Origin of the sequence: Ferdinandcohnia sp. FSL W7-1320, assembly GCF_038050315.1 — a bacterium.
Lineage (GTDB): Bacteria > Bacillota > Bacilli > Bacillales > Bacillaceae_L > Ferdinandcohnia > Ferdinandcohnia aciditolerans.
Window position 1 is genome coordinate 2,907,718 of record NZ_JBBPAM010000001.1, and the last position, 461,373, is coordinate 3,369,090.

At 36.9% G+C, this 461,373-nt stretch carries 443 protein-coding genes, 1 tRNA gene, 1 pseudogene and 2 riboswitches (1 of these 447 only partly in view); of the genes and pseudogenes, 128 read left to right on the forward strand and 317 right to left on the reverse strand.

The genetic code is table 11. From position 1 onward, the window contains the following. Together NST91_RS14470 and NST91_RS14475 are read left to right on the forward strand one after the other, a co-directional pair. On the forward strand, positions 1-193 hold the end of the coding sequence (locus NST91_RS14470) for an RrF2 family transcriptional regulator (RefSeq protein WP_341331710.1). Its footprint begins 263 nt before the window's first position; the window shows 193 of its 456 coding nt (coding positions 264-456); its start codon lies beyond the left edge, outside the window; its stop codon occupies positions 191-193. Between the two features lie 133 nt (positions 194-326). Further along, the gene (locus NST91_RS14475) at positions 327-773 is read left to right on the forward strand and encodes an RlpA-like double-psi beta-barrel domain-containing protein (RefSeq protein WP_341331711.1); all 447 of its coding nucleotides are present in this window, start codon (positions 327-329) and stop codon (positions 771-773) included. A 44-nt stretch (positions 774-817) separates the two neighbouring features. Here the strand turns inward: NST91_RS14475 and NST91_RS14480 are convergent, their stop codons facing one another. Then, positions 818-961, reverse strand: coding sequence for a hypothetical protein (locus tag NST91_RS14480; protein WP_258722788.1), 144 nt, complete (start codon positions 959-961; stop codon positions 818-820). A 128-nt stretch (positions 962-1,089) separates the two neighbouring features. Further along, complete coding sequence (locus tag NST91_RS14485; protein WP_341331712.1) at positions 1,090-2,142, reverse strand: alpha/beta fold hydrolase; 1,053 nt, start codon at positions 2,140-2,142, stop codon at positions 1,090-1,092. Between the two features lie 160 nt (positions 2,143-2,302). Here NST91_RS14485 and NST91_RS14490 point away from each other — a divergent pair, with 160 nt between their 5' ends. The 4 genes from NST91_RS14490 to NST91_RS14505 all read left to right on the forward strand — a co-directional run bounded on the left by NST91_RS14490 (position 2,303) and on the right by NST91_RS14505 (position 4,449). Beyond that, positions 2,303-2,647: a MerR family transcriptional regulator gene (locus NST91_RS14490; RefSeq protein WP_341331713.1), complete on the forward strand. Its 345-nt coding sequence runs from the start codon at positions 2,303-2,305 to the stop codon at positions 2,645-2,647. Beyond that, positions 2,644-3,081 (forward strand): SRPBCC family protein, encoded by a 438-nt coding sequence (locus NST91_RS14495; protein ID WP_341331714.1) that lies wholly within the window; start codon positions 2,644-2,646, stop codon positions 3,079-3,081. The genes NST91_RS14490 and NST91_RS14495 overlap by 4 nt, the downstream gene beginning before the upstream one ends. A 448-nt stretch (positions 3,082-3,529) precedes the next feature. Continuing rightward, complete coding sequence (locus NST91_RS14500; RefSeq protein ID WP_341331715.1) at positions 3,530-3,661, forward strand: hypothetical protein; 132 nt, start codon at positions 3,530-3,532, stop codon at positions 3,659-3,661. 125 nt (positions 3,662-3,786) lie between these two features. Then, complete coding sequence (locus NST91_RS14505; protein ID WP_341331716.1) at positions 3,787-4,449, forward strand: DNA alkylation repair protein; 663 nt, start codon at positions 3,787-3,789, stop codon at positions 4,447-4,449. A 20-nt stretch (positions 4,450-4,469) separates the two neighbouring features. Here the strand turns inward: NST91_RS14505 and NST91_RS14510 are convergent, their stop codons facing one another. Then, positions 4,470-4,868 (reverse strand): hypothetical protein, encoded by a 399-nt coding sequence (locus NST91_RS14510; protein WP_121448611.1) that lies wholly within the window; start codon positions 4,866-4,868, stop codon positions 4,470-4,472. Positions 4,869-5,003: 135 nt separating this feature from the next. Then, a riboswitch (TPP riboswitch) is annotated at positions 5,004-5,110 on the forward strand. A 90-nt stretch (positions 5,111-5,200) separates the two neighbouring features. Here NST91_RS14510 and NST91_RS14515 point away from each other — a divergent pair. Together NST91_RS14515 and thiW are read left to right on the forward strand one after the other, a co-directional pair. Further along, positions 5,201-5,962, forward strand: a complete 762-nt coding sequence (locus NST91_RS14515; protein ID WP_341331717.1) for a 3-oxoacyl-ACP reductase — start codon at positions 5,201-5,203, stop codon at positions 5,960-5,962. Between the two features lie 21 nt (positions 5,963-5,983). Then, a complete protein-coding gene (gene thiW / locus NST91_RS14520; RefSeq protein ID WP_341331718.1) occupies positions 5,984-6,487 on the forward strand; it encodes an energy coupling factor transporter S component ThiW in 504 nt (167 codons plus the stop codon). A gap of 791 nt (positions 6,488-7,278) precedes the next feature. On the opposite strand, the gene NST91_RS14525 is transcribed toward thiW, so the two are convergent. After that, positions 7,279-8,694 carry a Na+/H+ antiporter NhaC family protein gene (locus tag NST91_RS14525; RefSeq protein ID WP_341331719.1) on the reverse strand — a complete coding sequence of 472 codons (1,416 nt, stop codon included), beginning with the start codon at positions 8,692-8,694 and terminating at the stop codon, positions 7,279-7,281. A gap of 100 nt (positions 8,695-8,794) precedes the next feature. Here NST91_RS14525 and NST91_RS14530 point away from each other — a divergent pair, with 100 nt between their 5' ends. Beyond that, positions 8,795-9,328 carry a GNAT family N-acetyltransferase gene (locus NST91_RS14530; RefSeq protein WP_341331720.1) on the forward strand — a complete coding sequence of 178 codons (534 nt, stop codon included), beginning with the start codon at positions 8,795-8,797 and terminating at the stop codon, positions 9,326-9,328. 47 nt (positions 9,329-9,375) lie between these two features. Here the strand turns inward: NST91_RS14530 and NST91_RS14535 are convergent, their stop codons facing one another. Then, complete coding sequence (locus tag NST91_RS14535; protein ID WP_341331721.1) at positions 9,376-10,083, reverse strand: DUF421 domain-containing protein; 708 nt, start codon at positions 10,081-10,083, stop codon at positions 9,376-9,378. 113 nt (positions 10,084-10,196) lie between these two features. Beyond that, the gene (locus tag NST91_RS14540; protein WP_341331722.1) at positions 10,197-11,447 is read right to left on the reverse strand and encodes an Nramp family divalent metal transporter; all 1,251 of its coding nucleotides are present in this window, start codon (positions 11,445-11,447) and stop codon (positions 10,197-10,199) included. A 197-nt stretch (positions 11,448-11,644) separates the two neighbouring features. Here NST91_RS14540 and NST91_RS14545 point away from each other — a divergent pair, with 197 nt between their 5' ends. Both NST91_RS14545 and NST91_RS14550 read left to right on the forward strand, forming a co-directional pair. Further along, on the forward strand, positions 11,645-12,646 hold the full coding sequence (locus NST91_RS14545) for an LLM class flavin-dependent oxidoreductase (RefSeq protein WP_341331723.1): 1,002 nt from the start codon (positions 11,645-11,647) through the stop codon (positions 12,644-12,646). A 108-nt stretch (positions 12,647-12,754) separates the two neighbouring features. After that, positions 12,755-12,884, forward strand: a riboswitch (FMN riboswitch). A 164-nt stretch (positions 12,885-13,048) separates the two neighbouring features. Then, positions 13,049-13,624 (forward strand): ECF transporter S component, encoded by a 576-nt coding sequence (locus NST91_RS14550; protein ID WP_121448604.1) that lies wholly within the window; start codon positions 13,049-13,051, stop codon positions 13,622-13,624. Positions 13,625-14,286: 662 nt separating this feature from the next. Here NST91_RS14550 and NST91_RS14555 read toward each other — a convergent pair. Both NST91_RS14555 and NST91_RS14560 read right to left on the reverse strand, forming a co-directional pair. Further along, positions 14,287-15,144, reverse strand: a complete 858-nt coding sequence (locus NST91_RS14555) for a nuclease-related domain-containing protein (RefSeq protein WP_341331724.1) — start codon at positions 15,142-15,144, stop codon at positions 14,287-14,289. Positions 15,145-15,429: 285 nt separating this feature from the next. Further along, a complete protein-coding gene (locus tag NST91_RS14560; protein ID WP_341330810.1) occupies positions 15,430-16,659 on the reverse strand; it encodes an IS110 family RNA-guided transposase in 1,230 nt (409 codons plus the stop codon). Positions 16,660-17,086: 427 nt separating this feature from the next. Here NST91_RS14560 and NST91_RS14565 point away from each other — a divergent pair, with 427 nt between their 5' ends. Genes NST91_RS14565 through NST91_RS14575 form a run of 3 tightly spaced genes read left to right on the forward strand, consistent with a single transcriptional unit; the run spans position 17,087 to position 18,661 of the window. Continuing rightward, a complete protein-coding gene (locus NST91_RS14565; RefSeq protein ID WP_341331725.1) occupies positions 17,087-17,983 on the forward strand; it encodes a TIGR01777 family oxidoreductase in 897 nt (298 codons plus the stop codon). Between the two features lie 57 nt (positions 17,984-18,040). Beyond that, on the forward strand, positions 18,041-18,244 hold the full coding sequence (locus tag NST91_RS14570; protein WP_121448601.1) for a zinc ribbon domain-containing protein: 204 nt from the start codon (positions 18,041-18,043) through the stop codon (positions 18,242-18,244). A 21-nt stretch (positions 18,245-18,265) separates the two neighbouring features. Continuing rightward, the gene (locus tag NST91_RS14575; protein WP_341331726.1) at positions 18,266-18,661 is read left to right on the forward strand and encodes a secondary thiamine-phosphate synthase enzyme YjbQ; all 396 of its coding nucleotides are present in this window, start codon (positions 18,266-18,268) and stop codon (positions 18,659-18,661) included. A 24-nt stretch (positions 18,662-18,685) separates the two neighbouring features. On the opposite strand, the gene NST91_RS14580 is transcribed toward NST91_RS14575, so the two are convergent. Further along, a complete protein-coding gene (locus tag NST91_RS14580) occupies positions 18,686-19,930 on the reverse strand; it encodes a TolB family protein (protein WP_341331727.1) in 1,245 nt (414 codons plus the stop codon). A 140-nt stretch (positions 19,931-20,070) separates the two neighbouring features. Between NST91_RS14580 and NST91_RS14585 the strand changes: the two genes are divergently transcribed. The 4 genes from NST91_RS14585 (at position 20,071) to NST91_RS14600 (ending at position 22,190) form a co-directional block, all read left to right on the forward strand. After that, positions 20,071-20,589 carry a YfiT family bacillithiol transferase gene (locus NST91_RS14585; protein WP_341331728.1) on the forward strand — a complete coding sequence of 173 codons (519 nt, stop codon included), beginning with the start codon at positions 20,071-20,073 and terminating at the stop codon, positions 20,587-20,589. A 92-nt stretch (positions 20,590-20,681) separates the two neighbouring features. After that, positions 20,682-21,167, forward strand: coding sequence for a Cys-tRNA(Pro) deacylase (gene ybaK / locus NST91_RS14590; RefSeq protein WP_341331729.1), 486 nt, complete (start codon positions 20,682-20,684; stop codon positions 21,165-21,167). Positions 21,168-21,569: 402 nt separating this feature from the next. Continuing rightward, the gene (locus NST91_RS14595; RefSeq protein ID WP_341331730.1) at positions 21,570-22,016 is read left to right on the forward strand and encodes a DUF5392 family protein; all 447 of its coding nucleotides are present in this window, start codon (positions 21,570-21,572) and stop codon (positions 22,014-22,016) included. 15 nt (positions 22,017-22,031) lie between these two features. Then, complete coding sequence (locus tag NST91_RS14600; protein ID WP_341331731.1) at positions 22,032-22,190, forward strand: hypothetical protein; 159 nt, start codon at positions 22,032-22,034, stop codon at positions 22,188-22,190. Between the two features lie 23 nt (positions 22,191-22,213). On the opposite strand, the gene NST91_RS14605 is transcribed toward NST91_RS14600, so the two are convergent. Both NST91_RS14605 and NST91_RS14610 read right to left on the reverse strand, forming a co-directional pair. Further along, positions 22,214-22,669 (reverse strand): CBO0543 family protein, encoded by a 456-nt coding sequence (locus NST91_RS14605; protein WP_341331732.1) that lies wholly within the window; start codon positions 22,667-22,669, stop codon positions 22,214-22,216. Next, the gene (locus NST91_RS14610) at positions 22,596-23,735 is read right to left on the reverse strand and encodes a DUF2515 domain-containing protein (RefSeq protein ID WP_341331733.1); all 1,140 of its coding nucleotides are present in this window, start codon (positions 23,733-23,735) and stop codon (positions 22,596-22,598) included. The genes NST91_RS14605 and NST91_RS14610 overlap by 74 nt, the downstream gene beginning before the upstream one ends. Positions 23,736-23,807: 72 nt before the next feature. On the opposite strand from NST91_RS14610, the gene shc reads away from it, so the two are divergent. Beyond that, entirely contained in the window at positions 23,808-25,694 is a 1,887-nt protein-coding gene (gene shc / locus NST91_RS14615) for a squalene--hopene cyclase (protein WP_341331734.1), read from the forward strand. 17 nt (positions 25,695-25,711) lie between these two features. Here the strand turns inward: shc and NST91_RS14620 are convergent, their stop codons facing one another. Then, positions 25,712-26,500, reverse strand: coding sequence for a hypothetical protein (locus NST91_RS14620; RefSeq protein WP_341331735.1), 789 nt, complete (start codon positions 26,498-26,500; stop codon positions 25,712-25,714). Positions 26,501-26,633: 133 nt separating this feature from the next. Between NST91_RS14620 and pepF the strand changes: the two genes are divergently transcribed. Further along, complete coding sequence (gene pepF, locus NST91_RS14625; protein ID WP_341331736.1) at positions 26,634-28,424, forward strand: oligoendopeptidase F; 1,791 nt, start codon at positions 26,634-26,636, stop codon at positions 28,422-28,424. A gap of 34 nt (positions 28,425-28,458) precedes the next feature. Here the strand turns inward: pepF and fumC are convergent, their stop codons facing one another. After that, entirely contained in the window at positions 28,459-29,847 is a 1,389-nt protein-coding gene (fumC, locus tag NST91_RS14630; RefSeq protein WP_341331737.1) for a class II fumarate hydratase, read from the reverse strand. Positions 29,848-29,992: 145 nt separating this feature from the next. Here fumC and NST91_RS14635 point away from each other — a divergent pair, with 145 nt between their 5' ends. Further along, the gene (locus tag NST91_RS14635; RefSeq protein ID WP_341331738.1) at positions 29,993-32,191 is read left to right on the forward strand and encodes an ATP-dependent helicase; all 2,199 of its coding nucleotides are present in this window, start codon (positions 29,993-29,995) and stop codon (positions 32,189-32,191) included. Positions 32,192-33,406: 1,215 nt separating this feature from the next. Here NST91_RS14635 and NST91_RS14640 read toward each other — a convergent pair. After that, a complete protein-coding gene (locus NST91_RS14640; RefSeq protein WP_341331739.1) occupies positions 33,407-33,745 on the reverse strand; it encodes a LapA family protein in 339 nt (112 codons plus the stop codon). 138 nt (positions 33,746-33,883) lie between these two features. Here NST91_RS14640 and NST91_RS14645 point away from each other — a divergent pair, with 138 nt between their 5' ends. Genes NST91_RS14645 through NST91_RS14655 form a run of 3 tightly spaced genes read left to right on the forward strand, consistent with a single transcriptional unit; the run spans position 33,884 to position 35,805 of the window. Then, positions 33,884-34,486: a class I SAM-dependent methyltransferase gene (locus NST91_RS14645; RefSeq protein WP_341331740.1), complete on the forward strand. Its 603-nt coding sequence runs from the start codon at positions 33,884-33,886 to the stop codon at positions 34,484-34,486. Between the two features lie 2 nt (positions 34,487-34,488). Beyond that, on the forward strand, positions 34,489-34,773 hold the full coding sequence (locus tag NST91_RS14650) for a DUF3219 family protein (protein ID WP_341331741.1): 285 nt from the start codon (positions 34,489-34,491) through the stop codon (positions 34,771-34,773). A gap of 15 nt (positions 34,774-34,788) precedes the next feature. After that, the gene (locus tag NST91_RS14655) at positions 34,789-35,805 is read left to right on the forward strand and encodes an LLM class flavin-dependent oxidoreductase (protein ID WP_341331742.1); all 1,017 of its coding nucleotides are present in this window, start codon (positions 34,789-34,791) and stop codon (positions 35,803-35,805) included. A gap of 32 nt (positions 35,806-35,837) precedes the next feature. Here the strand turns inward: NST91_RS14655 and NST91_RS14660 are convergent, their stop codons facing one another. The 6 genes from NST91_RS14660 to NST91_RS14685 all read right to left on the reverse strand — a co-directional run bounded on the left by NST91_RS14660 (position 35,838) and on the right by NST91_RS14685 (position 40,759). Continuing rightward, positions 35,838-36,938: an AI-2E family transporter gene (locus NST91_RS14660; RefSeq protein WP_341331743.1), complete on the reverse strand. Its 1,101-nt coding sequence runs from the start codon at positions 36,936-36,938 to the stop codon at positions 35,838-35,840. Between the two features lie 85 nt (positions 36,939-37,023). Further along, positions 37,024-37,761, reverse strand: coding sequence for a phosphonate ABC transporter ATP-binding protein (gene phnC, locus NST91_RS14665; RefSeq protein ID WP_341331744.1), 738 nt, complete (start codon positions 37,759-37,761; stop codon positions 37,024-37,026). 54 nt (positions 37,762-37,815) lie between these two features. Further along, positions 37,816-38,571, reverse strand: coding sequence for a phosphonate ABC transporter, permease protein PhnE (gene phnE, locus NST91_RS14670; protein WP_341331745.1), 756 nt, complete (start codon positions 38,569-38,571; stop codon positions 37,816-37,818). Between the two features lie 11 nt (positions 38,572-38,582). Then, positions 38,583-39,476, reverse strand: coding sequence for a phosphate/phosphite/phosphonate ABC transporter substrate-binding protein (phnD, locus tag NST91_RS14675; protein WP_341331746.1), 894 nt, complete (start codon positions 39,474-39,476; stop codon positions 38,583-38,585). An 83-nt stretch (positions 39,477-39,559) separates the two neighbouring features. Continuing rightward, on the reverse strand, positions 39,560-40,612 hold the full coding sequence (gene selD / locus NST91_RS14680; protein ID WP_341331747.1) for a selenide, water dikinase SelD: 1,053 nt from the start codon (positions 40,610-40,612) through the stop codon (positions 39,560-39,562). Between the two features lie 50 nt (positions 40,613-40,662). Next, a tRNA-Sec gene (locus NST91_RS14685) sits at positions 40,663-40,759 on the reverse strand. Positions 40,760-40,894: 135 nt separating this feature from the next. On the opposite strand from NST91_RS14685, the gene selB reads away from it, so the two are divergent. The 4 genes from selB (at position 40,895) to htpG (ending at position 46,022) form a co-directional block, all read left to right on the forward strand. Then, positions 40,895-42,766 (forward strand): selenocysteine-specific translation elongation factor, encoded by a 1,872-nt coding sequence (gene selB / locus NST91_RS14690; protein WP_341331748.1) that lies wholly within the window; start codon positions 40,895-40,897, stop codon positions 42,764-42,766. 12 nt (positions 42,767-42,778) lie between these two features. Next, positions 42,779-43,012: a SelT/SelW/SelH family (seleno)protein gene (locus tag NST91_RS14695; RefSeq protein WP_341331749.1), complete on the forward strand. Its 234-nt coding sequence runs from the start codon at positions 42,779-42,781 to the stop codon at positions 43,010-43,012. A 90-nt stretch (positions 43,013-43,102) separates the two neighbouring features. Then, on the forward strand, positions 43,103-44,014 hold the full coding sequence (locus tag NST91_RS14700) for a CBASS cGAMP-activated phospholipase (RefSeq protein ID WP_341331750.1): 912 nt from the start codon (positions 43,103-43,105) through the stop codon (positions 44,012-44,014). 127 nt (positions 44,015-44,141) lie between these two features. Next, entirely contained in the window at positions 44,142-46,022 is a 1,881-nt protein-coding gene (gene htpG, locus NST91_RS14705; RefSeq protein ID WP_341331751.1) for a molecular chaperone HtpG, read from the forward strand. Positions 46,023-46,273: 251 nt separating this feature from the next. On the opposite strand, the gene NST91_RS14710 is transcribed toward htpG, so the two are convergent. Further along, the gene (locus tag NST91_RS14710) at positions 46,274-46,816 is read right to left on the reverse strand and encodes a transcription repressor NadR (protein WP_341331752.1); all 543 of its coding nucleotides are present in this window, start codon (positions 46,814-46,816) and stop codon (positions 46,274-46,276) included. Between the two features lie 30 nt (positions 46,817-46,846). Further along, positions 46,847-47,965: an IscS subfamily cysteine desulfurase gene (locus NST91_RS14715; RefSeq protein WP_341331753.1), complete on the reverse strand. Its 1,119-nt coding sequence runs from the start codon at positions 47,963-47,965 to the stop codon at positions 46,847-46,849. A 173-nt stretch (positions 47,966-48,138) separates the two neighbouring features. On the opposite strand from NST91_RS14715, the gene nadB reads away from it, so the two are divergent. Together nadB and nadA are read left to right on the forward strand one after the other, a co-directional pair. Then, the gene (gene nadB, locus NST91_RS14720) at positions 48,139-49,686 is read left to right on the forward strand and encodes an L-aspartate oxidase (protein ID WP_341331754.1); all 1,548 of its coding nucleotides are present in this window, start codon (positions 48,139-48,141) and stop codon (positions 49,684-49,686) included. An 18-nt stretch (positions 49,687-49,704) separates the two neighbouring features. Then, positions 49,705-50,817: a quinolinate synthase NadA gene (gene nadA / locus NST91_RS14725; RefSeq protein ID WP_341331755.1), complete on the forward strand. Its 1,113-nt coding sequence runs from the start codon at positions 49,705-49,707 to the stop codon at positions 50,815-50,817. Between the two features lie 55 nt (positions 50,818-50,872). On the opposite strand, the gene ilvD is transcribed toward nadA, so the two are convergent. Beyond that, positions 50,873-52,552, reverse strand: a complete 1,680-nt coding sequence (gene ilvD / locus NST91_RS14730) for a dihydroxy-acid dehydratase (RefSeq protein ID WP_121448573.1) — start codon at positions 52,550-52,552, stop codon at positions 50,873-50,875. Between the two features lie 350 nt (positions 52,553-52,902). On the opposite strand from ilvD, the gene gnd reads away from it, so the two are divergent. The 15 genes from gnd to glgA all read left to right on the forward strand — a co-directional run bounded on the left by gnd (position 52,903) and on the right by glgA (position 71,061). Continuing rightward, the gene (gnd, locus tag NST91_RS14735) at positions 52,903-54,315 is read left to right on the forward strand and encodes an NADP-dependent phosphogluconate dehydrogenase (protein ID WP_341331756.1); all 1,413 of its coding nucleotides are present in this window, start codon (positions 52,903-52,905) and stop codon (positions 54,313-54,315) included. Positions 54,316-54,515: 200 nt separating this feature from the next. Continuing rightward, complete coding sequence (locus tag NST91_RS14740) at positions 54,516-55,784, forward strand: nickel pincer cofactor-dependent isomerase, group 22 (RefSeq protein WP_341331757.1); 1,269 nt, start codon at positions 54,516-54,518, stop codon at positions 55,782-55,784. A 72-nt stretch (positions 55,785-55,856) separates the two neighbouring features. Continuing rightward, positions 55,857-56,627 carry an SDR family oxidoreductase gene (locus NST91_RS14745; protein WP_121448570.1) on the forward strand — a complete coding sequence of 257 codons (771 nt, stop codon included), beginning with the start codon at positions 55,857-55,859 and terminating at the stop codon, positions 56,625-56,627. 83 nt (positions 56,628-56,710) lie between these two features. Further along, a complete protein-coding gene (gene larE / locus NST91_RS14750; RefSeq protein ID WP_341331758.1) occupies positions 56,711-57,511 on the forward strand; it encodes an ATP-dependent sacrificial sulfur transferase LarE in 801 nt (266 codons plus the stop codon). A gap of 334 nt (positions 57,512-57,845) precedes the next feature. After that, the gene (locus tag NST91_RS14755) at positions 57,846-59,318 is read left to right on the forward strand and encodes a gluconokinase (protein ID WP_341331759.1); all 1,473 of its coding nucleotides are present in this window, start codon (positions 57,846-57,848) and stop codon (positions 59,316-59,318) included. Between the two features lie 87 nt (positions 59,319-59,405). Then, positions 59,406-60,161: a nickel pincer cofactor biosynthesis protein LarB gene (gene larB / locus NST91_RS14760; RefSeq protein ID WP_341331760.1), complete on the forward strand. Its 756-nt coding sequence runs from the start codon at positions 59,406-59,408 to the stop codon at positions 60,159-60,161. Then, complete coding sequence (larC, locus tag NST91_RS14765) at positions 60,162-61,118, forward strand: nickel pincer cofactor biosynthesis protein LarC (RefSeq protein WP_341331761.1); 957 nt, start codon at positions 60,162-60,164, stop codon at positions 61,116-61,118. It abuts the gene before it with no gap. Positions 61,119-61,319: 201 nt separating this feature from the next. Beyond that, positions 61,320-62,297, forward strand: a complete 978-nt coding sequence (locus NST91_RS14770) for a ring-cleaving dioxygenase (RefSeq protein WP_341331762.1) — start codon at positions 61,320-61,322, stop codon at positions 62,295-62,297. A 262-nt stretch (positions 62,298-62,559) separates the two neighbouring features. Continuing rightward, positions 62,560-62,943, forward strand: a complete 384-nt coding sequence (locus tag NST91_RS14775) for a hypothetical protein (RefSeq protein ID WP_341331763.1) — start codon at positions 62,560-62,562, stop codon at positions 62,941-62,943. Continuing rightward, positions 62,933-63,454, forward strand: a complete 522-nt coding sequence (locus NST91_RS14780; RefSeq protein ID WP_341331764.1) for a hypothetical protein — start codon at positions 62,933-62,935, stop codon at positions 63,452-63,454. Before NST91_RS14775 ends, NST91_RS14780 begins: the two co-directional genes overlap by 11 nt. A gap of 462 nt (positions 63,455-63,916) precedes the next feature. After that, the gene (locus NST91_RS14785; RefSeq protein ID WP_341331765.1) at positions 63,917-64,930 is read left to right on the forward strand and encodes a glycoside hydrolase family 15 protein; all 1,014 of its coding nucleotides are present in this window, start codon (positions 63,917-63,919) and stop codon (positions 64,928-64,930) included. 453 nt (positions 64,931-65,383) lie between these two features. Then, a complete protein-coding gene (gene glgB / locus NST91_RS14790) occupies positions 65,384-67,327 on the forward strand; it encodes a 1,4-alpha-glucan branching protein GlgB (protein WP_341331766.1) in 1,944 nt (647 codons plus the stop codon). Next, positions 67,324-68,478 carry a glucose-1-phosphate adenylyltransferase gene (locus NST91_RS14795; RefSeq protein WP_341331767.1) on the forward strand — a complete coding sequence of 385 codons (1,155 nt, stop codon included), beginning with the start codon at positions 67,324-67,326 and terminating at the stop codon, positions 68,476-68,478. The genes glgB and NST91_RS14795 overlap by 4 nt, the downstream gene beginning before the upstream one ends. A 24-nt stretch (positions 68,479-68,502) precedes the next feature. Then, complete coding sequence (glgD, locus tag NST91_RS14800; protein WP_341331768.1) at positions 68,503-69,609, forward strand: glucose-1-phosphate adenylyltransferase subunit GlgD; 1,107 nt, start codon at positions 68,503-68,505, stop codon at positions 69,607-69,609. Between the two features lie 12 nt (positions 69,610-69,621). Further along, complete coding sequence (glgA, locus tag NST91_RS14805) at positions 69,622-71,061, forward strand: glycogen synthase GlgA (protein ID WP_341331769.1); 1,440 nt, start codon at positions 69,622-69,624, stop codon at positions 71,059-71,061. A gap of 34 nt (positions 71,062-71,095) precedes the next feature. Here the strand turns inward: glgA and NST91_RS14810 are convergent, their stop codons facing one another. Together NST91_RS14810 and NST91_RS14815 are read right to left on the reverse strand one after the other, a co-directional pair. Next, complete coding sequence (locus NST91_RS14810) at positions 71,096-71,233, reverse strand: hypothetical protein (protein ID WP_341331770.1); 138 nt, start codon at positions 71,231-71,233, stop codon at positions 71,096-71,098. Positions 71,234-71,282: 49 nt separating this feature from the next. Next, the gene (locus NST91_RS14815) at positions 71,283-71,447 is read right to left on the reverse strand and encodes a hypothetical protein (protein WP_165918252.1); all 165 of its coding nucleotides are present in this window, start codon (positions 71,445-71,447) and stop codon (positions 71,283-71,285) included. 427 nt (positions 71,448-71,874) lie between these two features. Between NST91_RS14815 and NST91_RS14820 the strand changes: the two genes are divergently transcribed. Together NST91_RS14820 and NST91_RS14825 are read left to right on the forward strand one after the other, a co-directional pair. Beyond that, positions 71,875-73,104, forward strand: coding sequence for an IS110 family RNA-guided transposase (locus NST91_RS14820; protein ID WP_341330810.1), 1,230 nt, complete (start codon positions 71,875-71,877; stop codon positions 73,102-73,104). 277 nt (positions 73,105-73,381) lie between these two features. After that, positions 73,382-74,311, forward strand: a complete 930-nt coding sequence (locus NST91_RS14825; RefSeq protein WP_121448557.1) for an SDR family oxidoreductase — start codon at positions 73,382-73,384, stop codon at positions 74,309-74,311. 40 nt (positions 74,312-74,351) lie between these two features. On the opposite strand, the gene NST91_RS14830 is transcribed toward NST91_RS14825, so the two are convergent. Beyond that, on the reverse strand, positions 74,352-74,486 hold the full coding sequence (locus NST91_RS14830) for a hypothetical protein (RefSeq protein ID WP_281254541.1): 135 nt from the start codon (positions 74,484-74,486) through the stop codon (positions 74,352-74,354). Between the two features lie 53 nt (positions 74,487-74,539). Further along, on the reverse strand, positions 74,540-75,691 hold the full coding sequence (locus NST91_RS14835) for a glycosyl hydrolase family 18 protein (RefSeq protein ID WP_341331771.1): 1,152 nt from the start codon (positions 75,689-75,691) through the stop codon (positions 74,540-74,542). A 140-nt stretch (positions 75,692-75,831) separates the two neighbouring features. Between NST91_RS14835 and NST91_RS14840 the strand changes: the two genes are divergently transcribed. The 13 genes from NST91_RS14840 (at position 75,832) to NST91_RS14900 (ending at position 92,365) form a co-directional block, all read left to right on the forward strand. Continuing rightward, on the forward strand, positions 75,832-78,327 hold the full coding sequence (locus tag NST91_RS14840) for a DEAD/DEAH box helicase (protein ID WP_341331772.1): 2,496 nt from the start codon (positions 75,832-75,834) through the stop codon (positions 78,325-78,327). 112 nt (positions 78,328-78,439) lie between these two features. After that, positions 78,440-79,114, forward strand: coding sequence for a YdeI/OmpD-associated family protein (locus tag NST91_RS14845; protein WP_341331773.1), 675 nt, complete (start codon positions 78,440-78,442; stop codon positions 79,112-79,114). Positions 79,115-79,332: 218 nt separating this feature from the next. After that, the gene (locus NST91_RS14850; protein WP_341331774.1) at positions 79,333-80,613 is read left to right on the forward strand and encodes an HlyD family efflux transporter periplasmic adaptor subunit; all 1,281 of its coding nucleotides are present in this window, start codon (positions 79,333-79,335) and stop codon (positions 80,611-80,613) included. Beyond that, complete coding sequence (locus NST91_RS14855) at positions 80,597-81,277, forward strand: ATP-binding cassette domain-containing protein (RefSeq protein WP_121448553.1); 681 nt, start codon at positions 80,597-80,599, stop codon at positions 81,275-81,277. The genes NST91_RS14850 and NST91_RS14855 overlap by 17 nt, the downstream gene beginning before the upstream one ends. Next, positions 81,274-82,485 (forward strand): ABC transporter permease, encoded by a 1,212-nt coding sequence (locus NST91_RS14860; protein ID WP_121448552.1) that lies wholly within the window; start codon positions 81,274-81,276, stop codon positions 82,483-82,485. The genes NST91_RS14855 and NST91_RS14860 overlap by 4 nt, the downstream gene beginning before the upstream one ends. A gap of 111 nt (positions 82,486-82,596) precedes the next feature. Then, entirely contained in the window at positions 82,597-83,412 is an 816-nt protein-coding gene (locus NST91_RS14865; protein WP_121449451.1) for an alpha/beta hydrolase fold domain-containing protein, read from the forward strand. A 157-nt stretch (positions 83,413-83,569) separates the two neighbouring features. Continuing rightward, a complete protein-coding gene (locus NST91_RS14870; protein WP_341331775.1) occupies positions 83,570-84,244 on the forward strand; it encodes a serine/threonine protein kinase in 675 nt (224 codons plus the stop codon). A gap of 182 nt (positions 84,245-84,426) precedes the next feature. Further along, entirely contained in the window at positions 84,427-85,584 is a 1,158-nt protein-coding gene (locus tag NST91_RS14875) for a pyridoxal-phosphate-dependent aminotransferase family protein (RefSeq protein WP_341331776.1), read from the forward strand. Between the two features lie 222 nt (positions 85,585-85,806). Beyond that, positions 85,807-87,096, forward strand: coding sequence for an SPFH domain-containing protein (locus tag NST91_RS14880; RefSeq protein ID WP_341331777.1), 1,290 nt, complete (start codon positions 85,807-85,809; stop codon positions 87,094-87,096). A 45-nt stretch (positions 87,097-87,141) separates the two neighbouring features. Next, entirely contained in the window at positions 87,142-88,221 is a 1,080-nt protein-coding gene (locus NST91_RS14885) for a TFIIB-type zinc ribbon-containing protein (protein ID WP_341331778.1), read from the forward strand. After that, entirely contained in the window at positions 88,215-89,036 is an 822-nt protein-coding gene (locus NST91_RS14890; RefSeq protein WP_341331779.1) for a TPM domain-containing protein, read from the forward strand. The genes NST91_RS14885 and NST91_RS14890 overlap by 7 nt, the downstream gene beginning before the upstream one ends. A gap of 305 nt (positions 89,037-89,341) precedes the next feature. Further along, the gene (locus tag NST91_RS14895; RefSeq protein WP_341331780.1) at positions 89,342-90,877 is read left to right on the forward strand and encodes a carboxypeptidase M32; all 1,536 of its coding nucleotides are present in this window, start codon (positions 89,342-89,344) and stop codon (positions 90,875-90,877) included. Between the two features lie 189 nt (positions 90,878-91,066). After that, on the forward strand, positions 91,067-92,365 hold the full coding sequence (locus NST91_RS14900; RefSeq protein ID WP_341331781.1) for a Na+/H+ antiporter NhaC family protein: 1,299 nt from the start codon (positions 91,067-91,069) through the stop codon (positions 92,363-92,365). Between the two features lie 44 nt (positions 92,366-92,409). Here NST91_RS14900 and NST91_RS14905 read toward each other — a convergent pair whose 3' ends face one another. Further along, positions 92,410-93,633 (reverse strand): multidrug effflux MFS transporter, encoded by a 1,224-nt coding sequence (locus NST91_RS14905; RefSeq protein WP_341331782.1) that lies wholly within the window; start codon positions 93,631-93,633, stop codon positions 92,410-92,412. Positions 93,634-94,207: 574 nt separating this feature from the next. Between NST91_RS14905 and NST91_RS14910 the strand changes: the two genes are divergently transcribed. The 12 genes from NST91_RS14910 to NST91_RS14970 all read left to right on the forward strand — a co-directional run bounded on the left by NST91_RS14910 (position 94,208) and on the right by NST91_RS14970 (position 112,246). Beyond that, entirely contained in the window at positions 94,208-97,153 is a 2,946-nt protein-coding gene (locus NST91_RS14910; RefSeq protein WP_341331783.1) for a fibronectin type III domain-containing protein, read from the forward strand. 549 nt (positions 97,154-97,702) lie between these two features. Further along, the gene (locus NST91_RS26320) at positions 97,703-97,990 is read left to right on the forward strand and encodes a heterocycloanthracin/sonorensin family bacteriocin (protein ID WP_445724515.1); all 288 of its coding nucleotides are present in this window, start codon (positions 97,703-97,705) and stop codon (positions 97,988-97,990) included. 173 nt (positions 97,991-98,163) lie between these two features. Next, positions 98,164-100,128 carry a putative thiazole-containing bacteriocin maturation protein gene (locus NST91_RS14925; RefSeq protein ID WP_341331785.1) on the forward strand — a complete coding sequence of 655 codons (1,965 nt, stop codon included), beginning with the start codon at positions 98,164-98,166 and terminating at the stop codon, positions 100,126-100,128. Next, the gene (locus NST91_RS14930; RefSeq protein ID WP_341331786.1) at positions 100,125-102,068 is read left to right on the forward strand and encodes a TOMM precursor leader peptide-binding protein; all 1,944 of its coding nucleotides are present in this window, start codon (positions 100,125-100,127) and stop codon (positions 102,066-102,068) included. The genes NST91_RS14925 and NST91_RS14930 overlap by 4 nt, the downstream gene beginning before the upstream one ends. Before the next feature lie 20 nt (positions 102,069-102,088). After that, a complete protein-coding gene (locus tag NST91_RS14935; RefSeq protein ID WP_341331787.1) occupies positions 102,089-103,657 on the forward strand; it encodes a SagB family peptide dehydrogenase in 1,569 nt (522 codons plus the stop codon). A 430-nt stretch (positions 103,658-104,087) separates the two neighbouring features. Continuing rightward, complete coding sequence (locus NST91_RS14940) at positions 104,088-104,804, forward strand: HAD family hydrolase (RefSeq protein ID WP_341331788.1); 717 nt, start codon at positions 104,088-104,090, stop codon at positions 104,802-104,804. A 131-nt stretch (positions 104,805-104,935) separates the two neighbouring features. Continuing rightward, positions 104,936-105,715, forward strand: a complete 780-nt coding sequence (locus NST91_RS14945; RefSeq protein ID WP_341331789.1) for an SDR family NAD(P)-dependent oxidoreductase — start codon at positions 104,936-104,938, stop codon at positions 105,713-105,715. A gap of 816 nt (positions 105,716-106,531) precedes the next feature. Then, positions 106,532-107,338, forward strand: coding sequence for an enoyl-CoA hydratase-related protein (locus NST91_RS14950; protein ID WP_341331790.1), 807 nt, complete (start codon positions 106,532-106,534; stop codon positions 107,336-107,338). Between the two features lie 82 nt (positions 107,339-107,420). Beyond that, positions 107,421-108,881: a CoA-acylating methylmalonate-semialdehyde dehydrogenase gene (locus tag NST91_RS14955; protein WP_341331791.1), complete on the forward strand. Its 1,461-nt coding sequence runs from the start codon at positions 107,421-107,423 to the stop codon at positions 108,879-108,881. A 54-nt stretch (positions 108,882-108,935) separates the two neighbouring features. Beyond that, positions 108,936-109,976, forward strand: a complete 1,041-nt coding sequence (locus NST91_RS14960; protein ID WP_341331792.1) for an enoyl-CoA hydratase/isomerase family protein — start codon at positions 108,936-108,938, stop codon at positions 109,974-109,976. Between the two features lie 87 nt (positions 109,977-110,063). Continuing rightward, positions 110,064-111,257 (forward strand): iron-containing alcohol dehydrogenase, encoded by a 1,194-nt coding sequence (locus NST91_RS14965; protein WP_445724491.1) that lies wholly within the window; start codon positions 110,064-110,066, stop codon positions 111,255-111,257. Further along, entirely contained in the window at positions 111,254-112,246 is a 993-nt protein-coding gene (locus NST91_RS14970) for an NADPH:quinone oxidoreductase family protein (RefSeq protein ID WP_341331793.1), read from the forward strand. Before NST91_RS14965 ends, NST91_RS14970 begins: the two co-directional genes overlap by 4 nt. A 72-nt stretch (positions 112,247-112,318) precedes the next feature. Here the strand turns inward: NST91_RS14970 and NST91_RS14975 are convergent, their stop codons facing one another. Beyond that, positions 112,319-112,882 (reverse strand): OsmC family protein, encoded by a 564-nt coding sequence (locus tag NST91_RS14975; RefSeq protein ID WP_341331794.1) that lies wholly within the window; start codon positions 112,880-112,882, stop codon positions 112,319-112,321. Between the two features lie 146 nt (positions 112,883-113,028). On the opposite strand from NST91_RS14975, the gene NST91_RS14980 reads away from it, so the two are divergent. From NST91_RS14980 to NST91_RS15045, 14 genes are all read left to right on the forward strand, one after another. Continuing rightward, positions 113,029-113,961 carry a sigma 54-interacting transcriptional regulator gene (locus tag NST91_RS14980; RefSeq protein WP_341331795.1) on the forward strand — a complete coding sequence of 311 codons (933 nt, stop codon included), beginning with the start codon at positions 113,029-113,031 and terminating at the stop codon, positions 113,959-113,961. 28 nt (positions 113,962-113,989) lie between these two features. Further along, a complete protein-coding gene (locus tag NST91_RS14985) occupies positions 113,990-115,408 on the forward strand; it encodes a sigma-54 interaction domain-containing protein (RefSeq protein ID WP_341331796.1) in 1,419 nt (472 codons plus the stop codon). Between the two features lie 166 nt (positions 115,409-115,574). After that, the gene (locus NST91_RS14990) at positions 115,575-117,092 is read left to right on the forward strand and encodes a class I adenylate-forming enzyme family protein (protein WP_341331797.1); all 1,518 of its coding nucleotides are present in this window, start codon (positions 115,575-115,577) and stop codon (positions 117,090-117,092) included. Positions 117,093-117,216: 124 nt separating this feature from the next. After that, positions 117,217-118,497 carry an ABC transporter substrate-binding protein gene (locus tag NST91_RS14995; protein ID WP_341331798.1) on the forward strand — a complete coding sequence of 427 codons (1,281 nt, stop codon included), beginning with the start codon at positions 117,217-117,219 and terminating at the stop codon, positions 118,495-118,497. Between the two features lie 65 nt (positions 118,498-118,562). Continuing rightward, the gene (locus NST91_RS15000; protein ID WP_341331799.1) at positions 118,563-119,435 is read left to right on the forward strand and encodes a branched-chain amino acid ABC transporter permease; all 873 of its coding nucleotides are present in this window, start codon (positions 118,563-118,565) and stop codon (positions 119,433-119,435) included. Positions 119,436-119,438: 3 nt separating this feature from the next. Then, on the forward strand, positions 119,439-120,440 hold the full coding sequence (locus NST91_RS15005; protein WP_341331800.1) for a branched-chain amino acid ABC transporter permease: 1,002 nt from the start codon (positions 119,439-119,441) through the stop codon (positions 120,438-120,440). Next, positions 120,415-121,140: an ABC transporter ATP-binding protein gene (locus NST91_RS15010; protein WP_341331801.1), complete on the forward strand. Its 726-nt coding sequence runs from the start codon at positions 120,415-120,417 to the stop codon at positions 121,138-121,140. Before NST91_RS15005 ends, NST91_RS15010 begins: the two co-directional genes overlap by 26 nt. Position 121,141: 1 nt before the next feature. Beyond that, complete coding sequence (locus NST91_RS15015) at positions 121,142-121,846, forward strand: ABC transporter ATP-binding protein (protein WP_341331802.1); 705 nt, start codon at positions 121,142-121,144, stop codon at positions 121,844-121,846. A gap of 3 nt (positions 121,847-121,849) precedes the next feature. Further along, positions 121,850-123,514, forward strand: coding sequence for an FAD-binding protein (locus NST91_RS15020; protein WP_341331803.1), 1,665 nt, complete (start codon positions 121,850-121,852; stop codon positions 123,512-123,514). After that, positions 123,507-124,160 (forward strand): 2Fe-2S iron-sulfur cluster-binding protein, encoded by a 654-nt coding sequence (locus NST91_RS15025; protein WP_341331804.1) that lies wholly within the window; start codon positions 123,507-123,509, stop codon positions 124,158-124,160. The genes NST91_RS15020 and NST91_RS15025 overlap by 8 nt, the downstream gene beginning before the upstream one ends. Positions 124,161-124,322: 162 nt before the next feature. Next, positions 124,323-125,165: an enoyl-CoA hydratase/isomerase family protein gene (locus NST91_RS15030; RefSeq protein ID WP_341331805.1), complete on the forward strand. Its 843-nt coding sequence runs from the start codon at positions 124,323-124,325 to the stop codon at positions 125,163-125,165. A 30-nt stretch (positions 125,166-125,195) separates the two neighbouring features. Further along, positions 125,196-127,349 (forward strand): acetate--CoA ligase family protein, encoded by a 2,154-nt coding sequence (locus NST91_RS15035; protein ID WP_341331806.1) that lies wholly within the window; start codon positions 125,196-125,198, stop codon positions 127,347-127,349. 126 nt (positions 127,350-127,475) lie between these two features. After that, entirely contained in the window at positions 127,476-128,693 is a 1,218-nt protein-coding gene (locus NST91_RS15040) for an MFS transporter (RefSeq protein ID WP_341331807.1), read from the forward strand. A 331-nt stretch (positions 128,694-129,024) separates the two neighbouring features. Further along, positions 129,025-129,369 (forward strand): hypothetical protein, encoded by a 345-nt coding sequence (locus NST91_RS15045; protein WP_099355260.1) that lies wholly within the window; start codon positions 129,025-129,027, stop codon positions 129,367-129,369. 95 nt (positions 129,370-129,464) lie between these two features. Here the strand turns inward: NST91_RS15045 and NST91_RS15050 are convergent, their stop codons facing one another. Then, positions 129,465-129,722, reverse strand: a complete 258-nt coding sequence (locus NST91_RS15050; protein ID WP_099355261.1) for a hypothetical protein — start codon at positions 129,720-129,722, stop codon at positions 129,465-129,467. A gap of 135 nt (positions 129,723-129,857) precedes the next feature. Here NST91_RS15050 and NST91_RS15055 point away from each other — a divergent pair, with 135 nt between their 5' ends. Then, complete coding sequence (locus tag NST91_RS15055; protein WP_341331808.1) at positions 129,858-131,039, forward strand: alanyl-tRNA editing protein; 1,182 nt, start codon at positions 129,858-129,860, stop codon at positions 131,037-131,039. A gap of 31 nt (positions 131,040-131,070) precedes the next feature. On the opposite strand, the gene ytvI is transcribed toward NST91_RS15055, so the two are convergent. The 4 genes from ytvI to NST91_RS15075 form a co-directional block, all read right to left on the reverse strand. Further along, the gene (gene ytvI / locus NST91_RS15060) at positions 131,071-132,126 is read right to left on the reverse strand and encodes a sporulation integral membrane protein YtvI (RefSeq protein ID WP_309099438.1); all 1,056 of its coding nucleotides are present in this window, start codon (positions 132,124-132,126) and stop codon (positions 131,071-131,073) included. 156 nt (positions 132,127-132,282) lie between these two features. Next, positions 132,283-134,727 carry a DNA topoisomerase IV subunit A gene (gene parC / locus NST91_RS15065; protein WP_341331809.1) on the reverse strand — a complete coding sequence of 815 codons (2,445 nt, stop codon included), beginning with the start codon at positions 134,725-134,727 and terminating at the stop codon, positions 132,283-132,285. A gap of 6 nt (positions 134,728-134,733) precedes the next feature. Continuing rightward, positions 134,734-136,716 carry a DNA topoisomerase IV subunit B gene (gene parE / locus NST91_RS15070; RefSeq protein WP_180271614.1) on the reverse strand — a complete coding sequence of 661 codons (1,983 nt, stop codon included), beginning with the start codon at positions 136,714-136,716 and terminating at the stop codon, positions 134,734-134,736. A 229-nt stretch (positions 136,717-136,945) separates the two neighbouring features. Further along, positions 136,946-137,359: a CoA-binding protein gene (locus NST91_RS15075; protein WP_341331810.1), complete on the reverse strand. Its 414-nt coding sequence runs from the start codon at positions 137,357-137,359 to the stop codon at positions 136,946-136,948. 280 nt (positions 137,360-137,639) lie between these two features. Here NST91_RS15075 and plsY point away from each other — a divergent pair, with 280 nt between their 5' ends. Then, complete coding sequence (gene plsY, locus NST91_RS15080) at positions 137,640-138,251, forward strand: glycerol-3-phosphate 1-O-acyltransferase PlsY (RefSeq protein WP_341331811.1); 612 nt, start codon at positions 137,640-137,642, stop codon at positions 138,249-138,251. A gap of 67 nt (positions 138,252-138,318) precedes the next feature. Here plsY and NST91_RS15085 read toward each other — a convergent pair whose 3' ends face one another. After that, complete coding sequence (locus tag NST91_RS15085; RefSeq protein ID WP_341331812.1) at positions 138,319-140,103, reverse strand: S9 family peptidase; 1,785 nt, start codon at positions 140,101-140,103, stop codon at positions 138,319-138,321. Positions 140,104-140,295: 192 nt separating this feature from the next. On the opposite strand from NST91_RS15085, the gene NST91_RS15090 reads away from it, so the two are divergent. Next, entirely contained in the window at positions 140,296-141,489 is a 1,194-nt protein-coding gene (locus tag NST91_RS15090; protein ID WP_341331813.1) for a CapA family protein, read from the forward strand. Positions 141,490-141,519: 30 nt separating this feature from the next. Here NST91_RS15090 and NST91_RS15095 read toward each other — a convergent pair whose 3' ends face one another. From NST91_RS15095 to acnA, 7 genes are all read right to left on the reverse strand, one after another. Continuing rightward, a complete protein-coding gene (locus NST91_RS15095) occupies positions 141,520-141,945 on the reverse strand; it encodes an acyl-CoA thioesterase (RefSeq protein WP_341331814.1) in 426 nt (141 codons plus the stop codon). Positions 141,946-142,079: 134 nt separating this feature from the next. Further along, on the reverse strand, positions 142,080-142,313 hold the full coding sequence (gene tlp / locus NST91_RS15100) for a small acid-soluble spore protein Tlp (protein WP_341331815.1): 234 nt from the start codon (positions 142,311-142,313) through the stop codon (positions 142,080-142,082). 98 nt (positions 142,314-142,411) lie between these two features. Then, positions 142,412-144,223 carry an IS1182 family transposase gene (locus tag NST91_RS15105; RefSeq protein WP_341330442.1) on the reverse strand — a complete coding sequence of 604 codons (1,812 nt, stop codon included), beginning with the start codon at positions 144,221-144,223 and terminating at the stop codon, positions 142,412-142,414. 354 nt (positions 144,224-144,577) lie between these two features. Further along, positions 144,578-144,715: an acid-soluble spore protein N gene (locus NST91_RS15110; protein WP_010282192.1), complete on the reverse strand. Its 138-nt coding sequence runs from the start codon at positions 144,713-144,715 to the stop codon at positions 144,578-144,580. Positions 144,716-144,815: 100 nt separating this feature from the next. Beyond that, entirely contained in the window at positions 144,816-144,947 is a 132-nt protein-coding gene (locus tag NST91_RS15115; protein WP_341331816.1) for an FbpB family small basic protein, read from the reverse strand. A gap of 159 nt (positions 144,948-145,106) precedes the next feature. Further along, the gene (locus NST91_RS15120; RefSeq protein WP_341331817.1) at positions 145,107-145,631 is read right to left on the reverse strand and encodes a TlpA family protein disulfide reductase; all 525 of its coding nucleotides are present in this window, start codon (positions 145,629-145,631) and stop codon (positions 145,107-145,109) included. A gap of 285 nt (positions 145,632-145,916) precedes the next feature. Then, a complete protein-coding gene (gene acnA / locus NST91_RS15125; protein ID WP_121446676.1) occupies positions 145,917-148,625 on the reverse strand; it encodes an aconitate hydratase AcnA in 2,709 nt (902 codons plus the stop codon). A 219-nt stretch (positions 148,626-148,844) separates the two neighbouring features. Here acnA and sspO point away from each other — a divergent pair, with 219 nt between their 5' ends. Beyond that, on the forward strand, positions 148,845-148,994 hold the full coding sequence (gene sspO / locus NST91_RS15130; protein WP_121446675.1) for a small acid-soluble spore protein SspO: 150 nt from the start codon (positions 148,845-148,847) through the stop codon (positions 148,992-148,994). A gap of 37 nt (positions 148,995-149,031) precedes the next feature. Here the strand turns inward: sspO and NST91_RS15135 are convergent, their stop codons facing one another. Next, on the reverse strand, positions 149,032-149,286 hold the full coding sequence (locus tag NST91_RS15135) for a hypothetical protein (RefSeq protein ID WP_121446674.1): 255 nt from the start codon (positions 149,284-149,286) through the stop codon (positions 149,032-149,034). A gap of 129 nt (positions 149,287-149,415) precedes the next feature. Between NST91_RS15135 and NST91_RS15140 the strand changes: the two genes are divergently transcribed. Further along, entirely contained in the window at positions 149,416-149,559 is a 144-nt protein-coding gene (locus NST91_RS15140) for a small acid-soluble spore protein P (protein ID WP_341331818.1), read from the forward strand. A gap of 23 nt (positions 149,560-149,582) precedes the next feature. On the opposite strand, the gene selA is transcribed toward NST91_RS15140, so the two are convergent. After that, positions 149,583-150,998: an L-seryl-tRNA(Sec) selenium transferase gene (gene selA / locus NST91_RS15145; protein ID WP_341331819.1), complete on the reverse strand. Its 1,416-nt coding sequence runs from the start codon at positions 150,996-150,998 to the stop codon at positions 149,583-149,585. A gap of 152 nt (positions 150,999-151,150) precedes the next feature. On the opposite strand from selA, the gene NST91_RS15150 reads away from it, so the two are divergent. Beyond that, positions 151,151-151,546 carry an Hsp20 family protein gene (locus NST91_RS15150; protein ID WP_121446672.1) on the forward strand — a complete coding sequence of 132 codons (396 nt, stop codon included), beginning with the start codon at positions 151,151-151,153 and terminating at the stop codon, positions 151,544-151,546. Between the two features lie 23 nt (positions 151,547-151,569). On the opposite strand, the gene NST91_RS15155 is transcribed toward NST91_RS15150, so the two are convergent. Beyond that, positions 151,570-152,829 carry a SpoIID/LytB domain-containing protein gene (locus tag NST91_RS15155; protein WP_341331820.1) on the reverse strand — a complete coding sequence of 420 codons (1,260 nt, stop codon included), beginning with the start codon at positions 152,827-152,829 and terminating at the stop codon, positions 151,570-151,572. Positions 152,830-152,962: 133 nt separating this feature from the next. Here NST91_RS15155 and NST91_RS15160 point away from each other — a divergent pair, with 133 nt between their 5' ends. After that, entirely contained in the window at positions 152,963-153,397 is a 435-nt protein-coding gene (locus NST91_RS15160; protein WP_121446670.1) for a DUF2621 family protein, read from the forward strand. A 45-nt stretch (positions 153,398-153,442) separates the two neighbouring features. Here the strand turns inward: NST91_RS15160 and NST91_RS15165 are convergent, their stop codons facing one another. The 3 genes from NST91_RS15165 to NST91_RS15175 form a co-directional block, all read right to left on the reverse strand. Further along, positions 153,443-153,904 (reverse strand): CcdC family protein, encoded by a 462-nt coding sequence (locus tag NST91_RS15165; protein ID WP_341333544.1) that lies wholly within the window; start codon positions 153,902-153,904, stop codon positions 153,443-153,445. A gap of 84 nt (positions 153,905-153,988) precedes the next feature. Next, positions 153,989-154,348 carry a response regulator gene (locus tag NST91_RS15170; RefSeq protein ID WP_121446668.1) on the reverse strand — a complete coding sequence of 120 codons (360 nt, stop codon included), beginning with the start codon at positions 154,346-154,348 and terminating at the stop codon, positions 153,989-153,991. 43 nt (positions 154,349-154,391) lie between these two features. Further along, on the reverse strand, positions 154,392-155,099 hold the full coding sequence (locus NST91_RS15175; RefSeq protein WP_341331821.1) for a cytochrome c biogenesis CcdA family protein: 708 nt from the start codon (positions 155,097-155,099) through the stop codon (positions 154,392-154,394). A 210-nt stretch (positions 155,100-155,309) separates the two neighbouring features. Between NST91_RS15175 and NST91_RS15180 the strand changes: the two genes are divergently transcribed. Then, a complete protein-coding gene (locus NST91_RS15180) occupies positions 155,310-155,480 on the forward strand; it encodes a Spo0E family sporulation regulatory protein-aspartic acid phosphatase (RefSeq protein WP_121446666.1) in 171 nt (56 codons plus the stop codon). Positions 155,481-155,491: 11 nt separating this feature from the next. Here NST91_RS15180 and NST91_RS15185 read toward each other — a convergent pair whose 3' ends face one another. Next, complete coding sequence (locus NST91_RS15185; RefSeq protein ID WP_341331822.1) at positions 155,492-157,276, reverse strand: ABC transporter ATP-binding protein; 1,785 nt, start codon at positions 157,274-157,276, stop codon at positions 155,492-155,494. Positions 157,277-157,280: 4 nt separating this feature from the next. Next, positions 157,281-159,029 (reverse strand): ABC transporter transmembrane domain-containing protein, encoded by a 1,749-nt coding sequence (locus NST91_RS15190; RefSeq protein ID WP_341331823.1) that lies wholly within the window; start codon positions 159,027-159,029, stop codon positions 157,281-157,283. Between the two features lie 164 nt (positions 159,030-159,193). Here NST91_RS15190 and NST91_RS15195 point away from each other — a divergent pair, with 164 nt between their 5' ends. Next, complete coding sequence (locus NST91_RS15195) at positions 159,194-159,583, forward strand: VOC family protein (protein ID WP_341331824.1); 390 nt, start codon at positions 159,194-159,196, stop codon at positions 159,581-159,583. Between the two features lie 89 nt (positions 159,584-159,672). On the opposite strand, the gene NST91_RS15200 is transcribed toward NST91_RS15195, so the two are convergent. The 4 genes from NST91_RS15200 to NST91_RS15215 all read right to left on the reverse strand — a co-directional run bounded on the left by NST91_RS15200 (position 159,673) and on the right by NST91_RS15215 (position 162,913). Beyond that, positions 159,673-159,897 (reverse strand): YneF family protein, encoded by a 225-nt coding sequence (locus tag NST91_RS15200; RefSeq protein WP_099362934.1) that lies wholly within the window; start codon positions 159,895-159,897, stop codon positions 159,673-159,675. A gap of 87 nt (positions 159,898-159,984) precedes the next feature. Then, complete coding sequence (gene sirA / locus NST91_RS15205) at positions 159,985-160,425, reverse strand: sporulation inhibitor of replication protein SirA (RefSeq protein ID WP_341331825.1); 441 nt, start codon at positions 160,423-160,425, stop codon at positions 159,985-159,987. A 145-nt stretch (positions 160,426-160,570) separates the two neighbouring features. Next, positions 160,571-162,571: a transketolase gene (gene tkt / locus NST91_RS15210; RefSeq protein ID WP_341331826.1), complete on the reverse strand. Its 2,001-nt coding sequence runs from the start codon at positions 162,569-162,571 to the stop codon at positions 160,571-160,573. Positions 162,572-162,682: 111 nt separating this feature from the next. Further along, positions 162,683-162,913, reverse strand: coding sequence for a DUF896 domain-containing protein (locus tag NST91_RS15215; protein ID WP_341331827.1), 231 nt, complete (start codon positions 162,911-162,913; stop codon positions 162,683-162,685). Positions 162,914-163,318: 405 nt separating this feature from the next. Between NST91_RS15215 and lexA the strand changes: the two genes are divergently transcribed. Next, positions 163,319-163,945, forward strand: a complete 627-nt coding sequence (gene lexA / locus NST91_RS15220) for a transcriptional repressor LexA (protein ID WP_121446659.1) — start codon at positions 163,319-163,321, stop codon at positions 163,943-163,945. 87 nt (positions 163,946-164,032) lie between these two features. Here lexA and glnA read toward each other — a convergent pair whose 3' ends face one another. The 102 genes from glnA to flgB form a co-directional block, all read right to left on the reverse strand. Further along, positions 164,033-165,367, reverse strand: a complete 1,335-nt coding sequence (gene glnA, locus NST91_RS15225) for a type I glutamate--ammonia ligase (protein WP_341331828.1) — start codon at positions 165,365-165,367, stop codon at positions 164,033-164,035. A gap of 53 nt (positions 165,368-165,420) precedes the next feature. Further along, positions 165,421-165,822 carry a MerR family transcriptional regulator gene (locus NST91_RS15230; protein WP_121446657.1) on the reverse strand — a complete coding sequence of 134 codons (402 nt, stop codon included), beginning with the start codon at positions 165,820-165,822 and terminating at the stop codon, positions 165,421-165,423. 110 nt (positions 165,823-165,932) lie between these two features. Next, on the reverse strand, positions 165,933-167,213 hold the full coding sequence (locus tag NST91_RS15235; RefSeq protein WP_341331829.1) for a methionine gamma-lyase family protein: 1,281 nt from the start codon (positions 167,211-167,213) through the stop codon (positions 165,933-165,935). Between the two features lie 13 nt (positions 167,214-167,226). Then, on the reverse strand, positions 167,227-168,468 hold the full coding sequence (gene hflX / locus NST91_RS15240) for a GTPase HflX (RefSeq protein WP_341333545.1): 1,242 nt from the start codon (positions 168,466-168,468) through the stop codon (positions 167,227-167,229). Positions 168,469-168,603: 135 nt separating this feature from the next. Further along, entirely contained in the window at positions 168,604-169,551 is a 948-nt protein-coding gene (gene spoVK, locus NST91_RS15245; RefSeq protein ID WP_341331830.1) for a stage V sporulation protein K, read from the reverse strand. A gap of 401 nt (positions 169,552-169,952) precedes the next feature. Continuing rightward, positions 169,953-170,177 (reverse strand): RNA chaperone Hfq, encoded by a 225-nt coding sequence (gene hfq / locus NST91_RS15250; RefSeq protein ID WP_057999880.1) that lies wholly within the window; start codon positions 170,175-170,177, stop codon positions 169,953-169,955. 93 nt (positions 170,178-170,270) lie between these two features. Then, a complete protein-coding gene (miaA, locus tag NST91_RS15255; protein ID WP_341331831.1) occupies positions 170,271-171,218 on the reverse strand; it encodes a tRNA (adenosine(37)-N6)-dimethylallyltransferase MiaA in 948 nt (315 codons plus the stop codon). Between the two features lie 194 nt (positions 171,219-171,412). Further along, a complete protein-coding gene (gene mutL / locus NST91_RS15260) occupies positions 171,413-173,308 on the reverse strand; it encodes a DNA mismatch repair endonuclease MutL (RefSeq protein ID WP_341331832.1) in 1,896 nt (631 codons plus the stop codon). Between the two features lie 53 nt (positions 173,309-173,361). Beyond that, positions 173,362-175,959 (reverse strand): DNA mismatch repair protein MutS, encoded by a 2,598-nt coding sequence (gene mutS / locus NST91_RS15265; protein WP_341331833.1) that lies wholly within the window; start codon positions 175,957-175,959, stop codon positions 173,362-173,364. Positions 175,960-176,206: 247 nt separating this feature from the next. Next, a complete protein-coding gene (locus tag NST91_RS15270; protein WP_121446652.1) occupies positions 176,207-176,749 on the reverse strand; it encodes an outer spore coat protein CotE in 543 nt (180 codons plus the stop codon). Positions 176,750-177,092: 343 nt separating this feature from the next. Then, positions 177,093-177,524, reverse strand: a complete 432-nt coding sequence (locus NST91_RS15275) for a YlbF/YmcA family competence regulator (protein WP_341331834.1) — start codon at positions 177,522-177,524, stop codon at positions 177,093-177,095. Position 177,525: 1 nt separating this feature from the next. Next, the gene (gene miaB, locus NST91_RS15280) at positions 177,526-179,055 is read right to left on the reverse strand and encodes a tRNA (N6-isopentenyl adenosine(37)-C2)-methylthiotransferase MiaB (protein WP_341331835.1); all 1,530 of its coding nucleotides are present in this window, start codon (positions 179,053-179,055) and stop codon (positions 177,526-177,528) included. 303 nt (positions 179,056-179,358) lie between these two features. Beyond that, on the reverse strand, positions 179,359-180,225 hold the full coding sequence (locus tag NST91_RS15285) for a 2-oxoacid:ferredoxin oxidoreductase subunit beta (RefSeq protein ID WP_341331836.1): 867 nt from the start codon (positions 180,223-180,225) through the stop codon (positions 179,359-179,361). Position 180,226: 1 nt separating this feature from the next. After that, positions 180,227-181,963, reverse strand: a complete 1,737-nt coding sequence (locus tag NST91_RS15290; protein WP_341331837.1) for a 2-oxoacid:acceptor oxidoreductase subunit alpha — start codon at positions 181,961-181,963, stop codon at positions 180,227-180,229. Positions 181,964-182,288: 325 nt separating this feature from the next. Beyond that, the gene (locus NST91_RS15295; protein WP_341331838.1) at positions 182,289-183,212 is read right to left on the reverse strand and encodes a dipeptidase; all 924 of its coding nucleotides are present in this window, start codon (positions 183,210-183,212) and stop codon (positions 182,289-182,291) included. A 108-nt stretch (positions 183,213-183,320) separates the two neighbouring features. Then, positions 183,321-183,581 (reverse strand): stage V sporulation protein SpoVS, encoded by a 261-nt coding sequence (spoVS, locus tag NST91_RS15300; RefSeq protein ID WP_003211281.1) that lies wholly within the window; start codon positions 183,579-183,581, stop codon positions 183,321-183,323. 321 nt (positions 183,582-183,902) lie between these two features. Next, positions 183,903-184,697 (reverse strand): 2',3'-cyclic-nucleotide 2'-phosphodiesterase, encoded by a 795-nt coding sequence (gene ymdB / locus NST91_RS15305; RefSeq protein WP_341331839.1) that lies wholly within the window; start codon positions 184,695-184,697, stop codon positions 183,903-183,905. Between the two features lie 131 nt (positions 184,698-184,828). Further along, positions 184,829-186,391, reverse strand: coding sequence for a ribonuclease Y (rny, locus tag NST91_RS15310; protein WP_121446645.1), 1,563 nt, complete (start codon positions 186,389-186,391; stop codon positions 184,829-184,831). 409 nt (positions 186,392-186,800) lie between these two features. Next, positions 186,801-187,841: a recombinase RecA gene (gene recA / locus NST91_RS15315; protein ID WP_121446644.1), complete on the reverse strand. Its 1,041-nt coding sequence runs from the start codon at positions 187,839-187,841 to the stop codon at positions 186,801-186,803. A 269-nt stretch (positions 187,842-188,110) separates the two neighbouring features. Next, positions 188,111-188,758, reverse strand: a complete 648-nt coding sequence (locus NST91_RS15320; protein WP_341331840.1) for a DsbA family oxidoreductase — start codon at positions 188,756-188,758, stop codon at positions 188,111-188,113. Next, positions 188,755-188,946, reverse strand: a complete 192-nt coding sequence (locus NST91_RS15325) for a hypothetical protein (protein ID WP_341331841.1) — start codon at positions 188,944-188,946, stop codon at positions 188,755-188,757. Before NST91_RS15325 ends, NST91_RS15320 begins: the two co-directional genes overlap by 4 nt. Positions 188,947-189,082: 136 nt before the next feature. Next, positions 189,083-189,997 (reverse strand): VOC family protein, encoded by a 915-nt coding sequence (locus NST91_RS15330; RefSeq protein ID WP_341331842.1) that lies wholly within the window; start codon positions 189,995-189,997, stop codon positions 189,083-189,085. Between the two features lie 93 nt (positions 189,998-190,090). After that, complete coding sequence (locus NST91_RS15335) at positions 190,091-191,338, reverse strand: competence/damage-inducible protein A (protein ID WP_341331843.1); 1,248 nt, start codon at positions 191,336-191,338, stop codon at positions 190,091-190,093. Positions 191,339-191,355: 17 nt separating this feature from the next. After that, entirely contained in the window at positions 191,356-191,934 is a 579-nt protein-coding gene (gene pgsA / locus NST91_RS15340; protein WP_121446639.1) for a CDP-diacylglycerol--glycerol-3-phosphate 3-phosphatidyltransferase, read from the reverse strand. An 89-nt stretch (positions 191,935-192,023) separates the two neighbouring features. After that, positions 192,024-192,932 (reverse strand): RodZ domain-containing protein, encoded by a 909-nt coding sequence (locus tag NST91_RS15345; protein ID WP_121446638.1) that lies wholly within the window; start codon positions 192,930-192,932, stop codon positions 192,024-192,026. Positions 192,933-193,030: 98 nt separating this feature from the next. Then, on the reverse strand, positions 193,031-193,816 hold the full coding sequence (locus NST91_RS15350; protein ID WP_121446637.1) for a DUF3388 domain-containing protein: 786 nt from the start codon (positions 193,814-193,816) through the stop codon (positions 193,031-193,033). Positions 193,817-193,991: 175 nt separating this feature from the next. Next, complete coding sequence (locus NST91_RS15355) at positions 193,992-194,234, reverse strand: DUF3243 family protein (RefSeq protein WP_121446636.1); 243 nt, start codon at positions 194,232-194,234, stop codon at positions 193,992-193,994. Between the two features lie 98 nt (positions 194,235-194,332). Next, entirely contained in the window at positions 194,333-195,058 is a 726-nt protein-coding gene (gene ymfI, locus NST91_RS15360; protein WP_341331844.1) for an elongation factor P 5-aminopentanone reductase, read from the reverse strand. A gap of 50 nt (positions 195,059-195,108) precedes the next feature. Next, entirely contained in the window at positions 195,109-196,398 is a 1,290-nt protein-coding gene (yfmH, locus tag NST91_RS15365; RefSeq protein ID WP_341331845.1) for an EF-P 5-aminopentanol modification-associated protein YfmH, read from the reverse strand. Further along, the gene (yfmF, locus tag NST91_RS15370; RefSeq protein ID WP_341333546.1) at positions 196,398-197,678 is read right to left on the reverse strand and encodes an EF-P 5-aminopentanol modification-associated protein YfmF; all 1,281 of its coding nucleotides are present in this window, start codon (positions 197,676-197,678) and stop codon (positions 196,398-196,400) included. The genes yfmH and yfmF overlap by 1 nt, the downstream gene beginning before the upstream one ends. Before the next feature lie 179 nt (positions 197,679-197,857). Continuing rightward, complete coding sequence (locus NST91_RS15375; protein ID WP_341331846.1) at positions 197,858-199,327, reverse strand: sodium:solute symporter family protein; 1,470 nt, start codon at positions 199,325-199,327, stop codon at positions 197,858-197,860. A gap of 251 nt (positions 199,328-199,578) precedes the next feature. Beyond that, complete coding sequence (locus NST91_RS15380; protein WP_121446630.1) at positions 199,579-200,532, reverse strand: ABC transporter permease subunit; 954 nt, start codon at positions 200,530-200,532, stop codon at positions 199,579-199,581. A gap of 1 nt (position 200,533) precedes the next feature. Beyond that, positions 200,534-201,598 carry an ABC transporter permease gene (locus tag NST91_RS15385; protein ID WP_341331847.1) on the reverse strand — a complete coding sequence of 355 codons (1,065 nt, stop codon included), beginning with the start codon at positions 201,596-201,598 and terminating at the stop codon, positions 200,534-200,536. Beyond that, positions 201,595-203,121 carry an ABC transporter ATP-binding protein gene (locus tag NST91_RS15390; RefSeq protein WP_341331848.1) on the reverse strand — a complete coding sequence of 509 codons (1,527 nt, stop codon included), beginning with the start codon at positions 203,119-203,121 and terminating at the stop codon, positions 201,595-201,597. The genes NST91_RS15385 and NST91_RS15390 overlap by 4 nt, the downstream gene beginning before the upstream one ends. A gap of 136 nt (positions 203,122-203,257) precedes the next feature. Then, positions 203,258-204,361, reverse strand: coding sequence for a BMP family lipoprotein (locus NST91_RS15395; protein WP_341331849.1), 1,104 nt, complete (start codon positions 204,359-204,361; stop codon positions 203,258-203,260). A 105-nt stretch (positions 204,362-204,466) separates the two neighbouring features. Then, the gene (locus NST91_RS15400) at positions 204,467-205,192 is read right to left on the reverse strand and encodes a GntR family transcriptional regulator (protein WP_341331850.1); all 726 of its coding nucleotides are present in this window, start codon (positions 205,190-205,192) and stop codon (positions 204,467-204,469) included. 203 nt (positions 205,193-205,395) lie between these two features. Continuing rightward, the gene (locus NST91_RS15405; protein ID WP_341331851.1) at positions 205,396-207,726 is read right to left on the reverse strand and encodes a DNA translocase FtsK; all 2,331 of its coding nucleotides are present in this window, start codon (positions 207,724-207,726) and stop codon (positions 205,396-205,398) included. Between the two features lie 290 nt (positions 207,727-208,016). Next, a complete protein-coding gene (locus NST91_RS15410; RefSeq protein ID WP_341331852.1) occupies positions 208,017-208,226 on the reverse strand; it encodes a YlzJ-like family protein in 210 nt (69 codons plus the stop codon). Beyond that, a complete protein-coding gene (locus NST91_RS15415; RefSeq protein ID WP_341331853.1) occupies positions 208,223-208,978 on the reverse strand; it encodes a ClpP family protease in 756 nt (251 codons plus the stop codon). Before NST91_RS15415 ends, NST91_RS15410 begins: the two co-directional genes overlap by 4 nt. Positions 208,979-209,093: 115 nt before the next feature. Beyond that, the gene (gene dapA / locus NST91_RS15420) at positions 209,094-209,963 is read right to left on the reverse strand and encodes a 4-hydroxy-tetrahydrodipicolinate synthase (protein ID WP_341331854.1); all 870 of its coding nucleotides are present in this window, start codon (positions 209,961-209,963) and stop codon (positions 209,094-209,096) included. Positions 209,964-210,102: 139 nt separating this feature from the next. Continuing rightward, positions 210,103-211,344: an aspartate kinase gene (dapG, locus tag NST91_RS15425; protein WP_341331855.1), complete on the reverse strand. Its 1,242-nt coding sequence runs from the start codon at positions 211,342-211,344 to the stop codon at positions 210,103-210,105. A gap of 29 nt (positions 211,345-211,373) precedes the next feature. Then, a complete protein-coding gene (gene asd, locus NST91_RS15430) occupies positions 211,374-212,426 on the reverse strand; it encodes an aspartate-semialdehyde dehydrogenase (RefSeq protein WP_341331856.1) in 1,053 nt (350 codons plus the stop codon). A gap of 126 nt (positions 212,427-212,552) precedes the next feature. Beyond that, entirely contained in the window at positions 212,553-213,158 is a 606-nt protein-coding gene (gene dpaB / locus NST91_RS15435; RefSeq protein ID WP_121446619.1) for a dipicolinate synthase subunit B, read from the reverse strand. A 1-nt stretch (position 213,159) separates the two neighbouring features. Further along, positions 213,160-214,059: a dipicolinic acid synthetase subunit A gene (gene dpaA, locus NST91_RS15440; RefSeq protein ID WP_341331857.1), complete on the reverse strand. Its 900-nt coding sequence runs from the start codon at positions 214,057-214,059 to the stop codon at positions 213,160-213,162. Between the two features lie 265 nt (positions 214,060-214,324). Continuing rightward, a complete protein-coding gene (locus NST91_RS15445) occupies positions 214,325-214,576 on the reverse strand; it encodes a YlmC/YmxH family sporulation protein (RefSeq protein WP_341331858.1) in 252 nt (83 codons plus the stop codon). A gap of 65 nt (positions 214,577-214,641) precedes the next feature. Further along, positions 214,642-215,883 carry a M16 family metallopeptidase gene (locus NST91_RS15450; RefSeq protein ID WP_341331859.1) on the reverse strand — a complete coding sequence of 414 codons (1,242 nt, stop codon included), beginning with the start codon at positions 215,881-215,883 and terminating at the stop codon, positions 214,642-214,644. Positions 215,884-216,158: 275 nt separating this feature from the next. Next, positions 216,159-217,145, reverse strand: coding sequence for a polysaccharide deacetylase family protein (locus NST91_RS15455; protein WP_341331860.1), 987 nt, complete (start codon positions 217,143-217,145; stop codon positions 216,159-216,161). A gap of 156 nt (positions 217,146-217,301) precedes the next feature. Beyond that, a complete protein-coding gene (gene pnp / locus NST91_RS15460) occupies positions 217,302-219,413 on the reverse strand; it encodes a polyribonucleotide nucleotidyltransferase (RefSeq protein ID WP_341331861.1) in 2,112 nt (703 codons plus the stop codon). A gap of 187 nt (positions 219,414-219,600) precedes the next feature. Continuing rightward, positions 219,601-219,870 carry a 30S ribosomal protein S15 gene (rpsO, locus tag NST91_RS15465; protein WP_341331862.1) on the reverse strand — a complete coding sequence of 90 codons (270 nt, stop codon included), beginning with the start codon at positions 219,868-219,870 and terminating at the stop codon, positions 219,601-219,603. Between the two features lie 103 nt (positions 219,871-219,973). Next, positions 219,974-220,939, reverse strand: a complete 966-nt coding sequence (ribF, locus tag NST91_RS15470; protein WP_341331863.1) for a bifunctional riboflavin kinase/FAD synthetase — start codon at positions 220,937-220,939, stop codon at positions 219,974-219,976. Between the two features lie 29 nt (positions 220,940-220,968). After that, a complete protein-coding gene (gene truB, locus NST91_RS15475; RefSeq protein ID WP_341331864.1) occupies positions 220,969-221,895 on the reverse strand; it encodes a tRNA pseudouridine(55) synthase TruB in 927 nt (308 codons plus the stop codon). 100 nt (positions 221,896-221,995) lie between these two features. Beyond that, the gene (gene rbfA / locus NST91_RS15480; RefSeq protein ID WP_077617859.1) at positions 221,996-222,361 is read right to left on the reverse strand and encodes a 30S ribosome-binding factor RbfA; all 366 of its coding nucleotides are present in this window, start codon (positions 222,359-222,361) and stop codon (positions 221,996-221,998) included. Positions 222,362-222,376: 15 nt separating this feature from the next. Continuing rightward, positions 222,377-222,655: a DUF503 domain-containing protein gene (locus tag NST91_RS15485; RefSeq protein WP_099362979.1), complete on the reverse strand. Its 279-nt coding sequence runs from the start codon at positions 222,653-222,655 to the stop codon at positions 222,377-222,379. After that, positions 222,652-224,847, reverse strand: coding sequence for a translation initiation factor IF-2 (gene infB / locus NST91_RS15490; RefSeq protein WP_341331865.1), 2,196 nt, complete (start codon positions 224,845-224,847; stop codon positions 222,652-222,654). Before infB ends, NST91_RS15485 begins: the two co-directional genes overlap by 4 nt. 19 nt (positions 224,848-224,866) lie before the next feature. Then, positions 224,867-225,169: a YlxQ family RNA-binding protein gene (locus NST91_RS15495; RefSeq protein ID WP_099352458.1), complete on the reverse strand. Its 303-nt coding sequence runs from the start codon at positions 225,167-225,169 to the stop codon at positions 224,867-224,869. Further along, positions 225,170-225,448, reverse strand: a complete 279-nt coding sequence (gene rnpM / locus NST91_RS15500) for an RNase P modulator RnpM (protein ID WP_121446611.1) — start codon at positions 225,446-225,448, stop codon at positions 225,170-225,172. Positions 225,449-225,459: 11 nt separating this feature from the next. Next, entirely contained in the window at positions 225,460-226,596 is a 1,137-nt protein-coding gene (gene nusA, locus NST91_RS15505) for a transcription termination factor NusA (RefSeq protein WP_341331866.1), read from the reverse strand. Between the two features lie 35 nt (positions 226,597-226,631). Beyond that, positions 226,632-227,105: a ribosome maturation factor RimP gene (gene rimP, locus NST91_RS15510; RefSeq protein WP_121446609.1), complete on the reverse strand. Its 474-nt coding sequence runs from the start codon at positions 227,103-227,105 to the stop codon at positions 226,632-226,634. A gap of 663 nt (positions 227,106-227,768) precedes the next feature. After that, entirely contained in the window at positions 227,769-232,082 is a 4,314-nt protein-coding gene (locus tag NST91_RS15515; protein ID WP_341331867.1) for a PolC-type DNA polymerase III, read from the reverse strand. A gap of 195 nt (positions 232,083-232,277) precedes the next feature. Then, on the reverse strand, positions 232,278-233,981 hold the full coding sequence (locus NST91_RS15520; protein WP_341331868.1) for a proline--tRNA ligase: 1,704 nt from the start codon (positions 233,979-233,981) through the stop codon (positions 232,278-232,280). A 233-nt stretch (positions 233,982-234,214) separates the two neighbouring features. After that, positions 234,215-235,474, reverse strand: coding sequence for an RIP metalloprotease RseP (gene rseP, locus NST91_RS15525; protein WP_341331869.1), 1,260 nt, complete (start codon positions 235,472-235,474; stop codon positions 234,215-234,217). A gap of 50 nt (positions 235,475-235,524) precedes the next feature. Then, positions 235,525-236,682 carry a 1-deoxy-D-xylulose-5-phosphate reductoisomerase gene (locus tag NST91_RS15530; RefSeq protein WP_341331870.1) on the reverse strand — a complete coding sequence of 386 codons (1,158 nt, stop codon included), beginning with the start codon at positions 236,680-236,682 and terminating at the stop codon, positions 235,525-235,527. A 24-nt stretch (positions 236,683-236,706) separates the two neighbouring features. Continuing rightward, positions 236,707-237,501: a phosphatidate cytidylyltransferase gene (locus NST91_RS15535; protein ID WP_341331871.1), complete on the reverse strand. Its 795-nt coding sequence runs from the start codon at positions 237,499-237,501 to the stop codon at positions 236,707-236,709. Positions 237,502-237,537: 36 nt separating this feature from the next. Beyond that, the gene (uppS, locus tag NST91_RS15540; protein ID WP_341331872.1) at positions 237,538-238,299 is read right to left on the reverse strand and encodes an undecaprenyl pyrophosphate synthase; all 762 of its coding nucleotides are present in this window, start codon (positions 238,297-238,299) and stop codon (positions 237,538-237,540) included. A 150-nt stretch (positions 238,300-238,449) separates the two neighbouring features. Continuing rightward, positions 238,450-239,007 (reverse strand): ribosome recycling factor, encoded by a 558-nt coding sequence (gene frr / locus NST91_RS15545; protein WP_121446602.1) that lies wholly within the window; start codon positions 239,005-239,007, stop codon positions 238,450-238,452. A gap of 4 nt (positions 239,008-239,011) precedes the next feature. Then, entirely contained in the window at positions 239,012-239,734 is a 723-nt protein-coding gene (gene pyrH / locus NST91_RS15550) for a UMP kinase (protein WP_341331873.1), read from the reverse strand. Between the two features lie 111 nt (positions 239,735-239,845). Further along, positions 239,846-240,727 (reverse strand): translation elongation factor Ts, encoded by an 882-nt coding sequence (gene tsf, locus NST91_RS15555; protein ID WP_341331874.1) that lies wholly within the window; start codon positions 240,725-240,727, stop codon positions 239,846-239,848. Positions 240,728-240,882: 155 nt separating this feature from the next. Then, positions 240,883-241,581, reverse strand: a complete 699-nt coding sequence (gene rpsB, locus NST91_RS15560) for a 30S ribosomal protein S2 (protein ID WP_099352445.1) — start codon at positions 241,579-241,581, stop codon at positions 240,883-240,885. 148 nt (positions 241,582-241,729) lie between these two features. Next, positions 241,730-242,263, reverse strand: a complete 534-nt coding sequence (locus NST91_RS15565) for a hypothetical protein (protein WP_341331875.1) — start codon at positions 242,261-242,263, stop codon at positions 241,730-241,732. Between the two features lie 11 nt (positions 242,264-242,274). After that, on the reverse strand, positions 242,275-242,580 hold the full coding sequence (locus tag NST91_RS15570) for a hypothetical protein (RefSeq protein ID WP_445724492.1): 306 nt from the start codon (positions 242,578-242,580) through the stop codon (positions 242,275-242,277). Between the two features lie 88 nt (positions 242,581-242,668). After that, positions 242,669-243,436 carry a FliA/WhiG family RNA polymerase sigma factor gene (locus tag NST91_RS15575; RefSeq protein WP_341331877.1) on the reverse strand — a complete coding sequence of 256 codons (768 nt, stop codon included), beginning with the start codon at positions 243,434-243,436 and terminating at the stop codon, positions 242,669-242,671. Positions 243,437-243,481: 45 nt separating this feature from the next. Next, the gene (locus NST91_RS15580) at positions 243,482-243,979 is read right to left on the reverse strand and encodes a chemotaxis protein CheD (RefSeq protein WP_341331878.1); all 498 of its coding nucleotides are present in this window, start codon (positions 243,977-243,979) and stop codon (positions 243,482-243,484) included. Beyond that, positions 243,972-244,610, reverse strand: coding sequence for a chemotaxis protein CheC (locus NST91_RS15585; protein WP_341331879.1), 639 nt, complete (start codon positions 244,608-244,610; stop codon positions 243,972-243,974). The genes NST91_RS15580 and NST91_RS15585 overlap by 8 nt, the downstream gene beginning before the upstream one ends. Positions 244,611-244,621: 11 nt before the next feature. Beyond that, the gene (locus tag NST91_RS15590; RefSeq protein ID WP_341331880.1) at positions 244,622-245,077 is read right to left on the reverse strand and encodes a chemotaxis protein CheW; all 456 of its coding nucleotides are present in this window, start codon (positions 245,075-245,077) and stop codon (positions 244,622-244,624) included. Positions 245,078-245,112: 35 nt separating this feature from the next. Beyond that, positions 245,113-247,152 (reverse strand): chemotaxis protein CheW, encoded by a 2,040-nt coding sequence (locus tag NST91_RS15595; protein ID WP_341331881.1) that lies wholly within the window; start codon positions 247,150-247,152, stop codon positions 245,113-245,115. Positions 247,153-247,170: 18 nt separating this feature from the next. Further along, entirely contained in the window at positions 247,171-248,235 is a 1,065-nt protein-coding gene (locus NST91_RS15600) for a protein-glutamate methylesterase/protein-glutamine glutaminase (protein ID WP_341331882.1), read from the reverse strand. Positions 248,236-248,245: 10 nt separating this feature from the next. Beyond that, positions 248,246-249,115 (reverse strand): MinD/ParA family protein, encoded by an 870-nt coding sequence (locus NST91_RS15605; protein WP_341331883.1) that lies wholly within the window; start codon positions 249,113-249,115, stop codon positions 248,246-248,248. Continuing rightward, positions 249,112-250,290 (reverse strand): flagellar biosynthesis GTPase FlhF, encoded by a 1,179-nt coding sequence (flhF, locus tag NST91_RS15610; RefSeq protein WP_341331884.1) that lies wholly within the window; start codon positions 250,288-250,290, stop codon positions 249,112-249,114. Before flhF ends, NST91_RS15605 begins: the two co-directional genes overlap by 4 nt. Then, positions 250,287-252,323, reverse strand: coding sequence for a flagellar biosynthesis protein FlhA (gene flhA / locus NST91_RS15615; protein WP_341331885.1), 2,037 nt, complete (start codon positions 252,321-252,323; stop codon positions 250,287-250,289). The genes flhF and flhA overlap by 4 nt, the downstream gene beginning before the upstream one ends. 69 nt (positions 252,324-252,392) lie before the next feature. After that, on the reverse strand, positions 252,393-253,475 hold the full coding sequence (flhB, locus tag NST91_RS15620) for a flagellar biosynthesis protein FlhB (protein ID WP_341331886.1): 1,083 nt from the start codon (positions 253,473-253,475) through the stop codon (positions 252,393-252,395). After that, a complete protein-coding gene (gene fliR / locus NST91_RS15625) occupies positions 253,476-254,252 on the reverse strand; it encodes a flagellar biosynthetic protein FliR (protein WP_341331887.1) in 777 nt (258 codons plus the stop codon). Positions 254,253-254,255: 3 nt separating this feature from the next. After that, positions 254,256-254,525 (reverse strand): flagellar biosynthesis protein FliQ, encoded by a 270-nt coding sequence (gene fliQ / locus NST91_RS15630; RefSeq protein WP_341331888.1) that lies wholly within the window; start codon positions 254,523-254,525, stop codon positions 254,256-254,258. Between the two features lie 15 nt (positions 254,526-254,540). Continuing rightward, a complete protein-coding gene (gene fliP / locus NST91_RS15635; RefSeq protein ID WP_121446586.1) occupies positions 254,541-255,206 on the reverse strand; it encodes a flagellar type III secretion system pore protein FliP in 666 nt (221 codons plus the stop codon). Next, positions 255,203-255,862 (reverse strand): flagellar biosynthetic protein FliO, encoded by a 660-nt coding sequence (gene fliO / locus NST91_RS15640; RefSeq protein WP_341331889.1) that lies wholly within the window; start codon positions 255,860-255,862, stop codon positions 255,203-255,205. Before fliO ends, fliP begins: the two co-directional genes overlap by 4 nt. A 62-nt stretch (positions 255,863-255,924) precedes the next feature. Beyond that, positions 255,925-256,287 carry a chemotaxis protein CheY gene (gene cheY / locus NST91_RS15645; RefSeq protein ID WP_341331890.1) on the reverse strand — a complete coding sequence of 121 codons (363 nt, stop codon included), beginning with the start codon at positions 256,285-256,287 and terminating at the stop codon, positions 255,925-255,927. 18 nt (positions 256,288-256,305) lie between these two features. Next, complete coding sequence (gene fliY / locus NST91_RS15650) at positions 256,306-257,520, reverse strand: flagellar motor switch phosphatase FliY (protein ID WP_341331891.1); 1,215 nt, start codon at positions 257,518-257,520, stop codon at positions 256,306-256,308. After that, on the reverse strand, positions 257,513-258,514 hold the full coding sequence (gene fliM / locus NST91_RS15655) for a flagellar motor switch protein FliM (protein WP_341331892.1): 1,002 nt from the start codon (positions 258,512-258,514) through the stop codon (positions 257,513-257,515). Before fliM ends, fliY begins: the two co-directional genes overlap by 8 nt. 39 nt (positions 258,515-258,553) lie before the next feature. Then, positions 258,554-258,979: a flagellar basal body-associated protein FliL gene (gene fliL, locus NST91_RS15660; RefSeq protein WP_341331893.1), complete on the reverse strand. Its 426-nt coding sequence runs from the start codon at positions 258,977-258,979 to the stop codon at positions 258,554-258,556. 22 nt (positions 258,980-259,001) lie between these two features. Further along, entirely contained in the window at positions 259,002-259,196 is a 195-nt protein-coding gene (locus NST91_RS15665) for a flagellar FlbD family protein (RefSeq protein WP_099352425.1), read from the reverse strand. A gap of 42 nt (positions 259,197-259,238) precedes the next feature. Beyond that, positions 259,239-260,018 carry a flagellar basal body rod protein FlgG gene (gene flgG / locus NST91_RS15670; RefSeq protein ID WP_341331894.1) on the reverse strand — a complete coding sequence of 260 codons (780 nt, stop codon included), beginning with the start codon at positions 260,016-260,018 and terminating at the stop codon, positions 259,239-259,241. 81 nt (positions 260,019-260,099) lie between these two features. Beyond that, positions 260,100-260,471 carry a TIGR02530 family flagellar biosynthesis protein gene (locus tag NST91_RS15675; RefSeq protein ID WP_341331895.1) on the reverse strand — a complete coding sequence of 124 codons (372 nt, stop codon included), beginning with the start codon at positions 260,469-260,471 and terminating at the stop codon, positions 260,100-260,102. 11 nt (positions 260,472-260,482) lie between these two features. After that, positions 260,483-260,950: a flagellar hook assembly protein FlgD gene (gene flgD / locus NST91_RS15680; protein WP_440273218.1), complete on the reverse strand. Its 468-nt coding sequence runs from the start codon at positions 260,948-260,950 to the stop codon at positions 260,483-260,485. A gap of 6 nt (positions 260,951-260,956) precedes the next feature. After that, positions 260,957-262,255: a flagellar hook-length control protein FliK gene (locus NST91_RS15685; RefSeq protein WP_341333547.1), complete on the reverse strand. Its 1,299-nt coding sequence runs from the start codon at positions 262,253-262,255 to the stop codon at positions 260,957-260,959. A gap of 40 nt (positions 262,256-262,295) precedes the next feature. Then, positions 262,296-262,868: a MotE family protein gene (locus NST91_RS15690; protein WP_341331897.1), complete on the reverse strand. Its 573-nt coding sequence runs from the start codon at positions 262,866-262,868 to the stop codon at positions 262,296-262,298. 8 nt (positions 262,869-262,876) lie between these two features. Further along, entirely contained in the window at positions 262,877-263,320 is a 444-nt protein-coding gene (gene fliJ / locus NST91_RS15695) for a flagellar export protein FliJ (protein WP_341331898.1), read from the reverse strand. Positions 263,321-263,325: 5 nt separating this feature from the next. Continuing rightward, entirely contained in the window at positions 263,326-264,642 is a 1,317-nt protein-coding gene (gene fliI / locus NST91_RS15700) for a flagellar protein export ATPase FliI (RefSeq protein ID WP_341331899.1), read from the reverse strand. Positions 264,643-264,645: 3 nt separating this feature from the next. Then, entirely contained in the window at positions 264,646-265,407 is a 762-nt protein-coding gene (fliH, locus tag NST91_RS15705) for a flagellar assembly protein FliH (protein ID WP_341331900.1), read from the reverse strand. Continuing rightward, positions 265,400-266,419: a flagellar motor switch protein FliG gene (gene fliG, locus NST91_RS15710; protein WP_341331901.1), complete on the reverse strand. Its 1,020-nt coding sequence runs from the start codon at positions 266,417-266,419 to the stop codon at positions 265,400-265,402. Before fliG ends, fliH begins: the two co-directional genes overlap by 8 nt. Positions 266,420-266,430: 11 nt before the next feature. Beyond that, positions 266,431-268,026, reverse strand: coding sequence for a flagellar basal-body MS-ring/collar protein FliF (fliF, locus tag NST91_RS15715; RefSeq protein WP_341331902.1), 1,596 nt, complete (start codon positions 268,024-268,026; stop codon positions 266,431-266,433). Positions 268,027-268,061: 35 nt separating this feature from the next. Next, a complete protein-coding gene (gene fliE / locus NST91_RS15720; protein ID WP_341331903.1) occupies positions 268,062-268,361 on the reverse strand; it encodes a flagellar hook-basal body complex protein FliE in 300 nt (99 codons plus the stop codon). A gap of 10 nt (positions 268,362-268,371) precedes the next feature. Beyond that, positions 268,372-268,815 (reverse strand): flagellar basal body rod protein FlgC, encoded by a 444-nt coding sequence (gene flgC, locus NST91_RS15725; RefSeq protein ID WP_121446706.1) that lies wholly within the window; start codon positions 268,813-268,815, stop codon positions 268,372-268,374. 8 nt (positions 268,816-268,823) lie between these two features. Then, positions 268,824-269,219 carry a flagellar basal body rod protein FlgB gene (gene flgB, locus NST91_RS15730; RefSeq protein WP_341331904.1) on the reverse strand — a complete coding sequence of 132 codons (396 nt, stop codon included), beginning with the start codon at positions 269,217-269,219 and terminating at the stop codon, positions 268,824-268,826. A gap of 445 nt (positions 269,220-269,664) precedes the next feature. Here flgB and NST91_RS15735 point away from each other — a divergent pair, with 445 nt between their 5' ends. Next, entirely contained in the window at positions 269,665-271,233 is a 1,569-nt protein-coding gene (locus NST91_RS15735) for an IS1182 family transposase (RefSeq protein WP_341329892.1), read from the forward strand. 109 nt (positions 271,234-271,342) lie between these two features. Here NST91_RS15735 and codY read toward each other — a convergent pair whose 3' ends face one another. From codY to NST91_RS15905, 34 genes are all read right to left on the reverse strand, one after another. After that, complete coding sequence (gene codY / locus NST91_RS15740; protein ID WP_099352412.1) at positions 271,343-272,122, reverse strand: GTP-sensing pleiotropic transcriptional regulator CodY; 780 nt, start codon at positions 272,120-272,122, stop codon at positions 271,343-271,345. Between the two features lie 23 nt (positions 272,123-272,145). Next, positions 272,146-273,543 carry an ATP-dependent protease ATPase subunit HslU gene (hslU, locus tag NST91_RS15745; RefSeq protein WP_341331905.1) on the reverse strand — a complete coding sequence of 466 codons (1,398 nt, stop codon included), beginning with the start codon at positions 273,541-273,543 and terminating at the stop codon, positions 272,146-272,148. A gap of 13 nt (positions 273,544-273,556) precedes the next feature. Beyond that, on the reverse strand, positions 273,557-274,099 hold the full coding sequence (hslV, locus tag NST91_RS15750) for an ATP-dependent protease subunit HslV (protein ID WP_341331906.1): 543 nt from the start codon (positions 274,097-274,099) through the stop codon (positions 273,557-273,559). A 16-nt stretch (positions 274,100-274,115) separates the two neighbouring features. Next, positions 274,116-275,018, reverse strand: a complete 903-nt coding sequence (gene xerC, locus NST91_RS15755; protein ID WP_341331907.1) for a tyrosine recombinase XerC — start codon at positions 275,016-275,018, stop codon at positions 274,116-274,118. 159 nt (positions 275,019-275,177) lie between these two features. Beyond that, a complete protein-coding gene (gene topA / locus NST91_RS15760; protein ID WP_341331908.1) occupies positions 275,178-277,310 on the reverse strand; it encodes a type I DNA topoisomerase in 2,133 nt (710 codons plus the stop codon). Between the two features lie 148 nt (positions 277,311-277,458). Next, positions 277,459-278,340, reverse strand: a complete 882-nt coding sequence (dprA, locus tag NST91_RS15765; protein WP_341331909.1) for a DNA-processing protein DprA — start codon at positions 278,338-278,340, stop codon at positions 277,459-277,461. A 67-nt stretch (positions 278,341-278,407) separates the two neighbouring features. Continuing rightward, on the reverse strand, positions 278,408-279,310 hold the full coding sequence (sucD, locus tag NST91_RS15770) for a succinate--CoA ligase subunit alpha (protein ID WP_099352406.1): 903 nt from the start codon (positions 279,308-279,310) through the stop codon (positions 278,408-278,410). Positions 279,311-279,327: 17 nt separating this feature from the next. Next, a complete protein-coding gene (gene sucC / locus NST91_RS15775; RefSeq protein ID WP_341331910.1) occupies positions 279,328-280,488 on the reverse strand; it encodes an ADP-forming succinate--CoA ligase subunit beta in 1,161 nt (386 codons plus the stop codon). A gap of 293 nt (positions 280,489-280,781) precedes the next feature. Further along, a complete protein-coding gene (locus tag NST91_RS15780) occupies positions 280,782-281,072 on the reverse strand; it encodes an EscU/YscU/HrcU family type III secretion system export apparatus switch protein (protein WP_341331911.1) in 291 nt (96 codons plus the stop codon). Further along, on the reverse strand, positions 281,069-281,665 hold the full coding sequence (locus NST91_RS15785) for a hypothetical protein (protein WP_341331912.1): 597 nt from the start codon (positions 281,663-281,665) through the stop codon (positions 281,069-281,071). The genes NST91_RS15780 and NST91_RS15785 overlap by 4 nt, the downstream gene beginning before the upstream one ends. Then, positions 281,665-282,441: a ribonuclease HII gene (gene rnhB / locus NST91_RS15790; protein ID WP_341331913.1), complete on the reverse strand. Its 777-nt coding sequence runs from the start codon at positions 282,439-282,441 to the stop codon at positions 281,665-281,667. The genes NST91_RS15785 and rnhB overlap by 1 nt, the downstream gene beginning before the upstream one ends. 83 nt (positions 282,442-282,524) lie before the next feature. Continuing rightward, entirely contained in the window at positions 282,525-283,367 is an 843-nt protein-coding gene (gene ylqF, locus NST91_RS15795; protein ID WP_341331914.1) for a ribosome biogenesis GTPase YlqF, read from the reverse strand. A 48-nt stretch (positions 283,368-283,415) separates the two neighbouring features. After that, on the reverse strand, positions 283,416-283,949 hold the full coding sequence (gene lepB, locus NST91_RS15800; protein WP_341331915.1) for a signal peptidase I: 534 nt from the start codon (positions 283,947-283,949) through the stop codon (positions 283,416-283,418). 144 nt (positions 283,950-284,093) lie between these two features. Next, the gene (rplS, locus tag NST91_RS15805) at positions 284,094-284,438 is read right to left on the reverse strand and encodes a 50S ribosomal protein L19 (RefSeq protein WP_121446560.1); all 345 of its coding nucleotides are present in this window, start codon (positions 284,436-284,438) and stop codon (positions 284,094-284,096) included. A 133-nt stretch (positions 284,439-284,571) separates the two neighbouring features. Continuing rightward, on the reverse strand, positions 284,572-285,309 hold the full coding sequence (gene trmD, locus NST91_RS15810; protein WP_309099333.1) for a tRNA (guanosine(37)-N1)-methyltransferase TrmD: 738 nt from the start codon (positions 285,307-285,309) through the stop codon (positions 284,572-284,574). 1 nt (position 285,310) lies between these two features. Beyond that, the gene (gene rimM / locus NST91_RS15815; protein ID WP_121446558.1) at positions 285,311-285,823 is read right to left on the reverse strand and encodes a ribosome maturation factor RimM; all 513 of its coding nucleotides are present in this window, start codon (positions 285,821-285,823) and stop codon (positions 285,311-285,313) included. Positions 285,824-285,834: 11 nt separating this feature from the next. Further along, positions 285,835-286,221 carry a YlqD family protein gene (locus tag NST91_RS15820; RefSeq protein WP_341331916.1) on the reverse strand — a complete coding sequence of 129 codons (387 nt, stop codon included), beginning with the start codon at positions 286,219-286,221 and terminating at the stop codon, positions 285,835-285,837. A gap of 481 nt (positions 286,222-286,702) precedes the next feature. Continuing rightward, positions 286,703-286,933, reverse strand: a complete 231-nt coding sequence (locus NST91_RS15825; RefSeq protein WP_341331917.1) for a KH domain-containing protein — start codon at positions 286,931-286,933, stop codon at positions 286,703-286,705. Positions 286,934-286,947: 14 nt separating this feature from the next. Next, complete coding sequence (gene rpsP, locus NST91_RS15830) at positions 286,948-287,220, reverse strand: 30S ribosomal protein S16 (protein WP_077617792.1); 273 nt, start codon at positions 287,218-287,220, stop codon at positions 286,948-286,950. Positions 287,221-287,473: 253 nt separating this feature from the next. Next, positions 287,474-288,814 carry a signal recognition particle protein gene (gene ffh / locus NST91_RS15835; RefSeq protein ID WP_099352396.1) on the reverse strand — a complete coding sequence of 447 codons (1,341 nt, stop codon included), beginning with the start codon at positions 288,812-288,814 and terminating at the stop codon, positions 287,474-287,476. Between the two features lie 14 nt (positions 288,815-288,828). Beyond that, positions 288,829-289,158, reverse strand: coding sequence for a putative DNA-binding protein (locus NST91_RS15840; protein ID WP_099352395.1), 330 nt, complete (start codon positions 289,156-289,158; stop codon positions 288,829-288,831). A 151-nt stretch (positions 289,159-289,309) separates the two neighbouring features. Next, entirely contained in the window at positions 289,310-290,299 is a 990-nt protein-coding gene (gene ftsY / locus NST91_RS15845; protein WP_099352394.1) for a signal recognition particle-docking protein FtsY, read from the reverse strand. 17 nt (positions 290,300-290,316) lie between these two features. Continuing rightward, the gene (gene smc / locus NST91_RS15850) at positions 290,317-293,886 is read right to left on the reverse strand and encodes a chromosome segregation protein SMC (protein WP_341331918.1); all 3,570 of its coding nucleotides are present in this window, start codon (positions 293,884-293,886) and stop codon (positions 290,317-290,319) included. 130 nt (positions 293,887-294,016) lie between these two features. Continuing rightward, positions 294,017-294,748 (reverse strand): ribonuclease III, encoded by a 732-nt coding sequence (gene rnc, locus NST91_RS15855; RefSeq protein ID WP_309099328.1) that lies wholly within the window; start codon positions 294,746-294,748, stop codon positions 294,017-294,019. Positions 294,749-294,808: 60 nt separating this feature from the next. Next, complete coding sequence (locus NST91_RS15860) at positions 294,809-295,042, reverse strand: acyl carrier protein (RefSeq protein ID WP_099352471.1); 234 nt, start codon at positions 295,040-295,042, stop codon at positions 294,809-294,811. Positions 295,043-295,243: 201 nt separating this feature from the next. After that, the gene (fabG, locus tag NST91_RS15865; protein ID WP_341331919.1) at positions 295,244-295,984 is read right to left on the reverse strand and encodes a 3-oxoacyl-[acyl-carrier-protein] reductase; all 741 of its coding nucleotides are present in this window, start codon (positions 295,982-295,984) and stop codon (positions 295,244-295,246) included. Between the two features lies 1 nt (position 295,985). Continuing rightward, positions 295,986-296,930, reverse strand: a complete 945-nt coding sequence (fabD, locus tag NST91_RS15870) for an ACP S-malonyltransferase (protein ID WP_341331920.1) — start codon at positions 296,928-296,930, stop codon at positions 295,986-295,988. Between the two features lie 12 nt (positions 296,931-296,942). Further along, on the reverse strand, positions 296,943-297,944 hold the full coding sequence (gene plsX, locus NST91_RS15875; RefSeq protein ID WP_341331921.1) for a phosphate acyltransferase PlsX: 1,002 nt from the start codon (positions 297,942-297,944) through the stop codon (positions 296,943-296,945). Between the two features lie 65 nt (positions 297,945-298,009). Then, positions 298,010-298,588: a transcription factor FapR gene (gene fapR, locus NST91_RS15880; protein WP_341331922.1), complete on the reverse strand. Its 579-nt coding sequence runs from the start codon at positions 298,586-298,588 to the stop codon at positions 298,010-298,012. Between the two features lie 115 nt (positions 298,589-298,703). Beyond that, positions 298,704-300,752 (reverse strand): ATP-dependent DNA helicase RecG, encoded by a 2,049-nt coding sequence (gene recG / locus NST91_RS15885; RefSeq protein ID WP_341331923.1) that lies wholly within the window; start codon positions 300,750-300,752, stop codon positions 298,704-298,706. Beyond that, entirely contained in the window at positions 300,745-301,632 is an 888-nt protein-coding gene (gene sdaAA / locus NST91_RS15890) for an L-serine ammonia-lyase, iron-sulfur-dependent, subunit alpha (RefSeq protein ID WP_341331924.1), read from the reverse strand. The genes recG and sdaAA overlap by 8 nt, the downstream gene beginning before the upstream one ends. Positions 301,633-301,678: 46 nt before the next feature. Then, complete coding sequence (gene sdaAB / locus NST91_RS15895) at positions 301,679-302,341, reverse strand: L-serine ammonia-lyase, iron-sulfur-dependent subunit beta (RefSeq protein WP_341331925.1); 663 nt, start codon at positions 302,339-302,341, stop codon at positions 301,679-301,681. 148 nt (positions 302,342-302,489) lie between these two features. After that, on the reverse strand, positions 302,490-304,172 hold the full coding sequence (locus tag NST91_RS15900; RefSeq protein WP_341331926.1) for a DAK2 domain-containing protein: 1,683 nt from the start codon (positions 304,170-304,172) through the stop codon (positions 302,490-302,492). 16 nt (positions 304,173-304,188) lie between these two features. After that, positions 304,189-304,551: an Asp23/Gls24 family envelope stress response protein gene (locus tag NST91_RS15905; protein WP_121446544.1), complete on the reverse strand. Its 363-nt coding sequence runs from the start codon at positions 304,549-304,551 to the stop codon at positions 304,189-304,191. A gap of 396 nt (positions 304,552-304,947) precedes the next feature. On the opposite strand from NST91_RS15905, the gene rpmB reads away from it, so the two are divergent. After that, on the forward strand, positions 304,948-305,136 hold the full coding sequence (gene rpmB, locus NST91_RS15910) for a 50S ribosomal protein L28 (protein WP_010282529.1): 189 nt from the start codon (positions 304,948-304,950) through the stop codon (positions 305,134-305,136). A gap of 205 nt (positions 305,137-305,341) precedes the next feature. Here the strand turns inward: rpmB and spoVM are convergent, their stop codons facing one another. From spoVM to NST91_RS15990, 16 genes are all read right to left on the reverse strand, one after another. Further along, positions 305,342-305,422 (reverse strand): stage V sporulation protein SpoVM, encoded by an 81-nt coding sequence (gene spoVM / locus NST91_RS15915; RefSeq protein WP_010282530.1) that lies wholly within the window; start codon positions 305,420-305,422, stop codon positions 305,342-305,344. A gap of 253 nt (positions 305,423-305,675) precedes the next feature. After that, entirely contained in the window at positions 305,676-306,323 is a 648-nt protein-coding gene (gene rpe / locus NST91_RS15920) for a ribulose-phosphate 3-epimerase (protein WP_341331927.1), read from the reverse strand. Positions 306,324-306,325: 2 nt separating this feature from the next. Then, a complete protein-coding gene (rsgA, locus tag NST91_RS15925) occupies positions 306,326-307,210 on the reverse strand; it encodes a ribosome small subunit-dependent GTPase A (RefSeq protein ID WP_341331928.1) in 885 nt (294 codons plus the stop codon). 75 nt (positions 307,211-307,285) lie between these two features. Beyond that, positions 307,286-309,262: a Stk1 family PASTA domain-containing Ser/Thr kinase gene (pknB, locus tag NST91_RS15930; protein WP_341331929.1), complete on the reverse strand. Its 1,977-nt coding sequence runs from the start codon at positions 309,260-309,262 to the stop codon at positions 307,286-307,288. Between the two features lie 4 nt (positions 309,263-309,266). After that, positions 309,267-310,016: a Stp1/IreP family PP2C-type Ser/Thr phosphatase gene (locus NST91_RS15935; protein WP_341331930.1), complete on the reverse strand. Its 750-nt coding sequence runs from the start codon at positions 310,014-310,016 to the stop codon at positions 309,267-309,269. Positions 310,017-310,020: 4 nt separating this feature from the next. Beyond that, positions 310,021-311,115, reverse strand: coding sequence for a dual-specificity RNA methyltransferase RlmN (gene rlmN / locus NST91_RS15940; RefSeq protein ID WP_341331931.1), 1,095 nt, complete (start codon positions 311,113-311,115; stop codon positions 310,021-310,023). 5 nt (positions 311,116-311,120) lie between these two features. Further along, complete coding sequence (rsmB, locus tag NST91_RS15945) at positions 311,121-312,464, reverse strand: 16S rRNA (cytosine(967)-C(5))-methyltransferase RsmB (RefSeq protein ID WP_341331932.1); 1,344 nt, start codon at positions 312,462-312,464, stop codon at positions 311,121-311,123. Next, entirely contained in the window at positions 312,451-313,404 is a 954-nt protein-coding gene (gene fmt / locus NST91_RS15950) for a methionyl-tRNA formyltransferase (RefSeq protein WP_341331933.1), read from the reverse strand. The genes rsmB and fmt overlap by 14 nt, the downstream gene beginning before the upstream one ends. 8 nt (positions 313,405-313,412) lie before the next feature. Then, the gene (gene def, locus NST91_RS15955) at positions 313,413-313,886 is read right to left on the reverse strand and encodes a peptide deformylase (protein ID WP_341331934.1); all 474 of its coding nucleotides are present in this window, start codon (positions 313,884-313,886) and stop codon (positions 313,413-313,415) included. A 232-nt stretch (positions 313,887-314,118) separates the two neighbouring features. After that, positions 314,119-316,533 carry a primosomal protein N' gene (gene priA / locus NST91_RS15960; protein ID WP_341331935.1) on the reverse strand — a complete coding sequence of 805 codons (2,415 nt, stop codon included), beginning with the start codon at positions 316,531-316,533 and terminating at the stop codon, positions 314,119-314,121. Next, positions 316,530-317,732, reverse strand: coding sequence for a bifunctional phosphopantothenoylcysteine decarboxylase/phosphopantothenate--cysteine ligase CoaBC (gene coaBC, locus NST91_RS15965; protein ID WP_341331936.1), 1,203 nt, complete (start codon positions 317,730-317,732; stop codon positions 316,530-316,532). The genes priA and coaBC overlap by 4 nt, the downstream gene beginning before the upstream one ends. A gap of 181 nt (positions 317,733-317,913) precedes the next feature. Then, complete coding sequence (gene rpoZ, locus NST91_RS15970; protein WP_121446533.1) at positions 317,914-318,147, reverse strand: DNA-directed RNA polymerase subunit omega; 234 nt, start codon at positions 318,145-318,147, stop codon at positions 317,914-317,916. Then, on the reverse strand, positions 318,148-318,765 hold the full coding sequence (gmk, locus tag NST91_RS15975) for a guanylate kinase (RefSeq protein WP_341331937.1): 618 nt from the start codon (positions 318,763-318,765) through the stop codon (positions 318,148-318,150). A gap of 12 nt (positions 318,766-318,777) precedes the next feature. Further along, a complete protein-coding gene (remA, locus tag NST91_RS15980) occupies positions 318,778-319,041 on the reverse strand; it encodes an extracellular matrix/biofilm regulator RemA (RefSeq protein ID WP_010282579.1) in 264 nt (87 codons plus the stop codon). Positions 319,042-319,101: 60 nt separating this feature from the next. Further along, entirely contained in the window at positions 319,102-319,977 is an 876-nt protein-coding gene (locus NST91_RS15985) for a YicC/YloC family endoribonuclease (RefSeq protein ID WP_341331938.1), read from the reverse strand. Between the two features lie 200 nt (positions 319,978-320,177). Further along, positions 320,178-322,868, reverse strand: coding sequence for a calcium-translocating P-type ATPase, SERCA-type (locus NST91_RS15990; protein WP_341331939.1), 2,691 nt, complete (start codon positions 322,866-322,868; stop codon positions 320,178-320,180). Positions 322,869-323,215: 347 nt separating this feature from the next. Between NST91_RS15990 and NST91_RS15995 the strand changes: the two genes are divergently transcribed. Then, positions 323,216-324,925 carry an Rqc2 family fibronectin-binding protein gene (locus tag NST91_RS15995; protein WP_341331940.1) on the forward strand — a complete coding sequence of 570 codons (1,710 nt, stop codon included), beginning with the start codon at positions 323,216-323,218 and terminating at the stop codon, positions 324,923-324,925. 48 nt (positions 324,926-324,973) lie between these two features. Here NST91_RS15995 and pyrE read toward each other — a convergent pair whose 3' ends face one another. The 48 genes from pyrE to NST91_RS16235 all read right to left on the reverse strand — a co-directional run bounded on the left by pyrE (position 324,974) and on the right by NST91_RS16235 (position 376,451). Continuing rightward, positions 324,974-325,606 carry an orotate phosphoribosyltransferase gene (gene pyrE, locus NST91_RS16000; RefSeq protein WP_341331941.1) on the reverse strand — a complete coding sequence of 211 codons (633 nt, stop codon included), beginning with the start codon at positions 325,604-325,606 and terminating at the stop codon, positions 324,974-324,976. Then, positions 325,603-326,319 (reverse strand): orotidine-5'-phosphate decarboxylase, encoded by a 717-nt coding sequence (gene pyrF / locus NST91_RS16005; RefSeq protein ID WP_341331942.1) that lies wholly within the window; start codon positions 326,317-326,319, stop codon positions 325,603-325,605. The genes pyrE and pyrF overlap by 4 nt, the downstream gene beginning before the upstream one ends. Further along, positions 326,319-327,230 (reverse strand): dihydroorotate dehydrogenase, encoded by a 912-nt coding sequence (locus NST91_RS16010; RefSeq protein WP_341331943.1) that lies wholly within the window; start codon positions 327,228-327,230, stop codon positions 326,319-326,321. The genes pyrF and NST91_RS16010 overlap by 1 nt, the downstream gene beginning before the upstream one ends. Then, positions 327,227-328,006: a dihydroorotate dehydrogenase electron transfer subunit gene (locus NST91_RS16015; RefSeq protein ID WP_341331944.1), complete on the reverse strand. Its 780-nt coding sequence runs from the start codon at positions 328,004-328,006 to the stop codon at positions 327,227-327,229. Before NST91_RS16015 ends, NST91_RS16010 begins: the two co-directional genes overlap by 4 nt. Then, on the reverse strand, positions 328,003-331,215 hold the full coding sequence (gene carB / locus NST91_RS16020; protein WP_341331945.1) for a carbamoyl-phosphate synthase large subunit: 3,213 nt from the start codon (positions 331,213-331,215) through the stop codon (positions 328,003-328,005). The genes NST91_RS16015 and carB overlap by 4 nt, the downstream gene beginning before the upstream one ends. Beyond that, on the reverse strand, positions 331,200-332,300 hold the full coding sequence (locus NST91_RS16025; protein WP_341331946.1) for a carbamoyl phosphate synthase small subunit: 1,101 nt from the start codon (positions 332,298-332,300) through the stop codon (positions 331,200-331,202). The genes carB and NST91_RS16025 overlap by 16 nt, the downstream gene beginning before the upstream one ends. After that, the gene (gene pyrC / locus NST91_RS16030; protein ID WP_341331947.1) at positions 332,297-333,583 is read right to left on the reverse strand and encodes a dihydroorotase; all 1,287 of its coding nucleotides are present in this window, start codon (positions 333,581-333,583) and stop codon (positions 332,297-332,299) included. Before pyrC ends, NST91_RS16025 begins: the two co-directional genes overlap by 4 nt. Then, positions 333,580-334,482: an aspartate carbamoyltransferase catalytic subunit gene (locus tag NST91_RS16035; protein ID WP_341331948.1), complete on the reverse strand. Its 903-nt coding sequence runs from the start codon at positions 334,480-334,482 to the stop codon at positions 333,580-333,582. The genes pyrC and NST91_RS16035 overlap by 4 nt, the downstream gene beginning before the upstream one ends. Positions 334,483-334,770: 288 nt before the next feature. Continuing rightward, the gene (locus NST91_RS16040; RefSeq protein WP_341331949.1) at positions 334,771-336,087 is read right to left on the reverse strand and encodes a solute carrier family 23 protein; all 1,317 of its coding nucleotides are present in this window, start codon (positions 336,085-336,087) and stop codon (positions 334,771-334,773) included. 146 nt (positions 336,088-336,233) lie between these two features. Continuing rightward, positions 336,234-336,782, reverse strand: coding sequence for a bifunctional pyr operon transcriptional regulator/uracil phosphoribosyltransferase PyrR (gene pyrR / locus NST91_RS16045; RefSeq protein WP_341331950.1), 549 nt, complete (start codon positions 336,780-336,782; stop codon positions 336,234-336,236). 222 nt (positions 336,783-337,004) lie between these two features. Then, complete coding sequence (locus NST91_RS16050) at positions 337,005-337,913, reverse strand: RluA family pseudouridine synthase (RefSeq protein ID WP_341331951.1); 909 nt, start codon at positions 337,911-337,913, stop codon at positions 337,005-337,007. Further along, a complete protein-coding gene (gene lspA / locus NST91_RS16055) occupies positions 337,888-338,376 on the reverse strand; it encodes a signal peptidase II (protein WP_341331952.1) in 489 nt (162 codons plus the stop codon). The genes NST91_RS16050 and lspA overlap by 26 nt, the downstream gene beginning before the upstream one ends. A 103-nt stretch (positions 338,377-338,479) precedes the next feature. Next, positions 338,480-338,854, reverse strand: coding sequence for a TraR/DksA C4-type zinc finger protein (locus NST91_RS16060; protein WP_341331953.1), 375 nt, complete (start codon positions 338,852-338,854; stop codon positions 338,480-338,482). A 287-nt stretch (positions 338,855-339,141) separates the two neighbouring features. Next, entirely contained in the window at positions 339,142-341,910 is a 2,769-nt protein-coding gene (gene ileS / locus NST91_RS16065) for an isoleucine--tRNA ligase (protein ID WP_341331954.1), read from the reverse strand. 586 nt (positions 341,911-342,496) lie between these two features. Continuing rightward, complete coding sequence (locus NST91_RS16070) at positions 342,497-342,997, reverse strand: DivIVA domain-containing protein (protein ID WP_121446512.1); 501 nt, start codon at positions 342,995-342,997, stop codon at positions 342,497-342,499. A gap of 108 nt (positions 342,998-343,105) precedes the next feature. Then, positions 343,106-343,879, reverse strand: a complete 774-nt coding sequence (locus tag NST91_RS16075; RefSeq protein WP_341331955.1) for a YlmH family RNA-binding protein — start codon at positions 343,877-343,879, stop codon at positions 343,106-343,108. A 165-nt stretch (positions 343,880-344,044) separates the two neighbouring features. Next, entirely contained in the window at positions 344,045-344,305 is a 261-nt protein-coding gene (locus NST91_RS16080) for a YggT family protein (protein ID WP_099352351.1), read from the reverse strand. Between the two features lie 6 nt (positions 344,306-344,311). Continuing rightward, positions 344,312-344,746: a cell division protein SepF gene (locus tag NST91_RS16085; RefSeq protein WP_121446510.1), complete on the reverse strand. Its 435-nt coding sequence runs from the start codon at positions 344,744-344,746 to the stop codon at positions 344,312-344,314. 246 nt (positions 344,747-344,992) lie between these two features. Further along, the gene (locus NST91_RS16090) at positions 344,993-345,670 is read right to left on the reverse strand and encodes a YggS family pyridoxal phosphate-dependent enzyme (RefSeq protein WP_341331956.1); all 678 of its coding nucleotides are present in this window, start codon (positions 345,668-345,670) and stop codon (positions 344,993-344,995) included. Positions 345,671-345,677: 7 nt separating this feature from the next. Then, the gene (pgeF, locus tag NST91_RS16095; RefSeq protein WP_341331957.1) at positions 345,678-346,499 is read right to left on the reverse strand and encodes a peptidoglycan editing factor PgeF; all 822 of its coding nucleotides are present in this window, start codon (positions 346,497-346,499) and stop codon (positions 345,678-345,680) included. Between the two features lie 155 nt (positions 346,500-346,654). Continuing rightward, a complete protein-coding gene (locus NST91_RS16100) occupies positions 346,655-346,900 on the reverse strand; it encodes a YlmC/YmxH family sporulation protein (protein ID WP_099352348.1) in 246 nt (81 codons plus the stop codon). Between the two features lie 189 nt (positions 346,901-347,089). Beyond that, positions 347,090-347,959 carry an RNA polymerase sporulation sigma factor SigG gene (gene sigG / locus NST91_RS16105; protein ID WP_099352347.1) on the reverse strand — a complete coding sequence of 290 codons (870 nt, stop codon included), beginning with the start codon at positions 347,957-347,959 and terminating at the stop codon, positions 347,090-347,092. A 55-nt stretch (positions 347,960-348,014) separates the two neighbouring features. Further along, positions 348,015-348,734 carry an RNA polymerase sporulation sigma factor SigE gene (sigE, locus tag NST91_RS16110; protein ID WP_099352346.1) on the reverse strand — a complete coding sequence of 240 codons (720 nt, stop codon included), beginning with the start codon at positions 348,732-348,734 and terminating at the stop codon, positions 348,015-348,017. 266 nt (positions 348,735-349,000) lie between these two features. Next, complete coding sequence (gene spoIIGA / locus NST91_RS16115) at positions 349,001-349,927, reverse strand: sigma-E processing peptidase SpoIIGA (RefSeq protein WP_341331958.1); 927 nt, start codon at positions 349,925-349,927, stop codon at positions 349,001-349,003. Positions 349,928-350,314: 387 nt separating this feature from the next. Further along, positions 350,315-351,475 carry a cell division protein FtsZ gene (gene ftsZ / locus NST91_RS16120; protein ID WP_341331959.1) on the reverse strand — a complete coding sequence of 387 codons (1,161 nt, stop codon included), beginning with the start codon at positions 351,473-351,475 and terminating at the stop codon, positions 350,315-350,317. A 45-nt stretch (positions 351,476-351,520) separates the two neighbouring features. Then, positions 351,521-352,813 (reverse strand): cell division protein FtsA, encoded by a 1,293-nt coding sequence (gene ftsA / locus NST91_RS16125; RefSeq protein WP_341331960.1) that lies wholly within the window; start codon positions 352,811-352,813, stop codon positions 351,521-351,523. A 129-nt stretch (positions 352,814-352,942) separates the two neighbouring features. Then, on the reverse strand, positions 352,943-353,305 hold the full coding sequence (locus tag NST91_RS16130) for a small basic family protein (RefSeq protein WP_010282644.1): 363 nt from the start codon (positions 353,303-353,305) through the stop codon (positions 352,943-352,945). Between the two features lie 18 nt (positions 353,306-353,323). After that, positions 353,324-354,034: a DUF881 domain-containing protein gene (locus NST91_RS16135; RefSeq protein WP_341331961.1), complete on the reverse strand. Its 711-nt coding sequence runs from the start codon at positions 354,032-354,034 to the stop codon at positions 353,324-353,326. Positions 354,035-354,069: 35 nt separating this feature from the next. After that, positions 354,070-354,771, reverse strand: a complete 702-nt coding sequence (locus NST91_RS16140) for a DUF881 domain-containing protein (RefSeq protein ID WP_121449127.1) — start codon at positions 354,769-354,771, stop codon at positions 354,070-354,072. Beyond that, positions 354,761-355,570 (reverse strand): cell division protein FtsQ/DivIB, encoded by an 810-nt coding sequence (locus tag NST91_RS16145; RefSeq protein WP_341331962.1) that lies wholly within the window; start codon positions 355,568-355,570, stop codon positions 354,761-354,763. The genes NST91_RS16140 and NST91_RS16145 overlap by 11 nt, the downstream gene beginning before the upstream one ends. Before the next feature lie 202 nt (positions 355,571-355,772). Continuing rightward, positions 355,773-356,681 carry a UDP-N-acetylmuramate dehydrogenase gene (gene murB / locus NST91_RS16150; RefSeq protein ID WP_341331963.1) on the reverse strand — a complete coding sequence of 303 codons (909 nt, stop codon included), beginning with the start codon at positions 356,679-356,681 and terminating at the stop codon, positions 355,773-355,775. A gap of 82 nt (positions 356,682-356,763) precedes the next feature. Next, a complete protein-coding gene (murG, locus tag NST91_RS16155; protein ID WP_341331964.1) occupies positions 356,764-357,852 on the reverse strand; it encodes an undecaprenyldiphospho-muramoylpentapeptide beta-N-acetylglucosaminyltransferase in 1,089 nt (362 codons plus the stop codon). A 108-nt stretch (positions 357,853-357,960) separates the two neighbouring features. Beyond that, positions 357,961-359,061: a stage V sporulation protein E gene (gene spoVE, locus NST91_RS16160; protein ID WP_304215876.1), complete on the reverse strand. Its 1,101-nt coding sequence runs from the start codon at positions 359,059-359,061 to the stop codon at positions 357,961-357,963. Between the two features lie 174 nt (positions 359,062-359,235). Further along, entirely contained in the window at positions 359,236-360,585 is a 1,350-nt protein-coding gene (gene murD / locus NST91_RS16165; protein ID WP_341331965.1) for a UDP-N-acetylmuramoyl-L-alanine--D-glutamate ligase, read from the reverse strand. Beyond that, on the reverse strand, positions 360,586-361,560 hold the full coding sequence (gene mraY, locus NST91_RS16170; protein WP_341331966.1) for a phospho-N-acetylmuramoyl-pentapeptide-transferase: 975 nt from the start codon (positions 361,558-361,560) through the stop codon (positions 360,586-360,588). Positions 361,561-361,562: 2 nt separating this feature from the next. Further along, positions 361,563-362,009: a hypothetical protein gene (locus tag NST91_RS16175; protein ID WP_341331967.1), complete on the reverse strand. Its 447-nt coding sequence runs from the start codon at positions 362,007-362,009 to the stop codon at positions 361,563-361,565. Next, a complete protein-coding gene (locus NST91_RS16180; protein WP_341333548.1) occupies positions 362,010-363,473 on the reverse strand; it encodes a UDP-N-acetylmuramoyl-L-alanyl-D-glutamate--2,6-diaminopimelate ligase in 1,464 nt (487 codons plus the stop codon). Between the two features lie 209 nt (positions 363,474-363,682). Then, positions 363,683-365,638 carry a stage V sporulation protein D gene (locus NST91_RS16185; protein WP_341331968.1) on the reverse strand — a complete coding sequence of 652 codons (1,956 nt, stop codon included), beginning with the start codon at positions 365,636-365,638 and terminating at the stop codon, positions 363,683-363,685. A gap of 180 nt (positions 365,639-365,818) precedes the next feature. Continuing rightward, the gene (locus NST91_RS16190) at positions 365,819-368,026 is read right to left on the reverse strand and encodes a penicillin-binding protein (protein ID WP_341331969.1); all 2,208 of its coding nucleotides are present in this window, start codon (positions 368,024-368,026) and stop codon (positions 365,819-365,821) included. A gap of 2 nt (positions 368,027-368,028) precedes the next feature. Then, on the reverse strand, positions 368,029-368,391 hold the full coding sequence (ftsL, locus tag NST91_RS16195) for a cell division protein FtsL (RefSeq protein ID WP_341331970.1): 363 nt from the start codon (positions 368,389-368,391) through the stop codon (positions 368,029-368,031). A 52-nt stretch (positions 368,392-368,443) separates the two neighbouring features. After that, positions 368,444-369,376, reverse strand: coding sequence for a 16S rRNA (cytosine(1402)-N(4))-methyltransferase RsmH (rsmH, locus tag NST91_RS16200; protein ID WP_341331971.1), 933 nt, complete (start codon positions 369,374-369,376; stop codon positions 368,444-368,446). Between the two features lie 289 nt (positions 369,377-369,665). Beyond that, on the reverse strand, positions 369,666-370,097 hold the full coding sequence (gene mraZ / locus NST91_RS16205; protein WP_121449086.1) for a division/cell wall cluster transcriptional repressor MraZ: 432 nt from the start codon (positions 370,095-370,097) through the stop codon (positions 369,666-369,668). A 120-nt stretch (positions 370,098-370,217) separates the two neighbouring features. After that, positions 370,218-371,843, reverse strand: coding sequence for a bacillithiol biosynthesis cysteine-adding enzyme BshC (gene bshC / locus NST91_RS16210; RefSeq protein WP_341331972.1), 1,626 nt, complete (start codon positions 371,841-371,843; stop codon positions 370,218-370,220). Positions 371,844-371,934: 91 nt separating this feature from the next. Next, on the reverse strand, positions 371,935-372,327 hold the full coding sequence (locus NST91_RS16215) for a DUF3397 domain-containing protein (RefSeq protein WP_341331973.1): 393 nt from the start codon (positions 372,325-372,327) through the stop codon (positions 371,935-371,937). A 12-nt stretch (positions 372,328-372,339) separates the two neighbouring features. Then, the gene (locus NST91_RS16220) at positions 372,340-373,206 is read right to left on the reverse strand and encodes a 2-dehydropantoate 2-reductase (RefSeq protein WP_341331974.1); all 867 of its coding nucleotides are present in this window, start codon (positions 373,204-373,206) and stop codon (positions 372,340-372,342) included. A gap of 140 nt (positions 373,207-373,346) precedes the next feature. Further along, entirely contained in the window at positions 373,347-374,888 is a 1,542-nt protein-coding gene (locus NST91_RS16225) for an acyl-CoA carboxylase subunit beta (protein WP_341331975.1), read from the reverse strand. Positions 374,889-374,898: 10 nt separating this feature from the next. Further along, positions 374,899-375,111 (reverse strand): acyl-CoA carboxylase biotin carboxyl carrier protein subunit, encoded by a 213-nt coding sequence (locus tag NST91_RS16230; protein ID WP_341331976.1) that lies wholly within the window; start codon positions 375,109-375,111, stop codon positions 374,899-374,901. Between the two features lie 14 nt (positions 375,112-375,125). After that, positions 375,126-376,451, reverse strand: coding sequence for an acetyl-CoA carboxylase biotin carboxylase subunit (locus tag NST91_RS16235; RefSeq protein ID WP_341331977.1), 1,326 nt, complete (start codon positions 376,449-376,451; stop codon positions 375,126-375,128). A gap of 189 nt (positions 376,452-376,640) precedes the next feature. On the opposite strand from NST91_RS16235, the gene NST91_RS16240 reads away from it, so the two are divergent. Next, complete coding sequence (locus NST91_RS16240) at positions 376,641-377,114, forward strand: N-acetyltransferase (RefSeq protein WP_341331978.1); 474 nt, start codon at positions 376,641-376,643, stop codon at positions 377,112-377,114. Between the two features lie 82 nt (positions 377,115-377,196). On the opposite strand, the gene gerR is transcribed toward NST91_RS16240, so the two are convergent. The 4 genes from gerR to NST91_RS16260 form a co-directional block, all read right to left on the reverse strand. Further along, positions 377,197-377,814: a sporulation-specific transcriptional regulator GerR gene (gene gerR, locus NST91_RS16245; RefSeq protein ID WP_121449094.1), complete on the reverse strand. Its 618-nt coding sequence runs from the start codon at positions 377,812-377,814 to the stop codon at positions 377,197-377,199. Positions 377,815-377,899: 85 nt separating this feature from the next. Beyond that, the gene (locus tag NST91_RS16250) at positions 377,900-378,664 is read right to left on the reverse strand and encodes an enoyl-CoA hydratase/isomerase family protein (RefSeq protein WP_341331979.1); all 765 of its coding nucleotides are present in this window, start codon (positions 378,662-378,664) and stop codon (positions 377,900-377,902) included. Between the two features lie 187 nt (positions 378,665-378,851). Continuing rightward, the gene (rpmF, locus tag NST91_RS16255; RefSeq protein ID WP_077617716.1) at positions 378,852-379,025 is read right to left on the reverse strand and encodes a 50S ribosomal protein L32; all 174 of its coding nucleotides are present in this window, start codon (positions 379,023-379,025) and stop codon (positions 378,852-378,854) included. 37 nt (positions 379,026-379,062) lie between these two features. Continuing rightward, positions 379,063-379,584, reverse strand: coding sequence for a YceD family protein (locus NST91_RS16260; RefSeq protein WP_341331980.1), 522 nt, complete (start codon positions 379,582-379,584; stop codon positions 379,063-379,065). A gap of 292 nt (positions 379,585-379,876) precedes the next feature. On the opposite strand from NST91_RS16260, the gene NST91_RS16265 reads away from it, so the two are divergent. Beyond that, a complete protein-coding gene (locus NST91_RS16265) occupies positions 379,877-381,118 on the forward strand; it encodes a nucleotidyltransferase (RefSeq protein ID WP_341331981.1) in 1,242 nt (413 codons plus the stop codon). A 37-nt stretch (positions 381,119-381,155) separates the two neighbouring features. On the opposite strand, the gene NST91_RS16270 is transcribed toward NST91_RS16265, so the two are convergent. Continuing rightward, the gene (locus tag NST91_RS16270; RefSeq protein ID WP_341331982.1) at positions 381,156-382,190 is read right to left on the reverse strand and encodes a SepM family pheromone-processing serine protease; all 1,035 of its coding nucleotides are present in this window, start codon (positions 382,188-382,190) and stop codon (positions 381,156-381,158) included. Continuing rightward, positions 382,171-382,977 (reverse strand): patatin-like phospholipase family protein, encoded by an 807-nt coding sequence (locus NST91_RS16275; RefSeq protein ID WP_341331983.1) that lies wholly within the window; start codon positions 382,975-382,977, stop codon positions 382,171-382,173. Before NST91_RS16275 ends, NST91_RS16270 begins: the two co-directional genes overlap by 20 nt. Before the next feature lie 266 nt (positions 382,978-383,243). Here NST91_RS16275 and spoVV point away from each other — a divergent pair, with 266 nt between their 5' ends. Further along, positions 383,244-384,470: a dipicolinic acid transporter SpoVV gene (spoVV, locus tag NST91_RS16280; RefSeq protein ID WP_121449100.1), complete on the forward strand. Its 1,227-nt coding sequence runs from the start codon at positions 383,244-383,246 to the stop codon at positions 384,468-384,470. A gap of 41 nt (positions 384,471-384,511) precedes the next feature. Here the strand turns inward: spoVV and coaD are convergent, their stop codons facing one another. Continuing rightward, positions 384,512-385,000 (reverse strand): pantetheine-phosphate adenylyltransferase, encoded by a 489-nt coding sequence (coaD, locus tag NST91_RS16285; RefSeq protein ID WP_121449101.1) that lies wholly within the window; start codon positions 384,998-385,000, stop codon positions 384,512-384,514. Beyond that, complete coding sequence (gene rsmD, locus NST91_RS16290) at positions 384,997-385,572, reverse strand: 16S rRNA (guanine(966)-N(2))-methyltransferase RsmD (RefSeq protein WP_341331984.1); 576 nt, start codon at positions 385,570-385,572, stop codon at positions 384,997-384,999. The genes coaD and rsmD overlap by 4 nt, the downstream gene beginning before the upstream one ends. 406 nt (positions 385,573-385,978) lie before the next feature. Here rsmD and NST91_RS16295 point away from each other — a divergent pair, with 406 nt between their 5' ends. Further along, positions 385,979-386,368 carry a DUF7147 family protein gene (locus tag NST91_RS16295; RefSeq protein ID WP_341331985.1) on the forward strand — a complete coding sequence of 130 codons (390 nt, stop codon included), beginning with the start codon at positions 385,979-385,981 and terminating at the stop codon, positions 386,366-386,368. A 388-nt stretch (positions 386,369-386,756) separates the two neighbouring features. On the opposite strand, the gene NST91_RS16300 is transcribed toward NST91_RS16295, so the two are convergent. From NST91_RS16300 to ylbD, 5 genes are all read right to left on the reverse strand, one after another. Beyond that, the gene (locus NST91_RS16300) at positions 386,757-387,032 is read right to left on the reverse strand and encodes a YlbG family protein (protein WP_099363114.1); all 276 of its coding nucleotides are present in this window, start codon (positions 387,030-387,032) and stop codon (positions 386,757-386,759) included. A gap of 134 nt (positions 387,033-387,166) precedes the next feature. Continuing rightward, positions 387,167-387,610, reverse strand: coding sequence for a YlbF/YmcA family competence regulator (locus NST91_RS16305; RefSeq protein ID WP_341331986.1), 444 nt, complete (start codon positions 387,608-387,610; stop codon positions 387,167-387,169). Positions 387,611-387,672: 62 nt separating this feature from the next. Then, positions 387,673-388,056, reverse strand: a complete 384-nt coding sequence (locus NST91_RS16310; protein ID WP_341331987.1) for a hypothetical protein — start codon at positions 388,054-388,056, stop codon at positions 387,673-387,675. Between the two features lie 93 nt (positions 388,057-388,149). Beyond that, the gene (locus NST91_RS16315) at positions 388,150-388,389 is read right to left on the reverse strand and encodes a YlbE-like family protein (protein ID WP_121449106.1); all 240 of its coding nucleotides are present in this window, start codon (positions 388,387-388,389) and stop codon (positions 388,150-388,152) included. A gap of 19 nt (positions 388,390-388,408) precedes the next feature. Then, positions 388,409-388,798 (reverse strand): spore coat protein YlbD, encoded by a 390-nt coding sequence (gene ylbD / locus NST91_RS16320; protein ID WP_341331988.1) that lies wholly within the window; start codon positions 388,796-388,798, stop codon positions 388,409-388,411. Between the two features lie 143 nt (positions 388,799-388,941). Between ylbD and NST91_RS16325 the strand changes: the two genes are divergently transcribed. After that, positions 388,942-389,439, forward strand: a complete 498-nt coding sequence (locus NST91_RS16325; protein WP_341331989.1) for a PaaI family thioesterase — start codon at positions 388,942-388,944, stop codon at positions 389,437-389,439. A gap of 12 nt (positions 389,440-389,451) precedes the next feature. Then, a complete protein-coding gene (locus tag NST91_RS16330; RefSeq protein ID WP_341331990.1) occupies positions 389,452-389,817 on the forward strand; it encodes a hypothetical protein in 366 nt (121 codons plus the stop codon). A gap of 22 nt (positions 389,818-389,839) precedes the next feature. Here the strand turns inward: NST91_RS16330 and NST91_RS16335 are convergent, their stop codons facing one another. From NST91_RS16335 to safA, 3 genes are all read right to left on the reverse strand, one after another. Then, on the reverse strand, positions 389,840-390,802 hold the full coding sequence (locus tag NST91_RS16335; protein ID WP_341333549.1) for a CAP domain-containing protein: 963 nt from the start codon (positions 390,800-390,802) through the stop codon (positions 389,840-389,842). Positions 390,803-391,010: 208 nt separating this feature from the next. Beyond that, on the reverse strand, positions 391,011-391,436 hold the full coding sequence (locus NST91_RS16340; protein WP_341331991.1) for a CBS domain-containing protein: 426 nt from the start codon (positions 391,434-391,436) through the stop codon (positions 391,011-391,013). 33 nt (positions 391,437-391,469) lie between these two features. Continuing rightward, positions 391,470-392,033, reverse strand: coding sequence for a SafA/ExsA family spore coat assembly protein (gene safA, locus NST91_RS16345; protein ID WP_440273687.1), 564 nt, complete (start codon positions 392,031-392,033; stop codon positions 391,470-391,472). 226 nt (positions 392,034-392,259) lie between these two features. Here safA and NST91_RS16350 point away from each other — a divergent pair, with 226 nt between their 5' ends. After that, a complete protein-coding gene (locus tag NST91_RS16350; RefSeq protein WP_341331993.1) occupies positions 392,260-392,628 on the forward strand; it encodes a YugN family protein in 369 nt (122 codons plus the stop codon). A gap of 163 nt (positions 392,629-392,791) precedes the next feature. Here the strand turns inward: NST91_RS16350 and NST91_RS16355 are convergent, their stop codons facing one another. The 9 genes from NST91_RS16355 to cyoE form a co-directional block, all read right to left on the reverse strand. Next, positions 392,792-393,157: an Asp23/Gls24 family envelope stress response protein gene (locus tag NST91_RS16355; RefSeq protein ID WP_341331994.1), complete on the reverse strand. Its 366-nt coding sequence runs from the start codon at positions 393,155-393,157 to the stop codon at positions 392,792-392,794. Positions 393,158-393,443: 286 nt separating this feature from the next. Beyond that, positions 393,444-393,953: a GNAT family N-acetyltransferase gene (locus tag NST91_RS16360; protein WP_341331995.1), complete on the reverse strand. Its 510-nt coding sequence runs from the start codon at positions 393,951-393,953 to the stop codon at positions 393,444-393,446. A gap of 124 nt (positions 393,954-394,077) precedes the next feature. After that, entirely contained in the window at positions 394,078-394,539 is a 462-nt protein-coding gene (locus NST91_RS16365; RefSeq protein ID WP_341331996.1) for a DUF420 domain-containing protein, read from the reverse strand. A 38-nt stretch (positions 394,540-394,577) separates the two neighbouring features. After that, the gene (ctaG, locus tag NST91_RS16370) at positions 394,578-395,477 is read right to left on the reverse strand and encodes a cytochrome c oxidase assembly factor CtaG (protein WP_341331997.1); all 900 of its coding nucleotides are present in this window, start codon (positions 395,475-395,477) and stop codon (positions 394,578-394,580) included. 145 nt (positions 395,478-395,622) lie between these two features. Further along, positions 395,623-395,949 (reverse strand): cytochrome c oxidase subunit IVB, encoded by a 327-nt coding sequence (gene ctaF, locus NST91_RS16375; RefSeq protein ID WP_121449116.1) that lies wholly within the window; start codon positions 395,947-395,949, stop codon positions 395,623-395,625. Positions 395,950-395,953: 4 nt separating this feature from the next. Continuing rightward, the gene (locus NST91_RS16380) at positions 395,954-396,574 is read right to left on the reverse strand and encodes a cytochrome c oxidase subunit 3 (RefSeq protein WP_121449117.1); all 621 of its coding nucleotides are present in this window, start codon (positions 396,572-396,574) and stop codon (positions 395,954-395,956) included. After that, positions 396,574-398,448, reverse strand: a complete 1,875-nt coding sequence (gene ctaD / locus NST91_RS16385) for a cytochrome c oxidase subunit I (protein ID WP_121449118.1) — start codon at positions 398,446-398,448, stop codon at positions 396,574-396,576. The genes NST91_RS16380 and ctaD overlap by 1 nt, the downstream gene beginning before the upstream one ends. A gap of 32 nt (positions 398,449-398,480) precedes the next feature. Then, positions 398,481-399,557, reverse strand: a complete 1,077-nt coding sequence (gene coxB, locus NST91_RS16390; protein ID WP_341331998.1) for a cytochrome c oxidase subunit II — start codon at positions 399,555-399,557, stop codon at positions 398,481-398,483. A gap of 109 nt (positions 399,558-399,666) precedes the next feature. Next, complete coding sequence (gene cyoE / locus NST91_RS16395; RefSeq protein ID WP_341331999.1) at positions 399,667-400,605, reverse strand: heme o synthase; 939 nt, start codon at positions 400,603-400,605, stop codon at positions 399,667-399,669. Between the two features lie 663 nt (positions 400,606-401,268). On the opposite strand from cyoE, the gene NST91_RS16400 reads away from it, so the two are divergent. Continuing rightward, positions 401,269-402,246, forward strand: coding sequence for a COX15/CtaA family protein (locus NST91_RS16400; RefSeq protein WP_341332000.1), 978 nt, complete (start codon positions 401,269-401,271; stop codon positions 402,244-402,246). A gap of 77 nt (positions 402,247-402,323) precedes the next feature. Here NST91_RS16400 and pyc read toward each other — a convergent pair whose 3' ends face one another. The 3 genes from pyc to NST91_RS16415 form a co-directional block, all read right to left on the reverse strand. Then, entirely contained in the window at positions 402,324-405,764 is a 3,441-nt protein-coding gene (gene pyc / locus NST91_RS16405; RefSeq protein ID WP_341332001.1) for a pyruvate carboxylase, read from the reverse strand. Positions 405,765-405,818: 54 nt separating this feature from the next. Then, positions 405,819-407,033, reverse strand: coding sequence for a putative lipid II flippase FtsW (gene ftsW / locus NST91_RS16410; protein ID WP_341332002.1), 1,215 nt, complete (start codon positions 407,031-407,033; stop codon positions 405,819-405,821). Positions 407,034-407,266: 233 nt separating this feature from the next. Further along, a complete protein-coding gene (locus NST91_RS16415) occupies positions 407,267-407,548 on the reverse strand; it encodes an Fpa/YlaN family protein (RefSeq protein ID WP_099363135.1) in 282 nt (93 codons plus the stop codon). Positions 407,549-407,768: 220 nt separating this feature from the next. Between NST91_RS16415 and NST91_RS16420 the strand changes: the two genes are divergently transcribed. Next, complete coding sequence (locus NST91_RS16420) at positions 407,769-408,260, forward strand: peptidyl-prolyl cis-trans isomerase (protein WP_341332003.1); 492 nt, start codon at positions 407,769-407,771, stop codon at positions 408,258-408,260. Between the two features lie 177 nt (positions 408,261-408,437). Here NST91_RS16420 and NST91_RS16425 read toward each other — a convergent pair whose 3' ends face one another. Next, entirely contained in the window at positions 408,438-409,766 is a 1,329-nt protein-coding gene (locus tag NST91_RS16425; protein ID WP_341332004.1) for a PhoH family protein, read from the reverse strand. A 217-nt stretch (positions 409,767-409,983) separates the two neighbouring features. On the opposite strand from NST91_RS16425, the gene NST91_RS16430 reads away from it, so the two are divergent. Both NST91_RS16430 and NST91_RS16435 read left to right on the forward strand, forming a co-directional pair. Then, positions 409,984-410,583, forward strand: a complete 600-nt coding sequence (locus NST91_RS16430) for a YhcN/YlaJ family sporulation lipoprotein (protein WP_445724493.1) — start codon at positions 409,984-409,986, stop codon at positions 410,581-410,583. Between the two features lie 547 nt (positions 410,584-411,130). Beyond that, positions 411,131-411,334, forward strand: a complete 204-nt coding sequence (locus tag NST91_RS16435; RefSeq protein WP_341332005.1) for a YlaI family protein — start codon at positions 411,131-411,133, stop codon at positions 411,332-411,334. Between the two features lie 315 nt (positions 411,335-411,649). Here NST91_RS16435 and NST91_RS16440 read toward each other — a convergent pair whose 3' ends face one another. The 3 genes from NST91_RS16440 to typA all read right to left on the reverse strand — a co-directional run bounded on the left by NST91_RS16440 (position 411,650) and on the right by typA (position 414,346). Then, the gene (locus NST91_RS16440) at positions 411,650-411,934 is read right to left on the reverse strand and encodes a hypothetical protein (protein WP_341332006.1); all 285 of its coding nucleotides are present in this window, start codon (positions 411,932-411,934) and stop codon (positions 411,650-411,652) included. A gap of 17 nt (positions 411,935-411,951) precedes the next feature. Then, the gene (locus NST91_RS16445; RefSeq protein ID WP_099353582.1) at positions 411,952-412,257 is read right to left on the reverse strand and encodes a YlaH-like family protein; all 306 of its coding nucleotides are present in this window, start codon (positions 412,255-412,257) and stop codon (positions 411,952-411,954) included. 247 nt (positions 412,258-412,504) lie between these two features. Beyond that, positions 412,505-414,346 carry a translational GTPase TypA gene (gene typA / locus NST91_RS16450; protein ID WP_121445018.1) on the reverse strand — a complete coding sequence of 614 codons (1,842 nt, stop codon included), beginning with the start codon at positions 414,344-414,346 and terminating at the stop codon, positions 412,505-412,507. Between the two features lie 150 nt (positions 414,347-414,496). Between typA and NST91_RS16455 the strand changes: the two genes are divergently transcribed. Continuing rightward, on the forward strand, positions 414,497-414,682 hold the full coding sequence (locus NST91_RS16455) for a YlaF family protein (RefSeq protein ID WP_341332007.1): 186 nt from the start codon (positions 414,497-414,499) through the stop codon (positions 414,680-414,682). A gap of 31 nt (positions 414,683-414,713) precedes the next feature. On the opposite strand, the gene NST91_RS16460 is transcribed toward NST91_RS16455, so the two are convergent. Further along, positions 414,714-415,508, reverse strand: coding sequence for an inositol monophosphatase family protein (locus NST91_RS16460; protein ID WP_341332008.1), 795 nt, complete (start codon positions 415,506-415,508; stop codon positions 414,714-414,716). Positions 415,509-415,641: 133 nt separating this feature from the next. Next, complete coding sequence (locus tag NST91_RS16465) at positions 415,642-415,830, reverse strand: YkzI domain-containing protein (protein ID WP_121445020.1); 189 nt, start codon at positions 415,828-415,830, stop codon at positions 415,642-415,644. A gap of 212 nt (positions 415,831-416,042) precedes the next feature. On the opposite strand from NST91_RS16465, the gene NST91_RS16470 reads away from it, so the two are divergent. Beyond that, on the forward strand, positions 416,043-416,678 hold the full coding sequence (locus tag NST91_RS16470) for a YktB family protein (RefSeq protein ID WP_341332009.1): 636 nt from the start codon (positions 416,043-416,045) through the stop codon (positions 416,676-416,678). Between the two features lie 74 nt (positions 416,679-416,752). Here NST91_RS16470 and NST91_RS16475 read toward each other — a convergent pair whose 3' ends face one another. Together NST91_RS16475 and NST91_RS16480 are read right to left on the reverse strand one after the other, a co-directional pair. Then, positions 416,753-417,016, reverse strand: a complete 264-nt coding sequence (locus NST91_RS16475) for a UPF0223 family protein (RefSeq protein WP_121445022.1) — start codon at positions 417,014-417,016, stop codon at positions 416,753-416,755. A gap of 12 nt (positions 417,017-417,028) precedes the next feature. Next, positions 417,029-417,988, reverse strand: coding sequence for an NAD(P)H-dependent flavin oxidoreductase (locus NST91_RS16480; RefSeq protein WP_341332010.1), 960 nt, complete (start codon positions 417,986-417,988; stop codon positions 417,029-417,031). Between the two features lie 257 nt (positions 417,989-418,245). On the opposite strand from NST91_RS16480, the gene NST91_RS16485 reads away from it, so the two are divergent. Continuing rightward, positions 418,246-419,718, forward strand: coding sequence for an aminotransferase class I/II-fold pyridoxal phosphate-dependent enzyme (locus tag NST91_RS16485; RefSeq protein WP_341332011.1), 1,473 nt, complete (start codon positions 418,246-418,248; stop codon positions 419,716-419,718). A gap of 53 nt (positions 419,719-419,771) precedes the next feature. On the opposite strand, the gene NST91_RS16490 is transcribed toward NST91_RS16485, so the two are convergent. Further along, positions 419,772-419,888 (reverse strand): GapA-binding peptide SR1P, encoded by a 117-nt coding sequence (locus tag NST91_RS16490; RefSeq protein ID WP_099363145.1) that lies wholly within the window; start codon positions 419,886-419,888, stop codon positions 419,772-419,774. A 280-nt stretch (positions 419,889-420,168) separates the two neighbouring features. Between NST91_RS16490 and NST91_RS16495 the strand changes: the two genes are divergently transcribed. Further along, complete coding sequence (locus NST91_RS16495) at positions 420,169-420,597, forward strand: DUF1885 family protein (protein WP_341332012.1); 429 nt, start codon at positions 420,169-420,171, stop codon at positions 420,595-420,597. A gap of 81 nt (positions 420,598-420,678) precedes the next feature. On the opposite strand, the gene NST91_RS16500 is transcribed toward NST91_RS16495, so the two are convergent. Beyond that, the gene (locus NST91_RS16500) at positions 420,679-420,918 is read right to left on the reverse strand and encodes a hypothetical protein (RefSeq protein WP_121445026.1); all 240 of its coding nucleotides are present in this window, start codon (positions 420,916-420,918) and stop codon (positions 420,679-420,681) included. A 266-nt stretch (positions 420,919-421,184) separates the two neighbouring features. On the opposite strand from NST91_RS16500, the gene NST91_RS16505 reads away from it, so the two are divergent. Continuing rightward, on the forward strand, positions 421,185-421,565 hold the full coding sequence (locus NST91_RS16505) for a hypothetical protein (protein WP_341332013.1): 381 nt from the start codon (positions 421,185-421,187) through the stop codon (positions 421,563-421,565). A 38-nt stretch (positions 421,566-421,603) separates the two neighbouring features. On the opposite strand, the gene lpdA is transcribed toward NST91_RS16505, so the two are convergent. From lpdA to NST91_RS16530, 5 genes are all read right to left on the reverse strand, one after another. Continuing rightward, positions 421,604-423,013: a dihydrolipoyl dehydrogenase gene (lpdA, locus tag NST91_RS16510; protein WP_341332014.1), complete on the reverse strand. Its 1,410-nt coding sequence runs from the start codon at positions 423,011-423,013 to the stop codon at positions 421,604-421,606. A gap of 6 nt (positions 423,014-423,019) precedes the next feature. Further along, the gene (locus NST91_RS16515; RefSeq protein ID WP_341332015.1) at positions 423,020-424,315 is read right to left on the reverse strand and encodes a dihydrolipoamide acetyltransferase family protein; all 1,296 of its coding nucleotides are present in this window, start codon (positions 424,313-424,315) and stop codon (positions 423,020-423,022) included. A gap of 136 nt (positions 424,316-424,451) precedes the next feature. Then, positions 424,452-425,429: an alpha-ketoacid dehydrogenase subunit beta gene (locus NST91_RS16520; RefSeq protein ID WP_341332016.1), complete on the reverse strand. Its 978-nt coding sequence runs from the start codon at positions 425,427-425,429 to the stop codon at positions 424,452-424,454. Between the two features lie 3 nt (positions 425,430-425,432). Then, entirely contained in the window at positions 425,433-426,542 is a 1,110-nt protein-coding gene (gene pdhA / locus NST91_RS16525) for a pyruvate dehydrogenase (acetyl-transferring) E1 component subunit alpha (RefSeq protein ID WP_121445031.1), read from the reverse strand. Positions 426,543-427,265: 723 nt separating this feature from the next. Next, a complete protein-coding gene (locus tag NST91_RS16530; RefSeq protein WP_341332017.1) occupies positions 427,266-427,934 on the reverse strand; it encodes a YkyA family protein in 669 nt (222 codons plus the stop codon). A gap of 194 nt (positions 427,935-428,128) precedes the next feature. On the opposite strand from NST91_RS16530, the gene def (NST91_RS16535) reads away from it, so the two are divergent. From def (NST91_RS16535) to rnjA, 3 genes are all read left to right on the forward strand, one after another. Beyond that, positions 428,129-428,689: a peptide deformylase gene (gene def, locus NST91_RS16535; protein WP_341332018.1), complete on the forward strand. Its 561-nt coding sequence runs from the start codon at positions 428,129-428,131 to the stop codon at positions 428,687-428,689. Positions 428,690-429,258: 569 nt separating this feature from the next. Then, a complete protein-coding gene (locus NST91_RS16540; RefSeq protein WP_099363155.1) occupies positions 429,259-429,468 on the forward strand; it encodes a DNA-dependent RNA polymerase subunit epsilon in 210 nt (69 codons plus the stop codon). 6 nt (positions 429,469-429,474) lie between these two features. After that, positions 429,475-431,142 carry a ribonuclease J1 gene (gene rnjA, locus NST91_RS16545; protein WP_121445034.1) on the forward strand — a complete coding sequence of 556 codons (1,668 nt, stop codon included), beginning with the start codon at positions 429,475-429,477 and terminating at the stop codon, positions 431,140-431,142. Positions 431,143-431,399: 257 nt separating this feature from the next. Here the strand turns inward: rnjA and NST91_RS16550 are convergent, their stop codons facing one another. The 9 genes from NST91_RS16550 to NST91_RS16590 all read right to left on the reverse strand — a co-directional run bounded on the left by NST91_RS16550 (position 431,400) and on the right by NST91_RS16590 (position 439,492). After that, on the reverse strand, positions 431,400-432,065 hold the full coding sequence (locus tag NST91_RS16550) for a potassium channel family protein (protein WP_341332019.1): 666 nt from the start codon (positions 432,063-432,065) through the stop codon (positions 431,400-431,402). Between the two features lie 124 nt (positions 432,066-432,189). Continuing rightward, a complete protein-coding gene (locus tag NST91_RS16555; RefSeq protein WP_341332020.1) occupies positions 432,190-434,007 on the reverse strand; it encodes an ABC transporter ATP-binding protein in 1,818 nt (605 codons plus the stop codon). A gap of 14 nt (positions 434,008-434,021) precedes the next feature. Then, positions 434,022-435,776 (reverse strand): ABC transporter ATP-binding protein, encoded by a 1,755-nt coding sequence (locus tag NST91_RS16560; protein WP_341332021.1) that lies wholly within the window; start codon positions 435,774-435,776, stop codon positions 434,022-434,024. 166 nt (positions 435,777-435,942) lie between these two features. Beyond that, on the reverse strand, positions 435,943-436,398 hold the full coding sequence (locus NST91_RS16565) for a TlpA disulfide reductase family protein (protein ID WP_341332022.1): 456 nt from the start codon (positions 436,396-436,398) through the stop codon (positions 435,943-435,945). A 70-nt stretch (positions 436,399-436,468) separates the two neighbouring features. After that, positions 436,469-437,017 (reverse strand): peroxiredoxin, encoded by a 549-nt coding sequence (locus NST91_RS16570; RefSeq protein WP_099363161.1) that lies wholly within the window; start codon positions 437,015-437,017, stop codon positions 436,469-436,471. Positions 437,018-437,285: 268 nt separating this feature from the next. Then, a complete protein-coding gene (locus NST91_RS16575) occupies positions 437,286-437,534 on the reverse strand; it encodes a YkuS family protein (protein ID WP_099353608.1) in 249 nt (82 codons plus the stop codon). A gap of 106 nt (positions 437,535-437,640) precedes the next feature. Then, a complete protein-coding gene (ccpC, locus tag NST91_RS16580) occupies positions 437,641-438,519 on the reverse strand; it encodes a transcriptional regulator CcpC (RefSeq protein WP_341332023.1) in 879 nt (292 codons plus the stop codon). 118 nt (positions 438,520-438,637) lie between these two features. Next, positions 438,638-439,075: a cyclic-di-AMP-binding protein CbpB gene (cbpB, locus tag NST91_RS16585; protein WP_341332024.1), complete on the reverse strand. Its 438-nt coding sequence runs from the start codon at positions 439,073-439,075 to the stop codon at positions 438,638-438,640. Between the two features lie 180 nt (positions 439,076-439,255). After that, positions 439,256-439,492, reverse strand: a complete 237-nt coding sequence (locus NST91_RS16590) for a YkuJ family protein (protein WP_121445041.1) — start codon at positions 439,490-439,492, stop codon at positions 439,256-439,258. A 180-nt stretch (positions 439,493-439,672) separates the two neighbouring features. Between NST91_RS16590 and NST91_RS16595 the strand changes: the two genes are divergently transcribed. After that, positions 439,673-440,629 carry an MBL fold metallo-hydrolase gene (locus NST91_RS16595; RefSeq protein ID WP_341332025.1) on the forward strand — a complete coding sequence of 319 codons (957 nt, stop codon included), beginning with the start codon at positions 439,673-439,675 and terminating at the stop codon, positions 440,627-440,629. Positions 440,630-440,664: 35 nt separating this feature from the next. Here NST91_RS16595 and NST91_RS16600 read toward each other — a convergent pair whose 3' ends face one another. Then, the gene (locus NST91_RS16600) at positions 440,665-441,306 is read right to left on the reverse strand and encodes a DUF3993 domain-containing protein (RefSeq protein ID WP_341332026.1); all 642 of its coding nucleotides are present in this window, start codon (positions 441,304-441,306) and stop codon (positions 440,665-440,667) included. A gap of 306 nt (positions 441,307-441,612) precedes the next feature. On the opposite strand from NST91_RS16600, the gene NST91_RS16605 reads away from it, so the two are divergent. Then, on the forward strand, positions 441,613-442,476 hold the full coding sequence (locus NST91_RS16605; protein WP_341332027.1) for a metallophosphoesterase: 864 nt from the start codon (positions 441,613-441,615) through the stop codon (positions 442,474-442,476). 28 nt (positions 442,477-442,504) lie between these two features. Here the strand turns inward: NST91_RS16605 and NST91_RS16610 are convergent, their stop codons facing one another. Beyond that, positions 442,505-444,235: a sensor domain-containing protein gene (locus NST91_RS16610; protein WP_341332028.1), complete on the reverse strand. Its 1,731-nt coding sequence runs from the start codon at positions 444,233-444,235 to the stop codon at positions 442,505-442,507. A 181-nt stretch (positions 444,236-444,416) separates the two neighbouring features. Between NST91_RS16610 and NST91_RS16615 the strand changes: the two genes are divergently transcribed. Beyond that, a complete protein-coding gene (locus tag NST91_RS16615) occupies positions 444,417-444,884 on the forward strand; it encodes a YkyB family protein (protein WP_341332029.1) in 468 nt (155 codons plus the stop codon). 140 nt (positions 444,885-445,024) lie between these two features. On the opposite strand, the gene NST91_RS16620 is transcribed toward NST91_RS16615, so the two are convergent. Both NST91_RS16620 and NST91_RS16625 read right to left on the reverse strand, forming a co-directional pair. Continuing rightward, positions 445,025-445,675, reverse strand: coding sequence for a glycoside hydrolase domain-containing protein (locus tag NST91_RS16620; RefSeq protein ID WP_341332030.1), 651 nt, complete (start codon positions 445,673-445,675; stop codon positions 445,025-445,027). Positions 445,676-445,933: 258 nt separating this feature from the next. Beyond that, positions 445,934-447,202 carry a PLL family lectin gene (locus NST91_RS16625; RefSeq protein WP_341332031.1) on the reverse strand — a complete coding sequence of 423 codons (1,269 nt, stop codon included), beginning with the start codon at positions 447,200-447,202 and terminating at the stop codon, positions 445,934-445,936. Between the two features lie 320 nt (positions 447,203-447,522). Between NST91_RS16625 and NST91_RS16630 the strand changes: the two genes are divergently transcribed. Further along, entirely contained in the window at positions 447,523-447,759 is a 237-nt protein-coding gene (locus NST91_RS16630) for an IDEAL domain-containing protein (protein ID WP_341332032.1), read from the forward strand. 70 nt (positions 447,760-447,829) lie between these two features. Here NST91_RS16630 and NST91_RS16635 read toward each other — a convergent pair whose 3' ends face one another. The 3 genes from NST91_RS16635 to NST91_RS16645 form a co-directional block, all read right to left on the reverse strand. Then, the gene (locus NST91_RS16635; protein ID WP_341332033.1) at positions 447,830-449,686 is read right to left on the reverse strand and encodes a PAS domain S-box protein; all 1,857 of its coding nucleotides are present in this window, start codon (positions 449,684-449,686) and stop codon (positions 447,830-447,832) included. A 221-nt stretch (positions 449,687-449,907) separates the two neighbouring features. Then, positions 449,908-450,090 (reverse strand): hypothetical protein, encoded by a 183-nt coding sequence (locus NST91_RS16640; protein WP_341333551.1) that lies wholly within the window; start codon positions 450,088-450,090, stop codon positions 449,908-449,910. A 146-nt stretch (positions 450,091-450,236) separates the two neighbouring features. After that, positions 450,237-451,124: an NAD(P)-dependent oxidoreductase gene (locus NST91_RS16645; protein WP_341332034.1), complete on the reverse strand. Its 888-nt coding sequence runs from the start codon at positions 451,122-451,124 to the stop codon at positions 450,237-450,239. Positions 451,125-451,262: 138 nt separating this feature from the next. On the opposite strand from NST91_RS16645, the gene NST91_RS16650 reads away from it, so the two are divergent. Continuing rightward, positions 451,263-451,364: a YjcZ family sporulation protein gene (locus NST91_RS16650; protein WP_099353622.1), complete on the forward strand. Its 102-nt coding sequence runs from the start codon at positions 451,263-451,265 to the stop codon at positions 451,362-451,364. Between the two features lie 89 nt (positions 451,365-451,453). After that, a pseudogene (locus tag NST91_RS16655) lies at positions 451,454-451,537 on the forward strand (YjcZ family sporulation protein); the annotation flags it as partial. Positions 451,538-451,600: 63 nt separating this feature from the next. Here the strand turns inward: NST91_RS16655 and NST91_RS16660 are convergent. After that, the gene (locus NST91_RS16660) at positions 451,601-451,813 is read right to left on the reverse strand and encodes a hypothetical protein (RefSeq protein WP_341332035.1); all 213 of its coding nucleotides are present in this window, start codon (positions 451,811-451,813) and stop codon (positions 451,601-451,603) included. 110 nt (positions 451,814-451,923) lie between these two features. Here NST91_RS16660 and NST91_RS16665 point away from each other — a divergent pair, with 110 nt between their 5' ends. The 3 genes from NST91_RS16665 (at position 451,924) to NST91_RS16675 (ending at position 455,783) form a co-directional block, all read left to right on the forward strand. Continuing rightward, complete coding sequence (locus NST91_RS16665; protein WP_341332036.1) at positions 451,924-452,115, forward strand: DUF5370 family protein; 192 nt, start codon at positions 451,924-451,926, stop codon at positions 452,113-452,115. A 60-nt stretch (positions 452,116-452,175) separates the two neighbouring features. After that, positions 452,176-452,841: a GNAT family N-acetyltransferase gene (locus NST91_RS16670; RefSeq protein WP_341332037.1), complete on the forward strand. Its 666-nt coding sequence runs from the start codon at positions 452,176-452,178 to the stop codon at positions 452,839-452,841. A gap of 1,769 nt (positions 452,842-454,610) precedes the next feature. Further along, complete coding sequence (locus NST91_RS16675; protein WP_341332038.1) at positions 454,611-455,783, forward strand: IS256 family transposase; 1,173 nt, start codon at positions 454,611-454,613, stop codon at positions 455,781-455,783. Between the two features lie 505 nt (positions 455,784-456,288). Here the strand turns inward: NST91_RS16675 and NST91_RS16680 are convergent. From NST91_RS16680 to NST91_RS16690, 3 genes are all read right to left on the reverse strand, one after another. Next, positions 456,289-457,857, reverse strand: a complete 1,569-nt coding sequence (locus NST91_RS16680; protein WP_341331490.1) for an IS1182 family transposase — start codon at positions 457,855-457,857, stop codon at positions 456,289-456,291. Between the two features lie 231 nt (positions 457,858-458,088). Next, complete coding sequence (ptsP, locus tag NST91_RS16685; RefSeq protein ID WP_341332039.1) at positions 458,089-459,807, reverse strand: phosphoenolpyruvate--protein phosphotransferase; 1,719 nt, start codon at positions 459,805-459,807, stop codon at positions 458,089-458,091. After that, positions 459,807-460,073 (reverse strand): phosphocarrier protein HPr, encoded by a 267-nt coding sequence (locus NST91_RS16690; protein ID WP_099353628.1) that lies wholly within the window; start codon positions 460,071-460,073, stop codon positions 459,807-459,809. The genes ptsP and NST91_RS16690 overlap by 1 nt, the downstream gene beginning before the upstream one ends. Positions 460,074-460,574: 501 nt before the next feature. Between NST91_RS16690 and NST91_RS16695 the strand changes: the two genes are divergently transcribed. After that, a complete protein-coding gene (locus NST91_RS16695; RefSeq protein WP_341332040.1) occupies positions 460,575-461,372 on the forward strand; it encodes an HAD family hydrolase in 798 nt (265 codons plus the stop codon). Position 461,373: the final 1 nt, after the last annotated feature.

Consider the following 461,373-nt stretch of genomic DNA (forward strand, 5'->3'; position numbering starts at 1 on the left):
CGTCGTTGAATGTTTTAAAGAAGGTGGAGGCTATTGCGCAATTTCACCATCTTGTAAACTAAAACGGGCTCTATACGAAGCATTACAGGCATTCATTAACGTGCTATATGGATATACATTAGATGACCTAGTTACCAATAAGAATGATTTGCTTGATTTATTTCGCCTACAAAACAACGAAGAAGGAAACTAAGCTGAACTTATTAAACACTTCGAACGGTATAACCTAAGTATTACTCTAATAGGAACCAATACTAGTCGTTTTACATACATTTAAGTAGACGAAGTAATTAGTAAAATACTGGTTTCGAAGGAGAAGAAGTGAGATGATAAGACAAACGTCTGGTTTTTACTGCCCTTATTGTCATGGATACTTAGAACCACGGAATATGTATGATGAGTATTATTACAACCAATACGTACCACAATACCCATCACCTTACTATGGCTGGGATTGGAACCGCAATCCTGATACTATCTTAGGTAAGGCCACTTGGACATGGGGAGGTACGCCAACAAAGTGTGAAATTGGCTGGTCCTATGATAACAACATGACTGCAGCCGTAGGGGAAAATAGCCCTTTTAAATGCGGCCAACGTTTACGAATCCGAAACGTTTCGTTTGTTCCGAATCAAGATATCATTGTAACAGTTGTTGATGAAGTGAAGAAATTCCCAGCAAACCGAATCAATCTTCACCGTAAAGCGTTTGAAGCACTAGGTGCAGCGCCAAGTGTTGGGGTACTAAATGTAGAAATTACACCCATTGATTAAATGACAAAAGGAGAACAATGTCTAAATTGTCCTCCTTTTTTATTTTATAATTCTCTATTCAATAGGGACAACTGTTCACGATCAATTTCTTCATCATGATCCTCAAGCAGATTTTCCGAATGCAAAGCATCATAAGCGGGGTTCGTGATATAAAGTACCTGATTCTTCAGATGTTCATCCTTCTTCATGTAATACCATCCTTTCCCAGTTAGTATGATACTAATATGGCTCTTTCTAGTTCATTTTACACATAAAATAAAACAAAAAAGCCATCTAGCAGGTAGATGGCGAGATCCTTTAATATAAATAAAGTCGTTTATACAGGAGTCGCTAAAAGTTCTTTAAGGTGTTTATCTATTTGTTCAAAATAAGCTGGACCATCTGCGCCGAATAATCCAAAATGACCGCAAATGCTGTTAATCACACGAAGTTCACTGTTAGGAATCAATTTTTGTTCTGCTTCACAATCACGCGGAGGGAAGAACATATCTTCATCAATTGGCATAACAAATGTTTTTGCTTTAATTCTTCCAAGCGCTTCTTCTAGATTACCATTTGTCATTCGGCTAACATCCCCGCGTTGCCATTTCCATGCCATTGTTAATAGCGCGTTTGGATCCATCGCTGCAAAAAGAGGCTGTAAAAAGTCGTTTACGAATTCTGCGACAGAATCGACACCAAATAGGCGCCATTTTTCCTGTTTGTAAAATTCCGTACTAAGTCCCATAACAGCCCATATTTTAGCATGCCTGTTTAATCCGTCAACCACTTCTGTACAAGACTGATAGTTTCCATGATTCCAGCCTGGATCTGAAGTAATCGCTTCGATTAATGTGTCAGTAAAGATGAAATCATGAGTCGTATTCTTGGCAGTACCCGCAATCGGAGCTGCACGTTTAACCATGTCGGGAAATCTAACTGCCCATTCGTATGTTTGTTGTGCTCCCATAGACCCGCCAACAACTAACGCAATTTCATTGATACCATACTTTTCAGTAAGGAATTGATGCTGAGCTCGTACATCATCACCAATTCTAACATCCGGGAAATTCGACATACTTATGGGAGCAGGACTGTTATGAGGTGAGCTTGAAAGACCATTTCCAATTTGGTTGATGATCACAATAAAGTATTTAGACGAATCCAATGCTCGTCCTTCGCCAATATATGGTTCATAGGCTTTATTTGTACCAGAAAACCAAGTAGGAATGACAATAGCATTATCTTTTGCTTCATTAAGCTCTCCGAACGTAGCATAGGCAAGCTGACAATTTGGAATCACGCCACCTTCCTCTAGTTTGAAATCTCCTAAATGAAAAAGCTCATAGGGTCCGTGGAATTCTTGTGTATAAAATGAATTTTCAATCAATGTAGCAACCACCTTTCATTTAATGGAATCTATTAATACAATATATATAGGTAAAATACGTTATTAAGAACTGCTAGATGGACAAACTTTTAAATAAAATTGACTTTTATATTGACTAAGGGGTGCACCACACACTTTAAGATAAAAAGGGAGGGCGAGGATGTACAAAATAAAGGAATTTGCGGAACTGACCGGATTAAGCAAGGAAACTTTGCGTTACTATGCGGAAGTCAAACTTCTAGAACCAGCTTACATTGATCCAAAAAACAAATACCGCTACTATGATGATGGTAGCTTTTTTCTTGCAGTACTACTAGTAAAACTAAGAAAGCTTGGCTTTTCAATTCAAGAAATGGTATCAGTCATGGAGGATGAGTCTTTCGCAAACCTAGATAAATTACTCATTCAAAAGAGAACTAAAATTGAGCATCAAATTGCAGAACTACAACAACAAAAGGAAGAGATTGATGAATTTCTCGCATCTGGGAAGGAGGAAAACAAATGATTGAATGGAAAGAAGAAACGATCATTGAGGCGAATATTGAAAAGGTTTGGATGCTATTTTCGGACGAACATATAAAGAAAATAATGCCGAAAGTAGAAGAGCATACCTTGATTGAAAAAACAGAAGAAGAGGTTGGGGCAAAGCATCAACAAAAATATCGGGAGGGAAAACGTGTAGAAACCTATATTGTTGAAACGACACAATATGATAATACCGAAAACAAAAAGCTAAAGCAAACAAGCTTTGTACTCGGGAAAGCATTTGAAATTACTACGACTTTCACCCTACTAAAAATTGACGAGTCCCACACTAAATTCATATATGAAGGACAAAACATAGGAGTTAATTTTGTCGGACGGGCCATGCTAAAACTAAGCAGTAAAAATGCAAACAATGATGTTGTAAGGGAATTTTATGGAGCGCGTACGAAATGAAGCATTAAAAATATAGGCTCTTTTCTAAAAGATTGTTGCTTTTTGTTAATAAATTGCAAACCAAGTTGGTTGGAGCGTAAGGTGGCGACTCCAGCGGGAAAAGCGTGAGACTTGAGACCCCGCAGGAGCGGCAGCGACTTGTCCAGTTGTAGCGGCTAGAAACTCGAGAAATTTCAACTCCTCCTTCAGAGGCAAATTACGCCTCTTTGTCGGAGTGGCCAATTTTCTCGTTTCTGTGCAAGCCGCCTCCACATTTCGTTGAGGAGGCTCAAGCCACGCCCGCGGAAAGCGTCCACCTGAAGCGGAAGTCAACGATATAAAAACAACAAAGTTTGCGAAAACAGCCAAAATATAAAAGTAAAATTTTTTTTAAAAGAAAGCACATTTTCGTTACCTCATCATATACTACTTATTGTGTGAGAAAAATGTTAGAAGGGAAGTACGGAAAATGAGCAACGAGATTAAAACACAAGTTACAAATGATTACAAGGATAGTGAAGGGTATAAAGTAATTGAAGTCAACCTCAACAATCCAACAGAAAACCTATTTGCAGTCGTAACACCTATTAAAATGCAATAAGTAACGAATTTAAAATACTATCTTTTCGTACGTATACTTACATAGAAAAGATAGTATTTTTTATTTTGTAAGAATAGGAGCATCGAGTACAATGAGGATACCAAATCTTTTAAAGGAGCAATACAATGGAGGATTTAAACCATCTCGTTACATTATTCGAAGAACATAGTAATCCCGCTAATGCGTTACCGATGCAAAAATATATGAAAAACCATTTTCCGTTTCTCGGAATAAAAACACCTTTAAGGAGACAATTAACACGTAATTTTTATAATGAAACAGGAATATTAAAAAAGGATTTAAATCTTGAACTTGTTACACAGTTGTGGAAAAAGGATGAACGGGAATACCAATATGCTGCACAGGATTATTTAGTTAGATCTATAAAAAAAGTCAATAGTAGCCATTTAACTTTTATCGAAGAGCTCATTACTACAAAATCTTGGTGGGATACTGTCGATGTTCTTTCACCACATATAGTTGGAAATATTGCTAAAGTAACACCTAGTATGATAGAGGAAACAATTGAAGGCTGGGCATTTGGTGAGCATTTATGGCTTACACGTTCATCAATTCTTTTCCAGTTAAAATATAAGGAAGAAACAAATGAAAACATCCTGTACAAATACATAAAAGCCAATGCAACAAGTAAAGAATTTTTCATCCAAAAAGCAATTGGCTGGGCTTTGCGCGAATACTCAAAGACAAACCCAGATTCAGTCCGTCAATTTATAAATGAAACACCATTGCAAAAGCTAAGTGTTAGAGAAGGTAGTAAATATATTTAAGGCCAGGAATCTCCCGGCCTTTACTTAATTACTCCTAAAATGGTATATTTACCAGATTTAAACTGGAATGTGATTTCATATGTTTCACCTTTGCTAAATTGAGCGCAAAAATCCTCGACCTCTTTTTTATCTTCGCTATAAAACTGATACACGCTGTATGGATCACTTACATTACAACTGTATTTTCCATCACCATTTTTTTTGGCCGATACGGAAACTTCCTGAACGATTATGGAGGTTTCTTTCTCATAGGAGGGGCGAAGATTACCAGAACCCATGGTCACTATAATAATGAATAATCCTATTAAACTTATAATAAACGCCTTTTTCTTTTCCATTTTTACAAAAAACATAAAAATACCGCAACCAATCGCTCCAATTCCTACTGCAAATAGAGCGATCATTAAATAAAATAACATCCCAGCACTCCTTTCTATAAATTGAATATTCAGACTGTTATCCATATTATACCATATAATGAATCTTAGAATCTTGAATTCATCAAATACCTTTACATTTTTGCAAGTACATACTATCCTTATAGAAAGAATATTCGTAACTACTAGGGGTGCCCGATTGGGCTGAGAGAAAAGCGTGCGTTTTTTAACCCTTTGGACCTGATCCGGATTATACCGGCGGAGGAAAGTAGAGTGGAAAATGTCCATTTTTTCTTGATACCTTAAACCAGGTCCATTTATGTGGAACTGGTTTTTTGCGTTTTTCTTATTTTCTATTTGAGGAGGCTACTAGAATGAAACTACAAAATCAGGTTATTCTCGTTACCGGTGGTGCACGAGGATTAGGAAAGGAAATCGTAAAAGCTTTATCGAATGAAGGGGCAAAGGTAGTAATCAACTATTTTCATAGTGAAGCAAAAGCTCGTTCTCTACAAGAAGAAATCGGTGAAAATGCGATCTCCATTCAAGCTGATGTGAGAAATCGTGAACAAGTACAGAATCTATTTGTTGAAGCGAAAAAATATTTTGATCAACCTATAACAACCGTTGTAAATAATGCCTTAATCAATTTTCGTTTTGACCCAGTCGCAAGAAAGAACGCCGAAACTATTTCTTGGGAGGATTTTCACGCACAGCTCGAAGGAGCAATAAAAGGAGCTTTACATACAACACAAGCAGCACTTCCAGACATGAAAGAGCTTGGCTTTGGACGTATTGTAACAATTGGCACGAATCTCTTTCAAAATCCTGTTGTTGCTTACCATGATTACAACACTAGCAAAGCAGCTCTTTTAGGATTCACTCGGAACATGGCAAAAGACCTTGGTCCATATGGAATAAACGTAAATATGATTTCTGGGGGATTACTTCAAACAACGGATGCAAGTTCGGCAACGTCTGAAGAGGTTTTCCAATTGATAAAGGAATCTACGCCACTACAAAAAGTAACAACACCGGAAGATGTAGCAAACGCAGTTCTTTTCTTTGCATCACCTTGGAGTAAAGGGGTAACGGGTCAAAACCTTATTGTTGACGGCGGTTTGGTAATGAATTAAATCGGTAATGGGGGATTCATCTTGAGTAAAACACTAAAAATGACACTCACAGCAATGCTTGTCGCTATCGGAACAGTTACAAGTCATTTATTTGCAATTCCAATAGGTTTCACAAAAGTATTTCCTATGCAGCATTTTATTAATGTCTTGTCGGCGGTTATCTTAGGTCCAGCATACGCCGTGCTTCAAGCTTTTTCTGTATCTTTACTTCGAAACATGCTTGGGACTGGCTCTTTATTTGCCTTTCCAGGAAGTATGATAGGAGCTTTTTTAGCAGCAATCCTTTATACAAAAACTAAGAAAGCGTCAATGGCAATGACAGGTGAAATTATTGGAACAGGGATCTTAGGGGCAATTGCTTGTTATCCAATTGCCACGCTTATTCTTGGACAGGATGCAGCCATTTTTGGCTTCATACCATCGTTTATTTTCAGCTCCATTGTGGGATCTATTTTTGGATTTATCATTGTTGGAATCGTATTAAAAAACCCCGCGTTCAATAAATATCTAGAACGAAACTTCTAAGAAACTTGAGGAGACTAAACTTGTATGTGTTGTAGTTCAGACTACGTAGAAAAAAACCATTACATGCATACGAATGAATTACAAGTAAATAACTAACAAAAAAGGTAGAAATTTCAATTTAGATTAAAAATGTAGTAGATTTCCATTTGTGTATTGTTTTTAAGCGAAAAAGTGATAAAAGCATGCGTAAAGTTGAAATGCGTATGCTTTTATATAATTTAGCAATATAAAGTCATACGTAAATTCCAAAATAAGGTAGAGTTGATTTCAATTAAGATTAAGACTGTAATAAATATCCATTTGTGTATCATTTTTTAAGCGAAAAAGCGATAAAAGCATACGTAAAATTGAAATGCGTATGCTTTTATATAATTTAGCAATATAAAGTCATACGTAAATTCCAAAATAAGGTAGATTCGATCTCAATTAAGATTAAGACTGTAATAAATATCCATTTGTGTATCATTTTTTAAGCGAAAAAGCGATAAAAGCATACGTAAAATTGAAATGCGTATGCTTTTAGATAGTTTAGCAATATAAAGTCATGCGTAAATTCCAAAAAAAGGTAGAATTGATTTCAATTATGATTAAAAATGTAAGAAATATCCATTCGTGTATTATTTTTAAGCGAAAAAGTGATAAAAGCATACGTAGAGTTGAAATGCGTATGCTTTTATTTAGTTTACCAATTTAAATCATGCGTAAATTCCAAAATAAGGTAGAATTGATTTCCAAAACGAATGTTTCTCCACCACAATAACCGAACTATCTGCATGTTAATTTAATCTTTTTTAAAATATCAAACCACCAATGATATATAACACAATGGCAATTACTCCTCCTATTGCTGAAACCTTTAATTTATATTGTGCATAATCCACTAGTTCTAAATCTAGTATTGAGGCCGTGGTTATCGTTGTGTCACCAAGTGGTGAAGTCAAAGCTCCAAATGCTCCGCTCGCAAAAACAGCTCCGACGGTTAGTGGGATGGAGGCACCAGTCGAAAGGGCCAAAGCAATTCCAAGCGGCATAAATAACCCCCATGTTCCCCAAGAGGAACCAATAAAGTACCCAACAACTGACCCAATTAGAAAAATCGTCGCAGGTGTTAAAAACCCTGGTAAAAATGAGCCTAAAGTGGAACTAATAAATTCAGAAAATCCTAGTTCCTCAGCCGATAAGGTAAGAGCCCATATAAGAATGAGAAGGGTAATCGCCTGCATCATTTGGTTTCCACCATCGTAAAAATGATACATTATTTCATGTAATTTCTGCTTTCGGATTACATAAAACACAAAAGTGAAAATTAGTGTGATAAATACAGCAAGCAGCATGACAAAGGTTGCATCGGCCATTGAAAAAGCCTCAAAGACCGATTGAGCACCAAGTGATCTACCGTTTTCCCATAGCAGATAGAGAGACAATCCTAGAAGTAAAAACACTGGGACAATTAAATGCCAAGGTTGTGCCTTTACAAGAGAAAGTTCTTTCTTAATTCCAATTCGGTGAAATTCATGATCATGTTCTTCCTCATCTGCATGCTGGTGGGATTTATCACTTTTTTTAGATGGCCAAAATGTTTGAATGATTCCAATAAGGAGCATCACAATCGCATAAAAATTAAACAAAATACTTAATAAAAATACTTGGTAGGCAGACATCCCTAAATCAAGACCTTTAATGCCACCTTCGACAAGTGAAACCATAAATCCAACAAACGCAGTCGCAACCGGTAATAGAACAATAACCGATTCGGTTGAAATATCTAATGTCATGCCGACCTTTTGTTTTGATAGGTTCATTTTTTTTATGAGTTGTTTTATGATAGGTCCAATCATCATGATCCGAAACATTGGCATCATAAAGGTAAAAGGGAGAGTGAGCCATATTAATCCTAGCAGGCCACGTTCAGTCTTAATTTTCTCACCAATCCATTCCGTAAATCCTTTGATACCCCCAGCAATATTCATCATCCCAACTAAACCACCAAAAACATATAAAAAGCTTACGATTTTGATATTAGTTGGATCAGATAGAGTCGTCACAATATATGTAATTGATTGCTGGGTTCCACCTAATACATCAGATGTAACAAGGATTGCCCCAATCAATAATCCTAGAACTAGTCCCGGTAAAATATCCTTTAACCAAATCGCCATTCCAATTACAATTAAAAAAGGAATAAGTGAGATCCATGAATGTTCCAAACCATAATCCTCCAATATCGAAAATGTTCATTTGGTTAGTATGACCAATTTAGGAGGGGAGTATTTCAGTACACAGGAATACTTAGGGAGGTAGTAGGTAATGGATGTAGATATCAGAAGGCCAAAAATTGAAGACAAGGATGAACTTCACCGTTTTTTCAAGGATGTCATTATGGACACATTTAGTAAAGAAGGGATAGCTCATTTAACAAAGGATATAGTCGAGGAAATCGAAACAAAAAAGAGTTATTTACAATCTGATTTTACAAGTGCAGGCAAGAACCGATATTTTCTACTTGCCACCTATGAAAACACAATTGTTGGAACCATCGAGTATGGTACTGTGAGTCGTTTAATCTGCAAAACGCATCATGCCTATTGTGATCTAGTTGAAGTTGGAACTGTTTTCGTACATCCGAACTATCAAAAACAAGGCATCGGTACAAGGTTATTGCAATCAATATTTACAATTTTAAGGGATAGAAAAATAGAAGAGTTTTGTTTAGATAGTGGATACAAAAATGCACAAAAATATTGGAAGAACAAATTTGGTAAGCCGGATGTTATTTTAAAGGATTACTGGGGTAAAAATTTTGATCATATGATATGGAAAATACAGGTGCCGAAAAATTAGGAGTATACACAATTTGGAATGAAATAGTATACTCCTTGAAAATTTAACTAGTGATATAAAAATACTGTCACATTTTCGTTTTCATCAATTGTTCCAAGAAGAATTTCATTTAATGTTACATTTTTGTAGGTGGCTGAAATTTTTTGTATCAGCCAATCTTCATTTTTACCAATTTTATTTAGCTCGTTATAGTCAATCTTTTTCTCCTTAATTACAGTCCTAGGATATTGGAATGGTTGAATAGGTTTGTTATAGGTACTCGGAGTTAGCGGTTGGTGTTCACTCTTTAAGAAGATAGAAAAAGAACCACCCGGCTCCCAAAACGCAAGTGCAACCTTTTGAACATCTTCCGTACTCTTCATTCTTAATTCTGATAAAAGTACATCAATTGAAATCCTTGCTTTGTTTAAATTTTTATAAAGTATATTTCCATTCTCAATCAGTAGGATAGGTGAGGGGATAAACAACTTTCGAATCTTATTAGAACGTAAACTTAATAAAATACCAATCAAATATAAGACCAAAATTACAGTCATTGTAATCATGGAACCCTTTAAACCTAATCCCTCATCTGATAATGGATGAGCAATAATATTTCCAATTAGTAAGACGATAACAAAGTCGAGAAGCCCAACCTGAGAAATCGTTCGTTGCCCCATCATTCTAGCTATCACGATAAAGAACGCAAAGCCAACAATAGCTCTGAGAATCCATTCAACAGCAGTGAGATGCTCTTGTGAAGCAAAAAAGTGCATAATTCCTCCACCTTAACCTTAATTTTCTAATTAGTTTGTACTAAGTACATTACAACTATTAGCAATAAAAAACACTTTCTATCTCAGGGGAATAGAAAGTGTTTTTATATGCTCTAGAATAATCCTACCAATTGTTGAACGGATAAAATTGCGAACAGAATCAAACATGCAACAAATACAATGTTGGATAGTAAATTATTTCTATATTCTTTTTCAACACGCTTGGAGTTAAGTAACCACATTAAACTTATCGATAAAAATGGCATGAACAGAGCTCCAAGGGCACCGTATAAAATAATTAGTTGAACAGGCTTACCAAAGAATAAAAGAAGCATTGGCGGGAAGGTTAACCAAGCTAAATACGCACGGTAGGCTTTGTCTTTTTCAGTAACTGCTCGATTATGTTCTTTTTTCATCAGTCGTACAAAATCTGCAAATAGATAAGGAACCCCATTCCAAACCCCTAAAAGAGAAGAAAATGCCGCAGCCCAAAATCCAATTAAGAAGAGCCACGTGAATTCGCTACCAAATTTATCCCCAATCATTTCCGATAATTGATACAACCCTTGCTCTCCCTGGATTTCAATTCCACTACCAAAAAGGAACTGACTTCCTACTATTAATAGAGAAAGAGTGAACAGCGCAGTCATAAAATAGGCTGCCTTTGCATCCAACCTCATCATCGGAATCCACTCTTTTCCTTTCCAGCCTTTTTCTCTTAACCAATAACCATACGAAGCCATCGTGATTGTTCCGCCAACACCTCCAATTAGTCCGAGTGTTAGCATAAAAGAACCTTTGGGAACAGTTGGGACAAACCCGTTTAATAAATCACCAAGGCTAGGGAGGAATAACATTGCAGAACCAACTACAGAAACAAACATTAGACCAATTAGAATCATCATTACTTTTTCAAATAGGAGATAACGACCACTCCAAATGAGGAGGAATCCTACGATAGCGTGAATAACAGCCCATGCCCAAAACGGAAGTACAGGAAACATCGCACTCATGGCTAAAGCACAGGCGGAAGTCGCTGCGGCTCCATACACAAATCCCCAAATAACAGAGTACACACCGAAATAACCAGTGGCCCATTTTCCCATTTGCTGCCAGCCTTCGATGATCGTTTTACCTGTGCCAAGGTGCAAACGACCTACACCTTCATTTAAAAAATATTTGAAAATAGAACCAAGAATGATTGCCCATACAAATACTAAGCCAAAGCCTGCCCCTGCAACCAATGCCGCTACCAAATCACCAGTACCTACACCTGTTGCGGCTGCTACAAAACCTGGCCCAATCATCGCTAATTTCTTTTTATAACTCGTAGGTGCATCTATTTGTGTATGAAGATTTGACATAAACTAGTCCCCTTTGTAACATTTTTTGACTATTACGATAATTCTATAGTTTAAAATTGTATCACACACTAGAAAAATACACTTGATGCAAATGGTCTGAATATGCCTAGGAATATTTCCTCAAGCAGGAAAGTTTGTTTCTTACCTTTCAATTGTTAAAATAGGACTGAGGAAAAATGGAAGAAGGGATTCGTAAAATGACAAATATAAATATACCAGTCTCCGTTCTAAACCTTGCTCCAATTCGCAAAGGACAGAATGGGAAAGACGCAATCGATGCAATGGTGGACCTAGCCAAAGCAACAGAAGAAATGGGATATACACGTTATTGGATCGCTGAACACCACAATTCACCCACACTAGTTAGTTCAGCAACTCCAATTTTAATAAAACATACATTAGAACACACCGAAAAAATTCGGGTTGGATCGGGAGGTGTTATGCTTCCAAACCACTCACCACTTGTTGTGGCCGAACAATTTGGAACAATGGCCACTATTTATCCAGACCGTCTTGATTTAGGACTTGGCCGTGCACCAGGAACCGACATGATGACCGCAAGTGCTTTAAGACGGTCGCATAATGATTCTGTCTATACGTTCCCTAATGATGTAAATGCCTTACTAACATACTTTGGACCTATGGAAAAACAAGGCTATGTAAAAGCTTATCCAGGAGTTGGTACAGATGTACCAATCTATATTCTTGGCTCATCAACGGATTCAGCATATTTGGCTGCCAAATTAGGGCTACCATATGTGTTTGCATCACATTTTGCACCTCGGTTCATGGAAGAAGCGATTTCCATCTACCGCAAACGTTTTGAACCATCGGAATATTTAAGCTCTCCATACATGATGGTTTGCCTAAATGTAATTGCAACAGAAACAGACGAAGAGGCTAAACGGGAACTCACAACCATGCAACAATTTTTCTTAAATGTTGTTCGTGGTACTCAAACCCCATTACAGCCACCCGTTGATAACATGGATGAACTTTGGAATCAACCTGAAAAAGAAATGGCAACTTCTATGTCCAGTGTTACATTATTAGGAAGCAAAGATTCCATCAGGAACCAATTAACAAGCTTCCAGGAAAAATATAATGTCGATGAACTAATGGCCGTTTCATACATCTATGATCCGAATAAACAAAAACGTTCGTATGAGATATTAAAAGAAGTTGTAGATGGAAAGTAAATGCTTTTGCTCAAGAAATAGGTACCATTTATAATAATTGGGCGACTAGAAGCAAATTGCTTCACAATAATCTATAAACTTGATAAAATAATGTATAATTAAATAATGATCTATCTTCGGGGCTGGGTGAAAATCCCGACCGGCGGTGATGAGATTATTCTCTAAGCCCGCGAGCCGCAAGGCAGGATTTGGTGCGATTCCAAAGCCGACAGTATAGTCTGGATGGGAGAAGATGGAGGTTCTGCGCGTTCAAAAATTTTAACCTTTTGAACGTTTATTAAGCATGCCTTTACCTTAACTCCCTCAAGAAACCATTCTTGGGGGTTTTTATTTGGGTATGTCTTAACATGCTGAACCTTTCTTCTTTTGAGGTGGATCGACAAAAGAGGAGAGGAAAGAAAAATGAAAAAAATACCTTTACGTCAATTTGTGGCAATTGCAATGTTGAGTACGATTTCGTACATTCTCATGTTCTTCAATTTTCCATTGCCAACATTCCCAAGCTTCTTGAACGTCGACTTTAGTGATGTTCCAGCTTTACTTGCAGCACTTATTTTTGGACCGATGGCCGGTATCTTAGTTGAATTATTCAAAAACATGATTGATTATTTTATTACCGGCAGTGAAACAGGTGTACCAGTCGGTCACATCTCAAACTTTGTAGCAGGGATAATCTTTGTACTAACAACCTACTACATTTTTAAACTATTAAAAACAAAATTAGGCTTAACAATCGGATTAATTGGCGGGACAGCCATGATGGCAATCATCATGAGTGTTCTTAACTATTATGTCTTCTTACCGGCATTCAACTTTTTCTTGAATATCCCGGCGATGTCATCACCAGAGGCACTTAAAATGGTGGTTTACGCAATCCTACCGTTCAACTTACTAAAAGGCTTGATCGTAGCAACAATCTTCATGTTGTTATATACCCGCTTACATCCGTGGATCAATAAACAAGCTTCATCGATATAGAGTACTGAAATGCAGGCACCCACTTGTGGGTGCCTGTTTTTGGTTAATAACTAAGGTATTGAACGAAGTACTTAACTCATATCGGGGCTTGAATTTTGTTCTTCATACCCTGGATGAAGTACTTAACTCGTCAATAACGTTTATGTTATGTTCTTCATGCGCTCGATGAAGTACTTAACTCATCAATGATACTTAAGTTATGTTCCTCATACCCTGGATGAAGTACTTAACTCGTCAATGATTCTTATGTTATGTTCCTCATACACTCGATGAAGTACATTTCTCGTCAATGAGCCTCAAGTTATGTTCCTCATAGCCCAGATGAAGAACTTACTCGACAATGATCATCAAGTTAAGTACTTCATACACTCGATGAAGTACATTTCTCGTCAATGAGCCTCAAGTTATGTTCCTCATAGCCCAGATGAAGTACTTACTCGACAATGATCATTAAGTTAAGTACTTCATACCCTCGATGAAGTACATTTCTCGTCAATGAGCCTCAAGTTATGTTCCTCATAGCCCAGATGAAGAACTTACTCGACAATGATCATCAAGTTAAGTACTTCATACACTCGATGAGGTACTTAACTCATCAATGAACATCATGTTATGTTCCTCATGCAATAAATCTATAAGTTTTATGTTTTATTTGAGTTGTATTAATCATAATATGTCCACTGGTGCAATCCGTTTTTAGTATAAAACTTATCCAATATCCTACCAATTCGTCGTTTAGACTCCACAATCTGACACCAATCATGAATAATATTTGTTGTGATCTTCAATTCAGGGAAAAGTAATTTTAGTTCGTCCGTACTACGTTTTACAGCATCCACAACCATTTCTTCATTACCACAGTTTTGGCAAATACACTTTCTTCCCACAATATTCACAGATAATGATCTACAATTCACACAACATATCCCTTTCCGTAAGTCACTATACTTATATTTCGGTAATGTACTGTACGGGGACTCCTCCATATGCAATGAAACTAACTTTTCCGCTAGTACTTTATGTTTCTTATTTAACATTGCAGTCGACTTATTTAGATTTTGGAAAAATGCATGTAATTGTGTTGGAAAGATTATTGGTTTTGTAAGTGGTGCTTGGTATAGGGTGAAAGCGGGGTTTACAAATACTACGTAAGCTTGAATCGGTATTGTAAAACCATAACTTTGGAGCAATTGGCGTAGTAAAGATTCACTACGATGAAGCTGGATAAGTGGATTGTAGATTTCTTTTTTTGGTTTCTTGTAAAGGATGTCTGATTCAAAAAAATAATCACATTCATAATTTTTCACTTCAAAAATATAGAGTTTGTCTGGGGTAATTATCAGGGTGTCAATTTGGAACGTGGTGTTGTTATATTGGAGTAATAAATCATTTATTACTAAACATTCGCATTCTAACTTGCTTGTATAAGAATCAAACAAAACTTCTCCATCATATCCCTTAAACAGATTTGAACAATATTGTTTTTCTTGTAATTCGTCTCTACTTTGTAGTAATTTCATAATTTCTGATCACTATAGATTCTGTTCGTTCCTTTTAAATCATACTTCACAACCTTTCTATTTAATTTCAAATCTATTATACTCATTTTTCCAAACCAACACCATAAAATGGTAAACTATTTATACATACAGCAAAAAGTCCTGCGGTAATATGTCAAGTACCAAAATCTAAGGAATTGGAAATTGTAAGCCAACCAATACCTAAAAAAGACAATACTTAAGAAACCCAGTAAGATATTAAACCATTTACTGGAAAACATTGAAGGATTTAGGATGTTTTATCCTTTAGTTATTCACCTTCCTTCTTGGCGTGTAGACTTGATCGTTGCGTAGCAGCGCATCGACCAACCGCACAAGTTTTCTTGCCGTTAAGACGAGTGCTCTTTTGTGTTGATGCTTAGGAACCTCACGATATTTTTTCAGGTAGTATGCCCGAAATTCAGGTTCATTTCGTTGAACCGAGTTGGCAGCTTCAACAAGGTAATAACGAAGAAATCTATTTCCTGAACGTATCATTTTGGTTTCCTCAGCTTGGAACTTGCCTGATTGATGCTTGGACCATGTAAGTCCACTATATTTGGCAATGGAAGCTTGGTTATCAAAGCGATCAATTTGTCCAATTTCGGCTAAAATACCAGCGGTATAGACTGGGCCTATTCCTGGAATCGTCTGTAAGGTATTAGGGATACCTTCTAGAAGCTTTTGGATGGCTTTGTCAAGTTCTTTAATCTGTTTAGTTATACTACGGATGGACTCTATTGAAGTCCCTAATAATAGGTCGATAGAATCTTCCACACACTTTGATAATCGGTAGGAAGATCTCGCAGCCTTTTGAATGGATTTCGCCACACACTCGGCGTCAGTAAAGCGATTTTTGCCCTTATCTTGAAGATAATTCGCAAGTTCTTGAAGATCCATTGAGCTAATTTCATCTAAGCTATATTGTTCAAGAAATAGCTCTAACATGGCATTTCCAAAAACCGAACTATCCACTTCAGTCGTAAAGGAACTACACTTATAAAATAAGTGTTGCAGAAAATATTGCTTTTCTCGCGTTAGGTTATGAACGAGATGATATCTCATTCTTGTCAACCTTTGAAGAGCAATAAATTGTTCCTGCATGACCGCCGTTAGTGGAAGACGTCCAAACCGTAAGCGATCTGCAATAATCCAAGCATCGACTTGGTCTGTTTTATCCAGGTCAACATATGACTCTTTAAATTTTTTAATTAGTTTTGGATTAATAGTAAAGACTGTTGTTTTAAATTCTTTAAGAGATTCATCCTCGTGAAAAAACATAGCAGGATGCCAACTATAGACTGAAGTGGCCTCCATCCCGATTTGAATCTCGGAAATTGAGTTACTTTGGGCTATCTTGACAATCAGATCTTTCAGATAAGATGCCCCTGTCAAATTGTTGTCAACAGTGAGAGCAGTTAATGCTTTTCCTTCAAAATTCATGACACAAGCTTTCATATCTTGAGAGCTAACGTCTATTCCAACAAATAATTTCATGGTGGCTAACCTCCTTTCAATCTAGGATCAAGGGAAGGACTCTTCGGGATATCCCCAGTGTACTTGTCGGTCAATCACCCTCGCGTATTAGAACTCACTTTGGTCCATGAGCTGCCTGGAAGCTGCAACTTCCAGCATGGGCTGCCAAAGGGAACAGCCTGCGGGTTAGAAGTTCGAACAAGGACTGGGGAGACAGACTTTTGTAGTAGTCAAAGCTACAGGAGATGATAGAAATCCCCCAAACGATCCTAAGACCATTATCTAGGGACATCACGAAAAGTCCACCCTTTGGAAAACTTTTTCAGATGGTGGGGGGCTAGCCCCCCACTATCTGAACTAACATCTATAGAATTATCAAAGAACAATATTTTAATTGGAAATTACCTCGAAAGAGGACTATAAACTTACTATACGAGGGGATGGAGCGATGAAAAAGAAAATCGTCCTTGCGGGTGGTACTGGGTTTGTGGGTACTTACTTTAATAAAAAATTCACTGAACTTGGCTATGAAGTTAAAGTTATTTCTAGAAATGCACCAAACATAACGTGGAAGGATAAAACGGGGATTATACAAGCTTTAGAGGATGCCGAAATGCTGATAAACCTTGCCGGAAAGTCCGTCAATTGCAGATACAATGAGAGAAACAAACAAGAAATTCTCAATTCACGAACTGAAACGACAAAACTATTGGGGGATGCAATAAAAGAATGTAACAATCCACCCTCCTTATGGATTAATTCTAGTACAGCTACTATCTATCGCCACGCGGAGGACAGACCGATGACCGAGGAAAACGGGGAAATTGGTAGTGGTTTCTCAGTGGAAGTAGCAAAAAGATGGGAGGAGGCCTTTTTTTCCTTTATATTACCGAAAACAAGGCAAATAGCACTACGTATTTCGATCGTCCTTGGTTCAGATGGAGGGGTAATGATACCTTATAAAAATTTAGTTCGCTTTGGACTAGGTGGAATTCAGGGTCCTGGAACTCAGAGATTCAGTTGGATTCATATTGAGGATTTGTTCAAAATCATTCTTTACATTCAGGAACACAACCACTTATCAGGGGTATTTAATTGTTCAACACCGAACCCTATTACAAATCGTGATTTGATGAATGCACTTAAAAGAGCTTTCAATCGGAAACTAGGTTTGCCTGCACCAGCTTGGCTTCTTGAACTTGGTGCGATTTTTATTCGAACGGAAACGGAACTAATTTTAAAAAGTAGGTGGGTTATTCCAGAACGCCTTGTAAAAGAAGGTTTTATTTTTAGCTATCCCACAATCGACCAGGCTCTTGCACAAATAATAAATCAAAAATGTTGAAACTATTTTCCCATATAACCGTAAATAATACTATTAAAACGTAATGGAGGAGATTTTATGCAAAGTAAAGGTTGCGTTAAATGTGGGAGTACGAATGCCGGAACGAAGGATGTTTCGATGACAGGTTCAGGGATTACAAAAATGTTAGATATACAAAATAATCGTTTTACTGTGGTATTTTGTAAGAATTGTGGATACTCTGAGTTTTACAACAGGGATTCTTCGAAAGCATCAAACATACTTGATTTATTCTTTGGATAATATGAAGGAGACAAATTAATCATGTTGCAACAGTTCACTATACAAACAAATAAGCGAGACCAAATGATAGATGTAACAGATAAAGTCCAAGAGGTAGTTGATCAAAGTGGAATGAAAGGGTGCGTAGTGGTCGTATATTGCCCCCATACTACAGCTGGAATAACGATAAATGAAAATGCGGACCCTGATGTGAAACGGGATATGTTACGTCGTTTCGATGAGGTCTACCCATGGCATCATGAGCTAGACCGTCATATGGAAGGAAATACTGCAGCTCATTTGAAGGCAAGTACTGTTGGCGCATCACAACACGTAATTGTGACAGAAGGACGTTTACTTTTAGGGACATGGCAAGGTATTTACTTTTGTGAGTTTGATGGTCCACGAACACGTACCTTTTATGTGAAAATCATATAAAAAGGCGAATCCTGATAGATTCGCCTATTCACCGTTGTAAAAAACAATTTCATCTATATCGTGAATCCACTCCTTAGCATCAGTACCATCAGGATTTGCCTTCCAAAGTGTTCTTTTATGATCAAGGATAGATGCGCCTCTAGTCCATACCAGTTTATTAATAGAAGGGACAAATTGTGGACTAAAGTCTCCAACACCACTTGGAGGTTCGGTTATTTTTATTTGATTATTTGCTTTTAAATCAATACGAACAAGATAAGGACGGGGATGCTTGCTAAAATCATTGGTCCATTCCTGTTCGTGGACACGAGAGACAACAATCGATTCGTTTGATAGCCAATCAAAGTCCAATTCTGCGTAGTCTGCTGGAGTATACGTACTTGAAACTGGCATTTCCCGAACCTTTAAATCTTTGTTTTTAAAGCCAAAGACAATTCTTCCGCCACCCGCAATATACGCAAGTGTATCTGCACTTGGGGACCATTTCGGTTTTCCTACTCCGAAAATAATTTCATCCAATACTTCAAAATTTTCCCCTTTGCTATCAATCACGCAAAGCATATTGCTGTCCATTGACCATGATGCAGTAGGAGAAACGATAAACGAGATCCATTTTTTACTTGGTGAGTATTCAAAATGATCCGCATACACGGCAATTAATTTATTTTCTTTCGTTGTTCCAACTTCTCGCGGAAGTTGAAAAAAACGTTCAACCCCACCATATAAATCAATGTCATGGTAATTATCGTTTACCTTTTTGGTATAAAGTGTCGCGCTTGTCCATCCGTCAGGCTGCAACACACCTGAGGAAGAAAGGAGGAAGCCGCTTCCATCTGGAAGCCAACTGAAGCCATGCACACCTGTTGCAATATTATAGAAACGGATAAGATCAGAGATATCTAGGATTCCACTAGCATTAAAAGCGACCACATTATCCGTCGGAGACCAGGTTGGTGCATAGCCATCATAGAATAATTTCTGTTTCTCACCAGTTTTTACATGATAAGCCCATATCTCAGATTGTTGTTGGTCCTTTTCAAACTCTGATGGTGTAGAGAGTTGATATAAAATCCACTTTCCATCGTGGGACCAAGAGGGCTTTGAGTATACATTTTTTGATGAAGTAATTTGAATTTCTTTGTCATTCATGAATAACCAAACATCACCATCTCGTATAAAACTTGCTTTTATAGAATGTTGGCTTTCTGCAAAGATAGGGATAGGAACAAACAAAAGTAAGCAAACTGTCATTATCAAATATCGATACATCTAAATTCCTCCTTTTTTCTCATATATACCTTAATTTCTATCTAAAATCCTCGGAGTATGTGTAGCAGAAATTTTTCCAAGTATTTGTTAAAATGGGAATAAGCCTTACATTTTTGAATTTCTTTAGGAGGGGAATATGGATGGATGAACGTTATCCGATAGGAGAATTCCAATTTCAGGGGGATTTAACAGAAGAATTAATCACCAATTGGATTAAGGAGATTGAGAAATTACCAGGATTGGTGAGGGCAGCAGTGAATGAATTGTCAGACCAACAGCTTGACACACCTTATCGTGAAGGTGGATGGACACTTAGACAGGTTGTTCACCATATTGCAGACGCATCGATGAATTCATATATTCGTTTTAAATTAGCCGCAACAGAAAATAATCCAGTTATTAAACCGTATGACGAAGCCGAGTGGGCAAAGCTTGCAGATTCGACTCTACCAGTTGATGCTTCATTAGCGATTATCGAAGGTGTTCACAAGCGATGGGTGACTCTTCTACAAAACTTCGGAAAGGGCGATTTCCAATTGACCTATGTTCATCCAGAAGGTGGCGAAATGAAACTGGGTGTATTTTTAGGATTCTGCGCTTGGCATGGTAATCATCATCTTGCACATATCACAACATTGTCTACAAGGAAAGGCTGGTAAAATTTTCAGGAAAAGCGGTGCCATTAAAAGCATAGCTTTTCCGATCAACTTTAATTATCATAAACCTACATATATTTATTGGAGGTCAAATAATGGCAAAGGGACAAACAAAGACAAATGCCATGAGAATTTTAGATTCAAAAAAAATTCCATATGAAATCTATACCTATGAAGGCAATGATGGAAAAATTGATGGGGTTTCTGTGGCAAAAAAGGTCGGAATAGACCCCAAACTGGTCTATAAAACACTTGTTGCTCACAGCAATACAAAGGACATCTTTGTGTTCGTGATTCCAGTAGAGGAAGAACTTGATCTTAAAAAGGCAGCAACCGTATCCGGTGTTAAAAAAGTAGAGATGATACCGGTTAAGGATATCCAAAAACATACAGGATACATTAGAGGTGGGTGTTCTCCGATTGGTATGAAAAAAACATATTCAACTTTTATTGACGAACATTCTAACGATCTTGATCGTATTGTTGTAAGTGCAGGTAAAATCGGAGTGCAAGTGGAGATAAAAGTAGATGACCTAATTTCCACCACTAATGGTAGTATCGCAGATATCATTAAAGCGTAAGAAGTACCATACCGTGACACAATCCTCGAAAAACTCAATAAATGAATTCAATCAAAACTTTCCATAGTCGGAAGGTTTTTTTAGTGGATCGTCTGATATTTTTGAAGAAACGAAAGTCCTAAATGAGAAGATTTCCCTCTCAATATCTTTAAAGGGTTGTTGGGAAAACGCTAATATGTTAATATATGAGTATCAAATATTTAAACTTAATACCCTTAAGGGGAGTAGCTTTAACAGCAAAGTCGTCAATACAGAGAATCGTTCTCTCGGCTTTGTTGGCAACTATGATGTTGTTAGCAAGACCTTACCAATAATACGGTATAGGTCTTTTTTGTCTTTTGAGGCCTATATCATTAAGATATAGGCTTTTTCTCATCCACTTAAAAGGAAGGGGAGTTCATAATGAATATATTTACAACGAAAAATTTCCCATTATTTATTACGAAGGAGCTTGAGCAGCTACATAAGAAAATTAGTCCGATCATGGATAAAACCTCTAAATATATATTCTGGTCATTTCCATTGATCACGATTTCACTTATCAACTTAGGATTCTTATTATTTTTCATGCCGTTTACAAATGAAGCAATTCCATCACTTGTTATATATGCAATACTCGGAGCTATTGGATTTGCATTATCAAAGGAAGCAAAATTTAAGAAAAAAGAAATTGAGGATATATCCTCCGAATATATCATTGAAAGAATTAAAAAGAGTGATGTTGTAACAGAAGGGCGTCAAAAAGACTATATTTCGAGACTACAAAGTCAGCCTAAGCTTGCTCTACATTTTTTTATTGAATTTTTAAATGAGGAAAAACAAAGAGAAAATCGAAATCTTTATTCCTAAAGGAGTCTTAAAAATATGAAAGAACCTATTGCCGAAGGAAAGTTGAAGGAAACAGCACCCGCAAAAAAAGCAATGACGAAAAAAACAATCCACCAAATCCTAATTAAGTTGCAGAGCCAAGGAGTAAATGCATCCCTAAGTAAAAAAAGAAGCAAACTTGCTTTAGGATCATAAAGACAAAACCTGACCCTTTTGAGTCAGGTTTTTTTCGTAGTTACAACATAATAAACAACAAGCATTAGTAATAAATAGACTGTATATCCAAAAAGTGAATAATCATGTTTCCAAGATATATCGTGAACAAACCAGCCGAAGTCTTCAGACATTTTTTCTCCGCATGCCATGGTAGAAGCAAGTACTAACACAGCAACAAGCTTTCCAAACAAATTCAGTTTTTGACAGATCGAAAGAAATACAACTAACATTACTGGTAAACCTAGTAGGGTAAATCCTACATTAACGGAAAACACTTCAGGAAAAGGACGCTTCGGAAAAGAGTACAAGCCTTTACCAACAAAATATAGGTCGAGATATGTCCCTATAAGAGTACCAAAAAGGACGGTAACTAAGAGGCCAAAATTAATCCAAAATGGAAATGGCCTTCTTAGCAATTGCTGCGAGTTCGAATTTTTCAAGCGTTTTACAATATTCATTTTGTATCTCTCCATCTACGTTTTCGTGATCATCCATAAGGTAATGAATAACTTCCCAATCCTTATACCAATCCCCAATTTCAACAGGCTTATGTTTTCTATTTTTCCAAGCCAATTCTAATCGCGGACTATATATTCTTGGTGAACCTTTTGTAAGTTCACAGGATCTCACACGTGATTTTAATAATGTACCAGGCAAGCCTTCATCCACTTGATTAAAAATATGCGGCCAGTAATCCTTTCTAGACCCTGTATGTTGGACTTTATTAGCCCACATCTCCACTTGTTTCAGCCTCTCTTTATCCCTAAATAAAATGGCATACAATCGTTTTCCTAACAAAATACGTTCTCGAACACTTTTAAAGTGATGGAGGGTTTGACCAATCAAGTAAGTTTTTCCTTTTTCTTCGAACGGAAAAAGAATATGGTTTAAATCGAATAAATCCTGCAACTTAAATTGCACTGTATCGAGGACTTCTTTTTTATACGTGCTGTTAGATATGATTCGCTTTTCAAGATAGCTTTGCTCGTTAATTATTTGAGCCATTGTTAATAGATATGTGTCTTGTTTCACCCAGAAATAACTCCACATCGTTTCCATAAAAATCGAAACATGAAAATGAGGGAGCAGGTAAAATAAATTTCGCCGATATTGTTTACTAGCCTCATAGAGTAAGAATTGTGGAAAAGCATCCTGAAAAATTAACCAGTTCCCACGTTCCAAAAAAGAAAAATAAGACTCTGCTTCTTTCTGTGTTAACAATCTTGAAAGCTGGCCACCTTTTAAATCTGTCATATTCCACCCTCCATTCCTGGACACCATATGTCCAAGGAATGCCCAATGGATTTCAGGGTGAGCATGATAGAAATCCAGATATGCTTTTGTCCTCGTAATATTATTCAAATTGAGACTTCCCGTTATCGCATGTATTCGCTGAATCAAATACTGCTCTTCTACTGACAGTGGTGGCATCATTTTTTGTCTTTGACGTCTTTTAAGCGCTTTTTTGATTTGCAAAAGAGATTCAGAGAGTGGAAGCTTCTTCTTTTGGAAAAATTTGCACATCTGTTGACCTCCTCTATGAATGCTCGCGGATTCCGCTGAATATGTATGGAGTAGGTTGAAGGGAGGTGTTTTATGTTAGACAAGGTTAATATCAAATTACATGATCTGATTGAAAAAGTTAGGAAGGACCAGTCTCCAAATGGCTCATGGAAGTATCCGTTTGAAACAGGAATTTCAACCGATTGTTATATGATTATCTTATTAAGAAGCCTTGAAATAAATGATGAGAAGTTAGTTCAACAATTAACAGAAAGGATTTTAAGTAGGCAAGAAAAGAATGGGGCATGGAAACTTTTTTATGATGAAGGAGATGGAAATTTATCCGCGACTGTGGAGGCATATTATGCACTTCTATACTCAGGTCTTATTAAAAAAACAGACCCAAGAATGAAACGTGCGAAATCGTTTATCGTGAAAAATGGAGGTCTTAAGAAATCCCATATGTTCACAAAATTCATGCTAGCCTTAACAGGGCAGCAAAAGTGGCCAACATTTTTTCCGCTACCACTTGAAATACTTCTACTTCCCACTTCGTTTCCTATCCATTTTTATAGTTTTTCAGAATTCGGCAGGGCAAATCTCACTCCGATTATGATTCTTGCTGATAAAAAATTTCAACTTAGAACAAAGAATAGTCCAGATTTATCTGAATTAACCAGTAAAAGAGAAGAAGATGTCTTTGAATTTCGACATTCACCCGAATGGCGGTCATTTTACTCTGGAATTCAGCAGGCAGTCAAAGGTTTAATTGGGTTACCTACACATCTTCACCAATTAGCAATTGAACAAGCAAGACAATACATGTTACGCCGGATAGAACCTGATGGAACTTTTCTAGGTTATTTTAGTTCGACATTTCTCATGATTTTTGCTTTACTTTCCTTGGGCTATCCTAAAAATCATCTATTGATTAGAAATGCGGTTAACGGCTTAAAGACAATGAAAACCGAAATAAATGGCCAAACTCATATGCAATATACCACTGCAGATATATGGAATACTTCGCTTCTTGGGTATGCTTTACAAGAAGCAGGGGTACCAGCATCAGATCCAATGATTAAAAAAGCAAACCACTATTTATTTAATCGGCAACATTACAAGTATGGGGATTGGGCAATCCAGAATCCAACAGCTCTTCCTGGAGGATGGGGTTTTGCAGACATGAACACCATACACCCAGATGTGGATGATACAACATCTTCACTGAGATCAATAGCAAGAACGATAAAAAAAGAGCCCATTAACAGACAATCTTGGCAACTTGGATTACAATGGCTTATGACCATGCAAAACGATGATGGGGGATGGCCGGCTTTTGAAAAAAATACGGATAGTAAGCTACTAAGCTTGTTACCGATCGAAAAAGCAGAATATATTTTAACAGATCCATCGTCAGCAGATGTAACTGGCCGAACACTTGAGTATCTGGGGAAATATACAAATCTGCCTAAAGATCATCCTTCTATAAAATCAGCCATAAGATGGCTAACAAACAACCAAGAGGAAAATGGCTCATGGTATGGGCGATGGGGAATCTGTTATATATACGGAACATGGGGAGCGGTTACAGGATTACGAGCTGTTGGTGTGCTACCAACGTATTCGGCTATAAAAAAAGCGATTATCTGGCTTGAATCCATTCAAAATCAGGATGGAGGATGGGGTGAATCTTGTAGGAGCGATAGTAAAAATAAATATGTTCCATTAAAAACAAGTACATTAACACATACCGCCTGGGCGCTGGATGCCCTTATTTCAGTAAGTGAAAAACGAACAAAAGCCATTGATAATGGGATTCGATTTCTTCTTGAAAATGTAGACCGAGATGACTGGACGACAAACTATCCGAAAGGGCAGGGGATGGCAGGAGATTTTTATATTCACTATCACAGCTACCGGTATATATTCCCGTTACTGGCACTCTCACACTATCAAAAGAAGTATCCCAAAAAAAGCTAAAAGAACAAAATGCTCTTTTAGCTTTTCTTTAGTTTTGATGGATTGTTGATTTTATAGTGAACTGGGTCTTCAATGATGAACTCTTCTTCAACGTCCTTACCCTTTGCAAGTCGCTTTTTCACGATTTTGGCATCAAATTCAAGGGTATTTCCGGGTTCAAGCTCTAATTTCTTTAATGTCTTTGAATGAGAACACCAAGCCAGTCCAATTTCAGTTGGTTCTTCTTGTTGAATAACCACATTCTCAAGAACAATGACTTCATCGTTATCCTCATTAAAATGGTTCCATGTTAACGCGAATTGCTTGACCTTAGCGGTAAAATGAACCTTATCTGCTGGCAGTTCAATTTTTGGTGTTTTTTCTTTTTTCGCTTTCTTTTCGGGTTGTTGTTCTTTTTTAACTGCTGGTTTCTTTTCAGTTGTTTCCGGCTTCTCTGCAACTACCTTGCTTACAGTTTCCTTTGTCTTCGGCTGAGATACATTTGCGTCTGAAATAGCAGCTTTTGTAAAGCTTGGTGACTGCATCTCTTTTAAATAAGCAGGGTGAATACAAGTGAGATTCCCATCTTGAAACTCAAGGACGATTGTATTGTGTTCCCCGGTCTTACCGTACACCTCATATCCTTTGATTGTAACAATTCGCTGATGTGTTCTTTCTTTGTACCAGTATTCCTTTTTTACGGAAAGGCCCCATTCTCGAACCTTCTCTTCATAGTGGGCATCATCAACAAATGTTTCATACTCATTTTTTGGTGGGAGATATACAGTTCCGCCTGAGTCCTCTACATGAGGCAATTTGTTCGCCATGTATGAACATCCTTTCACTTTTTACAAATTTATGTAATTCATATAAAATATAATGAAACATATCTATCTCATATCATATATTTCTTTCTTACATAATAAAAGTAATTTCAATTTAATTCAAAGGAGAATTGCGATGACAACTACCTATTCATCTCGAACTGAAGTGCCTGAACAGGAGAAATGGAATTTAAATGATCTCTATTCTGATCTAAGCAAATGGGAGGAAGACTACAAACTCATTGAAAAGATGGGGGAGGAGCTAGGAAAATTTGATGGAAATATTCATGACGGACATTCGTTATGTGAGTATTTAACCTTGAGTGAAAAACTATCTTTCCATTTTAACAAGCTTTTTGCCTATGCCATGTTAAAGGTCGATGAAGATACACGAGTTACCAAATCACAATCCTATTTAGACCGAGCTAAACAGCTTAGTGTAAAGGTGAGCACGAAGAATTCCTTTTTCATGCCGTTCTTATTAAGCTTAGAGGAAGAAACGTTAAAGCATTACATTGCCGAGGAAGAAGGACTTCAGTACTTTGAAAAAGAATTACTTGAATCGTACCGGTACAAACCACATGTTTTAAACAAAGACCAAGAAGAGATTCTCTCACAATTAGGTGAGGCACTTTCTGCACCAAGTACAACATACGGTATGATTAATAATGCGGATATTCGCTTTGGTAAAATCACGAAGGGTGACGGTGAGAAGGTAGAGTTAACGAGAGGAATGTATGCAAAGCTGATCGAGGATGAGGATCGCGAAAAGCGAAAAGAAGCTTATAAAGCCTATTATGAGCCATATGTTCATTTAAAAAATTCAATTGCTTCGACTTTATCTGCCGCGATTAAAAATAATGTGACCATTTCAAAACTACGTCATTATCCATCGGCACTTGAAAAAGCATTATTCGGAGATAATGTTCCAAAAGATGTCTATGAAAACCTAATCGAAACAACAAAGAAAAACATCAGTGCCATGCACAAATACACAAGCATCCGCAAGGAAAAATTAGGTCTTGATGAGCTTCGTCAGTATGACTTAAGTGTACCACTCGTTAGCGGGGCAAAGAAGGATATTTCGTATGATGAAGCATTTGAAATTATGTGCAGTGCACTTGCTCCATTAGGCGAAGATTATATTCAAACACTGAAGGATTTTAGAACCTCGCGTTATTTCGATGTACGGGAAACTCCTGGAAAACGTTCTGGAGCCTATAATCTAGGTGTGTATGGTGTACATCCATATATTTTGTTGAACCATCAGGATGACTTAGACAGCTTATTTACATTGGTTCATGAATGTGGCCATGGCGTACACAGTAAGCTAAGTTCTGAGCATCAACCGCAAATTACCGCACGTTACAGTATTTTTGTCGCTGAGGTAGCTTCAACAGTTAATGAAGTTCTTTTGATCAACTACTTATTGAACAATGAAGCAAATGAAGAGGTTAAGAAATTCTTAATCAATCACTTTATCGATAAATTTAAAGGAACTTTCTTTACCCAAGTGATGTTTGCGGAGTTCGAAAAGAAAACGCACGAAATGGCAGAACAAGGATTGCCTTTAAATGTTGACTCGTTTAGTGAAGTATATGAGGGATTATTTAGAGAGTATCATGGTGAGGACCTTGTGTTTGATGATGAAGTAAAATATGGTTGGTCCCGAATCCCACATTTCTACCGACCATTTTACGTTTATAAATACGCAACTGGGTTTGCATCAGCGATTCATATTGCTACCAAAATTTTAGAAGGGGACAAAACAACACTCACTTCTTATCTTCAATTTTTAAAAAGCGGCAGCTCCGACTACCCGCTAGAATTGTTGAAAAAGACAGGGGTAGACCTTACTACTCCATACCCAATTGAAAACTCATTAAAGAAATTTAATGAATTAGTAGAGCAATTTTCTCAGTTATAAAAATGATAGCCTTCCGAGTGTGGAAGGCTATTTTTTATTCCTTTGGATGTACCATTTGTTCAGGTTTTACATATTGATCAAACTCAGCTTCTGTTAGAATTCCTAAATGTATGGCAGCCTCTTTTAAAGAAGTTTCGTGTTTATGAGCATGCTTCGCAATTTTCGCTGCTTTTTCATAGCCGATATGTGGGTTTAATGCCGTAACAAGCATCAAAGATTCGTGCAGGTATTTAGAGATAACTGCCTCATTTGCCTGAATACCAACGGCACAGTTGGTATTAAACGATTCCATCGAATCAGCTAAAAGTCTAACGGATTGAAGGAAATTATAAATGATCACTGGTTTAAACACATTAAGCTCAAAATTGCCTTGACTCGCTGCGATTCCGATTGTTGCATCATTTCCCATGACTTGAACCGCAACCATTGTAAGTGCCTCACTTTGAGTCGGATTTACTTTCCCTGGCATAATCGAACTACCGGGCTCATTTTCCGGGATTGTTATTTCACCGATCCCACAACGTGGCCCACTTGCTAGCCATCTGACATCATTGGCAATTTTCATCAAGTTAGCTGCCAATCCTTTTAATGCTCCGTGAGCAAATACGATTTCATCATGACTGGTTAACGCATGGAATTTATTCTCGGATGAATAAAAGCCAAGCTTCGTGTGTTCTGCAATTTCCTTCGCTACTTTCTCCCCAAACAAAGGGTGAGCATTAATCCCCGTACCTACTGCCGTCCCACCTATGGCAAGGGCGAGCATTTTTTCGGTAGACTCCTTGATCATTTCCTTAGATCGTTTCAACATGTGAACCCAACCACTTATTTCTTGGCCGAGTGTTAATGGTGTAGCATCTTGAAGATGAGTTCTTCCGATTTTTACAATGTTAGCAAATTCTTTTTCCTTGTCTTCTAATGTTGTCTGCAACTTTTGAATAACAGGAAGGAGGCGTTCATTAATAGCTTTCACACCAGCAATATGCATGGCCGTTGGGAAGGTATCATTTGAGCTTTGACTCATATTAACGTCATCATTTGGGTGAATTCGTTCATCAATCCCGTTATCCTTTAACCATTGGTTAGCCCGGTTAGCGACGACTTCATTTACATTCATATTACTTTGCGTACCGCTGCCTGTTTGCCATACAACGAGCGGAAAATGGTCAACTATTTTTCCTGATAAAATTTCATCACACGCGTAAATAATCGCTTTAGTTTTATTGGCATTTAACTTCCCTAGCTTTTCATTTGCAATGGCGGCACTTCGTTTTAAAATCGCAAAGGCTTCAATCACTTCTTGTGGCATTTTTTCCGTCCCAATTCGAAAGTTCTCCTTGCTTCGTTGGGTTTGGGCAGCCCAGTATGCATCAGCTGGAACCTTTATTTCGCCCATGGTATCTTTTTCAATTCGATAATCCAAGATAATCACCTCAAATTTTCTTCTCTCTATAAAGTACCATTTATACCCTTGTTTTATGTCATAGCTTGTTTGGATTTCAACATCCTTGTCAATAAAATTAATAGACTTTATAATTGTATTTTGAGTATAAAGGAGGTGTGCTAACATGAATAAAGGGGAAAGCTTTTTTCATCGAAAAAAGGAACAGCTTGGTGTCCAATTAAATAATGTTCAAAAACAGGCCGTCCTTCATAGAAGGGGACCTTTGCTCTTATTAGCATCACCTGGTTCGGGTAAAACAACCACAACCATTATGAGAATTGGGTATTTAATTGAAGAAGAAGGAGTCCATCCTTCACGAATTAAGGCTGTAACCTTTAGCCGTGCGTCCGCAGCTGACATGAAAGATCGATTTGCTCGCTTCTTCCCGGAACAATCCCTAGACACAGTGGATTTTTCAACCATTCATAGTTTGGCATTCCAGGTCGTACGAGATTATTTGTATAAACAACAAATTTCATATCAATTAATTGAAGGAAATCAAGAAGGTGGACCTAATAAAAAACAACTGTTACGGCAAATTTTTAAATCATTGAATGGTGAGAACATTACGGAAGAACAGCTTGAAGAGTTAACCACCTATATTAGTTATATTAAAAACAAGCTACTTCCTCGTGATGAGTGGGATAAGATTGAGTGTGATATTCCATTAGTCGAAGCCATTTTTGAGGAATATGAAAAGATAAAGAATGCAAATCATAATCATCTTTTACTTGATTATGATGATATGCTGACGATAGCAAATGATGCATTTTCAAATGATGAACCTATTCTGAGGAAATATCAAAATCGCTATGATTACCTCCTAACAGATGAAAGCCAAGATACCTCGCTTGTTCAGCATGCGATTATTGAAAAACTAGTGAAGCCCCACCAAAACTTATATGTTGTGGCGGATGATGATCAATCGATCTATTCTTGGAGAGGAGCGGAGCCGAAGTATTTACTTGATTTTAAAAAAGTATATCCAAGCGCCGTTATCCTTAAAATGGAACAGAACTATCGTTCGTCTAAGGATATTGTTCATGTAGCAAATCGTTTTATCAAGCGAAATAAAAACCGCTATGATAAAAATATGTTCACCGAAAATCCGAATCAAAAGCCGATTGTGATTAAAGAATTTGAGGATTATCGGTTTCAAGCAAAATACATTGTCCAAGAAATTGATCGTGTAGACGAGAAGAAGGATGTCGCTGTACTATATCGGAATAATTCATCTTCCATCAATTTAATCAATGAGCTTGATCGGAGTCAAATTCCCTTTTATATCAAAGACTCAGATAATCGTTTCTTTTCGCATTGGGTCGTTAAAGATGTATTAAATTTTATGAGAATGACGTTTACAGATAAACGAATCGATATTTTTGAACAAATATATACGAAATGTGGATTTTTTCTATCAAGGGAACAATTGTTCGGATTAGCAAAAAAGAAGCCAACGGAATCCATCTTCGATCAACTGCTACAAAATAAAGGTTTAAAAGACTATCAAATAAAACAAATTCAAGCATGCAAAAAAACTTTCCAACAAATGAAAGGGACAAAGCCACTTAAGGCGATAAAACTCATAAGAAATCAACTTGGCTACGATAAAACACTTAAAGAAATGAGTAAGAAGCTTGGATTTAAAACGGATTATTTATTTGGTGTGCTTCAAACACTTGAGGAAATAGCAGATACTCTTGAAACAATGGAACAATTCGCTGAACGACTAAAGCATTTAGAAAATCTATTAAAGACGTCAAAGTTTAATAAGAATAAAGATGCCATTACCCTTTCTACTTTTCACAGTTCAAAAGGGCTTGAGTTTAAAAAGGTGTATATGATTGATTTGATAGAAGGTGTGATTCCTTCACATGACGAGATTAATGCATATAAAGAGGGTAACCGTAATTTAATGGAAGAGGCTGTCCGGTTGTTTTATGTAGGAATGACACGCGCGGAACAGGAACTCGAACTATTATCCTATAAAAAACAAAATGGGAAAGACGTTACAGATTCACGATTTGTCGCAAATGTAAAAAATATCATCTCTCCACCGGTTAGAGTCGAGCAGGCCATACAAAAGAAGAAGCCGGTCCGTGAAAAGACGGTTGTCCCATATAATCCAAATGCGATTAAAAAGGGAGACGACATCGAAGAGGGAATGGCTGTAAAGCATCGTGTATTTGGTCACGGAACAATCTTGTCGGTTACAGGTGAAAGAATTGAAATTCAATTTCAGAAAGAACGAAAAGCACTGCTCCTTGAAACTTGCTTAGAAATGGGGTTATTGGAGCCGGCGGATGTGGTGAAGGTAAAATAGGATCACGATGAATTGAAGAATATTTCTTTGAAAACAAGCAAACATTATTATAATCTTCGTGCCTTGATGAAGAGCATAACCCTTATAAGTGGCAGTCTTTATGATCTTCATTACCTTAATGAAGATCATAACTCTATTAAATATGAGCCTTTATGTTCTTCATAAACTCGATGAAGAACATAACTCTATTAAATATCAGACATTATGTTCTTCATAACCTTGATGAAGAACATAACTCTTTTACATTTCAGCGTTTATGTTCTTCATAACCTCGATGAAGAACATAACTCTTTTAAATGGCAGTCTTTATGATCTTCATTACCTTAATGAAGATCATAACTCTATTAAAAATCAGACATTCTGTTCTTCATAACTTTGATGAAGAACATAACTCTGTTACATTTCAGCCATTATGTTCTTCATAACCTCTATGAAGATCATAACTCTTTTAAATGGCAGTCTTTATGTTCTTCATAACTTTGATGAAGAACAGAACTCTTATAAATGACAGACATTATGTTCTTCATAACCTTGATGAAGAACATAACTCTTTTAAATGACAGACATTATGGTCTTCATAACTTTGATGAAGAACAGAACTCTGTTACATTTCAGCCATTATGATCTTCATAACCTCTATGAAGATCATAACTCTTTTAAATGGCAGTCTTTATGTTCTTCATTACCTTAATGAAGATCATAACTCTATTAAATATCAGACATTATGTTCTTCATAACTTTGATGAAGAACAGAACTCCTCTAAATGACAGACATTATGTTCTTCATAACTTTGATGAAGAACAGAACTCTTATAAATGACAGACATTATGTTCTTCATAACCTTGATGAAGAACATAATCTATTCCATTTCCGCCTTTATGTTCTTCATAACCTTGATGAAGATCATAACTCTTTTACAATTCAGCCTTTATGTTCTTCGTAACTTTGATGAAGAACAGAACTCTTCTAAATGACAGACATTATGATCTTCATATCTTTGATGAAGATCATAACTCTATTACATTTCCGCCTTTATGTTCTTCATAACCTTGATGAAGATCATAACTCTTTTACATTTCAACCATTATGATCTTCATAACCTCTATGAAGATCATAACTCAATTAAATATGAGCCTTTATGTTCTTCATAAACTCGATGAAGATCATAACTCTTATAAATGACAACCAATAACTTCTTCAACCTAATAATGTCATCATTGATTTTGATTCTCCGACTCGTCCTCATTAGCCTTTTCTGAAGAATCATTACTTTTTTTCTCTACTGGTTTTTCCTCAACTTTTACACTCTTAAGTTGTTCAATTTCTTTCTCTAGCTTTTTAATTTGACGTTGCTGCCTATATTGACGAAGAATCCCAAACATGCCCACGATTAAGCCTCCGAGTAAGGCTGAACCCAAAATAATTAAAATAAGCGGGATTTCTGAATAACCAAACACATAATTAACTCTAACAGAATCCACGTTCACTACCGCAAAGATTGCTACAATAAGTGCAAATAATAGTCCTAAAATTAAATTCCACTGGAATCTCAAAACATACAACTCCTTAACCAAGGTTATTTTTATCTTACCCATTTTAGCATTACATGTTCCTACTGCATACCAATTATTCGAAAATCATAACCCTCTTATTATATAATCTAGGTAATTGAGGCTAATGGAGTTGAAAGAATGAGTTCATTATTTCCGTCGCTATACGATTATTTTATGAAACCACTTGAAAAAAGAAAGCTCAGCTCGATTCGTCGCCGTCTGCTCAAAAAAGCAACTGGACAAGTACTCGAACTAGGTTCTGGAACAGGTATCAATTTCCCGCTTTACCAGAACGTTCAAAGTGTCACCGCAATCGAACCTAATCCACTAATGACAGAGAGAGCTGTTAACAATAAATCACAAGCTATTGTGCCGATTGACATTGTTCAAGCAGGTGCTGAAAACTTACCTTTTGAAGATGAAACATTTGATACTTTAGTAGCAACACTTGTGTTTTGCACGATTCCAGACGCTGAAAAAGCGATACTAGAAATGAAAAGGGTTTGTAAACCGAATGGAACAATTCTCATGTTAGACCATGTAAAAATGAGAAATCCATTTTTATCAAAACTACAGGATTGGCTTACCCCTGCTTGGAAAAAAGTATGTGATGGATGTTGTTTAAATCGGGAAACAGAAAAACTCGTGAGTCAAAATGGATTAAAAATCATTGAACGTAAAGAATTTTATAGTGGATTATTCATTGTGATGGAAATAAGAAATAGTAAAGAGGAGTGCTGACAATGGTTACAGCAATATACTTAGACGATTATAAATTGAACGTTATAGATTACGATGAAGAGATAAAAAATGGGTTATTGTTAGTGAAGGTTAATTTCAACGTAACAACCGAAGAATACCATGATGTAACAACATTATTATACAAAGGAATTTTTCACTTAAAAGTACCAGATCAACATATAGATTGTAAAGTGAATATCCAGGAATACTCAACTTCAATCACGAATCTTTATGAAAAAGAACAGATTGGACTTTTCAGACTGACTCTTTGTGAAATAGAAGAATAGAAGGGAGTCAAAAATATGCGATTAAGTATTTTAGATCAAGCTCCCATTTCTGCAAATCAAACACCACAAGAAGCATTGGTGGAATCAATGAAACTAGCCCAAGCAGGGGAGCGATTAGGATATATTAGATATTGGATTGCTGAGCATCACGACTTAACAGGATTAGCCTGTCCTGCACCTGAGGTGATGCTTGGTTATATCGGAGCTCATACCAAATCAATTAGAATCGGTTCTGGCGCTGTTTTGCTCCCACACTATAAACCTTATAAAGTAGCTGAGGTCTACAACATGCTCGGAACACTTTTTCCCGATCGTATTGACATCGGAATTGGAAGGGCTCCTGGTGGTTCTGCAGAAGCGACCAATGCATTATCTGATAATTTTTTGCAACAGGTTTGGAAAATGCCAGAATCAATTGATATGCTTTTACATTTCATACATCGTGATTTTCCACCTGGCCATGAATTTGCAAACGTAAAAGCTGCTCCAATCCCAGAAACACCGCCAGTTCCTTGGCTTTTGGGAACAAGCAAAAAGAGCGCTATACTCGCTGCTGAAAAAGGGCTAGCTTACACCTTTGGGTTATTTATGAGCGACAATGATGGCGAAGAGATTGTAAGAGAATATCGTAAAAACTTTGTAGAGCGAAAAGAAGGAGACAAGCCACAAGTAATTGTTACAGTTTCTGCCATTTGTGCTGAAACACAGGAAAAAGCCGAAGATATTGCGTTAAGTTCTTATATCTGGGGGAAGCAAAGAGATAAGAAAGAAGGTAGCTGGGGAATCCCCTCCATTTCAGAAGCGAAGGAATACCTAAAAAAGGAAAATCTTTACGAGGGTTTTGAAAAAATGAAACAAAAAGTCATCATTGGAGACCCAATGGAAGTGAAGAATAGACTCTTTGAGCTTCAACAAGCATATCAAGCCGATGAACTAATGATCGTAACCATTACACATTCTCCTAAGGATAGACTCAAATCCTATGAATTAATAGCAAGAGAGATGGGCCTTAAAAGTATTTTATCAGACTAAAAACCACGGAACATAAGTCCCGTGGTTTTTATTTAGACATCTGTTGTTAGTTCGGCCTTCTTCTTGGCTTTCAGGAACCTCACAATATTGATGACAATCGTTTTGATAACCGCATAGGTTGGAATGGCTAGGATCATTCCTAATACTCCTGCCAGATTTCCAGCTGCAAGTAAAAGAATAATAATCGTAGCAGGGTGTGTATCCAATGTTTTACCAAGGATAAGTGGAGAAAGCACATTCCCTTCAATTTGCTGAGCGACGACAATCACTAAAACGACTAACAATGCTTTCGCAGGTGAGTCAAATAAACCAACAATGACTGCTGGTGCACCACCGAGAAATGGTCCGACATACGGAATAATATTCGTCACTGCAACAATTAATGCCATAACAAGTGCAAACGGTAAGTCAATAATTAAATACCCAATAAATGATAGGGTTCCAACTGCTAAAGCTACAGTAACTTGCCCTTGAATATAAGCAGAGAGTGTCTCACCGGTTTCTTTTAAGATGGTTAAAGCCTCGTCTCTATAATCGGTAGGAAAAAATCTTGCAATTGCTTGAGGGAAACGGTCGCCATCTTTGAACATATAAAACAAAAGGAACGGCACAGTCACAAGAATAATTGCAATATTCGTCACAAAGCCAATAATTTGCGTTATACCACCCGTTATACGGTTTGGAAGAGTATTTGCAAAAGCAATTAGTTTTTCTTCAATCGTTTTTAAAAGCTCCTGTTGTTCATCTTGAATCCACTTAAATTCCGAGGACTTTGTAACATTCTCAAAAAAGTCCATCACTTGGTTGGCATAACCAGGTAGGGCATTACCTAAGGCTGAAAATTGTTTTGTAATAACCGGGACTAAGTTTCCGACTGCTAACATTATTAACCCAAAAAACGCTACGTAAATAATGATGATCCCTATACTCTTTGGAACTTTATGGCGATGTAGAAATTTGACGACAGGATTTAATAGAAAATAAAGAAATCCAGTAATCAAAATTGGGAAAAAGATGGTAGAGAAAAACACACCAATTGGTTCAAACAGAAAGGTAATTTTCGTTGAAACATAGATAATCGTTAAAATCAATAGGATCTGAATAAGCCAGTATTGTAATTTCTTTTTCGTCAAAGCATGTACCTTCTTTTCTATTAATATAAAAAATTATATCAATTCAAGAAAAAGAAAACAATTACTTCCTCTCAATGGATGCTTTTCATGAATGGTATGTTTGTCTATAAATTTCTTCAGTAAAATGTTCAGGTTTTCCGTCAAAAATGATTTCACCACTTTTTAGAGCTATAATTCTTGAAGCAAATTGTTTTGCTAGTTCAACATCATGTAGATTCATAACGGAAAGGAGTCCATGGCGCTCATGCAATTCCTTTAATAAAGAGATTATACGATTAGCCGTGCCTGGATCTAAGCTTGCCACCGGTTCATCTCCTAAAAACACACGAGGTTTTTGTAATAAAGCGCGTGCAATTCCAACACGCTGCTTTTGACCACCACTCAAATGCTCAATCCGACGATTTTCAAATTCAGAAAGACCGACAACTCCTAACACACGTTTTGCTTGATCAATTTCTTCGTTCGAAAAGATCCCGAGTAAATTCCTCATAGAACTCCGATAACCAAACATCCCTGTTAATATATTTTGCAATACGGTCAAGCGGGGAATGAGGTTAAAATGCTGAAAAATCATTCCGATTTCTCTCCGTACGTGGCGTTGTTCTTCACTCGTTTTATTTGTAAATCGTTCTCCATCCAAAAATACTTCACCACTTGTTGGCTGTTGAAGACCGTTCATACAACGGATGAGCGTTGATTTACCCGCACCGCTTTTGCCAAGCACACAAACAAATTCTCCTTCAACTAGGTGAAGATTTACTGTTTTCAATGCAGGTCTATTTGTATTTGGATAGTACACCGTTACATCCTTCAACTCAATCATTACACACATACCCCATTCAAAGCGTCATTGCTTCTTTGTACAGATTTATCAACTTCAAATCACTTTATTCCGAACATAACTTCCAAACGAGTCCACAATAATGACAATTACCATGATGAGTAAAACGTCCAACGATACAGATGAATATTGAAAACTTTTAAAGTCATTAAAAAGACGCTGCCCAATCCCGCCACCTCCAATAAATCCGAGTATGAGGGAAGTGCGGATCGCAACCTCAAACCGATAAAAATATTGTGATAAGACATTTGGCCAAATTTGCGGTAGGATGCTAAAAAGAGATGCTAACCAGTTTTTTGTTCCAACAGCTCTCATGGCTTCCTGTGGACCGGGTTCAGCTGATTCAATCAATTCGGAAATTAATTTTCCAAGAACACCTATATTGTGAAACATTATAGCTAACACAGCAGGAAAGGGGCCAAGCCCCAGTGCCGTTAATAAAATCAATCCGAACACAATTTCCGGTATTGAACGGACAAAGCTCATTAAGATCCGGACTACATTGTAAATTATGCCCGATGGAGAGGTGTTCTTGGCCCCAAGAAAGCTAATCGGTAACGCGATGATAAGCCCGAAAAAACTTCCTAGAAATGCCATCGCAAGGGTCTCAACACTATCCCATAACAATAGAGGTAATGCTGTAAAATCAATAGGAAACCATTGTGAAAGAAAATCTATCATATTTCGAAAATCACGAAATTTTGATAAGTCGAATTCGGTTAATCTCATACTAACAAAAATTGCAATAACCAATAGAACTACAGTTAGAAAAGTAGTTCGTTTAAACCACATATGAATCAGCTCTATTCATTAATAATTCCTTGTTTGATTGCAGCTTTCCGGATGCTCTCATAGTCCTCATCCGTTGCTTCTGTAAAACCGCTCGCGCCAAACGCTGCTAATATTTCTTCATCTTCAATGGCTAAGAAGGCATCTTTAAGTTTTTGAATGGTTTCGTCATCAGTATCTTTATGTACAGCCCATGGGTATTGAAACAATTTTTCAGATTGCCAAATTGTTTTAATTAACGAACCATCTACTTTTCCAGATTCAACTAACTGATTATAGATTGCACTATCGATAGCTCCTGCACCGACTTGTTTATTTTGTACCGCTAAGGCTGTGGCATCATGTGAACCAGTATATCGAACCGTTTTAAAATTGTGCTCATCTTCAGATTTAAACACACCTTGATCTTGTAATTCGATAGAAGGAATGAGAGAGCCTGAGGTTGAGTTAATATCACCAAAAGCAAAATCAATTTCTTTTGAGTTAGCGACCAAATCTTCTATCGTATTTAAAGGACTGTCTTTATGAGTAATGATATAAGAATGGTAAAATGGCTCACCATCAATCAATTGGGTGATGATCGCTTTTGCACCGCTTTTTTCGTGGGCCACAACATAGGTTAATGGACCAAAATAGGCCATATCAATTTTGTCATAATTCATTGCCTCTACTACACCGTTATAGTCTGGATACACTTCAACTGACACGTCACGGTTTAATTTTTCCGTTAATACAGTCTGAAGCTTATCCATCGCTGTCTCCATTTCGCCAACTGTTTGGACTGGAATGACTCCAATTGTAAAAGATTCTTCTTTCTCATTTTCGTTTTCATCACTAGTGTTTGAACCACAAGCCGTAAGAAGGAGGGTTAAAACTAGGAAGAGAACATAAATCGTTTTCGTTTTCAAATTTGACACCTCATTTTGTAAATTACATTAAAGTTAAAGGTATTATTTCCTATCAACCTAAAAAGGACTCAAACTAGAGTCCTTTAGATTACCTTAATAATTCCAGGTTTTTCGCTTGTTACTTCACCAATTATGCTCGCTTCTACATTGTTTTCGTGTAGTTTTTGCAGCATTTTTTCGGCTTCACCTTCTGGAACAGATACAAGAAGTCCACCTGATGTGATTGCATCACAAAGAATGAGTTGATCGAGTTCATCAAGACCAGAACTATACTCAATTCGTTCTGCTAACCAAGCATGATTTTTCTTTGTTCCACCCGGAACTACTTTTTGTTCAGCGAGTTCTTTCGTTCTTGGCAAAATTGGGACACTTTCGTACTGAATCGTCATGCCAACTTGGCTTCCTTCAGCCATTTCCATTGCGTGACCTAGCAGACCAAATCCTGTAACATCTGTACAAGCATGAACATGATATTCTTCCATTACCTCGGCAGCATTTTTATTTAATGTTGCCATGACTTCTGTTACTTTTTTGATATCTTTAGTCTCTAATAGGTCTCTCTTAATAGCTGTTGTTAATATCCCAACCCCGATTGGCTTAGTTAAAATAAGGCGGTCACCAGGCTTTGCACCGACATTTGCACAAATTCGATTGGGATGAACAGTACCTGTCACGGATAAGCCGAATTTTGGCTCCTTGTCATCGATGGAGTGTCCACCAACTAATGAAGCTCCTGATTCTCTTACTTTTTCCGCAGCACCTGCTAAGATGTCGGCTAAAATACTTTTATCTAATGTATTAATAGGGAAGGCGACGATGTTCATAACTGTAATCGGTTTTCCTCCCATTGCGTAGACATCACTTATAGCATTCGCTGCTGCAATTTGCCCAAACATGTACGGATCGTCCACGATTGGCGTAAAAAAGTCCAGTGTTTGCACAAGCGCAAGATCATCACTGATTCTATATACTCCGGCATCATCAGGCGTATCAAGACCAACTAATAAATTAGGATTTGGCGTAGCTTTTGGTAAATGACGCAGAACCTGCGTCAGGTCCTCAGGACCGATTTTGCATCCTCAGCCAGCCTTTGTTGAAAGGGAGGTCAATTTAATGATTTCTTCCTTCTTAGACATCAACTTCACTCCTTCCACACTTTTTAACATTTCATTTTTATAAACAATATTGGCGGGACTGTGTGGGAATCGAACCCACCAGAGACGACACGCGCCTCCCTCAGGGTTTTGAAGACCCAGGGGGACACCAGTCACCCAGCCAACCCCAAAAAGGAACACCTTTCATTATATACAGGAATCTATTTTCAAGGCAAATAATAATCATCCTGCTTGAAATTGCTTCAGGCTTCCTAGTAAAGTAGAAGGTAGAGACTACGGTAATAAAAAGAGAGGAGGGACATAATGACTGAAGTCTATTACACCATTGGAATGGCGGGACATATTGACCACGGAAAAACAACCCTCACGAAAGCATTAACAGGCGTTGATACTGATCGGTTAAAAGAAGAAAAAGAACGGAATATATCAATTGAGCCAGGCTTTGCACCTCTTTTATTAAATAACGAAATGCATATCTCAATCGTGGATGTACCTGGACATGAACGATTCATTAGACAAATGATTGCCGGTGTTGCCGGGATTGATCTTGTGTTGCTTGTGATTGCAGCGGACGAAGGGGTCATGCCACAAACAAAAGAACACCTCCAAATATTAAAATTTTTAGGTATTAAGAAATGTATGATTGTGGTTTCAAAGATTGAAAGGGTAGAGAAGGAGTTGCTGGAACTCGCAGTCGATGAGATAAATGAATTACTCGCCGATACGGATTATAAGGATGCTCCAATCCTGTATATTGATAGCTTATCAAGAAACGGAATACCCGAACTAAAGCAAGCTATTCAAAAGGAACTTAAAAATCTTAACCAAAGAAATAGCCATGGATCATTTCGCTTGCCAATTGACCAGGCATTTACAGTTCAAGGACATGGTACGGTTGTTAGAGGAACGGTGTTTGAAGGTAGTGTGACAAAAGACAGTCCATTAACCCTTTTGCCGTCAGAAAAAAAGATTAAAATACGCCAAATTCAGGTTCATAATCAAGAAACAAAACAGGCACAGGCAGGGCAACGGGTGGCACTAAATATTACCGGAGCAACAAAAGACGAGATTAGACGTGGTGATGTGCTAGTTGATTCAGAAAACTTTCAAGTAACTAACATGATTGATGTTTCACTGCAGCTTGTTTCATCATTATCAATTCCACTAAAGCAACGTTCTCCGGTCAAGTTACATGTAGGTACCACTGAAGCTTACGGCAAAATTATCTTTTTTGATCGGAATGAAGTTCAGGAATCAACGGATGAAATACTTTGTCAGATTCGATTAGATGATGAAATTGTTGTATGTCGTGGGGATAGGTTTATATTACGAAGATCCACTCCAGTTGAAACACTTGGTGGTGGATGGATTACTCAGCCACAAGCTCAGAAATACAGATTTGGTGAAGAAACCATAAATATGCTCAAAAAACAAAAGGAGCGTTCACCATCAGAAATCATTGATGATTTACTTCAGACTCATAAGCTATTATCAACGCTTAGGCTAATTCAACTATCCTCTTTACAAGAGGAAGAAGTAAAAGAAATTTTATCCTCGGGAAGTTATATTAAAGTTAATGAGAAAGGATATAGTCTGAAACGAACCGTATCCGAACTAAGTGCAACAATCCTTGAAAGATTAATCAATTATCACAAAGAATTTCCTTTACGAATAGGTATGAGTAAGGCCGAACTTCTTCAAGAGATTAAACAAGATAAAAATTTAATTGAATACTGTATAAATGTGTTATTACAAAACAATGCCATGAAAAAGGATGTACAATATCTTTCAGTTGTAACTTTTTACCCGAGCCTGCCGAAAGGACCATTGGAAAATATCGTCGATTCACTTCTCAACGATGCTATTCAACCAAGAAAATGGGGAGATTATATAAAAGAAGCTGCCATTAAGAACCCAGCCGCAAATGAGCTTAAGTCCTATTTATTAAAAACAAAGCAAGCATTCTTATTGGGTGAAGACACATTAGTTCACAAAAATGCTGTTGAAAAAGCTGTTGCTAAACTACAAGCTCAAACAAATGAACGTTTTAGTTTAACAGAAGCAAAAGAAATACTTTCACTTTCCCGTAAATATCTCATTCCTTTCTTAGAGTTACTTGACGAACAGCAACTCACACTTCGCGAAGAAGGGAATCGGGTATGGATAAAAAAATAGGAGGTTTTCATAATGTATAAGATATCAATTGAGTTTTGTATGCAGTGAAACTACGCACCTAAAGCCGCAGGTCTTGCGGAAAAACTATTCACACACTTTAGACAAAACATTACAAACCTTGAACTCATTCCAGCTTCAGGCGGAGTGTTTGAAGTGACTGTAAATGGGGAAAAAGTGTTCTCGAAAAAAGAAGTAGGTAGATTTCCAACACCAGAAGAAATCATTTCAATCATGAAGCAATTATAAGATGCCCTTTTAGAGGCATCTTTTTTGCTGCTTATACCTATGATGCTTCAAGGGAATACTAGTAAAAAAAACGGCTAATAGGTGAAAAATATGAAAATCTTATGCATTGATGGGGGCGGAATTCGCGGAGTCTTTGCTGTTGCCATTTTACGCTTAATAGAAAAAGAATATAAAAAACCCATCTCCAAGATGTTTGATATGGTTGCAGGAACGAGTACTGGTTCAATCATTGCTGCTTCAGCAACTTTAGAGATAAATATGGAGGATGTACAAGAAAACTACATCAAATACGGGGAAAAGATTTTTACCAAACAGGCGAAAATAGGATTTCTAAAAAGTGTGTACAGTGATGAATTCTTACGACACTATATTCAAGAGGCATTTGGAGAAATTACATTATTTGATATTGAAAAGCCCTTACTTATCCCGACCGTTGATATTACTAATGGAAAACCTTTTGTCCACCGAACAAATTATGGGAATTCAGAACAGGACGATCACTCCATTAAGCTTTGGGATGCCGTTCTGTCTTCATGTTCAGCGCCTGTCTTTTTCCCACCAAATAATATTAACAATCACTATTTAGCTATTGATGGGGGGCTGTGGGCTAATAATCCTTCCCTTGTTTGTATTACCGAGGCCCAGCACTTTTTTAAGAAGGAGTTAACTGGCATTCAAATTTTATCAATTGGGACTGGTCTGCAAAAGATTGACTTCTCGATTGAAAAAAAGAAAGAATGGGGCGTAAATAAGTGGCTGCCATTTAATCTTCCATCGATGAAAATGACTCCAAAACTACTCGATCTCGCCCTGCATTTGTCATCGGAATCGGTAACTTATCATTGTCAGCATTTGCTAAGTGATAACTATGTTCGCATAAATGAAGAACTTGGCCGGGAGGTTCCATTTGATGCACCAGAATATATCGATTTCCTCGTAAAGCTGGGTGAACAATCCTTTCAAAATCATAAGGAGAAAATCACCACATTTATAAAGAATTAACTAGCAACTTGATTGACAGAGAAAAAAATATATGTTATTAAAAAGTTGGGTGTTAGCACTCCGGGAACGAGAGTGCTAACGTAAAACAATATAATTGTCACAGTTATTTACTGAAAGGGGATTTAGTATGGCAAAAAAGCAGTTTAAAGCAGAGTCTAAAAGGTTATTAGAAATGATGATTAACTCAATTTATTCCCAGAGAGAAGTTTTCTTACGGGAACTAATCTCAAACGCTAGCGATGCGATTGACAAAATCTACTATAAGGCGTTAACCGATGATCGTTATCAATTTGATAAAGATAGCTACTTCATCAAAATTACTGCCGACAAAGATAACAGAACTCTTACTATTTCTGATACCGGAATTGGTATGACAAAGGAAGAGCTAGAAACGAACCTTGGAACAATTGCAAAAAGTGGTTCCTTAGCTTTTAAAAAGGAAACGGAAATTAAAGATGGTCACGATATCATTGGTCAATTCGGTGTCGGATTTTATGCTGCTTTCATGGTTGCAGATGTTGTGACTGTTGTAAGTAAAGCACTGGGCAGTGAAGAAGCATATAAATGGGAATCAACTGGTGCCGATGGGTATACAATTGAAACTGTGGAAAAAGATACTGTCGGTACAGAAATCATTTTAAAAATCAAAGAAAACACAGAAGATGAAACGTATGATGAGTTTTTAGAAGAATATCGCTTGAAATCCATTATCAAAAAGTACTCAGATTTCATTCGCTACCCAATAAAGATGGATGTTACAACAAGTAAACTTAAAGAAGGAAGCGAATCTGAATACGAGCAGATAACAGAGGAACAAGTTATCAACAGCATGGTTCCAATTTGGAGAAAGAACAAAAGCGAATTAACAGATGAAGACTATGAAAAATTCTATAATGAAAAACACTATGGTTTTGATAAGCCACTGAAACATATTCATACCAGTGTTGATGGGACAATCCGCTATAATGCAATATTATATATACCTGAAAATATTCCTTTTGACTATTATTCAAAGGAATACGAGAAGGGCCTTGAGCTTTACTCAAACGGGGTTTTAATAATGAACAAATGCGCCGACCTGCTTCCGGATTATTTTAGCTTTATTAAGGGGTTGGTAGATTCTGAGGATTTATCGCTTAATATTTCAAGAGAAATGCTTCAACAGGACCGACAATTAAAACTTATTGCGAAAAACATCAATAAAAAAATAAAGAGCGAATTACAAAGCATGTTAAAGAATGAACGCGACAACTATGAAAAGTTCTATGATAGCTTTGGTCGCCAATTAAAATTTGGTGTGTATAGTGATTACGGAAGCAATAAAGAAACCCTTCAAGATTTGTTACTCTTCTATTCTTCCAAGGAGAAAAAGCCTGTCACATTAGATGAATATGTATCTAGAATGTCGGAAGATCAAAAGTATATTTATTATGCAACTGGTGATTCAGTAGAACGAATTGATAAACTTCCACAAACAGAATTAGTGGCTGATAAGGGCTATGAAATCCTTTATTTCACAGAGGATATTGATGAGTTTGCGATTAAAATGCTCATGAAATACAAGGAAAAAGAGTTCAAATCAGTATCAAGCAGCGATCTAGGCATTGAACCAAATGAAAACGACAAAGCAACAGAAGAAGAACAAAACGAGAACAAAGAGCTATTTGAATACATGAAAAATACATTAGCCGGTAAGGTAACGGATGTAAGAATTTCAAAACGACTTAAAACACACCCAGTCTGCTTATCAACAGATGGTGAGATCTCCATTGAAATGGAAAAAGTGCTTAATGCTATGCCAGATAACCAAAACATTAAAGCAGATAAGGTGTTGGAGATCAATATACAACATGAAGTCTTCCAATCATTGAAAAATGCATTCGAAAATGACCAAACAAAATTAGATTTATATACTCACTTATTGTACAACCAAGCACTTCTTATCGAAGGCCTACCAATCCAAGACCCAGTAGAATTTACAAATGATATCTGTAAGATTATGGTGTGATCATAGGAGACGGTAGGGATATTACGTATTCGTAGCTTCACTTGGACTCAAAGGATTTAACGAGGGTACGTTTAGGCTGTTTTCTTACCCTCACTTAAACTCTGTTCAGTGAATGAGGGTACGTTTGAACCATTTCGGTTAATGAGGATACGATCACAGTCTTTTTGCATCTTCATGTTATATAGATCCATCCATTTTTAATCGGGAAACAAAAAAGCAACAGTCCTCACAAGGCTGTTGCTTAATTCATCTTACTGGTCACTAAATAAAATATTCTCTTCGCGTAAGGCTTCACAGGCTGCATTGATTTTTTCAATAGAATCCGCCTCAATCGTATGCAGATGTACTCCATTTGTCAATAACGACAGAAGGGTAGCCTTTGTTTCAGTTATTCTTTCGACAAAACGTTTAACCTCGAATCGATTCTTAATCATTAAGGAACCTGTAATATCCCCATATACAGGATGCTCCACAATTACATCACGAACGGTCACTCCATGATCAACCAAAATATTTAGTTCTTTCGCCGTTTCCTCAGATGTGTGTTTACAGGCAATAATGCGTGTGAAATTTTCTTCCTTGGGCTGATCTTGTAAATAGATGTAGCCTTGACTAGTAGCAACGATTGGTTCATTTTTCGCCTTTAATAACGAGATATCTTGAACAATGACCTGGCGGCTTACATTTGCTCGTTTTGATAACTCCTCGCCAATGATTGGGGTAGGGCTTTCCTTTAACCATTTTATAATCGTTTCTCGTCGTTGCTCACCTAATAATTTTTTATCTCCACTCATTTTATTCACTCCAATATCACTTTCAAACTGTTAAACAATATTCCTTAACACTTCGACTACCTTGTCGATATCCTCTGTAGTTGTCATTCGTCCAAATGATATACGAATTAGCTGTTTAGCTTCATCTTTTGTTTTTCCTATTGCAAGCATTGTTTTCGATGGGGTTTGCTTACCAATTTGACATGCGCTTCCTGTAGAAATTGCAATTCCACGTCGATTGCATTCAAGCATAATATATTGCCCTTGTAAACCGCCAATGGAAAAACCTATAATATGTGGAAGCTGATCAGTTGGATGTCCTTCAACATTTATTTCATTTTTTAAAATGGCTAGCCCAGATAATAGTCTATCTCGCAATCCTCGATTTTTCCTAGTATTCATTTCCATTTCACTACAAATTAACTGAGCTGCTGTAATAAAGGATGCAATTCCTGGTATATTTACGGTTCCGGGACGGAATCCATTTTCATGTGAAGTTCCAGGTATTTGCATTTTCCACATGACAGATGGACGTATATAACAAGCTCCAACTCCTTTTGGACCATATATTTTATGACTAGAAATTGACAAGCTATCAATATGTGCTTTTTTAACATCTATTGGAATCTTTCCAAAAGCCTGGACACAGTCACTATGAAATAAAATATTTTTCTCATGTAGAAAAGTGCCAATTTCTACAATTGGTTGAATCGTGCCGATTTCTGGGTTTGCAAACTGAATCGACACAAAAATGGTTTTATCCGTAATTGCTGACTGCAAATCATCCAATCGAACCTGTCCAAATCGATCAGCAGGAAGATAGGTAACATCGTAACCTTCTGTTTCAAGCTGCTTACATACATTATGAATAGACGAATGTTCTGTTGAACTTGTAATTAAGTGGTTTCCTCTGGTTTTATGTGCTTCTAGAAGGGAGCGAATCGCTAAGTGATTTGATTCTGAACCTCCGCTTGTAAAATAAACACCTTCAGGCTCCCCATTTATTGTATCAGCAAGCTCTTTACGACACAATTCTAGCAATTGCTTCGCATTAGAACCAACATCATGTAAGCTACTTGGATTTCCATAATATTTTGTTGAAACCTCCGTAAACATTTGTAATGCTTCCTCGCGAATCGGAGTTGTTGCGGCATAATCTAAGTAAATCATCGTCTCTACCATCCTTTCAATCTACCTAAAAAAGCAGGGGACAATGAAAAAGGTCTTGTCATTAGTCTACATTTATGTAAATATAAGTGTCAAGACAGTTGTAAACTCAATTTGTATTTTCTCCTAAAAAGTTACCTAGATTGATAACGCATACTAAGGGAGGGTTTTTTCAAATGCCAAGCAGCGACATTATTATTATTGGCAGTGGTATTTCCGCATTAACCGCTGCGTATAGATTAAGTTTGAAAAAGAATGTGATTATTATCACAAAGTCAAAAGTGACAAACAGTAATTCCATATTGGCGCAGGGTGGTGTTGCATCTAGTGTTGGAAAGGACGATTCCTGGCGTTCCCATTTTAACGATACCGTTTCCGCTGGTTGTTATCATAACAAGGAGAGCGCAGTTGAAATTTTAGTACAAAACGGACCCAGCTATCTATGGAAGTTAATCAATGATGGAATGAACTTCGATAGAGATGAGGACCATAATCTGGTACTAGGAAAAGAAGGGGCCCATTCCACGAGACGAATCCTACATGCAGGTGGTGACGCCACTGGGAAAGCGTTGGTACTGCACATGCTTGCAAAAGTAAAGGAACGGGTTCAAATTTTTGAGGACTTAACAGCAATTGATTTTCTTATTGAAAATGATCACTGTATCGGGGTAAAAGCGAAATCTCAAAACAATGAGATTTTCGATTATTTTGCAGATTATACAATTTTAGCAACAGGTGGATGTGGAGGACTATATTCCTTTTCTTCAAATGACACAACAATCATGGGGGATGGTCTTGCAATGGCTTATCGTTCTGGTGCGGAGCTATGTGATTTAGAATTCATTCAATTCCACCCGACATTATTACACAAAGACGGGAGATCCTGTGGTCTTGTTTCTGAAGCAGTGAGGGGAGAAGGTGCCATCCTTGTTGATGAAGATGGTAGACCAATCATGAATGGTCTCCATCCTTTGCTTGATCTCGCACCAAGAGATGTGGTAGCACGAGCCATTTTTGATGAGATCTGTAACGGTAAAAGTATCTTTTTAGATATTTCTATGATTGATGATTTTGCTAGTCGCTTCCCAACAATCACTAACCTTTGCATAAAAAATGGAATTAAAATAGAAAATGGATTAATACCAGTAGTACCAGGAGCCCATTTTTCAATGGGTGGGGTAAAAACAAATACGCGAGGACAGACAACTATTCCGAATTTGTATGCTATTGGAGAAGTAGCTTGTACTGGAGTCCATGGAGCAAATCGTTTAGCAAGTAACTCATTACTTGAAGGGATTGTGTTTGGAAATTTAGTTGCAAATGATATTTTTGTAGATTATATACCAAACAGATTGTACCCAGTTGCTAAAGGAATTGGTAAACCAGACTATACTCTTAGTCTACCATCAAAAACTCAAATTCAAACAATGATGATGGAGAATGTAGGGATTGTACGTAATGATGACCAACTTCAATATGCAATAGAATGGTTAGAGAAATTCAAACGTAAATTTGATGAAATTTCACCATCAAGTTTAACAATTGAACAGCTTGAAATCGTAAACATGATCACCGTAGGTTGGCTAATTGCCAGTTCCGCCAAGATGAGAACAGAAAGCAGAGGTAGTCATTTCCGTGAAGATTACCCATTTGAAGACCACGATAATTGGTACAAAAAAGAGATTATCCGAAAGAGAGCTTTTGAAAATATCGTTTATTCATAAGTAAAGGAGAGAACATAGATGAACCTATTAGAAATGATGAAAAACACTTCATCTGGAGCTTTACTTCCAGATGAATATAAACGTTTATCTGTTCAGGAAATGGAAGAACGCGTTTTACAAATAAAGTCTCGACTTGGTAAGCGTCTGTTTATACCGGGTCACCATTATCAAAAGGATGAAGTGATTAAGTTTTCGGACACAACAGGTGATTCATTAAAACTTGCACAAATTTCTGCCGAGAACAAAGATGCGGAGTTCATCGTATTTTGTGGGGTTCACTTTATGGCAGAAACAGCCGATATTTTAACAACTGAATCACAAAAAGTCTATTTACCTGATATGAGAGCCGGCTGTTCAATGGCTGATATGGCCAATATTCACCAAACACAAAAGTGCTGGAGCCAATTACAGGATACTTTTGGTGACACAATCCTGCCATTAACCTATGTGAATTCAACAGCTGCTATTAAAGCATTTGTCGGAAAAAATGGGGGAGCAACTGTAACTTCGTCAAACGCGAAAAAAATGCTCAAGTGGGCTTTTACTAAAAAAGAAAGAATCTTATTCTTACCTGATCAGCATTTAGGAAGAAATACGGCATTTGAATTAGGTATTCCACTAGACCAGATGGCTGTTTGGGATCCGATCAATCATACATTAAAATATGAAGGAAACATGGAAGATATTAAAATCATCCTTTGGAAGGGACATTGTTCCGTTCATGAAAACTTTACACCATCAAATGTACAGAATATCCGTAAATCAAAACCCGATATGAATATCATTGTTCATCCAGAGTGTCCATATGAAACAGTAGTACTTGCAGATTATGCGGGTTCAACCGCTTATATTATTGATATGATTGAAAAAGCACCCAAAGGAAGCAAGTGGGCAATTGGAACTGAAATGAATCTCGTTCAACGAATCATCAAGCAACATCCGGAAAAAGAGATTATTTCACTTAATCCTCATCTCTGTGCTTGTTTAACAATGAATCGAATCGACTTACCACATTTAACATGGTCATTAGAAATGATTGAAAGAGGGGAGACCACACAAATTATTAAAGTTCCAGAAGAAATTGCAAAGGATGCCGTACTTGCCCTAGAGAGAATGCTAGAAAGAACATAACTAAAAAAAAACATCCCGATTCTTTTGAATCGGGATGTTTCATATGTGAAGAGTATTATATTTTCATAACTCCACCAGTACTTGCATTTGTTACAAGTTTTGAATAGCGAGCAAGATAGCCTTTTTTCACCTTTGGTTCAAAGCCTTTCCACTCAGCTCTGCGTTTTTCAAATTCTTCATCAGAAATTTCTAATGTAATAGTACGATTATTTAAATCAAGCTCAATCATGTCACCATCTTGGACGAATGCAATTGGACCACCTTCAGCAGCTTCAGGAGAGATGTGTCCGATTGAGATTCCTCTAGATGCACCCGAGAAACGTCCATCAGTAATTAGACCAACTTTTGCACCAAGACCTCTACCAACAATTTGAGATGTAGGAGCAAGCATTTCAGGCATCCCTGGACCACCTTTAGGTCCTTCATAACGAATGACTACAACATCGCCTTCTTTAACTTTACCAACAATGATTCCAGATAGGGCATCTTCTTGAGAATCATAGCAAACAGCAGGGCCTCTGTGGTATCCGCCAACCTCTGGGTCTACAGCACCAACCTTAACAACTGCACCTTCTGGAGCAAGGTTACCAAATAAAATAGCTAATCCGCCTTGTTCAGAATGTGGATTTTCAAGTGGACGGATTACGTTGTGGTCAGTGATTTCACAGCCCGCCACATTTTCACGTAAGGTTTTACCTGTAACAGTTAAACAATCTCCATTCAGAGCATCTGGCTTTTTAAGTAATTCATTGATGATTGCACTAACACCACCTGCATTGTGAACATCTTCAATATGATAATCAGAGGCAGGAGCAATCTTAGCTAAGTGTGGAACACGAGCAGCAATATCATTGATACGTTCTAATGAGTAATCAATTTCAGCTTCATTTGCTAATGCTAGTGTATGAAGGACTGTGTTAGTAGAACCGCCCATAGCCATGTCCAATGCAAAAGCATTATCAATTGCATCAATTGTTACGATGTCGCGAGGCTTAATATCTTTTTCTATTAAGTTCATTAATTGTTTCGCAGATTTTTTAACAAATTCTTTTCTTTCTTCGGATACCGCTAGAATTGTTCCGTTACCTGGAAGAGCAAGTCCAAGTCCTTCAGCTAAACAGTTCATAGAGTTTGCTGTAAACATACCAGAACAAGATCCACAAGTAGGGCAAGCAAATTGCTCGATTTCTGTTAATCTCGCTTCATCAATTTTACCAGATTGATAAGCTCCAACACCTTCGAAAACAGACGTAAGGTCTAGTGGGTTTCCTGCAGCATCACGACCAGCTTTCATTGGACCACCACTAACAAAGATAGTAGGGATGTTTAGACGCATTGCTGCCATCATCATACCTGGAGTGATTTTGTCACAGTTTGGAATACAAACCATTCCATCAAACCAGTGTGCAGATACAACTGTCTCAACTGAGTCGGCAATAATTTCACGACTTGGTAGAGAATATCTCATTCCGATATGACCCATTGCAATTCCATCATCAACACCAATTGTGTTCATTTCGAATGGAACTCCACCAGCCTCACGAATTGCTTCCTTTACGATTTTTCCAAATTCTTGTAAATGAACATGTCCTGGAACAATATCGATATATGAGTTTACTACTGCTATAAATGGTTTATTAAAGTCCTCTTCTTTTACTCCTGCTGCGCGAAGCAAGCTTCTGTGAGGAGCTCTATCAAACCCTGATTTGATCATATTACTACGTAATTCTGCCATTAAAAAATACCTCCATATCAAATGATGCATAAAATCAAAAAATTTAAATTATTACTCATTGTAACACTATTTTTAAGATAATCAATTAATAAATTTCTGAGTATTTACGAGTTTTATTAAAAAAATTGATTAAAAGCTTCATAGAAACTACAAATTTCAACAGTTGACGAATTGAAGCAAACAGTATATTCTTCTATATATAAAATAATTAGTTTAGGAAACAAATTAATTATTTGAGTACTACATAATCTTTTAAAAATAAATTGTCATAATCATTTTAAAAGATACGCAAAATATCATCATGATTTGTTTTCTATCATTGAATACATAAGTAGAAAGGTATGATTTATATGTCTAAGCAACAAATTGGTGTAGTTGGATTAGCAGTAATGGGTAAAAACTTAGCGTTAAATATAGAAAGCAGAGGATACTCTGTTGCTGTTTTTAACCGTTCATACGAAAAAACAGAAGAGTTTCTTCAAAATGAAGCTGTTGGCAAAAACTTTGTTGGAGCGAAAACGATTGAGGAATTTGTTAATTCCCTAGAAAAACCACGTAAAATTTTACTAATGGTTAAAGCTGGCCCAGCAACAGACGCAACAATTGATTCTCTAAAACCATATCTTGAAGAAAATGATATTCTAATTGATGGTGGTAACACATTCTTCCAAGACACAATTCGTCGTAACAAAGAATTAGAATCAACAGGCATCCACTTCATCGGAACTGGAGTTTCTGGTGGTGAAGAGGGAGCATTAAAAGGCCCTTCAATCATGCCTGGTGGACAAAAAGAAGCATATGAGCTTGTTGAGCCAATCCTAACAGCAATTTCTGCTAAAGTATCAGGCGATCCATGTTGTACATATATCGGGCCAAACGGTGCAGGTCACTACGTGAAAATGGTTCACAACGGAATTGAATACGGTGATATGCAATTGATTTGTGAAGCTTACTTCATTCTAAAAAATGTTCTCGGATTAAGCACTGATGAACTTCATGAAGTATTTGCTGAATGGAACAAAGGTGAACTAGATAGCTACTTAATTGAAATTACTGCAGATATATTCACTAAAAAGGATGAAGAAACAGGTAAACCACTTGTTGATGTGATTCTTGATACTGCTGGTCAAAAAGGTACTGGTAAATGGACTAGCCAAAACGCGTTAGATTTAGGTGTTCCACTACCAATCATCACTGAATCTGTATTTGCTCGTTTCATCTCTGCAATGAAGGATGAGCGTGTAAAAGCAAGTCAAGTTCTTTCTGGTCCATCTGCTGAAGGATTTAATGGAGATAAACAAGAACTTATTGAAGCAGTACGTAAAGCACTATACTTAAGTAAAATCATTTCTTATGCACAAGGTTTTGCGCAAATGCGTGTAGCTTCTGAAGAATATAATTGGAATTTAAACTACGGTGAAATTGCAATGATTTTCCGTGGTGGATGTATCATCCGTGCACAATTTCTACAAAAAATTAAAGATGCCTATGACAGAGACGGCCAATTAGCTAACCTTTTATTAGATCCTTACTTTAAAGAAATTGCTGAAGGTTATCAGTCATCATTACGTAAAGTCATTTCAGTAGCAATTGAAAAAGGAATCCCTGTTCCATGTTTCTCTAGTGCTATTGCATACTATGACAGCTATCGTACTGATACATTACCTGCAAACCTTCTTCAAGCACAACGTGACTACTTCGGTGCTCACACATATCAACGTGTAGACAAAGAAGGAACTTTCCATACAAACTGGATGGAATAATACACATTGTTGGGGTTTCAACATTGGAACCCCAGCTTTTGTTTGTTAAAATTGCATCATTTGATGTAAGGGATTACATATTTTTGAGCCACTGACTGTTCTGTTGTTGTAATGTCACTTAGTGTAAACAGAGACACAGTTTTGTGAAAACGCGTAAACTAATTCTATAGATGAAACGCTATAAAAGGAGGAGTTTTATCATGGGTATTCTCCAAGAGTTATTACGGGATATTCCTGTTCCAAAAATGCTCAAAGTGAAACAAATTTTCGATGATTCAAAGATCGAAAATTTAGTAGAAGAATTAACAAATAAACTTCAACGTGAAGAAGTAAAACAAACAATTAAACCAGGCATGGAAATTGCAATTGCAGTGGGAAGCCGTGGAATTGATCGATTAGTTGACCTCACGAAAACAACGGTTGAATTCATTAAAGAACAAGGTGGAACTCCTTTCATTGTACCTAGTATGGGAAGCCATGGCGGTGCAACAGGGGAGGGACAACGTGAAGTCCTTAAACATCTTGGTGTAACTGAAGAAAGTGTTGGTTGTGAAATTCGCTCTTCAATGGAAGTTGTAAAGTTGGGTGAATTAGCAAACGGATTACCTGTTTATATTGATAAATATGCCTCAGAAGCTGACGGTATTGTAGTTATTAACCGCGTTAAACCACATACAGCCTTCCGTGGTTCTGTAGAAAGTGGTATTCAAAAGATGATCAGTATTGGCCTTGGAAAACAAAAAGGAGCAGAAGCTTGCCATCAATTAGGTTTTAAATACATGGCAGAAAATGTTCCAGCAATGGCGCAGATGATCATGGAAAAAACACCTATTCTTTTTGGTGTGGCAACAGTCGAAAATGCATTCGACAAAGTCGCTGTACTTGATATTATGCTCCCAGATGAAATTGTCGAGAAGGAACCTGAACTTCAAGCACAAGCAAAAAAATTACTTCCTAAACTATTCTTCGATCAAATCGATGTCCTTGTCATTGATCAAATTGGTAAAAATATAAGCGGTGACGGAATGGATCCTAATATTACGGGTCGCTATCCTACTCCTTATGCACACGGCGGTCCTGAAGTGAACAAAATGGTTGTTCTTGATCTCACTCCAGAAACTGAAGGTAATGCAAACGGTGTTGGAACTGCCGACTTCACGACACAACGTCTTGTGGATAAAATGGACCGCGATTTCACTTATGCAAATGGACTTACTTCAACGGTTGTGGCACCAACGAAAATTGCAACAACATTACCAAACGATAAAGAAGCAATCCAAGCAGCAATCAAAACATGTAATATCTTAGATTTTACAACAGTTAAAATGGTTCGTATTAAAGATACTTTACATGTTAGCGAAATTGAAGTATCAGAAGCCTTACTCGATTACATTAAACAACATCCTAACATGGAACAGGCTTCAGATCTTTACGATTTCGATTTTGACGAAAACGGAAACCTAAAGTAATTTTTGTTATGTGGGGGTTCATCCCCCAAGAACAGATTTTGGATTAATCACATAAGAAAAAGGGGAATAGACATGACTAAATTATTTGACTTAACTGGAAAAACAGCTGTAGCTATTGGTGGAAATAGTGTCCTAGGTTCTTCTATTTGTAAAGGATTTGCTGAACATGGCGCGAAAGTTGCAATCGTAGGACGTAATCTTGAAAAAGCAGAAGCAGTTGTAAAAGAAATTGAAGCTGAAGGTGGCGTTGCTAAAGCTTTCTCTGCAGACGTTCTTTCACGTGAATCACTTGAAAATGCCGCAAATGAAATTGTAGCTTGGTCAGGTGGAATTGATATCCTCTTAAATGCACCAGGTATGAATAGTCCTACTCCATTCTTTGAACTTGAAATGGACGAGTATGACAAAATCATGGACGTTAATCTAAAAGGTTATGTGGTTGCGACTCAAATTTTCGCAAAGAGAATGATTGAACAAGAGCGCAAAGGAAGTATTATTAATATTTCTTCCGTTTCTTCTACAACACCTCTATCTAAAGTATTTACTTATTCGGTTTCAAAAGCTGGTGTTAACAGCATGACTCAGTTCTTAGCTAGAGAATTCGCACCACACGGCATTCGTGTAAATGCAATTATTCCTGGATTCTTCCCAGCTGAACAAAATCGTAAAATCTTAAGTGAAGAGCGTGTTGCATCAATCATGGGTCATACACCAATGAATCGTTTCGGTAACCCAGATGAGCTAAAAGGGGCTGCTGTCTTCTTAGCTTCAGAGAATGCTTCAAGCTTTGTAACTGGTACTTTCCTTCGCGTTGATGGCGGGTTTGGAAGCATGACCATCTAATTCAAACTTCTTTTATGCGTCATGAAACGATATATATATAGTGGATATTTAATTTACAACCGGGAGAGAAGGGGGAGAAGACAATGATAGATGAAAAGTATCAAAAGCTTGTGTCAATTCTCCGAGAGATGGAATCTGTTGTCGTTGCATTTTCCGGTGGTGTTGACAGTACCTTTTTACTTAAGGCTGCTGTCGACACACTTGGAAAAGAAAATGTGTTGGCGGTAACTGCCGATTCAGAAACATATCCCTCAACTGAGCTTAAGGAGGCTCAAGTTCTAGCAAAACATATTGGTGCCAACCATCGTGTGATTGAAACATCAGAGCTTGCCATTCCAGGCTACACAGAAAATGACCGAAATCGTTGTTATTTCTGTAAGAGCAGTCTATTTGATCATCTCATTCCTGTTATGGAACGTGAAGGCTTTCACAATGTCGTGTATGGAGTCATTGCAGATGATTTAAATGAGTTTCGACCTGGAATGAAGGCAGCTAAGGAAAAAGGCATTCGTGGTCCATTACAAGAGGCAAATCTTTTTAAAGACGAAATTAGGGAATTATCCCGTGAATTTGATTTACCTACTTGGAATAAACCATCCTTCGCATGTCTATCTTCACGAATTGCTTACGGTGAGAAAATAACGATTGAAAAACTTACAAAGGTCGAAAGAGCAGAGGAATTCCTTAAAACTCTTGAAATCCGCCAAGTTCGTGTTCGTACGCATCAAGATATTGCAAGGATTGAGGTTGAACCTACCGACATGAATATTGTCTTAGAAAAACATGAAGCCATTACTAAAGAGCTAAATGCAATTGGCTATAAATATATAACACTTGATTTAGTAGGGTATAAGAGTGGAAGTATGAATAAAGTACTTTCTTAAGAGAGGATGTTCAAAAAGTCCGGTAAAAATGACACTTCGAATTTCTTCGTTGGCTTGTTTTTCCGTTCCTTGGAAAAGAAAATCACTTTTCCGGCGTGCGGAGCGGATTCAGGAAGAAGTCTTCCTAGTGCTCACGTATAAAGTACATACGTTCCGCTACTCAAAACTGCGCCGCCTTGAAATTCTCGGTCCTTTTCATCCTCCTTTTTGAACACGAATCATAAGAAGAAAAGGCTTTGGGAATCTTTCCAAAGCTTTTTCTTTTGAAAGAATAATATGGTAACATTAAGTCGCAAACTAACGAAAATACGATTGAACGAAGGAAGATGTAGGGATGTCACATGAGTACGTTATTGGTCTCGATCTTGGGACAACCAGTGCAAAAGCAGTAATCTTTACCTTAGATGGTAGGGTAGTTGCAGAAGCAGAGGATCTAGTTACCTCTTACTATCCGAAGCATGGATGGGTTGAGCAAGACCCTGATGAAATTGAGCGCTCTGCTGTAAAGGCAATTAATATGGCTATTCAGCAAGCGAATGTTAACAAAGATGAAATTATTAGCTTAGGTATTTCAGCCGCAATGCATTCCCTCATTTGTATGGGAGATAATGGAGAGGCTCTTTCTCAAGCATTGATTTGGGCAGACGGTAGAAGTACAAAACAAGCAAATGAACTTATGGAATCAGACGGACTGGAAATTTTTTCAAAAACTGGCATGCCGATCCATCCGATGTCACCTTTAGCAAAGCTCATATGGATGAGGGAAAATGATTATATTCCATATAATCAAGCAAGCTATTTCCTATCCATTAAAGAATATTTGCTCCTAAAATGGTTTAATCAACGTGTTATTGATTATGCAATGGCATCTGCAACCGGAATGTTTAACGGTAACACTTTCCAATGGGATGAAGAGGTTCTTAATAAAGCCGGTATTACAGAGAACATGCTTTCAAAAATCGTACCACCAACCTATCGATTAACCGAAATGAACCTAGCAATTGCTGATGAAATGGGAATTTCAAGCGAGATGCCATTTATCATCGGAGCAGCTGATGGTCAGTTTGCAAATTTAGGAATTGGTGCTATTTCTCCAGGTGAAGTTGCGGTAACTGTTGGTACAAGTGGAGCCATTCGTCAATTTACAAAAGGTTTCCAATCCAATACAAAGCATGAAACCTTCTGTTATGCTTTTTCTGAAGAATATTTTATTGTTGGTGGCCCTACAAACAATGGTGGTATCGCTCTTCAATGGTTAAAAGAACTTCTTAATTATCAGGAAAGCTTTGACCATTTTACAGCAGAGGCTGCAAAGGTAGCACCTGGTGCGGATGGTTTGTTTTTCCATCCTTATATAAATGGGGAACGTGCTCCTTTATGGAACCAGCAAGCACGTGGAAATTTCTTCGGAATGTCTGTTACGCATAAAACTGAACACTTTGTACGTGCGGTCCTAGAAGGAATCACATTTAATCTCTATCAAATCGGCCAAGCATTAGAAAAACAAGCTGGAGAGACTGAAAAACTATACGTAAACGGCGGAATGGCACGTTCTTCTTTATGGCTTCAAATGCTAGCTGATGTATTTGGTAAAGAGGTTTATGTTCCTGAAAGCCATCATAGTGCTGCATGGGGTGCAGCTTGGACTGCATTAGTTGGAATTGGCAAAGCTAACTCATTCGAAGATATCAAAAACAATATTCCAATGGGTGATCCTGTCGTTCCAAATATGGAAAACCATGAAAAATACAAAAATATATACGCAAAATATGAAGCAATTGAAAAAGATATTATTAAACATTTTTAATTGAAAGCGTCAGATTGTTACTGGCGCTTTAGGCTATACATAGATTCTAGAATCGATCTTCAAATCGATTAAGGTGTGTGAAACAACATGGTAGAAGAAATTTTAAAGCAAGTGAAACAGGGAACTTTAAGTATTGATGATGCGAAACAGCAACTTGCAACATATGAGAATTTAGGTTTTGCAAAAATCGATCACCACAGAAAGAACAGGCAGGGTTTCCCTGAAATTGTTTTTGGTGAAGGCAAGACAAAGGAACAAATTCAAACCATAGTCAATGTGATTAAGGGACGTGGAGACAATGTCCTTGTTACAAGAATTTCACAGGACAAGGCAAACTTTATTTTACAATCGAATCCTGAGTTTGTTTACAATGAAACAGCTCAAATTCTATACTGGACCGACACTACGCAGGATAACAAAAAAAGAAATGGCTATGTTGCTATTGTTTGTGCTGGAACATCTGATTTAAGAGTTGCTGAAGAGGCTGCTATTACCGCTGAAGTATTAGGTAGTACTGTTCGACGTTTTTACGATGTGGGGGTAGCAGGGATCCATAGATTATTCGATAACATTGATGAAATTAGAAACGCAAATGTTTCCGTTGTTGTCGCTGGAATGGAAGGTGCATTGCCTAGTGTAGTTGGAGGGCTGGTATCCCATCCAATTATTGCTGTCCCAACAAGCATTGGATATGGAGCTAATTTTCAAGGGCTGTCAGCTTTGCTAACGATGCTTAATTCCTGTGCATCAGGAATAAGTGTTGTAAACATCGACAACGGTTTCGGCGGAGCCTACAGTGCAGTATTAATAGACCAACTTGCTCAGAAGGAGAACTTAAAGTAGATGAAAACACTATATTTTGACTGTTTTTCTGGGATTAGTGGGGATATGGTTATTGGTGCATTACTCGATGCAGGAGCAGACCCACAAATACTAGTTCAGGAATTAAAGAAACTTCAATTTGAAGATGAATACGAATTAGAATGGAAGAAAGTCGTAAAAAATGGGATTACTTCAACAAAATTTGATGTCATCTTAAAAAACGATGACAGTAATCACACGCATGGTCATCAACACGACCATGAACATACATATGACCATCACCATGAACATGATCACAATCATCACAGTCATGAACATCATCATGAACACGATCATAATCATAGTCACAACCATGATCACCATCACGAACACGAGCATAATCACGACCATCACCATGAACATGATCATCATCATCACAGTCACGACCATCATCATGAACATGGGCATAGCCATGATCATCATCACCATTCACATCGTTCCTACAAGGATATTGTGAAGATGATAGAACAATCAGAACTTGCACCAGAAGTAAAGGAAACATCACTTAAAGTATTCAGAAAAATCGGTGAAGCAGAAGGGCTTATTCATGGACTTCCTTTGGACAAAGTCCATTTTCATGAAGTAGGCGCTGTTGACTCCATTATTGACATAGTGGGGGCAGCAATCTTATTGCACCAACTTGAAGTGTCAACTATTAAATCATCATCCGTACCAGTGGGAACAGGTAAAATCAATATTGACCATGGTATCTACCCAGTCCCTGCGCCAGCTACACTTGAAATTCTAAAAGGAGTTCCAATTGAACAAAGCGATATTCGTTTTGAACTTACAACTCCTACAGGAGCAGGAATTGTATCCGTCCTGACTGATGAATTCTGTAGCTTTCCTTCTATGAAGGTAACAACGATTGGCTACGGAGCTGGTACAAAAACATTTAAAGACCGCCCTAATGTCCTCCGCGTTATTATTGGAGAATAATGTGACACAAAAGTCCCCACAAAATGGTGGGGACTTTTATGTCTTACAAAGAAATTGGCTATGCTTTATTGACACATGCTAAATTACATTATATAATTATCTTGAATTTAAGATATATCAACTTAAGATATTTTTTCATTATATTAGTTTACTTCGCATTGGAGAAACTAGTATTAAGACAGACTTTTGGGGGCATATAGTATGAACACTATAAAGGGAATACACCACGTCACTGCTATTACAAGTAGTGCGGAGAAAAACTATGAATTCTTCACTTATGTTTTAGGTATGAGATTAGTCAAAAAAACAGTAAACCAAGATGATATTCAGACATATCATTTATTTTTTGCCGATGATACAGGCAGCCCAGGAACAGATATGACCTTTTTCGATTTTCCAGGGATTCCAAAAGGGGTCCACGGCACAAATGAAATCTCAAAAACATCTTTCCGTGTTCCAACAGACGCTGCAATTGAATATTGGGAAAAACGTTTTAATCGATTAAATATTAAACATTTCGGTGTAAAAGAGCAATTCGGAGTGAAAACCTTATCCTTTGTTGACTTTGATGACCAATACTATCAATTAGTTTCCGATGAAAACAATAAAGGTGTACCTGCAGGAACTCCATGGCAAAAAGGACCTATTCCATTAGAATTTGCAATCACTGGTTTGGGACCGTTATTTGTACGAACTGCACATTTTGATTTCTTTAAGGAAATGCTTGAAAAAGTATTACAATTTAAAGAAATTGCTCAAGAGGGCTCTTTCCACTTATTTGAAGTAGGGGAAGGTGGAAATGGGGCACAGGTTATCGTTGAAAATAACACAATTCTACCCTCAGGACAACAAGGTTTTGGAACAGTCCATCATGCTGCTTTTCGTGTAGAAGATAAGTCAGTACTTGAAGCATGGGACAAACATCTTCGCGCCTTCGGATTCCAGACTTCAGGCTTTGTTGATCGCTTCTTCTTCGGCTCTCTTTATTCTAGAGTAGCTCCTGGAATACTATTTGAGTTTGCGACAGATGGCCCAGGGTTTATGGGCGATGAACCTTATGAAACACTCGGAGAGAAGCTTTCATTACCTCCATTTCTCGAGTCAAAGCGTGAGGCTATTGAAAGCTATGTCCGACCTATTGATACCGTAAGAAGTACAAAAGAATTTATAAAAGAATAATCCGTTATTAAGATGCCTTGTTCGATAGATCGGGGCATCTATTTGTTTTTGCGGTTTGTAATTAATGGATATATCTTAAACCAAGCAATTTCCAATCCTCATTGTACATAGGTCCAAAGGAGGGAAACCTTGCTTTTCCCTCGTTAAAATCTTCCATTCCCACTGACTATGGAAGGATTTTATCGAAACTAATCGAAATTTGTCTTATTTCGTTGTATAATTGACTGTTGTAAGACAAAAAGCTTTGAAAGGATGATGTCCAATGATGGAGTGGGCGTTAGTCATATTATTCGGTGTAGCAGCGGTGTTGCTCATTTTATCTTATGCACTTACGAAAAAGGCAAAAAAGGCAGAACAGCGTGAGCTTGAATTATATTCAATTAGTTTTATGGAAGAAATTAATAAGCTACAGCAGCAAATAAGAAATCTCGAATTAGATAATGAAATTCTTAAAAACCAAGCAGGACTTGATACAACAGATATTGAACAACACGAATTACTTCGTGATGTACTCGATTTATATAAAAGAGGATATTCAGTATCAAGTATTGCAACTGAAAAGAATTTAAGTGAAATCGAAGTACAAGGTATGCTGTCTCCTTTTACAAAACAAAAAGAAGGGAGAAAAGCAGCAAATGACCGTTAAAACATTAACTAGCTTTGCTTCTGGGCTTTTACTCGCTTCAGCGGTTTGTGCGGTGGTATATTTTTACGGACCACAACAAGCAACTAGTTCAGGCTCAGAGGAAAAACCAACTGTTGAAGAGCTAAAAAGTCAACTTGCTGCAGAAGGCTATGTAGTCCATACAGAAGATGAATGGAACAATGCTATTGCTGGAGCGAAAAACACAGAAAAAGTCGAAGAACAACCGAAGGAACAACCGAAAGATAAAGCCAAAGAAGAAGTGAAAGAAGAGAAGAAAGAAAAGCCCGCTGAGCCAGTTGTTCGCAAAACAGTTATTACTGTTTCCGAAGGTATGACAAGCTATGAGGTTGGAAAGGCACTTATTTCAGCTAAAATCATAAGTGGAGATGCGTGGGATTTTGCAAATCTTGTTGAGAAAAAGGGAGTAGCAAAATACCTCAAGCTTGGCTCACATGAAATAAACAGTAACATGACAACAGATGAGATTATTGCAACCATTTTTAACAAATAAATAGATCATCATGAAAAGACCAAATCACCTAAATTAGATTTGGTCTTTTTCCTATTTGTACAGCACAAGCGCCAAGCCCCAGTCACAAGCCGATTCGTCCAGAAGGTCAAAGATGAACCTACTAGCAGTCTCGAATTGTGCTTGCCGGAGGAAGTGTTAACAACGACATTTGCGAGAGGAAGTAGCAGTAGTTAGTGGATGTTTTGCTGATTGTACATTTGATTTTCGTGGAACATTACTGTGAAACAAGAAAAATCGGGAATGACATGCACTAAAATGTAGGCGTTTCACACAAAAAGTAGACAATTGTTATCATTTTGGTTGTGCTTACATATTATAGAATATAAATTAATATTAAATATTAATTTGTAAAAAGACCCTAAAATGATTTTGATGTGTTTTATAAATATGATTTATGTCAAGAATGAATGTATATTAAATAAGCTAATGGGGTGATACGATATGTATACCAATAAAGCAATTCAGGTTCTTGACCGTATGCGATTATCAAATGGGGCTTATACAGCAAGCTTATCGAATGATTACAGCTATGTGTGGATTCGAGACATAGTATATACAGTTCTACCGTTTATCAATGAACCATCTGAAAGATATGCAAAAGCCTATCATGCTTTATTAGATATGTTTAAAAGCTACGAGTGGAAAATTGATATCCATCGGAAAAAGAAACCAATTTATTTATTTGAATATATCCATTCACGCTATTCAACCGACTTAAAAGAAATGCCTGTTGAATGGGGGCATGCCCAAAATGATGCAATCGGCGCCTTTCTATGGGGTGTTGGAGAAGGATACCGTCTAGGACAAAAAGTAATCCGAGATAAAAAGGATATAGAAATCATACAAAAGCTTGTTGATTATCTAGAATGCTTGCAATATTGGCAAGCAAAGGATAATGGCATGTGGGAAGAAAACATGGAAGTCCACGCCTCAAGCATTGGTGCCTGTGTAGCTGGACTTAATGCCGTAAAGATTCTTGTAAACGTAAACGATGATCTGATTAAGAAAGGAGAGGAAGCTCTACGGAATTTATTACCTCGTGAAAGCGAAACAAAAGATACTGATTTAGCGTTGCTTAGCCTCGTATTCCCATATCGTGTGGTTGACCGTGATACTGCCATTAAGATTGTTGAAACCGTTTCCTCAAAATTAGAGCGTAATTATGGTGTCATTCGATATGAAAACGATCAGTATTATAATGAAGGTAAAGAAGCTGAATGGTGCTTTGGATTCCCATGGTTGGGACTTTGCTACCTTGAATTAGGGCAATTTCATAAAGCAAGTGAATATATAGCTAAAACAAAGAGAGTTGTTCCTGATAATTGGGAGGTTCCTGAACTCTATGTAGGAGGAACGAATAGACCGAATGGAAACACTCCATTAGCATGGTCAGTTGCGATGTCCTATATTTTCCTCACAAAAATAGAAGATATGTCTCAACAAATGATTTCTTAGAAAGCTGCGTTTGCAGCTTTTTTTAATGATGATATATTTGTCTACCCCGTTTGAACTACAAGTTAACACTATTTCGGAAAAATAAAAACCCCGATAATCAGATATGCTTTTACATTATTTTGCAATATCAAAATTTCACTTAAAAATGTAAAAATTTATCAAAAAACCCTTACCTATTGTAAACGGTTTCAACAACTTGTTGATTTTTATCTTCACGAAAATAATAATTTTCTTCAAATTCTACCTAATCCGACAATAAAAAACATTATTCGCTAAAGGAATATTTCAACCTTAAAACGAATTAATATAATAAAGTGAAAAAATAATACCAAAATTGCGTTTATTCAGTTTTATACTATGGTTTTATTGTTTTTTATTTATTTTCATACAAATGACATAAGTTTTTGGTATTACACGCGTTCTCTATACATATATCAAAAGGAGGATATCAAGGTGAAATCAATCGCTGAAAAAGAGGTTGAACTTTTTCCAAGTGACTTCGATCTTTATTTATTTCACGAAGGAACTTTATTAGAAGCCTATAACATGCTTGGAGCACACGTCATGTCCTATAAAGGAGAAGATGGAGTACGCTTTTCTGTATGGGCACCTCATGCAAAATCCGTATCAGTTGTTGGGGATTTCAACAAATGGGAGGGCAGTGAACATGCCCTTGAAATGATTCCGAATTCAGGGGTATGGATTGGATTTATTCCAGGATTACGAGTAGGTGACATTTATAAGTACGAAATCATCACTGCTAATGGAGAAAAAAAGCTAAAAGCGGACCCTTTTGCATTCTCTTCTGAAGTAAGACCAAACACCGCATCTGTTGTAACAAGACTTGACCAGTATGAGTGGAATGATAAGAAATGGTTGAGGAATCGCGAAAAAGCTGATTCGTATAATAATCCAATGCTTATTTATGAATTACATACAGGTTCTTGGAAAAAGAAAGAGGATGGCAGCTTTTATACATATCGGGAGCTTGCTGACGATGTGATTGACTATGTTGTTGAACATGGGTTTACACATATTGAATTAATGCCCATTATGGAGCATCCATTTGACTTATCGTGGGGCTACCAGATAACAGGGTTTTATTCGGTAACAAGTAGGCATGGTAGTCCTGAAGACTTTATGTATTTTGTAGATCAATGTCATCAAAAAGGCATTGGTGTCATACTCGATTGGGTTCCTGTACATTTCTGCCGTGATGAACACGGATTAGGAAAATTTGATGGGACTCCTCTTTTTGAGTCATCCGATTCAAAAAGAGCAGACCGACCATTATGGGGTACGTATAGCTTTGATTTTACAAAAATGGAGATTCATAGTTTCTTATTATCAAATCTCGCTTTTTGGATGGATATGTACCATATTGATGGCTTTCGTATTGACGCCGTATCTTCATTAATTTTCCTTAACCACGACAACCCGCAACAAGAAAAGCTATTTAATCAATTTGGTGGCGAAGAAAATTTGGAGGCAATTGAATTTATTAAAAAAGCCAATGAAGCCATCTTTAAACGATATCCAGGCGTGCTAATGATTGCAGAGGAAGCAACCGATTATCCTCTTGTAACTGCACCAACTTCTGAGGGTGGATTAGGCTTTAATTATAAATGGAATATGGGCTGGGTAAATGACGTCCTTAAATACATGCGTCTTCACCCTTCCGACAGACGTTATCATCATAATTTATTAACTTTTTCTTTCTTCTATGCGTTTTCGGAAAATTTTGTTTTACCTTTTTCACATGACGATGTTGTTCACGGGAAAAAATCCCTTTTAGATAAGATGCCAGGTGACTACTGGCAGAAGTTTGCAAATTTACGTTTATTATATGGGTACTTAATGACCCACCCTGGAAAGAAACTTCTTTTTATGGGAGGAGAGTTTGGTCAATTCTCTGAGTGGAAGGAGCTTGAGGAACTAGATTGGATGCTTCTAAACTATGATTCTCATACTAAGCTTCAGTCCTATTTTAAAGAGCTTCAGCATTTTTATCGCATGAATTCTAGCCTTTGGAGACTGGATCATGAACAAGAAGGGTTTGAATGGATTGACCCGGATAATAACGACCAATCTGTGATTACCTTCATGAGACATGGAAAGCGCAAGGGTGATTATTCAATCATCGTTTGTAACTTCTCTACAGAGGTCTATGAAAATTATCGTATTGGCGTCCCATCAACTGGGAGTTATATAGAATTATTTAATAGTGATTCAGTGGAATTTGGAGGCTCTGGTCAGATTAATGCAGAATCTTTATCAGTTGATAAGACGCCAGCTCATAATCAACCATACAGCATAACAATTAAAGTTCCACCTTTAGCAATTAGTATCTTCAGAAAAGAGACAAAAAAGAGAAAAAGAGGTGTCGTCAAAAAATGAGGTCAAAGAAGTGGATTGCAGTTGTATTAGCAGGTGGTCAAGGGTCAAGATTGGGGGAATTAACAACGACTCTTGCCAAACCCGCTGTTCCGTTTGGTGGGAAATACAGAATTATTGATTTTCCTTTAAGTAATTGTACTCATTCAGGTATTGATACAGTTGGCGTCATTACCCAATACCGTCCACATGTACTCAATAATTATGTTAGTAATGGACGTCCTTGGGATTTAGATCGGAACAATGGGGGAGTAACAGTCCTTCCGCCATATCTTGGAAAACATGGCGGAGATTGGTACAAAGGAACTGCCAATGCAGTCTACCAAAATACCCATTATATCGAGCAATACGATCCAGAATATGTACTCATTTTATCTGGCGATCATATTTACAAGATGGACTATAGTAAGATGCTTAGCTTTCATCTTGAAAAAGATGCTGCTGCAACCATTGCGGTTATCGAAGTGCCTTGGGCAGAAGCAAGTCGCTTTGGAATCATGAATACGAATGACGAAAAGAGAATTGTTGAATTTGATGAGAAACCAGCGAATCCAAAGAGCAATCTTGCATCAATGGGAATTTACTTATTCAAATGGAAACTATTAAAACAGTATTTAGTTGAAGATGAAAGAAATATTCATTCTTCAAATGATTTTGGGAAGGACATTATCCCAAAATTACTTGCTGATGATAATCAGTTGTATGCCTACCAGTTTGATAGCTATTGGAAGGATGTTGGGACCATCGAAAGCCTTTGGGAAGCGCATATGGACTTGTTAGATGATGCTCCAGGCTTTGATTTACATGATCCAAGCTGGCCTTTTTTTACCGGGATTGCAACTCATCCACCACAACTTATATCAGCAACTGCAGATGTATCTCAATCATTGATAAATGAAGGATGTACCGTCGAAGGAACGATTGACCACTCGGTGCTCTCATACAATGTACAGGTTGGAGAGAATTCAGTCATTAAAGACTCTGTGATTATGCCGAATGTGCAAATCGGTAGGAATGTAACGATTCATAAAGCAATAATCGCAAGTGATTTATGTATTCCAGATGGAGCGCATATTGGGTCTGATGCCCCAGACGCTGCCATAACATTAATTGGAGATGAAAACACTGTAAGACCCTTAACCGTAATTAAGTAAATATCACACAAGGAGCGATTGGGATTGGAACGAGTAATTGGCGTAATAAATTTAGTAAATGATAAACAATATTTAAAAGAATTAACACAACATCGTTGTTTTGCAGCAGTACCATTCGGTGGAAGATATCGATTAATCGATTTTACAATGTCCAATTTTATTAACGCTCAAATTAAAAAGGTTGGCATATTCACAAAGGACAAATATCGTTCAATCATGGATCATCTCGGTAACGGGAAGGAATGGGACCTTGATCGACGAAATGGGGGATTGTTTATTTTACCTCCAATTCACCCAGACAAAAGTATAGTAGGTGATGTTCAGCAATTTTATGATCACCTTGAATTTTTCAAGCGATCCCATGAGGACACTGTGATTTTATCTCCTGGTCATCATGTTTATAAAATTAACTTTAATGAAGTTATCAAAAAACATAGAGAAAGTGGTGCGGATATTACTGTCGTTTATAAGGATTATGATGGAGAACCTGTCGATAAACCAATCTATCATAAATGTATTCTAGATGCTGATGACACAGTGACAAACCTCGAACTCTATACAATTCCAAAACAGGGAGATCCTGTGTGTACGGAAACTTTTGTTTTTTCAAAGAAATTATTAATTGAACTTATTACAAAGTGCTATGAAAATGGGGAATATGATTTTATTCGAGATGTCGTTAAAGCGAATTTACAACATCTTAATGTAAACAGCTATCATTTTAAAGGTTATATGCCATTTATTCATTCCATTTCGAGCTATTATAAAACGAATATGGATTTCTTAAACCCACAAGTGACAAAGGAATTCTTTTTCGATAACTGGGAGATCTATACAAAAACCAAGCATGAGCCACCCGTCAAATACTCGACAACATCTAATGTAAGCAATTCGTTAATTGCAAACGGTAGTGATATAGAGGGAACTGTCGAGAATAGTATTATTTTCCGTGGGGTCAAAATACGCAAAGGGGCAACTGTTAAAAATAGTATTATCATGCAGAAGAGTGTCATTGACGAAGGCACATACCTAGAAAATGTCATTACAGATAAACAAGTAAACATCACTTCAGAAAAAGTAATCGTTGGGGAACTTTCTCCAACTGTGATAAAAAAAGCTGATATTATCTAATGGGGGAAAATCATGAACGTATTATTCGCAGCATCAGAGTGTGCTCCATTTATTAAAACAGGCGGACTAGGGGATGTAATAGGGGCTTTACCGAATGCACTTCAACAGGAAGGGGTACATGTAAGTGTTATCCTCCCTAAATATGGAGATTTAGCTGATAAATATAAGGAACAGCTAGTTTTAGAACGAATCATCGAGGTGCCATTAGGTTGGCGCAGACAATATTGTGGGATTGAAAAATTAGTCCACAACGGAATTAGCTATTACTTTTTAGATAATGAATATTATTTTAAGCGCTATGGGAGTTACGGCTTTTATGATGATGGGGAGCGATTTGCTTTCTTTTCAAGAGCTGTACTTGAAGCTATTCCCTTTCTAGATAAAAAGCCAGATGTCATTCATTGTCATGACTGGCAAGCTGGACCGATTCCACTTTTATTAAAAGCTCACTACTCGAATCAACCAGACTATCAGGGGATTAAAACAGTATTTACGATTCATAATTTACGCTATCAAGGCGTATTCCCAAAATCTGTTTTAAGTGAATTACTTGATGTAAGTGATCGCTATTTTCATATAGATGGAGTGGAATTTTACGGCAATGTAAGCTATCTGAAAGCAGGATTAGCTTTCAGTGACTCGATAACGACCGTTAGCCCTACCTATGCAAATGAAATCCAGACTCCTTATTTTGGAGAACAATTAGATGGATATTTGCGAAAACGGAATTTTGAATTGCATGGAATTGTCAATGGAATTGACCATAAAGCATATAATCCCGCTTCAGATCGTGAACTATTTACCTATTATGATTCATATGAAGGTAAAATGAAAAATAAACGAGCACTACAGGAGCAACTTGGGCTTCCAGTGAACGAACAGGTTCCTGTGATTTCCATGATTACACGCCTTGTAGATCAAAAGGGAATTGACCTTGTTTTACACGTGTTTGAAGAAATACTTAACCAAAATGTGCAATTTGTTTTACTTGGAACGGGTGAGCGCCATTATGAGGATGCTTTCCGTGAAATGGCATATCGGTATCCAACGAAGGTTTCTTCGAATATCTTTTTTGACGAAGGACTTTCACGAAAAGTATATGCTGGTTCAGATTTGTTCCTAATGCCGTCACAGTTTGAGCCTTGTGGGATTGGTCAGTTACTAGCATTCCGCTATGGGACATTGCCTCTTGTAAGAGAAACAGGTGGGCTTAAAGATACAGTCCAACCATACAATGAATTTACAGACCAAGGAAACGGCTTCAGTTTTACTAATTACAATGCCCATGACATGCTATATACAATTGAGCGTGCGATTTGGTTCTACCGATTCCAACCAAAAAAATGGAAAGAGCTTTCTGAAAAAGCATTAAAACTTGATTTTAGTTGGGGAGCCTCTTCAAAGGAATATGTAAAACTGTATGAAGAACTACTACAATTTGCTCTGGTATAAGCTAAAAAAACGTTAGGGGCACACCCTAACGTTTTTACCGTTTACGACCTAATTGTGTGAGTGCGATTCGTCTTAGCGATGAACTGCTAAAATCAGTTGCATTTCTTTTTCTCACCCGTTCACGGATCGGGTTTTCATTTGAGGGTAATTTTTCATCAATGTTCTCAATCACAGGGAAATCCTCCAATCTTATGGAGTAATATTCCCTAGATAAAAATTTTTTATATCAAAGGAAAATAATGTTCATAACGTGGATTGTAATAGTAGGGCGGTCTTGTTCCAATTTGTGGCAAATCAAAGCTGTGGTTTATATATGATACCTCGACACGTTCTTTCGATTCGTTCATAAGCAAAAATGTCACTTCTGGACTGTAGTAATATTTCATAGTTCCAACTCCTCGTATAGTAAGTTTATAGTCCTCTTTCGAGGTAATTTCCAATTAAAATATTGTTCTTTGATAATTCTATAGATGTTAGTTCAGATAGTGGGGGGCTAGCCCCCCACCATCTGAAAAAGTTTTCCAAAGGGTGGACTTTTCGTGATGTCCCTAGATAATGGTCTTAGGATCGTTTGGGGGATTTCTATCATCTCCTGTAGCTTTGACTACTACAAAAGTCTGTCTCCCCAGTCCTTGTTCGAACTTCTAACCCGCAGGCTGTTCCCTTTGGCAGCCCATGCTGGAAGTTGCAGCTTCCAGGCAGCTCATGGACCAAAGTGAGTTCTAATACGCGAGGGTGATTGACCGACAAGTACACTGGGGATATCCCGAAGAGTCCTTCCCTTGATCCTAGATTGAAAGGAGGTTAGCCACCATGAAATTATTTGTTGGAATAGACGTTAGCTCTCAAGATATGAAAGCTTGTGTCATGAATTTTGAAGGAAAAGCATTAACTGCTCTCACTGTTGACAACAATTTGACAGGGGCATCTTATCTGAAAGATCTGATTGTCAAGATAGCCCAAAGTAACTCAATTTCCGAGATTCAAATCGGGATGGAGGCCACTTCAGTCTATAGTTGGCATCCTGCTATGTTTTTTCACGAGGATGAATCTCTTAAAGAATTTAAAACAACAGTCTTTACTATTAATCCAAAACTAATTAAAAAATTTAAAGAGTCATATGTTGACCTGGATAAAACAGACCAAGTCGATGCTTGGATTATTGCAGATCGCTTACGGTTTGGACGTCTTCCACTAACGGCGGTCATGCAGGAACAATTTATTGCTCTTCAAAGGTTGACAAGAATGAGATATCATCTCGTTCATAACCTAACGCGAGAAAAGCAATATTTTCTGCAACACTTATTTTATAAGTGTAGTTCCTTTACGACTGAAGTGGATAGTTCGGTTTTTGGAAATGCCATGTTAGAGCTATTTCTTGAACAATATAGCTTAGATGAAATTAGCTCAATGGATCTTCAAGAACTTGCGAATTATCTTCAAGATAAGGGCAAAAATCGCTTTACTGACGCCGAGTGTGTGGCGAAATCCATTCAAAAGGCTGCGAGATCTTCCTACCGATTATCAAAGTGTGTGGAAGATTCTATCGACCTATTATTAGGGACTTCAATAGAGTCCATCCGTAGTATAACTAAACAGATTAAAGAACTTGACAAAGCCATCCAAAAGCTTCTAGAAGGTATCCCTAATACCTTACAGACGATTCCAGGAATAGGCCCAGTCTATACCGCTGGTATTTTAGCCGAAATTGGACAAATTGATCGCTTTGATAACCAAGCTTCCATTGCCAAATATAGTGGACTTACATGGTCCAAGCATCAATCAGGCAAGTTCCAAGCTGAGGAAACCAAAATGATACGTTCAGGAAATAGATTTCTTCGTTATTACCTTGTTGAAGCTGCCAACTCGGTTCAACGAAATGAACCTGAATTTCGGGCATACTACCTGAAAAAATATCGTGAGGTTCCTAAGCATCAACACAAAAGAGCACTCGTCTTAACGGCAAGAAAACTTGTGCGGTTGGTCGATGCGCTGCTACGCAACGATCAAGTCTACACGCCAAGAAGGAAGGTGAATAACTAAAGGATAAAACATCCTAAATCCTTCAATGTTTTCCAGTAAATGGTTTAATATCTTACTGGGTTTCTTAAGTATTGTCTTTTTTAGGTATTGGTTGGCTTACAATTTCCAATTCCTTAGATTTTGGTACTTGACATATTACCGCAGGACTTTTAAGTTTCCATACTTAGTTTATTCAATTCGTCCCTATAATGAGCCCGTACGCTAAGTAATGCATTCACTCTAAACTGAGTTCTACATAGACTAAATCATCCTGTATTTTATATTAGGAGGTATACCTATGTCTTGCTCTAGAGAAATAGATGGAGAGACTCAAAGCTATCCTATGTATCCGAATTATGGAAAAGTCACCCAATATAAGGACGTAGCCCTTACAGTCCCTGAACAGCGTCAGTATCGCCAACCAGGTGTCGAAGGCTTAATGGTACCGAAACCTATTGTTGATAATCCCCACTATAAAGGTAGTGGCAAGCTAAAAGGAAAAGTTACGTTAATCACAGGTGGAGATAGCGGGATTGGAGCCGCTTGCGCAATTGCCTTTGCAAAGGAAGGAGCAGACGTTGCTATTTCTTATTTAGATGAACATGAGGATGCGAATCGTACAAAATCAATGATAGAAGAGATGGGTCAACGCTGTTTGCTTTTACCCGGTGACCTACGTGAAAAAGAGATATGTATTGATATTGTAGAAAAGACCGTTCAAGCCTTCGGTAAGCTTGACATTCTGGTCAACCATGTCGGTATTCAATTCCAGCAGTCAAGTCTTCTTGATATTTCGGATGAACAGTTTGATGATACCTTCAAGGTTAATGTATATTCTTATTTTTATACAACAAGAGCCGCATTAAAACATTTAAAAACCGGCAGTTCCATCATCAATACAACATCAGTAGTGGCTTATTATGGTCATGATCAACTACTTGATTACACCATGACAAAAGCCGCGATAGTCGGCTTTACTCGTGCCCTTGCTAATAATTTGGTATCCAAAGGAATACGTGTAAATGCTGTAGCGCCAGGTAGAGTCTGGACGCCACTAATTCCATCAAGCTTTTCACCAGACCAAGTCACACTCGCTGGTAATCCAATGGACCGCCAAGGACAGCCATTTGAACTTGCGCCTGCTTATGTGTACCTTGCTACTGATGATTCCCGTTTTGTTACTGGTCAAACGATACATGTTAATGGTGGACAAATCACATCATCCTAAAAAAGTGATTCAATTGAGAATCACTTTTTTGTTTTCAACACTATTCATCTTTTTTAATCATTACATTTTGTGGCCGCTTTGGATGTCCATTCTTACCTTCGTCATCTGGACCTGTTAAGGTATTTCTTTTATCTAATACCTTCCCGGTAAATTCGACTGGATTGCGATTTGCCATTTTTTTCACCTCCATCTGTTAGGATGGATGGAAATTGAAATAACATTACAATTTTATTTTTTTAACGTGTAGTAATCGTCTATAGTCGTCTCTGCAATTGATTCATAAAGTGTGTTCGTTAGGTTATTTGACCCTTTTGAATCTAAGCCTAATTCCCAAATCATCATTCCACCAAAACCATGTTTTAACGCAAGCTTTGTTTTTCTTGTCATCATCGATTGGCCGTTATAATAATACGTTGTACCATTCATATTAACCGAATCCTTTACGGCATTGTCAGGATTACTTTCCACGATTGCTTCGTAGGAAACCTGTTTGATGTTTGGGTCAGCTGGCTGCGCATAAAATGGAACACCAAGGACAAGCTTTTCTTTTGGCAGCTTGTGAGTATCAAATAAATCTGCCCAGTAACCTACGATGCTTTCTGTAAATGGGTAGGGTGATAAATTCTGAGCATGATAACCACCGTCCCATTGGCCATCATATGCCATAATATTTACATAGTCTACATATTGAAACATGGCTGTCTCATATTTCACGTAAGCTAATTCAGTTAAGGTTTGGCCATGGATTTTTGAGTGAACCGCAATGGATAACTCTTTATTCTTATCGTGTAGCTTATTACCTAATGTTTTTATAAAATGATGTAAATGTTTCGCATCTGCATCTGTACGAGGGTGTTCAAAATCAATATCTATACCATCTAGATTTTCTTGTTCAACGACTTCAATGAGTTCATTCACAAGTTTTTGCTGTGAAGCTGGGTTCGCTAATGCTGCCGAAAAATAATCATAGGATTCTCCGCCATTCATATGGAACCATCCTCCAACCGCAAGCATTGCTTTAGTTTCATGCTTATGGGCATTGGCAACCATATTCTTGAGATTTTTTTCAGCATGTTCACCGGTAAACAATAATTGCCCATCCTTTGTCGGATGAACAAAGGAAAAGATAATATGGGTTAGTTTAGAATAATCAATTTGGTTGGGATCACGAAAATCCTGTATATAACCTACTAAAACGTTTGACATATTTTTATCAAGTTTTGGTTTTTCTTTTTGATTTGGTTTTTTTGAAGATTGTGGTACTTCATCACCTATTTTGGTTTCATGTTGATTTTGATTTGTTAACAACACACCCGTTAATAAACCACCAACAAAGATTATAGCCACCAAAATGCTAAGGAAGATAAATCGTTTCTTCATGATGTTGTCCTCCAAATTCAGTTTATCCTCAAATTTTAACAAATAGTCGGACCGTATAGATGTGGTAATATCATCCTATACATATATTGTTTCAGGCCTATGTAAACTAATAACAATACGTCTTTACAAGGAGCAATTCAATGAGTATTCAACTTAGTCAATACTATAATCAAGCAGTCGAAAGAGCAAAACAGATGATTATGGATGACATTAATCATTATATGGAACCAAAAGAAACGATTCCCTCATTTGAACAGTATGTCAGAGAAAGAGGGCAGTTTATCGAACAAATTTGGCTCAACGCTTGGTTAAATACAGCCGTTCATGCTTCTATATCTGAAAAGAAAGCCTATTTAGTGGAACATGGATTTGAAGTTGAGGATGTTGGTAAAAAACTGCTAAATAAATTATTTCGAACTGAAATACGTAATGTGCATCCTTATGATTTATTAGGTTGGTTAGAAGAGACCTATGCAAAACATCCTGACGAATGGCAAAAAAAGTATCAAACCGCAAGAGACGATTACGAAGCTCGAATTAAGAAGCAAATGGATCGAGAAACCAAGCGAAAATTTATTCTCAAGTTAAATTTTTATCTAAACGAAATACTTGGTGATCATTACGAAGAACTTTATCTAAGGATTCGATATTTATTAGGGAGTCATTTAGCAATTGAGATTGATCAAAAAGGGATGATTTTATCATCAGACGATGTGACGTTTGCTTCTTATCTTTATAAAGAAACTGAACTTGCACATAACCGCTATTTTTATCAAGAAAATTTGATTGAGGAATATGAAGATCTTATTTTACATCAACTCATGGATTTCGGACCAAATTGGTTAAAATCGCACTTACCTGAACATATATTTGTCGATTGCCAAAATAGCTTTCAAGAACCATTATCTGATGCATTTTTGCAGGAAGTGGCCTACGAGTATTTTCTCGACGTTCGTGATGATTTATTTGAGGATATATTAGAGGAATATGTGTCAGATCTTGTGAAGCTTATTGACATTCCATTTGAGTTGGACACACATAGACAACTCTTTTTAAAAGACATTACTGAGAGAAAAGAACGTGCCGAAAAGGAAAAAGAAGAATTAAGACGACAAAGAGAAGAAGAACAAAGAATGCTCGAGGATATATTTGGACGCGCATATAACTTATCACCAGGACGAAATATTCAGTACGTTCTTCATGTTGGCGAAACCAATACCGGGAAGACGTACCAGGCTATCCAACGAATGAAGGAAGCAAATAGTGGGGTTTATTTAGCTCCATTACGATTATTAGCACTCGAAATTTATGAAACATTGAATGAGGAAGGAGTACCCTGCAATTTAAAGACAGGAGAAGAAGAAAAGCTTGTAGAAGGGGCCAACCATCTCTCAGCAACCGTTGAAATGCTAAGAGAAAAAGATTTCTACGATGTAGTTGTAATTGATGAAGCCCAGATGATTTCCGATAAGGACAGGGGCTTTTCATGGTATAAAGCAATAACAAATGCAAATGCACAGGAGGTACATATCATTTGCAGCTTTCATGCAAAATGGATGATTCTACAGCTTCTTGGTGATTCAACTGTAGAAGTTTACGAATATCATCGAGATGTACCATTAGAGGTAGAACCGCAAGCTTTCCGTTTGAACCAAACCCGACAAGGCGATGCCTTGGTTTGTTTTTCAAGAAGAAGAGTTCTTGAGACAGCCTCCGAGTTACAACGAAGTGGACGTCGTGTGAGTATGATATACGGGAGCATGCCACCGGAAACTCGAAAAAAGCAAATCCAACGCTTTAATAATGGGGAGACAACGGTTATTGTGGCTACAGATGCAATTGGTATGGGTTTAAATCTGCCGATTAGACGGATAGTATTTTTGGAAAATGATAAATTCGACGGAACGAGAAGAAGGCTGCTAACCTCTCAGGAAGTAAAACAGATAGCAGGTCGAGCGGGAAGACGGGGAATTTATGATATCGGAAAAGTCGCTTTTACTAGTGATATCAAAACAATGACACGATTATTAGAACAAGAAGATCCCCCGCTTCAGGGCTTCGCGATCGCTCCAACAACAGCAGTTCTTGAACGTTTTCAGAAGTATTCTCGAAAAATGAGGATGTTTTTCTATCTATGGGATCAATTCAAGAGTCCAGAGGGAACGAAAAAAGCAAGTCTTTATGAGGAACGGATGCTATATGAGTTAGTTGAGGATACAATTATTGAAGCAAAGTTATCATTACCTGACCTTTATGGCTTTTTGCATCTACCATTTTCGTCAAATGAACCATCACTGCGTGCACAATGGAAGAAAGCACTCGAGGCGATTGTCGATGGTTTTCCACTGCCAGACCCGATCCTTAAAGAATCTGGACTTGAGGAGCTTGAGCTCTCCTATAAAGCGGTTGGCCTCCATTTGTTATTCCTTTATAAATTAGGGAAACAGACTGAAGCTCATTATTGGGAAAGAGTGAGGGAAGAAATTAGTGACAAGATACACGAACACTTGAAATCAGGCATTCAACCGACTAAAAGAGTATGTAAACGATGTGGAAAGAACTTACCAATTGGCTTTTCATTTGCTATTTGTAATGAATGCTATTTCGAACGGCCAAGACGTGTACAACCTAGATAATCTTTAGACAAAAAGTAGCTTTTTTGTAGCTACTTTTTTCTTTTACATACGGTTGCTTTCGCCAAATTTTACCTATAAACTAAATTAACAACTATACGAACAGGTGATTGCTATGGCTAAAACAATTGTAGAAAAATTAAACCTAACTAAATACAACAAGAAACTCCTATTAGATGTACCAGAGGGTCAAAACTACTTTGAAGGATTAACAGATTATGAAACAACTCTATCTAAGGAACATTCCTATGATCTAATTTTTGCATTTGTAATGGATTTAGAAACATTAAAGGAAATAGTTACTAAAATTATCGATCATAATCTATTAAATAAAAAAGGTTACTTTTTTGCTGCTTATCCTAACAAGGGGAATAAAGTATATGATACCTTTATTCATCGTGATGATCTGTTAAGCGGGCTTGATGCAGACGAATATGGCTACATCGGTAAAAGTGACATTAAATTTTCACGTATGGTCGGATTAGATGATGTCTTTACCGTTGTTGGTTTAAAAGAAGCAGGAAAAACTAAAAACGTAAAATCAACAAAGGCAAGCCAATGTGTTGATGATTATATTGATTTCATTCCTGCTATTGAAGAAGACCTCAAAGACACACCAGACATCCTTCGCTTTTACCAGGCATTAACTCCAGGTTATCGGAAGGATTGGGCTCGGTTTATTTATAGTGCAAAACAAGAAGCAACCAAGAAAAAACGACGTAGAGAAATGAAAATGATCCTTTCAGAAGGATATAAAACACGTGATTTATATCGCGCAAATAAAAAATAATCCAAAAGATCAACCAGACTTACTCTGGTTGATTTTTTTGTAAAAATTTAAAAATATTTGTAAAAAATTGAAACCTTTTAGCAATCTTCGCCGTCTTAATGGTTAGGGTAAAATTTGATTATTTTTAAAATCGCAATCTAATAGATTAAACAAGGATACAGTGATAGAGATATTCAATATTTACCTATCTAATGAGAATGAAAACTATAGGGGGAAGTATGTTGAAGAAAAAGAAGGTTTTAATTTGGATTTTGTCGATTATCGGAATCCTGGTAATCGCGGGTGGAGTAGCTGCCTTTTTCATAAAAGAAAAGAGTGTGGCATCAGTTGGAGAACAAATTGAGGAAGTAAATGTAACGGTACAAAAAGCGAAAGAACAAGAATTAATAGAAACGATTCTTGTAACAGGCGAAATCGTTCCTGAAGGGGAGCAAAAAGTATTCTTAAATCCAGAGCATGGAGAGATTAGCGAATATAAGGTAGAAGAAAACAAAACTGTAAAAGCTGGAGACCCGCTATTTGTCTACGATTCTTCTAAGCTAGATACGGAATTAGCTAGAGCAACTAGAGAAAGAGACTTAATTCAGGTAAGAGCTAAAACAGAACAAAATCAAATTGCGGCCCTAAATAAACGGATTGAAGTAGCAAAAAAAGAAATAGCCGCACAAAAAAACAAACTAAAAACAAAAGCTGCTGAGACACCTGAAAAGACTGAAGAAGGTACAGAACCACAACAAATAATAGAGGAACCACCAGTTGAAGACGTCAACCAACTTACAAGTGAAAAGGTTCAAATGGAGCTACAATATGAAAATACAAAATCAGAAATTACAGCAGCAAATGAACGAATCGCGGAAATTACAAATCAGAAAAAAGAAATGACAGTTGTTAGTAAAATTGATGGAATCATTGTAAAAGTGAATAAAAATATTGCATCAACCGAGACGGGTGCAACAGAGCCGGTCATACATATCATTTCGAATAAACCATATAAAGTAATAGGAACAATGAGCGAATTTGATGCAGTCAAAATTCAACAGGGACAAGAAGTAATTGTCCGTCCTAAGGTATTCAAGGATCGAGAATGGAAGGGTGTTGTCGAATCCGTTTCTCATTTTCCAAATGATGACGGAGGAGCTGGCGGAGAATTTTCGGGAATGGGTGGTGGCAATGTTACCATGTATCCTTTCAAAGTGGGAATTACAGACGACACAACTGACCTTCGTCATGGGTTCCACGTTTCATTAGAGGTTCGAATTCCTGGAACTGAGATTCTTCCTGTAATTTCGCATACAGCTATTTTGGATGAAGGTGGAGTAGCAGTTGTGTATGTATTAGTAGATGGTATCTTACAAAGACGTGAAGTTCAAACGGGGTCAATGAATGATGAATTTATCCAAGTCACTGAAGGTGTTAATAAGGATGATCTCGTGGTTTTAACACCATATGAGGGAATGTACGATGGAATGGAAGTGACCTCCTTTGATGAAGTTGAGTAAGATTACAAAGGTATATGGAAACGGGGCTCTTGAAGTACCAGTTTTACACGGGATAGATTTAACCATTGAGGACGGGGAATTTATTGCCATCATGGGACCATCTGGTTCAGGAAAATCTACCTTAATGAATATTATTGGTTTCCTGGATTCGCCAACTTCGGGCACGTTTGAATTGAACGATGAAAAAATAGGTCTTGTAAAGGATCGAAAGTTAGCAAAATTGCGTAATGAGCATATCGGTTTTGTTTTTCAACAATTTTTTCTGTTACCACGTCACAACGCACTAAAAAATGTTGAATCTCCACTTATTTATGCAGGAGTTCCGAAGCGGGAACGGATGGACAGAGCCAAACAAATGTTGGAGAAGGTCGGACTTGGAGATCGAATCAAACACTTGCCAAATCAACTCTCTGGTGGTCAAAAACAAAGGGTTGCAATTGCGAGAGCGCTTGTAAATAACCCTTCAATCGTGTTAGCAGATGAGCCAACTGGGGCTCTTGATTCTAAAACGAGTGAGCAAATAATGGAGCTAATGGTTCAACTAAATAATGAAGGTAGAACTGTTATCATTGTTACGCATGAGGATGAAGTTGCTGCATACGCAAATAGGGTTATCACTTTAAAGGATGGGTTGATAACGGATGACCAAAGGAGAAGGCTATGAGTCTATTAGAAAGCTTTAAAGTAGCATTATCCTCAATCTGGAATCATAAGATTAGGTCCATTTTGACGATGCTGGGAATCATCATTGGTGTTGCGGCTGTAATCATTATTGTTGCAATCGGCCAAGGGGCCAAAACGAAAATGACAGAGGAATTATTTAGTATCGAAAAAAATGCAGTCGATATTTGGTATCAGCCAATGCCAAAAGAAGGAGAAGAAGATTCAGAAATGTTCTGGATGGAACCTGAATTAACTTCTGATGACGTCGAAACCCTTTCTGAAGTTCCAGGTGTAAAAGCAGTTATCGCTACAAACCAAGGCTGGGGGCCGTTGATTTATAATGACCAACAGGGAGAAATGGAAATTACCGGAGTAGGACCTGAGTTCTTTACAGCACGAAACATCCAAATTGTTGAGGGACGACCAATCAATGCGAGAGATAACGATGGACGAAATCGTGTAGTGATGATCGACACTGTCGCAAGGGGAAAATTCTTTAAAGATAAAGAAAATATTATCGGTGAAATCGTCGATTTGAATGGTAATCCCTATAAGTTAATCGGGGTATACGAGTCGCCAATCCCTGAGCAGTATCGGTATAATGAGTCAGGGGAAATGCTCATGCCACGAGGAGTCATTTCAATGATGTTTGGCAATCGAGAAATTGAACGTTTAGCTATAATTGCAGACAATCCAGAACGAATATCAGAAATCGGGCGTTCTGCAGCTGATACCCTAACGATGGCTAAAAAACTCGAGGATGGGATGTATACAGTAAACGATTTTTCTGAATATGAACAAGAAGTTGATACTGTTATAACAATCATGACATTAGTCATTGGTAGTATTGCAGGAATTTCATTATTAGTGGGTGGCATCGGTGTTATGAACATCATGCTCGTTTCCGTAACTGAAAGAACGAGGGAAATTGGTTTACGAAAAGCCCTTGGAGCTACTCGAGGAAGAATTTTACTGCAATTTTTAATTGAATCAGCAACATTAACCTCACTAGGGGGCATGATTGGAATCGGGCTTGCAACATTAGGGACGATTGTTGTATCTCAATTTGCACCAATCACTGCTACGGTAAGTCCAATGATTGTCATAATCGGCGTAGGCTTCTCTGCTTTCATTGGTATCATCTTTGGTATCTTACCAGCAAACAAAGCCTCAAAACTTAGTCCAATCGATGCATTACGTTACGAATAAGAGGGATAAAAAAGGAGGTGCTAACCTCCTTTTTTGTTTTGCCTGAAGGAAGTCATACATATATGTCGAAAATTTATATAGGTGAAGATTATTAAAAAAGGGTGAGAAAGCATGATTCACGAAAAACATGAACTAAAACACAAGAATGAAAAAGCTGAATTATTCACGTATCTTCTTGATAATTCGGTAAGTATTGATCCAGACCGTAAACGACCAATGATTGTCATTTGCCCTGGCGGTGGCTATGTCCATACGTCTGACCGTGAGGCAGAACCAGTTGCTATACAAATGCTAAGTAAAGGTTATCACGCGAGTGTCCTTAGATATAGTGTGGAACCATCTGTATTCCCGACAGCCCTTTGCCAATTGGCAAATGCAGTCGGTTTGATTCGTGACAATGCAGATAGCTGGAATGTTGACCCCAACAAGATTATTGTCATGGGCTTTTCAGCAGGTGGCCATCTAACTGCAAGCTTAGGAGTGTTCTGGGATAAGGAGTTTTTAACAGAACAATTATCCTATTCGAAGGATCAAATTAAACCAAATGGATTAGTCCTAAGTTACCCTGTCATTTCTTCTGGTCCTTATGCTCACGAAGGAAGCTTTAGGGCATTATTAGGAGAAAAGTTTGAGGACCAAGAGCAACGAGAATTTTTATCCTTGGAAAACCAAGTAACGCATGAAACCCCTCCCACATTTTTATGGCATACTGTATCTGATGCATCTGTTCCTGTTGAGAATAGCATGCTATTTGCACAAAGTTTATTAAAACAGAAAGTCCCGCTCGAAATGCACATTTATCCAGAAGGAGTTCATGGACTATCACTTGGAACAGAAGAAACACAGTCAAAAGGAAGAGACAATCACATTCAGCCAGAAATAGAGAATTGGATTGAAATGGCTGCAAGATGGGTGAAGGGATTATAAAAAATTAATATGCGCAAAAGAGGGTCGTTAATGGCCCTCTTTTTAATTTGCGACGAATAAGACCAATACCTTGCTATCTCTTTAATTAAATGCGTAAAATGAACAAATACTCATATACATAAATATGATTTATTCAGCTAACGATTGGAGAGATTATGTGGAGCATAATTGGGAAATTGCGTTTGATTCACTATCTAAAATAACTGTTTTATCAAACCCAAATAACGAACCAGTCACCATTATTGGTGATGCTGATGATTTAAACTGTATCGGTGTCGGTACGGATGCAGCCGTTTTTCAATCTATTGATGCCCCAGAATATGCATTTAAGAAATACGCGAAGAACAAAGTTGCCAAGGTTAAGGCTGAGGTAAATGTCTATCAGATCCTAGGGGAGTCCCGATTCTTTTCTAAGTGTTTTGCTTCTGAAGACCATTACCTTGTTTTAAGCTATGAAGAAGGGATAACTCTATATGATTGTATCCTTCAAGGAATCCATATCCCCAAACAAGTTGTAGAGGATGTGGAGGATGCAAGAGATTATGTTCGGAACAAGGGGCTAAACCCTCGTGACATCCATCTAAAAAATATTTTATTGCAAAATGGAAGAGCAAAAATAATTGATGTTTCCGAATACATTCAGCCGGGTAATGACTTTAGATGGGAACACCTAAAAAAAGGATATGAAGAGTATTATCATATGATTGACGGAAAAGCGGTTCCGTTTTGGGTCGTGGATACAGTTCGTAAGTGGTATAACCAACAAAACACATATTTCCCGTCAATAGATGACTTTATGAAAATCGTTCAGAAGCTTTTATATAGGAAGTAGAAAGAAGTTGTCAATTTTCACAAAAATACAACTATGCTGTGAATTGTTGCTTTCGTAAGGTCTAAAAAAGCACCGGAATACGACCGAATGTGTTAGAATAATGTGGAAAGCAATACAGGGTCTGGCTTCATCATTATTATAAAGCGATTATTAGTGTGGAAGTCAAAATGGAGGTAATTAATATGTATCCACTTATACTAAGACATCCTGGTCCTACTCCAATCCCTAAAAAGGTTGAACTGGCAATGGCTCAGGATATGTTTAGTCATCGTACTGAAGAATTTGTAAAGTTATACAAAGATGCCACACAACGTGTGAAACCTGTCTTTGGTACTAAGCAAGATATTTTACTACTTCCCTCGGGTGGAACAGCAGCATTAGAAGCAGCTGTGGTAAATACAGTTTCCCCTGGGGATGAGGTAGTCGTTATCACTGTAGGAGCCTTTGGAGATTATTTCGTTTCGATTTGTGAAAAATATGGCTTAACTGTACATAAATTAGCTAAAAATTGGGGTGAAGCTTGTACAAAGGAAGACCTCAATGAATTTTTGAAACCGTTATCTACTATTAAGGCCGTTTTTGCTACGTATAATGAAACCTCTACAGGAATCTTAAATCCGATTGAGCAATTGGCAGAAGAGGTGCGTAATCATTCTGACGCGCTATTTATAGTCGATGGGGTAAGCTGTATTGGAGGAGCCCCTGCTGAAATGGATCAATGGGGAATTGATATATTAGTAACAGGTTCACAAAAAGCGATGATGCTTCCACCTGGACTAGCACTTGTAGCCGTTAGTGAAAGAGCCTGGGATGTAATTGAGGCCAATAACACCACTGCTTATTATTTAAATCTATTAAGCTATCGGGAGTGGGCAGCAAAAGGAATGACGCCTAATACTCCTTCTATTTCGCTCATAATGGGGCTATCTGCTGTGTGCGATTTAATTGAAGAGGAAGGCGGATTTTCAAAAACGGTTGAACGACACGATGTCATGAAAAACATGGTTCGGGAATCTATGAAAGCCTTATCAATCGAATTATTAACGGGTGACGAGTATGCATCACCTACAATTACGGCAATTCGTGCCCCAGAAGGATTGGATCTTTCAGCCTATTTAGGACACCTTAAGAAGGAATATCACCTAGATTTCGCTGGGGGACTTGGCCATCTCCAAGGCAAGATTTTCAGATTTGGACATATGGGCTATTGCTTCCCTAGTGATGTCCTTCAAGCAGTTTCCCTAATGGAAGCAGGTTTACAGGATTTTTCTTATAACTTCAAGCCCGGTGCTGGAGTAAATGCGGCACAAAATGTATTCTTGGCCTCATTAAAAAAGTAAATGATTGTATTGCCAGACCCTATTGATGTAATTACTTAGTATAGGAAATGATAACAACTGAGTGGTTTTTCCACTCAGTTGTTTCTTTGTAGGAAATTTCTTAATTTAACTGAATATGAAACTTATTGCCTAATAAATCGTAGTACATTAATACAGAGAAATTTGCAAAAATGAAATTTCACATTCGTTTGTAATGTTTAGTTTTTTGCAGGAGGGGTTTAAATGGGAATTATTAAAGCAGCAGTTAGTGCAGTTAAAGGAAACTTAGCAGATCAATGGCTAGAGGTAATTGAACCACAGGAGATGAGTGATACAACCGTTATGTCCGTTGGTGTAAAAGTACGAGCTAAAGATCGTCGAAATCAAAACTTTAAGGGAACAGATTCCACGATTTCAAATGGTTCAATCATCCATGTGTATCCAAATCAATTTATGCTTTTAGTTGACGGAGGAAAAATTGTGGATTATACAGCAGAAGAGGGCTATTACCAAGTTGTAAACTCTTCACAACCATCCTTATTCAACGGTCAATTTGAAGAAGCTTTATACGAAACCTTCAATCGTTTTAAATTCGGTGGTGTTCCATCAACGTCTCAAAAAGTGTATTTTATTAATCTTCAAGAGATAAAAGGGATTAAATTTGGTACACGAAACCCGATAAACTACTTTGACAATTTTTATAATGCGGAATTATTTTTACGTACTCACGGGAGCTATTCTATAAAAATTGTTGACCCGCTCAAGTTTTTCATGGAAGCCATTCCTCGAAATAAATCAAATGTTGATATCAATGACATTAATGGACAATACTTATCTGAATATATGAATGCTTTGCAAACGGCAATCAATAAAATGTCCGCAGATGGGATCCGAATTTCTCATGTCACTTCAAAGGGAATGGAACTTGCAAAGTATATGGCAGAAGTTCTTGATGAAGACTGGACGCGGATGCGCGGAATGCAGGTTGAATCCGTAGGAATCAACAGTATTACGTATGATGATGAATCACAAAAACTGATAAACATGAGAAACCAAGGTGCTATGCTTCAAGACCCTTCAGTTCGTGAAGGATATGTCCAAGGTGCCATTGCAAGAGGGCTGGAGGCCGCCGGTTCCAATGATGCTGGATCGATGCAAGGATTTTTAGGCATGGGAATGGGGATGCAAGGTAGCAGTGGTTTTATGGGAGCTGCTTCTGAATCAAATCGTCAGCATATGCAACAGCAAGCAAAAAAACAGCAAAATCAACAGGTGGAAAATCCTAATCAATGGAAATGTTCTTGCGGTCAAACAAATACAGGTAATTTTTGCTCAGAATGTGGATCTCCCAAACCACAAGCTAATAAAGAAACGTGGGAATGTCAATGTGGCCAAGAAAATAAAGGGAAGTTCTGTTCAAACTGTGGCAGTAAAAAGCCTGAAGAACTAACATGTCAAACATGCGGGTTTAAACCTGCAAATCAAAATGCAAAATTCTGTCCTGAGTGTGGATCTCGTTTTGAACATAAATGATGTGCTGAATCGGGAATATTTCAGAAGAAAAAGAGGTGATAAGGGTTGGGGGTTGTAGTCTATAAATGTATTAACTGCGGGGGACCATTAGCATTCAAAGCGGAAACCCAGAATTGGACCTGTGATTATTGTTTGAGTGAATTTACAGAAGAAGACGTGAAGAATTTTATCAATAATGAAAAAGCAGAGGAAGAAGCAAAAGCAAGTAAAGAATCCCTACAACATTCAAAGGTATTAGATCAGGAATTTGATGAAAAAGCTACAGGCTATACGTGCAGCAGTTGCGGAGCAGAAATTGTAACCGATGATACCACTGCCGCAACTTTTTGTTATTATTGCCACAATCCAACGATTATCCCACGGCAATTAGAGGGAGAATATCGCCCTGAGATGGTTATTCCTTTTAAAATTAACCGTAAAAAAGCGGAAGAATTATTTATAAATTGGTGTAAGGGGAAGCCACTACTCCCCAAGTTCTTCACTTCAAATTCAGAGCTCGAAAAACTTTCAGGAATCTATGTTCCATTTTGGTTATTTGATAGTAATACTTCTGGAAAAATTGAGGGTGAAGCTAGAAGAGTTAGAACCTATACAAGAGGGGATACCAGGTATACTGAAACAAAATATTATAAGGTGATGCGGGAAGGAAAAGCAATATTCCGTGATGTACCAGCAGATGGATCTAAGAAAATGGATGATAAGCTCATGACCATCTTAGAGCCTTATGACTATAACGATTTAACCGATTTTTCAATGTCCTATTTGTCAGGCTTTTTTGCCGAAAAGTATGATATGAACCAAAATGAGGTGTACGGAAGAATTTCAAACGTTCTTCGTAATAATATCGGAACGTTACTTCAAGGTACGATTCATGGATATAGTACGGTTTCGATCCATAATGCAAACGTAAAACTCTCCAATGTTAAAGCAAAATATGTTTTATTACCCGTTTGGATGTTTACTTACCAATATAAGGGGAAGACCTATATATTTGCAATGAATGGCCAAACTGGAAAAATTGCGGGGGACTTGCCAATTAGCATTGGAAGAGCTAGTAAATGGTTTGGTATGATTTCAGCCAGTGTCTTTGCAGCCCTGTCGTTAGGAGGGTTATTTATATGGTAATGAAAAAAGTTCTCTTTATTCCATTATTCCTCCTCACGTTAATAGCTTTCGCGAGTGTTACGCTTGCTGACAACGAGCGTGTTTTTGATCAGGCAGGTTTATTCTCAGATACAGAAAAGGTAGAATTGCAGGAGCAAGCCATACAATTAACTGAACAATTTCAAATGGATATCCGTATCGTCACAACGGATGATAGTGGAGGAAAATCAGCAAGAGATTATGCAAGCGATTTTTATGATAGCCATGGATTCGGTTATGAAGGAACTGCGGATGGAATATTATATCTAATTGACATGGATAACCGGGAAGTGTATATCTTTACACGTGATCGAATTGTTGATTATTTTCCAGACGTAACCGTGGAGGAAATTCTTGACCATGTCTATCCTTATTTAACAGAAGAAGCATATGGTGAAAGTGCGAAAGCATTCTTGTCAGACGTTGAGACTACGATGAATGAAGGAATTCCTGAAGGACCATCTTCTTCTGGCGGATATGCACAATCGGATAATTCGACATCCTATTCATCAAGTACCTCCCAAGGAGAATTAGTTAAAGAACTCTTAATCTATTTTGCTATTGCAATTGGGGTTGGCGTTATTTCAGTTGGGATAATGGCGATGTACAACAGGGGGCGCTCGACGACAACAGCCCACACGTATTTAGAATCTAATTCATTTACTGTAACCAATAAAATGGACCGACATTACAATACACGAGTAACTCAACAAAAGATTCAAAGAAATTCAAATAGTGGTGGAGGATCATCTTTTTCCGGCGGCGGCAGATCTGGCGGTGGGGGAAGAGGGTTTTAAGTAAGCATGAGGAAATCATACGCCTCATGCTTTTTTCTATTCTAATAGTAAATCTCTAATTTATCAGGATAATGGTGCCGAAACTTAAAAACTATCACAATATAACACATTAATATTTTATTTCCCGAAGTTTTGTCGAAATGCGAAAACAGGTTGTTCTCAATAGTGAACAATCAAAAGAGAGATAGATTTTGTAAAAATTGTTATTTTTTATTATTAATTTTCGGAATTTTTATTTATAATAGGTTATAGACTGAACAGTCAATTTTATTTCTTCGGGGTGAAACTCGAAATGGGGGTATAGTATGTCTAACCAACAAGTAATAAATGCTGAACTTCAAGAAAAGGTCAATCAATTTAAAAAATTAGATGAAAAAATTACTCATCTAAATAGTGTACTTGCTCTAGCAGATTGGGATCAAAAAGTAATGGCACCTAAGAAAGGACGATCTCTTTTTGCCAATTCCATCGGAACGTTATCAACGGAGATATTTAAGCTATCTATCTCGCAAGAAATGGGTGAGCTATTAGAGGTATTAACAGAAGATAAATTCTATGAGCAACTTGATGACGTGACAAAAGCAATTGTACGTGAAAGAAATAACTTCTATAAACAGTCAAAAAGCATTCCATCTGAACTGTACAATGAATATATCGTCTTAACTTCAAATGCAAATAATGCATGGGAGGAAGCTAGAGAAACGAATAATTTTGAAGTTTATCTTCCCTATCTTGAACGAATTGTGGAAATTAAAAAGGAATTTACGAAGTATTATGGGTATGAGGGGCATCCATATAATGCATTATTAAATGAATTTGAGCCTGGATTAACAGTTGAAGTTTTGGATCCACTTTTTGCAGATTTACGAAAAAACAGCATTGATTTATTAAATCGAATCAATCTATCAACTTCTAAGCCAAGTGGCGAGGTTTTTGAAAAGCTTTACAACCCTGAGATTCAAAAAGAGTTTAATAAATTCTTACTTCCGCGAATTGGATTTGATATGGATGCTGGACGACTAGATGAAACCGTACATCCATTTGCTCAATCGATTAATACAGGGGATGTCAGAATTACAACTCGCTATCTTGAGGATAATGTTCGTTCGGCAATCTTTGGCACAATCCATGAAGCAGGACATGGTATTTATGAGCAAAACATAAATTCTGAATTAGAAGGAACATCAATCTGCAACGGAACATCCTTTGGTATTCATGAATCACAATCAAGATTTTTAGAAAATATGGTAGGACGTAGTGAAGAATTTTGGAAGTTCTTCTATCAAGATCTCCAAAATCATTTCCCTGACCAATTAGGAAATCTGGATGTGAAAGATTTCTATCGGGCAATTAATATCGTTGAGCCTTCGTATATTCGAGTTGAAGCGGACGAATTAACGTATAATTTACATATCATGCTTCGTTATGAAATAGAAAAAGGACTCATTAGTGGGGAAATTGCTGTAAAAGACCTACCGAATGTATGGAATGAGAAGATGAACGAATATTTAGGGATTGTACCTCCAACTGATACTTTAGGGGTACTTCAAGATGTTCATTGGTCATTTGGCGGCTTAGGATACTTCCCATCATACTCTCTTGGAAACTTATATGCAGCCCAAATTTTGAATACCATTAAGAAGGAGCTCCCTGACTTTTACGGGCATATTGAAAGAGGAGAGTTTACCGTTATTCAAAATTGGCTGAAAGAAAAAATACACAAATACGGGGCTATTTATACACCTGATGAATTAATTAAGAAAGTCACTGGCGAAAGCTTAAATGCTACTTATCTAGTGAACTACTTAGAAGAGAAATATTCTAAGGTTTACCAGTTATAAGCAAAATGCAATTAAAAATCATACACAAAAATGGAAGATAACTAACCTCGTCTCTATTTTGAGACGGGGTTAGTTTTAGTTTTATCGGAAATGAATGAATGGTATAATGCATTTTGGACAGTACAAGTAAGTAAGCATTAGGAGTGAAAAAAACTGAACAACGATAGATTTACAATACGTCAGATATGTATGCTCATCACGATTACACTTGCAGGAGTTTTATGGTCTGTAAGCTTTGATATCCCATTATTTATTGGATTTTTACCTGGATTTGTATTTCTCATTTCATTAATAATAGGGAAAGGAAAATCTCTTCGTGAAATTTGGAAGATTTGTAGAAAGGGAATAAACAAAACACAGACTGTCATTCTTATTTTATTTCTAGTTAGTTTTATCCTTCCTTCTTGGTATGAAGCAGGTACTATTCAAGTATTAGTTTCTGTTGCCTTGCAAATTATTACACCTGATCATTTCTTTTTGCTCTCCTTTATCATTGCGATGCTTTTTTCAATGACGCTAGGTACTTCTATAGGAACACTAAGTGCCGTTGGGATTCCAATCATGAGCAGTGCTATTTCAATCCATTTGTCACCTCAAATAGTAGCTGGTGCTTTGATATCTGGAGCATTTGTCGGGGACCGAACTTCACCTTTTTCAAGCGCTTTTCAGTTATTATCACACACGGTTGAGATTCCTAATAAGAAGCAATTTAGAGCGTTGGCACTAACTACTATTCCAGCCATTCTAATTAGTATAGTCTTTTTTAGTTATTTAGATTCTCAATATAACTTGAAGCAAGGTGAAATAGCAGCATTTAGCTGGGAAGATTTATACTTTTTGAAGTTATTGCCACCACTTGTATTAATTGTAGTGGTATTATTTCGAAAAGGTATTGTCTATGCTTTTCTATCAAGTATAATCTGTGCTAGTATCATTTCTCTCATCGACGGAACTGCCATTTACCAACTTTTTCATGCCCTATTCTTTGGTATAGAGGGAATGGGCGGGGGCCTCATCAATATGTATACACTTCTTATCTTTTTAGCATTAGCTGGAGCATATAATGGGCTTTTAGAAGAATATCGTGTTATCCAACCATTAGTCGATGGATGGTTCCATAAATCTAAAACCTTAGTTGAAGATTCCGTAAAAACAATCATTGCTACCTTAGGGATCTCTCTAATTGCTGCAAATCAGACATTACCGATTATCCTTACTGGTAGAACGTTACTACCTCACTGGATAAATCGCCGAACGAAAGCTAACCTAGCAAGAGTCATGGCAGATTCGACCATGCTGTTTCCAGGCATGATTCCATGGAGTGTACTAACGATTATGTGTAGTACGGTATTGGGCTTACCGGTTACTGAATATCTTCCTTATGCCATATTTTTGTGGGGTTTACCTTTTATTACGGTAGTGGTTTCGATGTTGAAACAACTTAACCACAACAAGAGAAAGGGAGGACTAATAAAAAGGGCAGCTTAAGTCTCATAGAAAAAAGCAGAGTTTATTAAACTCTGCTTTTTACATTAACCTGAATATTTTTTAGAAGTCTGTAAACGTAATGATGCTCGGCGTACCAGTCCAAAATATGAAAATAGAGCTAGTAAACTCGTTGATAATATAACGACTCCCATAGGAATGGCTGAATATTCTCCCGCGACGCCAACAAGTGGAGAAGTTATTGAACCAAGAACAAATGGTAGTAAACCTAATAGGGCGGAAGCACTTCCGGCAATATGTCCTTGGCTCTCAATAGCTAATGCGAAGGAGGTTGTTGAAATCATACCAATCGAACAAACCAAAAAGAAGATCGGAATCGCAACTGCTAGAAGTGGTGCCTCTAACAAAAGAGCTATTAACAAACAAGTACCTGCTGTAGTGGAAAGAAATAAACCGAATTTCAAAAACGTTCTCTCTGGGATAATATCTGATAAACGTCCAACAGACTGAGTTCCAATTATTAATGCCAGACCATTAACCCCAAATAGCAAACTAAATACTTGAGGTGACACCCCATAAATATTCTGATAAACAAAAGGAATACCAGAAACATAAGCAAAAATTCCAGCAATGATAAAGCCTTGTGTTAGTGCATAACCTAGAAACTCTCGATCTTTAAATAATGAACCAAAATTACTTAATACTCGAGTTAGATTACTCGGCACACGCTTCTCTACAGGTAATGATTCTTCTAGATTAATAGAGATTATAAGAAACAGCACAAAGCCCAAACCTGCTAAAACAATAAAAACTCCGTTCCAGTCAGTAATTGAAAGGACTCCACCACCAACAATTGGGGCAACGATAGGCCCAAGGTTACCAACCAACATCAATAAGGAGAAAAACTTTGTTAATTCCCTGCCGCTATAGATATCACGGACAATGGCTCTTGAAATTACAAGACCACCTGCTGCTGCAAAACCTTGTAGAAAGCGACCTACAATAAATAGATAAATAGATGGGGCAAAAGCACAAATGACGGAAGCAATCAAATACATGATAAGAAAAATTCGTAATGGCTTTCGTCGTCCTTGTACATCACTCATTGGACCAATAATTAATTGTCCCAATCCAAGTCCTAACAAACATGTCGTTAAACTGACTTGGACTAGTGATGCAGTCGTTTCATAATCCTCCACAATCGTAGGAAATGATGGTAGATACATATCGATCGTGAATGGTCCTAAGAGTCCAAGTGACCCTAAAAGTAATGCAAGTTGCAAACGTTTCGTTCCTGTAGGTTTGTTCATGTTGTTCTCGCCTTTCCTCACAGTCATTTGGACAAATAACATGTCCCTACGTACTATGTATTATTTCCTAATAATAACAAGCACCGAATTACACGTCAATATTTGGAACTTTTAAGAATTTAATAGATAAATTGTTAAATATTGTATTGGATTATGTGTTGAGATAATAAGGAAAAACTTTATTCCTGGTATTCTACATAAGAACTCTAATCGGAGGCTCGATTTAGTTCTTTTACTGAAGAAGAGACAGTCGGGGTGAAACCGAATCCACTTAACTGGCTTTAAAGCTGTTGATGTCAATCGAACGGGTTAATCATAGTCATTTCATTGGTAGTAATCATTTCTTCATACAGGACTTTTTGCGCAGGAGGAAATAACCATAACTGTCTAAAAATTCAATAAAATGATTGTATACGTACTTATATGGAAGAGATTAACATAGTTGTGAAATCCTAAATTCCCTTTTAATAAACTTTTAAATGCATTCAGCATCTTAAAAAGTTTATATAAATTTTTAAAAGAATGGAGGGCAGAAAGTTCATATTACTAATTATATGGGAAGGTGGAAAAGTATTTGAAGAGCTTTAAGATAATTTTATCTGTTTTTCTAACTTTATTATTAGTTTCAAGTAACTTTAATGTAGTGGCAGCGAATGCAAAAACGGGGACATCTCCTAATGGACCTGCATCACCAGTAAATTTACAGATTCCAAACCTTGCTTATGATGAAGACAGCATCACTCTTGTATGGGAAAAGCCGGAACAGTATAAGGACATCGTTGACTTTAATATCTACATGAATAAGAAGAAAATTGGAAGCGCTTTAGAAGATAATAGTGGACCAGCAAAAGCCTATATCGATAATTTCTATGAAAATATTGATAAGGATCATTTCCACGAGAAGATATTAATCCATAATTTTCAGGTTAATAATCTTAAACCAAATAAATCCTATGAATTTTATGTTACATCAGTAAATGCTGAAGGGGTGGAATCAGCACCTTCCAATAAAATTGTAGGAAAAACAACAAAAGCACCTGAAATTTTTAATATCATTGATTTTGGGGCAGCCCCAGATGACGAAACAAAAGATACGGAAGCTATTCAGGCAGCAATTGACGCTGCTACTCCTGGTTCAAAGGTGGTAATTCCAGAGGGGAAATTTATCTCTGGAGAATTGTGGCTTAAATCTGATATGACATTACAAGTGGATGGGTATTTGCTTGGATCTCCAGATGCAGAAGATTACAGTATGAATTTTTGGCTTTATGACTATTCAACAGACGAACGTTCATATTCACTCATCAATGCACATACATACGATTATGGAAGTTTAAAAAACATTCGTATCGTGGGCAACGGCATCATTGATGGTAACGGGTGGAAATATGATAAGAATCATCCTACTGTCGATGAACTAGGAAATGAATTACCACGTTACGTCGCTGGCAATAATTCAAAAGTAACCGGAAATGTAAAAGTAGAGAACGGGAAAATGAGCCCATTAAACCTTGAATCTGGAGATACATTTGGTATTCTTGCTGCAAACCAATCATATGCAGCACAAGAACTAGGTATGGATGTGAAGTCTGCTTATTCTACCCGCTCAAATCTGATTACTGTTCGTGGTGTAGATGGCATGTATTACGAAGGCATCACACAGCTAAATCCTGCAAATCACGGGATTGTAAACCTTCATAGTAAAAATATCGTTATAAATGGAACCATTTCTAAAACATACGATGGAAATAATGCCGATGGTTACGAGTTTGGTGACTCTCAAAATATCATGGTATTCAATAACTTTGTTGATACTGGTGATGATGCTATTAATTTCGCATCTGGTATGGGACAAGCAGCATCTAATAGTGAACCAACCGGAAATGCTTGGATATTCAACAACTATATCCGCGAGGGACATGGAGGGGTTGTCACCGGTAGTCACACAGGTGGGTGGATCCAAGACTTCTTAGTTGAAGATAATATCATGTATAAGACGGATGTCGGTTTACGTAGTAAGACAAATACACCAATGGGTGGTGGGGCAAAAAATATCCTTTTCAGAAACAATGCCTTAGAAGGTATTGACGGAGACGGTCCATTTGTCTTCACTTCCTCATATACGGATGCGAACGCTTCAATCTTATACGAACCAGCAGAGGTTATCTCGCAATTTAGAGATATGGAGATTGTAGATACAACTGTTCGAAATCAAGGCGGTAGTAAAAAACAAGCCATTCTAGTTAACGGGAATAATGATGCTGGCGAGGTTTATCATGAGAATATAACATTTAAAAATGTCAAATTCGATAATGTCTATTCTGTTAATATGAATTACGCAAAAGGCTTCAAATTTATTAATGTATCTTTTACAAATGTGAAGGATAACGGTGGAAATCCATGGAGAATTAAAAATTCTACTGTACTTATCTTTGAAAATACGACAAACGCTCCAGTAGATGCAACTCAACAACCCCAATGGTCTGAAAATGCAGGTATTCAAGCAGAATCTACACCTGACGGAAAAAGTGTGACATTAACTTGGGATGAAGCTACTGATAATGTAGGAGTTACGGGTTACACCATCTTTAAAGATGGTGAAAAACTCAATGAAGACTATACAACAACTAATCAAACTAGTTTTACTGTTGAGGGGCTCACTCCTGCTAAAGAATACACATTTAAAGTGGAAGCTACTGATGCAATCGGAAATCGAACATCAAATGGTCCAGAAATTAAGGTAAAAACAATTGGGGAAGCTGACCAAACAGCTCCAGTTTTACCAGAGAATACAAGTATATCAGAATCAACTACTAAAATTCCTTCTGGTGATACTTTTAGCGGGAAAGCAGTAGACGTTGTGTATACAGGGTTTACTTGGACCTCAATCACTTGGGATGTTGCTAAGGATGACACTGGAATAGCGGGTTATAATATTTACGCAAATGGAGAGTTAGTAGGATTTGCAACATCAAATAAATACACATTAACAGGTCTTGAACCTGGCACAGCATATAAGATTAAGGTTGAAGCAGTGGATCTTGCTGGTAATAAATCACCATATAATAGTGCTCTAGAGTTTGAGACAGCAAAGCAATATCCTATAGGGGCTCCGTATTTTGAAGGTGACCTAGAAGCAATGATTAATACAGACGGAACAAGCGTTTCGCTTTCCTGGAATGAGGCAAAAGCAAAAAATCAAGATGTAATCGGATACCGAGTATATGTGAATGGTCAAGCAATCAAACCAGATGGAGCGACATTCACACCGATTAATTCGGAAATGACAACATTTGATACTAGCTATACTGTAACAGGATTAAAACAAGGAAAACGCTACACCTTTAAAGTAGAAGCGGTTGGCCATGCAACTAAATATTCTAAGAGAGAAAGACTCTCAGATGTCCTACCAAACGGCCTTGTCGAAGTCTCAGGTTACAGATGGAGTGGATTTGGACCAAGTGTCGATGTTCACCTCATTCCTGGTAAAGCAAAGAGCAAACAAGCTAAGTCTAATTAATCTATAAATCCAAAGAAGTGTAAAAAAGCCAACGTCATTAAAATGACGTTGGCTTTTTAATTCATAAAAATGACTGTTATGAATATGACGTTGGTCTTTATAGCAAAGAAATAGATCATACGTTCCTATCTACTTATATAAATGAAATAACCTTTTGTTATTTAACTCTTTTTAGACAATTTAACATGTTTTTGAAGGACGAAAAAATTCTAAAAATAGTTTATTAGATAAAGCGTGATGGTGGATAAGAGGAATTTATCCTGGTCAAAAATAAAGTCATGTTGCATGGACAAGCTAGTCTATAAGCTTTTCTATTTAGTAAATTCATAGTCTTAACTGTTTTCAATTAAAAATAGGCATTAGAATCAGGCACAATACCCATTAATCGTTCATAGTTTGTTGGGGAAAGACTTAGAATTATTTCCAATATAACTTAATCATATTACTTTACTATTTTGTTCGTTCTATTTTCTTTTAAAGTACTTTCACCCCTTATTAAATGAATAATCGGAGGTAATGTTCGTGAACAATTTTCAAAATGAACTTCAAATGTTGAACATTGGAGATTTCCATTCGAGCGAAGCAGTTCCTTGGGACCCAAATCAGTATTATGAGGAATCTGCCCGTCAAATAGGTGGAATTGGCGGATTCGGTGCATTTGGACGATGTTCAAGTTGCTTTAGTTGTTTTCGATGCTTTAATTGCTTTAATTGCTTTAATTGTTTCCGTTGCTTTAGTTGCTTTAGTTGCTCTAATTGTGGTGGACGCTGTGGCGGTGGACACCGTTGTGGAGGCGGAGGACGCTGTGGAGGCGGACACCGTTGTGGAGGTTATTAATTCGAATTTAATTATTAAACTAATCTAGCCTATTAAAAAGGCAGCCCCTAAAAAATTGCTTTAGGGGCTTTCTCTCTAAGATTAGACATATAAGACAAATTTCTGTACATAGGATTATAGTGACTGTGATGGTATAGAAACCTTAGTTGGATATTTTGTAAAGGAGGAGCGAAATGACAAAATTAACCCCTTCTATGCGTCTCAAAGTAAAAAGAGACACGTTTTTTCTCCCTGTTTCAAACAACGGAGTATATTTTCGGAATAATACAAGTTCGTTCAGTATGAAAGGAAATACGATTGATAAGTGGGTTCAAAAACTAATACCGATGTTCAATGGAGAGTACACGTTGGGGAATATAACAGAAGGATTACCCGGTCCATACCGTGAGCGGGTATATGAAATTGCGGAAGCACTGTATCGTAACGGATTTGTTCAGGATGTTAGTCAAGATTTACCGCATCAATTGCAATCTCATGTTACTAAGAAGTTTGCATCTCAAATTGAATTCTTAGAAAATTTCGGAGATTCAGGTGCTTACCGCTTTGAACTTTATCGACAGTCAAAAGTTTTGGTGGTTGGAGCTGGCCCATTCTTAGTATCTTTGGTATCTGCATTACTCGAATCCGGATTACCAAAGTTCCATGTATTTATTACCGATCAAGTATCTACTAATAGAAAGAGGTTGTCAGAACACGTTGTACATGCACGTCAAACCGACCCAGAGGTAATGGTAAATGAGTTAAACCCACAAAAGGATGAGATGAGTTCATGGCGGGAAATTGTGCAAGAATTCCAATTCATTTTGTATGTGTCACAAGAGGGTGATGTTGAGGAATTGCGGGCTCTTAATGAGATTTGTACGGAGGAAAAAAAGGGATTTCTCCCCTCTATTTGTTTAGAACACATAGGAATGGCTGGTCCTCTAGTACGTCCTAATTCTCAGGGGTGTTGGGAATCTGCATGGAGGCGCATTCACGAATCTGCACTTCACAACGATCAGTCGTTATCCAATTTCTCTGAAATAGCAGGAGCAATGCTTGCAAATGTAATCGTCTTTGAATTGTTCAAAGAGATTACCAGAAGAACCGAAATGGAAAAAGAGGATAATCAATTCTTTTTACTTAACCTAGATACTTTGGAGGGGAACTGGCATTCCTTCATCCCACACCCCTTTGTGACGGGATTTGCAGAAGCTAAACGGATACACGATTTAGATTTAAGGAGCAAAGAAGGAGTTAGCGGTGGTGATGTGGATAAATTGTTTCTATTATTCAATCATGTGACATCACCTGAAACAGGAATTCTTCATACTTGGGAAGAAGGGAATTTGAAGCAACTTCCCTTATCACTATGTCGGGTTCAGGCAGCAAACCCTTTGTCAGATGGGCCTGCTAAACTGTTGCCAGAGATTGTCTGTGCTGGTTTGACTCATGTGGAGGCTCGGAGGGAAGCAGGGTTGATCGGGATTGAAGCCCATGTTTCTCAAATGTTTAATCATATCTTTAAAACTCCTCCACAACTTGAAGTAGATGGTAGTATTAGAGAAAAAAACGAATTTATCAGTGTAGGAATGGGGGAAACGTTAGCAGAAAGTGTATGCAGGGGATTGCAAAAGTGTTTGGTTAAGGAACTAAGTGAAAAAAATGTAGAACGGAAGCATACTGTATCACTTGTTGAATTGGAATCTTTAAAAGATAAGCACTGTCAGTTTTATATGCAGGTATTGACTAGGTTGAATGGTGCACCGATTATCGGCTTAGGAGAGAAGGTTTCTGGATTCCCTGTTGTTTGGATTGGTACTAATAACCGCTGGTATAGCGGTATAGGATTGACTATCACAAAGGCATTGGAAAACGCATTACAACACGCAATTATGAAGGCAGAAAACATTGGGGATTTTCAAACATCTCATGCAATGGAAGTTTCTTCGGTACAGCTGGAGGAAACTGTCCCACTCAGCCTTGAAATACCTTCTTGTGAAAGAATGTTTCATGCCGAGATTTTGAATTCCGCTATAAAAGTATTAGAACGTAACAACAAACAAATATTGGTATTTGAACTTCAAATAGAACCATTTTGGAAAAAGGAACAAGTTGAACTGTGTGGTGTTCTTTTAAGAAAGGTGGAGTCCACATGAATGCTATCGTGGTGATTATCGGAGAAGGTTTTTTAGCTGATCACGTGTCCGAAGAATTGGCCTCCCATTACATGTTAATTCGTCATCCCGATATCAACTCAGGAATACCAGAAGAGACTAATTTGGTTTTAGTATTGCATGAAGCCTGGAATCCCTCCAGCCATCAAAAAGCAGAAGAGTTATTACGCCCTAAGGGAATCCCCTGGTTACGAGGTTTTGTTTCCTTTGGAGAGGGTGTGGTTGGTCCGTTAGTTCGACCAGGTTCCACAGGTTGTTCCCAATGCGCTGACATGAGACGCCTCATGGCTGGCCGTGACCGAATAGAAATGCAGGATATGCAGAAACACCTTGAGGAACAGAGAGGAATTACTCGTGATGTTTGGGCATCTAACACGGGGCTTTTGCAGATGGCATATTTGATAGTTGGAGAGGTCAAGCGTATTCTAGATGGAAATATCCCTCATTCAGAAGGAAAACTACTATTAATGAACTTGCAAACTCTAAAAAGTTCATGGCATTCCTTTCTTTCTAATCCACTTTGTTCAGTGTGTGGTGGACTTCCCGTAGATTCAGAAGATAGTGCCAAAATTACTCTTCAACCAAGTCCTAAGACCAGCCTTGACAGTTATCGATGCCGTTCTATAGACGACTTAGAAACATTCTTAGTAGACGACTATTTGGATCCTAAGACTGGCTTTTTAAATGGTAAAATGTATGACCTCTTGCCGCCTTTTGCAGATGTAGGTGTTAATTTGCCTTTGCTGATAGGTGACGAGGGAGTTGCCGGACGGACCCATTCATACAAAGTAAGTGAATTGACTGCGATATTAGAAGGCTTGGAGCGGTACTGTGGTCTTGCTCCACGTGGCAAAAGAACTGTCGTACATGATAGTTTCCGCAATTTAGAGGGAAAAGCACTAAATCCTCTCACAGTAGGCATTCATGAACCGGAAAAATATTCTCAACCGGGTTTTCCGTTTAAACCGTTTGATCCTGATAGCCCAATGAATTGGGTATGGGGCTATTCACTTTTACAAGATCGACCGATTCTTGTTCCAGAGTTGCTTGCCTATTACAGCTTAGGCGATGGGGAGGGCTTTGTCTATGAAACCTCAAACGGATGTGCATTAGGAGGAAGCTTAGAAGAGGCTATTTTCTACGGAATAATGGAAGTAGTGGAACGTGATTCATTTTTGATGACCTGGTACGCGCAAATGTCCATACCCCAATTAGACCCGTATTCATCTAACGATAGGGAATTGGAGTTAATGGTTGATCGCATACGTGCAGTTGCAGGATATGAAATATTTTTGTTCAACTCGACGATGGAGCACGGAATTCCAAGCGTATGGGCATTGGCAAAAAACAGAAAGAAAGATGGATTAAATATTATTTGTGCAGCAGGAGCGCATCCCGACCCGATTCGAGCTGCTAAAAGCGCAGTTCATGAACTGTCCGGTATGATGCTTACGCTTGACGAAAAATTTGAGGAGAACAAGGGAGAGTATCTGCATATGTTGCATGATTCTTCCCTTGTTCAGAAAATGGATGATCATGGCATGCTCTATGGATTGCCGGAAGCGGAAGAGCGTCTAAAGTTTTTGCTGCACGAAAGTCGTCCATTGCTAACATTTGCCGAGGAATTCAAGTTGAAGGTACCACATTCAGACCTTACCAAAGATCTTAAAGACATTCTCCGGGAGTTTCGTCGATTGAAACTCGATGTAGTTGTTGTGGATCAAACGACATCGGAAACCCTACGAAATGGACTTCACTGTGTAAAAGTATTAATACCAGGAATGTTACCGATGACATTTGGACACCATCTTACTCGAATAACGGGACTTGAGAGGGTATTGAAGGTACCAATGGAGCTAGGGTATGAGAATCATCTTCTTACACTAGAACAGCTTAACCCACATCCACACCCGTTTCCATAAGTAGACTAGGAGGTAGTAGGATGAGTCTGAATGAATTTCTGTACAACTTACATTTTGACATTGATAAAGTAAGCCCTCCAGATAAGGTAGTCGATTGGGATGATTCACCTTTGACATATAAATTATACCGTGACTTGGAGAGTTTTCCGATGACTTTAGATGTGCCGTTGAAGCTAGAAGAGCAGGATGTCCCCAGTAAACCTACTCATAGCACAATGGGGCATTTTCTGTGGTATGTATTTGGTCTTAGTCAAATAAGCCAATCAGTCTTCACAACGGACCAAGACGTTGATCTAATGCAGTCGTACAGACGGTATGTCCCTTCCGGAGGAGCTTTATATCCAAACGAATTATACGTTTATCTAAAATTGGAGGATTTGCCTTTTGGGGTATACCACTATGATGTTGCACACCATCGATTAGTATTACTACGAGAAGGTAATTTCGATTTTTATATCAACCAAGCTCTTGGTAACCGCATTGATTTGTCTACATGTTTTGGTATGGTTTTTATATCAACAATGTTTTGGAAAAATTTCTTTAAATACAACAACTTTTCCTTCCGTTTACAAGGGTTGGATACGGGAGTTCTGATTGGACAGTTACTCGAAGTAGCAAAACGGTTTGGATTTGAGACAGGGGTATACTTCCAATTTCTTGATAAGGCAATCAACCATCTACTCGGGCTATCCGAAAAAGAAGAAAGCATATATGCGGTTATTCCACTTACTGTAGAACCAACAAACTGGAATATTATTCAGAGTGACAGATACGGTAACGTCAATTCAGTGGAACTAGCTAGTAAATTGAATGAAATTAATAATAATTACTATTTACGATCACAGAGGGTACAAGAGTACCCAATGTTAACAAAGCTTAATGAAGAGTCTTTTATTGACTCCACGGAATCAATTTATAAAATTAAGCCCAAAAAAAGAATATTTTGTCGGGGTCCTAAAGTAACTCTTCCTCAGGTGAATCGTTTATCTTACGACCTTGCGTCGGTCTTGCAAAAGCGTTTTTCACCGGACATGGATTTCATTATTGGAAAGGTAAATCAGCTGGAACTGGCTAGTTTACTACAAGAGGCAACAGATTCCTTCGCATATCGAAATGATTTGGACAACGAAATAAAAGGGCAGGAGTCCCGTATCTCACTGTATGGCTGTTTTCATAATGTTGAGGGAATTCCGGATGCTGCTTATTCTTATGATAGCATTACTCATTCGTTACAACAGATAGAACCTGGAGACCATCGACTTGACCTTCAATACGGAATGTCTGCAGATAATGTAAATTTGACCCAAGTCCCACTCTGCTTTCACGTGGCAGGAGATAGAGATCACTTAAAAACTTCACTAGGTCTAAGAGGTTACCGGATTCAACAAATGGAAGCTGGTATGCTGGTGCAGAGATTACTTTTGGCGGCCACAGCAATTGGATGGGGAGGACACCCACTTCTAGGATTTAATGCGAATATGAGTGATAAGATTTACAAAATGGATTCACATAAAAAAACTAGTTTAATCCAAATACCAATCGGTCCTTATCGACCTCGACCATGGTTAAGGGGTAGCTTACGTAGCTAAAGCAGAACACTTTAGAAAAGCAAAGAGAACTATTTTCTTTGCTTTTTTTGATAGAGCAACATTTCAACGTCAAACAATGGACAAATTGGGAACAATAAAGGAAATTTTCGTTAGAATAAACAAACAATTAGATAGAAAAGAAAAGGACATCAAGGATGATAGAAAGTTCCTTTTATGGACGGCGTACAGTTTAGGTGCTGCACTGTTAGGAACAGTAACCTTTGTAGCTCCAAAAGCAATTGATGAATATACCGATAATAAAAAGATATGAATAAAAAACTGATACTAGCATTAGGGCTGTATAGCTCTGATCCCTCATTCTTACTTGTGTAGGTGCTGTTGCTTATTTGTTTGATTAGATGAAGGAGGCCCTCTGTTTTCTCTAGTTGATAAATAGTGATATCATCTTAATATAAGGAGGGCTGTGAAAATGGATACGATAATTTTTGATGTCGATGATACACTATATGATCAAGCACAATCTTTTCATAGAACGGTGAGGAAGCTTTTTCAAGAGCCATTTTCAGACGAGGAGATTGATCAATTATATACTGCAAGTCGTAAGTATAGCGAGATATTATTTGATCAAAGTGAAGCAGGTGAAATATCCCAATTTGAATGGCAAACCGGACGAATCATGGCTGCCTGTAAGGACTTTAACATCCCAATAGATACAGAAAAAGCAGCTATTTTTCATGAAACGTATGTGACCGAACAAAAAAACATTACCTTGTTTCCCGAAGTCGAGGAACTGCTAAATGTGCTCTACAAAGAAGGAAAACAGCTGGGAATTCTTACAAATGGTGAAGAAAAACATCAAGCAATGAAAATTAAACAACTCAGCCTTAGTCGATGGATTCCGGCAGAGATGACGTTTATTTCAGGTACAATTGGTCATGCAAAACCGAAAAGAGAAGTATTTGATTTTATTGAAAAGAAACTAGACCTTGACCAAACCAAAACCGTGTATATTGGGGATAATTTTGAAAAAGATATTATCGGAGCAAAACAAGCAGGCTGGCAAGCGATCTGGATGAATCATCGTAAGAAAGCTTTACCGACTAATGCTACCTATAAACCAGATAAAGTAGTACATAGTGCCATGGAGTTATTAGAATTATTTACGAAAAAGGCTTATTTATGGTAGGAATCAGCGATTGTCATCCTGGTTCCTATGTAGGTTTTTAGCTTTTATGTGCAGTCCAGTAATTAAAGTTTCTTGTTAAGGTTCCCTTTGTGGTAAAATTTAGATAATTCTAACCACAAGGGGTGGATGGTGTGAAATTTGAAAATCAAGTGGCGCTTATAACCGGGGGAACTTCTGGAATTGGACTAGCCGTAGCAGAACGATTACTTCGTGAGAGTGGAAAAGTTGTCATAGTTGGTCGTAATAGGGAACGCGGAAACTCAGCCCTAGAAAAACTGAAACAGATTAGTCCACATGTTCTTTTTCTATCAGTCGATGTAAGCAAAGGAATAGAAGTAGAACAGATGGTAAAAGAAACAGTGAACACATTTGGAAGAATCGACTTTGCATTTAATAATGCGGGAAATGCGGAAGGTACGCCTGCACTGACACATGAATTAAGTGAAGAAGACTTCGACCATATGATGGGTTCTACGATCAAAGGAGTTTGGTTGTGTATGAAGTATGAGCTGCAAGCAATGATTGAAAATGGTGTTGGTTCAATCGTTAATACATCATCCCTGGATGCCTTGATTTGTTCGGCATACACTACAGCATATGCAGCTGGGAAAAGTGGCATTCTGGCATTAACCCGCGGAGTCGCCCAAGAATATGGGAGTAAAGGAATTCGAGTTAATGCCATTACACCTGGTGCAATCAGGACTCCGATGATTGAACGAAAATTTGAAAACTTGACTGAAGAGCAATCAGAATGGTTAGAAGAAAAGTACAACAGCCTTAATGCCCTAGGAAGAATGGGGACCTCCTCTGAAGCGGCAGATGTGGTAACCTGGTTATTTTCTAAAGAATCTTCCTTTGTAACAGGTCAAAATATCATTGTTGATGGTGGAGTTTCCATCGTGACAAAATAAAGCTGTCTGGACTTAAAACCTGCGATGGTCAATAAGTGGAGTCAATAATAAGCTAATCTGTTTCTCTTTAAAGTTACTCGCATTTGAAAAGCTATAAATAAAATTAGATATAGAATAGAGGCAGTGGATTTCACATCAGAAATCACACTGCTTTTAACTATATATCTACCTTAAGGATATACTTATGTTTGATGAAGTTTTTATTTAGTTTACATAATATCTATTAAGTTCTAAAGAATCGATTTTTTGCTTCTTATATTTATTGGAGCGGGATTGGGAATTACACGGTGTGTCTTTAAGAGTTATGTTATTTAACATAGCTCTATTTATTATGTCTATGTTTGGAAAGATTTAAACATTTAAGTCAAAATCGTGGCTACTAATAATGTTTATAAAGTCTTAAAGGTTTTAACAATACTTAATTTTCTACTTACCTAACCTTAATCAATCACAATTATTAATCCTGGGGAAGTTTCTTCATTACAATTTCTGGAAATATCTTTAACAAATGTATTTTAACCTTGGAGGCGGTTGATAAAATGGGTGTCGATTAGAAAAAATGGCTACAAAAGTTTATAAAGCGTAGTCATCACTTAATTTTTATAAAAATTGGTTTTTGAGTAGATATCTTCTTGACAGAAAGAAATTAGTTTAAGTCAAAACTGAATTAAACTAATTCATTTTAATTCAGTTTGATTTCAATAAATTTTAAAAATACAGATAATATATATCTTTATTTAGTTGGTATGATTCTTGCATATAAAACAAATGAATGCTAATCCACTTTGAAAGTATATCAATTTTAGGAGTGATTAAATGTCTACAACTGAGGTAAAAGAATTTACAAATGTAAACTTAAAAATTGAAGACCGTGTAGGAATTGTGTATATTGCTAATCCACCAGCAAATGCATTGAACTCTGATACGATTAATGGTTTGTCAGATTGTATTGATTATCTCGATCGAAAAGTTAGTGGAGTAAAAGTAATTATTATTACTGGTGAAGGAAGATTTTTTGTCCCAGGTGCCGATATAAAGGAATTTAAAACAGCCATTGGCGACGTTGAAATAGGTGAGGTAATGGCTAAGAAAGCACAAGCTCTTTTCAATAAGATAGAACAATTAGAGAAACCTGTGATTGCTGTAATTAATGGTGCATGTTTAGGAGGCGGTATGGAACTCGCTATGAGTTGTCATATGAGGTTAGCTGCCGAAGATGCTGTGATGGGGCAGCCTGAATTGAACTTGGGGCTTATTCCAGGGTTTGGAGGAACTCAGAGATTACCTCGACTAACGAACACAGCTAAAGCATTGGAACTGATATTGACTAGTGAGTTTATAAAAGGAAAAGAAGCAGAGAATATTGGCTTAGTAAATAGGTCATATCCTTATAAAGAGCTCATGAAAGAAGCAATAAAATTAGCAAATAAAATAGCAAATGAAAAAAGTGCAATATCAATAGCTGCAACACTTAAAGCAGTAAATACAGGTATTAAAAAAGATTTATATGAAGGGTTGGAACTAGAAGCAAGACTTTTTGGAGAAATGTTCGGCACGAAAGATATGGAAGAGGGAGTACTTGCTTTTGTTGAAAAGCGAAAAGCAAACTTTATAGATCAATAAGATCAAGTTCCAAACAAGACAAGTTCTTGATTTTTGTATAGTAACATTCCAAATATAGGTGAAAAAGAGAGGAGTTTTTAAAATGGCAAAAACAATCACAGAAACGAACACTTTAAGAAATTATATTGGTGGACAGTGGATGCAGTCGACAACTGAAAATGTAGAACCGGTGTACAATCCAGCTACAGGCGAAGTATTGGCTTATGTTCCGATTTCAACAACTGAAGACCTAAACAAAGCAGTCGAATCGGCAAGTAAGGCATACTTGAGTTGGAAAAGGACCCCAGTTCCACAAAGAGCTCGTATACTTTTTAAGTACCAACAGCTCTTAACTGAGAATTGGGAGGAGCTTGCAAATTTAATAACAAAAGAAAATGGCAAAACATATGAGGATGCTTATGGTGAAGTACTGCGTGGAATAGAATGTGTGGAGTTTGCTGCTGGAGCACCAACGTTAATGATGGGGGAACAACTGCCTGATATTGCTTCCGGAATAGAGTCTGGTATGTATCGCTATCCAATCGGGGTAATCGGTGGAATTACACCATTTAACTTTCCAATGATGGTTCCGTGTTGGATGTTCCCTTTGGCTATAGCCTGTGGAAACACTTTTATCCTCAAGCCATCAGAACGAACCCCACTTTTGGCAAATCGATTGGCTGAAATATTTACAGAAGCGGGTCTACCTGAAGGTGTACTGAACATTGTTCATGGTGCACATGACGTGGTTAATGGAATATTACGACATAAAGACATAAAAGGGGTTTCATTCGTTGGTTCCCAACCTGTTGCAGAGTATGTGTATAAAGAAGCAGCCGCAAATAAAAAAAGAGTTCAAGCACTAGCGGGAGCAAAAAATCATTCTATTGTTATGCCTGATGCTGACTTAAATAATGCTGTTAGAAATATTATTAGTGCTGCATTTGGATCTGCAGGAGAACGATGCATGGCTTGTTCTGTCGTAGTTGCTGTAGGTGATGTAGCAGATCGTCTAGTAGAAAACCTTAAAAATGCTGCGGACAATTTAATTGTAGGGAATGGATTAGATAAAAATGTCACACTTGGTCCAGTTATTCGAGATTCACATAAATCTAGAACCATCGGCTATATTGACAGTGGAGAGAAGGAAGGTGCTGTTTTAGTTCGAGATGGTCGTAAAGATGAAATAGAAGGAAACGGATACTTTGTTGGACCTACAATTTTTGATAATGTCCAACCTGAAATGAAGATATGGCAAGATGAGATATTTGCACCAGTACTTTCAATTGTAAGGGTAGATACTCTTGATGAGGCTATTGAATTAGCAAATCAATCCGAATTTGCGAATGGAGCTTGTCTCTACACAGATAGTGCTAAATCTGTACGTAAGTTCAGGGATGAGATAGATTCTGGAATGCTTGGCGTAAATCTTGGAGTTCCCGCACCAATGGCTTTTTTCCCGTTTTCAGGATATAAAGATTCTTTCTATGGAGACCTTCATGCAAATGGTAAAGATGGGATAAATTTTTATACCCGTAAAAAAATGCTAACAGCTCGTTATTAATTTATTTAACTATTCCGAAGTAAAGAGAAAATATACCAGGTGGTGTTTCCCATTTTGGAACAACAAAGTGTATTAGTAGAAGTAAAAAATAATATTGGCTGGATTACCTTAAATCGACCAAAAGTATTAAATTCATTAAATACTGAGATGGTGGGAATTATTTATGAACAATTGCTAAATTGGCAGGTGGACCAACGTGTTGTCCTCATTTGTATTACAGGTGAGGGAACGAAAGGTTTATGTGCTGGTGGCGATATGCGTGCATTATATGATTTAAGAGATACAAATATTCAAGAGGAAGCCTTTTCCTTTTTTTCAACAGAATATCAGATGAATTTGCTTATACATCACTACTCAAAACCAATTCTAGTATATATGGACGGAGTTGTAATGGGTGGAGGGGTAGGCTTATCTATTGGCTGTAGCCATAGAATAGTCACAGAAAAGACAAAATGGGCAATGCCTGAAATGAATATTGGTTTTTTTCCGGATGTAGGGTCTAGTTATTTCCTTAATAAAATGCCAGGACAAATTGGCCGATATTTAGCACTTACCTCAAATATAATCAATGCTGAGGATGTAATCTATACTGGAGCCGCCGACTACCAAATAGATACAATAAGTTGGCCGAAATTAAAATCTGATCTCTTGTCAAATGATTGGTTTGCCAGTTCAGTAGAAACCGAGCTTACTAGAATAGTAAATCATCACAGTAGAGAATCCTCAACCGAGTCGTCAGAGCTAGCCGATAACTATGATAGAATTAACAAACATTTTAAATATGAGTCGATCGAAGAGACTATAGTTTCTTTAAATAATGATAGTAGCGATTGGGCTGAAAAGACAAAATTAACCCTTTTGTCTAAGTCCCTACTTTCTTTAAAAGTAACTCTACAACAATTACAAAAAGGAAAATCAAAAACGATTAAAGAGTGTTTTGATATGGAATTAAATTTAAGTATGAACTTCATGAACAACTTTGACTTTTTTGAAGGTGTTAGATCAGTACTGGTAGACAAAGATAGAACTCCTAATTGGAAATATAAGTACTTAAAAGAAATTACAAATGAAAAGGTCGCTTCTTATTTTACATGATATTCTGATTGAGTTTTTAAATAGTAAGCAGAAAGATAACGGATCACATACCATTGCTACGGATTAATATTGATTGGAGGTATTACTGTGGATTCCTTTTATAGTGTTTTCATGCCAAAAGCAATCTTCTATGGTAGAAATTCCTTTATGAAGGTTGGCGAAGTAGTAAGTGAAAGAGGAAAAAGAGCTTTAATTATAAGTGATAAAATTATGGATAAATTAGGATATGTTAATCAATGTCAAGAATATTTACATGAATCAGGTATATCATATTCTACGTTTTTAGATGTAAACTCTGAACCAACTGACAATTATGTCGTTAAAGCATTAGAGTTGTTTTCACAAACAGATTGTGATGTAATCGTTGCTTTAGGTGGAGGAAGCTGTATTGATACAGCTAAAGCGGTGGCAGTTCTTGCTAAAAACGAAGGGGATATAAGTGAATATATTGGCAACAAAAAAGTAGCAAAAAATGGAGCGACACCACTTATTGCTATCCCTACAACTGCTGGGACAGGTTCAGAGGCAACAGACGTAACGGTAATTACAAATACAGAGACAGATGTTAAGATGATGATAAAACAACCTGCATTTATGCCTGATGTAGCAATTGTTGATCCACTGCTAACCTTATCATCACCAAAAAATATAACAGCAGCAACTGGTGTTGACGCGCTTACACACGCGATTGAAGCTTATATTTCAAAACGTTCTCATCCGCTTACCGATACGTTTGCTTTATCTGCTATTAAATTAATCTTTGATAGTATCCAAAGAGCCTATCAAAATGGAGAAGATATTGAAGCAAGGGAAATGATGTCGCTTGGTGCTTTAAAAGCAGGAATTGCATTCTCTAATTCTTCTGTTTGCTTAGTACATGGGATGTCAAGGCCAATCGGAGCTATTTTCCATGTACCACATGGGGTCTCAAACGCCATGTTATTACCTGCAGTACTTGAATTTAGTATGGACGAATGCTATGAAAAACTCGCTGAAATCGGAAGATACTTAAATCCAGAAATGAAAGGGCTTGCAAAAAAAGACATCGCAATAAATCTGGTTCGTGAGGTGAAGAGGCTTTGTATGAACCTCAATATTCCTAATATGAAAGAATGGGGTATCGATATACAAGCAATGAATAAAGTTGTAAAGAAAATGGCGAAGGATTCTTTAGCTAGTGGAAGCCCTGCGAATAATCCTAAAATCCCTACAGAAGATGAAATAGAGAAGTTATACCAAATTTGCTATAACTACAACATGAAGGAAGAAATTCAAATATGAATGACACTTTTAAAGCTTTTATTGTAGATAAAACGGAAGCTCTATTTACCAAGGGAATTCAAGAGATTACATTGGATAAACTCCCAGAAGGTGACGTCATTATCCGTGTTAAGTACTCAAGTATCAATTTTAAAGATGGATTGGCGAGTATTCCGAACGGACGTATAGTCCGTTCTTATCCATTTATTCCTGGGATTGATTTATCAGGTATTGTGGTATCTTCTGAGTCCGAGAAATTTAAAGTTGGTGACAGCGTATTAGTTACTAGTTACGACTTAGGTATGACCCATTTTGGTGGATTTAGCGAGTATGCGAGGGTTCCAGCGGAATGGGTAGTACCATTGCCTAGAGGACTAACATTGAAAGAGTCAATGATATTTGGAACAGCAGGTTTTACTGCTGCATTATCGATTCAACGCTTACTGGAATCTGGTTTGACTCAAAAAGATGGACCTGTTCTAGTTACAGGTGCAACTGGCGGAGTAGGAAGTATTGCGGTAGCAATACTTGCAAAACTGAACTTTCATGTAGTAGCAAGTACTGGTAAGGAAAGTGAGCATGACTTTTTACGAATGCTTGGTGCAAGTGAAATCATTTCACGTGAAGATGTTACTCCTAATGAAGTAAGACCATTAGACAAAGAACGTTGGGCAGGCGCTATTGACCCTGTTGGAGGAAATACACTAGCTTCAATTTTAAGTCATTTGAAATATGGAAGATCAGTGGCAGTAAGCGGTTTAACTGGGGGAAATCAGGTTAATACAACTGTATTTCCATTTATTTTGAGAGGGGTAAATATTCTTGGTATTGATTCCGTACTCTGTCCAATGGACACACGGGTGAAAATATGGGAAAAAATTGCAAGTGACTGGAAACCAGAATCACTTTTAGAAATTGTTCAAGAAGTGTCTTTAGAAGGACTTGAAGGGGAACTGGATAAAATTTTAAAGGGGAAATTAAGAGGTAGAACAGTAGTAAATTTAAATTAGGATTATACAAAGAGTGTTGATAAATCATACTCAACACTCTTTGTAATTATTATTTAATAAATATCAATTCTCTTATTCTTCTATTTCTAAATCACAAATTACATTAATTGGATTTGAAATAGTAGCTCTGTTAGGAGATGTTTCAATGACTTTTTGGTGAATGCTTTCAAACTGTTCCCTCGTGCCATCTCCTTTAACGCGGATTGTATATTTTACATCTATAAATCCAATTGGAGAGCCTGGATTCACCTCTGTAAAACCTCTTAAATCTAGATCAGCTTCAAGGTCCACCTCGAGTTTTTCGAGAGTAATACCTAATACTGAAGCACCTACAGTATAACCAACTAGAATACATCCTCCCATTCCACCAAGCAAATATTCTTGTGGAGTCGGATTTGTATTTTCACCTAAGATTTGTTCAGGTTCATCAATAATGAATGAAAAATTACGATTAAGCTTTTCATTACCTAGTGTAATACCAGTAGTCGTCACTTTTGATTTCGTACCACCCAGCCATTCTAAATTAACCTTGTAATTGATCATCCCGTTTTCTGGGTTAATTGCAATATCTTTTTTGAAATCCTGTAGTCCTTTAATATTTATTCCGTTTCTTAATAGTGCAGCATTTTTACTCATTTGTTTTAGCTCCCTTTCACAGAATATTATTTACATTTTAAATTTTACATCACTTTAGAAGGAAGTAAACACAATGAAAACGAATAGTTTAATAAGAATAGTTTCCACTGGAACGTTTAGTTTCCAAAACGAAGGGTGGGTACAAAATGATTGATCAAAAATACTATATGCACAATAAATATCGAAGTATAGATATGAAGATTTGTATAGAAAAAGCGGAATCCCTCGCAAAAAACAACAAGGAAATTTTGATATATGGTGAAGAGGGCACCGAAAAGGATTTACTTGCAAGAATTATTCATAACCACGGAGAGAATAAAGGCAGTCCTTTTGTATCAGTTAATTGTTCATTTATGCCAGATTCCTTATTTAATTTAGAGTTATTCGGAAAAAGCAAGGAAGAACCAGGGTTACTTCAATTAACAGAAGATGGAACAATCCATTTAGAAGAAATATCGGACTTATCCCTTTTTTCTCAAGCCAAGTTAGTAGAAACCTTAAAAAATCGAAGTTTTAGAAGAATCGGTGAGTGTTATGACAATAAAGTAAATTGTCGTATCATCACTTCTTCTAAAAAGGATTTACTTCAACTAGTAAATGAAAATAAGTTTAATTTTGAACTGTTTTATTTAATTAGTGTGTTCCCTATAAATATTCCTCCACTGCGCAAGAGAAAGAAAGAGATTTTGTCTCTTGCAAATTCATATTTAGACGAGTATAACAAGTCGCACTTATATAATAAAAAATTCCTACATCCACATACACTAAAGCTACTTCAAAGTTACGATTGGCCAGGAAATACCATTGAGTTACATAATGTTATTTCAAGAGCCATTCACTATTCATCAAGTAATGCAATAAAGCCTGAAGATATAACCTTTGTAAATATAAAGTCAATTGAGAATGCACAATGTTCTGGTTCTTTAAAGGAGCTTATTCAAGCATATGAAAAAAATATTGTTGAGCAAGCGCTTAGAAAATACAAATCCGCCCGTAGAACTGCCGATATGCTTGAGGTTAGTCATACTACTATATTAAAGAAAATTCAAAAATATGGATTAGAGGCATACATCTCATGAAAGTAACTGTTATATAAAGTTAATTATTATGAAAGAGGTGTGGAAAATTCGTATTCAAGATTATGATATTAAGCTTAACCTATTTGAAACAACATTTGAACTTTGTTACGATCCACTATTCGTTATAGACAAAGATGGAGTTTTTTTAAAAGTAAATGAAGCTTTCTCTAGATTTTATGGTTATCCCCTAAAAGAAGTAATCGGGAAAAAAATAGATGATTTCTATGATCTAAAAGGTTTCTCCACTATTACAGCAAAAAAAGCAATTGAAAAAGGGATGAAGGTAACTGAAAAAGAATTGACTAATTCTAATAGGAATATTGTAGTAACAGCAATACCAGTGTTTGGAGAAAAAAATGACGTAGCACAAGTGGTTTGTAGTATAAGAGACATCACTGAAACGCTTAATAAGACATCCAATACAAGAGAAGATAATCATGCAACAATAAATCAAGATATTCATTTAGGGTTAGAAACTACACTAGATGACATACAGAAAGAGATTGTTGTTAACAGTCAAAATGTAAAGGATGTATTCCAACTAGGCAAGAGAGTAGCTAATGTCGATTCAACAGTATTTATTTTAGGGGAGTCGGGGGTTGGAAAAAATATTTTGGCACATACAATTCATCAACAAAGCGGGCGATCCAACGGTCCATTTATAGAAATAAATTGTGGTGCAATTTCGGAAACGCTTTTAGAATCAGAATTGTTTGGTTATGCCCCAGGTTCATTTACGGGTGCAAAAAAGGATGGAAAAAAAGGGCATATTGAAATGGCACATAAGGGAACCATTCTGTTAGATGAAGTTGGTGAAATGTCTCAATCCTTACAGGTAAAACTTCTGCACTTCTTACAGAGCAAAAAAATCACCAGAGTTGGAAGTTCCACCCCTATTAAAGTAGATGTTAGAGTAATAGCGGCAACCAATCGGAATGTCGAGCAATTAGTTAAAGAAGGAGAATTTAGAGAGGATCTATACTATAGATTAAACGTGGTCCCAATATACTTACCACCTCTTAGAGAAAGGGTAGATGATATTGAACCACTTATTATGTTTTATTTACAAAAGTATAAAGATTTATATGGAATTAACAGAAAAATATCTGATAAAGCTTTAGCGAAACTAATACAATATTCGTGGCCAGGCAATGTACGTGAACTGCAAAATGTAGTAGAAAGATTAGTAGTTACAACCCTTGAAACGACAATTTATCCAGATGACTTACCAGAAAATATTTTAAATCATGCAAATAACGTTTTAGAAATTAGTTCAGGTACTGTATTATCTAGAAGTGCAGAAGAACGAGAAGCACATACAATAATCTCTACATACCAAAGATATCAAAGTACTTATAAAGCTGCAAAGGCCTTAGGCATGAGCCAATCAACATTCTTTAGAAAATTACGGAGCTATGAGAAGAAGTATGGCAAAGTACAAACATAAATTTTAGTTTATTATGAATTATTAATGAATTAAAGAGACTTAGTTTTAATTCATTTGAATTAATGTGTGAGACATATATAAAGACAAATTCAATAAAAATAGAGGATTACAGGTTGGCACGGTACTTGCAATATATAAAAGCAAATAGACTAAAGGTGTGATGCTAATGGGCATGAAAATTAATACTTGGTTAACAGAAGCTGCAATTAAAACACCACATAAAAAAGCTTTGATAACTAAAAGTGGTTCTTACTCTTATCGTTGGATAGATAAAATGTCAAATATATTTGCAAATGATTTAATAAATAAGTTTCAAGCTAAACCAAATGACCGCATTGCTCTCGTATTATCGAATGATGTTCAATTTATAGTAGCTTATTATTCTATTTTAAAAATTGGAGCAGTGTGTGTACCGATACATCATTTACTTAAAGATCAAGAAATTGAGCATATATTGTATCATTCTGAATCAAATCTTTTGATTTCAGAATTATCCCTCTTCAGTAGCGATTCAAAAGGGAAGGACTTTCAATTTACAACACATAACATTGTAAGCGGTTACCCAAGTGAAGTTGAGCTGATTAATCCCTTTTCATTATTTAAAATAAATACTCACTATTCTCCGACTAGTCAAAATGAAGGAGATGATGCAGTAATCTTTTACACTTCTGGAACTTCTGGTACACCAAAGGGAGTTATTTTAACTCATGAAAATATACTTTCTAAAATGAATCCCATAAAACAGGCTATTAAATTTTCTTCTGAAGATAAACTGCTCACTGGCCTTCCTTTAGTTTATGTATATGGCCAAATTATGGCATTAAATTTCATTGTCTGGTGCAATGCATCTTTGATTTTACTTGAAGAAGATGAAAAAGAGCAGGACCTTATTTGGGGAATCGAAAAGCAGGGAGCTACTGTAATGATGAGTACTCCAACTACTTACTATAGGTTAAATAATTTTCTAAAACAAATGGATAAAATTATTACTCATAATCTTAGATATGGCATTACAGGTGGAAGTTCTTCATCCATCAAACTTAAACGGGAATTTGAAAAATACTTTAACGTTCAATTACTAGATTCATATGGACTTACTGAAACTTCAGCTAGCATTATCATGGAATACACCGATTTACACCACAGGAAAAAGGGATCGATAGGAAGAGCTCTTTCAAATCACCACATCCAGATTCTTGATGAATATGGTGTGGTTCTCCCACCAGGCCAAATTGGAGAAATAGCAATATCAGTTCAATCAAAATCGGTTATGAAAGGTTATGTTAAAGAAGAGATTTTTCAAAATAGAAGTTTAGTTAAAGGCTGGTTTTTAACTGGGGATTTAGGTTACCAAGATATAAGCGGGAATTTTTTCATAGTTGATAGGAGAAATGATATTATTCAGACTTTGGGATTCGTTGTTTCTCCCCGTGAAATTGAAGAAGTTCTTTTAGAACATCCTAGTATTCAAGAAACAGCTGTAGTAGGTATTCCCGACGAAGAAAAAGGAGAAGTAATAAAAGCTTTTATCATGATAAAGCAAGAATTTTATTTAACCGAACAAGAAATCAATAACTTCTTAATGTCTCGCCTTGCAAAATTTAAAGTGCCTGAAATAATCGAGTTTGTTGATGAGCTCCCGAGAACCAATTCTGGGAAACTACTAAAAAGGTTATTAAGGTGAGAACCAGTTTTTAAAACAGTGTACTAAATCAAACAAAAAACTAGGAAATTTGAGCATTCTTTTGAGACCTTTATCCAGGATAACAGAATGTATGCTCTTTTCAAATAATTAAAGGGGGAATTCTATGAAAAACCGTAAGAAAGTAGGGTTTGTTGCTTTATTAATAAGCTTGGTGCTGTTGTTTGCAGGTTGTTCATCTGATAGTTCGGGAGGAGATAGCAAAGGAAAGTCAGGTGACACAATCAGAATTGGGGTATTATTTCCATTAACTGGACCACTTGCCCTTTTAGGAAACGATTCATACGATGCTGTTCAAGTTGTTGCAGATATGGTAAATGATGAAGGTGGAATCAATGGAAAAAAAATCGAATTAGTTAAAGCTGATGCACCAGATGCTACAGCGGCAGCTAATGAAGCAAAAAGACTAATTGTTAATGAAAAGGTACCAGCAATTCTAGGATCATACTCAAGTGGAATTTCAATGGCCGCTACACAAGTTGCCGAGAGAAGTAATGTGGTTTATGTAGAGGCAAATGCAGTTTCAGATGAAATTACCGAAAGGGGCTTCAAAAATATCATCAGAGTAACTGAAACCGCTTCCATGATGGGAGTAAGTGCTGCAGAATTTGCCAATGATGTCATTTCTCCAAAGTTAGGAATTGATGCAAAAGAATTAAAGGTTGTTGTCATGCATGAAGAATCTTCATTCGGTACATCAGCAGCAAAAGCTATTGAAAAACATGCTGATGAATTTGGATTTAATGTACTATCTATTGATAGCTATAATTCAACAACAAATGACTTATCTTCAACAATTCACAAGTATAAAGAATTGGATCCTGACATAGTTTTTGCTGCCTCTTATATTAATGATGCTATCTTGTTTGTACAACAATCAAAACAACTAGACTTTAAACCGAAAGCAATTGTTGGAACTGCAGCAGGTTACGCATTAGCTGACTTTGCAGAAAAACTTGGAGACGATGCTGACGGAATCTTTGTTGCTGAAGCCCCTTCCCTACCAAATCCAGAATTACTTTCCGAAGAGGCTAAAGCTATACAAGATGAGTTTTTGGAACGCTGGCATGAGATTAAAGGTACTGAGCCAACTGGATTAACGTGGAGGGCTGTAAATGCAGCATGGGTCCTATTCCACGAAGCATTACAAAATGCTGAAAGCCTTGATTCAAAAGGTATTAAAGAAGCCTTGCTGAATATCGATATTCCCGAGGGTGGACTTCCAAATGGTATCGGAGCCAAATTTAATGGCCCTGATGAAGACCATGCAGGACAAAATAACAGAGCAAAAGCAATCATAATGCAGTGGCAAGATGGTGATTTTAAGTTAGTCTGGCCAGATGAGTTTGCCAATACCGAACCAATTAAAATTCCACTTTCAAATTAAATAATAGGGGTCTATAGAAGTATAGACCCCTATTATTTCAACAAAAAACAAGGGAGGTATAATATTTGATTACACAGTTAATACTAGGAGGCATTTTGCTTGGTGGAGTCTATGCCCTGATGGCTATTGGACTTACATTAATCTTTGGCGTTATGAGGATTGTAAATTTTGCGCATGGTGAGTTTGTCATGTGTGGGATGTACATCGCATTCTTTTTATATTCTACACTACAAATCGGACCATACTATGCCATTTTAATAGTAACGCCGTTGATGTTTGCGATTGGTTGGTTATTAAATGAAATACTGATAAAGAGATTAATAGGAGCAGAACATGTAACACAAATATTTGTAACAGTAGGATTAAGTATGATGCTAACGAGCGGTGCTCTTATGATATTTAGTGGTAACTTCCTTCGAGTACAAACTCCTATGACAACAAAAGCCCTAGATATCGGTGGTGGAATATTAGTAGGTCTTCCTCAACTTATAGCCTTTGTGATCTCTATGATTGTAAGTGCCTTTATGTTTGTATTCTTAAAACGAACAATGATTGGTAAAGCGATAAGGGCCACAACTCAAAATCGTATGTCCTCGACTCTAATGGGTGTTGATATTAAAAAAGTCTATGCATTTACATTTGCAATTGGTACAGCATTAACAGGCTTAAGCGCTGCATTATTGATGCCAATGTATCCAGTGTTTCCGACAATCGGAGTAAATTTCGTATTAATGACCTTTGTAGTTGTTGTTATGGGTGGGTTAGGTAGTATTCCAGGAGCACTATTAGGTGGATTAATAATTGGAGTAATTGAAACAATTAGTGCGTATTATATTGATCCAGGTTGGAAACAAGCTGTTTACTTCTCGGTATTTATTTTATTATTGGTTTTCAGACCACAAGGGTTCTTTGGGCAAATCGGAGCAGAGGAGCTGTAGTTTATGAAAAATAAATTATTAGATATTCCTAAAACTTATTACTTTTTTGGAATTTTATTTTTGCTTGCTGTTTTTGTGCAAGGTGATTTTATACTGGATATTATTACAATGACCTTTATATGGGCTGCCCTGGCAAGTGCTTGGAATATTTCTGGTGGTTATGCAGGACAATTTTCCTTAGGTCATGCTGGATTTTTAGGAGTAGGTGCATATACATCTACACTTCTATATATAAATTTCGAGGTTTCTCCATGGTTTGGTATGATACTCGGTGGAATAATAGCTGCATTGTTTGCTCTACTTATAGGTGTTCTATGCTTTAGATTAAAGGGACCTTTCTACACATTAGCAACGATTGCTTTCGCCGAACTTGTCTTTATTTCATCAACACAGTTAAGAGATATCACAAATGGCTCAATGGGTCTCCAAATTCCATTTGAAACAGGATTTATTAATTTTGTTTTTGAAGATGCAAATACCTACGCCATATTAAGTTTTATTTTAATGTTTGTAGTGTTTTTAATTTCATCTTATATAAAAAATTCAAAAATTGGATACTATCTTATTGCAATGAGAGAAGATCCAGATGCTGCAAGTTCTCTTGGAATCAACATAAAATTTTTGAAGCTATTTGCAACTAGTTTAAGTGCATTTTTAACAGCTATCTGTGGAACATTTTTAGTTCAATATATTCTTTTTATTGAACCTGCAAACTTTTTAATGCTTTCAATTTCGATAAAAATCGCAATGATTGCAATTGTCGGAGGTATGAATTTACCAATTGGCCCAGTTCTAGGTGCAATTTTACTTACGCCACTAGAGTTATTACTACGTGGATATACATCAGAAATTGCAGGACTCCATCTATTCATATTTGGTTTAATCTTGCTACTCGTTGTATTAGTTCAACCAAAAGGATTAGCTGAGATAAGTTGGTTTAAAAATAAGAAGGTTTTACGATGGAATGGGGTGAAGCAAAATGAAACAAAACGAGACATTGCTTGAAGTAAAAAAATTAGGGAAACGATTCGGTGGTAACTGGGCAATCAAAGAGGTTGATATAACAATCAAAGAGAATGAGATTATAGGTGTGATTGGGCCAAATGGTGCTGGAAAAACAACATTATTTAATATGATGACAGGTTTTTTAAACCCAACTGAAGGAGAAGTTTTTTTTAAAGGTAAAAATATTACAAAATTATCATCCCATGAAATATGTAAAAGTGGAATTTCAAGAACATTCCAAATAGTCAAACCTTTTGGCGGGCTATCAGTTTTAGATAATGTAATGATAGGTGTTCTTAACAAAGAAAACAACATAAGTAAAGCAAGGGAAAAGGCAAGAGAATATATCGATTTGGTAGGACTAAGTCCATTTATAGACCAACCGGCAAATTCATTACCATTAGGTAATAGAAAGCGCTTGGAGGTTGCGCGTGCAGTCGCTACAAATCCAGAAGTCATTATGTTAGATGAGGTAATGGGTGGATTAAACGACGATGAAACCATAGAAATGATGGAAATTATTGGAAAATTGCATAAAGAAGGGCTAACTGTATTATTAATAGAACACAATATGCACGCACTAATGTCACTGTCTGAAAAAGTTGTTGTGCTTTGCTATGGAGAAAAACTTGCTGAGGGAACGGCAGAAGAAATTTCTTCAAACCAAAAAGTGATTGATGCCTATTTAGGGAGTGATTAATTTGCTGAAAATCGAAAATTTAGATGCCTATTATGGTGATTTACAAGCAGTAAGAGGCGCTCATCTTGAAGTACACCAAGGTGAAATTGTAGCACTACTAGGTGCAAATGCAGCAGGAAAATCAACAATTGTAAGAGCTATATCAGGTTTAATTGACCGAGTAGATGGCCAAATCAGTTTTAAAAACAAATCACTAAATGAATATACGGCGCATCAAAGGGTGGAAATGGGAATAGTACAGGTGCCCGAGGGTAGACAGCTTTTTCCGTTTTTAACTGTAAAAGAAAATCTTGAAATGGGAGCCTATACAAAACGAGCTCGGGCTCAAAAGAACGAAAATATAGAAAGGGTTTTCAAACTATTTCCTCGACTTAAAGAACGTGAAAAACAGCTTGCTAGTACTATGTCCGGTGGTGAACAACAAATGTGTGCGATCGGCAGAGGACTAATGGCCATGCCAGAAATCATTATATTAGATGAACCAACTCTAGGACTAGCGCCTTTATTAGTAAAACAGATATTTGAAATAGTTGAAGAACTTCGTGATATGGGGATGACTGTATTATTGATTGAACAAAATGTACGTCAGACCTTAAAAATTGCAGATAGAGCGTATATGCTAAGCAATGGAAAAATCGTTACTGAGGGAAAAGCTGAAGAACTGTTGAATAGTGAAAAAGTAAAAGAAAGCTACTTGGGTATTTAATATATGGAAATTCTTAACCATGATCTGGTTTGTATAGGTAGTGGTGTGGCTGGAATGATGGCGAGTATCGTAGCATCTAATACAGATGCTAAGGTATGTTTGGTATCTAAAGAACCTCTAGGTTGGGGGAACACCAGAATATCAGGTGGAATTATCAGTACCATTGGATCGGATAAACACACGTTAAGTTCAGACATGATAAAGTCTGGAAAAAACCTTAATCAAACCCATCTACTAGAAAAATTACTTGATAATAGTGTAGGTGTACATGAGTTAATTGAATCCTGGGGGCACCTTTTTGTATCAGATCATAATATGAGTGATCAAAGGAAAAAGATAAAACCTGCTGGGCACTCAGAAGCTAGAACAATGCTCTCTTATCAAAGAGGTTTATTACTTGCTAATACGTTGCGAAGCAAATTATTAGATACAAATATTCATATTTTTGAAGAGGTCATTGCTTGTAAAATCATTCTTAATGAAAACAAAGTTCATGGTGTATTGCTATATGATTGGATAAAAGGAAAATGGAAGGCTCTTTTAACTCAGAGGGTGATACTTGCTTCAGGTGGAGGAGGGATGTTGTATTTCCCACACACAGATAATATGCGAAGCGCTACTGGCGACGGGTACGCAATTGGGTTAAATGCTGGGGCACATTTAATCGACATGGAACAAATCCAATTTATGCCTTTTGGGATTACTTATCCAAAAGGAATGTTGGGAATAGAATTGGGAGATACTTCTGCAGCAGGACCTTATGGAGTATTAAGGAACAATAAAGGTGAAATTATTTGTTCTGACTTATCTAATAAAACAAGAGAAGAAGTTAGTAAAACAATTGCACTTGAAATTATGAAGGGACATCCTACACCAAATGGAGGAGTATGGCTGGATCCAACTGCCAATCGTAATTATCAAGATGGAGAGGAATCTTGGGAGAATTGGAAAACAATTGGTTCTTTAGACCCATTAAAGCTAGCAAATGGAACTAAGGCATATCAGTGGAAGGAATGTTTTGAAGTACTACCGACACAACATTATATAATGGGTGGACTATTGATTGATAATAAAGGGAATACATCTGTAGATGGGCTTATGGCGGTTGGTGAAACCGCAGGAGGAATTCATGGTGCTGGTAGAATGGGTTCAATGTCACTTTTTGATGGATTAGTATTTGGGAAAATTGTAGGAAATGAAGTTGCAGGAAAGTATGAATCTATAAAAAAATTAAGTAAAGACTATCTAGAAGAAGAGAAAGATAATTTTATAAACCATGTAGCAAACCAACACGGAGAACAAAACACTATAAAGCTAAAGCGTGAATTAGGGCATGTCATGTGGAAATATGCTGGTATTATTAGAAGTCAAGAAATGTTGGTAGACGGTATGGACTTACTAACTAAGATAGAAAAAAAGTCTCACTTCCTTTCTGTTAATTGGAACAAAAGCATAAATTATCAGGCACTAGAAGCAATTGAATTACGATTCATGATACAAACTGCCAAAAGTATTTTACTAAGTGCTCTAGAACGAAAAGAATCTAGGGGGAGTCACTATCGAGAAGATTATCCTGCTATGAAAGATTCTGAACCCTTGAAAAATATTGTAATTCATCTAAAAAACGGAAATCTTTTTACCTTACTAAAGGGGAATTCCAATGAGTAAAAGTAAAATTAATCTAAAGATAAATAGAACAATAGATTCTAAAACTTGGGTTGAGAATTACGAGTTGGGAATTGATGAAGGTAAATCCACTTTATTAGAAGTACTTTTAGACATACAGACAAAAGCGACACCACCCCTAGCGGTACGTTATGGATGTAGATATAAAAATTGCGGTTTATGTGGTCTAACCGTAAATGGTGCTCCTCGAATGGCCTGTATGACAAAAGTAAAAAACAATATGAATGTGGGACCGCTTGAAAATCTACCTATATTACAAGATTTAATAGTTGATCGTTCAATAATAACGGAAACTATTAAAAAAATGCAATTATTTCCTCGTTCACTAAATATTTCTCATTCTACTTCTACAATAGATGAGAAATATGAAGCTGTAAGTAAATGTACTGATTGTCAAGCTTGTATGTCAGGAAGTAGTGTTTATAAACAGAAAAGAGAAGAAGGCGTATCAGGACCTCTATTCTTTGTAAAATTAGCTCAACTACAATTTCATCCGCAGAATAACATAGATTACCGTAAAAAAGCAGTAGAATTGGGTGTAGAGGCATACAAGGACAGTCCTGCGATCCCATGTCCATATGGAATTCCAATAAAAAAGGTAGCGATTGATTCATTTTTAGACTCATGATTTATATAAATGAATTAAAAATGAATTAATGATTTAATGTGACTTATTAATTCATGATTTATTAAGCAAAAATCACGACATTTAAGCATATTTAAAGTTGGCACGATTCTTGCTTATAAATATTAGTAGAAACACAAAATTAAAAGAAGGATGTGTACGATAATGACAGAAGTAAAAGCAAATAATGTATATGAGACTGTAATTTGTGATGTAGTTGGAAATGTTGGAGTAATAACTTTAAATCGTCCTAAACAATTAAATGCAATTAGTGAACAATTAACAAAAGATGTGTGGAACGCATTGGATGAACTTGAAAAAAACAATGATGTTAAATCAGTTGTGATAACAGGTGCTAATAATAATTTCTCATCTGGTGTTGATTTAAAAGAAGTTTACTCAATGCCAAATCCAATTGGTGAAGAACCTGCTGAAGTTTGGAGAGAACATTTAGAATCTTTATTAAGAGTTTCATTAAAAATGTGGGATCTGAAAAAACCAGTGATAGCTGCAGTTGATGGCTATGCATTAGGAGGTGCCGCCGATTGGGTGTTCTCAGCAGATCTTGCTATTGCATCAGAGCAAGCTGTAATTGGCGAACCAGAAATTCGTTTTGGTGCAGCACCACCAACATTAATGATGCCTTGGGTGGTAGGAATGAGAAAAGCTAAGGAACTATTATATACTGGTGATTCAGTAGATGCTAATGAGGGGTATCGTATAGGTATTTTTAACCGTGTTGTTCCCCAAGAACGTTTATTAGATGAGGCAATTTCATTAGGTGAAAAAATGGCTAAAATTCCACCTTCAGCTTTAAAAATTACAAAAGTGACCATTAACAAAATTTATGAAATGATGAATATAAAAGAGTCCCTAGACTATAACCTGGAAGCTGCAATTGCCATGTTCTTCTTAAACAAACCTGCTGACGTTGCAGAAGTTGGGGAATCTATTAAAAGAGATGGACTCAAGGCCTTTTTACAAAAAGCAAATGATGGATTTGAATAATATAATATCTGGTGTGCAGGGGGGATATAAATGAATCTGGAAATGCTTTTCAGGCCGAATTCTATAGCATTAGTAGGAATATCGCCTAAAAATAATAGAGCCACTCTAGCCTATCAAAACTTAATGAAAATTGGATATACGGGTGAAATTTACTTTGTCAACGCAAAGTACACAGAAGTCCACGGTCAAAAATGTTATCCAAGTATAAGTGATATTCCTACAAAAATTGATAGTGTTTACGTTAGTATTCCTAGTGATTATGTAATCCCTACTCTGAAAGAGGCTGTAGCAAAGGGAGCAAAGGGTGCAGTTGTAATTACTAGTGGATTTGGAGAAGGAGAAGGTACGGGAAGCGAAAAGTCCGAGGAACTTATTAGTTTTGCTAAAGAAAGTGGATTAGCAATTGCTGGACCAAATTGTTTGGGATTAATTAGTGCAGCTAATAACTTTTCAGCATATGGTTTTTTCTTCCCAGATGGACTTAAAAAAGGAAATGTTGGTGGCGTCTTCCAAAGTGGGGGTCTAATGCATGCTATCGCTGGAGAGCTTGGAAACAGAGGGGTAGGCCTTAGCACAATTATTTCAAGTGGGAATGAGATGGTTGTAAATAGTAGTCATTATATTGAATACTTAGCAACAGATCCCGATACAGATGTAATCATTGCGTTTATAGAGGGAATCAAAGATCCAGAACGATTTAGTAAAGCCGCAGAAATTGCTTATAAGAACCGAAAACCTATTATACTCGTAAAGGTTGGAAAGTCTGAAAAAGCAGCTCAGGCAGCAGTCGCACATACCGGTAGTATGACTGGTAGTGATAAAGTAATCGAAACAATGTTTAAGCAAAAAGGGATCATTCGAGTTAGCGATATAGATGAATTGATCGAAACAACAATATTATTTTCTAACGGTGTCTATCCAAAGGGATCAGGTGTCGCTATCACTACCACATCAGGTGGTGAAGCAGGAATGTATTCCGACATAGGGCAAGAATTAGGGGTTAACTTTATTGACTTCAATGTTTCAACAAAAGAAAGTTTGAAAAATATTCTTCCAGAATTCGGATCTATAGGAAACCCACTAGATACGACTGGAAATGCGGCACTTGATAAAAATATGTATAGCTCTTGTTTGAATGCAATTGCACAAGATGAGAATGTAGATATTATTGGAGTTTCGCAAATGGACATAACTGAAAGCGCTTTAAATAATAATAAAACAACAAAAGTTGTTGTTGAGAGTATGCTAGATTGTTTTAAATTATACAAAAAGCCGATATTGTTATTTACTCCTAATGCAGGTGGAGCAGATAAAAAGGTTGGAGAAATGCTGTTGAAAAAAGGTATTCCTTTATTAACAGGTGCGATTCCAACATATAAAGCAATCCAAAATTTAATTACCTATTCTAATTTCTTGAAACAAAAAGAGGAACAGAGTGGGCAAATTCCCAATACTAGAGTATTAAATAATGAAAAAAGAGGAGTGTTGGCAAATAGGGTTGGAGTGCTTACAGAGCGCGAGAGTCAAAGTATATTAAACGAATATGGAATAAGAGTACCACAAAAAACATTGATGCAATCAGCAGAGGACGCTGTGGCAATTGCGGATAACATTGGGTATCCAGTAGTTTTAAAAGTTGAATCAGCGGAAATTCCGCATAAATCAGACGCTGGTGGTGTAAAGCTTAATTTAAAATCTAAACAAGAAGTGAGTAAAGCATTTAATGATATTATCACAAATGTATCAATGAAACACCCTGATGCAACAATTAATGGAGTTGTTGTAGAAGAAATGGTTGTAGGAGGGGTTGAAGTAATAGCAGGTGCGAAAGTTGATCCAATGTTTGGACCAGTCGTTATGGTCGGATCAGGTGGTGTTTTAGTAGAGTTACTAGAAGATGTTAGTTTAAGACTAGCGCCAATTACTCATTATGAGGCAGAACAGATGATCAATGAAACTAAGCTTGCTAAGTTACTTGAAGGCTACAGAGGAAAGGCTGAGGCTGACAAAGATGCACTAATCGATGCTTTAGTTAGGCTATCAACTTTTGTATCAGAAAATAAAGAATATATACATGAAGTAGAAATTAATCCTTTGTTAGTACTACCAAAAGGGCAAGGCTATAGGGCAGTAGACGGCCTAATTGTGCTAAAAAATCAATCAAAAGAAAAAGTAAATATATAATTTCATTATGCATAAGAAAGCAAGATAAAAGATAAATTGTTATCTTGCTTTCTAGTTTTAATAAATTGGAACAAACAATACTGTGAGTACTCCGCTATATTTAACTTCAAATTTTAGGGGGAGGAAATGAAACATCTTTCTATATTCCCATTGTTACTAGTTTCGTGTGCACAATTTTTATCTATGTTAATATGGTTTAATTATTCTGCAGTATTACCTTTAATTCAAAGTGAGTGGGAGTTAACATCTGGTCAAGCTGGGATAATCTTATCCTCATTCCAATTTGGTTACGTAATCTCTGTATTTTTTTTCGGTTACCTGTCTGATCGAATTAATCCCAGAATAATTTTTATTATATCTGCATTCATTGCTGGCCTAAGTGGATTATTATTTGGTTTGTTTGCAAATGATTATATTAGTGGCTTAATTTTTAGAATTTTAGCTGGAATTGGTTTAGGTGGTATCTATGTACCTGGATTAAAGTACTTATCAGGTATTTATCCTCCTCATTCAAGAGGAAAAACGTTTGGAATTTATGTTGGTGCTTTAGTAGTTGGATCAGGGAGTTCATTATTGTTCTCTTCCCCCTTAATTTCATTTTTTGGATGGCGAGAAGTTGTTATTATCACATCTCTCGGTTCATTTTTGGCTGCGCTAATGATGTTACTATATAAAGTGAATCCAGAAATGCCAAAATCACCGCCTGAGATGTCCATTACATTATTAAAATCATTATTTAAAAATAAAAAATTGGTAGCCATGAATCTTGCATATGTTGGACATATGTGGGAACTATATGCTTTTTGGGGATGGGTCGGGCCATTTATGGTCTTCACAGCCATGACTCATGGGTTCTCAATTAAGGAGGCTCAGCAAGTTGGAAATCTTTGGGCTGGAATATTTATCGTCATTGGAGCACTTGGTACGTGGATGGGGGGAGAGTTGTCAGACCGTATCGGTAGAGTAAAAGCACTAAAGCCATTACTCTTAACTGGATTACTTTCTTCGTTTATTTTTGGTTGGATATCTTCAATACCCTTCTCAGTTATCATAATAATTGGAATTATATACGGAATCACTGTAGCTGGCGATTCTCCTATTTACTCTGTAGCCATAAGTGAATTGAGTACACAAAATACAATGGGATTAGCATTAGGTATGCAACAAGTACTTGGTTACAGTATTACAATTATTTCTCCTAGCGTGTTTGGATTTGTTTTAAGTTCATTTTCAAATGAAATTGTAGGCTGGGGTATTTCATTTGGTATACTAGCAATAGGGGCGGTCGTAAGTTTATTAGTATTGCCCAAAAATTATCAACAGCAAATCTCCCATAGTGCATAAACAAGTTGCTCGTAATAAATGCATATAACGTTTTCTGCTCAAAAATACCTCGATCGCCTATGCTGAATGAGGTATTTTTGTTATGATGTTATGATATAAAGGAGGTTTACTTTACAGTATTCATTCTCTATATGACAAGATAAGTAATTCGTTCAGTTTTTATTTAGTTTACATAATATCTATTCTAGGAACTTAGATAAAACCGTAAATTTAACAGCAAATCCATGATATAATCAAGTTAACACAAATTCCATAAGCTTTATTAATTGCGTTCTTCATTAACTTACATATCTAACTACATATATAATTTCACTCAGGAGCTGATCTACAAATGCCTTATGAAAGTAAAATTAGACACCATAATGCCGATCGTGTTACCAAAAATACTACTGTTAGCCGCAGTTTACTTGAACAAATTAAAGAAATAGCAAACCATAAACAAGTTCCGTTCAATCAATTACTAACTGAAGGAATTGATTACGTATTAGATACTTATAAGAAACCTAAAGAATATAAATCCCCAGTTAAACCTAAAGATCGCATCAAAATGGGCACAACATTTAGTAATTCACAATATGAACAACTAAAAGATCGTGCACGTAGACTTCATACACATGCAAACACATTAATTGAAATCGGAATGGAATTTATCATTAAAAAATATCATAATGATTAATTCCAGCCCTCCCTCGTGTTTCTTCAGATTTTGGTTTACATAATATTATTATGTTAAACTTTCACCTTTTCTTCTAATCCTTATCTTCCCGTCTTTTAATTTAACTTCCCACGAATTTCTATAAATTCATCTAATAACTCCTTCATCTCAGCTTGATTAAGCCTAATCGGCATCTGATCATTTAACGTAATATAATGCTCGTTTTCCCCACTATCTACTTTTCTTGATAAGTAATCACAAATCGCTCCTAGCCTCTCCTTGCTTATTACAGATTGGGTAGTCATATGCTTGAATTGCGTTAACACAAATGCTTCTTCTTCAATTTCTCCCATAATCAATTTATTCTCATCCATTCATTGTTCCACCTTTCTTATCATTAAATTGCTCTTCCTCCCTCTTCTTTATAACAACTAACAGCTTTAATTATTGAATCTTTATTTCTTTTCTTGTATGTTTTAATTATCTATATTGAAAGGATCGAGAATTTGATGACCAAAAAGCTATATTATGAAAATCCATACTTAACAAATTGGACAACCACAGTAACAAATATTATAAAAAAAGATGACTTCTGTCTTGTAACACTTGAGGAAACTGCTTTTTATCCTGAAGGTGGTGGGCAGCCATCTGATTCTGGAAAGATTGATCATATTCAAGTATTAGATGTCTATCAAGAAGCCGGAGAGGTATACCACAAACTCTCCCATCCCCCTGAAAACCGGACTGTAAAGTGTCAAATTGACTGGAAACTACGATATGACCATATGCAACAACATACAGGCCAGCATTTGTTATCAGCCATCTGTATTGAAGAATATGATGCACACACATCAAGCTTCCATTTAGGGCAAGACACCGTTTCAATTGATTTAAGTATCCCAGAATTTAATGCTGATCAGCTCCTACATATTGAAAAGCAGGTTAATAAAGCTATCTATGAAAACCGCGAAATTAGAACATATTTTGTTTCTAAAGAACAAGTGAGTACCCTTCCCCTTCGAAAAACACCTGACGTTGAAGGAGATGAAATGCGCATTGTTGAAATTGATGGTATCGATACATCTGCATGCGCAGGCACACATGTGTCAAGAACTGGCGAGTTAGGACTTATGAAGCTTTTAAAAACGGAAAAAAGCAAAGGAAATACACGTGTATACTTTATTTTCGGTGGCCGCGCTTTAGAGGATTATCAAGCAACACATAGTGTTTTGACAACCTTAGCAAACAAACATAGCACGAATCGTGAAGGGCTAATCGAAAAAATTACTAAAATAGAAACCGATAACAAACAATTTCAGAGAGAAATCGAGGAGTTAAAAGGGAAACTTAATCAGTACCTAGCTCAAGAACTTATTCAATCTCATAATGATTCAATCATTAGCCAATCATTCGATGAAAAAGCTTTAAAAGAACTTCAAGGAATTGCAAAACAAATTAATGAGGCGTCCAATCAATGTGTTATTTTTACATCTACACTAGAAAATAAACTACTTATCTCCCATAATGGAACACTACCCATTGAGTGTGGAAAATTATTTAAACAAGAGCTTAAAAACTATAATGGCAAAGGTGGCGGCAATAACACAACCGCACAAGCTGCATTCGATAAATTAGAAGATATGGAGGCATTTAAACGCTTTTTAGAAGCAAAAATAAAAGATTCTTTATAAGAAAAAAGCTACCTGCATGGGTAGCTTTTTTCTATAGTTTATCTGATTTAAAGTTTAGATTAATGACACCAGCTTTTGTTAAAGAATCATAAAGAATCACTAATAGTGGACCAAGTAGTAATCCAACAATGCCGATTATTTTAAACCCTAGGTACATACTGATGAGTGCTGCTAAAGCACTGATACCGAAACTTTGCGAATAAACCTTCGGCTCAATAATTTTTCGAATCACGGTTATAAGTACAAAAAGAATAAATAATCCTATTCCAAGCTTCGTATTTCCGTTGATTAATACGAAAATGGCCCATGGAACGATAAACGATCCTGTACCTAATATAGGTAGTAAATCGACCAGTACAATGAGCAAGGATACAATTAGAAGATACTTAACATCTAAGATCCAAAGCCCAATATATGTAACAACAAAAGTTACTCCACTAAGAACTATCTGAGCCTTTAAAAAGCCTACAAATATCTTTTTTAATTGGGTTATTACAATCTTCATTTTTTCAATAGAGCTTTCTTGCAGCATATCTTTAAGCCTGTTTTTAATTCCAGGTAGATCATTCATGAAAAGAAAAGCTGCCACTAAATAAACAATTAGCTCTAATAATAGCTGAGGAAGACTTGAAACGAAACTAAACGTCCCCTCTGTTAAATTCCTTGCTGCAACGATTAATAAATCCTGGAAGGAATACAGGGTATTCATAATAGAATCCAAGACTTCCTTAGGTAAATCCTCAAAATAAGTTTCAAACTTTTCAAAGGTTGCAATAATTTGGTCTGTATCAATACTTGAAACATAAAACGGTATATTTTTTACGACTGTAATCATTTGATTAATGATGACATTGACTAATAAGTATCCCAAAAATAAAACGAACACCATAAAAATAACAAATGTTACTGTAACCGAATAAATCCGTTTAAATCGGTATTTTGTGATTAATAAATTTACTAATGGCTCTAATAACAGAGCAGTTAGAAAGGCCAAAATCAATGAAATTGACATTGGTAATAAATACAATAAAACAATTGCTACTATGAGAAGGAGAATATTTCTTTTATTAATATATTTTTTTACCATTTTCGCAAAATTACCTACTCTCTAATCCTTATAAAATTATTGTACAGTAAAGCAGGGATATTTAAAATATAAATATTTTTCAAAATAGATACTTCTAGTTAACAATATTATTTCATAATCAAAAACAGCTACCCTTAAGTAGCTGCTTTTCGATCATTATTTTATTTCTTCAGAATTTTCCTCATTTGTGACAATCCATGTATCAATTACTTCTCCCGCTTCATCTGTATCAACTACAAATGAACCGTTGCTATAACGATCATTTGGACGTAAGGATTTTATTTCGACTGATTCGATTTTTCCGTTTTGTGTCTTAAGGAAAAGTTCATCTTGATTTGTTACTAAATGTGCGCCTGAAATACGGTGTGGATGATTTTTCAACTCACGAAGCATAACCAATCCACGTTTTGCTCTTGTTGCTTTTTCGAATTCTGCGATTTTCATCTTCTTGACTGCTCCACGTTGTGTAACAATACTTATCTCAGCTGGCGTTGATGGTGGTACTACCGAACCGGCTACAACATAATCGCCATCCTTTAAGTTGATACCTTTAACGCCTGCTGCTCTTGCACCAACAACGTTGACTTCTTCTTCTCCAAACCAGAGTCCATACCCTAGATGTGTAACTAAGAAGACATCCATATTGCCGTTTGTGATATGAACAGATACAACTTCATCATCGTTTTTTAGATTAATTGCTACCAGTGGTTTTGAATAACGTTGTGCTTTATACATAGTTAACTCTGACTTTTTCACCATACCGTTTTTGGTGATAAAGAGTAGATATTCTGGCAACTCGAAGTTCGTAACAGGTAATGCCTCTATAATGAATTCATCACGATCAATACTTATGATATTGGCAACATGTTGTCCTAGATCTTTCCACCTTATATCAGGTAATTCGTGAACTGGAATATATAAATAATTCCCTTTGTTTGTAAAGAGCAATAAGGTATCGGTTGTATTGATTTCAAATTTGTGTAACAGTCGATCTGTATCCTTTATGCCAAAATCTTGGCCGTTTGATGCAGCATATGATCGAGGGCTTGTCCGTTTAACATAGCCGTCCTGGGTGACAGTTACAATTACATCCTCAGATGGGATTAATACCTCAAGATTAATCTTTATTTCTTCAATCTCGTCTTCTATTTTTGAACGACGATTATCTGCATAGGTTTTTTTTACTCGCTTCAGGTCATTTTTTATGACCTGAAAAAGCTTGCGTTCATTTTGTAGAATTTCTACTAATTCACTTATCTTTTTATTTAACTCATCATACTCTTGCTGAAGTGCTGTGATATCAGTGTTTGTTAAGCGATATAATTGCAAGGAAACGATTGCTTCAGATTGCGGCTCTGTAAATCCGAATTTATCGATTAAATTATTTTTCGCGTCCTTTTTATCCTTTGAAGCACGAATTGTTGCAATAACCTCATCTAAGATTGATAACGCCTTAATAAGACCTTCAACAACATGCTGACGTTCACGTGCTTTTTCTAGTTCATAATGAGACCGATTGGTAATAACCTCTTTTTGATGGGCAATGTACGCATCCAATATTTTCGGCAGGCTCATCAATACTGGTCTTCTGTCCATAATAGCTACCATGTTAAAGTTATAGGTTATTTGAAGATCAGTATTTTTATAGAGGAAGTTTAGTACTCCTTGTGCGTCTGCATCTTTTTTTAGTTCAATAACGATTCTTAAACCTGTTCGGTCAGTTTCATCGCGTACTTCATTTATACCTTCCAGTTTACGGTCTAATCGAATCTCGTCAATTTTTTTAACCATATTTGCTTTATTCACTTCATATGGTATTTCAGTGACAACGATTTGTTGTTTTCCACCACGAAGATCTTCAATCTCTACTTTTCCACGGACAATGATTTTTCCTTTTCCCGTTTCATAGGCTTTCTTTATCCCTTCAATCCCTTGAATAATACCACCTGTTGGGAAATCTGGCCCCTTAATCACTTCCATGAGTTCATCAACAGTTGAGTTTGGATTGTCTATACGCTTGATGACACCATCTATAACTTCTCCTAGATGATGAGGCGGAATATCTGTAGCATAACCTGCTGAAATTCCAGTAGAACCATTTACAAGTAAGTTTGGGAACATCGCTGGTAATACGACTGGTTCTTTGCTTGTATCATCAAAGTTCGGAATAAATTCAACAGTGTTTTTTTCAATATCACGTAACAGCTCGGAAGCAAGACTTGAAAGACGTGCCTCCGTATAACGCATAGCTGCTGGTGGATCACCATCATTACTACCATTATTTCCGTGCATTTCCACCAGGACATTCCGAACCTTCCAATCCTGACTTAGACGAACCATCGCATCATATACAGATGTGTCACCGTGAGGATGGTAGTTACCAATTACATTACCAACGGTTTTAGCCGACTTACGAAAACCTTTTTCAGCTGTATTACCTTCAACATGCATGGCATAAAGGATTCGCCTTTGAACGGGTTTAAGACCATCCCTTGCATCTGGTAAAGCACGATCTTGAATAATATATTTACTATATCTACCGAAGCGATCTCCAATTACCTCCTCTAGAGGTAGATCACGGTATTGTTCTGTTTGTACCATTTATTGTTACTCCCCTTCTACGACCGATAAATTTTCATTGTCCAAAATATTCGAATCATCTTCAAGACCAAAGGCAACATTTGATTCAATCCACTTACGGCGCGGTTCAACTTTATCGCCCATTAGTGTTGTTACTCTTCGTTCAGCCCTTGCTACGTCATCGATACGGACTCGAATTAGCGTTCTCGTTTCAGGGTTCATTGTTGTATCCCAAAGTTGGTCGGCATTCATTTCTCCTAAACCTTTATAGCGTTGAATCATATACCCTTTTCCGACTTTAGCGATGGCATGCTTTAATTCATTATCATTCCATGCATACTCAATGACTTCTTTCTTACCTGTTCCTTTACTTACCTTATAAAGCGGTGGTAACGCAATATATATCTTACCCGCTTCAATTAATGGCTTCATATATCGATAAAAGAAGGTTAAAAGCAGTACTTGAATATGTGCACCATCGGTATCTGCGTCTGTCATGATAACAATCTTATCATAATTGATATCAGCAATAGTAAAATCAGCTCCAACGCCACCGCCAATTGTATGAATGATTGTATTGATCTCTTCATTTTTAAAGATATCGGCAAGTTTTGCTTTTTCTGTATTAATAACTTTACCTCTTAACGGAAGAACTGCTTGGAAACGACGGTCACGTCCTTGTTTGGCAGACCCTCCAGCAGAATCCCCTTCGACAAGATAAAGTTCATTTTTATCGGGATTTTTAGACTGGGCAGGAGTTAGTTTACCACTTAATAACGCTTCTGATTTCTTTCGTTTCTTTCCGCTTCTTGCTTCTTCTCTTGCTTTTCTTGCTGCTTCTCTTGCTTGAGCAGCTTTTACCGATTTTTTAACAAGAAGGGTACTTACATCTGGATTTTCCTCAAGAAAGTAAGCGAGGTTTTCGGAAACAACTGAATCGACAGCTGAGCGTGCTTCACTGGTTCCAAGCTTTCCTTTTGTTTGTCCTTCAAATTGCAATAATTCTTCAGGAATACGAACGGATACAATAGCCGTTAATCCCTCGCGAATATCAGAACCATCAAGATTTTTATCTTTTTCTTTTAATTGGCCTGTTTTACGAGCATATTCATTAAAAGCACGGGTCAAGGCTGTTTTTGATCCAACTTCATGTGTACCTCCATCCTTTGTTCTTACGTTATTTACAAAGGATAAGATATTCTCTGAATAACCATCATTAAATTGAAACGCAAAATCTACCTCAATTCGGTTCTGAACCCCTTCAAAAGAAACGACAGGATGTAGTACATCCTTTTCCTCATTCAAGTATTCTACGAACGCTTCAATCCCATTTTCATAATGATAAACCTCATGGAAATCATTTCGGTCATCAAAGATCTCAATCTTTAGCCCTTTTAATAAAAAGGCGGATTCTCTTAAGCGCTCACTCAATGTTTCAAAATTAAATGTAGTCGTACTAAAAATCGTAGGGTCCGGCTTAAAATGGATCGTGGTACCCGATTGATTTGTTTTTCCGATATTCTCAAGGGTAGTAGCAGGTTTGCCACCATTTTCAAAGCGCTGTTCATATACGAATCCATTACGCTTAATCGTGACTGTAAGCCATTCAGACAATGCATTAACAACCGATGCTCCAACCCCATGGAGACCTCCACTTGCTTTATACCCACCTTGTCCAAATTTACCGCCTGCATGTAGCACAGTAAAAATAACCTCAGGTGTTGGTTTACCCATTTTATGCATGCCAGTTGGCATTCCACGTCCTTTATCCTGGACACTTAAACTATTGTCTTTATGGATTCTAACAATGATGTGATTCCCATAACCTGATAGGGCTTCGTCGACCGAGTTGTCTACAATTTCATAAACGAGGTGGTGAAGTCCTTTACTATCAGTGCTTCCAATATACATACCAGGTCTCTTTCTAACGGCTTCAAGGCCTTCTAATACCTGTATTGCATCATCATTGTAGTCAAATTGTTGCTTAGCCAAAAAACATACCCCTTTCATATACAAAACACTTGGGTTTTTAACTTTTAACCCAAGTACATAGCTAATAAATAGCCTCTCTCTATATAAGTAGTATCACTAATTTAGTTGTTTCTTACTTAACAGAACAAACGTTTTGTTTTTTAATGCCTCACCTTTTATTTTATATCTTTATCGAAATTTCGCAAACCGTTTCTCGCGAAAAGGATAAAATCCTTGTATAAGAACAAGGATTTTATCTCATGGTTTGTTATTTTGTCAAAGCATGTTCAACCTTTATACAACGATCCATTACCACAGTAATCCCACGTTCCTTCAAATAGTTGTATGCTTCTTCACTAACACATCCAAGCTGCGACCAAAACACATCCGCATCAATATCATCAAATTCTTTCGCAACATCCATTAAATATTCCGATCTTCGAAAAACATTAACAATATCAATATGTCCTTCGATATCTTTTATTGATTTAACGGCTTTTACACCTAATGCTTCGTCAATAGTTGGATTTACAGGTATGATTTCATACCCAGCATCCTGCATAGCCTTACTTACCATATTGGAAGTTCTTTCAAGATTATCAGATAAACCAACAACAGCAATCCGTTTACTTTTCTTTAAAATGTTACCGAGTTCAGCACGAGTCGGAATTTCCAATGACATTTTATTGGGTCCTCCCTTTATATATTCTAACAGATGATATCTCTCATAGTATTTCGGTCCCAAGCCTAGATATTCCTGCATTTATTTTGATATTCAACGTATTTGAATATTTCTGCATCGTTTTTCAATATTTTTTGTCGAAATTAAAAGAAAAAATCATTGTAAGTAAAAATATCTTGTATAATGAGAATACTTGTACAAGCATGGTATTATTTAGAAAGAATGATACAATGTGTCAAGAAGCAATTATCTTTATTATTTTATTAAAGGAGTTAAGAGTATGGTACTAAATATTATTATTATACTCCTTGCTTATCTTCTTGGTTCGATTCCTTCTGGATTAATCGTTGGGAAGATTGGCTATGGTATAGACATTCGGGAGCATGGTAGCGGAAATTTAGGTGGGACAAATACGTTTCGGACACTTGGGAAAAAGGCAGGCTTAATCGTTACAAGTGCAGACATTTTAAAAGGGACATTAGCAACTCTACTTCCCGCTCTATTTTTGAATGGGTCCTTTCCAGATTATTTTCCATTATTAGTTGGAATGGTGGCTGTTGTAGGTCATATGTACCCAATTTTTGCAGGTTTTAAAGGTGGAAAAGCAGTCGCAACCTCTGGCGGGGTACTGTTGGGTTATAACCCAATCCTTTTTATTACAACTTTACTTTGCTTTTTTATCTTCTTAAAATTGACGAAAATGGTTTCACTATCTTCAATGCTAGTTTCCATTTATTGCGTGTCTTTCAGTATTGTTTATAGTATTTTTATTAAAACTGATTACCCGCTTATCATTGTAGTCTCATTACTTGCCGTTTTCGTGTTTTATCGCCACCGAGCAAACATCGCACGAATTAAGAATAAAACAGAACCGAAAATTAAATGGCTATAAACCGAGTTTATGTCCATAAATAGGAAATTTGACGTGTGACCTTTCGAAAGTCACACGTCTTTCTTTTTTAAATAAATCGATCAAAAAACTCTAGTATTTTTCGATTTACTTTGATTTCATTTTCTTTTTTCGAGAATCCATGCCCTTCATCTTCAAGAACCAAATATTCAACTTCCCTACCTTTATCTTGCAATGCCTCTACGATTTTATCAGATTCCGCTTTTACAACACGTGGGTCGTTGGCCCCTTGGATAACTAACATTGGTTTTACCATGCCATCTAAATGGGTAATTGGTGAAAACTCTATTAACTTCTCACGATCTTTCACCGGATCGCCAACCCATTGGTTCATAACAGGCTTCCAGTGCTCTGGAACCGAATTAATAAATGAGAACAAATCACTCGGTCCAAAGATGTCAATGACAGCTTTAAAGTATTCTTGGTGTTTACCATGTAGCAAGAGTGCCATATACCCACCATAGCTACCACCTAACAGAAGTATTTTTTCACGGTCTGCGTATCCGTTCGTAATTAACCATTCAAGTCCTTCGATATTATCAAGACGAGGACCATGTCCCCAGTCGCCCTCTACCATTTTCGCAAATTTCAAGCCGTATCCTGTGGAACCTCGGAAGTTCGGCGCAAAAATACTATAACCCTGATTCACTAGAAATTGAAACATCGCCCTAAATGACTTTCGTTCTGCTGCCTGTGGTCCTCCATGAGGCCATAAAATGACATGTCCATTTGAAACATCTTTATTTGCCTTAAACAATAACGCCTCAATCTCTAACCCATCAAAAGAAGGATATGTGATTACATCAGGCTGAACAAGTTCTTCCTCTTTAACTCCAGGAACTCCATAGTTCGTAATGGCTTCCCACATATTTTCAGTAGCACTACGCTTATAGATGTTAAGCGGATTTGTAGCAGAACGCCCTAGGACATACAGGTTGTTATTTTCTGATACAATTAGCTTTTCAATTACGGATGAAGGCGTATTATACTTTTCTACTTCTCCTGTTTCAATATGATATTTATAGAGAAAATCCTCAACACCTTTTTCACTCACAATGTAGATTGTTTGAGATTGTTTGTTATATTGAATTGATTTCATTTCTTCCTTTTCAAATGAAGCAACTTTAGAAAATGTGTTTGTTGTCACATCATATTTAGCAAGATATGAAAAATCATCATTATAATCCGTTAATAGGTAAATCGTACTATCTGATGTAAATAGAACATCAGACACAGTGTGCTGTTGCTCTGTCTCTGGTGTTAAGCGTACTTCGGTGCCATCTTTATGTAAAAAAGCTAAGGAATATGTATTGGCAAAATGCTTTAAATAGATTTGACTACTTTCATCTGGACTAAGCGCTAACAAGTAGGTCGCTGCATCTTTTCCCACGTTCATAACCAATTCTTCTTCTGTTTCGAGGTTATAGCAATATGAATTCAAACACATTGCATTATCCTTTGTTGAAGTATAGTATAATTCCTTCCCATCCTTAGACAGGAGTGCAATCATATGTCTCTGCCCTTCCTGAATTCGTATAGGCTTTAATTCTCCACCCTGCGGCTGAATAGCATATAACTGTGTATTTTCATCGCCATCTTTATCAAAGCCCGCAATTAAAAATTGACCATTTTTATCATAAGTAAGCTCTTGACAGCTTTGATCATTAAAAGTCAATGGATATGGAAATTGATTAGGCAGGTCGATTCCCCAAAGATTATATTTTCCACTTAAGTTTGTACTAAATACTACCTGTTTTTCATCGGGACTAATCGTAAAATTCTGTATCCCAAAGGTTTTAAAAAATTGTTCTACATCTGGCTTTTGAAATTTCATCCTTAAACACCTACTTCATTAGATTTCAATCCACATGCAAATAATTCGACAGTTTTCTAAAATCTCCTGCCGATTTATTTCGAAAGATGAAATACCTTTCAAATCATTGACAATATTCGATAAATTTCTAACATTTTTTCATAGTTTTGTATTATAGTAGAATTATCATACTCTGGTAAGGAGCAATGTTATATGAGACGAAGCAGAAAGAAAAAAAGGACACTATTTAACACCAAATATCTCATTAGTACAATGATTTTATTACTTATTCCATTGGGCATTTATTTCACTCTAAATAATGTTAAAGCAAATACAAAAACAGAGGCTTACATTGCTCAAAATCATGAATTCAAAAAGACTGAGCAGAATTTCAAACCGTTTACAACATCAATGACACTATCAGCGATTGGCGACATTTTAATTCATTCCACCGTATATAATGATGCAAAAACTGACAATGGATATGATTTCAAACCAATGATTGCAAATGTGAAGCACTTACTTGAAAACGCAGACATTACGATTGCTAATCAAGAAACAATTGTTGGTGGAACTGAAATCGGATTATCTACTTATCCGAGTTTTAACAGCCCCTATGATGTAGCTGATGCATTTAAGGATGCTGGTGTAGATATTGTAACTATTGCGAACAACCATACCCTCGACCGTGGTGAAAAGGCAATTATTAGTGCTACAAATTATTTAAACAAAATTGGAATGGAATATACAGGAGGGTACCAGAGTCCTGAAGATAAAAGTAGAATTAGGGTATTAAATCAAAATAGAATTAACATTGCATTTCTTTCCTACACTTATGGGACAAATGGGATACCTGTCCCTAAGGGAAAAGATCACCTTGTTAACTTAATTGACATGGAACTCATAAAAAAAGATATAAAAGCAGCAAAAGAGATAGCGGATGTCGTGTCAGTAAGTATGCATTGGGGAAATGAGTATCAATTACTTCCGAATGACCATCAAAAACAATTAGCACAACAACTTGCAGATGAAGGTGTTGACCTCATTATTGGTCATCATCCTCACGTCTTACAACCGATGGATTGGTTAACGGGTAAGGATGGAAATCAAACCTTCGTTATTTACTCATTAGGTAATTTCTTATCTGGACAGATGTGGGATTATAAAGATATTGGTGGGGTTTTAAAAGTTGAAATTATAAAAGAAGTAAAATCAAAAGATGAATCCATCATTCGTATTCAAAACCCACAATTTACACCAACATTTATATCAAACAGGCATAACAAAAACTTTAAGGTAGTACCTCTCGAAAATGCCGACACCTTCGGATTAAGTAATGCTTCAAGTAAATACGATGAAATGACCCGCCATATGAATCAATGGCTTAACCAAGAGAGCAGTAACTAATAAAACAAGGCACTTAAATGCCTTGTTTTTCTATTCAACTTTCTTTTTTGCATCTTCATATGCCTTATGCCATTCAGGGTAATGTTTTCTAATCGAAATTGGACGAAATGAATCTTTTTTAACACAAACATGTGAAGATGTAGCATTTACGGAAACTTCTCCATCTGGGCGTACAATTTCATAGCCATATATGACTCTTAGACCATCATACTGTTCAACCCACGTCTTCACTAAAGCTGTTTCACCATATCGTAATGGTTTTTTATAGGAAACCTGTAGATCAATTACAGGAGAAATAATGCCGTCGCTCTCCATTGCTGCATAGCTAAAACCTAAATCTTTAATTAATTGTGTTCTACCTAGTTCCATCCAAACTAAATAATTGGCATGATAAACAACACCCATTTGGTCTGTTTCTGCATAACGTACTTCGACTTCTTTTTTTGAAATGAGCAATTCTAACCTCTCCCTATTGAGTTCTAAAGATGCTTTACATATATAGTAACATAAGTTGGAAAAGCCCTAAAAATGATTTCATTAGAAATTACAAAAATAGAGTATGCCATATAAGGTGGCATACTCTACAAGTTTTACTTATAACCATTTTCGCGAGCGGCAGCTTCGTCCTTTATTTCTTCGCGCATTGCAGCTATAGATTCTTCACGGCGTTCGTTCTTGGCCTCGATTCTCTGGCGCTCTTCTTCATTTGAAAATTGCATTGCATCATGTGACTCCTCGATATTCTCAATCGTGTTTTGGACCATGTCTTGTAGTCTTTCTACATTATCACTTCTATCATCTGGTTTAGCTTTGTTGTGCGTCATATCTTATTCCTCCTATGTATTAGAAATACATCTCTATTTTGCTTCAGTTATGATCATTTTATTTCTGGAAAAAAAATAAAGGGGCTGTCCCATAAGTCCTAAAAAATAAGGCAAGGGAGAAAAACGAGTCGTTTTTCTCCCTTGCCTTTTCGAGTTGTTCGATTTTTCTCTGAAAGTAGCTGGCGGATGCCTGCTACTTTCAGTATGTTGTGGGCTAATGCCACAATCCCAAACTCGACATTCACTTTGTTGAGTCCCCTCAATGAAAATCTGCGGAACGACCGATTGCCCTTGATGTGACCGAACACACTTTCTACTTCTACTTTACGTTGAGCGTAGATAGCGGTCTTTTCTTCACATTCAAGGGCTGCTTTGGCCTTTGCTTTCATTTCTTCAAAAATTGTATTCCAATGAACTTGTCGATTGCCTTTTGCTTTAGTGCATTGTGCTTTAAGAGGGCAATCTGTACAATCCTCACATTCATATATTTTGAAGCTTTGCTCATAGCCAGACTGATTCTTTTTGTTTTGATATTTTTTAAATGTTACATTCATTCCATTCGGGCAAATAAAACAGTCATCTTCTTCAACATAGGTCCAGTTTTTCGCATTTTTAATGTCTTTCTTGTATTTGCGTGTTTGTTCCTGTACATAGCTCCCATAAGGAATAAGAAACTCAAATCGTTGCTCTTTCTCTTCCCCAACGCTATAGACATAATTCTCTTCACTACCATATCCTGCATCTGCACTCACTACTTTAGGCATGGGCAGAGAAGAAGCTGCCAGTTTCTCCATATGAGGGATAAAACAGCGTGTATCTGTAGGTCGTTGATGGATTGTATAATACAAAATAAACTGATTCTCTGTTCCCATTTGTACATTATACCCTGGCTTAAGTTGTCCGTTTTTCATATGATCTTCTTTCATTCGCATAAAGGTGGCATCTTTGTCAGTTTTCGAATAGCTATTCCGATCACCGAACGTTTCATTTTGTTCCTTATATTTAGTCATGCGAGGTATGAAATCCTCACGGATTTGTTTGATTGATTTCTTTAATTGACTACGTTCTTGTCTTTTTTCTTTTCGAATTTCTTTATCCGTTTCATTTTCAATTACCTCTGTTAGCGCATCAACCTTTACCTCTAATTCCTCCGCAACTTCTATTAATTCTTGTTCGGTAATTTCTTGTTCTTGATCGGTTGATAGTTGTTCAGGTTGAGTTTCTGATTGTGTTAGTTTATGGATATGCTGAAGTGTTTCTTTAATTTTTTCTTTTAACTTCTCTTCGAATTTTGAAGTGGCCCGTTTCCATACAAAACTATACTTGTTGGCATTGGCTTCAATCTTGGTGCCATCCAAAAAGTAATTTTCGAATGATATGTAGTTCTCTTCAATCAATTTGCGAATCATAGCTTCAAATAGTTCATCCATTAAATCTTTCATCCGTCCACCGCGGAACTCATTAATAGTACGAAAATCTGGTTGTTGCATCGCTGTCAACCACATAGCTGGGATATTTTCCTCTGTTAATTTGGCGATTCCACGGCAGGAATAAACCTTTTGGGAATAGCCAAAAAGAATAATTTTAAGCATCAATTTAGGATGGTAGGGACTCCTGCCACCACCTACATAGTACGAAAATAGTTTTTCATCAGGGATTGACTCAACCATTTCGTCTACTACACGAGCTTCGTGATGTTCTGAAATAAGAGATTCAATATCATAAATCATATGAACTTGACGATTATTGTAGGGTTTGAAAGTAGGGGCTAACTTACGAGGGTTAGGCTCTTTTGGTTTATTGCTTTTCTGGGTTTCAGTGTTTTGACATACTTGTTTCTCTTCTTCACACTCTGGAAATAAAGACATCTCCATGTTATAATTATCTTTAGTAATCAATTGATTGCTCATAAAGAATCATCCTTTCAGTAATGTTGTGTCATAACTTCATTTTACTAAAAAGGATGATTTTTTTGTGTGTTTTTTTAGAAAATTTTAATACTAATATTACTGAATAATGAAACCTTGTTGATTGGAGCGGAAGGTACGAGACTCCTGCGGGAAAAGCGTGGCCAGGGGAGACCCCGCAGGAGCTTGCGACGAGGAGGCTCCCGGACCGCCCGCGGAAAGCGAGTAACCTGCAGCGGAAATCAACAACCCTTTTATAAGTAATATCCAAAAACAAAAAACGAGGGGCTATCCTCAAAAGTCATTTTTCAATGACTTTTCGGACAACCCCTTTACACGTGTGTGCTAATGGTAGCATTATTCACCTTTAGTTTGCATAACCTGAGCATGCTTTCCTGATGTATCCTGCATTTTTTTCCCTTTATTTCCACCAAATCCACGTGGTTGTGTACCTATTTGGTTATTTTTAAATTGGTTATGATAATTTTTCGGCATTTTATTTACCCCTCCTCCTTTACATTATCACCCGGAAAGGGCTTTCTCATGTAAAAAGAAGAGTGGATCCTCTATCCAAATAAAAGATTTGATGGGAAATTTACTCAGCTTTTTCTAATCTTTTTTGCTCAAGTCTCGCCTCAATACGCTCCATTGCTTCTTGGTCTTTCAATAATTGCTGTTTGTTTTCATTAACCAAATCTGCAAAAGAAATCTTTCTAACTTTTCTCAATATTCTCACCTTCCTCTATCTACCATTGTAATAGTAATAATCTCCAAAAAACGATTAAATTATTACAAATTTTCGAAAATTTATTTAAAAATTAGAAAGAAGTGCATTTTTACTAAAAAAGGCATAAAAAAAAGAACCAAATCAAGTTGGTTCTCATCTTCACTTTAATTTTTCTACTTTAGCTTCTAACATTTCTAGGTCCATCTGTCCTTTGATGAAATCATTAATCGTTCCATCGGAGTTAATGAAAAAAGTTTCAGGTAATCCTAATACCTTATAATCACTACTTGCTTGATTTTTTGGATCAACTAAGAGTGGAAATGTATAACCTTTTCCTTCAACAAATTCATGTGCGTTTTCTGCCTTTACTTCAGATGCTGTCATGTTGACTGCAAGCACTTCAATGTCATCACTTTTCGTTTCATAAAACTCCTGAATCTCAGGCATTTCCTCACGACATGGTTTACACCATGATGCCCAAAAATTAACAACAACTTTCTTTCCTTTTAGATCCGATAAACGAATTGTTTCATTTTCATCATTTAATAGCTGAAGTTCAAAATCTGGGGCCATATTACCAATTTCAATACCGGTTATCCCTCTTTTTTTATCTTCTACAAAATCAAAAACTGCATATCCGATAAGGCCAATAAGAATAAGTGGAATAATAATTTTTTTAACCATTTGTATCCTCCGTAAAAAATAAGCAATATCAAAGGTTTTCCCTATTATCATTATAACAATTTACCCATGTAAAAGGACAATATTAAAAGGCAGTTTTGTGAAATCCACAAAACTGCCTTAGATATAAAGGTCATGTCTAGTTCCAGCTCCCAACGTCTAGCAGACTTCCCTCACCTGCCGTACGATAAGTCAACATCGATTCACTACGTTCATCGTGTTTCCTTTATCTCCTCTAGGCTCAGTCCAGTCTGTACGTCGCTGAACGGTCGCTTTCACCTTTCATTATTAACCCTTCATTTTTTCACGAAGTACCATTTGCAGGATACCACCGTGACGGTAGTAATCAATTTCAACTTCACTATCGAAACGAACAAGTACTTCAAATTCTTTTTTGTTTCCTTCTTCGTCTGTAGCTGTTACTTTTACATAGTCACGAGGTCTTACATTTTCATCAATTTGAACTTCGATTGTTTCTTTTCCAGTTAGGCCAAGAGTTTCAGCATTCTCACCTTGTTTGAATTGAAGTGGTAATACACCCATTAATACAAGGTTACTACGGTGAATACGTTCGAAGCTTTCAGCAATAACTGTCTTAATGCCAAGAAGGTTAGTACCTTTCGCAGCCCAGTCACGAGAAGATCCCATACCATAGTCGTTACCAGCGATAACAACTAAGCCAGTACCATCTTGCTTGTATTTCATACATGCATCATAGATAGACATAACTTCTCCTGTTGGCCAGTGAGTAGTCCATCCACCTTCTGTACCAGGAGCGATTTGGTTACGAATACGGATATTCGCAAAAGTTCCTCTTGTCATAACACGGTCGTTACCACGACGTGAACCATAAGAGTTAAAGTCACGAGGTGAAACACCTTTTTCTTGTAGGTATTTACCAGCTGGTGTATCTTTACCGATTGAACCTGCTGGGGAGATGTGGTCAGTTGTTACGGAATCACCAAATTTACCAACTACACGTAAACCACTTAATGGCTTAACTTCACCAGCTTCTTTAGATAAACCTTCGAAGAATGGTGGGTTTTGAATGTATGTTGATTCGTCGTCCCATACATAAAGTGCTTCATCAGTACTTTCGATTGCGTTCCAACGCTCATTATTATCAAATACACGCTCGTATTCTTTTCTGAATAGCTCAGGAGTAACAGTCTTCTTAACTTCTGCTTTAACTTCTTCTGCAGAAGGCCAGATGTCATTAAAGAATACATCATTACCATCTTTGTCTTTACCAATTGGTTCTTTTTCAAGATCGATATCAACAGTTCCAGCTAGTGCATATGCCACAACAAGTGGTGGTGATGCAAGGTAGTTACCTTTAACTAACGGATGGATACGTCCTTCAAAGTTACGGTTACCAGAAAGAACAGAAGTGATCACTAGGTCATTTTCAGCAACAGCTTTTTCAATTTCAGGAGCTAATGGACCAGAGTTACCGATACATGTAGTACATCCATAACCAACAGTGCTAAAACCTAGCTTTTCAAGGTATGAAAGTAATCCTGAATCTTCTAAATAACCAGTAACAACTTTAGAACCAGGTGCTAAAGATGTTTTTACATATTTAGGAACTTCAAGGCCTTTTTCAACTGCTTTCTTTGCAACAAGACCAGCACCTAACATAACGTATGGATTTGAAGTATTTGTACAACTTGTGATCGCTGCAATTGCAATGTCACCAGTCTTCATTTGTACTTCTTCGCCATCGTTGAATTTTACGGTAATTTCCTTATTGATTTCTTCAGGAGTTAAACCGTAGCCTTGGTTACCAGTTGCAGTTAGTGCAGTTTGGTAAGCTTCTTTCATTTTTGAAAGTGGAATTAAATCTTGTGGACGCTTAGGACCGGAAAGATTCGCTTCAATTTCAGAAAGATTGATTTCAACAACATCTGTGAAAATTGGATCTTCAGCATCTGCTGTATAGAATAAACCGTTTGCTTTACTGTATTCTTCTACAACTTTAACTTGCTCTTCGTCACGTCCTGTTAGACGTAGATATTCTAAGGCTTCATCATCTACAGGGAAGAATCCACATGTAGCACCATATTCCGGAGCCATATTAGAAATCGTTGCACGGTCTGCAAGCGGAAGTTGTGAAACTCCTGGACCGAAGAATTCTACAAACTTACCAACAACGCCCTTTTGACGTAATACTTGAGTTACTTTAAGCGCTAAGTCAGTAGCTGTTGTACCATTTGGTAATGTACCTACTAATTTCACACCGATAACTTCAGGTACAGGGAAATATGAAGGTTGACCAAGCATTCCTGCTTCTGCTTCAATTCCTCCAACACCCCATCCAAGTACACCGATACCGTTAATCATTGTAGTGTGAGAGTCGGTACCAACTAGTGTATCAGGGAATGTTTCAAATTCACCGTTTTCACCTTCAACAGCGTGAACAACATTTGCTAAATATTCAAGGTTAACTTGGTGAACGATACCAGTTGCTGGTGGTACAGCACGGTAGTTATCGAATGATTTTTGAGCCCAGCTTAAGAATTTATAACGCTCTGCATTACGTTCAAATTCTAGATCCATATTGAACTTTAATGAATCAAGTGTACCTGCTCTATCAACCTGTACAGAGTGGTCAATAACTAGATCAACTGGAATTTCTGGGTTGATTTTTTGTGGGTCTCCACCCATGTCAGCCATTGCTTTACGAAGTGAAGCCAAATCAACTACAGCTGGTACTCCAGTAAAATCTTGAAGAATTACACGAGAAGGCTTAAATGGAACATCAACCTCTTGTAATTCATCAGTTCCCCATTTTGCTAAATTTTCAACATGCTCTTTTGTAATTACTCTTCCATCAACTTGACGTAGTACTGATTCTAATAGAACCTTAATGGAATACGGCAATTTTGAAACGTTACCAATTTTCGCATCTTCTAATGCTTGTAAGCTATAATAGTTATACTTTTTGCCGTTTGCTTCAAAAGAAGAACGTGCATTAAATACATCATGCTTTGCCATATGTATGCCCCCTTCGTATCAATAATAACGCAATCATAAATATTTGTCGAAATTCAAGAGATTTTATACTCTCCCATTTAATTTCCCTGCATACATATATTAATATAACTATATACATAAGTAAATAACAAGATTGTTATTATGCTCTATAAGTTTTTCTTATTGACTTACAGGATAATTTAGTGAAAAAAGAATAAAATAAGGGCGGAGGTGAAAAGAATGTCGAAGCGTAAAGCGAATCATGTTCGACCAGGCATGAATGACGCAAGTGCCCAAGGTGTTGGTGCGGGATTTAATGAGGAATTTGCTAATGAGCCCTTAACTGCAGAACAACGACAAAATAATAAAAAGCGAAAGAAAAATCAATAATCATATAATTGGCGAGCCCGCTTAATGCGGGCTTATTTTATTCGTTAACTTCATTCATGATGGATTGTAAGTCCGATTGAAACTGTTGCAGTTGGGCCTTCTGATGCTCTGATGCCACTTCTAATGCATTTTCAATTTGTTGATAGGCTTCATTCACTTCATTTTTCAATCGCTTTAAATGAGCACCATAGTCAGGATCATTGCTTACAATATTTGCATACACATCTTTCGCTTCCTCTGTTCCTTGTTGTGCTGCTTGGAAAGCTTGCTGTTTATCCTTATGATACGGCATATTGTTCAACTCCCTTAAGGTAATTCGTGCAATAATAGCTTACCTTTTTTCCAGAAAATCATTCAGAACTTAAGCCGCATAAAAAAGTGGAAAATCATTATCCTAATACATATGAAGGGGGGATTTAACATGGGTGAAAAGAATACATTTAAGGATATTAGAGCAAACGGCGGCCAAAGCATAGGCAGCCAACCACAACCATTAAGTGGTTCGAAAAAAGTAAAAAACCGCAATCACACAAGACAAAAAAATAACCAAGGACATGATATGTAATAATCATGGATAATAAAAAGCCGCTAATCTTGCGGCTTTTTATCAATTTTCACAAAAGCTACTGCAATTTCTTCAATTTCATCTTGTTGTATGGTACGAAAATCAAGGAGTATTTCGTCATTTTTTATTCTTACAATAATTGGTGTGGATTGCTGACGTAGCATTGTTGCAATTTCAATAGCTGTCTTTTTAGGATGTTTTAAACAAACTACAAAAGTTGGCACTTCCACCCCGGGCATTGTTCCGCCCCCGATTGGTGAACCCTCTTTTCTTAGTTCAATATGATAATGATTTATTTTATCAGTTAAACAAGCTACAAATTGTTGACATCGATCTTTTATCTCTTCTTCAGTAGCCAATATATCCCGAATCGTAGGAATCGCTATCGAACTTCCTTTAAGATATGAAAATAACGTTGCTTCTAATGCTGCATATGTCAATTTATCAACCCGCAACACTCGAGCAAGTTGATGTTTTTTTAATTTATCTATCCATTCTTTCTTCCCTGCAATAATACCCGCTTGCGGTCCACCAAGAAGTTTATCACCACTAAAGGATACAAGGTCAACCCCCTTTGCCAAAACTTCCTTGATAACAGGTTCATCCCCAATTCCGTGCCCTTTTAAATCATATAGAACACCACTTCCTAGGTCTTCATAAATAACAAGGTTTTCTTTTTTCTGCTTTAATGTAACTAGTTCTGAAATATCAACAGTCTTTGTAAAACCAATTGTCCTGAAATTACTTGTATGTACCTTAAGGACCATCGATGTACTATCTGTAATGGCATTCTCGTAATCTTCAAGATGTGTTTTATTAGTTGTCCCCACCTCAACTAATCTTGCACCACTTTCCTCCATTATCGCTGATATCCGAAATGAACCGCCAATCTCAACTAATTGCCCCCGAGAAACAATAACTTCCTGGCTATTAGCCAAAGCCCGTAAAATTAAAAAAACAGCCGCAGCATTATTGTTTACAACCATCGCACTCTCAGCACCTGTTAATTCCATGAGAAGTGACTCCACAATAGAATGTCGTGAGCCACGAATCCCTTCTTTCGTGTTATATTCTAAATTAGAATACCCCTTTGCGATTTCTACAACATGTTGGATAGCTTCATCACTAAGTCTGGCCCTTCCTAAATTGGTATGTAAAACTGTCCCTGTCGCATTGATTGTTTTGGTTAGATAGTAATTCGTACTGTGTTCTAACTCCTCTTCGCTCTTTCGATATATGAAACGAACCATGTCTTCCTTTGAAGAAGCACTTTCATTCCATTCCCCATTTACAATCTCATTCCGAATGTTACTTACGACATCCCTTAAGATATTAGTCAGATATTCCTTATCCACATTATATTTTTTTTGAAACTGTTCAAATTCTGTATTAGCTTGCAACTCATGAATTGCAGGGAGCAGTTGATACAAATTTTTCATACTCAATTTCCTCCACTAAAGCATGTTTAAGTCTAGTTTTACATGATTACCACGTACTTTACAAACAGATTGTACCCTTTTTTATTATTTCACTATCACGAACACTTACACTTGTGAATATCCTGAATATAGAATCCCATGGAGGTCAAGACATGAAAAATTTTGATAAGTCCAATCCCCTTTCCTTAAATGGTTTGGAGGACTGGATGAAACAGTTTCTCGAAGACCCATATCTTTTAGATGATTATCAATTTCGAATTGATTTATTTGAAACACAAAATGAGTATATCATCGAGGCTGAACTATCAGGTTATCAGCCCGATCAGATTCAGTTAAATGTCCAGGACGATGCATTCCACATTAAATTAACAGATTGCGAAAATCCTCCAAATGACAAAGTATTAACAGAAAGAGTTGTGACCCTTCCTTTCGAATTAGAAAAAAAGAAGATAGAAGCACTATTTCGAAATGAAATACTCGAAATTTATATCAAAAAGAACGAAAAACGGAAAAAAAAGAAAAGCAAAATTAAAATAAAGGTCCTGTGAAAGCTACAGGACCCTTTCTTGTTTTATTTACGTTCATAATTCGTGATTGACGTTCCAGGAAAATAAAATTGTATAATCTCCTCATAGTTTTTACCTTTATCACCCATTATACTTGCTCCCCATTGACTCATCCCTACACCATGCCCGTATCCTCTGCCACGCATCACATATTTCTTATCATCTGAATCAAGTGAGTCTATATAATAGCTCTTAAAAATAGTACCGCCAATCATTGGTCGTATTTGATTTAAATTCACATCTTGAAGGGCAACTTTTCCTAAAAGGATCGTACCATCAATTAATCGTTGTAAAAATTCCACTTCAATTGAACCCGTCATAGAACGTTTTGAGTTAAATTTCTTTGGATTCACCTCGAATTTAGGAATCGAAAGGATGACTATCTCTCCTGGGTAACCTTGACGATTTACTGATCTTTTCATGGCAGCTGCTATCTCTTTATCTTTTTCCTGTAACCCATCAAATCCATCAATAGAATCCCAATCTATGTCTTCTAGATATATTTGTGTTTTCGACAAAGTAAATTCCCACGGGTGGACTGGATCAAACGGATCTTCTTTAATTGGATAGAATGACCTACTTTTCCCTCCCCACACATTTTTATTATTCTCGGTCATACCACCATTACTTGCTGAATAAAAAGCATCAATTAATTTATTTTTAAAAGTAATAACTTGACCCCTTGTAGCTTCAACAGCTTGAGTGGTACGTACATTCCAAGCATATCCCCCATACACCTGATAGAAAGTCGTATCATCCATGTCTTCTTTCATATGGGAAACGGCATATGTTCTTGCTGCTAAGGCTTGGGCCTTTAATGCTTCAATATTCCATGAGGAAAACACTTCTAGTGGAACAACCCCTTTTAAATAATCTTCCAAAGGGAGCTGATTAACAGGACGCACATTTTGATTATTTTCCAATTGAAATTCCATTGCACCTAAATATGGTCGTTCATTAATATAGACACGGTGATTCTCATCATAGTTTCGGGGGATCAATAAAAAGCTAGGGTCTACTTGTTGATTGACTTCTCCTCCTCTAAGATACAGATTCCCTTTATTGACATATAACCGGTAGTTCACTCCTTCTTGTAATGTTAGTGTCGGATCTATAGTGAAATAATCTCCTGTGATGCGCATCTGAATTTCATTCGTATCCCCGACAAAATTTTCAAGACGAACACGTACTAATTCTTCGGCACTCCCCTGATATAGATCGAATGCAAATAAAAACATACAAGTAAAAAATAGTATCTTTTTCATATCTGTATTTTTCCCAATCACAAAGAATAATATGAAGTCTTATCTGCCACGCAATTTTCATATAAAAAGAGGTTTTCTTTCTTTTAAAAAACTTATCAGTTAAGGTATAATGAAGCATTGAGGTGAACTATTCATGCAGTGGGAATTAACTGGTTGGTTTTTATGGTTTATATTGATATGGGTATTCTTATTTATTACACTTCTTGCAATTGGTGGCTTTTTTATGTTCCGAAAGTTTTTGAAAAAGCTTCCAAAGGAGGATGGAAAGTCTGATTTAGATTGGCAGGATTATTACATAGAAGAAACACGTCATTTGTGGCCAAATGAGCAGAAGGCGTTATTAGAGGATTTAGTTAAACCAGTTCCAGAGCTTTTTCGTGATGTTGCTAGACAAAAAATCGCTGGAAAAATTGGTGAGTTGGCTCTAACTGAAAAAGCAAAACAGATTTCACAAGATTTGGTGGTTAGAGGTTATATCATAGCCACACCGAAACGGGACCATAAATTCCTATTAAAAACATTAAAAGAAAAACAAATAGACGTCACTCCTTATAAAGAATTATTTTAGATTATAAAGAAAGAAACCTCGGTAATGTCTGCCGAGGTTTCTTCTTTATAATGATGAGGCAAGCCTTTTATATTTTACATACATCGCAATTCGCCACGGAACAATCATGGCAAAAGCAAGAATCCAAAACATTCCACTCAATTCTCCGAAATCAATTGATGTACTTAATACCGATTTTAAAACAATCCGAATGACCAATAACCCTACTAAAATATATATAAACGCCTTTGAACGTTTCATATATATATCATTTTCCCTTATTTCAAATGATGAGGTTTTGATTAACAGGATTGAAAAAAGCATTCCTACCACAACGGCCTCTAAGACCTCAAGTGGTGTCACGCGAAACATTGGATGGACAAACATAAGTGCGCCTGTGCTCATGAAAACAGGAGGCAATATAATTTTTTTAACAGAAGCGGGTTTTTGGGCAGATTTTGCTCTTAGAAAGGTTACGAAAATCGCCATCATAATTGCGACAATGGAAGATGCAATAACCAAATAAATCAGTCCTTTTTATGAATCGTCTAGAAATTCCACTTATAGCAAATGAAACCCACTTAAGACGATTAATCTTAAATGGGTTTATATCTAATTTAACAATCTATTAACCGCCTCTACAACCCGACTAGCATCAAAAGGCTTTACAAGATAATCTTTAGCTCCAGCTGAGATTGCATCAACGACCATTTTTTGCTGACCCATGGCAGAACACATAATAATACATGCTTTTGGATCAATTTCCTTGATTCTTTTGACAGCTTCAATGCCATTCATTTCAGGCATTGTGATATCCATTGTGACTAGGTCCGGATTAGTCTCTTTATATTTTTCAACTGCCTCAATACCATTTACAGCCTCTGAAACAACCTCATGACCAGCTTTAACAAATATATCTGTGAGAGTAAGTCTCATAAATTTAGCATCATCAACAACTAGAATTCTAGCCACTATTCTGGTCCTCCTTAAACTACTTCATAAGTAGCTACTTCGACTAAAAACCAGTAAATCCTCCAAAAATAGCGGTTGCGTACGCAATTATTTTTGTCATCCAGTCAAAATAAAGAACAACACCCATAATAATCATTGCATATCCGCCGATTTTTACAATCTTTATGCTGTTTTTGCGAATCCATTGTAAACGTCCGATGAAAAATGAAAGGACAAGAAATGGAATAGAGAATCCTAATGAGTATAATACCATATACAACATTGCAGAATCCGGATTTGTACCTGCAAGTGCAATAACCGACATTAAAATAGGGCCCATACATGGTGTCCAACCCGCTGCAAATGCCATTCCGATAAAAATCGATCCAACATAACCCGCAGGTCGATTCTTAAACTCAATTTTGCGGTCTTTCATTAAGAATCCAGGCCGTATGATCCCAAGCACAACAAGACCAAAGAATATAATGAGAATTGCACCAATTTGACGAATTAAGTCCTTATAGTCACTGAAGATTTGTCCTACATAAGATGTCCCAAAACCAAGCATAACGAAAATAATCGAGAATCCAATTAAAAAGAAAATGGTATGTAAAATACTCCGTCTTTGCAACATTGCATTATCAGATTTCAATTCACTTACTGATGCACCCGTTATATAGGATAAAAATGCTGGATATAACGGTAAACAACATGGTGAAATAAAGGATAAAAATCCTGCACCAAAAGCAAGAAATGCATTAACATCTGCCATTTTAACAACTCCTAATTCGTTCATCAATATCATTCTAGCAAAAATACTCCAGTAATCATAATTTTTAATATGAACGTTTTGTGTCATAGCACTATTCTAATGTTGAATATATTTCCAAATAAGTTATTTACCATTGATTTACCATTATATGTTATACTATAAAAAACTCGTCCATGACGGAGCCTACTAACAAATGAGAGGGTTATTCCTGTGTCTAAAGAACAACTTCTACTTAAAATTGAACAAAAAAGAACTGAGCTGGTTGAAATTGTCTTGAAACACGGTTTTACAGCAACACCTACCATTAAAGTAAGTCAAGATTTAGACAATCTATTAAATCAATATAATACGGGTAAATCGGAAAAAAGCCTTTCAAACTAATGAAAGGCTTTTTACATAACAGCATTTTCGACATGATCCACACTGCCATTCTGGAGTAAATACATTTTATAATATAACCCCTTTTGGGCTAGCAATTCTTTGTGCGTTCCCCTTTCTATAATTTCCCCTTGATGTAATACCAAGATTAGATTCGCGTCTTGAATTGTTGACAATCGATGAGCAATTGCGATTGTCGTTCTACCCCTCCTCATTTTTTCGAGTGCCTTTTGAATCTCTTCCTCAGTTTCTGTATCGATGTTTGCAGTCGCTTCATCCAATACCAATATTTTAGGATTCGTTACAATGGTCCTTGCAAACGCTAGAAGCTGCCTTTGACCACTTGAAAATGTTGACCCTCGCTCTACTACCTGAAAATCATATCCACCTTCTAGTTTTTTTATAAAACTATCCGCTTGAACAAATTTTGCTGCTTCTTCGATGTCGTGATCGGTAATATCCGGATTATGTAAACGAAGATTGTCTTTAATGGTTCCGACAAATAAAAATGGATCTTGAAGCACTAAGCCCATTTTTTGACGAAGTTCATTATTCTCATAAGAGATAATAGAATGTCCATCGATTAATATCTCTCCACGTTCAATATCATAAAACCTCATTAATAAATTAATAATCGAACTCTTCCCACTACCAGTATGACCAACAAGAGCAACAGTTTCGCCTTGTTTTGCTGTAAAAGAGATATTTTTTAATACATCTCGTTTTCCATCATAAGAAAAGCTAACATTTTTAAATTCAATTTCTCCTTTTTGGACTGATGGATTGTCGTTACCAATTGTTTGTGGTGCAAGCTCATCATGATCGAGAAGTTCAAATACTCGGCCAGATGCAACAACTGCTTGTTGCAGCAAAGATAAACGCATCATCATATTATTTACTGGTTCAAAAAATCGTTCAAGATAATTTACAAATGCATAAAGTACACCAATTTCAATCGGACTCTCAAGAGATGAAATACCGAAAAAGCTAAGCACCATAATTATTGTCACGATATAAATGAAATCAACTGCCGGTCTCAGTAACAAACCATCTAGCTTAATATTTTTTATTCCCGCTTGATAATGCGCATCATTGATTTCAGCAAACTCCTGTCGTAGTCTTTTCTCTTGTCGGAACACCTGAATAATAGCCATACCTTGGAGTGATTCATTAAGCTTTGCATTTAACTGACTAAGTCGTTCTCGCATATCGTGGTAGTATTTAGAACTGAATTTGCGATAAGTTTGCATTAATATAAACAGAATTGGAATTAATAATAAGCAAACTAGAGCAAGTTGGACATTAAGATAAAACATTGCAATAAAAATTCCAATTAAAAAGACACCGTTTTGTACAAAAGTCGCAACAACCTCTACAAACATATCCTTGATTGCCTCTGTATCATTCGTAACCCTAGAAACAATACTGCCACCTGGTGTTTTATCAAAATACTTTAATCCAAGTTTGTGGACCTTTGAAAATACCTCAATTCTCATTTCGCGAATAATTTTCAATGCGATCTCTTGAAATTTTACCAATTGAAAATATTGAAGTATGACCTTTGTAAAATGAATTAAAAGGTAAATCGCTCCCAAAAAGATTAAAGGTTGAATAGGTAAATGTCTTGGTGTTAAATAATCATCTATGAAAATTTTTATTAATATCGGACCAACAATGTCCGCAATCGTTGCAAGTAATAGCAACAAGAATGCAATTATAAACTCCCGTGTATGCGTTTTCGTATAAGAAAGCAGTCTTATTAAAGCAGCCCTTTGGTCTTTTTTTGTCATTTTGTTCATATTTCTACCCTCCATGCTCAACAAGAGATTCAAGCTGCTGACGATGATACATATCACGATACCATCCTTCATCCTCCATAAGCTCATCATGTGTACCATGCTGAGCTATCCTGCCATTCTCTATGACAAGAATTTGGTTGGCGTGCTGAATCGCACTTAAACGATGAGATGTGATTATGGTTGTTTTTCCTTGTCGATTTTCTCGTAAAGCACGCAAAATTTCCTCTTCTGTTTTAGCATCAACTGCAGATAATGAATCATCTAGAATTAGTATTTCTGGGTTCATTATGAGTGCTCTAGCTATTGAAATACGTTGCTTTTGTCCTCCTGATAAAGACACCCCGCGTTCGCCAACAACCGTTTCATATCCGTCAGTAAACTGCAATATATCATCATGGATATTTGCAGTCTTTGCTGCTTCGAAAATTTCATTTATTGAGGCATCCGGTTTTGCAAAGGCAATATTATCTGCGACGGTTGCCGAGAAAAGAAAATGATCCTGCGGAACATACCCAATACTTTTTCGTAAGGCATCTAGCGTATACCCTTTTATCTCTTTTTCGCCTATTATTATGTTACCCTCATAACCTTCTATTTCACGAATTAATAGTTTCAACAATGTCGTTTTTCCTGCACCCGTTTTTCCAACAATACCAAGTGTTTGGCCTTGTCTTAAGTGAAAATAGATTTCTTTAAGTGTCTGTTTTTGTTCTCCAGGATATGCAAATTTTGAAATCGAATATACGACATCACCTGATGGGGTCGTCTCACTCGAATTCTCACAATCTTTTATTTCCATAGGCTCAGCCAAGAGCTTTGAAACCCGGTCATAAGATGCTCTTCCGCGCTCAACTATATTAAATAGCCACCCGAAAGCTAGTAGTGGCCAAATTAAAAGTCCTAAGTATGTTGTAAAAGTGACCAACTCCCCTAGTGTCATTTCACCAGATAGCACATACCTTGAACCAAACACAAGTGCTAGAAAGAAAGAAATGCCTACAATTAATGAAATCGTTGGATCATAAAGGGCATCAACCTTTGCTACGGAAAGATTATTTTGAACAACATCATCAGACTGCTTACGAAAGACATTTGTATCCTCTTCTTCCTGCCCGAATGTTTTAATGACCTTTATTCCACTAATACTTTCTTGTACTTTATCATTAAGACTAGAAAAAGCTTCCTGCGCCTTATGAAAACGTCTATGTAACAGAGTTCCATAATAATTCGTAGAGAGAGCCATAAACGGCAATGGTATGAGACAAATTAAAGTTAGCTTCCAATTTATTGTAAATGCCATCGTCAATAACACAAACCCACCTGTTGCTAGCGAGTCGACTAAGGTAAGGACACCTGATCCCGCTGTTTGTTGAATCGCTTGCAAATCATTTGTGGAATGTGCCATCAAGTCACCAATTCTTCTTTTCTGGAAAAATCCTTGCGACATCTTCGTAAAATGTTCATACAAACGGTTCCTAAGTAATCTTGCTAATTTGACAGATGAGCCAAAAATCATAATTCTCCAAAAGAATCGAACGATATAAACGGTACACGCAGTTGCTAACAAAATAGCTAACCACTTATATAAGATTTCTTTTGTTAGTGTACCTTGTGCAATAAAATCAACCGTCATCCCAATTACTTTTGGTGGAACTAGTTCCAATAAAGCAACAATCATTAATAAAATAATACCAGTAATGTAAGACTTTTTTTCCTGTTTAAAAAACCACATTAATTCTTTAAAGATTTTCATCCTATTATCCTCCGAAAGACGAAATAAGTGCCATAATAGTTTACCAAATTTTTAGAATTCTAGGAAGGTGCTTCCAAGCTTTAAGTGATAAATAAGTGTAAAATATTCTATTTCCTTAAAAGTTTTACTATAATGGGTTTAGAGAAAAAATGAGGTGAATATTCATGATTAAATACAAGGAGCTTCATCATGTGAGTTTAACGGTAACGAATCTTGAAAAGGCAAAAGACTTTTACAGCAATATTCTATGTTTGAACGAGATTGAACGTCCTAATTTTGATTTCCCTGGTGCCTGGTATGAAATTGGAAACCAGCAGTTACATCTAATTTACCTACCGGAATCTCAAACGATTCGAAAGGATAAAAGTATAAGTAGTCGCGAAGGACATTTTGCACTAAGAGTTGAAAACTACTATGACACATTAAATTGGTTATCAATCAATAATGTGACCGTCCTAGAAAAACCGGATAGCGTCAGTGGTTTTGCGCAAATCTTTTGTGCGGATCCCGATGGAAATTTAATCGAGCTTAACGTAGATCAAATGGAATTATAAGAACGAATACAAAAAAGCCACTTTTCCAGTGAAATTCTCACTTGAGAAATGGCTTTTTATGGTAGTAGAATGCATATTTGTCCAAGTTTTTATTGCTTGTCCATTTGACCGTTCATTGCTTTTAGCATTTGATTGATCTTCTTTTGTGATGGTTTTTGACCCATTTGCATCATCATTACTTTTAGCATTTGCTCATTGATTGGTGGATTTTTCTTCAAGTAATTCATCATGTATTTACGTGCAATAAAAAATCCTAATGCAACGCCACCAAGTAAAGCTACCACGATTAGTAAGATAGCTAACCACATTTGCATAAAAAAACTTCCTCCTTCATGTTGTCTCATTACAGTGTACTAAACCATTAGCTATTATACAATATTTGTTTTATGTTTTCCTAGCTTTTATACAAACTTTCTTTCTTTAATCGGGTTTAACCACCCATATTTGTTTGCTTTAAAATCCATTGCTAGGAAACAACGATCATATTTACGAAGGATTTCAAAAAATGCCGTCTCAGCTTCATAGCTTCCTGTAGACTCTAAATGGATGTAATCATTATGTATCGTTAGTTTTGCAAAGCTATTAAATTCATTCCATTCGAGAGTGTGCATATGACTTTGACGACTATAATAAGAATAATGAGCAAGGCTTCCTTCAATTTTTTGGTGGATACGTAATGAAGGAATCGTCCTTGTAATAAATTCAATTTGCTTATTGAGTATTTCTTTCCGCTCATATTTAGCTTGGTTATGCTCTAAAAATAAATGATAGATTAGTGATTCCCGTCCAAAGTAATGAGTTGCAAATTCTTCTTCTATTAAATAAATGTGGTATTCTCTCATACTCTTTCCTCCTAATACTACCTATTAAGAATAGTATATTCGAAAGAGTCTGTGATTTTTGTCTGACGTTGGAGTAAGAATCGTCTAGTTTTGTCGAAACTTTTGTTTATGTAGTACAGGGGCCCGAATCGACCCCTATTTTTTATTAAAGCAGTTGTTTTACACGGCTTACTACATTTTCAACTGAGAAACCATATTCCTTCAGTACGATTTCACCAGGAGCTGAAGCACCAAACTCATGGATACCAAGTATATCTCCCTCATCACCCGTATATCTTTCCCAACCAAGTGGTGTTGCCATTTCAATCGCTAAACGTTTTTTCACATTCGGAGGAATAACCGACTCTTTGTATTCTTTTGACTGTGCCTCGAAACGGTCCCATGAAGGCATACTTATAACGGACACCTCAATATTTTCACTAGCGAGTTGTTTTTGTGCCTCAACTGCTAGACTAACCTCCGATCCTGTTGCTAATAGAAGAGCTGCTGGCTGTCCAGATTTTGCAGGTGATAGAACATAAGCACCTTTCTGAACACCTTCATAAGCTTTCTCGGCTGTTCCTTCTAATGTTGGCAGGTTTTGTCTCGTTAAAATGAGAGCTGTAGGAATTTCTTTCGATTCAATAGCCGTTCTCCATGCAGCTGCCGTTTCATTTCCATCCGCTGGTCGAATGACAGACAAATTTGGCATTGCTCGTAATGCTGGTAATTGTTCTACAGGCTCGTGTGTTGGTCCATCTTCTCCAACCGCGATACTATCGTGAGTAAATACATAGGTTACAGGAACTTTCATTAAAGCAGCTAATCGAATGGCAGGTCGTAAGTAATCGGAGAATACAAAGAATGTTCCCCCATATACCTTCACACCGCCATGAAGAGCCATCCCATTTAAAGCAGCACCCATTGCGAACTCACGTACTCCAAACCATATATTCCGACCACTGTAATCCTTAGGCATAAAGTCAGCAGCACCATTAATCATTGTTTTATTTGATCCCGCTAAATCAGCTGAACCGCCAAAGAATTGCGGTACACTCTTTGCTATTGCATTTAATGCTTCACCAGAAGATGCTCGGGTTGCTAGCTTCTTACCCACCTCATAAACTGGTAGCGTGTTCTCCCAGCCATCAGGAAGTCTACCCTCTATTGCCATTTCTAACTGCTTCCCGAGTTCTGGGTTAGTCTCCTTGTATCGACTGAACATTTGATTCCATTCTTGTTCACTTTGTTCACCATTTCTTTTTACTGTTTCCTCAAAATGAGTATAGACCTCACTTGGAATGTGAAAATCATTTTCAAACGTCCAGTTATACGCTTCCTTCGTTAATTTTAATTCATCGGCTCCCAATGGTTCACCGTGTGCCTTTGACTTTCCAGCTCGGTTTGGAGAACCATAACCAATTGTCGTTCGAACTTCAATGAGAGCTGGACGTGCTAAATCTCCTTTAGCCTCCTCAATCGCTTTATCAATCGCTTCTACATCATTCCCATCCTCAACACGTAGATATTGCCAGCCATAGGACTTATACCTTTGTTCGATAGATTCTGAAAACGCTTGATTAAGATCACCATCAAGGGAAATATCATTAGAATCATACAAAACAATTAGTCGACCTAATTTTAGATGTCCTGCTAATGATGAAGCCTCACCTGATACACCTTCCATCAGGTCACCATCACCACAAATGGCATATGTATAATGGTTAACAATTTCAATTGAGTCATTATTATAGACACCCGCTAAATGGCGTTCTGCCATCGCCATTCCAACAGCCATAGCAATACCTTGGCCGAGTGGGCCAGTAGTTGCATCGACACCTGCCGTGTGGCCATACTCAGGATGCCCAGGGGTCTTACTGCCCCATTGGCGAAACTGCTTTAAGTCATCAATTGTTAAGTCGTAACCAGATAGGTGTAACATACTGTACAATAATGCAGAGCCGTGTCCCGCAGATAAAACAAATCGATCACGGTTGAACCAATGTGGGTTTTTCGGGTTATGTTTCATATGTCGAGTCCATAAAGCATATGTCATGGGTGCTGCTCCCATTGGCATACCTGGGTGTCCTGAATTTGCCTTTTCAACAGCATCAATAGAAAGTGTTCGAATTGACGCTATCGACAAGTCTGTTAGTGATTGTGTCATAAAAATAAACATCCTTTCAAGAGTTTCTAACGAACTAACATAAAACATAGCAGTTCTTCATTGATAGTATGCACAAAAAAAAAGAATACATAGAAATCTATGTATTCTTTATTAATGCAATCTTTTCCGCTTACTATTTTTCAGTTTTTCTGGGGTTACATCATTACCCTCTGGATCAACAACTTTTACAGAATGTAATGTATTAGTCATTGAACTTCTAAAAACACGTAGGTACTCTTGTCTAAGCTCTTGCTGTTCTTCTTTTTCTTTATCCGTAAGACCAACTGTCTTCGCTTTTTTTGCAAGAGCATTGATCCGATTGATTTTATCTTTTGAAAGCATAATTATTACTCCTTGTTTATTCTTTTCTAAATCATAGTTCATAGTACTAGATGAAAAGATATTTTACAAGTCATCCACATTACGCATTTAGCTTGCACTAATAATAACCATTCCCATACTTAATAAAACAAATAGTACATAATAGATAAATCCGCCTTGTAATTTCCTTAACATCTTTATTTCACTCCTATAGAATGTTTGTTCGTATTTTATATTTCTATTATAGACCGAACATTTGTTTTGTGTCAACAAAAATTCGAACTTATGTTTGTATAATCTAGTAAAACATGCTATACTCAACTTAAGAAATTCGGTATTTGTCGAATTTACTAGGTCACCTGAACAGTGAGATCGAAGAGAAGATTTAAATACATATATAATATAAGTGCAAGGGGATGAGCGAAGATGACAACGAAGCTTTCTAAAAGACAGCAGGATATATTGAATTACATAAAACAAGAAGTTAAAGAAAAGGGCTACCCACCTTCCGTAAGGGAAATTGGGGAGGCTGTTGGTTTAGCATCAAGTTCAACAGTACACGGACATTTGTCCAGACTAGAAAGCAAAGGCTTGATTCGAAGAGACCCTACTAAACCTCGCGCGATTGAAATTTTACAAGTTGACGAAAATGAAACAATTCCAACTGCAAACGTTGTGAATGTCCCAGTCATAGGTAAGGTTACTGCAGGACAACCAATTACAGCTGTGGAAAATATTGAAGAGTACTTCCCATTACCTGATCGTTTTGCTGCCCATGATGACCAAATTTTTATGCTTGAGATAATGGGAGATAGTATGATCGAAGCGGGGATTCTTGACGGAGACTATGTGATTGTTAGACAACAGCATTCAGCTAACAATGGGGATATTGTTGTTGCAATGACAGAGGAAGATGAAGCGACTGTAAAACGTTTCTTTAAGGAAAAAGATCATATCCGCTTGCAACCGGAAAACTCAATGCTCGAACCGATCATCCTTAAAAACGTAGTCATATTAGGAAAAGTTATTGGCGTATACCGTACAATTCATTAATCTAAAAAAGGAACATTTCTAAATGAAATGTTCCTTTTTTATTAGCAAAAAAACCCTTAACACATCCACGTGTTAAGGGTTCATTTATTAATACATAGTCATGTATTGCTCTCTCTCCCATGGATGAACCTGGGTACGGAACATATCCCATTCGATCTCTTTTGCTTCAATAAAGTGTTCGAACAGATGTCCGCCTAATGCTTTGATTAACACTTCATCCTGCTTAAGCATATCCAATGCAAGAGATAAAGTTGGTGGTAAATCCACAATGCCCGCTTCATTACGCTCTTCTTTATTCATCACATAGATGTTTCTGTCAACAGGTGCTGGTGGTGTCAATTTGTTTTTGATACCATCTAATCCTGCAGCTAATAGTACAGCCATTGCCATATAAGGGTTTGCTGCCGGGTCAACTGAACGCACCTCGACACGTGTGCTTAAACCACGTGAAGCTGGGATACGAACAAGTGGACTTCTATTTTGAGCAGACCAAGCCACATAGCAAGGTGCTTCATAACCAGGTACTAGTCGTTTATATGAGTTTACAGTTGGATTTGTAACAGCTGTAAAATTAGGCGCATGCTTTAAAATACCTGCAATAAAATGTCTAGCATTATCACTTAATTGTAGATCCGCATTAGGATCAAAGAATGCATTTTCCGCGCCTTTGAATAATGATAGGTTACAGTGCATTCCTGAACCCGCTACTCCAAACAATGGTTTTGGCATAAAGGTTGCATGTAAACCATGTTTACGAGCAATTGTTTTTACAACAAGCTTAAAAGTCTGAATTTCATCACACGCTGTTAAAGCATCCTCGTATTTAAAATCAATTTCATGTTGTCCAGGTGCAACCTCATGGTGAGAAGCTTCAATTTCAAATCCCATTTCCTCAAGCTCTAATACGATATCACGGCGGCAGTTTTCACCAAGGTCTGTTGGCGCTAAGTCAAAGTAACCACCATTATCGTTAAGTTCAAGAGTTGGTTCACCTTTTTCATTTAACTTAAATAAGAAAAACTCAGGTTCAGGGCCAAGATTGAAATCCGTAAATCCTAGTTCTTCCATTTCTTTCAAGACTCTCTTTAAGTTGTTACGAGGGTCCCCTTCGAATGGAGTACCATCCGCATTATGAATATCACAAATTAAACGAGCAACCTTCCCTTTTTCTGCAGTCCACGGGAAAACTACCCATGTATTTAAATCTGGATATAGGTACATATCTGATTCTTCGATACGAACAAAGCCTTCGATTGAAGAGCCATCAAACATCATTTTATTGCTCAATGCTTTTTCTAATTGACTTACGGGAATTTCAACGTTTTTAATTGTTCCAAGAATATCTGTAAATTGTAAACGAATAAATTTTACATTCTCTTCTTTTGCTAAACGAAAAATATCATCTTTCGTATATTTGGACATTGTGTTTCCTCCCCAAACCTAGTTGTAAGTATAGTTTTGTAATCAATATGCTATTAATGAAAAAATCTCGACATATCATTATGATGCGGACCTGACTGCTTTTTAAATCTTCCAGCTTGCAATAATTCATTTCTTAAAAGTTTTCTCAGCTCAGAATTAGATATTTCCTGTTTCACAGGCTCAACAGGCTTTTCTTCCGCAACTTGTCCTGAATTTCGGACTGCGAATATTTGTTTAATTCCTGCCAAATTGACCTTTTGTTCGATCAAGCTTTTTATTTCAAGTAATCGATCAACGTCATTAAATGAGTATAGTCTTCGATTTGTTTCAGTTCTTGCTGGAGAAATCAAACCATTTTCCTCATAATAGCGAATTTGCCTTGCAGATAATTCAGTTAATTGCATGACAATTCCAATCGGAAAGAGTGGCATGGAACGCCGAATTTCATCACTCATATGGGATCCTCCTTTTCGCAATGAATAAGTTAATATTATATGATGTTAGATTATCTGTCAACACAATGTTAGAAAACATAACATGAAATTTCATATAAAAAAAGAGGAGTTTAATCCTCATTCTTTATCGAAATTAGTTGTTTAGTAAGCAATTGGTTAAGCGCAAGACAAATGGCAATTTTCACATGAGAATATGTAAGTCCACCTTGTACATATGCAACATATGGAGGACGTGTTGGACCATCCGCTGTTAATTCAATGCTAGCACCTTGAATAAACGTTCCTGCTGCCATGATCACGTCATCCTCATACCCCGGCATATAACTTGGATATGGCGTTACGTGTGAGTTTATAGGAGAAGCATATTGGATTGCTTGACAGAAGGAAACCATCATATCTTTGTTATCAAATTGAACAGATTGAATTAAATCTGTTCTTTCACTATCCCAGCTTGGCTCTGTTTTCAGACCGATTTTTTCTAAAATCGCAGCTGTAAATACGGCTCCTTTTAACGCTTGTCCCACAATATGTGGTGCAAGGAATAATCCCTGATACATTTCCTGCAGAGAATAAAGTGATGCCCCTGCTTCTGCTCCAATGCCAGGGGATGTCATTCGATATGAACATGCTTCAACAAGTTCTTTTTTTCCCACTAAATATCCGCCAGTTTTTGCAAGTCCGCCTCCTGGGTTTTTAATAAGCGAACCGGCAATTAAATCAGCTCCTACATGACATGGCTCTTGTAATTCAACGAATTCACCATAACAATTATCAACAAAAACAACAACATCAGACTTGATTTCTTTGACGAACTGGATCATTTCTTTTATTTCTGCAATCGTAAAGGAAGGTCTTGTTGCATATCCTTTTGAACGCTGAATTCCAATCATTTTTGTATTTTCATGAATAGCATTTTTAATTGCTTCAAAGTCTGGTCTTCCTTCAGGTGTTAAATCGACTGTATTATATCCAATATGAAACTCCTTTAAGGATCCATTTCCTGTACCTCTAATCCCTACAATCTCTTCTAAAGTATCATATGGATTTCCTGTAATATATAGCAATTCATCATTCGGTCGCAACACACCAAACAATGCAATCGAAATGGCATGAGTCCCTGAAATAATTTGCGGTCGTACAAGTGCTGCTTCACCCCCAAAAATATGGGCGTACACCGCTTCCAATGTATCTCTTCCAATATCATCATAGCCATAGCCTGTTGAGGGAATGAAGTGAGAATCACTTACTCGATTATCTTGGAAGCTTTTTAACACTTGATATTGATTGTAATCAATATTTTTATCAATCTTCGTATGAACCTCTTTAATTTCTTGTTCGGTTTCTTCAACTAATTCCGAAATTAGTTTACCATAATCTAATTCTGTAAACATGATGTTTTCCCCTTTATGATTGAAAATCGTCTAGTTGACCATTCAATGAGTGACTTGGAAAAATAAAGCCAGTGCAATCGTATTTTTCCGCTTCTTCATTGTAACGAAGTTCTTTCAAAATCGTTTCTTGTTTTAAATGTGCTAATAATCTACCTTCCGAGCTAGGTAGAGATACCTTGTATTCTTTCATCTCCTCAATCATTGAATCCTCTACCCTTGTCTTAATTACCACTAAATCATTTTCATCAAAAGCACTAACTAAAATGGATTTAGATGTTGACGAAGGAACAAAATCAGGGTGAACTTTATCTTTTTTATTATAAATAGTCAGAATCGGAATTGATTCAACACCTAGTTCATCCAAAAGCTTCAATACTGTTTTTTCATGATTAAAATAATCAGGATTTGAAGAATCAACCACATGAACAATTAAATCTGCTTCTTTTACCTCTTCTAAAGTTGAGCGAAACGCAGCTATTAGCGAAGTAGGCAAATCTTGAATAAATCCTACTGTATCAGTTAATAGTGTAGTTAATCCACATGGAAGAATCATTTTACGAGTCATTGGGTCAAGTGTCGCAAATAATAAATTTTCTTCAAATGAATCTGCCTCAGTTAGTCTATTAAATAATGTCGATTTCCCTGCATTTGTATAACCTACCAATGCGATTTGATATGTATTATTTTTCTTTCTTCGTTCGCGATAGCGCTCCCTGTGCTGTACAATAACTGATAATTGATTTTTGATATCATCAATCCGCTTATGAATATGTCTTCTATCGGTCTCTAGTTTTGTTTCCCCTGGACCTCTCGTCCCAATTCCACCACCGAGTCTTGATAATTCAATCCCCTTACCTGTTAATCGGGGTAATAGATATTGGAGCTGAGCTAATTCTACCTGTAATTTTCCTTCTTTTGAGTTTGCTCTAGAAGCAAAGATGTCAAGAATCAGCTGGGTTCGATCAATCACCCTAGCTTGAAGACTAGAAGATAGATTCCTTACTTGGCTTGGGGATAACTCATCATTAAAAATGATTACATCTGGCCCTAGTTCTTCTTCAAGATGCACTAACTCTTCCACTTTACCTTTTCCTATGTATGTAGCAGGATGGACTTTTGCACGCTTCTGCGTAACAGTCATTACCACTTGGCCCTTGGCTGTTTTAGTTAATGATTGTAATTCTTCGAGCGAATATTCAAACCGACTTTCGTCTTCATTTTGAATATGACAGCCTACAAGTATCGCTTTTTCCATATCTTTCTTTTGTTCGTTTACCAATCAATTTACCTACTTTCATGGAAGGTGTTTTTCTTACGTTATCATATCAAATTTAATGAAACTATACCAATTTTGAAATTAAAATAAACCGCCTAATAATAGGCGGCACGTTTATTCTTTGAAAATCAAGTCCTGTGTTCTTATTGTCTGAAGGTCCTGTTTACTGTAAGTATCGTCGATTAATAATCTCATTGCTTGACTTCGAATTGATTTTTCGATGATATTCCGAACGTAACGCCCATTACTAAATTTTCCGGGGTAAGAATCCATTTTAACAGCAAGTAAATGCTCACGTAATTTTCTTTCTGCCTCTGGACTGAATTCATATTCACGTTCCACCATCATTTTTGCTGAAATTTCCATTAACTGTTCAACGGTATAATCCGGAAAATCAATTACAAGTGGAAAACGAGAATATAATCCTGGATTTAAAGATAAGAAATGGTCCATTTCTTTTGAGTATCCCGCTAAAATCAAAACAAATTCGTGCTGCTTATCTTCCATATGTTTAACTAACGTATCTATAGCTTCTTTTCCGAAGTCCTTTTCTCCACCTCTAGCTAGGGAATACGCCTCATCAATGAATAATATGCCACCAATAGCCTTTTTAATTAAATCCCGTGTCTTTTGTGCGGTATGACCAATATATTCCCCGACCAGGTCAGCTCTTTCTGCTTCAATGAGATGCCCTTTTGATAGGACATTCATTTGCAGAAATAATTTCCCTAATAATCGTGCAACAGTCGTCTTACCTGTTCCAGGGTTTCCTTTAAACATCATGTGTAATGCTTGTTTTCCTACCTTTAAACCCTGTTCTTCTCGCTTTTTATTAATATAAATCCAAGCATAGATTTCCTTTACCATTTTCTTCATTTCATCCATACCTACAAGAGCGCTCATTTCTTCCTCTATTTCTTTTAGAGCTGTATGTTTTGTTTGGATTTTCGTTGAAATAGCTTCTCTAGAAGTAGAGTGCAGTACTTTTAATTTCTTTTTTTCTCCATTCAGAACGACATTTATTTGTCCATTGTTCTTCATTGTAATGGGTTGTTGATCCAAGAGCTCTCACCTCTCATTTCAGTACATTATACGTTGTTGGGTTAAATTCGTGACAAAAGCCCAAGGAAATATAGAAAAGCGCAAGGCGCCCGCCTATCGGTGACAAGCATAAGACGAGCGCTGACAGAAGGTGCTTTTTACCTTCAGAAGCGATTGGCTTATGACTCGAGCCGATGGCGCCTGGAGCTAGACCTAGATCGCAAACTAAATTTCCCTTTTATTTCTACAATTTTCTCACTTTTATTACAAAAGACTCTTGCTTTTTGTCAAAGATTGCGCTTTCCCGGAAAATATTCCATAACACTATATGTATATGAGCCAATTTACAAATCTTGAAGAAAAATTAGACAAGATGAAAAAAACAACCTTACTTATCAAAGTAAGGTTGTTTTTTCGGTAATTTATTCAAGCTCTAGTTTAATGTTTTTTTGTGGAGCGAAAGTAGAAATTGCGTGCTTATAAATAAGTTGCTGCTTCCCTTCAGTTTCTAATAGAACTGTAAAGTTATCAAAGCCTTTCACTAATCCTCGTAATTGGTATCCATTTAATAAGAATACTGTTACAAATGTCCCATCCTTACGTAGAGTGTTTAAAATTTGGTCTTGGATATTGATTGCTTGTTTCATGAAATGTCCTCCTCTAGAATCTACGGCACAAAATGCCGAAACTGTCATTGCCCAATTTTGAACAATCGAATACATCTTATATTATCTATTCTCTTAAATTCCTAGCTTTCCTGCTATATATTTATAAATTTCATTAAATTTTTCTTTAAACTCATTATTTGCTGACATATCAAACCATTTTACATCGATTTTATTTCGAAACCATGTTAATTGTCGCTTTGCATATCTGCGTGTATTTTGTTTTAATTGTTGGATTGCTTCGTCTAGGGATGATGCCCCATCTAAATAACTATAAAGTTCTTTATAGCCAATTGCTTGGATGGATTGGCAATCTCGTAAACCTTGAGAATGGAATTTTGTTACCTCTTCAAGCAGTCCCGACTCTATCATCAAGTCAACCCTATGGTTAATGCGATCATACAATTTCTCTCGTTCCATTGTTAATCCAATTAGGGCAACATCATAGATAAGTTCATGCTTCTGTCCCTCCAAATATTCGGTCATCGTTTTCCCAGTTGTTTTGTAAATCTCTAAGGCTCGAATGACTCTTCTTACATTGTTGGGGTGAATCCGTTCTGCACTCTCCGGGTCTATTTTTTTTAGTTCCTGATAAAGAGGTTCAACTCCCCTTTCAGCAACTTTTTTTTCAAGTATATTCCGATATTCAGGGTTTGAGGCATCATCTGTAAATTGATAATCATATATTACAGATTGAATATAAAGCCCTGTCCCCCCAACAATCATCGGTAATTTACCACGATTATGTATTTCCGTTATTAACTTTCTTACAACCTCTTGAAACTCCGCTACCGAAAAGCTCTCATGTGGTTCCTTAATATCAATGAGATGGTGGGGTATCCCTTCCATTTCATCTTTAGTGATTTTGGCAGTACCGATGTCCATCCCTTTATAAATTTGCATGGAATCTCCACTTATAATTTCAGCATTAAGCTTTTTGGCAAGTTCTATGCTTAGTTTCGTCTTTCCAACTGCGGTTGGACCAATTAGAACGACAAGTTTTTCTTTTTTCAATTCTTCCAATCAATCACTACCTTTACCTCAATTCATACTATTATCGTAACATAGATAATAAGACGAATACTAAATTATTATAACCAAATTGACTTAGAAAATAACAATTTTCTTGAACCTTATCATAGTTTCCTACTACTTTTGTCTTATATAGGGAAAACTCGCCTATTTAGCGAGTTTTCCGCACTTTTTATATCGTTTATTTACATGACTCGTTTGAACATCTTTTCCATTTCATAGGTCGAATGGTGTATGATGATTGGTCGACCGTGAGGACATGTAAATGGATCACTTGTTTTACGGAGCGTTTCAAGTAATGCAAATATTTCATCGTTACGTAAATGGTGGTTCGCTTTTATAGAAGCTTTACAGCTCATCATAATCGCTGCTGCCTCTCTTAATTTCTTAATATCTATTTTCTTATCATTAAGCACTTGCTCGATAATTTCCTCAATGACTTCTTTTTCATCACCTTTTGGAAACCATTGGGGATGTGAACGTACAATGTAACTGTTATGGCCGAATGGTTCCAAGTAGATTCCAACCTGTTCTAAATCTTGCTTATGCGCATTTATGTTGATACATTCATCAGTTGAATATTCCAATGTAATCGGAAGAAGAAGTTCCTGAAGATCAGAAATATTTTCTCCTACTTTTTCTCTGAAATATTCATATTTAATTCGCTCCTGAGCTGCATGTTGATCGATAATATATAAACCTTTCTCATTTTGAGCAAGGATATATGTTCCGTGCATTTGACCGATGGGATACATAACTGGCACACGTTCATCTTTATTTATGTTGATTTCAGTACCTTCAAAATCTGTCTCTTCAATCTCATCCAAGGAACCGGTAGTTGTGTAATCATTTTCTTCAATTACCAGTTTTTCCGTATCATATGGTTTTTCTTCATATACAGATGTAATGACCTGAGTTGGTGTTTCAATATTAAGTTCTTCTTTCCTCGAAGCCTGTTGAATGGTCTCAACAAATTTAGGGACAAAGGGTTGTTTTTCTTGTGGTTCAGTTTTTATGGAATGCTGAAATACGAATTCTTGCTGCTCCGATTTTTGAACTTCCTTCTTCTTTGGATTTATGGCATCCGGGATTAGTTGTTTATGTTTAAAAACATCCTTAATTCCTTGATCAATTAATTGATTTAGTTCTTGTTCTTTACTAATCCTAACCTCTAGTTTTGCTGGATGGACATTCACATCAACTAACAATGGGTCCATCTTAATGTCGAGTAAGACAATTGGAAATCTTCCAATCGGTAATAAGGTATGGTAGCCTTGCTGTATAGCTTTAACTAGTGGAAAATTTCTTATATATCTACCATTAATAATGGTTGATATATAGTTTCTTGATGCCCTTGTAACTTCAGGCATAGATATATAGCCTTCTACACTAAAGTCTAATGATTGCAAATGAATAGGGACCATTTGCTTTGCAATTCCTAAACCATAGATCGCAGCAAGTACCTGTCTAACATCCCCATTCCCACTTGTATATAAAAGGCGTTTTCCATTATGCAATAACCGAAAGGAAACTTCCGGGTGAGCAAGGGCAATCCGATTGACAGCATCGGTAATATTGCCAAGCTCTGTGTGAACGGTTTTTAAATATTTTAAGCGAGCTGGAGTATTAAAGAAAAGATTAGAAACTGTAATGTCAGTTCCTTTACGACTATTTGTTGCCTTTTTCTCCGCAATCTGTCCACCTTTTATGAGAATATGAGTACCTGAATTATCTCCCGTACTGGTCTTCATTTCTAGTTCAGAAACAGAGGCAATACTAGGTAATGCCTCACCTCTAAACCCTAATGTCCGGATTCGAAATAAATCATTTTCGTCCTTTATTTTACTTGTTGCATGACGATGAAAGGCATTCACACAATCCTCACTATCCATGCCATCACCATTGTCAATAATTCGAATTTTGGAAAGGCCCGCTTCTTCTATTTCAATTTCGATAACAGTACTGTTTGCGTCGATGGCATTCTCAACTAATTCCTTTACAACTGAGGCTGGCCTCTCCACTACTTCCCCTGCTGCTATTTTATTTGAAAGAAGGTCATCTAGTTGGACGATTTTCCCCATGCCTTCACCTCATTCTCTTTTAAGAAAATCAAAAATTTATTGAACCTTCGTTTTTATCCTTTTAATTGTTTTTGAATTTCGTATAACTTATTGATTGCCTCTAAAGGTGTAAGTCCTAAAATATCCATATCTTTGATGGATTTCAAGACATCCTTTTCCTTAGAAGACACATCCTTTTCTTCTTTTTGGTAGGTTGACTTCGTTTCCCCAAAAAATGAAAGCTGTAAATTGTCTGTAAGGTCAATCGATTCTTCTTTTGTTACAGCTATTTCTTTTTCACCTTGCTCAAGATGATTTAATATTTCTTTTGCACGTTCAATTAAGTTCTCAGGAAGCTCAGCAAGTTTTGCTACATGAATTCCATAGCTTTTATCTGCTGCGCCTTCTTTAATTTTGTGAAGGAAGACGACATTATCATTTTCCTCTATCGCACTCACATGAACATTCACTAAGTTTTCCAGACCTGTTTCTAAATCGGTCAGCTCGTGATAATGAGTAGAGAACAATGTGTGTGCTCCGATATTTTGGTGAATATATTCAATAATAGCTTGTGCAAGCGCCATTCCGTCATAAGTAGATGTTCCACGTCCAATTTCGTCAAATAATAATAAGCTTTTCGATGTTGCATTGACAATGGCATTTTTTGCTTCAAGCATTTCTACCATAAAAGTACTTTGTCCAGAGATTAAGTCATCTGCGGCACCGATACGAGTGAATACTTGATCATATATTGGTAGAACAGCTTCACTTGCTGGAACAAAACAACCAATTTGTGCCAAAATTGAGATCAGTGCAATCTGTCTCATATACGTACTCTTACCAGACATATTTGGTCCTGTAATAAGAAGCAATGACCGTCCTTGCTCCATCACACAATCATTTGGAACATATTCCTGTGCCTGCATCACTTTCTCAACAACCGGATGACGTCCATCTTTAATAAAGAGCTTGTCCTCAGAAAAATGAGGCATACAATAATGGCGTTCTTCACTTATCGTTGCAAAGCACTGCAGTACATCAAGCTCACTTATGACCTTTGCTAATGTCTGAAGTCTTGGAATATAGCTCTTAACTTGTTCGCGAATATCAAGAAAAAGATCATATTCTAATTGGACAATCTTTTCCTCTGCTTCAAGAATTAATGTTTCTTTTTCTTTAAGCTCAGGGGTGATAAAACGTTCTGCATTAGTTAGAGTTTGTTTTCTTTCATACAGACCCTCGGGTAAGTACTGTAAATTGGACTTTGTTACTTCGATATAATATCCAAAGACACGGTTATATCCAATCTTTAAAGACTTTATTCCTGTTTTTTCTCGTTCCTGTTTTTCTAAGGATGCAATCCATGTTTTACCATTTCGGCTTGCATCACGATATTGGTCAAGGGTGGCATTGTAACCATCTTGAATAATATCTCCTTCTTTAATAGACAAAGGAGCTGACTCCTTAATGGAACGTTTAAGAAGGTCGGTTAATGATTCGCAAAGATCCATTTGCTTGCTGAGATTGTCCGCATATGGGTGCTGCAACTGTGTTACAAGTTGATAAATTCCCGGAACCTGCTCAAGTGATTTTTTGAGTTGTAATAGGTCTCTTGCATTTACATTTCCGAAAGCCACACGTCCCGCCAGTCGTTCAAGATCATATACTTCCTTCAATAAATCCCTTAATTCTAATCTTTCAAAATAGTGTTCAATAAAGGTTTGAACCATGTTAAGCCGGGCTTCAATTTCATTTTTATTTAATAACGGTCTGTCGATCCAGTGTTTTAACAGACGACCTCCCATTGCAGTAACTGTTTGGTCCAGAAGCCAAAGTAATGAACCCTTTTTCCCTTTATTACGGATCGTTTCAGTAAGCTCAAGATTACGTTTTGAATAAAGATCAATTTTCATGAATTGATTAATATAAAAAATACGAACCTGTTGAAGGTGATCAAGTGAGCGCTTTTGCGTTTTTATTAAATAATTTAATAATCTTCCAAAAGTAAGAATCAATTTCTCATCCTCAAGCCTCTCGGTAAGCTGTTGAAAATGTTCAGCAATTGTGCAATTATCTTCATACGAAATCGTTACCTGGCAACGTTCAATCATTGCTTTTTTATACTGATCGTCAAAATCTGTCGAAACAACAACCTCTTTTACACCATTTGCATAAATTTCTCCGATAACTTCTTCAAACTGGGAAAACAATAATGAGACGCGGTTTTCACCTGTTGTTAAGTCAGTTAATGCAAATCCGAAAGAATTATCGGAAAAGTTTGAAACGGTTGCTAGAAAATTATTTTCTTTATCTAGTAAGTTTTTACCTTCCATTACAGTTCCAGGTGTAATTAATTGTATGACTTCACGTTTTACGACACCTTTTGCCTGTTTTGGGTCTTCTGTTTGCTCACAGATCGCAACTTTATATCCTTGATTCACTAATTGTTCAATATATCCTGCAGCTGAGTGATAAGGGACCCCGCACATCGGGATTTTTTCTTCAACACCACCATCTCTAGCCGTTAACGTGATTTCTAAAATTTGTGATGCATTTACTGCATCATCAAAAAACATTTCGTAAAAATCACCTAGTCTAAAAAATAAAAAGGCATCTTGATAATCTGCCTTAATCGTTAAATACTGCTTTATCATCGGCGTATACTCTGCCATTTAAAATCCCCCAACAACAATCAAATGCGCCTCGGCGTATTTGCGCCCGATTTTTTTCGAGCTTGCTCGAAATGTTACCTTTGAAAAATCGTGGCATCCGCCGGAGGCTTTGACTTTACTTAGTCGGTCGCCCGACTGAGTAAAGTTTTATCTTCCAATAGTATAACATAACTTAAAAAAGGAAAGGGCAGGACTTGTCTCCCATTACATGAAAAAAAACTAGGAAGTCATGCCTCCTAGTTTCCAATTATTCTTCTAAATCGCCAACTAAGAAGTCAGGATTTAAATCCTCGAATTCTTCGTCGTCTACATCCCAATCCTTATCATCATCATAGCATCCATCTGGATTCACATGTACGCAAACCTTTGTTTCCCCAATAATTTCTGCCATTAGCTCTCTTTCAACCTCAACTAAAATTTTGTTCCCGTTAGGTGAGATCGTACATTCTAAGCAGTTTGGCTGTTGCAACACATTAACAATCACGTCACAGTCATCATCTAGGAAATTCTCGTCTCTATACTTTAGCTTGATGTGGTCTGTGTATGAAAGTGTTTCAGTAACAACCTCTGTTTTGGTATTGTTACCAAAAGAATACCACACGTTGACATCAAATTTTCCGTATACTACTATTTTATTACCTTCTTTCTTTGCTTCATACTTGTGGTTAATAATCCAGCATCCCAAAATGCTTGATGGGTGGTGAGGTGGAGAAATGGTATAAGTAGACTGTGAAAATTTACGTCCTTTACCTACAACAGCTTTTGTGATAATCTCTCTGTATTCAGACATTCGAACAAACCCTCCTCAATCAATCTTCAATTCATCCTATGCGGGACATTTGACTAGTGTGCTAAAGACTGATTTCTTTTTACAAACTTTTTTCAATTTACTTTGTTGTTTCCTTATGAGTACACGAAAAAAGTTGAATAAACCAATCAAAGAAAATACTAAAAAAATGCATTGTCGTTCTCTTTATACTTAACCTTACGAGTACCGTATAGTTCATTGTATGCGGGTTCGCCCATTTATGTACCTTTTTTTCAAAGCCGTACAAGCAAAAAATAAAACCTGATGAGAGACATGCTTTACAAATAAAAAAAGACAAAAGCTTAAGCTTTTGTCTTTTTATTAATTAGTGGCAGCCACAGCCCTTATTGTTATTCACTTTTGAGCCAGTTTCTCCCGCTAACAAATCTCCACCAGTAGATGTAATAATCTGATTAGTTACATTGTTAGAAATGGTATGTGCCACAAGCTGTAAAAGATCATTCACTTCAATCTGTGAATTCTTAAATTCTTCTACAACCGGAATACTATCTAGTTCTGCTTGAAGATTATCAATCTTTTCTTCAACTTGTTTTAATGCTTCAGACTTTCCAAAATGCTGAAAATTAACTGCTTGTTTCTGTAAGCTTTTGATGCTATCAATAATTTCTTGAACTTTTTTATTCTGGTTTATTTGTGCTTCTGCACGCTTAAAAAAGTCAACCTCTTGTGTTTCTGCAATCATTTTTGCTAGTTCTGTTGCGCGTTCTACGATTTGTTCTTTTGTAAATTGTGCCATTTTAGTTCACCTCTACCGCTTCTTCGATCATTTCTCCATCTAGTGTCCATGTCTTTGCTTGGATAATTTTCACTTTTACAATTTTACCAATTGCAGATTTTGGACCTTTGAAGTTAACCAATTTATTTTTACTTGTATATCCAGCAAGTACTTCTGGATTGTTTTTACTTTCACCTTCAACAAGAACTTCTACTGTTTGACCTTTGTAGGCAAGGTTTTTCTTTGCAGAAATTTCATTAACAAGTGCGTTTAGACGTTGAAGTCTTTCCTTTTTAACTTCCATTGGAATATTATCTTCCATTTTGGCAGCTGGAGTTCCTTCACGTGGTGAATATATGAAGGTATAGGCTGAATCGAATTCTACTTCTCTATATAAGGAAAGTGTCTCTTCGAATTGTTCATCCGTTTCATTTGGGAAACCAACAATAATATCAGTTGTAAATGAAGCATTCGGAATCTGTTCTTTCATTTTGCGAACTAGCTCTAAATATGTTTCTCTTGTGTATTTACGTGACATTAATTTTAATACTTGTGAACTCCCAGATTGAACTGGAAGATGAATGTGCTCCATAAGATTTCCACCTTTAGCGAGCACTGAAATTAAATGATCATCGAAATCACGTGGGTGACTTGTTGTGAAACGAATACGTGGGATATCAATCTTACGTAACTCGTCCATTAAGTCTCCTAAACCATATTTAATATCTTCAAAATCTTTACCATACGCATTTACGTTCTGGCCAAGTAAGGTAATCTCTTGATAGCCTTGTCTTGCTAAGTGACGTACTTCTTCAATGATATCTTCTGGGCGACGGCTACGTTCCTTACCACGAGTATATGGAACGATACAGTACGTACAGAATTTATCACATCCGTACATAATGTTTACCCAACCCTTGATATTTCCTTTACGTACTTTTGGAAGGTTTTCAATAATGTCCCCTTCCTTAGACCAAACCTCAACAACCATCTCTTTGCTGAACATTGCTTCTTTAACAATATAAGGAAGGCGATGAATATTATGAGTACCGAAAATCATATCAACGAATTGATGTTTTTCAAGGATTTTATTCACAACTGATTCCTCTTGGGACATACATCCACAAACACCAATTAAAAGATTAGGATTTTCAAGTTTTAAAGGTTTTAAATGACCGATTTCACCAAATACTTTGTTTTCAGCGTTTTCACGGATCGCACATGTATTTAGTAATATGATGTCGGCATCCTTCGTATTTTCAGTTGGCTCATAGCCCATTTCCATAAAAATACCAGCCATTATTTCCGTATCATGTTCATTCATTTGACAACCATACGTACGGATTAAAAAGCGTTTTCCTTTTCCTGCATCCTTCATATCCTCAGGAATCGAAAATTCTTTTAAGTAATTTACTTGCTCTTTACCACGCTTCTTCGCATCTTTTAATGAAGGTGGTTGGTAAACGGATTGAAAATACTTGCTGTAATCCTTTTCGGATTTTTTGTCCGCAGGTTTTACTTGAGTACTTTCAAGACGTTGTTTTTCGTTCATGTTGTATCTCCTTTCTTTATCGAAAAACTACATTTTCAAAAAAATAAAATTCCATTTTACTAGTATAAGGTTTAACAAGTATTAATACAATAAAACCGTATAAATGTAGAAAAATGTACAATTTTAGCAGTTTTAAGTGATTTATTCTACTAACAGACACACATGCCTATTTTATCATTCAACAATTAACGAGTAAAGATATAAAGAATTATGAAAGACTAGTGTAGTCATAAGGCCGATTTTGACTGAAACTATATTAAAAACCCTACTAAGAGAATAATTCTTAGTAGGGTTTGGTTTGTATTACATAAATTCAGCAACTAGTTTATTAAACTTTTCTTCATCTAAATTCAAGTCTGCATGCACAAGCGGCGCTTCACCATATCCATGAACAAGTTCTTGATACGAAGGTTTTTCTGTATTTTGATAGATGAGCCCAGTAACAAGACTGTTATGCTTCATCAACGTTTGCATAGCTACTGATCGGTCTGAAGGATCATATCCCTCAACATCACCTAATTTTGTTAGGTTTTCTTTAAACCAGTCATATGTATTGACTTTATTATAAGTTACACATGGGCTAAATACATTGATTAAAGAAAAACCTTTGTGCTTGATTCCAGCCTCAATTAGTGCTGTTAAATCTTTAAGGTCAGTTGAGAAGCTTTGTGCAACAAAAGTAGCACCAGCTGTTAATGCCATTTCCATGACAGAAAGTGCAGACTCAATGGAGCCTTTTGGAGTACTCTTTGTTTTAAAGCCCATTTCACTTCTTGGAGAAGTTTGACCTTTTGTTAGACCATAGATTTGGTTATCCATAACAATGTATGTGATGTCTATATTACGACGAATAGCATGGATTGTATGGCTCATTCCAATTGCATATCCGTCACCGTCACCACCAGAAGCTATAACAGTTAAATCACGGTTTGCCATTTTTACGCCTTGAGCAATTGGTAAAGACCGTCCATGAATCCCGTGTAATCCATAAGCATTGATATATCCAGAAATACGTCCAGAACATCCTATCCCTGAAATCACAGCTAGCTGTTCAGGCTCAAGTCCAACATTTGCAGAAGCACGTTGAATCGCTGCTTGTACGGAGAAGTCTCCACAACCTGGACACCAGTTAGGTTTTACATTATTCCGAAAATCTTTAAATGTTGCCATATTAGAACAACTCCTTACATTTTGTGTGAACTTCATGAGGTAGGAATGGATTACCGTCATACTTTAAGAAGTTAGTAATCTTGTCTGCATGTCCTACATTCATCTTCATAATGTTTGCGAGCTGACCAGTAGCATTATTTTCAACCACTAATACTTTCTTAGCTGATTGAATTAACGGTAACATTTCTTCAGTTGGGAAAGGATGGATTAAACGAACTTGAGCATGATTCACTTTAATACCATCATTTTCAAGACGAGTCATCGCTTCTTCAATCGCACCACGAGTTGAGTTAAAACCTACAACTAATAGGTCCGCCTCTTCATGTTTAACATTTTTATGCACAGGTGTATTGAAACGGATGTTTTTAGTCTTTTTAAGTCGTTTTTCCATTTGATCCTTACGGTTGCTTGCAGCCTCAGATGGCTTACCTTGTTCGTTATGTTCAACACCAGTTACATGGTGGATTCCATTCTTTACACCAGGTACTACACGTGGTGAAATTCCACTCTCGGTAACTTCATAGCGTTTGAAGTATTCTTTATTCTCTAATTCTGGTAATTCGTCATCAAGAAGTAGATTACCACGTCTGATTTCTATTTTTGAATAATCAAGTGGTTCAACAGTTTGCTTACCTAAAGAAAGTTGTAAATCTGTTAGGAATATAACCGGACACTGATATTCTTCTGCTAGGTTAAATGCTTCAATAATGTCATAGAATGCTTCCTGAACAGTACTTGGAGCCATAACAATCTTAGGTATTTCACCATGTGTACCATAGATCATTGCCATTAAGTCAGATTGCTCTTGCTTAGTTGGAAGACCTGTACTTGGACCTCCACGTTGTGTATCAATAATAACAAGCGGAGTTTCAGTAATACCTGATAACCCGATTGATTCCATCATTAACGATAATCCTGGGCCAGCAGAAGCAGTAAATGCACGAACACCTGCGTAGTTAGAACCAATCGCCATTGTACATGCAGCAATTTCATCTTCTGTTTGGATAACTGTTCCACCAAATTCAGGTAACTTGCTAATTAAGTATTCCATGATTTCAGAGGCTGGTGTGATTGGATATGCAGGCATAAATCTTGCTCCACCCGCTAGAGCACCCAGAGCGATAGCATCATTTCCAATCATGAACATGCGTTGCTTGCCGTCTGCTTTTTCTAACTTCATTATTACATCTTCACTAAGTAGATCATTTAGGAATTCTGCACCGGCTTTGATTGCTTCCATATTTTTCTCTACAACTTGCTGTCCCTTACGTCCAAAGATTTCATCAACCACATTTAGGTACACATTTAAATCAAGATCTAATAATGAGCTAGTAGCTCCAATTGCGACCATATTTTTCATTAGGGACGTGCCAAGATCAGTCGCAATTTCAGTAAAAGGAACAGAATACAGATGAACTTTCGTATTTTCAGGAATGGTTGGTTTGAATTTAGCATCTGCCAATACTACCCCGCCATCGCGTAACTCATGAAAATTAAAATCAATTGTTTCTTGGTCAAAAGCTACTAAAATATCAAGATCATCAGATATTGCACGAACTTGAGTTGTACTTACACGAATTTTGTTATTTGTATGTCCACCTTTAATACGTGATGAAAAGTGACGATAACCGTATAAATAGTAACCTAAACGATTCAGAGCGATGGAAAAGATTTCCCCCGTACTCTCGATTCCTTCCCCTTGTTGTCCGCCAACCTTCCACGAAAGTTGATTGATCATGACTTACACCCCTTTGGAATACGTTATATATAAGATTTTTATTAATTTATAAGCATAGCACTTTCCAACTGAGTTGTATTGAATTGTAATATGTATATTCTATTGAATGAAAATGGATCATTTCTTACGACAAATCAGGAAAAAAATTCCAATTTTGAAGTCTAAAATGCTATCCAATTTTATATCGTTGGATATGTACTAAACGCTTTCAATTCTAGACCTATCAACGAAAAAAAGCAACCCTTAGCAAGCAAATTATGGTGAAAAATGCATATTTTTTTATTTTTCAATTAATTTTAGATTAAACCAATATAAAATGATTAATTTATGCTGGTAAATTCTCCACAAAATTTTGATACAAAAATTTTTTCACTTGGATTTCAGAGTAATATTTCAACAAACTGTTTACAAGTCCTTCATACCCTGAAAAGTTTTCAAGTCCAATAGTTGTATCTGTTATTCCATCAAAATCAGACCCAAATCCAACATGATTTTCTCCGCCTAATGAACAAATATAATCAAGATGTCTGATTACATCGTCGATAGTTGCTGTTTCTCGATTGCTTAAAAATTGAGGGACAAACGTTATTCCAATCATACCTTTCTTTTTAATTAATGCTAGAATTTGTTCGTCTAGCAAATTACGGCGGTGATTACAAATTGTCATTGCATTTGAATGAGATGCAATTGGGTAATCTGCCACTTCCATGACATCCCAAAATCCTTTTACCGATAGATGTGATACATCTGTCCATATTGATGCCTTATTGTGTTCTTTTACAACTTCTATACCAAAACTTGATAACCCTGCTCCACGTGGTTCACCAACGCCATCTGCGACAAAGTTGGCATAATTCCATGTTAAGCCAACAGAGGATACTCCCAGCCTCAATAAAGTTTGTAACTTTACAATACTTTGATCAATTGCATCGCAGCCTTCCAACGTTAAAAAAGCACCAATTTCATCCTCTTTCAAAGCTAAAATATCATTTCTTGTCCTTACTACCTTTAATAAAGGAGAGGGCTTAACTACTTTATTATAAAAAATTTCTACCATCTCTAATGCCACTTCAAATCGACTTTCGGGGTTTACTTCTTCTGGGATGTATATCGCAAAACTTTGCACTTTGCTGCCAGATGCTTTTAATTGATTGTAGTTAATATGTAATTTTGTTGAATTTGCAAAATCAATAGTAGGGTCCATCCACATTTTATATAAAACATCTGAATGGGCATCAAATATCTTCATACAAATCAGCTCCTTTACGTTTATTTTACACAAAAATACCTGTCTGTCACATTCGACAAACAGGCCACTTATCCACTACTTAACCACTTTATATAAAAGTACATAGTATTATCGTGGTTCAACGATTAATTTTATAGCAGTTCTTTCTTCACCATCAATTAGAATATCAGTAAACGCCGGAATACAAATTAGGTCCACTCCACTCGGTGCCACAAATCCTCTAGCTATCGCTACTGCTTTCACTGCCTGATTCAATGCACCAGCACCAATCGCTTGGATTTCTGCAGCTCCTCTCTCACGTAAAACACCCGCAAGTGCCCCTGCTACAGAGTTAGGATTAGATTTTGCTGAAACTTTTAATATTTCCATTTCTACTTTCCTCCTTGTTCTTTACAATGTTCCCTGAGTGACCGGTAGAACCATACAAATGAATCACCACCGTTACATTTGCGATCTTGCTTTAATACTCTCTTAATTTTTAAAATAATCGCAAACCTTCCAGAAGCTAGCTTTATTCAACCAGGGATTACCCGAGTCTGAATTGAATAACGAATAATGATCCCATAACTACTATATTCACTAGAAACTACCAGTATTCCTGCTTGTTTCTAATCTTTTTCTAAAAATTCAAAAACTTGGCGAAATCAAGGAAAAACCAAGATATCTCTTTGATACCTTGGTCAGAAATAATTAATCAAAAAATGGATGATCATCATTAATAAGAATTCGTTGAATGCCCTTAGCAGTCCCACTTTTAGGATCTACATCAATAAGTACTCCGTTTAATTGAGTTCTTCCTTCAACGACTTCGAAACGAACAGGTAATGCCGTTTTAAATTTGTGAAGCACAGCTTCTTTATCCATCCCTAGTATTCCATCGTACGGGCCAGTCATTCCAACGTCAGTGATAAATGCAGTACCTTTTGGCAATACACGGTTATCAGCAGTTTGAACATGTGTATGCGTGCCAACAACTGCTGTTACCCGTCCATCAAGGTACCAGCCCATAGCGATTTTTTCACTTGTAGCTTCCGCATGAAAATCTACAAAAATAACGGAGGTTCGCTTCTTTGCTTCCTCAATCAACTCATCGCACTTTTTAAATGGATCATCAATAGCTGGAAGAAATGTGCGCCCTTGCAAATTAATTATGGCAACCTCCTGTCCATTTACCTTGCTATACATGATCCCTTGACCCGGAGTTCCTTCAGGGAAGTTCGCAGGCCGTATCATGTTTTTAGCCGTATCAATAAACTCAAAGATATCTTTGTTGTCCCATGTATGATTACCTAATGTAATGGCTTGTGCACCATTCTCTAAAAATTGATTATATATTTTCTTAGTTATTCCCCTACCAGATGCTGCATTTTCCCCATTAATTATGGTTAGTGCTGGATGGAATTTTGCCTTAAGTTTCGGAAGATATTCCCGAATCATGCCTCTTCCTGGTGAGCCAACGACATCACCTATAAATAAAATCTTCATGTAAAAGCCCCTTTCACTATAAAGTGAAGCACAAAAACAAAAAAATCTCAATGTCCTTGTCGATATTTATGAAATAATTCAACAAAGTACCTGTTAATAAAATAAAAAAAGTGGTCAAAAATTGACCACTTTTATTTTGCGTATTCAACTGCTCTAGTTTCACGAATTACAGTAACCTTGATATGGCCCGGATAATCCAACTCTTCTTCGATTCGTTTACGGATGTCACGAGCTAATCGATGTGCATTTAAGTCATCGATTGCATCAGGTTTTACAATAATTCTAACTTCACGTCCTGCTTGAATTGCAAAGGATTTTTCAACGCCTTCATATGACTCTGAAATTTCCTCTAGCTTTTCTAAACGGCGGATATAGTTTTCAAGTGTCTCACTTCGTGCACCTGGTCTTGCAGCAGATAAAGCATCGGCTGCTGCAACCAATACAGCTATAATTGATGTTGGTTCTGTATCACCATGGTGGGAAGCAATACTATTAATTACAACTGGATGTTCTTTATATTTCGTTGCGAGTTCTACACCGATTTCAACGTGACTACCTTCCACTTCATGGTCAATTGCTTTACCAATATCATGCAGTAGTCCAGCACGTCGAGCCAATGTTTCATCTTCACCTAACTCAGCAGCCATTAAGCCTGCTAAGAACGATACTTCCATTGAGTGTTTTAAGACATTTTGGCCGTAGCTTGTACGATACTTCAAGCGACCTAAAATCTTAATTAAATCCGGATGGAGTCCATGAACACCAACCTCGAAGGTTGTTTGTTCACCCACTTCACGAATGTATTCGTCTACTTCACGTCTTGATTTGTCTACCATTTCTTCAATACGTGCAGGGTGAATACGTCCGTCTTGAACAAGTTTTTCAAGTGCGATTCTCGCTGTTTCACGTCGAATTGGATCAAAGCCAGATAAAATAACAGCCTCCGGTGTATCATCGATGATAAGGTCAATACCCGTTAATGTTTCAAGTGTACGTATATTTCGCCCTTCTCTTCCAATAATACGTCCCTTCATCTCATCATTAGGCAAGTTAACTACAGATACCGTAGTTTCTGCGACATGATCAGCGGCACATCTTTGAATAGCAAGAGAAAGTACTTCTTTTGCTTTCTTATCAGATTCTTCCTTTGCACGATTTTCTGCTTCTTTTACCATCATAGCTATATCATGGGAAAGCTCGTTTTCAATACGTTCAAGGATGATTTGCTTTGCTTCTTCACGTGTTAAGCTAGAGATTCGCTCAAGTTCGGCTTGTTGCTTGTGTACCATTTCTTCCACTTTGCTTTCCATCTCTTCAATATGCTGTTGTCTTTGAGCGAGAGAATCCTCTTTCTTTTCTAGCATGGATTCGCGTTTATCTAATGTTTCATCCTTACGATCAAGGTTCTCTTCTTTCTGCAATAAACGATTTTCTTGTTTTTGTAGTTCGTTTCTTCGATCACGGATTTCCTTTTCTGCCTCTGTACGAAGTTTGTGAATTTCATCCTTTGCCTCTAACAGTGCTTCCTTCTTTAAAGAATCTGCTTCTCTATTTGCATCTTCAATAATTTGTTCGGCAACACTTTTTGCACCAGCAATTTTAGTTTCGGCAATAGACTTACGAACATAAAAGCCAACAATCGCACCGACGATTAGGCCAAACAAAGCGGAGATGATTATAGAAATGGGATCCATCTTCTTCACCTCCTCTTGCTATAAACTTTTTCTTGCTAGATCAAAATGTCGGCATGTACATTTTACAATATACAGCACAAAGGCTTTTTAAGCTAATCAGATTCTTAGGTTACGACCGAAAGCAGCTCAGACTACTCCGGGTCTGAATAGCAAAAGCTCAAACCGAGTTTTGCTTCTAACGTTTTAATTCTAACAAAATGTAAAATATACATTTTAATTGTAAATCTGTGAATTTTTATTGTCAAGGCCTGTCAGAAATAGTATTACATGAAAATGGAAATTTTATTGGGTAACCATGTGATTATAAAGGCTTTTTGGTAAATAATGAGGTTTATCTATCGTGTTGAAAAAAGTAAGTTAATGGGGAAAATAAAGAAGAGACACATTAACTGTGCCTCAACTTTGATGATTAGTCTAGTAAATCAAACTCTTCTTGTTCCTCATCAGCAGGTGCTACTTTAACACCGTCAAGTCCATAATGATTTCTAATTTGCTGAAGGATTTCATTTCGAACATCTGGGTTTTCTTTTAAGAATTGTTTTGCATTTTCGCGCCCCTGGCCAACTCTTTCTTCATTATAAGAATACCAAGATCCACTCTTTTGAACGATATCAAGTTCCGAACCGATATCAATGATTTCGCCCTCAATTGAAATTCCTTCTCCGTACATAATGTCTACTTCGGCTGTTTTAAATGGTGGGGCTACTTTATTCTTAACAATCTTCACTTTGGTTCTATTACCAACAAGTTCATTGCCTTGTTTTAATTGTTCCGCACGACGAACCTCTAGTCTTACAGAAGAATAGAATTTGAGCGCGCGTCCGCCTGGAGTTGTTTCTGGGTTTCCGAACATTACCCCAATTTTTTCACGGACCTGGTTAATGAAAATTGCAATTGTATTTGATTTATTGATTGCACCTGAAAGCTTACGTAATGCTTGTGACATTAGGCGGGCTTGTAGACCCATATGGGAATCTCCCATTTCACCTTCGATTTCTGCTTTTGGAACAAGTGCCGCAACAGAGTCAACTACTAAAATATCGACTGCACCACTACGTACTAATGCTTCAGCTATTTCTAATGCTTGTTCACCAGTGTCAGGCTGCGATAATAATAGTTCATCAATGTTTACACCCAATTTTTGTGCATATGCTGGATCAAGCGCATGTTCCGCGTCAATAAATGCCGCTTGTCCACCAGTTTTTTGTACCTCAGCAATCGCATGAAGTGCTACCGTTGTTTTACCAGAGCTTTCTGGTCCATATATTTCAATTATCCGTCCTCTTGGATATCCTCCAACACCTAATGCTACGTCTACTGCTAGTGAACCACTTGAGATAGTGGAAATTCTACGATCTGTTTGTTCTCCAAGCTTCATGATTGAGCCCTTACCAAACTGTTTCTCTATCTGCTTCAATGCCATTTCTAAGGCCGCTTGACGATCACTCACTATATTTCCTCCTTTATTCGTGAAACTATTATTACTATACAATGTTTTGTTCGATTTGCCAAGCAAAAAGTCGAACATTTATTCGCTTATTTTTATTAATAGTTTTTTCCCATTAATCCAATTTTTGATAGTCAAAAATCATATTTTCAAAGAGATAGAAACCAACAAATTTGAATTTTAGCTCTTCATAAATAGTTAATCAATAATAAAAAGTGACGTAAGCATTTGCACACTTACGCCATTTTTATAAATATTACAACTTAATCATTCTATTTATTGGAATGCTCTTCATCCCATACCTTATCTAGAACTTGATTAAACACTTCAACTGGTTGAGCACCAGAAACAGCATACTTGTTATCAATAACAAAGAAAGGAACACCTTGTACACCAACCGACCGTGCCTCAGAGATGTCATTCGTCACCTGATCAGTATGTTCTTTGCTTTCCATGATTTTACGTACTTGTGCTCCATCAAGACCTACCTCTTCAGCCAAACGAACTACTGTATCTGTGTCGCTTAAGATTTCACCTTCTGTAAAATGGGCCGCATAGAAACGATTGAAAAACTCATTACCTTTCCCTTGCTCCTTTGCATATTGAAAAACACGATGTGCATCATATGTGCTTGTAAGTTTAGCTCTATCGTAGTTGATCTCAACACCAGAATTTTTGGCCATGTCTGTCACTTGTTTAAGCATTACTTCAGCCTGTTCTAATGGAACTCCCTTCATACTAGAAAAGGTTTCAGCATAATTTTGACCAGGAACGTATTTCGCATCTGGCATAAGTAGAAAGCTTTTATATTCTATTTCAACTTCTTTTGCATGTGTAAAATTTTCTAATGCTTTATCCAAATGGGACTCCCCTATAAAACAGAACGGACATACAAAATCTGACCAAATTGTTATTTTCATTCTTTTCCCTCTTTCTTTTGATTTACGGGACCACAAATTCCAGTATTAATATCACAGACGAATCCTGAGGAATTGTCAAAGTCTAAGCTTATTAATTTCTTTATGCCATTTAGTTCTTTAAATGCCCCATTAACATCTTTGCCATCTGTTGAGGATGCTTCAGATTTAAACTGCTTGTCATTTAACATCATGTATTCCTCCTTTTCAAACCATATGATTATTGTAAATGATATATCATTTGATTTCTAATAATTGAACTGAGATGTAAGTCTAATAAACATGAACTAGCGCTTCTAAACAAATATGTTACTAGTTGTATTTACATTAATCCTTGTATACTTTCTGTATCTCTTCAAGATCTAGTTTTTTCATTTTTAAAATTGCCATATTAACACGTGCAATTTGTTCAGGTCTACCACTGCTCATCATCTTGTCCATTTCTCGAGGTACAATTTGCCATGACAATCCATTCATATCTTTCAACCAGCCACATTGCTCGGCTTCTGGAACCGAAGACAGCTTTTCCCAATAATAATCAATTTCTTCTTGTGTATCACAATAAACCATAAACGAGATTGCTTCGTTGAAATTGAATTTATGTTCTTCAGCACTGTCCATTGCGGCAAACCACTGGTTCTCAAGCATGAAATCAGAAAACATGATTGTTCCTTCTCGATTAGGTTCCATATTCTGAGGATAGCGGACGATTTGGCCCTGCTTTGAGTTCTTAAATACCGATAAATAATAATTAATTGCCTCCTCGGCTTTTCCACACTTATCTCCAACAAACAATAACGAAGGCACGATTGAAGGCCGTTTCTCACCTTCTGGATTGGTGAGATTTAACTGCCATGACAAACCAAACTTATCTTGAACCCAGCCATATTTCTCACTAAATGAATACTTATCGAGTGGCATTAATACCATACCACCTTCAGATAATTTGAGCCACACTTCATTCATCTTCTCGCTTGCGTCTTTTTCTTGTTCAGGATCAAAATTGACAAAGAATGATATCGATGGATTGAATTTAAAAAAAGGTCCAGCACTTATCGCCATAAACTTCTGTCCTAACAGCTCAAATGAAACTAAATCGGCATCTCCTGAAGGTGTATCGTGAAGTGTTAACATATTTGTAATTCTTGAGTCTGGAAAAACGGAAGCATAAAACTCTGCTGCTTCTTTCGCCTCCTTGTCATACCATAAATGTGGAACGATTTGTTGGTTAGTTCGTATCATTGTCTTTTCTCCTTCATCTTTTTCTCTATATATTACCTCATTTGATTCTATAAAAAAAACGATCCACCAGGATCGTCTTGTTAAAGCAAAAAATCAGTTTCTCTGTTCATTTAATAATTGCAGTAAATAATAAAAACCATATTTAACCGTTCTAGTTCGAATTCCTTTACGGGAACCCGCTAATTGCAACGGAAATACCTTAGTCGGTTGATCTAAATAAGAAATCCCAATATATACTGTCCCTACTGGCTTTCCTTCCGACTCACTTGGACCTGCTACACCTGTAAAACTAATCCCTATATCAGCTTTTAAAAGTTTCTTTATGTTCTTCGCTAGTTGTTCTGCTGTAGAACTGCTAACAGCACCTTCTGTATCTAGGGTTTCTTTCTTTACATGCAGCACCTGTTCTTTTACTTCGTTTGTATAGCAAACTATTCCACCCTTCACAACGGCTGACGAACCCGCTAGATTGGTAAGCTCCTCAACAAATAAGCCACCAGTTAAACTTTCCGCACTTGCAATTGTAAGCTTTGAAGTTTTAAGCTTATTCATGAGTTCATTTACTAGGGAAGTCGAGTCATACCCATATAAGAACTTACCTACTCTTTTTACTATTTCAGCCTCTGTATGATCTAGCAGTTGATTTGCAACATCTAGCGAGTTGTGTTTAGCAGTAAGTCTAAGTGTAACTTCACCATCGCCAGCCAATGGGGCTATTGTAGGGTTTGTTTGATTGTCAATTAAATCTTCAATCTCTGTTTCAAGTTGTGATTCGCCAATCCCGAAGAAACGCAGCACCCTAGATTCAATTCGTTCAACAACACCCAGTGATCTTAATAAGAATGGTGCACCATATGATAGGAACATTGGATTCAGCTCTTTGGGAGGTCCAGGAAAGAGCAAATATGTAATCTTATCAACTTCAAATCCCATTCCAGGAGCCATCCCATGGTCATTTGGAAGGATTTCAGAACCCTCAAGTACAAGTGCTTGTTTTTTATTATTCTCGGTCATATGGCGATTTGTTTTCTTAAAGTAATCTTCAATACTCCGTAAGGCTGCTTCATCAAATATAAGCTGTTTTCCTAATACCCTTGCAATTGTTTCTTTTGTTAAATCATCCTTGGTAGGCCCCAAACCACCAGTAAAAATGATTAAATCCGAACGAGATTGAGAGATTTTTATTGCATCCTCTAAACGGTTGGGATTATCTCCAACAACTGTATGGTAATACACATTGATTCCAAGCTCAGCTAGCTGTTTGGAAAGAAACTGCGCATTCGTATTTGCGATTTGACCTAAAAGAAGCTCAGAACCTACAGCAATTATTTCAGCATTCATTGAAATACCACTCCATCCTATTTAGAGTTTGCAAAGACACCTTTGTTTTTCGCAAAATAATCCCAACCAGACACAATTGTAAATATAACTGCTACCCAGAGGGCAATCATGTCAAATGGGATAGAAAGAAATTCAAACGGCCAGTTATGTAATAATAATGCAGAAACAGCTACTACTTGAGCCCACATTTTTATTTTCCCGAGCATTTTTGCAGCTGAAACCTCTCCGCCTTCGGCTAATAATAAACGTAAGCCAGTTACAGCAAATTCCCTACTAATAATAATTACAACCATCCAGGCAGGTGCTAGTCCAAACTGAACTAAACTAACTAATGCAGCTGATACAAGTAACTTATCTGCAAGAGGGTCTAAAAACTTTCCAAGGTTCGTTACTAAGTTATGCTTTCTTGCCAAGTGACCGTCAATCCAATCAGTACTAGAAGCAACTATAAAAATAATCGCTCCAACTAAATGGGCAACTGGTATGGACATTGAGCCAATCCCAACATCACCCCATCCAAACGGAACAAACATGACAATTAAAAAAAGTGGAATTAAGCAAATTCTTGCTACTGTAATCTTATTTGGTAAATTCACAATCTTATACCTCCAACATTTACTAAATTCTTATAATAGTGATAATACCACCTATACGAAACAAAAAGCCATCATAATGATGACTTTTGTTATTCTTCAGTTCCTGGAGTATACTTTATCGTAATTATTTGACGAACAATTTGGCCTGTATCAAACGGATACGTAAAAGGTTCCCCATTGATTTCGACTTGAAGATCAGACGACCTTCCAACTGTTAAAATCACTTCAGATTGATTTGTTAAATCAACTTCTTTTGTTGCACCATTCGCAATGGTTTCATAAATAAATCTTTCGTTTTGACGATTTTGAAGTGTGACCCATGATTGACCAGCATCAGCCGCCGTTACTTTCACCTTAAATGAATCTGCATTTTTCAACTCAAAGGTTGCAGTACTCGATTGTTTTTCAACCTCTACAAGCTCTTGGGCAGGAGTTTCTTCCACAGATTCCTCTTCTTTTGAAGGGGTATTATCTGTTTCACCTGCAACCTGTTCCTCTTCTTTAGAGTCTTCTTTTTGTTGATCTTTAACAGGAGGCGGCTCATTTGATTCTTCATATTCCGTTTCCTGACTCTCTAGTTGTGTTTCTGGTTCTTCGGCAACATCCTTTTTAGAAACAAACCAGTAGATTGTCATTGCGCCACCAAGAAGAAAAAGAGCCAATATGATGATTGGTACTTTATCAACAATTTTCGAATTTGTGGTAGAAATTTGTCTTCTTGATTGGACTCTTGATATTTGTTCAGGAATTTCATCGTTATATGTACCAGGGATTTCTGACTTGTACTCTTCAAATAATTCTTCAGGGTTAAGTCCAACAGCCTCAGCATATTGCTTAATAAATGCACGGACATAGAATTTACCTGGCATAACATTATAATTTCCTTCTTCAATCCCAACCAAATACCTTTTTTGGATTTTTGTAATTTGCTGTAAATCATCAAGGCTTAAATCTTTTTGCTCTCTAGCTTCTTTAAGCCGAGATCCTAATTCAGTCATTTATTTCACCTACCAATTCCGGGATACCTATTGGTCTATTCGCGTTCATAATACTAGCATTTTTCTCATTTTCAGTAAAGGATTAATTCATAATAAATTCAAAAATTAAAACCGGAAAAATCAGAACTAGAAAACTGTTGGTCTTCTATATCATATGTAATTTCCTCTTCAGGATTATTTCGAAGTTCAATAATATAGTCAAAATCATTCAATGTATACTCTGTATGACGTACAAATATATCCGGATGCTCGACTAATTTAACAGCGGGCAGTCTCATAATTTCCCTAACAAGCTGTAGATGCCTTTCAGTTGCCCTTCTAGTTGAAACAATGCCGTCAATAATAAAAAGATTATCAGCATTATATTCATCCTGAATTAATTCATTTCGCATCGTTTGTTTCAATAATGTCGATGACACAAACAACCACTTTTTATGTGCACAAACACTAGCAGCAACAACTGATTCGGTCTTACCGACCCTTGGCATACCCCGAATTCCAATCAACTTATGCCCCTCTTGCTTAATCAACTCTGCCATGAAATCAACAAGCAAGCCCAATTCATCACGCGTAAAACGGAATGTTTTTTTATCATCAGCATCGCGTTGAATATATCGTCCATGTCTAACAGCAAGCTTATCTCGAAGCTTCGGTTCCCTAAGCTTTGTAACGTTTATCGTATCCATTGTATGTAAAATTGATTCAAGTCTCTCAATTTGTTCATTGCTATCACTTAATAAGAGCATGCCCCTTCTGCGATCGTCTACACCATTTATTGTAACAATATTTATCGAAAGCATTCCTAGCAAGGAAGAAATATCCCCTAGGAGTCCTGGGCGATTTTTTGCTATTTCATATTCCAAATACCACTCTTTTTTCTCCAAGTGTCCCAGCCCCTCATACAATCCGTGGTTAAAAATTCCAACTATGAAATATTGCATCAATATTATTATAAACTAATCAATCCATATTTTATAGAGGGGCATAGAAAATTTAAGGGAATTTTACTTAAATAAAAAAGAGAGGAAAATCCTCTCTGCATTCAACCTACTACCAAACCTATTGGACAAGTTTAATCATTACATTTGCAATCGCTTGTTGCTCTTCTTCAGAAGCAACGGTCCAAAGGTCCCGTAATACTTTTTCTTGAGCATTTTTAGGCTCTACTTCGTTAGCTAGGTAATCACCTAATTGTTGAGCCATATTACTGATAACTTGTTCATCCATTCCCTCAGATTTAGCATGCTGCAAGCGATCACCTAAAAAATCTTTCCACTCTTCAAAATTGTCTAGTACTGACATAAGTGACCCTCCTTATAAGGTTAATACAATGTTAGTTTGTCGATTGTAAGGTAAATTATTCATTAAAATTTTTGACTTGTTTTACACTTGTACATAAACTAACAATGCCAACCACCATTTACAGACAAAACCTGTCCAGTGATATAAGAAGCCTTGTCGGAGAGTAAAAAACCAACCGTATTTGCTACCTCAATTGGTTCACCTATTCTTCCCATTGGAATCTCTCCACTTATACCTTGTAAATCCTCTTCAGTGAACTCCTGTAGCATGTTCGTATTAATCGCACCAGGTGCGACCGCATTCACTCGTACTCCACTTAACGCAACTTCCTTCGCTAATGCTTTTACAAACGAGAGTTGGCCACCCTTTACCATGGAATAAAGCACTTCACAAGATGCCCCCGTTAGTCCCCAAATTGAAGATATAACGATGATATTCCCGCTTTTCTTCGTTATCATAGTTGGAAGTAGGGCTTGCGTTAACATATAAGGTGTAGTTACATGAAGCTGCACCATTTGATCGACCGTTTTTTGATTAAAATCAGTCATTAATCCAAACACACTTTTCCCTGAATTATGAACAATGGTGTCAATTGGATGCTGTATTTGAGTTACCACAGATTCAGCACTGGTTCTTTGACTTAAATCAGCATTTACCAGATATGATTCTACACCTTTGCTCACCAATTCTTCCGCTAAACTCTTCACTGCCTTTTCATTTTCGTTGTAATGTAAATATAACGAATAACCTAGATTGGCAACTTCTTTTGCAATAGCACTTCCGATTCCTCCACTCGCACCTGTGATTAATGCATATTTTTTCATATTCATTTCCCCTTAAAAAAGCATCCTTTTGGAAAAGGATGCTTTAGCATTTACTTCTTTTTAGGAATAACCTGACATTCTGTCATTCTTACTTCATCAAAGATTTCATTCCCAATTTTCGTAATATCATCAACAGTTAGACTTTCCATTACAGGAACAACATCAAATAAATTCATATCATTAAATGCATATCTTGTAAACTGGTTTGCAATATAATCAGGTGAGTTTAAAGAGCGTAAAAATGCTCCAATCTTTTTCTTTTTTACACGGTCCAATTCTTCAGAAGTGATACCTTGTTTTTTACTTGAGAGCATAATATTACGTAATTTTGCTGATAATTCATCGGGTTTAGAGGTATCTCCTCCCACAATTGCAAAACCAAAACCTTGTTCTTCTGTGTAATCATATGAGAAAGTATCATCGATTAAGCCTTCATCATACAATGCTTGATAATGCTTAGAACTCTTTCCAAATAGCCAATCCAAGAGAATGGTCATCGATAATTCCTGTTTAAGTAATTCATCACCTTTACGTGAAGGATTTAAGGCCTTCACACCAACCATACACTTTGAAGATTGGACGTTCATTTCTAGAACTTTCTTCTTTTCGTTTACTTCAATTGGTTCGTCTTCAAAATGACGTTCGATTTCAGACTGGTCTTGATAATCTTTTTTGGCTTGATTAGATTTGATTTGCGCCATTATTTTTTCTGGGTCAATCGGACCAACAACAAATAGAACCATATTACTCGGATGATAAAAGGTTTCATAGCACTCATAGAGCATATCTTTTGTAATTTTGGCAATGGAATCAATGGTTCCAGCAATATCAATTCGGACCGGATGATTTTTGTACATATTTTCAATTACACCGAAATAAAGTCTCCAGTCAGGGTTATCATCGTACATTGTTATTTCTTGACCGATGATGCCTTTTTCCTTTTCAACTGTTTTTTCAGTAAAATAAGGACTTTGGACAAAGTCAATTAATGTTTCTAGATTTAGTTCAACATTGGATGTACTCGAAAAAAGATAGGCTGTTCTTGTGAATGAAGTGAAAGCATTCGCAGAGGCACCCTGTTTACTAAAGTCCTGAAACACATCTCCATCTTCTTTTTCAAATAACTTGTGCTCTAAAAAATGAGCGATCCCATCAGGTACTGTAGTTAATTCAGTTTTCCCTAATGGTACAAATTGGTTATCAACTGAACCATAATTAGTCGTGAATGTTGCATATGTTTTATTAAATCCTTTTTTAGGCAGGATGTAGACGTTAAGACCATTATCAAGCTTCTCGTGAAAAAGTACCTCTTGAAGTTGATCAAATGTGATTTTATCCATTATGACCGCCCCTCCAATCCAGTAAGGAAGTAAATCGTATCAAGTTCAACTTTCTTGGCAACATTAACTACTTGCTCCTTTGTGACTGCTTCAATTCCAGCTATCCAATCCTCAAGCCTTCTTGATTTCTGAGAAATAACATTATGATATAAAACTTCAGCGATACCACGGGATGTATCGATTGTTTCAAGTAACTGATTTCGGATGACCGCTTTTGTTTGAGCTAGGATTTCCTCTGTAAAATCACCATCAATCATTGCTTTCATTTGTTCTTTAATAATGGTTACTGCTCGGTCATAATTATTTACATCAATACCGGACATCACCATAAGAAGACCCTTATGACTTTCCACCCTAGATGCAGCATAGTATGCAAGGCTTTCTTTTTCTCGGACATTTATAAATAATTTTGAGTGTGAAAAACCACCATAAATTCCGTTAAACACTTGAAGTGCATCATAGTCTGGGTCACTAAAAGTTGTATTTGTCCGGTAGCCAATATTGAGTTTACCTTGTTTTACGTCTTGGTTTTCGATTACTTCATTAACTGTTTCAACCTGCTTTGTTTTAGTTTCAATTTCAGGACGTGTATTGCGCTCAGAAAACGTGAATGTAGATGAGACGACTTCTTTTACCTTTTCAGGTTCAATGTTCCCGATTATATATAAGTCAATCTCATCTTCAGCCAATGCTTTTTGATAATAGGTGTATAGAGATTCTGCTGATATGCTGTCTAGATCTTCAATTCTTCCGTTCACATGGAGGTGATACGGTTCATCCTTACACATTTCTTCAACTAAACGTAAATTCGAATATCTCATCTTATCATCATAAACAGCTTGAATTCGTTGTTTAAGGCTCCGTTTTTCTTTTTCCACGACTGTGCTTTTAAAAGCGCCATTTTCAGTTACTGGAGATAATACAATTTCCTTCAACAAAGTGATTGCTTTATCAAGAAGTGGTGTTTGGTCTTTTAAAAATAGTTCGTTTGCTATTTCCACGAAAAAGGTAATAATATGGTGTTCTCCTTTTTTCGCAAGATCCACATATAATACAGCACCATATAATTCATCTAAATAGGAACGTAAACTCGTTGTTGAGGGGTAGCTAGGTGTTTCACTTTGCAATACATATGGAAGTAATGCTCTTTGTGTAACATATTCCTCTTCCAGAGGGGCTTTCATTCTAAGTACAATTGTATTCGTTTTAAATTTATCTGTTTTAACCGTATGGAGCGTGAAGCCGTTTAATTTATGCTCATTTTCATCCAATAAAAACATCTTATACATAGCCTCCTTTTTGGTCATAGCAAAACACTATATGGCTATATTTTAACCAAAACTAATTTTTAATCTTAGAATCACTATAACCTCAAATTAGTAATAAATTCAAGTTTCGTCTCCTAAATTTTTCTTAATAAAGAAAAACAAACCAGTACATTACTGGTTTGCTAAACTAATTATTGATTTTTTGATAGTTCACTTTTTAAATACGATAAAAATTCATTCGCTTTCCTTTCAGGGGGTCTAGTTGCAAGACTCACTCCTACAAATAACACAATAGAAAGAAGCAGTCCCCATACACCAGAACCATAGCCGAATGGTTTATACTTCATAGCTTCAAGTAGTATTACTACTAATCCACTTATTGTAACACTAGACATAACACCTGTTGCGGTGCCTCTTTTCCAAAAGAAGGCTCCAATAATTGCTGGAACGACAACGATTAAGCCTGCCGACGATGCAACTGAAAGAACTGCAATTAAATCTAACTGCATCTCTGCAAAACCATAGGCAAGAATTGCGATAATCGGGATTACAAATTTACCTACCTTTAATTGTTGTCGTTCATTCTTAGCCTTACTCGACATTCCATACACATCTCTTGCAAATAACGATGAAAGGGTCAATAAAATAGAATCAATTGTAGAAATAGCAGCTGCCATAATTGAAACCATGACGATTATACCTAAAACTACAGGAACATGTACAGAAGATAAAAGATTTGGTGTTGCTACATCCGGATTCTCAAGACCCGGGAATAATAATATCGCTGAATATCCCCACATTACTGATACAATTGTATATATAAAGCCGAATACAAGAAAACCTAATAACATTTTTCGTAAACTTCCTAAAGACGAAGGCATATATAAACGCTGACTTACCTGAGGATTAGAGAGACTAAAGAAAATCCATGGAATGGTTAATGACAAAAAGGTTGGAAAACTAAAATATCCATTACCCGGAACTGTCAAGGTTTGTGGATGACTTGTCCGTAATTCGTTAAAAAGGCTGCCAAAACCACCTAATGCATTTACTAATAAAATAACAACTAGGGACGAGGAAACAATCATCACAAGTGCCTGAAGGGAATCCGTCCACATCACAGAGCGAATTCCAGAAATATATGTAAAAATAAGTGCTAAAATAGTTGCTAAAATTGCCCCAGTAGTAAAGCTTATTTCCCCATTTGTAATCCCTTGTAATAAATAGCCGACACCAGCTAACTGAACAGCGCTATACGGGATTAGAAAAATACAGCTTGAAATCGAAATAATAGCTGCAACCCTTTTATCATCGTAACGATCCCCTAACATCTCAGAAGGTGTCACATAGCCAAATTTCTTTCCTACAATCCAAAAACGCGGTCCAAAAAAGGCAACAAGGGTAACCCCCATAAAATAAATAATTTCAAAGCCTAATGCACCTACACCACCACGATAAGTTAAACCAGCCAGTCCAACCATCATAAAAGCACTGTAAGTTGTTGCACTATAACTTAAGGCGGACACAAAACCGTTCATTTTTCGGTTACCTAAAAAGTAGCCCTCCATATTTACTTGCTTTTCACTTCTTGATAAATAGGCGATAAAGATTGACATCACAATATAAATGGCAATTCCCCACCAAACATAAGTAGCACTCACTCATACTCACCTCCAGTCCCTTGATAGTATGTAATTAATAATAATAATGAGTAATGCCAAAACAATCCACAATAGAAAACTACCGTACCATGCGGTAACATCTCTTAAAAAGACATAAGGAACGATATAAGCCAACAGCACTAAGATGAGGCATAATATCCCCCAAAACGTTTCTTTTTTGCTCATTATTGTCCTCCCATTTCAATTTAAAAAAGGAATGACACTTCTGCCATTCCTTTAAAAGTATAATCTTATCGTTTCCCAGAATCAAATGGTTCTCCCGCTGCTTTAGGTGCTTGAGAAGATTTTGAGAAGATAACCAATGCAATTAAAGTTACCACATAAGGGAATATCTTTAATAAAATTGGTGGTATAACTGCAAGCTCTGGTATTACCTGGGATACGTTTGCAATAGTTGTTGCAATCCCAAAGAACAAGGTAGCTCCTAAAATTCCAAGTGGCTTCCATTGTCCAAATATTAAGGCAGCAAGTGCCAAGAAACCTAGTCCAGAAACATTCCCAGTAAACTCTCCAGCGTACGTAACTATAATAATAGCTCCACTTAAACCTGAAAACGCACCTGAAAGAATTACTCCAAGATAGCGAATGCGTCTTACATTTACACCAGCTGCTTCTGCTGCCTGTGGAAACTCACCACAAGAACGCAAACGCAATCCCGTTTTTGTTTTATACAACATAAACGAGCTAATTAATAAAATAAGTAAGATTAACCATGTTGTTGGGTAGGTTCGAGTAAAAAACAAATCACCTATTATTGGAATGGAAGATAAAAATGGAATATCATCTGGTACAAATCCACTAGTAATACGGATATTCCCACTACCTGTCATATTTCGCGCGAGAAATACAGTCAAAGCCCCGGCGATCATATTGATTGCAGTACCGCTAATAATTTGATTCGCATTTAGGTTAATACTAGCGAATGCGTGTAAAAGTGAAAAAAGAATTCCCATCAACGCTCCGGCAATTAACCCAATCCATAAGACTAAAAGTTGATTCGTTATATCATCTTGAAGAAAATTGATAGTAAGCGCCCCTGCGAATGCACCAAAGATCATAAGTCCGTCTAAACCTATGTTTACAACACCGCTTCGTTCACTAAATAATCCGCCTAGCGCCGTAATTAGCAGAGGGATTGTATAAGCAATTGCGTATGGAAAGATTTGCTCAATAATAGACCACATATTACGCACCCTCCTTTTTCACATTAGTTTCGCTAGTTTTTCTTTTTTTGAACTTATTTAATAGGCGTTCGATTAAGATGCTTGTTGCAGCAAAATAAATGATAATGGCAATTATTGTATTTGCAATTTCCGGAGGGATTTCCGTCATTGCATTCATAAATCCAGTTCCTGAATAGAGGATTCCAAAAAATACTGCTGCAAAGAATACCCCAATCGGACTGTTTGCCCCTAATAGAGCTACTGCAATACCATCAAAACCTTGTGATGGTAAAACACCAATTTGCATGCTTGTTGCATTACCGGTATACATCGCTACTCCACCTAGACCAGCTAATCCACCGGAAATTACCATGGATAATACAATATTTGAATTTACACGCATACCAGCATATTCGGCAGCATGTCGATTAAAACCAACGGCTTTTAATTCAAATCCGAGTGTTGTTTTATTAATGATAAAACCAATAACGATAACAGCAATAATTCCTAAGAACAATCCAAGGTTAATATAAGAGCCTTGGAACATATCGCTTAAAAATGGTACTCTTAATGTTGCTTCATCTGGTAATTTTTTTGACTCTGTCTCAAGGTACTCACCCTTAAAATAACCTGGAATGACATAATAAACAGTCCAGTAGGCAACCCAGTTCATCATAATGGTTGAAACCACTTCATGGACGTTAAATCTTGCCTTAAGTAATCCGGGAATAAATGCCCATAATGCTCCACCCAGAAAACCCGCTAAAATCATCACGAGTAAGAGCACTGGTCTTGACCAGTCAAAAGTTAAGCCAACAGCGGTCGCAAGTAAACCTCCGATTAGCACCTGACCAGAAGCACCGATATTAAATAAGCCAGTACGGAATGCAAAAGCAACTGATAGACCAGTAAAGATTAACGGTGTTGCTGTCGCTAATGTATCACCCAGTCTAGAAATATTTTTTAATCCTCCTTGAAATAGATAAAGATACCCTTCAAAAGGATTGCTTCCAATAAACAACATTAACAATCCGCCAGCAATCAGACCAAAAAGTACTGCAATTAATGAAATTATTGTATTTCTCATACACTTCTCTCCTTACTTACACCCGCCATCATGAGACCAACCTCATTTTCATTTGTTTCAGAGGCATTAACAATCCCAATGAGTTCGCCGTTATTTACGGCGGCAATGCGATCAGAAAGCTGTAAAACTTCATCAAGTTCTAAAGAGATTAAAAGTACAGCCTTTCCTTTATCACGGTGCTCAATTAATCGTTTATGGATATACTCAATTGATCCAACATCAAGCCCCCTTGTAGGCTGAACGGCAATTAGTAAATCAGGGTCTAACTCAAGTTCTCTCCCAATTATCGCTTTTTGTTGGTTCCCACCGGATAAGGTTCTTGCAATTGATACTTCTCCCTCTCCTGAACGCACATCAAATTTTTCTATAATATTTTTTGCATATTCTTTCATAGCAGAGAATTTCAACAAACCATGCTTTGAAAATGGTGGTTTTTTATAGACCTCTAACACCATATTAGATTGGAGAGAATAATCCAAAACAAGACCACGTTTTTGTCTGTCTTCTGGTATATGAGCAATCCCTTTTTCAATACGTTGTCGAACTGGTAGAGTAGTAATATCCTCACCATTCATGAGAATTTTGCCTGTCTCTGCTTTTCGAAGACCTGTAATTGCTTCTACTAGTTCGGATTGACCATTTCCTTCAACACCTGCTATTCCAACGATTTCGCCTTTATTAACTGTTAAAGAAAAGTTTTTTAACCCCATGACCTTTCGGTTATTTTTAACAGAAAGGGAGTCTATTTCTAATACCACATCGCCTGGTGTATTTTCATTTTTATCTACTTTAAAGGACACATGTCTACCAACCATCATTTCGGCTAAACTTGCTTCGCTTGCTTGGGCTACATCCACTGTCCCTATATATTTTCCTCGGCGTATAACTGTACATCGATCTGCTACAGCTTTAATTTCCTTCAATTTGTGTGTGATGATAATGATTGATTTTCCTTCTTTGATTAAGTTCTTCATGATCTTCATTAATTCATCTATTTCACTTGGCGTTAACACAGCGGTAGGCTCATCAAAAATGAGCACATCTGCTTCACGGAAAAGCATCTTCATGATTTCAACACGCTGCTGCATACCAACAGAAATGTCCTCTATTTTTGCATGTGGATCCACATTTAGTCCATAATATTTTGATAACTCTTCAATTCGTTTAGCGGCACTTTGTATATCTAGGACAACCCCACTCTTTAGAGGTTCACTTCCTAGAATAATATTTTCTGTAACTGTAAAATTTTCAACTAACTTAAAGTGTTGGTGTACCATACCAATACCTAAACGATTTGCAACGTTAGGATTGGTAATGTGTACCTGTTTCCCATTTACTTTAATCATTCCTTGCTCAGGCTGGTACATACCAAATAGCACACCCATGAGTGTGGACTTGCCCGCCCCATTTTCTCCAAGTAAAGCGTGTATCTCCCCTTTTTTTAAAGTAAGAGTGATATTATCATTTGCTATAATACCCGGAAATTCCTTCCTGATATTTAGCATTTCCACAACATATTCCATAGTAGCACTCACCTTTTTTTAGACTCAAATATCCTTTTATTAGGAGTCCCCAATCATCATTAAATAATGTGTCTCCTCTTGATTAAAGGTCATACCAAAAGAGACGGATGAAACCGTCTCTTTATCAGCAAAATTATTACTTGATTAAGTTACCTTGTTCACCTGAGACTTCAATTTCACCAGATTTAATCTTTTCATAAACTTCTTTAACTTTCGTAACAGTTTCTTCGCTTAGGTTCGGATTTTCATCTGGAATTCCGACACCATCATTTTTCACATCATAAGTTATGGTTTCTCCCCCTGGGAATTTTCCATCTAGTTCTTGTTTGATTAAATCTTTTGTGGCATTACCAATTTTCTTCATCGCTGAAGTCAAGATAACTGATTTTTCACCTTCATAAACTCCATCAGCATATTGGTCTACGTCTACACCTAACATCCAAACTTCTTCTCCTGCTTTAGCACGGTTTTTTGCTTCAGTAATAGCACCAAAACCTACACCACCAGCAGCTGCGAAAATAACATTTACTCCACGATCATACATTTGAGCAGCGATTTGGCCACCTGCTGCTGTATCAGTAAAGCTACCTTGGTAGATAACATTTTCCGCTTTAATTGTAAGGTTTGTTCCTAGATTCTCATTAGCATAGGCTAACCCCTGCTGGAAGCCCCAATTGAATTTTTGAACAGCAGGCATTTCCATACCACCAATGAATCCTGCTTCTCCTTCTTTTAATTCTAAAGCAGCAGCCACACCAGCTAAGAAACCAGACTCATGCTCAGCGAAGAATACTGCAACTGTATTGTCAGCTACTTCTGGAACAAAGTCACCCTTATGTGGGTTACCATCTAAAATAATAAATTTAGCATCTTCGTATTTAGACTGTGCTTGATAGATTGCTGTTTCGAATTTGAAACCAGGTGTTACAATAAATTTGTAACCTGCATCGTATAAGTTTCCAATTTCTTTGAGATAATCTGCTTCTGTTTCGCCTGCTGGTTTAAGATACTTTTCTTGAATGCCATATTCTTCTTTAGCAGCCAAAATACCTTCCCATGTACCTTGGTTAAATGATTTATCGTCGATTGAACCTGCATCAGTAGACATACCTACTTTTAGGTCAGCGCCTTCGCCGTTACCGGCACCAGTACCTTCTTCATCTGCGCCTCCACATGCACCTAACAATGTGCCAGCTGCAAGAAGAAATGCAAGACCAAAACCTGTCTTCTTTTTAAACATGGAATTACCCCCTGAAAATTTATTATTTTACAAATCCTTAACTTATATTTCTCTTAGTAATGGATTACTTATTCACCTCCTTAAATTTTGCATTTATTCACAAATTTATAACACACGTTTTCTCACGACATGGAATGAAAATTTATCAGCCCGAAAATAGTTTTGTGAAAAAAGGATCGGTTCATCATTTTCATCGTAATGCATCTGTTTTAACAACAATAAAGCTGTTTCAGGGTCGCAATTTAATATTGGCGAAATTGTATCGTGATACCCAATTGGCTCAATATAGGTAACCGCGTAAGTAATTTTTCTTCCTGCTTTTTTTTCCAATAGATCAAAGAGAGATTCCTCATGTGAATAATTGGTTGGTAAATTTTTCGAAAGAATTTTGTCTATACAGTACACAACAGGCTCAGCATTTGCTGTACGTACTCTTTCTATCTTTGTAATTTCTTCAGTTTCCTGACAACCAAAACCCTTTATGTCATTATCCGTAGGTTCTTTTACCGTTCTTGATAAAAAGATCGTACCAGGGGACATTCCAGCTTGAATAATCATATCTGTTATACTACTTATTTGCTCAATTCCTGAATTAAACAGAGGTTTCGCATTTACAAAGGTACCTACACCATGTCTTCTAATAATCACATTTTCCTCTTCAAGAATTCGCAAAGCTTCTCTTAGAGTTGCTCTACTAACTCCTAATTGCTTTGCTAAGAGAAATTCTGATGGTAGTTTTTCCTTTTCTTTGTAAACACCATTTTCGATATCAAGTCTGATTTGATCTATTACTTGCAAATACAATGGTCGATTATCTAACTTGATAGACATCTGCTACTCCTCCATTTTTATGTATAGTCATCAGACCTCTGATGTTAGACCGATGTTAATCCGAAATTAAATATATCATCTTTTCTGAAAGAAATAAATAAGAATTGCGTAATTTGTCGAAAAAAAGAAGAGCAACAGCTCTTCTTTTCTTAGAAATAAGTCAAATGCCGCTTGCTTTTGAAAAAAAGCTTTACTGCATAAAACTAACTTCCTACTTCTTCATTTTTTGATGTAACAAGGACAGCTCTTGGCTTGCTACCTTCATAAGGACCGACTACACCCCTTGCTTCCATAGCATCAATCAATCTTGCAGCTCTCGTATAACCAACTCGAAATCTACGCTGTAACATTGAGACAGATGCCGTTTGCATTTCAATTACGAGCTGTACAGCATCATCATATAATTCATCATCCACTTCTTCCGTTGTTTCAACAGTATCGGTAGGAATCATTTCTTCTTGATATTGAGCTTTTTGCTGGGCAATTACAAAGTTAACTACCTCTTCGACTTCATCATCTGATAAAAAGGCTCCCTGAACACGTACAGGTTTTGATGCTCCAACAGGCAAAAATAGCATATCACCTCGCCCTAACAGTTTTTCTGCTCCACCCATATCTAAAATGGTTCTCGAGTCAGTTTGAGACGATACACTAAAAGCAATTCGGGAAGGGATATTGGCTTTAATTACCCCTGTGATAACATCTACTGATGGTCTTTGTGTTGCTATGATCAAGTGTATTCCAGCAGCACGTGCCATTTGTGCTAGACGTGTAATAGAATCTTCAACTTCTGATGAAGCGACCATCATAAGATCTGCTAATTCGTCTACGATAACAATAATATATGGGAGAGTTGGTTGTTTCGCATCTTCCTCACTATTATGGCGACGAATATATTCATTATAACCTTCAATATTTCTTGTATGGGTATGGGAGAATAATTCATATCTTCGTTCCATCTCATTTACGACTTTCTTTAGAGCTTGTGACGCCTTCTTAGGATCTGTCACAACAGGAGCCAATAAATGTGGTATTCCATTATAGACATTTAACTCAACCATTTTCGGGTCAATCATCATCATTTTTACTTCATGTGGTTTCGCCCTCATAAGAACGCTGGTAATTATGCCATTAATACAAACACTCTTACCACTACCCGTTGCACCAGCTACTAACAAGTGAGGCATTTTGTTTAGTTCAGCAAATTTTGCTTCACCTGAGATATCGCGGCCAAGTCCGATTAACAATTTAGCGTCTGATCGCTGCGGTTCAGTATCTTCAAGTACTTCACGTAAAGACACTACAGCAATTTCAGAATTAGGAACCTCGATTCCAACTGCAGATTTTCCAGGAATTGGCGCTTCAATCCGAATATCTTTTGCAGCTAATGCGAGGGCTAAGTCATCACTTAAATTTACGATTTTACTAACTTTAACTCCAACATCCGGGTACACCTCATATTTTGTAACAGCAGGTCCAAGGTGGACTTTTGTAACCTTTGCTTTTACACCAAAACTATGGAATGTTTTCTCTAGCTTTCTAGCATTTTCATAAATATTTTCATGTTCTGCACTTTGACTTGTCTGCTTCGGTGGATGCAACAGCTCAATGGGTGGCAGTTCATAATCAACATTCTCTAATTCACCTTCTGTAAAGGTGATTGGCATCTTTTCATCACTATCTTCTTCTGTAACACGTTGTTTTTGCTGATGTTTTTCAGTTTGAGCCACTTGTTCTTTTGTATAGGCCTTATCGGCAAAGTTTGAAATAATAGGTTCAATAGGAATCTCAACAGGTACATCATCGATATTATCATCTGCTGATGCTTGAGTGTCCTTTATTTTAGGCTCCTTATTCTTTTTCTGCTTTTCTTTTTTAGGCTGACTCTTCCGTTGCTGAAACCAATTCACCATGTCATCCATAAATGCAATCCATTGATTGCGTATGAATGTAACAATCGGACCTAAGATTTTCGCAATTGTATCATGAAGTGATTTTCCTGTAACAAGTACACCGCCAATTACAATTAAAAAGACAGAAATGATTTTTGTCCCCGCTTCATCAAATAAAAAATAAGAGGCTGCAAAAAGAATAGAACCAATCATTCCTCCGCCTAAATCTGTAGTACTTGTATCACCATTTACAACAGCCCAAAACATGCTCCAAGTATTTTTAATAACACTCGGGTCAGTAAATTTGCCTTCGTTTGTTTGCAAATTGAATAATGGAATATGACTTAATAACAGCATGGCGCTTATTATTAAGTAGACACCAATCAATTGCCTAGTAATCATTTTCGGTAGAGATCGATTCCAAATGATATACAGTGAAATAAGCAATAATCCAATTAATCCAAGAATGTCCCAATTCCCAAGGAAAAATCGAAATAAATAGACAAGACCTGTTCCTACCGTGCCAAGTCTTGCTAAACCAATACAAGCTAAAGCTAGTAATAATAATCCTAGCAATTCAAATTTAAGAGTTTTTTTCCACTCATCTTTCCGCTTCGACTGTCTACGTTTTCGTTTTGCCATACTACACCTACTCTACCTATCAATAATAAGAAAGAAGCAGCCACAACCTGGCTGCCTACGCGATGAAATTAGTTAAATTATAGCACATTATACCAATTTAGGACAATTGATGAAATGATAGGATCAATACTTCACTTTGTCATTTTAGCCCATTTGTCAAAAAGACAATGTAATCAGGGACAAGCTGCTTGCCCTTTAACTCATTGACTTTTTTGACAACCTCTCAGCCAAAGCTGAAAGGTTTGTGGAACCCAATGGTTTCACAAGAATGAGCAAAAAACGTTTGTAAACTAAAATCTAATTTTTTGACCGGGAGAGTATCTTCCGTCTAAAAAGTGCTGTGGGTCGGTGCTCATGACTCTTTCAATTGTGTATTCACCATTCCCAACTTGGCTAACGGCAAGTGAAACACCGTTAATATCAACATACTTAAAATTACTTTCTTCCATTTCAGTTTGTGGATAAATTAGCTCTTGTGGCATCATAGTGTATAGAATCATTGAATCATCTGCCCACTTTCTTCAGTTACATTTCTCTCATCAATTAACTCATTTAATTTCTTAATGGCCTGTCCAATTCCACCAATTTCATTAATCAGCCCATATTTTACTGCATCAGAACCTATTACATTAGTACCAATATCCCTTGTTAAATTACCTTTTGAAAACATCAATTCCTTGAATTTATCTTCGGTTATTTGCGAGTGCCCAATTACAAAATTAACCACGCGCTCTTGCATTTTATCCAAGTACTCAAATGTTTGAGGTACACCGATAACTAGACCGGTTAGTCTTACAGGATGGATTGTCATCGTCGCCGTTTCGGCAATAAAAGAATAATCACACGCCACGGCAATGGGAACACCTATCGAGTGACCGCCCCCTAAAACAATTGAAACAGTTGGTTTTGAGAGTGATGCAAGCATTTCTGATATGGCAAGCCCTGCCTCAACATCCCCCCCAACTGTATTTAAAATAACTAATAAACCTTCAATTTTTGGGTTTTGTTCAATCGCAACTATTTGAGGTATAACATGTTCATATTTAGTTGTTTTATTTTGGGGAGGTAATTGAATATGACCTTCAATTTGACCAACAATTGTAAGGCAATGTATTTTACTGTCATTTGACATTTGAGGGACATTAGTTTGTCCTAATTGTTGAATCTTATCAACTAATGATGAACCCTTGGTTTCATTTTTATCCTGATCCCCTTGTGGTTGATCTGCATTTATGTATTGATTATTATTCATTGTATTCTCCTTTCAACCCATTTACCATTTAGTATAAACACATGGTTCTATTTCATTCTCGAAAGTGGGCGAAAGTAAAAAGCCAATCAGTTTGATTGACTTTTTAGCACGTTTTTTATTTTCCTATTAATTTTGTTAATTCAATTCGTTCTTGTTCGTTTAATGGAACTAATGGTAAACGAACTGAGCCGACGTCTAATCCCTTAATTTGAAGAGCTGTTTTTACCGGAACCGGATTTGGTGCAGTAAATAGTCCCTTCATAATTGGTAAAAGTTTTTGATGATGTATAGCCGCTTCCGTATTGTTTCCTGTTAAATAGGCTGTAACCATCTGTTGCATTTCATTACCAATCACATGGGCAGCAACAGAAACAACACCTTTTGCCCCAATTGAAAGAGCCGGCAATGTAATTCCATCATCCCCACTGTATAAATCAAAACTCTCATCAGTATTAGCAATTATTTCAGTCATTGCTTCTAGGCTTCCACTTGCCTCTTTAACAGCAACGATATTTTGTATCTTTGACAATTTAATAATGGTTTCTACTGACATATTAATAACCGATCTACCTGGAATATTGTAAAGCATAATAGGTAGTTTTGTACTTTCAGCAATTGTTTTAAAATGCTGATAGAGTCCTTCTTGACTTGGCTTATTGTAATATGGGACAACAAGCATTATGGCATCAACACCGGCTTCTTGTGCTTTTTTTGTTAACTCCATGGATGCATACGTATTATTGCTACCTGTTCCAGCTATTACTGGAACCCGACCATCCACAACTTTTACAACGTGACGGAAAAGAGCTACTTTTTCCTCGGAAGATAATGTAGGAGATTCACCAGTTGTCCCTGCTACCACCAAAGATTCAGTTCCAGTATTTATTAAATAATTAATCAACTGAGTTGTTTTACCGAAATCGATATTTCCTTTATTATCAAATGGTGTCACCATAGCTGTAGAAATTCTTCCAAAATCAATCATGCTTTTACACCTACCCCCATCAATTGCGCTAGGCTTATTTCCAAAAAACCTAGGCTTGCTTAAAAAAATTATACATGAAATGAAACGATATGTTAAAGAAAGGGACTCCTCCATTACGGAGGTTCCCCTAATTGTCCCCTTAAAAGTCTACCACTTCTGCTCCAACAGGTCCATCAGATAAATGGAATGCTTTATGAAGAGCGTTTATGGCTTCCTTCATTTCAGATTCTTTAACAAGTACCCAAATGGTCGATAGACTATCTGCTGATTGCAAGATTTGAATTCCTTTTTCTGAAAGTGCTGTAACAATTCGAGCAGTCACTCCAGGTACGCCGTTCATTCCCGCACCAACAGTCGCAACCTTCGCACATTTTTCAGTTACCTGAGGTTCATAACCCAATTCTTTCAATTTATTAACTGCACGGGCTGTCATTTCCCCCGAAACCGTATAAACAACACCATTTGGTGTGATGTTGAAGAAATCCACACTTATTTTTTCATTGGCCATCGCCTTAAATACTTCTGTTTGAAGATTGTATTGGCCTTTTTTGGCTTGAACCTTTAATTGCGTTACATTTGTCACGTGTGCAATACCTGTAATTAATCGATCCTTGACCTCGACACCTCGACGTTTATCGATTGTTGTTACAAGAGTTCCAGGTGCATCCGAATAAGTTGAACGTACCCTTATGGGTACCTTTGCATCCATTGCAATTTCAACTGCACGCGGATGAATTACTTTTGCACCTTGGTATGCCATGTTCACGATCTCGTTATATGTTACGACTGATAGTGGCTTTGCATCACCAACGATTCGTGGGTCTGCTGTCATAACACCTTCTACATCTGTAAAAATATCAATCCACTCAGCTTGCAATGCAACACCAAGTGCCGCAGCAGAAGTATCACTTCCACCTCTACCTAAGGTCGTAATGTCACCTGTTTTAGAGATTCCTTGAAAGCCTGTGACTACAACTACATCATGGGATTCAAGTGTTTGTAACAAACGGTCACACTTCATTTCAATAATTCTTGCATTTGTATGATCACCATTTGTCCTGAAACCGGCCTGCCCACCATTTAAAGCAGCTGCAGAGATTCCAGATTGATTTAACATATTGGTAAAAACGACACTAGAAATAATTTCTCCGCAGGATACTAGCATATCCATTTCCCTATCGCTAATTGCTGGATTTTGCTCCCCTACTAAGCTTAAAAGTGTATCAGTTGCATATGGGTCACCCATTCTCCCCATAGCCGATACAACAACAACTACTTTATATCCTTCCGAGACGGCACTTTCAATATGTTTTCTTGCTCTTTCCCTTGATTCTTCATCCCGTACTGAGGTTCCGCCAAATTTTTGAACAACGATATTCATGATACCACCTCATGTTTTGGTTCAAACGATTATTTCGCTACTAAGCCTAGCTTAATAAGACTACCAGCAATTTGTACGGAGTTCCATGCAGCACCTTTTAGTAGATTGTCAGATACTACCCACATATGGAACCCATTATCTTGGTCTAGGTCTTTTCTGATTCTTCCTACGAACACATCTTTTTTACCAACTGCATGAATTGGCATTGGATATACTTGCTCTGCTGGATTGTCTTCTAATACAATTCCTGGTGCAGAAGATAATAATTCTTTTACGTCTTGTGCAGACACATCATTTTTAGTTGTTTCAAAATAAACAGATTCTGAATGTCCTGTTTCAACTGGTAAACGAACACATGTTGCAGCAACATGAAGCTCAGGTAAATGCATAATTTTCTTAGTTTCGTTAATCATTTTCATTTCTTCAAAAGTGAACCCATTATCTTCAAATTTATCGATTTGTGGAATAGCATTAAAAGCAATCTGGTAATGCTTTTTGTCACCTTTTACAGGTAAGATCTTAGGCGTAACTTCATTACCTTCGATAATTTCCTTCGTTTGCTCATTCATTTCTTGAATCGCAGCAACTCCGGATCCTGAAACTGCTTGATATGTTGATACAATAACCTTGGATAAACCATAAGCCTTACGAATTGGTTCTAAAGCAACAACCATTTGAATAGTAGAACAGTTTGGATTTGCAATAATTCCATTGTGTTTTAATAGGTCATTTTCGTTTACCTCTGGTACTACTAATGGCACATTTTCATCCATTCTAAATGCACTTGTGTTATCAACTACAATTGCACCGCGCTTAACTGCTTCAGGAGCTAGTTCTTTTGATACTCCTCCTCCAGCACTAAATAAGGCAATATCAACACCTTCAAATTTTTCTGGTGTTGCAACCTCAACTGTTATTTCTTTACCTCTATAGTCAATCTTTTTACCAGCAGAACGTTCTGATGATAATAAAGTTAATTTAGTTAATGGAAAATCCGTTTCTTCAAGTGTTTTGATCATTTGCATTCCTACAGCACCTGTAGCACCTACAACCGCAACATGTAATTCTTTTTCTACTGTCATTTGAAATTCCCCTTCCAAGTATTACTAGAACGTCTAATTTACGTTTAATGATATATATTTTACCACATACAAGTACTAAAGGAGAGAAGAATTTTCATTCTTTCCCCTTTATTCAAAAAATTTTCGTTATTCTTCGTCGTCACGAAATCTTTCTACAATTACCGGCTGTAATTGCTTTCCTTCAATTGCTGCAGCAACAGTGTCCCTTAACATCGTCATACGCGCAACCATTGAATTAGGCTTTTTTGTTGGTGCATCTTGGCCATACGGAATAAAGTATATATTTTTTGTTGCCATTAACCTCATTAGGTTCACACCATTTAAACCTAATGCGTCATTTGTGGATATTCCCAAAACAACAGGGGACTGATTACGTAAGGTTGCTTTAGCAGCCATTAAGACTGGAGAATCAGTTAACGCATTCGCGAATTTACTCATTGAATTCCCTGTAAGTGGAGCAATCACCATGCAATCAAGAGGGATTTTGGGACCTAATGGTTCTGCTTTTACAATCGAGTCAATTGCTTTATTCCCTGTTGCTTTTTCAATTCTTTCAATCCACTCTGCTCCTTCTCCAAAACGGGTATTAGTTGATTGAACAGTCCACGACACAACAGGTATTACTTCAGCACCCTCATCAACCAGTCTAACTATTTCTGGAAATACAGCATCGTACGTACAATGAGACCCTGTAAGACCAAATCCGATTCTTTTTCCTTTTAATGAAGCCATATTATTCGTTCTCCTCTCTTTGTTGTAATAACTCAAGAAGTAGTTGAGATAATACATTCGCAACTATTTGACCGGCTGTCTTCGGAGCGACAATACCAGGTAACCCAGGTGCTAATAAGGCTTTTATCCCTCTTTTTTCTGCATATCTAAAATCTGTTCCCCCGGGCTTAGAGGCTAGATCAACAATCAATGTATGTGCAGGCATTTTGGAAATCACACTTGCCGTCACGATTAAGTGTGGGATTGTATTAATACAAACATCGATATCCTTAACTTCTTCAGCAATATCCGATAGATGAAAAGGCGTCAATCCCATTTCCGTAATTCTTGCAATATGCTCTGTTTTTCTTACACCAACTTTAACATTTGCCCCTAAAGCAGCAAAGCTTCTTGCAACACTCATTCCAACTCTGCCAAGACCTAGTACAGCCACTCTTGAATTATGAATGGTTATATCAGTATGTTGAATGACCATCATAATGGTTCCTTCAACGGTTGGAATGGAATTATAAATTGCAACATCGTCTCTTTCAAATAAACGCACTAATTTTCGATTGGTTGCCTTTATAATCCCATCTAAATAGGAATTGCTAATTCCCGAATAGACAACACAGTGTTCAGGTGTTTGTGATAGAATATCTTCAGATAAGACGACTGTTTCATTTGAAAAAATAGTTTCAACCTCTCCTGCACTGTTTGTTCCTGATACCGGTAAAATAATTGCATCTATATCTGTAAAGTCGATTTCGTCTAATCGTTCTTTTGATGCTCCAGTAAACCCATGGTCTAATTGATCAAATCCTATTAAAGAAAGCCTTGCATCTAATTCAATTAGTTTACGGATTACCTCCAACTGTCGTGCATCTCCACCTATAATAGCCACATGCATATCAGTTAACATATGTTTTATCACCTTCTTTTACCTAAAGTGAACCCCGAGTGTATGTTAGTCATCACGTCGGTGAACTTCGGTTTTTTCATATCGTTTTTTGAGGGATAGCCTCAACAATCCATAAAATTACCATAATTTTATTTACTTCACCATACTATGAGGCATTGCTCAAATAGGTGAAAGAACAAGCTGAAATTTGCTTAGAATAACATTTTCCTAAAAAAATAAAAAACCCGCGGGAGTCCCGTGGGTTTACATTGTATTACTATTCTGCTTATTCTGTTCCAAAATCATCTGGAATATCAATGATGATCATATCTGTACCAATTTTGCGTATATGCTGCCATGATACGCGAACTTCATTGCCTTGTTTCTTTAAGCCAAACCATTTTAAAGATGGAATGATGAGAGCCTTTATTTGACCGGTTCTCTCATCAATTTCTAAATCAGTTTGACCTAAAACGCCTAGTCTTTCCGCTCGTTTTACATCAACAATTTCTTTTCCACTTAATTCACTTAGCCTCAAAAAAGACCACCCCTCACATGTCCTTTGTACAGTGTATGGAGTAGTCCACATTTTTAGAATCAAAATCAATTTGAAAGCTTATTCGGTAAATCGTCTGTAGGGCTAATTAATGCAAGTGAAAAATCGTCTGTGAAGACTCGTTCTGCCATTGCATTCACGCTATTTTCACTAACGACATTAATTTCATCTAAAATTTCATCTAGGTTTTTATGTTTCTTTAATAATAATTCATTTTTACCATTTCGGCTCATTCTACTGTTTGTACTTTCAAGTCCGAGCATAAGGCTACCCTTCATTTGCTCTTTGCTATTTTTTAATTCCTTATCGGTGATACCTTCTGCTTTAAGCTTTGCTAATGTTTCCTGTATTGTTTCAAATAACAAATTAAGTTGTTTACTTCCTGTGCCCCCATAAATGGTGACCATCCCTGCATCCTTATAAGAGGAATGATAAGAGAATACAGAATACGCTAGCCCTTTTTGCTCACGTACGTCTTGGAATAGACGGCTACTCATACTACCGCCAAGAATATTATTTAGCACAATAAGATCGTACACATCTTTATCTCCAATTTGTAAGCCATTAAAGCCTAAGCAAAGATGCGCTTGTTCGGTTTCTTTCTTTCGAGTAATCTTATTTGTATGGAATGAAGGTTTTTGCAACTCATATTTCGTCTGATTTCCTGAATAACTACCAAAGTATGACTCAACTTCAGAAATAAAGTTCTCATCAATATTACCAGCGATAGACACGACCACATTTTCTGGAGTATACATTTGATTCATATATTGACGTAGTTTATCACCATTAAAGGTTTCCAATGTTTCTTCTGTTCCTAGAATTGGATAACCTAATGGATGATTTTCATAAGTAGCCTTACTTAATAAATCATGGACGATATCATCTGGTGTATCTTCGTACATTTTTATCTCTTCTAGTACTACATTTTTTTCTTTTTTCAGTTCTTCTTCATCAAAGTTCGAATTGAAGAACATATCCGCTAGAACATCTAGTGCAAATTTTGCATGTTCATCTAATACCTTTGCGTAATAACAAGTGTATTCTTTTGAGGTGAATGCGTTTACCTGTCCACCAATACTATCAAAAGACTCCGCAATTTCTCTTGCTGTTCTTGTCTTCGTACCTTTGAAAAACATATGTTCTAGAAAATGAGAAATACCGTTATTCTCGGGGCTTTCGTTTCGTGATCCTGTCCCAATCCAAACACCAATTGCAACTGATCGAACAGTTGGGATGTTTTCTAATACAATTCTTACACCATTTTGACAAGTATACTTTTTAATCAATGCTGGATTCCTCCTGTAATCAAATGCGCCTTGGCGTATTTGCGCCCGATTTTTTTAGGCCCACACGAGGTGGGTCACAAAGACGTTGCCACAGGAAGTGGCGTCCTTAGTCTTTGATCTTATGCTCGAAAAATTACCTTTAAAAAATCGTGGCATCCGCCGGAGGCTTTAACTTTATTCAACTAGGTTTTGTTCTCCTACTGGATTGTATACTCTATTTCATTTAGTAGCCTTTTATAAAAGGTGGACTTATAGTTGGATAAAGTTAAACACCACTACTTTTTCTTTAGTATTATACGTTCTTCGTTTAATAATGTAGAAACGTTGTCGATTGCTAGATCTTTTTGTTTAATAGATATAATTAATCTTTCGAGACTTTGAGCAGTTGGTGATGTTGGATGCATTAAAACCATGGCGCCAGGATGGACTTTGCCCATTACCCTTTGAACTAAAACATGGGGTTGTGGACGCTGCCAATCGATTGTATCCACACTCCACATAATTGTTTTCATACCGAGTTCATCTGCAATTTTAACGACTTCATCACGGTAGCTTCCACTTGGCGGAGCAAAGAGAGTTGGCTTTTTCCCAGTAGCTGCCTCAATTACCTGATTTGTCTTCATTAATTGCTCTCTAACAAGATCTGAGGACAAGGTCTTCATATCAGGATGTGTATAGGAATGGTTGCCTACTTCATGTCCAGCATCCACAATCATTTTAGCTAAATCTGGATTTTCCTTTACCCATCTTCCTTCTAAGAAAAAAGTTGCTTTTACATTATGTTTTTTTAACGTCGCAAGCATATCAGGAATATACTCATTCCCCCATGCAACATTTATGATAAATGATACAAGTGGTTTGTTTGGATTTCCGCGATAAATAGCAGACGAAGGTAAATCTTCAAGATGAACTTTAGGTGATAGCTGTTTATACACCAGCCTATTTTCATCAAATACACCCTCTTTTTTCATCTTTTCATATGAAGCTTTAACATCTACCTCAAGCCCATTGAGGCCAGGTGTTGCTTTCCAAACAGGGTCAATCTTAGCATCTTCTGCAGGAATACTATATTCAATTGCCCTTTTTTCAATTTCATTTAAAAGTTTGTCACTACTACTAACAGGGATTGCGTCAGCGCTTTCTTTTAAAGTACTGTTTTTTAATCCCTGAACGTAATCATTAGTGAACGGATTATGTAATGATCCAATTGAAACCAATAATATGAATATAAAAGCAATAAATTGTATATACCTTTTTTTCATAACAATCCCCCTCTTTACTAGAAAATATGTAAAGGAGGGACAAGGTAGAACACAAATCAAGAAAAGTACTATGGCAACTGTTCAAACTTTAAAAAACGATTTCATTACAAAAATAAAAACCTAAAAAGCCCGGTTTACCAGGCTTTCCAAAGTTTATTATTGTTGTTGCTTTTCTTTTTGTTCTCGTAAAACGGCTTTTCTTGAAAGGTTTACACGGCCTTGCTTATCAATTTCAGTAACCTTCACAAGAAGTTCATCACCGATTGAGACTACATCCTCAACTTTTCCAACTCGCTCTTCTGCAAGTTCAGAAATATGAACAAGTCCATCTTTTCCACTGAAAATTTCAACAAATGCGCCGAACTTTTCAATACGTTTTACTTTTCCGAGGTACATTTGACCAACTTCTACTTCACGAACAATATCTTCGATGATTTTCTTGGCTTTTTGGTTCATTGCTTCATCAACTGAAGAAATAAAGACTGTACCGTCTTGCTCAATATCAATTTTTACGCCAGTTTCGTCAATGATCTTATTGATCTGTTTACCACTTGGCCCAATAACATCACGGATTTTATCTGGATTAATTTTTAGTGTTAAGATCTTAGGTGCATACTTAGAAAGCTCAGATCTTGGGGTTGTTAGTGTTGCTAACATTGAATCAAGAATTTGCATACGGCCTTTTTTAGCTTGCTGTAATGCTTCCTCAAGGATTTCTCGTGAAAGACCTGCTATTTTAATATCCATTTGTAAAGCAGTTACACCCTTTGATGTTCCCGCAACTTTAAAGTCCATATCTCCTAAGTGATCTTCCATGCCTTGAATATCAGTTAATACTGTATAGTGCTCTCCTGATTTAATGAGCCCCATAGCAATCCCAGCAACAGGTGCTTTAATTGGAACACCTGCATCCATCATAGCTAATGTACTTGCACATATACTAGCTTGGGAAGTAGATCCATTTGATTCTAATACTTCAGAAACTAGGCGGATGGTATATGGAAAATCTTTTTCAGAAGGCACAACAGGTTCCAATGCACGCTCACCCAAAGCACCATGTCCAATTTCACGACGACCTGGGCCTCTCATAGGTCCCGTTTCACCGACACTGAATTGAGGGAAATTATAGTGGTGCATAAAACGTTTTGTTTCCTCTATACCTAACCCATCAAGGATTTGCACATCACCTAATGCACCAAGTGTACAAATACTTAATGCTTGGGTTTGTCCACGTGTGAATAGTCCAGAACCATGTGTACGAGATAATAATCCTACTTCTGATGAAAGTGGACGAATTTCGTCGATTTGTCTTCCGTCAGGGCGAACCTTTTCAACAGTGATTAAGCGTCGAACTTCTTCTTTTACAAGTTTATTTAAAATTTCTTTCACTTGCTTAAGAGTCGCCTCATCAGCTTCTTGTTCAGTGTATTCTTCTATAATTGCAGCTTTAATTTCATTAATTGCATCTTCTCTTGCATGCTTTTCAGCAACTTGTACAGCTTTGTTAATATCCTCTTCGGCTTTTGCACGAATTTGTGCTTCTAATTCTGAATCAAGCTCGTAAAGGACAATCTCTCTTTTTTCTTTACCGATTTCTGCAACGATTTTTTCTTGAAAAGCAATTAATCGTTTAATTTCTTCATGTCCAAACATAATTGCTTCAAGCATCACTTCTTCAGGAACTTCTTCAGCACCCGCTTCAACCATATTGATCGCATCTTTTGTACCGGCAACAACTAGATTGATATCGCTCATTTCCTGGTCTTTCACTGAAGGGTTGATAATAAATTGATTGTCAACTCTACCAACAGTAACACCTGCTATTGGACCTTCAAATGGGATATCTGAAACAGATAACGCTAATGATGAACCAAACATTGCTGCCATTTCTGAAGAGCAATCTTGATCAACACTCATTACGATACTGACAACTTGAACTTCATTTCTGAATCCATCAGCAAATAAAGGTCGAATCGGTCGGTCTATTAATCGACTTGCTAGAATCGCCTTTTCACTTGGTCTACCCTCACGTTTGATAAAACCTCCAGGGATTTTTCCAACTGCATATAATCGTTCTTCATAGTTTACAGTAAGCGGAAAGAAATCCAATGGTTTTGGCTCTTTCGAAGCTGTTGCTGTACTTAAGACAGCAGTCTCTCCATAACGAACTAATACAGCCCCATTAGCTTGCTTTGCTAGTTGACCAATTTCAACAGTCAGCTGTCGGCCTGCCCAGTCCATGGAAAAAACTTGCTTTCCTTGTTCCATATAATAGTACCCCTCTCTAAATCACATTCAAATATATGTAATGATAGTATGAACTAATTTATTCGAACATATCAATACTCGTTAAATATGTAAAGTGAATTTTTGTTCAAATAGTAGAAATGGAGGAAAAAAATCCCTCAATTTTTAACCTAATAAAAAAGCGGGAATGCTCCCGCTTTTTCGTAGATTATCGACGTAGTCCAAGCTTGTTGATTAATTCACGGTAACGAGTTACGTCTTTATTACGAAGATATGTTAATAAATTACGACGTTTACCAACCATCTTTAATAGACCACGACGTGAATGATGATCCTTCTTGTGTGTACGTAAATGATCATTTAACTTATTGATTTGCTCAGTTAGGACAGCGATTTGAACCTCTGGTGAACCAGTGTCATTGTCATGAGTTTTGTACTCGCTGATAATTTCGTTCTTACGCTCTTGTGTGATAGCCATCCTATTCACCTCCTATTATAGTATCCCCGATTACCTAGCAGACGTTGGTGATTCGTACTGCCACGCAATGGTTCTTTTTCATACTTAACTAGAATACAACTTTTTACGATAAAAAGCAAGTATGTTCGTCTATTTTCTCAAAGTATTCCTTCGCCTGCTCCTTATCAAGTCCAATTTGTTTCACCAATTCGTCAATGGAAGAAAACTTTCTTTCCGATCGAATTCGTTTATGCCATTCAACAATAACCTTTTCCTTATAAATATCTGCATTAAAATCAAATAGATGAACTTCAATTGAAGGCAACTTTACATTGTCATGAAAAGTTGGTTTTACTCCAAGGTTACATACTCCATTATACCATTTTGAACCAACTTTTAAACGAACAGCATACACGCCCATTTTAGGAATAATATAATCTCCGTTCGTTTTAACATTTGCAGTAGGAAAACCGATGGTTCTACCACGTTTTTCACCATCTACTACAATCCCATTTACTGTGTAAAATCTACCTAATAACGGTGGAAGTTTTTCAACCTCACCACTTTGTATAAATTCACGGATATGCGTTGAGCTCACCTTTTCATTATTAAAGGTTAATTTCTCTACAGTTGTTTGGGTAAAACGCCCATTAGCATGTTGAGGAAGAGTTTCCATTGTTCCTTTTCCAAACCGTCCGTACGTAAAATCAAATCCCGCAACAACATGTTTTACATTAAGACCGATAATGTATTGCTCAACAAATTGTTGTGGCGAAAGACTCGCAAACTCAGAGGTGAAATTAACTATATACAAATAGTCGACATCAAATTGAGCAAATAACTCTTCTTTGTGATGCAAAGGAGTTATATATTCTACGTGTGTAACATCTTTTTTTAGGACGATTGATGGATGAGGGTCAAAAGACATGACAGAGCAAGCAATTCCTTGTTTCTCTGCTTCCTTTTTTGCAGTCTCAACAACTTTTTGGTGGCCTAAATGGACCCCATCAAAATATCCCAATGCCAGTACAGTTGGCGGCAAATCTGTTTGATTAAAGGAATGTGGATGCGTGATATATATCGTCTTCACTTCTATTTCACCTTTTCTACACGAATAACCTATTTTAATTCTTGATTATTGACTAATACTTTAATAGGTTTTATCAAGTTGGGTTTTTCTGGATGCCTTTGATATATTGCTAGGATATCTCCATTATATAGGACAGCAATAGGTTCTCCGACCTGGATCTGATTTAACTCCTGTGGAACCGGCAAGACAGACCCATTTTTTACTTTCTCTGCTACTTTATCATTAATTATTAATTTGGGCAAATGGGAAAGCGCATCTTCAATTGATAGGAGATGTTCCTGAATGCGTCCATCTTTCACCAAGTATTCTAGTTCTTCAAGTGTCATACATTGTTGAAGTTTAAATTCACCAGAAGAGACTCTTATCAAATCAGACATATGAGATGGATACCCTAGCTTTTCACCAATCTGTACAGCGAGCGTTCTCACATACGTACCCTTGCTACAGGTGACACGGAAACGAAATGATACTGTATGATTGGTATGGACTATATCACTAAGTAGCTCCAGCTTATGTATGGTAATTTTACGGGATGGTCTTTCGATTACCATTCCTTGTCTAGCATACTCATAAAGTCGTTTTCCATTGACTTTAACAGCAGAATACATTGGAGGGGTTTGAATAATTTCACCCGTTAACGAATGAAGTACATTCAATACTTCATCTTTGGTTATATCACGGTCTACTCTCTTTTCATCTACCACTTCACCTGAGGCATCTTCTGTAGTAGTTGAGAACCCTAATTTCACTTCACCTTCATAGGTCTTATTAGCCGCAGTTACATACTCTACGATTTTAGTCGCTCTTCCTAAACATATTGGCAGAACACCTGATACGTCTGGATCTAATGTTCCTGTATGTCCTACTTTTTTCATTTTCACTAACTTCCGTACCTTGAATACACAATCATGGGAAGTCATCCCTTTTGGTTTATTAAGCAGTAATATTCCATCCACTTAGAGCCACTCCCCTAAACCTTTAGATAGGCGTTTTTTAAACAATTTTCTTAAAAATTGAAAAAAGGGATAGACTTTATATTAAAGCCTATCCTCTACTTTATTCTCGGTTTGATTCTTGATTTGAATCTTTATTTATTTCATGTAGGATCGTTTCAATTCGATTCCCATAATCAATTGATTCGTCAAATTCAAAAAGAATCTCAGGTGTTTTCCGTAAACGAATACGTTGACCGATTTCTGACCGGATAAAACCTTTCGCTTTGGCAAGACCTTTTAATGTGTTTTGCCTTTGCTCTTCATCACCTAAAACCGAAATAAAAACTTTCGCTTGCTGAAGGTCTCCAGTAACTTGAACGTCGGTAACAGTTACAAATCCAATGCGTGGATCTTTTATCTTCCGTCCAATTATGTCACTCAATTCCTTTTTCATTTGTTCTCCAACACGATTTGGTCGTAAACTCATCTTTATATCACCTCGTTATAACCACTCAAAATCGGTTACTGTTCGATCTAATTCCGGAAACGAATCAATAAACTTTAGAGCATTGTTTAATTCGAGTTCAGAGTGCTTTCGACTTGAAGATACAGTAACAATGGCTAATTTAGTGCGTTGCCATGTATCTTGATGGTCTACCTCCGCAACTGAAATATTAAACTTTTGTTTGAGTCGAGTAATGACACTTTGTAAAACGGCACGTTTTGCTTTTAAAGAATTCGCATCATAAATGACGCATTCACACTCTACATAGCCGATCAATGTCGATCAACTTCTTGCATCACAAATGCTTCAATGATATCTCCTTCTTTAATATCGTTGAATTTCGCAATTGTTATACCACACTCATAGTTTTGCGCAACTTCCTTCACATCATCCTTGAAACGTTTTAATGTATCAATTTCTCCTTCAAAGATAACAACTCCATCACGAATTAGGCGAACACCGCTGTCTCGAGTGATTTTACCATCTGTCACGTAAGAACCAGCAATTGTACCGATCTTCGATACCTTGAAGGTTGTACGTACTTCTGCTTGCCCAATTACTTTCTCTTCAAATTCAGGGTCAAGCATACCCTTCATTGCAGATTCAATTTCTTCAATTACTTTATAGATAATGCGGTGAAGACGGATATCGACCTCTTCTGCTTCTGCAGTTCGTTTCGCATTCACATCAGGTCGTACATTAAAGCCGATTACAATTGCATTTGAAGCTGATGCAAGTGTAATATCAGATTCATTAATCGCACCGACACCGGTATGGATAATCTTAACTTTAACACCTTCTACATCAATTTTTTGAAGAGAAGCTGCCAAAGCCTCAACAGAACCTTGAACGTCAGCTTTTACGATTAAGTTAATTTCCTTCATTTCACCTTGTTTAATATGCTCAAATAAATCTTCTAGACTTACTTTCACTTTGTCACCACGTTGCTCAACTAATTGCTTCTGAGCTCTAGCTTCTCCAACTTGTCGTGCTTTCTTTTCATCTTCAAAAACAACGAATTGATCACCGGCTTGTGGGACATCACTTAGTCCAGTAATTTCAACTGGAGTAGAAGGTCCTGCCTCTTTAACACGACGGCCTAAATCATTAACCATTGCACGGACACGACCAAATGTGTTTCCAACTACGATTGGGTCACCAATGCGTAACGTTCCGTTTTGGACTAGTAGTGTAGCAACTGAACCTCTTCCTTTATCGAGCTTTGCTTCAATTACAGTACCTGTTGCTCTTCTCTTAGGGTTTGCCTTATATTCTTCAACTTCACTCACTAGAAGAATCATTTCAAGCAAGTTGTCGATTCCTTCTCCTGTTAACGCCGAGATTGGAACGAAGATTGTGTCTCCTCCCCAAGCCTCAGGAACTAAACCATGTTCAGTTAATTCCTGCATTACACGATCAGGATTTGCTGTTGGTTTATCCATTTTATTCACTGCTACGATAATTGGCACCTCAGCAGCCTTTGCATGGTTAATTGCTTCAACTGTTTGCGGCATTACACCATCATCTGCTGCGACTACTAAAACAGTAATATCAGTAACCTGAGCACCTCTCGCACGCATAGTGGTAAAAGCGGCGTGTCCTGGTGTGTCTAAGAAAGTTATTTTCTTTCCGTTATCAACAACTTGATAAGCACCAATATGCTGTGTAATCCCACCAGCTTCCCCAGCTGTAACCTTTGTATTTCGGATGGAATCAAGAGTAGTAGTTTTACCATGGTCTACATGTCCCATGATTGTAACAATCGAAGGTCTTTCAATTAGGTCCTCTTCATTATCTTCCTCGACATACTGTTCGAATTCGGTAACGTCAAAGACAATTTCCTCTTCGACCTCAACACCATATTCAGAAGCAATTAATTCGATGGAATCTTTATCAAGCTCTTGGTTAATTGTCGCCATAACACCTAACATGAATAACTTTTTAATAATCTCAGAAGGCTCTTTACCTAATTTTTTTGCTAACTCTCCAACGGTTAATGAACCAATGAAAGTAATTTTTTCAGGTAATTTTTTTTCAGGCTTTGGTTGAACCGGTTGTTGTTGATGATTTGGACGGTTATTACCTTTTTGTCTGTTGTTTTTATTTCTTCTGTTATTATTGTTATGATTTGACTGAAAACCCTTTTTCTGTCCTTGATTTTCAGGCTTTTTAGCGTCACGGTTTTTAGGAGTTGCAGGCTTATTCTTAACTTCTTTTTTGTCAACCACTTTAGTTGTAGCATTATTATTAACAGGTGGTTTTGAGTTATTATTTTTATTTTGCTCGCTTGTAGCCTTAGCAGTTTCTGTTTTTTTACCAAATGTTTGATCCAATTTTTTCAAAATATCTCCTTCAATTGTTGCCATATGATTTTTAACCTCTATGTCCATCTCTTTAAGCTTTGTAATAACTTCTTTACTTGAGATATTTTGTTGTTTTGCATATTCGTATACACGCATTCTACTCATATGTTCACCCCCAAATATGTTAATCGAGCAAGTGACTAATTTTTTTTGCAAACCCACTCTCCGTTATCGCGACAACTACTCGGGCATCCTTACCAATCGCATGTCCTAGTGTATACCGATCGCTTACAGTACGAAGTTGAACCTGATAATACGTGCTTTTATCCGTAATTTTTTTTGTAGTGTTTGCTGATGCATCTTCAGATAAGAGAACAAGTTTTGCGTTTCCATTGCGAATTTCTTTCACGACGAGTTCTTCACCTGAAATGACCTTTCTTGCTCGATTGGCAAGACCTAATAATGAAAACCATTCCTTATTTTCCATTTATGAAGGCTTCTCCTTATCTACTAGTTGGAGTAATTCTTCATAAATTGAATCATCAATTGTGGCTTTCAGCTGACCAGCAAGAATGTTCTTTTTCTTCGCTAGTAAGATACATTCTTTATCTTTACTTAGGTATGCACCGCGGCCAGACTTTTTCCCAGTAAGGTCAATGGAAACTTCACCCTCTTTGGAACGTACAATTCGTACAAGTTCCTTTTTCGGCTTCATTTCACCACTGGCAATACATTTACGTAATGGTATTTTTTTATTTCCTACCAATTTTCTTCACCTCACTCGATTTCTTCAGACTGCAAATCGAATGCTTCTTCCTCATGTTCATCTTCGTGATCGTCGTCAAATAAACCAAAGCCTTCTCTAGGGTAAATCCCCGCTTGCTCTGCATCTGTTTGACTCTTAATATCAATTTTCCAACCAGTTAATTTTGCTGCTAAACGAGCGTTTTGCCCACGCTTACCGATTGCTAATGATAATTGATAGTCAGGAACAACAACTGTTGTTGCTTTTTCTTCTTCATTCACAATAACGTCAAGTACTTTAGATGGGCTTAGAGCGTTTGCTACAAAAACAACTGGATCATCTGACCATTTTACAATATCGATTTTTTCACCTTTAAGTTCATTCACAATCGCTTGAACGCGTTGACCCTTAGGACCAACACAAGAACCTACTGGATCTACTTCTGGATTATCAGAGTGAACAGAAATCTTCGAACGATCTCCAGCTTCTCTGGCAACTGATTTAATTTCAACAGTTCCGTCATAGATTTCAGGAACCTCGATTTCGAAAAGACGTTTTAATAATCCAGGATGTGTTCTAGAAACAAAGATTTGTGGACCTTTTGTCGTTCTTTCAACCTTTGTTATGTAGACTTTTATTCTGTCATGAGGCTTATATTGTTCATTAGGCATTTGTTCATTTAATGGAAGCAATGCCTCAATTTTCCCTAAGCCAACATAGATAAACTTAGAATCTAGACGCTGAACAATCCCTGTCATGATGTCTTCTTCACGGTCAATGAATTCTGAGTAAATAACTCCTCTTTCTGCTTCACGTACACGTTGAGTAACAACTTGCTTAGCAGTTTGAGCAGCAATTCTTCCGAAGTCTTTTGGTGTTACTTCAATTTCGACAACGTCCTCGACTTGGTAATTAGGGTTGATGGTTCTTGCCTCTTCAATGGAAATTTCTAGTCTAGGGTCAAACACTTCATCTACTACATCTTTTCTAGCAAACACACGCATAGAACCGTTTGCTAAGTTCAAATCTACTCTAACATTCTGAGCCTGGTTAAAATTCCGCTTATATGCAGAAATAAGTGCTGCCTCAATTGCCTCGATAATAATATCTTTGCTAATGCCTTTTTCTTTCTCGAGCAATGTTAAGGCATCTAATAATTCACTACTCATTAGTTTCCTAATCCCCCTTTATTATCTCAAACCTATTAATGAAAAGTAACAGCAAGTCTTGCATTTGCAATTTTTTCATACGGAATTTCTACAGATTTTTTGCGTGTTTTGACCATTACATTGATTGTTACTAGCTTTCCATCGAATGAAGTAAGCTCTCCTTCAAAAATCTTTTCACCGTCGATTGGTTCGTATGTTTTCACATACACTTGTTTTCCGATTGCCTTTTCAAAGTCACTGTCCTTTTTCAACGGGCGTTCAGCACCAGGGCTAGAAACTTCTAGAAAATAGTTATACGGAATGGGATCTACTTCATCAAGCTTTTCACTTAATTTTTCACTAACTAATCCACAATCTTCAATATCTACCCCTTTTTCGGAGTCGATAAAGACACGTAGAAACCAGTCTTTCCCTTCCTTTACATACTCAACATCAACAAGTTCCATCTGTAAATCAGTTACAATAGGTATCACTAATTCTTCCACTATTTGTGTTACCTTTTTACTCATGTTTTTCCTCCTAAGCTGAAAATACATGTTCAAAAACGAGGATGAAAAGGACCGCGTCGACAAAACGCCACGTCCTGTGGCATTGTCGACACTAGCACATCCTGTGCGTCGAAAGTTTCGAAGCGGCGCAGCTTAGAGTACCGGAACGTATGCAATTAATACGTGAGGAACGGATAAGCAAGCCAACGAGCTTCCACATGATGTGGTGACTTCGACGTTCGACACAGGACGTGTCGGTAGTTAGTCGAAGTTCCCGAATTGCGTCATTTTCACCGGACTTTTTGAACTTCCAATAAGGAATTCCTTTGTTTTATTCATAGTATTTCCTAAGTAGTGTAAAAACACCCTGCTATAATAGCAGGGAGGCAGTTGGAAAATATAGTGAAGTTCCATCTAAATAAACGTTGTTACACAATTTTTAGCCTCAGCCAAAGAATAAAGAGTGGGAAGCCCCACTCTTTTACCAGTAATATACATAGCATTTCCATAAAAACTATAACATAATCGCTATTTATATGCAAATAAAAGTGCATAGAAAGGCGAAAGGCGCTCTGCTTTAGGCGACAAGCATAAGACGAGCGCTGGCAGAAGGTGCTCTTTACCTTCAGAAGCGATTGACTTATGACCTCGAGCCGATGGCGTCTTGAGCTAGACATCTAACAATTAGAACAAGGATAATTGATTTTGTTCTGGCATATCTTCAAGGCAACCATGGTTTTCAAGATATTCCATAATTGTTTTAGATACTTTACCACGCTTCTGTAAGTCTTCTTTTGATAAAAATTCACCTTGTTCTCTTGCTTTAACAATATTGATTGCAGCGTTTGTTCCTAGTCCAGGAATCGAATTGAACGGTGGAATCAAGGCATCTCCATCTATTATAAATTCTGATGCACTTGAACGGTATAAATCAATCTTATTAAAAGCAAATCCGCGCTCACACATTTCTAGAGCTAACTCTAAAACTGTTAATAAGTTCTTTTCTTTTGTTGAAGCTTCTAACCCTTTGGCATTGATTTCCTCCATTTTTGCACGAATTGTACTAGAACCGCGAACCATTGCTTCTATATCAAAATCATCTGCACGAACTGTAAAATATGCTGCATAGTAAAGCAAAGGTAAATGAACCTTAAAATATGCAATCCTTACAGCCATTAAAACATATGCGGCGGCGTGGGCCTTTGGGAACATGTATTTAATTTTTAAACATGAGTCAATATACCAATCAGGAACATCATTCTTTTTCATTTCTTCAATAAATTCGTCCGTTAACCCTTTACCCTTACGAACAGATTCCATAATTTTAAACGCTAGGGAAGGATCTAGTCCCTTATATATGAGATAAACCATTATATCGTCACGACAACCTATAACTTCACTTAATGTACAAATATTATTATGGATAAGCTCCTGTGCATTACCCAACCATACATCTGTACCATGTGAAAGTCCTGAAATCTGAACTAATTCTGAGAAAGTAGTCGGCTTTGTATCCTCAAGCATTTGACGAACAAAACGTGTCCCAAATTCTGGAATTCCAAGAGTACCCGTTTTACACATAATTTGCTCTTCGGTTACGCCTAGAGACTCAGTACCACTGAAAATTTTCATTACCTCAGGATCATCGGTTGGAATGGTTTTTGGATCAATTCCGCTCAAGTCCTGAAGCATACGAATGACTGTCGGATCATCGTGTCCGAGTATATCAAGTTTTAGTACATTGTCATGGATAGAGTGGAAATCAAAATGTGTGGTTTTCCACTCAGAACTTGTATCATCAGCCGGAAATTGAATAGGTGAAAAGTCAAAGATATCCATGTAGTCCGGGACAACGATAATACCTCCTGGATGCTGACCCGTTGTTCGTTTAACACCTGTACACCCAGCTACCAAACGGTCGGTTTCTGCACCACGCATTGTCAAATTATGATCATTTGCATAACCTTTAACATAGCCATAGGCCGTTTTTTCAGCAACTGTACCGATTGTTCCAGCACGATATACATATTCTTCACCAAATAGTACTTTTGTATAGTTATGTGCACGAGGCTGATATTCACCAGAGAAGTTTAAGTCGATATCTGGAACCTTATCTCCCTTAAACCCAAGGAACGTTTCAAACGGGATATCATGTCCATCCTTTTTATACTTTGCCCCGCAATTTGGGCACTCTTTGTCTGGAAGGTCAAATCCAGAACCAACTGAACCGTCATTAAAGAACTCTGAATGCTTACAGTCTGGGCATACATAATGTGGCGGTAGTGGGTTTACCTCTGTAATTTCAGTCATCGTTGCAACTAATGATGAACCAACCGACCCACGAGAACCTACGAGATATCCATCATCAAGTGATTTTTTAACAAGTTTATGAGAAATGAGGTAGATTACTGCGAATCCATGCCCAATAATACTTTTCAGTTCTTTTTCTAATCTTTTTTCTACAATCTCAGGTAATTCTTCACCATAGATGCTTCTTGCCATACTATAACTCATATTCCTAATTTCATCTTCCGCACCTTCAATTTTAGGTGTATATAGATCATCCTTAATTGGTTTCACTTCACCAATCATGTCTGCGACTTTTTGTGTATTCGTTACGACAATTTCCTTCGCCTTCTCTTTATCGAGGAAAGAAAAGCAGTCCAGCATTTCATTAGTTGTGCGGAAATGAACCTCTGGCAATGAATGTCGATTTAATGGATTAGCTCCACCTTGGGACCGAACTAAAATTTTGCGATAAATATGGTCTTCAGGATTTAAATAATGCACGTTCCCAGTAGCAACAACTGGTAAATTCAACTTCTCTCCTAGGTTAACAATGTTTTTTAGGATGTCTTTTAGCTCACGCTCATTTTGGATTAAATCCAATTCGACTAAATGTTTATAATTTGATGGTGGCTGCACCTCTAGATAGTCATAAAATTGAGCGATAGACTCAACTTCCTCTGGTGACTTCTGCATCATACCCTCAAATACTTCCCCTTTGTCACAGGCAGAGCCGACTAAAATACCTTCTCGATATTTTTGCAACTGAGATCGTGGAATCCTTGGTACACGGTAATAATAATTAATATGTGAAATTGAAATTAATTTAAATAAGTTTTTTAGTCCTATATCATTTTGTGCTAGCAAAGTCGCATGATAAGGTCTTGAACGTTGGTACGCTTTACCTTGACCCATATAATCATTTAACTGATCATGATATTGAATCTCTTTCTCTGCTGCATCCTTTAATAATTTCATGACTAAATAGCCAGTTGCTTCTGCATCATAGATTGCGCGGTGATGCTGGGTTAATTCAATATCAAACTTCTTACATAATGTATTTAAACGGTGATTTTTTAATTCTGGATACAAAAATCTGGCGAGTTCCAGTGTATCAATTACTGGATTTGTTGCTTGTTCAAGCCCAGCCTTTTTATAGCCAACATTTAAAAAGCCCATATCAAAGCTGGCATTGTGGGCAACGAATATTGCATCCCCGGACCAGTCCTTGAATTTAACCAAGACTTCACTTACTTCTGGAGCCGTTCTTACCATATCATCTGTAATTCCGGTTAAGTCAATAGTTGTTGCACTCAATCGGTGATGAGGATTTGCAAATGATTCAAATCGATCAATGATTTCACCATTTTTTACTTTAACAGCAGCCAACTCAATAATTGTATTATAAACTGCAGATAAACCTGTCGTTTCTACGTCAAATACGACATACGTATCCTCTTCTAAATTACGATGCTGTGAATTATATGCAATTGGGACACCATCATCTACTAAATTTGCTTCGACACCGTAAATCATCTTTATCCCGTTTTTCTTTGCTGCAGAATAAGCTTCTGGGAATGATTGAGCTACCGCATGGTCTGTCAATGCAATGGCTGTATGACCCCATTTTTTTGCTTGGCCAACTAATTGACTAATAGAAGTTACAGCATCCATTTGGCTCATTGGAGAGTGTGCATGCAACTCGACACGTTTTTCTCCTTCTGGTGCAGTGTCTTTTCTTTCGTTCATCGGCTGTATCTCATTAATATCATTTGCCAGCATCACTAAATCTCTAACAAATGTATCATTTTGAATACTTCCACGACAGCGGACCCACATCCCTTTTTTAATACCTTGTAGAAGATGAACATCTTCTTTATCACGTGAAAATACTTTTACTAGTATTGAATCCGTATAGTCTGTAATTTTAAAGGTCAGAAGAGTTCTTCCACTTCGCAATTCCTTTGTTTCTGCAAAGAAAATATATCCTTGGATCGCAATTCTACGTTCTTCATCAAGAATTGAACTGATTTCTTTAAAATCTTCTTCATCTTTGATTGTATATCCGATTGTAATCGGTCCAGAAACAGCATTATTCTGATCCTTTTCCTTCTCTTTCTTTTGCATATCAGCAACAGCTAATAGTGCTCTTTCCTGATCTTCCTGTTGTTTTTTCTCTAAAAACTGTTCGTACTCTTGATTTGAAGCCTCAATCTCTGTTTCAAGTGTGAACATAGGAAAACCGTAGGATTGATAGACATTTCCTAACAATTGACCGTATTTTTTCTTAATCGCAATTGATTCCGTGTCATTTCTTGTCTTGATATGAAGCTTGAGACCATGTTGTGTTGGAAGTTGATTATGCAATAAAGATAGAATAGGCGGTGCGATTCCATCTAATTCTTGTAAGCAAAGCGGCCAATAGGCTTGTACCATTTCTTCAGTCACATGTTGTGATCGTACATGTAATGAGAAAGTCACTGAAGCTATATGTGTGAATTTTGTTCGAAGTTGAGTAGAAAATATCCTCATGACATCTGCTGGAATTACTTTTTCAAAAGAAAATAAGAAATGCCATGCCTTCTTCTCTTTATCAATCATAAGTTTTTCAATACCTGCATTTGCAAAGTGTGCAACTATTGCATCATCGGTTAATTCAAGCTGTTGCAGCAAGACCATAAACCGTTCTTTTTGCTGTGGCGTTAATTCCATCCTCGTTCCCCCTCTTCAGACAGAATGTCTAGTTTCAGCGACTAGAAACTCGAGAATCTTCAACTCCTCCTTCAGAAGCAAAAGAACGCTTCTTTGTCGGAGTATCCAGATTTCTCGTTTCAAGGCAAGTCGCTGCCACATTTCAAATATTTAGGGTACCCCATACTACCCGGGTACCCTTTTCTTTTGTACTATTTATTTTACTACATATTTGTTAATTGTCTCGATAAGATTTTCAATATTTATTTCCAATGTTTCCCCTGTCTTACGAACCTTCACTTCGACAATTCCCTCGCCCGCACGTTTTCCAACTGTGATACGTAGTGGCAGACCAATTAAATCAGAATCTGCAAACTTCACACCTGGGCGTTCGGCACGGTCATCAAATAATACATCATAGCCGCTTTCCTTAAGCGTTACATATAAAGATTCGGAAATTGCTTTCTGTTCTTCGTTCTTCATATTGACAGGGATTAAGTGTAGATCAAATGGTGCAAGATTTGCTGGCCAAATCAGACCATTTTCATCATTTGATTGCTCTGCTACTGCAGATAATGTCCGGGAAATCCCAATACCATAGCAACCCATAATCATTGATTGTGATCTTCCATTTTCATCAAGGAAGGTTGCATTCATTGCCTCACTATAACGTGTTCCAAGCTTAAAGATATGACCTACCTCAATGCCTTCAGCAAATACTATTTTTCCTTGACCATCTGGAGATGGGTCCCCTTCTTGGATAAAGCGAAGGTCTGCATATTGAATACCTGAAAAATCTCGGTCAGGGTTTACATTTATATAATGATAATTCTCTTCATTTGCACCACAAACACCATTCACAACTGAGGCTACAGCATGGTCTGCAATTACTGTGATGTCTTCCGATACTTGAATCGGACCTAATGAACCAACTGTGCAGCCCATAATACGATTGGTGTCCTCTGGATTTGCTAACTCGACAGTTGTAGCCTCAAGTAAGTTCTTCACTTTAATATCGTTTACTTCATGGTCCCCACGTGCTAATACAAGAACAAATTTTTCATCGACTTGGAAAAGTAGTGATTTGATGCATTTTTCCTTTGTAACATTTAGGAAAGTAGCAACCTCTTCAATCGTTTTCTTCTCAACCGTTTCTACTTTTTCTAATTCTTTTACTGACTCGTTGCTTTTTGAATATTCCATAACAACAGGTGCCATTTCAATATTAGCTGCAAATGAAGATGTATCAGAATAAGCGATTGTATCCTCACCAATTTCTGAAAGCACCATGAATTCATGGGTATCCTTTCCACCCATAGCACCGGAATCGGCGATCACGGCACGGAAGTTCAGGCCACAACGAGAGAATATATTAGAGTATGCAGTATACATTTTTTCATATATATCGTGAAGGCTTTCTTGATCAGCATGGAATGAATATGCATCCTTCATGATAAATTCTCGACCACGTAATAATCCGAATCGTGGTCTTTTTTCGTCGCGGAACTTTGTTTGTATTTGATAAAGGGTGATTGGGAGTCTCTTATAGGATTTAATTTCATCGCGAACGAGACTCGTAATAACTTCTTCATGGGTTGGTCCTAATACGAAGTCACGCTCATGACGATCGTGTAGGCGCATTAGTTCTGGACCATAAGAATACCAACGTCCTGATTCCTGCCATAACTCTGCAGGCGTTAATGCAGGCATTAATAGCTCCGCGGCACCTGCACGCTCCATTTCCTCACGGACGATTGTTTCAATTTTTTGTAAAACACGCTTGGCTAATGGAAGGTAACTATAGACCCCACTCGCATTTTGTCTAATAAAACCTGCTCGAATTAAAAGCTGGTGGCTCTTGACTTCGGCATCTGCTGGTACTTCTCGTAGTGTAGGTATAAGCATCATACTTTGTTTCATATCTTGCACCTCATTATAATTTCAGCTTATTTTAATAAATGTTCAAAAGGAGGGTGAATGTGACCACATCGGCTAAGACTCCACTTCCTGTGGCAAAGCCGACACTAACACATCCTGTGCGTCGAAGTTCAAGGCGGTGAAGCTTTGTGTACCGGAACGTATTCAGGTACGAAAAAAGCAAACCAACCTAAAAATTCCGAGCGTCAATTTCATCCGATTTTTTGAACCTTATTTTATAGAAAGAATCTTTGAATATCGTTCCACGTTACAACCAACATTAAAAGCATTAATAAAGCAAAGCCAATAAAATGAACCATTCCTTCTTTTTGCTTATCAATTGGTTTTCCACGAACGGCTTCTAACGCAAAGAACACTAGTCTCCCTCCATCAAGGGCAGGTAATGGTAATAGGTTCACGATTCCAAGGTTAATACTTAGAATTGCGGCCCATTTCATTACATAATAGATTCCAGATTGAACAACTGTATCGGTTGATACATATATTCCAACTGGTCCAGAAAGCATATCAATCGAGAACTGACCAGTAATAAGCTTTCCAAGTCCAAGTAAAATCTCCTTTGTCCACATGAAGGTTTCCATAACCCCATATTTCAAGGAAGGCAGTACTGATTTTTCAACTGGCCCATAAACACCTATGATACCAATAGTTTGGTCCTCAATTTTTTGAGCTTTCGGAGTTACAGGTATATCCAGTAATTCTCCATCACGTTCAACTACAAATCCAATTTCTTCTTCCGGATTTGCGCGAATAATATTTACAATGTCATTCCAGGTAGAAACTTGTTCATTATCAATCTCACGAACAATATCACCTTCATGGAGACCTGCTTGAAGTGCTGCCCCATCCTCAGTTAGCTTTCCGAGAATTGGCTTATCAATAGGCGTACCCTGTAATAAACCAATTGCAATTAAAATGATAAAGGCAAGGACAAAATTCATTGCCGGACCCGCAGCAATTGCCAGTGTCCGTTGCAATAGCGTCTTGGAAGCGAATTGACGATTATATGGAGCAATTTGAGTTTCTAGTCCGTCGACCACATAAAACGCAGTCTCACTAACTTCAAATCTTTTTAAGACCTCGTCCTCTCCATCCTCATAACCCGCAATAAATAGATTATGCTCTAAATCTGCTTCCTCAACCTCAATTACTCTTAAATCTGGATACTTATCCTTATTATTTAAAATAATTTTCTCTACTTTTCCAGCATTATCAAATAACAACCCGATATTATGGCCGGGTTTAATTTCAATCATTTCCGGGTCTTCGCCAGCCATTCTAACATATCCGCCAATAGGAAGGAGACGAATCGTATACAATGTTTCATTTCTTTTAAAGGTAAATACCTTTGGCCCCATCCCTATTGCAAATTCACGACAGAGGATTCCTGCTCGCTTTGCTAAAACGAGATGTCCCAACTCATGAAAAAATACGAGTGCACCAAATATAATGATAAAGGCTATCACAGTCTCCACATATTTAACCACCTTTTGTTAGATTGACTATAAAAAGTGTATCTACATCTTTATTTATTCTCGATTAATCCACGAACATAAGCCCGTGTTTGTTGATCTACCTCTTGGATGATTTCTAAGCTTGGGTGCTGTACAGTATCATGCTTCTCAATTGCTCCCTCAATGATGTCTTCGATTTGTAAAAAAGAGACTTTTCCATTTAAAAACCCTGAAACTGCCTCTTCATTTGCGGCATTTAATACAGTAGGTAAGGTGCCACCTGTTTTTCCGGCATGAAATGCAAATCCAAGACATCTGAATCGATCAAAATCCGGCTTTGAAAAATGTAGTTTACCTATCTCCCAAAGTCGCAGTCTCTCTTTAAATGCAGCCATTGGGAAACGGTCTGGATATGAAAAGGCATATTGAATGGGTACTCTCATATCTGGTGTCCCAAGTTGTGCAATGACACTACTATCATGAAACTCGACCATTGAATGAATGATGCTTTCTTTATGAAGAAGGACCTCAATTTGTTCATATGGAAGATTGAACAACCAATGAGCTTCAATTACTTCTAAACCTTTATTCATCATTGTCGCAGAATCTATTGTAATTTTAGCACCCATTGACCAATTTGGATGATTTAATGCATCTTCAATTGATACATTCTTAAGTTCCTCACGTGTTTGGTCACGGAAACTTCCACCTGAAGCGGTAAGAATGATTTTCTCGATATTTTTTTCTTTTTCGCCTTGAAGACACTGAAAAATAGCCGAATGTTCACTGTCTACTGGTAAAATTGGAACCCCATTCTGTTGTGCTGCATCCATCACTAGATGTCCTGCAGTAACTAATGTTTCCTTATTAGCAAGGGCTATCGTCTTCTTTGCTTCAATTGCTTTTAATGTAGGTAAAAGCCCTACACTTCCTACTACAGAATTTAGGACTATGGTTGCTTCATCGTAAGTAGCCACCTCTATTAATCCTTCATCCCCGTATACAAATCGGATATTACTTGAAAATTCACTTTTCAATGTTTCACATGTTTCTTTAGACTTTACAGATACAAGCTTTGGTGAAAACTTTTTAATAATCTTTCGACCAAGAGCAACATTTTCTCCAATTGACATTGCTACAAGCTGTAGTTTTTCAGGATGATTTTCAATTACATCCAATGTTTGCTGCCCAATTGAGCCTGTAGCCCCTAATAAACTTACTTTTTTCACAAACTCACTCCCAATAAACAACCACTACTGAATAATTGCACTTAAGAAATAAAGGATTGGCAGAATGAATATCATACTGTCAAATCTATCTAATATTCCACCATGTCCAGGTAGTAATGTTCCAGAATCTTTCACATTATAATGTCTTTTAAGTGCAGATTCTACTAGATCCCCAATTTGTCCAAAAACAGACACAAACAATGTCACGATAATTAGTGATAAGATGGAATCAAATAAATCTGTAATCATGTTAAAAATGAATGCAAATACAATAGCAGTCACAATACCGCCGACAAAGCCCTCAATGGTCTTATTAGGACTAATTTCTGGCCACAACTTATTTTTACCAAGTTTTCTCCCTACAAAATAGGCCCCTGAATCGGTTGTCCAAATAACAACGAATGCATAAAATATATATGCTAATCCCATCGCTCTTATTTCAATCATATAATAAAAACCAAATCCTATGTACAGAGCTGACAGAATCACAAGGCCAGCATCATCAAAACTGAAGCTATTTTTTGAAATAACAGTATAGGTTAAAATAAATAAAACAATTAGAAGAACTATTTCGATCTTCGTAATTTGAAGGGTCTCAAAAATGTCATTATATTGACTTGGAACTAAAATAACCCATAACAATATAATAGAGATTACACCAGGGATTGATGCAATATTAATTTGCTTCATCCGTAAAAGTTCAAATATAGCAATTGCTCCCATCAAATAGACTAAAATAGTAAACGGGACTCCACCAAAAATAACTATCGGTAGAAAGACTGCTGCTGCAATTATTGCCGTTATTATTCTTTGTTTCATTGTATCATTCCTTTTATTACGGTTTGGTCGTAATGATTATATACCACCAAATCGTCTACCTCTCTTTTGAAATGCATGAATAGCCTCTAATAAATGATGTTCCTTAAAATCAGGCCATAATACATCGGTGAACCAAAATTCAGTGTATGCAAGTTGCCAGAGCATAAAATTACTTAAGCGAATTTCCCCGCTTGTACGAATTAATAAGTCTGGATCTTCTAAACCAGCACTCATTAAATATTGATTAAAAAGATCTTCATCAATCTTTTGGAGGGGGTCTTTCTCACGATAGTCTGAAAGAATTTGATTGACCGCATCCAGGATATCGGCACGGCCACCGTAGTTAAGTGCAAAATTTAATACTAAGCCTGTATTATTCTTCGTCTCATTCACAGCTTTATCGACCGCTTTTTGAGTATGTGCAGGTATCGCATCTTTATTCCCCATGATTCGAACCTGTACATTTTCTTCAATAAGCTCTGGTAGGAATGTGCCCATAAATTCTTGGGGAAGTTTTAATAAATAATTAACCTCATCCTCTGGACGCTTCCAGTTCTCTGTTGAAAATGCGTAGACTGTTAAAGTCTTCACCCCAAGTCTACTTGCAAGCTTAGTTACTCTCTTTACTACTTTCATTCCTTCATGGTGACCAGCAGTGCGTGGCAATGACCGTTTTTTTGCCCATCTCCCATTTCCGTCCATGATAATTGCTATATGGTTAGGTATTGGCCCTTTGACTATTTCTTCTTCAGAAATAGTAACTGGCTCCTTTTTTGTCTTTTTAAATTTTCCAAACATGAACAAGTCCTCCAACACCCGTCTCAATTGAGTTTCACTCATTTTACCATTTGTTTAGTTCGAGGTAACTAATTAGTAGACAGTATTAACAAAAAAACCCCCTGTAAACGTAAGAGGGTCTTTTTACAATATATTGTACATTGAAATGGATTAGACTTCCATGATTTCTTTTTCTTTTTCTTTTGCAACTGAATCAATTTTGTTAATAGATTCATCTGTCAATTTTTGAATATCATCTGTAAGACTACGTAATTCATCCTCAGTGATCTCACCATTCTTTTCAAGCTTTTTCAAATCATCATTACCATCACGACGAACATTTCGAACCGCAACTTTTGACTCTTCTGCATACTTCTTAACAAGCTTGACCAAATCACGACGTCTTTCTTCAGTTAATGGCGGAATTGAAATGCGAATTATCGAGCCATCATTTGTTGGGTTTAAGCCTAAATCAGCCTTTTGAATCGCTTTTTCCATATCTCCTAATACTGATTTGTCATATGGTTGAATAACAAGCATTCTAGCTTCAGGTACATTGATTGAAGCCAGCTGATTAAGAGGTGTTGGTGCACCATAGTAATCAACTGTAACTTTATCAAGTATTGCTGGATTCGCTCTACCAGCTCTTACAGTTGCTAGTTCACGAGACAATGCTTGGACTGCTTTAGACATTTTATCTTTTACTTGATTTAATGTGTTATTTGCCATAAAGTTATTTCCCCCTTACAATTGTTCCGATATTTTCTCCTAGTACGGCACGTTTAATATTTCCTTCTTCCATAATTGAAAAGACAATTAACGGAATATCATTGTCCATGCAAAGTGAAGAGGCAGTGGAATCCATCACAGCTAACCCTTCTTTAATAACATCAAGATAGGTTAATGATTCATATTTCACGGCTGTTTTATCTATAGATGGATCAGCGTTATACACACCATCAACATTATTTTTAGCCATCAAAATAACCTCTGCTTCAATTTCCGCAGCACGTAAAGCAGCAGTTGTATCTGTTGAGAAATAAGGATTTCCTGTGCCCGCGGCAAAAATGACAACTCGCTTCTTCTCAAGATGACGAATCGCTTTTCTTCTTATGTATGGTTCTGCAACTTGTCGCATTTCAATTGATGTTTGGACACGAGTTTGGATTCCTTGATTCTCCAGGCTATCTTGTAACGCTAAGGAATTCATCACTGTTGCAAGCATTCCCATGTAATCAGCATTTGCACGGTCCATTCCCATTTCACTACCAATTTTACCTCTCCAGATGTTTCCGCCACCTACTACTACAGCAACTTCTACTCCAAGTTCAGCAATTTCTTTTACTTGTTTTGCAACAGACTGGATAACAGATGGATTTATACCAAATCCCTGTTCACCCGCTAATGCTTCCCCACTTAATTTTAACACTACACGTCTATATTTGGCACCGCTCATCGAATAAAAAACCTCCATCTTTTAAAGAAAAGTACTAGCGTTTAAATAAAGCCACGCTAAAACTAGACATTTCAAAAAGAGGGAACACATAATGTGTTCCCTGTTATCTTTTTACTTCTTCACTTGGCTCATTACTTCTTCAGCGAAGTTATCTTGACGCTTCTCGATACCTTCTCCAACTTCGTAACGAACGAAGCTCTTCACTGTAGCACCTTTAGACTCGACAAATTTACGAACTTTTTGATCTGGGTCTTTAACAAAACTTTGATCAAGAAGACAAATGTCTTCGAAGAACTTACCAAGACGTCCTTCTACCATTTTAGCTACGATATTTTCAGGCTTACCTTCATTTAATGCTTGTTGTGTTAGCACTTCACGCTCACGCTCAACTTCTTCAGCAGAAACTTGATCACGAGTTACATATTTAGGATTTACAGCAGCAACATGCATTGCAACATCCTTTGCAACATCGCTATCTGAAGTACCACCAAGGACAGTTAGAACACCGATACGTCCACCCATGTGAAGGTACGCACCAAATACATCACCATCTTCTTTTGTTACAACTTCAAAACGACGAAGTGATAGCTTTTCTCCAATTTTTGCGATTGCAGCATTTACATGTTCAGAAACTGATGCACCGTTGTCCATCTTTTGTTCTAGTGCTTCTTCAACGTTTGCTGGCTTTTTCGCTAATAGATGAGCAGCTAATTCTTTTACTAAAGTTTGGAAACCTTCATTTTTTGCAACGAAGTCTGTTTCAGAGTTAACTTCTAAGATAACTGCTTCATTACCTTGAACTTCAATAGAAGTTAAACCTTCTGCAGCGATGCGGTCGCCTTTTTTCGCAGCTTTCGCAATTCCTTTTTCACGAAGGTAATCAATTGCTTTTTCCATATCACCATCAGTTTCTGTAAGAGCCTTCTTACAGTCCATCATTCCTGCTCCTGTTTTTTCACGGAGCTCTTTTACCATTTGTGCAGTAACTGCCATTATGTTTTCCTCCTTAATTGACACTATGTACTATTTGATTTTTACGATTTACACATCGTGTAGACAATCTGTTTCTATTATGACTTAATTCGCTAAAATATATAATTCTTAAAAAAGGTGATAAAAGGCATAACCCTCTTATCACCTTTCGCTCATTAAGCAGATGTTTCTTCACCTTGTTTAGCTTCTAGGATAGCGTCTGCCATTTTTCCTGTTAAAAGCTTAACCGCGCGAATTGCATCATCGTTTGCTGGAATTACATAATCAATTTCATCTGGATCACAGTTCGTATCAACGATACCAACGATTGGGATGTTTAATTTATGTGCTTCTGCAACAGCAATACGCTCTTTACGAGGGTCGATGATGAATAAAGCATCTGGTAATTGCTTCATATCTTTAATTCCGCCTAAGAATTTCTCAAGACGTTCTAATTCTTTCTTAAGACCTACAACTTCTTTCTTAGGTAAAACGTCAAAAGTACCGTCTTCTTGCATTCTTTCGATGTCTTTTAGACGCTTGATACGCTTTTGAATTGTTTCAAAGTTTGTTAATGTACCACCTAACCAGCGTTGGTTAACAAAGTACATTCCAGAACGTTCAGCTTCTTCTTTTACAGAATCTTGAGCTTGCTTTTTTGTACCAACAAAAAGCATTGTTCCACCGTTTCCAGCTAATTCCTTAACGAAATTATAAGCTTCTTCTACCTTCTTAACAGTTTTTTGAAGGTCGATGATGTAGATTCCGTTACGCTCTGTAAAGATGTAACGCTTCATTTTTGGGTTCCAACGGCGAGTTTGGTGACCGAAGTGAACACCAGCTTCAAGCAATTGCTTCATAGAAATTACTGACATGAATAAATCCTCCTAATGGTTTTTTGTCCTCCGTTCACATCATCTTTAAGCAAAACTGTTTGAACAGCACCAATGCTTAAATCTATGAACGTGTGTGATAACACCAAAAATTAATATATCATAATAAAAACTTGCTGGTCAAGAAAAATTAGTAGTTTTGACGAAATTTGTGTAAAAGTTCAATTTCAGTTTGACCTTTATTTAATTTTTTTGCAATATCTTCATATGTGAGTCCAAGTTTGATGAGATGGTCAATGTCTTTAACAAGCAAATCTTCATTCATTTCAATATTGCCTCTTTGTTGGGGTTTAGATTGACTTTCTAATATAGTATTTTTTTCGGTTTCGTTTTGACCTGCATAAGCAGGTAGAAGATCTTGAATTTCCTCAGTTGTTAAATCAGTTTCTTTTATTTGTATCGATTGTGTACTTTTTCCCTCTCGTTCAGAGATATCTTGCTTGTTCGGTGTTTGTTGAACTTGTTGAATTCTATTTAAAAACACTTCATTGTCCTCTTTGATTTCCATTACATACGAAGTGATCACATTTTCAAATTCATTCAGTAAGCGTTCTTGTTTGATTTCAATATCTTTTAATTGAGTCATTTTTAAATATAAAAGAATAATTAAAAAAAAAGCTAATGCAAGTAAAGCAAAGCAGGTTACGAATAAAATGGTTGTCATTCTAATTCCCTCTATCCCACGAAATCAATGAAATTCCCCTTGTATGGATGTTGTTCTTTTTCTTTTTTTTCAGGGTTTTGAGTCTTATGTGGTGGTTCCGTTGAAAATGTATTTGATGATGAATCCTTATGTATTTGTGCATTTTCTGACTTGTTGTTCTCGTTTACTATAGTACGGTTCCTTTTCTCAATTTTTTCGGTTTCTGCAGAAATGTGGCCTTGCATGTGCTGACCACGCATCATTAGTTGTTCATGAATTTTTCCCACATCTTGTGTCTTTGGGATTGCAACTTGTAATTCAATTAATTTTAGACTCAATTGATTCACTTCTTCCATTCCCTATTTTTAAGAAATGCGTTGATGGAAATCTCCTTTTTGCTGTACTTAAACTACTAAATACGTAATCTTAATGGATATGTTTTTGTAATATATCCTTCAGTTTAAAAAGAGCTTTTGAGTGAATTTGAGAAATCCTAGAAGTCGATAACCCCATTACCTGTCCAATTTCAGTTAATGTTAGTTCTTCTTTATAAAACAAACTAATAATTAGCTGCTCTTTTTCATTCAATTGTTGAATTACACTAATTAGTTGATTGATCACTTCTTTTTTTACAACGTGTTCTTCTGGTGTTAAAGTAGTATGATCCTTAATTGAGAATGCTGACTTTTCACTGCTCTCGTCATCATGTTGGTAATCGTCCATAGAAAGAACATTTGCAAAGAAGCCTTCATTAATCGTTTGATAAACTTCATCCTCGCTCATTCCAACCTCTTCTGCGATTTCAGGAATTGTAGCATTTCTCATTAAATTTTGTTCTAGCTTTTCAATAGCAGTTTCTACTTTCTTTGTTTTTTCTCTTGAACTTCTTGGTAACCAATCTTCTTTTCTAAGTCCGTCAAGTATTGCACCTCTAATCCGAAAGGAAGCATATGTATCAAATTTCAAATCACGAGAAGGATCGAATTTTTCCAGTGCATCATATAAACCAATCATCCCAAGACTTTTTATATCATCTTTATTTACACTCTTCGGGAGTGTGACAGAGATTCGTTGTACATGATATGAAACGAGTGGCATATATTTCCTGACAAGGGCGTCCCCTGCATCAGTGTCTCGTGAGTCGGTCCATTTCTGCCAATATTCTTGATGATCTGCGGATGATAATCTGGACATTCTACTCCTCCTTTTGTTTATTTGAATGTATTTTATCTTTACCTTCTATATTTCCTTAATACCATGATTGACAGTCCGAATCTTGAGGATGGCTGTTTCAGGGTCAAATTCAATCGTTCGTCCATTATTTCCACCTATATCTGATGCAATAATCGTAATGTTAAAGCGTTTTAGCTCTGCTTTAACTGCTTCAACGTTACGAGGACCAATCCGCATAATGTCACTTGTAGATTGAAATTGGAACATTTGTGCACCGCCTGCGATTTTGGCTTTCAAACTCTGTTCTCGACCGCCAATTTCAATGACTTTTTTTATTAGCTCCTCAATTGCAGTATCGGCATATTTGGCAATATTCATGTTCCCGGCTTTTGTTGAACCAGAACTTGGTAACATGATATGCGCAAGTCCTGCTACCTTTCTTGGTTGATCATAAATCACTACACCTACACAGGAACCCAATCCAGATGTTCGGATTAAGTTTGGTGTAGATATGACATTCATATCAGCTATCCCAACCTTTATAATCTGATTAAGTTCATTCATTTGTTTGAACTCCTAATGCAGTAAATATTTTTCCAAAAGAATCGGGATCTGGCAATAATAGAAAATGCCCATTAATATTATTTTGTTCATGTTTTTCATTCTCACTAATAGCCGTTTCGATAACGATTGCATAATCACTTACTTGAGAAAGTTCGATTAATCCATATCCAATGATCGCACCAACCATATCAATTGAAAAGCCTGGAATTGAAGGATATAAATTTAATTGGGTAAAATCGGATAAAGATGTAAGATAAGAGCCGAACAAGATATTTCCGACTTCTTGTAAAGCAGATATCCCCATGTCACTTTGTTTACTTTCAAATGAGTAGCTCTCGTCGCCTAAGAGATCTTGGATTAGTTTTGTAGCTTGTGGGAGCTGTAAAATAAAAAACATATTTCCCGTTATATCTCCTTCAATTCGAAAAAAGATACCCGCAACAACATTTTCTGCCCCACCGGCAAAATCCATCATTTCATCAAAAGTAACAATTTTTACATTCGGTACCTGCATATCAATTTTTCGATTTAAAAGCTTTGAAAGAGCAGTGGCAGAATGCCCTACTCCAATATTTCCAATCTCTTTTAAAATATCTAAATGAGTAGAATTAATACGTTGAAAAAATGACATACGATTGCCCCTTACTCTTTTCCCTTACGAATATCGGGGGTAAGAACCTTTTCTAAATTTAATAGGATCAATAATCTTTTATCAAGCTTGGCTACACCTTCTAGGTATTCGACCTCTACACTGCCAACAATCCCAGGAGGTGGTTCAATCGAATCAACTGGGATATCCATTACATCATTTGCCGAATCAACAATTAATCCTACTTCAACATCATCTGTAGCAACTATTATTATTCTTGTGCTATTCAAATACTCGGTTTCATCTATACCAAAACGAGTTCTTAAATCAATAATCGGAGTAACAACCCCTCTTAGATTAATCACACCTTTTACAAATGGCTCTGTTCTAGGAACCCGTGTTATATGTTGCAGTTTTTCTATTGAACGTACCTGTGAAACTGGGATTGCATATTCTTCATCCTCGAGTGAAAAAACAATTACCTTTAACACAGTAGCTTGTACAGACATTTTTTTCCTCCTTAAATACTAAAATCAATGCATTTCTATTTGATTAAAGCATTACAATCAATAATGAGGGCAACTTGACCATCACCGAGTATTGTTGCCCCTGAAATTGCAAATACATTTGTTAAATAGTTTCCTAATGATTTTAATACAATCTCTTGTTGTCCTACAAAGGTATCAACGATGAGACCAGCTGATTTCTCACCCTTTTTCACAATTAGAATAGAAACGTCTTCATCATCTTCAGTAATTGTTGGAACCTCAAAAATATCTTTCAAGTTTACCAATGGGACAACTTTACCTCTATAATCAATTACCCTCTGATTGTGCGCATAAAGAATTTCACTTTTCTTAATGATGGCTGTTTCAATAATAGAAGAAAGTGGGATTGCATACTTTTCATTCTGAATCGTAACGAGCATTACAGAGATGATCGATAAAGTGAGTGGTAACTGTATAGAAAATGTTGAACCTCTACTAATTTCAGAATGAATAGTGATTGACCCACCTAATGACTCAATCGTATTTTTCACAACATCTAGACCAACGCCGCGACCTGAGACGTCTGAAATTTGTTCAGCAGTTGAAAAACCAGAAGAAAAAATAAAATCAAATACTTGACTATCAGTTAGAGATTCAACCGTTTTTTCTTCAATCAGTCCTTTGTTAACTGCCTTTTGGATAATTTTTTCTCTACTAATTCCAGCACCGTCGTCTTCTATTTCGATAAATACATGATTTCCGCTATGGTAAGCACGTAAAATGACAGTACCCTCTTCTGTTTTTCCATTTTGCATTCTAATTTCTGGTGTTTCAATACCATGATCAAGTGCATTTCGTAATAGATGCACCAGTGGATCACCAATCTCATCAATTACAGTACGATCTAGCTCCGTTTCTGCACCAATAATTTGAAGATTAATTTTCTTATGTAAGTCCTTCGCTAATTGACGAACCATACGAGGAAAACGGTTAAAGACAGTCTCGACTGGAACCATTCTCATTGTCAAAATAATATTTTGTAAATCTCCAGATATTCTTGACATTCTCTCAACAGTTTCGTTTAACTCTGAATGTTTCAATTCATGAGAGAGCTGTTCTAAGCGCCCTCTATCAATGACTAGCTCTTCAAATAAGTTCATTAGAGTATCAAGTTTTTCAATATTTACTCTGATTGTTTTTTGATTCCCAACATACTTGCTGGTCGATTTTGAAGATAGATTTTCCTCTTTATCGTTCATTTGTTTCTGTTGGGGAGCAAGTGTTGGAGCAACTTCAGCCTGTGCCTGTATTTGTTCATGTACTTGAGTCTTATTTGAATCATTGTAAAAATCATTAACAATTACCTTGTTTATTTCAGATACTTTGTTTATTTGTTTTTCGATATTTTCGGATGTTTCCATTGAAACTACCGTTACATGAAATTCACTATCAAATTGTTCTTCCTCCAGCTGGCCGACTGATGGAAATGACTTAATGATTTCACCGACTTGTTCAAGAACCTCAAACACCATAAAAACTCGTGCAGCTTTTAATAAACAGTCATCACGAAGTTGAATCGTTATTTCATAACAATTAAAACCTTGTTCTTTTGATTGTTGGATAACCGTCAGTTCAAAATCATCATAGTTAGTTATAGATGCAGTAGGTTCATCAACATTATTTTGTTCACCAGTAGTTTCTTCTGCAGCTGTTTTATATCCACTTTCTACATTTTTAAGTGATAAAACAACATCTGTAACATCCTTTTTTCCATCACCACCCTCAGCAATGGAAAAAATCATTTCCTCTAGATAATCAACTGACTTAAAAACAACATCCAAGAGAGATGGGGTTACTTTTATTTTCAAATTACGAATACCATCTAGAACATTTTCCATCTGATGCGTAAGACTCGCCAGATCTTCATATCCCATGGTAGCTGACATCCCCTTCAATGTATGGGCAGAACGGAAAATTTCGTTGACAATCGCAATATTTTCAGGCTCTTTTTCCAACTTTAGTAAATTTTCATTACATGCCTGGAGATGCTCTTTACTTTCTTCAATAAATACCTCTAAATATTGATCCATTTCCATTTATCAAAACCCCTTTACTTATGAAAGGCTAAGTACCGTCCTTGCTATATCCTCTAAATTTTCAACTCTATCAACTAAATTTGTTTCAATAGCTGCCTTTGGCATCCCGAACACAATTGAAGTTTCCTTCGATTCTGCTATCGAAACAACTTGTCCAGTCTGTTTTAGTTTTATCAATCCACTTGAACCGTCCGTTCCCATTCCTGTCATGATAATAGAAATTGTTTGAATCCCCTTAATTTCACTAATTGATTCAAATAGGACATCAACAGATGGTCTGTGTCCATTCCGTATTTCACTCTCATCAATATTTACAGCCAGCATTGTGCCAATCTTTTTTATTTTCATATGATAACCACCAGGTGCAATATAAGCTGTCCCAGCCTTTAACATTTCCCCATCTTCAGCTTCCTTAACGGTAATATTACATAAACCGTTGAGCCTATTGGCTAAAGATTTAGTAAAACCCGCTGGCATGTGCTGAACAATAACAATTGGTGCTGAATAATTTTTCGGAAACTGTGGGAGCACCTGTTGCAAAGCCCGAGGTCCCCCTGTTGAAGCACCTATGCAAACAATTTTATTCATATTTTTATTTGGTTCTAGGTCTATTTTACTACATTCTACTATTCTAGTATTTGACTTTTCTTGTATTTTTATTGGACTTTTAAGTAAGGTTACGTTCACTTTTCCAGCATTTAGTACTTTTGTAACAATCTCATTTTTTATCAGGTGGAGATTAATAGAAATAGGTCCTGATGGTTTTTGAATAAAATCAACAGCCCCATTTTGTATTGCAAGTAATGTTTTGTCTGTTCCTTCTATTGTTGTGCTTGAAAGCATTACAACAGGACGGGGATGTTTATTCATAATCCGTTGTAATGCTTCAATTCCGTTCATTTCAGGCATTTCAACATCCATAGTTATAACATCTGGGTTGAGTATTTCAATTTTGTTTAGGGCATCGATTCCATTTCTCGCTGTTCCGATAACGTTAATTCTTGAATCTTCTTGAAGGAAATTTGAAATAAGCTTCCTCATAAATGCTGAATCGTCTACAATAAGAACATTAATCTTTGTCATCGCTAAACTCCTATCTACCACGTACGAAAAAACGTTGTAACTTTGATATAAAGGAGGTATGTTGATTTTTCTCATAACTTTTTTCAGTACCAAGATAACTTTTGCAAATATCAAGTAAATTTTTGCTGATTATTGCATTAGGGGCATATAGTAAAAATGGTTCCTGGTGACTGACTGCCTTTTGGACGGTTTTGTCATCAAGTAATACTCCTAGTAGTTTAATTTCTTTTATTAAAAATTGTAGAACAGCTTGTTTTAATCTTTTTAAGGTTTGCATTCCTTCAGATTCATTATCAGCTCGATTCACAATCAAATACATAGGAATCGACTGATCAAATAAACAGATATATTTAATGACTGAGTATGCATCTGTAATAGAGGTTGGCTCAGGTGTGGTAATGACAAATATTTCGTCCATTGCCATAAGAAATTTAACACTTTCCTCGGACATACCAGCGCCCATATCAAAAATAATGTAGTCATAATCATGTAGTACGGATTGCAATTGGTTTATTAAATACTGAGATTTGCTTTCATCCAGCTTAAAAAGCGAAGGTAAGCCATTGCCTCCCGCAATATAGTCAATGCCTTCCGGACCTTTAATAAGCAGATCTGTTATTGATAGATTTTTTTCAAATAAGTCTACAATCGTATGGTGGGCTGTTATCCCCATCAAGATATCAATATTCCCCATTCCAATATCCATATCAAACAACAAAGCCTTCTTGCCAAATTGTGATAGGGCAATGGAAAAATTTAATGAAAAATTGGATTTACCAACTCCACCTTTTCCACTGATTATAGCTATTGTCTTCGGTTGGTCTTGTTCGTTATTCATCGATCCTAGTTTGTTACGAAGAGCTGTAGCTTGGTCTATCATGATTCATCAACTCCAAGGATAGTATTAGTTATTAGAGTTGGCGTAGCCACGACAATGTCATCTGGCACATTTTGACCATTCGTTAGATATGCGACACCGATACCAGAATCAGCAATTAAATTCACCATCGCTCCATAGTTTGCCGTTTCATCCATTTTTGTAAATATAAATTTGGATATTGCAATTTTGGAAAACTGTTCATAAATTACTTTCATGTCACTCATTTTGGATGTTAGTGAAAGCACTAAAAATGTTTCCATATCATTTGAAAAATGGATTAAATTATTTAAATCATCAATATATTTTTCATTACGAAAGTTCCTGCCTGCAGTATCAATGAATATAACATCATAATCCTTAAAGGCTTCCTTTGCTTTTTTAAAATCATCAAAAGAATAACAAACCTCAACAGGAGCACTAAGGATTTTTGCATATGTTTTTAGTTGCTCAATCGCAGCAATTCGAAATGTATCCGTTGTAATGAAGGCAATTTTCTTTTTGTCCTTCAACATGCTGTCCGCTGCAATTTTAGCAATGGTCGTTGTTTTTCCAACACCTGTTGGACCAACAACATTAATATATTTTTTTTGAAAGGTTAAGCCACCGTATTCAACTCCGGAAATGATGGAAGCCAAACATTCCTTCGTCCATCCCTTGACTTCTCCAAATGTTGCATTTTCTGTTTTCAAATACCACTTCTCCATTAAAGTAGACATAACTTTTTTTCGAATGGATGGATTTATTTCTTGATGAGCCAGCAATTGATTTATTTCCTGTAAGGGGGCTGGATAAGGACTACTATCAACAGATATTGCTTTTATCGCGACCCTTAGTTCTTTCATTTCTTTTACAAGATCTGGTGTCGACTCTGATCGATCCTTTACCTGTTGGGTATTTACAGGTTTGGCAACCTCTTGTTTAATTGGGATTGGTTCAGATTTTATATCAATAACCGTTGGTTTTTTATTCTTTTCTTTCGGTTTCATTGTTTGAGTCTTAGGGACTTGAGAATCAATAGCTGCTATCACTTCAAAATTCTTTTTTCGAAAAAGGCCGAAAACCCCCTTCGTTTGAACAACCTTTGAGTTTAAGATGACCGCATCACTACCTAATTCAGCACGAATCATTTTCATTGCTTCTGGCATAGAAGTAGCAATATATTTTTTTACCTTCAATCTATATTCACCACCCCAACACTTTGAACTTCAACATTTGCCTCAAGCTCGTTATAAGAAAGTACAGGAACTTGTGGAAAATATCGTTCAATTAATTGTCTCACATACATTCTGACCGCAGGAGAACATAGTAAAATCGGAGATTGTTCTTGTATACTAACACTTTCGATTTGTTTTGCTATCGCTTCAATAATGGATTGTGACACATTTGGATCAATTGACAGATAGTTTCCATGTTCTGTTTGTTGAACACCATCAGCGACAAACTTTTCAACTCTTCCTGATAAAGTTACAACTTTCATTGTTTCACCTTGAACAATGTGTTGATTTGTTATTTGTCTGGCTAGTGATTGTCTCACGTATTCCGTTAATAAATCCGTATCAGTTGTCATTCGTCCAAAATCTGCGAGTGTTTCAAAGATGATAGGCAGATTTCGAATTGACACATTTTCTTTAAGTAACTTAGCTAATACCTTTTGAACATCTCCTACTGCTAGTGGATTTGGCGTGACCTCTTCTACTAAAATTGGGTATGATTCTTTTAGATGATCAATCAGTTGCTTTGTCTCTTGTCTTCCCAGTAACTCATGGGCATTCCTTCGAATTACTTCGGTGATATGTGTTGACACAACAGATGGAGGATCAACGACCGTATAACCTAGCATTTCTGCCTGGTCTTTCATATCCTCAGCTATCCATTTTGCCGGTAATCCAAAAGAGGGCTCAATTGTATCGATTCCCTCAATCGAATCATCCTCATAACCTGGGCTCATCGCTAAGAAATGATCAAGTAAAAGTTCCCCTCTTGCCATTTCACTACCTTTTATTTTCAGACGATATTCGTTTGGCTGTAATTGAATATTATCCCTTATTCTAACGACTGGGATGACTAACCCCAACTCAATCGCCAATTGTCTACGGATCATCACGATTCTGTCCAATATATCTCCACCTTGGTTTGTATCAGCCAATGGTATCAATCCATAACCGAACTCAAACTCAATGGGGTCTACATTTAACAGACTCACGACGCTTTCTGGACTTTTTAAGTCCTCTACTTGTACTTCTTCTTCGGTGTCAGGCTCTAATTGAGTCTCCTGATCCTTACTTTTAGAAATCATATAGGCGCCAATCGCTAAACAACTTGAGATTGAAATTGTTAAAAAATCATGGATTGGAGTAAACAATCCTAAAAGGAAAATCGTTCCTGCAGTCACATATAGCATCTTTGGAAAAGCAAATAATTGCTTTGTAATATCTGTCCCTAAATTTCCTTCAGACGCAGCACGAGTAACCACAATCCCTGTCGCTGTTGAAATTAATAATGCAGGAATCTGGCTGACAATTCCGTCCCCTACAGTTAACAGGGTAAATTTAGAAAGCGCCTCTTGGAAACCCAAGCCATGTTGTGTCATCCCGATGATAAATCCAAAAATTAAGTTGATAAGAACAATAATAATACCAGCTATTGCATCTCCCTTTACGAACTTACTTGCCCCGTCCATTGCCCCGTAAAAATCAGCTTCTCTACTTACTTTATCACGGCGCTCGCGGGCCTCAGTATCAGAAATCATACCAGCATTTAAATCAGCATCTATACTCATTTGTTTCCCTGGCATTGCATCTAATGTAAAGCGCGCAGCAACCTCAGAAACACGTTCAGAACCTTTTGTAATTACAACAAATTGAATAATAACAAGGATTAAAAAGACAACAAATCCGACAACCACATTCCCACCAACTACAAAGGTACCAAAGGTGTGCACTACCCCACCAGCATCCCCTGTAGCGAGTATTGATCTAGTTGTAGAAACGTTTAACCCTAATCTAAATAAGGTCAAAAGAAGTAATAAAGAAGGGAAAATTGAAAATTGAAGTGGTTCCTGCATATTCATTGAAGTTAAAAGAACTAACAATGCAAGAGAAATATTAACAATAATTAAAATGCTTAGCATCCAAGATGGAAATGGAATAATTAGCATCGCAACTATTAAGATTACACTTAATAAAACTGATAAATCTCTTGCTCGCATTGTTTTCTCTCCTTTAAGTCAAAAAACACATAAGTGATGAGGAATTAGTAAAAATCTCTTAAAAATCGTTTATATCTTTTCTTTCAATCGGTATACATAGGCAAGAATTTCCGCTACCGCTTTAAAATACTCTTCTGGTATCGCATCCCCAATATTTGTCCCTGCATATAGGGCTCTTGCGAGAGGACGGTTTTCGATGGTCGTGATTTCATGCTCGTTTGCAATTTCCTTAATTCGCCCCGCAACAAAATCTACACCCTTTGCAACTACAAAGGGAGCATCCATTTTTGATTCATCATATTTTAAAGCAATTGCATAATGAGTTGGGTTTGTAATAATGACATCTGCCTTTGGCACTTCTTGCATCATTCGACTCATTGCCATTTCACGTTGTTTTTGCTTTATTTTTGATTTAATCAGAGGGTCTCCTTCTGTCTTCTTATATTCATCTTTAATATCCTGCTTAGACATCCTTATGTTTTTTTCATAATCAAAACGTTGATAAAGATAGTCTAAGAACGATAAGAATAAAAGTGCTCCTCCCGCAAATAACCCCATCTGGACTGTTAGTTTGGCAAGAACAACTAGAGCTGCTCCAACGGTTTTCTGTGACAAGGACAAAATATCTTCCAAACGGAACCAAAGAATCGAAATCGTAACGCCACCTACGATCACGATTTTTAAAATTGATTTAAGCATCTCAACAAGCGCACGTATCGAATAAATTCGTTTAAATCCTTGAATCGGATCAAGCTTATTTAACTTCATTTGAATCGCTTCTGTTGAAAATAAAAAACCAACCTGCATAAGGTTCGCTGCAATTCCAACGATAAGGGCAATTATCATAATCGGTGCTAATATAATTGCAGCCTCTAACGATAGTTCAATAAAAATTTCTTGAACACTCTGTTCAGTCGGTGTAATCAATAAATAATGGCTAAATGAATGGCTTATAAAAGTTAATATACGATCTAAAATGAACCCCCCAAAAACAAGCAGTGTAAAAAAGATCGAAATCAGCAGGAGGGCGGTGTTAATATCCGCACTTTTTGCAACCTGCCCCTTTTTTCTTGTTTCTTGACGTTTTTTAGGAGTGGCTTTTTCTGTTTTTTCACCTGCAAAAAATTGCAGGTCAAGACGAACAAAATACATCTAGCTTCCTCCTAATAGTTCCATTAAACCTCGCATCGTAAATAACATATTGTCTACCAGATTTCCCACGAGCATAAAAATCATCGTCATCGCGATAAATAATACAACAAAACTAACCCCGATTTTTAACGGCAGACCTACAACAAATACATTTAATTGTGGGACTGTTCTCGCCACTATACCTAGAGCAATATCTACTAAAAATAAGGCACCAACGACTGGCATTGACATTTGAAATGCTATTATAAACATTGTTCCAAAAGCTTTAATAACAAATTCGACTATATTTTCATCACCAAATGGGAGAGTTGATTGTTCCATTGGGATAAATTCATAGCTATAAAAAATTCCATCCAACAATAAATGATGGCCATTAATTGCCAATAAAAAGAGGAGTGCAAACGTATATAAATATTGTCCCATCAATGGACTTTGCGCCCCTGTATGTGGATCAATAACATTGGCGATGGCAAACCCCATCTGAAAATCGATAAAGCCCCCTGCAATTTGAATCGCAGCGAAAATCATATAAGCTGTTAACCCAATTAAGAGACCCACCATAGCCTCTTTGAGAATTAACATGATAAAATAGCCATCAATCTGGAGAATTGGTTTTTCCATAGATAGGAACATAACCCATGCAATAAAGAAAGCAATTCCGATTCGATGTAATGCCTGCAAAGTCCGATATGAAAACAAAGGCATCGTTACAAAAAAACTCGTTACCCTCACTAATACAAGTAAAAAGGCAGGAAAATAGGTATATATCTCTGTCATTTTTTAACCTACAAATCTTGTTAAATTACTAAAAATATCATGCGTATATGCGAGCATCTTTGAAAGCATCCACGGTCCAAAAAATACCAACCCGACTAGCACGGCTATAATTTTAGGGATAAATGCCAGGGTTTGCTCCTGAATTTGTGTTGTGGCCTGGAACACACTAACAATCAACCCAACAACTAAAGCCACTAATAAAAGTGGACCACAAATCATTAAGGTCGTATATACACCTTTTTCTGCTAATGAAATAACTGCTTCAGGACTCAAACTGTTCACCCACTCTTAGAAGGTCTGTAATAAGGATTTAACAATTAAATACCATCCGTCCACGAGGACAAATAATAGTATTTTAAACGGCAAAGAAATCATTACTGGCGGTAGCATCATCATCCCCATAGACATAAGGATACTTGCAACAACCATATCGATCACAAGGAACGGAATAAAAATCATAAAACCAATTTGAAACGCTGTTTTAAGCTCACTTATCGCAAAAGCCGGTACCAAAGCAGTTAAGGGAATATCCTCAATCGTTTCCGGCCTATCAGCTCCTGAGTAATTTAAAAATAACTCCAAATCCTTTTGCCGGGTATGTACACTCATAAATTCCTTGAACGGTAACGAGGCACGATTATAGGCTTCCTCTAAATTAATGTCCTCATTAAACAGAGGGGTTAAGGCTTGTTCATTGACCTCACTTAATGTCGGCGCCATCACAAAGAAAGTTAAAAACAATGCCAGACCAATCAGTACCTGATTTGGAGGCATTTGTTGTGTCCCAAGTGAAGTTCGAACAAATGACAACACAACAATTATCCTCGTGAAACTCGTCATTAAGATCAAAATACTAGGACCTAGTGAAAGAACAGTCAATAGAAGTAAAAGTTTAACTGATGTCGACACATTTTCGGGGGCACTAGTATTAAAAAACTCCATAAATTCATTCATTCTTTACTAGACTCCTTATTTTCAAGTTGCTCGACAATTTTCTTTCTCCCTTGTTTTAATTCTGATAGTTGCTTTTGTAACAACGAGGAAAAATGACCTTGGTCCCCATCTTTGACTTCTTTTCTTTTTTGAATCATCCGGTTAAGGAGATCTCTAGGCTGAATCATGGAATCCAATGATGCATTATGCTGTTCCAAAATTTCATTAATTTCATCCGTGTCTTCGATCTCTTTAAGAAGCTGAACGGTATCTCCAACCCCCACTACTAGAATCCGCTCCCCAACCTTCACAATCTGAATGGATCGGTTTGTACCTAAACTTGTTCCACCTAGATTTTCAATGAACCTATGCTGATTAAACATGCGATTTCTTTTATTGACAAATTTTAATAATAAGTAAATGAGTGCAATGACAAATAACGTTGTAAAGATCATTTTAATAAAATCGCCTGCTGTTAGTTCACTGACAGGTTCTGCGGTTTCAATAGCGTCCGTTTCCTGCTCTTTATCTACTTGTTTTTCTTGATTTTCAAGTACATCACTTACACTTCTATCAATATGACCTTCTTCAGCTTGAACAGGAAAAGTGACAAGCAAGGCATGAAAGAAGATAAGTGCAAGAATAACTTTTTTAATATATTTCAATTTTGTTGCCACTCTCCTGAATAAATAGAATTACAAGTCTCGATTTAGGTGCTACATTATTCGGTTAGTTATTGCTAACTTAGCGTTTTGCTGATAGCTTCAATCACACGGTCTGCTTGAAATGGCTTTACAATAAAATCCTTCGCACCCGCTTGAATGGCATCAATAACCATGGCTTGTTGACCCATAGCCGAACACATAATAACTTTTGCATTTGGATTTATTTTTTTAATTTCTTTAAGTGCTGTAATTCCATCCATTTCTGGCATAGTTATATCCATTGTTACTAGGTCTGGTTGGGTTTCTTTATACTTTTCAACAGCTTGTGCCCCATCAGCTGCTTCTGCTACGACTTCGTATCCATTTTTAGTTAGGATGTCCTTAATCATCATTCTCATAAATGCTGCATCATCTACAATAAGAATTCTGTTTGCCATTAGAATAGCCCCCTACTATTAATTCAATTTTTTTATTCGATCACTTTGGCTAATAATATCGGTGATCCTAACACCAAAGTTTTCTTCAATAACAACAACCTCACCTTGAGCGATAAGTTTTCCATTTACTAAAACATCTACCGGCTCTCCTGCGAGCTTATCCAACTCAATTATAGAACCAGCAGACAATTCAAGAATTTCTTTTATAGACCGTTTGGTCCTACCTAATTCGACCGTAACTTGAAGTGGAATATCGAGTAACATGTTTAGGTTTCTAGATTCAGATTCTTGTAAATGGATCGATTCAAATTCAGAGAAAACCGCAGGTTGGATTTCAGGTTGTTTCGCCTGGAATCCTCCTAGATGTTGCGGGCCACTGTTTGAAATAGGCTGGTTATATTCAGATTGTTGAACCTGCTGAGTCGGTTGATATGATGTATTTTGTACCGCACGGTGATTAGTAATATTTTGATTCTGCATTAACATCTCTTCGTCAACATGGGAAGACGATTGTTCAATTGTTGGGGCTACCAACTCTGCCTGTGGGGAGAGAAGTTCACCAACAAGGTCTTTTCCAAATTGAACTGGCACAAGCTGCATGATTGTGGAATCAATTAGTTCACCAATTTTTAATCGAAATGATATTTTCACTAAGATATCATCAAGTCGAAGATTTTCTACACCATTGCTATTACTCATGTCAAGCATATCAATACTAGGTGGAGAAATATCAATTTTCTTACTAAATACAGTTGACATTGAAGTCGCAGCAGAACCCATCATTTGATTCATCGCCTCTTGAACAGCACTTAATTGAAGTTCTCCTAGGTTTGTTGGTGCTGCAAGTCCGCTTCCACCAAGCATCAAATCAGCAATAATTGATGCATCACTTTGTTTAATGACTAATAGATTTGTTCCTGTAAAACCAGCTGTATAGTTTACATAGACCGTTACACATGGGTGTGGAAACTCATCCGCGAGTTGAGAACTTTGAATAAGCGTTACATTTGGAGTAGTAATTTCAACCTTTTGATTGAGTAGTGTAGAAAGAGCCGTTGCCGAACTCCCGAAAGATATGTTCCCAATTTCCCCGAGTGCGTCCTGTTCAATTAAAGATAAAAAATCCTCGATAAGGGGTTTATTTTTGTCTGCTACCGGTTCATTGTCTAAGTCAGCTGTACCTTTAAGTAATGCATCAATTTCATCTTGAGATAGCATATTACCATTATTCATCTTCACTGCCCCCCTCTTTTATTTCCATTAGGATTTGAATGGCTTGTTTCTTATTTACCTTACCAACCTGCGCATGAAATTTCGGGATACCTTCAATTTTTACATCAATTGGGTGTTCAATCATATTGTCAAGCTGGATTGTATCGCCAACGTCTAATAATAAAAACTCCTGGATCGCAATATTGGCTGTACCTAATTCTGCTATAATTGGTAGTTTAGTGTCTTTCAGATTGCTTTTTATTGTGGCCAGTTCCTCTGTATTCCGTTCTTTTCTAGGAGCCGTTTGCATCCAGTAATGCGCTGATAGTTTAGGAATAATTGGCTCAAGAATCACATGGGGAATACAAATATTTATCATCCCACTAGTCTCACCAATTTGAGTATTAAGTGAGATAACAACAACCGTTTCATTTGGAGAAACCATTTGAAGGAACTGTGGATTTACTTCAAAATCAGTTAAAAATGGGTCAACTTCTACTAAATTAGCCCATGCTTCCCTAGCTTGTTCAAATGCTTTTTCGAACATATTGCTCATAATTTTTGTTTCTATTTCAGTTAGACTGTCGATCTTATTTAGTCCTGTTCCTTTACCTCCAAGTACTCGATCGAGCATGGCATATGCAATATTAGGGTTTACTTCTAGTAATACTCGCCCTTCGAGTGGAGGCATTTCAAACACATTTAATATGGTCATTTTTGGAATCGAACGTATGAATTCTTCATATGGTACCTGATCTGCTGTTCCTACTGTGATTTGTACATACGTTCGAAGTTGAGCTGAAAAATAGGTTGTTAATAATCGTGCAAAATTTTCATGTATTCGGGTGATACTTCGAATCTGATCCTTTGAGAATCGAAGTGCCCTCTTAAAATCATATACTCTAACTCGGCGCTCACTTTCTTCTTTCTTTAGTTCTTCCGGATTCATTTCACCAGTTGACAGGGCTGAAAGTAAAGCATCTATTTCACTTTGAGATAATATTTCACCAGGCAAGGTTCCACCTCCGCTCATTAGGTCATTTAATTAAATTGGTTACTGCGGAAGAAAGGATGTCGCATAGACTTTAACGACAGTACCATCTTGCATTAATTCATTTATTCGGTCCTTTAATCTATTTTCAAGATTCACGATTCCTTCTTCACCCTTAAATTCTTCAGAAGTCATATTGGAAAGTTCCTTAATAATGATGTTGCTTACTTGGAACTCTCGTTTCTCCAATTCTTCTTTGCCTTTTTTTCCATCTGTTTGAATATTAAAGGATATACGGATATAATCATCACTTAATAGTTTTGTTGTGATTTCTGGAATTTCTACAGTCGCTTTAAGTACCTGATCAATCGATGGTTCCTTTTCACCTTCACCCGCTGCAACCTTCGTTAGAATGACAAATGCAGTGGTACCGACTAATGTTATCGTACTTAATATGATGACCATTACTACAAGAAGTTTATTTTTCATAGCACCCTATCCTCCCCAAGCATTAACGAAGGCCAAGTACATTTATTTTTTGATAAAATTCATGAACCTTCACATGTACATCTTCTTCTGTTTCTTTGACAACAAACTTTTTACCATTTGTTAAGGTAATGGTTGTATCAGGAAAGGATTCAACCTGTTCAATATATAATGCATTTAATGTAAACTTTTTATCATTTAATTTCGTTAAAGTAATCACTTTTCATCGGGGTTTTAGTGTTGTCTAAAACCCCTTACCCCCTTAACGTTTTAGGTTTACAAGCTCTTGAAGGATTTCATCGGATGTGGTGATGATACGAGTGTTCGCTTGGAATCCACGTTGTGCAACAATCATTTCTGTAAATTCTTCAGAAAGGTCAACATTTGACATCTCAAGAGCACCAGCCATTAATTTTCCACTTCCCCCATTTCCAGCTGTTACTGCTGTAGGTGTTCCCGAGTTTAGTGTTTCAATAAACAGGTTATCCCCAAACTTTTCGAGACCATCAGGATTCGCAAAAATGCTAATTTCTAATGTTCCTGCTGTTTGTAAACTACCGGTATTGTCTACGTAACTTACTACACCAGCTGAATCAATACTAAAACTTTGGGCATCCGAAGGTATTGTAATATCTGGCACAACATTTAGTCCGCTGCCATTTACTAATTTACCAGTTTCGTCTAAATAGAAATTACCTGCTCTAGTATAGAAGTCATTTGTACCATCAGATACAGTAAAATAACCAGATCCGGAAATAGCTAAATCAAGTGGTCGGTTAGTAGATTGGATACTTCCTTGTGTAGAAATAGTATCAATTGTAGATAATGTAGAACCTAAACCAACCTGCTTTGGATTCACACCACCTCTTACACCGTCATTTGCTTTTGCACCTTGAATCGTTTGACTCATCATATCGGAAAAAACTGCTCTTCCCTTCTTGAATCCGTAAGTATTGACGTTAGCGATGTTATTACCAATTACATCTAGTTTAGTTTGAAAGTTTTTCATACCGCTGATTCCTGAATACATTGAACGTAACATTTTATTTTCCCCTTTCAATTAAGGTGGCGTCTATCGGTCGGCACACCCCGGCTTCCTGTTAAGGTCCAGCCTGATAAATGATTAATCTAAAATAATGGTTCCATTAATATTGGTAAATATCTGAGAATTTGCTTCATCACGATTCATTGCAGTGATAACTGTATTATTTGGGACATTTACAATTAATGCTGCATTTTTAGTCACGACCAAAGAATCTTGAATTCCCTTTGTTTTTGCTTCTAAGATTTTTGTTTGGATTTCTTTCCATTTAGAATCTTGAATGTTAATGTTTCTTTCATCCAATCTTTTTTGTGCGTGTTTACTTATTACTAGTTCTGACTCTTTTGCGAGAGTATCTTTAAAAGAAATGGAAGGCTGCTTTCTATGCTGCACTTTATTCCGTGTTGTTAATGACAAGGGATGATTTTGTATTTGCAGAATACGATGATCCATCTTAACACCTCCTATTCTTCCTCGTTAGAAGGTTCCTTCACTTTTAAAATTTCATCACTATAAATCTTAGTTCCGTCCTTTAACTCTAGCTCAATATACCCTGATTTTTGTGATACAGATGTTACAATTCCTTGCCCTTTATTGATGATTTCATTTCCATTCTCATCCTCAGTTTTAAAACTGTATTCAACTTCTTTCCCAATCATAGAGCTATATTTTAAAAGCTGTTCACCCTTCTGGCTAGTCACGAATTTCTCTAAAGTACTATTCATATTTGTCATTTGTTCAAGCGAGGTAAAGGTCGCCATTTGAGCAATAAAATCCTTATCTTCCATTGGATTCATTGGATCTTGGTTTTGAAGCTGTGTCATTAATATCTTTAAGAAATCATCTTTTCCTAAAATATCATTACCCGTTTTTCTTTCTTGCTTTAAATTTGAAAGGTAAAGACTCGAATCTATTTTTGTAGTCACATTCATCACCACCTAAATTTTAATATTGACAAGCTCATCCAATAGAGCAGTTGTAAAGGAAGAAACATCCTCATTTTGTTCTTGATTATTTTGTTCCTTCTGTTGTCTTCCTGATTGCTGACCATGTTGTTCATTTTCTCTTTGCAGATTTCTTTCAGTTTGATACTGAAGCTGTGTTGAAACTTCAATTTTTTCGACTGAAATGTTTTGTGCTAAGAAAGAGTGTTTTAGGTTTGTTAACTGTGACTCTACTAATTCCTTTGCTTGACTCGTTGAAGCCAAAATTTTTGCAATCATACCTGCTTCACTTTGAAGAATTTCAATTCGTAGTGAACCAAGATGTTCAGGATATAAGTTAATTAATAATTTTTGTTGCCCGCCACTATTCAAAAAGTTGCTTCTTGCTAGGATATTCTGAAACTGCTTTATGAATTGTTGCTGATTCGGTAACGGTTTACTCGTTTGTTCAACGTTTATTGTAAATTGCTCAGCCCTAGAAATATGATTGGAGCTCAAATCAGCTACAGAAATGGCTTCTCTTGAATTTCCTATAACTTGGTGTGTACTTGCTTGTTGTATAGACTTACCAGACGTATCAGCCTGTGTCGTTTCAATCCCTTTTGGTGCCGAAAAATATCTCGAATGTACAGTTTGCAGGTAGTGAAGACGGGACTGAGATTCTGTCCTTGGCTTCTCGACTAAAGAAGTCTTGTTTTCTAGCGACTGCATCAACTCTTGGATAAGCTTAATTGCCTTTAAATCGGTTAAGTCCTTCGAAACTTGAGGACTTGTAGTCAATTCCTCGTTAGAAGCTATCTTCATTTGCTTTAGAAGGTTTATTAGTACAGCCTGATCAATTACTGGATTTTCTTCAACTAAACGTGTAGCCACTAACAGCAATGCAGATTGTTCAGCTTCTCCATACGCTTGTCCAACTCCCAGCTCGATTTCACCATTTTGAATTCCAGTGATAAATACTTTTATTTGGTCTACCAAATCAGGTGGAAGTGTCAGAAATACATCTTCTAAACCAGATAAATCGAATTCTTCTTTTACAAAAGACTGGAATTCAGATAATGCTTGATTGGTTGTAGCCATATATGTGGAATCCTCTTCTTTTCCTGCATTAAAATTAGGAGTAAGCTTTAATTTAGGATCTCCGAAAAGTTTTGGGTCGTTCTCTAAAATTGCATCTAATTTCTCCCGAAAGGACAATTCAAAAGTATTATTACCTTGGATTAAGCCATTGCCCAGACTTGAATCAACAGCCTTTCTGAATACTCCAGATGATGGTTCCAAATTTACTACCATATTCACATTACTTCACCTCCCTTCAAGTTTAGTAGGATCATTATTGTGTAATCAATTGAGTAAATTTCGCTGCGTCCTCAGGCGCCATTTTTTCAAAGATAGCGGCTAGTTTTTCTGTATCAATACTTGAAAGAATCTCCCTTGCCTCTTCTTCTTGTAAATTCGGAATTATTTTTGCCGCATTTTTGGGAGACATCAGCTCATACATTTTAGTTAATTCATTTAATGATTTGCTTTTAGCTAAACGTTCTTTCTGGAGTTTTACAAGTTCATCTGAAAGGTTATTAATTTCATTTTCTAATGCTTCAATTTCATCGCTCTTTTTTACCAATTCGTTTTCCAATTGCGTAATTTTCGTTTCCTTTTCCTGTATCTCAGACTCTAAATCAGCAATTTCTATTTCATCCTCTTCCGGATTCTGCTCCTTTTTTTCATCACTAAAAAGAGAACTAACTGCTGGTATTTTAGCAACGACATCTTTCATTACTCCAAGTGGCTTAAAACTAGCAACAGATAGAAGTACAAATACTACTAATAAAGTAAAGATAGACGGTATAAGAATGACAAACAGGAACCATTGAAATCTACTGTATTCTTTTTCGTTTGTCTCCATTTGATCACCTATCTTCCTTTTGACATATATTGTTGGATTGAAATTTCATCCATCATTTGACTTTCTTGTATTTTTAATAGTCCCTCATAAATAGCAAAATCTTTTTCATGCATGATTTCGTATTTCTTAACCTCGATATTTTTTTCGGTTAGCAATGATTGTAGCTGTTGCATTTTGTTTCTTGCTTTTATAACAAGATTTTGGTAATACATAATTGTTCTTTCTAAGCTAGTAATAAAAGACTGTTGTTGTCTAATACTTTGAATGGATAAGCCGCTTTGTAGCTGCTGTCTTTGATTTTCTTCAAGTATTTCCTTCTTTTTTAAAGAATCGTATAAAGCTTCTGCAGCCTCTTCGAATTCTTTGACAGATGTTTTATAATCTGAAAGAACTTGATTCTTCTCATTTTCTTTTAGCGACATCACTTTTTGAAATTTGAACGTATAACTCATTTGTTTTATTCACCTTTTTCGGCCAATTGTGCTAATAAGTGTACACTTTCTTCAAACGTGAATTTTTCATCGGTTTGTTGTTTTAAGAAAGAAATAATCTTAGGATAATATCTGATTGCTTCATCAACCTCAATTGAAGAACCCCTTTTATAAGCCCCTATATTGATTAAGTCTTCTGAATTAAGGTAAGTGGCCAATATCCCTCTAATTTTTTCTGCATAAGCTTTATGTTCGCTTGATGTAATTTGGTTCATTACACGGCTAATCGATTTTAATACATTAATTGCAGGATACTGTCCTTTGTTAGCTAGACTTCGATCAAGAACAAAATGCCCATCAAGTATACCTCGAACTGTGTCGGCAATCGGTTCATTCATATCATCACCGTCTACCAGTACTGTGTAAAAAGCAGTTATTGAGCCTAAATGATTGGTACCAGTTCTCTCCAATAGTCTGGGAAGTGTGGTAAACACACTCGGTGTATATCCTTTCGTTGTTGGTGGTTCCCCAATCGCTAAGCCAATTTCCCTGCTTGCCATTGCAACGCGGGTAACAGAGTCCATCATTAACATGACATCTAAACCTTTATCTCTGAAATACTCTGCAATCGCAGTAGCAGTCATCGCTGCCTTGATTCTAAGAAGTGCCGGCTGATCTGAAGTCGCCACCACAAGAATCGATCTTTTAAGGCCCGCTTCACCCAAATCCTTTTCTATAAACTCTCTTACCTCTCGTCCACGCTCTCCAACAAGTGCAATTACATTAATGTCAGCAGTTGTATTTCGAGCAACCATTCCTAATAATGTACTTTTACCAACACCACTTCCTGCAAAAATTCCAACACGTTGTCCTTTACCAACCGTTAAGAGGGTATCAATCATTTTGACACCAACCTCAATTGGCTCTTCTATTGGAGGGCGAGATAGTGGGTTAGGAGGATCCTGTTCAGTAGGAGCCGACGACAATCCTCTAGGAAGTCCGCTTTCATCAAGGGGATGTCCTAATGGGTCTAATACCTTTCCAAGTAAACCTTCCCCGACTTTTATATCAAGTGGCTTGCCAGTAGCTTCCACGATGCTGCCTGGTGAAATATCCTTTACATTTGAGAAAGGCATTAAGATTACATGCTCTTCACGGAAACCGACTACTTCGGCTTGAATACATCTTTTATGTGTTAATCCCACATAAATAAGACATAAATCGCCTATCGAACATTCCGGTCCACGAGATTCAATCATCAAGCCAACAACTCTTGTCACCTTACCGTACCGCTTATATGAATCAATTGTATGGATTTGATCTAGCAGCTCGATTGCCTTCACGACCTATTCCTCCAATAGCAAAGAAAGCAGTTTTTCTTTTATCTCTGTAAGTTGAGTATCTACACTTGCATTAATCTTTCCGAAGGATGATTCAATCACACAATCTGTTTCTTTGAAATCTTCATTCGGATAGATAAAAAGATCAGTTTCTCGATTAAGGATGGCAATTAACTCCTCTTTTCGCTCCATCACATATTGAAAATAATGTGGGCTGACTTGAATCATAATATTAGAATGTTCCTTTACTTCTTTAGTCGCCTTTCTAACGAGAAAAACAAAATCCTCTGGTTTCTCAGAAAGATGAGAGCCAATGATTTTTTCTGCTACTGTTAAGCCAAGCTTAACAATGACTTCTTCAGAAGAATCAAGATATCGATCATAATCTTGCTTTGATAGATCAATAATTTTACGAGCCTCAGCAAGTAAATCTCTATATTCTTGATAGCCCTGTTCTCTACCTTCAACCAATCCAGCTTGAAAGCCATCTTCTGATGTTTTATTAATTAACAGTTGTTTTTCTTCTTCCCACTCACGTTTTTCCACTAATATTTGTTGCCTAAGTGAGTTTGAATAGGAAATCGCATCTTTCACAATTTTATCCGCTTGTTCTCTAGCCTCTTCTACTATTTTTTGAGAGACTAAAAGTGAATTTGGCTGTGGTTCGACATTATTCGTTTCTTTTGTTTGTAGAACTTTAAGTCCGATGACTCTCTTAGGAGAATCGTTTGTCGTCTGCAAGGAACCTGACTTAATAACGTTAGACAATAATATCATCTCCTCCGCCACGAGCGATGACAATTTCCCCTGCTTCTTCTAGTCTACGGATGACTGTTACAATACGAGTTTGAGCTTCTTCAACATCACGCAATCGAACCGGTCCCATATATTCCATTTCTTCTTTAAATGTGTCGACCATTCGCTTCGACATGTTTTTAAAGACAATTCCCTTGACTTCCTCGCTTGCAACACGAAGGGAAAGCATAAGATCTTCATTCTCCACATCTCGAATTACACGTTGGATTGCACGATTATCGAGTGTCACAATATCCTCAAATACAAACATCCTCTTCTTAATTTCTTCAGCAAGTTCTGGATCTTGTATTTCGAGTGCATCTAATATTGTTCTTTCAGTTGAGCGATCGACACCATTTAATACCTCGACAACTGCCTCAATACCACCTGTTTGTGTATAATCATGTGTCACCGTAGCAGAGAGTTTACGCTCTAATATTTGTTCAACTTCATTTATTATCTCGGGTGAAGTTCGATCCATAATGGCGATTCTTCTAGCTATATCTGCTTGAACCTCTTGTGGCAACTCAGATAATATTTGTGCAGCCTGCCTTGAATCCAAGTACGATAAAATCAAAGCAATTGTCTGTGGATGCTCATTTTGAATAAAATTCAAAATTTGGCCTGGATCTGCTTTCCTTGCAAAATCAAACGGTTTAACCTGCAATGAAGATGTTAGTCGATTAATGATAATTCCTGCTTGCTCTTCACCAAGAGCTTTTTCGAGTACCGTTTTTGCATATCCAATTCCGCCCTGGCTGATATAATCCTGAGCCATTGCAATCTGATGGAACTCTTCCATAATTTGTTCCTTTGTATTTGCTTCCACCTTACGAACCCCTGATATTTCTAAAGTTAGTTTCTCAATCTCTTCCTCTGAAAGATGCTTATACACTGAAGCCGAAACATCCGGGCCAAGTGAAATGAGGAGAATGGCCGCTTTTTGTTTTCCGGTGAGTCCGTTTTGCATATCTCGTTTTGCCATTTCTCCACCTCCTACTCGTCTGCTAACCATGAACGTAATAATTTTGCAAAGTCTTCAGGCTTATCTTTCGCAAGCTTCTCCAATTGCTTTCTTCTAACCGTTGTTTCCGATTCTTTTTCTTCATTAAGATCTGGAATTTGATTAAAGAATACAGGTTCTGGTTGAGGGATTATCTCTTCAATCTCTGTTTCTTTCTTTTTACGTAAAAAGAAAACTAATAGAATGATTAGGCCAAGTACTAAAATACCACCTACAATATACACCCATAAAGGAATTGCTTTAATGATTGGTGATTCAGGAACAGTATTCGTTTTTCCACTAAATTCTTGAACTGAAACGACAATTTTATCCTGTATCTCTTCTTGTGATAACTCAGTATTTTCATCTTGATTAATACTAGTCCTTACGATAGTGCTCAATATTCTCTCGATATCGTCGACACTTTCCTGTGGCATTGATGTAGGATTTTTCGGGTCTGGAGCTTCAACCATTACCTGGATTCCTAAATCTCTAATTTTATATGGTGCTTCAACAATATTTTTTGTAATTCGATTCACATCTTTATTCACACGTTCTTCGATTCGTTCATAGTCCCCATTACCAGCTTGTCCATCAGTGTTATAGGATGGGACATCTGATTCTCCGGTACCAACAACTCCACCAGCCTGGGCTCCTTCACCTGTATAGGTTTCAGTAATACGTTCGACACTAATTTCGATTCCATCCATATTTTCAGGGTCAACGGGTGTGACTAAATTTTCTTGACGGTTTTCTTGAGTGAAATCAATATCCGTAGTTACAGATACAAAAACCTTCTCTGGTCCCATCATCGTCCCTAGCATTTGCTGAACCTGTCTTTGAATATCTCTTTCAATCTCACGTTTCAAATCAAGCTGTGAGGCTACATTTCCTATAACTGATACATTTCCTTCATTTTCTAAGTCAAAATACTCAAAGTTTTGATTCGTTATGACGATATTATCAGTAGGTAAGTTAGGAATACTTTTGGAAACCAAGTGATATAAAGATTTAATCTGCTGCCCGTCTAATTTATATCCGGGTTTCGTGTTAAGTACGATTGATGCGGAGGCCTCTGCTTGGCTATCTTTTACAAAAATTCCTTCGTTCGGCATACTGATCATAACGTTCGCATCGTTTATCCCATCGATGCTCTTGATCATATTTGCTAATTCTGTTTGTGTGGATTCAAGTTTTAACATATTAAATTCATTATCGGTCATCCCAAATCCAGCATTTTGGCCAAAGAATGAATAATCAATGTTACCACTATCTGGTATTCCTTCTGCCGCAAGTTCGACCATTAAGGGTTCTACCAGTTCCTCTGGCACCTTAATGGTCGATCCATTATCCGCTATTTCAGATTGAATTCCTCTTGAATCTAACGTCGCTTTTATTTGTCCTGTTTCCTGTGGAGATAGATTGCTATACATAGGAACTAGGTTTGTTTTTGTTGTAAAAAACACAGTAAGCGAAATAATAAAAATGAAAAGCAATGGCAAACCAATAATTGTAGCTTTTTGAAAGCCAGATTGTTTATTCCAAAACTCGCCTATTTTTGTCTTATATAATAGTAGTTTCTCTTTCATGACATACCCCTAAGTAGAATATTTAAAATCCCGGACTAAACCTGCATCCTCATGATTTCTTGGTATGCTTCCACAACTTTATTTCGAATTTGAAGTGTCGTTTGCAATGACACACTTGCTTTTTCAGAAGCAATCATTACTTGGTGTAAATCTACATTTTCACCCTTAACAAGCTTTTCGGTCATTTTATCTGAAGTCTGTTGAGTTTCATTTACATTATTTAAGGCATCTTTTAAAAAGCTGCTAAATTCCTTTTGAACTGCACTTGCAGTCTTTGGCTGTGTAACAGGTTTCGACAAAACCTGTGATGTAGTAATATTTACCTTATCTATCATGCTTTATCACCTATTTCCCTATTTCTAGAGCTTTCATTAACATTCCTTTTGACGCATTAAAAACTGTTACATTCGCTTCGTAGGATCTAGTGGCACTCATCAGGTCGACCATTTCCTTTAGAGGGTCTACATTCGGAAGAGCCACATACCCGTCTGCATTAGCTTCAGGATGATCTGGGTTATATACAAGCTGAAATGGGGTTTGATCTTCAACAATACCTGTAACCTTAACACCATTTCCTGTTTTTGATTGATTCATCGCTTTTGATAAGTGGGAAGAAAAGCTATTGCCTAGAGGCTGCTGAACAACCATTTTCCTTCTATACGGCTGCCACTGTCCATCTACAAGTTTCCCTCTTGTTGTATCCACATTTGCCATATTAGAAGAAATAACGTCCATTCTAAGTCGTCCGGCAGTTAGGGCTGAGCTGCTTGTATTGAGGCTTTGAAATATTGACACCTTTAGTTTCCTCCTTTTACGACTGTTTTTAATGTATTGAATTTCCCGCTTATTCTTTGTGTGATGGCATTATAGTAAATTTGATTTTCTGCTAAAAGTGCCATTTCCTTATCGATATCGACATTGTTACCGTTATGGTTATATGCAGTATCGTTCTTCGCAATGAGCGGATTGTTCGAACGTTTACTGCTTGTAAATTCGATATGTTTTTCATTTGTTCGATTAGCTCTCATTTGGCTTTCCGTCTCATTAGCAAGAAGATTTTTAAAGCTCACATCTTGTGCTTTATAATTTGGTGTATCCACATTTGCTATATTATTTGAAATGACCTTCTGTCTTAAAGCTGAATAATCCAAAGCTTTTTCAAGTGAATGTATTGTATTAGAAAAAAGTTTCATATAAACCCCTCACAAAAAAGTACTATCATTCGAATAAATATAACGAATCGTATTAACTCCTTTTTCATTGTAATGAAATTAATTCTATCTGTCTATGAAGCTTGTGATAAAAAGTGATAATTTTCGACAATTTAGGACTTTCTACTCATAGTTTCCGTTTATCATTATAGATTTTCACAGGAGTAGTTTCACGTGTTTTTTACAAAAATCGTCAAGTACATATTTCCACTTCAAAAACTCGACAAATTATGTTACGAACACTTTTATAATAATTATGAAACAAAAAAAGGGGCTGGGACAAAACCCTCCTCTGAACTGAAAAAGCCTGTGAATTTTTACTATGAGTAAAATTTCACAGGCTTTGATTATTTTTAAATAAAAAATAAGGACATTCTTTGTTAAAATTAAGTTACCACACAAAATCCAAACAGAAAGAAGTGTCCTTATGTTTAAAGATTATAACATGAATCAATTAATTTTGCCTTTAGATTTAGAAGTAAAATTACAAAATAATGATATTGCCTTCCATGTCCATCATTTAGTTGAAAGTATCCCGCAAGAAGCATTCGAACCATTTCTTCGAAATGAGGGTTGTCCTGCTTATCATCCACGCATGATGCTTAAAATTATCTTGTGTGCCTACTCGCAATCTGTCTTCTCTGGACGCAAAATCGAAGCCCTATTAAAAGATAGTATCCGTATGATGTGGTTAGCTCAAGGGTATGAACCAAGCTACCGCACAATCAACCGATTCCGTGTTCAATCAGAAGTGAAAGATTTAATTCGCAAATGTTTCGTCCAATTCCGTTGCCAATTAGTTGAAGAAAAACTTATTGATCAAGAAGCTATTTTTATTGATGGTACAAAGATTGAAGCGAATGCGAATAAATTTACGTTCGTTTGGAAGAAATCCATTGAGAAATATAGTGAAAGCTTAATTGAAAAGTCAAACCAGCTATACAACGAGCTACTTAAGAACGAAATCATACCTGAAATTGAACGCGAAAACACCGAACAGTTATCGTTGGAAGAGCTCACTCAATTGGTTCAAAAAGTAGACGAAGTCGTAACCGAGTATGATAAACAAATTGAAGTTACATCAGATGTTTCAGAACGAAAAGCTTTAAGAAGCGAACGCAAATATCCGAAACAAGTACGTAAGCAATTGATTGATTTTGTCTTACGTAAACAGAAATACCAAGAAGACTTAGAAATCTTTGGCACACGTAATAGCTATTCTAAAACGGATCCTGATGCGACATTTATGCGAATGAAAGAAGATTATATGAGAAATGGACAGTTGAAAGCTGGTTACAATGTACAAATCGCAACGGAAGGTCAATACACTCTTGCTTATAGTTTGTTTTCTAATCCAACAGATACACGTACGTTAATTCCATTTCTAGATGAAATCGAGCAGCATTATTTCGAGTTACCGAAACACATTGTCGCAGATGCAGGTTATGGTAGTGAACAAAACTATAATGATATCCTTTCCAATAGAAAACGAGAAGCGCTTATCACTTATAACCTGTATTTGAAGGAACAAAACAAAAAGTTTAAACAAAACATATTTAACCCTGACAATTGGCAGTATGATGAAGAAACAGATACATATACATGCCCTAATCATAAACGTCTTGAGTTTCAATATCATTCTATTCGCACTGACCGTACAGGCTTTGAACGGAAGTTCAAAATCTATGAGTGCGAAGACTGTTCGGGATGCCCATTCCGCTTATCATGTACAAAAGCCAAAGAAGGTAACAATCGAAAACTAATGGTGAATGAAAAGTGGGAACAGCAAAAAGAATACGTAAGAGCGAAGCTTTCAGAAGAGAAAACGAGTGCCCTCTATCGAAAACGCAAAATCGATGTGGAACCAGTTTTTGGATTCTTGAAAGCTAATTTGCGTTTCTCCCGATTTTCTGTTCGAGGAAAATCGAAGGTGGAGAACGAAATGGGTCTAGCTTTAATGGCAGTGAATTTAAGAAAATTCACTGCCAACAACTAAGGTAATAGGAGAATTTACACGAAAAATAGAAAAAGGTGAGTTTGAGCGTGCTCAAACTCACCTTTTTCATTATTCGAAGCTAGTTAATGTCCCAGCCTCTTTTTATTAATTAATGTGATTTTAGTTTTTCTAATTCAAGTAAGAATTTATCGTTTAGTACTTTAATGTAAGTACCTTTCATTCCTAGTGAACGAGATTCAATTACACCAGCACTTTCAAGCTTTCTTAATGCATTAACGATAACTGATCTTGTAATTCCTACGCGGTCAGCAATTTTACTTGCAACTAATAATCCTTCGTTGCCATTTAACTCTTCAAAGATATGTTCAATAGCTTCAAATTCACTATAAGATAATGAACTGATTGCCATCTGAACAACAGCTTTGCTTCTAGCTTCTTCTTCAATTTCTTCAGCTTTTTCACGCAGAATTTCCATACCAACAACTGTTGCACCATATTCAGCTAAGATAAGGTCATCATCTTCAAATCTTTCATCTAGTCTTGAAAGAATGAGTGTTCCTAATCGTTCTCCACCACCGATTATCGGAACAATCGTTGTTAGTCCATTCTTAAACAATTCCTTGTTCTCGATTGGAAAAGCAGTATAATCACTTTCAATATCGAGATTAGATGATGTTTCCTGAATGTTGAATAAGCTTTGTGTGTACTCTTCAGGGAAATGACGATCCTCAATCATTTTCTTAATTCTTTCATTTTCAATCGTTTGCTTGATGGCAAAACCAAGAAGTTTCCCACGACGACTTAATAAGAAAGTATTCGCACCGATTACATCGGTTAATGTTTCTGACATTTCCTTAAAGTTAACTGGTTTACCTGCTGCATTTTGCAGCATTGCATTAATTTTTCTAGTTCTTTCTAATAATGGCATTTTTCTTGTTCCTCCTGATAAACTTACAAAATAAACTGACTTAAATCTTTGTTTTTTACAATTGTACTTAATTTCTCATCGACATATTGTGGAGTAATTGTGATTTTTTCCATCGTAATGTCCGGCGCTTCAAATGATAAATCCTCTAATAGTCTTTCCATAATTGTATGTAGACGACGAGCACCAATATTATCTGTATCCTGGTTCACTTGAAAGGCAACTTCAGCTATCTTACGAATAGCATCGTCAGAAAATTCCAGTTGTATACCTTCTGTTTCTAATAATGCTGAATATTGTTTCAATAATGCATTATCTGGCTCAACTAAGATACGGTAGAAATCATCTACTGTCAACTTAGTTAGCTCTACACGAATCGGAAAACGACCTTGTAATTCAGGGATTAAATCTGAAGGCTTTGACATGTGAAAAGCCCCAGCTGCAATAAAGAGCATATGATCTGTTTTAACAGAACCATATTTGGTGACAACTGTCGAACCTTCTACAATTGGTAAAATATCACGTTGGACTCCTTCCCTTGAAACATCTGCAGAAGAAGAATTATGACTTTTACCTGCAACCTTGTCAATCTCATCGATAAAAATAATACCCGACTGTTCTGCTCGGTTTACAGCTTCCTGTGCTACCTCATCCATATCAATTAGTTTAGCGGCTTCTTCATTTGTTAAGACTTTACGAGCTTCTTTAACTGTTAATTTACGCTTTTTACGCTTTTTCGGCATGAGGTTACTTAATGCATCCTGCATATTCATTCCCATATTTTCCATACCAGAGCCTTGTAGTAGGTCGAACATAGATGCCTGTTGCTCCTCTACTTCGACAGTTACATAATAATCCTCGAGTTCACCAAGTGCAAGCTTATGCGCCATTCGCTTTCTTCTTTCACTCAAGCTTTCATCTTCATTCGTTTTCTCTACTTCGGGTTCAGTGTTATTGCCTCCAAAAAGCATCTCAAGTGGATTTTTATAAGATGTTTGCTTTTTAGAACTTGGGACAAGTAGTTCAACTATTCGTTTATTTGCATTTTCCTCAGCACGTTCGGATACTTGAACCATTTTATCCTCTTTTACAAGGCGAACTGACGTTTCAACTAAGTCCCGAACCATCGATTCAACATCACGTCCGACATATCCAACTTCAGTAAATTTCGTTGCTTCTACTTTAATAAAAGGTGCACCAACTAGTTTTGCTAATCGCCTAGCTATTTCAGTTTTACCTACTCCGGTTGGCCCGATCATCAATATATTCTTGGGTACAATTTCATCTCTTAGCTTTTCGTTAAGCAAGTTGCGACGATATCGATTTCTTAATGCTACTGACACAGCTCTTTTTGCTTCATTTTGGCCAATGATGTATTGATCTAATTTTTCTACAATCTGTCTTGGGGTTAGATTCGTCTTCAAAGGTATCCCCTCCTTATAGTTCTTCAACTATAATATTTTCATTTGTATACACACAAATTTCACTTGCAATTTCTAATGAAGCTTTTGCAATTTCCCTTGCAGTTAAATGATCACCTGAATATTTTTTTAATGCACGTCCTGCAGAGAGCGCGTAATTCCCACCAGAGCCAATTGCCAAAATTCCATCATCTGGCTCAATTACTTCGCCTGTTCCAGAAATAAGTAGCAAATCCTTCTCATCCATCACAATAAGCATTGCCTCTAATTTACGAAGAATTTTATCACTTCTCCATTCTTTTGCAAGTTCAACTGCTGCCCTTTGCAAATTTCCATTAAACTCTTCTAGGCGTCCTTCAAACATTTCAAATAGGGTAAACGCATCAGCGACCGACCCCGCAAAACCAGCAATAACCCTTCCTTGAAATAGTTTTCGTACCTTTCTTGCTGTATGTTTCATAACAACGGCATTTCCAAAGGTAACTTGACCATCACCAGCCATTGCTGATTTTCCTTTATGTTTTACAGCGAATATTGTTGTTGCATGAAAATTAGACATTTCTCAAACAACCTCCTTATGCACGTGGATGTGAGGACTTATAGATATTTCGCAAATGATCCTTTGTAACATGTGTATACACCTGTGTTGATGACAAACTTTCATGGCCCAGCAGTTCTTGTACAGACCTCATATCAGCGCCCTCGTTTAAAAGATGTGTAGCAAAAGTATGTCTTAATACGTGTGGACTAATATGAATAGTAGAAGACGTCTTCTTAATCATATTATTTAAGATTACCCTGACTCCTCTTGTTGTTAGTGGTCCACCCCGGAAATTAAGAAATAAATGGTTTGTATGTACTGAAGCTTTTTCAAGTAAATCCTTGCGACCTTTGGATATATAGTTTGTTAGTGCTTGTTCAGCATAGCTTCCAAAAGGGACATATCGCTGTTTGTTTCCCTTTCCGTGAACAAACGCGGTTCCTGTTGAAAAGTCCAAGTCCTGGAGAGTGAGCTTACAACATTCACTTACACGGATTCCAGTCGCATATAATAACTCAAGTAAAGCTTGATCCCGTTGCCCTAAGCAAGTTGAAACATCTGAAACTCTAAATAGCTTTTCCAATTCTTCTTCATATAAAAAATGGGGAAGTCTTTGTTCCCTTTTTGGTAATGACACCAGTATAAAGGGATTTTGAGAAATAAGCTTCTCCCTTAAAAGGAAATTAAAAAAACTGCGCAATGTTGATATTTTTTTTGCAACAGTACGTCTTGCATATTGTTTCTTATAAAGCTCAGTTAGATACAAACGCACATCGGAATATGTTACGTCAGTAAGATTTAAGATTGTTTCTCGGTTCATAAATAAGAAAAAGTCTTCAATTGACTGTTCATAATGCACAATAGTATATTCTGAATAATTTTTCTCAATTTGTAAATATTCTTTGAATAACTGTAACGATTTGTTCACATCTTCCAATTTATCCACCTCACAAGGGCTACTAAATATTATCACAATTTAGTAGCCCTTGCAAATAAAAACTCTGATTTTTTTACAAAATTCTGAATTGCGTAAGAAATCCGCTTTTTCCGATAGAAAATGGAAAGTGGTGAGCTGTACGCTGCTCACCACCACATGTTACTTCTGAGTTTCTTCTTTATAATCACACTGTGCACATTGTACCTGAATTCCTTTTTTGAGTTTTTTCTCAACTAATAGGTTTTCACACTTTGGACATTTCCGAGCTAGTGGTTTATCCCAAGATAGAAAATCACATTCTGGGTATTGATCGCAACCATAAAAAATTCTTTTCTTCTTGCTTTTTCTCTCAACAATATTTCCTTTTTCACATTTCGGACAAGGAACCCCGATTTCTTTTACAATCGGTTTTGTATTGCGACAATCTGGAAAATTGGAACAGGCCATGAATTTGCCGTAGCGACCCATTTTGTAAACCATAGGATGACCACAGTTTTCACAATCTACACCCGCAGGTTCATCCTTAATTTCTACTTCCTTCATTTCTGATTCTGCAATTTCTAATCTCTTTTCAAAGTCCTGATAAAATTCATCAATAATTTTGATCCACTCAGTTTTACCTTCTTCAATTTCATCAAGGTCATGCTCCATTTTTGCAGTAAATTCTACATCTAAAATTCTCGGGAAGAATTCAAGCATTAACTCATCTACGATTTCCCCTAATTCGGTAGGAACAAAACGTTTATTATCTAAGGAAACATAGCCTCTTTTCTGGATAGTATCCAAAGTTGGTGCATAAGTTGAAGGTCTTCCTATTCCAAGTTCCTCCATCGTTTTAACAAGTCGAGCTTCCGTATATCTTGGAGGTGGCTGAGTAAAGTGTTGCTTCGGATCAATATCTGTAGCAAATACTCGGTCACCCTCTTTTAAATCAGGTAGCATCTTCTCTTTTTCTTCAACATTGTCATCATTACCCTCAACATAAACCTTCATAAATCCAGGGAATTTAACTTTTGATCCAGTGGCTCTGAACACAACGTCTCCATAATTTAGGTCAACACTCATTGTATCCAAGATTGCAGAAGCCATTTGACTAGCAACAAATCGCTCCCAAATCAATTTATATAATCTAAGTTGATCTCTGCTTAAATATTGTTTCACACTATTTGGTTCTCTGAAGACTGAAGTCGGGCGAATCCCTTCGTGAGCATCCTGTGTATTCGCACCTTTTTTCTCTTTCCTTTTTGTATCTGTTAAAAATTGTTTTCCAAATGTCTGTTCAATATATTGGGAACTTTCCTGAACGGCTGTCTCTGAAATTCGAGTTGAATCTGTACGCATATATGTGATTAAACCAACTGTTCCTTCCTTACCTAGGTCAATTCCTTCATATAATTGTTGAGCAAGCATCATTGTTTTCTTCGCACGGAAATTTAATTTACGCGCAGCTTCCTGTTGTAGGGAAGATGTAATAAATGGTGGTGCCGGATTTCTTTTACGTTCTTTTTTTGTAACAGATGTAATGGTAAATGATTTCGCTTTTTTAGAAATCACCGCTGTTAACTCATCACCGCTCCCAGAGAATTCAGCTTCAATTTGAGAAAGGATATCTTCTACCTCGGTTTTATTTGTTAACTCTATTTTATTTCCATTTACACCGTAAAATTGCCCTTCAAATTGTACTTTTTCATTTTCTTTTAAAAAGTTCGCTTTAATTGACCAATATTCTTCCGGTTCAAAATTTTGAATCTCTTTTTCTCTATCAATAATTAATCTAACTGCAACTGATTGAACTCGTCCCGCACTTAAACCTTTTTTTACTTTCTTCCAAAGCAACGGGCTAATATTATAGCCTACTAATCTGTCAAGAACACGTCTTGCTTGTTGTGCATCTACTAGTGCCTGATTAATTGGACGTGGATGTTTAAAGGATTCTTTAATGGCATCCTTTGTAATTTCGTTAAATACAACTCGACAATCAGAAGTAATATCAAGATCTAACGAGTGTGCCAAATGCCAAGCGATTGCTTCTCCTTCGCGGTCGGGGTCGGCTGCTAGAAAGACTTTCTTTGCTTTCTTTGCTGCAGTTTTTAATTCCTTTAACACTGGTCCTTTTCCACGAATAGTAATATATTTTACTTCAAAATCATTTTTTGCATCTACACCCATTTGACTTCTTGGTAGATCTCGTACATGGCCCATTGAAGCCTTTACTTTATATTTCTTACCCAAATATCTCTCAATTGTTTTTGCCTTTGCTGGTGATTCAACTATGACTAAATAGTCCGACATGTATCGCTTCCTCCTTAGAGGTTAAATTAATTTTCCATTTATAATAAATATTGCCTAATTTAATAATAAATCCTCCATATTATTAAATATTCATGTACCGTTTGTCAAACTGTTAAATTTATTTTTATACATTTTAACTAGTTATTCTTTATTCAAAAGTATGAAATTCTGATAAAATATCCTCGCTTGTAAGGACTAATTTTGCTCCGGATTGGATTAACTTATTCGTTCCTACACATGAAGGTTCTAATATCGAACCTGGTATCGCAAAGACCTCTCTGCCTTGGTTTAGAGCTTGATCAGCAGTAATTAATGAACCGCTTTTTTCTTTTGCTTCAACGACAAGAGTTCCTTGAGTTAAACCGCTAATAATTCGATTTCGCATCGGAAACTGCCATTTTTCAGGCTTTGTGGATGGGGGATATTCAGAAATAAGTATATGATTCTGAGTGATGGTAGTTGCTAACTCTTTATTCTCGTGAGGATAAATATGATGAAGACCGCCAGCGATGACTGCAATTGTTTTTCCATTATTTCGGATTGCTAATTGGTGTCCCATTGTATCAATACCACGCGCTAAACCACTAACCAATACCCAATTTTGCTTAATCAAAGGTTCTAAAACTTTTTTCATACTCTGTAAACTAGTTGATGATGGTGTACGTGAACCAACAACACTTAATAATTTCTTACTATTTAGCAAGGATTTGTCTCCAAGCGTATAAATGACCCATGGTGGATCATAAATTTGTTTCAATAGTCTAGGATACTCTTGATCAAATATGGTAATTATCCCCACATTATTATCGCTATATTGTTTTAGCATACTTTGGATTGATAAAGAATGCAAATCTTTTAGAAAAATAGTTAGTTGATTTTTAGACAATGAAAGGATTTTTTCATAAAGGGAAGGGGGGTATTTATAAATTTGGGAGAGGGATGAATCATGCTGTAGTATTTTATAAATCGATTTCCAACCTATTCCTCGACAGTGGTGAAGATGTATTAAGTTTTCTCGAAATTTGTCCATAAATTCTCCTTTTTTTCATCAGAAAAAGACAGTTCTCTAGACAAGAACTGCCTCTTTCGTGTATATATTAGTGAGTTTTACACTTTTCGTATAAACCTTTTTCCTTAAGAACAGAAATTAATGTCTCGCCCATAACTGATGGTGTTTCAGCGACCTTAATTCCACATTCATTCATTGTTTTGATCTTTTCAGCAGCAGTACCTTTACCACCAGAAATAATCGCACCAGCATGGCCCATACGCTTTCCTGGAGGCGCAGTTTGTCCACCGATAAATCCAACAACTGGTTTAGTCATGTTTGCTTTAACCCATTCAGCAGCTTCTTCTTCAGCTGTTCCACCGATTTCACCAATCATGATAACCGCATATGTTTCTTCATCTTCGTTAAATGCTTTTAATACATCGATGAAGTTCGTTCCGTTTACTGGGTCTCCACCAATACCAACTGCAGTTGTTTGACCAATTCCAGCTTGTGTTAATTGGTGTACAGCCTCATAAGTTAATGTACCAGAACGTGATACAACACCTACATGTCCCTTTTTATGGATATATCCAGGCATGATTCCGATTTTACATTCATCAGCAGTGATAACACCAGGACAGTTAGGACCTACTAAACGAGTCTTCTTACCTTCCATATAGCGTTTCACTTTCACCATGTCTAATACTGGTATATGCTCAGTAATACAGATTGCTAAATCTAATTCAGCATCAACTGCTTCGATAATTGCGTCTGCTGCAAATGGAGCAGGTACATAAATTACTGAAGCTGTTGCACCTGTTTGTTCTACTGCTTCTTTTACAGTATTAAATACAGGAACTCCTTCTACTTCAGTTCCACCCTTACCAGGTGAAGTACCACCAACAATTTTAGTACCATATTCAAGCATTTGTTTTGTATGGAATAATGCAGTTGCACCTGTTATCCCTTGAACAATTACTTTTGTATCTTTATTAACAAAAACACCCATGTTTGTCCCCTGCCTTTCTATCCTACTAGTGATACGATTTTTTGTGCACCATCTGCCATTGATTCAGCAGCTGTAATGTTCAGACCAGATTCTTGTAAGATCTTTTTACCTAAATCTACGTTTGTTCCTTCAAGACGTACTACTAGAGGAATTTCCAAGCCTACTTCTTTCGTTGCAGTTACAACACCTTCTGCGATTACATCACACTTCATAATTCCACCAAAGATATTTACGAAAATACCTTTAACGTTTTCATCAGATAGAATGATTTTGAATGCTTCAGTAACTTTCTCTGCAGTTGCACCGCCTCCAACATCAAGGAAGTTCGCAGGATCGCCACCGTAGTGCTTAATAATGTCCATCGTAGACATAGCAAGACCTGCACCGTTAACCATACATCCGATGTTTCCATCTAGTGAAATATAGCTTAAATCATATTTAGATGCTTCAATTTCTTTTGCATCTTCTTCATCTAAATCACGGTATTCAAGCACGTCCTTTTGACGGTATAATGCGTTAGAATCAAAGTTTAATTTTGCATCAAGCGCCATAACTTTACCATCGCCTGTTACAACTAATGGGTTAATTTCAGCAATTGAGCAATCTTTTTCAACGAATGCAGTGTATAAAGCAGTCATGAATTTAACAGCTTGATTCACTAATTCTTTTGGAATGTTAATGTTGAAAGCAATACGACGAGCTTGGAATGGCAATAATCCAACTACTGGATCGATTACTTCTTTGAAAATCTTTTCAGGTGTTTTTTCAGCAACCTCTTCGATTTCTGTTCCACCTTCTTCAGATGCCATTAAAACCACACGAGAAGTAGCACGATCAAGTACTAGTCCAACATAGTACTCTTTTTTAATATCGCAGCCTTCTTCAATTAGAAGACGCTTTACTTCTTTACCTTCTGGTCCTGTTTGGTGTGTTACAAGCGTTTTACCTAGGATTTCATTAGCATATGTACGAACCTCATCTAGGTTTTTCGCTACTTTAACTCCACCCGCTTTACCACGACCCCCTGCGTGAATTTGTGCTTTAACAACACAAACTTGGGAACCAAGTTCTTTTGCAGCTTCAACAGCCTCATCAACCGTGAAAGCAACCTTACCATTTGGAACAGCTACCCCATATTTTCTGAGGATCTCTTTTCCTTGATACTCATGGATATTCATTTCCCATCCTCCATTCTTATGTATAAAAGCAAAGAATTTTTTTGTCAGTCCAAATGTTATTATACATTTTCTTTTTTAATCTTTCTATGACAATTATAATTTTTCCGAAAAATCTTATTTGCATAGAAATTTACATCATACTGAGATAGGATTTTTTCCTCATTCTTTATGATGTTAACTCGACAAAATTAGACTGCGCTTTCATTTTATAACTGAATTAACTACTTGTCTACCATTTCGCATGAATTTGTTCTTTTTTCTACAAATAATGACTAATTTACTATACCACAAAACTATTTTTTTGATTCTTCAAGATATTTATCTATTTCGTAAACAAAAGCAAAAATTTCTGCAACGACTTGATATAAATCATCAGGAATCCCCTCATTTATTCTAAGTTCCCCTAACAACTCTACTAAAGCTGTATCCTCTTGTATTGGAACTTCATGTTCTTTTGCCTGTTCAATTATATTTTCGGCTACAAGCCCGCTACCTTTTGCAATTACCTTAGGCTCAGAGTCTATTTTTTCGTTATATGACAAAGCAACAGCCATTTTCGCTTTGTTCTTTTGTCCTTTTTTCATATTTTTAGATCTACTCTTTCATGAACTTGAGTTGAGTCGATTTGACCAATCACGTTGTCCCTCTCTAATGTGTTACTTATCTTTATTGATGAAAGCTGGTACCCTAAAGGAACTAAATTCGTTTGGAGGGTAGATTTCAATTCACTGACCAAAGACTCGACTTTATCTGATTGATTAATAATCACTATTGATATAATACGATTTTGAACCTTTACATCAATGACTACTTCATTTAAATATTTGAGTTCTATTGAAAAGAGTAAACGACAAAAATCAGAATCAATTTCCCCATTTTTCTTCCTTCCATTCATCCAAAGAGAAACGTTCTTATTATCTTGAGTTTGAAAGGTAAATTGGTATTGAAGAAATTGACTAGGGTCATTCGACGTTAGGTCAACTGTGTCCATTTGATATAAGGAATTTTGCTGGAATGCATTTTTAGAGATTTCACTCGTCTTTACAGATAATAACCTCGATAGGTTGGTGGAAGAAATTTGTGTTTTTTCTTCTCCCTGACTTGCATTTGAAAGAGAGTGAAGCTTTTGTACAGCTCCACTCTTAAATATTGCTTGTATTAAATGAACTGGGATCATCATTTTACCTCTATTATCTGTCGAATTGGAGCATATGAACGTCGGTGTTCGCTTGTAACGCCGTATTTTTTAAGCGCATCAAGATGATATGCTGTACCATATCCCATATGCTTTTCGAACCCGTATTGAGGATACTCATGACCTAGGCGGACCATTAAACGGTCTCTAGTCACTTTTGCAATAATTGAGCTCGCTGCTATCGAAACACTTTTTGAATCTCCTTTAATGATCGACGTTTGAGGGATAGCGATTGGTATTTCCATTGCGTCAACTAATAGATGATCAGGTTTTTCAGAAAGAGCCATAAGTGCTTTTTTCATTGCTTGCTTTGTTGCTTGATAAATATTTACTTCATCAATAACTTCTGCAGGTATAATCCCGATACCGATAGAAATCGCGCATTCTGTTATTTGTTGGAATAATTCTTCTCGTTTTTGTTCAGATAGTTTTTTTGAATCATTTAGGCCCGGTAAAAAAGCATCTTGAGGTAAAATGACAGCAGCTGCAACTACTGGGCCTGCCAATGGACCACGACCGACTTCATCGACTCCCGCTATAAAACGATACCCCATATTATAAAGGCCTTGTTCATATTGGGTCATTTCTTTAAATTGTTGCTCTAAGGCCTTTTCTTCAGCTTTTTTCTTTCTCCATCGTTGCAGAAGAACTTGAACCCCTTTGCGAGAATCATTTTCACAGTCCTTTAAAAACTGATCCTGTTCATTATGTATCATGGATAGTTGATTTTCGATATCTTTGATTGTCAATTGTGACATGTTTTCACCTTCAATTTCTAATGCTTCATGTAAGTTATATCGTCATTTTCGAAAAAAAATGAAGGCTCGCTATAAAGCGAACCTTAAGGTTTCTCAAATGTTAACCTGCCTAATTTTTCAGTTCGAATTTCTCGAATAATTAATTCTGCTGTTTTATCATAGTCTACAAATCCACCAGACATCATGCTACCACGACGTTTGGCAATTTCATCAAATAGCAATACGATATCATCAGGAATTTCTTCAAGACCAAAACGGTCTTGTAAATTCTCAGGATAATTTTCTTCTAAAAATCTAAGGGCATACACAGCAATATCCTGCAGATTTAGAATTGTGTCTTTAATAGCTCCAGTTGTTGCTAATTTTAGACCCACTTCTTGATCCTCGAATTTTGGCCAAAGAATTCCAGGTGTGTCAAGGAGCTCTAGCTCTTTACCAACCTTGATCCATTGTTGAGCTTTCGTAATCCCAGGACGGTCACCCGTTTGTGCAATATTTTTCTTTGCTAAGCGATTAATTAATGTCGATTTACCGACATTAGGAATCCCAACAATTAATGCTCGTATTGCTCGTGGTCGAATCCCTTTTGCAGCCATTTTGTCAAATTTTTCTTTTAAAATTACCTTTGCTTCACTAACGATTTGCTTCATGCCATTACCTTCTTGTGAATTAATAGCGAGGGCATGTACACCGTTTTCTTTATAATATGAAATCCATTCTTTTGTTAGTTTTGGATCGGCCATGTCTGCTTTATTCAAAAGGAGAAGCCTTGGTTTATTTTTTATGATTTCATCTATCATTGGGTTTCGGGATGATGCAGGAATCCTAGCATCAACAAGTTCGAATACAATATCAATGAGAGAGAGTTTTTCGGTGACCTGTCTTCTCGCTTTTGCCATATGGCCTGGAAACCATTGAATTGTCAATATCTTCACCAACTTATATGGTTTATTTTGTTAAGTTGTCTTTTTCGTTTATTTTACAATACCAAAATCAGATATTGGCCAGTAGATTAGGCTTGTTTCACCTAGGACTTCGCTGATTGGGACTGGGCCGATATGGCGCGAGTCCTTACTGTAGCGGCGATTGTCCCCCATGACAAACAGGTGACCTTCTGGCACTTCTTCTAAAATAAATGGATCTGTAAGTGGTCCATCAATTAGGTTTTTCTTATATTCATCAAGATAGGGTTCTTCGTACGGTTCATCATTAATGTAGAGGATATCGTTTTTATATTCAATTCGATCACCAGGTAATCCTATTATCCGCTTGATGTAATCTTTTTCGACTGTTGCATGGAAGACTACGATGTCAAATCGGTCTGGTTCACCCACCTTATAACCGATCTTATTAACAATCATACGGTCTTGGTGATGTAAGGTTGGCATCATTGAAAGCCCATCTACTACAATCGGTGCAAAGAAAAAATAACGGATTACTGCTGCTAATATGACAGCAATGGCTAGCGCTTTAATCCATTCCCAAAGTTCATTTTTTTGTTTGGCCATCATTGCTCCTCCACCTGTTCTTTTCTCATCTACCAAATAGCTTTTTATATAAGAATAGAGTATGTATTATCCTACTATTATAAATAGAATTTGTACAAATGTAAAAGGAGCTTGTTAATTTTATACAAGCTCCTTTCTCGTTTATTATCGAATTTCTTTAATACGTGCTTTTTTACCACGAAGTTCGCGTAAGTAGTATAATTTCGCACGGCGTACTTTACCACGGCGTACTACTTCAAGCTTCGCAATTTTTGGTGTATGCACTGGGAATGTACGTTCAACACCAACTCCGTAAGATACCTTACGAACAGTGAAAGTTTCGCTAATTCCACCACCACGACGCTTAATCACAACACCTTCATATACCTGAATACGCTCACGGTTACCCTCGATAACTTTAACGTGTACACGTACTGTATCTCCAGGACGGAAAACAGGAAGGTCAGTTCTTAATTGTTCTTTTGTGATTTCTTCAATAATGTTTTGCATCGTCTTTTCAACTCCTTCCAACAGATGCTCTTACCAATATACATTCATTGCAGCGGAACATCTTAATAAGACAAGGACAAATTGCCCAAGTCACAAAGAGTATATTACCATATTCCTGATACCGTTGCAATAGTTACTCTTCATCTATTTTAATTTCTTTTAACCATTTTTCTTGTTTAGGTGAAAGTTGATAGCTTTCAAGTAAATCTGGCCTTCTTTTATATGTTCGTCTAAGTGATTCTTTTTCCCGCCATTCTTCAATATGCATATGATTTCCAGATAAAAGGACATCAGGTACGGTCATCCCTCTAAAATCTGCAGGTCTTGTATAATGAGGGTGTTCTAGTAATCCCGTACTATGAGAATCAAGCACTGGTGAATCCTCATTACCTAATACTCCTGGTAAAAGTCGAACAACACTATCTGAGATAACCATTGCTGCAAGTTCACCGCCAGTTAAAACAAAATCACCAATTGAAATTTCTTCCGTACTTAAATTTTCTCTAATCCGCTCATCATAGCCCTCATAGTGGCCACAAATAAAGATCAAATGATCTTCCTTTGCCAATTGTTCAGCTTTCTGTTGGGTAAATCTCTCTCCCTGTGGGCATAAAAGTATAACTTTAGGTTTTGATTCTGTTTGTTTAGTAAGATCTTCAACGGCATCAAAGATGGGCTGCGGCATTAATACCATTCCAGCTCCACCACCATAAGGATAGTCGTCAACTTTTTGATGTTTGTTATCGGCATATTCACGGAAGTTTACAACCCTGAACGAAACCTTCTCTTTTTCTTGTGCCTTTTTTAAAATGGATTCACCCAGTACGCCATTAAACATATTTGGGAAAAGGGTTAAGATATCGATTTTCATGTTAGATTAATCCTTCCATGAGGTGAATAGTGATTCTTTTTTCATCAATATCAATTTCTTTCACGATATCATCAATAAACGGAATCAAAATTTCCTTACCCTTTGCACCTTTTACAACCCACACATCATTCGCACCTGGTGTTAATATTTCTTTAATAGGTCCTAATTCTTCGCCTTCCTCCGTAACAACAGTACAACCAATTATTTCGTGGAAGTAATATTCTCCTTCCTCTAATGCACCAAGTTGACTTTCATGTACTTTAACTAGGGAGTCTTTAAATTGTTCCACATCATTAACGTTGTCGTAACCTTCAAAAGTAACTAAATCAAAGTTTTTATGAGTACGGTGTGATTGGACTTTAACTTCTAAAGGTTCTTTATCTGCTATAAAGATATGTAATGTATTTCCAACCTTATAACGCTCTTCAGGGAAATCTGTTCTAGAGATAATGCGAACCTCGCCTTTAATTCCATGTGTATTTACAATTTTTCCTACGTTATACCACTTGTCCATTTATTTCACCTCTAACGAATTTCTTCAACTATACCTTCTTTAATAATAATTGTTCGTGCAGTTGTTACTTCATCCCAGTTATCCCCTACATTTATATCAATAATCGATTGTACTTCTTTTTCCTTTATTTCACTGCCTATGGGTAGCATATGTATTTGTTCGATTTGAAACTCAAATTGTTTGATTTTTTCTTGCCTAAGGTTAATTTCATTGGTGAAATAAAGGTTAATTTTTGCAGAATCAAATTTCTTAAGCTTTTCCATTTTTCTTAGTTCAAACTTGAGCTGCTCGCATTCTTTAAGTAGTTGAACTTTATCGACTTGTAATGAATCGATGAGCTTTGCTTTGCTTTTATCCGTTAAAATTTGTTTTACTTCAACTGTTTGGATGATTTTCACGTGCACACAACCCTCATGAATTTATATAAATGTTCAAAAAGGAGGATGAAAAGGACCGGGTCGACAAAAACGCCACGGCCTCATGTCTTGTCGACACTAGTACGTCCTGTACGTTGAAAGTTCAAGGCGGCGCGAGCTCCCGAGTACCGGAGCGAGGCAACTGCTTGAGTTACATCCTTGCAGCCTTGCGCTGAGGAATTGACTTCTAGAATATACTAGTAGACGCAAGCGCATGTCCTAGTTATTTATGATCTTCTAGGAGTAATATTCGCAGAAATTAGATGCGTCATTTTCACCGGACTTTTTAAACATCCACTTATAGAAAAAAGGGGGAGGTTGCCCTCTCCCTTTTCCTTGTTTGGTCTAGTTCCAGCGGTTAGAAACTCGAGAATCTTCAACTCCTTCAGCAGAAGCAAAAACCACTTCTACGTCGGAGTCTCCAAATTTCTCGTTTCTGATCAAGCCGCCTACACTTTTCTTTTTATTCGTTAATTTCTAGATGAATTCGTTTATTATGTCCTGTTCCTGCTGCATAGACAACAGTTCTAATCGCCTTAATAACACGGCCTTGTTTCCCGATAACTTTACCCATATCTTCTTTATTCACGCTTAGCAAATAAGTGACATTGCGGTCGTCTGAGTCTTCAGTGACATTGACTTCTTCAGGATGATCAACCAGTGGCTGTACGATTGTTCTAATTAACTCTTTCATCTGTAAGTTACCCATTACTTACCGTTTTTTGCGTTATGGAATTTCTCCATAATTCCTTGTTTTGAGAACAAGTTACGAACTGTGTCAGATGGTTTAGCACCATTTTGCAACCATTTTAATGCTAATTCTTCATCAATTTTAACTTCTGCAGGTTGAACAACTGGGTTGTAAGTTCCTACTGTTTCAATTTGACGTCCATCACGTGGTGAACGAGAATCAGCTACAACGATACGATAGAAAGGAGATTTTTTTGCTCCCATGCGTTTTAAACGAATTTTTACTGCCATTTTATATAGCACCTCCGAAAATATTTCAACAAGATATAATATTAACTGTTCCACATCTGTTTGTAAAGTGTTTTTTCTTTACATCAATGAAATGGTTATTATTACTACATTTTAAATAGAAAAGCGCAGGGCGCTCGTTCATCGGCGACAAGCATAAGAAAAGCGCTGACAGAAGGCGTTTTTTGCCTTCAGAAGCGATTGACTTATGACCTCGAGCAGATAGCGCCTGAAGCTGGACAACTAGGACTAGGTATTACATAAAAGGAAATTTGAATCCTTTTTTCTTACCTTTTGTCATATTTGTCATTTGCTTCATCATTTTCTTCATGTCTTCAAATTGCTTTAAGAGACGGTTTACTTCTTGAACAGTTCGACCGCTACCTTTTGCAATTCGTTTTTTACGACTTGAATTGATGATCTCAGGTTGTTCCCTCTCGGCCTTTGTCATAGAACGAATGATAGCCTCGACATGACCGATTTGTTTATCATCAACCTGAACATTCTTCAGACCCTTCATTTTGTTAGCACCTGGGAGCATACCAAGAACCTCATCAAGAGGACCCATTTTACGCACCTGTGCTAACTGTTCGAGGAAATCGTCAAATGTAAACGACATAGACTTAAATTTCTTTTCTAGCTCTTTGGCTTTATCTTCATCAACGGAAGCTTGGGCTTTTTCGATGAGCGAAAGCACATCCCCCATCCCTAAAATACGTGAAGCCATACGTTCAGGATGGAATGGTTCTAGAGCATCTAATTTTTCACCAAGACCCACAAATTTAATTGGTGTGTTTGTAACAGCTTTAACTGATAATGCTGCACCACCACGGGTATCCCCATCAAGCTTCGTTAAAACGACACCCGTTAAACCAAGTAAATCATTAAAGCTTTGCGCGACATTGACTGCATCCTGACCTGTCATTGCGTCAACAACAAGGAAAATCTCATCAGGCTGAGTAACTTCTTTGACTTGTTTAAGCTCGTCCATCAATTCCTCATCAATGTGCAAACGTCCCGCTGTATCGATCAACACATAATCATGATGCTCTTCTTTTGCCTTATCAATTGCTTGTTTTGCTATTTCAACAGGACTTACCTGATCTCCAAGTGAAAAGACCGGCATATTAAGTTGTTTGCCCAATGTTTGTAATTGGTCAATCGCAGCTGGACGATAGATATCTGCAGCAACAAGAAGTGGTTTACGATTGTGTTTTTTACGTAATAGGTTGGCAAGCTTCCCAGTAGTTGTGGTTTTACCTGCACCCTGTAAACCAACCATCATAATAACGGTTGGCGGTCTTTTGGCAACCGCAATTTTGCTTTGCTCTCCACCCATAAGGGCTGTAAGCTCCTGCTGAACAACTTTTATAACTTGTTGTCCTGGTGTTAAGCTTTTCATTACCTCTTGTCCAACAGCTCGTTCGCTGACTCGCTTTACAAAATCTTTTACAACTTTGAAGTTTACGTCTGCTTCAAGTAGTGCTAGACGTACTTCTCGCATCATTTCCTTTACATCGGATTCTGATACTTTTCCCTTACCACGAATTTTCTGTAGTGTCCCTTGCAGTCGGTCGGCTAATCCTTCAAATGCCATTTTTTCACCGCCCCTTATTCTAATTTCTCAAGCAACTGTATCACATTTTGAAGCTCTGCGCTATCATCATATTGATGAGAAAGTCGTTTTAGCTCGGCAATCAGTGTTCTTCGCTCTTGAAATTTCTGAAATAGTAACAGTTTTTCCTCGTACTCTTCAAGCATTGTCTCTGTACGCTTGATATTATCATAGACAGCTTGACGACTAATTTCATATTCCTCTGCTATTTCACCAAGGGAAAAGTCATCTAGGTAATATAAAGACATATAGTTTCTTTGCTTTGGCGTTAACAACGATTGATAGAAATCATATAGATAATTCATTCTCGTTGTTTTTTCAAGCATAGTATCTCCCCCTTGTTAAGTGAAATACCTTTACAACTCATAGTTTACCTATTTCACATTAGGTTGTCAAGTTAATTTACTTTACTATCAAATACTCATTGTCAAACTACCTCGAAAAAAGAGCCTGTGTAATCAGGCTCTGAATCGTTACTTATTCTTCTGCTTTCTCGACAAGGTCTGCAAATAGACCGTAAACGTAGTTTTTAGCATCAAATTCCTGAAGGTCGTCTACTTTTTCCCCAAGCCCGATCAGTTTTACAGGAATGTTTAGTTCATTTCGAATTGCCAAGACGATTCCGCCTTTAGCCGTACCATCTAATTTTGTTAATACAATTCCCGTTACATCAGTGGCTGCTGAGAATGTTTTAGCTTGGGTTAACGCGTTTTGTCCTGTTGTCGCATCAAGAACGAGTAAGACTTCATGCGGGGCACCCGGTAATTCACGTTCAATGACGCGTTTAACTTTTTCAAGCTCTTTCATAAGGTTGACCTTATTTTGAAGACGTCCCGCTGTATCACATATTAAGACATCAACGTTTCGGGATTTTGCCGCTTGTACAGCATCATACATAACTGCTGCTGGATCTGAACCTTCTGATTGTTTGATTACATCTACACCGACACGGTCGCCCCAAACTTCAAGCTGCTGAATTGCACCTGCACGGAATGTATCTCCCGCTGCTAAAAGGACAGTTTTCCCCTCATTTTTTAAACGGTTTGCAATTTTACCAATTGATGTGGTTTTACCCACTCCATTAACACCCACAACTAAAATGACAGTAAGACCTTCCTCCTGAATATTTAGCTTGGGTGATTGTTCCTCGTTTCCTTGGTAAATCTCAACAAGTTTTTCCGAGATCACACTTTGAACGTCTTTTGTGTCTTGAATGTTTCTTCGTTTGACTTCCATCTTCAATTCATCAATAAGTTCCATCACGGTAGATACGCCAACATCTGCAGCGATTAATATTTCTTCAAGTTCCTCAAAAAAGTCCTCGTCAACCTTTCGATAGCGAGCAACTAAATCATTAACTCGCTCTGAAAAGGTATTACGAGTTTTTGATAAACCATCCTTAAATTTTTCAGTTACTGAGTCAGCCTGATTGGAAATCTTGTCTTTCAATTTTTTAAAGAAACTCATGTAAATCCCCTTTCGTTCTACGTTTGCGATACAAATTCCTTCGATTCTTCAAGTCGAACCGAAACAAGTTTGGAAACTCCAGATTCCTGCATCGTTACACCATATAGCACATCAGCTTCTTCCATTGTACCCTTACGATGAGTAATAACAATAAATTGTGTTTCATTGCTAAATTTCTTTAAATATTGCGCAAATCGGAACACATTTGCTTCATCAAGTGCAGCCTCCACCTCATCAAGTACACAGAATGGAACAGGACGTACTTTAAGGATTGAAAACAGCAATGCAATTGCAGTTAATGCTCTTTCCCCACCAGATAAAAGCCCTAAGTTCTGGAGTTTCTTCCCGGGAGGCTGAGCAACAATTTCTACCCCTGTATTCAATAAATCATTTGGGTCAGTTAGACGAAGGTCTGCTCGTCCACCACCAAATAAAGCCTGGAAAACCTTTTCGAAATGGGATCGAATACTTGTAAAAGTAGTTTCAAATCTCTTTTTCATTTCGTCATCCATTTCATCAATCACTTGAAACAACGTATCCTTTGCTTCCTGCAGGTCATTTTGTTGTTCTGTCAAGAATGTAAAGCGTTCAGATACCCTCTCATATTCGTCGATTGCTCCAAGGTTGACAGTACCAAGCTCTTCAATAGCAAGCTTTATCAGTTTTACCTTCTTTCTTGCTTCGGAAACTTCGATTTGAAGAGGAAATTGTTCTTTAGCAGCCTCATAGGTTAATAAATATTCCTCACGAAGATGTGTTAAACCATTCTCAAGTTCAACATCTAAGCGATTCACCCTTACCTCTTCCTCTTGTAGAATGTCTACGAGCTGCTTGTACTGACGTCTTGATTCCTTTAATTCACGCTCTAGATCTTCAAGAGTCATTTGTAGTTGGAGGCGATGGTCTCTCTTATTGCTAATCATTTGGATTGCTTCGTTCTTATCATTTAGTTTTTGCTTTGCTGCTTCTTCAAGCTCTAATTCACCTGAATTACTAGAAGTCATTTCATTATCAAGAAGCGCTAAATCCTCTTTCAACTCAGTAAGCTTAGCGTGCCCGTCATTAAACTCTTCCTCTAATCGATTCACCTTTTCTTGTTGATGTTCGAGTGCTTGTTTTTTCCTGGCTAAAATAACCTTTTGCTCTGTTATTTCTGTTTGTACTGTTTCACGTGAAGTTTGTTGGTCAGACTTTTGTGAATTTAATTGGGCAATCGTCTTGTCTAAAGAGTGCAGCTCTTCATCAAGAGCAGCTAATTTATGCTTAAGCTCTTCTAATCGAGCTGTCATCTTTTCTTTATCCAGTTGATATTGTTGCTTCTCATCATCATACAATTCTAAATGCTCATTCACGTTTTGCTCTTTCAAAGCAACTTCTCGATATTCACCTTTAATCGTTTGCTCTTTTAAGCGTAATGTTTCTCCTGTTTGACGGAGCTTTTCAAGCATTTCTTCTTGCTGGGCAATTAGCTTTTTCTTATCTTTGACCGTTTTTTCGAGTTCTGTTGTTTTAACTTCCATATCCGTTAACTTTTTTGTTATTGCCTCAAGCTCACGGCCTCTACTTAATAAAGAATTCGACTTTTGTTTGACAGCTCCCCCAGTCATCGAACCACCAGGATTTACAACATCTCCATCAAGCGTGACAATTCGATACCTATGCCCAACAAGCGATGCAAGCTCATTCGCACCTTTTAGATCTTTTGTAATAATAATTGTTCCTAACAGATTGGAAATAACAGATTGGTATCTTTCTTCGTAGGAAATTAATTCAGAAGCTACTCCAATAAATGCTTGATGTCCTTTAATTGCGACAAGTTGGGTTGCAGATATTGAACGTTCTTTTATGACGTTCATCGGTAAAAACGTTGCTCGACCATACGAATTTTTCTTCAAATACTGGATTGCAGACCTAGCATTTTTTTCATTGTCCACGACAATATGCTGTGTTGCCGCACCCAATGCGATTTCAACAGCGGTCTCATATTCTTTTGGAACTTGAATTAATTCTGCAATTGCACCTTCGATTCCTTCAAGTTGATCATTTCTTGCTTTTAAAACTTCCTTAACTCCTTGGAAGAATCCAGAATAATCATCCTGCATCTCTTCAAGCATTTCTTTTCTAGACTTCGTTTGTTGCAGGTATTGATATGCCTGATAAAGCATGCTTTCTTGTTTCTGATAGTTTTTCTTTCCATTCTCTAGCTTTCCTTGTAATTCTCTAAAAGAAACAATTTGGTGATTTATCTCTTGTTCGATTACAGAGAGCTTTGTTTGTAGACGTACTTTCTCATCGAGAATTTCTTTGCGCTCTACTAGATATTTTTGATTTGACTCATCTAAACGAGCTACTTTCGCTTCCTGCTGTGAAAGCTGATCATTAATATAGCCAATTTCATTTCGAAAAGAAGCCTGTTTATTTAGCAACTCAAAATAATCACTTTTCAAATTCTCAATTTTCTCTTCAATATTTTGGTCATACGAAGCAAGTAACGTTTGCTTTTCTTTTAACTGCTGTCCAAGTACTTTAACTTCTTCATTTAGCTTCGAAAGTTCTTGTTGCTCAGTTTGCTTATTTTCTTTTAGAGTCTCCAGCTTTTGTGAAAGTTCAAGAATTGAATTTTCAAGCTGGCCTTTGTTTTGCGATGCATTTTTTTTGCGTTCTTTTAATACTTCTTTGCGACCTTCTAATTTTTCAAGTTCTTCACTTGTCCTTAACAGGAGTTGTTGCAATTCATGAATTGATGAATCAGCCGCTTCAATACCAGCTCGTAGTTCTTCAATTTTGGCTTCCTTGCCTTGGAGTTTTGTGTTTAAAGAAAGTTCTTGCTCTTTATGCTCTTCGACAAGCTTAGATAGCTTCACCCATTTTTCATGAAGATCTTCAATTTCATAAACAGTTAAGCCTACTTCGATTGTTTCTAGCTCTTTCTTCTTTTCAAGATAATCTTTTGCAATCGAAGACTGGATTTGCAGTGGCTCTATTTGTGATTCAAGCTCATGAATGATGTCGTTAACACGATTTAAATTTTCCTGTGTTTCAGCAAGCTTATATTCTGCTTTCTTTTTACGGGTTTTGTATTTTAACACCCCTGCCGCTTCTTCAAAAATGCTACGTCGTTCTTCAGCTTTACTGCTTAAAATTTCTTCTACTTTTCCTTGACTAATGATTGAAAAAGCTTCACGGCCAAGTCCAGAATCCATTAATAAATCCACAATATCTTTTAAACGACATGCTTGTTTATTTATTAAAAACTCACTTTCACCAGACCGGTATACACGGCGAGTTATACTCACTTCATGATAGTCGATTGGTAAAAATTGATCTTCGTTATCCAACGTTAATGTTACTTCAGCTACATTTAGTGCTTTGCGACTATCACTTCCTGCGAAAATGATATCTTCCATTTTCGACCCACGCAATGATTTTGCTGACTGTTCTCCGAGAACCCATCGTATACCATCAGTGATATTACTTTTACCACTACCATTCGGCCCAACGACAGCCGTAACCCCAGGTACAAAATCTACTGCAATTCTTTCAGCAAACGATTTAAATCCTACTATATCTAAACGTTTGAGGAACATAAACTTCCCCCTCAATTACAATTTAAAGTCCTACATATTTTATCATAAACAAGTATTTTATTGGATGTCTTTTTCTAGTAATACTTGTATAGGCAAAAATATAACCCCACGATATCGTGGGGTACGCTACTTATTTTTGTTTGTTCTTCAGCTTTTGTAAGGCAATTTCTGCCGCATGCTGTTCAGCTTCCTTTTTCGATCGTCCTGTGCCTATTCCAAGTTCCTCGCCATTTAAAGAAACGCGTGAAACGAATTCACGACTATGGGCTGGTCCCTTTTCTTGGAGAACCTTATATTCAATAACTCCAGTTCCATCCCGCTGGACAAGCTCTTGTAGCTGACTCTTAAAATCCATCACATGAGAAAAAGCACCCGCATTAATTTTAGGTATGACTGTTTTATCCAAAAACTGGTTGACAACCTCTAATCCATGATCAAGATAAAGCGCTCCAATAAATGCCTCAAATACATCAGCAAGTAAGGCTGGTCGCTCTCTACCACCAGTCATTTCCTCTCCTTTTCCTAGTAAAACGAGTTCCCCAAACTTTAATTCATTTGCAAAGGTTACTAATGATGGCTCACAAACAATTGCCGCACGCATCTTTGTTAACTCACCTTCACTCATGATTGGAAACTTTTTAAAGAGGAATTTGGAAATGGTTAGTTCTAAAACAGCATCTCCTAAAAATTCAAGCCGTTCATTGTCTTCGTGAGGCTTTTTTCGATGCTCATTCACATAAGATGAATGTGTAAATGCTTGAATAAGTAATCCTTCATCATGGAACTGAATTCCAAGTCGCTCCTGAAAAGCTTTAAATTTTAGAGCGAATTTATTACCTTTGTCTTTATTTATCCGCTTCACCTTATGAACCTCCAAGGAGAAAGCCCCGTTTAATTAACGGGACCTATATTCTAAGAAATATTATAGCTGGCTTTTTATGTAATTTACAGCGTCACCAACTGTAGCAATTTTTTCAGCCTCATCATCTGAAATTTCCATGTCAAACTCATCTTCAAGTTCCATAACAAGTTCAACTACGTCTAGTGAATCCGCTCCAAGATCATCTTTAAAAGAAGCCTCTAAAGTTACTGCTGATTCCTCAACACCTAAGCGGTCAACCACGATTTTTGTAATTCTCTCAAACACATCTGCCATTTCCATTCACCTCCCCTCAAGGTATTATATTTTGTTTTACTAGAAAAGTGCAAGAGCCTTTACAATAGTTTTTCGTATTGCCCAGTTCCAGGCACCATCAGCTCACTGGTCTAACCAATCGTTACTGAAGGTAAAAGACACTTTGGTTCAGCGCTTGTCTAAACCTTATCCCCTCAAGTAGTGGGCCTTGTACTTTTCTATTTACATTACCATTCCACCGTCAATATGCAAGGTTTGACCTGTCATATAGTTGCTATGATCTGATGCAAGGAAGAGAACAACTCCAGAGATATCGGTTGTTTCACCAAATCTATTAAGAGGAATTAGTTTTAACATTTCATTCTTAACGTCTTCAGGAAGCTTATCTGTCATATCAGTCGTAATAAATCCCGGCGCTACAGCGTTCACTGTAATATTTCTGCTCGCTAATTCCTTCGCTGCAGTTTTCGTTAATCCGATTACCCCAGCCTTTGCAGCAACATAGTTAGCTTGTCCTGGATTACCACTAACACCCACGATTGAAGCTATATTTATAATTTTTCCAGAACGTTGCTTCATCATCTGTCTTGTAACTGCTTTCGTGCTAAGAAATACACCTTTTAGGTTAATATTAATAACATCGTCCCATTCTTCCTCTTTCATTCTCATCAACAAATTATCCCTAGTAATTCCTGCGTTATTAACAAGAATATCAAGACTGCCGAAAGTAGAAATAACTTCTTTAACCATATTTGTCACCGAATCTGCATCTGACACATTCGCTTGGATTGCAAATGCTTCTTGACCTAATGCTTTAATCTCATCAACAACTTCGTTTGCTTTTTGTTCACTACCAGAATAGTTTACCGCAACTTTTGCACCTGCTTTTGCTAACTCAATTGCAATTGTTCGGCCAATTCCACGTGAAGCACCGGTAACCAATGCTACTTTGCCATTTAACATCTTAATTTCCCTCCTTCAATGCACGAATCGTTGCTTCGAGAGTTTCTGTATCACTTATTGCATATGTTGCTACTCTGCGATTTACTTTTTTAACCAAACCTGAAAGAACTTTACCAGGGCCAATTTCGATAAAAGTATCTACGCCTTGGTCAAGCATATATTGAACAGAACTTTCCCATAAAACAGGTGAATATAATTGCTTTACCAGATTTTCTTTTATTTGATCAGCTGAAGTCATTTCTTCCGCATTAACATTAGCCACGACTGGAACAGATGCATCAATAATCTCAATTTGGTCCAATACGGAACGTAATTTTTCAGCGGCTGGCTCCATTAATGAAGAATGAAACGGCCCACTTACCTCAAGCGGAATCGCTCGTTTTGCTCCCTTTTCCTTTGCTAATTCACAAGCTTTCTGTACCCCTTCGGCAGATCCTGAAATAACAATTTGGCCAGGACAATTAATATTCGCTAGCTGTACTGGAAGACCTAAAGCAGCTATTTCTTCGGTTACAGCGTGTAAGTCTTCACTGCTCATCCCTAAAATCGCTGCCATTGTGCCTTGACCTGCAGGTACAGCTTCTTCCATAAATTCGCCACGTTTGCGTACTGTACGAACAGCATCTTCAAAGCTCAGTGCGCCAGCAGCTACTAACGCCGTATACTCACCAAGACTATGTCCCGCTACATAATCAGGTGTAAGATCTTCTTGCTTGAATTTTTCAAGAATTGCAATACTCGTCGTTAATAGTGATGGTTGGGCATTAGTTGTCAGTGTTAAATTTTCCTGTGGACCATTAAAAATAAGCGAGGACAATTCCTCACCTAGCGCTTTGTCAGCTCTAGTAAAAATATCTTGAACCGTTTCTGAAGCATCTGCTAATTCCTTCCCCATTCCCACGGTCTGAGAACCTTGTCCTGGAAAAACGAATGCAATCTTACCCATTCTCTATTCCCCCTATTCGTCTACTGTAGGATTAATATCCTCTAATGTTTTACGTATTGTTCCAGCTACATCCTTCTCTACCATTTCATAGGTTTGACGGATGGCACTAAATAAACCATTTGCATCTGAAGAACCATGGGCTTTTATAACAGGAGCTTTTAATCCAAATAATCCTGCCCCTCCGTATTCTGAGTAATCTAATGTCTTTTTTAATCCCTTTAATTCTGGCATTAATAGACCAGCAGCTATTTTACTTTTTAGATTACTTGTAAAAGCTGTTTTCAACATTTTAAACATGGAAAGAGCAGTACCTTCAATTGTCTTTAACGCTACGTTACCTGTAAATCCGTCTGTAACAACAACATCGGCAACCCCGTCAAGTAGGTCTCTTGCCTCTACGTTTCCAACGAAATTAAGATTTGTTGCTTTCATCATTTCAAATGCATGTTTCGTTAATTCATTCCCTTTTTTATCTTCTGTACCGACATTTAATAGTCCTACTCGAGGATTTGTAACTCCACGAACCTTTTCAGAGTAGATTGAACCCATTATCGCATACTGAAGCAAATGCTCAGGCTTTGCATCAACATTTGCACCAACATCAAGCATGAGAAATCCCTTTTTATCTAGAGTTGGTAAAGTCGGTGCTAACGCTGGTCGATCAATCCCCTCAATTCGGCCAACGATAAAGAGTCCAGCAGTCATTAATGCCCCTGTATTTCCTGCAGAAATACAGGCATCTGCACGTCCCTCACTAACCTCTTTTGCCATTAAGACCATCGATGCGTTCTTTTTTCTTCTAACAGCCCTCACAGGTTCATCTGTACCTTCTATTACTTCTGTTGTATGTAAAATTGTGATTCTTTCATCTTCAGTTAAGTGTTTGCGAATTTTTGCTTCATCGCCAATAAGTGTAACTTCAAGGTCTTTATAATGCTTTAATGCAGATATTGTCCCCTTTACAATTTCCTCTGGGGCATGATCCCCGCCCATTGCATCAATTGCAAGCTTCATCTTTGTATCAATCCTTTTGTTTGCTTTTAGGTAGTCAGATGCTCATAACTTGAGTTCGTTCTCTATTATGAATCAATTTTTACTTGTTTATTAGAACGATACATTGTAAATTCACCGGAAAACACCAATTCATTTCCAACATAGCTTTTTACATCTACGATTGTTCTCCCTTTTTCCTCAGAACCTTTCACTTTTGCTTTTGCGACGACACGCTCATCTAGTTTTACTTGTCTCGTAAAACGAATATTCGCTTTTGCCGTAAGCGCAAGCTCATCATTAATGACAGCAACCGCTAGTGAATTTGCTTGAGCAAAAAGATGATGTCCACGAGCTATATGGTTACGTTTAAAAACATGCTCCTGTGTTACATCAAAGATTGAAATCGCACTGTCATCTAATTCAATATCAATGATTTCACCAATTACTTCATCAATTGGTAAAGATTTAACTTCATCTTCTAATTTTTTTTCAGCAACATTCTTGATTCGCTCACGCAGTTCAGGAATTGATAGTTCTAATCGGTCCAATCTAATTGTTTGAACACTTACCATGAACTTTTCAGCTAAGTCTTCATCAGTTATAAACGGATTTACTTTAATCGTTTCCTGTAATAGTTGCTGCCGTTCTTTTTTACTCTTTCTCATTTAAAAACACACCGTCCGCACTCTTAAGACTAGGTACTAATAGTTAGTATATAATTAAAAAAAGCAGATTGCAAGAAGAAATCCTCCTCACAAGCTGCCCTATACGATATGGGGTTTAGTCAAGTTTTTCGCCATCTAAAATACCAGATTGTAATAAATCTTTCCTAAGGTGTTTGTAAGATTCATCTTTCCAAAACACCTGCGAATTTATGAGTTTAGTAGCATCATTTCTAGCGACCTCTAAGGTTCGATAATCGTGAACCATATCTGCGACTTTAAATTCTGGAACACCACTTTGTTTTCTCCCAAAGAAGTCACCAGGGCCACGAAGTTCTAAATCTTTTTCTGATAAAACAAATCCATCATTTGTTTCCGTCATGATCCGCATTCGTTCTTTTCCCACTTCAGATTTTGGATCAGCTAGAAGGATACAATAAGACTGTTCACTTCCCCGTCCAACACGTCCCCGTAATTGGTGAAGTTGTGATAGTCCGAATCGTTCAGCATCATAAATTACCATCAATGTCGCATTGGGAACATTCACACCAACTTCGACTACTGTTGTGGAAACTAGGATTTGAACTTCATTTTCACTAAATTGTCTCATTACATCGTCTTTTTCGTCTGCGGACAAACGACCATGCATTAAGCCGACCTTTGCTTTATTTTGAAAATGAAATGAGAGCATTGAATGAACATCAATTGCATTTTGTACATCTAGTTTATCTGATTCCTCAATCAGAGGGCATATAACATAGGCTTGTCTACCTTTAGCAAGCTCTTTTTCAATAAACACTAATATCCGTTCTAGTAACTCATGCTTCACCCAATATGTTTCAATTTTTTTCCTTCCGGCTGGCATTTCATCGATTACAGAGACATCCATCTCTCCAAAAACTGTAATCGCAAGAGTCCGTGGAATTGGTGTTGCAGTCATAAAGAGCACATCAGGATTTTCTCCTTTTTCCCGCAATACCCTGCGTTGTTCAACACCAAAGCGATGCTGTTCATCTGTAATTACCAGGCCAAGCCTATGGAAATTAACTTCATCTTGAATTAGTGCATGAGTACCAACTAAAATATGAACTTCACCCGCTTTAAGCTGCTCGAGGATTTCTCTTCTTCGTTTACCCTTAACAGAGCTTGATAGCAGTTGAATATTTAACCCGTACTCGGAAAATAACTCCATTAATGAATGTGAATGCTGTTCTGCTAAAATTTCTGTTGGAACCATTAATGCTCCCTGATATCCAGAAAGGATTGTGGCATATAATGAAATAGCAGCAACAACCGTCTTGCCTGAACCAACATCACCTTGTAGCAAGCGATTCATTCGATATGGGGAGCGGAGATCATTAATTATTTCAGTGACAACCCGATTTTGGGCATTTGTTAAAGGAAATGGCAGTCCATTCATGAATCCTTCTAATTTTTCTATCTGAATGTCCATTGCTGAACCCATCGTTTGTTCCCGTTCAAATTTCCTAAGTGCCTGCATTTTTAGTTGGAAAAGTAGAAACTCCTCATATACAAAGCGTCTTCTAGCCTGTTTTAAATCTTGATGACTTAATGGATGATGCATGATTTTAATAGCATCCTTCTTAGGTAAAAGCTTGTATGTGGTTAATAATTGTTCCGGGAGATTGTCCTCAATTTGATCACCAAACTGCCCAAGGGCAAGTGCCATAAACCGCTTTATTCCTTTAGCAGTGATCTTTCCTTTTGTTGAATAAACCGGTTCAATCCGATTGTCATTCGTCATTGGACCAAAAACTATCTCACTAACGGTAATTGTTTGACGATGTTGATCCCATTTTCCGGAAATCGTAATAGTATCATTTAATGATATTTTATTCTTATAATATGGCCGATTAAAGCAGGTCGCTGTAATAAGATAACGACCAACTAAGACCCTAAAAGTTAAGCGCGAACGCTTACGATTGTAATAGGTTAATAGTGGTTCACTATGAACTTTTCCCTCAATCGTTATTTTCTCCTCATGCTTAACTTCTGCTAGGTCTCTAAGACTATAGTCTTCAAATCGATATGGGAAGTACAATAGTAGGTCAAGAATGGAATAGATGTGCATCTCGTTAAGCTGTAATCCTGTCTCCTCGCCGATTCCTTTTATTTCAGTGACAGGTTGTTGAAGTTGACTATTCACTTTTGTTTAGCGAAATCCCAAAGATCTTTGCTTCAAGAGCACGACCAGTTGGAGTTGCCGCTAGTCCTCCCTGTGCTGTTTCTTTTAGTGCCGTTGGCATTGTCTGACCTATTCTGTACATCGCATCGATTACCTCATCACATGGGATCCGACTTGTAACTCCTGCTAATGCCATATCTGCAGCAACCATAGCATTCGCTGCTCCCATCGCATTCCTCTTAACACATGGTACCTCGACAAGTCCTGCCACAGGGTCACATACTAGTCCAAGCATATTCTTTAAAGTAATCGCCATTGCTTCTGCAGATTGCTGTGGAGTACCGCCTGCCATCTCAACTATTGCAGCAGCAGCCATTCCAGCAGCAGATCCAACCTCAGCTTGACAGCCTCCAGCAGCACCAGAAATAGATGCATTGTTCGCAACAACAAATCCAAATGCGCCAGCGGTAAATAAAAATTCAACCATTTGCTCTTTTGTTGGATTCAATTTTTCTTTCACAGCAAATAAAGTGCCTGGTACAACACCTGCAGAGCCTGCAGTTGGTGTCGCGCAAATTGTTCCCATTGCTGCATTAACTTCATTAGTCGCTACAGCCTTGCTAACAGCGTCCAGGACTGTTTTACCCGTTAAAAAGTTTCCTTTATTTATATAATCCTGTAGAAGAACAGCATCTCCGCCTGTTAAACCTGAAAGTGACGATACTCCAGACAATCCTCTTTCAACAGCTTTTTCCATCACTTCAAGATTTCGTTCCATTTGTGAGATGATTTCTTCACGAGTTTTACCAGTTACTTCAACCTCTTGTTCAATCATCACTTCTGCTATTTTCATATTTTTAGAAGTAGCAAGTTCTACTAACTCAGCAACATTACGAAACATAAAAAATCCTCCTGTCGATTAAACTTGTATCCAATTAACAGTGAACTTAGTCGACAATTTTAGCTACCTTAATAATATTAGGTAAAGTAGATAATTCATCTAATATTGGTCCTTCGATATTTTGATCCACCTCAATGGTCATTAGCGCTTGCATCCCTTTTTCTTTTCGAGCCACTTCCATATGCCCAATGTTGATCGCATATTTTGCAAGCACGTTTGCAACACCTGCAATCGCACCATAACGGTCATTGTGAACAACAAGAATTGCCGGATGATTACCTGATAAGCGCAATTTAAACCCATTTAATTCAGTAATCTCAATTTTACCGCCACCAATGGAAATACCTACAAGCTCTAGTTCACCTTCATCATCACCAATCAATACTCTGGCTGTATTAGGATGTTCAGGAACAGCATCTTCTTCAATGAACTTTATCTGAATGCCTGCTTCTTTGGCGATATCCAATGAAATTTTAATTCTTTCATCAAATGTGTCAAAATCAAGAAGACCGCCAATAATTGCTACATCCGTTCCATGGCCTTTATATGTTTCTGCAAATGATCCATAGAAGGAGATGTTTGCCCATTTTGGTTCACGACCAAACAAGCTTCTTGCAACCCTGCCAATACGAGCTGCCCCAGCTGTATGTGAGCTTGATGGGCCAATCATAACCGGACCAATAATATCAAAAACACTTCTATATTTCATATTATCTCCTCCTTACATACTATAGAATTATGGAGTTAGGTCAAACTATGTTCCTACATATTACTCTATTTCTCTAAAACTATTTTAGCTACAGGAAATTGTCCCCATACATTGAAATAGAAGGGATAAATCCCTTCTATTTTATAACTTATTCAACTGAGAAAATAAATGCGTAAAGCGGTTGGTCACCATTATGCACTTCAACTTCGATATCTTCAAATTCGCCTTCAAGATATTCTACAATTGCATTCACATCATCTTCTGAGGCATCTTGTCCATGTATGATGGTAACAATTTCATCCTCATCAGCAGATATAATTTTTGCTAATAGATCTTTTGCTGCTTTCAGCTTATTTTTGTCTGTAACAACAATTTTACCCTCTGCAATCCCCATGAAATCATCTTTTGAAATATCAATTCCATCTATATTTGTATCACGGACAGCATAAGTGATTTGACCCGTTTTGACATTACTTAATGCATCAGTCATGGACGTTTGATTTGCTTCCAACTCTCCAGATGGATTAAATGCAAGTAATGCAGACATTCCTTGTGGCACTGTTCTTGATGGAACAACGACAACATTTCCTTCAACAACAGATGCTGCTTGTTCAGCTGCCATAATAATATTTTTGTTATTAGGTAGAAGGATGAAGTTCTCTGCATGTACTGATTCCATTGCCTTTACAAAATCTTCAGTACTTGGATTCATCGTTTGTCCACCCTCGATAACTACATGAGCACCGATACTCTTGAATAATTCCGTGATTCCTGACCCCATTGCCACGGTGATTATTGCATATTTTTCTTTTTCTTTACTACTTTTAACTCGTGCAGGTGATTGTGTTTCATCTTCATTTAGAATAGCAGTATGCTGTTCTCTCATGTTTTCGATCTTCATTTTAATTAAGCTTCCATACCGTTGTCCATATGATAATACTTCACCCGGTTGTTCGGAATGTATATGTACTTTTACGATATCATCGTCTGAAATAACTAATAATGAATCACCATATCTGCTTAAATCATTGCGAAACTGTTCTTCAGCAAATGGATGATTACTAATTTTCTCTGCTTCAAATTTCACCATGAATTCTGTACAGTAACCAAACACGATATCCTCTGTATTCATATGACTTTGAACACTTTTATGATGTTCTGCATTAACAAGCTCGTTCATTGATGGTGATGAAATGGACATATTATCAATTGTTTCACCTTTTAATTCTGAAAGGAAACCTTCATAAACAAGTAATAATCCTTGACCACCACTGTCTACAACTCCAACCTCTTTAAGTACTGGAAGTAGATCAGGTGTACGATTCAATGAAGCTTTTGCCTCTTTCACTAATTCTTCCATCACGATAATGATGTTTGTTTCATTTTTTGCCACCTCAACCGCACGCTTAGCAGCATCCTTAGCAACTGTTAGAATCGTACCTTCAACAGGTTTCATAACTGCTTTATAAGCTGTTTCTACACCATTTTCAAATGCATGAGCAACTTCAGCAGCAGTTAAAGTTTCCTTTTGCTCAATTGCTTTAGAAAAACCTCTAAAAAGTTGAGAAAGGATAACTCCAGAGTTACCTCGTGCACCCATTAATAATCCGCGCGCTAGGGATGCACCTACCTTTCCGATATGTGGGGTAACATTATTTTTTACTTCCTTTGCACCAGATGTCATGGAAAGATTCATGTTCGTTCCTGTATCACCATCTGGTACAGGGAAAACGTTAAGTGCATCTACCATCTTTGCGTTATTAGATAAGTGAGTAGCACCTAATAACACCATTTTTGCAAAACGTTTTCCATCTAATGTAGTAATTGACACTCAAAGTTCCTCCTTCTTATGGGTTCGTTACACGAACTCCTTGCACGTAAATATTAACCGAACTGACAGCAAGTCCTACTGTTTGGTCTAATGTATATTTCACCTTTGATTGAACATTGTGGGCAACCTCAGAAATTTTCGTGCCATAACTTACAATTATGTACATGTCGATATGTACTTCGCCATTTTCTTGACGAACAACAATACCACGGGCAAAATTTTCTTTTCGTAAAAGCTCAGTAATGCCATCTTTAATTTGCTTTCGAGACGCCATTCCAACTATTCCATAACAATCGATAGCAGCTCCCCCAGCAACTGTTGCAATTACATCATTTGATATATCAATTTGTCCGTATTTCGTTTTTAATTCGATGGACATATCAGTTCCCCCTTTATAATTGTTCACCTTGGCTACAGTCATTTTACTATAACATCACAGATTTTTAAAGTAATTCATGAGGTAGGCTAATGTATTCATTACCTTTTATTATATAGCTTTACTGAAATTCTATGTCTTGACAAGTATTTTTACATAATCAAATACGCCTTGGCGTATTTGCGCCCAGATTTTTCGAGCTTGATCGAAAAACGTCCATTGAAAATCTGTGGCATCCGCCGGAGGCTTTAACATTATTCTGAGGGGCACCCCAGAATAATGTTAAACCCACGTTAAGAAGTATTGCAATATCCCATTTTGTATGATAAATTATATAAGTATTTCTATGAAGAAAGCGATATGTATGACTGTTGCTGTGCAAGTTAGGAGGGAAATAGAATGGCACGTAAATGTGTAATCACAGGTAGAAAAACTACTACTGGTAATGCTCGTTCCCATGCAATGAACGCTTCAAAACGTAAATGGGGAGCTAACTTACAAAAAGTTCGTATTTTAGTTGACGGTAAACCAAAACGCGTATATGTTTCTGCAAGAGCATTAAAATCTGGTAAAGTAGAACGCGTGTAATAAGAAAAGCGTAAGGTGCCCGCCTATCGGGACAAGCATAAGACAAGCGCTGACAGAAGGAGCTTCTTACCTTCCAAAGCGATTGGCTTATAGCTTATGCCGATGGCGCATGGAGCCATACAATAAAGAAGACCTTTAGCTCTTACAAACATGTAAGAGCTATAATTTTTGCCACAAAAAAAGGCACCTAAGGGCGGTGCCTCTTTTATCCTTTTTTAAATGATCCTAACATGGCACGGACAATACCACCTAAGAACTTTGGCAACTTAATCGTATAAAATTTCATACTTTCCCTCCTCAATGCAAATATCCACGTACTTTCATTGAATTCATACAGTCTACTTTATAATATTATTCAAATGAAAAAAAATAGTACCATAGTACATACATATAAATAAAAGCAATTTCTTTTATCCTACTTAAAACATTCATATGCCCTTTTGATAAAAAAAAGTACAATTCAATCTATTTTTTCATTTCGAAAACATAGTATCCCAAGTTAATAAAACATGAAAAAAAGAGCAGAAAATCTGCTCTTTTTACATATTACGGATTTTTTCAATTGCTGTTTTCCGATCCACTTGATTGTATATAGCTGACCCTGCAACTAAAACATTAGCACCAGCCTCGACACAAAGCCTTGCTGTTTCTTCATTGACTCCTCCGTCAACTTCAATTTCAACATTCAAGTTCTTTTCTTTTACCATCCTAGCAACTTCCTCAATCTTAGGAAGCACGGAGTGAATAAATTTTTGCCCTCCGAATCCAGGGTTCACTGTCATAAGCAACACTAAATCAATATCCTCAATAATATGCTTAATCGTATCTACAGGTGTTGCAGGATTTAATACGACTCCAGCTTTTACACCATGAGATTTAATTAACTGAATGGTACGATGAAGGTGAAGACACGCCTCGACATGTACCGTTATAAAGTTTGCTCCTGCTTTAGCAAAAGCAGAAATGTATTGATCAGGGTTTTCAATCATTAAATGAACATCCAATGGCAGTTTAGTAATCGGTCGAATCGCCTCTACAATTAAAGGACCAATTGTAATATTAGGAACAAAGTGACCATCCATGACATCCACATGAATGTAGTCTGCTCCTCCATTTTCAACATCCTTAATCTCTTCTCCAAGCTTTGCAAAATCAGCTGAAAGAATGGATGGTGCAATTTTGATCATCCTTAGTACCTCGGCTTTCTATCCTTGATTTCTTCAAAAAAACTTACATAATGGTCATATCGAAATTGCGCAATACTCCCTTCCTCTATACCCTGTCTAACAGCGCATTTCGGCTCAGAAATATGGGTGCACCCTCGGAACTTACAATTTGCTCCTGCATCATAAATTTCCGGAAAGCAGTATGAAAGTTCATCTAATTCGATTGTCAAAAATTCCAACGAACTAAAACCAGGCGTGTCTGCAACAAGGCCACCACCAACCTCAATTAATTCTACATGTCTGGTTGTGTGCTTTCCCCGACCTAAAGATGATGAAATTTCATCCGTTTTCAATTCAAGATCAGGTCGTAGCGTATTCAATAATGAAGATTTTCCAACCCCTGATTGCCCTGCGAAAACTGAAATTTGATTATCCAGTAAAGGCAGAAGCTGGTCAAGACCTTCACGTACCTTCGTTGAAGTTAACAGAACGTGATAGCCAACTTCCCGATAGATTTTTGCATACTCCTGGATTTCCTGGAACAACTCATCGGAAATTAAATCCGTTTTACTAATACAAATAATAGGTTTTATGTCGTTTGATTCAACTAAAACAAGAAAGCGATCTAACAACAATGGACTGAAATCGGGTTTAATTGCTGAAAAAACCAAGATAGCTTGATCAACATTTGCAATTGGTGGCCTTACTAATTCATTTTTCCGTTCTAATACTTCTAAAATATACCCATCTGTTTCGTTTTCTGCTTGAAAGATAACATGGTCACCCACTAATGGAGTAATTTTATTTTTACGAAATACCCCTCTACCACGACATTGAATCAGTTCACTGTTTTCACCTTGGACATAATAAAATCCGCTTAATGCTTTAATAATTTTGCCTTCTGGCATAGTTTCACTCCTTGTTTCAATTCATTCACCACGACATTTGTCAGGTAGCTTAAAATTCACACTATCTATTGACGCCTATTCTTCTGGATACGGAATTTTATCTCGCTGATTTAATTTTCCATTTATTAAAACCATGTATTCGGCCGTTTCACCTGGGTTAATCACAAAGGTAAGTTCAATTGAACGTTTTTCAGTGAGTTCAAATTCATCATAAACTTTGGTGATGTTATTATTCGCATCCTGAATATAAATTTCCACTAACTGCGGGATTTCTTCTTCATCCGGCGTATAATCGATTGTTATGGTTTGTTTTACTTCTTTTGGCTCTTTAGGCTCGGGACCTTTTGACATAATTACTTTAACCTTAGCACCCTTTGTTAATTCAGAACCTGCTGCAGGTGTTTGTGAAATCGCCTGGCCAGCAGGAATTTCATCTGAGTGTTGCTCCTCAGCATAGTCAATTATCAAACCAGTACTATTCGAATATTCGTCGAGAGCATTTGCAGGATATTTTGTTAAATCAGCAAGTTTAATAGTTTCAAGTCCCTTACTTATTGTAAAAGTTACTTCTGTTTCTTCTGGTACAACCTCTTCTCCTTCGTCAATTGATTGGCTAAGGATTGTTCCTCGAGCACTGTCAGAAAATTCTTCTTCTGAAAACACAGCTAAATATTTTTCTTTATTTAATAACTTATCTTTTACTTCTTCGAAATTTCTACCGACATAATCTTTAAAAGCCACTTTCTCTTTACCAGTACTTTCATATAAATCAATAGTGGCGCCTTCCTTAACCGAATCTCCTGCTTCAGGATCAGTACGAACAATATAGCCTTCTTTTACTTCTTGGTCACTGACTTCAATCGTGTCACCAATCGTAAATCCAGCTTCCTCTAATTTGTTAACAGCTCGATCGTATGTCATGTTTGAGACATCTGGAACTTCGACATCCTTCGGTAAAAATAAGGCTGGGAAAATTGTTACTGCAGCAACTCCAGCAGCAAGAATTAAGAAAAAGATAATTGCAAGTGTAACTAAAAGCTTATTCTTCTTTTTCTTTTTCTTTTTCTGCTTTTTCTTTGGTTCGTCCTGATCAACTGGTTTTGAATTCTTTTGAGAATCTCTTACCATTGTTTCAGAACTTGATAATGGACTATTATCCTTAATTATTGGAATTGCCTTTGTGACTTCATCATCCATATCAGGAATCACAAATTTTTCTTCATTTACTCGATTTGGAAATAACACAGTCTGCAAATCCTCTTCCATCTCATCAACGGAATCATAACGATGAAATGGATCTTTTGCTGTTGCTTTTAAAATAACATTTTCAACACTCTGTGGAATGGTCGCATTCCATCTTTTGGGTGATGGGGTATCTGATTGTAGATGCTTTAAGGCAATAGATACGGCTGATTCACCTTCAAAAGGTACTCGACCTGTCAATAATTCAAACATCACGATACCGAGTGAATATATATCTGACTTCCTAGTTGACATTCCACCCCGTGCTTGTTCTGGTGATAAATAATGAACTGAACCAAGTACAGAGTTTGTTTGAGTAATCGTTGTTGAACTTAGCGCAACTGCTATTCCAAAATCTGTTACCTTAACAGTACCATCGTGATCAATTAAAATATTTTGTGGTTTGATATCACGGTGAACAATTTGATTTTGATGGGCATGGGTGATTGCAGATGTCAACTGCAACATAATATTAATCGCTTCTTTTGGATGAAGCGGTGCATTCCGTTGTATGTATTGTTTCAAGGTTTGGCCAGGAACATATTCCATTACTATATAATAAATATCCTCTTCTTCCCCAACATCATAGATACTTACAACATTTGGGTGCGCCAAACTTGTAGCCGCATGTGCTTCTCTTCTAAATCGTTTTATAAATTCTTCATCATTGGAGAAATCTAACCGCAGCACTTTAATGGCTACGTCTCTTTCTAGAATAATATCTCGAGCAAGATAGACATTGGCCATCCCGCCTCCACCAATAACCTCGAGAATTTTATATCGACCACTTAATCGTCTTCCAATAAGCATAGGGTTATTCTCCCTCACTTTCAGGTGTGTAATCGACGATTACGAGTGTGATATTATCTTCTCCACCATTATCATTGGCTAATTGGATAAGTTGTTCACTCTTGTTTTCAATACTTTCGTCACTTTCAAGAATGCTTTTTAATTCGGACTCTGGGACTTTATTAGATAAGCCGTCAGAGCAAATTAAAAGCATGTCCCCTTCATCTAAAATAAGGGTTTTCAGGTCCATTTGAACATGAGTTTCTGTTCCTAACGCACGTAAAACGACATTTTTACGTGGATGATGCTCTGCATCTTCCTTGGAAATGTGACCAGAACGAACAAGTTCATTGACAAGTGAATGATCCTCGGTAATTTGTTTGAACCCGTGACTGTTTAGAACATAACAGCGGCTGTCTCCAATATGGGCTACAGTTGAAAACAACTCTGTACAAATAGCAGCCACAACAGTCGTTCCCATACCTTTGCATTCATTATTTTCCTGTGAATGTGTGTATAGGTTTGAATTTATTTTAGAAATATACTCTTTTAACCACTCTTCTGCCGATTCGGATGTTGTCACCTTGTCAACTTGCTCCCAATAAGACCGTAGCTGGGATGTTGTCATACTACTCGCAACATCACCAGCTCGGTGACCACCCATTCCATCAGCCACTACAGCTAATACTTGTCCTGCTTTGTTATGGTATACACCACAACTATCTTCATTGATTTGTCTTACTTTTCCCCGGTTTGTCAAAAAGAACGACCTCATATGTTCACCTCGTCTCCTCTTTACGCTCCTTTGCACGTAATTGACCACAGGCCGCATCAATATCATGACCTTGTTCACGTCGAATTGTCACATTCACACCATGCTTCTTTAATGTCTTTTCAAATTCAAAAATTTGCTCTCGTGGTGTTCGAACATAATCGCGCTCAGGAACATAATTGACTGGAATTAAATTCACATGACATTTAATTCCCTTTAGTAGCTCTGCTAGTTCTTCGGCATGTTCAACTTGATCATTGACTCCACCAAACAACCCATATTCAAAGCTAATTCTTCTCCCTGTTTTATCAATATAATAACGTACAGCTTCCATTAAATCAGGTAGTTTATATGCACGATTAATCGGCATTAACTTACTTCTAATTTCGGTATTAGGTGCATGTAAAGAGATTGCAAAATTTATTTGTAATTTTTCATCTGCAAATTTATAGATTTTTGGAATGATCCCACTTGTTGAAACGGTAATATGACGAGCACCAATATTTAAGCCTTTATCATGGTTAATGATTTTTAGGAATGAAAGCATTTGATCATAGTTATCAAATGGCTCACCTATACCCATTATAACTAAATGGCTCACACGTTCACCTAGCTCATCTAGTGCTTTTTGCACCTTGACAACTTGAGCGACGATTTCGCCAGCTTCTAAATTACGTTTGAGTCCACCTAACGTTGAAGCACAGAACGTACAACCAATACGGCATCCAACTTGTGTTGTTACACAAATCGAGTTCCCATAGCTATGTCTCATGAGCACTGTTTCAATCGAATAGCCATCATGAAGTTCAAATAAAAATTTCATTGTACCGTCAGCTGATGTTTGCTGAATAATTGTTTTAAGAGTCGTAATTGTAAAATGCTCAGCTAGATTTTGTCTTAATGAATTTGAAAGGTTCGTCATCTCGTCAAATGTTGTTACACGCTTCGTATAAAGCCATTCAAAAATCTGGTTTCCACGAAATTTCTTCTCTCCATTTTCGATTAGCCATTTTTCAAGTTCCTCTAATTGAAGTGAATAAATTGATGGTTTAGAACTCGGTAAATTTTGTTTTTTTCTTCTCGTTGTTTGTACTTCTTCCAATTACATTACACCTGCTTTCTTAATCTTGCAATATAAAATCCATCCGTACCAAAATAATGTGGATAAAGCTGTAGTTGTCCATTTTTAATATATGGTTTCACTATTTCAGGAAGATTATTTTGTATTGTTTCATCCAGAATAAAATCGGGATTAAGTTCGATAAAGGTTTTAACTACCCCTTCATTTTCTTCGTAATCTATTGTACATGTGCTATACACGAGTATACCATCTTTTTTTAATAAAGATGAAACCTCAGTTAGTATGTCTAACTGTATTTTTGCAAGGTTATGATTGTCTGATACTGATTTTGTATATTTAATATCCGGTTTCCTTCTTATGACGCCAAATCCTGAGCACGGTGCATCCACAAGAATTTTATCAAACTTTTGATCCTCAAAGATTTCCCTAGCCTTTCGACTATCATGGGCTTTTGTCTCTACATTTTCAATACCTAATCGTTTCACTGCTTCATTAATCAATTTTATTTTATGTTCATGTAGATCCAGTGAGTAAACCTTGCCCGTGTTTCCTAGTAGTTCGGCGATATGTGTTGTTTTACCGCCAGGTGCTGCGCAGCTATCGAGGATTTGATCACCTTTTTCAACACCAAGTGCTCTCGCAACCAGCATTGAGCTTTCATCTTGGATTGTAAAATATCCTTCTTTAAATGTCTTTGAATGAATTAAATTGCCACGAACAGCCTTAATCGCATCAAGAGAAACATCACCTTCAACAGCTTCGATATCCTCTTCTTTTAGCATTTGAATAAGTTTTTCTCTCGTTGTAACCAGGCTATTAATACGCCCCGTTTGCTCTGGTGGGGTACAATTTACCTCACACATTTTCCGAGTTTCTTCTATTCCAATTTGTTGAGCCCAACGCTTGACAAGCCAGATAGGGTGACTGGTTTCAACAGCAATTCTTTCAGCTTCATCAGTTATTTGGTCTAATGAAGGCAAACCCTCTCGTTGAACGGAACGTAAAACACCATTCACCAGCGAAGCGGTACCTTTATGCCCTCTTCTTTTGGCGATTTCAACTGCCTCAAAAAAGATTGCTCGCTCAGGTACTCGGTCTAAATAAATCATTTGATATAAGGAAAGTCTTAATAAGATTTTTACCCATTGATCAAGTTTTTTACTCTTTTTCAAAAACGGAACTAAATAATAATCCAATGTATCACGTCGTTGAATTGTTCCGTATACTATCTCTGTAAGTAATCCTACATCCTTTCCTTTAACCTCATGCTTTTTTATCATTTGATTTAAAAGAAGATTGCTATATGCTTGATTTTTTTCAATTTGCAATAAGATTTCAAGTGCTACATTTCTAACATTAGTTTTCGTCATTTTTGTCTCCTAGCTGAGTTCCCACCTGTATACTCGACCCCATCATGAATTGCTCTGCACTCATCTTTTTCTTACCGGCAGGCTGAAGTTGGGTGATTTTTATATAAGTAGTATTCCCAGTCGAAACAATAAACCCATCTTTTTCAATTGAAACAACCGTTCCGCTCTTTGCATAAGTTGTAGAAGGAACCTTGTGGCCCCACCATATTTTCATTACATCGCCATTTAAAGTGGTATAAGCAACTGGCCACGGGTGAAGTCCACGTATATGGTTGTAAATATCTTCTCCATCTTTTGTCCAGTCTATCTTTTCCTGTTCCCGCTTAATATTTGATGCAAATGTTGCCTTAGAATCATCCTGTTTTATTGGTGTTATTTTATCTGCTAAAAGCAAAGGAATAGTTTCAGATAATAACTTTGAACCTGCAACACTTAATTTATCATGTAAAGAACCAACATGGTCTGTTTCTGATATTGGAATTTCAACTTGAGTTAAAATGTCCCCCGCATCTAGCTTTTCAACCATATACATGATAGTAACACCTGTTTTTTTCTTCCCCTGGAGAATTGAATAATGGATTGGTGCACCACCTCTAAGCTCAGGAAGTAAGGATGCATGTACATTTATGCATCCAAACTTAGGTGCTTCCAATAATTCATTAGGGAGAATTTGCCCGAAAGCAGCAGTTACGATTAAATCAGGCTTATAACTTAATACTTTTTCAATTTCTTCTTTTTCACGAATTTTATTTGGTTGTAGGACTGGTATGCGATGATTTAATGCCTCAACCTTTACAGGAGGAGGGGTTAAAACTCTTTTTCTACCAACCGGTCTGTCCGGTTGCGTTACTACTGCAACAACTTCATATCCATCTTCGATTATTTGACGTAAAACAGGTACTGAAAAGTCCGGTGTACCCATAAATACAATACGTTCCATGTAATTACCTACCCTTCAATTTCTCCTTCTTCATAAAAACGGTTCACCTTCGAGGTAAATAATATACCGTGGAGATGATCGATTTCATGTTGAATCGCACGGGCCAAGAATTCTCTTGCCTCAATTATATATGTTTTCCCTCTTCTGTTCTGAGCTCTTACTTTTACGTAATCATTGCGTGTAACTTCACCAAAAAGGTCCGGAAAACTGAGACAGCCTTCAGGACCCACCTGTTCACCTCTACGCTCAAGGATCACGGGATTAATAAGTTCAATAAGTCCGCTTTCGTCTCCAATATCAACGATTGCGATTTGTTTTGCAATTCCAACTTGAGGGGCAGCTAAGCCAACACCATCCGCTTCAAGCATTGTATCATACATATCTTTAATTAGTTTTGATAATTTCCGATCAAAGGTTGTCACCTTTTCACATTCTACCTCTAGTATTTCATTAGGGTATTTTACAATTGGTAATACTGACAAGTGTGTTCCTCCAACATTCTACTTTTTTACATATCTAGTTCCAGGCGCCATCGTCTGGAGCCATAAGTCAATCGCTTCTGTAGGTAAAAAACTGTCATCGCTCGGCATACGCTTGTCGCACTTGCCGGACGGTTAGGATTCCAGCGACAGGCACAGGTCGTGGCCTGCCCTAGCTGGAATAGGGGCGCCTTGCTCATTTCTACTAGTCTCTCTCTTTTTTCAGAAGTTTAAACTACATCATAATATATGGGTTTAAGTCAATGGAAAGTGTAAGTGAGTTTTGTGAAATTTCACGTTGATAACGATCTACTATCCCTTTTAAAAGTTTATTAAGATTTGGCTCATTTTTGTATTTTATCATGCATTGGTATCGATATCTATTATTAATCCGAGCAATTGGTGAGGTTACCGGTCCTAAAATAATGGACTGATTAGATAAAGATTTTCGTAAATAGATTGCAATCTTCTCAGCAACATCCACCGTTTTCGTTAATTCTGGATGTGTGATGGTTACTAAAGCCAGATAGTAATAAGGTGGATAAGCATGAGCTTTTCTAATTCTCATTTCATTCTGATAAAAGCTGTCATAATCATGATGGCTCGCGAGCTCTATACTATAATGTTCAGGAGTATAACTCTGAATCACAACCTCACCTGGCAACTCATGGCGTCCCGCTCTACCACTGACTTGTGTAAGAAGCTGAAACGTTTTTTCGGATGAGCGAAAATCTGGCAGGTTAAGCATGGTATCAGCCGTTAATACACCAACTAATGTAACATTTGGAAAATCTAATCCTTTTGCAATCATTTGTGTACCTAATAAAATATCAGCTTTTCGATCACCAAATTCTTTTAATAACTTCTCATGGGCACCTTTTCGGCTTGTTGTATCTACATCCATTCGAATGACCCTTGCTTCTGGTAATACCTTAGCAAGTTCTTCTTCCACCTTCTGAGTGCCTGTTCCAAAGAAGCGAATATGCTCACTTCCACACTCTTGGCAAGTATTAGGCATGAATGTTTCGTAACCACAATAATGACATTTTAAACGGTGATGTGTTCTATGATAGGTTAGCGAAATTTCACAGTGTGGGCAATTTGCGACATATCCGCAATCCCTACACATGACAAACGAGGAATGCCCTCGCTTATTTAAAAATAAAACCGATTGTTCATTTCGTTCAAGTCGCTCAGTTAATTTTTCAAATAAAGAACCTGAAAACATGGAACGATTGCCGTTGCGTAATTCCTCACGCATATCTACGATTTCAACACTTGGTAGTGGTCTTTGATTAACTCTTTCCTTTAATGTTACGAGCTCATAAACATTCTTAGAGGCTCGTGCGAAGGATTCAAGCGTCGGTGTCGCACTTCCTAAAATAACAGGGGCATTATGGAGTTGCCCACGAAAAATAGCAACATCTCTCGCATGATATCGTGGATTGTCTTCCTGTTTATAACTGGATTCATGTTCTTCATCAATAATGATGATTCCGAGGTTCTCAAACGGTGCAAAAATAGCAGATCTGGCCCCAACTACAACACTAACTTCCTTACGGTATATCTTTCGCCATTCATCATATTTCTCTCCGATTCCTAGGCCACTATGCATAACGGCAACCCGAGAGCCAAATCGGCCCTTAAAGCGACTTACCATTTGTGGGGTCAGAGAGATTTCTGGCACAAGCACGATCGCTTCTTTACCTCTTTTTAAGACTGCATCAATTGCCTGCATATAGACCTCGGTCTTCCCACTTCCTGTAACACCATACATTAAAAACACCTTATGAAGAACATCCTCAATTGAGGCAAGGATAGGAGAAATCGCTTTTTGTTGTTCCGTTGTTAGTGGCATTGGTGTAGTCTGTTCAAAATGCTTGTCCGCATATGGATCCCGGTATACCTCAACATTTCTTTCTGAAAGAAAACCCTTTTTGACCATTGTTCGAATCGTGCTATCTGTCACGCCAACCTTCTGTAAAAGTTCCTTTAAAAAGATTGGCTTATTGTCCTTTAAAAAATAGACAAGTACCTCTTTTTGTCTATTAGCAGTTGCTGGAAGTTCGTGGATTATTTTTTCAGTCTCCGCTACTGAAATCGAAAGCTGCACCTGCTTCATTGTCTTCTTGTTGCTACGATTTTTTACTTTGTAGACAACTTCAAGGAGACCTTTTTTTATATCCTTTTGGTAAATATGTAGTAAATCATTTTTTTCTGCATCTTCCCAACTAATCACATCATGTTGGATAAAAGAAGCTTGAATGGCTGGCTCCAATTCACTTCTGTTTGAAGGTTCAAGTAATCTTATTTCTTTTTCATATTTGGCCCGCATGGCTGATGGAAGCATCGCTTGTAATGCAGAGATTGTAAAACAAAGCGTTTTTTCTGTTAACCATTTCCCAATATGAAGAAGCTCCTCGTTCAAGGCAGGTGTAAGGTCAAGCAAGGAATGAATTTCCTTTAATTTTTCCACTTCTCCCTCAGCTGATAGGCACAAAACGAATCCCTGCACTTTGCGGGGACCAAATGGAACAACGACCCTCATACCAGGTACGACGATGTCCTTCCATTTATCAGGAACTAGATAATCATAGGTTTTATCTGTTTGCATTGCCGGAACATCGACGATTATGCTTGCGATTTTCATTTATTCTCGCCATCCAAGAGCTTTTTCACTTCTTGAAGTATTGCTTTTGCAACTTCAAGTTTAGTCATCATCGGCAAATCTTTTTGTGTTCCATCCTTTTTAAAAAGCGTTACTACATTTGTATCAGTACCGAAACCCGCCCCTAGTGTCGTCACATTATTCGCAACGATCATGTCAAGGTTTTTCGAGGTAAGTTTGCGTTTTGCATATTCATCTATATTATCTGTTTCAGCAGCAAAACCAATTAATAATTGATGATCCTTTTTTTCTCCTAACGTTTTTAATATATCGGTTGTTCTTTCTAGTTCTAGGACAAGGTCACCCGTTTTCTTTTTCATTTTTCCATCATAGACTTGCTTAGGACGATAATCTGCAACAGCTGCAGATTTTATGACAATATCACTTTGTTGATAATGGGACATCACTTGTGTAAACATCTCTTCTGCAGATTCAACTGATATCACTCTAACTTTAGGTGGAACTGGTAGATTAGTCGGTCCAGAAATCAAGATTACTTCTGCACCCGCTTTACCTGCAGCCTCTGCAAGAGCATACCCCATTTTACCGGTTGAACGATTAGTGAAGAATCGGACAGGATCAAGTTTCTCACGTGTTGGCCCAGCAGTTATTAAGACCCTTTTACCTTGTAAAATTGGTTTTTCAGAAAAATGAGCAGTAATAAGTTCAACAATTTTTTCAGGCTCTTCAAGGCGTCCTTTTCCAACATACCCACATGCCAAATACCCTTCAGAAGGTTCAATAAATTGATATCCATCCCGAGCTAAGATTTCGATATTTCGTTTTACAGCAGGATGATCATACATATGGACATTCATTGCAGGAGCAATCCATACAGGGGCGGTAGTTGCAAGCAATGTTGTCGTAATCATATTGTCTGCAATTCCATTTGTGAGTTTACCGATTATATTTGCTGTCGCAGGTGCAACTACAACTAAATCGGCCCAATCTGCAAGATCAATATGGGCAATAACAGCCGAATTTTTTTCATCAAATGTATCAAAATATACATCATTCCTGGACAAAGCTTGGAATGTTAATGGCGTAACAAATTTCATTGCAGATTCGCTCATAATTACTTTTACTTGAGCTCCTGCTTGGGTTAACTTGCTTGTCAAAGCTGCTGCCTTGTACACCGCAATTCCACCACTCACGCATAGTAATATTTTTTTATTTAGCACTTGAATCCCCCTTTTATAGAAAAGCTAAATCCCATTGCTTAGCACTGACAAGCAAAAATCTAATCACGCACCAAATTCTTAATTTCGGTGGTGAATTTGGCTTATAACTTCTAGGACTTGGCGCTTAGGCTAGACATATCTTAAAAAAATAACAACCTACAAGAGAGGTTGTTATTTTTGGTTATTCAGTAATTGTTGGTGTAGTATCAACAGCGGTTTTCTTGTCAGTCGAATAAAAAAGTAAACCGGCATCAATTTCTTCTAATGCTTTACCAACTGATTTAAAAGATACAGGCTTCTGCACCATTCCGTTATTCTTCTCTTGCATTTCTCTTGCCCTTTTTGCAGCAACAGTTACAAGTGTGTACTTGGAATTCAATTTATTTAATAATGAATCTATAGATGGATTTAACATTTAAAAATCACCCTCCAGCATTTTTTTATATCGTCTTGCTACTCGATCTCTTCGGCAATGTTCAGCCGTTACAATTGCATTAATTCGATCGCATGCAAGTTCTACTTGATCATTTTCAACTACATAATCATAAGCGTCCATCATTTCAATTTCTTCTTTTGCTACCTTCATTCTGTTGAGAATTAAATCATCAGTTTCAGTACCCCTCGTCACAATCCTGTTTTTTAATTCCTTCAAACTTGGCGGCGCTAAGAAAATGAATAACCCCTCTGGGAATGCTTTTCTTACTTGAAGTGCACCTTGTACCTCTATTTCTAGAAATACATCTCTACCTTCCTGTAAGGTTGACTCTACATAGTCAATTGGGGTTCCATAATAGTTCCCTACATACTCTGCCCATTCTAGAAGCTTGTCGTTTTTTATTAATTCCTCAAACTCTTCTCTCGATTTAAAGAAGTAATCTACACCATCTACTTCACCCTCGCGGGGTTTTCTTGTCGTCATCGAAATAGAGTATTGGAATTTTGTATCAGGCTGAGAAAAAATAGCTTTTCGAACAGTACCTTTCCCGACACCAGATGGACCTGATAAAACAATTAGTAAACCTCTTTCTTTCATTCGTTCTAATACCTACCCTTCGTCTGTTAGCTCATCTTCTTTTGATAGTCTCTGTGCAACCGTCTCAGGCTGGACTGCGGATAGTATAATGTGGTCACTATCCATAATCATAACCGCACGCGTTCTTCTTCCGTATGTAGCATCAATGAGCATTCCTCGATCACGAGCATCTTGAATGATTCGTTTAATCGGAGCAGATTCGGGACTCACAATCGAAATAATTCTGTTGGCCGAGACAATATTCCCGAATCCGATATTTATTAATTTGATTTGCACGTAAACTCCCCCAATAAGTACCCCTCTATTTTTGCCGTGATAATGGCTTTATAATCAAGCTTATTCAATATTTTGAACTTGCTCTTTTATTTTCTCTAGTAAACTTTTTATTTCCACTACATGTTTTGCAATCGTAGGATCATTCGCCTTTGAACCGATTGTATTGGTTTCCCTATTCATTTCTTGTACGATAAAATCGAGTTTTCGGCCAATAGGTTCATTCGTACTTGCAGTTTGTTTAAACTGACTTATATGACTTTCGAGACGGGTCAGTTCTTCACTGATATCAGCTTTTTCTGCAAATAGAGCGACCTCCGTAAGGATACGATTTTCATCAAATTCATTCCCCACATATTCTTTGATCCTTTTTTCAATTCGATCGCGATACTGAGTAACCACAATTGGTGCATATTCTTTAATAGTATGTACATTATCTGCTACTAGGTCGAGATAAGAGAAAATCACTTCCATTAATGACTTTCCTTCAGCTTCCCTCATTTGTTTTAATCGGAGTGTAGCACTTTGAATCACCTCAAGGACCGTTGATTCTAGTTCATTATTCTCCATTTCCTTCTCTTCAAATGAAAGAATATTTTCGTTTGAAAGTAGCTGCTGTGAAGTAATTTGATCACTAAGTTGGTATTTTTCTTGGATGACTTTGGTTGTTAAAACGAGCTCTTCTAATAAATCCCAGTCAATGGAAATTGCTTTCGTAACTAGTCCTTCACCTTCAATATTTAAAAATACTTCGACACGGCCTCTTTTTACATGCTCTAATATCGCTTTTTTTATTTTATCCTCAAGAAACAGTAGTTGTCTAGGTAATCTTATATTGATTTCACAGAATCGATGGTTTACAGATTTCAGTTCAACATGAACGGTGTAGCCATCCATTTCCTTATTGGCACGACCATAACCTGTCATACTTGCTATCATCTTTTCACTTCCAATCTAACATAAAAGAGACATTACTTTATAGATAAAATTTCTTATTTCTATACTTATTTTACCATTGTTTATTAAAATCGAATAGTTTTTAAAGATTTCAACAAGAAAGAAAAAAGGTAATAGAGTGCATACTCCATTACCTCACGAATTATAACATAGTTTCATCACTAAAATCCAAGCCTAGCACTTTATGCACGAGCCACGGAACGTTTGTTCGTTAATAATGATCCTGCTAATAGGAATGTTGGAATTGCTGACATTCCAATAACTAGGAGCCAATCTCTTGGTTCAATTGCGTACGTCTTGAAGACCGGTTGTAATGGTGGATAGTAAATTACAACTAACATTAGTACGATAGATGAGATGACCGCCCATACTAAGTACATATTTTGGAATGGATTCCGGTGGAAAATAGACCGTTCACTACGACAATCAAATACGTGGATAAGCTGGGCCATTACAAGAGTTGCAAACGCAATGGTTTGGGCATATCCTAAATTGCTCGGATCCCTATGATAGACAACCATAAATGCAGCCAAGGTTGCTATCCCTATTAAAAAGCCGCGGCTGACAATTTTCCAGCCCAATCCTCTTGCAAAAACCCCTTCTTTTGGATGGCGTGGGCCATGTTTCATCAAATTGCTCTCTGGTTGATCAAGTCCAAGCGCCATTGCTGGTAATCCATCCGTTACCAGGTTAACCCAAAGGATTTGGATTGGTACGAGTGGTAATGGTAAGCCCATTAACATCGCGAATAACATCACAAGTATTTCACCAACATTAGAAGCTAATAAATAACGGATAAACTTTCTAATATTTTCATAGATATTTCGGCCTTCTTTAATAGCTGCTTTAATCGTCGCAAAGTTATCATCAAGTAATACTAACGAAGATGCTTCTTTTGCTACATCTGTACCTGTAATGCCCATCGCAATTCCGATATCGGATGCTTTAATTGCCGGTGCATCGTTTACACCATCACCTGTCATCGCAACAATATGGCCCCTGCTTTGAAGTGCTTTTACAATTTTTAATTTATGTTCAGGTGACACCCTTGCATATACATAGACATCATCGACAATTTCCTCTAGCTCTTCTACATCCATTTTAGAAAGAGCATACCCATCTAGCACTTTACCCCCTGGAGGTAGAATACCAAGCTGTGTAGCAATCGCTTTTGCTGTAATTAAATGGTCTCCTGTAATCATAACTGTCTTAATGCCAGCATCTTTACATTCTTTAACTGCATCTTTTACTTCTGGTCTTGGCGGATCAATCATTCCTTGAACCCCAATAAAGGTTAATTCGCTTTCAGCTTCGCTTTCCGACACTAACTTTTGGTTTGGCCGTAATTGTTTAAAGCCAACTGCAATAGTACGAAGAGCATCTGAGGCTAAGCTCTCAATCGCATCCTTAATCTCATTCTCGTACCCTACCGTTAATGGCTGCTGTTTATTGTCCCAAAGGACCGATTTACTAACTCCTAGTAATACATCTGGTGCACCCTTTGTAACAACAAATTGATTTCCAGCTCTATCTTTTACAATGACACTCATCATTTTTCTTGCAGAATCAAATGGGAACTCTTCAACAATATCAAATTGCTCAGCTAATAATTGATTTGTAAGTCCTGCTTTAATACCCGCAACAAGTAAAGCTCCTTCAGTTGGGTCTCCATCAAGAATAATATCATCATCCTTCTGCTTTAATGATGCATTATTACACAACACTCCAAAAGTTAATAATTGTTGAAGAGTCTTATGTTCTGATGGTTTGATTTCTCTATCCCCCGAGAAAAATTTTCCATCTACATCATACCCTGTACCTGTTACAGACCAAGTTTTGCCACCAGACCAAAGATGTGTAACCGTCATCTTGTTTTGAGTCATCGTTCCTGTTTTATCTGAGCATATGACCGAAGCACAGCCCAAAGTTTCAACTGCAGGCAAGCGTCGGACAATTGCATTTTTCTTAATCATTCTTTGAACACCTAAAGAAAGGGCAACAGTAACAATGGCCGGCAATCCTTCAGGTATTGCAGCAACAGCCAATGAAACTCCCGCTAGGAACATTTCATAAAGCTCATGTCCATTTATAACACCTACAACCACAACTAAGAGGGTTAAAATTAATGCTACGGTGATTAAAACCTTACCTAATTGCTCCAATCTTCTTTGCAATGGAGTAATCATCGCTTCGGCTGATTGAAGGAGTTCTGCAATTTGGCCCATCGCTGTATTCATACCAGTTCCTACCACGATACCTACACCACTACCACGTGTAACCATTGTGCCCATAAATGCCATATTTTCTTGATCACCGAGGGAGACATCACCCTCACGAATCGGTTCAACATGCTTTGTAACAGGCACAGATTCCCCTGTAAGTGCGGATTCCTCAATTTCTAAGCTTTTGACATCAATTAAACGCACATCCGCACCTATACGATCACCACTGGTGAATTTTATGATATCACCTATAACGAGTTCCTTTGAAAGAATACGAACCCATTCATTACTTCGAAAAACATTCACCTGTGGTGCGGAGAGTTCCTTTAAGGCTTGAAGCGATTTTTCTGCTTTTCGTTCTTGGAAAAAACCCAAAAACCCATTAATTAAAACTATAGCCATAATTGCGATAGCATCAATGTATTCCCCTAACAACCCAGAAATCAAGGTTGCAGCAAGTAATACAAGAACCATAAAGTCCTTAAATTGAGCTAAAAAAAGCAAAATTGCTGAAGCGCGTTCGGCTTCCTTCAATTCATTATATCCAAATTGCTTTTGTCGCTGCTTTACTTCTTGGTCGGAAAGACCATGAGAAAGGCTTGTATTAACTTTTTTTTCGACCTCTTCTGATCTAAGCTCATACCATTTCATCCGTCTTTTACACACCCCTCACATTAAATCATAATCAAATGAACCTTCGCGTATTTGCCTCCCAATTTTTAGGCCCACAGGTTGTGGGATTCAAAGATGTTGCCAAAGGAAGTGGCGTAAATAGTCTTTGAACTTATGCTCGAAAAATCGAGGTATCCGCCGGAGGCTGAATTACTTCATCAGAAGTGGCGTACTTCTGATGAAGTAAATTCTATCTATGAAAGCTTATTCAGTCTCGTCCAAAAAAATGCTATACTTTTTCTAAGTTACCTATTTATTGGTACAATAACATTGAAGAGGAACTGGAAGACACTGTCTTCTATTGATATGGAAAAGAGGAAACACGTATGACATTCGATGGAATCTTCACACATGCAATTGTGAATGAATTACAAAAAACACTAGATAGTGGTAGGATTTCAAAAATCTATCAACCATATAAAAATGAACTTATCTTTCAGGTTCGTTCAAATGGAAAGAATCATAAGCTACTCCTTTCAGCACACCCAAGTTATGCCCGTATCCATTTAACAAATGAGTTATATGATAACCCACATGAGCCGCCGATGTTTTGTATGTTACTCCGCAAACATCTAGAGGGCAGTATCATCGAAAATATCCGTCAAGTTGATATGGATAGAATAATTATTTTTGATATTAAAGGCCGAAATGAACTTGGTGATGTCTCTCTAAAACAACTGATTATTGAAATTATGGGTAGACATAGTAACATCGTCCTCGTTGATTCTGAAAAACAGATAATCCTTGATAGCATTAAGCATATTTCAGCAGCAGTCAATCGTCATCGTACTGTATTGCCAGGGTATACATATGTTTTTCCGCCTGCTCAGGAAAAGATTAATCCTTTTACAGTCGATGAAGAGACATTCTTGAAAAAAATTGATTTTAATGCTGGTCGATTAGATCAGCAGATTGTGCAAAAATTTTCTGGGATCTCCCCTGTATTTGCAAAAGAAGTTGTATTTCGCGCCGGTATAGCTAATCAAAAAACATTACCTGATCCTTTTTTATCAATGATATCAATAATCAAACAAAATCAATTTACACCACAAATCATAACAAAGGGACAAAAGGATTTTTTCTATATCCTTCCTTTACATCATATTGGTGGTGAGGCTAAGGCATTCACTACAATTAGTGAAATGCTCGATCGTTTTTATTTTGGAAAAGCAGAACGTGATCGGGTTAAGCAGCAAGGCAATGATTTAGAACGTTTTATCCATAATGAGAAAACAAAAAATGAGAAAAAAATTAAAAAACTTGAAGCAACCTTAGTCGAGTCCGAAAAAGCTGAAAAATATAAGCTCTTTGGTGAACTTCTGACAGCGAATATGTATGCGATAACCCGAGGCGACAAGGAAATTGAAGTACTAAATTATTACTCAGGGGAAAATGAAATGGTGAAAATCCCTCTACACCCACAAAAGTCACCCTCTGAAAATGCGCAAAGTTATTTTTCAAAGTATCAAAAGGCAAAGAATGCTGTTTCCTATGTAGAGCATGAAATTGCGAAAGCTAACGAAGAGATTGCTTATTTCGAGTCTCTATTGCAGCAAATTGAATCAGCTGCTCCAAAGGATTTGCAGGAAATCCGCGAGGAACTTATGGAAGAAGGTTATTTGAAGAAAAAGCAACAAAAAGGAAATAAGAAGATGAAACCAATAAAACCTTCTATTGAGCGCTATGTAGCAAGTGATGGGACAGAAATCCTTGTCGGTAAAAACAATAAACAAAATGATTATTTAACAAATAAACTTGCAGCAAGAGATGAGATATGGTTGCATACAAAGGGCATACCCGGTTCACATGTGATTATTAGAAGCAAACAACCATCACCAGATACAATCCTTGAGGCAGCGACAATTGCAGCGTATTTCAGTAAAGCAAAAAATTCATCCTCTGTACCTGTTGATTACACACTTGTGCGCCACGTTAAGAAACCGAATGGTTCTAAACCTGGCTATGTTATCTATGATAATCAACAAACCGTATATGTGACACCACAAGAAGACTTGATTTTGCAGCTTAGAAAATAAATAAAAAAATTAATGCCCTAGGATCGCTTAATACCTAGGGCATTTATATTATGCTTTAGTTGTATACCAGTCCACTGGATTTTCTCTCCAGCTCTTTAGGCTTTCAATATCGTTTTCAGATACGACATTTTTATCAAGCGCAACATTTATTAAGGTTGGATAATCAGTTAAGGTATGAGCTGAAATATTAGCTGCTTCTAAGCTAGCTGTTGCTGCTGGAAGCTGATACGAAAAGATTGCAACAATTCCTAATACTTCGCACCCTGCTTCACGAAGTGCTTCAGCTGCTGTAATAGCACTGCCCCCCGTTGAAATAAGATCTTCTATTACGACAACTTTTTGTCCTTTAACCACTTTGCCTTCAATTTGATTACCTTTTCCATGTGCTTTTGCTTTACTTCGCACATAGCACATTGGGATATTTAATACATCACTTACCCATGCTGCATGAGGAATCCCTGCGGTTGCAGTTCCAGCAATAACTTCGACCTCAGGATAATGAATCTTAATTAATTCAGATAATCCTTTTGCAATTTCCCTGCGAACCTGTGGGAAAGAAAGAGTCATTCGATTATCACAATAAATAGGAGATTTTAAACCTGAAGACCATGTGAATGGCTCATTTGGCTGTAAAAATACCGCCCCGATTTCTAATAAATGTGCTGCTATTTCTTTATTCATACTCGTACCCCTTCCCATGCTGCTTTCATTTGTTTATATGTTTGTAATGGGTTATTTGCTCGCGTGATTGATCTACCTACGACAATCGCAGTTGATCCTAATTCTCGTGCTTTTTCAGGTGTTACAACTCTTGCTTGATCTCCTATATCATCGCTAGCTTGGCGAATTCCAGGCGTAACTGTCATAAATTCGTTTCCTAGCTTTTTATTGATTACCGGAACTTCAAGAGAGGAACATACGACTCCATCTAGTCCACTATCCTTTGTCATTGTTGCATACTCGACAACTACATCTAACAAATTACGTTCGATTAGTAATTCGTTTCTCATCACTTCTTCCGTTGTACTCGTAAGCTGTGTGACAGCAATACACTTGGGTCTCGATTGCCCCATTGTAGTTCCAGCTTCAAGTCCTTCGCGGGCCGCAACCATCATTCCCCGTCCTCCAGCAGCATGGACATTGACTAAGTCCACACCAAGACCTGCCAAACGTTTCATGCTAGAATATACGGTATTTGGAATATCATGAAGTTTTAAATCTAGGAAAATAGAATGACCTTGTTCTTTTAAGAAGTGAATGACTGATGGTCCTTCTTGATAATATAGCTCCATTCCGACTTTCACAAAAAGTGGCTCTTTCCCAAATTCCTTGAGAAAGTCCTTCGCATATGGTAAGTTTGGAAAATCGAGAGCAATAATTAACGGTCGTTGCATTACTTCCAGCTCCTTCCCTGACATTCCGAGATATACTCAAAACCATATTTATCTAGTAATCTTGGAAGATCCTCAATAATTGACGGGCAAACATATGGGTCCACAAAATTGGCAGTCCCAACTGCAACAGCACTTGCACCAGCATAAAAATATTCAAGGACATCTTCAGCTGATTGAACGCCACCCATTCCGATAATCGGAATAGACACTGCCTGACTCACTTCATGAATCATACGGATTGCAACAGGTTTGATAGCTGGACCTGATAAGCCCCCCGTTTTATTTGCTAAAATTGGGTTTCCTGTTTTAAGATCAATCCGCATTCCGATTAAAGTATTAATCATTGTTAAACCATCTGCACCCGCTTCTTCGATTGCTTTTGCCATTTCAACAATGTTTGAAACATTCGGTGATAATTTAACGTATACTGGAACACTAGATGCTTCTTTTACATATTTCGTAAGTTCTGCAGCCACCTCTGGAATCGTACCGAATGCAATTCCACCGGTTTTTACATTTGGACATGAAATATTTAATTCTAATGCATGAACGTTAGATGCCTTCGAGATTTCCTTTGCGACTTTGACATAATCTTCAATTTGTGAACCTGCAACATTCGCAATAATGGGTACATCGAATTGATCAAGCCACGGAAGCTCTTCAGCCATGACTTTCTCAAGTCCTGGATTTTGTAATCCAATTGCATTTAACATCCCTGCACTGGTCTCTGCAACTCGTGGAGTTGAGTTTCCGAATCTTGGTTCTACAGTTGTTGCTTTAATCATAATTGCACCCAATGTGCTCAAATCGTAAAACTTCGAGTATTCTTTTCCGAACCCAAAGCAACCAGATGCTGGCATGATCGGGTTTTTTAGTGATAAACCTGGTAGTTCAACTTGAAGTCTGTTCATAGTACCACCTCTCCTACCTTAAATACTGGCCCATCACTGCATACTTTTTTATAAGTATAACCTTCCGGATCATCTTGAAGATGACATACACATGCAAAACATGCTCCAATTCCACAGCCCATTCTTTCTTCTAAAGAGATATATGCATTTCGATCAGGGAAGGCCGCTTCAAGCGCTTTTAGCATTGGTGTTGGTCCACAGGAATAAAGTGTGTCAAATATTATACCGTTATTAGAGATGACATCTGTTACAAAACCTTTCGTTCCAACTGTTCCATCCACTGTTGCGATATAAGTTTCACCTAACCCATTAAATTTTTCTTCATAAAACACAGCATATTTTGATTGGAATCCAAGGACGTGAATCACTTTAACACCTTTTGCAACGAGGCGCTTCGATAATTCATAAAGTGGGGGAACTCCAATTCCTCCACCGACAAGCAAGGCTGTCTCACCAACACCTACTTCCTCAACAGGAAAGCCGTTTCCAAGTGGACCTAACACATCGACTAATTGTTCGATGTTTTTTTCAGAAAGGACTCTTGTGCCGAGTCCTTCCCTTCGATAAATCAGTGTGCACTCTTGCTTTTCTTGATTAATATTTGCAATACTAATAGGTCTTCGTAATAAAGGGTCCATTCCATCACTGACTTTTACGTGGACAAATTGTCCCGGATCGTTCATTGCCAAAACCAATTCCCCTGCTAATGTTAGTTCAAAAATATCCTCAGCAATTTGAATGTGGCTCACAATTTTCATTTGTTCCTTTTTAATCATGAGTGTACCACCTCACGTTTTTGCACGTGAGAACCCATCACTTCACTTGAGAATGTCATGGATTCTAATACCTTCACGATTGCTTTAGCAGTATCTAGTGAAGTTAAACATGCAACTCCATTCTCAACTGTTTCACGGCGGATTCTAAAGCCATCTCTTGCAGGCTGTTTTCCTTTTGTTAATGTGTTTATAACAAATTGAGCTTTTCCTTGGCGAATGACATCAATTAAGTTTGGAGCATCTGAACCAATTTTATTAACGACGGTAACAGGAATGTTTTCTTTTTGTAAGTAGCTTGCAGTTCCACTTGTTGCTAAAAGTTGATAGCCAATTGTGTGGAATCGTTTTGCAATTTCAAGCGCTTCTTCCTTGTCTTTATCCGCTACTGTTAATAATACAGATCCATATTTAGGAATCGTGATTCCGGATGCAACTAGGCCTTTATATAATGCTTTTTCTAGCGTATAGTCTTTGCCCATTACTTCACCAGTTGATTTCATTTCTGGTCCAAGCGAAATGTCCACATTGCGAAGTTTTGCGAACGAGAAAACTGGTACCTTCACATAAACTCCTTCGCTTTCTGGGTGTAGTCCTGTAGTAAACCCTTGTGATGGTAATGATTGTCCAAGAATAACCTTTGTCGCAATATTTGCCATTGGTACGCCAGTTATTTTACTTAAAAATGGGACTGTACGGCTTGATCTTGGGTTTACTTCGATTACAAAGACTTCTTCGTTATAGACCACAAATTGAATGTTTAATAGACCAATAATATTTAATCCTTTTGCAAGGGCAATCGTATTGTCAATGATTTGTTGTCTTACATGTTCTGATAAAGTTTGAGGTGGATATACGGCAATCGAGTCACCAGAGTGTACTCCAGCACGTTCGATGTGCTCCATAATTCCTGGAATATATACTGTTTCCCCATCAGAAATGGCATCTACTTCAATTTCCTTACCGGTTAAATAGCGGTCAATTAGTACTGGATGCTCAGGGTTAATTTTCACGGCATTCTCCATATAATGTAGAAGCTCTTCTGTTTGATAGACAATCTCCATCGCTCTTCCACCTAGCACATATGAAGGTCTCACAAGCACTGGATAACCGATCGCTTCCGCAATGACAACTGCTTCGTCAACCGAAGTTGCTGTTTTTCCTTTAGGTTGTGGTATGCCAAGTGAAATAACTGTTTGCTCAAATTTATCTCTATTTTCTGCACGGTCTAAATCCTCTAAAGACGTACCCAAAATTTTCACTCCGCGCTTAACTAAAGAACTTGCTAGATTGATAGCTGTTTGACCACCAAACTGTACAACTACACCTTCAGGCTGTTCAAGGTCTATGATATGCATAACATCCTCAATAGTTAATGGCTCAAAGTATAGCTTATCTGAAATACTGAAGTCAGTTGATACTGTTTCAGGGTTATTGTTGATAATGATTGCTTCATAGCCAGCTTGTTTAATCGCCCAAACAGAATGAACGGTTGCATAATCGAACTCAACACCCTGCCCGATTCGGATTGGACCTGAACCTAGAACGATAACACTCTTCTTATCCGTTACAATTGATTCATTTTCATCCGCATATGTTCCATAATAATAAGGTGTTTCTGATTCAAATTCAGCTGCACATGTATCGACTATTTTATATACCGGGACTATTCCTGCTTGTTTACGAGTTTCATAAATTTCAATTTCTGTTGAATTCCATAACTCCGCGATGATAGAGTCAGCAAATCCTTTCTTTTTTGCCACCGTCAATGTTTCTAAATCACCTTTATTTTCCCGTATTGTGTTTTCGAGCGTGATTATATTTTCAAATTTTTGGAGGAAGAATAAATCAATTTCACTCCATTCATGAATCTGTTGAATGGTGATGCCGCGTCTAATTGCTTCCGCAAGGTAGAATAGACGCTCATCTCCAGCTTTCCTAATTCTCTTTTCAATTGTGGCAAGATCAGCATTCGTTGCATCCTCTAATTGAATATGAGAAACATTTGACTCGAGTGATCGAACTGCTTTTAGTATGGATTCCTCGAAATTACGTCCTATTGCCATAACTTCACCTGTGGCTTTCATTTGCGTTCCAAGTCGGCGGTTTGCAGACTCGAACTTATCAAATGGAAAGCGGGGGATTTTTGTAACGATATAGTCAAGTGCAGGTTCAAAGGCTGCATATGTTTTTCCTGTAACAGGGTTAATCATCTCATCAAGCGTTAAACCTACTGCAATTTTTGCTGCAAGTTTCGCAATTGGATAACCCGTCGCCTTAGATGCTAACGCTGAAGAACGACTCACACGTGGGTTTACCTCGATAATATAGTAATTGAAACTATACGGATCAAGTGCTAACTGCACATTACATCCACCTTCAATCCCAAGTGCGCGGATGATTTTTAAAGATGTGTTTCGTAAGAGCTGATATTCTCGGTCACTTAATGTTTGGCTCGGTGCCACAACAATTGAATCACCAGTGTGAATACCAACTGGGTCTACGTTTTCCATGTTACATACTACAATTGCAGTATCTGCAGAATCGCGCATTACTTCGTATTCAATCTCTTTAAACCCTGCAATACTCTTTTCTAATAGACATTGTGTTACAGGACTATTTTTCAATCCACTTGTCACAATTTCAATCAATTCTTCCTCATTGTTACAAATTCCACCACCAGTACCTCCTAAGGTAAAGGCTGGTCTAACAATTACGGGGTATCCTACCTTTTCAATAAATCCGTATGCTTCGTCTAGGTTATGGATAATCTCACTTTCTGGCACAGGCTCATTCAGTTCGTTCATTAAGCTTCGGAATAAATCACGATCTTCGGCTTTTTCAATCGCTGAAAGAGTTGTCCCTAGGATTTCAACACCACATTCTTCAAGAACGCCTGATTTTGAAAGTTCTACAGCCATATTTAAGCCCGTTTGACCACCTAGTGTTGGCAGGATTGCATCCGGTCTTTCTTTACGAATAATTTTGCTTACAAATTCTAATGTTATTGGTTCAATATAAACTTTATCTGCAATTTCAACATCCGTCATAATGGTTGCAGGGTTTGAATTAACCAAGATTACCTTGTAGCCTTCTTCTCGTAGAGCTAAGCAGGCCTGAGTTCCTGCATAATCAAACTCTGCTGCTTGCCCAATCACGATTGGACCTGATCCGATTACTAGAATAGTTTTAATATCTAAGCGTTTTGGCATAGCTCTTCGCCTACTTTCTTGAAGTTTTCAATCATCTGTAAAAAGTCGTTAAATAAGCTATTTGCATCCTCAGGTCCAGGTGAAGCCTCCGGGTGATACTGAACAGTGAATGCTGGATAATCTAAATGGCGCAGTCCTTCTACTGATCCATCATTTAGTGCTATATGTGTTACTTCCAGTCTTGTAGAAGCTAAAGACTTTTCATTAACTGTATAACCATGGTTTTGAGAAGTAATAGCAACCTTTCCTGATTGTAGGTGCTTAACCGGATGGTTCGATCCTCTATGTCCAAATTTCATTTTTTCAGTATCGGCACCACCAGCTAAAGCAAATAATTGGTGACCTAAGCAAATTCCGAATAAAGGAACCTTTCCTAAAACGCCGTTAATCATTTCAATAGCTTCAGGTACATCTTTTGGATTTCCAGGTCCATTACTTAACATGATTCCGTCAGGTTTGAGTCGAAGAATTTCTTCCGCTGTTACATTGTAAGGAACGACAATTACATCACAGTCACGGTGATTAAGTTCGCGTAAAATCCCGTGTTTCATACCAAAATCAACTAAAACAACACGATGTCCTCTACCTGGGCTTGGATAAGAACCTTTTGTAGAAACTTGTTTTACTTGGTCAGTAGGTAAGGTACGATTACCAAGTTGGGTGATAACTTCACTAACATTGACACCCATTCCACAAATAGCACCTTTTAATGTCCCATATTGACGTATAATTCTTGTAAGTTTTCTTGTATCAATTCCAGAAAGTCCTGGAATATTTTTTGACTTAAAATACTCGTCTAAATTAAATTGACTTCTAAAATTTGATGGATGGTCACACACTTCATTTACTATAAAACCACTTATTGCTGGGGTGATTGATTCAAAATCATCTCGATTTATACCGTAGTTTCCGATTAAGGGATATGTTAATGTTACTATTTGGCCACAATAGGATGGGTCTGATAAAATTTCTTGATAACCTGTCATTCCGGTATTAAAAACAACCTCACCAAACTTCTCAGTCTCACTTCCGAATCCATCACCAACAAAAATGGTCCCATCTTCTAAAATAAGCTGTCGCTTCATACTAGAACACTTCCTTTCTGCCATACAATGTTGCCATTTACAAGTGTCATGACCGGCCATCCTTTGCATTCCCAGCCAGTAAATGGTGTGTTTTTTCCTTTTGAAACAAAGCTTTCTGGATCGATTTTTTCTGTAGCGTTTAGATCTATTACAGTTAAATCAGCATTCTTACCAATTTCTAAGGTTCCAAATGGTAGTTTAAATGTGTTTGCTGGTTTATTTGTTAAGAAGTCTACTAATTGCTTTAATGTCATTTTATTGGTTTCTACAAAATGTGTATAAAGAAGTGGGAATGCTGTCTCTAAACCAACGATGCCAAATGGCGCTAGAGCCATTCCCTGTGCTTTTTCCTCACTTGCATGTGGTGCATGATCTGTAGCGATAAAATCAATTGTTCCATCAAAGAGTCCTTCAATAAGGGCCTCCAGATCCTCTCTTCCACGTAATGGAGGATTCATTTTATAATTTGTGTCTAGGCTAGGGATGTCTTCATCACATAGTAATAAATGATGTGGTGTAACCTCAGCTGTTACATGGATACCTGCACGCTTTGCATCTCTGATGACTCGAACTGATTCCTTTGTACTTACATGACATACATGGTAGTGACAGCCAGCTGCTTCAGCTAATAAAACATCCCTTGCAATATGTACGGATTCGCACACAGAAGGAATTCCATTGATTCCATGTTTCTTCGAAAATTCACCCTCATGAACAGAACCTTTATTGATTAACGTATTTTCCTCACAATGGGCTACAATTGGCATATCAATCGCCGCCGCTTGCTTCATGGCTTCAAACATCATTCCAGCAGATTGAATTCCAACACCGTCATCAGTGAAAGCGAATGCTCCTGCTTGCTTTAATCCATTCATATCCGTAAGTTCTTGACCAAGCTCACGAATGGTGATAGAAGCATATGGAAGAACATTCACATGAGCCGTATCCTTGATTCGTTGTTGTAACCAATTCATTTGTTCAACTGAATCTGGAACTGGTCTAGTGTTTGGCATTGCTGCAATTGTCGTGAACCCACCTTTTGCCGCCGAAAGACTTCCGGTTTCAATTGTTTCTTTATGTTCGCCTCCAGGTTCACGAAGGTGGACATGGACATCAACGAAACCTGCTGATACAAACATTCCTTCTACATCAATTACCATACAATTCGTTGGATCAAGGTTTGCACCAACCGCTTCAATCATGTCATCCGTGATTTTGATATCTGCACTTACTAAATCACCTTGTTCGTTTAAAATTTTTGCATTTTTTAATAATGTGCTCATATTAAAATTCCTCCTTCAACCTGTTGTAACACTCTTTTAAGTACGGCCATTCTTACGAATACACCGTTTTCCATCTGTTTAAAGATTCTTGAGTTTTGTGCTTCTACTAATTCACTCGCTATTTCAACTCCACGATTGATGGGAGCTGGATGCATAACAATGCTACCCTTTTTCATGTTTTTGCTTCGCATAATCGTTAAACCATATTGCTCATGGTATTCTTCTTTCGTTAAGCCCATCGATGACTCATGGCGCTCATGTTGAATACGCAGCAACATGACGACATCTGCTTCTCTAATGCCTTTATCAAGGTCTACATATTCACCATTAGGATTAGTATCATCTTGCCATTCTAATGGAGCTGAAAAGCGAACATTTGCGCCTAATCTCGTTAGGACTTCAGCATTGGATCTTGCAACCCGACTATGACGAATATCGCCAACGATTAACACATTTAAATCTTGGAATCTAGCAAACTCTTGTTTAATAGTTAATAAATCAAGGAGAGATTGTGTAGGATGATGACCACATCCATCACCTGCATTAATGATTGGAATATGGATGCCATTTATTAATTCCTTAAAATACTCATCCCTTGGATGACGAATCACGACTGCATTTGCTCCGATTGATTGAAGGGTCTTTACTGTGTCATATAGACTTTCTCCCTTTTGAACACTTGAAGTCATTTCATCTAACTGTAGGATGTCTGCACCTAATCTTTTCTCGGCTACTTCAAAACTAAAGCGTGTACGTGTACTTGGTTCGAAGAATAGATTTGCAACAAATGTTTGTTTTTCAAGCTTCCATTTGTTTCCTTCGGCAAACAGGCTCGCATCAAATAGAATTCGGTCAATATCCTCAATGCTTAACTCAGTCATCGTAAGTAAATGATTCATTTTCTCTCCTCCAATTCTTATAATCAAATTCGCCTTGGCGTATTTGCTGCCCAGATTTTTTTCGGGCTTGGCTCGAAAAGTTTCCTTTAAAAATCTGTGGCATCCGCCGGAGGCTTTAACTTTAATCAGCGTATTTCTGCTGAATAAAGTTAAAAACACCCTTACCTTTTTTAGGTAAGGGTGTAAAACAAGGTTTTGTTTGAATAAGGGTATAAGAAAGCAAACACCCTTTTCGCAAAAACCTTACACCCTTAATAACCTCTCTGGGTTATTTTAAAAGGTGAAGCATTATGCAACAGAGCTATCATCATCATGATGAGCCTCATATATATCTTCGTCTTCCTGAACGGCTCCGCCAGGAAGGATTAGGTTAAGTAAAACACCTATGATTGCGGCTAATGCCATGCCGTGTACCTCAAAACCAAGTACACGGATAAATGCTCCGCCGATTCCAATTACAAGGATAACTGATGAAATCACCAAGTTACGATTATCACCAAGATCAACTTTGCTATCTACTAACATCCGCAAACCAGATGAAGCGATAATCCCGAATAAGAGAATGGATACCCCACCCATAACTGGTGTTGGAATCGTACTAATTAAGGCGTTGATTTTACCACTGAATCCAAAGACAATCGCCACAACAGCTGCACCGCCAATTACATATACACTAAATATCCGAGTGATGGCTAATACGCCAATGTTTTCTCCGTATGTTGTATTTGGTGGTCCACCAAGTAGTGAAGCAATCATCGTTGCTACTCCGTCACCCATAATTGAACGATGTAATCCAGGTTGTTTAATCAAATCTTTTTGAACAACCTTACTTAAGACCATTTGATGTCCGATATGCTCTGACAAGGTAACTACCGCTACTGGAACGATTAAAGCAATCATATCTAATGAAAACTGCGGTGTGTATGAAACAAACGGGATAATAAAGTCTGGCAATTCAAACCACTTTGCTTCTTTTACTGCAGTAAAATCAACTAATCCGATTGATAATGCGTATACGTATCCACCAATAATCCCGATTAGGACAGGGATTAGTTTTAAAAAGCCTTTAAAAAAGATGGTTGCAATAATCACGATTGCTAATGTAACTAATGCTACTGAAAAATGCTGTAGACTGTAGGCGCCGCTAGCATCATTCATTGCCATTCCAACTGCTGTGCCAGCTAGGCTAAGACCTATTACGATAATAACTGGTCCAACAACAACAGGTGGTAAAATCTTCACAAGCCATTTATGTCCAGTTGCTTTTATTAACAGAGCTACGATCCCATATACGAGCCCAGCAAGTAAGCTTGCCATCATTGCAGCACCAGGACCGTCTGCAGCTATTGCTGTTTGAAGTGGGATGATGAAAGCAAAGGATGATCCTAAGTATGCCGGAACCTGACCCTTTGTAATAAGTAAAAATGCTAGTGTACCTAAACCACTTGAGATGAGAGCTACACCAGGACTAATTCCTACTAAATATGGTACAAGAATTGTTGCACCGAACATGGCGAATAAATGCTGCAGGCTCAGTATTGCGAATAGTCCTGGAGATGGTTTATCTTTTATCCCTAATACTATCTTTTGGTTTTCATTACTCATTTCGAATTTCCCCCTCATTTTAAGATACCCAAAAACAAAAAAATCTTTGTGTTTTTTACACAAAGAGGTATACAAATCCCTATCTTTTGAGAAGGAATGTTTACCCCTTTGTTAGCCTCTCTGGACTACATTAAAGGGTATTATATTTACTTTTTATGAATCGTTACTTGATCTAAATTGTCTATTTCTTCTAGTTCAACCACAATTTTTTCTGAGTTAGAAGTTGGTATATTTTTACCGACATAATCTGCTCGAATTGGGAACTCTCGGTGACCTCTGTCAATTAATACAGCTAACTGAATTTGTGCCGGCCGACCAATGTCGATGAGGGCATCTAGTGCTGCTCTCACTGTTCTACCTGTGTATAACACGTCATCAACTAGGATGACTTTTTTATTCATAATGTCAACTGGTATATCGGACCCATTTACAATTGGTTCACGATCCTCTGTTTTTGTTGTTAAGTCATCTCGGTATAAGGTAATATCTAGTTCACCAATTGCAATCTTCTTGCCTTCAATTTGTTCAATTCGGCTTGCAATGCGCTTTGCTAAATAAATACCTCTCGTCTTGATCCCAACAATTACACAGTTCTCTATCCCTTTGTTCTTTTCAATGATTTCGTGAGCAACTCTTGTCAAAGCTCTTCGAATTGCTTGATTGTCTAAAACTACAGCTTTGTCAGTTTCAGTCATTTTTTACACCCCACTTTAACATTGATTGCCTCTTTAAATTAAAAATGTCCTCTCACCGTAAGTGAAAGGACATAGACATTCATACAAAAGGATACAAATATCCTAATGTAGTTCCGTTTCCTTCTCAGCCTCACGGGACTGATCTTAAAGGGGCTCATTTAATTAAGTTCATTCTACGTTCATTATCGAAATTTGTCAATCCTTTTTATGAGGAAACCAAATCTAATGTCGCAGTTTTTCAAGAAGTTCCTCAAAATAAGCAGGAAGTGGAGACTCAAATTCAAGATATTCCTTCGTTCTAGGATGAACAAACCCCAATAGCCCTGCATGAAGGGCTTGTCCACCAAGATCTAACGTTTTCTTTGGACCATACTTTGGATCCCCCGCTAATGGATAACCAATATATTTCATATGAACACGTATTTGATGGGTACGCCCCGTTTCTAGCTGACATTCAACAAATGTAAAATCTTTAAATCGTTCTAAGACATTAAAATGAGTCACTGCATTTTTACTGTTTTCATCCGTAATAGTCATACTTTGGCGGTCCTTTTTATCCCTTCCAATGGGTGCGTCAATCGTACCTTGATCATGCGGTATGATGCCATGGACTAGTGCTTTATATTTGCGAGTTACTGACTTTTCGACCAATTGATTCACTAAAGATTCATGCGCAACATCATTTTTTGCAACCATCAATAAGCCTGAAGTATCTTTATCAATTCGATGAACAATCCCCGGGCGTAGAACACCATTGATTCCTGATAAATCATTGCAATGAGCCATAAGTCCGTTTACCAATGTGCCACTAACATGGCCTGGAGCTGGATGTACGACCATACCTTTTGGCTTATTGACAACGAGAACATCTGCATCTTCATAATATATATCTAAGTTCATCTCTTCTGGTACCACATCCAAGACTTGCGGTTCGGGAATTTCAATATGGATATGGTCCCCAATATTAACTTTATAATTGGTTTTAACATTATTCCCGTTGACTTTTATATTTCCATCCTTAATCCATGACTGAACTTGTGTCCTCGACCAGTCTGAATTAAAAGCTGAAACGACTTTATCAATTCGGTCATTTTTCTGTTGTTCCTCAATCGTTAGTTCGAATTGATTCATTTGTTCTCTCCTTTTCTAATTTCCCTTCAAAAATAGTTAAAATTAAAATCAAACCAACACCTATTACAAGTGCTGAATCGGCAATATTAAAAATAGGGAAGTCATATGTAAAAATGTATGTATCTATAAAATCGACAACTTCTTTACGAAAGATACGGTCAATAAAATTACCAATTGCACCTCCAAGCATAAATGAAAGCGCAATGCCGAACAGGCGCTGTTTTGGTTTGAGGCTCCGTATGTATAAAACGAGCATTACAACAACGATAATGGTCACAATATAGAAAAACCACATTTGTCCCTGTAATATTCCCCATGCTGCACCACGGTTTCGATGCGAGGTTATATACAAAAAGTTAGGAATGATTTGAATCGAATCTCCAAGCTCCATGTAACGGACAATAATCCATTTTGTAACCTGATCTAACAAAATGATAAATAAAGCAATTAAATAATAATACACGAATACGCCCCCATCCATACAAACTATACTTTTGAATTTTAGCATATGAATGGACGGCTGTACAATCTATTTAAGGGATTAAAGCAGAGCAAAAGCAAAGGTCTCACTTTTGCTCGACTAAAGAAAGATGGTTTTTACGCTGAAGGGGTATGACATTACTTCTGTCATATAAATCAGTGAAGGAAAATTCGAAAATGGTTCGAGCTGTTGGAAGTATCCGTAGTTTTTCAATCGGAATTTCAGCACCAGTCTCTTCGCAAATTCCAAATGTGCCGGAATTAATTTTATTTAAAGCTCTTTCGACATCGCTTAAGTCTTCTTTTATATGATTCATTACAATCTTTTCTTTCTCAGATTGTTCATTCTGAAAAAGTAGTTCTTGACTTAGCTCATATTGTGCTGACTTCATTAACCTGGATATGAGTTCTTTCTTTGTTAATTCCAATTCCGCTTTAATCTCTGCATACTGATCGTTCATTGGAACGCCTCCTTATCATGCTTTTGATTAATGCTTAAGAACATCTTTATAAGGTAGTAGAAATAGTATTATCCATAATGGTTTCCGTTAAAGCCAACAAGTTTTTCCTGTAGGATAAAAATGACGTTTTTTACTGTTTCTAATTACATACTACGTTTTTCTCATTTATTTTTGACGGCAGACAGGCAAATTGTTGGTTTACAGTTCTATTAATGAAATATTTCAAGACACCAAATTTACGCAAAAAAAACGCCATGAACATATGATTTCATGGCGTTTTTCCTAATTTAGTTTTGGTAATTGTCTTTTACAACAGATGCACAGCGTGAGCAGATCGTTGGGTGATCTGGGTCTTCACCAACTGTTGGAGTTACTACCCAACAACGATCACAGGTTTCACCTTCTGCTACAGCAACAACTATTTTTACTTGATCAAAAACTTGAGCATTTTCTGGAGCATCTTCATATGATCCACCAATTTCAAATCCTGACACAATAAACAACTGCTTTAAGTTCTCTTCAACTGAATCTAGGAGAGCTTTTGTTTCGTTGTTTGGATATAAAGTAACGCTAGCTGCTAATGATTTCCCAATAACTTTCTCATTTCTCGCCTTTTCTAAAGCTTTTAATACATCATCACGAAGTTCCATGAATGAATCCCATTTTGCTTCCAAAGCTTCTGCATTTGGAATTTTAACTGAATTTGGCATATCAACTAATTGAACACTTTCCTCTTTAACAGAATCGATATGTTTCCATACTTCATCTGCGGTATGTGGAAGAATCGGTGTTACAAGCTTAGTTAAGCTTAATAAAGCGTCATATAAGACTGTTTGGATTGAACGGCGATCATGTTGATCTGCTGCTTCAATATATAAAATATCCTTCGCAAAGTCTAAGTAGAATGAACTTAACTCAATTGTACAGAAATTATGAACGGAATGGTAGACACCTGCAAATTCATAATTTTCATAAGATGTTTTTACCTTATCAATTAGCTTGTTTAGTTTAACAAGGATATAGCGATCTACTTCACGCAATTCATTCACAGGAATTGCATCTGTTTCAGGATTGAAGTCACTTAAATTACCAAGTAAGAAACGGAATGTATTTCTAATCTTTCTGTAAACCTCAGCCACTTGTTTTAAAATAGCATCGGATACACGAACATCTGCCTGATAGTCAACTGAGGCGACCCAAAGACGTAAAATATCAGCACCTAGTTGTTTCATAACCTTTTCTGGAACAACAACATTTCCTAATGACTTACTCATTTTACGGCCATCACCATCGAGAGCAAAACCATGGCTTAGTACACCTTTATACGGCGCTTTACCCGTTACAGCTACAGCCGTTGATAATGATGAGTTAAACCAACCACGATATTGGTCAGAACCTTCTAAATAAAGATCTGCCGGACGTTGTAGATCTTCTCTTTCCAATAAGACTGCCTGATGGGATGAACCAGAGTCAAACCATACATCCATAATGTCATTTTCCTTCGTGAAAATACCATGTGGACTTGAATCATGTGTAAATCCGTCTGGCAATAAGTCTTTAGGTTCACGTTCAAACCAAACATTTGAACCATATTCTCTAAATAGGTCAGAGACATGATTAATGGTTTCGTCTGTGATAATTGGTTCCCCATTTTCACCATAGAATACTGGAATTGGCACTCCCCAAGCTCGCTGACGTGAAATACACCAATCTCCTCTATCTCGAACCATGTTATAAAGTCTTGTTTCACCCCATGCTGGAACCCATTTGGTTTCTTTAACAGCTTCCATTAGTTCGTTTCTAAAATCTTTAATAGATGCAAACCACTGAGCTGTCGCTCTAAAGATGGTTGGTTTTTTCGTACGCCAGTCATGTGGATAAGAGTGAGTGATGAAGGAAAGCTTTAGAAGCGCACCAACTTCATTTAATTTTTCAGTGATTGGTTTGTTAGCCTCATCATAGAATAAACCTTCAAACTCTTCTGCCTCAGCTGTCATGTAGCCTTTTTCATCAACAGGGCAAAGAACACCGATGCCATATTTTTGTCCAACGATGAAGTCATCTTCCCCGTGTCCAGGTGCTGTATGTACACAACCAGTACCTGCATCAGTTGTAACATGTTCACCAAGCATTACAAGGGAATCGCGACCATAAATTGGATGGCTGGCTACAACATTTTCTAATTCACGACCTTTAAATGTTTTCAAAACAGATACATTTTCCCAACCGATTTCTTTAGTTACTGCTTCTAATAGTGCAGAAGCAACCACGTATTTGTTGTTGTCAACACTAACAACAGAGTACTCTAGATCAGGATGTACACTAATTCCTAGGTTTGCTGGAATTGTCCATGGTGTTGTTGTCCAGATGATGATTTTTTCGTCACCTTCTAAGACACCTTTACCATCCTTCACTGGGAACGCTACATAGATAGATGGTGACCGCTTATCCTGGTATTCAATTTCAGCTTCTGCCAGTGCTGATTCAGACGAAGGAGACCAATAAACGGGCTTAAGTCCTTTATAGATATAGCCTTTTTTTGCCATTTCACCAAATACTTTGATTTGCTGAGCTTCGTATTCTGGTTTTAATGTGATATATGGGTTTTCCCAGTCACCACGAACCCCTAGACGTTTAAATTGTTCGCGTTGGTTATTGATTTGCTCGTAAGCATATTCTTCACAAAGTTTACGGAATTCAGCAACGCTCATTGCCTTCCGATTAACCTTTTTATTTTTTGTAAGAGCTGTTTCAATTGGAAGTCCGTGAGTATCCCATCCTGGTACATATGGGGCACAATAGCCGTTCATTGATTTGAAACGAACAATCATATCCTTAATGATTTTGTTTAATGCATGCCCCATATGAATGTCACCATTCGCATATGGAGGCCCATCATGAAGAACGAATAATGGACGACCTTTCGTACGTTCCTGAACCTTTTGATAAATATTCATTTCTTCCCATTGTTCTTGAATCTGTGGTTCGCGATTTGGAAGGTTTCCACGCATTGGGAAATCTGTTTTCGGCATTAATAACGTGTCTTTATACTCCATTACCATTTCCTCCTAATAATAGTTCCTAATTATTTGCAGCTTGTTACAGTATGGATGATTTGTGATACCCTTAATCAGAATAGAAAAAGGCCTTCTCATCCCAAAAAGGGACGAGAAGGCCTCTCGCGGTACCACCCTTATAGACGAAATTCCATTCGTCCACTCGACATTCGTAACGTGAATGATACGCGAAATGCTTACTTAGAAATGTTCAAAAGACACTCTCTTTTGAATCAATTTATGTGTTCAGCACCGAACTCCAGGGTGATTTTCATTCTTATCACTTATATCAGGCTTCCACCATCCCTGACTCGCTTTTAGAGGATGTTCAATAAGTCCGGTGGAAATGACACATCGAATTTCTTCGTTGGCTTGTTTTTCCGTTGCTCACGTATTCACTACATACGCTCCGCTACTCAAAACTGCGCCGCCTCGAACTTCTCGGTCCTTTCCATCCTCCTTTTTGAAACAACATTTTTTATAAGTTTGACAAGAACTACTGTCCCTTTCAAAGCTGCTAGTATATTAAAGTAATTAGTTGTTTTAAAATTATATGCGTATTAAACAAAAGAGTCAAGTGTCGAGACTAGTTTTCTTCTGATTCTGCAAAAACAGGCTCTACATTGTATTCCATTAGATGATCCCAATCATCATTATTAAGCATGTCTAACTGAGCTTCCACTAACATTTTAAATCTGTTTCTGAATACTTTTGACTGTTTCTTCAAATCTTCAATTTCGATTGATATCTTTCTAGATTTAGCTAACGATTCATTAATAATACGATCTGCATTTTTCTCTGCTTCCTTGATGATAAGCTTTGCTTCTTTTGAAGCATTACGTTTTACTTCTTCAGCTGTTTCTTGCGCTATCAAGATTGATTTATTTAATGTTTCTTCGATATTTGTAAAATGACCTAGTTTTTCGTTCAGCTCTGAAAGTTTTGACTCAAGTTCTTTTTTCTCACGAATAACCATTTCATAATCTTTAATAACTTGATCAAGAAACTCATTTACCTCGTCCTCATCATAGCCGCGAAAGCCTTTGTTAAATTCCTTATTATGAATATCTAATGGCGTTAAAGGCACGAATGCCACCTCCAAAAATTAATAAATGCGATTGTTTTTCAAACATTCTCTAAATAAATGATACTTTACAATTCGACAAAAAAGAAGAAATTCCTGCATTATTTACAATTATTTTTGTCTTCCCACAATTATTCTCCATTTTTCTCTCTTCGTTTTCCCTTCAATTGAATGAAGTCTACTTCTTCCGTAACCACGAACAGAAAGCACATCTCTTTCCTTACATTCAAAGGAAGTTTGTTCGATTTTTTTCCAATTCACTTTTACAAGTCCATTTTCAATTAAGACTTGCACTTTTTGTCTTGACAAATTTAATATAGATGACAATATAACGTCTAATCGTAAGGAGGATACAGTGACAGTTTGCTCAGTCCATTCATCATGTACGAATACCAGATCTGCAGCTGCAATCTCTGATAATGAGATCGTTGCCTTACCAACGGATGTTAAATTCATTCGTACAAAATCAGCAACCTCCCCAGCAACAACAATTTGAATACGCTCGTCCTGTGTTAAGATATCACCAAATTTGGAACGTTTTAAACCGAGAGACATTAAGGAACCAAGAACCTTTCGGTGGTCAACAGAAACAAATTTTACAGGATATTTCACCTCAAAATAGGATAGATTGAAATCCGTTACAGTAGGTTCAAAGTAAGATGGATACAATAATGCTCGTTTACGTTCAAGTCCTTCTTTTCCACCAAAAAAATGAACAAGGACATCTCCACCGTTTCCTACAACTTGTTTCACGATTTCTTGTTCACGTGGATCAAGAAAGTCGGTTAACCTAAGACTATACTGATTCAGGACAGTCTGTTGCCATTCCAACACCTGATCGATAAACGCATGCTCTTCTTTTCGAAAATGTTGATATAAATTCATATGTATAATACCTCGTTTAAAGTAGAAAAGTTCAAGACGCGCTGATTTACGCGACAATCATAAGAAAACTCCGACCTTCCGAAGCGATTGACTTATGACAGAGAACTGATGGCACCTGGAGCTAAACAAAAAATAAAGAAAAGGGACCTTGTATGAAGGCCCTTTTTAGAACATGCTTTGCAAAGCATGAATTCCTCTACCAGCGAAATTTAACACTAGGATTGCTACAATTGGGGAAATATCAATCATCCCTAGTGGTGGAATAAATCTACGGAATGGCTCTAGGTATGGTTCACAAATTCTTGTTAAAAATTGACCAATCCCAGATTCACGTGCATTTGGAAACCAAGACATCAAAATATAAATGATCAGCGCATAAGAATAAAGTACCAGCGCTTGACTTAAGATACCGAAAATAATACCCATTTTCGATTACCACCCCTTTTCAGCAAAATCTTCGTTAGAAACAATCTCAGAAATATTTCCTGACACATCTATATTGTCAGGTGTACATAAGAAAATATTTGCACCAATGCGTTGAATATCGCCACCTATGGCATAAACAGTTCCACTTAGAAAATCAACGATTCTCTTTGCTTGATCGTGTTGAACACGTTGTAAATTAACAACAACTGCTCGTCTGTTTTTCAAATGATCGGCAATTTCCTGTGCCTCTGCATATACTCGAGGTTCAAACAAAATAACCTTAGAAGACTTTTGAACACTTTGTAAGCTGACTACATTTTGTTTTGCAGCTGGTTTTACAGCCTTTGTTGGTTCTATTTCTTCTTCAAAATAATCTTCTTCATCATAATCATATTCATCTTCTAATGCAAAAAAGCTTTTAAATTTGGATTTTATACTCAATTGTAACACCTCTCTCTTATCAAATGAGCCTTGGCGTATTTGCGCCCAGATTTTAGGCCCACAGGTAGTGGGTCATTAAGACGTTGCCACAGGATTAGTCTTTGATCTTACTGCTCGAATAACTTCCTTTAAAAATCGCATGTCTACGCCGAAAGCTTTAACTTTATTCAGTCGGACTTTTTAGATCTAACTGAATAATATCTCACATTTTCCATTTTTATACGTTATAACTTTTGACGAATAAAGTTAAAATTCTTTACCAACCAATGAAGTACCTATTCGAATGAAGGTAGCCCCTTCTTCAATTGCAATTTCAAAATCGTTCGACATACCCATCGATAATTCAGTACATGGGGCATGATGCAAACCAAGAGCTTGTACATCATCTCTTAGTTTTCGAAGTCTATGAAAGCATGAGCGAATAACATCTTGATCATCAGTAAATGGAGCCATTGTCATTAATCCGACTACCTCGACAGAGGGATACTTTTCAAGTTCCTTTAGAAATGACTCAAGATTTTCCGGTGACATTCCGTGTTTCGACTCTTCTCCAGATACGTTGATTTGTACGAAACATTTTATTTTACTGCTAGCCCGCTTTTGAATTTCTTCTGCTAACGATAATCGATCGAGTGAATGAATATAGTCCACCTTTTCAATCATGTTTTTAACTTTTCTTGTTTGAAGAGAACCAATAAAATGCCATGTTGGTTCATTCCCAATTTCTACTCTCTTCTTAATCAAACCCTCGTCACGATTTTCTCCAATATGCGTAATTCCTGCTGCAATTGCTTCCTTAGCTGTTTCAACACTTACATATTTCGTTACAGCAATAATTGAAACAGAATCGGCTGGCCGATTTGACCGCTTGCATGCTTGTTCAATCTTTTCTTGTAAGTTGCATAGATTTTCTTTTACACTCATTTAAAAATTAATCCTCCTTAAAGCCAATAAAACTCATCATTCTTCCTGTTTTCCCGGCATCCCTTCGATGCGAAAAGAAATTCTGATTCTCACAGGACGTGCAATACGAGGAAACTTGAATATTTTCAGGAGGAATTCCTGCACTCACCATCAGCTGATAGTTCAGTTCTTTTAAATCTAACCGATATTGGTTGTCATTCACTATTTCGTATGGTTTTGAATCTATTTTGTCCATTTTTTTCACGAAATTTATAACGTAATCATCCACAATATAGCAGCATTTGCCTATTGCAGGTCCAATTATTGCCTGGATATTATCTGGTTTAACACCTTCATTACCCCAAACACGAATCATTTCTCCAGCAATATCCTGAACAGTTCCCTTCCATCCTGCATGAGCAATTCCAATGATTGGATTAGATGGTGCAAAAAAATAAAGTGGAACACAGTCTGCATAGCAGAGGGTTAACAGAATATTTTTCTCTGTCGTGTATAACCCATCTGTATCCTTAATGCTACCTTCGTATGTAAAAACACCTGAACCAAGATCTTTTTTACTGACCTTAGTGATGTTATTTTTATGTGTTTGCTCGGAGCATACCCAGTTTTCAAGTGGAAAGCGGAGAATATCTGCAAGCTGTTTTCGGTTTGAAATAACCAAGTTGTCCTCATCTTTTACGTGTAAACCAAGATTAAAGGATTTAAAATCACCTTCACTATTTCCACCATTTTTAGTCGTAAAACCAGCAACCAGTTCATCTGAAATATGGCTCCAACTGGAAAGTTTTAAAACTTGTTCTGCCTTTTGAGTAAATGGTTCAAGCTTCATAAAAACATCCTTTTATTCACATTTATCAACACATCTGACCTAGATATGATGACAATATTTTGTATTCAGATAATGACTCCTTCTTCTGCCTATTTTATCACATCTTAGCAAAAGAAAGGAGAATATGTTAGGAAAAATGTCAAAATTTAGCGCGATTACTCAATTGTATTCTGAGTTCGCACTAAAATCACATCCTTACCGACTTTGATAATGTTTCTCCATGGAATCACAATCTCTTCCTCACGACCAAATATGCCTAATACTTTTCCATAGCCACCTATAATAATGGACTCTATTTTTCCTGTTGTTAAGTTAATGTCGATATCGCCAATATTACCAAGTCTTTTTCCATCAACAACACTTACAACATCCTTCGCCTGAAAATCAGAAATTTTCACCATTTCCCTCCGCCTCCTTATAGTAAACTATATGACTGGATTACTGCCTTTTATGAGACAAAATTAGACGAAGTGAAAGGCTTTAATTTCACACGATAAAAAGGCGATAAAAAAGACATTCGATTTCACCGAATGTCTGATATTTCACACTATACATGCTATAACTTGTCCATTTACTGGACGAATCCATCATTAATTTTGGATGTTCTTATTCATTTGTTTAATAGCTGCTTTTTCAAGACGTGAAACTTGAGCTTGAGAGATTCCGATTTCTTCAGCAACTTCCATTTGTGTTTTCCCTTGAAAAAATCGTTTTCGAAGGATTAGTTTTTCACGATCATTTAGTCGTCTCATTCCTTCTTTTAAGGCAATCTCTTCAATCCAATTTGAATCACGGTTTCGTTCATCACTTAATTGATCCATCACAAAAATTGGATCCCCACCATCATTATAAATCGGTTCGAATAATGATACAGGGTCTTGAATCGCATCAAGTGCAAAAACAATTTCTTCATGTGGCACTTCAAGAACCTTTGAAATTTCTTCTGCTGTAGGTTCCCTTGATGTTTCACTCATCAAACGCTCTCTTACTTGCAAAGCCTTATAGGCAATGTCCCGCAATGAGCGCGACACCCTGATAGGATTGTTGTCTCGTAAATAGCGCCGAATTTCGCCGATAATCATCGGGACTGCATAGGTGGAGAACTTTACGTTTTGACCAAGATCAAAGTTGTCGATTGATTTCATCAGACCGATACATCCGACCTGAAATAAATCATCCACAAATTCTCCTCTGTTGTTGAACCGTTGAATTACACTGAGAACAAGTCGTAAATTCCCATTTACGAGCTTATCGCGGGCTGACAAATCGCCACTTTGCATTTGTCGGAATAATTGCCGCATCTCTTCATTCTTTAGTACTGGAAGTTTTGAAGTATCAACACCACAAATTTCTACTTTATTTCGAGTCAATTCTTTCCCTCCTAACAGGAGTTGCTGTACAAAGTTAAGTATCTCCGTTAGAGGGAAAAATATGCATTTCGAATTCACAACTATTTCCATACCTTGTTTATAAAAACAGTAAAATCAATAGCTATAAAGGAAAAATAATTTTTATTTACACCATTTTGTTAAATTCTTTTCGAAGTCGTTTAATGATTCGCTTTTCTAGTCTTGAAATATACGATTGCGATATCCCAAGCATATCGGCAACATCTTTTTGCGTCTTTTCTTCTCCACCAATTAATCCAAATCTTAATTCCATGATTTGTTTTTCACGATCATTTAACTGATGAAGAGCCTTCACTAATAATTTTCTGTCGACATTCGCTTCCAAATCCTTTGTAATGATGTCTTCGTCTGTTCCTAGAACATCTGATAATAATAGTTCATTACCATCCCAATCAATATTTAATGGTTCATCAAAGGAAACCTCGGACCTTATTTTATTATTTCGTCGTAAATACATTAATATCTCATTTTCAATACATCTAGATGCATAGGTTGCAAGTTTGATTTTCTTTTCAGGATTAAAGGTATTGACAGCCTTGATTAACCCAATTGTTCCAATACTAATTAAATCTTCGATATTTATTCCTGTGTTCTCAAACTTACGTGCGATATATACTACTAGTCTTAGGTTTCTTTCAATAAGAATCGACCTTGCGGCTTGGTCGCCACTAGGCAACTTATTTAAAAGAACCTCTTCTTCATCCTTTGATAACGGTGGAGGTAAAGCCTCGCTACCACCAATATAATAAATTTCATCTGTCTTCAAACCTAATTTTATTAAAAGTTTATACCACCAATATGTAAGTTTTAATTTTAATTTAGCCACAGATAAGTTCTCCCTTCTAATTTGTAAAAAGCGTGAGTATGATATTTATTAGAATAAATTTGTTTATTTTTCCTTAGGTTCTGTTAAACAATAGTGTTGATTTCCGCTGCAGGTACTCGCTTTCCGCGGGCGGTCCGGAAGCCTCCTCGTCGCTAAGCTCCTACGGGGTCTCCCTTGGACACGCTTTTCCAGCAGGAGTCTCGTACCTTCCACTCCAATCAACAAAGTAAAAAGAACAACATCGACCTTTAACACAGCCTTACTTATTATGAAGCTGTCTGAATGGAGCTTGAAACAAGCATTTTCGGATGTACGATACAATCATACTCCCCATCAGTTGATAAGGTAGTATGGTTGAATGCCACCAATCCTTTTTTTACGATATTTTCTTCATTTTGATGATAGATTGTTATTCGGTCAGGTTTAACTGCCAATAAGAATTGATGTTCTTGGCCAACCCCACGATATGGAATAAGTCTTACACGACTTTCCCATTTATGAGATTCTGTTGCAGAATCATTGGTTAAGAGCTCAATATTTTTGGATTGTTCCATCAGTGCTTTTGGAAATTGACCCTCATATTTTGTTGTGTCTAAGATCATAACTGGGCTCTTTGTAATTGGGTCGAACAATTGATTTCCACTGTCGACTAAACCTTGTAAATGCAAGATGACATCATCTATTTCAAGTTTCACAGCAACAATCTGATCATAGAAAACTTTCTTCGTTTCAATGTCTTCCATTCTATTTTTTGAAAAGTACCATAAGAGTGGAAAACCGATTAGCACAAACCCCCAACTAATTGGGTTTCCGTAGCTGGTAGACTGAGTCATGATTGTTCCATCAAAAACCTGAACATCAAATTCTAAAAAATAATGAACCCCTATCATCCCACCTCCAATCATGAAAGTAGCAAAATAAAAGGTTAATAATCCTTGTAAAAAATAGCGAAATCGTTTATATCCGAAAGCAACTCCTACAATTACGATTGAAAAGAGAAGTTTTGTAACAGGATGAGACCCAATTTCTGCAAAAGGAGAAACCACTAAGAGCACTAGCAAAGATCCAATAAATGAACCTACTAAGATTCTCCATTTTACAATCTTTCTCTTTAGGATCATTGCAGTTAAAAGTAATAATAAGGCGTCAAAGAAAAAGTTTAACAGCCAGATTACATCTAAATAAATAGACACCCCATTTCTCCTTTCACCAAAAGTTACTTTACCTTCGAAACATGTATTTGCAATTGGTAAACTAGTTAGCTTAAAAAATAGTATATAGTACATCTTATATGGAAGTCTGTCACTTCATGCCGATAATAAAAGAGAAATTTTGGAAGATTAGTTCTTATTTTGTCAGTTAAGTTAGAATGAAGAGGAATATAAAGAAATAGGTGAAAAAATAGAAAAAAGGCATTCGACAACTAAATTGTCGAATGCCTTTTTAAATATTTATGAAGTCCTTTTTATTGTCTGGTTCTATGTCAAAGCCCATCGCTTCTGAAGGCTGCAAAAAGTGCCTTCTGTCAGCACTGTTCTTATACTTGTTGCCGATAGGTATGCGCCTTGGGGCTTTTCTTTTTATCCTCTTCTATTACGGTTACGTAGGAATGTTGGTACATCAATTTCTTCTTCTACATGAACTGCACTACGTGTATTTATTTCCTGAACCGGCTCCTCACGTCTAATCTCTCTTCTTGGCGAAACCTGAACCTGTGGTTGAGGTTGTGCTTGTGCTTGTGGTTTAGTACTAAGTGAAGGACGAACTGGACGTGTTGGATTTACTTCAGCTTCTGTAAAACCAGTAGCAATAACAGTCACGACGATTTCTTCTTTTAGATTTTCATTAATTACAGATCCAAAAATCATGTTAACTTCCTGATCTGAAGCTGATGCAACAATATCTGCGGCCTCTTGTACCTCATAAAGACTTAGGTTTGTACCACCTGTAATATTCATAAGGACACCTTGTGCACCATCAATTGATGTTTCAAGCAATGGACTTGATATAGCCTTCTTTGCAGCTTCAGCAGCGCGGTTTTCACCTGTTGCTACACCAATCCCCATAAGAGCAGAACCTCTATTAGACATAATTGTTTTTACGTCAGCAAAGTCAAGGTTGATTAACCCTGGTACAGCGATTAAGTCAGAAATACCCTGTACCCCCTGACGCAACACATTGTCTGCTTCACGGAATGCTTCAAGCATTGGCGTATTTTTATCAACAATTTCTAGGAGACGGTCGTTCGGAATGACAATCAGCGTGTCAACTGATTCTTTCATTGCACCAATACCGCCGGCAGCTTGCGTTTGACGCTTTCTACCTTCAAAAGTGAATGGTCTAGTTACTACACCTACTGTTAGAGCACCTAAATCTTTTGAAATTTGGGCAATTACAGGTGCAGCTCCTGTACCTGTTCCACCACCCATACCTGCAGTAACAAATACCATATCGGCTCCTTTGAGAGCTTCTTCGATTTGTTCTCTGCTCTCTTCCGCAGCTTTCTTTCCTACTTCCGGATTGGCTCCGGCACCTAAACCGCGAGTTAATTTCCCACCGATTTGCATTTTTATTTCAGCTTTTGAAAGATTTAAGGCTTGGGCATCTGTATTAACTGCGATAAACTCGACGCCTTGAACACCATGTTCAATCATTCGGTTAACCGCGTTATTTCCACCGCCACCTACACCGATTACTTTTATAGTAGCTAATTGATCAACGTTTGTATCAAACTCTAACATTATAAGATCCTCCTAATTTGCAAATATACTTCTCTTTTAAACTGACTATTCAAAGAAGAGACCGAAAAACCTTTTAACTTTTTTCCCGATATTCTGCTCTTCTTTTGAGTTTTTAGGGTGACTTTTCGCTTGAGGCTGTCTAGCAGGTCTTTTCTCAGGATTTTCCACCTGGACAGTGGTGCTTATTTTTCTTCCTTGGATTCTTGCTTGCTCATATGCGAACTGTAACAGCCCTACACCTGTTGCGTATTGAGGTTCTCTAACACCAATATAGTCTGGCTTTGCAATTCTAACATTGTTTCGTAACACAATTTGAGATAACTCTAATACTCCAGGCATATTTGCTACACCACCTGTAAGAACGAAGCCACCAGGAAGATCTCCTACACCCATTTTCTTAATTTCTTTTTGTGCTAATTGTAAAATTTCTTCTAATCTAGCTTCGATAATTTCAGAAATTTGTAATTGGGTAAATCTTTCATGTTGATCACTGCCAATAATTGGAACATCAAATACTTCTTCATCAGAAGCATCGTCGTAAAAGGCATGTCCATGTTTAATTTTGATTTTCTCAGCATCTTCAGTAGATGTTCGTAAGCCAATTGCTAAATCCTTCGTAATATGGTCCCCACCAACAGGTAGAACACTTGTTGTTTTTAAATGACCATTTTTGAAGAGTGCAATAGTTGTAGAACCTCCTCCAATATCCACGAGAGCAACCCCTAAGTTTTTCTCATCATCAGATAAGGAAATTGAACCTGATGCTAGAGGTTGTAAGGAAATTGCGGTAATATCAAGTCCTGCTTTTTCTACACAACGCAGCAGGTTATGTAAAATCGTACGTGAAGTTGTAATAATAGTTCCCTCTACTTCAAGCCTAACACCTAACATACCACGTGGATCACTAATTTCATCATATCCATCTACAATAAATTGTTTTGGAATCATATCGATAATTTCTCTTTCTGGTGGTAGAGAAATAAATTGTGCGGCATCGATTACACGTAGGACATCTTCATTGCTTATTTCGCGATTTTGACGAGATTCTGTAGAAACTGCCACTACTCCATGTGCATCCTGTAACTGAACATTGATAGCAGGGACGGATACAACTACTTGATTAATAGAAATGCCTACCATTCTTTCTGCTTGCTCAACTGCCTTCTTAATAGAATGAACGGTTTCATCTATGTCTACAATTGAACCTTTTTTCAAACCTTCTGATTTAACATTACCCACACCTATTATGTTAAGAGAATCATCAACCATCTCACCGATGATAACCTTAACATTGGATGTACCGATGTCAAGACTAACACATATTTCATTGCTGTTCATTCTGTGGCACCTCCTTTTTTACATAACACATTTCTTATAACATTTTTCGAACAACAATTGACATTTTTCATAATAATTTTTGTATATGAAAAATATTCAACAACCATAGGGGTTTTCCCTTTATAAAAATCAATTTTTTTCTATTTTATCACGAGAAAGGCTCCATTTGGATAAAATTATTCGTCGGATCACCGCAATATTTTGGAATAGCCTTACTCCAAATGCGAAAACGGCTACCAAGTACAAGTCTACACCAAGATGCACACCTAGAAAAGCTAAACTTGCTGCCAATAAGATATTAAAAAAGAAACCAGAAACAAATACGGACTGATCATAAATATTTTGTAGATGGGCACGAATCCCACCAAACAAAGTATCAAGAGCTGCTAAAACGGCAATCGATAAATAATTCGAATACTCTGCTGGAATTTTGAACTCCGATAACAGTCCGAGGATGATTCCGACTATTAGACCGAAAATTGGAAGCCACATGACTATGTTCCACCTTTATCACTTTTTATCTGGTTCCATATTAGGTTGCATTTCTGTAATCCTAATTGGGTCATCAAATGCAGGAATTGTTACAACTTTACTGGGCTTTGATATTTTTAATCGCAGGTTATCAATAAAGAATTGACGCTCTGCTTCTGATGCTTTTAGCTTGTTATAAAGTCTTTCAGCATCGTCTGCTATAACTTTTATTTCAATTGGTAATGGATTTAGAGAATACGAATCAATTTTCGGTCTTCCTTGAATTTCTCGTATGACCGTTGTCGTAATAACACGGTGGCCGTCAATTGAAATCGCCTTTGCCTGATAAGAATTCAATTCATTCACTAGCCATCTCAACAAACTCGGAGAAATAGTTGTTGCTTGTCTTCCTGCTTCATTGAACGATTGCTCAACTGTAATCGTAAGCCCAGGACCTGATACTTGAGTAAGTCCCGCCTGTTTCTTTAATTCATCAAGCGTATCTTTAAGAATAAGCATTTTACTGTCATCTCGTTGATTCTTGTATTGTTCCAACTTTGCTTCATATGTATAAATTTTTGTTAATAATTCTGTATATAATTCTTGTGATTGCTTTAAATCCTCACGCAATTGCCATAAATCACGTGTATCTCGCACTTCAGGTTCTTTAATGGTTTGGAATTGGACAGCAACCATAAAACCAATTATACACGTAATCACAGTGAAGCTAATTCCTGTTTTTTTGTCCAAGAAAACCACCTAGCCTTCTTTATCAAACATCCGGTTTATTCATTCGCTTTAAGTAATGGGTCCATTTGAATTTGTGTTTTGTTCTCAATTTTCACGACTATATTATCTTGAATCAATTGGTCTGTAATTCCACCATTCATATTTAGAGCCGGTATGAGGACATCGGGATCACCAATTGCTGTGATCACAAATGGTGCCGGATATGGTTTGCCATCAACCACTACAACTGGTCCATTACAATATAAATACGAATCATGACTAAGTCGTTTTCCATTTACAGAAACCGCTTGGGCACCAGATACATAAAGTTCGTTAATTACCTTAAATAAATGACTCTCATGCACTAGGTAATTATTAACATCTTGTCCTGATGGAACGTAAGAGGAATCTTCAAGTGTAACTGAAACTCCTGGGCCTTTTACACCAATTTCACCAACGACCATCCGATATTTTTCTACTTCTTCAACAAGATTATAGTAAATTTGTTCCTGTTCCTCTTTGGCAAGATCTTCTTCGATTGCTTGGATTTGATTTTGTTTCTCAATGAGCTTCAGTTGAAGCTCATTATTTTTTTCATTTTGTTCATTCAATTCCGTTCGTATTTTTGTCTCTTCATTCCATTGTTGTTCAGTGACATGACTTGATTCCATTTGTTCTTTTGTAAATTGGTACGAGAATGAAATCATAAAGCCAAGGACTAAGCAAACAAATGAAAGAACCACATGCTTACCCTTCACTTTCATCTGTTACCATCTCTCCTTCTTCACTGGTGCTCTCTTGTTCGTATGGAATAAACGTTGGTACTACATCTAGTTCAATATATCCATTTAGTGATGGATCCAATTCACTGACAATTGTAGGATATGCTGTAATATTCTTCGCGAAATTTCGTACAGTAGCTTTTACTTCATACCCATCAATCATGTAAAGGGTCATCTGAAGAGGATCATATTCTGTAGGAGTATGGTGAATTTCAGAAATAAGCTTTGAAATTGAGGGTTGGATTTTATTCAGTTCCTTTGTAAGCAACTTTAATGCTTCATCATCCCAGTCAATTAAAATTGGCGCGTCCACTGGGATCGCTTTTGAACCAAATTTTTGGGCATTCTCAATAATCTTCCCATTTTCAAGGATTGGGTAAAAAGTATTATGACCACTTATATATCCTACCCTTTTTAGCTCATTGACATTTATCTTTATATTATTGGGAAATTGCTTTTGAATCGTAACGTCCTTAATTTCAGGGTGTTTTTTAATATTTTGTTTAACTTCATCCTGATTAACCTTCCAAAAGCTTGTCCCAACATTCAATTTGCTTAGCTTTGAAATTTGTTCGGATGTAATATTTTGGTTGCCTGTAATAGTGATCTCACCGATTTTACTTAAAGGAGATTGGAAATAAAGAATTCCGGAAAGCAATAAAAAGAAAAAGGTTATGTACATAATCAAACGACGATTAGCTTTTTGTTTTCTTCTTTGCTTAAGCTTTGGAATTCGGTCTTCTATTGTAACAACCTTTTGCTTTGCCAAATACATTCACCCCGCGAATCGAAAATCTCCTGTAATCATCTTAATATAACAACATGTCCATTTTATATAGGCGAAAACATGCAGTGTAAAAATCCTTTGAACGAAAGAATAAACGGCATGTATACATGCCGTTTAGAAACTTATACAGTAACACATACATGTTATTGTATTATATCATATTTTCCTAAGAAATGGGTGTAGAATCTGTCTAGATTCGACCAATTATTTCAACTTCTGTTTCCATCCGCACACCGTGTAAAGTATAGATTTTCTCCTTTACGAATTGAATGAGATCAAGAACATCCTGCGCTTTTGCATTTCCGGCATTCACAATAAAATTACCATGCATTTCGGATATTTTTGCTCCGCCAATGGTGTAGCCTTTCAAACCTGATTTTTCTACTAATTGTCCTGCATAATGCGGAAGTGGATTTCGGAAAATACTTCCAGCACAAGGGAGATCCCATGGTTGTGTATTCCTTCGATAGTCTTTATTTTTTTTCATGACTGCCGAAATATCCGCTTTATCCCCTTCAGTTAATTGAAACGTTGCCTCTACTACAATTCCAGGTCGTTTCTTTTGAAGGATCGAGGTACGGTAGGAATATTCCATATCCTCATTTGAAAGCCATTCCAGACTACCGTCATCGAATAAAATATGTGCCTTAGTTAATATTTTGGAGATATCAGACCCATGTGCCCCAGCGTTCATATAGACTGCACCACCGATGGAACCAGGAATACCACTTGAAAATTCAAGTCCTGACAATCCTTTTTTTGCAATTTGTACAGCAAGACTTACGATTGAGTAACCAGCACCCACTGTTAATGTTGTACCTTGTAAGTCCATATGATTAATACCATTGCCTAGTTTAATAACTGCCCCTTCAATACCTTTATCAGAAACTAGAAGATTTGAACCTCTTCCGATTGCCCGCCATTTAATTCCGTGTTTTTTTATTATTTCAAGGGTCTTTTTTAAGGATTCTATACTATTTGGTTCGATAAATAAATCTGCCGGACCACCAATCTTGATGGTTGTATGCTTAGATAAAGGTTCACTCTCTATAACCTTTCCAACATTCGACTCTTGAAGTTCTTTCACTATATTTTCCATGATTACCTCCTTCATCTGCATCTCGACACAGAACAGACATTACTGTAGTATATGCTCATTGTTGCTTTCATGGTACATTCGCCTAAATTAGATCATTCATTACATTGTAAAGACGACTTGCAGCATCTGGTATCCCAATTTCTGAAGAAGCTTTTTTCATTTCCTCAAGTTTTATGGGGTTTAAAAGAATTGAGTCAATGTCCTTAATTAACTGAGAACCTGTAAGGTCTCTTTCAAGTCTCAAAATGGCTGCCCCCTTATCGCTTAGGGATCTTGCATTTTTCTCTTGATGGTTATTTGTTACATATGGGCTTGGTACTAAAATGCTTGGTAGTCCTAATGCAGTTAGTTCAGCTAAGGTTGTCGCACCTGCTCTAGCTACAACGAGGTTAACACCTGCTAGAACATCTGGCATATTGTGAATAAACGGTTTGATGATTACATTATCTGGATTTCCAACCGCTTTTACCCGATTAAGTACATTTTCATAATGAACCTCACCTGTAACATAGATAAATTGATAATTCTTTTCCTTTACTTCAGATAAAGCACTCAAAAATGCATCGTTAAGCGGCTTGGCACCTCTACTTCCACCAACTAGTAAAACAGATTTTTGGGAACTATTCAGACCAACAGATTCTCTCCCTTTACTTCCATCTTTATCAATTACCTCAGACGCCCTAGGGTTTCCTGTAAGGATTACTTTTTCTTTAGGGAAAAATTGACCTGCTTCTTCAAAGCAGATTGCCACTTTGTCAACATATCGGCTTAAAAATTTATTTGTAAGGCCTGGTATGCTATTTTGTTCATGAATGATTGTTGGTATATGTAATTTTGATGCTGCGTAAACAACAGGTCCACAAACATAACCGCCTGTACCTATTACAACATCTGGTTTAAATTCTTTTATAAACTTCTTACTATCTTGGACACCTTTTAGGAACCGAGTAATAGTTTTAATATTTTCAAAAGAAAGCTTTCGTTTGAACCCAGTGATATGGATTGTTTTAAATGGGATCCCCTCACGTGTTACAATATTGCTTTCCAACCCTTTTTCTGTGCCAATATAGAGAAATTCGGCTGAAGGATTAAGTTTTTTTATCTCTTTAATTAAGGCAAGCGCAGGATAAATATGCCCTCCTGTTCCACCACCACTAACAACTATTTTCAAGGAAACTCCTCCCGTTTTTGGAAGTTTATCGTAAAATTAGATTAACCCTGTTCAAGTAAACAGGGTTAATCTCTTTTCTAAGTATAACATATATTCATATGTTTTGGGTTAATACCTTGAATACCTACTAATATTTAAAAGGACGCCGACTGCCATCAGCATTAAGGTTAACGAAGACCCTCCATAGCTTAAGAAGGGAAGTGTTATTCCCGTTACTGGCATGAGACCAGTTACAACTCCGATATTTATTATTACTTGAATCGCAATCATTCCAATTATTCCGATTCCTAGGAAACTTCCATATAAATCAGGTGCACCTAAAGCAATCCGTACGCCTCTCCAAAGTAGAATACTAAATAATATGATGACAAACGAACCACCGATAAAGCCTAACTCTTCTGCCAGAATGGCAAAAATGAAGTCAGTCTGAGGTTCTGGCAAGTAGAAAAATTTCTGTCGACTTTGCCCCAAGCCTAAACCGAATAAGCCTCCAGGTCCAATTGCATAAAGAGATTGAATGATTTGAAACCCAGTACCTAATGGGTCTTCCCATGGGTCTAAAAAGGATGTAATCCTTTTTATTCGATATGGAGCCGATAAAATTAAGGCAACAAACCCCGCTACTCCAATTAAGCCCAGTCCTACAAAATGGGAGATTCTTGCCCCCGCAACATAGATCATCACAACACATGTTCCAACCATTACTGTTCCCGTTCCTAAATCAGGCTGTAGCATAATCATACCAAAAGCCAGAAAAACAAGCCCCAGTGATGGCATTAAACCTTTTTTAAAGGAAGTAATTTTCTTTTGATTCTCAGATAGAAATTTTGCCAAAAACGCAATCATTGCTAATTTCATAAATTCTGATGGTTGAATTGAAAATGCTCCAACGCCAATCCAACTTTGAGAACCATTGCGCTCCATTCCAATTCCAGGGATTAGTACAGCAACCAATAAAACAAAACAAATTATGATTAGCACTTTTGCCCAGGTTCTCCAAGTCCAATAGTCTACATTCATGATGAAAAACATCGCAATGACACCAACACTTGCAAATAATAATTGTCTTTTAGCAAAGAAAAACGAATCATCGAATTTATATGTAGCCCATATTGCACTGGCACTGTACACCATAATTAATCCAACTGCTAAAAGTGTAAGTGTTGTAATAATTAAAATGATATCCGGGGTCGTTCTCTGGGTCACAATCAAAACACCTCTACATTCTAGATTCAGAGCAAGGAAAAAGCGCAAGCGCCTTGATTAGCCCCGACAAGCATAAGACGAATCACGCAGGAAATCCTGATTTCTGGAGTGATTTGGCTTATAACCTCGAGGGGCTAGGCGCTGGAGCTAGATTAATCTAGATTGTCCAAGCCCTTACTAAAGCTTATGCACGGCGTTTATAAAAATGTCTCCTCTTTCTTCAAATGTTTTATGTTGATCCCAGCTAGCACATGCAGGTGATAATAAGATGACATCACCCTCATTTGAAAGATCATAAGCTACTTTTACCGCTGCTTCAACATTATCGACAGTTTTTACGATTTCTATTCCAGCAAGTTGGCCAGCTCTTTCAAGCTTTTTAGCTGTTTGACCAAATAGAACCAACGCTTTCACACGTGTTAGTTCATCTACAAGTTCATCAAATTCATTTCCACGGTCTAGTCCACCTGCCAACAAAATTACTGGCTGCTCAAAGGCAGAAATCGCCTTCTTTGTAGCAAGAATATTTGTCGCTTTTGAATCATTATAAAATTTGCGATTTTCAACAGTAGTTACATACTGGAGGCGGTGTTTAACACCTGTAAAGCTTGTTAAAACCTCGTTAATGGCACGATTAGGTGTTGATACGAGCTTAGCAACCGCAACTGCAGCCAAGATATTTTCGAGATTATGAACACCTGGTAAAACAATATCTTTAATTTCAATGATTTTCTCATCATTAAAATAAATCGCCTGATCTTTTATATACGCGCCTTCTTGTAATATTTTCGTGGTTGAAAATTGAACTCTCTTACTTCTAACATTTTCGGCTGCAAACATGACATCTTTGTCATCTATATTGATGACACAATAATCAGCTTCTGTTTGATTTTCAAAAATTCTCGCCTTTGCTTTGATGTACTCTTCCTTTGTTCCATGGTAATCAAGATGGGCATCAAAAATATTTAACAGCACTGCAATTCTAGGAGCAAAATCTGCAATTCCCATTAATTGAAAAGATGAAAGCTCAGTCACTATAATATTTTCTTTTGTTGCCCCTTGTGCAACCTCGCAAGAAACAGTTCCAATATTTCCTGCAATTAATGGAGATTTTTCTCCTTTTTCGAGCATTTCATAAATCAATGTGGTGGTCGTTGTTTTCCCATTAGATCCCGTAATCCCGATAAAATCTGCTGGGGTAATATGGTATGCTAACTCCACTTCCGTTAAAATAGGGATTCCTCTCTTGATTGCCTTATCAATAATAGGATTACTATATGGAATACCAGGATTTTTGATAATAAAGTCAAAATGATCATCCAAAATGGCAATTGGATGACCTCCACACACTACTTTTATTCCCATTTTTTCTAGTTCCTGAGCAGCCTCATTTTCTTCATACGGCTTTTGGTCATTAACCGTTAGAACAGCCCCAACCTCATGAAGAACTTTTGCTGCAGCAAAGCCGCTTTTGGCAAGTCCAAGTATTAAAATATGTTTATTAGTAAACTTCTCTGATTTTTTCAATTAAATCCACACCTCAATATAGATTCCAAGAATGGCACACAATAATCCGACAGTCCAAAATGTTACTACAACTCGCCATTCTGACCATCCTACTAATTCATAATGGTGATGCAAAGGACTCATTCTAAAAACACGTCTTCCCGTTGTTTTAAATGAAATGACTTGAATAATAACAGACAATGTCTCTATTACAAATACGCCACCAATTAATATCAATAATATTTCAAGCTTTAGCATGATAGCAACTGTTGCAATTGCTCCACCAAGTGCAAGTGAACCTGTATCTCCCATGAATACCTTAGCAGGGTTGGCATTAAATACGAGGAATCCAAGAACTGCACCGACTACAGCTACACAGAAAATTGCAACATCATATTGTGCCTGATTCCAAGCTAAAACCGCAAATGCTCCAAAAGCAATTGCCGCTGTACCAGATACCAATCCATCCAAACCATCTGTTAAGTTGACTGCATTGGAGAACCCTACTAACCATACAATTAACAGCAGTACATAAAGAAGTTTCAAATCAAATTCAAAATCTGTACCCGGTATTGAGATCGCAGTTGAAAAATTATTTTGTTTGAAAATAAAATAAAAAATGATAGCAATAAGGATTTGACCAAACAGTTTCTGTCTTGAAGTCAAACCGAGATTCCTTTTTAATACCACTTTGATAAAGTCGTCTAAAAAGCCCAGTACCCCATATCCTAGTGTTACAAACAAAAGCAAATATGTAGTAACAGAAAGTTCACCTAATCGATTTGACACTAATAGTGTAGTAAGTAAGATGGAAACCATAATAATGATACCACCCATTGTAGGTGTTCCTGATTTTTTTTGATGGGATTTAGGTCCTTCCTCACGTATACTTTGTCCAAATTTTAATCTACGTAAGAAAGGGATAAAAATAGGGGAAAGAATGACACTTATTATAAACCCTATTGCAATTGAGTAAATGACTACTTCTTCTATCATTCTTATCCCCTCCCTTCTTCATTCAATGCAACTTTTTTTGTAAGCTTTGTTATTTCATCCACTATGGGATTGTTTTGTTTCATTTCTTCCGTTACATGTGTAAATAGTCTAAATTTTGTCATTTGATCATACCCATTTTCTTCGATTTTTTTTAGATAGAATTCTAGGATTTGTTTCAGTGCTGGAAATGGTTCTGGTACTACAAATACAGGGAAATGATTGGGAAGAAATCCCGGTAATTTCTCATCCTTGGGCCAAACTGCTGCAACCACACCATTATAAAGCGCACGCTTTAATAATTCATCCCTTTTTTCTTGTTCAATTGAAATATATAGCCCTTTTTTCGTTATAATGTTTGGATCAGTAATTACTTCTTCAAAATAAAAGTCCTGACTCTTTAATCCATATGCTTCCTGAAAAAGAATCCATAAATCCTGATTGGATAACAATTATTTCAACTCCTTAATTGCACGTGCTGCAACAAGGCGGTCATCAAACGAATGAATTTCATTCCCAATAATTTGGTAAGTTTCGTGTCCTTTGCCAGCAATGATTATTATATCATTCTCACCCGCATTTGATATAGCATAAAATATTGCTTTTTCACGATCAGGAATTGTGATATATGTTTCTCCTATTACTCCAACTTCCATCTCCTTTAGGATTTGAACAGGATCTTCTGAGCGAGGATTATCTGATGTGAAAATAGGGATATCCGCAAATTTTGCAGCAATCCTAGCCATAATTGGGCGCTTTGACCGATCACGATCCCCACCACATCCAATAATGACAAAGATTTTCCCTTTTGAAAACTCCTTTACTGTTTTCAAAACATTTTCAAGACTATCAGGTGTATGGGCATAATCCACAATCACAGTAAAATTTTGCCCTTGGTTGACAATTTCAAAACGTCCGGGAACACCTTTTACCTTTTCAACTGCAGAAATAATCGTTGAAATAGGTATTTTCGAAATGATACAAGTAGCGATTGCTGCCAACACATTATAAACACTAAACATGCCAATTAATTTCGTTTTTAATTCGTAAGAACCAAACGGTGTTGTTAGCGTAAACTCTGTTCCTGAGGCGGTCATGTGAATATGTGAAGCCATAATATCAGCTGAATGATGAATTCCATATGAGATGATGGTCGCTGAAGTAGACCTTGTATATACCCGTGAAGCAGGGTCATCATTATTTAATACAGCAAATTTTGGATTATCATTGTCAAATCGATTACCTAATCCAGTAAACAATAGACCTTTTACCCTTCGATACTCATCGATTGTCTGGTGGTAATCCAAATGATCCTGAGTCAAATTAGAAAAAACAGCAATATTAAAATCACATCCATGTACCCTTCCAATATCTAGGGCGTGTGAGGAAACCTCCATGACTGCTGTGTTTATTTTCTCAGAAACCATTTGATTAAAATACTTTTGCAGCATGACTGATTCTGGTGTTGTATTTTTCATTTCAATGGTTTTTTCACCAATTTTGGTATGCATGGTTCCGATTAAACCAATTTTCTGGCCTGCTTCTTTAAAAATCTCCTCAATTATGTGAGTTATTGACGTTTTACCATTTGTCCCAGTAACACCAATTAAATGAAGTTGATGTGTCGGGTGATGGTAAAAAGCGTCAGCCAACACAGCCATTATTCTTCGGGTATTCTTTACCTTGATAACCGGAATGGATACCTGGACATCTTTTTCGGCAATAATCGCAACAGCACCTTGGTCTTCCGCTTGCTTTGCAAATAAATGGCCATCATACGTACTACCTTCTACACAAAAGAATAAACTTCCCTTTCCTACCGCCCTTGAATCCATTTCAAGAGATGTGATAAGTGGGTTGGCGCTACCTTTTTCCGTAAAATCATGCAAGTTAGCTAACAATTCTTGTAATCTCATCATGAATTTTACCATTTCCCCTCGAAAGATTTACTCTGTCGAATCGGCACCAGATTAACATGTTACTCCAGACTTACGATGTTGTCTAGTACCCTATTTACCTATTAGACATTAAACAAAAGGACACCTTACAAAAAATTTTATTCCTCTATATTAAAGGTATTCCTTTTTACAGAAAAAAGAAGCCTAAAGGGGAATCCTTTGGCTACTTAATTCTTATCTTTTGATTCTTTTTTATCCGCGGCTTCCCCGAGATGGATTCGTAATGTTGTTCCTTCTTGAACTCGTTCCCCTGCATTTGGAGCTTGGTCAACGACAACATTTCCTTCTCCACTAATATCCAGTTTTATATTCATTAATTGTTGTTGAAGCTCTTGTTTTGTCAACCCAATCACATCAGGAACTTCAAGATATTTTTTATCAGTCCACAATTTGATCTCTTTTTCAATTTGATTATCACGCTTTTCAATACCTAGCAACGGTAAGCTTTCACGCATAATATTTCCAACGATTGGCGCTGCTACTACTCCACCGAATTGCACAGTTCCTTTTGGGTTATCTACGGCAATGTATACCACTATTTGTGGGTCATCCGCCGGTGCAAATCCAATAAAGGATACGATGTGGTTATTTTGTAAATAACCTCCACCTTTTTTCGATTTTTGGGCAGTACCTGTTTTACCACCTACACGATAACCATCCACATAAGCTCCACCACCAGAACCTTTGGCAACAACATTTTCTAGTGCAAAACGAACCTGTTTGGATGTTTCTTCTGAAATGACACTCCTTACGGCTTCAGGCTCATTTCGTTTAACAACCTTGCCTGTTATAGGGTCCACCCATTCTTTAGCCACATATGGCTTATACAAGGTTCCTCCATTTACAGCTGCGGCTACAGCCGTGACCTGCTGAATCGGTGTTACAGCTACCCCTTGACCGAATGCTGTTGTAGCCAACTCGACAGGACCGACATTTTCAGGTTTAAATAAAATTCCTGTCCCTTCTCCTTGGAGATCAATTCCAGTCTTTTGTCCAAATCCAAAATTCTTTATATACTTAAATAAGGTATCTTTTCCTAATCTAGTGCCTAGTTCTACAAATCCTGGGTTACATGAGTTTTGTACAACCTCTAAGAAGGTTTGATGCCCATGTCCGCCCCTTTTCCAGCACTTTAGGGTTGCTCCCCCTACTTTGGCAAAACCAGGATCCGTAAAATGATCATTCTCTAAGTTGACTTTTCCTTCTTCTAAGGAAGCCGCAAGTGTAATAATCTTAAAAGTTGAACCAGGTTCATACGTACTCCAAACTGGGAGGTTACGGTTATATACTTCTTGTGGGACGTTCCTAAAGTTAGCTGGATCGAAATCAGGTCTAGAAGACATTCCTAATATTTCTCCATTATTTGGATTCATTGCAATCGCAATGATTCCATCTGGGTTGTATTGTGCTTCGGTATTATCAAGTTCCCTTTCAATTACGGTTTGAATTTTCGTATCAATCGTTAGCCTCAAGTCCAAACCGTCCTTCGGAGGTGTATAATCATCTGCGATATCTGGCATTCTTCTACCTTTCGCATCAGAATAAAACTGAACACTTCCTTTTTCACCCTTTAACTCTTCATCATAACTTTTTTCTAGTCCTGTTAACCCCTGGTTATCGATACCAGCAAAGCCTAATACATGGGAAAGGTAGCTACCAAAAGGATAATGACGTTTCGAATCTTCTGCTATGTAAACACCCTTTATCCCAAGAGCACGGACTTCATTTGCTTTTTCATGAGAGATTTTTCTGCCCTCAGGATTGATATATACCTTAGACTCATTTTGAGTAATTTTTTTAAATGCTTTCTCTTTTGACATATTTAATACTGCAGCAAGTTTTTCTGCTGCTTCAGCAGGGTTTTCAATTTGTCTAGGAACAACTAAAACAGTCGGAGCACTTTGATTGGTGGCGAGAACTACATCATTGCGATCGAGAATTTTCCCTCGCTCGGGCTCAAACGGAATGTCACGGCTCCATGAATCTTTTGCGAGAGCAGTTAGCTTTTCTCCTACAAAAAATTGAACATACCCTAATCGAACATCAATAATCAGAAATAATAAAAACCCTATAAATAGTACTATTGACAACCTTCTTCGTACTGTTACGTTCGAAACACGCATATTGTTGTACCTCCTATTAAAACGTAAGCGCCCTAAAAAGTGCAAATCACTTTAAAATCCAAGGCTCGTCTAAATATATGCTTGTACAGGAATGAATAGAACAAATCAAATACGCTGGAGCAGAAGGTTGATAAACCTATAAATATGGAACAAAAAAAGGGAACTGAAAAATCAGTTCCTTTATTGTTCCTTGTCATTATTCTCTTCTTCAACAGGATCTTCTCCCGATGCATATGGTGTTTCAAGGGTTACTGTTAGCTTATCTCCATTTTTTAAGATGGATCCAGGCTCTAAGCTTTGTTTGATAACATAACCATTACCACTATAAGATGCTTCGATATTTGTTAAATCAGCTAACATCATGACATCCCGTAAAGACCAACCTGTCATGTCCGGAAGGGTTGCATCCTGGTCGGTAAGAAGGAAAATATGTTCATTGGGTAAAACTTTCTCCCCTTGTTTTGGGATTTGAGCAATGATCTTCTTTCCATTTCCAATCACAGTCGCTTTAAGGCTTTGCTTTTCAATTGTTGCTAGTGCCTCTACTTTTGATTTTCCAGCATAAGAATCAGTTACTATTTCTTGATCTACATGCACATTATTTTCTGTGCTTTCATCTGTTGGTTGAATATTTAAATACTGTAGGCTATTTTTCATAACATGATTGAATACAAGTGCAACTGGTTCGTTTCCAATGTCGGTATCCTTAAGCTCTGGTTGTTGAACTGCTACATAAACCACAAGTTTCGGGTTATCTAGTGGGGCCATTCCAAGAAACGAATAAATATAATTCCCTCTTCCATATAAATACCCACCCTGAGGACTCGGAATTTCAGCAGTACCTGTTTTCCCTGCCACTTGGTAACCTTCTAAGTTATATTGTCTTCCCGTTCCATCCGTTACCACTTTACCTAACAAATCTAACACATGCTTAGCGGTTTTAGCTGACACTGGTTGACCTGCTACTTTTGGCTCATGGTCTACAATTGTTTTATTCGTATCAGGGTCTACAATTTTATCAACAATATATGGTTTCATCATCTTTCCGCCATTCGCTATGGCTGTTGCGGCCTGAACCTGCTGTATTGGAGTAACAGAGGATGCTTGTCCGAATGCTGTTGATACCTTGTCGATCTCCCATTTAAAGTTTATCTTATTCTCAACTTCACCCTCTAAATCAATCCCTGTTGGTCGATCAAGACCAAAACGACCTAAATACTCCAATAATTTATCCGTACCTAATTGCTCATTTGCAATTTTTGCAAATGAAACGTTCGAAGATTTTAGCACACCTTCGTCATAGGTAATTGAACCCCAACCTACCCTGTTATGGTCACGAATGGTTTCTCCACCCACAGAGTAGCTGCCGGAAGAGAATTTTGCATTCCCGTTGTAGACTCCTTCTTCTATCGCTGCTGCTAACGTGAATATCTTCATTGTTGAACCTGGTTCATACGGGTAGGCAATTACATCATTCAAGTAATTTTCGATATTTCTAACATTAGGGTCAAAGCTGGGTCTTGTTGACATAGCCAAGATTTCACCAGTCTTTGGATTGGCAACAACACCGATCACTTTTTTAGGCTTATATTCCTTAACAACCGTGTTCATGGCGTCCTCTAAGAATGTTTGGATCGTTTGGTCAATCGTTAAATAAACATTACTTCCATTATCGGGAGCAACTATTTGTTCTTTTGCGTCCGGAAGCTTATACCCTTTTGTATCACTTTGAAATTTCATATAACCATCTTCTTCACGAAGATATTTATCGAGGTCTTTTTCAATCCCCATCTTCCCGACTGTATCCGTTTTTTTTGTTTCATTATCGGTTACTTTAGCGGCATAACCAACAAGATGTGATGCAAACGTCCCATTGGGATAGTAACGTTTTGATTCTCTTCTAAAAGCGATGCCAGGCAATTCTAATGATTCAATTTCTTGCTTAAGCGAGGTACTGATATCTCGACCATTAGTACCAAACTCAACCTGTTTTCTATCAGGCTTTGTTAAAATTTTATATATTTCATTCTCATCCATTTTTAATAACAGCGCGAGTTTACTTGCTGTTTCTTCAGGATCTACTACATGTTTAGGATCATCTTCATTTATTGTTAGTTCTTCATCGAGGATTGCAACCACTGTAAATGAAGAAGTGTCCTCAGCAATTGGATTTCCGTTGCGGTCATAAATAGCTCCTCGTTTTGCTTCAATTGCTCTTTGCTTTGTATATTTTTCTTCTGCTAAAGCTGCTAATACAACACCATCAACCTTACCCGTACCTTGGATATACACAAATCTTGCCATCAATGTAAAAAAGAGCAAAGCAAATATTATACTAATAAATGCTGCTCCTCTGTTTATATTGTTATTTTTAACCTTTATTTTCATGATTATTTTCCTTGAACCACTTTAACGTTATTCTCATTTAAAACAAGTCCGAGTTCTCTTGCTTTTTCCCATAAACGCTCATATTCACTTAGTTCTTGAACTTGTACATAAAGGTCACTGTTTGTTTTTGTTTGTTTATTAATTGATGCTTCGATTTGTTGGATTTCGATATTTGTATTGTAGATAGATACTTGGTTAGATATGATATGAATTGCGCAGAATACCACAGCTACAGAGAATATAATCCCTAATAACTTTTCTCCTAATGAAAATCGAAATTTCTGTCTTCTTTCCGGTCGTGTTCTTGGTGTCTGATTTGGTTGATAGTTTTCTGTTTGTCTAACTTTGTATGCTAAATTACCCATCATATCCCTCCTTAAGTATCTCTTCTATTTATTATTAATGAAGCCGCGAAACTCAAAGTTTCTCTGCAATCCTCAACTTTGCAGAACGGGCTCTTTTGTTTGCCTCTAATTCTTCCTCTGTAGGTAATATCGGTTTTCTTGTGATAAGTTTTAATGTAGGTTTATATTCATCAGGTATAATCGGAATTCCTGGTGGTAGAGGTGGACCTTCACTTGCCTTTTTAAAGGCAACCTTACAAATCCGATCCTCCAGTGAGTGGAAGGTTATGACACTGACTCGCCCACCTGTTGCCAAAAGCTCAATTGACTGGTGAATAGCATCTTCAAATACCTTTAATTCATCGTTTACTGCAATTCGAATCGCTTGGAAAATTCTTTTTGCTGGATGTCCGCCGGTCCTTCTAGCCGCAGCAGGAATTCCCTCTTTAATTAACTCCACCAATTCTCCAGTTGTTTCAATGTGTTTCTTTTCTCTTGCAGCCTCTATTTTTCTAGCAATTTGCTTTGAAAACTTTTCTTCACCGTATTGAAAAAAGATTCTTACCATTTGCTCATACGACCAATTGTTGACAATATCATAAGCCGACAAAGTTGCATTTTGGTCCATTCTCATATCAAGTGGTGCATCGTGGTGATAGCTAAATCCTCTTTCCGGTGTGTCTAATTGTGGTGATGAGACTCCCAAATCAAACAGAATTCCATCAACAACCGTTACACCTTGTTCATGTAATTTCTCAGATAAGTGGGCAAAATTACTTTTGATGATGGTAACAATGTCACCATATTCCGCAAGCTTGTCCTTTGCATTTTGAATTGCAATATCGTCTTGATCAAAAGCATATAGCTTCCCCTTGTTTGAAAGTTTTGAAGCTATGTATGAACTATGTCCTGCACCACCAAGTGTGCAGTCTACGTATATTCCATCTGGACGAATCTTCAATCCATCAGCAGCCTCTTCTAATAGAACGGTTTTGTGTTTGAACATGTTAGCACCTCTTATTTCAGTAATACACTTATTTTGTACACAAGAGTTCATTCAAATGCGCCTTGGCTTATTTGCCACCCGATTTTTTAGTACGATGAGGGTCACTAAGACGTTGCCACAGGAAGTGGCGTTCAGAGTCTTAATCTTATTCTCAAAAAACTACCTTTGAAAAATCGTGGAATCCGCCGGCGGCTATAACTTTATTCAGTCTGGGTTTGAATCCTCCCAAAATATTATACTCATAAAGTATTCATCACACCATAAAAAAAGTGAATCCGACAGAATAAAGTTATATATCAAAACCGATCATATTTTCAGCTATATCAGAAAAAGATTCTTCGGAAGCAGCAAAATATTCTTCCCACTTCTCCTTACTCCAAATTTCAATACGGTTTGATACTCCAAGTACTACACATTCCTTCTCAAGCCCAGCGTATGAAACTAACGGTGATGCAATATTTACTCTTCCTTGTTTATCAAGTTCACATTCAATGGCTCCAGAAAAGAAAAAACGCGTGAACGCACGGGCGTCTTTTTTAGTAAGTGGGAGTGTTTTTAATTTTTCCTCAAGTATTTTCCATTCTGATTGTGGGTAACCGAATAAGCACTGATCTAAACCTCTAGTTAAAACAAATGTTTCACCTAGGTTTTCTCGAAACTTAGCAGGTATAATCATTCGGCCTTTCGTATCAACAGTATGATGGTATTCTCCCATGAACATATCCATTGTCCCCACTTTCTGACTTTATCTTACCACAATCCCCCACTTTCCACCACCGGTTTTTATATAAAATTACCAAATAAAAAAAACCCCCGGAATTCCGAGGATTTTCGTCATATTCTACATTATTACTACCTTATGCTTTCCGTTAAATTCAAACGGAAGTACTAATAAATCTTGGATAAAATCGTCTCCGTATTTATTTAAATAATAAAAAACATTCCAAACTCTCTCCTGTGGGGAGCCAAGTGGTAGAAGAGATTTTTCAATTCGGTTAAAACGATTCAATTCAATTTCATTACGGTTTAAAATACTTCGGTTTATAGTGTTCTTCAAGAAGTCAAGCTGGGATTGAATATTTTGAGCATTTTTCAAGAGGAGATCCCCTAATCCTGAATCAACTTCAAGCCCCACTTTTCGTATTTTCTTATGAATTTGCTCTACTTCTTTTTTCGCATCTAGGATAATCCCGTCCACATCAGCTGTTTGTTGTTCCAACCAAGACTGTTTCACTTTTGAAAGTTCTCCGGAAAGGGTAGCTGGAATTGTTAATCCCACTTCTTCGATATTAGACTCGATCGCCCTTTCTACAATTGTCATCATGAGTCTTGGTACAACAGGTGGCATCTGAATCTCCATGACGGCAAACACTTTTTTTAACTCGGCCCAGTATGAAACCTCGCCAGGTCCGGAAATAAAAGCTAATGTTGGGAACAAGAACTCCTGCATAACTGGTCTTGTTACTACATTGTTACTTAGAAGTTCTGGTTGTTTCTCCGCAACTTCAAGTAATTCGTCTCCACAAAGTATACATTCATTGTTTTTCCCACTAAACACATCATGTTCCACATTATACTCAAGTAAAATACGTTCATCATTTTGGGTATAAAAAAGGTTAGCACTTGACTCGTTCATTTCAATCATTTTTGAGTATTGATTAGATGACAATACCTCTTGCTGAAGCAACAATCCATCATGGAGTTCTCTATTTTTTTCAACCATTTTTCTTAAGAATTGTGATTGAATAGTTCTAAGTTCTTTTGATCCTGAATCAACAAGGATAAGACCGGTTTCTCCAAAAAGATCATTAATAATGTGTACAAAGAAATCAACATATGTTTTTGAGTTTTCTACAAACCCAGTTAAACGGTCCAGAAGACGATTCGTATAGTTTGTTTCACCATATGTCTCAAAGATTTCTTCAATCCATTCTAAAAATCCCGCTTGTTCAATTTCAATCGATGAAACCATTGTTTTACGATTGTGATATTGTGGAACAGTCCTTTTTCGAATACCATTTTGTAGATTTACATAGAGATGATTGATCTCCGCAAAATCATGGTCTTCTCCCGCAATCCAAAACACTGGTAAAACCGGTACATTTAATTTCTCCTCTTGCTCTTTTGCAAGTTTTATAATAGATACGATTTTATGGATCGTATATAATGGCCCAGTTAAAATACCCGCTTGTTGCCCACCAATCACCACGACACTACTTGGATCAAGTAGCTTGTTAATATTCTCGATCGTGTGTTGATGATAATTGAATCTTTTATTAAAGGTTAGCAAATGCTCAACAAGTTTTTCACGTTCAAAATGCCTTTTTTGTATGTCCTTTTTTCTTATCTCATAGACAAGGGGAGAATGTATATCATAATCGAAAAATTTCTCTATATCCATTTTATTTAAAAGATAGTCATTGACTAATCGATTTGATGATGGCAAAGAGAGATCCAAAACCTCCATAAATTCTTGTTCTTCCTTTCTTATCCAGTATGTATCTTAGATGAGTATAGCACGCTTTTTCTATAAACCAAAAATATTCGCTCATGATGGATTAATTTATGGTTGTGACGAAAATTCGTTGAACCAATCCGATTAAAAGCAAAAGAATATAAGCAAATGTAGATGCAAGAAAAACAAATCGCCATGATTTCTTAATTACTTTCACAGTATCTATTTCATGACTCTTTCTCCAGGTTACAAAACCAGTCAGCAAAATGGCAATAACAAGGACCAGGATGATTAGCCAAAGCATGCTTTTTCCAACAATTACGAGCAATAAATAATGTACTGCAATGAGAAAAAATACGGTTGTAATATCTACCGAAAGAAAAAACGATTTTCTATTATTTTTCATTATAAATCTACTAATAAAATAGATTAGTATAAAGCCAAGCACAGGAGCTGTAACAAATGTCGCAGCAATACCCGCAAAAAAATTTATCATTTCCTATCCCCCTCATCTTTCCATCCCTTTTATAGAATCATATAAAAATTGTGTTATCGCTACTTCCCGATCTATTTTCTTTGCTTCAGCTAATACATACCCTAAAATGGCATCAATTTCGGTTTTTCTTCCCTCTTCTATATCTCGTAGCATAGAAGATTTATTTTGAGCAGTATTCTTACAAATTGTCGCCACAAGCTCCCACATTTGTTCTTCATTACAAGGTATGACAGACGTGATTTCACGAAATAAAGTCTTGACTTGATTCTTGAAATACTCATTTTGAAGCAATCTCCCATTCTTAACTCCATATAAAGCTGTTAATGGATTGATGACCGCATTAACAATTAGCTTTGAAGTCATCATTTCATACCAATTGTTATGAAATTCGTTTTGAAACTCCTTGATAGGAATATCAAATGTAATAAAATCCCCTTTAATAATCCCAAACTTTGTAAGACCTATGCCAGTATGTATGATGGTAGTATCATTCAATTTTAATGCACCATGTTCTACAACACCTACAAGGATATTCTTATTTTCGAGTTGTTTCATGATATCAAGATGCCCCATTCCGTTTTGTAGAAAACAAACCGTTTGTACCTTTTCTATGTCTTTGATCTGTGAAAGGACGTCCTTCAATATGTATTGTTTCACCGCGATGAAAAGAATATCTTCCCTGATTACACTAGCTGTACTTGTTACAGCTTGTACACGGTATGTATTTGACGTGTTTTCAATTTCTATTGTTACACCTTTTTGATTAATTTCAAATGCCTGGCGTTCAGTTCTCGTATATAGGGTTACATCATGGTATTCTGCAAGATAGCCTGCAAATAACAACCCGATAGAACCCCCACCAATTATTCCAATTTTCATAGTTCCAACTCCATAGTTTGTCCTACCTTTATTTTACCAAAAAGCCCGACAAAATGACTAGATACTTACTACAAAAGGTAGGCAAAACAAAACAGAACTAACCCCAAGGCAATTCCTTGGGGTCTAATCATCCTTCTTATTTATACTGGGTAAACTGGATGCTTTTTCTGGACGAATTCAAGTTCCTTTGTTTCGTAAGCGGACAAACGATCAATGAGGACACGTCTAAGCTCTGCAGCTGGAACAATATCGTCAACAATTAACTCTGATGCAAGCTTGTAGATATCGATCGTCTCTTTATATTCTTGTTGTTTTTGTTGAACAAAAGCGACCCGCTCTTTTGGGTCTTCAATTTCATTAATTTTATTCGAATATACCGCATTTACTGCTGCTTCTGGCCCCATAACAGCAATTTGAGCTGTCGGAAGTGCCACACAGTAATCCGGCTCAAATGCAGGACCAGCCATCGCATAAAGTCCTGCACCATATGCTTTTCGCACGATAACTGAAATTTTCGGTACAGTTGCTGAGCTCATTGCAGCAATCAATTTTGCTCCATGTCTAATGATGCCTGCTCTTTCGACCTTTGTTCCAATCATAAACCCAGGAACATCTGCTAAGAACACTAATGGGATATGGAATGCATCACATAATGTGATAAATTTAGCCGCTTTGTCTGCAGAATCTACAAATAAGACGCCGCCCTTTACTTTCGGTTGGTTAGCGATAATTCCAACAGGTCTTCCATCTATACGTGCTAGCCCAGTAATTATTTCCGGAGCAAATAGTTTCTTAATCTCATAGAAGCTACCTTCGTCAATGAGGGTATCAATACCTTCGTACATATTAAAAGGAGCATTCTGATTTACAGGTATTATCTCTTGAAGACTTTTACCTTCCTTTGGTAATTTCCCTTCAATAAAAGTGGGTTTATTTAAATAATTGGCAGGAAAAAATTGCAAATACTGTCGTGCACTTTGTATAGCTTCCTCTTCATTGGCAGCAAGTACATCGCCACAGCCACTAACTGTACAGTGCATTCGTGCTCCGCCCATTTCTTCTAAGGTCACTTTCTCACCAATTACCTTTTCAGCCATCCTTGGTGATCCTAAATACATCGAAGCATTTTTATCGACCATGATTACAATATCGCAAAACGCTGGAATATAGGCCCCTCCTGCAGCTGATGGTCCAAATAAAATACATATTTGAGGGATCATCCCAGAAAGTTTTACTTGATTATGAAAAATGCGCCCTGCGCCGCGACGATTCGGAAACATCTCAAGTTGGTCAGTAATTCGAGCTCCTGCGGAATCTACTAAATATAATAGCGGTACACGAAGCTTTTCAGCAGTCTCTTGAATTCGAATGATTTTCTCAACTGTCCGGGCTCCCCACGAACCCGCTTTAACAGTAGAATCATTTGCCATTACACATACTTTTTGACCGTTTATTTCCCCAATTGCAGTAACGACACCGTCTGCTGGAAGGTCACCCGCTAAATTGTTTGCGTATTTTCCATCCTCTTGGTATATTCCTTTATCAAATAAAAGCGCTAGACGATCACGAACAAATAATTTATTTTGTTCTTTCAGCTTTTGATGGTATTTTTCATGCCCTCCTGCTTCAATTTCTTTGCTTTTTTCTACTAACATTTGATCTAAATCCTTCGTATGAAGCATTATTACCCTCCTATTCTAGTACAAGTAATTCATCGTCTTCGTTTACAAAATCACCGATTTCTACTTTAATAGAAGCAACTTTACCAATTTGTCCGCTTTCTATTGGTATTTCCATTTTCATTGATTCCAGCATGACCACAACTTGGCCTTCGTTAATTTCTTCCCCTTCTGAAACCAATATTTGTAATACGGTCCCTGCCATACTCGCTTTTATTTCTTTCATATCAATTCCCCCTATTAATTGAGATATTTTGTAGTATATTCTCCTTTTAAAAAGGATTCCTCGTTGATAATTCGTTGGAATAAAGGGATATTCGTTTTTATTCCTTTGATTACAATTTGATTCAGATACTCCTTAGCTGATTGAATCGTTTCTTGTCGGCTGTCACCATTCACAATAATTTTTGCAATCATCGGGTCGTAAAACGGCGTAACAATTGTTCCTTTTTCATAACCATTGTCTACTCGCACATTTGGATCATTATCCGGAAATGTATACACCTCTATTTTTCCTGGAGATGGGAAAAATTTTACCGGATCTTCTGCATACACACGAAACTCAATCGAGTGGCCTGATGATAGTATGTCATCCTGTGACAAAGGTAGTTTCTCTCCCCTGGCCACAAGAATTTGCCACTTTACAAGATCTATATTCGTAATCATTTCCGTAATGGCATGTTCAACCTGAAGTCTCGTATTCATTTCTAAGAAATAAAAATTTTCTTCTTCATCGACAATGAATTCAATCGTACCGGCATTTGTATAGTTCACATATTCAGCTGCCTTTTTGGCTGCGTGACATATTTTTTCACGCGTTTCATTAGATAAGAATGGAGAAGGTGTTTCCTCAATTACTTTCTGGTTTCGACGTTGAATCGAACAATCTCTTTCAAAAAGATGAACTACGTTTCCGTGATGGTCACCAAAGATTTGTACTTCTATATGTCTTGCATTGGGAATAAATTTTTCGATGAACACTTCTTCATTTCCGAAATACGTCTTAGCTCTAGTCTTTGTTGCGTGAAACGCTTTTTGTAGTTCTTCCTCAGAATTGCAACAAATCATCCCAATACCACCACCACCGCCACTTGCTTTTAGCATTACTGGGTAGCCATATTCTAAAGCAAGCGTACAAGCTTCCTCTATTGTTCGAATACTTTCATTACTTCCTGGCACAACAGGGACACCCGCTTCGATCATAGTTTGTCTTGCTTTTACCTTATCGCCCATCAATGAAATAAGTGAGGGTGAGGGTCCAACGAAAACCATTGATCGTTCTGCAACCGCCTTTGCGAAAGCTGCATTTTCCGATAAAAACCCATAGCCTGGATGGATTGCATCAACATGTTCCATCTCGGCAATTTCGAGGATTTTATCCATTTGAAGATAGGATTTTAAAACGGGTGCCTCACCGATTCGATGCGCTACAGTTGCGTAATTTACAAATGGTAATTGCTGGTCCGCATCTGAATAAATAGCGACTGTTTCGACCCCCATCTCGTGGCATGTTTTCATGATTCGTAAAGCGATTTCTCCCCTGTTTGCAATTAATACTTTTTTCAAGATCTGTTCCCCTTTCGTTGAAAGATCAAATCCACCCACACTATAATTTCTACACGTATCTACATAATCCTGCACACAACTGAAAACGCTTTCTATATTTTTCTACAGAATTTTTTGTATTTTTGTTGTATAATGTTTTTATATTCATAATTACAGTTTCTCTTAGTAGAATCGCAAGGGGGATACAAAATGTATACGGCAAAGGTTGAGAAATTATTAGTAAACTACAAAACACTTGAAGAATTTAAAGCATTTAAAGAATATGGTCTTCAAGAATTATCCATGCTGGAAGACCTTGAATCAAACATTATCGAAAATGATAGCGTTTCACCGTTTTACGGAATTTTCTTTGGTGATAAATTAGTAGCACGTATGAGTCTTTATCGTGTTGATAAAAAATTCAATAAATATTTTGAACCTGCACAAGATTATTTAGAGCTTTGGAAGCTTGAAGTACTTCCAAATTATCAGCAAAAAGGATTTGGGAAAGCATTAGTGGACTATGCAAAAGCATATAATCTACCGATCAAAACAAATCCACGTGTGAAATCAGCTGAGTTTTGGGAGAAAATGGGCTTTACCCCTGCATCTTACAATATGGAACGTGACCTTGGAGAAAACCCTCTTCTTTGGTTCCCGAATGGTGTACATGAAATCGACTGATTTTTCTATATAAGTGCAAGGCACATGGAGCTAGACACCAAAAGAAGAAAACAGCTGAACATATTGTCAGCTGTTTTCTTCTTTATTTCTCAACTCTTTCCAGATTCCCATTTCGGTCCATTTGAAATTTAACTTTCTTACTTCTTTCATCCTCCTGAAGAACCACCATTTTACGAGCACGCTCCATGATTTCGATTAATGCCTTATAATCTTCTTCAATTAATTGAATATTATTTTCTAACGTATTATTTTGTGCCTTTAATGTTTTAACTTGTTCTTGAAGCTTACTTATTTGAGTGTTCAAGTTCCGATTTTCATTTACGACCTTCTGAAACTCACTTTCCGTCTTTTCATATTCTTCAAGGAACCGAATCACATCTTTTAATTGCAATACTTGTTGTTTACTATCTACATTTTCAATGATCACTTGTTCCAATGAATTATCCTGAAGTTGTTCTCCATTGTTTTGCTTCTTCAATTCCTTACGCTGCTTTTTTGCAAGTTCAATCCCTGATTTATATTGTTTGCGGACATATGAGTTCCATCTAAAACCACAAGCAGCAGCGGTTCGGGATAATGTTCGGCCCACCTCTTCAAATGCACCTAATTGTGTGCCTCCCTCACGGATATGGCGCAATACTACCTCTGCAAGCAATAAATCTTCATCTTGAGTCCATGCATCTTGACGTGTTGAAGTCATATCTTTCCCTCCTAAACTTCTTTTTTATTAATACATATGCATGTAATAGAAAAGATAGACTACTCACACTCTAGCATGGAAATAATTATTCTTTTTGCATGATTTTGCGTACTGCTTCTAGATGTTCTTCAGTTACCCACAAAGTAGTACACTCCTTGATCTCCTCACTTATTCTCTCCTTCAACCCGGTTTGAGACCATTTCCTATTTACTACCTTTTTGTATGCATTTACTACTTTAGTATTATGTAAAAATTCTTTAGAAATAAATTCTTTACAATCCATAATAGAATTGTCCACTGACAAGATATGTTGGATAAATCCAAGTTCTTTACCAGCTTCGCTTGAAAAAATCTCACCTGTGAGAAGAAGGCGATACGCTTTGTCAATCGATACTCTTTCTAATAGGAGAGTTGCTCCACCCCAGCCGGTCGTAATCCCCTGTTTACCCTGAACAAAGCCGAATCTACTTCCACGAGATGCTAGTCTATAATCACAGGCAGTCGCAAGCTCACATCCACCTCCAATTGCTAGTCCATTCAGTAGAGCAATAGTTGGTTTCGTTAATGTAGCAAGTGAGTATAGAATCATCCCCATCTTGCTAAGCATCTGATAAGCTTCATGCTCTGTTTTAAGGTTTTGAAAAACGGATAAATCTCCACCTGAACAAAATGCTTTTTGTCCTGTACCCGTAATCACTAAAACTTTATCATCATCATTTTCTTCTACGTCAGTAATGGTTTTTTTTAGTCCATCCATCACTTCATAATCGATTGCATTCCATTTTTCAGGGCGATTGATAGTAAACCAAACGATTCCCTCTTCATCTCGTTTCACTATATATTTTGACATGAATTTACCCCTTAAGCTTTTTATCTTATTGTACTGGTAAAAAATTGAGATTGGCAACATTGGATTGAGTAACATTAGAAAGAATCTGAGGTGTTTTCATTGAACGGGGGATGCTAGGAAGTACTCTAATAAAGTAAAAAGCGTATTGATAACAAATGTTATCAATACGCTTTAACATGTTAACAAATTATTTGTTAACAACTTCTTTTCCTTTGTAAGTACCGCATTCTTTACATACGCGGTGTGCTAATTTCATTTCACCACAGTTTGGGCATGCCACCATACCTGGCACTTGTAATTTGAAATGTGTACGACGTAATCTTTTTCTAGTTTTAGAAGTTCTTCTAAAAGGTACAGCCATTATTCCCACCTCCTTAAAAAAAATAGATCAAGATGGTCTATTCTTCCTCAAAGAATTTCGCTAATCCTGCTAATCTTGGGTCAATCTTGTTCTTTTTATCATCTTCACTGATAACTTCCCAATCTTGTCCTGATTGCGGTGCTGCATCTTCAGAGTTCGAATCCTCATCACAAAAAATCTGAATTGGTATTTCAAGTAAAATATTTTCCTTGATAAGCGGAAGTAAATCAATTACTTCTCCTTTAACTTGATGAACATCCTCTTCCGACTCTAAGTCAAATTCAGATGTCTGTCTAAGTAAAAACGTTTCAGTTGTTTTGATCTCGAATGGAAATTTAACATCAACCAAAGTTCGAGAACAAGGCAAAATCATTGATCCAGAGATTTCTAAATGAAAGCTCGCTTTCGTGGAGCTTAGATCAGCACGACCGGTTATTTGTACCGGCGAAATATCTCGAATCGATTTTTCGATTTCCATTAAGTCTCTAACATCAACAGTTTCGTCAATCATTAGACCTTTTCGAGCTAACTGATTTAATTGATTAATTGTCCATTTCAAGTGAAATCACCTCAAGGCAACAAAGGTAATTATAGCTTTGCGGATTACATTTGTCAATATTTTTTCTTTACACTATACTTAATGTGTAGATACTTATCTACTATATCAGCTTTTCCAAAAAAATGATATTTAAAAATAAAGTTTTAAATAGAAATGTATAAGGGTCTTGATTAGCTATAACAAGCACTATACGGGCAGGCTAGAGGGTAGTTTATTAACCTTGTTGTCGGAGCGGCTTGTGACCTTGATGGGCTATGCGCTTATACTAGACATTGAAAAAAAGGGTGAAATGATGAAAGCTGTAGGAGTTATTGTGGAATATAATCCATTTCATAATGGACATAAGTACCATCTCGAAGAAACAAAAAAGAAAACAAATTCAGATTGTACGATTGCAGTAATGAGCGGAAATTTTCTACAACGCGGTGAACCTGCCCTCGTTTCAAAATGGACAAGGACCAAAATGGCATTAGAAGCAGGGGTCGATATCGTCATTGAATTACCTTATGCGTTTGCCACTCAGAAAGCACAAAACTTTGCGAATGGAGCAATTTCCCTATTAAGTGCACTTCATTGTGACGAAGTTTGCTTTGGTAGTGAAAATGGAACAATTGACGACTTTCAAAATACTGTGGATTTTATGAAAAAAAATCAACGAACCTATGATTCCATCACTCGGCTGAATATGAAAAAAGGATATAGCTATCCTAAAGCAGCTTCTCTTGCTTATTCTTCACTTTCAAAACATGATACATACGTTGATTTATCAAAACCAAATAATATTTTAGGCTATCATTACGTAAAAGCTATCTATGATCAAAATAGTAGTGTAAAAGCTGAAACAATTATGCGAACCTCTGCGGGTTATCATGATGAAACCATTTCTCATGAATCCATCGCAAGTGCAACTAGTATTCGTAAAACATTATTTTCAACTGAGAAAAATATGGATCAAATTAAAAATTATCTTCCACCCTCAACTTCCAAATGGCTATCTTCTTACTATCGAGAAAATCAATTATTCCATCGGTGGGAGGAATACTTTACCTTATTAAAATATAGGTTACTAACGTCTACATCGGCTGAATTAGCAAATATTTATGAGGCCGAAGAAGGTATTGAAAATAGACTGCTAGCCCAAATTACAACAGCAACCTCGTTCATGGACTTTATGGAAAAAATAAAAACGAAACGATACACTTGGACAAGGCTTCAACGATTATGCGTACATATATTAACTAATACAACGAAGGAACAGCTAAAACCAATTAATGAAAATCCACTAGCCACCTATATTCGTTTACTAGGTATGTCTCAAAAAGGACAGAACTATTTGAATCACATCAAAAAAGAAATAGAACTTCCCATTGTAACAAAAGTGTCAGGATTTTCAGATGAACTATTTACACTTGATGTGAAGGCTACCCAAACATATTTAACTATATTCCCTGAACCACTTCGCTCCTCACTACTGCGACAGGAATATGCTACTCCACCAATTAGATATGATGAGGAACTGCAAAAATATTTATAAAGAAATCAGCCGCATCCATTTTGGAAGCGGCTGTGTTTTATTTACTATTTTCATCAAGATTCTTAAGATAATGAAGGGCGTCCTCAAATGTATCTACAGGAACAATTTTCATGTCACTCTTAATATCTTTTGCAGTTTCTAAAGCTTGTCGATAATCTGAAACTGCTGCACCATTTTCATTCGGTGCAAAGAAAATGTCAACATCTGTGTTATCAGCAGCAACTATCTTCTGACCAATCCCACCTATTGGGCCAACCTGTCCCTCAGTATTGATTGTTCCAGTACCAGCTATGCGTAATCCGTGAGTTAGATCCTTTTCTGTAAGCTGATTATAAATCTCAAGTGTAAACATAAGTCCAGCTGAAGGACCACCTATTTTTTTCGAATCAATGTTAATTTTTGGATCAGCTACCACTTCGATATCAGTAATTAATTCAATTCCAATTCCAATTTTGTCTGGTTCCTTTGGAAAAGGTGCAAGTGAAACAGAGACTGTTTTCTCTTCTCCATTTCGTTCAACCTCAATGTTTATCGTTTCATTTTCTTTTTTATCAGCTACATATTTCATAAATTCTGTATGTTCTTCAATTTGTTTCCCATCAACTGCAAAAATTCGATCGCCTGGCTTTAACACTTTCTCTGCAGGCATTCCCTCGACAATACCCATTATATAGATTCCATGGTTTTTTACCGTAACGGGCTTGTTTGCATACTTATAGGCAACCGTAATTGCTGATTCCTGTGAATCTTCCATATAAAATAATTGGCGATTCGTATATTCCTCATCACTCTCATTGTCCCGTCGCACATGATTAATCGGTAAAATTTCATGATACTTTTGAAACTTAGCCAATAAATAGCTAAATATATTGGCTTGGCCAAGACGTATCGTCGTTAACATAAATTCTCCTTCTTCTTCATAACCGTTTTCAACATTAATGATGGGGTCGAGTTCTGTTGCCATTCCTGGTTTTGTCACGTAATATGGGAGTTGGATAAAGGTGCCTAAAATTGCAAGCACCACACCAATTACGAGGGCTTTTAAATACGCTTTATTTCTCTTTCTCTTCATTTAATGCAGACTCCTTCCACTTTGCAATTGCCTCTTGGATCATAGGAAGTTGTTTTCTCGTTTCCTCTTCCCCGATTCGGATAATATCCTCAATATTTGTAAATGCACGGGAACTAAAATGTCCGACATGTGGACGGATCATGATATCAGAGGAAAATTCCCCATACTTCACGAGTTCCTTCTGCATAATATCAATACTCTGTAATATTACATCAAATATTGAAGCAACCTCTTCATTTATTTTAACATGTGAAACGTCTACCGCAATAACTATATCTGCCCCCATTTCTTTTGCAACAGAAATGGGAACACGATCAATTACACCACCATCGACAAGGATTCGACCATCAATTTTTTCAGGAACAAATATTCCAGGAATGGCAATACTTGCTCGGACAGCATCTGCAACTGGACCTTTTCGAAACACAACCTTTTCTCCGGTTAATAAATCAGTTGCCACAATACCAATTGGAATATCAAGTTGTTCTATATTTTTGCCGTGTGTGAATACACGTATAAGTTCTTTTACCCTTTTTCCAGCAATAAATCCCATTTTAGGAACTGTAAAATCTAAATAATATTTGCGTTTAAATGCAAGAGCAAGCTTATATAATCGGTCAATATCCAATCCTGCCCCGTAAAAACTTGCGACCAAAGAACCCATACTTGTTCCTGCGATGAGATCAATTGGAATGTTTTCAGCCAAAAGTACCTTAATTACTCCTAAATGTGCAAATCCTCTCGCCCCACCTGATCCAAGTGCCAATCCGATTACAGGTTCGTTCATACGAATCATCCCCTAACATTGAAACTATAACAGTATATGAAAAAAGAAATGAAAACTTGTACAAACTTTTGGTCTAAACTTGCCACCTATACACGTATATTTAAATAGATGTACAAACCATCGGTTGATAATTGATGATTCTATTCATTACACTCACGACGTCAGAATTAAAGAAAAAGAATATTTCGAAAACTGTGGACTCTCTTATTCTATCACTTAAATGAACTAATTGTATAGAAAAGAAGACTTCTATAGGAGGAGTACCATTGATACGTTCTAGGTTCAAAACAGTAGCCATTGCAGCAGGAATAACCTTACTTACCATTGCACTAATTTATTTTCCAAAGGATTCACTCGAAGCTTCTAGGGTCGGTTTGGAAATGTGGTGGAAGATCGTTTTCCCATCCTTACTGCCTTTCTTAATCATTTCTGAATTATTAATTGGTTTTGGTGTTGTCAAATTTATCGGTGTCTTATTTGAACCACTAATGAGACCACTGTTTCGTGTTCCAGGTGTAGGTGGTTTTGCATGGGCGATGGGCATGGCTTCAGGGTTTCCTGCCGGTGCAAAGCTAGCTGCACGGCTAAGACAGGAGAAACAGATTACAAGGGTCGAAGCAGAAAGACTTGTTTCCTTTGCGAATGCATCAAATCCTCTTTTTATATTTGCCGCTATTTCTGTAGGATTTTTTGAAAACCCAAGGTTAGGCATCTTGCTTGCGGTCAGTCATTATGTCGGTAATTTTTGTGTCGGGTTAATTATGAGGTTCTATGGTAAAAAAGACGACGAACATACACCAAAAGATAAAGAGAAAAAGAGTATTATTGTTAAAGCCTTACAGGAACTCCACCGTACAAGATTGAAGGAAAAGAGGCCATTTGGTCAATTATTAGGGGATGCGGTAACCACCTCAATACATACCTTGTTAATGATTGGTGGATTTATCATTCTATTCTCTGTATTTAATAAGCTTCTCTCTTTAATAAATGTTATTGCCATAATTGGGGCAGGTTTATCGATATTATTAAAACTGTTCCAATTACCTACCGAACTTAGCATCCCGCTTATTTCCGGAATATTTGAAATTACAACGGGATCGATGATGACAAGCGAACTAGAACACATCGATTTACTTCCTAAAGTGATAGCTGTCAGCTTTATTCTTGGATTTTGTGGACTATCAGTTCAAGCACAGGTAGCGAGTATACTAGCGGAAACTGATGTGAGTTTTAAGCCATTTTTTATGGCTCGAATTATGCACGGCTTTTTGGCTGGAGTTATCACATTATTTTTATGGAATCCACTTTACGTGAAAAACAGAGGCTCGGAAGAAACATTGGGAGTCTTCTCTCCATTAATACCAGAGCATACCCCCTTATGGGTAGAAACGGTTTGGAGTGGTTTATTAACTTACGGACCGCTTTTTACCATATTATCTTTATTTTGTTATATCGGTATATATTCCATTAGAATGAAAAACCCTCGTATTTAAAATGCGAGGGTTTTTACTATTGGTATTAAAAGATATATAGCTTAATGATTGGTGTTAAACTTCTCCTTAAGTGCAAGTTCTACCGGCTTAGGTACAAGCTCTGAAATTTCGCCATGATACTTTGCAGCTTCTTTTACTATACTTGAACTCAAAAATGAATATTGGTTATTAGTCATCATAAAAAAGGTTTCGATTTCTTCATTTAAAATACGGTTCATTGAGGTGATTTGCATTTCGTACTCGAAATCTGAAACAGCACGAAGACCACGTAAAATCGCATTTGCTTTTTTCTGACTTGCATAGTCCATCAACAAACCTTGAAATGATTCAACCTCAATATTATGTATGTCCTTTGTGCTTTCTTGTAATAGTTCGATCCGTTCCTCTACTGTAAACAAAGGTTTTTTTGACGAGTTATTTAATACACATACGTAGATTTTATCAAATACTTTTGCGCCTCTTTTAATTATATCAAGATGCCCATTTGTTACAGGATCAAAGCTTCCTGGGCAAACTGCAATTCTTGTCATTTCTGTTCCCCTTCCCATCCCTCTTCATATCTGTATAGTGATACACCAATGATTCCATACTCTTCATGCCGAACTAATTCTAGGTTACCAATTGACTTTTCGAGTAATACTTCTGAATCATGTTCTGCAATAACAACTCCATCACTTGTTAACAACTGGTGTTTACTAATTTCTTCAATAAGTTCAGTTAATTTTTGCTGTTTATATGGCGGATCTAAAAAAATTACATCAAATTTAATGTCCCGCTTCACGATTGCTTTTAATGCTCGCACAGCATCATTTCGATATACTTCTGCTTGATCCAGAAGGCGACAAGTTTCTAAATTTCCTTTTATCGTTTGAATGGCTTTTTGGTCTCGATCAACAAAAATCATTTTGTCGATCCCGCGGCTGAGCGCTTCAATTCCAAGTCCTCCACTTCCACCGAACAAATCAAGACCAACTCCACCATCAAAATAAGGACCGATTATATTGAAGATAGCTTCTTTCACCTTGTCTGTTGTTGGGCGTGTAGACGTCCCTGGTACCGCTTTCAAGTGCAGACCTTTCTTTACCCCAGATACAACCCTCACTACTATCACCACTGTCTATGTAAAATGAATAACATTATCCTACCATAAACATTATCGTTTGTTAATCAATTAAGAAAAATTCGAAACGAAAGGCCAGTAAAAAATTTTACTTCAATAATAAAAATACGCCGGAGCATGTATACACAATTTTCAATTGGTCATAATTAGTAATAACAACATCATTCGAGGATGTTGTTGCCAACCGCGGAGAAGACTTACGTTTCCCCATAAGTTCTTCCTCCGGTTTCTCCTCTCCCTTTGCCTTCTTCCATGTGAACGGTAACGAAAAACATGGAATGGAAGGACCCTGCAAGTGACTTGCAGGGTTTTTTTGTTTGTAATTGTTAATTCCTATCAAATCGTGATAAAGTAAACATGGAATATATGAAAGTAAGGGGAAATTAGTATGATACAACGCTTTATAGAGCTTGGTGAAGGATACTCTGATATTTATGAACTCCTGGAACTTATGAAAAATAATAGGAACAGAATCTCAAAGCTATTTGCCTTTAACACTACCGTTCAAGATAGGCAGCTATCCTCTTTAGCAATAGCTTTTCAACCAACAAATCCTGGTGATTTTCAAGCTATCTATATTTGTAGGGAAGGAATACCGAACCCGCAAATCAAACCCAATAAGAGGTACTCTCTCTTTGCAGAATTAGCTAGCGTTCTGGATTTATCCATTATTACACTTGACGTTAAACCATCCACCATGTTTAGTGAAAAAGAACTGTATTATCAACACTTAATTGGGATTCTAAGAATGAACCGATACATACCGCCAATGCAATAACAATATCTACACTTGGAGGCGTTATGCAAATAGTATGTGTTGCTGGCGCCTCGAGTAATGAATGTACGTTTCATCTTTCATACCCTCGCTTGTGTTACGACCATTGCATGAGGGTACGATTCACCCTTTTTCTTACCCTCACTTGCATTACGGACATTGTTTGAGGGCACGAAGACCCTATTTCTTACCCTCACTTGCGGTACGACAACTGCTCGAGGGTACGACTAACCTCTTCACACCTCTCTTGGGTACCTCATTTTTTCGTTTTGATGGTCTTCATACCGAATCTTAACGCTTCAACATTCTTAACCTTGTATTCAGCTATAACTGACCTATAGCTAGACAATAAAAAAAGCTTATCAAAAGCAGGATGCTTTTGATAAGCTTTTTATAGTCCAATCTTATAATCGTATTCCTTTGCGCGATCTGGTTTTCTGTTCTCGAATTCAATCTTTAAAAATGGTTTATATGATGGCTCTACTCTTTTTACGAAGGCAAGCGAATTTAACTTTTCTACGATTGAATCGGTATTTTCCATATCGTTATAAAGGACCACGTATTTTAGACGTTTTGATACATAGTGAATATTGCCAAATTTACGCAGCATTTTTGAATGCTTTAGCGAATGTAGCCAAACGATAATTCCTTGGCGTTGTCCAATCATAGTGTTTTCTCCTTATTTCAATAACTTTTTTATAGTGTAGCACAATGAGTTAAAATTTTACAATATGAAATAAAGTAGAAAACTTACTTTTTTCAGAAAATATGGGTAATATATTCATATTATTTGCTAATCTATTAATGACAACCACATGCGCCGCCGCTGCCACAGCCGCCGCCACAACTTGAAATGGAATCAAAATATGGGTTACCTGTTGGCACTTTAATATGTTTTGATACAGCTCCCCCTAGTAACACGCTGATTTCATCAAGGACTTTTTGGAGATTATCTTCTGCTTTTTTAAAATCAGCAATGGTTTCATGAAGATCTAGCTTCCTTTTTAACTCTCTTGTCTCTTTTGAAACAGTTCGAAAATCAGGATGGTATTTCCCGAATCGTTGAACCTCGTCATATTTCTCCTTCATATTCTGAAATTCCGCGATAAGTTTTTGTGCTTCCTTATCCTTTTGTAATGTATATAAACAGCTGCGATATTCCTCAGCTAGTTCAGATTGTAGAATCATTGATGCTAGGCTTTCCGCCTCTTCAAGTATCTCAACTCTTTCAAGTGTAGCTATCAAAAAAAACACCTCCATAATCACTATACCATGATTCTTCACGAATCGCATCTTATGGAACTTTATTACTTTATTTGAAAATGAATCGTGTGTGCGAGATCGTAATTCGTTAAATCATTATGGACTACTTGAATTTTCAAGGTATGCTCACCCTTTGTTAGCCCTTTTATAATAAATGCAGCCGTGGATATCTTTTCTGTCCGTCGACCATCTACTATAACATTAAGATGGCCCTCACCTTCCTTCTTACGGCCACCACTTTGTTTAAATAAAAAATTTGAGATAATACATTCGAGATATACATCATTTCCCCTAACATGGTGATTCACATGCAGAGTTCGTTCTGATTGGATCGACAAGTTTTCAGTAATCATAGCCTCAACCGGAACTTCATGTATATAAAAATAAAGGAAACTTAGAAAAAAAAGGGATAAAACAATCTTGTACAACTTTCAACCACTCCTTTTTCCTAGTTTTTCCTATCACATAACAAATATCCTGCATTCCCTAAAAAAAGCGACTCTTAAAGAGTCGCCTTGCGTTTAATCGCTTTGTCGCATACCTTGATACATTTGTAGCATGAAAGAGGCCATTTCTAAAGACTGGTTGAGTTTTTGCACTTTATGTGGAAGAGTCTGTTTGAAATACAATTTTGACTCCATCTCAAGGCTCTGAAAATCATTAGGATTCCTGGTTAATTTTCTGTACCAAATTGGGTTTTGACGTACAAAAGTTCGAATTTGTTTTTTTGTTTTGAGGTACTCATAGGTATCTTTTCGCATCATGCTCCTCCCTTCTCACCTAATCTTTTCGAAAGGCAAACGGTTGAGTATGTCGGTGCGAAGACTGCCCTTGATTCTGCTTTTCTTCTCCACGAAACTGATGGATGACTGCTTGAATCGTTGAAATGGCTTCACTTACATTTGAGATTTGCTGCTGAAGATTATTCATATCTGCATTTTTAAAGGATGAAAAGATTTTTCCGATAAAATCTTCTTTGTCTCGTTCTTCTGTCTTACTGTTACTATTTTTATATTTCTTCCACTTCTCATCATTTTCACCAAGTATATACCAATCTTCGTATACTTCTTGCCAATTAAGTGCTCCTTTTCGCACTTCCTGAACTAGAATTGGATGTTTTTTTACAAAAGATTTAAATTCTTGAACTGACGGATGAAGTTTTTTTCCCATACCAATCACCTCTTTTTCATACGAATGCCTACTATAGTTTATCTTTAATAAATTGATTTGTTCGCCCATTTTAAATTGCACTAAGCCCAATATAATTGATAAAATAAGAATAATAAAAATATTATGGATTTGAGGTAAATATCATGGAAGATCGTATCTTACAAAAATTACAGACATTCTTCGTTGAAGCAAACGAAGAAGAAAAACAGGCGTTAGAAAGGGTAATTGATGCCGTAATTCGTAAACAAACAAAACAAAATGGATCATATATTGGTGGCATACTACAAACAAGTCGAAAAGTCCTTGATGATCTAACCTATGAAATTACCATTCCAAATACGGAGCTAATTCAAAACCCATTAAAAATCGTCCATGGGGGAATTACAGCAACACTCCTTGATTCTGCTATGGGTTCAGTAGTTCACAATGTCCTCCCACATGACAAAGCAGCTGTAACAACTGAAATGAAAATTAATTATGTGGCCCCAGGAATAGGAAAAGAATTCCGCTGTGTCGCACAAATGATTCATAGAGGTTCAAAAATATGCGTGACTGAGGGTAGAGTATTCCGGGATGATGGAACATTAATCGCTCATGCTACAGGCAGTTTCTTTATCATTGATCGTCCAAACAAAAAATAACGAGGTGTAGGAATGGTTACAGCCATTGTCATTCCACTCATTATTGTCTATTTTTATGTACTTACAAAAAAGGAAAGAAAGAAATACGAGGAAAGCTGGAAGGACCTTGAAAAAGTAAATGAAGAAGCGGTAATCAAAGGTAGAATTATCAGTAAAAATGAAGAAAAGCAACGCTATTATTATCATAAATTCGTTCATGTGACTGAGTTAAAAATAAAAACGTCCACAGGTATTATTAAAGCAAAACGGATTATTCCACTAAGGGGTGAATATAAACCTGCTCAAATTAATTTAGGTGATGAAATTTCATGTATTGGTGAATGGACAAAAGATCATTTCCAGTTCAACAAATATCAAATCTTAGTAAATAATAAGTAAGCAATACACCTAGATGCATTGCTTACTCCCATTTTTGAATAAAGTTTTGCGTGTAATATTTTTCGTATACCCCTACCCCAAGAAAGTTGTAGTCCTCGCTTAATAGAGTCTCGCGATGTCCTTCACTATTCAGCCATCCTTCAACAGCTGCAATACCGTCAACATATTTTGCTGCAATATTTTCTCCCGCAAGTTGATAGGTCACATCCCCATTAGCGAGTCGGTCAGCTAGCCCCCCGTTTGTCGGCGAGGTATGGTCAAAATATTCATTTGTACTCATATCTTTACTATGTAAATAAGCAACGCTAGCTAACTTTTCGTCTTGTTTTAATGTATGAAGTCCATGCCTAGTTCGTATCACATTGGTTATATCTAAAATTTGGGCTGAGTTTCCTTGTTCTATTTCCTTCCATTCTACCTTTGAAACTTCTTTTGCGGAAAGTAATTCTCCTCGATACGCTAATTCATAGGGACGCAGCTTAATCAGTGTCTCCCCATCTAAAAAACGAATGCTCGAAATCTCATTCGTAAATGTATCCACATATACTTGTACATAAACATTCCCCATCGCAATCAAGGGTCTAGCCTTCATTTCTTCTTCAGTTAACTCAAATCGATATGGATTTTTATTCACATTCAAAGAGATTTTAGGTTTTATTAAGCCTTTTGAATGTAACTCTGCAACAGCTTGTCCAATTTCAAATGGTTCAACTTGTACATCATTTCCTGTTCCAAACACGGTAACAACACGATCATTTTCAATCCCCACCTGGATATAATTTTGAGGGGTAGAGTTGTACACCCACCAATTATAATCATAGGATGAACGGTCTATTCGGTCGGGCTCACCAAGTATTTCTACTATTTTTGAACTCTCCACTCCAATGTATGAATAGAGCCCTTCAAATTGATGAATCTCCTGTTGATAAGGTAAAGTGGTTTTTTCAGGATTTTCATGGCTTGATAACAACTTATAATTGTTCATTCCATTCACTATTTCTGTTCTTCCATATTTAATAGAAATATAATAAATGCTAGAAGCTAAAAGTATGATAGTAACTACAATCTTAGCTATTTTCAGAAGAACCACTTCCTAACATCAATCTTTTTCTATCATGTATATTAAACTTTTCCTAGATTTATGCGATTAATGTAAGAAGAATAAAACAGGCACCAATTTGGTGCCTGTTAATTTAGTGTAATTGGTCTTGTTCAGATATATCACTTAATGCTTCTCCTGCATGTGTATCAGACATTTTATTTGTTGCCAAGTCACCTAATGATACAATCCCAACTAATTGACCATTCTCAACAACTGGTAAACGTCTAATTTGATGTTTTGCCATCAATTCGGACGCTTGTTCAAGTGACGTATCAGGAGAACATGTAACAAGATTATCACTCATCACATTTGTTACTTGATTGGAGCCTGATCTTTTTTCAGCATACCCTCGTACAACTAAATCTCGATCAGTAATCATTCCGATTAATTTTTGATCTTCTAAGATAGGAATTGCACCAACATCTAAATCCTTCATTTTAACTGCTACTTCATACACATTATCAAGGGGAGTACAATATTCAACTTCAGTACTCATTACATCACGAACAGATTCCATTGTATCCTCCTTATTAACACTCACTTTATTATCTTATTTACCAATAAACATTTGTGTCCAATAATGTCTTTTTGAACCACCTTCTGCATACCCTACACCAATATGAGTAACATCTTGCTTTAGAATATTTGCCCGATGCCCAGGGCTGTTCATCCACGCATTTACAACTTCTTGAGGTGTTCTTTGTCCAGCGGCTATATTTTCAGCTGCTGTTCGATAAGAAATCCCAAAGTTGCGCATCATCGTAAATGGTGAGCCATATGTAGGTGAAGTATGGTCAAAATAATTTCGATCTCTCATGTCTACAGATTTATAACGTGCCACACGTGAAAGTTCCCAATCAACCTTTAATGCAGGTAATCCATATTTTGCACGTTGTTGATTAGTTAACGAGATAACTTGATTTTCAATGCTTTTAACATTTTCCAGAATTGGAATTGTTACCTTTTGACCAGGATAAATGAGGTTAGGGTTTTTAAACTGAGGGTTTGCTGAAATTATTTCAGACAAACCAACTTGATAGCGAACAGCGATTTTCCATAAAGAATCACCAGGCTGTACGGTATATGTAGTCGTACCTTGTCCATTTGCAATCATTGGACTACCTAAAATAAAAAATAAACCTGTAATGATTAAAAGAAATTTCTTCATCTTATCCCTCCTTTCCCTGTTAGTTTGACCAAATCTTTAAAAATTCCACATAAAATAATTTTTTATTTTTCGTGACATATTAATGTCAAACGTTGCAACTTGTATCTTTTCGTACTATTATTATACTGAGAACATATAAATCGTTGTTTGACGGTTTTTGGAGGGATATTAAATGAGATTTGAAAATACGGGGATAGAAAACGTAACAATTGAATTACCAAGATTAACTGACATAATGAGATCAGAAGGTTTTATTCTTGCAGGTCAGTGGGATTATGAGAGAATTACATACGACCGTAAATTTGAGATTAAAGGCGATATTTACTACCTTCGTGTACAAGGTCATGCAGTTGAGGGAGTAATCGAAGAAAATGCAACTGATGCAGTCATTAAACTACTAACACCTTTCGTTGGTAAGTACTATTATCCACATGGTGTTGAATATGGCGAAGATGAAGTTTTCCCTAAAACATTAGTAGATCAATGTGAACGCATCTTAGCGAAAGTGAAAGAAAATATAGATGCGGTTGTAAACGCATAATAATGAAAAGTGAAAGACGCCCGATTTTCGGCGACAAGCTTCAGACATTCGTAGACAGAAGGTGATTTTACCTTCCGAAGCGATTGACTAGCTTTAGAACCGATGGCGAATAGAACTAAACAAATTGCATATAAAAAGGAACAGTCAAAAACTGTTCCTTTTTTTACGTTGTTGTTAATGGTTGTGTATTAGTAAGCCCTTCAACTTTAATGGTAAGACTAGATAAACTAATCCCAGTCATACTTTTTATTTCATGCAAAATTGCTGCTTGCAGGACTTCACATGTCTTTTTGATTTCTAAGCCGTATTCAATGGCAATTTTTACCTCAAGGGCAATTCCTTCTTCTTCATTTTCGATTACGGTAATACCGTTTTTATGAAAATTCCGATTAAGAATTCCAGATACCCCATCCTTTAATCCTGATACAATCGTAACCCCTTCAATATCTTCGGCGCAAATTGAAGCAATCATTGCTAATACATCATTCTTAATATAAAGCGAACCATTTTCTAATGCTTTTCTTACCACCCCAACCACACTCCTTCTCAATTTCAAGACCACCATGGTTACTCCTACCATATGCATTAAGGAATGAATTGGGCACTAGTCTAGAAAAATCTTTTCATATTATTTATTACGCATATACGACTTACCGCCCTTTTATAAGTCTTACAGGAAGTGAGTCATAAGGATGTTGCTACAAGTGTGACGTTCTTAGTCTTTGGACTTACTGCCTCAAAAAGTTCCTCTGAAAAATTGTGGCATCCACCAGAGGCTTAAACATTTAGCAGAAGTTTTACTTTGCTAAATATAATTAAATAACTTTACGGAGCTCCCAAGTCAAAAACTTACCATCCTTTTTTGTACATCTCATTCCTAGCTTTTCAAAAAGTTGGATGGATTGATAATTACTATCACTACATTCCATAAGTACTTTTTTGGCATCCGCTTGTGTCACTAGCCAATCAATTAAAGCGTCCACCGCTTCATAGGTTAAGTTCGTTTTTTGATAATCTCGATTCATTGTATACGTCAATTGGACATTACCTTTCTTATCTGGTTTTCCATGAAGATAAATATCACCAATAATCCGTTTATCGGCATAATTAATGATTAACCATAAACCCCAGCCATACTGATTCTCATCCTTCTCAAGCTTTTCTATATAAAACGGAAGAATACCTGTTATTAATGGAGATGGCCAATTTTGTGGAATCGTTATAGGTGATCGTTTTTCAAGTTCTTTGCGATGAAAAACTAATGACTTGGCAATATCCAAAGAACATGGAACCAATAATAAGTTTTCTGTAAAGATCTCAATCATCCTTAACACTCCCCTCTAAGAAAGATAAAGTTATGTGCATAGAATAACAAAATAAAAAGGTGCTCTAGAATATTGTATTCTAGAACACCTTATACATATTACAAACAATCCATTCTACCATTTTTTAAAAACCTAAAATTGCTTTTAACATCGATGTTGTTTCTCCGCCCTTATAAAAGACATACAACAAGAGATAAACCGCTACACCTGTCAACGCTGTAAAAAACCATATGATACTTGTGATGGGACCCAGCTTACGATGCTTTGCAATTTTGTTTTTAAAGCCGAGGTATAATGTAATCACTCCAAATATTGCACCTGTTGTTGCCAAGAAAATATGAAAGATTAAAAATATCGTATAGTATATTTTAACATCGTCAGGCCCGCCAAATGAAGTATTTCCGACAAATACCGTTCTTGACATATAGATAATGAAAAAAATCAATGCAAAAATAGCAGCGGTCGTCATCGCTCTTTTATGTGCATCAATTCTTTTTTGTTTAATCAGATACCAACCGATGGCAACTGTTACTGCACTTAAAACAATAAAAGTGGTGCTCACTGTAGGCAGAATCGGTAAATTCATAGTAAACCTCTCTCACATCGTTCTCTCTATATTTTTGATTAGTTCGTTTGGGGCTTGAGTAATTGCTCCTCAAGTAATTTTTCTTCCTCACGTTCCTTACGAACCCATTCAAAGAATACTTTCCCTAGTAAAATCGCATAAACAAATTCTTGAATAATTTTCATAACAACCCCGCCAGTACGTTGGTCTTCAAGTGGAGGCATGAAATTAAACATCTCTGGCCCGGTAAGATTAAGACTGGCTAGCATTGAGGCTGGTACACAAAGCTCTAGAGCAGTTACCCATGACCCAAGCTCGGTATATGTTGAATACATAGCTACATCTGAAAAAATAATAAGTGCACATGCAGGTGTTAATAACATACCGTCGGCAAAAATATAACCAACTTTTTTAAGTCCACTCAACGTGTTCCACTCTTCTAATTTATTAACTAAAGGCCACCACATAAAAAAAGCAGCAATAAAAATAAATGTCGTTGTTGCAGCATGAATGAACACATTTGTCTTTACAAAGTCAAAAATGAGTGGGATATGATATAAGGAAAATGAACCGTTAAATACAACTAAAGCAATTAATGGCTTAGTGAAAAATCTAAAAATTGGCTTTATTACGTTGAAGTTTATAAAGGTTCTCCATAACCAATTAGGCACTCCCAAAATAAAAAAGGTCGGTACAATTAAATATAGTGTAGCCATTTGCGTCATATGAGCAGTCATAGTCATATGACCTAGTAAATCAATCGGACTTCCCTTACAAAAATAAAGCAGTGCGATTCCGATCACAAATAAAATCTTTGTTTTTATTGAAGTAGGTTCAGAATGAGCAAAACGATGTCTCCATGGACCAACAATCATAAAATATAGAATCGTAATGACGATAAGCGATACTAAAAAATAGGGACTCCATAATGCCCGAAAACCAAAGATATCGATAGACATCTCTATCTCACCTCTCTTAATAATATAAACAATGTACACATACTATTAATTATACCTTTAGGGAAATAGTCATGCAAACAAACCATTTATGAACTTTTAGTGTCTAAAAAAAGAAAGCCGGCATTATACCGACTTTCTCCTACTTTTACCACCAAATAATTGTTGTGAAGCAAAGAACAGTTACAGCAGCGATTAATATTCCTGAGAACAGGAACATTTTTGGTGCTTCATGTCCTTTATGATTCATATGCATGAAATAATACAATTGTAAAATAACCTGAATCACTGCTAGAAGTAAAATAAATGGTACAACGAACCATGGTGAAAATTGTTCAGACCCAACTGCTATAAATGCAATGATAGTAAGGAAAATCATGAGAGCAAAAGAAATAACATGCTGCTTCATTTCTTCCGCACTCTTTCTTCTGCGATAGGCTAAATCAACATTTGTGTTATTAGTATTATTTGCCATGTGTTTATCCCACCATTCCCATTAAATATACAACAGTAAAGATGAACACCCATACTACGTCTATAAAGTGCCAGTAAAGGCTGAAGACATAAAACTTAGGTGCATTGTATAGATCTAATCCACGGTTAGCGTTTCTAATCATGATTGTTAGAGCCCAACATAGTCCAAATAGTACGTGAGCACCATGAGTTCCAACAAGTAAATAGAATGCAGAACCAAATGCACTGCCCGTGATTGTATGACCTAAATGTACATAATGTTTAAACTCATAGATTTCTAATCCAAGGAAAGCTGCACCTAGAAGTACAGTTAGCCCTAACCAAAGTTGCATTTTCTTAAAATTAAAGTTCTTCATATGGTACATAGCGTACACACTAGTTAATGAACTTGTTAAAAGGATCATTGTCATTGTAAAAGCAAGTGGTATCTCAAACAAATCTTGAGATGATGGTCCTGTACCATTACTTTTGTTTAGTGCTAAATAAGTTGCAAATAGGGATGCGAATAAAACTGTTTCTCCTCCAAGGAAGAGCCAAAAACCGATAAACTTATTTTTACCTTCAAGGGTCGCTTTTTCAGGCTCTGCAGGGAAAGTTTCAGCTGTTAATTTTTCTTCTGCATGCATTATGCCTCAACCCCTTTCTTGTCATCATCATCCATTAAATCCGCTTTGTGAATATGGTATCCATGATCATCAATAATTGAACGTAGGAACATAGCCCCAAAAGTAATAATTCCACCAATGATCATGACTGGAACTGACCAGCTTGCGCCATCTGGATGGTGTAAGAAACCGAATGCTGCAATGAACAGTCCTAAAGATATGATGAATGGTAAGATTGAACGATTTGGCATATGAATGTCTCCAAGTGGTTCAGCTGGAGTCATTTCTTTTTTACCTTGCATTTTTTCAACCCATAAAGGATCTAATCCACGAATTAAAGGTAATTGCTTAAAGTTATATTCTGGTGGTGGTGATGCAATAGCCCATTCAAGTGTACGGCCATCTCCCCACGCATCTGCTGATGCTTTTTCCCCTTTAATTGATGTGATTACAACATTGTAAAGAAGAACAATTACACCTAATGCCATGAAAATAGCACCAATTGAACTGATTAAGTTTCCAAGTTCCCAACCATGGTTTGGTAAGAATGTGAATACACGACGTGGCATACCCATTAAACCAAGGAAATGTTGGATAAAGAAAGTTAAATGGAAACCAATTAAGAATAACCAGAAAGTTACTTTTCCAAGAGTATCGTTAAGCATTTTACCAAACATTTTTGGCCACCAGTAGTGTGCCCCTGCAAATACTGCAAGTACAACCCCACCTACGATTACATAGTGGAAGTGAGCAACAACGAAGTAAGAATCGTGGTACTGATAGTCTGCTGGTGCAGATGCTAACATAACCCCTGTAACTCCACCCATGATGAATGACGGAATAAATGCAGCTGCATATAACATTGGTGTTGTAAATTTCAATGAACCGCCCCACATTGTAAAGAGCCAGTTAAAGATTTTAATACCAGTCGGTACAGCAATTGCCATTGTAGCAACCGCGAAAATTGCGTTCGCAATTGGTCCTAGACCTGTTGTAAACATGTGGTGAGCCCACACCATGAATCCTAAGAAACCAATTAATACTGTTGCGAATACCATTGAAGAGTATCCGAATAGTCTTTTTCTTGAGAACGTAGCAAAAATCTCTGAGAAAATACCAAACGCTGGAAGAATTAAGATATAAACTTCTGGGTGACCGAAGATCCAGAATAAATGCTCCCAAATAATTGTGTTTCCGCCCATTGATGGAACGAAGAACGCAGTACCAAAGATACGGTCAAACATCATTAATAACAACCCAACAGTTAATGGAGGGAATGCGAATAATATTAATGCTGATGCAACAAACGTAGTCCATGTAAATAATGGCATACGCATATAAGTCATACCAGGTGCTCTCATAGTGATAATTGTCGCTAAGAAGTTAATACCACCTATTAAAGTACCAATACCTGAAATTTGAAGACCAAGTACATAGAAATCAATACCATGACCTTCGGAATGTAATGCTAGTGAAGCATATGAAGTCCAACCTGCATCAGGTGCGCCACCCATAAACCAACTTAAGTTTAAGAATACCCCTCCAAAGAAGAATAACCAGAAACCTAAAGCATTAACAAATGGGAATGCAACGTCACGTGCGCCAATTTGAAGCGGCATGACAGCATTCATAAATCCTAATAATAACGGCATGGCTGCCAAGAAAATCATTGTTGTACCATGCATTGTAATGATTTCATTAAAAAAACCAGCAGTTACAAAATTATTGTCTGGTACAGCAAGTTGAATTCGAATAATAAGAGCTTCGATTCCTCCTAAAAGGAAGAAGAATCCACCTGCTATTAAATAAAGCTTAGCAATCTTTTTATGGTCAACGGTTGTTAAATAATCCCATAAAGTAGCGCCAAACCCTTTTTTCTGAGCTACAGTACTCACAATGTGACCTCCTTATTCAATTATTTCTTATCTTAATCTTCGACACTAAGGCCCATTAGATATTCAGCTAAAGCATCTAAATCTTGATCTGATAAACCTTTATTATCATAGGTTCCTGTCATGTTGTTACCCGGCTTAATTGACTCAGGATCCTTCAACCAATTTTTTAAATTTTCTTTGTTGTATTCTAATTTTCCAGCAATACTAGAGCGATCACCGAAGTTCGCTAAGCTCGGTGCTGTTGGACGCTTTTCACCTGGATTGATTGCATGACAAGAGATACAGCCGTTTGCACTGAATAATTCTTCCCCAGCTTTTGCAACATCATTCGCAGGAACATGTTCTGCATCCTTAGCTACAACCATTTTGTCGATCCACTGATCAAATTCAGCACGTGGAACTGGTTTTACTTTGAAATCCATTAATGCATGGGAAGGTCCACAGAGTTCAGCACACTTACCATATAATAAGCCGCCAGCTTCATCTGTACTCTTAGAGTTAAACTCTAGCCAGAATTTGTTTGTGTTATCTGTGTTTGTATCTAGTTTTCCACCTGCAGCTGGAATCCAAAATGAGTGTTTAACATCAGAAGAAATAAGTTCAAAATATACTTTTTCGTCAGTAGGAACAACTAACTCTTGAGCAGTGACAATACCATGGTCTGGGTATTCAAATTCCCACCAATATAGATTAGCAGTTACTTTAACTACTACTGCGTCCTCGTCTCTTGTCCCCTCTTCCATCGCTTTTACGTCAGCTAATTCAAAAGTAGCAGATACTGTTGGAACTGCTAATACTAAAAGTAAAAGAATCGGTATAACAGTCCAAATGATCTCTAAAGTGTGATTTCCTTCGACTTGCTTAGGAATCTTGTTTTCATCACCTTTTCTACGTCTGAATTTTACTAAGGCGATAACGAAGATAATTGTAACTACTGCAATAACGATGACCATGATCAATGTTGCTAGGATCATTAAATCGTACTGCATTTTCGCAACTTCCCCTGCTGGGGAAAGTGCAGAAACGAATGGTTCCCCACACCCTGCTAACAGCAGCGCCATGAAACTAAACAGTGTGAACAAGCGCACTTTTGGTAGCCATTTTTTCATAGCTTAATCAAACCCCTCTTTCAATAATATTTTGCTACTATCTTTATTGATAAAGATATTAAATCCTTCTACTTGTATATAGAAGAATTATTTATATTTTGAAACCCACTTACACTAATGTAACGATTATCATTGTTACAAACATAATCGTTAAGTAGTTAAGTGAGTAAACAAACATCTGTTTTGCCCATTTGATATCATCTTTCTTTTTAAAACCACTAATACCGAGGACTAACCACCCGATATTTAGGAGGGTTGCAATTGTTACAAATAGGCCTCCTAAAGAAAACATATAAAATGGAAGTGGGATCAAGCATAGAACCCAAATCATGATTTGTCTCTTTGTCATTGCAAACCCATGAACAACCGGCAACATCGGAACTCCCGCAGAACGGTATTCTTCAACTCGTCTCATAGCAAGTGCTAAAAAGTGCGGCGGTTGCCAGATAAACATAATAAAAAACAAGAGCCACGCTAGAACGTGTAATTCTGGATCAATCGCTGCCCACCCAATAAGAGGAGGTACAGCCCCAGATATACTTCCAATTACGGTATTAATTGTATATCTACGTTTTGACCACATTGTATATAAAACGATATAAGAGAAAACCCCAATTAATCCAATCACTGCAGCAGTAACTGTAGTGAGAAGTAGAAACCCAGTTCCTATTAGTATGAGTATTAATCCCAATACTAAAACATGTTTAGGATTAATTCTACCGGTTACAGTTGGACGTACTTTTGTACGTTCCATTACATGGTCAATATCTCGATCATAATAATTATTCACCGCACAGGAACCAGCTATAACCAACGCAGAACCAACTAGCGCATATATAACGATATCGATTTCCTGCAAAAAGCTTTGACCCGTAAAGAACAAGGCAAGCCATACACCCGTAAAGGCGGTTATTAGATTGGAATTTACAATCCCAATTTTTATGATTGCTAGGAAATCCTTAAAGGCAGTGGTTCGATATTCCTGATCACGATTTTTTTCATTCTGTATCTTTTCATCTGCACTAAGTACAGACCTTGTCGTCGTCATCATGAAGCCTCCTTATTTTAATAACGATACTTTCAAACATTGCATACAGCAATCTTATCAGCCTCATTCTTTTCAATTAATGAACGTGATACCATCATTCTGCACTATCTTCAATCTTAAAAAACGCAATAATAAAAATAAAGCGTTTTCGAGATGTGAGGTATGTATAAAAAGTACAAGTTTTATGTTATCCAGTTTATTATGTTGTAGATATTATAAATTATATTAAAAAATACCCTTTCTGTATATTAAATCACATTTTTTAGTTTTTTTGTGAACATTTAGTTAATAATTTATGACTTTTTTGTGACCTTTAAATGACCGCAAAACCGCTATTTAAACACTATTATCACTATATTAATAGTGTTAATCCCTTGTTTATAGCTACTTGTCGAAATGTAAAACAATTCCCCTATCTATTTCTAGCAAACTCCTTCATAATTTTCAACCTTTTTTACTACAATAATAAATTTTTTTCAATTTCATGCGGGTTGTAAACAAATCGTAAATTGTGTAATATCGATAATAGTGTTCCTTTGAAATTTATCTATTCTTTAGGTATGATAAATATCGTAAAAATATAGGTAGAATATAGGGACATCTGCAAAGTAAAGTTAAATACTAGACAATGTTATAGTTTTATAAAAGTAAGAAGGTGATTTTTTGAGCCGTTCATTAAAATGGTTATCGGTTTTAACAACGATCGGTATGCTATTTGTGTTAATCGGTGGTGCTCTTGTAACGAAAACAGAGTCAGGAGCTGGTTGTGGAGATTCATGGCCATTATGTCATGGGCAGTTAATCCCTGAAGAAATAACATTTGAATTAGTCATTGAACTAAGTCATAGGGTTGTTTCTGGAGTAGTAGGGATTTTAGTATTAGCTCTATCTATTTGGTCTTGGAAAGCAATCGGTCATATTAGAGAAACGAAATTTTTAGCATTTATATCTTTCTTTTTCTTAGTTTTACAAGGACTGATTGGTGCTGCAGCAGTTATGTGGGGGCAATCTGATATCGTACTGGCCCTTCATTTCGGGATTTCGCTTATTTCCTTTGCTTCTGTATTATTATTGACGTTACTTATTTTCGAGATTGATAAAAAGTTTGATGCCGACTCACTGGTGATTGACAAAAAACTACAAACTCAATTTTACGCCATAACAATCTACAGTTTAGTTGTTGTATATACCGGTGCACTCGTGAGGCATATTGGCGCTTCTCTTGCTTGTCCCGATTGGCCTGTGTGTACTTACAACAATATCGGCTTCCCCACTCAAATTCATGAATGGGTTCAAATGGGGCATCGGGCATTAGCTGGTGTATTATTCATTTGGGTATTGTACCTTTTCATCCGCATTTATAAGCACTATAAGCATGAAAAAGTTCTCTATCGCGGCTGGATGATTGCTCTTGGTTTAGTTTCTATTCAAGTTACTTCAGGGGCCGTCATTATATTTTCCAGACTAAATCTATTTATTTCTCTAGCACACGCTTTATTTATTGCTTGTTTATTTGGAGTATTTAGTTACTTCATTCTATTATCTTCAAGAAGCAAGAAAAATGAAGTGGCACTAAGATTAGAAGCTGAGAAAGCGAATGAAGACTCTATAAATGGAAATCAAACAATTACAGTGCAATAAGCTAAAAATCCGAGGATGCTCTCCTCGGATTTTTTGCATAATTTAAGCCCCAAAGTAAACTTTGGGGCTTTCTTTGGTTATTTTGTAAGTTCAAGTAAGAGATCGCCTGTTTGAATAGCTTCACCGTTTGCAACGTGAATATCCTTCACTATTCCAGTGTAAGGTGCTTGTACAGTAGTTTCCATCTTCATGGCTTCTGTAATCATGAGATGGTCCCCTTTATTCACCTTGTCACCTTTTTCAACTAATACTTTTATCACCGTACCTGGCATTGTTGCGCCAATATGGTTTTCATTATCGCGATCAGCTTTTAGCTTCGCCACAACTGTTGATTTAATATTTGTATCTTTAACGATTACTTCACGTGGCTGACCATTCAATTCAAAATAGATAACCCTAGTACCATCTGGTTGAGCTTGACCTACTGAAACAAGCTTAACAATTAATGTCTTTCCTTGTTCAATCTCTACTTCAATTTCTTCTCCAAGTCTCATTCCATAAAAGAAAGTAGGTGTATCTAACATTGAAATATCGCCAAATTGCTCAAACATTTTTTGATAATCCATAAATACCTTTGGATACAACGCGTAAGAGATCATCTCTTTATTCGTTACATCGCGGTGTAAGCTATGTGTTAAAGTATCTTTTATCTCGCTAAAATTAACAGGCTCTAGTAATTCTCCAGGGCGAACTGTAATTGGTTCGCGTCCTTTAAGGATAATTCGTTGAAGTTCCTTAGGGAAACCACCATGAGGTTGACCTAAAAATCCTTCAAAGAGTTCAACTACTGAATCAGGGAAATCTAGTGTTTCTCCTCTTTCATAAATATCATCTTCAGTGAGATTGTTTTGAACCATGTAGAGAGCCATATCTCCAACTACTTTTGAAGAAGGGGTTACTTTAACAATATCTCCAAACATATCATTTACACGACGATACATTTCTTTAACCTCTTCCCATCTTGTACCGAGGCCAACTCCCTTAGCTTGTTGTTGAAGGTTACTATACTGTCCTCCTGGCATTTCATGCTGATAGATTTCAGTATGTGGCGATGTCATCCCACTTTCGAAATCTTGATAATATTTACGAACTCCCTCCCAATAACGTGCAATCTCTTCATATGCCGTTACAGAAAGTTCAGGTTTTCTAGCTGTCCCTTCTAATGCATATAATAATGAGTTTGCACTTGGTTGAGACGTGAGGCCAGCCATTGAGCTCACTGCTACGTCAACAATATCAACTCCAGCTTCAATTGCTTTTGCATACGTAAATAGTCCATTCCCACTCGTATCATGTGTGTGTAAATGAATAGGAATTGAAACTGTTTCCTTCAATGCAGAGATTAAAGTATAAGCCGCTTGTGGCTTAAGTAATCCTGCCATATCCTTAATTCCAAGCATATGTGCACCTGATTGCTCAAGCTCCCTTGCTAATTCTTTGTAATATTGTAAATCATATTTTGAACGTGTTGGATCTGTTATGTCACCTGTATAACAAATCGCAGCTTCTGCAATTTTTCCATTGTTACGAACAGAATCGATAGCAAGTGTCATACCCTTAACCCAGTTCAAGCTGTCAAATATACGGAATACATCAATTCCTGATTCTGCTGATTCTTTTACGAATTCACGTATTAGATTATCTGGGTAATTTTTGTAACCAACCGCATTTGATGCTCGAAGCAACATTTGGAATAAAATATTTGGTGCTTGCTTGCGTAATGTAGCAAGACGGTCCCATGGTTCTTCATTTAAGAAACGGTATGCCACGTCAAATGTTGCTCCACCCCACATCTCAAGTGAGAATAATTCTGGTAATAATCTTGCAGTTGGATCTGCAATATGCTTAATATCATTTGTCCTAAATCTAGTTGCTAGTAATGATTGGTGTGCATCACGGAATGTTGTATCAGTGAAGAGAACTTGTTTTTGTTTTTTCACCCAATTCACTACGCCTTCTGGACCATGTTGGTCTAGAATTTGTTTCGTTCCTGAAGGGACTGGTTCATTATGTTTTACTTTTGGTAAAAACGGCTTATCAAACACAGGCTTTCTTTTCTTTTCAACACCAGGGAAACCGTTAACAGTTACATTTCCGATATAGGAAAGCATTTTTGTACCACGGTCCTTTGGTTTAGGAAAAATGAATAACTCAGGTGATGAATCAATAAAGGATGTATCGTATTCTCCGGATAGGAATTTTTCATGTTTAACAACGTTTTCTAAGAACGGGATATTTGTTTTAATTCCACGGATTCTGAATTCCTTCAAGTTTCTGACCATTTTGGATGCAGCTTGTTCAAAAGTTAAGGCCTGAGTAGATAACTTAACTAATAAAGAATCATAATATGGTGTGATAACTGCACCTTGGAACCCATTTCCTGCATCAAGACGAACACCAAATCCGCCACCACTTCGATAAGCACTAATTTTACCTGTGTCAGGCATAAAGTTATTTAATGGGTCTTCTGTTGTAACACGGGATTGAATTGCATACCCATGTGTTTTGATATCTTCTTGTGCTGGAATGCCAATCGCATTACTGTGTATCGAATGACCTTCAGCAACTTGTATTTGTGTTTGTACAATATCAATACCTGTAATCATTTCTGTAATTGTATGCTCAACCTGTACGCGCGGGTTTACTTCAATAAAGTAAAACTCATTATTCGCAACTAAGAATTCAACAGTTCCAGCATTCAAATACTGTACATTTTTCATTAATTTAACAGCAGCTTCACAAATATCTTGGCGTAATTTCTCTGTTAAAGATACACTTGGCGCTACTTCAACAACTTTTTGATGGCGTCGTTGAACAGAGCAATCGCGTTCATATAGATGAACAATATTACCTTGACTGTCACCGATAATTTGAACTTCAATGTGTTTTGGATTTTCAATAAGCTTTTCGATATAGACTTCATCATTACCAAATGCAGCCTTAGCTTCTGATTTAGCACGTTCGTATGACTCTTTTAATCCTGCCTTGCTACGGACAATCCGCATTCCACGTCCGCCACCACCAAGAGATGCTTTGATAATGACTGGATAACCGTGTTCTTCTCCAAATCGCACTGCCTCTTCCAAATTCTTCAATGGTCCATCACTACCAGGAATAACTGGGATCTCCGCTTTTTCCGCTTGATGTCTAGCTTTTACCTTGTCTCCAAACATATCTAAATGAGTAGATTTAGGTCCAATGAAAATAATATTCTCTTCTTCACATCTTCTTGCAAAATCAATATTTTCAGATAAGAATCCATAACCTGGATGAATCGCATCTACGTCATTTTCTTTTGCGATTTCAATAATCCCTTCAATATCCAAATATGCATCAATTGGTTTCTTTCCTTCACCAACTAAATAAGCCTCATCAGCCTTATATCGATGATAAGAGCCTGCATCTTCCTTCGAATATATTGCAACTGTACGAATATGCAACTCCGTACAAGCCCTGAATACACGTATTGCGATTTCTCCCCGATTGGCAACTAGTACCTTCTTGATGCGTTTCTCCATATAAATCCTCCTTTAAATAAGAACGTAAATTTATCATCAACATATAGATAATGGTTATCTATAAGAGACATAGTTTTTTTGATAAGTACGAGCTGGTTGATTTTGTGGCTTCTTTTCTTTTGTACTATACATAGAATGATAGTTTGTAAACATTGAAACATTGATCAGAATCCCCATGGATGCCATTAATAGCAATAATGAAGAACCTCCATAACTAATAAATGGTAATGTAACTCCAGTGATCGGAATAAGTCCTGTCAAACCACCTAAATTGATAAAAGTTTGAATGGCAACCATAGATGATATACCGACTGCAAGTAAACTACCAAATGGGTCAGTACATTTTCTAGCAATTTGAAATCCTCGTAAAACAATATATGTTAATAATAATAATACAAATAATACTCCAAATAAACCTAATTCCTCTGCAATAACTGCCATTATGAAATCTGTATGGGCTTCAGGGAGATAATTAAACTTTTGGATACTTTGTCCAAGCCCCAGGCCTTTCCACCCACCAGCTCCTAGAGCAATGTATGAGTTTACCAATTGATAACCATTTTTTTCATCCTCAAATGGATGCATAAAACCTAAAAAACGGCCCATTCTGCCTTCAGATAATATCCCATCTGATAAAATATATAATAATGGTGATAAAATAACTGCTGTTATTAGGCCAAGTAATATCAACTTTCCTAAGCTTCTTAGATTCATTCCTGAACATAAAATAATGGATAAAGCAATTAATCCTATAATAAAGGCCGTTCCATAGTCAGGCTGGATTGCTACTGTCATACATATACAGAGAGTAAAAATGATTGGCGGCATAACTGCTATACCAAATTGGTTGATATATGCTTGTTTCTTAGAATAGACTGCAGCAAGATAAATAATAACACTTAGCTTTGTAAACTCGGAGGGCTGAATCCCCCTTGCTCCTACCATTATCCAGCTTTGTGCATTATTAGCTGTGTGTCCAACGACAAATACTAATAAAAGCATCGCAACTGAACCTAGGACAATTATAAGAAGAATTTTTTTTGTGGCATATAGTTTATAAGGTAGAATCATGGTTACAAAAAATGCAACTGCACCTACTAGTAAGGCCATTCTTTGTCTATCAAAAAAGAATGATGGGTTTTCTCCAAACTTAGGGGCTGAGGCAATGACCATGCTTGCACTATAGACCATGACTAGTCCAAAACAACATAAAAGAAAAACAGCAAGGACTAAAGTATAATCATATGATTTTAAAATTTTCTTGAGCATTGGGCATCTTCCTCTAAATAGAAGGTATAATTATTTATTGTACTATATTTTTGCAATATATATTGCAAAAAACCTCCATTTTCTTTTAATCTTATAAACTATTAAAACAATATTAAGTGAAATCCTTTAATAAAAAATACTGTAAAACGGGAAAACTGTAAACCCAAATTATAAAAAAACTCAAATTATCCTAAAGTCATGATAATTTGAGTTAATTTATCTATAGATTTTTCCTACTTTCGGGTAGAAGCTTCATGTAGAACGGATAATTCACGCTCAAGTTTTGAGATGAGCTCTTTACCTTCATTGCTCTCTATTAATCCCAATCTTACCGCAAAGTCTATTTCTCTGGATAATCCGAACATTTGCGTATCCAGTACTTCTTCGTATAATGGGCATTGAGGCATAGTTAAATTATCCATTTGAACTTTAATAAGTTTTAATATTTTTTCAGCATCTGCTTGTAGTAAAGACAGTGCTTTTTCACGGTGATTCACCGAAATCTCTGAAGTCAATTCATAACCCCTCCGTTTGCGAAGCGATACCTAATCCTATCTATAAATATTAACCTGTATACAGTAAAATTGCAAGAATAAATAGAAAAGACTAGCACTCTTATAAATGGAACTAATTAACAATTAGGCAATTATCAGGTTTCACTCCAATAATAAAAGTCTGATACTTCCTATTACGTTTCAAAACCTCTATAATATGAATGAAAGGAATGATTTATCGATGATTATTATGATTGAAGGAAAGACTAAGTATAACATTACACTTGATCCTAGTGTGTGGATTTTTGATGATCGTAGAGTAGATTTACTTACATATTTCGATTCAAATCAAAAAGTGGAAGAAGATTTAAGCGAATACACAAAGTCAGTTTCAAAGCATTGGGATAGAGAAATCCGCGAAGGTGCGATTTACCCTCCTACTCTCAAAACAGAAAAGAAGTTTTTGAAAGAAAAAATATTAACCGGTACATATGGCATTCCATTTTGTGATTTTATTAAAAATGCAGAACCGTTAGAAGATGCCACAACCTTAAAAATTGTACAAAAAGAACAAGAAACTAAGATTCCATTAAGTGAAGCATATGATGCTATCCTTGGGTTTTCAAATGTAGGTAAACCATTACGTGAAGATGGTCCTGTCCATTTTTATTTTGGAGATGGTTCAAACCGTGAGAACCCAATAAAACATATAACTCGTTTTATCATTGAATAATTCAGAAATTCGTAAGCGATATCCTCAACACCGACTAGCGCTGGAACCTCAACGAGGATGGTATGGCCACAGCAGGATGGTGAAGCCTGACTCGGGAGGCAATGCATTCGAGCTTAATATGAGAATAAAGCCTGTCACTAACCCTTTTAATCGAGGAAGCATGACAGGCTTCATACTTTAAAGAATATCTGCAGCTAATTGGGCAAGGCCAGATCTTTCTCCCTTAACTAATCGAATATGGCCACCTATTTTTTGGTCCTTAAACTTCTCTACCACATATGTTAACCCATTATTGTATTCATCCAAATAAGGATGGTCAATTTGTTCAGTATCTCCCATAAACACGATTTTACTTTTTTCCCCTACTCTAGTAAGGATTGTTTTTACTTCATGCTTGGTTAAATTTTGAGCCTCATCAATAATGATAAATTGCTCAGGGATGCTTCTACCTCGAATATAAGTCAATGCCTCCACCTCTATCGAACCCATTCCAGCTAAAATGGCATCAAGTTCTCCAGGTTTTTTTGTATTAAACAAATATTCAAGATTATCGTAAATTGGCTGCATCCACGGCCTAAGCTTTTCCTGCTTTTCTCCTGGTAAGAATCCGATATCTTTACCAACTGGGACGATCGGACGGGCTACTAAGAGTTTCTTATACTTACCCATATCCTCCGTCTGCATTAAACCAGCAGCAAGCGCCAACAAGGTCTTCCCTGTACCAGCCTTGCCTATTAAAGTCACCAATGGAATATCATCTCTTAACAACAGCTCAAACGCCATTGTTTGCTGCACATTTCGAGGTTTAATGCCCCATATATGATCCAGTTTAAAATTCAGCTTTCTAACTACTTTACCTGTCTTATCGACTATTCCAATAGCAGATGAGGAACCTCCAAGTGCGTCTTTTAATAAGATAAATTGGTTTGGATAAAATGGATGGTTAACTAACTCTGTAACATGAAGCTCCCCTTTTTCATAAAAAAGGTCAAGTAGGTTACGATTTATATAAATCTCGAGGAACCCCGAGTATATATGATCAACCTCAACGACGCGGTCATTTAAAAAATCTTCAGATTGTAGTCCTAATGCGTCTGCCTTAACACGAACCAGTGCATCTTTACTAACTAAGATTACCTGTTTCCCATTTTCTTTTTCTTGTTCTTCTAATGAGAGATTTTTGGCAACTGCCAAGATGCGATTATCATTTGTTTTTTCAACAAAGATATCTTGTAATTCATGGAAGGATCTGTGGTTTAATTCAATCCTTAGGCTTCCACCAGTTTCAAGCTGGATTTTTTCGTGGAGCTTCCCTGTTTTCCGCAAATTATCAATTAATTTTGAAACTTGCCTTGCATTTCTACCTATTTCATCCATATAACGTTTTTTTGAGTCTACCTCTTCTAAAACAACTGCTGGTATAACAACCTCATTATCTTCAAATGAATATATTGCTCTGGGATCTTGCAGTAATACATTTGTGTCTAATACATAAATTTTCCCCAAAATCACGCCTCCTACTCAAGTCGGTTTCATTTTTTGTTTTAGGAGTGAAACAGGTTATACATTCGTGTAAGAATTTTTTATTTTATTATATTAGTCATTCCTCTTTTTGTTCTTATAAGGACGACCATTGATAAAAATATATGTCTGAATGAATAAAGATAGAAGAATAATTGAACAATAAAAAAAGAAAACACATTGAGCGATAGGAGGCAAAACAGTGAGATATATTAATATCCTTCTGTTCTTAACTATAATTTTTATTATTTCTGGTTGTGGTACAACAAATAATGCTGGAGAAAATGAGAAAGATACTCGTGTAAAAGTTCAAAATTCAATTGAAAACCATGTTGACAGAAAAACAGGACAAGAAATAGCGAGTCATCTTGTCGAACTTGCGAGTAGTGTCCCAAACGTAAATGATGCAACTGCTGTTGTTCTAGGGAAGTATGCAATTGTCGGAATTGATGTAAATGCAAAATTAGAAAGGTCAAGAGTACAAACGATTAAGTACTCGGTTGCTGAAAGCCTGCAGCATGACCCTTACGGAGCAAATGCAATTGTTGTTGCAGACGCTGATACGTATGAACGTTTAAAACAAATGAAAAAGCAGATTGAAGATGGACGACCTGTTACAGGTATTTTGGACGAATTAGCACAGATTGTCGGCAGACTAGTACCTGATATTCCAAGCGATATAATTGATAATAACAATACAGAACCTACAAAAACAAATGACAGCCAGCTGAAAAAAGAAGAACAAAAGAAATTTGATAAAGAACAACAAGATCAGTCCAATAAAAAAATGGGTAATAAATAATGGTTGAATGTAATCACAGCACGAGAAGATGGTTTCTCGTGCTGCTTTTATTTATAAGTAATAGTTCTTAAGTTTTTTGATGATATGGGACTATTTTGTATAAGGTTCAATTTAATTTTACTTTCATTGTGTTTATGAAGGACTTTACGCATGGGGCCGACCTCCGCGTGGGACTTCATCCACTCTTTGAAGGACTTTACGCATGGGGCTGACCTTCGCGTGGGACTTCATCCACTCTTTGAAGGACTTTACGCATGGAGCTGACCTTCGCGTGGGACTTCATCCACTCTTTGAAGGACTTTACGCATGGGGTTGTGTCTCGCGCGGACTTCATCCTCTCTATGAAGGACTTTACGCATGGGGCTGCGCCTCGTGCAGGACTTCATCATCCTATAATCAGCATCTTCCAAACGTTATTTCAACTGGACCTTGTTTCATCCGATAGAAATAGTATTCTCTATAAAAAAGACAAACTTTGTCAGAAAAGTGTGTGTTGTTGTATAATGGGAAAAAAGAAACTAGATAATACTAGAGGGGTTCATAAAAAATGAAAGTAAAATGTGTAATTTGTGATAAAATTGAAGACATCGAGGATGAATCAAGTCAAGCAAAACGTTTGAGAAATCGCCCAATTCATACATATATGTGCCAAGAATGCCATGACCGTATTGAAACAAGAACGATAGAACGAATCGCAACTAACAAATTCAAGTTATACCGTAAAAAGAAAACAGAGGATGATTGGTGGTAAAAACAAAAGTGCAAGCGCCTTTTTTAGAGGAACATCGACTACCTTCTGCCACGTCCTGTTGCAAACATCGATGTCAGCACTTCCTCGAAAATACTTTGCATTTTCTTCGTGCGATGAACATGCTCCCGACGCCTTTCATGTCCTGTGCAAGTCCGACGAGTACAAGAACAGACGGCTTGAAGATTGAACTTTGACCTTCCAGACGAATTAGCTTGTGACCTCGAGGGGCTATGCGCTGGAACTGTATGTAGCTGGGCAACATAACAGGTTATCCAGCTTAATATAAAAGCCGAGCTATGCGCTCGGCTTTTTGTTTTATTCGTAGTTATGGTATCTCTCGGGATGTTGCTGGATTTGATCGTGCATGATATCGATTAATTCAATCGGGAACCTTGCACTTTTTGCTTCCCCGTCAATTGTATACTTCACAAGATACATTACATCATCTTTTTCAATTTCGATGTCCTTCAGTTTAAACTCATTTACTAAAATATCCTCGAAAAGATCGAATGTTTCCTTTGCAGCTTTATCATCAGGTCGAGCTTCAGCCACAACTTTAATCGTTAACCAATTATAGATTGCATCCTGCAAGGATTTCATAAAATTGCCTCCTTATTTTACGCTTCACTTTTTTTTGATTGGTGAAGTCGAATTTTATAAATGATTAAAATAAGAGCGGCAATCGCCAATCCTTCTGCTATTGGTAAGAATGCACCTAAAAACGTTAAAATTGTACACCCTAAAGCAAGAAATAAATAAATCACAATATTTTTTAACAATGGCAACTTCTTTGCAAAACCTAACTTAAACACAATAATTGTTAAAAGCAAGATCACAATGTATAACATATTTGAACCGACACTGGGAGTTGTCGAACTATAGATTGTTTTTGCAACTGGCCACATGTGTTCGTATACATCCATTCATACCCCTCCTTCTCACACTTTCCTATTATCAAATGCGCCTTGGCGTATTTGCGCCCAGATTTTTTTCGAGCTTGCTCGAAAAATTTCCTTTAAAAAATCTGTGGCATCGGCCGAAGGCTTAACTTTATACAGCTGGGTTATGAACCCTGAATTAATTGTATATTTTTTACAGGTCCCCACTTAGAGAAGCAGAGAATTTTGCTGTATAAAGTTAAAGTATCAGAAAGGGACAAGGTTCACAACATTAATGATTCACTTCAGCAAGTTTTTTTCTTTTTGCTGCTTTTTCACGTTCATTTTTATCAAGAACTTTCTTACGTAAACGGATGGATTCTGGTGTAACTTCACAGTACTCATCATCGTTTAGGTATTCAAGTGATTCTTCTAATGACATGATGCGAGGCTTTTTCATTGTTGTTGTTTGGTCTTTATTCGCTGAACGCATATTTGTCATTTGTTTCATTTTCACGATATTAACGGTTAGGTCATTTTCACGAGTATGTTCTCCAACAATCATACCTTCATAAACTTCTGTACCTGGTTCAACGAAAATAGTTCCACGGTCTTCAACACCCATAATACCGTACTGAGAAGCTTTTCCTGATTCCATTGAAACAAGAACACCTTGTCTACGTCCACCAACATTACCAGAAGCCATTGGTTTGTAGCTATCAAAGGTATGATTCAAAATACCAAATCCTCTAGTTAAAGTTAAAAATTCAGTTGTATAACCAATTAGACCACGTGCTGGAACCATAAAGATGAGTCGCACTTGACCATTACCATTATTAATCATATCTAACATTTCACCTTTACGAGCTCCAATCGACTCCATAATGGATCCAGTGTGCTCTTCAGGAACATCGATTTGAACACGCTCAACTGGCTCACAACGAACGCCATCAATATCTCTTACGATAACTTCTGGCTTCGAAACCTGAAGCTCATATCCCTCACGTCGCATATTTTCAATTAAAATTGATAAATGCAACTCCCCGCGACCAGATACAACCCATGCATCAGGAGAATCTGTGTTCTCAACTCGTAAGCTTACATCTGTTTGAAGTTGTGCACGCAAGCGCTCTTCAATTTTACGGGAAGTTATATATTTCCCTTCACGTCCAGCAAAAGGACTGTTGTTAACTAAAAACGTCATTTGTAGAGTTGGTTCGTCAATATGAAGCACTGGTAATGCATCTTGGTGTTCAATTGGACATACCGTTTCGCCTACATTAATATCTTCCATACCAGAAACTGCAACGAGATCTCCCGCTTTTGCTTCCTGAATTTCAATACGCTTTAAGCCCGAGAAACCAAATATCTTTGTCACACGGAATTGTTTAACACTTCCATCTAATTTCATTAAGGCAACTTGCTGTCCAACGTGCATAGTTCCTCTGAATACACGGCCGATACCAATTCTTCCAACATAATCGTTATAATCAAGCAATGCTACCTGGAATTGTAGTGGTTCTTCACTATTATCAACTGGAGCAGGGATATTTTCTAGAATACAGTTAAATAATGCTTCCATATTTTCATCTTGTTGATGTGGATCAGTACTTGCAGTTCCATTAATAGCAGAAGCATATACAACTGGAAATTCTAATTGTTCCTCAGAAGCATCAAGTTCGATAAATAAGTCAATTACTTCATCAACAACTTCTTCTGGTCGAGCAAAGTCACGGTCAATTTTATTTACTACCACAATAGGTGTAAGATTTTGTTCCAATGCTTTTTTCAATACAAAACGAGTTTGTGGCATACAGCCTTCATAAGCATCAACAACTAATAATACTCCATCAACCATTTTCATAATACGCTCAACTTCTCCTCCGAAGTCAGCATGTCCTGGTGTATCCATGATATTGATTCGCGTATCTTTATAATTAATCGCTGTATTTTTGGCGAGAATAGTGATACCACGTTCACGTTCTATGTCATTTGAATCCATTGCACGTTCTTCTACGTGCTCATTTGTACGGAATGTTCCTGATTGGTGAAGCATTTTATCAACCAGTGTTGTTTTTCCATGGTCTACGTGAGCGATAATTGCTATATTTCGTAAATCATTTCGTATTGTCACTATTTACACATCTCCTAGAATTAATTTAAGGATAAATTAATTTTACATTTTTTTACTTTCGAAAAGAACTGGAACTAAAACATTATATACCAAACAGTAGAAATAATACACATTTATCTGTAAAATAAATTATGGAAAGGGGCCTATACTATGAAAAACGTAAATTTGCCAATGCTCTTGTTTGCGATTACAACTGCAGTTTGCATTATGTTAATTGGAGTATCAATTGCTGAAAGAAGTCTGTTAGGTATTATTCTGTCTATTATTGCTGTAATTATTGTGACAGGTTTAGGATTTACCACAAAGAAAAAAATGCGTGAGAATGGCAGAATATAAATTCTGCTTTCCTCACGCTTTATTTTTGATATTATTTCCTTTTTAAAAATTGTGTAAAGATCTCTTGATGTAGATTCGGTCTTGCAACAAATACACTGTTTTCCTTTAAGAAGTTTAATGGCTCTCCATCAAGGGTTGTTACTACTCCACCAACTTCATTTAACAGAACTACACCAGCAGCAAAATCCCATGGTGATAAACGCATGGTAATATAAACATCAATCCTTCCAGTAACAACATAAGCCAGCTCCAGTGCAGCTGAACCATAAGAACGAGTTCCACGAACAGCATTGACGATCGGTATCAATATTTTTGGATCAATTCGTTTGTTTTCGGTAACCCATGTTGCATTTATGGCAACAATTGCTTTTTCCAGAGGAACTTCCCTTAACGGTTCAATTTTTGTAGAGTTAAAATAAGCACCATGACCTTTACGTGCATGATATAGCTCATCATGAACAACATCGTAAATAAGGCCGATTTGCCCCACTCCATCTTCATAGACTGCTACAGAAATGGCAAAATTACGCTGTTGATGAATAAAATTCATTGTACCGTCAATCGGATCGATAATCCAAGTGATACCATTTAAAGATTGGAGCTTATCTCCATAGCCTTCCTCCCCAAGAATTTGGTGAGTCGGAAAAGTCTCATGAATCTTTTCAATAAAGTATTGTTCCGTTTCCTTATCCATGTTAGTCACGAGGTCATCTGGGTTTGATTTTGATTCAACTACAAGCTTTGTTTTAAAAGAATCCCGAATTCGTTCCCCAGCCTCTTTTATCCAATGTTTCGCATATTTATCTATTTCGTCCCAATTTACCATATCTGTACCTCACTTTTTTCATCTCAAAGGATAGTATGTGCTATGTATCTTTCTTTAAAAGCATACTTTACTTATTTATGGACATGCAAGTAATAAGGAAAGCGAACCATCTCAGGTTCGCTTTCGCTCTTTTTTATACTTCAATTTTAATCATTTCTTGGCTTAATTTTTGTAATTTCTTTTTACATTCTGCTTTTTTCGCTTCATCTTTTTCAATCATCGCATCATAAAGGGTTGCCAATTCATAATCTACTTCTAAACGTAACACAGCCAAGCGCTTTTCTCCGTCTTTTCGCTTTAAGTCATTTATCACTTGTTTCAATTTCCGCACCCCTTTCCACTATTTCAATCTACCACTTTCCCTCATTGACTAATTCTGCTAGTTACTTCTATCTTATGAAAAAACTAGAGCATTGTAACAAATATGTGCGTATACCTAGATAAGCTTTAGGTTTTATTATCGAGCAAGCTAGTTTAGCTTTTTTAATGTTTTTGCTAAAATACAAGAAGGAATATCATTAGGAGGAAAGTTCAATGGCTTTTACAGGGTTTACAAAAGAAGACTTTAATGTGTTTACAATAGATGGACTAGAAAATCGCATGGATGCACTAATTAAACAGGTTCGACCAAAATTAGAGGAATTAGGGAATCATTTTGCCCCTACACTCTCGAGTCTTTCAGGAGATGAAATGTTTGCTCATGTAGCAAAACATGCAAGAAGGACGATTAATCCACCTAAAGATACTTGGGTAGCTTTTGCAAATAATAAGCGTGGGTATAAAATGCTGCCTCATTTTCAAATCGGATTATGGAATACACATTTATTTGTTTGGTTTGCTGTCATTTATGAGGCACCTATCAAGGCAGAATTCGGTCATGTATTAATGGAGCACTCGAAAAAAGTTAGAGAAAGTGTCCCAAACCATTTTGTATGGTCAGTCGATCACACAAAACCAGAAACTCTTAAACATCAGGAGTTGAGCGAACAAGAACTTGAATCAATGTTCACAAGACTACAAACTGTTAAAAAGGCAGAAATCCTATGCGGAATAAACATTCCTAGAGATAAAGTGGTTGAAATGAGCGCTGAAGAATTAGTACGAGTAATTGATCAAACTTTCAGAAAGTTACTTCCATTATACCAGTTAGCACACGAAAGTTCAAAGTAAGTTTCAATAAGAAATTCATTTTTCGACAAGCTTACATAATAAAAAGGATGTCTTCTAGAAGACATCCTTTTTATTTACATTTTGATTAATTCCATATTTTCTTTTGCTTTTTGAATAACACGGTATGCAGAATACCCACTTGTTTCTTCAAATTCTCCGCAAACTTGTTTTTCTTCTGCTTTACTCGGAACAATTTCTTTAAAGCGTTTATAAGCCTGCATCATTTTATCCCTTGCTATTCCTTTCTCGTATGCCCTTTCAACACATTCAAAAAAGGCAATCACATCGACTACCTCGTCTGTGCTCCAGTCATACGAAATCGGGTATTGATAATCCAATCGACTTCACCTCTATTTACTCCACTTAGACCTGATTTGCTCAGCTTCAGTAATCATTCGCTCGAACAGTTCAGCGACTGTTGGTTCATCCTTGATGAGTCCCATTACCTGACCAGCCCAAGCAAATCCCCCATCTAGTTTACCATCATAAATATAACTCATATTAGCTTGACCACTTATGTATTCCCTTAATCCTTCGTATCCACTGTTTGCGGCTTCCAACTCGAGGATTTTTGAGGACCATTCATTAGAAATGACACGACCTGGTGCACCTAGTGATCGTTTAATTACAACTGTATCATTTTCGGTTCCTTTAATCAATGCATCCTTATATCCTTGATGGGCGTGAACGCATTCTTTGGTCGCAATAAAGCGTGTACCCATTTCAATACCTTCTGCCCCCAAACTTAACGCAGCCATCAAACCTCGACCATCACCGATTCCACCGGAAGCAATAACAGGAATGGATACTGCATCGACAACTTGTGGAATGAGAACCATAGTTCCGATATCCTGTCTACCAAGATGGCCACCACCCTCTTGACCAACTACCATAACAGCGTCTGCCCCTAGCTCCTCTGCTTTTTCTGCTTGTCTTCTAGCTGCAACCAAAACAAGCTTCTTCATATTAACACCCTTTAATTGTTCAAAAATAGGTGCAGGATTTCCGCCAGTCATTGTGATAACAGGCACTTCTTCCTCAATAGCTACATCAAGCATGTCCGTAAACGGTCTGCCATGTTGTCCTATTGCATAGTTAACCCCAAATGGTTTGTTTGTTAGTTCTTTTACTTTTTTAATTTCATTGCGAAGATCTTCTGGTGTGTCAAGTGACATAGCTGTAATTTGACCAAGTCCACCTGCATTTGATACTGCTGCTGCAAGTTCCGAATACGCTAAATACGCCAGTCCTCCTTGAATGATTGGATACTTAATTCCTAATAAAGTTGAAACCTTCGTTTCCCAATTCATTGTACTCCCACCTTTCATTAATCCATTTCGATGTCACTTCTTGAAACTCCTCTTTTTCCTTTAGCAAATGTTATAAGCAAAGTTTAACAGTCCAAAAAATGTTTAATAATTACTTGTTGTGACAATTTAAAAGTATGAAATATTTTTATATGCAAACGGTAAGAGAAATGCTATAATTCACTTGTTTTATGTAGAAAAAAGTAGAATAAAACATTCATTTTTAAACTGAAATATAAATAAAGAGGTGTGGTTATCAATTGTCGCAAAATGAAACACCATTATTTACTGGTCTTGTTGAACACTCAAAAAAGAACCCAACTCAATTCCATATACCTGGACATAAAAAAGGTGCAGGAATTGATCCAGAATTTCGAGACTTTATCGGGGACAATGCCCTTTCAATCGATCTCATTAATATCGGACCCTTAGATGATCTTCATCAACCTAAAGGCATCATTAAGCGGGCACAGGACCTTGCAGCTGACGCATTTGGTGCAGATCACACTTTCTTTTCCGTACAAGGTACAAGTGGCGCAATTATGACAATGGTCATGGCAGTATGTGGGCCAGGAGACAAAATTATTGTACCTAGAAATGTCCATAAGTCTGTAATGTCGGCCATTGTCTTTTCCGGTGCAGTGCCAATTTTCATTCATCCAGAGATTGATAATACCTTGGGAATTTCGCATGGAATCACCACAGACTCTGTTAAAAAAGCACTTGAACAGCATCCAGACGCAAAAGGATTACTTGTGATTAATCCAACCTATTTCGGCGTTGCTGCTGACCTAAAAAGGATTGTCGATATTGCTCATTCCTATGAAGTACCAGTACTCGTTGACGAAGCACATGGCGTGCATATTCACTTCCATGATGGGTTACCGCTATCTGCCATGCAGGCTGGAGCAGATATGGCTGCAACAAGCGTCCATAAGTTAGGTGGTTCAATGACACAAAGCTCAATTTTAAACGTTAGAGAGGGCTTAGTGTCAGCTAACAGGGTTCAAACAATCTTAAGTATGTTAACAACAACGTCTACATCATATTTATTATTAGCATCTTTGGATGTTGCGAGAAGACGGTTAGTGACAGAGGGATTCGACCTGATTGAAAAAACAATTCAATTAGCCAACTATACAAGAGAAAAAATCAATGAAATAGAAAAACTTAAATGTATCGGACGCGAAATTTTAGGCTCTAAAGCCACATTTGACTTCGATCCGACAAAATTAATAATTTCTGTAAAAGACCTCGGTATTACAGGTTCAGATGCAGAAGTCTGGCTTCGTGAAAAATACAATATTGAAGTGGAAATGTCCGACCTCTACAACATTCTTTGTATTGTAACACCTGGTGATACTAAGAAAGAGGCTGATTTACTAATTGATGCACTTGCAAATTTATCTGACGAAGTCTCACACCTTTCAGAATCTAGAATTGTACCAGAAGTTTTACTTCCAGATATCCCGGTACTTGCTTTATCACCTCGGGATGCATTTTATTCTGAAACAGAGGTTGTTCCATTTGAAGCATCAGCTGGCAGAGTAATTGCTGAATTTATAATGGTCTATCCACCAGGCATTCCGATTTTCATACCTGGAGAAATTATAACTGAGGAGAACTTAACGTATATTCAAACCAATATTGAAGCAGGTCTCCCCGTTCAAGGACCAGAGGATTATGATTTAAAATACTTGCGAGTTATCAAAGAGCACAAAGCAATTAAATAAAGTCGAAAAAGAAGCATGCAAATTTTTTTGCATGCTTTTAATTTTTTATAAAGTTATTTCTCTTCGTGATTGCAATCGCAATGGTCGCATGTTGAATAAAGTGTTGTAACCTTCTCATACTCAAAATGTTCAATTGTTTCACTACATGTTTGACAGATGATTGTACCCATTATTCAAAGCCCCTTTCGAAAAGTAGATTCATAAACTCCTTTTGAAAACGTTTTATGTTATGTTATTTATATAATAGTATGTCACAATTGGTTCGTCAATAGTTAATTGTATAACATTTTAAATTATTTTCAGTTATTTTTTATCATACTTGATGAATTGCGATACATATTTACTGCACACAACACAAAGTTGTAAGTATTACCCATTCAATGCTAGAATAGTAGTAACTTAGAGATATAAACATACATAATTAATCAATCTGGAGTAGGAGTGAAGAGTTTGGAAAACGCATTCATTAAGCTTGTTCCTGCATCAAATACACAAAGTGTATCACTAGATGTTGTAAAAGATCTCTTTAGCTATTACAAGGAAATTACAAGGAAAACGGGGCAGCAACTAGATTGGGAATACGACAATGCTGCATTTCCATACCACATAAAAGAGACGAACCAAGAACATAATTGGTTTTATTTAAAATCCGATCATCAAAAGTATAATGCAATCGTAGTTGGCGTTGGCCAAGAGGCACTTGAAGGTGATAACGGTGAGCAAATCGAGCAATCCTATATCCAAGTAACCCTTCCACATGTGTCAACCACTGGCGATAAAGGAAAAGCTAATGAGTTCTGTAAGTTTTTAGCAAAAAAACTTGAAGGAGAATTACATCTATTTAACGGAAGAATTATGTATTTTTACAAACGAAAATAACGATTAAGGTTCTCTGTTTTCTTTAACTAAATTTTCAAGTGTAAGTAAGAATAGACCATATCATTGTGAGGTGGTCTTTTTCTATGTAAATGCCCAAAAAACCTTTTCAAATGAGAAAAAACATAAAAAGGAAATGAACGTAATCAAGAATGAACTCTTTCTTGTTAGTCCAATTTTGTTTGCTATTAAAAATGCAAGATAACAAAAGATTACTAATAATATCCCTTTCGCAAACAGACTATCGGAACGTGATAACCAAGTAACCAACGAAAATGTACTCCATATTAATACCTGGATTAATCCAATTACATATACCTTCATGAAGAAACTCCCCTTTTATCAGCAATAAAGGAACTATGATCTCGTTTCGCATTCTAGTCTCTATGAATTTCTGTTTACTATATTAATTAATATGCACAGAAATATGGTAGTATTTTTCATTTATGTAACAAATCAATGACATTGGAAAGAATTTTAAGAATACATGATAAAATGAATTTAAATTAAAAAATAGGCGTTTTGTATTATTTAAATTTAGCATTAAAGACCTATACTTTTGACTATTTTATGGAAGAGTGATTAACAAAATGAAAGAATTTACCCTAATCATACTTTCTTTTATTTTCCTTTCCTCATGTTCTTCATACCAAACACAACCTACATTGCCAGAAATCAAAGACAAACAAATCATCTTTTTTTCTGATGAAGATAATATTCATAATGAAAGTAATTATTATGATGCTTTACTGGAGCTTAGAAATAAATTCCCAACTGAAATCGCAAATATGAAGGTTGTTTCGTCTGAAGATAATAGATTGTATACGAAGTATAAGATTGATGAATATCCTTCTTTATTAATTATTGAACAAGATAAAGTCCTTGAAAAAATTGAAGGGAATGTCGACAAAGAAGAAATTATCATACCCCTTGAAAACGTCTTATCGACCTCAACAAGTTCAAAAAAATAAAAAAATCGCCCCATATTCGGAGCGATTTTTTACATTTATTATTTTACAATGTGGATTGGAGATCCTAAAGCAACTTCTGCTGCTTCCATTGTGATTTCACCTAGAGTTGGGTGAGCATGAATTGTCATTGCAATATCTTCAGCTGTCATACCAGCTTCAACAGCAAGGCCTAATTCAGAAATAATATCTGATGCACTTTCCCCTGCTACTTGAGCACCGATTAGTAGTCCATCCTCTTTACGAGTAATTAACTTTACAAAACCGTCAGTAGCTTCAAGTGCTAGCGCACGACCATTTGCTGCATATGGGAATTTAGCTGCTACAATTTCAATTCCTTCTTCTTTAGCTTGTTGCTCAGTGTATCCAACTGTAGCTAGTTCAGGCTCAGAGAATACAACAGCAGGAATACCTAAGTAGTCAATTTCTGATGACTCACCAGCAATTGCTTCTGCTGCAATTTTACCTTCATATGATGCTTTATGTGCTAATTGAGGTCCGGGAACAATATCACCGATTGCGTAAATATTACTTACACTTGTACGGCATTGTTTATCGATCTCAATAACGCCTCTTTCATTCATTTTAACACCAGCAAGCTCTAATCCAAGCTCATCAGTATTAGGACGACGACCTACCATTACGAATACATAGTCTGCGTCAATTGAATGTTCTTCGCCTTTTGCTTCATACTTCACAGTTACACCATTTTCAGTCTCTTCAACACCTTTAGCAAGAGCCTTAGTGATGATTTCCGCACCTTTTTTCTTAAGGTTCTTTTTAACAATTGTAGTCATTTGCTTTTCAAAACCAAGAAGGATATCATCTGCTCCCTCTAGAATTGTTACTTGTGATCCAAAGTTTGCATAAGCACCGCCAAGTTCAATACCAATTACACCACCGCCGATTACGACGATTTTTTCTGGTACTTCCTTAAGTCCAAGTGCGCCAGTTGAATCAAGAACACGTTTTGAATATTTGAAAGATGGTATTTCGATTGGACGAGAACCTGTAGCAATAATTGCATTTTTGAAATTGTAAGTTTGTGCAGAGTCTTCGTTCATTACACGTAAAGAGTTTGCGTCTACGAAATATGCTTCCCCTTTTACAACTTCAACCTTATTACCTTTTAATAGTCCTGAAACTCCACCAGTTAATTTCTTAACAACACTATCTTTAAAAGCTTGAACTTTTGTAAAATCAAGTGTTACATTTTCAGCTTTGATTCCCATTGAATCAGAATTCTTAGCTGTTTCATAACGGTGTCCAGCGGAGATTAGCGCCTTAGAAGGGATACATCCAACGTTAAGACAAACACCACCAACAGTGTCTTTCTCTACAATCGTAACTTTTTGTCCTAGTTGTGCAGCACGAATCGCTGCAACATATCCACCAGGTCCAGCACCAATAACTATTGTATCTGTTTCAATTGGGAAATCTCCTACTACCATGTTGTATTACGCCTCCATTAATAATAATTGTGGATCATTTAACAAACGTTTGATTTGGTTGAGTGCGTTCTGTGCAGTAGCACCATCAATCATACGGTGATCAAAGCTTAATGATAAAGCAAGGACTGGAGCTACAACAATTTCACCATTTTTAACAACAGGCTTCTCTGCAATTCGGCCTACTCCTAGGATTGCAACTTCTGGATGGTTAATAACAGGAGTGAACCATTGTCCACCAGCTGATCCAATGTTACTGATAGTACATGAAGCACCTTTCATTTCATTAGGAGCTAACTTACCATCACGAGCTTTTCCTGCTAATTCATTGATTTCATTAGAGATAGAGAAAATTGACTTACGATCCGCATCTTTAACAACAGGAACAAGAAGACCTTTTTCTGTATCAGCAGCAATACCAATATTGAAGTAGTGCTTATGAATAATTTCGCTAGTTGCATCATCAAGTGATGTATTTAACGCAGGGAAATCACGTAATGCCGCAGTTAAAGCTTTTACGATATATGGTAGGTATGTTAATTTAATACCTTTTTCAGCTGCAACAGCCTTAAATTTCTTACGGTGTGCAACCAACTCTGTCACATCTACTTCGTCCATTAACGTTACGTGTGGAGCTGTATGTTTTGAGTTAACCATTGCTTTGGCGATTGCTTTACGAATTCCACTCATCTTTTCACGAGTTTCAGGGTATTCGCCCGCAGGAATTGGTTGTTTTGCAGGAGCTGTCGTTGCTTCTGCCGCTGTTGATTTTGGAGCTTCAGCTGCAGGTGTTTCTGTAGCAACAGTTGCACCGCCAGAAGTGAACGCATCAATATCCGACTTCATTATTCTACCATTTTCGCCACTTCCTGCAACCTTTTTAATGTCAATTCCTTTTTCTCGTGCATATTTTCGAACAGAAGGCATAGCAATGATACGACGATTTACATCAACATCAGCTGCAGGTTCTGTTGCTTCTGGTGCAGCCTCAGCTGTTTTTTCTTCCTGAACTTCTTGTTTAGGAGCCTCATCAGATTCGTCGCCTTTAAATTTAAGGTCCTCATATCCTGGAGCATCAAACTTAATAAGCGTATCTCCTACAATTGCAACAGTACCTTCTTCTACAAGTACTTCAAGTACTTTCCCTTTAACAGGAGAAGGAATCTCTACTACTGCTTTATCATTTTGGACCTCACATAGTACATCGTCCTCATTTACTTCATCGCCTGGTTTTACAAACCATTTTACGATTTCACCTTCATGGATACCTTCACCGATATCTGGCAACTTAAATTCAAATGCCACGGTTTTCGCCTCCTAAAATTGTTAGATTCTTGTCAAAAGATGACCTGTCGGCGCATGACTACTTGTTGAACTTTCATACGCCACAGGCTTATTTATTCCGTTAAGGATAGTTAATCCTCGATTAATTGGTTATATATTAGAAGTTCAATACTTTCTTCGCAGTTTCAATTACATCCTTGAAGTTTGGTAACCAAACTGATTCTGCTTGAGAGAACGGATATACTGTATCAGCTGCAGCTACACGTAATACTGGAGCTTCTAAACTTAAGATTGCACGATCGTTGATTTCAGCAACAACGTTTGCTGCAATTCCAGCTTGTTTTTGTGCCTCTTGAACAACGATAGCTCGTCCTGTTTTTTCAACAGAACTAATGATCGTTGGAATATCTAATGGGCTTACTGTACGTAAGTCAATAACTTCTGCAGAAACGCCCTCTTTTTCTAATTCAGTAGCAGCCTTTAAGCATTCGTGTACCATCGCACCATATGAAATCATAGTAATATCTGTACCTTCGCGCTTAACTTCTGCTTTCCCAAGTTCAATTGTATATTCGCCCTCTGGAACCTCCTGGCGGAATGAACGATAAAGTTTCATATGCTCAAGGAAGACAACTGGGTCATTATCGCGAATTGCGGAAATTAATAGACCTTTTGCATCATAAGGTGTTGATGGAATAACAACCTTTAGCCCAGGTTGCTGTGCCATTAAACCTTCTAAGCTATCTGCGTGAAGTTCTGGTGTATGTACACCGCCACCAAAAGGTGAACGAATCGTTACTGGAGCAGTGTAACGACCACCTGAACGATAACGCATACGAGCTAATTGACCACTAATAGAATCAATAACCTCATAGACAAATCCAAAGAATTGGATTTCTGGAACTGGACGATAGCCTTGTAAGCTTAGACCAACAGCAAGACCACCAATACCTGATTCAGCTAGTGGTGTATCAAACACGCGATCTTCACCGAATTCAGCCTGTAGACCTTCAGTAGCACGGAACACACCGCCGTTAACTCCAACGTCTTCACCGAAAACTAAGACATCTGGGTTATTCTTTAATTCTGTGCGTAACGCATCAGTGATTGCTTGAATCATTGTCATTTGCGCCATGGCTTACTTCGACTCCTTCGCTTTATAGATTTCCATTTGCTCCTCTAAATTTAAAGGAAGCTCTTCAAACATATGTGAAATAAGGTCAGTAACCTTTTGTTTTGGTGTTTCGTCCGCTTTTTTAATTGCGTTCTTGATGTCTTCTTTAGCTTCTTCGATGACTTGGTTTTCTAACTCTTCATTCCAAATTCCTTTTCCTTCAAGGTACTTACGGAAACGAACGAGTGGATCTTTCTTTTCCCATTCATTGTCAAGCTCAGAAGTACGATATCTGGTTGGATCATCTCCAGCCATTGTATGTGGACCGTAACGGTAAGTCATTGTTTCAATCAACGTTGGACCTTCTCCATTTACTGCACGCTCACGAGCTTCTTTAACTGCTACATATACAGCTAGTGGATCCATCCCATCAACTTGGATTCCAGGGATACCAGCTGCAACTGCTTTTTGAGCTAAAGTATTGGCTGCAGATTGTTTTTCAACTGGAGTAGAGATAGCAAAACGGTTATTTTGAACAATAAATACTGCTGGTGCTTTGAAAGCTCCTGCAAAGTTAATACCTTCATAGAAATCACCTTGAGAAGTACCGCCATCCCCTGTATAAGTAATAGCAATTGACTTCTTGCCACGCTTTTTCATCCCTAAAGCAACACCAGCACATTGTATGTATTGTGCACCAATAATGATTTGTGGAGAAATTACATTAACACCTTCAGGAACTTGGTTCCCATGAAAATGTCCGCGTGAGAACAAGAATGCTTGATATAGTGGTAAACCATGCCAAACGATTTGAGGTACATCACGGTAACCTGGTAAAATAAAATCTTCTTTTTCTAGTGCAAATTGAGATGCAAGTTGTGAAGCTTCTTGACCTGCAGTAGGTGCATAGAAACCTAAACGTCCTTGACGGTTTAACGAAATTGAACGTTGATCAAGGATTCTTGTATAAACCATTCTTCTCATTAATTCTTTTAATTGATCATCACTTAAATCAGGAACAGCATCTTTGTTAACTACTTCTCCTTCTTCATTTAAGATCTGAAACATAGGAAAGTTTTCAGCAACTTTATCCAGTTGCCCTTGTAAATCAAAGACATTTGCTTTTACAGCCATCTTTTTTCGCTTCCTTTCTTACCCTATTTTCTTTAATCAAATGCACCCGACCATTTATGGTAGGGGGCTTTAACTTTACGATGGAGAAGAACCCAGTATAAAGTTAAGGTTGATACAAAACATACAGCATTAGGTTACCCAAAAATATATCTTTTCAAAGACATAATTAAGAGGAAGTTCAAAAAATCGAATGAATATGACACATCTAATTTCTTGGTTGGCTTGTTTTTCCGTTCCTTACGTATTAAAGGCATACGTTACGGTACTCAAAGCTGCGCCGCCTTGAACTCTCGACGCACAGGATGTGCTAGTGTCGACAATGCCACAGGACGTGGCGTTTTTGTCAACGCGGTCCTCATTCTCTTTTTTGAACACCACTATTATCCATTCGGACGAAGTCTTTAGATGTAATATTTTTTTGTCATGCTCGAAAAAGATATTCTGACTCCTAAATGAACCTGTATTAATTATTTTAGTAAAGCAATTAATACAACTGCTCCCTATCCATTTCCAAGTTTACAACAACGTAAGACACACGTCAAATTGTTTGTTTACTGTTTTATTACTTGTCCACCATTTTTTTCTGTTTTGTATAAATTCCCATTTTTACAATCTGTATCAGTACACATTTAGCATCTGTACTATAAAAACCTTACTTTTCTCGTAAAATAGTCAAAACAAAAGGGCTATCACATTGATAGCCCTTTCACGGTATTAATATTTTTATTCCTCTTTAAAGACAACTTCTAGTCCAGCATTTTGATAAAAAGTAACCTTTGCTTTGTTGTATTGGTCAGTCAATTTATTAAACGTTTCATTTGCGGCAACTACTTTTTCATACGTTTCATTTATAAGATTAATTTGTTTTTCTAATTCATCCAATGTTAATTCTTCATTTTGAAACATTTCATATAATTTTTTATCATGCTCTATGGCTTCTTTATATACAGTGTATAGATCCTCGTAGCTTTCGTAACGCTTGTTCATCAACGATACAAGTTCGTTACCTTCTTCCTTTACACTGTCCTCTTTTATTTCAGAAATAATTGCATCAACCTTTTGAAATTCCTTCTTGGATGCTTCGATGCTCTTTTGTTCATTGTTAATTCGAGTTTCGCGGTCTCCAACAATTGCCAATGCTTCATTCGATAAGGAAACAATTTGATCAAATTCTTTCATACCCAATGTTAAAATTTTATCATAAAGCTCTTTCTCTTTTTTCTCAAGCTCCACCAATGGGTTTTGTTGTTTTTCAAAGTCCTTTTCTACTGCTACCACTTTTTCTAAAGTCTCATAAACCTGTTCTTCAGGTGTGGGGCCGCCCAAACACCCCATTAAGAGAAAACTCATACAAACACAAAGAAATACAACTTTTAACGTTTTATTTTTCAATATCTGCTCCCCCTTAGCTACTTCAAATATACTATATTATAATACGATTTCATAACATTTTTTAGGTTTCAACTAAATATATGAATTTGTACATGCTTTAGAACAGACTAGAGTCCTACTTTTATATTTGAAAATGAAATAACCTTTGTTAAACTTAAGATAGATATAAGCATCAAGACCAGGAAGTGATAAAAGTGATAACAATGGATAATATTATCCGGGAAGGACATCCAACTTTACGGAAGGTTGCAGATGAGGTTCCTTTACCTGCATCAGAGGAAGACCGCAAGATACTTAAAGAACTATTAGAATATGTGAAAAACAGTCAGAACCCTGAAATTGCTGAAAAATACGGATTAAGACCAGGTATAGGGCTTGCTGCACCGCAAATTAATGTGTCAAAGCGTATGATTGCTGTACATTTAAAAGATGAAAATGACGAACTACACAGTTATGCTTTGTTTAATCCAAAGATTATTAGTCATTCTATAAAAAAGAGTTATTTAACAACTGGTGAAGGTTGTTTGTCTGTTGACAGAGCTGTACCAGGATATGTACCGCGTTACCTAAAAATTAAGGTAAAAGGAACTACCATAGACGGCGATGAAGTGATTGTGAAATTAAAAGGTTTACCTGCTATTTGTTTTCAGCATGAAATAGATCACTTAAATGGAGTTATGTTCTATGATCATATCAATGAGGAAAATCCGTTTGCCGAACCGGACAACGCGATCCCCTCGAGCGTTAGTAAGTAATTATTTATACGTTAAGTTTATAGTGCTTTTGTTTGGCCAAATTGACTTATTCATCTTCGCCAAAATTACCTTTCTTTTATTAGCTATGATAATTTGACCCTTTTTTCCACATAATAAGGACAAAACTTTAACCCAAAATCAACGTTCTTGAGATGTTTAAAGTTTGAGAAAAAAGGAGATGATAGTCATGCTAAAAAAGTTACGGAAAAAATTAATTAAGCAGTGGCAAGATTTATTAAAAAGGAAATCAATAGCATAAGAATTAATAACAAAAAACTTGCCTCCTAGTGAAGTTGAAACTAATAATGACGAAAAGAGCCCTTCGTTATGGAGGGCTTGTTATATACTATCATGCTTTTCAATGGTATAATAGACATTTAGGTGTACGGTTCAATAATTTTAGAATAAATTACATAGTAACCCCTAAACTAACCCCCTCTTTTTACCTATAAGCAATGCAATGTTAAGAAATATTTAGGAAAAGCAAGAAAAAACATGAAAAACTTGTTATATTTTTATATAATAGAAAAAGTTACTCTAACTTTCGGAAATTAAGGAGAGATTTGGCAATGATTTTTAAAGTTTACTACCAAGAGGATGTATTAGAAGTTCCAGTAAGAGAACATACAAAAACTTTGTATATTGAAGCAGAATCTCAAGTTGAGGTTCGCCAAAAATTAAAGGAACGGAAAATTAACATTGAATATATTCAAAAGGTGGAAGGGGCCTATCTTGAGTATGAGCAACTAAATGAAGATTATAATGTATTGGAGATTTGATGAATTATGAAATTTGTAAAGAACGATCAAACAGCTGTTTTCGCCTTAGGTGGACTCGGGGAAATTGGTAAAAACACTTATGGCGTACAGTTTCAGGACGAAATTATCCTGATTGATGCTGGGATTAAATTCCCGGAGGACGAGCTGTTAGGAATCGACTATGTTATTCCTGATTACAGCTATTTAGTCAAGAACGAGGACAAGATTAAAGGTTTATTCATAACGCACGGTCACGAGGATCATATTGGCGGAATCCCGTATTTACTTCGTGAAATCAATGTACCGATTTATGGAGGTAAGCTTGCCCTAGGTTTAATTCGTAACAAACTAGAAGAGCACGGACTACTTCGCCAGGCAAAGTTGATTGAAATTAAGGAAGATGACATAATAAAATTCCGTAAAACATCGGTAACTTTTTTTAGAACGACGCATAGTATTCCAGATTCATACGGAATTGTAGTAAAAACGCCTCCTGGACAAGTCGTACATACAGGGGATTTCAAATTTGATTTCACACCTGTTGGGGAGCCAGCGAATCTTCAAAAAATGGCGGAAATCGGCAGAGATGGAGTACTATGCCTGCTCTCAGATAGTACAAATGCGGAAATACCACATTTTACAATGTCTGAAAGACGTGTAGGAGAAAGTATTCAGGATATTTTCCGAACGGTAGATGGCCGAATCATATTTGCTACTTTTGCATCTAATATTCATCGCCTACAGCAGGTGGTTGAAGCTGCTGTTCAAAACGATCGAAAAATCGCAGTATTTGGAAGAAGTATGGAATCAGCAATCACAATTGGATATGATTTAGGTTATATTCAATGCCCAAAGGATACGTTTATTGATGCTAACCAAATCAATCGTCTCCCAGCAAATAAGGTTGTTATTCTTTGTACTGGAAGTCAAGGGGAACCAATGGCTGCCCTTTCAAGAATTGCGAATGGTACGCACCGACAAATTCAAATCATTCCTGGGGATACAGTCGTATTTTCATCATCACCTATTCCAGGAAATACACTGAGCGTTAGTCGAATCATCAATATGCTTTACCGCGCAGGCGCCGATGTTATTCATGGAACACTAAGTAACATCCATACATCGGGTCATGGCGGCCAAGAGGAGCAAAAATTAATGCTTCGTCTAATGCAACCAAAGTATTTTATGCCAATTCATGGTGAATACCGGATGCAAAAGATGCACGCGAAATCTGCTGTAGATTGTGGTGTATTTGAAGAAAACTGCTTTATTATGGACAATGGAGAGGTTCTTGCCTTAAGTGAGAATGAAGCATCTGTTGCAGGAAAAATTCCATCAGGAAATGTGTATATCGATGGTAGCGGTATTGGTGATATCGGAAATATTGTGTTGCGAGACCGCCGCATCCTTTCCGAGGAAGGTCTTGTGATAGTTGTCGTAAGTATTAATATGAAGGACTTTAAGATTGCTGCAGGACCTGACTTAATTTCTCGAGGATTTGTGTATATGCGTGAGTCTGGAGATTTAATCAATGATGCACAGAGTCTTATTACGAAACATTTAAATAAAGTAATGGAGCGTCGCACGACCCAATGGTCTGAAATTAAGAATGAAATCACAGACACGCTTGCACCGTTCCTATATGAAAAGACAAAACGCCGTCCAATGATTTTACCAATCATTATGGAGGTTTAAGCTAGTCCGTTAACCCTTGTAATATTCAATGTTGATTCCCACTGAGGCTTCCCTCAGTGGGTTTTTACTTTCACCATTACACAAATAAACCAAGTTTAGTTTAGATCTCAATTCTTTTTTTACTCAAGTTTGTCAGTCTAGAGGCTTCTCGCGGGATATGCTTCCATATTTTTACGTGAGCATGCTTTTCAATGCATGAAAACTAAGCGTACTCTAAATTTTTTTGTCCATAATAAAAACGCCTCATACTGAGACGTTTATTCTACGATTAGATTTTTTTCAAAACGGCTAATATCTGTGTCAGCCCCGATAATAATTAGGATATCCCCTTTATGTATTTGCTCGGTTGCTGATGGAGATACAATAATGTCTTTTCCTCTTTTCATCGCGACGATGGTTACCCCATACTTCGCACGTACATCTAATTCAATTAAAGATTTCCCGTCAATCTTTTTTCCTGCAACAATTTCAATAATACTATGCTCATCAGAAAGTTCCAGATAATCCAAGACATTGTTTGAAATAATATTATGGGCAATTCGTTTTCCCATATCTCGCTCTGGATGTACAATCCGGTCCGCTCCAATTTTACTTAAAATTTTCTCATGATAGTCATTTTGTGCTTTCACCCAAATTTGCTTGACCCCTAATTCCTTTAGAATAATAGTCGTTAATATACTCGCTTTCAGATTGTCCCCGATAGCAACAATAACTAAGTCAAAATTTCGAATCCCTATGCTCTTAAGTACTGATTCATCAGTTGAATCGCCAACAACTGCATGAGAAGCTATCGTTGAAAACTCATTTACTTTATCTTCATCAAGGTCCATGGCCATGACTTCCATACCTTCATCACTTAATGCGCGGCATATGCTACCTCCAAAGCGCCCAAGGCCTATTACCGCAAACTCTTTTTTGTTCACTACCTATTCCCCCATCAAATAGAGATACCTTAGATTGTATCACAATTAATCTATAATTTGGAAGCATCACTGAAAAGCACTTTAAAACAAAAAGACTAGGGTTTCCTAGTCCTTTTAAGGTTTTCTAAATTGCCTCAAGCATCTTAAACTGTGCTTTTACCAATCCAAAATATTCGCCTTGCTGGTTCATTAATTCATGGTGATTTCCTTGTTCGATGATTTCACCATGATCTAATACGAAAATATTATCAGCTTCACGAATAGTCGATAGCCTATGGGCAATGATGATTGCTGTACGCCCCTTTAATAATTGCTTTAAAGCCTGTTGTATTTTGACTTCAGTTTCAGTATCAATACTTGCAGTTGCTTCATCTAAGATTAAGATTTTAGGATCTGCAAGCAGTGCACGAGCGAAAGACAATAATTGTCGTTCCCCAACTGATAGGATATTCCCTCTTTCCTCAACTTCCGTGTCATAACCATTTACGAGTTTCTCAATAAACTGATGGGCACCCACTGCTTGTGCAGCGGCTATTATCTCTTCATCCGTTGCGTCTGGTCTCCCAAACCGGATATTGTCTTTTATTGTACCAGAGAAAATAAACGTATCTTGTAGGACTACACTTATTTGAGAACGAACACTCTGGAGAGATAATTCTTTTATATTTATTCCGTCGATTTTTACTTCCCCAGATGTTACATCATAGAAGCGGCTGATCAGATTAGCGATCGTCGTTTTACCTGAACCAGTATGACCCACGAGGGCGATGGTTTGACCTGCGTCTATCGTCAAGGAAATGCCTTTCAAAGCTTTTCGACTTTCATCATATGCGAATTCCACATGGTCGAATTCAATCTTTCCTTTCATATCAGACAAGTGAATTGGGTTTTCTTTTTCACCAACAATTGGTTCTTCATCAATAAATTCGAAAATACGTTCGGAAGAGGCCATCCCCACGAGTAATTGATTATATACTTGACCTAAACGTGAAATAGGCTCCCAAAACATTCCTAAATAGAAGGCAAATGAGACAAATACCCCAATTGTTAGTCCGTCAGCTTGGATTAGTGTAGCCCCGAACCAAATCAAAATTGCAGTTCCAACCGCATTTGTCATTTCAACAAATGGACGGAACATCGCATTTTTCTGGGTAGCATCTCTCCAACTTTCAAAGTTTTGATTATTAATTCCATCAAAGAACTCAATATTTTCCTTTTCCTGAGTAAATGCTTGTGTCACACGAATCCCTTGAATACTTTCATTTAGATGCGAGTTTAGCATGGATTGCTTAATTCTTACTGTTTGCCAAGATCTTCTAATTTTTCTTCTTAATTTAGTTGTAATTAAGACCATCAGTGGCAGAATAATTAAGATTGCCAATGTAAGCTTTGGACTTAAACCAAAAAGAATAAAAATGACCCCAAACAGGAGCACGAAATCCATTAATAGATTAATTACCCCATTCGTGAATAATTCCTGTAGTGAGTTCACATCATTTAGGATTCGAACTAAGATAGAACCTGCTGAACGCTTATCAAAGAATCGATGTGATAGACCTTGAACGTGTGTAAAAAGATGCTTTCGTAAATCGTAAATAATATTTTGACCAAGCATATTGGTCCATTTGATACGATAAATGTTGGCAACATAATTAATTGCATATAACCCAGCAATCGTAGAAACTAAGACCATTAATAAATCTGTATCTTTATTCGCAATCGCATGGTCAATTGTATATTTCCCAATTAGAATAGGTGCGATCAACCGAACAGCGGTTGTTAATAATACCATGATTATTGCTAAAGGCAATAAATTTTTTGAATATGGTTTCATATAGCCTAATAATCTGAGCATTTGTTTCCAGTTAAACGGTTTTTCGATTGCTTGGTCCGTTGAATAATGGAACCGATGTTTTATATCTTGTTTTTCATTTTTTGACATTTAATCTCACCTACCTAACCTACTTGTGACTGTAAGACAACTTTTTGATCCTTATACTGAATATCATAGATGCGTTGATATGGTCCTTCATTTTTCAATAATTCCTCGTGTGTTCCACGTTCAACGATGGCTCCATTTTCTAATACCAATATCTCATCAGCATGTTTCAAAGAAGAAATGCGATGTGCAATGATAAATGTAGTCCGTCCCTTCATTACTTCCTTTAAGGCTTGTTGAATTGAAAATTCTGTTTCCATATCTACCGCGCTTGTTGCATCATCTAAAATGAGAATACTAGGATCAATACAGATTGACCTTGCTATCGCAATTCGTTGCTTTTGTCCACCAGATAATCCCATGCCACGTTCACCAAGCATCGTATCATATCCATTAGGAAGCTCCATGATAAACTCGTGTGCTTGGGCTCTTTTTGCTGCATCAATAATTTCTTCCAATGAAGCATTAGGCTTACCATATGCTATATTCGCACGAATTGTGGAAGAGAATAAGAATGATTCCTGCATAACAAATCCAATATTGCTCCTTAAAGTAGCAATCGAATAGTCTGAAACATCTTTGCCATCAATAAAGACTTGGCCTTTTACCGGTTCATAAAATCTAGTCATTAGCTGTGTAATACTTGTTTTCCCTGATCCTGTTGCCCCAATTAACCCAATTACTTTACCTGGTTCAGCTGTAAATGAAATCGACTGTAATGCTGCCTCATCATCCTCTGTATACTTTAAGGTAACGTCTTTAAATTCTACATGCCCCTGCAAGTTATCACTGTTAACAACATCTTTTTGATCAATAATTTTTTCATCTGCTTCTAGAATCTCTAGTAAACGTTCGCCAGATGCCTTGGCTTGAGAAAACATATTAATAATAAAACCAAGGTTCATAATTGGGTTGAGCAGGTACCACACTAAACTAAAAAATGCGACGAGTTCCCCGTAAGAGACAGACCCACCAATTACTAGATATCCCCCATAAGATAATAGAGCGACAACACAGACATTTCCAATAAACTCCATTAAAGGGAAAAACTTTGCCCAAATCTTTGAGGTAGCAAGTGATACATCTCGGTAATCCTCATTGGAATGATTGAATTTATTAATTTGAAATTCTTCTCGTGATAATGACTTTACCGTATTAATCCCGCTGATATTTTCTTGTACATTCGTGTTCAAACGACCAAATGTTTTTCTAACCTTACGAAATGCTGGGTGGACCCGCTTATCAAAACGATAAACAACAATTGCGAGAAATGGTAATGCCAAAATTGTTACCAATGTAAGTGAAATGGAATACGAAAACATCACGATTAAACTGAAAACAATTAAAAGTGTAAAACGAAGTAGTTCGGCAAACCCAAATGAAAGGAAGAATCGAATTCCCTCAACGTCGGCAGTTAATCTTGACATAAGATCTCCTGTTTTTGCATTATCATAATAACTAAAGGGTAAGCGTTGCAGTTTTTCATATAATGCATTTCTTACCTTATAAACTGCCGTTATACCAAATAAATCCCCTAAATACTGGTTGAAATATGTGGCTATCCCCTTAATTAACATGATGGCAATAAAACCAAATGCAAGATATGGTACATACTGATAATTTCCTGCCCTGATAACCTCATCTATGGTTATCTGAAGTACGATAGGATAGACAACTGTAATTCCTGTTACAAAAATCATGGCAAATAATGACCAGAAAAAATATTTCCGGTACGGCCAATAAAACCCCTTTAATTTCCTAAAAGTATCCATAAAAGTCCCCCCTCGGTGTTTCCATAAAAAACCTGAAATGTACGTAACATATAATATATCGGTTTTCGAAATAAATATCTAGTGCATTTTCAGAAAATGTTAAATATTTTTTCTAAAAAAATAAGGCTAAGTCAATTTGACCTAGCCTTGTGAGCAAACCTCATTATTATTCAGCATTTTGAGTTTCTTCTAATACGCGGTTAACTCGTTTGGTTAACATCTTCATGCCACTACCACCTGCTTGAAAATGACGAAGCTTGCCTTCTTTATCAAATACATAATAAGCAGGAACATATTGGTTTTCGAACTTATCATTTAATTTAAGATCACTATCAACAAAGATTGGTTGAGTGATATTATGCTCCTCGGCAACTTGCTTGATTTCATCTAAATCAAGATCATTTTCTGACCTTGGCATATGAACAGCAATAACATTTAACTTGTCCTGATATTGATCACGGAATTCATTCACCTGAGGCATTGCTTCCTTACAAAGACCACAGCTGATTGACCAAAAATGAATGAGAGTTGGTTTTTCACCAACAAGGTCAGCTTTACTAACTTCACCATTTAACCAAGCTTTTTCTCCATCAAGTTCAGGCATTTGATCACGTAATTTCATCGATTTTATCCTCCGAATTATGGATTAAAGGGTCTAACAAACGTTAGACCCTGTTGTTATTTGTTATACATTAGACATTAAGTGTAGCTTGACCAGGTCTCCAGTTAGCAGGGCAAAGGCCACCAGTCTGTAATGCTTGAAGAACTCGTAATGTTTCATCAACATCACGACCAATGTTGTTGTGGTTAACAACAGAATACATCATCTCCCCTTCTGGGCTGATGATGAAAAGACCACGTAATGCAATACCTTCTTCTTCAATTAGAACACCGTATTCTTTGGAAATAGCATGGTTAGTGTCTGCAGCTAGTGGATAGTTCAGATCCCCTAATCCATTGTCTTTACGGTCAGTGTTAATCCAAGCTAGGTGTGTATGAATTGTATCTGTAGAAGCGCCAATAACGATTGCGTCTAGATCTTCAAACTCATCGTAACGATCAGACATTGCTGTAATTTCTGTAGGACATACGAAAGTGAAGTCCATTGGATAGAAAAATAAAACTGTCCACTTATCGTTTTTCATGTTCTCTTCAAGACTAACTTTACCAAATTCTTTATTTGGCATAACAGCATCCATTTCAAAACGAGGAGCTTGTTTACCTACCATACGTTCTGCCATATGTAAAACCTCCATATATTTTTAATAAGTAGATTGATAACGCTAACACCAATATTCAAGTATAACCAGCATTATACTGTTTAAACATGATAATCGCTATCAACAATGACTAGTTTAACAAAGAGGTGGCTGTCGATTCAAGTAAAACGCCGTCGTTTTTTAAAAATTATATAATCTTTACAATTTTATAATATATTGTTGATAAACGATGGGTTCACAAAAAAAGACTAGGTGAAATACCTAGTCTTGACTTATCCTCTCTCATTGTTTACGCCTGTCCTAAACGACTTTCTACTTGTTGACAAACTTGGTCAGCAGATAGTCCGTTTGCTTCAATGACAGGCCCTTTCATGACAGTATCAGCCATTCCCATTACATTCGAATCTAAGCCTGTAACAACACAACAGTCACAGTTTTGTGCATCACTTTCCTGTTTTAGCTGAACAACTTCATAGCCTTTTTCTTGAAGAGCCTGCTGAACATTTGTTAGAGAACCTTCAACACCAATTTTCGCCATTAATCATCCACCTCCTCATATATGTAATTTGTCACAATCAGACTGTGATTATTCTACACATATTCGTGGATTGAATTCTGCACGATAACGATTTATAGAAATCATTTTATAAAGAATCTATATTTTCTTTAATCATCTCAACAAATGCTTGGACTTGTTTAAGCTCAAATGCATAATCATAACCGACCAACCATGTGTCGCGCTTCATTGGTTCATTATTCTCGTTCATTAAAGGGATTTTATAAATGTTTTTCGTTTCATCATCATTTAAAGTGACAGATGGCAAAATCGCATAACCAATTCCATTTAATGTCATTTGCTTACATGTTTCAATTTGGTCAACCACAATGGTGCGACGTGGTGTCGATTGAAAGGTTCGATGCCACCATTCCTGAATTTCTTGATAATAGGTTGAATCACTTTTGAATTGAATAAACGGTCGGTCTGTTTCCCACACCTGTTCGATTTGTTGGATTTCTGTATCAACCATATACATCGTATCGGTTAATAGATGATGCTTTGCACCCTTCCAATCAGGTTTGCCGCGGATAATTCCAATATGTACTGTGTCATCATAAAGATTTTTTAATATTTCACTACTCCAACCGGTAATTAATGAAATTTTAGCATGCGGAAACTTATTTACATATTTTTTTAATACCTTTGGAAGCCAATTTTGTCCGATAATGGACGCACATGCGATTTTAAGGGTGCCGTGCACTTCTTGATTGAGTCCTTGTAGCTGCTCACGTATTTTTTCTTCCTTCTCAACAACCTCTTTAGCAAAATCAATTATTTTTTCTCCAGCAGGTGTTGGTGTGAGTCCTTTTTGTGAACGAATGAATATTTTTGTGTTCCATGCCTTTTCAATCGATTGTAAGCGTTGGGATAACGCAGGTTGTGTAACAAATAAACGTTCAGATGCTTTTCGCATATTTAATTCAGATGATAGTACCACTAATAATTGAAATTCGGAAAATTGCACATTGTTTCCTCCTGAACACAGGTATAAGTTTTACTTATAGTATAAATGATTTATTACAAATTATCATTATACACAGAAAAAAACCCTCCATATCAGCATGAAGGAGGATTTAAGTAACTTATTTAATTTTTAATTGTTTATTAAATTGCTTTAAAATAGTACGGCGGGTAAAAATTCCTTCAAACACTAAATCATCATTTTCAACACAGACAAATGAGTGATCAATGACTAATTGTAGACCCTTTATGACATTGTCATTTAAATCTAACCGGGGTATTTCCCTGTTCATTACTTCTTCAACCTTCATTTTCTCTAGACGTTCAAATTCAATTCGCTCTAGTCCAAGAATTGAGTCTAAAATATGTGTTGAACTAATCAATCCATGCAGTTTATACTTTGGATCCAATACAGGGACTGCGGTATATCCCGTTTTTGTAAGGACAAGTAATGCGTGCTCTAAGCTATTCCCGATTTGAACGTGAGCTACTTTATCTGCAGGAATAAGTAAGTCTTTAATTGTTGTTTCAAATAGATTTTCATTTTGAAGACCAAACATGTAAGCCTCACAACCTCACATTGTAATTATTTTCATATATTACCAGATTTAAATTTTCATTCTCCTCTTTTATTTTAACATAATTTTTGGGTGAGAACTTGTATTATTTAAGGGTGATGTAGAGTTAGTACTTTAGAAGGAAGAAAAGGCTCAGCAGTCTGCCGAGCCTAAGAAGTGTGATTAGCTAATTAAATCGAAAATTTCAATCGCAATCATGTCAATATTATCGAATTGATACGTTTTGGGCTTTTCCCCTTGTTGGTATACTTCGAGTTCAAATGTACTTGTTTTGTTAAAATACTTAACACTACATTTTCTTTCACCATTTACTTCAAAAAAACGTTGTGGGGGCTCCCCACCGTTTGCATTTTCCTGAAGGCTAATAAGACGAGATATGATTCCTTGTAACTGTGACATATGTAGCCTCTCCTTTCTCTACTTTTAGGATTGAGCAATATCCTCTCTTCTATCCACGGTATTGACCATTTTTCTCACGGACGTATATATTCAGAATATTTCTTTCAATACCTTTACAGTAACCACTATGTAACAATACAATAAAATTAGCGATGAAACAATAAAAAATTGGAGGAGAACATGGGAAATCTTACACAACTAAATGAGCGAATATTTCTAATTGACGCACATGATTTGGGGAGAATGGCTCGAACTGGTTCTTACATAATAAAAGAGGATAAAATTACAATTGTTGAAACAAGTGCAAGTCCTTCTATACCGTACATTTTAGATGGGCTTAAGGAACTGAACATTGATCCAATTGATGTTCAGTATATAATTGTAACCCATATTCATTTAGACCATGCTGGAGGAGCTGGCCTCTTATTAGAGCATTGCCCAAATGCAAAAGTGGTTGTTCACCCTAAAGGAGCAAGACATTTGGTTGACCCAAGTCGCTTGATTTCTGGAGCAAAGGCCGTATATGGGAAAAATTTTGATTCTTTATTTAATCCAATTTTGCCAATTCCTGAGGAAAAATTAATCATAAAATCAAATCAGGAAGAACTTGAAATAGGACGGAATTGCAGCCTCGTTTTTTACGATACGCCAGGACATGCCAATCATCACTTTAGTATTTATGAACCTGTTAGTAACGGTATCTTTACCGGTGATACAATCGGCATTTATTATCATGAACTAGTCAAAGACAATATTGAGCTGTTTTTGCCTTCGACATCTCCTAATCAATTCCGTCCTGATGCCATGCTCGAATCTGCAAAAAGAGTGAATGATCTCGGGGTCTCAGCTATTTATTTTGGCCATTACGGGATGTCAACAAATGTGAATGAAGTGTTCGCTCAACTACATCAGTGGTTACCTATTTTTGTGAATGCCGGGAAAAAGTCTTTTATCGACCACCCTTTAGCAACTGAAGTTGAACATAAAGAAATTATTAAGGAATTGATCTTAAAGCAAATCACAGCTTATCTTGATGAAAAGAATGTTCCAAGACATCATGAAGTATACGAAATTCTTAGCCTTGACCTTGATATTTGTGCAATGGGAATTGTTGATTTCCTTCAAAAAGAAAAATAGAAATCCCAATTGGGATTTCTATTTTTCTTTGATATTTAGAAGATGCCTTGATAAAGTCCAAAATGAGTGAATGTTCGATTATCCATTTCAAGTAAGGAATAAATCGTCGTTTTTAATGGATTCCACGTTAAAAATGCTGAATCCTGGTTAATCGTTTCCTTATGTGTAGCAGTATCTTTTACAGATGGTGCATCATCTTGTGATTGTAAATCCGTAATAAGCCAGTTTGAGTTTATTTTTTCAATTGTGATAACTTCATAATGATCTTTATAAGCAACAGGACCTGTATCAGGGGATTTAAATAACTCATAGACAAAAATCTTCTTTTCGTTTTGATCGAATAAAATTTTTGTTTCATCTGTATACGAATAAAACGGAACAAAGTAAAGGGCAAAATCGGAACCATACACAATATACCCATCCTTTTCCTTTATTAAATTTTCCTCTAAAAATGTGTTTTCATAATCTGAATGGAAAAAAGGAGCAAGAACTTGTTGAACTTCTTCATAAGTACGAAATTCAGATGTTAGTGAAGATTGCGCTTGAAACGCTTCTTGTAAGAATGTAAACACTTCCTCTTGTGTAAGGGGTTGATTAGATGACGCTTTAGCTGTTGGAACAGACACTAGTCCGATAAAACAAATGACAATGAGTAGTAATGAGATTCGCTTGCTCAAATTATCATCCTTTCATTAAATGACTGGTTATGTACAAGTACCCTCATTTTAACAATTTCTTAAAAGCACGTGGATATGAATCGTTCGTTAAATAATTGCAGATTTTGACATGTTTATTTATATACAAACAATTAATTCATAAATCCAATGAAAAAAAGAATGAATTTTGACATACAAGATGAGAAAGCCGATTCGTAATTAGTATTGTTTACAACTGTAATACATATTTAAAATTTAAGTGAATATGAATATGCTACACTAGTCTCATAACTTCAATTGATTATTAAGAATAGGTTGGCGGTTAGGATGGCAAAAAAATATACAAGAAGACAATTTATTAAACGGGCATTTGCCACAACAGCTACAATTGCAATTGCGTCCTCATTAGGGTATTTGTATGCCCGATATATTGAGCCGAAACAGCTAGGTATCACATCTCATAAAATTGTACATCCTACTATTCCAAAAGACTTTGACAACCTTAGAATTGTCCAATTTAGTGATACTCATGTTGGGCATTATTACACACTAGAACAACTCACTCTTCTAGTTGATCGAATAAATAGCTACAAACCAGATCTTCTATTTTTCACCGGAGATTTAATGGATGAGCCTAATAAATATGCAGCTGCCAATCATCTCATCCCTATCCTAAAACGGTTAGAAGCTCCTCTTGGGAAATTTGCCATTTACGGTAACCATGACCACGGGGGTTACGGATCGGAGATTTATAAAAAACTAATGGAACAAACTGGTTTTAATCTCTTAATGAACAGCTCGAAGGAAATTCACTTAAGAGATTCAAAAATTACCATTGTGGGGTTAGATGATGTCATGCTCGGACGTCCTAGTTTTGAACAAGCATTCCAAAACGTAGATTCGTCTAGTTATACGATTCTACTTGCTCATGAGCCCGATATTGCTGATCGAGCAGCTAAAGTGGGAGCACATATGCAACTATCCGGTCACAGTCATGGTGGACAAATTCAGCTGCCATTTGTAGGCCCACTGATTACTCCCCCGCTTGGAAGTATATATTATGAAGGTGCCCATGAAATCGGCACTACAAAAATGTTCCTCTATGTAAACCGCGGACTTGGAACAACTAGGCTTCCATTACGATTTCTAGCAAAACCTGAAATATCCATTTTTACATTACAATCGACATAAAGAAAGAGGATGACCCCAGGTCGTCCTCTTACTTATTTGTTAAATAATGCTCTATCAACTCATCTTCTGGTATTGGTTTACTAAAGAAATAACCTTGAACTTTATGACACCCCATAATCTTGAAAAATTCAACCTGTTGTTCTTCTTCAACACCTTCAGCAATTACAGACAGTCCTAAACTTTGGGCTAAGTGAATGATTGTAGTTGTAATCGCAGCATCCTTTTCATCACGGAGAACATCTTTTACAAAGGATTTATCGATTTTTAATGTATCGATAGGAAGTTTTTTTATATAACTTAAAGAGGAATAGCCTGTGCCAAAGTCATCCACGGCAATTCGAACACCAATTTCCTTTAACTTCGCCAATGTGAGCATCGTTTTCTTTGGGTCTAACATCGCTCCCTCGGTAAGCTCAATTTCAAGACTGCCTGGATAGATTTGATTCTCCTCAATATTTTGTTGAATCATACTAACTAATTCAGGTTGCTGGAATTGTTTTGGTGATAAATTGACACCAATGGATACAGTCCCATATCCACTCTCTTTCCAGTGTTTTAATTTCTGACATACTGTGTGAATTAGCCATTCTCCAATTGATAAAATGAGCCCAGTGTCCTCGGCAATCGGTATGAATTCTGCAGGTGACACAAAACCTAGTGTGGGATGATTCCATCTTAACAGTGCCTCAAAGCTTGTAACCTTGCCTGAACTAAGATCCAACTGTGGTTGATAGTAGATTTCAAGTTCATTCTTTTCAATAGCCCTTCTAAGACTTGTCTCAAGGTGCATTAAATGGGAAGACTGCTTTTGTAAATCAGTACTATAAAATTGATAGAGCGCCCTGCCTAATTCCTTTGCACGATACAAGGCTGTATCAGCATTTTTGACTAGTGTATCTACGTCATTGCCATCGGTAGGATAGAGACTAATTCCAATACTCGCTGAAATAAAGAATTCCTTTCTTTCTAAACTGAAAGGCTTTTCAAACAATCGGGTCACGTTCTGCGCAAACTTTTCAGAATGATCTCTTGAAGAGTTTGGTAGAATCATAATGAATTCATCCCCGCCTTGACGGAAAACCTTATAGCCTTTTTGACTAATTGATGATAACCTTCTTCCAACTTCTTTTAATAAATGATCCCCTGCAACATGTCCCATAGAATCATTGAAAAATTTAAAACGATCAAGATCTATGAACATTAATGCAAATTCTTGTTCAAGATCGATGGCTTCTGCAACTGCATTATCTAACTCCTTCTTTAATGAGCTGCGATTAGGTAAACCTGTAAGTTGATCATGATAGGCCATATAGGTAATCATTTCCTTATCGGCAACCCTTGCAGAGATGTCTCGAGTGACACTTACGATGAATAGAATATTTCCTTTGTCATCAAAGACTGGGGTTAAAAGCGATTCACCGTGTACGACTTTTTTATCAGGTAGAATCACAACATCCTGAAACGAGACTGCTTCTCTTTTCTCCACAACAGATTTATATTGTGCATGTAAATGATCAGCTGTTTCTTTAGGTAACACCTCGTGAAGTGTTTTCCCAAGGCTAGAGTTAGTTAATTTTGCATGCCCCTTTGCCTCTTCATTTAAGAAAACATAGGTAAAAATGTCTTCTTCCTCTACTTTCATGACATATATTAAATCCTTGATATGTTTAAGGATAATTTCAAAGATAATTGCCTCAATTTTCTCACCAAATTGGCTATATTGCTTATCCTTCAAGATTACATGATTAATGTTGTTCATGAGACCATTCCCTACTGCAGATTAATATTTTACCTCTTCGGCATATATTGACAAAAACCTTTATTTTTTCAATCATTATTTTTATTTAATCGTATGAAAGATTTAATAAATACTTTGTTCCAGTTGAATTTGTAAAAATACACTACTACCAGTATAATAAAAGATAGAAAGGAGAGAAAGTATGAAAAAACAGGTAAATCAAGCACCGCTTGAACCAAATGTGGACAACCTTGCACGTGCCATATTTGTTGTAAACCGACATGCCAAAACGGCTACAAATCCTAAATTCTTATACTTACTAAAACGAAAAGCACTTGAAAAGCTTTTATCCGAAGGGAAAGCCAAAAAGGAAGGACTACATTTTTCCAGAAATCCGAAAAATAGTCAACAACAATCCGATGTCTTAATTTCAGCCGGAGACTATTATTTTCACATGCCTCCTACAAAAGAAGACTTCTCTCGCCTACCACACCTTGGACAATTGAATCAGACATACCGAAATCCAAAAACCTATCTATCACTTTCTCTAGCAAAAAGCCTGCTACAGCAATACGTTGGTATTGAAGAAAAAATCGAGAATACTAACCGATCAAACAAACGGACATACCAAAAACCCGTATTCAAAAAACTAGGTGAAAGCTATCGTTAATAACCAAAAGTGCGAGCACCTTATTCAGTCCCAACAAACACAAGACGAGCTAGCGAGAAGGTTACTACTTGACATTCTTGATGGGTTGGCTTGTGACCTCAACACGCAAATAAAAAACCAGGACGATGTACCTGGTTTTTTTAATATAGGTAATGTAAAGCCCGCTGGTCAGCTAAATTTGTATTAATTGGACAGTCTACCGAATCTCTTCCATATTGCCAAATCCATACATTTGCCTTACATTTTGGTGATATTGGCTTAAATTTAGGTGCATTTCGTTCCTTTGTCACTCCAGGCTCAGGTTCAGCACTCCATAGAATCGTTTGAACAGCTACCTGTTTATTTTTTCTGACAGCCTCACAATAAGCTACAGAAAAATCGCCTTTGACAGGATCGTTGTATATCCCTGGACGGAAGCCGCTAGGGTAAATTGATTCCACCCACCCCCGAATCCAAGCCTCGTCTACAACCAAAAAGCGCTCTACATTTGCAAACAATCCTACATTATTTGGAATGCCAAGACGTCTTGCATTAAATATAGCATTTCTTGCAGCAAGCTGCCCTTTTTCAAATCCTGTAGCGTCAGAAAAAATATTATAGATAGGTAAAACCTTGATTCCTCTGTTCCGCAAAAATGAAATTTCTGCTCTTGTTAATCCCGCTGAAACATTAGGACTTTCACTTAAATAACGGCCCCAGAATTTTGGTTTCCCAAGTTTAGATTTAACACATGTATATAGCTCTTCATCAGCAGTTGCCGCTGAATCCACTCCCCACACATATCTAGGCATATCCACAACCCCTGTCATATAATCAAATGCGCCTTTGCATGTTTGCTCCCGATTTTAGGCCCACAGGAAGTGGGTCATAAAGACGTTGTCACAGCTTGTGGCATTCTTTCACTTTGAACTTCCCGCTCGAAAAATTCCCTTTGAAAAATCGTGGCATCCGCCGGAGGCTTTAACTTTATTCATTCGGTTTTGATTCACAATTGAATGAATAGCACTCCTCTTTTATCCCAGCAACTTTAGTTTCTATGCTGAATATAGTTATGATTTCCATTTATGGATAAGTTGGTTGTTCTCTCCTCTAGCGAATACATCAATTCGGTTTCGATTCCATGAGGCTGAAGATGGTTCGGATGTTAATGTACCACCCTGGTCTTCCCATTCATTCCAACGGCTTCCATCCCAATTTTTTACATATAAATGTTCATCTGTACCCTTTACAAAAACATCAAGGTTATTAGGCTCTCTTGAAGATGCTGCTGGACTTGAAGTTAATTGCCCACCTAGATCCTCCCAATTACTCCAGCTTGAGCCATCCCAATACTTATGATATAGTGCTCTATTTTCACCACGCACAAAAACGTCGATACGATTTGGCCCCCACGATACGGCACCAGGTGCAGACGTAAGAATACCACCTAAGTCCTCCCACTCACTCCAACTATCTCCATCCCAATATTTATGATAAAGATGGCGATCTGTGCCTCTTCCGAATACATCTAGGCGATTCTCACCCCAAGATGAGACAGCAGGTGATGATGTTAAGACTCCACCCAAATCTTCCCACTCACTCCAAGAGGAACCGTTCCAATATTTATGAATCAAGTGGTTATTCTCACCACGAGAAAACACATCTACCCTGCCAGGTCCCCATGAGACTGCAGCAGGTGAAGAAGTAAGAGTACCTCCGAGGCTTTCCCAATCCGTCCAACTAGTTCCATTCCAAAACCGCCGATATAACACACGATTTCTTCCTCGCACATAGACATCTAACTGATTTCTTCCAGGTACAGTTACAGAAGGTCCAGATGTTAAGTAGCCTCCAAGATCTTCCCATTCACTCCAATTCTTTTCAGGTGAAAAGCCAATATTTTCATAAGTAAGTCGAATAATCGCTTTAAATATCCTCTCTAGCTCACGTTCCGGAATTCGGTAAGGTGATAATACCCCAAAGACCCAACTGGCTTGACGACGAAATGCCTGATAGGTTTGATTCACTCTTTGATCCAAAGAACCTGAGAATTGATTTTGAGTCATTAAAGTGTACATGACAAGTTGCATGGCAATATACTGCGATAATCGCTTATTAACATTAAATTCAGCTAAATGATCATAGTGAGGTTTTAAATTTTTTCGAACTTCTTTCCATACATTTTGAAATTCTTCTGTTTGTCTTTGCTGCTGGTCTGTAGTAGGTGTATTTATATAATTAGCCTGTTGGTAGCCATTTGCGGGATAATAAGGATAATAATAGTTTGGAACCACGCGAGTATATGGATTCACTTGATATCCACCATATGGTTGATTCATGACAGGTACCTCCTTTTATTCTTTTAACTTTATTCAGCAAAACTGAATAAAATTAAAAAGTTGCTCATTTCATACTATGAAATTTATAAGGAAAGTAGCCCATTTTTTCGTATTCTCCGAACCTTATATCTGAGCTTGCCAGTCCATCTAAATTCTGACATATCCAAATTTTCTAAAAAAATACTTTACTTTTTGCCTAATTCCCTTCATAATAGAAAGACAACTAGAAATAATTAAATGAAATGATTCTAGTTACACATATAAGGTGAAGGGGTTTTTGATTTATAAAGAAGTGAAAAAATAAAAGGAGTGATTAAGTAATGAACCATTTTAACAAAGAGCAAAAAAATGAGGTAGTCGTAATTTCTCAAACGCCTGATGAAGAAATGTATAAAAAGGTAGCCGAAATGGTTCTCATCCAATCACAGGCCTCCTTTAGAAAAGAACAATTACTTAAACAAATCGACCAATCACTTATTAACAAAGATGAAAACTTATTTATGGAACTTACAAAACAATATAATATGTTACTGTCTCAACATAGCTTTTTACAATAACGAATTGGCTAGTGCGAAGTGCACTGGCCTTTTATTTTTTCCTATTTAAAAACGGTGTAACTTCTAGGAGTTACACCGTCACATCTACACGTGGAAGCTTTATCTCAAAGGTTGTTCCTTCATTTTCTTTGCTATCCACCTTTATTTCACCGTTATGATTTTCTATAATATTATAACTAACCATAAGCCCAAGGCCTGTTCCTTTTTCCTTTGTTGTGTAGAAAGGCTCCCCGATTCGCTCAAGGATTGATTTTGGTATACCACACCCCTCATCTATAAACAAAATATAAATTGAGTCTTCCGTAACCATTGTACGAATAAAGATATTTCCGCCCTTTTCCATTGCATCGATGGAATTCTTTATAAGATTAATAAAGACCTGCTTTATTTGATTTTCATCGCATGTAATAATGGACTCTTTATTCATAAAATCGATATTGATTTGGATATCTTGCAGGATGGCTTGTGTCTCGAGCAATGTAACAACATCTCGCAAAATGATTCGGATATCTTTATTTTTGAATTTAATTTCTGATGGCTTTGCCAATAACAAAAGCTCACTCAGAATCAATTCAATTCGATTCAGTTCTGAAAAGATGATATCGAAATAGTTTTGTTTTCCTTGAAAGTCATTATGAAATAATTGTAAAAATCCTTTTATAGCCGTTAATGGATTTCTAATTTCATGTGCAATACCAGCAGCAAGTTGTCCGGCAATGGACAGTTTCTCAGATTTAATCATTAACTCCTCTGCTTTGATTCGATCAGATATGTCACGAATGATTACTTGAACAGCAGCCTCGCCAAAATATGTAGTTGGAATTCCGATTAATTCTGTATAAACCTGCTTTCCTTGGATCGTATACCAAGATTGCTTGCTAAAATTAACTTCCTTATTTTCAGCATTTACAATTTCAATAAAATCTCTGACCTGGTCGTGATTTTCTGGATGTAAAAAGGTATATATATTTTTCCCGAGCATTTCTGTGTAGCTGTTCGCCCCAAACATCTTTACACCTGAGTCATTAATAAAAACCCAATTATTTTGATAAATAACGGCGATTGTATCAATAGAATTCTGGACAATTCGTTGATATCGTTCACGACTTCTATGGATAATATCATGAAAAGACTTTCTTGATGAAATATCGTGTAGGACAAGATATTCATAGATTTCATCATTAATATAAATCGGTACTTCTTTTACTTCAACAAAGATTTCTTCTTTATTTTGTTTCTTCCACTTTTGTTCAATAATACCTAATCGATATCCGCTTTGTAGCTGTTGTATTCGTTTCTCTACTACTTCATGGAATTCTTGATTGATAAATGAATAAATCGATTTTCCCAATACGTTCATAGGATTCTGAATTTCGAGTAAGGTAGTAACTTCATTATTCATATATAAAATCCTACCGAATTTAGAAATGATAATAGGAAACGGAGCCTCATCGATTAGAATGGAAGCATCTTTTAATCGATTTTGATGAAGTGCAATTTCCGAATTAACAGATGATAATAGGGTATTAGTTAGGATTTCCTCATGTGTCCGACTATTCTCAGGTTCGACAAGCACTCTCATTTTTAATAAGATCTCGTCATATTCGAAGGAATCGGAGTAATAAACAGGTTCAACAGTTGTTTCAAACCAAATAAATTCTTCGTTTGTCTTCATAACCCTAAGTGCACAAACTGAAACTTCATGCTTATTGAAAAAATAGCTTTCAAGCATGAATCGGTCATCCTTATGGATAATGTTTTTAATGGAAGATCCAATTAGTGTTTCTTTTGTGTAACCTAAGATATCCTTACAGTTACTTGATAGATAGAGAATTTTACCGTTTATCGTCACTGTTAATACTAGATTAACAGAGGATTGTGTTTGAGGTAATTGCTGTTGAGCACTATATTGATTGCCAGACTCCATGTGTTGAACCCCCTCCCCTTTCGATTTAGACGTATCATTAAGATAGAAATAGCTATTTAGGATTTTGTAATGGTAACCATTTTTTTACTATACTATTACATTAATTTAGGGTTTAGTTCATATCCATAGGTAGAAAGACCTGTTTTAATTTTTAAAAAGCAAAACATCACCACTAAAAGGTAAAAAACTCGACAAGCACAGAGCTGTCGAGTTTGTAAGTATTAAAGTCCGCCTTCATATTTACCGTCATTCTTAGAGGCTTTTTCTTTTTTCGCTTTTTTCTTATGTGCTTGGTTCGCTGCTGCGCTCCCAAATTCCTTACCGAACTCTGTATCAGTTACGCTAGAATCAAATCCTTTTTTGTTTTTTTGTTCAGGATCATTCTTTTTATTACGCTTTGCCATATTAAAGTGCACCCCCTTAGAGATAATCATCATTATTTTCTTCTCCTAGAGGGATTCCTATGCAACAATAGGTGAACACTTACGCTTGATGTGAATAGAATCGTTATTGCTTTAAGCTAGTCGTGGACAAAGATCCCTTTGACTCATTAATCCCACAGTTTATATATGGCTTGAGTACCGCTGTTTTCTTCGCCCTTTTCGGCAAGTTCTTCATACATTTGTATTGCAAGTTCTAGTCCTGGTGTATCCATCTCCATTGCTTTTGCTTCTTCGAGTGCAATTCCCATATCTTTAATGAAATGTTTGATATAAAAACCTGGTTCAAAATTGCCTGATATCATTCTTGGTGCAAGATTGCTTAAAGACCAACTTCCAGCTGCTCCTGTTGAAATACTTTTTAAAACCGTTTCAGGGTCGAGTCCGGATTTTTTAGCATAAACCATTGCTTCAGCGACACCAATCATATTGGAGGCAATTGCAATTTGGTTACACATTTTTGTATGCTGTCCAGACCCCGCAGGACCTTGATATACAATATTCTGTCCCATGATTTCAAATAATGACCTGCAAGCTTCGAAAACCTCTTCGTCCCCACCAACCATAATAGCTAACCTTGCTTCTTTTGCACCAACATCTCCGCCAGAAACAGGCGCGTCTAAGGAATACAATCCCTTTTGTTTTGCTTCTTCGTAGATTTTACTTGCTAATGTCGGAGTTGAAGTTGTCATATCTATAAAATAAGTTCCTTCTTTTGCATGTGCCAAAAGTCCATTTTCACCAAGGTAGACCTCTTCCACGTCGTAGGGATAGCCAACCATTGTAATTACGATATTCGCTTCAGATGCGATTTCAGCTACTGACTGTTTCCAAACGGCTCCTTGTTTCACAAGTTCTTCAGCTTTTTCTTGCGTGCGTGTATAGACGAGAACCTTATATCCTTTTGAAAGGATATGTCCTGCCATACTTTTTCCCATAACACCTGTTCCTATAAACCCCACAACTGCATTTTCATTTAAAACATTTTTATGTACCATCACGTTTTCTCCCTTAACTTTTTTATTTTTATCATATCATATATTTCCAAAAAAAATCTGTGAAAATTGGGGATTTGTACCTTACGAAAACGGCGAATGTTCCATAGGATATAACAAATAGATATGGAGGTGTTCTAAATGAGTGGAGAAAGACACGGAGGATATGGAGCAGGCTTTGCTTTGATTGTTGTATTGTTCATTCTATTGATCATTGTTGGGGCTGCTTACGTAGGTTACTAATTCTTTAAGAAAATTAAAGATTAATGATAAAAAAGAAAGGGAGATGTAATATGAGTTGTTGTGGATACGGATATGGTGGATATGGTTACGGTGGCTATGGTTTTCGCGGAGGCTTTGCGTTGATTGTAGTATTGTTCATTCTACTAATCATCGTTGGAGCTGCTTGGTTCTAAGATAACCATTTAACATGTATGCGAAGGAAGCCAACAACTTTAAAAGGTTGCTGGCTTTTTTCTTTACTCACCTTCAAAAATATCCTGGAACTTTTTCATTTCTTTATCCACTTTAGGCTTCATATGATAAGGATTTTTCGGTTGAACCATGTTTTCTGTATTCACATCAGATCTAATCCCTATTTTATTTCCTGTTGAGTCATCATTGATTATGCCTTCATAGCGTCCATCGAAATGGGGATCTCTTTCATGATAATCGCGATCATTGTCTGTCATTTTTCTATACCTCCTCAACATTAAAGTGGCGTGTTTTATTAAAAATATGTACTTTTTACACAATAAAGAGGAACAATAACAATAAATATATGAATTGAGGAGAGATTGTAATGGGTGCAATTGATCGCGAAGGGTATAGGTTTGAAACAGAATATAATGTCATTGGTCAAAAAGGGGCAATTCATGTCTATCGGGATGGTGAATTTATCAAGGAATTGTCTTTCACTTTTAGTGGGGAGCAACCTGATCCTGCTTTAATAGAAGATGAGATTGACAAATTTTTTGAAACACACCAAGATTGAGATTAGTTTTACTTCTCATCCCTTTGGATGTAACGTACAATGTGGATGTGAGGTGATAACATGTATCGAAAAGAAATATTTGTGTTTGATGGAAATACGCCAAAAAATTGCGTAATTCGTAATTATCAAGAAAATGATTTTGACGACCTTATTCGTGTACAACAAGATTGTTTCCCTCCACCTTTTCCTTCTGAATTATGGTGGAATAAGGAACAATTACATAACCATGTGTCACTATTCCCTGAGGGTGCCCTATGTGTCGAAATTGACGGACAAATATGTGGTTCAATGACTGGATTAATAGTTCAATTTGACCCTAGTCATCCACAACATACTTGGGAGGATATCACAGATAACGGATACATACGAAACCATACTTCAGATGGAAACACATTATACATTGTTGATATTTGTGTGAGCCCAGCATATCGTAAATTTGGCCTAGGGAAATGGTTGATGCAATCAATGTATGAAGTTGTTGTATATTTAAAATTAGAACGGTTACTAGGCGGCGGCCGAATTTCCGGATACTCTAAGTATTCTACAAATTTGAGTGCCGAAGAATACATCGAAAAAGTAATGACAGGTGAATTAAAGGATCCCGTGATTACCTTTCTTCTTCGTTGTGGACGCAGTCCTGTCCAACTTATTGAAAACTACCTCGAGGACGAGGAGTCCTGTAATTATGGATTATTAATGGAATGGAAAAATCCCTTTCACATATGAAAGAAAACGAGTCTAATTACATTACATTAAGTTTTCCAATCTGAGTTGCAGAAATTATTAGGGGTGGTATGAAGTTGAGGCAGCATTAGCCAACATACGACGCTATCAGCTTGGGTGGGGTCCGTAGTTGAAGAATATCTTCGGACAACCGTAGCCATAATCCGGGCGAGTGGGTCCGAAGTTAAGGCTTCTTTGGACAAGCGCACGCTCAATCAACACTTCTGTGTCCAATGCTGTAGTATCTTCGGACAAGCAAACATACAATCATCACTTCTGGGGCCGAAGTTAACGAATCTTTGGACAGGCGCACGCTCAATCAACACTTCTGGGTCCGAAGTTAAAGTATCTTCGGACAAGCAAACATATAATCAGCACAACTGTGTCCGAAGTTGAAGTAACTTCCGACAAGCAAACATACAATCAGCACACATGTGTCTGAAGTTGAAGTATCTTCGGACAAGCAAACATATAATCAGCACAACTGTGTCCGAAGTTGAAGTATCTTCGGACAAGCAAACATGCAATCAACACTTCTGGGTCCGAAGTTGAAGTAACTTCGGACAAGCAAACATACAATCATCACATCTGTGTCCGAAGTTGAAGTAACTTCGGACAAGCAAACATATAATCAGCACAACTGTGTCCGAAGTTGAAGTATCTTCGGACAAGCAAACATACAATCATCACTTCTGGGTCCGAAGTTGAAGTAACTTCTGACAATCAAACATACAATCATCACTTCTGGGTCCGAATTTGAAGTAACTTCTGACAATCAAACATACAATCATCACTTCTGGGTCCGAAGTTGAAGTAACTTCTGACAAGCAAACATACAATCATCACTTCTGGGTCCGAAGTTGAAGTAACTTCTGACAAGCAAACATACAATCATCACTTCTGGGTCCGAAGTTAACGAATCTTTGGACAAGCGCACGCTCAATCAACACTTCTGGGTCCGAAGTTGAAGTAACTTCCGACAAGCAAACATACAATCAGCACTTCTGGGGCCGAAGTTAACGAATCTTTGGACAGGCGCACGCTCAATCAACACTTCTGTGTCCGAAGTTGAAGTAACTTCGGACAAGCTAACATACAATCATCACATCTGTGTCCGAGTTGAAGTAACTTCGGACAAGCAAACATATAATCAGCACAACTGTGTCCGAAGTTGAAGTAACTTCGGACAAGCAAACATATAATCAGCACAACTGTGTCCGAAGTTGAAGTATCTTCGGACAAGCAAACATACAATCATCACACATGTGTCCGAAGTTAAGGTATCTTTGGACAGGCGCACGCTCAATTAACACATCTGGGTCCGAAGTTGAAGTAACTTCGGACAAGCAAACATACAATCATCACACATGTGTCCGAAGTTAAGGTATCTTTGGACAGGCGCACGCTCAATCAACACTTCTGGGTCCGAAGTTGAAGTAACTTCGGACAAGCAAACATACAATCAGCACAACTGTGTCCGAAGTTGAAGTATCTTCGGACAAGCAAACATACAATCATCACTTCTGAGTCCGAAGTTGAAGTAACTTCTGACAAGCAAACATATAATCAGCACAACTGTGCCCGAAGTTAAGGAATCTTTGGACAGGCGCACGCTCAATCAACGCATCTGTGTCCGAAGTTAACGAATCTTTGGACAAGCGCACGCTCAATCAGATTAAGTCCATATAATTGTGTAAAAGAAAAGAGTCATTTTATTCCTTTTTGTCAACAATGTTTAACGACCAAGTAAAACATTGAAAAGAGGAATAAAAATGACTCAAATACAGTTTAACCTAGATATTGATGTTTTAAAAGAATCAGTAATGAATTCTGATATTGACTCCGTTATTAAAGCTTCGATTGTTCTTGTTTTAAATTCTGTGATGGAGAAAGAACGTGATGACTTTCTTCAAGTTGGATCTTATGAACGTTCTACTGACCGATTTGATTCTCGAAATGGTTACTATGAGCGAGAGCTCATTATGAGTATTGGTAGGGTGAATCTCAGAGTTCCTCGTACTCGCAATGGGGGATTTTCACCTTCCTTGTTTGAAAAATATGCACGTTGTGACCAAGCATTTGTGCTTTCAATGCTCGAAATGGTTATAAACGGTGTGTCTACTCGTAAAGTAAAGAATATTGTCCAACAACTTTGTGGAGAAAGTGTTTCGAAGTCTTTTGTTTCTTCTCTTACGGAACAACTCGACCCAATTGTTCAAACTTGGGCAAACCGGCCTTTAAATACAACATACTACCCTTATATTTTCGCTGATGCCATGTATATTAAGGTGCGTGAACATAATCGTGTTGTATCAAAGGCTGTCTATATCGCTACTGCCATTACGGAAGAAAACCGCCGAGAAATATTAGGAATAAGAGTCGATCACGTAGAAAGCTATGATGCTTGGAAAGCATTTTTACATCACTTACAATCTCGAGGAGTACAATCTCCAAGACTATTTATTACAGACGCACATCCCGGATTAAAAAGGGCTCTAAAAGAAGTATTCGTTGGAACTGTTTGGCAACGTTGCACTGTCCATTTCAAGCGAAATATTTTTAATGTACTACCTAAAAAAGGGGTAGATGAAGAAAAACTAGGATTAAAGAGAATTTTTGAAGCTGTTAGTGTGAATGATGCCAGAAGGTTTAAAGATGAATTTCTTGAACGATTTGGAGAAGATTCAAAGCTGGAGAAAGCGACCCGAATTTTAGAAGATGGCTTCGAAGATGCTATCCAGTTTTTAAATGAACCCAATAAGTTTCAACAATATATTCGCAGCACAAATTCACTGGAACGCTTAAACCAAGAGGTTAGAAGAAGGGAAAAGGTAATCCGAATATTTCCAAATACTCAATCCGCGTTTAGAATGATTGGAGCAGTCCTCATGCAAATAAATGAGGAACAAGAAATGAAAAAAATCATTAGAAGTAGGAAAGGTTGAGAAAAGCGCCACCTACCAAGTAAAGTGTGAACGCCTAATTTCGAATTGACATTGAGCCTCCGGTGGGCATGAATAAAAGCCAGGAAGCCAGGAGTTTAACAACACCTGGCTTGCCACCAGGCTATCATGCCCACCCCTCAATGTAAATTCGAAATAATTCTAACTCGCTATACAAATTTATAAATAAGTTGAAAATCATTGTTGACACTTTTACACAATATTAAGGACTTGACTCTCAATCAGCACTTCTGGGTCCGAAATTAAGGAAGCTTCAAACACCTAAGACACAATCAGCCCGTGTGGTGCCGATATTTAGGTATCTTCAACCAAGCGCATAGACAATAAGCCGGGGGATGTCCGTTGCTGTGTTTTTTATAAAATCCGCATAAATGTTCAAAAAAATAAAGAGGCTGGGACATAACTAGCTTCGAATAGTGATAAAGGAGAATTTGAGTGAACTCAAGTTCTCCTTTATCTATTTTTTGCTATTAATTTTCACACAATCTTATCTGTTGGCCGTGAATTTTCTTAAATTCACGGCCATTAATGCAAGGCCCATTTCATTCTCAACCTTCGATTTTCCACGTACAGAAAATCGAGTGAAATGCAAATTAGCCTTCAAGAATCCAAAAACTGGTTCTACATCAATCTTACGTTGACGATAGATGGCACCTGTTTTTTCTTCTGAAAGCTTCGCTCTCACATATTCTTTTTGATGTTCCCACTTCTCGTTCACCATTAACTTTCGATTATTACCTTCTTTAGCTTTTGTACAGGATGAACGGAATGGGCAGTCAGAACAGTCTTCGCATTCATATACTTTAAATCCCCGTTTAAAGCCTGTTCTATCCGTACGTTCAGATTGATATTTAAATGGAAGATGTCTGTGATTTGGACAAGTGTATGTATCCGTTTCTTCATCGTACTGCCAGTTGTCTGGGTTAAACTCATTTTGTTTATGTTTTTTCTTTTGTTCTTTCAGATACATATTATAGGTAATTAGAGCTTCTCGTTTACGCTTAGAAAGGATATCATCATAATTTTGTTCACTTCCGTAACCTGCATCTGCCACAATATGTTTCGGTAATTCGAAATAATATTTCTCGATTTGATCTAGAAATGGAATTAAAGTACGTGTATCTGTTGGATTTGAAAATAAACTATAGGCAAGCGCGTATTGACCTTCTGTTGCGATTTGTACATTATAACCAGCTTTCAATTGACCATTTTTCATATAATCCTCTTTCATTCGCATGAAAGTTGCATCATGGTCTGTTTTTGAATAACTATTACGTGTGCCAAAGATTTCAAAATCTCGTTGATATTTCTGAATCCGTATAATATAATCAGTCAGCTGCTTATGCACTTGCTTCGGATATTTTCGTTCACTTCTTAGTGCTTTTCTTTCTTCTACGCTCGATGATGTTTCAATTTTTTGGTCATATTCCGTAATGACTTCATTTACTTTTTCAACCATTTGGTCGAGTTCTTTAAGTGTTAATTGTTCATCATTGTCTCGTTCAATTTCAGGTAGGATTTCTTTTTCAAGTAATTCGTTGTACAGTTGATTTGATTTTTCAATTAAGTTCTTGTGGTATTTCTCAATCGCCTTTTTCCACACGAATGTAAATTTGTTCGCATTCGCCTCTATTTTTGTACCATCAATGAAAATGGCTTCTTGATTGATTAATTTCTCCTGTACTAGATGGCAACGGAATTGCACGAAACATTGTCGAATCAGTTCTATTGCTTCGGGGTGAACACGGAAACGATTAATGGTGCGATAACTCGGTTCATAACCTTGGGAAAGCCACATCATACGGATACTATCTTTTAAAAGCGCCTCGATTTTACGTCCAGAAAAGACAGACTGCGAATACGCACATAAGATAATTTTTAACATCATGCGTGGATGATAAGCAGGGCAACCTTCATTTCGAAGAAATGGTTCAAGTGCTTCAGCTGGAATACTTTCAACTAAGTTATGTACATGGAAGGCAATATCATTCTCTTGTAATTTTACTTCTAAATTTAAAGGCAAAATTAATTGATTCATGTTATAATCTTTAAACATAAGGACACTTCTTTCTGTTTGGATTTGGTGTGGTAACTTAATTTTAACAAAGAATGTCCTTATTTTTTATTTAAAAATAATCAAAGCCTGTGAAATTTTACTCATGGTAAAATTCCACAGGCTTTTTCATTTCAGAGGAGGGTTTTGTCCCAGCCTCTAAAAATATTATGATTTACTTGTTTTGAACCCGAATCGAAATCCCATTATATAAAAGGTAGATTCATTTTTTCTTTAGTTCATGAAGTTAGCTTTTACAAATTCAACTACTTCTTCCGTTGTGCTCATAGAAAGAATCTTTTCTTTGAAGCTTGCGATTTCAGCTTTAGAAAGCTTCTTAATTTGAGTTCTTGCAGGTAAGATTGATGTTGCACTCATACTGAATTCATCTAATCCTAATCCTAACAGAATTGGAATTGCGATCGTATCACCGGCCATTTCACCACACATACCTGCCCATTTGCCTTCCTTATGTGCCGCTTCAATCACCATTGAAATAAGTCGTAAGATTGATGGTGAATATGGCTGATAAAGATATGAGACGCGTTCGTTCATTCGGTCGGCAGCCATTGTATATTGAATTAAATCATTTGTGCCAATACTAAAGAAATCTACTTCTTTAGCAAATTGGTCAGCTAATACAGCAGTGGACGGAATCTCGACCATAATTCCAATTTCAATTGTATCGGATACAGAAGTTCCACTCGCAACAAGCTTTTCTTTTTCATCAAGTAAAATCGCTTTAGCTTGTCTAAACTCATCAAGTGTTGCAATCATTGGAAACATAATTTTTAAGTTTCCATAAGTACTTGCTCTTAGTAACGCACGTAATTGTGTACGGAAAATTTCCTGTTCCTCTAAGCAAAGACGAATTGCTCTAAAACCTAGGAACGGATTTAATTCTTTCGGAAGATTTAAGTATGGAAGCTCTTTATCCCCACCGATGTCTAGTGTACGAACAACAACAGGTTTGCCTTCCATTTTTTCAAGAACTGTTTTATAAGATTCGAATTGTTCTTCCTCTGATGGAAGTTGGTCACGACCCATATAAAGGAACTCTGTACGGTATAGTCCAATCGCCTCTCCGCCGTTTTCGATGACCCCTTTTACATCTTCAGGAGTTCCGATATTTGCAGCAAGTTCCACGTGCTCTCCGTCACTTGTAACAGTTTTTTCATTTTTTAATTTAGCCCATTCCGCTTTCTGTGCTTCATATTGCTCTTTCTTTTGACGGTACTGAGCTAAAACTTCCTCAGATGGATTTACAATGACAGCACCATCAAGTCCATCAACAATAACCATTACCCCAGTTTCAATATCAGAAGTAACCGTTTTTGTTCCAACAACTGCTGGAATCTCCATGGAACGAGCCATAATTGCAGAGTGTGAAGTACGGCCACCAATATCAGTGGTAAAGCCTTTTACATACTTTCGATTTAATTGTGCCGTGTCTGAAGGTGTTAAATCTTCCGCAATTATGATGACTTCTTCTGAAATCATACTCGGATTAGAGATGGTAACACCCAGTAGATGAGCCAATACACGTTTTGTAACATCACGAATATCAGATGCTCTCTCTGCCATATATTCATTTTCCATTCCTTCAAACATGGTAATGAACATATTCGCTACTTCTTGTAACGCAAACTCTGCATTCACATTTTCAGAGCTTATTTTATCTTTAATTGGATTAAGGAGTTCCGGATCACTTAAAACAAGAAGATGGGCTGAAAAGATTGCCGCTTTGTCTTCCCCTAGTTCAACATTTGCTCGATTCTTAATCGCTTCTAATTCTTCTTTTGATTGATTAACTGCTTCTTCAAAACGCTTAATTTCAGCATCCTTGTCACTAATTGTTAGTTTTTCAACGGTTAGATCTGGATGCTCTAAACGAAAGCTTTTTGCTATGGCGATACCCGCTGAAGCAGCAATTCCATTAATCATTTCAGACATTATTCACCAAGTCCTTCATTTGCCATAATTTCTGTCAAGTTAGCAATTACTTCTTCTTCGTCAGACCCTTCTGCAACAATCTTTACCTCTGCACCTTGTCCAATCCCAAGAGACATAACACCCATAATTGACTTAAGATTTACGGACTTTCCGTTGTATTCTAATTGAATGTCTGAGTTATATTTACTAGCAGCCTGTACCAATACTGTGGCTGGACGTGCATGAATACCTGATTCACTTGTAATTTTAAATGTTTTTTCTGCCATGTTTATTTCCCCTTTTCACTAATTTTAAAAATAATTACTTGTAGTATTTGTTCGTTTCCGGTAGATATGTAAAGAAAGAGTATTATTGTGCTCCCTGATTGTAACAAATAAAGGCATGAGAAAGACGATAAAACCTATGCAAAAAAAATGTAATTTTCGCCTAGCTTTTATCAAAACTTTACTCATGCCTGATCGAGTCAGTAACACGTAATACATACAATTATGTAAATTTTAGATTATGATTTGGTTAAAATGCTCTTACCTTTTATACCTAACCTTTTACACGAAAAAGTATAGCATAGGAATAGAACTTATTTCAACAGAAAGGCAAATAATCGTTTTAAAACGAAAATTGAGAATGTTTTTCATTAACAATAACTTATTATTCAAATGTACTATTCTTTACAAACAGTGCATTTAAAGATTACAATCCTTAAAGGTAGTCATGTATAATAAGCAAATATTGTATTTTATCTACATAATAAGTTGGAGGTGCTTTCATTGATCAAACTGATTGTTAGTGATTTAGATGGAACACTATTGCGGGAAGACAATTCTGTAAATCCTGAAGATACTAAAGCATTAACCAAGGCCGCAGAAGATGGACTTCAAATTAGCATCGCCACGGGTCGAATGGATACAGAGATAAAAGAAGTATTAAAATCGATTGGGCAAAACTTCCATCGAATTAGCCAAAATGGGGCATTTGCATCAACCTTAGATGATCGGTCCATTTTTTCTCGTACCTTCACAACCGAAATCGCAGAAACAATCTATAATAACGTATTGAATCCGAAGTTCGTAACGATTGTCTGTAGCTATGACACAAATTACACCCATGAAAATAATGAGTATGTTGAGGGTGTTCAAAAAAGAATGTTCCATCCTATCATCATTGATCCAGAAATAAGTACGAAGTTTAGCGAAATTAAACCATCAAAGATTACCCTGATTGGTTTCGAAAACGATATTGTTGAGACGTACGAAACACTTTCTAATGATTATTCCGATGAAATTGATTTGTTCATTTCCGAGAAACATGTTTTGGATATTATGCCAAAGCAAATTAGCAAAGGGAATGCAATTATAAAACTTCTCGAGGATCTTTCTTTAAATCCAGAGGAAATTGCATGTATTGGGGATTCTTTTAATGATATTCCGATGTTCCGCTTAACTCCTTACAGTTTTGTGATGGAGACTGCACATGAAGAAGTGAAAAAAGAAGCAAAATTCGTTGTTCAATCTGTGGCAGAAGCGGTTGAAATGATCTTAAAAGAAAATAGTAAACAAAGTGTTTAAG

What these genes read in the sequence shown, in the direction of transcription:
- NST91_RS16605 (WP_341332027.1), top strand. Translation starts at nt 441,613, where the DNA reads ATGGCAAAAAAATATACAAGAAGACAATTTATTAAACGGGCATTTGCC.
- NST91_RS16295 (WP_341331985.1), top strand. Translation starts at nt 385,979, where the DNA reads ATGATACAACGCTTTATAGAGCTTGGTGAAGGATACTCTGATATTTAT.
- NST91_RS16365 (WP_341331996.1), bottom strand. Translation starts at nt 394,539, where the DNA reads ATGAATTTACCGATTCTGCCTACAGTGAGCACCACTTTTATTGTTTTA.
- NST91_RS14865 (WP_121449451.1), top strand. Translation starts at nt 82,597, where the DNA reads ATGATTCACGAAAAACATGAACTAAAACACAAGAATGAAAAAGCTGAA.
- NST91_RS16270 (WP_341331982.1), bottom strand. Translation starts at nt 382,190, where the DNA reads ATGAAGAGAAAGAGAAATAAAGCGTATTTAAAAGCCCTCGTAATTGGT.
- fliJ (WP_341331898.1), bottom strand. Translation starts at nt 263,320, where the DNA reads ATGAGTTATACGTTCAAATTTCAAAAAGTGATGTCGCTAAAAGAAAAT.
- NST91_RS14585 (WP_341331728.1), top strand. Translation starts at nt 20,071, where the DNA reads ATGGATGAACGTTATCCGATAGGAGAATTCCAATTTCAGGGGGATTTA.
- NST91_RS16645 (WP_341332034.1), bottom strand. Translation starts at nt 451,124, where the DNA reads ATGGTACATAAAAATGTTTTAAATGAAAATGCAGTTGTGGGGTTTATA.
- NST91_RS15995 (WP_341331940.1), top strand. Translation starts at nt 323,216, where the DNA reads ATGACATTCGATGGAATCTTCACACATGCAATTGTGAATGAATTACAA.
- NST91_RS15585 (WP_341331879.1), bottom strand. Translation starts at nt 244,610, where the DNA reads ATGTCATTTTTTCAACGTATTAATTCTACTCATTTAGATATTTTAAAA.
- NST91_RS16090 (WP_341331956.1), bottom strand. Translation starts at nt 345,670, where the DNA reads ATGAGTGTAAAAGAAAATCTATGCAACTTACAAGAAAAGATTGAACAA.
- NST91_RS14980 (WP_341331795.1), top strand. Translation starts at nt 113,029, where the DNA reads ATGATTGATCAAAAATACTATATGCACAATAAATATCGAAGTATAGAT.
- miaB (WP_341331835.1), bottom strand. Translation starts at nt 179,055, where the DNA reads ATGAACGAAAAACAACGTCTTGAAAGTACTCAAGTAAAACCTGCGGAC.
- NST91_RS15275 (WP_341331834.1), bottom strand. Translation starts at nt 177,524, where the DNA reads ATGGCACAATTTACAAAAGAACAAATCGTAGAACGCGCAACAGAACTA.
- dprA (WP_341331909.1), bottom strand. Translation starts at nt 278,340, where the DNA reads ATGGACAAATTTCGAGAAAACTTAATACATCTTCACCACTGTCGAGGA.
- NST91_RS14890 (WP_341331779.1), top strand. Translation starts at nt 88,215, where the DNA reads ATGGTAATGAAAAAAGTTCTCTTTATTCCATTATTCCTCCTCACGTTA.
- NST91_RS14850 (WP_341331774.1), top strand. Translation starts at nt 79,333, where the DNA reads ATGTTGAAGAAAAAGAAGGTTTTAATTTGGATTTTGTCGATTATCGGA.
- selA (WP_341331819.1), bottom strand. Translation starts at nt 150,998, where the DNA reads ATGAAAAATTTGTATCAACTGCTCCCTGCAATTCATGAGTTGCAAGCT.
- sspO (WP_121446675.1), top strand. Translation starts at nt 148,845, where the DNA reads ATGTCGAAGCGTAAAGCGAATCATGTTCGACCAGGCATGAATGACGCA.
- sigG (WP_099352347.1), bottom strand. Translation starts at nt 347,959, where the DNA reads ATGGAAATAGTTGTGAATTCGAAATGCATATTTTTCCCTCTAACGGAG.
- fliE (WP_341331903.1), bottom strand. Translation starts at nt 268,361, where the DNA reads ATGATAGATAAGGTAAATATTACTACATCACAGGTTTTGTCGAAACCT.
- NST91_RS15405 (WP_341331851.1), bottom strand. Translation starts at nt 207,726, where the DNA reads ATGGCAAAACGAAAACGTAGACAGTCGAAGCGGAAAGATGAGTGGAAA.
- NST91_RS14715 (WP_341331753.1), bottom strand. Translation starts at nt 47,965, where the DNA reads ATGATTTACTTAGATTATGCCGCAACAACTCCGATTCGCGAGGAAGCA.
- rsmB (WP_341331932.1), bottom strand. Translation starts at nt 312,464, where the DNA reads ATGACGAAAACTAATGTTAGAAATGTAGCACTTGAAATCTTATTGCAA.
- larC (WP_341331761.1), top strand. Translation starts at nt 60,162, where the DNA reads ATGAAAACACTATATTTTGACTGTTTTTCTGGGATTAGTGGGGATATG.
- NST91_RS14575 (WP_341331726.1), top strand. Translation starts at nt 18,266, where the DNA reads ATGTTGCAACAGTTCACTATACAAACAAATAAGCGAGACCAAATGATA.
- NST91_RS15010 (WP_341331801.1), top strand. Translation starts at nt 120,415, where the DNA reads ATGAAACAAAACGAGACATTGCTTGAAGTAAAAAAATTAGGGAAACGA.
- NST91_RS16265 (WP_341331981.1), top strand. Translation starts at nt 379,877, where the DNA reads ATGAAAGCTGTAGGAGTTATTGTGGAATATAATCCATTTCATAATGGA.
- NST91_RS16640 (WP_341333551.1), bottom strand. Translation starts at nt 450,090, where the DNA reads ATGGCAAAGCGTAATAAAAAGAATGATCCTGAACAAAAAAACAAAAAA.
- NST91_RS15005 (WP_341331800.1), top strand. Translation starts at nt 119,439, where the DNA reads ATGAAAAATAAATTATTAGATATTCCTAAAACTTATTACTTTTTTGGA.
- fapR (WP_341331922.1), bottom strand. Translation starts at nt 298,588, where the DNA reads ATGAGAAAGAGTAAAAAAGAACGGCAGCAACTATTACAGGAAACGATT.
- NST91_RS15200 (WP_099362934.1), bottom strand. Translation starts at nt 159,897, where the DNA reads ATGCAAATGTGGTTAGCTATCTTACTAATCGTGGTAGCTTTACTTGGT.
- NST91_RS16015 (WP_341331944.1), bottom strand. Translation starts at nt 328,006, where the DNA reads ATGATTAAAAAGGAACAAATGAAAATTGTGAGCCACATTCAAATTGCT.
- NST91_RS15285 (WP_341331836.1), bottom strand. Translation starts at nt 180,225, where the DNA reads ATGGCAACATTTAAAGATTTTCGGAATAATGTAAAACCTAACTGGTGT.
- NST91_RS16315 (WP_121449106.1), bottom strand. Translation starts at nt 388,389, where the DNA reads ATGCGAAAAGATACCTATGAGTACCTCAAAACAAAAAAACAAATTCGA.
- NST91_RS15825 (WP_341331917.1), bottom strand. Translation starts at nt 286,933, where the DNA reads ATGAAAGAGTTAATTAGAACAATCGTACAGCCACTGGTTGATCATCCT.
- pknB (WP_341331929.1), bottom strand. Translation starts at nt 309,262, where the DNA reads ATGCTTATTGGAAGACGATTAAGTGGTCGATATAAAATTCTCGAGGTT.
- NST91_RS15335 (WP_341331843.1), bottom strand. Translation starts at nt 191,338, where the DNA reads ATGAATGCTGAAATAATTGCTGTAGGTTCTGAGCTTCTTTTAGGTCAA.
- hfq (WP_057999880.1), bottom strand. Translation starts at nt 170,177, where the DNA reads ATGAAACAAGCAATCAATATCCAAGACCAAATTTTAAACACTCTACGT.
- NST91_RS14655 (WP_341331742.1), top strand. Translation starts at nt 34,789, where the DNA reads ATGCGATTAAGTATTTTAGATCAAGCTCCCATTTCTGCAAATCAAACA.
- NST91_RS14530 (WP_341331720.1), top strand. Translation starts at nt 8,795, where the DNA reads ATGGATGTAGATATCAGAAGGCCAAAAATTGAAGACAAGGATGAACTT.
- ftsY (WP_099352394.1), bottom strand. Translation starts at nt 290,299, where the DNA reads ATGAGTTTCTTTAAAAAATTGAAAGACAAGATTTCCAATCAGGCTGAC.
- NST91_RS16690 (WP_099353628.1), bottom strand. Translation starts at nt 460,073, where the DNA reads ATGGCAGAAAAAACATTTAAAATTACAAGTGAATCAGGTATTCATGCA.
- ytvI (WP_309099438.1), bottom strand. Translation starts at nt 132,126, where the DNA reads ATGGTAAAAAAATATATTAATAAAAGAAATATTCTCCTTCTCATAGTA.
- rpsO (WP_341331862.1), bottom strand. Translation starts at nt 219,870, where the DNA reads ATGGCTATCACACAAGAGCGTAAGAACGAAATTATCAGCGAGTACAAA.
- fliP (WP_121446586.1), bottom strand. Translation starts at nt 255,206, where the DNA reads ATGAATGAATTTATGGAGTTTTTTAATACTAGTGCCCCCGAAAATGTG.
- NST91_RS16675 (WP_341332038.1), top strand. Translation starts at nt 454,611, where the DNA reads ATGACTCAAATACAGTTTAACCTAGATATTGATGTTTTAAAAGAATCA.
- NST91_RS15595 (WP_341331881.1), bottom strand. Translation starts at nt 247,152, where the DNA reads ATGGAAATGGATCAATATTTAGAGGTATTTATTGAAGAAAGTAAAGAG.
- rpsP (WP_077617792.1), bottom strand. Translation starts at nt 287,220, where the DNA reads ATGGCAGTAAAAATTCGTTTAAAACGCATGGGAGCAAAAAAATCTCCT.
- NST91_RS16590 (WP_121445041.1), bottom strand. Translation starts at nt 439,492, where the DNA reads ATGTCACAGTTACAAGGAATCATATCTCGTCTTATTAGCCTTCAGGAA.
- pyrE (WP_341331941.1), bottom strand. Translation starts at nt 325,606, where the DNA reads ATGAATAAAGAAATAGCAGCACATTTATTAGAAATCGGGGCGGTATTT.
- parE (WP_180271614.1), bottom strand. Translation starts at nt 136,716, where the DNA reads ATGAAAGGGGTATGTTTTTTGGCTAAGCAACAATTTGACTACAATGAT.
- NST91_RS14600 (WP_341331731.1), top strand. Translation starts at nt 22,032, where the DNA reads ATGAAAGAACCTATTGCCGAAGGAAAGTTGAAGGAAACAGCACCCGCA.
- NST91_RS15040 (WP_341331807.1), top strand. Translation starts at nt 127,476, where the DNA reads ATGAAACATCTTTCTATATTCCCATTGTTACTAGTTTCGTGTGCACAA.
- rnhB (WP_341331913.1), bottom strand. Translation starts at nt 282,441, where the DNA reads ATGTCACAATTGACAATCAAAGATATCGAAAATCAACTATCCATGATA.
- pgeF (WP_341331957.1), bottom strand. Translation starts at nt 346,499, where the DNA reads ATGAAGCTTGAACCATTTACTCAAAAGGCAGAACAAGTTTTAAAACTT.
- htpG (WP_341331751.1), top strand. Translation starts at nt 44,142, where the DNA reads ATGGCAAAAAAGCAGTTTAAAGCAGAGTCTAAAAGGTTATTAGAAATG.
- NST91_RS14795 (WP_341331767.1), top strand. Translation starts at nt 67,324, where the DNA reads ATGAGGTCAAAGAAGTGGATTGCAGTTGTATTAGCAGGTGGTCAAGGG.
- NST91_RS15985 (WP_341331938.1), bottom strand. Translation starts at nt 319,977, where the DNA reads ATGATAGCAAGTATGACAGGTTATGGTCGTGCCAATAAGGAAATGGAT.
- NST91_RS14775 (WP_341331763.1), top strand. Translation starts at nt 62,560, where the DNA reads ATGATGGAGTGGGCGTTAGTCATATTATTCGGTGTAGCAGCGGTGTTG.
- NST91_RS16610 (WP_341332028.1), bottom strand. Translation starts at nt 444,235, where the DNA reads ATGAACAACATTAATCATGTAATCTTGAAGGATAAGCAATATAGCCAA.
- NST91_RS15185 (WP_341331822.1), bottom strand. Translation starts at nt 157,276, where the DNA reads ATGAACAAAATGACAAAAAAAGACCAAAGGGCTGCTTTAATAAGACTG.
- NST91_RS16275 (WP_341331983.1), bottom strand. Translation starts at nt 382,977, where the DNA reads ATGAACGAACCTGTAATCGGATTGGCACTTGGATCAGGTGGGGCGAGA.
- NST91_RS14515 (WP_341331717.1), top strand. Translation starts at nt 5,201, where the DNA reads ATGAAACTACAAAATCAGGTTATTCTCGTTACCGGTGGTGCACGAGGA.
- shc (WP_341331734.1), top strand. Translation starts at nt 23,808, where the DNA reads ATGTTAGACAAGGTTAATATCAAATTACATGATCTGATTGAAAAAGTT.
- NST91_RS14860 (WP_121448552.1), top strand. Translation starts at nt 81,274, where the DNA reads ATGAGTCTATTAGAAAGCTTTAAAGTAGCATTATCCTCAATCTGGAAT.
- fliY (WP_341331891.1), bottom strand. Translation starts at nt 257,520, where the DNA reads ATGAATAATGGTAATATGCTATCTCAAGATGAAATTGATGCATTACTT.
- NST91_RS15195 (WP_341331824.1), top strand. Translation starts at nt 159,194, where the DNA reads ATGATTAAATACAAGGAGCTTCATCATGTGAGTTTAACGGTAACGAAT.
- rpoZ (WP_121446533.1), bottom strand. Translation starts at nt 318,147, where the DNA reads ATGTTAAATCCATCTATAGATTCATTATTAAATAAATTGAATTCCAAG.
- rsgA (WP_341331928.1), bottom strand. Translation starts at nt 307,210, where the DNA reads ATGCCAGAAGGCAAAATTATTAAAGCATTAAGCGGATTTTATTATGTC.
- NST91_RS14845 (WP_341331773.1), top strand. Translation starts at nt 78,440, where the DNA reads ATGGCTAAAACAATTGTAGAAAAATTAAACCTAACTAAATACAACAAG.
- NST91_RS14835 (WP_341331771.1), bottom strand. Translation starts at nt 75,691, where the DNA reads ATGAAGAAACGATTTATCTTCCTTAGCATTTTGGTGGCTATAATCTTT.
- NST91_RS14500 (WP_341331715.1), top strand. Translation starts at nt 3,530, where the DNA reads ATGAGCAACGAGATTAAAACACAAGTTACAAATGATTACAAGGATAGT.
- NST91_RS15780 (WP_341331911.1), bottom strand. Translation starts at nt 281,072, where the DNA reads ATGAAAAAAGGACAAAAGAACAAAGCGAAAATGGCTGTTGCTTTGTCA.
- NST91_RS14935 (WP_341331787.1), top strand. Translation starts at nt 102,089, where the DNA reads ATGAGTCTGAATGAATTTCTGTACAACTTACATTTTGACATTGATAAA.
- NST91_RS14990 (WP_341331797.1), top strand. Translation starts at nt 115,575, where the DNA reads ATGGGCATGAAAATTAATACTTGGTTAACAGAAGCTGCAATTAAAACA.
- hflX (WP_341333545.1), bottom strand. Translation starts at nt 168,468, where the DNA reads ATGGAAAAAGCGATACTTGTAGGCTGTCATATTCAAAATGAAGACGAA.
- NST91_RS14970 (WP_341331793.1), top strand. Translation starts at nt 111,254, where the DNA reads ATGAATGACACTTTTAAAGCTTTTATTGTAGATAAAACGGAAGCTCTA.
- rbfA (WP_077617859.1), bottom strand. Translation starts at nt 222,361, where the DNA reads ATGAGTTTACGACCAAATCGTGTTGGAGAACAAATGAAAAAGGAATTG.
- fliF (WP_341331902.1), bottom strand. Translation starts at nt 268,026, where the DNA reads ATGAAAGAGAAACTACTATTATATAAGACAAAAATAGGCGAGTTTTGG.
- pyrF (WP_341331942.1), bottom strand. Translation starts at nt 326,319, where the DNA reads ATGCAACGACCGTTAATTATTGCTCTCGATTTTCCAAACTTACCATAT.
- dapG (WP_341331855.1), bottom strand. Translation starts at nt 211,344, where the DNA reads ATGAATATCGTTGTTCAAAAATTTGGCGGAACCTCAGTACGGGATGAA.
- NST91_RS15935 (WP_341331930.1), bottom strand. Translation starts at nt 310,016, where the DNA reads ATGAGGTCGTTCTTTTTGACAAACCGGGGAAAAGTAAGACAAATCAAT.
- NST91_RS14975 (WP_341331794.1), bottom strand. Translation starts at nt 112,882, where the DNA reads ATGAGTAAAAATGCTGCACTATTAAGAAACGGAATAAATATTAAAGGA.
- NST91_RS16650 (WP_099353622.1), top strand. Translation starts at nt 451,263, where the DNA reads ATGAGTGGAGAAAGACACGGAGGATATGGAGCAGGCTTTGCTTTGATT.
- NST91_RS14645 (WP_341331740.1), top strand. Translation starts at nt 33,884, where the DNA reads ATGAGTTCATTATTTCCGTCGCTATACGATTATTTTATGAAACCACTT.
- mutS (WP_341331833.1), bottom strand. Translation starts at nt 175,959, where the DNA reads ATGGCAGAGTATACGCCGATGATAAAGCAGTATTTAACGATTAAGGCA.
- NST91_RS14560 (WP_341330810.1), bottom strand. Translation starts at nt 16,659, where the DNA reads ATGAAATTATTTGTTGGAATAGACGTTAGCTCTCAAGATATGAAAGCT.
- NST91_RS16560 (WP_341332021.1), bottom strand. Translation starts at nt 435,776, where the DNA reads ATGGATACTTTTAGGAAATTAAAGGGGTTTTATTGGCCGTACCGGAAA.
- NST91_RS15270 (WP_121446652.1), bottom strand. Translation starts at nt 176,749, where the DNA reads ATGTCTGAATACAGAGAGATTATCACAAAAGCTGTTGTAGGTAAAGGA.
- NST91_RS15075 (WP_341331810.1), bottom strand. Translation starts at nt 137,359, where the DNA reads ATGTCATTGGAAATTCCGACTCGTGCTGAACTCGGTAACATTTTAAAG.
- NST91_RS15150 (WP_121446672.1), top strand. Translation starts at nt 151,151, where the DNA reads ATGAAAAATTTTGATAAGTCCAATCCCCTTTCCTTAAATGGTTTGGAG.
- NST91_RS14610 (WP_341331733.1), bottom strand. Translation starts at nt 23,735, where the DNA reads ATGTGCAAATTTTTCCAAAAGAAGAAGCTTCCACTCTCTGAATCTCTT.
- rimP (WP_121446609.1), bottom strand. Translation starts at nt 227,105, where the DNA reads ATGAGTAAAAAGGTAACACAAATAGTGGAAGAATTAGTGATACCTATT.
- NST91_RS15535 (WP_341331871.1), bottom strand. Translation starts at nt 237,501, where the DNA reads ATGAAACAAAGAATAATAACGGCAATAATTGCAGCAGCAGTCTTTCTA.
- NST91_RS16190 (WP_341331969.1), bottom strand. Translation starts at nt 368,026, where the DNA reads ATGAAAATAAAGGTTAAAAATAACAATATAAACAGAGGAGCAGCATTT.
- fliL (WP_341331893.1), bottom strand. Translation starts at nt 258,979, where the DNA reads ATGAAAAATAAACTTCTTGTAGTAATGGTCATCATATTAAGTACGATA.
- NST91_RS16455 (WP_341332007.1), top strand. Translation starts at nt 414,497, where the DNA reads ATGAAAAACGTAAATTTGCCAATGCTCTTGTTTGCGATTACAACTGCA.
- lpdA (WP_341332014.1), bottom strand. Translation starts at nt 423,013, where the DNA reads ATGGTAGTAGGAGATTTCCCAATTGAAACAGATACAATAGTTATTGGT.
- pdhA (WP_121445031.1), bottom strand. Translation starts at nt 426,542, where the DNA reads ATGGCTGTAAAAGCAAATGTCTTTGATTTACAAGGGCAACTGGATAAA.
- fliR (WP_341331887.1), bottom strand. Translation starts at nt 254,252, where the DNA reads ATGACAGAGATATATACCTATTTTCCTGCCTTTTTACTTGTATTAGTG.
- NST91_RS15410 (WP_341331852.1), bottom strand. Translation starts at nt 208,226, where the DNA reads ATGATTCTATACACTATGATGCCACAAGAGCTAATTTATCCACAAACT.
- parC (WP_341331809.1), bottom strand. Translation starts at nt 134,727, where the DNA reads ATGGTACAAACAGAACAATACCGTGATCTACCTCTAGAGGAGGTAATT.
- NST91_RS14875 (WP_341331776.1), top strand. Translation starts at nt 84,427, where the DNA reads ATGTATCCACTTATACTAAGACATCCTGGTCCTACTCCAATCCCTAAA.
- NST91_RS26320 (WP_445724515.1), top strand. Translation starts at nt 97,703, where the DNA reads ATGTTGAACATTGGAGATTTCCATTCGAGCGAAGCAGTTCCTTGGGAC.
- NST91_RS14710 (WP_341331752.1), bottom strand. Translation starts at nt 46,816, where the DNA reads ATGAGTGGAGATAAAAAATTATTAGGTGAGCAACGACGAGAAACGATT.
- NST91_RS16665 (WP_341332036.1), top strand. Translation starts at nt 451,924, where the DNA reads ATGGGTGCAATTGATCGCGAAGGGTATAGGTTTGAAACAGAATATAAT.
- nadB (WP_341331754.1), top strand. Translation starts at nt 48,139, where the DNA reads ATGCCAAGCAGCGACATTATTATTATTGGCAGTGGTATTTCCGCATTA.
- pnp (WP_341331861.1), bottom strand. Translation starts at nt 219,413, where the DNA reads ATGGAACAAGGAAAGCAAGTTTTTTCCATGGACTGGGCAGGCCGACAG.
- NST91_RS14495 (WP_341331714.1), top strand. Translation starts at nt 2,644, where the DNA reads ATGATTGAATGGAAAGAAGAAACGATCATTGAGGCGAATATTGAAAAG.
- NST91_RS16620 (WP_341332030.1), bottom strand. Translation starts at nt 445,675, where the DNA reads ATGCCTAGATATGTGTGGGGAGTGGATTCAGCGGCAACTGCTGATGAA.
- NST91_RS16025 (WP_341331946.1), bottom strand. Translation starts at nt 332,300, where the DNA reads ATGAAGCGACAGCTTATTTTAGAAGATGGGACCATTTTTGTTGGTGAT.
- NST91_RS15520 (WP_341331868.1), bottom strand. Translation starts at nt 233,981, where the DNA reads ATGAAACAAAGTATGATGCTTATACCTACACTACGAGAAGTACCAGCA.
- NST91_RS16335 (WP_341333549.1), bottom strand. Translation starts at nt 390,802, where the DNA reads ATGAACAATTATAAGTTGTTATCAAGCCATGAAAATCCTGAAAAAACC.
- NST91_RS14700 (WP_341331750.1), top strand. Translation starts at nt 43,103, where the DNA reads ATGAAAATCTTATGCATTGATGGGGGCGGAATTCGCGGAGTCTTTGCT.
- NST91_RS15215 (WP_341331827.1), bottom strand. Translation starts at nt 162,913, where the DNA reads ATGCTTTCAAAAGATAAAATCAATCGGATCAATGCTCTTGCAAAAAAA.
- NST91_RS16625 (WP_341332031.1), bottom strand. Translation starts at nt 447,202, where the DNA reads ATGAATCAACCATATGGTGGATATCAAGTGAATCCATATACTCGCGTG.
- NST91_RS14580 (WP_341331727.1), bottom strand. Translation starts at nt 19,930, where the DNA reads ATGTATCGATATTTGATAATGACAGTTTGCTTACTTTTGTTTGTTCCT.
- sucD (WP_099352406.1), bottom strand. Translation starts at nt 279,310, where the DNA reads ATGGGTGTTTTTGTTAATAAAGATACAAAAGTAATTGTTCAAGGGATA.
- sirA (WP_341331825.1), bottom strand. Translation starts at nt 160,425, where the DNA reads ATGAGAGAATACCACATTTATTTAATAGAAGAAGAATTTGCAACTCAT.
- NST91_RS16680 (WP_341331490.1), bottom strand. Translation starts at nt 457,857, where the DNA reads ATGTTTAAAGATTATAACATGAATCAATTAATTTTGCCTTTAAATTTA.
- ilvD (WP_121448573.1), bottom strand. Translation starts at nt 52,552, where the DNA reads ATGGCAGAATTACGTAGTAATATGATCAAATCAGGGTTTGATAGAGCT.
- NST91_RS14650 (WP_341331741.1), top strand. Translation starts at nt 34,489, where the DNA reads ATGGTTACAGCAATATACTTAGACGATTATAAATTGAACGTTATAGAT.
- mutL (WP_341331832.1), bottom strand. Translation starts at nt 173,308, where the DNA reads ATGGGGAAAATCGTCCAACTAGATGACCTTCTTTCAAATAAAATAGCA.
- NST91_RS14900 (WP_341331781.1), top strand. Translation starts at nt 91,067, where the DNA reads ATGCTCATCACGATTACACTTGCAGGAGTTTTATGGTCTGTAAGCTTT.
- NST91_RS15860 (WP_099352471.1), bottom strand. Translation starts at nt 295,042, where the DNA reads ATGGCAGATGTGTTTGAGAGAATTACAAAAATCGTGGTTGACCGCTTA.
- trmD (WP_309099333.1), bottom strand. Translation starts at nt 285,309, where the DNA reads ATGAAAATCGATATCTTAACCCTTTTCCCAAATATGTTTAATGGCGTA.
- NST91_RS16350 (WP_341331993.1), top strand. Translation starts at nt 392,260, where the DNA reads ATGAGATTTGAAAATACGGGGATAGAAAACGTAACAATTGAATTACCA.
- ftsZ (WP_341331959.1), bottom strand. Translation starts at nt 351,475, where the DNA reads ATGTTAGAGTTTGATACAAACGTTGATCAATTAGCTACTATAAAAGTA.
- NST91_RS15325 (WP_341331841.1), bottom strand. Translation starts at nt 188,946, where the DNA reads ATGTTAAATGACAAGCAGTTTAAATCTGAAGCATCCTCAACAGATGGC.
- NST91_RS14895 (WP_341331780.1), top strand. Translation starts at nt 89,342, where the DNA reads ATGTCTAACCAACAAGTAATAAATGCTGAACTTCAAGAAAAGGTCAAT.
- rpmF (WP_077617716.1), bottom strand. Translation starts at nt 379,025, where the DNA reads ATGGCTGTACCTTTTAGAAGAACTTCTAAAACTAGAAAAAGATTACGT.
- topA (WP_341331908.1), bottom strand. Translation starts at nt 277,310, where the DNA reads ATGTCGGACTATTTAGTCATAGTTGAATCACCAGCAAAGGCAAAAACA.
- NST91_RS16360 (WP_341331995.1), bottom strand. Translation starts at nt 393,953, where the DNA reads ATGATTGAGATCTTTACAGAAAACTTATTATTGGTTCCATGTTCTTTG.
- NST91_RS16035 (WP_341331948.1), bottom strand. Translation starts at nt 334,482, where the DNA reads ATGAATCATTTACTTACGATGACTGAGTTAAGCATTGAGGATATTGAC.
- nusA (WP_341331866.1), bottom strand. Translation starts at nt 226,596, where the DNA reads ATGAGTAGTGAATTATTAGATGCCTTAACATTGCTCGAGAAAGAAAAA.
- NST91_RS14605 (WP_341331732.1), bottom strand. Translation starts at nt 22,669, where the DNA reads ATGAATATTGTAAAACGCTTGAAAAATTCGAACTCGCAGCAATTGCTA.
- NST91_RS15055 (WP_341331808.1), top strand. Translation starts at nt 129,858, where the DNA reads ATGACCAAAAAGCTATATTATGAAAATCCATACTTAACAAATTGGACA.
- NST91_RS15320 (WP_341331840.1), bottom strand. Translation starts at nt 188,758, where the DNA reads ATGAAAATAACAATTTGGTCAGATTTTGTATGTCCGTTCTGTTTTATA.
- NST91_RS15330 (WP_341331842.1), bottom strand. Translation starts at nt 189,997, where the DNA reads ATGATACGAACTAACCAACAAATCGTTCCACATTTATGGTATGACAAG.
- tlp (WP_341331815.1), bottom strand. Translation starts at nt 142,313, where the DNA reads ATGACGCACAACAAAGCTAAACCAGATGATAGAAGTGATAATGTAGAA.
- NST91_RS14740 (WP_341331757.1), top strand. Translation starts at nt 54,516, where the DNA reads ATGGGTATTCTCCAAGAGTTATTACGGGATATTCCTGTTCCAAAAATG.
- rimM (WP_121446558.1), bottom strand. Translation starts at nt 285,823, where the DNA reads ATGGACAAGTGGTATAACGTAGGAAAAATTGTAAATACACATGGAATT.
- tsf (WP_341331874.1), bottom strand. Translation starts at nt 240,727, where the DNA reads ATGGCAGTTACTGCACAAATGGTAAAAGAGCTCCGTGAAAAAACAGGA.
- NST91_RS14770 (WP_341331762.1), top strand. Translation starts at nt 61,320, where the DNA reads ATGAACACTATAAAGGGAATACACCACGTCACTGCTATTACAAGTAGT.
- NST91_RS16470 (WP_341332009.1), top strand. Translation starts at nt 416,043, where the DNA reads ATGGCTTTTACAGGGTTTACAAAAGAAGACTTTAATGTGTTTACAATA.
- ileS (WP_341331954.1), bottom strand. Translation starts at nt 341,910, where the DNA reads ATGGAGTATAAAGACACGTTATTAATGCCGAAAACAGATTTCCCAATG.
- ptsP (WP_341332039.1), bottom strand. Translation starts at nt 459,807, where the DNA reads ATGTCTGAAATGATTAATGGAATTGCTGCTTCAGCGGGTATCGCCATA.
- NST91_RS15290 (WP_341331837.1), bottom strand. Translation starts at nt 181,963, where the DNA reads ATGATCAATCAACTTTCGTGGAAGGTTGGCGGACAACAAGGGGAAGGA.
- NST91_RS15050 (WP_099355261.1), bottom strand. Translation starts at nt 129,722, where the DNA reads ATGGATGAGAATAAATTGATTATGGGAGAAATTGAAGAAGAAGCATTT.
- NST91_RS15455 (WP_341331860.1), bottom strand. Translation starts at nt 217,145, where the DNA reads ATGAAAAAAAGGTATATACAATTTATTGCTTTTATATTCATATTATTG.
- ctaG (WP_341331997.1), bottom strand. Translation starts at nt 395,477, where the DNA reads ATGTCTATCGATATCTTTGGTTTTCGGGCATTATGGAGTCCCTATTTT.
- NST91_RS14540 (WP_341331722.1), bottom strand. Translation starts at nt 11,447, where the DNA reads ATGTCAAATCTTCATACACAAATAGATGCACCTACGAGTTATAAAAAG.
- uppS (WP_341331872.1), bottom strand. Translation starts at nt 238,299, where the DNA reads ATGTTTGGAAAATTTAAAAAGACAAAAAAGGAGCCAGTTACTATTTCT.
- NST91_RS14550 (WP_121448604.1), top strand. Translation starts at nt 13,049, where the DNA reads ATGAAAAAAATACCTTTACGTCAATTTGTGGCAATTGCAATGTTGAGT.
- NST91_RS15840 (WP_099352395.1), bottom strand. Translation starts at nt 289,158, where the DNA reads ATGCTTGAAAAAACAACGAGAATGAATTATCTATATGATTTCTATCAA.
- NST91_RS16240 (WP_341331978.1), top strand. Translation starts at nt 376,641, where the DNA reads ATGTATACGGCAAAGGTTGAGAAATTATTAGTAAACTACAAAACACTT.
- NST91_RS15110 (WP_010282192.1), bottom strand. Translation starts at nt 144,715, where the DNA reads ATGCCGAAAAATTATCATAACCAATTTAAAAATAACCAAATAGGTACA.
- glgA (WP_341331769.1), top strand. Translation starts at nt 69,622, where the DNA reads ATGAACGTATTATTCGCAGCATCAGAGTGTGCTCCATTTATTAAAACA.
- pyc (WP_341332001.1), bottom strand. Translation starts at nt 405,764, where the DNA reads ATGGAGAAACGCATCAAGAAGGTACTAGTTGCCAATCGGGGAGAAATC.
- NST91_RS16250 (WP_341331979.1), bottom strand. Translation starts at nt 378,664, where the DNA reads ATGTCAAAATATATAGTGAAACGAGATGAAGAGGGAATCGTTTGGTTT.
- codY (WP_099352412.1), bottom strand. Translation starts at nt 272,122, where the DNA reads ATGCCATTATTAGAAAGAACTAGAAAAATTAATGCAATGCTGCAAAAT.
- sucC (WP_341331910.1), bottom strand. Translation starts at nt 280,488, where the DNA reads ATGAATATCCATGAGTATCAAGGAAAAGAGATCCTCAGAAAATATGGG.
- NST91_RS16630 (WP_341332032.1), top strand. Translation starts at nt 447,523, where the DNA reads ATGAACCATTTTAACAAAGAGCAAAAAAATGAGGTAGTCGTAATTTCT.
- NST91_RS15120 (WP_341331817.1), bottom strand. Translation starts at nt 145,631, where the DNA reads ATGGTTAAAAAAATTATTATTCCACTTATTCTTATTGGCCTTATCGGA.
- fabD (WP_341331920.1), bottom strand. Translation starts at nt 296,930, where the DNA reads ATGGGTAAGATTGCATTCGTTTTTCCAGGACAAGGTTCTCAGACCGTG.
- NST91_RS16540 (WP_099363155.1), top strand. Translation starts at nt 429,259, where the DNA reads ATGATTTTTAAAGTTTACTACCAAGAGGATGTATTAGAAGTTCCAGTA.
- selB (WP_341331748.1), top strand. Translation starts at nt 40,895, where the DNA reads ATGACTGAAGTCTATTACACCATTGGAATGGCGGGACATATTGACCAC.
- NST91_RS15295 (WP_341331838.1), bottom strand. Translation starts at nt 183,212, where the DNA reads ATGAAGATATTTGATGCCCATTCAGATGTTTTATATAAAATGTGGATG.
- dpaA (WP_341331857.1), bottom strand. Translation starts at nt 214,059, where the DNA reads ATGTTAACTGATATGCATGTGGCTATTATAGGTGGAGATGCACGACAG.
- larB (WP_341331760.1), top strand. Translation starts at nt 59,406, where the DNA reads ATGGTAGAAGAAATTTTAAAGCAAGTGAAACAGGGAACTTTAAGTATT.
- NST91_RS15690 (WP_341331897.1), bottom strand. Translation starts at nt 262,868, where the DNA reads ATGGAGACAAACGAAAAAGAATACAGTAGATTTCAATGGTTCCTGTTT.
- NST91_RS14930 (WP_341331786.1), top strand. Translation starts at nt 100,125, where the DNA reads ATGAATGCTATCGTGGTGATTATCGGAGAAGGTTTTTTAGCTGATCAC.
- NST91_RS16570 (WP_099363161.1), bottom strand. Translation starts at nt 437,017, where the DNA reads ATGGCAGAACGTATGGTAGGTAAACAAGCTCCTCGTTTTGAAATGGAT.
- NST91_RS16145 (WP_341331962.1), bottom strand. Translation starts at nt 355,570, where the DNA reads ATGTATTTGGCAAAGCAAAAGGTTGTTACAATAGAAGACCGAATTCCA.
- NST91_RS14950 (WP_341331790.1), top strand. Translation starts at nt 106,532, where the DNA reads ATGTCTACAACTGAGGTAAAAGAATTTACAAATGTAAACTTAAAAATT.
- yfmF (WP_341333546.1), bottom strand. Translation starts at nt 197,678, where the DNA reads ATGTTTTTATTGGATGAAAATGAGCATAAATTAAACGGCTTCACGCTC.
- sdaAA (WP_341331924.1), bottom strand. Translation starts at nt 301,632, where the DNA reads ATGTTTCGTAATGTTGCTGAGTTAGTAGAACTTGCTACTTCTAAAAAT.
- ymdB (WP_341331839.1), bottom strand. Translation starts at nt 184,697, where the DNA reads ATGAAGATTTTATTTATAGGTGATGTCGTTGGCTCACCAGGAAGAGGC.
- NST91_RS14925 (WP_341331785.1), top strand. Translation starts at nt 98,164, where the DNA reads ATGACAAAATTAACCCCTTCTATGCGTCTCAAAGTAAAAAGAGACACG.
- sdaAB (WP_341331925.1), bottom strand. Translation starts at nt 302,341, where the DNA reads ATGAAATATAGAAGTGTTTTTGATATTATTGGTCCGGTTATGATTGGC.
- NST91_RS16555 (WP_341332020.1), bottom strand. Translation starts at nt 434,007, where the DNA reads ATGTCAAAAAATGAAAAACAAGATATAAAACATCGGTTCCATTATTCA.
- NST91_RS16100 (WP_099352348.1), bottom strand. Translation starts at nt 346,900, where the DNA reads ATGGTGAAAATTTCTGATTTTCAGGCGAAGGATGTTGTAAGTGTTGTT.
- NST91_RS16060 (WP_341331953.1), bottom strand. Translation starts at nt 338,854, where the DNA reads ATGAACGATCAGTATGCAGAGATTAAAGCGGAATTGGAATTAACAAAG.
- NST91_RS14490 (WP_341331713.1), top strand. Translation starts at nt 2,303, where the DNA reads ATGTACAAAATAAAGGAATTTGCGGAACTGACCGGATTAAGCAAGGAA.
- NST91_RS15090 (WP_341331813.1), top strand. Translation starts at nt 140,296, where the DNA reads ATGAGACGAAGCAGAAAGAAAAAAAGGACACTATTTAACACCAAATAT.
- NST91_RS15135 (WP_121446674.1), bottom strand. Translation starts at nt 149,286, where the DNA reads ATGCCGTATCATAAGGATAAACAGCAAGCTTTCCAAGCAGCACAACAA.
- NST91_RS15235 (WP_341331829.1), bottom strand. Translation starts at nt 167,213, where the DNA reads ATGTTTACAGAATTAGATTATGGTAAACTAATTTCGGAATTAGTTGAA.
- cbpB (WP_341332024.1), bottom strand. Translation starts at nt 439,075, where the DNA reads ATGTTTGGTCTTCAAAATGAAAATCTATTTGAAACAACAATTAAAGAC.
- NST91_RS15025 (WP_341331804.1), top strand. Translation starts at nt 123,507, where the DNA reads ATGAGTAAAAGTAAAATTAATCTAAAGATAAATAGAACAATAGATTCT.
- NST91_RS15385 (WP_341331847.1), bottom strand. Translation starts at nt 201,598, where the DNA reads ATGAGAAATACAATAATTTCATTAATTGCAGTACTTTTTGGTCTGATT.
- NST91_RS16505 (WP_341332013.1), top strand. Translation starts at nt 421,185, where the DNA reads ATGAAAGAATTTACCCTAATCATACTTTCTTTTATTTTCCTTTCCTCA.
- NST91_RS14955 (WP_341331791.1), top strand. Translation starts at nt 107,421, where the DNA reads ATGGCAAAAACAATCACAGAAACGAACACTTTAAGAAATTATATTGGT.
- NST91_RS15155 (WP_341331820.1), bottom strand. Translation starts at nt 152,829, where the DNA reads ATGAAAAAGATACTATTTTTTACTTGTATGTTTTTATTTGCATTCGAT.
- NST91_RS15355 (WP_121446636.1), bottom strand. Translation starts at nt 194,234, where the DNA reads ATGTCAGTACTAGACAATTTTGAAGAGTGGAAAGATTTTTTAGGTGAT.
- larE (WP_341331758.1), top strand. Translation starts at nt 56,711, where the DNA reads ATGATAGATGAAAAGTATCAAAAGCTTGTGTCAATTCTCCGAGAGATG.
- gerR (WP_121449094.1), bottom strand. Translation starts at nt 377,814, where the DNA reads ATGACTTCAACACGTCAAGATGCATGGACTCAAGATGAAGATTTATTG.
- NST91_RS16615 (WP_341332029.1), top strand. Translation starts at nt 444,417, where the DNA reads ATGAAAAAACAGGTAAATCAAGCACCGCTTGAACCAAATGTGGACAAC.
- rpsB (WP_099352445.1), bottom strand. Translation starts at nt 241,581, where the DNA reads ATGTCAGTAATTTCTATGAAGCAATTGCTTGAAGCTGGTGTTCACTTC.
- safA (WP_440273687.1), bottom strand. Translation starts at nt 392,033, where the DNA reads ATGATTGCAAATGGACAAGGTACGACTACATATACCGTACAGCCTGGT.
- murB (WP_341331963.1), bottom strand. Translation starts at nt 356,681, where the DNA reads ATGGAAAATATAGTGAAAGAACTTCAAGAGTCGAATGTTGGAAAGGTT.
- NST91_RS14535 (WP_341331721.1), bottom strand. Translation starts at nt 10,083, where the DNA reads ATGCACTTTTTTGCTTCACAAGAGCATCTCACTGCTGTTGAATGGATT.
- NST91_RS14475 (WP_341331711.1), top strand. Translation starts at nt 327, where the DNA reads ATGATAAGACAAACGTCTGGTTTTTACTGCCCTTATTGTCATGGATAC.
- phnC (WP_341331744.1), bottom strand. Translation starts at nt 37,761, where the DNA reads ATGATTGAGTTGAAGGATGTAACGGTGTACTATCCAAATACAAATAGA.
- NST91_RS15415 (WP_341331853.1), bottom strand. Translation starts at nt 208,978, where the DNA reads ATGAATAATAATCAATACATAAATGCAGATCAACCACAAGGGGATCAG.
- NST91_RS14880 (WP_341331777.1), top strand. Translation starts at nt 85,807, where the DNA reads ATGGGAATTATTAAAGCAGCAGTTAGTGCAGTTAAAGGAAACTTAGCA.
- NST91_RS16480 (WP_341332010.1), bottom strand. Translation starts at nt 417,988, where the DNA reads ATGAATTGGGAAACGAAGGTTTCAACTTTATTAGGAATTAAGTATCCA.
- NST91_RS14595 (WP_341331730.1), top strand. Translation starts at nt 21,570, where the DNA reads ATGAATATATTTACAACGAAAAATTTCCCATTATTTATTACGAAGGAG.
- NST91_RS15685 (WP_341333547.1), bottom strand. Translation starts at nt 262,255, where the DNA reads ATGGTAGTAAATTTGGAACCATCATCTGGAGTATTCAGAAAGGCTGTT.
- NST91_RS14840 (WP_341331772.1), top strand. Translation starts at nt 75,832, where the DNA reads ATGAGTATTCAACTTAGTCAATACTATAATCAAGCAGTCGAAAGAGCA.
- NST91_RS16435 (WP_341332005.1), top strand. Translation starts at nt 411,131, where the DNA reads ATGAAAGTAAAATGTGTAATTTGTGATAAAATTGAAGACATCGAGGAT.
- NST91_RS15675 (WP_341331895.1), bottom strand. Translation starts at nt 260,471, where the DNA reads ATGGATCATCGTATTCTGCAAATACAAAATCATCCCTTGTCATTAACA.
- NST91_RS15105 (WP_341330442.1), bottom strand. Translation starts at nt 144,223, where the DNA reads ATGAGCAATCAATTGATTACTAAAGATAATTATAACATGGAGATGTCT.
- carB (WP_341331945.1), bottom strand. Translation starts at nt 331,215, where the DNA reads ATGCCAAAACGCTTAGATATTAAAACTATTCTAGTAATCGGATCAGGT.
- NST91_RS16050 (WP_341331951.1), bottom strand. Translation starts at nt 337,913, where the DNA reads ATGAATCAATTCGAACTAACGATTGAGGAACAACAGAAAAATGACCGA.
- NST91_RS14995 (WP_341331798.1), top strand. Translation starts at nt 117,217, where the DNA reads ATGAAAAACCGTAAGAAAGTAGGGTTTGTTGCTTTATTAATAAGCTTG.
- NST91_RS14745 (WP_121448570.1), top strand. Translation starts at nt 55,857, where the DNA reads ATGACTAAATTATTTGACTTAACTGGAAAAACAGCTGTAGCTATTGGT.
- NST91_RS15590 (WP_341331880.1), bottom strand. Translation starts at nt 245,077, where the DNA reads ATGTCTGTACAAGCTACTGTGTTAAAGGTAATTGTTTTTTCACTCGAG.
- tkt (WP_341331826.1), bottom strand. Translation starts at nt 162,571, where the DNA reads ATGACACAATCACTAACAGACTTGTCGATAGCGTCAATTCGAACACTT.
- yfmH (WP_341331845.1), bottom strand. Translation starts at nt 196,398, where the DNA reads ATGGATAAAATCACATTTGATCAACTTCAAGAGGTACTTTTTCACGAG.
- ybaK (WP_341331729.1), top strand. Translation starts at nt 20,682, where the DNA reads ATGGCAAAGGGACAAACAAAGACAAATGCCATGAGAATTTTAGATTCA.
- NST91_RS14830 (WP_281254541.1), bottom strand. Translation starts at nt 74,486, where the DNA reads ATGGCAAATCGCAATCCAGTCGAATTTACCGGGAAGGTATTAGATAAA.
- pepF (WP_341331736.1), top strand. Translation starts at nt 26,634, where the DNA reads ATGACAACTACCTATTCATCTCGAACTGAAGTGCCTGAACAGGAGAAA.
- NST91_RS14570 (WP_121448601.1), top strand. Translation starts at nt 18,041, where the DNA reads ATGCAAAGTAAAGGTTGCGTTAAATGTGGGAGTACGAATGCCGGAACG.
- NST91_RS16565 (WP_341332022.1), bottom strand. Translation starts at nt 436,398, where the DNA reads ATGAAATTACGTGATCAAATGCCTGAACTTGATGGAGAAAAAGCTTGG.
- NST91_RS16520 (WP_341332016.1), bottom strand. Translation starts at nt 425,429, where the DNA reads ATGGCGCAAATGACAATGATTCAAGCAATCACTGATGCGTTACGCACA.
- NST91_RS16635 (WP_341332033.1), bottom strand. Translation starts at nt 449,686, where the DNA reads ATGGAGTCTGGCAATCAATATAGTGCTCAACAGCAATTACCTCAAACA.
- NST91_RS14620 (WP_341331735.1), bottom strand. Translation starts at nt 26,500, where the DNA reads ATGGCGAACAAATTGCCTCATGTAGAGGACTCAGGCGGAACTGTATAT.
- asd (WP_341331856.1), bottom strand. Translation starts at nt 212,426, where the DNA reads ATGACAGTAGAAAAAGAATTACATGTTGCGGTTGTAGGTGCTACAGGT.
- NST91_RS14480 (WP_258722788.1), bottom strand. Translation starts at nt 961, where the DNA reads ATGAAGAAGGATGAACATCTGAAGAATCAGGTACTTTATATCACGAAC.
- flhA (WP_341331885.1), bottom strand. Translation starts at nt 252,323, where the DNA reads ATGCGAGCAAGAGATTTATCAGTTTTATTAAGTGTAATCTTAATAGTT.
- ffh (WP_099352396.1), bottom strand. Translation starts at nt 288,814, where the DNA reads ATGGCATTTGAAGGATTAGCCGACCGACTGCAAGGGACACTACAGAAA.
- dpaB (WP_121446619.1), bottom strand. Translation starts at nt 213,158, where the DNA reads ATGGCTTCATTAAAAGGAAAAAGAATCGGATTTGGTCTTACAGGGTCT.
- flgD (WP_440273218.1), bottom strand. Translation starts at nt 260,950, where the DNA reads ATGAATGTGACTACAAAAATAGATTCGAGTCTTTACCTTTCAAATTTA.
- hslV (WP_341331906.1), bottom strand. Translation starts at nt 274,099, where the DNA reads ATGTCTAATTTTCATGCAACAACAATATTCGCTGTAAAACATAAAGGA.
- pyrR (WP_341331950.1), bottom strand. Translation starts at nt 336,782, where the DNA reads ATGACTGAAACTGACAAAGCTGTAGTTTTAGACAATCAAGCAATTCGA.
- NST91_RS14510 (WP_121448611.1), bottom strand. Translation starts at nt 4,868, where the DNA reads ATGTTATTTTATTTAATGATCGCTCTATTTGCAGTAGGAATTGGAGCG.
- NST91_RS16660 (WP_341332035.1), bottom strand. Translation starts at nt 451,813, where the DNA reads ATGACAGACAATGATCGCGATTATCATGAAAGAGATCCCCATTTCGAT.
- mraY (WP_341331966.1), bottom strand. Translation starts at nt 361,560, where the DNA reads ATGATAGAAGAAGTAGTCATTTACTCAATTGCAATAGGGTTTATAATA.
- fmt (WP_341331933.1), bottom strand. Translation starts at nt 313,404, where the DNA reads ATGGAACGTATTGTATTTATGGGTACACCGGACTTTTCAGTACCTGTT.
- NST91_RS16440 (WP_341332006.1), bottom strand. Translation starts at nt 411,934, where the DNA reads ATGAAATCCTTGCAGGATGCAATCTATAATTGGTTAACGATTAAAGTT.
- NST91_RS16300 (WP_099363114.1), bottom strand. Translation starts at nt 387,032, where the DNA reads ATGATTGGACAACGCCAAGGAATTATCGTTTGGCTACATTCGCTAAAG.
- ftsL (WP_341331970.1), bottom strand. Translation starts at nt 368,391, where the DNA reads ATGGGTAATTTAGCATACAAAGTTAGACAAACAGAAAACTATCAACCA.
- NST91_RS14780 (WP_341331764.1), top strand. Translation starts at nt 62,933, where the DNA reads ATGACCGTTAAAACATTAACTAGCTTTGCTTCTGGGCTTTTACTCGCT.
- NST91_RS16180 (WP_341333548.1), bottom strand. Translation starts at nt 363,473, where the DNA reads ATGAGATTACAAGAATTGTTAGCTAACTTGCATGATTTTACGGAAAAA.
- NST91_RS15515 (WP_341331867.1), bottom strand. Translation starts at nt 232,082, where the DNA reads ATGGAATTAACGCCACAGCAAAAAGAACGGTTTATGGTCTTGCTGCAA.
- NST91_RS16380 (WP_121449117.1), bottom strand. Translation starts at nt 396,574, where the DNA reads ATGCATGCAGAAGAAAAATTAACAGCTGAAACTTTCCCTGCAGAGCCT.
- rplS (WP_121446560.1), bottom strand. Translation starts at nt 284,438, where the DNA reads ATGCAAAACATTATTGAAGAAATCACAAAAGAACAATTAAGAACTGAC.
- NST91_RS15160 (WP_121446670.1), top strand. Translation starts at nt 152,963, where the DNA reads ATGCAGTGGGAATTAACTGGTTGGTTTTTATGGTTTATATTGATATGG.
- NST91_RS14565 (WP_341331725.1), top strand. Translation starts at nt 17,087, where the DNA reads ATGAAAAAGAAAATCGTCCTTGCGGGTGGTACTGGGTTTGTGGGTACT.
- NST91_RS14555 (WP_341331724.1), bottom strand. Translation starts at nt 15,144, where the DNA reads ATGAAATTACTACAAAGTAGAGACGAATTACAAGAAAAACAATATTGT.
- NST91_RS16130 (WP_010282644.1), bottom strand. Translation starts at nt 353,305, where the DNA reads ATGTGGCTTCCAATTTTCGGTCTAATAGTCGGAATCATCCTCGGACTG.
- NST91_RS16445 (WP_099353582.1), bottom strand. Translation starts at nt 412,257, where the DNA reads ATGGATGTATACGAACACATGTGGCCAGTTGCAAAAACAATCTATAGT.
- NST91_RS15990 (WP_341331939.1), bottom strand. Translation starts at nt 322,868, where the DNA reads ATGAAATGGTATGAGCTTAGATCAGAAGAGGTCGAAAAAAAAGTTAAT.
- NST91_RS15190 (WP_341331823.1), bottom strand. Translation starts at nt 159,029, where the DNA reads ATGAAAATCTTTAAAGAATTAATGTGGTTTTTTAAACAGGAAAAAAAG.
- NST91_RS16670 (WP_341332037.1), top strand. Translation starts at nt 452,176, where the DNA reads ATGTATCGAAAAGAAATATTTGTGTTTGATGGAAATACGCCAAAAAAT.
- flgG (WP_341331894.1), bottom strand. Translation starts at nt 260,018, where the DNA reads ATGTTACGTTCAATGTATTCAGGAATCAGCGGTATGAAAAACTTTCAA.
- NST91_RS16490 (WP_099363145.1), bottom strand. Translation starts at nt 419,888, where the DNA reads ATGGGTACAATCATCTGTCAAACATGTAGTGAAACAATTGAACATTTT.
- NST91_RS14985 (WP_341331796.1), top strand. Translation starts at nt 113,990, where the DNA reads ATGAAAGAGGTGTGGAAAATTCGTATTCAAGATTATGATATTAAGCTT.
- NST91_RS16075 (WP_341331955.1), bottom strand. Translation starts at nt 343,879, where the DNA reads ATGAATTTATATCAACATTTTCGAAAAGAAGAGCATGCGTTTATCGAT.
- NST91_RS16225 (WP_341331975.1), bottom strand. Translation starts at nt 374,888, where the DNA reads ATGCTTCATACGAAGGATTTAGATCAAATGTTAGTAGAAAAAAGCAAA.
- NST91_RS16500 (WP_121445026.1), bottom strand. Translation starts at nt 420,918, where the DNA reads ATGAAGGTATATGTAATTGGATTAATCCAGGTATTAATATGGAGTACA.
- NST91_RS15400 (WP_341331850.1), bottom strand. Translation starts at nt 205,192, where the DNA reads ATGTCTATCAAGTTAGATAATCGACCATTGTATTTGCAAGTAATAGAT.
- NST91_RS16215 (WP_341331973.1), bottom strand. Translation starts at nt 372,327, where the DNA reads ATGATAAATTTTTTTGCGGGTATTGCTGCGACATTTGTTACAGCTCCT.
- NST91_RS16010 (WP_341331943.1), bottom strand. Translation starts at nt 327,230, where the DNA reads ATGAACAGACTTCAAGTTGAACTACCAGGTTTATCACTAAAAAACCCG.
- ftsA (WP_341331960.1), bottom strand. Translation starts at nt 352,813, where the DNA reads ATGAACAGCAATGAAATATGTGTTAGTCTTGACATCGGTACATCCAAT.
- NST91_RS14505 (WP_341331716.1), top strand. Translation starts at nt 3,787, where the DNA reads ATGGAGGATTTAAACCATCTCGTTACATTATTCGAAGAACATAGTAAT.
- NST91_RS15175 (WP_341331821.1), bottom strand. Translation starts at nt 155,099, where the DNA reads ATGGCAGATGTTAATGCATTTCTTGCTTTTGGTGCAGGATTTTTATCC.
- glnA (WP_341331828.1), bottom strand. Translation starts at nt 165,367, where the DNA reads ATGTCCAAATATACGAAAGATGATATTTTTCGTTTAGCAAAAGAAGAG.
- NST91_RS14905 (WP_341331782.1), bottom strand. Translation starts at nt 93,633, where the DNA reads ATGAACAAACCTACAGGAACGAAACGTTTGCAACTTGCATTACTTTTA.
- pyrC (WP_341331947.1), bottom strand. Translation starts at nt 333,583, where the DNA reads ATGAGCACATTATTAAAAAATGCAAAAATTTTAAACGAACAAGGTGAT.
- NST91_RS16595 (WP_341332025.1), top strand. Translation starts at nt 439,673, where the DNA reads ATGGGAAATCTTACACAACTAAATGAGCGAATATTTCTAATTGACGCA.
- rnjA (WP_121445034.1), top strand. Translation starts at nt 429,475, where the DNA reads ATGAAATTTGTAAAGAACGATCAAACAGCTGTTTTCGCCTTAGGTGGA.
- NST91_RS16080 (WP_099352351.1), bottom strand. Translation starts at nt 344,305, where the DNA reads ATGGGTATTATTTTCGGTATCTTAAGTCAAGCGCTGGTACTTTATTCT.
- NST91_RS14635 (WP_341331738.1), top strand. Translation starts at nt 29,993, where the DNA reads ATGAATAAAGGGGAAAGCTTTTTTCATCGAAAAAAGGAACAGCTTGGT.
- NST91_RS15030 (WP_341331805.1), top strand. Translation starts at nt 124,323, where the DNA reads ATGACAGAAGTAAAAGCAAATAATGTATATGAGACTGTAATTTGTGAT.
- frr (WP_121446602.1), bottom strand. Translation starts at nt 239,007, where the DNA reads ATGGCAAATAACACATTAAATCAAGTAAAAGATAAAATGTCTAAAGCA.
- NST91_RS15345 (WP_121446638.1), bottom strand. Translation starts at nt 192,932, where the DNA reads ATGACTGAATTAGGATCTCGGCTTAAAGAAGCTAGAGAGCAAAAAGAT.
- gnd (WP_341331756.1), top strand. Translation starts at nt 52,903, where the DNA reads ATGTCTAAGCAACAAATTGGTGTAGTTGGATTAGCAGTAATGGGTAAA.
- bshC (WP_341331972.1), bottom strand. Translation starts at nt 371,843, where the DNA reads ATGGAGGTTTTGGATCTCTCTTTGCCATCATCAAATCGATTAGTCAAT.
- rpe (WP_341331927.1), bottom strand. Translation starts at nt 306,323, where the DNA reads ATGATCAAAATTGCACCATCCATTCTTTCAGCTGATTTTGCAAAGCTT.
- NST91_RS16040 (WP_341331949.1), bottom strand. Translation starts at nt 336,087, where the DNA reads ATGAGTAATGAAAACCAAAAGATAGTATTAGGGATAAAAGATAAACCA.
- NST91_RS15605 (WP_341331883.1), bottom strand. Translation starts at nt 249,115, where the DNA reads ATGATAGACCAAGCTACAGCTCTTCGTAACAAACTAGGATCGATGAAT.
- fabG (WP_341331919.1), bottom strand. Translation starts at nt 295,984, where the DNA reads ATGTTAAATGGCAAAGTAGCATTGGTTACCGGTGCTTCACGTGGAATT.
- NST91_RS15580 (WP_341331878.1), bottom strand. Translation starts at nt 243,979, where the DNA reads ATGAATGAACTTAATCAGATTATAAAGGTTGGGATAGCTGATATGAAT.
- NST91_RS16420 (WP_341332003.1), top strand. Translation starts at nt 407,769, where the DNA reads ATGATTATTATGATTGAAGGAAAGACTAAGTATAACATTACACTTGAT.
- NST91_RS14815 (WP_165918252.1), bottom strand. Translation starts at nt 71,447, where the DNA reads ATGAAATATTACTACAGTCCAGAAGTGACATTTTTGCTTATGAACGAA.
- NST91_RS14755 (WP_341331759.1), top strand. Translation starts at nt 57,846, where the DNA reads ATGTCACATGAGTACGTTATTGGTCTCGATCTTGGGACAACCAGTGCA.
- NST91_RS15565 (WP_341331875.1), bottom strand. Translation starts at nt 242,263, where the DNA reads ATGACAACCATTTTATTCGTAACCTGCTTTGCTTTACTTGCATTAGCT.
- coxB (WP_341331998.1), bottom strand. Translation starts at nt 399,557, where the DNA reads ATGAAAAAATGGCTACCAAAAGTGCGCTTGTTCACACTGTTTAGTTTC.
- coaD (WP_121449101.1), bottom strand. Translation starts at nt 385,000, where the DNA reads ATGACAAGAATTGCAGTTTGCCCAGGAAGCTTTGATCCTGTAACAAAT.
- NST91_RS15140 (WP_341331818.1), top strand. Translation starts at nt 149,416, where the DNA reads ATGGGTGAAAAGAATACATTTAAGGATATTAGAGCAAACGGCGGCCAA.
- NST91_RS15020 (WP_341331803.1), top strand. Translation starts at nt 121,850, where the DNA reads ATGGAAATTCTTAACCATGATCTGGTTTGTATAGGTAGTGGTGTGGCT.
- smc (WP_341331918.1), bottom strand. Translation starts at nt 293,886, where the DNA reads ATGTTCCTCAAACGTTTAGATATAGTAGGATTTAAATCGTTTGCTGAA.
- cyoE (WP_341331999.1), bottom strand. Translation starts at nt 400,605, where the DNA reads ATGACGACGACAAGGTCTGTACTTAGTGCAGATGAAAAGATACAGAAT.
- rpmB (WP_010282529.1), top strand. Translation starts at nt 304,948, where the DNA reads ATGGCACGTAAATGTGTAATCACAGGTAGAAAAACTACTACTGGTAAT.
- ymfI (WP_341331844.1), bottom strand. Translation starts at nt 195,058, where the DNA reads ATGAAAAAATATGCATTAATCACAGGTGCGAGTGGAGGAATCGGAAGT.
- NST91_RS16325 (WP_341331989.1), top strand. Translation starts at nt 388,942, where the DNA reads ATGGAAGATCGTATCTTACAAAAATTACAGACATTCTTCGTTGAAGCA.
- NST91_RS15045 (WP_099355260.1), top strand. Translation starts at nt 129,025, where the DNA reads ATGCCTTATGAAAGTAAAATTAGACACCATAATGCCGATCGTGTTACC.
- NST91_RS16230 (WP_341331976.1), bottom strand. Translation starts at nt 375,111, where the DNA reads ATGAAAGAAATAAAAGCGAGTATGGCAGGGACCGTATTACAAATATTG.
- NST91_RS14545 (WP_341331723.1), top strand. Translation starts at nt 11,645, where the DNA reads ATGACAAATATAAATATACCAGTCTCCGTTCTAAACCTTGCTCCAATT.
- ylbD (WP_341331988.1), bottom strand. Translation starts at nt 388,798, where the DNA reads ATGGGAAAAAAACTTCATCCGTCAGTTCAAGAATTTAAATCTTTTGTA.
- nadA (WP_341331755.1), top strand. Translation starts at nt 49,705, where the DNA reads ATGAACCTATTAGAAATGATGAAAAACACTTCATCTGGAGCTTTACTT.
- NST91_RS14785 (WP_341331765.1), top strand. Translation starts at nt 63,917, where the DNA reads ATGTATACCAATAAAGCAATTCAGGTTCTTGACCGTATGCGATTATCA.
- flhB (WP_341331886.1), bottom strand. Translation starts at nt 253,475, where the DNA reads ATGTATTTTGTTCGTCTTGACCTGCAATTTTTTGCAGGTGAAAAAACA.
- priA (WP_341331935.1), bottom strand. Translation starts at nt 316,533, where the DNA reads ATGAAAATCGCAAGCATAATCGTCGATGTTCCGGCAATGCAAACAGAT.
- plsX (WP_341331921.1), bottom strand. Translation starts at nt 297,944, where the DNA reads ATGAAGCTTGCAATTGATGCAATGGGCGGGGATCATGCCCCAGAGGAA.
- NST91_RS15395 (WP_341331849.1), bottom strand. Translation starts at nt 204,361, where the DNA reads ATGTTTAAAAAGAAGACAGGTTTTGGTCTTGCATTTCTTCTTGCAGCT.
- NST91_RS15495 (WP_099352458.1), bottom strand. Translation starts at nt 225,169, where the DNA reads ATGGAAAATAAGGAATGGTTTTCATTATTAGGTCTTGCCAATCGAGCA.
- NST91_RS16185 (WP_341331968.1), bottom strand. Translation starts at nt 365,638, where the DNA reads ATGCGTGTTTCGAACGTAACAGTACGAAGAAGGTTGTCAATAGTACTA.
- NST91_RS15905 (WP_121446544.1), bottom strand. Translation starts at nt 304,551, where the DNA reads ATGTCCATCGAATTAAAAACGAAATACGGACAAATTGATATATCAAAT.
- NST91_RS14820 (WP_341330810.1), top strand. Translation starts at nt 71,875, where the DNA reads ATGAAATTATTTGTTGGAATAGACGTTAGCTCTCAAGATATGAAAGCT.
- NST91_RS15785 (WP_341331912.1), bottom strand. Translation starts at nt 281,665, where the DNA reads ATGATCCCAGTTCATTTAATACAAGCAATATTTAAGAGTGGAGCTGTA.
- plsY (WP_341331811.1), top strand. Translation starts at nt 137,640, where the DNA reads ATGGTACTAAATATTATTATTATACTCCTTGCTTATCTTCTTGGTTCG.
- NST91_RS16330 (WP_341331990.1), top strand. Translation starts at nt 389,452, where the DNA reads ATGGTTACAGCCATTGTCATTCCACTCATTATTGTCTATTTTTATGTA.
- gmk (WP_341331937.1), bottom strand. Translation starts at nt 318,765, where the DNA reads ATGAAAGAAAGAGGTTTACTAATTGTTTTATCAGGTCCATCTGGTGTC.
- pyrH (WP_341331873.1), bottom strand. Translation starts at nt 239,734, where the DNA reads ATGAGCGGTGCCAAATATAGACGTGTAGTGTTAAAATTAAGTGGGGAA.
- spoVS (WP_003211281.1), bottom strand. Translation starts at nt 183,581, where the DNA reads ATGGAAATATTAAAAGTTTCAGCAAAATCTAATCCTAACTCTGTAGCA.
- lexA (WP_121446659.1), top strand. Translation starts at nt 163,319, where the DNA reads ATGACAACGAAGCTTTCTAAAAGACAGCAGGATATATTGAATTACATA.
- NST91_RS16575 (WP_099353608.1), bottom strand. Translation starts at nt 437,534, where the DNA reads ATGGCGAAAATTGGTGTTGAAGGTTCTCTAACAAATGTTCAGCAGGCT.
- NST91_RS14825 (WP_121448557.1), top strand. Translation starts at nt 73,382, where the DNA reads ATGTCTTGCTCTAGAGAAATAGATGGAGAGACTCAAAGCTATCCTATG.
- ctaF (WP_121449116.1), bottom strand. Translation starts at nt 395,949, where the DNA reads ATGGCAAATAATACTAATAACACAAATGTTGATTTAGCCTATCGCAGA.
- NST91_RS15035 (WP_341331806.1), top strand. Translation starts at nt 125,196, where the DNA reads ATGAATCTGGAAATGCTTTTCAGGCCGAATTCTATAGCATTAGTAGGA.
- NST91_RS16460 (WP_341332008.1), bottom strand. Translation starts at nt 415,508, where the DNA reads ATGGTAAATTGGGACGAAATAGATAAATATGCGAAACATTGGATAAAA.
- NST91_RS15390 (WP_341331848.1), bottom strand. Translation starts at nt 203,121, where the DNA reads ATGGAATATGTTGTGGAAATGCTAAATATCAGGAAGGAATTTCCGGGT.
- rny (WP_121446645.1), bottom strand. Translation starts at nt 186,391, where the DNA reads ATGGATCCCATTTCTATAATCATCTCCGCTTTGTTTGGCCTAATCGTC.
- NST91_RS15735 (WP_341329892.1), top strand. Translation starts at nt 269,665, where the DNA reads ATGTTTAAAGATTATAACATGAATCAATTAATTTTGCCTTTAGATTTA.
- infB (WP_341331865.1), bottom strand. Translation starts at nt 224,847, where the DNA reads ATGAGTAGAATGCGTGTATACGAATATGCAAAACAACAAAATATCTCA.
- acnA (WP_121446676.1), bottom strand. Translation starts at nt 148,625, where the DNA reads ATGGCAAAGCATGATGTATTTAATGCACGTTCTTCTTTTGAAGCAAAC.
- phnE (WP_341331745.1), bottom strand. Translation starts at nt 38,571, where the DNA reads ATGTGGTTTAAACGAACTACTTTTCTAACTGTAGTTCTATTGGTTATT.
- NST91_RS15600 (WP_341331882.1), bottom strand. Translation starts at nt 248,235, where the DNA reads ATGACAAAGATTAATGTTCTTATTGTAGACGATTCAGCATTTATGAGG.
- rsmH (WP_341331971.1), bottom strand. Translation starts at nt 369,376, where the DNA reads ATGTTCAAACACAAAACCGTTCTATTAGAAGAGGCTGCTGATGGATTG.
- NST91_RS15085 (WP_341331812.1), bottom strand. Translation starts at nt 140,103, where the DNA reads ATGAAATTTCAAAAGCCAGATGTAGAACAATTTTTTAAAACCTTTGGG.
- cheY (WP_341331890.1), bottom strand. Translation starts at nt 256,287, where the DNA reads ATGGCAAACAGAATTCTTATTGTAGATGATGCAGCATTTATGAGAATG.
- NST91_RS16220 (WP_341331974.1), bottom strand. Translation starts at nt 373,206, where the DNA reads ATGAAAATTGGAATAATTGGTGGGGGTTCTATCGGGTTGTTATTTGCA.
- NST91_RS15575 (WP_341331877.1), bottom strand. Translation starts at nt 243,436, where the DNA reads ATGTCCAGATTATCATCCGCAGATCATCAAGAATATTGGCAGAAATGG.
- lepB (WP_341331915.1), bottom strand. Translation starts at nt 283,949, where the DNA reads ATGGCCAAACAAAAAAATGAACTTTGGGAATGGATTAAAGCGCTAGCC.
- NST91_RS14940 (WP_341331788.1), top strand. Translation starts at nt 104,088, where the DNA reads ATGGATACGATAATTTTTGATGTCGATGATACACTATATGATCAAGCA.
- dapA (WP_341331854.1), bottom strand. Translation starts at nt 209,963, where the DNA reads ATGATTGATTTTGGAAGAATTTCTACAGCTATGGTGACACCATTTGAT.
- spoVM (WP_010282530.1), bottom strand. Translation starts at nt 305,422, where the DNA reads ATGAAATTTTATACGATTAAGTTGCCAAAGTTCTTAGGTGGTATTGTC.
- NST91_RS15380 (WP_121446630.1), bottom strand. Translation starts at nt 200,532, where the DNA reads ATGTGGTCTATTATTGAGCAAATCTTTCCATACGCAATTGCTTATACA.
- mraZ (WP_121449086.1), bottom strand. Translation starts at nt 370,097, where the DNA reads ATGTTCATGGGAGAATACCATCATACTGTTGATACGAAAGGCCGAATG.
- ftsW (WP_341332002.1), bottom strand. Translation starts at nt 407,033, where the DNA reads ATGCTCAAGAAAATTTTAAAATCATATGATTATACTTTAGTCCTTGCT.
- NST91_RS15230 (WP_121446657.1), bottom strand. Translation starts at nt 165,822, where the DNA reads ATGAGTGATGAAATTCGGCGTTCCATGCCACTCTTTCCGATTGGAATT.
- fliG (WP_341331901.1), bottom strand. Translation starts at nt 266,419, where the DNA reads ATGGCAAAACGAGATATGCAAAACGGACTCACCGGAAAACAAAAAGCG.
- NST91_RS16340 (WP_341331991.1), bottom strand. Translation starts at nt 391,436, where the DNA reads ATGGAATCTGTTCGTGATGTAATGAGTACTGAAGTTGAATATTGTACT.
- flgB (WP_341331904.1), bottom strand. Translation starts at nt 269,219, where the DNA reads ATGAAACTTTTTTCTAATACAATACATTCACTTGAAAAAGCTTTGGAT.